Source organism: Emticicia sp. C21, assembly GCF_003418935.1.
Lineage (GTDB): Bacteria > Bacteroidota > Bacteroidia > Cytophagales > Spirosomataceae > Emticicia.
The window spans coordinates 1-461373 of the sequence record NZ_QVMT01000001.1 but is presented as its reverse complement, the minus strand read 5'-3'; the positions used below and the strand labels follow the sequence as shown (position 1 = coordinate 461373).

The following is a 461373-nucleotide window of genomic DNA, read 5'->3' as shown; positions in this document are numbered from 1 at the left end:
ATTTCTTCTTACCAGAGATATTCCTACTGAATATACTATTTTTCACTGTCTTGATGGGCCAATAGCTGAAAATCAGGCCCGGGAGAGTATCAATAGAATAGTAGAGCAATCGCTTAGCTTTCTGAATAAAGCTGTTAAGAGCACCATTAAAATTCATATTGCTCAGCATAACCTGATAGAAGAATTACAGCTTTTGCACACCAAAGAAAATTTTGGCACTATCTTCATGGGTACCAACAATAAACAAGGTTCTTGGCAAATGGGAGAGAATGCGGGAGCTATTCTGGCAAACCTCAAAGCGGGCATTGTGGCTATTCCACCTTCTATTGATTTAACCTTCCCAAGCAATGTGAGTATTCTGGTTGAGAAAGTGCAAAAATCAGGTTTTGATTTTTTTAGTACTTTTCAGGAATTTGTATCGCACTATGGTATTTTCCTGAATTTTGTTTTGTTTGCCAAAGACAAACATACTCTCGAAGAAGAGAAGAAACTGATAGGAGAGTATCAGGATTTTTTTGATTCTACCATTAGCTTCAATTTCATAGTAGAGCAGGAGCAAACGTACCTCAACTTCCTGAAATATATCAAGGGTATTCACTGTGAGTCTGCAGTCTTGGCCTGGTATGAAGGTACTACAGCGTATCAATCTACCATACAAAACAGTGTTACATATTGCAGTCCTGATATGCCAATTCTGTATATAAAACAAGATTGCAGAATAAATAAAAGAGAGATAGGTTTTAGCGATATATAAAAAAGAAAGAGACGCCCTCTAGCGTCTCTTTTAATTTCTTAGCAAGAATCAATATAAATTATTTTGCGAATTCTGCTTTCAATGCTTCAGCGTCAACTGCGTGAATATCTGTTTTTAAAGATAAGCGTTTGATTTCAGCTATTCTGTTTTTTGCAACCGCTTGATTTCTTTTTGCTTTACGTTTTAATCTAGTTACTGCCATTTTTTTACGTATTTTGTTCTCTATCACCCTGCGAAAAGGGTCGAGAGGTATTTAAAAGATTATATTCTAAAATCGTCTTTTCAGACTATGATTCCAAATCAGGGTGCAAAGTTAAGAAATTCAATTAATATTTAACAATTAACAATAAGTTTTTTACACTAATTTTGTGGCAGAAAATTTATGAGATTATTTATAGACCAATATAAGATAATGAGTAAACCCGGTTTAGTTAGAGGAACACGCGATTTTGGGCCATCAGTCATGGTAAAAAGAAATTTCATTTTTGATACCATCAAACATACTTTTCAGAAATTCGGATTCCAACCCTTAGAAACCCCAAGTCTTGAAACCCTGAATGTATTGATGGGAAAATACGGAGATGAGGGTGATCAACTACTTTTTAAAGTTTTAAATTCAGGTGATTTCTCAAAGGATTTATCTCAGGGAGATTTGGATCAGGGCTACAAAAAACTGACTCATAAAATTTCAGAAAAAGGATTGCGTTATGATTTAACCGTGCCATTTGCCCGTTATGTGGTAATGAATCGCAACGAACTGGCTATTCCTTTTAAACGTTATCAGATACAACCGGTATGGCGCGCCGACCGCCCGCAGAAGGGACGTTACCGTGAGTTTTATCAATGCGATGCTGATGTAGTAGGAACAGATTCATTGATTTGTGAGGCCGAAATCGTATTGATGTTACACGAAATTTTCCAGAATCTGGGTGTTAATGATTTCACCGTAAAAATCAATAACCGCAAAATTTTAACAGGTATTGCTGAAATCATTGGGATGAAAGGTAGTGAAGTGCCTTTGACGGTGGCGATTGATAAGTTGGATAAAATCGGCAAAGAAAAAGTAGAGGAGGAACTAATAGAAAGAGGATTTTCTGCTGAAGTAATCGAGAAATTACAACCGATTTTCAATTTGCAAGGTGATGCCAACGAAGTAATAAATGGCTTGAAAACATGGTTGAAAGATTCGGAAACAGGCTCAAAAGGCATAGAGGAAATAGAAAAAGTATGGAGTTTAGTTGACGGCTTTGGCCTACAAAATCCTAAAATCCAGTTAGATATTACTTTAGCCAGAGGTTTAAGCTATTACACTGGGGCTATTTTTGAAGTAAAGGCCAATGGCGTACAAATGGGAAGTATTTCCGGCGGTGGTCGTTATGATAACCTGACCGGAACATTCGGTCTGCCTGGTCTATCAGGTGTAGGTATATCTTTGGGGGTAGACCGCATCTATGATGTAATGGAAGAACTAGGCCTGTTTAGTGATAATCAAGGTGTTACCACACAGATATTACTAACTAACTTTGATGCTGAGGCTGAAGTTTACTCATTACCACTCCTGAAAAAACTACGTGATGCAGGCATCAATGCCGAGATTTATCCTGACCATGCCAAATTAAGAAAACAATTTGAGTATGCCGACCGAAAAAAAATTCCGTATGTTTGCGTAGTTGGTTCAGAAGAAATGTCGACGGGAGAGCTTACCCTGAAAAACATGCAATCGGGCGAACAAACCAAACATACCTTAGAAAGTATCATACAAAATTTGAAATAGCATTATGCTTAAAAACAGAAAATTTATTGCCTACGCACTGGTAACCGTAACAACTATTGTTGCTACTCTGGCTTTTTACTTCTGGCAGGTTTCCAGCAGTGATAACCTGAATGTAAAAGGCGAAAAAACATTTGTGTTGTATATTCCGACCGGCGGAACCTACAAAAATGTAGTAGACTCACTCCATAAATACAGAATGATTCATGACGAAATCTCATTTCAGTTTTTGTCTAAATGGGTGAAATATCCTGAAAACGTAAAGCCGGGCCGATATGAAATCAAACCAAATTCGGGTAATAAAGAGATTCTTTCTAAACTGAAAAGAGGGCAGCAAGATGATGTAAGGCTGACTTTTAATAATATCCGTCTGAAATCGGATTTGATTAAGAAAATCGGTAGCCGCTTCGAGTTCAGCAATGAAGAGTTATTGGAGAGGTTAAAAGACAAAGAAGTATGCGCCAAATATGGCTTCGATACCACGACTATCATGTGTATGTTCTTGCCTAATACCTATTTTGTGCGCTGGACAACCACACCGGATAAGTTTTTAGACCGTATGCACGATGAATACAAGAAATACTGGACAGCCGAAAAACTGCAAAAAGCCAAGTCAATTAATATGACGCCAGTAGAAGTGGCCGTTATGGCTTCAATTGTGCAGTCAGAAACTAACAAAAAAGACGAAATGCCACGTGTGGCTGGTTCTTATATCAACCGTCTAGGTATTGGTATGCCTTTACAAGCTGACCCGACCGTGAAATTTGCCGTAGGTGATTTCAGCATTAAACGTATCATGGAAAAACATTTAGCAATTAATTCTCCTTATAATACTTACCGCAATCCGGGTTTACCTCCCGGTCCTATAGCCTTGCCAGAGCCTGTGGCATTAGATGCCGTATTGAACTACGAGCGTCATAAGTATATCTATTTCTGTGCAAAAGAAGATTTTTCAGGCTATCATAATTTCGCAGAAACCTATAGCGAGCATTTAAATTATGCCCGTATGTATCAGGAAGCACTCAATAAAGCTAAGATTCACTAATGTATCAGTTTGACTGGCAGTACCGCATTCGCTATGCCGACATCGACCAGATGGGGTATATGTACTATGGCAATTATCCTCGTTTATATGAAATTGGTCGGGTAGAAGCACTCCGTTCATTGGGCTTACGTTACCGTACTTTAGAAGAAATGGGAGTGATGATGCCTGTGTATGAATGCAAGTGCCGATACATTCAACCTGCCAAATACGACGATTTAGTAACAATCCGTGTCATTATCAAAGAAATGCCACGTGCCCGCATTATTTTCTATTACGAAATATATAACGAAGAAAAGGTACTCCTGAACACCGGAGAAACCACACTAGTATTCGTGAAAATGGCATCTAATCGCATTACTACCTGCCCAAATGAGATTCTGGACAGATTAAAACCATATTTTGAATTTATTGAGTGATTGGTGATTTAGTGAATGAGTGATTGATTAATTGATTAAGGACATTCTAATATCTGATGATAAGCAAGTAAATCAAAATTCTTTGTTACTTTGTGCCAAACTTAGTGCAACCCCGTGGTAAAATGCAATCACTAAATCACTCATTCATACAATCACTCAATTCATATATCAAACGCCACTTCCTTAAAGCCAAAATACTGTATTTCCCCCTCAACTTCTATCATCAATTGGCCACTATCGGCAATATCAATAATCTTACCTGAAAATTGAGTGTCATCCTTACTGAATTTATGCATTTCTCCAAACCGATACAAGTGCTGCAGATATAGTTTTTTCTGATGCGCGGCATGGCGGTTCTTTAGTTGCAGATAATATTTTTCAAGACAAACGCAGAGTTCTTCTATTAGTTTTTCCAGATCAAATTCATCATGTTGGGTAGCCAGGCGTAAAGAGGTTATTTTAGGATTGCTAAAACTTAACTGGTTGATATTCACGCCTATACCAACAATGGCGTTACTTAAACGACTACCTGAAATAGTATTTTCTATGAGTATCCCAACAAGCTTTTTATTGCCTATATACATATCATTCGGCCATTTGATGCGTAAATTTTCTGCAACATATTTACTCAAAAATTCGTATACACCTAAAGAGATAGCAATATTCAGACTAAACTGTGAAGTAGCACTTAAAAAATCAGGTTTTAATATGACAGACATCGTGATGTTTTGTCCGGGTAGCGTCTCCCAGTTATTTCCTCGCTGTCCTCGTCCGGCAGTTTGGTCAGAAGTTATGACAAGAGTACCGTCAAAAGTTGGCCCATTTTGAATTTTTTCTGCGGCCACATCGTTAGTAGAATGACAACTTGGCAGATAAATGAGATTTTTACCAAGAAATAGCGTTTTGGGCTGAAAATTGTGCAATTTTTTATTAATTTAGCGTTTTGACTAAAAAATATAATTATATTATAGTAAATAACGCTTATATTTAGCTAGTAAACAATACCATATTCTGAACTATGCCGTAAATCTAACCACTTGGTGGCATCAGGCAAGGCATAATTCGTGCAAAATTATAAGATGATAAAAAAGAAAAAAGAACTTACAGGTGAAGAGTTAAGCCGCTTGGTAGTGCATGGCATGTTAGAAAAAAAGGCGGCAAATATAGTGGTGATGGATTTGAGAAATGTAAAAAATGCAATTACTGATTTTTTTGTAATCTGTTCGGGAAATACCGATACACAAATTGATGCGATTGCTACTTCAATTGACGAAGAAATATTCAAAGCTTCAGGAAAACACCCTTGGCATCAGGAGGGAAAACAAAACAAAGAATGGATTTTGTTAGACTATGTTGATGTGGTTGCTCACGTTTTCAGAAAAGACCGTCGTAAATTCTACGATTTAGAATCGTTATGGGGCGACGCTGAACTGACTGAGATTGCTGAAAGTATGGAACCAGAACCCCTTAAACAAATACTAATAGATTGATGTTTTAACATTGTGAACCTTTACAGTTTGAGCAATTTATGTAAAGGTTTTCTGTATTAATAATAATTGCGTTAAACTTTGAAAAAATAAAAAACATGGCAGAAAACAGTAACGACTCTCCAAGAAAAAAACCACAGAATAGTGGTGGAGGAGGTTTGCAGGGGTGGATTGTAGCGGCTATTATTATTGGTATTGTAGGCTTTTTACTTTATTCAAGGCAGGCAACCCTTGCCACTATCAAGTATAAAGACCTTGAGCAAATGATTTTGCAAAAAGATGTCCAAAGTGTAGCTGTTGTTGAAGGAAATAAGACCGTTGAAATCACCCTTACTCGTGAAGCACTCCAAAAACCTGAATATAGAAAAGAATTAGGTAATAATCGTTTTACAATCGGAGGCCCACACCTGAAATTAGATGTAGTATCGGTAGAGTCTTTTATGAGAGATTATACCGAGTTTTTGAAGTCTCAGCAGATTGACCCGAATTACCGAAACACACTTTACCCGGAAAGTATTGAGCGTCAGGATATTATGACGATGGTATGGCAACTATTGCCTTTCATTGTAGTACTTGGTTTGATGTATTTCTTAATGAGCCGTATGGCAGGTGGCGGAGGCCCGGGCGGTGCTATCTTCAATATCGGTAAATCAAGAGCAGCCTTATTTGATGCTGATAGCAAAGTAAAAATCACTTTTACTGATGTGGCAGGCCTCGAAGAAGCGAAGGAAGAATTACAAGAGATTGTTGATTTCTTGAAAACGCCTAAAAAATATACCGAGCTGGGGGGTAAAATCCCAAAAGGTGCTTTGTTAGTAGGCCCTCCCGGTACAGGTAAAACCCTTTTGGCAAAAGCCGTAGCCGGTGAAGCCAGCGTACCTTTCTTCTCATTGTCAGGTTCCGATTTCGTTGAGATGTTCGTAGGGGTAGGGGCAGCACGTGTGCGTGACCTATTTAAACAAGCTAAAGAAAAAGCGCCTTGTATTATCTTTATCGATGAGATTGATGCCGTTGGTCGTTCACGTGGACGTGGTGCAATGCCAGGTGCTAATGACGAACGCGAGAACACATTGAACTCATTACTAGTAGAGATGGATGGTTTTGGTTCTGACGCAGGTATTATCATTCTTGCAGCAACTAACCGCCCAGATGTATTAGATTCAGCCTTGATGCGTCCAGGCCGTTTCGACCGCCAGATTAGTGTTGATACACCAGATTTAATTGGTCGTGAAGCTATCTTTAAGGTTCACATGAGACCATTAAAGCTTTCTGACTCTATAGATATTAAGAAACTAGCTGCACAGACTCCAGGTTTTGCAGGGGCAGAAATTGCGAATGTTTGTAACGAAGCTGCTCTTTTAGCCGCCAGACGTGGTAAAAGTGCAATTGACATGACAGACTTCCATGATGCAATTGACCGTGAGATTGGTGGTTTAGAGAAGAAAAACAAATTGATTTCGCCGGAAGAGAAAGAAATCGTTGCTTATCACGAAGCAGGTCACGCCGTAGCAGGTTGGTTCCTGGAGCATGCTAACCCATTGGTAAAAGTAAGTATCGTACCTCGCGGTATTGCCGCTTTAGGTTATGCGCAATATTTGCCAAAAGAGCAATACTTGTACCGTACAGAACAACTCTTCGACGAAATGTGTATGACTCTTGGTGGTCGTGCTGCCGAGGATGTAGTATTTGGTAAAATCTCAACAGGTGCCCTAAGCGACCTTGAAAGAGTGACCAAAAGTGCTTATGGTATGACAACCGTATATGGTATGAACGACCGCATCGGTAATGTGTCTTTCTACGATTCTAAAGGACAAGGAGAGTATTCATTCACGAAACCTTATTCGGAAGAAACTGCAAAGATTATCGATGAAGAGGTGAAGAAATTGATTGAATCGGCTTATTCTCGTACCAGAGATCTTTTGATTGAAAAACGTGAAGAGTTAGAGAAAATCGCTCAGGAATTGTTGAAAAAAGAAATCATTTATCAATCTGACCTAGTAGAATTGATTGGTAAAAGGCCTTTTGAAAAACTAACCAACTATCAGGAGTTTATGGATAGTGACAGCGATAATCATATCAAAGAAAAAGAAGAGAAAGAAAAGAAGAGCGGTAAAAGTGAAAAGAAAGTAGAAGAAAACGTGTAATTACCGTATTGAAATAATAAAGAGTCTCTCTCTGTGAAAATGGAGGGAGATTTTTTTATGCCTGCATTTTTATATTATTAAGACCTTAAATATTGATTAGGAATATTTGGCAGGTTATAGTCAATGCCATAGGCAGACTTCAATAAAAATGATACAGTTTCAGCTATAGTGGTTTCGCTTCTATTCATTTGAGGAAGAAGACCTATCATAGTATAACTAATCGGATTAACAGCTGGAATAAACGTCTCCCAGGGATAACCTTTACCCCAAATCAAGCCTCTTACGGCAATGCTTAAATCTGCTGAATGAGATAAGAGAAAATGCAACATTTCCTGTGACTGATTTTGTAACTGGTTTACTGTATGAAAAACTGGAGTTTGCCCACCAAAACCATTTTCATCAATACCTGCTTTAGCATTTATATCTGCACCTTTGCGCAAAAGAACTGTTGCACAATTGACATGATTGAACTCTGCACAAATGTGCATAAGAGAAACTTTATCCAAAGGAGTAAAAGCACTTCGAAGAGTATAAGATTGATGAACTGCCTCCGGAATCTCATTCAGAAAATGTTCCAGAGCATGAGCGTCATCTAGTAGTACCGCCAATAGTACTTTATCTTCAAAAAACAGCCCATAATCCACAAAAGCTTTTACACATTCTTTAAAACTAGGGCCTCTCAGATATTCACTGGTAAGCTCATAAATAAGTGGCTCATTTCTGAATGAATCATTCGGGTTAACACCGTTTTCAAAGCAATCTTTTATGTCTTCAACAGAATGTTCTTCAATAGCCCCAACTAATTTCTCAAGGTAGTTCATGGATTCAAAAGATTTTCAGTGAAATGAATGAAAAATCTATGAATCGCTATATTGCCAGATTTATACCTGACAGTATAGCAATCTATCATCAATTTAAAAAAGAGACACGAGAAATAAAAGATTTTACAAGATTATATTATCATTTAATAAACCCAATCGATAAGACTAACGAACGGGTCGAAACCTGAAGGTTTTTGGAAGCATCGTTATTGTAGCTGATATTATAATTGATAGGGTTAGTTATTTCAAAGCGACCCTCGATAAAGAAATGATTGAACTCAAAACCTATCCCGGCACTTAAACCTACCGAGGGATGTTTAAACAGTTCTTTTTTAAAATCTATTACGCTTCCTTGCTCATCCTTTACTTTATACGTCTTCACCGCTGTAAGAAGCTCGTCATTAAAATTGATGGGAAATTCAATCATTGGGCCAGCAAAAATACGCCCTTGTCTGAAACGTATACCAAGCAGCACAGGTACGTCAATTACTGAGTAAGTGGCATTCACCCGTTTGTACAATTTGCCATCACTTTGCAGGATATCAAATCGGCCTCCTTTTCTATTGTAAAGTACCTCGGGCTGTAAATAAAAAGAACCGCGGGTCGTTCGGATAAAGAACCCACCAAGGTAGCCCATTACCATTTCACTGTTGGTTAATAGATTATCATTAACCGTACTGCCGTTGACCAATACAGGTGTGCCACTTGAAGTAACTCTGGTAACGGCTATCTCTTTAATAGAAAAACTATTTAAATTAACCCCACCTCTGATACCCCACTGAAATCCCAGATTGTCGCGTCTATATTCTTCCATAGACCTGTCAGTTGTATCTCGCTGTGGCTTTTTACGTTTTTTTTGTGGTTTTTCGTCGTTAATCACAAAAGGCGTAACCATTACCGAGTCTTTAGGGACTACTACTGTGTCTTTGGGTACTTGTGCGATTAGTGAAGTAGATATCAAACTCAAGAGTATTAATAATCTTAATTTCATAAATGGTTAATGAGTAGTGAGAATAAAAATTTAAAGGTTTAAAACGAAACAATTTACGCAAAAATCAAGCCATAAGGCAGTCCTAAGACGGGCTTATTTACCGCCAATAATGGCTACCGTAAAACGCACCACACATACCAGTTTTTGGTCTTCATTGGTAATTTTTATATCCCATATATGGGTAGTTCTGCCCAGGTGCAAAGGTATCGCTTTGGCATACACCCAATGGCCGCTACTAACAGAACGAATATGATTGGCATTAATTTCAAGACCTACAGCTTGTTGTTTGGTTGGGTCGTCTAAAGTCAGAAATGAAGCAATACTACCTAATGTTTCTGCCAGTGCTACTGATGCCCCACCATGTAAAATACCAAATGGCTGGGTAGTCCGTTCGTTAACAGGCATTCTGGCAGTTATATAATCTTCTCCGATTTCTACAAATTCAATTCCGAGGTGATCGCTCATCGAATTCGTGCCTAATGTTTTCAATTTTTCAAAATCAAGATGCTTTTTGAACATAGTGGTATGTTTGATTTACGTTGGTGTCTCCTTAAAAAATCCTGAAAAAGTGCAATATTTTACCTGGAATTTTCGTAAATTTGGAGACTTTTTATTATTGAAATTTAAAACTAAGTTTTGTTTTAGAAAATTCAATATTTTATTTGATTAATCTAAAAATTACCCAAATTGTCAACGAAAACGATTTATCTGATTCGCCACGGGGAGACTGAATATAACCGCATGGGGATAGTACAAGGAAGTGGCGTAGATTCTGACCTTAACGAATTAGGACTTTCACAGGCACGTGCTTTTTTTGAAGCTTACCAACATCTTCCTTTTCATAAAATCTATACTTCAAAACTCCGTCGCACCGTTCAAAGCGTGCAGCACTTTATTGATTCAGGTATATCATACGAAAGCTTTGAGGGCCTGAACGAGATATGTTGGGGCGAGAAAGAGGGCAAAGCGCCCAATTATCAGGAAGATGAGTTTTATCTGGATGTATTGCAGCGTTGGAGAAAAGGCGAAACCAATATTCCGGCAGCTAAAGGTGGTGAAACACCCGAAGAAGTAGCAGCCAGACAAAAAATCGCTTTCGAAGCAATATTATCCCGTCCGGAGGAAGAATTAGTATTGGTAGCTATGCACGGCCGTGCTATCAGAATTTTGTTGACTCATTTACTGAATCTTCCGCTTTCATCGATGGACGACTTTGAGCATACCAATCTTTGTTTATATAAACTTACTTATTCTTACGAAACAAAAGCATTTACTTTAGAAGTAAGAAATGATATATCTCACCTGATGGTTTTAGCTGAATAGACATATCTCCGTTTATAGAAGCATATCTCCATTGATGTAGAAAAAACGCACTTAGCCGCTTTTTACGTTATTTTTATGATATTTGAAAAGCTATTCAGTTTTAAAATAGAAACGATTCTTTTAAAACAGAGCCATATTTCTAATGAATAAAAATAAATTATATTGGTTTTTTCAGATAGTAGGGTGGTCATTGTACAATATTAACGAGATATTGCAGTATAGCTTGCAATATGGCTACGACAACTCTATGGTATTTAATGCCCTGGCTAATATTGTTCTTTCCATATTTGTTACTCATCTCTTTCGTATTGTTGTAAAAAAATTCAATTGGGTTAAATTTAATTTGCCGCAATTGGCGCTGAGAGTAGGCGTTGGGGTGTTTTTCATGACTATGATTCTGGTAACACTCAATCTGCCATTGGACGCTAAATATGTAGGAGAATTGCTAAATGAGAAACCCATTTTAGTCATAGAATACTTTATCAATCTTGCCAAACCTTTTTTGGTGTGGGCCTTGATTTATATGTTCTATAATTACTCTGAGGAAAAAAGGTTGCGAGAGATAGAGGAGCTTAAACTGAAATCATCCATCAAAGAAACAGAGGCGAAAGTATTAAGAGCCCAGATGAACCCCCACTTTATGTTCAATGCCCTTAATAGCATCAGAGCTTTAGTGCTCGAAGACCCCACAAGAGCCCAGCAAGGCATCACCCAATTATCTAATATATTAAGAAGTTCCCTTCTGGCGGATAGACGCAAGACTGTAGCCTTGAAAGAAGAACTACGTACGATAGAAGACTATCTGGCTCTGGAAAAAGTGCGTTATGAGGAGCGTCTGCAAATGAAATGGGATATTGCTCCCGAAACCCAGAATATTCAGGTGCCGCCTATGATGCTACAGACATTGGTAGAAAATGCTATCAAGCATGGAGTACAGAAAGCTATCAACTGGGGATTCGTAGAAATCAATACGAGTATAGCAGATCATAAGTTATATATTAAAATACGAAATACAGGACAATTGCAAGGTACTGAGTCGAAATCTGAATCAGGTGGATTTGGTTTGAAAAATACGGCTCAACGCTTAGATTTGCTTTATGGAAGTGATGCCTCATTTAAAATCTATCAGGAAGATAGCCTGACAGTTTGTGCCGAAATCATGATTCCATTAAGCAGTGCCGAGATTCGTACTGTGAGTTCAGATACCAAAAGTACTACGCCTGTTGTAACAGCCAGCTAATTTTATTCACCAATTAAATACTCATCGCACCGGCGACCCGGTCAAAATTTACGATGAAAGCACTTATTATAGATGATGAACGTTTAGCACGTAATGAATTGCGTCGTTTGTTAGAAAACTTTCCTAAGATTAATATAGTAGGAGAGGCCGCCAATGCAGAGGAAGCTCTCAACCAGATAGATGAATTACAGCCTGATTTGTTGTTTCTGGATATTCAGATGCCGGGTAAAAACGGTTTTGAATTGCTGGAAGCCATCGAGGGAAAAGTACCGGAAGTAATCTTTACAACTGCTTATGACGAATACGCACTTAAGGCTTTTGAATTTAATGCTCTTGACTACTTATTAAAACCGATAGATACACAACGTTTGGCAGAGGCGATTCAACGTGTAGAAGAAGAGCAATTGCATGAAATAGAACGTAAGGAAGGGGTTAAACTATTAGGCGAAAGCGATCAGGTATTTGTGAAAGACGGTGAAAAGTGCTGGTTCGTAAAACTAGGTAAAGTGCGCTTATTTGAATCGATGGGTAATTATGTTCGTCTGCATTTTGATGACCAGAAGCCTATGATTCTGAAATCATTAAATAGCCTGGAAGAACGCCTTGACCCTAAAATCTATTTCAGAGCTAACCGTAAGCATATCATTAATCTGGCCTGGATTGATAAAATAGAACCCTGGTTTTCAGGTGGTTTGTTGGTGACATTAAAACACGCCGAAAAAACATCAAACCCTGAAAAAATAGAAATTTCTCGTCGTCAAGCTATTAAATTTAAGGATTTAATGAGTTTGTAAAGAGAGAGTTTAAAATATCAGAAGTCGCCAATTTTATATTTTATTAAATTGGCGACTTCTTTGTTTAAATGTTAAGTTGATTTGTATTTTTTTTATAACGTACTTTCTAATTAGATAGAATTTTATACTGTTATTATTTTGTAATAAACATATAAAAAATAATTAAAATCTTAATTATGATTGGATTTTAAGAAGAATGACCGAATAATCTTTTAAATAAATGTAGCTACACAGATTATTTAATATTTCTGATGTTGTTCTTGTAGAATTTTAAATAATAGACTCAACTATTTTAATCAGGTTCGATTTTTGAAAGATGAATTTATTGCCGTAAAATTGCGTTATAATTTCATAAACGAATATATCGTTTAGAACAGTTTTTTACGTTAATTGTTTATTAAAGCAAAGCAGGTTTTTTAAGAATTTGATAATCAGAAGTTAACAAAAGTATTTTCTAAAATTTGTAGGAAATTCTTTGTTCAGAAGACTTATTCTTAAGAGATTTGTACAACACAATCTCCAATACTCCATAATGAGCGACGAAATAAAACACGAATGTGGCATTGCCCTTGTTCGTCTTCGTAAACCCCTCCAATACTATATTGATAAATACGGCACGCCCCTTTATGGCATTAAGCGGCTGTATGTTTTAATGGAAAAACAGTCAAACCGTGGTCAGGACGGGGCTGGTGTAGGTAATGTGAAACTAGACGTGCCACCGGGTAGCCGATATATCAGTCGCTATCGCTCGGTTGAGAATCGCCCGATTAACGATATTTTCAATAAGATCAATGAGAAGTATCGTGAGGTTATGCGAAACAATCCGGATAAGCTTAAAGATGCGAAATGGTTGCAGGAAAATGTGGCTTATTCAGGTGAAGTCTGGTTAGGACATCTTCGTTATGGTACGCATGGTAAAAATGAGATTGAAAACTGTCACCCGATGCTTCGTCAAAGTAACTGGCGCAGTAGAAATATGTTGATGGCCGGTAACTTCAATATGACCAATGCCGAAGAGCTTTTTAAGAAATTGGTAAAGTTGGGACAACACCCAAAAGATAAAGGTGATACAGTAACGGTAATGGAGAAAATCGGTCACTTCCTGGATGAAGAAAACCAAAGAGTATTCGACCGTTTCAAAGGCATTTACGAGAATCCGGCGCTTTCTGATATTATTGAAGATAATATGGATTTGCCAAGGGTATTATACAGAGCCTGTCGTGATTTTGATGGTGGCTATGCCATGGCAGGTATCACAGGTTTTGGCTCGTCGTTTGTCGTGAGAGACCCTGCCGGTATTCGTCCGGCTTATTATTGGGCTAATGACGAAGTAGTGGTTGTAGCGTCTGAAAAGCCGGCAATTAAAGCCGCTTTCAATGCGAACTATGAAGAGATAAAAGAGATTCAACCGGGCAATGCCCTGATTATTGATAAGCATGGCGAGTATAATGAGTTCCAGATAATGAAACCATTGGAGAAACGCTCATGTAGCTTCGAACGTATCTACTTCTCGCGTGGCTCAGATCCACAAATCTACGATGAGCGTAAACAATTAGGTCGTTTGCTGATTCCACAGATATTAGAGAAAATAGATTATGATTTAGAGAATACGGTCTTCTCTTATATTCCGAACACAGCCGAAATGGCTTTCTTTGGAATGGTGGAGGGACTGGAAGAGTATCTGGCCGACTGGCGACTGAAACGTATTACTGAAGGTAATCTGTCACAGGATGAAATCAAGCGGGTGCTTTCATTCCGACCAAGAATCGAGAAACTGGTATCTAAAGATGTTAAGTTACGTACTTTCATCACCAACGATGATGAGAGAGATGAGATGGTATCGCACGTGTACGAAATGACCTATGAGGTAATCAGAAAAGGAATTGATACTGTAGTAGTGATTGACGACTCGATTGTGCGTGGTACAACGTTAGAGAAGAGTATCCTGAAAATGCTCGACCGTCTTGGTCCTAAGAAAATCATCATTGTATCGTCAGCACCACAGATTCGTTATCCTGACTGCTATGGTATAGATATGTCGAAGATGAAAGAGTTTGTAGCTTTCAGAGCAATGCTTGATTTGTTGAAGCAAAATGGTATTGATTATATGAAGCAGGAAGTATACGCACAAAGCATGGGGGCCTTGCAGACCAATAATGCCTATGACGAGAACTTTGTAAAGCAACTATATAGCAAGTTTACCGACCAGGAGATTTCAGACAAAATCGCTGAAATTGTAACACCAGAAGGTATGAATGCGGAAGTGAATATGGTGTATCAGACCGTAGAAAACTTGCATAAGGCTTGTCCAAATCATGTAGGAGACTGGTATTTTACCGGAAACTACCCAACAAGAGGAGGAAATCGTGTGGTAAACCAAGCCTTTGTGAATTTTATGGAAGGCAAGTTGGTAAGAGCATATTAAGAATTGTCAAGTGTCGATTTCAGGCTGTTGAATATTTTTTCTTAATTCAACAACCTGAAATCGAAAATAAAAAATCAAAGGGTACAAATCAGCTATTCTGTTGATTTGTACCCTTTGATTTTTTATATGTTTAAAACTAAAATTTTGTAAATCACAAGAATCAGGCAGAAGCTTCACCTGCTTTCTTTTTTTTGTTTGGCAAGCTAAACACATTATTTGTCAGTTCTTTCATGCCAATCAAACGTAATACATCTCTTAAATCGACGGCCTCCTGAATGGGCAGAATCCCTTTTGGTTGCATAGCTATAGTTTTCATTCTAGTACTTTTTATAGTTTTCTGTTGATAAAATTTGTGATAACAAAGGTAACTTACAAAGCGAATATTCGCTACATATTTTACGCTATTTTTTACTTTTTTTTATCAAACGGTGATATATCAAAATCACACTTTATTAATGATTAGGAAAGTTCTATGCCATTTGAGAAAGGATATAAGTTCATTAGAAATTTTGAGACAATACAGATACTTTAAAAGCAAAATGGGGAAATTTTTCCATTTCATAATGACAAAGGGGCATTTTGTGGCATTGCCAAAAACAAAAAGCAACCACTCAAGGAGCAGTTGCTTTATTCATCACCTAACCACTAAAAAGTATTATGAATTATAATACCGTTAGTTTTTTTCCTTAGCTTCTATTGAGACGTGACCCAACAAGAAAAGTCTCTCAAGAACTATGAAAAAAAACAAGTTTATTTATTACGTTTTTCAACCTTCTTCTTGAAACCTCCAGATGCCCTCCTCCTTCAATTCTTAACTCTCCGGCATTATTCTGAATATCCACTCCTTTAACAAACATCATATTCACTATATGCGACTTATGAACTCTGAGAAAAGTATCTTCTCCCAAAAGTTTTTCGAAATTTTTTAGCGTTCGTGCTGCAATGTATTCTCTGTTTTCAGTATACACATAGGTATAATTGCACTCACCCTGTAAACGTACAATATTTTTCAGTGGAATTTTTATCCATCTATTTGAATAATGTACCTTGATTTGCTGATTGGTCGTTAGTTGACCGAAGGCGGTTTTTACTTTTTGCTGTATAAAATCAATGCTGTTCATGAGTTTTTAGTAGAGTTTCCTGACTCAAACATAATCGGTTAAAACAGATTATGCAACCCAACGAAAAGAGGAGATTTTATATAAAGTACTGAAAATGAATTGGTTATATTGTTAATAATAGGCTAAGTTCAGTAATTACCCCTAAGGATTTGCGTAAAACTACGCGGGCATGTCTGAGGCAATTCTGATAATAGAACAAGGAGTTCTTATGTAAAAGTATACCATATTCTAACAATATGCATATATTTGTAAAAATTTTTATTAAACGGCAGAAAAGTGTTAGATAGAATTAAAGAAGTAATAGATGAAGTAACCACTGCTACAGTTGGCAGCAAGGAAGACTTAGAAAATTTTCGCCTAAAGTACATTAGTCGTAAAGGTATTTTAAATGACTTGTTTGAGCAATTCAAGACAGTTGCTAATGAGCAGAAACGTGCAGTAGGGCAGGAGTTGAACAAGTTAAAGAATTTTACGGAACAACGATTTAAGGATTTTACAGAAGATGTAGAAAACTCTTCTGAAGATTCAGCCAATAGTTCTAAATTAGACTTGACTCTTCCGGTTGCCCCTAATTTTGCAGGCACCGTACACCCTTTGACCTTAACCCGCCAAAGAGTATTAGAAGTTTTTGCCCGTATGGGTTTTAGTCATGAAGATGGGCCAGAGGTTGAAACAGACTGGTATAATTTCACAGCCCTTAATTTCGCTGAAAACCATCCTGCCCGTGAGATGCAGGATACATTCTTCGTAGAGAAAAAAGGGGTTCAGAAAGACGATGTATTACTTCGCACGCATACTTCTAACGTGCAGGTACGCTTAATGGAGCGTAAAAAGCCACCTATTCGCTCAATTATGATTGGTAGGGTATATCGCAACGAGGCTATCTCAGCAAGAGCGCACTGTCAGTTTCATCAGATAGAAGGTTTATATGTTGATAAAAATGTGTCGTTTAAAGACCTGAAAGACACTTTGTATCATTTCGCTAAGGAAATGTTCGGAAAAGATACAAAGATTCGTCTTCGTCCAAGTTATTTCCCATTTACCGAACCGAGTGCTGAGATTGATGTGACCTGTTTCATTTGTGGTGGTTCAGGTTGTAATATCTGTAAACATAGCGGATGGGTAGAAATTGCAGGTTCAGGTATGGTTGACCCAAATGTATTAATCAATAGCGGTATCGACCCCGAAGAATATACAGGCTTTGCTTTTGGTATGGGTGTAGAGCGTATCACAATGCTTCGCTATGGTATCAACGACTTACGCTTATTCTTTGAGAACGATGTCCGTTTCTTACGCCAGTTTGAGGGAGCGTAAGCAATTACTTTGCATAATTAATAATCCATGTAAATACAAAAAACTCCCTTCGGTTGAGGGGAGTTTTTTTGATGCACATCATTCAATCTTTGAATGATCACTGTTTAAAAGTTTCCTGACAAATTTAATTGAATCCCTTCACAAAAGCCGGATAACCTAAATTTTCAATTTGCTTTTGTGTATTTTTAGCATTTACCTCTGAACTATAAACACCATAAATAACCCGATAAACCATAGCCTTATCGGCTGCTTTACTTACTTGTATAAAAATTTTATTGTTTTCTATTTCTCCCTTTTGAGTTAACTGATTGGCGAAATCCTTTGCTGCTTTTAATTGACCAAATGCGCCTAATTGTAAGCCATAACCATTTGGCTCCTGCATTTTACCATTCAGGTCATATACGTGGTTTACATCAAAATTCTCAATTTTGGTCGTTTCAATCTTAATCTCTTTTTCTTTAGTGGTTTTCTTCAGCGGTGCATAACTTTTCACGTGAGCAGCTACTTCGGCTGTTGCCCAAAGTACTTCTACTTCATCATCTTCTACTTCCTGGATTTTTACTTTGGTGTTAGCAGTCTTAAAATCAACTTTATCAGATAGATAGGCCACTTTATTGCTGCTTTTACCTTTAGTTGCATCAGCAATAGAAACTACTACAGATTTGTCTGTTTCTAAGTTGGTTATTTTTACTTTCTTGGTTCCTGACTCCTTTTTCGAGGATTTGTTAAGGGCATCAGCAAAGTTAGTAGAGGTTTGAGCAAGCGCCTGGCTCACCGCAAAGCATAGGAATAAAATTCCTTTTAAAGTTAAAGGGGCACGTAATTTCATTTTAATGGTCGTTTATGGGTAGGTTACTGCGGTGAATTATTTTAGCACGCCACCATCAGTGTTTTTACAATAAAGAAGGGCAAATAATGTGCCAATCGTAGCCTTAAATAGCAAATAAAAAGCCTTAAAACAAAGCAGCAGAAAGATATTTTTTCTTTCTGCTGCTAACTCATTGATAATGAGATCTTATGTGTATTTCGTTAATTACTTAAATTCTCGTACAAACGCATACTGTCCATTTTCGAGGAAATATTTTTGTTTTCCACGAATCGAATCATCGGTTTTAGTGATACCAAAATAGACCTTATAGAAAGTTTTACCATCTATATTCTTGCTACAGATAAATACCTGTTTCTTATCAGCATCGCCTTGTTTAATTATACCTCTGGCAAATGACTTGGCATTATCTAAACTGCTGAATGAAGCCAGTTGTAAACCGAAGCCCTCTAAATCGCTTTTCTCTTTTACATAAATAAAATTAGCACGCATTTCTTTCGAATCTCCATTGTCTTTCGCACGTCCTCTGGTTTTTCCACCATTTCTATCAGGATTCAACTCATCATTTGCCAAAGCAAGGTTAAGCACGCAAAGCATTGTAATTGTGGATATGATACTCTTTTTCATGTTATTGTAATTGATAGTAATGATTTTTTAAATTTCAAATTTCGTGCTAAACTTTTTTTTGAAGCAAAAAAACATCAAATTTGGAACAGAATCTTTAACCTCAAAAGCGTTTTTAAACGTAAAATAGCATCAGACGAGCCAATTTGGCTGTTTTCCAATTGTATGAAAAATCATTTTTCTTTCCCGGATAATGGGCAAACCCGCGCAGTAGTGGAACGTGTAACTCCTGAAATTGATGGTGGACGATACGCTATTAAAGCCATAGTCGGCGAAAGTATTACTGTGGAAGCAGATATTCTCGTTGATGGTCATGATAAGTTGTCGGCTCGTTTACTATTCAAACATGAGTCAGATAAGGAATGGAGCGAGACATTGATGCAGTTGTTTGATAACAACCGCTGGATTGGACATTTTTCGGTAGAGAAACAAGGATTCTACACTTATACTATTGAGGCATGGGCAGATCATATTGCTAGTTGGATGCACGAAGTAGATGCGAAAGTACGTGATGGGCAACACTTGAAAGTGGAGTTGATGCAAGGAGAACTCTTCCTGAACGATATGGCTAAAAAAGCCAAAGGCGATGATAAAAAGGTGATTCAGGAAGCTGCCAGAGCCATGAAGGGGGCTTATTCCAAAGGAGAAGAAAGATATGGCGAGGCTATCCAGATTGCCATGAGCCAGCAAATGCTTGATTGGGCAACCAAATACCCGGAACGGCAGGATGCTTTCAGATACAAAGAGTTAAAGATATATGTAGATAGAAAAGCCGCAGGGTTCTCATCGTGGTATTCCATATTCCCACGCTCAGCCTCCAGAGAATATGGCAAACATGGTACTTTCAAAGATGTTGAAAATCTCTTGCCTCGCATTGCCGAAATGGGTTTTGATGTGCTCTACCTGCCACCCATTCATCCTATTGGTAAAACACATAGAAAAGGAAAAAATAACTCAGTAACCTGCGAAGAAGGCGAACCGGGCGTTCCTTATGGAATCGGTTCACAAGAAGGCGGACATGATACGATTCACTCCGAATTAGGTACTGTTGAAGACTTCAAACAACTGATTGGAGCCTGTAAAACCTTTGGAATGGAGATAGCTATGGATTTAGCCATCCAATGTTCTCCAGACCATCCTTGGGTAAAGAAACACCCTAATTGGTTTAAAATACTGCCTGATGGCACGATTAAATATGCCGAGAATCCTCCTAAGAAATATCAGGATATCTATCCGGTTAATTTTGAAACAGCCGATTGGCAAAACCTATGGCAGGAATTAAAAAGGATAATTTACCTTTGGGCAGAGTGGGGTATAAGAATTATCAGGGTAGATAATCCACACACCAAGTCATTTGGTTTCTGGGAATGGATAATTGCTGAAACCAAGAAAGATTATCCGGATATGATATTCTTGTCTGAAGCTTTTACGAAGCCTAAAGTAATGCAGCAACTGGCAAAATTGGGTTATACACAGTCCTATACTTATTATGTATGGCGCACCCATAAATGGGAAATTATCCAGTACATGGAAGAACTCACTAAGGGTGAGATGAAGTACTATTTCAGACCGAATTTCTGGCCTAATACGCATGATATAAACCCATACATGTTGCAGGGCCGTCATGAGCCGTTGTTTTTAATCCGCTATTTTATGGCTGCCACCTTGGTAAGTAACTATGGTATTTTCGGGCCTACGTATGAATATTTATATAATGAACCTTACCCGAATAAAGAAGAATATGGATTCTCGGAGAAATATGAAATAAAATGGTGGGATTGGGAGCATAGAAACAAATTGACTTATATTATTACCCAGGTAAACCGAATCAGAAAAGAGAATACAGCTTTTCATTCAACCAATAATATTGAGTTCTGCGAAGTGCATAACGACCAGTTATTGGCATACCTGAAAACGGCTCCTGATGGGAATAGAATTTTATGTATAGTCAATCTGGATGGCTATAATAAACAAAGTGGAACAGTAAAAGTGCCTTTATACAGGATTCATAAAAACGATTGGGAGACATACAGAGTACATGATTTAATTACAGGTGCTTCTTTCAGTTGGAAAGGAGAATACAATTTTATAGAGATCGATCCTTATATATTACCATTTCATTTATTTAGGATTGAGGATATATAACAATTGAATGAGTTAGTGATTGAGTGAATTAGTGATTTTTATTCTTTTAATTCACTCAATCGCTAACTCACTCAATCACTCAATAAGTTCACCGACTAAAAAAGAAACTAACCAGACTTATTTATGGAATACAAAAAACTATTGAAAACTCTGGTAGAGAAAGCGATTATTCCCGAAGAACAATTGGCAAAAATTGCAACCTACGAGCAAACCAAGCCTTTCTCGGTGCATTGGGAGTTGCGAACATTTTTGTATGTAGGTATCACGCTTTTAGGGGCAGGGCTAGGGGTAGTTATCTACGAAAACATCGATTCAATAGGTCATAATGTTTTGATTGGCTTAATCGTACTCGCTTTCTTAGGTTGTTTGTATTATGCGTTCAAACATCGTAAGCCTTTCACCTGGGATGAGGTAATAGAAACAGAAAAACTGGATGATTTTGCGCTTCTGGGCGCTTGCGTGATGTTTCTGACCCTGGAAGGCTATCTGCAATACCAATACAATGTTTTTGGTACACGCTATGGCTTAGCGGCATTTTTACCCGCAGTACTGTTTTTCTTTTTAGCTTATCGCTTCGACCACAGAGGGGTTCTTTCCATGGCTATTACAGCATTTGCCTCGTGGGTTGGGGTAAATATTGCCCCTATTAAACTCTGGCAACAAAAAAACTTCTCAACAGCAGATATTACTCATATATCCATCGTGCTGGGTGTAGTTTTGATACTCATGGGTGGCTTGAGTGAATATAAAAACTGGAAAAAACACTTTTCATTTACCTACTTCATCTTTGGCTTTAACATTGCTTTTGTAGCAACCCTGGCAGGATTATTTCAGTTTGATATGAAATTGGTTTATTTATTAGTAATGGCCGTTCTAAGCTATGGCAGTATCTGGTATGCCCGCCGAGCGCAATCCTATCTTTTTATGCTGATGGGCGTAATTTACGGGTATATAGCCATTACCTACTGGATTTTCCAGGCTGAATGGATAGAGAGGCTTGATTTTACCTTATATATGTTCTATTTTATGGCTTCTGCTGTTGGGATTGTGGTGTTCTTGATTAATATCAAACAAATGATTGGACTAAAAAAATGAAAAAGGCATATAACGAAACATGGGTTGATAATATAGATAATCAGGATATTATCAGAGAGTGGTATGATGAGAAAGTGTTGAGTAAGGAACAGTATGTCGAAGCTCAAAAGCTTTTTCCGGTAGAGTTTTATCAGCCCAATATCTTTATCGAGTTCGGACTTTTTATTTTTACCAACTTGGCTATTTCTGCTACTTTTGGTTTTCTGGCAGTAACACTCCTCTCATCTCTGATAGAAACAAGTATAGGATTAGGTGTTGTTTCCGTGATATATGGTGTTAGTTTGGTTTTTTTATTAGAGTACTTTATCAGAACCAGAAAACTCTATCGCTCCGGTACTGATAATGCTTTTCTTTATGTGGCGATTGGTTCATTTCTGACTGCCGTCTTTGCCTTTACCGATTTCAAATTGTCTCTTTATTCGTATTACTTTGTATCGTTACTTATTTTTATTCCTTTCCTGTTAAGATATGGCGATCCTTTTGTTGGTATTGCCATTTTTGTCGTATGGATATGTTTCTGGTTTACGCTTACTATTGAATGGCCCATTGGCAAACTAATTGTACCTTTTGTGATTATGGGGGCATCTGTCATTAGCTATGTTTTTGCCAATTGGTGGAAAAAGAAAGATAATTCATGCTATTATACCGATGCACAGATATGTATTGAAACAGGTAGCCTGATAACCTTTTATCTGGGTGGAAACTATATGGTGGTGCGAGAGGGCAATGCGCTTCTAAACGGTCTAACTGATTCATCGCAAATTTCGTTTGCATCATTATTCTATCTATTTACGGTTATTATTCCATTTGTCTATTTGTTCTTTGGCCTGAAAAATCAGGATAGAAAGATGGTAATGGTGGGCTTGGCAGCCTTTGGTTTTTCGATATTTACCTATCGCTACTATTTCTCTGTTATGCCACTAGAATGGGCGTTAACTTTAGGAGGTGCAGCTTTGGTAGGCTTTTCGGTGTGGGGAATATGGTTTTTGCGTACACCAAAATGGGGCTTAACTTACCAACAGACCCAAACTAGCAAATATCGAGATTTTGAGGCGTTCCTGGTTAGCCAGGCATTACCGCATCAAGGAGGACAAGGTGGAAAAATGAAATTCGGTGGTGGAGATTTTGGTGGTGGGGGGAGTGGAGATAAGTATTGAGTGAATGAGTGATTTAGTGAATGAGTAATTTAGTGATTACTTTAGTAGCTTACTTACTATTACGGCTGGTTTTGAATTATCACAAACTTATATTTTAGCTTAATGAGTGATTAAAATTTTAATCACTAAATCACTAAATCACTAAATCACTCATTTCTTCCGCAGGCTTCTCCCAATAAACCCTCAAAACCTTAGAATTCACACCAACCTCTTTAAAAAACTGTAGCCAGAATAATTGTTGATTCGATAGATTATCGGTAGGTGATTTCACCTCTACAAAGCAATATTCGTTATTATGCTCATCCCACATGAATAAGTCAGGGAAACCGCGTAAATTTTCTACCAGATTTTTAGACATTTCGTGCAAAATCTTCTTTAATGATTCAAAATTGATAACTTCCACCGCTTTTCTGACCATTATCCATATCTCTTCAAGCCAAGGCACAAAAGGATTAGCAATGCCAAATTTTGATTCGTATCGCTCGCCCATATATACCAGTAGTGTCTGGATATTATCAAAACTCTCTAAATGACTGATGATTAAATCCTGGCGTTTTTCATAAAAATCAGGAAGATATAAATCAGAAGGGCGGCGTTGAAAAGGGTGGTGGAAAGCAACCAGACTTGGGTCAAAGACAATATCCCAGAAGATTAAGCCAAAGATAGCCCTCCACGTATGATTTTCAGAAAAAATTGCCATTTTTCCCTGATTGATATAATAATCTGCCACACCCATTTCTACCTGATGCCGGAACTCTTCTGAAATCGTAATGGATTCGGACTGGTGTAGCCATGAGGTTGTACTCTTTTTATGTACTCGCTTTTTGCTGCTAATCTGATTCATGAAATCAGTCGCATAAAACCGCTCGTCAGCATTCTTCGGAAACTCTATCATTAATTGGCAAAGCGAAAGCGCTTCATCAATATACCCTAATTTTTGCAGTGTTCGCACCTGTCTTTCTCTGGATGGTACTTGTTCGGTAAGGCGGAAAGTATTTAATGCTTCATCATAAAGTTTACTCTTTTCAAGATACGTCCCGACTTTCAGGATAAGCCTCTCGTAGGAGGGCTTAGCTACTTCACTTAAATCATTAACTGAATCCGTAAAATTCATAAACCAGTCATAGACTTCGAGTGGTGAAGCAGTATCTTTTAATTGAGAGAAGAGGTCATTCTGGTCAGTAATCAACCATTTGTCTTCAGCATCTTTGCGGGTATTAAATCGGGCTACCAATTTATCATCATCGTGGCTTTCGTATTGTATTAAGCCTAAATCGCGTACCACAAACTCTGTCATATCCAGATAACGGTTGCCAAAGAAAAGAAACTTCATAAAAGTCACTTCAAACTCATAACATACTTTAACAACAGGCTCTAAATCTTTAATAGCATCTACAATTTCTTCAAAACTAAAGGCTTTCAGAAGTGTTTCTACCAGTTCATCTTTTTTGAGTTTTTTGTAAGAGATTCTTTCAGCTTTGGGGGTACTTTCTGCAGTTGCTGCTACTATTTTAGTAAAACGATTCACCAATTCATCTTTGCCAAAAATACCCAGCAATTCTTTGCTGAAAGTTTCATGCTTTTCGGCATGGATAGGCTCTATAAATCCTCTATCGAGCAACTCATTTAATAATGCAGGAATATCAGTTAATTCGGCATACGCTAATTTGTTGACTTTAAAGAATAAGCCTTTGCGATTGCTGAAACGAATAAATAAGCATTGAGCATCTTCGCTCAGGCAGTAATATTTACGCAAAAAACGCCATTCATTTTCATTAAGAATATGACGATACTTCTCCTGGACAAAATCCAACAGATAATTAAAGTATTCGAGATAATATTTTGGGGGAAGCTCGTTTTGCTCTGCCATACTCAAAAAACAATATACCTTTATAAAGGGTTCGGTAGGCTGATTTTCAGGCCGTCATAAGCTAAACGCATATTGGCAGGTAGTAGTTTTTCTACCTCTGCATGTAAGCCTAGTTTATGGCTGATATGTGTAAAATAAGTAGTAGAAGCATTAATTTTCTGAGCCACTTCAATAGCCTGACTTAAATTAAAATGAGAGATATGCGGCTCATGCTGCAAAGCACCTAAGACCAATACTTTACTTCCGTAAACCTTTTCCATTTCTTCTTCAGAAATGTAATTCACATCAGTAATATAAGTAAAATCACCTACCCGAAAGCCTAACACCGGCAAGCGATGATGAAGCACTTCAATAGGTGTAAATTCAACGCCTTCTATTACAAAAGGTTGCAAATCAGTTGAAATTTCTTGTAGATTGAGTAATGGCACGCCCGGATATTTTATGTCCTCAAAAGCGTAAGCAAACTCTCTTTTTAATTGATTTAATACCCTTGGATGCCCATAGAGATTAACGTGGCGCATACCGTTCAGATAATTAAATGGACGAACATCATCAAGTCCGGCAGTATGGTCTTTATGCTCGTGGGTATAGATAATGGCATCAAGCTGGGAGATTCGTTCGCGCAACGCCTGTTGCCTTAGATCGGGGCCGGTATCAATGATAAAACTCTTGCCATTCACTTCTATCCAAACAGATACGCGCAGACGCTTGTCTCTGAAATCGAGTGAATTGCAGACTTCGCATCTACATGTAAGTACGGGAACACCCGCCGAGGTACCTGTTCCGAGAAAAGTTACTTGCATGCTGAAGATTACGGTAGCAATCTCTGGAGATTACTACCGGATAATTAAAACTCTTGATAGCTACTCTGTTAAACCTTTTACCACTGTTACGAGTCTGTCAAAATTCAAAGGCTTCATTAAAGCGTCGTTGAATCCTGCATTTTTGAAATCGTCTTCAGAATAGTTTTTAGCATTTCCGGTGATAGCCACTGCTGGAACATTAGCCTTTTTCTTGTCGCTCAACTCACGAATAGCCTTGATACACTCCATACCATCCATGATAGGCATGTTAATGTCGAGAAGCAGAATGTCAAAGTCTTCTTTTTCAAGCAGTTGCATTACTTGTTCTCCATTTTTTACAGCGGTGATTTCAAAATTCTGGAACTCCAAAATTTTCTTGGCTAAGTTCTGAATTACTGAACTGTCTTCGGCTATCAATACTCGTTTCATTGAAGGCATATATGTTTTTAAGTTTGGTCTATGCTATTTTGGTGTAAAGATAAGGAAAGAAGATTTTTAACAAAGAAGTTGTTTAGGATTTTCGTTACTTTTTTAAAAATAGGGTGTTTTGAGCGAGACAAATCAAATAATGAAAACATAGCATCGCTATGGAATTCCTTTCGGGGTTTAAATTATTCGATGCAGGCGTAGCCAAAACAACATATTTTTAAATGTAAGGAATAATCCTAAACAACTTACAAATCAAATTTCACTAAAGCCTGATAAAATATGTACTTTTGCAAAGATATTTGAATTATAGATTTTCGACCTCCAAAATTATACGCTTGAATCGAAACTTATCGCTCGGAAAAAAGATATATTTTGCTTCTGACTTCCACTTAGGAGCACCCTCTCATACAGAAAGCCTTAATCGTGAAAAAAGAATTGTAGCCTGGCTGGATGACATTAAGCAAGATGCCGAAATTATTTTTCTGGTAGGTGATTTGTTTGATTTCTGGTTTGAATACAAAAGAGTAGTGCCTAAAGGTTATGTAAGATTTATGGGTAAACTGGCTGAACTAGCAGATTCAGGAATCGAAATAATTGTCTTCTTAGGTAATAGAGATATGTGGATGACCGATTATTTCGAAAAAGAATTAGGCGTAACGACTATACGTAGACCCAAGAGCTATGTATTTAATAATAAGAAGTTTTACATTGGACATGGTGACGGATTGGGCAAAGGCGATTACGGCTATAAGTTTTTACAGGTAATTTTTGAAGGCAAACTGCCTCGTTTTTTATTCGATAGAGTGATGCACCCAAATCTGGGATTATTCCTGGGCAATCTGTGGAGTAAGCATAGCTGGCGAAAAAAGAGAGAACCAGAACAGTATCTGGGCGATGATAAAGAGTTTTTGGTAGGCTACTCAAAAGAAATAGAAGCAAAAGAACACCACGACTATTATATCTTTGGGCACCGACATACCAAAGTTGATAAAAAAATCACTCCAACAGCCCGTTATATTAACCTCGGCGATTGGATATTTTATGACAGTTATGCTGTTTTTGATGGGAAAGATGTTGTGCTGACATCTGCAGAACCATAATACAGGGTGGTATCGGAACGCCTGGCTTGAGTCATAAAAATTTAAGATAATCTTCTATAGCATTTTCGATACAATAATGAGACATTAAATATCCTACAAATGACAATCCAGGTTAGTGAAAACTATTTTACGGAGCTTTATAATAAAGCTATACAAGGTTATATGTTATGTATTAATAACAAGGAGAACGAATTCCTAAAAGACGAAATTGGGGTGCCTTTAGAGTCTATTCAGGCATACAAAAGGGATATAAAAATTGTCTTTTCTAAAAACTTTGAACATGACCATAAATTCGAAGCGACTTTAAATCTTTCTCTTTCTCCAAGCAAAAACGAGATTGGCAGATATACTTATGTCAAAGACTTATCAGAAGAGTTTAGAGATGAATTTTTGGTTTTTTACTAAGAAACAGATTGTAGCACTTCTATAGATAGTTATGACAATCTTATTGAAAAAAAGCACGAAAACGAATATGGGATAAACGAATTCGTGCTTAAATAAGTTGACAGATACTACTTACTACACCATTAAATTCTGGCATACATCTTAGTCGACCAGTACTGTGTCTCACTTTCCATTAATGAGTTGTTCAATACGTTTTCTTTGGCTGCATATTGGAAATAAGGCAATTCATAGGCTGCTTTTATACCTTTCAACTGGCTTTCATTATGGCAGTTGGTGCCAAAAAATGCCACCATATTTTTCTTTACCAGAGTTTCTGCCATTTCCTGTGCTTGCTTAGAATAATATCCGGTTAATGACCCAATATTCACTTGAAAAAGAATTCCATTGAATAATAAACGGGTAAGCGTATCAATATTATTCAAACTAATATAGCGCTCAGGATGTGCCAATACCGGAATATAGCCTGCCTGTTGAATCCGATGAGCTGATTCAATCAGATAAGCTGGTTTGGCAATAAATGACGCTTCAAAGAGGAGATATTTCTTTTGATTGCCAAACGATAATATCTCTCCGCGTTCGATTGACCTGAATAAATTATCTTCTAAGTAATACTCTGCCGAGGCTTCTATCTCAACATTGATGTTGTTTCTCTTTAAAATACTTCTCAGAAGATGTAGCGATTGAAGAATGTCTTCATATGAGTTGTTATAAAAACCACTCATCACATGTGGCGTAGCAATAATCTTTTTGTACCCCAGGGCTTGCAAGCCTCGTATAATTGTAATACTTTGATCGACATTAGACGCTCCATCATCTAAGTGGGGTAGAATATGAGCGTGTACATCGACTGTCAAAGGGTGTTGGGTAAAAGCACTATTTTTTCCTAATAGAGGTTTTTTGAACAATGTTTCAAACATTGATTTGTCGTTGTTTTGTGGCTTAATTCAGGATTCAATCAAAGGAACTTCCTATTGATTACAAATGTAAACCAACACCGTGCCAAAGCACCCTATTTGCAGTAGAAATATACTAAGCGGTAGCAAACGCTCAATAACAGTAGCTTAAAAAAAAAATATTTGAAAGATGATAAAGTTGGTATCATTTATGACAAACTACCACCTGGATTTTTCTTAGAAAATATCCTTAAATTTAGGCAATTCAAGGTCTTTTTGAGAAATATTCGGGTTTTCAATCCCCCAGTCAATACCAAGGTCCGGGTCATTCCAGATAATACCGCCTTCAGAGGCTTTATTGTAGAAATTTGTACATTTATAAGTAAATAGACATTGCTCTAAGGCTAAAAATCCATGAGCGAAACCTGCGGGTATATATACCATATTCTGGGTTTTTGCATCTAATAGAAACTTCTCATGCTTTCCGAAGGTAGGGGAGCCCGGGCGTAAGTCTACAGCCACATCAAGTGCTTTGCCTATAATTACTCTTACCAGTTTTCCTTGTGCATGGGGCTCCGCCTGAAAATGCAGGCCTCTTAAAACGCCTGCCGAAGATAAAGATTGATTATCCTGTACGAATTCAAAAGGAATACCATTATTAGAAAAAGCCTCTTTATGGTAAGATTCTAAAAAATATCCTCTTTCATCGCCAAAAATACGAGGCAGAACTTCTATTAATCCTTCTATAGATGTTTTTCTAAACTCCATTATTCTTTATATTCGATTTTTAGATTACCGTATAGAACTATGTCAATTCGCGGTAGTAGCAATGTTAGCCACTGTTTATGCTTTCAATTAAGCAATAGTTTATGCAAAAGTAATATTTATTAAATAATTTCAAGGTACTTTCTTATTAAATCGACAGAATTAAGGAAATTTGTCAAAATTTTTCTACCGTATGACCAAACAACAACTCTTTGAGCAAATTTTAAAAAAGAAATCTTACTTGTGCGTAGGGCTTGACACTGATTTAAAAAAAATACCACAACACCTTTTACAAACCGAAGACCCAATTTTTGAATTCAATCGCCAGATTATAGATGCTACTGCCCAATATGCTGTAGCTTATAAACCAAATATTGCATTTTATGAGGCTATGGGGGTAAAAGGATGGGAGAGCCTGCAAAAAACGATGGATTATATTCCCAAAGAATGTTTTACCATAGCAGATGCTAAAAGAGGGGATATTGGGAATACTTCTGAACTATATGCACGTACGTTTTTTGATAAAAACTCTTCCTGCTTTGATTTTGACTCGGTAACGGTTGCACCTTACATGGGTCGCGACTCGGTACAGCCTTTTTTAGCATTTGATGGAAAGTGGGTGATATTGTTGGCATTGACCTCTAACATAGGCAGCAACGATTTCCAGCACCTGAAAGTGGAGGTTGATGGTGAGCAAAGAGCTTTATATGAACAGGTATTGACAAAATCGCAGGAGTGGGGTAATAGTGAATCGATGATGTACGTGGTAGGAGCTACCCAAGCCGATAAACTAGCAGAGATTCGTAAAATAGTTCCTGACCATTTTCTATTAGTACCGGGAGTAGGAGCACAGGGTGGAAGTCTTGAAGAGGTATCCCGCTATGGTATGAACAAGCAATGCGGGCTTTTAGTCAATTCATCAAGAGCGATTATTTATGCTTCGAGTGGAGAAGATTTTGCAGCTAGGGCTAGAAAAGAAGCACAAAAAGTACAACAAGAAATGGAAAAGTACCTTTCAGCAATTGTATAATATTTTAGTCAAAGGTTTATATTAACATGACAGAAGCTTTTATTCACTACCTCTGGCAATTTCAACAATTTAACAAATCTTTGCTGCGAACTACCAATCATGAATCTATTAAGGTTCTGAAAACTGGTATTTTGAATACCGACGCAGGCCCTGATTTTTCGCAGGCAAGAATACAGATTGGAGAAATAGAATGGGCAGGCAATATAGAGATTCATATTAAATCGTCAGATTGGAACAACCATAATCACCAGTATGATGGTGCCTATAACAATGTGATTTTGCATGTTGTATGGGAGCATGATAAGCCAATCTTAAGAAAAGATGGCAGTGAGATTCCAACTTTAGAGTTAAATCCAATAACTAATATTAATTTATTAACTAAATATCAGGCACTACTTGTTAATAAAAATATAATTCCTTGTGCACCACAGTTTAAGAGCGTCTCAGACTTGGCCAGAATTGCAACTTTAGATAAAGCTTTAACTAAAAGACTGATTCAAAAAGCAAAGATTGTAGGAGAATTGTTGGAGGCGAACCAGGGAGATTGGGAAGAAACCACCTATCAGTTATTGGCCAGAAACTTTGGGTTTAAAATAAATTCTGAAGCATTTCTGCGATTAGCTCAGAATCTTCCTTTAAAAGTATTACAGAAGCATCGGGATAATCTGACGCAAATTGAAGCTATATTTTTCGGACAATCAGGATTGTTGACAGAAGCCGATGATTATTCTAAGAAATTAATTCAAGAGTATGAGTTTTTTTCCTCCAAGTTTTCTTTAAAAGACCAAATGCTTGACTCGCACGAATGGAAACTACTTCGTACTCGTCCTGCCAACTTCCCAACTATCAGAATTGCTCAGTTAGCAAAGCTAATTACCTTGCAAAAGAGCTTTTTCTCATTGTTTACCCAGACCGAATCTATTGAGGATTTGCGCATGACCTTACAAATTAAACAATCAGAATATTGGCTGGAACATTATCATTTTGATAAAAAGATAGAAAGAAAAAGTAAGGGCTTGGGTAAAGATTCAATAGATAATCTTTTAATTAATACGGTTATCCCTCTGTTGGCGTGCTACTCGCAGAAAATGGATAATCAGATATATATGGATAGAGCTATTGCATTTCTGGAATCATTCCCACCTGAGAGTAATCATATCATTGATATGTGGAAGAATCTTGGATTGGAAATAAAGTCAGCTTTTGATGCACAGGCAGGTATTGAATTATATAACAATTTCTGCAGCCAGAAGAAATGCCTGCAATGCAACATTGGAATAGAGATTTTGAAGAAGTAAGTTTTACATTTTCATAAACAAAATGCCTTATATACAACTTATAAGGCATTTTGTTTATTTCAGCTTTAATAAACTTAAGCCCTATTAATCAGACTAATCCCTGATATCATCAGAATAAAACCTAATATAGCAGGTGCAATTTTTCTGGCACCCTCTACATCAAATCCCATCAGTCTATTATTACTCGACATAAAAGCGGCACAGGCAAAAAGCAACAGTATTAAGCCTATCCCTGTTAATATTCCTCCTAAAGTTCTTTTAAACTTAGCGTTTTCATCATTATTCATAAAAAAATCAAGATTTGGGTTCAAGTGAATGTATGAATTCCTTTATATATTCTTTACTTTTTACTGGTTTAAAATTCAATTTCTCTCCTTCGGCAATCATAAAATCGTAAGCCGTATCAAAGTCATTCGGAATAGTACCATCCAGAATAGCCTCCCTGATAGCAACTTTTATATCACCTACTTCGCGGGATGGTTTTAAGTCAAACACTTCCATGATAATTTCTCCGGTAATGACTGGTTGGAAATTACGAAGCTTATCTTTGGCCTCCAACTCTATCAATAGTTCTTCCACTTTATCGAAGTTGCCCAAGTAGCGCTTTACTTTGCTCATATCCTTGGAAGTAATATCAGCCCGGCACAAAATCATCAGATATTCTATATCATCACCTGCTTCGAATAATAACCTACGCAGTGCTGAATCTGATACCCCATCTTTTGCCAAAGCAATGGGTCGTAAATGCAGTCTTACCAGGTTTTTCACCATCTTCATTTTAGCATCCAAAGGATGTTTTAATTTTCTGAAAATGGTTGGTGTCATCTTAGCCCCTAATTCTTCATGTCCATGAAATGTCCAACCCACTTTTGGATGAAAACGCTTGGTAGCGGGTTTAGCAATATCGTGCAAAATAGCTGCCCAACGCAACCACAAATCGTTTGATTTGAGAGCTACATTATCTAACACTTGCAAGGTATGATAGAAATTATCTTTATGCCCTTTACCATCCTGGGTTTCAACTCCCTGCAATTCACAGAATTCAGGAAAAATGATTTGTAGCAAGCCCGTATAAAACAAGAGTTTAAAGCCATACGATGGTGTTTTCGATAATACAATCTTATTAAGCTCCTCGGTAATACGTTCTTGCGAAACAATGCTGATACGATTTTTCATAGCCGAAATGGCATCGAAAGTTATACCTTCAATATCAAAGCCTAATTGCGAAGCAAATCTAATAGCACGCATCATGCGCAAAGGGTCATCAGAAAAGGTAATTTCCGGACTTAAAGGCGTACGGATGATTTTCTTCTGAATATCAGCCACTCCATCGAAAGGGTCAATCAATTGCCCGAAATCTTTGATATTCAAAGAGATACCTAGGGCATTAATCGTAAAGTCACGTCTGTTCTGGTCATCTTCAAGTGTACCGTCTTCTACCAAAGGCTTGCGTGATTCGTATCGGTAAGATTCTTTTCTGGCACCTACAAATTCTACCTCCAGATCATCAGATTTGATTTGTGCAGTGCCAAAGTTCTTAAAGAAACTTACATGTACATTATCGCCTAATTTGCTGGCTACTTTTTCTGCTAACCCGATACCGCTACCTAAACAAACCACGTCAATATCTTTATTGGGTCTGTTCAGTATCAAGTCTCTTACATATCCACCAATGACATACGCCTCTACTCCCAGTTCAGTAGCCGAACGGGCGATTACCTCAAAAATTGGTTCATTAGATATGTGTTCTTTAAAATTCATCATATAGTTGTGATTTTGTCCTAAACTTTGATTGACCTGATTAAATAATTAGACTGAAGTATAACATGCAATAATTATTTAGATCAAGATTTACTCTGATTATTTTGTCTAAATGAATCAGCAGAATCTTAAAATCAGTTAAAACGATACACCATCGCGGCATAGTTCAAGACATTAAAAACAGCAAGTTTGTCTTTAACATTTTAATAACTTAGAAAAGTTGCAATTTAATAAGGAATCGTGTTTAAATAGATAGATATAAAAAAAATAGCCGATATTTTTATCGGCTATTCAGTATGAGTATCAATTTAATGCTTATTGTTTGTTAAGTTCGGTAGCCAATACCATCCTTATTTTGAGCTTAGCTCCCAAAGACATAGCGTCAACCAGGTCCTGTACAGTTAGCGAGCTTTCTGCTCTTAAAACTACGGTTGGTTCTTCCATTTTTGCGGTGGCTGCTATTAATCTTTCTTCTAATTGAGGGAACGGCACAGGTGTACTATTAATATAATAAACTTTATCTTTAGTAATCGTCAAAGATATAGGTTGCTTGCTTACATCATGCGATGATTTTGATGATTTCGGTAAAAGCAACTTTATTACATTCGGATTTCCCAAAGTAGATATAATCAGGAAAAACAACAACAGGAAAAACATGATATCGTTCAACGACGCTGTTGAGATTTCAGCTTCAAATCGTCTTTGTCTTTTTAATTTCATTGGTATAGAAATCAGATGGGTGAAAAATTATCTTGCCGGCTCATTAAGCGTATCAAGAAAATCCATTACAGTTGCTTGTAAATGAATACCAAACTTATCAATCAGCATATTAATACCATGATAACCGGCATAAGCAATTACCCCTACGATAAGGCCCGTAAACGATGAAATCATTTTTTCGTATAAACCATTGGCAATGATTTCGATAGTAAAGTTTCCGGTAGTGGCAATATCATAGAAAATACGGATAATACCCGAAATAGTACCAATGAAACCGAGAATAGGAGCAACCCCGGCGATAAGCCCCAAGTAACCCATATTCTTTTCCATTTTGGAAATCTCCAGATTCGATTGAATCTCCATGGCACTTTCAATGTCTTTTACAGGGCGGCCAATGCGTGTGATACCTTTTTCCAATATACGTGAAATAGGTAGATTAGTGCTTTTACATAAGGTAATGGCTGTACGTAAGTCGCCGCGTAAGATATTGTCTTTTAATGTTCTCAGGAAGCCAAAATCAATATTAGAGGCAGCCTTGATAAATAGATAGCGCTCTACGATGAAAAATATGGCCAAAAACAGTAAGAATAATAATGGATAAACAACAATACCACCTTTCAATAATAAGCTTAAATAATTAATTGATTCGGCATTTGCTGCAGTTGAAGTTGAGTCTGGAACTTGAAGCAAAATTGGTTGTAGCATGAGGCAAAGAATATAGGTTTTCGTTATAAACATTAAGAAAGCTGAATTTAGTATGCAAGTTAGCGTTTTTTTTAAAGTATAGCAGAAGATTCATACTATTGTTGAGAATGAAATTAGTTTAGTACAAGATTTTATGTACAAATAAGCTCTTGTTTCTTGATTTCAATCAATTTCGAACGACAACAAAATAGTGTATTTATATTCTATTTACATTTGAGGAATTAATCAGATAATTAACGTAAATCTATTATTTATATGAATTTTACCAAACTGGTACCCAATATTTTTTACATCGATATACGTGATGCATTAATTACTTTTGTGGATTGTCTGGAATTTAGAATAGCATATGATGAGATAAATACTCGGAGACCATTTTGCGTAGTTTCAAAAGGTGATTTGAGCATAAATATTTTTCAGGACAAATTATTGGCAGAAGAACATAATCCTGAATTAAGATTGGTAACTGATAATATTGAGGAAGTTTATGCCAAAGTTTCGGCATCGCACCCGCATTTGCTTCATCCCAACCTCAGCAAAGTTACACTTCGCCCATGGGGGGCAAAAGAATTTGCATTGACAGATACACAATTGGGGATTGTTGTGCAGCAGTGGGGGAGTTGATGAATATTCAGTAACGTTTAGCCACATAAATTTACAAACCCTTGTAATCGACAATTTTCAACTACAAGGGTTTATAGTTATTTCTTCTTTTAAAAAATTCTGAAACCAAGTGTAGCTTGTACTACTACATTTTTATAACGTGGGTTGGTTGATGTACCATCGCCATTGTTATTTTGTAAGTCCCAAGCTGCTCTTGTGCCAAAAACAACTTTATCAAAATTGAAATCGACCCCGATAACTGCACCCAAGGTGTTTTTGCGGATATTATCATTATCAAAATCGTCTTCGTCTACAACAGTTCCCAAGCCGCTATTAATCGTCGTTTTCTGTCTCATCAGATAAGAGAGCTGCGGACCAACCTGAAAAGTTAAAACACTGGTAGGCTTAATAGAAACCAGTAGCGGAACATCAAGATAATGAGATGTACGGGTAAAGTCGTAACCACTGCCCAGAACACTGCCTGATTGCTTATAACCCTTTTGCGAGTATATTACTTCAGGCTGAATACCCAGAAATCTCCCAATCGGAATGGCAAGATACCCACCCGCTGCTAAGCCGAATTTCCCATTAGCATCGTACTCATCATTTTTTGAGTCGTAGATATTTGAGTAATTTAAACCCGCTTTTACCCCAAGATGGATGGAATTTGAACCTCCTTCCTGTGCATAAGAATTGATCCCCAAAAGCGCCATTGCTGCAATAAAAAATACTTTTTTCATGATTTTAGAATTAAAGCTTGTGAATTAATAATACATTGATTTCTGTTTTTTGGAAAGCTCCAGCATGAATTACAAAATATCTGTGCCAGCCTTTTTTCATCTAAATTCTTTATGCGGCAGAATTGGGCTAAAAGAACCGAATAAATAAAGATAATTATAAACTATTTTCTTATTGAGTGGTTATACTAAGAAAATCGACACAACTATGAAAGCACGCCCAATTATATTAATAGAAGACGATACCGATGATAAGGATGTCCTCGAAGAAGTTATAAATGAATTAAAACTTCCTAATGGCATTATCTGGTTTAAGAATTGTATTGATGCCTGGCAATATCTTATCACCACTAAAGACAGTCCGTTTATTATTATATGCGATATAAATCTGCCCTTACAAAATGGTATGGAATTTAAACGGCAGATAGATACTAACCTTGAATTACGTAGAAAGAGTATCCCCTTTGTGTTTTATTCTACTTCAGCTAGTCAGAAATTAGTGAATGAGGCGTATATGCAGTTTACGGTACAGGGTTTTTTTAAGAAAGAGTATGATTTTGAAGAAATAAAGAATCATATGCGCGTAATACTGACATATTGGGCTATTTGTAAACATCCCAATACTTAATCATAAATTACCTTATTTAGTAATTTCAGTAACTTATCAGGCTCTTTGAAGCGTTCTTTCCGATAAAAAGTATAATTCCTTTTTGGGAGTGAAGTTTTCTTTCCAATCCAGTTTCAAGGCTTTGTTCACCATTTTCAATAGATTACTGCCTTCATTAGGTTTGAGGATGTACAGGTTGGCTCCTGCGTGGTAGGTTTCTTCTATTTCTGTATGTGCAGAAGAAGTGCTCAGAATAATACAAGGAATAGAACAAAAGGTTTTGTCCATACGAATGAATTTTAAGCAATCTTTCCCATTCATTTTAGGCATATTCAAATCTAAAAAGATAATGTCAGGCTTGCTCTCTGCCTGTGTCAGTTTTTCAACAGCGTCTTTCCCATTGCTGGCAATGGTCAATTCTGTTGGGAACGGAAGTTCGGCAAGGGCATCAGAGAAAAAGAACTGGTCATCTTCATCATCTTCTGCCAATAAGACTTTTATAGGAGCGTAATTATCGGTTAATAAGTATTTCATACAAAGAGGAATTTACAGCAAGGTAATTATTTAAAAAACTGCCTTTATACACAGTTTGCATGCATTAATATCATTGGTAGGTGGTTTTGTAACTTTGATTGGGAGTAAAATACAAGCAATTATATATTTATAATTTTACCAGACGAGAGGTATCGTTTGGATATTGGGAATAAGTGAGGCTGGGAGCATTGGTTTTAAGCAAGGTCATTTCTCCAAGAATAAATGCCCTGATTTAAAACCTTTTCCAGGTCGTCAATTTTAAGTAAGTCTTCGATCGCTTTTTCAATACATTCTCTGGTAAGTTCTTTGACGAATAAATCCGGTGGTATCTGGTATAACCCATGTAAATTTTTACCTGATTTTTTATCATCGTTAATGGATGTTTTCAAAAACTTGTATGTCCAGACATTTAATCCATAATGTCTGCCATCTTCTAAATCTACATGTATATTGCAAAACTCATTTTCAATATCCCAATTAGTTGGGTCAACTGTCTCAAATTCCAGCCATAGTTTAAATTTAGGATTTTCAGTTTTTCTGGCTTTTAGGTTATTGTAGAGCTTCCTTAATTCTTTATTATTTTTCCAACCCTCACTCTCTTTCATGGCAATAATTAGCAAATCTCCTGCTTCTTCAATAGTGTTAGCTTGTGCTTTGATATTCGCATTCTTCCATGGACTTTTCGTTTCTGGTATTAAATATTCAAATTCAAAAATATTTTCAATGCTACGGACAGATATAAACCATTCGCTTTTCCAGTCATCAGCTTGCAAGATATTGAGTATACTAAATGATGTTAATCCATATAGTGGTGTTTCCAGAAAAGTTTTATTTACCATTGAAATAAAAGATAGCATAGATTTTACAGATTCGAAAACGAAATCAGTCGTTTCCTCATTAATAAATTCATTATAAAATTCTTCTAGAGTTTGACTCTTTTGTGCTGAACATCTAACAAGGGGCATAAATTTTACTATTTAATATGACAATAATAACCAAAAAAGCCCCAATAAAAAATTATCAGGGCTGCTAGTAAAATTTTTATTTGATCACCCCTCCATCGCTTTCAAGGCTTCTTTCATCTGCTTTATCTGGCGTTTTCTTTGCAGAATAACCGGAGCCGCAACACGTTCTTTGCAGTCAAATAGGCTACAGCGTTCGCAGGTTTGGTTTACGTCACGGGTGACAATCTTTGGGTCGTCTAAGAATTTGAGTTTGGTTCTCAAACCATCATTCATCTCAAAACCCATCGTTACGCTGATATTCAGATGTGAAATGATATTTAGCGGACGTGCCATCGACATCACAAAATACTGGCTTTTGGAGTCAACATAGTTGGATATTTGTACACCTACCAATGGCTCTTTTACTTCGCCTTTAAGTTGTGCATCCGACACATCATCCAGAATATTCAACGAAATCCAACGTCTACAATAATGCTCCTGTTGTGTTTCGTGGGGTGTGTGTCGTCGGGCCAGGTGCATTTCTTTGGTCAGGTGATAATCTTTCTTTCCAGTAGGTGCTTCAAAGCGCAGAAAGAAAATACCATCAATACCAAAGTATTTAGGCAATATATTGCTAATGCGGTGGTAAAGTGTTTCAGGTGTTGCCTGAAAATGTTCTGCCATATCAACCAATACTTTATCGTTCCAGGTAGTCTGGTTAAAGAGATATTCTAACTTCTCAATCAGTTTTTCTCTGCGGATCAGAATTGCCCCTGCAAAGTAAGAAGCATTAAAATTATTGAGTATTTCTTCAAACGATTTAACCTCTACCCACGACGACGTATAGGGACGGTCTTTCAGTTTCATATACAGAAAACCTAATTCACGTCCTAGTGTAAACGCTCGCTGGTCTGAAGTAATGCGTTTATTAATCAGAAGCGTATTAGTTTTAGGCAAAAAAACCGATCGTATATTAGCAATATGCGGATAATCTTCTTCGTCAAAGTACTTAATCGTAAATCCGTATTTATCGGTAAGCAGGTTAGATAAGAAAAACTCATCAACCTGTTGATCAGAGCCAATTTTATGTTCTGCTAAAAAACGGTCGACGTTATCTTCAATTTCCGGAAAATAATTATCGTGCATTTCCTGATACGACCTTAGCACGGCGAAATAAAACTGCTCAACAGTCATATTATAGTTACGACCAATCTCTATAATAGTGCTGATAAAAGCACTGAGTTTAGTCGGAGCACCTGAAAGCAATTCGAGGAGGTCAGCGGGGGAGATACCAAAAATTTCAAAGGGAAGCTCAGTCAGGAAGTTTGAAGCGAGCAGCTCAGAAATCGGTTCGAGTTTTTTATTGAGTTTCAACGAGACCAGACTATCGTAATCAACCCCCATTGCATCGGCCAGCGCCACAATTTTATCTGATTTGGGATATTTTTTCCCTTTTTCAATTTCATTAATATATGACATCGACAGCCCCGATTTTTGCGCCAGGTCGGTCAGTGACATACCTTTGTCAATTCGCAGTTGTTTTAATTTTAGTCCGAATACAAGGCGGATATTATCGGTATTAAGGCTCATTTAATAATCTCTGGTAATTTTAGTAGTTAAGTAAAAATACTTAATAGTTTGTCGTAGTGATGTTTGTGCTGTTAAAGATAGGTAAAAATTGACGACACGCCTAAATAATTGGATAAAAGAAAGACAATTTTATTAATTTACTAAGAAGAACTATTGAGTGATTGAGTGAATTGGTTAATCGTGAATGGTTTAATTGTGAACGGCGCGGCGTCCGCATTCACTAACTCGTAATTATTCACTAATTCAACATCCGCTAATTCACAATTGATCACTAACTCACCGCAGCGGCGGCGCTCAAGCGCTAAATCACTAAATAAATAAAAACCTCCATCGCCTTGGCAACAGAGGTTCGTGTTTATTTTAGATTAATTGAAGCTATATTAAACCAAATGGCGTTGTTTATCTCTCATTTTGAATCCTTTCAGCACTTGTTCTTTATTAAATGAGCCCTCTTTCTCTAGCACCTCTATATATTCTGCTAATAAATCAAGTAAGTTCTTTACATCATTCACAGTTTGATAAAGGCTTAAAGAAATTCGGAAGCCTGAGTGTTTTACAGGTACAGCAGGTACAGTTGACGGACTTAATAAGAAATCTTTACTCATCAGGAATTGTGAGAAACGAATCAATAATTCTACACTACCCAAACCTAAAAAGAATTGCGGGGTATGTGCATAATTGATGATCGGTAAATCTAACTCTTTAGACTTTTGCTTGAAAACAGTTATCAGCTCATTCAATCGCATTTGTCTTTCGTATATCTCGTCTGACAAGTGAATATCTGCAATGCAAGAGGCTGCTGTAATACCAGCATGCAAAGTAGGAGCAGAGAATCTTAAAGCACCTCCACAGTTGTAAACTGTCTGTTTTGTAAGCTTATTCGGGAAAACCAAAGCTGAACTAAATGCACCAAAACCTTTATTCAAAGAGGTAATCACATACATTTTTTCATGGCGTGGAATATGGTGCAAGGCATAACCTTTACCATGCTCTCCAATCCAACTCATACCATGAGCATCATCTATATACGCTTTAAATTTATCGTAAGTATTCAGTAAAGTTTCGATGTCTTTCATCGGAGCTGCGTCTCCATGCATGGAGTATACACTATCAGCCATGTACCAGATATTGTCATACTTTTCGCTCAACATTTTAATTCTTCTCTCTAACATGTCCATCTGGCTATGTTTTACCATTTCAACATGGTAGCCATCGGCTTTTAATGTGCTTACTGCCAGTTGAACGCTTTCATGAACAAACTGATCCATGATGATGGCATCGTTTCTGCCAATAATAACGGGAAGATAGGCAAAGTGCCCGAGTGTGGTGCTTGATGCAAGAAATGTGGGTAAGCCAAAAATCTTTTCCAGCTTGTCTTCTAATTCAAGATAGTGGTCAAACGACATATACATTCTTGAAATGGAAGTTTGCATACCGTATTTTCTAATGCCTTCAATAGCTGCTTCTTTCACTCTTTCGTCATTCTCAAAAGCAAGATAATTGTTAGACATAAAGCTGATGTAAGACTTACCATCTATTGAAATCTTACGACTTGACTCCTCATCTTGTTGCGCTTTTACCTGAATGAGTCCGAGGTCTCGAGCATTGCTGAAAACATCGTTCACATACAACATTTGTTTTGGCAAATCTTTCATAAAATTGATTTTTAGGTTATCGTAATGGCTAATTTTCCTGGAAAATAGGGACTTATTTTCGGATATAAAGATTGTCAAAAAATGTACCAATATTTAGGAAAACCTTTCGCAACCGATAAATGGAGTAAAATAATGGATAAGTGGGCGAAAAAAAAGACTTTTGAACATCCGCTTAAAAAGTTTTTTAAATATTTTTGAAAAAAATAAATTTAATGCTATATATTTAGCACGCGTTTTGATAGAATATAAGCCATGAAGCATTCTATTAAAAACGTCCGGATTAAAACCTCCCTTATTATTTGATATTCAAGTTTTAAATCTTATCATTGTCAGGAGAATCAGGACTTGTTAATAGCGGTGTTTTTTATTGTCCAAACCTTATATAATTGTTATTCTAACTCATGCAAAGGGTTATTACTATATTATTAGGAATATTAGTAATATTCAATATCTATGCGTTCTTAAATGAGCATCGCATAGCTCTGCTTGTGGGTACAACAATGTTGATGCCCATGATTGGCGTCTATTATGGGTTTGCCCGTAAATGGGAAACTACCGGCGTTGACAAGCTGATGTATTTTGCCTGTATTTTAGGCGGGTTCTCTGATATTTCTATTTACCTGAATTATAAAAATAACGGTGAGTTGACACAGATAACTCTGGCGTGTATAGTGCATCTGGTTTATATCATTATTTTTCAGAAAGAGGGAACACACGTATATAACCTGGAGCGCAAAAATTTGCTTAAATTAGCTATTCCTGCCGGATTCGTTTTCTTCTTCTTTGGCTTCGTTTTACTAAAAGTTATCCCGGATACAGTCTTCTTAATTACAGTACTATATGCTTTCGAGTTATTCGTATTGGTAGTATTAGGCTATTTCCGCCCGGTTACTAGAAAGAGCTATTGGATTGGATTTACAGGCGTAACCCTTATTCTGATAAAAGACGTCTTCTATAGCGAATTCCATTTTATCAATCAGAATCCGCTTGTTCACTCATTAATGGACATTACCAATGCATTGGCATATTTCTGTATTACCTGGAGCATTGCTATCAATCAGAATGATAAATCTTCTGTACCAAACTATGTAGGAATTGTTTCTAAATTCCTGAAATTCTTAAGAAATACGCATATTGTTAAGATGATTTCTCTGAGAATCCTTAATCTTCGCTATCAGCTAAGCATTATCTATCGTAATTACCTATCTTAGTTTACGCTTGTTATCAATATTGGTATCGAAACTTTTATGTATTCCTTTTGGTTTAGGAGATAGATTAAAAGTAGACTAACAATGAATTGGAATACCATCAACGACGAATTACAAATAGAAGAAATCAAACAAAAATCTTTTGAACGCCCCGTTTTAGTGTTTAAACATAGCACCAGTTGTTCTATCAGTGCAACATCTTTAAGTAGGATAGAGAGAGCCTGGGATGCAGATAAGGCAAAGAATATCGAACCGTTTTATTTAGATTTGATAAGATTCAGAAATATTTCTAATAAAATTGCAAAAGACTTTAACGTAGAGCATGAGTCGCCGCAGGTACTATTAATTCAGAATGGAGAATGCACCTACGATGCTTCGCATTTTGAAATCAGATTTGATGAGATTGTAAGCCAGGTGGCTTGATAAACGAAGAGGGAAGTCTGCCAACTTCCCTCTTTTTATGTTAAGCCGATTGGACCACATGCCATTTGAAATTGAAAACCTGCACTACATCCGGGTGTAAGCTCAAAGCTACCGGGCAGGTATGTGCAATACGTATATACTTTTGCTTTACTTCTTCATTCAGTTCTTCAGGAGTTTGCATCGTAAAATTTACTTCTATTTTTACGATTCTGCGAGGTAATTCTGCCGACATCACTTTGGTTACTTCTATCTCTGAACCTGCAAAATCGATTTCGTCTCTACGTGCAGCAATGCCCATTACAGTTATAGCACAGCTTCCTAATGAGGTTGCAGCAAGGTCTGTAGGAGAGAAAGCCTCACCTTTGCCATGATTATCAGTAGGGGCATCGGTAATAATTTCTGTACCAGATTGTGAATGAGTAGCTTGCGTGCGAAGCTCGCCAAGGTAGATGATTTTTGAAGTAGGCATTTTTATTAAATTTTAAAGAAATTATCCTATTATGTTGAATAATACCTCTCAAAAATACGTTGAAAATAAGTATTTCCAAAAAAATTAGCATTTGCCTAACAATTTAATTATTTTTAATGTTGCTATTTATAAAAAAAAATCTATCTTTAGCTATTCATATCGGTAATAGGAGGACTATAAATATTTCGCCCGTGAAAATAGGTATACTCAGTATGGTGCTTTTGCTTGTAGTTACGAGTAGTTTTGCACAAAGAAAATCTTCCAGAGCTCCTGCTCCGACCAATCCGGCGAATCAGACTAGCTCTAAGAAAACAGAGAAACAAAAGGAAGATTACAAGATGTTTGCTTATGGATTAACCACCAATACTAATTCTGGTTTGTTGGGTGGTTTGGTTGTGCGTCACTCTAAGGCTATTGGCACGTATAAATGGAATCCTGTTCATCAGTATATCGCATTTGAAGCAGTAAATATCAAGAACCCAAAAGAGAAATCAGAGCCTACTAGTATTGCCAATCGTTATATTTACGGAAAAAGAAATTATTTCTTCTCACTTCGTCCCGAGTATGGGAGAGAAGTAGTATTTTTTAAGAAAAATGGAGATGATGGCATCGGGATTAGTGTGATAGCGGCTGCAGGGCCATCTTTAGGAATTCAAAAACCGTATTATATCAAATATGACCGTAACGGACGGGGGGCTGTAGACGTAGTACAGTTTGACCCGAATATTCATAAGGAAATCAATCGCATTCAGGGCTCAGCAGGTATCTGGCAGGATTTCTTTTCTGGAATGAAAGTGATCCCCGGTGTGCATGTAAAATTAGCTGCAAATATCGACATGAATACTTTTGGAAATAATCTGACAGGCTTTGAGATTGGTATTACTACCGAGCTCTTCAGCAAAACTCCTGAGATTATGTCGAACCAATTGACTACCAATTCGCGTTTCTATAGTGCAGGTTATCTGACTATCTATTTTGGCAATAAAAAACAAAAGAAAGCTAAGTCGTAATCTGTGAGAAATTGTTTTTACAAAGTATGAAAAACTCATACTTTTGTAACTCCTTAGGGCTTTAGCCCACCACTTTAGTTTTTAAAAACATGATAGACACACCCGTTGTAAGTACCGAACAACGAACTCGCCGCCCGGACTGGTTGAGGGTAAAGCTACCTATTGGCGAAAATTTCAAAAAAGTACGTAGTTTAGTTGATGAGCATAAGCTGCACACCATCTGCCAGTCAGGTAATTGCCCGAATATGGGCGAATGCTGGGGAGAGGGTACGGCTACTTTTATGATTTTAGGTAATGTTTGTACACGTAGTTGTACATTCTGCGCAGTTGCTACTGGTCGCCCGAATGAATATGACACAGATGAACCTCGCCGTGTGGCAGAAGCTATTCAGCTAATGCAAGTTAAACATGCCGTAATTACCTCAGTAAATCGTGATGAATTAAAAGATAAGGGTGCTGAAGTCTGGTATCAGACGGTAAGAGCTGTAAAGACACAATCTCCACAGACGACTATTGAAACCTTGATTCCGGATACAAAAAGTAACTGGGAAGCACTTTATCGAATGATTTCTGGCGGACAAGAGGTTGTTTCGCATAATATGGAGACCGTTGAGCGTTTATACCGCAATGTGCGTCCTCAAGCCAAATATGCACGTAGTTTAGAGCAAACCCGTAGAACCAAAGAGTATGGTAAACGTACTAAATCAGGTATTATGTTAGGTTTGGGAGAAACCAAAGACGAGGTATTCAAAGCTATGGATGATTTAGCAGAAAACGGTCTAGATATTCTGACTTTAGGTCAATATCTGCAACCAACAAAAATGCACCACGAGGTAATAGAGTTTATACACCCAGATACCTTTGCCATGTATAAAGAAGAAGGTTTAAGAAGAGGCTTGAAGTATGTAGAGTCAGGGCCATTGGTTCGTTCAAGTTACCATGCCGAAAGACATGTTCATGTTTAGAGATTAATTACATCAAAATATAAACCTCACAAGCAATTGTGGGGTTTTTGTTTAATGAAACATTACGACTACATTATCTGCGGAGGCGGTATGGCCGGACTATCCTTAGCATACTATTTAAAGAAAAGTAGGCTGAATGAAAAGTCTATACTGATAATTGAACCTAAAGAGAAAAACACCAACGACCGAACCTGGGCTTTCTGGGAGAAAACACCCAACCCCTTTGAAGATATTCTCTTTCGTAAATGGGATGCAGTTCAATTAATTGATGTTGAAGGCAACTCGCAAAACTTGGATATGGGAGGCTATCAGTATAAATTATTGAGAGGAATTGACTTTTATAATTTTGTGATTAACGAACTGAAAAAGTATCAAGGAGTAGAATGGCTAAAAGATTTAACTGAAAGAATAAATGAGGATAAAGAAGGCGCAATAGTAGAAATGCAAAGTGGACTGAAATTCAAAGGAAGATACGTTTTTGATAGTACCTATCAATTAAACCTTACCCTCAAACACAATCATAACTTACTGCAACACTTTAAAGGCTACGTAATTCATACTGAAAAACCTTGCTTTAATCCTTCTTTGCCTGTTATGATGAACTTCAATATTGAGCAAAAAGGTGATTGTCGGTTTATTTATATCCTGCCTTTAGATGAACATACAGCATTAATAGAATACACACTTTTCAGTGAAACGCTATTGCCTAAAGAAGAATATGATACTGAGTTGAAGAAATACATTGCAGAACAATTACAGCTAACAAACTACAAAACCATAGAAAAAGAATTTGGCATAATACCCATGAGCGATGTAGCAACGCAAGAATTTCCAAGTGAGCACGTAATAAGAATCGGCACGTCTGGTGGTTATACAAATGCAGCTACAGGTTACACCTTTCAGAATACACAACGTAAGTTAAAAAGTTTAGTAGACTCCTTAGAAAAAACTGGATCACCAAAAACCAAAGAAAATTGGTTTAACGGACGCTTTAGATTTTATGCCAGTGTTCTATTAAATGTACTCGAACAAAAACGCCATACTGCGGCAGATATTTTTGCCACCCTATATCGTAAAAATCCACCTGCAAGAGTTTTCGCTTTTCTGGATGGCGACACCAATATTTGGGAAGAACTCAAATTGATGAATACCGTTCCAAAAACCAAATTTCTGGCAGCAGTAGGGGCAGTAATAATAAGAAAAATAAAAGCTAGTCTTAGCGGTCAACTTCTCCCATAACAATATCAATAGAACCGATAGCGGCTATTAAGTCAGCAATCATACCTCCTCGGGCAATTTCAGGTAAAACCGATAGATTATTAAACGAACAGGCGCGGGCTTTTACACGCACAGGTACGTCCGAACGTCCATCAGTTCGGAAAAAGAAACCCAACTCCCCCTTTGTACTCTCGGCACGGGTATAAAAATCCATCTTTGGCGGACGTATTTTTTTTGGCACCACAGCCTGTGGGTCAAATTCTTTAGTACGTTTGTGTTCTTTATTCAGTTTTTCTAAGCACTGCTCAATAATTCGGATAGACTCAAAGCATTCTAATACACGCACATTATTTCTGTCCCAGCAATCTCCTACTTTACCTGCTTCACCTTTGCCGATTGGTATATCAAAATCAATCTCAGGATATACCGAATACCCATCAACTTTGCGTAAATCCCAGCGTAAGCCAGAGCCTCGCAGCACAGGTCCGGTGCATCCATAGTTAATAGCAACGGGTAGCGGAAGCACGGCAACATTGGCAGTACGGTTAATGAAAATATGGTTTTCAATTACCAGTTGCTGTAATTCAACCAATTTAGGTTTCAGATATTCAATTAATGATTGACAACGCTCTTCAAAACCTACTGGTAAATCATAAAACAACCCACCAACCCAGATATAATTATATAACATACGCGCTCCGGTTGTCCATTCCAGCAAACGCATAATATGCTCACGATCGCGGAAAAGCCATAGAAATGGGGTATAAGCACCAATATCAAGGGCATAAGTACCGATAGCTATAAAGTGTGAAGCAATGCGATTCAACTCAGCTACTAGTACACGGATATATTCAACTCTTTTTGGAATCTCTTTATCAATACCCAACATTTTCTCTATTCCCATCACCCAGGCATGCTCTGAGTTCATAGCCCCCAGATAATCCATACGATCGACATAAGGGATAGTCTGATTAAAGGGCAGGCTTTGGGCATGTTTTTCAAAGCAGCGGTGCAGATACCCTAAGTGTGGAATCACATCTACTACAATCTCACCATCAGTAACCACTTCCAGACGCAAAACACCATGAGTAGAGGGGTGCTGAGGCCCTAAATTCAGAATCATTTCTTCCGATTGCAGATTCTCGGCTTTGTACTTGTTGGGTTCTGATATAGTGAGATACTCAGGACGATATTTATATTGGACAGACTTCAAAATACAATGGGAATAATAATCTAAACGAAAAAAATTAACGCAGCTCAGGCCATTACTTTTTCAAAAGTACAAAAATATTGCATACTGAACGCTCTCCGGCATGGTCAAATATTTTATTGTCTGATGGATAATTAACAACGCCATTCTCAGGTTGGTTCTGAATATACATAGTGGTTGAACCACCACCATCAAAATTAATGGCATCTTTGCAGTTCAGCGCTTTGGCAAGGGTGGTTAGTTCAGGCAGACTCATACCATAAGACTCTCTGCTTCGACCATCAACGGTAACCAATAATAGCTTTTTATCGTTAGTGATACAGGCACAGGTACGTGGATGACGATTATCATTAAAAGCGTTTTTCTCTAAAGTCTGTCTCTGGTTATCAAGTAAAAGCAAAGGACCTGTTAATAATACATTATCTTCTTTCAACTCCTTTTCCCAACCACTTCTATGTTCACCTTTAATAATCTTTACTTTATTTTTATGAATGGTCACTGCCGAAATAGCATGAGTAGGCAATCTTGGTACATTTACTACACGGGTAGAATCCGTTACCTTGCCATCAATTTTTAGGAAGTCAACTGCACCGCCATTTTTCGTATCAAAGAAACCTGCGTTTACTGCAGCAATAGCCTGGCTTTGCAAAGCCAGTTTACTGGTAGGCAATCGCAACCTTATAGCAGTAGTATCAGCTTTCTTTTCGTCAGCGGCAACAAAGCGAAATTTTATCTTTCTGTTTTTCAGAGGCGTTTCCAGAACATTAATCATCTGGTTACCTTCAAACAATTCTTTTTGGTTAAAATGATAACTCTTCCAGAGAATACGGTAACCAATATCCTGTGTTTTCCAGTTAGTAGAAGCGACAGTCATAGAGTCTTTTGATTTTATCTGCTGGGCGAGGCAAACTTGCGTCAGCAACAAAAGACATAAGATTTTGTTATACATGTAGATTTTTAATATTTCCTCAAAAGTACAGATGACGAATTTCCTTCCCAAAGAATTTTACGAAAAATATGATACCGTAACCTTATCGAAAAAACTGCTGGGTTGTACAATGGTACATGAAAGCCCTGAAGGACGCACCTCAGGTATCATCGTTGAAACAGAAGCCTATCTAAGTAACGACCCAGCCTGTCACGCCTATCGGAAGAAAAGCGCCAGAAATGCCGCCATGTTTGAGGGAGCCGGTATATCTTATGTGTATCTTATCTACGGCATGTATCATTGTTTCAATATTGTCAGTGGTGATAAAGGAGTAGGCGAAGCAGTATTAGTACGAGCGCTGGAGCCAGTTGAGGGGATAGAATTGATGCAAAAAAGACGGAATACCACTCAATTGAAAAATCTTTGTAGCGGCCCGGCTAAATTAGTAAAAGCGATGGGTATTACTCCGGAGTTCAATTTTTTGCCAGTTTATGAAGATGAATTTTATTGCATTCCACCCAAAGATGAAAATTTTGAGATAGTTACTACCACCCGAATTGGTATTACTCAGGGAGCAGATTTATTATATCGTTTTTATATTAAAGGGAATAAGTTTGTAAGTAAATTGGAGAAAAATCAGGGTGTATTATTTGCATAAAATGATAGAGACAGGGCATTGCCCTGTCTCTTTTCGCATAGAAATGTTTTTAATACTGTCTTTATCAGAATGATTGTAAGATAACTAAGCATTGATAAGAGGATTTGGAGCTAAGGCAATATAGGGATGCCTTGTATTTATGTCTATTTCTAATCTCATTCAGCCGTAACAAAGCCAGATTTTGGAGATTTAATTGTGTATTTTAAAGAAACCTTATATTCTATGGCAGGAGCCAGATTGAGCTTCCACTTGATTTTACCAGTCTCGGTATTAATTTCAGCTTCGGGTGCCTCTTTATCTTCAACATTCACCTCTTTATTTTCAGAGACAGGAAACTGGTCTTCAATAAGCAGATTAATAACTTCATTTTTGGTATTACGGGCTACAATTTCATAAGAAAACTGCTCAGATTTATTAGAGCCAATCAACTGTTTTTTCTGATAGCTTTTAAGCTTATTTCGGCTAATAATTACATTTTTATCGCGACCGAATGATAGACTCAACGTATCTTTATTGAAAAGATTCAGCTTAGATTTACCCAGAAAAGTATTGTCGATAAAAAGATTTGCCTCTCCCTGTAATAGTTTGTATTTCTCCCAACCAATAATATGTGCATGTAAGAATACATCAGTATCGATTTTAGGAATACAAAAATGTTCAAAAATAGCCGGAATACTTTCTTCTTTAATTTCTGCTGTATACACCTTGCCATCAGATGGAATTGTATAAGGAACCAGAATATCAAATACCTGACTCGTAGGAGCATCTCTTTCTGAAATATCTATCGGGATAGTTCTTTTATTATAGTCTCTATTGCTTTTCAAAGTTAGACCTCCTATTTCATAACCTGTCACAACTACTTCGTTCAATTGAGCAACAGATTCATCCAGAACTGCATCAGTTCGGCTAGAAGTAATAGTTTTTTCTATAGTTTGGTAACCAATAGCTGAAAAGACTAATGTAGATTGTTTATTATATAGTGTAGGTGGAACAGTAAGTCTATAATTACCATTAACATCAGATGCTATACCAAGAGTTGTTCCCTTCAGAGTAATTGAGACACCTGGTATCCCCAATTTGTCAGATTTTGTTGTTACCCTTCCCCATACTTCTGATTGGTTGGCGTTTATGCTTTCATTTTCGCCTTTTACAATATTGTTATAATAATCACTATAATCATTTTTTTCTCCAACCACCCATTTTTGCAGTACAGGCGCAGTACCACTTTTATAAGGATTTGCCGTTGAAAGACTCAATTTTACTTCTTTCCAGTCTTCACCAGAATACTGAAATATATTGGCTTTATAAGCAAGGCTAATAGGTTGATTAAGTTTCTCAACTCTGAAATCATAAGTAGGTGTCCAACCTGCGTTTTTTACAAAGTAAGAGATTGTGATAGGGGCATTATTGATAGTTTCCTTTGCCAAAACCTTAATAACTATTTCAGACATTTGCACATCTTTTTTAGCGTTGATTTCAGTCAATTGCTGATTGAGTTTTTTTACCTCATCTTCAAGCCTCTGAATATTCTTTTCATACTCTAATTTCTTCATCAATACTTCCTGCATGCGTTGGCGTTGATACTCTACACTTTCTTTTAAATCGGTCACTTTCATGCCTGCTTGTTGTCCGCCTACAACCTGATTTTTGAGTAGCATTTCTTCTTCGCGTTTGAAAAGCAGCAGGTAGTTTCTTTCTAAATTTATCTTGTCTTCAAGCTGTCGTTTCTGATTTTCAATTTTAGTAATTTCTTCCTGAATGGCTTTATCTAAAAGACTGCCCAATTGATGATTTACAGATAGAATAGTAAATTTACTTTCACTTTTTACCTGAATACTTTGCTTGTTAATCTGAGGAGAAATTCCCTTGAAGACTAATTCAGTTTTGCCAATAGGTAGAGAGGCATAAGCCGAACGGGTAACTTGTGCGCCATTTAGGAAAACAGTTACACTTTCGATTTTTGATTGAATAATGGTTGATTGTGCCCACAGCAATTGTGTAATCAAACAGAGTAAGAAGATTTTTTTCATAGGAATTGTTCTTTTTCTGTTTGATGCGGGGTCTTTGAATATTCCATAAAATTTAGGCTACTTTTTTTCTTATACGCATAAGTTTAGATTAGGTAATTTCTATCTTTACTATATCGTAACACTGTGATTAAACCTTTCAAAATATGCGTAGCATTTTAGTTTTGTTTTGTTTTCTAAATGCGGTGTATTGTTATGCACAACAAAATGTTGCTTATAAAATACCGAAAAAATCCTTTATAACTCTTTCTGATAGTATCCTTATAAAAAAAGATGTCCACAATGAATTAGCGGTTATTTATGAGCAAGCCAGAAACAAGAAAATTGTGGCTATAGGGGAAGTAACTCATGGGACAAAAGAGGTAATGGAATTTCAACATCTTATCGCCACCCAACTAGTAAAACTCCATCATTTTAATTGCATTGTTCTGGGAGAAATATCAATGCTGGACTCCTATAAAATTAACGACTATGTAGTAAATGAAAGAAGGAGTGTGGCCGATATAATGATAAAAAAGAAGATAAGAGCAAGAGATGCAGCGTATAGGCAGAGGGATATGATGCCACTTTATATCTGGATCAGAAATTTTAATAAACAGAGGCCATTCAAAGAGAAAATATGGGTAATTGGAACCGATATAGACCAACCTGAGGAAATTATAAGTTTTCTGAAAGAGCATTGTCTGAATCACGGGATAAATAAAGCAGTTCCTATTTTAGAAGAATTAAACAAGAATTTAAGGAAGTTACCTAATTCTGCTAAAATAAATATTAATACTATTGCTGACAGTGCCAATCAACTACTAAGCATCCTTGAAAATAGCAGAGTTAATTCAGATTCGACGAATATGAAGACGGATGTGATGGTGCGCGTTCTAAAGACTCTTCCCAACTCAATGGCATTTTGGTCTGATAATGATTTAAAATATAAAATGCGGGATAAATTTATTTTTGAGAATATAGAATGGTTAAGAGAAACCTGCAAAAAAGATAAACAGGTTATCATAAGAGCCCATAATATGCATATCAATAAAAAGACAATTTATACAGAGATATTCGGAAAGTTTCCGAGTTTTGGCGAATACTTAAGTAAACAATATCAGACCGATTATATGAGTATAGGAACAGAAGTGCAGAAGGGAAGATTTTATGCAGGATTTTCGGGTTCATCAAAAATTGCTCAACATAAAAATAAGTTGGGTACCATCATAGGTTGTCAAGCAAAGGCAAAATATGGAGTTTTACTTTGTGATAGTTCATCAAAAGAATTTTTAAACCAACCATCGCATACAATGACCTTTGGAACGATTAACTATCGCTCCTCAATACTAATAAATTGTAAAGGATTAATAGGAGATGCTTTCGACGCAATTGTTTTTATCAAAGATTCTACACCATATCAACTAGTACGGGATTATTTTATAGGCGAGCTCAATAAACAACCCTATTAATCCTTTGTTATATTACAGCCGCTCCATCACTTTTTTCACCATCACTTTCTTCCATTCAGCAAAATCTCCTGCTAGAATATGCTCACGAGCCTGACCTACCAGCCATAGATAAAAAGTAAGATTATGAACACTGGCCACCTGAGCAGCTAATATTTCATCACATTTTACGAGGTGGCGTAAATAAGCTTTGCTATAGAATGTACTCGTGTATCCGCCTAGGTTTTCATCAATCGGACTATAATCATCCTTCCATTTCTCGTTTCTGATATTGATGATGCCTTGTGTCGTAAAAAGCATACCATTACGGGCATTGCGAGTAGGCATTACGCAATCAAACATATCTATGCCTAAAGCTATGCTTTCAAGGATATTCTCAGGTGTACCCACACCCATCAGATAGCGAGGTTTGTCTTGTGGCAGAATATCATTCACATAGTCGATAGTTTCATACATCTTTTCGGCAGGCTCACCAACGGCTAAGCCACCAATGGCATTGCCATCCCGGTTTTGTCCGGCAATAAATTCGGCAGATTGAATACGTAAATCTTTATAAACACTACCTTGTACAATTGGGAAGAGTGTTTGCGAATAGCCATATAGCCCTTCGGTACTATCAAAACGGTCACAACAACGTTTTAGCCAACGATGTGTCATTTCCATAGATTTTTTGGCATAGCTATAATCGCAAGGGTAAGGAGCACACTCATCAAATGCCATAATAATGTCAGCACCAATTACCCGCTGAATATCCATTACACTTTCCGGAGTAAACAAATGCCTTGACCCATCAATATGCGATTGAAATTTTACACCCTCTTCCGAAATCTTCCGGATATCCTTTAATGAAAAAACCTGATATCCACCTGAATCTGTCAGGATAGGCTTATTCCATCCATTAAATTTATGTAAACCACCTGCGCGTTCCAGAATATCCAAGCCCGGGCGTAGGTATAAATGGTAAGTATTACCCAGAATTATCTGGGCATGAATATCGTTTTCTAATTCTCTCTGATGAACAGCTTTTACGGTTCCGGCCGTGCCCACAGGCATAAAAATAGGCGTCAATATTTCGCCGTGATCGGTCGTAATTTTACCGGCTCTGGCTTTAGAACCGTTATCAGTTTTTTGTAATTCATATTTCATCCTGCAAAAATACGAAAGATTCAGATTATTTGCAGTTTTATATGAGGCTGTAATACGTTAGAAATTCATACGTTTGTGAAATAGAATTATTATCTTTGTCTTGATTCTATTCAAGCCCTCATGGAAAAATTAATTAAAGAATTTCTTCATGCCGAAAACATGTTGCAGACGCGTCGGCATTTTCTGAATACTTGTACTACCGGATTAGGAGTAGCTGCTTTAAGCTCTTTGATGGGTGGGTGTTTTCCGAATAAATCAGGAGAGAATCAGGCAATGACTGATCCTACTTTACCTAAAACGCCACATTTTGCGCCAAAGGTAAAACGGGTAATCTACATACACATGGCTGGAGCTCCTTCTCAATTAGAGTTATTTGACTACAAGCCTGAATTACAGAAATATGATGGCAGAGACTGTCCACAAGAGTTTTTAGAGGGTAAAAAGTTTGCCTTTATCAGAGGAGTGCCTAAAATGCTGGGGCCATTGGCACAATTTAGCCAGCGTGGGCAATCAGGGGCTTATATTTCAGATTTTATGCCTTATCTGCCTGAAGTAGCTGATGATTTGACCTTCCTGAAAGCTATGTATACCGACCAGTTCAACCATGCGCCTGCCCAATTACTGATGCACACAGGAAGCCCTCGTCTGGGCCGTCCAAGTCTGGGCTCATGGGCTATGTATGGCTTAGGCACAGAAAATCAGAATCTACCGGGCTTTATCGTATTGGCATCAGGAGGAAGAAGCCCTGATGCAGGGAAAAGTGTTTGGGGAAATGGCTTCTTACCATCCATCTATCAAGGCGTACAATGCAGAACAGGAGCAGACCCGGTGCTATATGTATCAGACCCTCACGGAATGAGCCGCGATATCCGGAAGCAGACCATCGAGGCCATTAATGAGATTAACAGACAACAATACGAAGAGGTACAAGACCCTGAAATATTAACCCGTATCTCGCAATACGAAATGGCATTCAGAATGCAGATGTCTGTACCGGAAGTAATGGACATCAGCAAAGAACCTGAGTGGGTACGAAATATGTATGGGGCAGAAGTAGGAGATGCATCATTTGCTAATAATTGCCTTTTAGCTAGAAGATTGGTTGAAAACGGCGTGCGATTTGTGCAACTTTTCCATTGGGGTTGGGATGCACACGGAACTGATCAAAGACTATCATTAGACGGTGGCTTTAAAGATCTTTGTCAGATAACCGACCGTGCAGTAACAGGCTTAATAAAAGACCTGAAAATGCGTGGCTTGCTAGATGAAACCCTTGTAGTGTGGGGCGGAGAATTTGGAAGAACGCCCATGCAGGAAAACCGCGACGGACAAACCTTACCTTTCAAAGGCCGTGACCATCATTTAGATGCCTTTACAGTATTCATGGCGGGCGGTGGCTTGAAAAAAGGCATGAGTCTGGGAGAAACCGATCCATTAGGCTATTATGGCGTAAAAGACCGCACCCATGTGCATGATTTACAGGCGACTATTTTACATTTATTAGGTTTTGACCACGAAAAACTGACTTATTTCTTCCAGGGCCGTCCGTTCCGCTTGACAGATGTGGCAGGGAAGGTGATAAAGCCGATATTGAGTTAGATTTAAAATTGAGTGATTAGGTGAATGAGCGGCCGCCGCACGGTAATTAATTTTTAATCACATCTCACACAATTCAATATAATGCCCATCTGGGTCAGTCAAAAATAATTGTTTGACCCCATCAGGGCGAAGTTTAATAGGCATATAATCTATACCTAAATCCTTTATATACATTTCGGCTTGCAGAATATCTGTTACTTCTAAACAGAAATGATTCCCTCTTATGCCTGTTGAGGCACCATTTTCTTTTCTGCCAATGAGATGTAGCTCACGGTTAGCACCCAAACTAAACCATCTGACAGGATAATCAAAAGCCGGAATCTGGATTTCCTGCAGGTCAAGTACGTTTGCATAAAAATCTGCACTACGGTCAATATCGCTTACCTGCAATGCCACATGGTTGAATGCCTTGATAGATAGTTTATTATCCATAATGCAAAAGAAAAATCAAGAATTAATAACACAAAATTAACACGGCAAAGCTAAATAAATCTTGCGAATAGGGCTATCATTTTTGGTCGCCCTTTTGTTTTTTTGTAACTTGCACCATGGAAAAGTTTGTAGTTTCAGCGCGTAAGTATCGTCCTATTACCTTCGATGCCGTAGTAGGGCAGTCTCATATCACTACTACCCTGCAAAATGCTATCAGAACCAATCATTTGGCTCAGGCGTTTTTGTTTTGTGGGCCACGTGGGGTAGGGAAGACCACTTGTGCCAGAATTTTGGCTAAAACTATCAACTGTCAGAATCTGGGCGAAGATATTTCGCCTTGTAACGAATGTGAATCCTGTAAGAGTTTTAATAATAATGCCTCTTTCAATATTCATGAATTAGATGCGGCTTCAAACAACTCGGTAGAAGATATCAGAAACCTGACCGACCAGGTTCGTTTTCCTCCACAATACGGCAAATACAAAGTATATATCATTGATGAGGTTCACATGCTTTCACAGGCAGCATTTAATGCTTTTCTGAAAACATTAGAAGAACCACCAAGCTACGCTATTTTTATTCTGGCTACAACGGAGAAACATAAAATTCTGCCTACTATTCTAAGTCGTTGTCAGATTTTTGATTTCAATCGGATTCAGATAAAAGACATGGCCGACCATCTGGCTAATGTCGCTGATAAAGAGAACATCAAGGCTGATTATCAGGCTTTAGAACTGATTGCTCAGAAAGCTGATGGTGGTTTACGCGATGCTTTGTCAATGTTTGATCTGAACGTAACCTTTGCGGCAGGCAATGAATTGACTTATAAGTCGGTTTTAGATAATCTGCATATTCTGGATTATGATTATTATTTCAGAATGACAGATTCTCTATACAGTGGCGATATTGCAGGTTCTTTGCTATTATACAACGATGTTTTGGAAAAAGGCTTTGACGGACATCAGTTTGTAGTAGGCTTAAACGAACATTTCAGAAACTTGATGGTAAGTAAAGACCAGCAAACCGTAAAACTATTACAAGTAGCTGAATCAACCCAAAGACGCTATTTAGAACAATCAGGCAAATTGCCTTTAGGTTATATCTTATCGTCGTTAAGTGTTGGTAGCCATTTAGATATTAATTATAAATCTGCCAAAAACCAGCGATTACATGTGGAGATTGGCTTGATGAAACTTTCACAGATTCAACAGGTTTTAAATCTAAGTGAATTATCAGGTAGCACGGCTGACGAAAAAAAAAAGAGTAATGTAGCATCTGTGCCTAATCAGCCACAACCTGTAATACAGAATACAGTAAGCCAGCCTGTGAGTGTTACACCTACTATTACTCATATACCACCATCTACTCCGGCAGTTAGCACCCAAGTAAAGAATGAGCTACCGGTCATATCAACGTCAAGACCAAATTTTACACCGTCAAAGTTTAAATCGACAAATGTTGATGTAGAATTACCTTCTTCGGGTGGCCAGACTAATCAGGCTAACGAACCTGCTATTAGTAATATCAGTGCAAACAAGCCTTTTACTTTAGAGCAACTCAAAAGAGAGCTACACACTTTTGCGGATTCTCGTAACAATGCCACGATAGAGGTAATGCTGAAACGAGATTTTAATCTCGTAGAGGGCCATATCCTCAAATTAAGATTAGATAATCAGGTACAAATGGATTTGCTGACCCAAATGAAGCAGGATTTAGCTGTGTATCTTCGTCAGCAATTACAAAACAACACTATTCAGATTGCATCAGAAATTGTTGAGTCCCAAATCGAACGCCGCCCCTATACTGCACAGGAAAAATTTGAATACCTGGCCAACAAAAACCCAGCCCTTTGGGATTTAAAGGAGAAATTGGGTATGGAATTGGTGTTTTAAGTTGGACAAGACTTAATTGTAGAGACGCAGTAATTGCGTCTTCAAGATTCTATGAATGTTTTGAGAAAACTAAAAACCCATAGCAGTCAAAGCCGCTCTGGCCTTGTTATCTATCGAAGTTTTATACTCATGGCGTTTATAAGAAATAGCCTTCTCAAACTCACTTTTAGCCTTTAAATGCTGATTTTTCTCTTGATATATATAACCTAATTGTAAAGCTGCACTTGCCCCAAAATGCCATTGAAGATCTTTTGCTTTATCTGTCAATAAAATGGCTCTGTCATAATAAGCAATGGCTTTGTCCAATTGCTCAGTTTTATGATAAACCCTTGCGATTCTATAATTAAAATCAGCCTTATCTTTAGGTGAGGTAAAATTATTCTCCGATAAATTCTCAGCTTCATGTAAAGCTTTATCATAATAACCTGCATCAAAAGCTAACCTGACTTTAATCAATGACTTATTAGGTAAAGTATTCGTTTTAGTATAATTCTCATAGAACTTTTGTGCAGCCTTATCAGATTCTGCAATTGTACTACCCACTACTGGAATCTTCTGAATATAAGTTAAACCTTTCTTTTCATCTCCTGCCAACCAACTGCATAGGAATAATTTGTAGTAAGTGTCTTTTAGAAAGGCCTTCCCTTTAAAGTTACGGATATAGGTTTGATATGCCAAACTAGCCTGATAATAATTACCCTTAAACAGATTGATTTCACCTCTATATAACTCAAAGACGGGGAAATACAAATAAGAGGCATTATAAGGGTTTTTACGCATTAAAGAAGCCGCTTGTTCAGTGCGCCCACCTTTAAGGGAGATCGCTGTTGCTAGAAAATTTAGATTTAAATTATCTTCATGCAGATCTACCGCCCGTAGCAATGCTTCATTGACCTGCTCATTATATGGCAATATATAAGACTGAATAAAGAACTGGCAGAAACTAGTTTCCAGACCCCATATTTTATCATGAGAGGCCAATTCCAATTCTTTTAGCCCTTGCTGAATATTCCCTTTTAATCCTAAAAAACTAGTAACCCATTTCTGATTCTCAGGGATAGAACCCACCAGAATATGCAAACAACCAATTGATTTTAGATTAGGTAAGAATTTAGGGAATAGCTTCTGATTCTCTTCTAATAACCTATATGCCTGAATAATATTCCAGGCAGCTTTTACTTCATGCCCAAAACGGATTTTAAGCAATGCCCAATGGATTTTCAATTCTGCTCTCAGAAAACGATTATACGGCGATTTTTTATCTGTCTTCTCAATCAAATCCAATCGTTCACTTTCCTTATCTACTATTCGCTCATAAGCATCTTCATCTTCCGAATTAAGCAATTCCACCATATCAGCATAGTTTTCAGCATAAACTCTGAATGGATTCTTAGTACTCTCTTTGGTTAATAAATCTCTGCCCGTTTGCACTCTTAATTTGAAAATCTCGGCATATGCCTTTTGGAGATTAGAAGTGAATTCAGCCTCGAATGCAAAAGTGGGAAGGGAAAGCGCAAACAGCAAGGCCACTCTGCAAAAAGAGAGGAATGGCAATTGAGCAATATGACGATACTTAGGCACTAAACTTTAGTTTTGGTAAATAAAAAAGCCAAATCTTCGTTTGATTGAAAATTTGGCTTATCATGGCAATAAGAGTTATTATCTTCTACTAATCTCGATTGCATCAACATCGGCCAGGATACGGCCACAGTGTTCGCAAACGATGATTTTCTTCTTATCTTTAATATCAGCCTGACGTTGTGGAGGAACAATATTGAAACATCCACCGCAAGCACCGCGTCTTACCATTACAACCGCCAAGCCATTACCTGCATTACCACGAATACGGTTGTAAGCATTAATCAGACGTTCTTCAACATTAGTTGCTGCTTTGTCACGATTCCCAACCAAAGCCTTTTCCTCTTCCTGACTTTCAGCTACTAATACATCTAACTCTTTACGTTTGGCCTCAAGGTCTTTTTTACGGGCATTCATTGCTGATTCTACATCCGCAATTTCAGTATTTTTATTTCTGATTTTGAAATCAGCTTCTTTAATACGTTTGTCAGCCAACTGAATTTCCAGTTCCTGTAACTCCAACTCTTTTGAAATCGCGTCGTATTCACGGTTGTTACGAACGTTCATTTGTTGGTCTTTATACTTCTGAATCAACTTTTCAGCATCTTTTTTATTCAAACGATAGCCGTTGATTTCAGCATCTAAAGTATCTACTTCTCTTTTAAATTTTGAAATACGCGTTTCAAAGCCAACCACCTCATCTTCTAAGTCACGTACTTCGTCTGGCAAATCACCACGTAGCTTTTTAATTTCGTCTAATTCAGAATCAATCGATTGAAGATTAAGAAGAGCTTCTAATTTTTGTGCAACTGTTAATTCCATAATATATGAACCGCTACGGCGGAGCGTCTTGATTTTAAAGCTTTGTTTTTTGGTATAAAAGGTCAATGAACTCCAAGCCATTTTACCTCAATACTCCATTGATTAATAATAATATTTCACCGGATTTGTAGGTGTTTCCGACAAATGGACTGCAAAGTTAGTGAATTTTTTGCAAATATAATCTTTCAATAATTCTTTTGTAAAGTGCTCGCTTTCATAATGCCCGATATCGGCTATGATAATGCGATTTTCGGCATCAAAAAACTCGTGGTACTTGTAATCGGCCGTAATAAAGATGTCGGCACCAGACCGCATGGCATCACCCAATAGAAAACTTCCCGCTCCACCACATACGGCTACTTTTTTGATGGGTTTTTCAAGTAGGCTTGTATGTCGAATAACTGAAACCTGCATCTTTTGTTTCAAATAAGCCAAAAAATCTGTTTCAACCATCTCTTGTGGAAGAACTCCAATCGCTCCCGAGCCCACTTCCTGATTTTCGTTATCCAATGCAGTCAGGTAATACGCCACTTCTTCATATACATGTCCCTTACGCATGGCTGCTAAAATCGGGTTTTTAAGATAAGCCGGAAAAATGACTTCTACCCGATTCTCTTCTACCTCTTCCATCGGCCCTCCCGTCTGTCCGATGGTAGGATTCGCTTGCGAATTAGGTTTAAAAGTGCCTTTCCCTTCCACTCTGAAACTGCACTGACTATAATTACCGATTTCACCTGCTCCGGCGGCGTAGAGGGCATCTAATAGCTGTCCTGTGCTTTCAACCGGAACAAACACGACGAGTTTCATCAGCAAGTCGCTTTTTGGCGCCAAGATTTTTACCTGTTGCAAACCTAATAATTGAGCAATTTTGAAACTAACCCCATTCACCACATTATCCAGATTGGTATGGGTAGCATAAATAGCTATATCATTTTTGATGGCTTTTATGATGGTGCGTTCTACATAGTTTTTACCCGTGATTTTCTTTAAACCCTTAAACACAATTGGATGATGTGCCACAATCAGATTACAACCACGTTGAATGGCCTCTTCCACAACATCCTCAGTCGAATCAAGACTTACCAAGACACCAGTAATTATTTCGTTTGGGTTTCCAACAATTAAACCTGCATTATCGTAAGATTCCTGATAGGATAGGGGAGCTAATTTTTCAAGATGGGCTGTTAAATCTCTTATTCTCATTGTGTCAATCGATAAATTAATAAAGCTGTGCGCTGTGTTAAGCCTGGAAATTCTTTCAGATTAATGGTTTCACCAGGGGCATGTGCACCTTTGCCCGAAGCGCCCAACCCATCAAGACAAGGTACATATTGTGCAATGTATGATATATCTCCCGCGCCCCGTGAACCCGGGTCACCTGCTCTTACTTCTCCCATATTCAAATCCAGACTTACCTGATTCAGCACTTTTAATAGATCAGCATTTGCCTGCGTTGGTTCCATGGCAGGGATTCCGTCAATAAATTTTATTTCTGCATTGGTACCATTCAGATGCTTGGCTACAATCTCACGCATTTTAGTTCTGGCGTTTTCTTTCTGAACTTCACTAATAAAACGTAAATCACCAGTAACCATTACTTTCTGGGCAATAATATTCGTTTTCCCAACCGCTTCACCTTTATCTAATCCATGATCATAACTAACTGTTGTACCACCGGAAATCACTCCCGGATTAAAAGTAAGATATTTCTCACTACTCAGCGCTTCTCTGAATTCATCCAGAATTCTGGCCGCTTCATAAATCGCACCATAACCCATATTCTGGCTAAAGAGACCTGAAGAGTGTCCTGTTTTGCCCGTAGTTGTCAGTTCCCAACCACTGGCACCTCTGCGGGCGGTTGCTGCTATATTAAAGTTCACAGCAGTTTCATAAGCCAAAGCAATATCAGATGCTTTCGCACGGTCGATAAAATCTTTCCGACTGATGCTCGTAGGCTTGCCTGAGCTCTCTTCGTCACCAGTGAAATAAACAGTAATTGAGGTGTCGTCCAAAAGGTTTCGTCCATGTAAAGCTTTTAATGCAGAAATTATCATCACATCACCACCCTTCATATCGTTCACTCCCTGCCCTGTAGCAGTAGAATCATTGAGGCGAGTGAAAGGCGTAAAAGGCATGGATTTCTCAAAGACCGTGTCTAAATGACCTATCAGAAATAACTTTTTGCCTTTCTTTCCTTTGCGATAAGCCACCAGATGCCCAGCCCGATTTAGCGAATCAGGTAAAGAAACCCATTCGGTAGTAAAACCCATATCCTCAAATTCTTTTCTGAAAACCTGTCCGACTTGTTTTACTCCAGCATGATTGAGCGTACCACTATTGATGTTGACCACCTGCTCTAATAATTTCTCGGTCTTGGCAACGTTGGCTTTTATATCTTCAATGATTTGCTTTTCCGTTGAACTTATTTTCTGCGCAAACGAATGGAATCCTGCCAGCAGGAGAAAAAATAAGTAAGTTTTCTTCATGTTGATGATTTTACAGATAGCGTTCTTTCAGAATATTCAGATGGTGTAACTCATGTCCGGCAATAATCCATGCCAGGGCACGGGCTGTAGTAGGCCAGTTATTGGCCAGACCCAAACGAGACAATTCACGCTGACTGAAAGATTTGAATAGCAAGATAGTGGATTTTCTTTGCGCTTTGTATTGCAATAGTATGTTTCTGAGACTTTTTTTATTAAAGTTGGTTGCAGCCACATAATTGGCTTCATCAAAGCCTGGTAACGACTGTTTTTCGTTCCGTGCAATACACATAGCACGGTAAGCAAGGATTCTTTCACAATCCACAATATGCCCCAGAACTTCAATGGGAGTCCATTTTCCTTCAGCATAGCGGTAAAAATGCTTTTCCGGAGGCAATGATTTGAAAAAGTTATCCACAATCAAAATATTTTCAGCCATTGCCTGAAGTGCATTTTCTGCCGTAACTGTCTGAATATAACTCTTTTGAGGTGATTGGGTGTTGTACTCGTTGTCGGTAGGTTTAGAAATTTTCATATTTTTTTTGATTTAGGTCTTGACACGCAAATATAATCTCCCTACCTTTGCAGTCCCAAACGATGAGGGAAATAAAGTTTCAGCAACGTTTAGGAGACCCGGTTCGGTAGTTCAGTTGGTTAGAATACCTGCCTGTCACGCAGGGGGTCGCGGGTTCGAGCCCCGTCCGGACCGCAAAAAGCACTCAATTTTGAGTGCTTTTTTGTTTTTAGTCCTTTTAGTTCGGTAATTCAGTTGGCTAGAATACCTGCCTGTCATGAAGTGGGTCGCAGACGGTGCGACGTTTCGCTTCGAGCCCCGTCCGGACCGCAAAAAGCACTCAATATTGAGTGCTTTTTTTGCATTTAAGGGATTTTGATTCAATTGGTTAGAATACGTGCCTGTCACGCAGTGGGTTGCGGACGGTGCGACGTTTCGCTTCGAGCCCCGTCCGGACCGCAAAAAGCACTCAGAAATGAGTGCTTTTTTTGTTTTTGGAAAAATCGAATGGACAAAATCTAGTTAGGTTGCTCACTGTAAAAAACTATCCAAATAACCAAATATCGTTTTTGTCTGTGTCATCAAGCCAACATGGTCTTGATTGGGAACAATAGCCAGTTGTGATTTTGGCATTGGTTTAAAACCGGCAGCAATACCACCTCCCAACAATTGATAGGTTTTTGCCAATTCGACTTTATCCATACCATCATTGTCGCCTGATATGATTAATACCGGTGCAGTGATTTTCGCTATATTGTCATCACCCATATTAAATGGTTCTCCGGCCGAGGCAATCATTTGTTCCAGGAACTTGTTCCATTTCGTTTTATCAGGTGCTACTGCATCGTAGGCGACCTGTAGCGGTGAATCCGCAAAAAGTTCTGGCTTCATTATTTTAAACACATCGTTTATTTCGGGTAGCCAGCCTTCACTTTTATAAACAGAGGAAATAATCACCAGTTTTCTCAATCGTTCAGGACTTTGTATCGCAAACTGGTAGGCTACCTGACCTCCAAAACTATATCCGGCTATATCAGCGCTGTCAATTTTCAGGTAATCCATTACTTTCTCCACATCACTGGCTAAAGTGACCCTTGATAATTTTCTATCTGAATAGGGAGTGTGCCCATGTCCTTGCAATTCTAAAGCAATTACTTTTCTCGTTTTTGCCAATTCGGGAATTAACTCTCCCAATTCAACCCAATGGTATAGTAGGCGCCGTGTAGTAAAATAACAGGCTTGCCTTCGCCGTATACTTCATAATAAACTTTGGTACCATTAGCCGGTGCGTAGCCACTAAGAGTAGGTTTGATTTGTTGTGCATGAGATGAAGATGCTGCAGACATAATGATTGTGATTAAGAGCAAATGAATAAGATTCGTTGCATTGAATAAATTTTCCATAAACTTGCCAGGGTTTAGTTTAATTATTAATGACAATACAAAGGTGGAAAGTATTTCAGGATTCTGCGCTGTGCAGAAGCGACAATAGTAAGGGTAGTTTGCGCCAAAACATTATTGTTTTGGTCGCCTAATGTTTGTAATATAAAAATAAAAAATGATAAGGAAGCTTGAAAGATTATATTTATTGCATTAGACCTTAAACTAGCCAAAATATCAGAAAAGATTTTACTCTTTATAAAACACGTATAAAATGGCGGTTTGATAGCAATTCACCAACTTGCACAACTTTGAAAGAACTTGACAAGCTTTTGCATACCCTGATTTAAGGTGTTTCATCAATATTTGTGAATGAAAAAGAAGCTATAACTTTTAACTCACAAGTAAATTTATGAAAAGTTTAAATTGCCTTTTACTAGGTTTGTTTTTTGCCGTACCCTTATTTGCCTTTTCTCAAACGTCCACCATCAACGGTATACTCAGAGACAGTACCACCAATAATCCATTGCCTTTTGCCACTATCAGTCTTTTTAAGAACAATGCTAGCCAGCCTGTCAAAGCTACTTTCACTGATGAAACGGGGAAATTTTCTATTCCGACTGATACGGGTTCTTTCACCATTCTTTGCACATTTATTGGCTATGCCGACAAAAGAATTCCGGTGACTATCAGAAATAATGAATCCAGAGACCTGCAGACAATTTTCTTAGTTTCAACAACAAAATCTCTGGGAGCCGTAACTGTAACTGCAAGAAAACCTTTGATTGAGCAAACGGATGATAAAATTATTTTCAATACCGATGCCGACCCCTCAACAAAAACTGAAAACGCTTTAGACATCTTACGGAAGACCCCATTTGTTTCGGTTGATGGGAACGATAATATAACTGTCAATGGGCAGTCGAACTTTAGAATTTTACTAAATGGCAGAGAAACAGGTATGTTTTCGCAAAATGTTTCGCAAGCCTTGAAAAGCTTTCCCGGCGCCAGCATTGTAAAAATTGAAGTAATAACCAACCCTTCAGCAAAATATGATGCAGAAGGAGTAGGGGGTGTCCTTAACATCGTAACCCAGAAACAAATCATTGGCTATAACGGAAATGCATCGCTCACCTTGAGTTCGATTCATAATACTTTTGGTAATTTGAGTTTTAATCTAAAAAAAGGCAAGGTAGGCGTATCGCTTAATTATTTCTATAATGCCATAGGCTTGTTGGGCAACCAGGCCCCACCATTTTTCGCAGATTCAAGAACTGACGCGATTAATTCTCAGACTTACAGCAGTAGAATTTTAAATGGTATTACTATCCAGCAATTGTTTCAGAATTTCGGCAATGCAGAAATCAGCTACGATTTAGATAAGTACAAAACAATAAGTATATATGGTTCAGTTACAGGTGGGTTCAATAATCTCTCAACCACTACAAGCATCCATACTATATTTCCTACTACTACTACCACCAGTTTTCTCACGCTGCAAAATAATACCAATAGTCCTAATTATAATGTTGGTTCAGATTTCATCAAAAAATTCAAAGACATCCCCGAAAAAGAATTTTCAATAAGACTTTTCACCGAATATTCAAAGAATGACCGTTTTCTGGACAGTTATCAGGATAATACTGAAACTGATAGGTACATTATTAACAATAATTATGCACACAACACCCAGACAACTCTACAGACTGATTATATACTGCCCATGAAACGGAAGCAAAAAATAGAAACGGGCTTAAAGTTCATTCTGAGAAATGCAACTTCTGATTATGAAAGTTTAATAAAAACAAGCCCAACAGAAGAATACATGATATTACCAGCCAATACCAACAACTTCAATTATCTGCAACAGGTATATAGTGCATATGGCAGCTATAATTTCGCCCTAAAAAAGTTTCCGTTTCGTATTGGTCTCAGGATGGAACATACAGAAGTAGATGGAAACTTTAATGGTACTGAAACAGCTGTCAGGCAAAGCTATACCAATCTGATACCGAATATTCAGACCTCAACACAGATTACGAAAGAATACAAAATGGTTTTAAGCTATGGACAACGGATACAACGCCCGTTTATTAATAGTCTGAACCCATTCATTAATAATAATGATACGCTGAATATTAGTTATGGCAACCCTGCTCTTAGACCACAATTGATTCATAACCTGACACTTCAGAATAACTTTGCCAAAGGAAAGGTATTTGCAGGGCTTACATTAGGGGGCAGCTATAGTAACAATAAGATAATTCAGATAATCAATTTTAATAAAGAAACGGGCGTATCAACAACCACTAACGAAAATCTTGGAAAAGAATCACAGATAAGTCTGAATGGAAATATCACAGCTAATTTTAGTAAAGTCTGGAATATGTCTGTCAATTCTAATCTGAATTATACTTATATAAAGAATAGTTCTGATTTGGCTCAGCAGAACAGTGGACTGACGGGCTTCATCGGAGTTTCAAATAATTTTAAGGTAAACCCGAAATTTACTATTTCTACTTTCGTCGGAAATTTCAAACCACCTATTGGTTTACAGGGGTATACATCAAGCCAATGGTTTTATAATATTACCCCATCATATAAACTTTTTAAGGATAAAATCACCATTACCCTTGCCGCAGCCAGATTTATTACAAAATATGTGACGGTAAGAACCATTCAAAAGGATATCAATTTCCGTTCAGAAAATCTAAATTCATTTCAGGCCCGGAATTTCAGGATAGGCATCGTCTGGAATTTTGGTAAGTTAAAAGAAAATGTTTCGAAGAAAAAAGGAATAAATAATGATGATGTGCTTTGAAATGAGTTAAAATCAAGTATTAACTACAGTTTCGAAAAATAAAAAGACTCTGAGGGCCAATCGATCCTTAGAGTCTTTTAAAAGATTTCTATCCTCACTTTTTTACTTCTCCATCACAATATAAGCAGGATAAGACTCACGATTAGGCAATTCGAATGTTTCGTCATAAGGTTGTTTACCCTCACCATTGTTGTATAAAGCCACACGTTTTACGCCAGTTGCTGTGCTGCCACCAGTGCCATTAATCACATTCTGGATTTGACCCGGACCAGCAAAACGGGTTATACACATTTTTTCGAGTTTTACATTCGGGCTATTAGGTATTTCAAAACCATTACTCTTATTCACTTTACCATCTGTCCCCGTAAGAACTGCATAAGAACCCATACCGATGCCCTGATGCTCTTTTACCGTATTAGCTACCTTATATGCGGCATAACCATCAACTCTACCCCCCTGACTACTCCAGCTTGCCTGATTTGGCGCATCATAGGGTGGTTCGTTTTGTAAGAAATAGGTTCTGCCTCTTTCTCCTAACCATAATACTTCATATTCCTGATAGTGTTCGGCAAACAGGCCATAAAGCGTCACATCATCGCCGGTCACTGTAAGTCCGTTTTTACATCTATCCCTTGTCCAACGTAAATTTCCGCCACGTTGCGAGCCATGGTCAGCACGCCACAACCAGAAGTGGTCGCCCACCACATAGTTGCTGTTAATTTGCATAGAAGTATGTATCTGAATATTCTTTGATTGTACGCCACCTACTCTGCAAGTGATATCAGTAAGCAGAATGGGATCGGCAGAATGGTTAGCATTGGCATCTTCGTTACCAACTCTGATCTGATAAGTTGTGCTATTGAACGAATCCATCAGAAGTCCGGCAACAATAATTCCGTCCTTATCGTCAACATAGATACATCCCCAGGTATTTTTCTCAGTAGGCTCCAGTGTTACCGAAGCTATTCCCGCACCCAGCAATATGGCATCTTTTCTATTCACCTGAATAGGTGCATTCAATGCGTAATGACCAGGCGTGAAGAATATATTTTTGCCGGCTTTCAAGGCATTATTGATTTCTACATCAGTGTCGCCTTCCTTGGCCACATACCAGTCAGTAACCAAATCCTGAATTTTGCCTTGACCCATATCTGTCTCTGACCACGAAATTCCTACTCTGTCTTTTTTCCATGCAGGAACAAATACCTTGTATTCGCCATCTTTATCTATAAAAAGAAAAGGTTTTTCTCTGATGATTGGTGTAGTAGCAATGGGGGAGTTGGCATCATTCGCCTGTGGAGCATTGACGCAACCTTGCCAGACCATATTATACGAACCTCCCATAGTTCCCGAGCCTGCTGGAAAAACAGTATTTCTGGTATACCATTGTTGTTGACCACCCCAATTGGGTCTGGTTGTGGTGTAACGGGAGTCAGCAATAAAACCACCACTACCCCAGAAATTATTACTCCCAACATCCGAAATGTATTTTGACGTGCTTTCAATCTGCATTCTTCGTGCACTGGTCGATTGAGAAACTGTCCAGGCAAAATCCCGCATCACGGTCACATTTTCCATCGAACGCCAGAATGTACAAGTAGCATTGGCTCCACCAGAAAGATGAGGTCTGGTAAATACTGAACCTAATTTAACAGAAGTAGGTGTTTTGCCTAAACCACCAATATGAGAATAGAACCCTAGTTCTATCGAGTTAGCCTCTGCCGCTGAGGCAGAACCTAACCCACCCGAATCGTAAGTTTGTCCATCAACATTTGCTTTAAAATAATAAGCCTGACGTTTTACCGTCCACTCACCATTGGCTCCTGCCAGACCGGTGGTAGCAAAGTGGGCATTAATTTCGTTTCGTGCAGTTTCTGCTTTTTCATATTTTCTATCGTAAAAATACACATTATCGCCAAAAATCTGATTCTCTAATGAAACTACGATTGTTATGTCATTACGAGTAATTTTATAATAGTTTTCGTACTTGTCTTTATTGGGCTTTTTATCTGTAAATGTCAGTTTTGAAGTAGAACCTACCGACACAAAATCTGATGCTAAACGACTCCCTCCTCTCGTGATTACATAATTTCCCGAAGAACCGAAAGCTGGCCATGATATCGTGATGCTATGTTTTTTCTTGTTGTAAATAATCTTACCCTCTACCTTAATTTCCTGTTTCTTTACATCGGATGAGTGAGATATTACAAAACCGCATAGAACCGACATAAAAATCAACGCCATAAACAAAGAGACTACTTTTGTACGCATAAGAATATCCTTTTTCTAATTTTTTAAATAAATAATCTAATAAAATTCCATACACAAAGATGGTTCAAATTTTCTTTTCTATAATTGATTTTGCAAAGGATATTTACAGTTAAATTTCAAAAAGCGTATTGATTTAACTAAAGAACAAGTTTTTCAAACCATCTTTATTGGAGGTGATTAAATGAGTGAAACTGAAATTGCTTTAATTAAATAATCAGTAAACTTCATTTAAATTTGCTCAAGGAGATAAAACTCAATTAAAATGCAACCAAACAACTACAATTGGTTTGACCTGAATTTTCCCTGGATAGGGGTAGTAGGAGCAGTCATTATGCTTATGCTTCTCTTCGGAACCCGCTTACTTCGCAGCAATCAGCAAATTTCAAAGTGGAAAGATATTACGTGGCTTTCATGGTTAGGTGTTACAGCTTATCTGATACATAATGTTGAAGAATATGGAATAGATTTATATGGGCATACACATGCCTTTCCGGAACAATTTTGTGATACCATTGCAAGCGCCTTGGGTATTGGAGAATGCAAAGTTCCGCCTGCATTTTATCTGGCTGTAAATATTACTTTATTCTGGGTTATTGCTCCTTTGGGAGCGTTGCTTAGCCGCAGCTACCCTTTAGCAGGATTGGCTATTTATAGTATTATTTTTATTAATGGCCTAATCCATGTTTTACCTATGCTTAAAGGCTTAGGCTATGAGCCTGGTGCTTTAACCGCTATGACTATATTTTTGCCACTATCTGTCTGGGTAGGATATGCCAGCTTTGGAAAGAATAAGTTAACATATAGCGCAATGGTATTTTTGATTATTTTGGGCGTTCTTTCGCACGCTGTTCTCATAGGCTCTATGGTTGCTTTTTTAAAAGGAAAAATAAGTAGTTTGATGTTGGTAGGAATACAGATTATTAATGCAATCTTACTTCTGGCTATTACTTTGATTGCTGGAAAGCGATGGAGCAGAATTAAAAAGTCGGATTAAAATTAGATTTTTTGAAATATAAGCTATGAAAATCCAATACTGCTCAGATTTACATCTGGAAATGACAATCAACAAAGAGTATTTGTTGCAAAATCCTATTGAACCAGTAGGAGAGGTGCTGATATTGGCCGGAGATATTACTAACGCAAAATATTATGACGACCCTCGCCCAATTGAAAAGCAATTTTTCAAAACTTTATCAGAGCAGTTTGAACAAGTGTTTATTATTGCAGGTAATCATGAGTTTTACAGAAGCTGGGATATAAGTGTATTAGAAAAACCATTGCTGAAAGAGATTGTAAGTAATGTGTTTTTACTCAATAATCAAACGATAGATTATAAAGATGTTTCTTTTTTCTTTACAACACTTTGGTCAGAGATACATCAGTTAGATGAAGATTATATCAGAAGAAGCATGCCTGATTTTAGTCTGATTTCGTATCATAAGAAAACTTTTCTGGTTAAGCACTATAATGAATTACATAAGCAGGCTTTGAACTTTTTAGATTCTTCACTCCCCCAGTCTGAAAATACAAAAAAAGTGGTAATCAGTCATCATTTGCCTTCGTTACGATGCGTTCATTCTGACCATATAGGTAGTCGGTTAGGTTCCGCCTTTGCTACTGATTTAGACAAGTTTATATTAAAACACCAACCTGACTATTGGGTATATGGGCATAGTCATCGGAATAGGTCTGAAATACAAATAGGTAAAACTAAACTTGTTACTAATCAATTAGGCTATGTGCCCTATCAGGAGCATTATAACTGGGATAGCGCCAGATACTTTGAGTTATAAGCTCAAAAAATGCCGAAGAATAATCTCCGGCAGTAGCATATGGTTATTTTGAAAATTTTATTAAGAATCCTTATGGTCCAGACTTATCATCCAGTTAATCCCGAATTTATCGGTAAGCATACCATAACCCGGGCTCCAGAATGTTGGCATCAATGGCATAGTTGCCTGCCCACCTTCTGAAAGACCATTGTATAAATGTTGTGCTCTATCTATCGTGTCTGTATTGATGGAGATACTAAAATTAGTACCAAAAACAGTTTTTCCTGCCCATTCCCCGACTGCATCCGAACCCATCAAAGCGGTTTCAGCACTGATTGGTAACGCCATATGCATTATTTTGTTACCATCTTCTTCCGGTACTTCCATCCCTTCTTGCGGAGGCATATCTTTAAATCGGTTTACTCCTGAAAATTCGCCACCAAAAACAGACTTATAAAAGTTAAAGGCCTCTTCGCAATTGCCTTCAAAAGTGAGATAAACATTTACGGTAGTCATTTTTTTGTTGTTTATAAGTGTTAAAAATTAGTAAGCTTTCTTGTAATCAGAATTTCAGATTATCAGGTCTTTGAGTGGCAGGTAATTTTGATGTTCAAATTAATAGAAAACTTATTAGAATTCTGTTTATTCTACTTTAATTTTGTATTATCTTAATTTAAAACAGGAGCTATTGCTTAGAGTGGCGGAAAATTTCAGATACTTTTACTATAAGTAAGTATTTTATTGCTTTTTTTTGAATTTTATGGCTTTATGAGTAGCTTAAGGCCAGAATTAATACTACCCATGTTAGCAGAATTATATTACCCCTCGTCACTCGAACCAAAAGATTTAGATGCGCATCTGGAAGATGGTTGGTTCAGAATGGGGCAAGCTATTTTTACTACAAATTTCCTGAAATTTAAAGAGATACTCTACAGCGCTATCTGGCTCCGAATTGATTTAAACACTTTTGAGCCATCTAAAACCCAGCAGAAACTTTTAAAATTTAATTCGAGATTTATAATACAGATACGAGAGGCATATATTGATGAGTCAAAAGAAACGCTCTTTGCAAAGTATCAAAATCACGTTGCATTTGATACTGCCCCTAATTTACAGCAATTATTATTCGGGCACGGCGCTAACGATATTTATGAAACGTTGGAGATTTGTGTGTACGATGGCGCTAAACTAATAGCCTGTGGATTTTTTGATTTAGGCGAAAATACCTCCGCTGGAATTTCCTGTTTCTACGACCCTGAGTACAAAAAACATAGTTTGGGTAAATACCTGATGTATCTGAAAATGGACTTTTCGAAGGAGCGAGGACTTGATTTCTTTTACTTAGGTTATTTTGCGCCTGGTTATCCTTTGTTTGATTATAAGCTGGATTTAGCCAAGAAATCATTAGAATACCTTGATTTAGCCACTGATGTATGGCTACCCATTGAACAGTTTAGCTATGATGCCATTCCACTCGATTTAATGATTACTAAATTATTTCATCTGCAGAATGCAATGAAGAAAGAGGGTGTAAATAGTGTTTTCCAATGGTATGAATTCTTCGATGCCGATTTAATCAATAGCCTGAATGGTCTTCGTTTATTCGACTTTCCCGTCTTTTTATTCTGCTTTGGCAATAATACCTCAAACCCAATTGTAGTTTACGATTTACGGGATGAAAAGTATCATCTCATCACTTATCATTGCATCTACGAAACGATGTTTGAGCAAAAAGACAAAACACGTTTCAATACACATCTATTACAATTGTCAAAAGTTCTTTATTCTACTCCCTCTATTGAAATGATGGTAAAAGTCATCACCACCGCCTTACGCAAAAATGCTGTGGGAGAGTTTTATATTTTTGATCTGATGCTAAGAGAGGCCTGAGATATATAAAAACCGAAAAATGTAAAACTATGGAAATCAAATAGTTAAGGTTAAATCTATAAATTAGAATTTAGTTTTGTCTTAAAGCTTCTTACTTTTTATTAGTCATTTTTCGATTCAAGCAATCTCTTTGTTTCTTTCTCCAAACGGTCTGGCACATTATTTTAGGCTTTCATAATATAATATGAACCAAACTATGAAAGCCAAATCGTATCTTCTCTTAAATATTCTATTAATCCTTTCTATAGGTAGCACTTGCGCACAAGTGCAACCACTTGACCTGAATTTAGAAAATTATAAATATCCTTTTCCGGTGCGTTCTATCACCATTAATTCCCAGAAACAGGAATTACAAATGGTTTATATGGATGTGAAACCTGTTAAACCCAATGGAAAAGTGATCATGCTACTGCACGGGAAAAACTTTAACGGAGCCTATTGGCGACAAACGGCTGATGCCTTAACCAAAGCTGGGTATCGTGTAATTATCCCTGACCAGATAGGCTTTGGCAAATCATCTAAACCATTAAATTATCAATATTCATTTCAGGATTTAGCCAAAAATACCAGACAGATATTAGATGGCCTGGGTATTACAAATGTTTCTGTATTAGGCCATTCAATGGGAGGAATGCTGGCTACTCGTTTCGTACTAATGTATCCGGATATTATTGAGAAGTTCATTCTGGTAAACCCCATTGGTCTGGAAGATTATAAGCTGAAAGTACCTTATGCTGGCATAGATGTAACTTATCAGAAAGAATTGAAACAGACATATGAATCTTTGAAAAAATATCAGCAGACCAATTATTATGATGGACAATGGAAACCTGCGTATGAAGAATGGCTGGCACTGATAGCAGGTTGGACATTAAACAAGGATTACCCCATTATCGCCTGGAATTCAGCCTTGACTTCAGATATGATTATGACTCAACCGGTAGTCTATGAATTTGGAAAAGTAAAAGCACCTACATTGCTAATTATCGGTCAGAGAGACAGAACCGCTATTGGTAAAGATAGTGCTCCTAAGGAATTACAGTCCACCATGGGTAATTATCCTGAGCTCGGCAGACAAACCCAAGCCAAAATAGCCAATAGTAAATTAGTCCCTATTAACGGGGTTGGGCATCTGCCACATATTGAGGCTTTCGACCAGTTTATTAAGCCATTGTTAGATTTTCTGAAAGAATAGTCCATCTGTTGGTTTTAGAAGTATAGGTATTGAAGTAAAGATATTGTTAATAATTGCTTCTATCAGGATGCAGAAGTGCATATTAACTTTATATTTACAGCCAGATTTTATACATACACACCCTACATACTTCGACAGCCTTTATGGAGACCAGAAGAGAATTTATTCAGAAAGCATCTATATTAGCCAGCGGCACAGGTTTAGCAGGCATGTTACCTCCGGTTATTCAAAAAGCCTTGACAATTGACCCTAAAGCGGGAAGTACCTATCTTGATGCCGAGCATGTGGTGATTCTGATGCAGGAAAACCGTTCGTTCGACCACTCTTATGGCACTCTGCAAGGTGTTCGAGGGTTCAATGACCCAAGAGCAATTTCGCTTCCCAATAAAAATAAGGTATGGCTCCAGCCCAATGCTGCCGGAGAAACATACGCCCCATTCAGACTCGATTTAAAAGATACCAAGGCTACCTGGATGAGCTCATTGCCACATTCGTGGGAAAATCAGGTAGATGCCCGTAACGAGGGGAAATACAATAAATGGTTAGATGTAAAACAATCAGGCAATAAGGATTTCAAAAAAATGCCCTTGACGATGGGCTACTATAACCGTGAGGATATTCCGTTTTATTATGCCCTGGCCGATGCCTTTACCGTTTGCGACCAGAATTTCTGTTCTTCATTGACAGGCACAACGCCTAATCGCTTGTATTTATGGACAGGAACCATCAAAGAAGAACAAAATGAAACTTCTAAAGCTAATGTAAAAAACGAAGACGTCGACTACGACAGATGGGCACATTGGAAGACTTTCCCTGAGAGGCTGGAAGAAAACAATGTTTCATGGAAAATATATCAGAACGAAATAAGTCTTGATACAGGCCTGGAGGGTGAAGAAGATGCCTGGTTAGCTAATTTTACAGATAATCCGATTGAATGGTTTGAGCAATATCATGTAAAATTCCACCCGGAATTTTATCAGTATTTACTAAAAATGGAAAAACTTCTGCCTGAGCAGATAGCAGCAGCCAAAACTAAATTGAGTACATTAACAGCAGGAACACCAGACTACGAAAAAGCACAAAAAGACCTTACTCAGAAAGAAGCTTATCTGGTGCGAGCTAAAAAAGAATTAGAAGAATGGATACCTGAAAAGTTTGAAAAACTATCAGATTTTCATAAAAACATCCATAAAAAGGCCTTTACTAATAATAGAAAAGACCCTCATTACCACGAACTGACTACCTTAGAATATGAAGACAATGGGGTGAAACGTCAGGTACAAGTACCTAAAGGAGATGTTTTATATCAGTTTCGTGAAGATGTAAATACTGGAAAATTACCTCAGGTATCATGGATTGTGGCTCCAGAAAATTTCTCCGACCACCCCGGAGCTCCCTGGTATGGCGCCTGGTATTTATCAGAAGTAATGGATATTCTGACCAAGAACCCTGAAGTTTGGAAGAAAACTGTCTTTATTTTATGCTATGATGAAAACGATGGTTATTTCGACCACGTACCACCTTTTGTCCCACCGAATCCTCATCAGACACATGCAGGTAAAGTATCTAAAGGCATAGATGCTGGAGTAGAACAGGTAAGCCTTGCCCAGGAATTAAAACGTAAACGTGCCAACCCTGAAAGAGATTCCCGTGCAAGCCCAATCGGTTTAGGTTTTCGGGTACCATTGGTAATTGCTTCACCTTGGAGCCGTGGTGGGAATGTCTGTTCAGAAGTATTCGACCATACCTCTATCTTACAGTTTTTAGAGAAATTCGTAAGTCATAAGACTGGTAAAAATATCAAAGAAACCAATATCAGTGAGTGGCGCAGAGCCATTTGTGGTGACCTTACATCAAGTTTTGAGCCTTATAATGGTGAAAAAATTAAGTTGCCCACTTTCGTTCAGAAAGAAGCCTTCATTAAAACTGTGTACAATGCCAAGTTTAAGAGCTTGCCATCAAACTTTAAGAAGCTGAGTGAAAGTGAAATTGAGCAATTGAATGCAGGTAAAGATTTGGGTATTTTGCCTAAGCAAGAGCCGGGTATCAGAAAATCGTTGGCTATTCCGTACCAGTCTTATGTAGATGGTAAATTGAGTGCTGATAAAAAGAGTTTTGGGATAAACTTGCATTCATCTGATGAAATTTTTGGTACTCAGGCAGGAGGAACACCTTTCATTGTGTATGCACCGGGCAAATATGCCGTTCGAGATAAAAACAACCAGAAAACAGGTTGGGAAGACGTAAGAACATGGAACTATGCCGTAGCCAATGGCGACCAACTTTCGGATGAATGGGCATTAGACAACTTCGAAAACGAACAATATCACCTGATTGCTTATGGGCCTAATGGTTATATGAGAGAGTTTAAAGGTAGCGCCTTGAATCCGATGCTGGAAATCAGCTGTGAATACCAACGTGTAAAAGGTAGTCCTAAGAAATTGACAGGTAATATAGAGGTAAAGATAAAAAACCTGCATACACAAACCCCGGTAAGTATCGAAATTATCGACCAATCATATAAAAAAGGTAATCATAGTAAAACTATAGCGGCAGGTAGTAGTTCAACTATAGTAATTGACCTGGCTAAAAGCTTTAACTGGTACGATTTCAGCGTGAAAGTGAAAGGTAACACCACTTTCGAAAAACGCTATGCCGGACATGTAGAAACCGGAAAAGCAAGCTTTACCGACCCTGCAATGGGGAAAGTTGTCGCATGAAACCCCACACCCCTTGCCCCTCTCCCCAACAATGTGGAGAGGGGAGTCAAAGTCCCTTTCCACATTGTTGAGGAAAGGGATTTAGGGATAGGGGTTGACCTCTCAAAAACTTCACTTTTGGTCTATAATATGACATCTCAATTGGCTTAATCAGATTATTTATGTACTTTGTGAAGCAATACATCTAAACAAACTACAAATGATATGAAGCGTTTAGTATTCTTCCTTTTATTTCCTTTATCCTTATTTGCTCAAAAAGTTTCTAAATCGTTTTCACCTGCCGAAATCAAACGTTTCGAACAACAAGCCCAACAGGTTACAATTATCCGTGATAATTGGGGAATCCCGCATATTTATGGTAAGACCGATGCCAATGCGGTTTTTGGCTTATTATATGCCCAATGCGAAGATGATTTCAAGCGGGTGGAAATGAATTATATTGAGAAATTGGGCAGAATGGCAGAATTGAAAGGAGAATCTGAATTGTACGATGATTTACAGATACGCTTACTAATTGATACTACCGAAGCCATTGCAGATTATAGCAAATCCGAACCCTGGCTCAAAAAATTAATGAATGCCTACGCCGATGGCATTAATTACTATCTCTACAAGCATCCCGAAGTAAAACCAGCCATGATTACCCGTTTCAAACCTTGGTATACCTTACTTTGGACTGATGGAAGCATCGGCGCCATCAGTACAGCAGATGCAACTATCAGTGAACTAAAGAATTTCTATTCAGGCGATAAAGTTACTTATGTAGACGAGCCCAAAGACCCTGAGAATCAGACGGGTTCTAATGGCTTTGCTATTGCACCATCCAAAACGGCATCGGGTAATTCTATTTTATACATCAATCCTCATGTAACGTTTTATTTCCGCCCGGAGGTTCAGGTAGTTAGCGAAGAGGGTTTGAATGCTTATGGAGCAGTTACCTGGGGGCAATTCTTTGTTTATCAGGGCTTTAATCCCTATTGCGGGTGGATGCATACCTCAAGTGCGGTTGATGTTTCAGACCTATATACAGAGAAAATCAGCAAGAAAGATAACAAGTTTTATTATGAATATGATAGACAACAAAAGCCTGTAACAGAAAAGAAAATTGCCATTAAATATCTTAAAGACGGACAACTTCAAACCAAGGCGTTTACTACTTATTTTACACATCATGGCCCGGTGATAGCCAAGCGTAATGGCCAATGGATGAGCCTGCGTTCCTATAATCGCTCAATGGTAAGCCTGATACAAAGCTGGAAACGTACCAAAGCTAAAGGCTTTGAAGAGTATAAGAAAGTAATGGATTTAAAGGCGAATACATCTAATAATACTGTATTTGCTGATAACAAAGGCAATATCGCCTATTGGCATGGCAATTATGTCCCAGTAAGAGATAAATCATTAAATTGGTCGAAACCTGTGGATGGTAGTGTGAGCACAACCGAATGGAAAGGCTTACATAGTGTTGACGAATCTGTGCATTCCTACAATCCGGCTAGTGGTTGGTTACAGAATTGTAATTCTACGCCTTTTACAGTAGCTGGAGAAAGCAGCCCTAAAAAGGCTAATTACCCACCTTACATGGCACCTGATGGCGAGAATTTCAGGGGAGTAAATGCCACAAGAGTTTTAAGTAACGGTAGCGGATTTACGATTGATAAAGTAATTGCTGCAGGTTACGATACTTATCTGTCTGCTTTTGAAGTATTGATACCAGCTTTGATAAAATCGTTTGAAACCAATGTGAAGTCTCAGGACACGCTTTATAGCCAATTAATTGACCCTATTTCACTCTTAAAAAAATGGGATTATCGCACCGGAGAAAACTCTGTTGAAACGACAATGGCCATTGAGTGGGCGCAGAAACTGGGCGGTGAAATACAAAAGATTTATATCGATGAGGGAGAAGACGACCAGGTAACCCGCACAAAGAAATTTGCGGCTATGGCAACAGGCGACCAATTATTAAAACCTTTCGCACAAGCTATTAAAGACTTAAAAACCAAATACGGTACCTGGCAGAAGCCTTGGGGCGATATTAACCGTTTTCAGCGCTTAACCGGTGATTTACAAGGGAGATATGATGATGCTCAGCCGAGTATTCCTATGGGTTATGCTTCTGCTTTATGGGGTATGTTGCCCTCATACAATAGTCGGGTATATCCAAATACTAAAAAGAGATACGGTATCAGTGGCAACAGTTTTATATGTGCTGTAGAATTTGGCCCTAAAATAAAAGCTAAATCTCTATTGGCAGGTGGTGAGAGTGGCGATCCGAAATCGCCACATTTTAAAGACCAGGCCGAAATGTATACCAAAGGCCAGTTTAAAGATATATTGTTTTATAAAGAGGATGTTTTGAAGAATGCCGAGAGAAGTTATCATCCCGGGGAGTAATTTGCTTTCAATATCAACTTATATATTTCTTTGCCATGAAATCTACTGGATTAATTTGTCTGGCTACACTGTTTATTTGCTTAATAGGACATACCCTTTTTGCTCAAAGAGTCCTTATCATTGGGTTGGATGGTTTTGGCGCAGAGGGTTACAAGATAGCTAAGCATCCCAATATTGATGCGTTGGTAGCGGATGGTACGTTATCACTAACCACCCGACCTGTGATGCCATCGGTAACTATGCCAAACTGGACCAGCCACCTGTCAGGAGCGGGCCCTGAGGAACATGGTGTTGTTAATAATAATTGGACGATAGATAAGCATGAATTACAACCAATAGAGGCAGACCAGGAGGGCTTTTATCCATCTATATTCAAATTACTGAAAGATCAGGTACCGAATGTAAAAACAGCTTTTTATTATAATTGGGCAAACCTGATTAAATCTTTCAATAAAAAATATCTGGATGAAGTCTCATTTGAAGACAATTTCGGGTATGCCAATAATTATCAGAAAGCTTATGATTTTATGTTGAAAAATCAGAAAGAACCGACAATGACTTTCTTATATACCGTGCATATTGACCACGCAGGACACGACCATAAGTGGCTTTCGCCACAATATATAACTGCCATAGAAGAGGCTGATGTAGAGATTGGCAAACTGATGAACAAACTAAAGGTTGAAAATTTATATAATGATACGCACTTTATATTAATTGCTGACCACGGCGGTATTCCATCAGGGCACGGTGGGGTTTCAATGTCAGAAATGCAGGTGCCATGGGCAGCAACAGGGTCTCAAATCAATAAACTGGGTTTGGTTGATTATCCGAATAGCAATAAAAATACCTCGTTAGTAGTGGCTAATATCTTTGGCTTAAAAGATATTCCAACTTCATGGTCGGGCGTTTTACCAGAACTGATTTTGAAGAAGAAAAATAACAAGATGAAGAAGTATTTCAGATAGGAGAGAGATTTATCTAACATTTACTAAAGCCGTATGCATGTGGCTTTTTTTATTAGTTTTTCCTTTAAACTAATTGCTTCACTGGTAGAACTACATTGAATGTAGCACCACCATTGCTATTATTTTCAATACTAATGTCCCCGTGATGATTCTGGGCAATTTTTTTGCAGATAGCCAAGCCAATGCCAGTTCCCTCATATTCTGATTTTCGGTGAAGACGCTGGAAAATATGGAATACTTTTTCGATATATTCCGGTGGAATACCAATGCCATTATCGGCAAATTTAATAAGGTAGTAAGTATAATTAGCAGATAAACCGAATGATTGAGCCTCTGCTTCATTTAACATTCTGGTATTAATACTGATAACGGGCTTCACATCTTTTGGCGTAAATTTCAGAGCATTGCTCAATAGATTAGCAAAAAGCTGACTCATCTGAAGCGGAATGGCATCAATAGTAGGCAATTCATCCTGATTGATAGTTGCTCCTTTTTGCTCAATTAATAGTTCATAATCTGCCAGTACATTCTCAAAAATCTGATTCAGATTTACAGGTTGATAAGTATCATTTTCTTTTACTAATTGCGAGTACATCAATACATCACGGATAAGGGCTGTCATCCGTGAGGATGAATTTCTGATTTTACCCAGAAAATTCTTTGATTCATCAGAGGGATTAGCTCCTAAACTGCGCTCCAGTAATTGAGAAAAAGTACTGATTTTGCGAAGAGGCTCCTGTAAATCGTGCGAAGCAATGTAGGCAAACTGAGCCAACTCTGCATTAGATTGTATTAACTTGGTATTAGACTCCGCCAGTTCTTCTACGGTAGTCTGTAATTTTTCAATGGCCGCGTCCAACTCTTTGGTTCTTTGTTTTACTTCCTCTTCTAAGGCCAATTGCATTTCTCGTTGCAAGGTAATATCTTGAGCTATTCCACTCAAAAAAGCAGGGTTACCCGCAGCATCATAAAATACTTGTGCTTGTGCGTGTATTAAACGTACTTGTCCGGTCTTATGATTCACTATCGGATGTTCGTTTTCATAAAAACCTGAACCTCCTGGAGCAATTGCCTCTGTCACCCGTGCAGGAACTGTCTCCTTGTATTCGCCGGGTAAAGGATTATATGCTGCTATAAGGTCTTGTGTATCTTCATTAAACCCTAACCACTCCATAAAACGTGGAGAATAACTATAGGTTTGATTCTTTACATTTAGTTTCCAGGTAACCAGACCTGCTAATTCTATAGCTACACGTAGTTCAGCTTCTGCTTTTTCTAATGCTTGTTGAGACTTTATTTGTTCTGTCACATCAACACCTATTTCTAATATCGCGTATACTTCACCATCAGCATTGAATACTGGGGTGTAAGTAATATTATAATATCCATCAGTCATCACGCCATTTTTCATAATCTTAGCCAATGAGCCTGACGAATGATATTCTTTCCCTGTAGCAAATACATTCTCTAATATCTGTAGAAAAGGCTGATTTTCGCTTATCAATTCAGGCATTACTTCTCTCAGCGCCTTGCCAACGATATCAGGTCCTTTACCCATCAAATCTATAAAAGTCTGATTAGGATTTTCAATAATAAATTCAGGTCCTACGTAGAGACCGATACCCGCAGGAGCTGAGGAAATAATTGTACGTAATTTAGTTTCGCTTTCTTCTATTTTCCGGCGTGCCAATACCTGCTCTGTTACATCAGTAGCAACTACCAGTACTCCTACAATTTTGTTGGTTCCTTCATAACGAGGTTGGTAGCTCAAATCTACGTAAATAGTTTCTTCTTTGTTTTCGCGTATGAGATTCACCGACACCTCTTTGGCAATATAGGGCACCCCTGTACTAATTACACCTTTTAAAAGATTATCAAAACCCTGGCCTTTCAGTTCAGGCAAGGCATCCAGCAGTGGCTTGTCAATAATTTCTTCTCTTCTTCTGCCTACTAAATCGGCATAAAAAGGATTACAATTTCTGAATGTCAGATTTTCTTCATTGATAATAGCAATCGCTACCGGAGCCTGCTCAAAAGATGTTAATAGTTCCCGCTGGGTTTTTTCAATGCGTTGCTGTGCTAATACCTGCTCGGTTACGTCTACAGCCATATCCATGATAGCATACACTTCACCACTGGCGTTGAGAAGAGGCTGATATGTAAAATCAAAATAATAAGTACCGAGTAGTCCATCTACTTCAAGGTCGGCACGCATACCTAATCCAGAATAAGCTACACCTGTAGTAAAAATAGTATCCAGAATATCCAGAAAAGGTTGGCCTATCAATTCAGGTACAGCTTCGGCTAAAGGTTTTCCAATTGCTGATGTATTTTTACCCCATACTGCCAGCATTTTTTCGTTGGCCACCTCAATTTTCAGTTCCCTGCCTACAAACAGACAGGTGGCTATTGGAGATTCATCAACCAGAGAGCGAAAGCGTGCCTCACTTTCTGCCAACTGCTGTGTTGCTTTCATCTGCTCGGTAATTTCTAATACAGAGCCTATAAAGCGAATAGGCTTATCACTAATATCAAAGAAGACTTTGCCCTTTGCCTTCACCCACCTGATAGTCCCATCTTCAACCCCAACTGTTCTATATTCTACATCATAATCGCCATTGCTGATTGCTTTCGTAAACGATTTATCTATGATATCCAATACTCGCTCACGGTCGTCAGGATGTAACCCCGTTACAAAATCCTTTTCATAAGTTACTATGTCTTTATGGCTGATACCAAAAAGAGTCCGGCAACGCTCATCCCAATCTAATGTGCCTGCTTCAAGGTCTAAATCAAAAGTACCTAATTGTGCTGCCTCTTTTGACAAATGCAATTGCTCAAATGCCCGTTCAAGTTCCCGCTGATGTTCGGCACGTTCTGTTATCTCTGTACATGAACCCAGATACCCTTGAAACATCCCATCTTTGTCAAAACGTGGGGTATTTTGAGTTAAGAACAAGCGATACTTTCCCTCTTTTCCGAGAATCCTGAATTCATCCTTAAATGGCTCCTTCAATTGAAAAGACTTCATAGCAGAAGTTCTGTATTTTGCCAGGTCCTCTGGGTGAATGGTACTTGCCCAACCGTTATTATGCAATTCATCGGCAGATTTTCCAGTCAGGTCGCTCCAGGCTTTATTAAAATAGATGGTATTTCCGGCAGGGTCGCCCAGTGCAATAAGTACGTTACTTTGCTCAGCCATTGTCCGGAAAAGCTCTTCACTTTCAGAAATTCGCTTAAGCCAACTGACTTTCTCAGTAGTTTCATTGCAAATGACTAAAATACCTTGAATAGCTCCATTCTCATCTTTAATCGGACTGTAAGAAAAATCAAAAAATACTTCTTCCAGATACCCAGCTCTATTCATTTCCAATCTGAAATCCTGAAAATGAGCAGGCTCACCCTGCATTACTTGCTTAAATAAAGGTTCGATAGTTTCCCAAATTTCAGAGTAAGTTCTTTCTGCACTGATACCTAAAGCTTCCGGATGTTTATTAGTGCCCAGAATAGGACGAAAAGCAGTATTGTATAATTGTATAAATTCTTCTCCCCAGCAGATAAGCATGGGTGAAGATGTGCTCAGAATAGTTGCAGTCAGTTGCTTTAACTGAACAGGCCACTGGTCAGGTGTACCTAAAGATGTTTTCGACCAGTCTTTATCACGCATCAAAGCACCCATCTCACCACCTCCGTCTAAAAAAATGGATTTATTGAGAGAGTTATTTGATGTACTCATAAAGACTATCTGATTAAGGGCTTCAACAAATCAATCAATTCATTGAAATCTCCGGGTTTAGTTATAAAATCGTAAGCGCCTAAATCTTTTGTTAACTCTTTTGTGGCTGAATCAGAAGCAGTAGAAAAAATAATAATAGGAATATGGGCAAGATATTGATTTTGTTTAATATGAAATAAAAACTCCTGGCCTGTCATTAAGGGCATATTAAGGTCAAGAAAAATTACTTCGGGCAAGCGCTCACTTAAAGCTAATTTCGCCAAGGCTTCTCTGGCACTATTAAAATAATTGTATTGTACGGTAGAAGATATCTGTTGAATAGCCGTCTGAAAAATTTCCTGATCGTCGTCATCATCATCAATCAATAAAATATTGCTAAATATCATACGGCAATTTCATAAAGCTTATACTTAGTTTTAAATTTATTCAGGTTGACTTTTCGGTTGTAGGTTTAGTGAATTTAATACTATCGTATAAAGGTAAAGATAAAAATAAATAATGCAAAAATTATTAATTCTCGGTGTGTATATTCTGTAATTTTTTGTTCAGAATAGCTTTTTTAATAAAAAATACTGAAAAATCTTTCTTTTTTAATGCATAAAACCCAATTAAAAGCAAATTTTTTGCAGTATAAAGTTAAGATTTACAGCTCATTAATTTACAATGTTTATGAGAAAATGCCTATAGGAAAATAAAAAGAGACAACGCATTGCGTTGTCTCTAAATAGAATAATAAGTAACCTCTGCTATTCTGTTTTCAATGATTTCACCGGATTCAACAATGCTGCTTTAATGGTGTTATAACTGACGGTAAGGATAGCAATTAAAATAGCCATTAAACCACCCGTTATAGGCATCCACCAGGCAATATCTATGTGGTAGGCATATTCTTTCAGCCAGGCATTAGCGCCCCACCAGGCTAAAGGAGCGGCAACGATAATAGAAATGAGTACTAATTTTAAGAAATCTTTGGTCAGTAAAGTTGTTAAGCTGAAAACCGATGCACCTAATACTTTTCTTACGCCAATTTCTTTAATACGTAGCTCCGCCGCATAAGTAGCCAGGCCAAATAAACCCAGGCAAGCAATGAAAATAGTCGATAATGCTGCCCAGATCAATATTTTCTGTCTGCGTGCATCTTCCATATAAAATAACTTCAATTGTTCGTCTAAAAAATGGTATTCAAAAGGATCATCTTTATCATTATTTACCAATACAGCCTTTAATTTATCTAGAGTACTTTGAATATTCATACTTTCGATTCTGGCAGTATAATAATCAACACTATGTATGGGATTTTTAATATAGCCTAGCACCAATGGTTCAATTTTAGATTTCAAAGACTGAAAATGAAAATCTTTTACAATGCCCACTACACGCATTTGTATAGGATTATCTAAAGTGTTAAATATCTCTGCTTGAGCAATAGATGGGATCGTAATCAGTTGGTTATTAGCTTCCTGAATGTTTAATGCTTTTGCAGCAGTTTCATTAAGAATAACAGCCCCTGAATCAGCCACTTGCTCAAAATTTCTACCACTCAAGAGTTTAACATTAAAAGTTTCTATGAATTTTTCATCGGCAGCAAAGTAATAAGATTGCTTTTCTGCCTCCACACGATTGTCAGTATAGGCTTTTATTTTTCTATAGGTTTTCCATTCGCCCGGTACTCTCGAAGTGGCAGATACACTTTTTACACCACTTATTTTTGCCATTTCTTCCTTGATACTAATCATGTTTTTACGGGCGGCACCAGTATTCACATCAATCACCACCATCTGGTCTTTTCTGAAACCCAGGTTAGTATTATTCAGGTATTTAACCTGCTCATAAACTACCAATGTACAGATAATCAAGACTGTAGAAATAGTAAATTGGGTAAAAACCAATCCTTTCCGAAGATTAGATGCCAGATTACTGTTCATTTTCATTCCTTTCAGCAAATTCAAAGGTTTGAAGCTTGACAATAAGAAAGCAGGATAAAATCCTGAAAACAAGCTGGTGAAAATGCAAGCGCCAATAGCTAAAAGCCAGATGCGGTAATCGGTATTGAAATTGAGCGAGAGTTCTTTATTAGTAAACTGATTGAACAGGGGTATAATAACCTGTAAAAGCAGAACCGATAAAACAAAAGAAACTGTAGTAATAATAAAGGCTTCAAGTAAAAACTGAGTGACAAGGCTTCCTTTTTCTGCGCCTAAAGATTTGCGTACACCAATTTCTTTGCTTCTGTTAGAGGCCTTAGCTGTAGATAAATTAATATAATTAATTCCTGCAATCAACAGCACAAAAAGTGCAATGTAAATGAATATTTTTATATATAAAGGATTACCCTGAGCCATTGCAGACACATTTGAATTTCTGGCTCCATCGTAAATTCCCTCAGATTGTAAATGAACATCTTTCAGGTTTTGTAAACCATAAGAAAAAGTAGTGCCTGCTTCTGGCTTAAAGTTTTTAAGCACAAGGTTTTTCAGGTTGAGTGCAACTCTCTCAGGGTCTGACTGAGGTTTCAATAAAAAATACACTGAGAAATTGCTCGAAAGCCAATCATTCTGCATCATATCTTTGAAATAGGAGGCAGAGTGATTTGTAGCTTCTGATAACAGATTATTAAAATTGAAGCTTGAATTTTTTTTATGATTTTTCAGAACACCCGTGATTTTTAAGGGTGAATCGATAAAGCTGAATTTTAGTGTTTTGCCCAACACTTTGGTCGTATTAAATCTGTTAAGTGCCAATTCTTCGGTAATTACAATAGTATTGGGTTCAACGAGTGCAGTTTCTCTATTCCCTTCAACAAGTGGGAAATCAAATATTTTCAAAAAGTTGCCATCAACTACCGTTACATCTTCCTGAAAATTAATTTCAGGTTTATCGGGGTTAATCAGGTTTGCTCTGCCTATTCGGCTTATGCGGGTAGAGTTTTCAACTTCACCGATTGCTTTTTTTGATTCTTCTGAAATTTTGAAAGAGCCGCCTGCAATAACGGTTTGTTCACCTTTCTCGCTTTTATGCTCAATCAAACGATAGATGCGGTCAGCATTGCTGTGCTGTTCATCAAAAGTCAATTCGTCGAAAACAAATAAACCAATCAGAAAGAAACAAATCAGACCAAAAGTAAGGCCGGCAATGTTAAGTAAGCTATACAGCTTATTTTTGAAGAGGGTTCTCCAGGCGATTTTTACATAATTCCGAAACATATGCTAAAATATTTAAGTGGGGGTTTAATTCTATATCCGAAAATTTATGCCAAATAATTAATCATTTGATAATCAGTGTTTTGTGTGGGGGTAGCTATAGTTTTTGTCCGAAAATGGACAAGCACACGTCCGCTTTTAATACTTTATTTTTAACGTATATTTACTATAGATTTAACATTTTTAAATCCCCCCAAATTGGGTGAGATTCAGATAGGTATTATATTCGTACATTAGCAGTTCAATTAGTGTGTATGTTATCGAGACTGTTTACTATTTTCTTTTTATTGGGTTTTAAAGTGATGGCTGAGCCAAGTTTAGACCAGATTGGTCTGAAAGAGGGGTTAAGTCAGAGTGAAGTTCGTACGATTCTTCAGGATAAAGAGGGTTATATGTGGTTTGGTACACAGAATGGGCTAAACCGCTACGACGGCTCTCAGATGAAGCATCATTATAATAATCCTTTTGAAAAAAACACCTTATCAAGCGATGATGTGACTTTTTTATATGAAGATTCGGGACAAAAAATCTGGATAGGTACAAAGCACGGGCTGAACAGCTTTAACAAAATCTCAAAGGATTTTGAACGACATACCGATTTGTTTGGCAAGAATAAACCCGACTACAGCTATGTCATTACAGGTATTGTAGAAGACCAACAAAAAACACTTTGGGTAAGTACTTATGATGGGCTTTGGCGTTTGGTACCTAAAGGAAAATCATACAAAGCTATACACTACGAGCATGACTCTACCAATCGAAAAAGTTTAGGTAGCTATGGTGTTGGTTATGTAGTGAAAGATAAAAAAGGAGGAATTTGGCTTACCACAAGGATTGGTTTAAGCAAAGTCTCTATCAGGAACCCTGATAAACAACCTGAGCAACAACAGGTTGAGTTTATACATGCCAGAAATGCCTCACAGGATTTTTACAAAAAGCTGAATTTTCCGATACAAAGGATTTTCTGCGATGAACAAAATAACCTTTGGGTAGCGGCGCAGGAAAGGTTGTTCAGACTAAACCTCAATAACTCGGAATTACAGGATTTTTCAGACCAGCTAATCCATTCTGATGTATTCATATCGGCTATTATGGTCGATAGGTTTAATACAGTATGGGTGGGTACTATGGCAAGGGGTGTGTTTAGATATCGGGTAAAAGGCAATGCCATTGAACTGATTGAACATATTGAAGAAGATGCTCTTAGTAAAAAAGGTTTAAAAAGTAGCGCCATTTTTTCCATTTATGAGGGCAAGGAGGCCAATGAAGATATTGTTTGGATAGGTACCCGCGAAGCAGGGGTGCATTTATTCAGTCATTCCAAGAATAGTTTCAGACAGTGGGATAAGATTCTGGCCAGAGAAAATTCGATAGCGGCTACTTCGGTTTTTGGCATATGTAAAGACAGCTATGGCGATATTTGGGTAGGTACCTATGAGGGGCTTTTCAGGATAAACTCTCGTACTACAGACTATAAAAAGTATCTTTTTAGCACAACCAATAACCGATTAAATTCTCATCAGGTCATTTTTGAAGATTCGGGTAAAAACCTCTGGGTCGGAAGCAACGAGGGTGTATTTAAGTATAACCGTGCAGCCGATAAGTTTTACAATTTCCCGATTCCAAAAATAAAAGGCCGCGAACCAACAGTTATCCATTTTCTTGAAGATAGGAATCATTCAATATGGATAGGCACAGGTGGGTATTTACTAAATATTAAAGGCAATACTTTTAAAAGGTATGACCAGACTCCGGATGGTGTGATGCTTTCAGTAGCAGCTTTGCAGGAAGACAGTAAAGGCAACCTGTGGATTGGTACGTATAATGGATTAGTGAAGTTCAATCCGGCAACCGAAACTTTTAAGACTTATTCCAACAATCCGAGCCAGCCTAAAAGCCTGATCAGTGACTTAATACTCTCTATATTATACGATAAAAACAATCAGATATGGGTAGGAAGTCCTAAAGGATTAAGCAAACTGGTAGTAGAAAATGGCAAAGAGAGTTTTATTCATTATACCGAAAAAGATGGCTTGCCTAATAGCTTTGTATATTCAACATTAGCTGATGCCAAAGGTAGAATCTGGATGAGTACCAACAACGGGATTTCTTGTTTTGATCCTACAAAAAAAACTTTTCAGAATTATTCATCTGATGATGGGCTATCCAATCGTGAGTTTAATTCAGGTGCTTATTTTCAGACCAAATCGGGGGAGATTTTCTTTGGTGGGCTAGGGGTTTTTGTAAGTTTTCATCCCTTGCAAATGACAAGCAACCGGCATTTACCCAAAACAGTGATTACTTCATTCATGAAGTTTGAAAAAGAGCAGAATCTGGATAGTTTACTGATGCGCGATGGGAAGATAAAGCTGAATTATAACGAAAACTTCTTTGCTTTCCGCTTTGCTTCACTTGATTTTACAAACCCTGAAAAGAATCAGATAGCCTATAAATTAGAGAATTTTGATAAAGACTGGATTTATTATGGTACTCGTCGCTACATCAACTTTACGAATTTAAGAGCCGGAGATTATGTATTAAAAATAAAAAGTGCTAACAATCAAGGTTTCTGGAATGAGAAAGATATTCTGACTATACCGATTTCAATAGCGCCTCCTTTCTGGCAAAAATGGTGGTTTTATCTGCTATCTTTTGTGATTTTAGGCAGTGTGGTAATGACGTTCTATCGTGTCAGAGTTAATCGTATTTTGGAGATTGAGCGAGTAAAATCAGAGGAAAACGAAAGGGTGAGAAAGATTGCCGCACAGGATATGCACGATGAATTTGGTAATTCATTGACTCGTATCTCATTATTGACCGAACTGATAAAGAATAAACTAAAAAAATCAGAAAGTGAAGAGGCTTTGGTTTTACTTTCGAAAATCGGCGATAATGCCGGACGATTGTATCAGGGAACTAAAGATTTTATATGGGCTATTAACCCCGAACACGATAATTTGTTTGAAATTGCTATCAGAATCAAGGATTTTTGCGATGAGATATTAGATAAACGGGATATACGCTTTATATGCGAGGGTATTTCAGAAGATTTCGAAGCCATTAAACTACCTATGGGTGCCAGCCGACATCTGGTTATGCTGTTTAAAGAAGCCATTATGAATACCCTGAAACATGCCAATGCTACAGAAGTGAAGCTGAATTTTAAACAGGAAAACAGAAAACTAACAATTTGCTGGCAGGACAATGGAATAGGTATTCAGGCAAATAAGCCTAATAATGGCAATGGTCTGGGAAACATCAGAAGCCGTGCCGAGAAAATTGGAGCAGAAGTAGAAATAATTTCAAAAAATAACGAAGGAACAACTGTGAAGCTGGTCATCAACAAATAAAAAAATGAGCTACCAAAATACAAGCCTTATCAAAATCTGCCTGGTAGAAGATGATAATATTATTCGGGAAGGATTTGTCATGCTTTTAAACGAAAATCAAGGATTTAAAGTAGTAAGTGCCTATAATAACTGCGAAGATTTTCTGAGAAACGTGCAGACCGACAAACCCAATGTGGTATTAATGGATATTGAATTGCCGGGTATGAATGGCATAGAAGGCATAGAACGTACAAAGAAGATATACCCACATGCGCAGATTATTGTAGTAACGGTTTATGAAAACGACGATTTGGTTTTTAAAGCCCTATGTGCCGGAGCAGGTGGTTATCTCACAAAAAATATGCCCTCGCAAAGACTGATAGAAGCTATCAGAGAGATTATGGGCGGTGGAGCACCGATGAGCACCAACATTGCCCGATTGGTAGTAGCTTCTTTTCAGAAAAACCATAATTCACCGCTATCATCCAGAGAAACAGAGGTACTGGAATTGCTATCCAGAGGCAAAAGCTATAGTAATATAGCTGAGGGTTTATTTATAGATAAAGAAACCGTAAGAACCCATATCAAGAATATTTACTGGAAACTGGAAGTACATTCGAAAGCAGAGGCTATTGAGAAAGCCATGAAAGAGAAACTAATTTAAGCTTTACAAAACCATATAAAATTATGAAAATGAAAATTACACTACTGACACTATTCATTATTAGTGTCAGTAGTGCACAGGCACAAACCAGTCAGGATTCTGAGCTTGTTACGCAAGCCTGTATGAATTATATTGATGGGTTTTATCAAGGAGATACCCTCAAAATCAAAGCCTCGTTAAGACCTACCTTGACGAAATTCGGCTACTTTAAAAATAAACAAACAGGCAAGTTTGCAGAAGATGGTTATATGACCTATAAACAAGCCATAGACTATGCAGCCAATGTAAGTGCAAAGAAAAGATTCCCCAAACCAGATGCTCCTAAAATAGTAAAAGTATTAGATATTTCTAACCATACCGCGGCGGCTAAAATCACCGCCTGGTGGGGAACAGATTATTTGCTGTTATCAAGAGAGGGCGATGGCTGGAAGATGGATCAGGTACTTTGGGAGGGGCCTTTAGTTAAATAGTAAGTAGTGCCTTATTGCTCCATAAATTGTATGATAAATTAAAAAGTAGAGCCAGGGCATTGCGGCGACGCCAAGTCCCTGGCTTCAAGTTTTTTATGGTATCTTACCTTTAGTGTTTAATTCAAAGGCGTAAAAATCTGAAAAGTAGCCCCCTTACCCGGCTCGCCTGCAGCAATAATAAACCCATTATGGTTCTGAATAATCTTCTTACAGATAGCCAGGCCGATTCCTGTGCCTGAGTATTCATTTTTATTATGCAAGCGTTGGAAAAGCTCAAATATTTTCTGAGCGTATTGCTGGTCGAAACCTATGCCATTATCACTAATGCTTAGCATATTATAATTTTTTCCTGCCACACCCCCTTGATTTACATAGTTTTTGCCCGCTACTGTTTTCGAACTAATCTTTATTTCCACGGCAATATCTGGTTTACTGTATTTAATAGCATTGCCAACAATGTTTTCTAGCAATTGCTGAAACTGGAAAGAAATAAGATTCAATTCGGGAAGCTTAGCATGCGTAATAGACACCTGCTTTTCTTCGATGCTTTCTTTCAAAGTGTTCTTAACCTCATCCAATAATAGGTTCAAATCTGTTTTTTCAAAGACTTTATCGGCAGAAGTAGCACGAGAGAAAGCCAGTAAATCATTGATAAGTTTCTGCATCTGCGTAGCCGAAGTAATAATACGTGGCAAAAACTCTTTAGCAGAAGGAGAGAGGTTCTCAAAATCTTTCTCAAAAATACGATTGCTGAATAGCTTGATTTTCCTTAATGGCTCTTGCAAATCATGGCTAGCGATATAATTAAATGAGGTCAGTTCCTCATTACTTCTCTGTAATTCAATATTTTTCTGCTCTAACTGCTGATTAATATGATACTGCTCAGTAACATCCTGACAAGTACCAGTTAGCTTACAAGGTTTATTAAATTCATCTAATATTATTTCACCCTTTCCTTGTAATACTCTGGTAGTGCCATTGTCCCAAACAATTCGGATTACATAATCTTCTGCTACATATGTTTCTAATGCCTTATGAATCTCTGCTAATCTACGTTCCCGATCTTCCGGATGAACCAATGAAATGAAGCGCTCAAAATGTATTTCTTCCGATTGGGGCTCAAGACCATAAATACGGTACATTTCATCACTCCAATCAATTTTATTGTTGGGTATATCCCAGCTCCAGTTACCAATATGTGTCAGCGCTTGTGCCTGTTTGTGTAACTCAATAGTATGTTCCAGTTGATTAAGCATCTGGTTCCGCTCGGTAACATCCATCACCGTGCCTCGCATTTTGTATGGCTTCCCATCCTGAAAACTAACTACCCCACGTGACCATATTATTTTTTCTTTCCCTTTTTGGTAGCGGTATTCACATTCATATTTACCGTCGCCAGTTATAGCTTCATTAATTGCCGCAGTGAGTCGGTTCTGATCGGCAGGGTGCACATATTGTAAAAATGTGAGGTAGTCTTTGCTTTCTTCTAATTCAAATATTTTTAGTAATTGATCTGAAGAAAGAGAATTATGGGATTGTAAATCCCATTCAAAACTACCCAATCCTGCTATTTCTTGCGCTTCACTTAGCTGTTGTTCGCGTAATTGTAGTTTCTGTGAAGCATCTTTTTCCTTATTGATGTCGAGTGACATACCAATAATCTGTGACGGTATGCCTTCTTCGTTTCTTTTAAAGATTGTTTCATAAACCCGTTGCCAATAGTATCCACCTTTTTTGTGTTTAAGCCGATATTCCATACTACGGATCTCCCCATCGTTGGCTGTAGAAAAATTACCGAGATGTTCGAGTCTGTTCTCTAAATCTTCAGGATGGAGCAACGCTGCAAATACATTGCTACCAAAGCTCTGGATTTCTTCGCTTGAATAGCCAATCAACTCTTCTCTTTTGTTAGTAGAATAAATCTCTTTCTGCTCCAGTAAATCATAAACATACACAACACCCGGTAAGGTATTGTTTACCTTTTCGATAAAATAGAGATGTTCATTAATTTTCCGTTGCTGGATACTGAATAACGTATTGTATGACTTTTCTTCAACCGTCATTATAAAGAGGTCTATCTCATCTAAAATATGATTGTAGAGTCTTAAATCATTGGTATAATCTGGTAAGAAATGGCGTAAGGCTTTTCTTCGCGTAAAGCTAACCGTAGAAATATCCTGGGCTACAACCTCATCGTCCTGTACCAGAGGAAGCTGGTTTTCTTCCCATCTTTTTATTGATAAGTCAATAAACTCTTCTATCGAATTATTGGCAAAATAGCCTAGATAATCTTGTGTACCCTGAATAGACAATTTTATCAGTTCGTCTTCCGGCAGGCCCTCAAAGAATCTTAATAAGGGTACTTTTACCTCGCGGGAGATAGCCAGGGATGTTCGCGTAAAATCTTCCAGTTTATTGGTAAGAAGATATTGTGCGTAGGCAGGAATATGTTTAAAATGTAATAGGTTAGGCGTAGCAACCTCGGGTATAGAAAGGCTCACTTCTGCCTTGTCTTGGGAAAGAGACATGCTTCAAAATGTTAATACTTTAAAACAAATTTTTCTTTATCAGGTTGTGGTTTATACTCTTCGCATTTGAGAGTAAAAACTTTCTTTAGGATAATTTTTAGTTTTAGGTATGAGTCAGGCTTAGAAATATATAGATTAGCCCCTGCTTTAAAGGTGGAATTTATCTGGTCGACATTCGAACTGGTAGAATAAATAACCACAGGAATATTCTTATATCGCCTATTGTTTTTTATTTCAGACAAGCATTCTTGTCCGTTTTTGAAAGGCATGTTTAAATCAAGGAAAATAGCATCGGGTAACGTATGCGAGAGCAGATTCATTAGCTCTATCCCGTCACTAGCAGTATTAACTGTCACCGAGCTTTCTGTTTCAAGCAGTGCCTCTTTAAAAAAAGTCCGGTCGTCTTCATCATCGTCAGCAAGAATAATATGATAGTTAAGCTTTGTCATGCAGTTTCGTTAAATAGTTAGGTTTTAGTAATCGTTAAACTCATTTTCTTACCTGTAAAGCAAAAATAACAGGCAGCAAGTAAAACTTTATTGAATATCTTCGATTAATTGTGAATGATTTCCAGCAAATGCTATAATTATCCTATTTCGTCTTGTTTTGACGAAAGTTACGTTAAAATTAGACACATTTATTGAATTATCTTTTTTTTATTTTGTATTCTTACCATTTCAAATGAAATAACTATTTAACCTCCAGAACTATTATGACAAAATCTATGAATAGAAATAGATTCTTAAGTTTTTTTGTACTCTCACTAGCCATGAGTACTTATGCCCAGGCACAGATAGGAGTAGGCGCAAAAGCCCCAAAAGATGCAGAAGTATATTTTGATGGCACCCGTAAAATGCTTGATGAGAAGTGGACTTACTGGGAAGGTCCAAGATTAGCAGCTACTTTACCCATCAAATGGTTTATAGTAGATGATCCTGCCGGTAAAGGCACTGCCATGAATACAAATGATCCGGCCGCTGCAGGTGGTAAATATGGCGCCGCAGATATTGTAACCAAAGATACTTTCCGTGATTTCAGAGCACACGTAGAATTTTACATCAGCAAGCCGGGTGGCAACAGTGGTGTATATTTGCAGAACCGCTATGAAATTCAGGTATTAGATGGAGATACTACCTCGCATGGTTTAGGTGCGGTAATCAACGAAACCAAATCACCTTACTATGCTTATAATGGGGTAGGGAAGTGGAACGCCTATGATATAGTTTTCAGAGCGGCTCGTTTTAAAGATGGCAAATTGGTAGAGCAACCGATGGTGACGATGTATTTCAATGGGAAGAAAGTACATGTCAACCAAAAGATCAGTCAGGTTTGGGGTGGCCCGAATTCAGGTATCGATGGTGGAAATAATGGTGGAAAAGGCATCACTGATACTCCGGGAGGCTTAAAATTACAAGCCGAAGGACATGATGTGCTATACCGTAATATTTGGATTAAAAGACTGGATTTGAAAACGGCCAATACGGATTTTTGACAGTATTGAATAATTAAGAACAGCCGCTTTATCTATGCTGATAGAGTGGCTGTTTTGTTTTTAATAAAATAGAACGGAAAAATATTTTTCAATTTATGAATATTACTATTGACAGTTAATAGAGAAAATGAGTAATTTTAATCCTCATCACCGACACAAATAACAACTAATATGAAAAAACTGTATTTTATTTTATCGATAGCTTGTTTGCTATTGGCCTGTAAAAAAGAAACTACACCTGTCACTCCGGAAGTCACTGACTTTATCCAGTCGCTTAAAAGTGCTACTTACGAAGAAAATGCCGGGGTAGTGATACACCTTAAAGTGTTTCCATATAAATATACTACTCAAGTAAGTATTGACTGGGGAGATGGCAAAACTGAAAATAAACAATTTGAGCCTAAAGAAATTTCAGCCGATGCCATTTTTACTTTTTCTCATAAATATGCAAAAAACGGAATTTACAAAGTCGGCATTAAAGCTATTAATACCGCCACATCGAACGCAGTAGAAACAGAAGTAAATATTACTAATAAGGTAGCTGAACCAAAAGCCGATTTCTCCTATGAAATTGCAGAAAACGGTAAAGTAAGACTTAAAAATTTGTCCACAGATACTGGTTTGTCGTATTATTGGAGCGATGCAAAAACACCAAACAGAAGCCGTTTGACAAACCCTGAGTTTATGTATGAAAGAAACGACACCTATCCGGTGTTTTTAACAGTTGAAGATAAGTATGGTCAAAAAACTACTGTTACTAAAGATGTGAAAATTACCAATGCTACTACTAAAGAAACAGCTTCATTTAAGGGCACAATTTTTAATGAGCACTATGAGCTTAGCGAGAATGGCAATGAGATTAAAACCCTACTTTCTGAAACAGATCCTATATCAACTAAGATTTTAAATACTATAGTCTCAAATGCTGCAGGTAAGAAAATAGAAATGAATGTTGGTGGGATGTTTCATGTATTGGGTTCAGCTAATCCGGATTTTACAATCTCAGAGAGAGTTGATAAATTCAGACAATATCTCACTGCTGGTGTTAAGAAAATAGGTGTACAAACGCATGACCAATGGAATGCTTCAATAAAATATGAAACAAAAGATGGTACCGTAGTAAAACAATTTACTGAAGTGCCTAATTCATATATTGAAATTACAGATGTGAAAGAAGTAGAGCAAGCCACCTTATTTGATGGTTTGCATAAGCAATCATTCTGGGTTACATTCAGATTAAAAGCAGATTTTCAAGGACTTGGTAAAATTGACGGTACACTAAAAATCAGGTATCTGGTTTATCGAATGATTTAATTGTATTCTTCTTTGTAATGAATTTTATACTTAATCGTCTTAAAGAAAAAGACGATTAAGTATGATTAAAAATTTAATAAGGTTTTCTGTAACCTTTCTTCCCTGCATAAGTTTCCACTTCGGCAAACTAAAAACCATTGCCATTTATCCCTATAATTTACCATCTACGAAATTTTTCGTAATAAATTTTGGAAGATTAAGCAAGGAGAAATATATTTGCTACGAAATTATTCGTAGTTAAAAAGTGTTAAACGCAAATTGGGTGATTCTTAAGTAAACATTAATACTTATCTTTGCCCCAATGAAATTGCATAGTTATCGCACAACCGGATAATCTATAATCATTTAGGTCTTTTGTGTCTGAGACCATTCACAAAATTATTGAAAAGCTATAACAAGTATCATGAAAAATTTATTACTCGTATTACTCTTTACGAGCATATCACAGTTGCTGTATGCTCAAACTTTCTCAGTTAAAGGTCAGGTAAAAAATCAGCAGAATGAGGTAGTTTCGTTTGCCACCATAGCCGTACACGCAACCAAAGATTCTTCGCTTGTAAAAGCTGACATAGCCGATGAAAATGGCAGTTTTAAAATCAATAACATTCTTGTCGGAAAGTATTTTATTAAAGTAACTGCCGTAAGTTACAGTGCTTTCAAATCACCTGTTTTTGAGGTGGTAGATAAAGATGTCGAGTTTCAGGCATTTACAGTATCATCTGATACCAAGCAATTAGGGGAAGTGAAAGTAGTAGCCACTAAACCTCTCATAGAAGTACAAAACGACAAAATAGTATTCAATGTAGAGGGGAGCGTGAATGCCACCGGATTAAATGCATTAGAATTGCTGCAAAAATCGCCTGGGGTGCAAGTAGATAAGGACGAAAATATTCTGGTGAAAGGCAAGGCCGGAGTAAGAATCTTTATTGATGGCCGCCCGTCGCCAATGAGCGGAAAAGACCTTGCATCTGTTTTAAAAAGTATGAATTCAGCGGATATTGAAGCCATTGAAGTTATTACTAACCCCTCAGCCAAATATGATGCTGCGGGAGATTTAGGCATTGTGAATATCCGTTTGAAAAAGAATAAAAAAATTGGTACTAATGGCAATGTAGCGTTAGGCTCTAACTTTGGTATTACGCCTAAAGTGAATGGTTCTATCAATTTGAATCATCGTGATAAGAAAATCAATGTATTTGGTAATTATAGCTATAACCAGGGAGCATGGCATAACCGCACACTTGACGACCAGATATTGAATAATATTGCCTACAACAAAACCTGGAGGGGTATCTATCGCGATACTTCTCACAATGCCAAGGTGGGTATAGATTATTTTATCAATTCAAAAAATACTTTGGGTTTTAGTGCCAACGGCAGAGTAAGTGACCACAATGGCGGTGGTGAAAGTCAGACATTGATTGGTGACCGATACAGTGCACAGCCGGATTCAGCTATTCTTAACTCACGGACTTCAAATCCTGAGAAAAACAAAAATCTGAACTTCAACCTGAATTATCGCTATACCGATACTACAGGCCGCGAACTGAATATAGATGCCGATTATGGTATTTTTACTTCAAGAGGGGTAAGTTATCAGCCCAACACCTACGAGTTTCCGAATTCTGACAGACCCTCTTTCAGCAGAAATTTCGTAACCAAGACACCGATTGATATTAGCATTAAATCATTCAAGATAGATTATGAACAACCTTTCAAGAAAGGAAAACTAGGCTATGGAATTAAGCTGTCAGATGTGAAATCTGATAATACTTTCGATTTCTTTAATGTGTTGAATGATACCGAGGTCAGAGACTTTGAAAGAAGCAATAACTTTGTATATACTGAACGTGTGTATGCAGCCTACATTAATTATAACAAATCATTAAGTAAAAAATGGGATTTGCAACTAGGATTGAGAGCCGAGCGTACGCAATCGTTAGGTAAACTCACCAGTTACAAGCAGAATGATCTGGATAAGGTAGATACAAGCTATATTAATCTTTTCCCGAGTGGTGCTATTTCTTATAAGTTATCGGAGCACCATAACCTGAATCTGAACTATAGCCGTCGTATTAACCGCCCAAGCTACCAGAATCTAAATCCATTTGAATACCGCGTCGATGAGTTGGTATATTCAAAAGGTAACCCTTTCTTACGCCCTGAATATGCCAATAATTTTAAACTAACGCACGTCTATAAAGGTAAACTCACTACGTCTTTAGGCTATTGGCGCACAAGATTCCCGGTAGTAGGATTGAGACTACCTTACGATGAGAGTCGTACCTACTTCATTGCTCAAAACTTAGATTATACCCAAGGATTCAGCCTTGATGTAAGCCTGGCAACAGATATTACTAAATGGTGGAATATATATGTGAATGTAAGTGGCTATAACAATATATTCCGTGGTGACCTAAAGAATGGACTTAAAGTCAATAATAGTACTATTGCGGCTAATGCCAATGCGCAAAGCACCTTTAAACTCAAAAATAACTGGACAATCGAACTTTCTGGCTGGTATAATTCACCTTATCGTCGCATAGATTATAACAGAGCGATGGGCACAATGGATGCAGGTGTGCAAAAGAAATTCTGGAAAGATAACGCTACTTTAAAAGTCAGCTTTACTGATGTACTAAACACAGGTAGAGGAGGGTATCATTCTGAATATGCCGGTGTTTATACCAATCTTCGTTTCAAATGGGAATCTCAACAGTTGAGAGTTAACTTTACCTACCGTTTCGGTAGTAAAGAAATTAAAGGTGCCCGCAACCGAAGAAGTGGCTCAGAAGACGAATTAAATCGTATTAAAGGAGGTTGATAGGTATCATGATTTTTCAAATCGTATCTAAATAAACTTTTAATTCTTTGGAATTGCCTCAGTTTTACTGGGACAATTCCTTTTTGTTATTATTCTATATCTTTTTAAACCAATTAAAAGCACTATCAAAGAGATAATAATTCCTACATCTTCGTTATTTTATCTCAACTTATACCTAAATCATCTGATTTTGTAGTGCTCCACGCGATTTTATTGTAAATTTAAAGGTTAATCAACAAGCTATTAGTAGTAATGAAAAAATCGCTTTTAACCTCAACAATTACCTTTTTAACTGTTTTTTGCCTGCAAGCACAAAATACTCTGTTGCTTCGTCAGCCCGCCATTAATAAAGATGGTTCTTTAGTGGCTTTTTCATTTCAGGGAGACATCTGGACAGTCCCGGGTTCAGGCGGCAAAGCTACCCGTTTAACAATTCATGACGCCTATGAATCAAATCCTGTTTTTAGCCCCGATGGTAAACAAATCGCTTTTTCTGGTGCCAGATTTGGTAACAACGACATATTTGTGATGTCGGCAGAGGGTAGCATGCCTAAGCGTCTCACTTTCCATTCAGGGGCAGATAATATTTCAAGCTGGACTCAAGCCGATAAAATCTTATTTTCGACCAATCGTGAGTTCAGACAAATCGAACGCCCAAATGAAGTATATGCCATCAGCCCAAAAGGAGGTACAGAATCAAGAATTTTAGATGCGGTGGGTTTCTATCCGGTTCTTTCACCTGATGGTCGTTTCTTGGCCTTTGAGCGTGGTGATATTAACCCTGTAGCCCGTCAGGCATATAAAGGAAGTTCTGACCGTGACATCTGGATTTATGATACCAAAAACAAAACCTACCAACAATTGCCTGGTTTCGAAACCAACGATGTTTTTCCTCAATGGGGCAGCAATAATACCTTGTATTTCCTGAGCAGTGAATCAGGGGCTTACAATATCTATCGTCTGAAACTGGACGCAAACGGAAAAGCAAGCAACACGCCTGAAAAACTGACTAATTATAAAGATGAGTCAATCCGTGCATTCAGTATATCAGCTGATGGGAATTCTATTGTTTTTGAGAAAGATATGAACCTTTATATAATGAAAACTGAAAGAGGTTCGTCTCAAAAATTAAATGTTGTTATTAGTGCTGATGACCGCCTGGATGCTACCGAGCAAAAAACTTTGACCACTGGTGCAAGCGATTATGCCGTTTCACCTAATGGAAAACTGCTAGCTTTTTCGATAAGAGGGGAGATATTTCTGAAAGAAGCTGATAAAGAAAAAGCAAGAAGCATTAATGTTTCAGAGCATGCTTTCAGAGACATAGAGCCAACATGGTTGAATGACTCAACTTTATTGTTTACGAGTGATAGAGTCAATGGTAATTTCGATATTTATATGGTTCGTTCCATTGATACAACCCAACGCAATGTGTTCAAATCGATGAAACATGGCTTAGTACAAGTTACCAAAACTGCAGGAGATGAAACCAATCTGGTAGTATCACCTGATAATAAGAAAATCGCCTATGTGCGTGGTAGAGGAACATTTGTTGTAGCTGATATTAATCCTGATGGAAAATTATCGAACGAGAAAGTACTAAGTGATAGTTGGGATAGTCCGGGTGGCATTGCCTGGAGTCCTGATAGTAAATGGCTGGCTTATGCTATGAGCGATTTATACTTTAATCAGGAGATTTTTATTCAGGCGGCAGATAATTCAACAAAGCCTGTCAACGTCACGATGCATCCGCGTACCGATGGTCGCCCATTCTGGAGTGCTGATGGTTCTAAACTAGGCTTTATTTCAGGGCGTAGTGCAGGCCGCAGCAACGATGTTTGGTTTGTGTGGTTGAAAAAAGAAGATTGGGAAAAAGAGACACAAGATTGGCAGGAGAGAGATGCACCTGCGCCAGAGCCTGCTACTCCGGCAAAAGGAGCCGATAAAAAAGGTCCCAAACCAGTCAGAATAGACTTCGATAAAATTCATGAGCGTACTGTGCAGGTAACCAGTTTCCCGGGCGAAGAAAGTGAGTTAGTGATTTCGAAAGACGGTGAAACTTTCTATTATACAACTTCTACAAGTGTAGCTAAGGGTAGAGATTTGTATAGTGTTAAATGGGACGGCAAAGATTTGAAAGAAATCACCAAAGGTGGTGCTAACCCCAGCAATGTAACGATGGATAGAGAAGGTAAATACCTGTATTATACACGTATGGGGGCTTTAGGAAGAATTGATATGAAATCAAACGCTACTGAAACACTACCATATACGGCTAAGATGAAGATTGATTATAATGCCGAGCGTACACAGGTATTTGAGGAAGCATGGCGCACGATTCGCGATGGTTTCTACGATCCTAAGTTTCATGGCAACGACTGGACAAAACTGCACGATAAATACAAAGAGCGAGCTATCAATGCCAGCACCAGCAATGATTTCAGAGATATGTTTAACCTCTTGCTAGGTGAGCTAAACTCCAGCCACATGGGTATGACAGTTACTGACCGTATTGATACGCAAAAAGAAGCTACCGGACTTATAGGGACAGAATTATCACCTGTAAGCGGAGGCGTAAAGGTTGCACACGTAGTTCCTGGCACACCTGCCGACAAAGAAAAAAGCAAGTTGAACGAGGGTGACGTGATTACGGCGGTAAACGGGCAGGCCGTAAGTGACAATGATAATTTCTATGATTTATTGAACGGATTAGTAAACGAAAGAGTGTTATTAAATGTACGTGGGGCAGATGGAAAATCAAGAGAAGTGGTGATTCGTCTGACAGCGAGCATTACCAATAATTTATACGAAGAATGGGTAGAAAACCGTAAAAAGTTAGTTGATAAATATTCTAATGGTCGTTTGGGCTATATCCATATCAGAAGTATGGACTTCCAAAGCTTTGAGGTGGTAGAAAGAGAATTTACTGCTGCAGGTTTTGGCAAAGAGGGGCTGGTAATCGATGTGCGTTATAACGGTGGCGGTTCAACTACCGATTATTTAATGACGATTCTGAATTACAAACAACATGCTTATACCATTCCAAGAGGGGCAAGTGAAGATTTAGAAAAAGATAAACTGAAATTCAAAAGTTATTACCCGATTGGTGAACGTCTGGTATATGCCGCCTGGACGAAACCTTCTATTGCCTTATGTAATGAGGGTAGCTATTCAAATGCCGAAATTTTCTCTCATGCCTATAAAACTTTAGGCGTTGGTAAATTGGTAGGTGTACCAACCAATGGTTCGGTGATTTCAACGGGTGGTAAATCATTAATGGACGGTTCATTTGTTCGTTTGCCAGGTCGTGGCTGGTTTACAAAGGCAACAGATAAAAATCAGGAATTAGGAGCTGCCATACCAGATATCATTGTAGAAAATCAACCTGACTGGCTAGCCAAAGGTACCGACGACCAATTGAAGGCAGCGGTTGATGAACTACTGAAGGAGATAAAACGCCCCTAACCCCTAAAGGGGAACGACAGGTTCTACTATAACTAAAACTCCATTCAAATTAAAATTTGAATGGAGTTTTTTGTTTTTGTACCCCTTTAGGGGCTAGGGGCGGGTGTTTTTTTCTAAATCCCCCAAAATGGGGTAAAACAATCAGGCAATAGCGCTCTATTTTTGCTTTACCGAATATGAAAAAGCATTATTATGAAAAAGCTATTAACTGTTTACTTGCTGAATATTACTATACCCATATACGCCCAGACTCTAACTGGCAAGGTAGAGGGACAGGTAAATGACGATGCAAAGAAATTAGTGGAATTTGCTAACGTTACACTTCACCGCGAAAAAGATTCAACACTTGTTAAAGCAGCTATTACAGACCAGCTAGGGAATTTTGGTTTTGAAAACATTGCCGAAGGACGTTATTTCGTAAAGGTTTCACAAGTGGGGTATCAGAAGTTCAAATCTCCGACTTTTGGGTTAAGTACTGATAATAAAAACATCAAACTTTCTGCAATTGAGTTAATGACTGACGCCAAGGCCTTAGGCGAAGTGACCGTTCGCTCCACCAAGCCTTTCATTGAGCGTGAGATTGATAAAATTGTGCTGAATGTAGAGAATAGCATTACCTCAGCAGGCAATAGCGTAATTGAAGTATTAGAAAAAGCACCGGGTGTCACAGTAGACGCCGATGGTAATATTTCGCTGAAAGGCAAGCAAGGGGTCTTAATATTGATGGATGGCAAACCTACTAACCTCTCAACTACAGATTTAGCTAATATGCTTCGTGGAATGGCTGCTAATCAGATTGAGAAAATAGAACTCATTACCAATCCATCTGCAAAGTATGATGCCACAGGCAATGCTGGTATTATCAATATTCGTATGAAACGGGATAAAAAACTGGGCATGAATGGCAGTGTCAATCTGAGTGTTGGGCAAGGTTTACGTTTTAAGCAAAATGCAGGATTAAATTTGAATTACCGTGACAAAAAATGGAATTTATTCGGCAATCTTACTCAGGTAAACAGGGCAGGAGAAAACAGATCGGTTATTAACCGGAAGTTTGTTGCAGGAGATGGAAGTGTCTCGACCTTGACCCAGAGACCTACCCAATTACCTCATTTCAGTTCTCAGAATTTAAAAATAGGAGTAGATTATTTCTTAAGCCGTAAAACTACCATAGGGGCAAATGTAAATGGCATACTAAATAATATTTTGGTAAAAGCCAGTACGCCAAGCGATTTCAGAGATCCAAATGGTACTATTACCAATAGTAATGTTACCAATAACTCGAACCGTGACCGTTGGCGAAACTATACCCTGAATCTGAACCTGAAACATACTTTTGACAGCACCGGCAAAGAACTAACTGCCGACTTTGATTATGCAAGCTATAATCAGCAGATAATTCAAAATTCCACCACCGAGACCACTTATATGCCCGGACAAAACCTGCCATCACCCTATATTTTGAGAGGTGATTTGCCATCGGATATTGATATAAAAACATTTAAAGTGGATTACATACATCCATTGGGTAAGGAAACTAAATTTGAAATAGGGGCAAAAAGCAGTTTCGTAAGCAATGATGGCAATGCCCAGTATTATCTGGTACAGGATGGGGTAGAGGTAGTGGATTTGACTCGTACCAATCATTTTATTTATCACGAGAATATCAATGCAGGGTATGTGAATTTTAATACCAAGTTTCAGAAAACGGGTATTCAATTAGGGCTACGTGGAGAGCAGACTATTGCAGATGGCAAACAATTATCAACTAATGCAACTTTTAGCCGTAAATATTTCCAGTTGTTTCCAACGGTTTTTATTCGTCAGGAAATTAACAAAAACCATGAGTTAAGCTTGAATGTTGGCAGGCGTATCCAACGCCCCAACTATCAGGACTTAAATCCGTTTAAATTCTTTTTAGACATCTATGTCTATCGTGAGGGAAACCCTCAGTTACAGCCACAATTTACCTTTAATTCAGAGCTGACATATGCTTTTAAGCAACAGTACAACATTACCTTTTACCATAGCCGCACCAGAGACATTATCTCAACGGTATTGATTCAGAACGATGTCACTAAAGTAGCAGCGCAGTCGCAACAAAACCTCAATAACCTGGAAACTATCGGATATAATATCTCTATTCCAGTGAAATACACTAAATGGTGGAATGGTAACCTGTATTTTGAGAATTATAACAACCGATATTGGGGCAAATTCCTGGATGGAGAATTCAGGCAGCAACTCACGACTTTCTTTTTTAACTCAACCAATACATTTACTATTGGTAAGAACTGGAATGCCGAGTTGACAGGATATTACCAGTCACCATTTCTGTTCGGAACATTCAAGATACTTTCGCAGGCACAAATAGCTTTAGGTGTGCAAAGGCAGCTATGGCAACGCAAAGGCACGCTGAAATTGAGTGTTAGCGACCCATTCTTAACCCAAAGAAATAACATGATTGTGAAATACCAGAATATGGATATGACCCTTCGCCGCCGCTTGGATAGTAGAGTGGTAACGGTGGCATTCAACTATCGTTTTGGTAAATCAACAGTAGCCCCTGCACGCAGAAGAAACGGAGGATCGGAAGAAGAAAATCGCAGGATTCAGACCAACGGATAATCCCTCAATTTTGAGGCTTACATACAGTTTGTTAGTTTTAAAATCCTATCCGCTTGAGATAGGATTTTTTTTGAATAATCTAATCCTTAATCCTCTCAATTGTGGAGAGAGGGGTTAGGGAGTGGAGTTATTTTTTAACAAATTTTAACAAATCCATTGTTCGCCGTTCATCACAATCACCCAAATTGGGTTACTATACAACCCCACTAGATTAGTATGTTTGTATTACGATTATGAAAAGCATATTATGAAAAAGCTATTTACTATTTCCTGGCGTAATAATGCCCAGACTAGCTATAAGTGTCTTCTCCAAAGACATAAGCTGGTAGTAGTAGATAGCAATTTTCTTCAGAGTAGAGTGTCAAATCTTGTTTTTAACTATGGTTTTAAACCGGAGGTTAATATCCGATTAATTTCTTTTAATTTTTTTATTCCTTTTGCAACATATAGAAGAATAAATCCGTTACTATTAACGTATAGTGCTGAAATCACACACACGTATAGACAAACGCTTACTACTTCGTTTAATTTCAGTCGTCCGACTGATACGTTGCCCTCAGTACTTTTTGGGAATGTTCCCAGATCTTTTGTCAATAATTGTGTTCGTTGTAATTCTTATTCTTCTGTGATAAAGAAAGGATAAGTGTGGTGGTTGGCGTGCAAATAAGTGACAAAAGAGGACAATTGATAGGGAGGAATAGAGGTGTATTTGGATTATATGGCATAAACTTATTTACTTTGCGCTTGGAAAGAGTTTAAGAGAAAAATGAAAATGATTCATTAAAATAAAATTTTCATTTCTTTACTGTCGGCAGAGAAAAGGTTAAAATTGAAGTTTTGAACCAGGTTGAAAAATCTGGAATAATCAGGTGAAAAATAAAGAAAATTTTGCCTACAAAATTTTATACGGCAAAGCTGGAGTTTTGCCAAACAGGCAAATGGGTTTTAAAATAAATAAAATAGAAACATTGCCGCTCAAAATTCTATTAATCGAATTTAGAATGTCAAAATAAGCCAGGTTCAGTTTATTACTGACGGGAATAAGACAAAAAAGATATACCCGTTTAAAACAACGGAAAAGATTTTATACAGTTTAGTTTAGTTTATTGAGATAAAAACCGGCCGCATTGAGTCGGTTTTTTTTATGCCTGCTTGTGTGATTTTAGCCGGTAAAAATCTATTTTTTCTGCTAGTGTGTGGAAGAATTAGAAAAATTAATATTTTCTTAATGTCAATGTATTATTAAACTGAAATTAACGCAGAATGTTTTTTCACAACAAGATTTTAATCCCTCCAATCTTTTTTAATTTTCTACTTTGTTCTTTATCATAACCAGGGTTGTCTTCCAGTAAAATTCAAGATGTTTGCGGATACTTTCAGTTGGGAAATTTTGGATGTTAAGAGTCAAATGAGTACTTTCATCAATAGGCTCAAAAGTAAATGTAAGAGTTGAATAACTTTCAGGTATATCAGGTAGGTCTGAGACAGAATCGAGGTGAGTAAAACTTAATTTCCTTTCCTTGTCAAAGACCAATACAACCCCTTTATTCTTAAATTGAACATGATGGAAACCTTTAATGATAATAGGAGAGTTAATCTGCCATGTTGTGTGCACTTCTATCTCCATATCTGAATCACCTAACCATTGGGTCATGATTTTAGTATCGGTTAAAGTTTGCCAGACTTTGGCGGGAGCAGCGTTGATGGTGATGTTGGCTGAGAAACTGTCAGACATTTATGAAATTATTAGGCAGTGTATCAACATAGCTAGGGTTAGAAAAGTTTAAGAAAGAGGTGAAATTAAAGATAAAGTATAATTTTCGATTAAAAAGTAAAATATATTATATTAGGTCCAAATATTTGGACGTAGTATTTGTAATTTTACAGCTGTTTAGCAGTATAACATAACTTAAGTTTTTGTTTTTCGCCCATGAGTAGTACGTACGGAACAATTTTTAAGATTTCAACATTTGGTGAATCGCATGGTAAAGCCATTGGTGTAGTGATAGATGGTTACCCCGCAGGAGTAGAATTTGACGAAGCATTTATTCAGAATGAACTAGACCGTCGCAAACCTGGACAATCGCGCATTACTACGCAACGCAAAGAAGCGGATGAATTTCAGGTATTGTCTGGCATATTTGAGGGGAAAACAACAGGTACCCCTATCGCACTGCTGATTCCAAACGAAGACCAACGCTCTAAAGATTATGGCCATATAGCCCATCAATTTCGCCCTTCTCATGCCGATTATACTTATACGGCTAAATATGGGGTACGTGATTACCGTGGTGGGGGGCGTAGTTCTGCCCGTGAAACGGCGGCACGTGTAGCTGCAGGAGCATTGGCCAAGATTTTATTGTCTTCTCAACAAATTACTATACAAGCGTATGTATCTCAGGTAGGAAAAATCAAATTAGGCAAAGAATACTGGGAATTAGACCTTTCAAAAACCGACGATAATGCCGTGCGATGCCCTGATGAAGTAGTGGCACAAGAAATGTTTGATTTTATTGATGAAACCCGTAAAAAAGGTGATTCGATAGGAGGGATTATTACCTGTGTGATTAAGGGCGTTCCGGCAGGTTGGGGAGAACCAGTATTTGATAAACTCCATGCAGAGTTAGGCAAAGCCATGTTAGGTATCAATGCTGTAAAAGGCTTTGAATATGGCAGTGGCTTTGATGGCGTTGAGTTATATGGCTCAGAGCACAATGATGAGTTTTACATGGGTGAAGATGGTAAAGTACATACTAAAACCAATCACTCAGGCGGTATTCAGGGTGGTATTTCTAATGGAGAAGATATTTATTTCAGAGTGGCTTTCAAACCAGTGGCTACTATTATGCAAGACCAGGAGAGTGTGAATGACGAAGGTGAAAAAGTAACAGTATCAGGCAAAGGTCGCCATGATCCTTGTGTATTACCACGTGCTGTACCGATTGTAGAAGCAATGGCAGCCTTAGTATTAGCCGATTTTAGTTTGAGAAGTAGGACCAATAAGTTATAAAAAACAATCTTTATAAAAAGACCGTTTAATAGGTATTAGGGCAAAAAAAGGCCGTGTAATACTTGGTTTTTTCAGAATTGTTCTATTTTTGTATAAAAATGCTTTCCTGATGGAATTTATTCCCTCCGATATTGACAAATATTGCGTAGAACACACTACGCCTGAAAATGACCTTTTGGGTAAACTGAACCGTGAAACTCATGCCAAGGTCTTACAGTCCCGGATGCTTTCGGGGCATCTGCAAGGGCGTTTTCTGTCGATGTTGTCACATATGATTCAGCCAAAGCTTATTCTTGAAATTGGTACCTACACTGGTTATTCTGCCTTATGTCTGGCTGAGGGTTTAGCAGAAAACGGGAAAATCATCACGATTGATGTCAATGAAGAATTAGAGGAATTTGTACGGGATTTCTTCAAAGAATCTCCGTTAAACGATAAAATTGATTTCCGAATCGGAAATGCGATGCAGATTATCCCGCTTATAGCCGATTCATTTGATATTGTTTTCATAGACGCTGACAAACTGAATTATACCAATTATTACGATCTGGTTTTCGATAAGGTACGTTCCGGCGGATATATCATTGCCGACAATGTATTATGGAGTGGAAAAGTGAGCAACCCATCGGCGAAAGATAAAGATACATTGGCCATCAGAGATTTCAATAAGAAAATTCAGGATGATGAGCGTGTGGAAAATATCCTTCTTCCTATTCGTGATGGATTGATGGTGTTAAGGAAGAAGTAGTAGCGTTTTCAAAATAGCGAGCCCGGCCGGTGAGTGGACGTCGCACAACCAAAGGCATTGTATAGCAAGATTTCAAAAAAGTAATTAAGAGGTCTCCAAACACCTCATTTTATATAAATTGTGCTTTAAATTATAATTTCCTAATTCCATGAAAAAAACGCTAGCTTTCTCGTTTTTTCTGGTAAGCATGTATGCGGCTATTGCTCAACAGCCCGGCTTACCTGAGGTATCCAGAAAAGTTGATTTTGCGGGTATAACCGTAGAACTAGATGCCGATGCCCAAAAACTCGTTCAAAAAGAAGTCTCTACTTTATTAATTCCCGAGAATAAATATGTATTGGATAAACTTCAGAGAATCCAATGGTATTTTCCGGTAATTGAACGTATTCTCGAACTGGAAAAAGTACCTGACGATTTCAAGTATCTGGCCGTAGTTGAAAGTTCTTTATTGCCTGATGCTGTTTCTAGTTCCAATGCCGTTGGATTTTGGCAAATGAAAGCCAGCACTGCCCAGGAAATGGGCTTGCGGGTAGACAGTGATATTGATGAAAGAAAAAATATTTACGCTTCCACCAGAGCTGCGGCAGCTTATCTGAAACGCAATAATCAGATTTACAAAAACTGGATTTCTACGCTTTATTCTTATATGTTGGGTGCGGGTGGTATCAGTAAAATAGTGCCCTCAGAATGGAACAATGCCTCAAAGGTTGAATTTGATGGTCGTACAGACCGCTACTTACTAAAGACTGTTGCGGCACGCATTGCCTTTGAATACCGTATGAACCGAATGAAAGATAATTCCTTTGCTTTCGTGGAATACCGTAAAGGTAAAGGAAAAACTTTATCACAGGTGGCTTCAATGGCTGATGTAGATGTAACAGACCTTAAAAAGCATAATTCGTGGTTGCAAACCAATACTATCCCTGATGATTATTCAGTGGCTATACTAGTACCTGTGACAAGATTGGATGAAGTACAATCTAAAATTGGTCGTCAGCCGGATGTGGTGGCAAGTAAGGGTTCCAAAACTAAGCAAGAGGAAATTAAGCATAGAGATTATCCGGTATTGGAGCGTGTCACTATGCAGGTTAATAATGAAGAAGATCCTGTTTTCTATACTATCAATGAAATGAAAGGGATTCTTGCTAAACCTGGTGATGATATTGCTTCCTTGGCTAGAGGAGGAAAGTTAAAAATCAAGGACTTTTTGCTTTTCAATGATATGAACGATAGAGATGCTGTGGAAGAAGGGCAAGTATACTATCTACAAAGAAAACTGCGTAAAGGGCCAATAGAAAAGCATCAGGTCCAATCTGGTGAAACCATGTGGAGTATTTCGCAGATGTTTGGTGTGAAACTGAAAAATCTGTTGAAATTTAACCGGTTGAGAACCTCACAATCTTTGCAGGAAGGGCAAGTTGTATATTTGCAAAAGAAACGCCCAAAAAATGACCCACTAGAGGGCAGTGGTGTTAAAGGTATAAAAGAACAGGAACCTGAACGTAAAATACCTGTAATGGAAAATTACGGAGAGGAAACTGTGGCAAAAAATAACAAATCTAAGAAAACACCAAGTCCGGAAGAAGCCATGACAAATCCAGGGGAAACGGTTGTAATCGAGAGGACTACTAAAAGACCACAGCCTAAGAGCGAACCTGTAAAGGAAACTACCAGTGCCGAAACAGTAAACACAAAAGAGGAAAGTGGGGAAGACGATATAGTGGTGATTGCAGAAGATGAAGATAATACTGGTTATGCTTCTTCTACCACAACGCCAGTGAAGCCAGCAGCTGTAAATCCGAATGTTACGATTAAGAATTCTCCCGCTACAACAGAAGTAAAGAAAACTTCACCTGCAACTACAGCAACTTCCTCAGCTTCTAAAACTTCTGTACATACAGTTGATGTAGGCCAAACGCTTTACAGCATCGCACGCCAGTATAAAGTGTCTGTAAAAGACTTAGCTGCATGGAATGGCTTCGGTACTGATGAACGTGTAAAAGTAGGCCAGGAAATCATTGTAAGTAGTAAAGGAAGGACGGGCTCTGTAAGTGCATCAAATGAGGTGTCTACAGCACCAACAAGAACTGAAAAGACAGGGGGTGTGGCTACGCATCAGGTAGTAAAAGGTGAAACGCTATTTAGTATTTCTAAGCGTTATAGTGTAGCCATGAAGCAAATTCAGGAATGGAACAATATGAACGACAAGAACGTTAAGATAGGGCAGAAGCTAATTATCAGAAAGATTTAACGTATCTTTGTAAGTTAAAATAATTTTACAGTTTAAGTATGCCATGCTTCTTAGTATGGCATATTTTATTGCATTTAGAGTAATGATATTAATAGACAACACTTGTATTAGTGATGATGTGGCAGAGAAATTCTTTGTTTGCAATTTAGAAAAATGTAAAGGCGCTTGCTGTGTGGAGGGAGATTTAGGGGCACCCTTAGAAGAATCTGAACTACCGATACTCGAAGAGATATACGAACAAGTAAAACCTTATCTTTCTGAAGCCGGAATAAAAGCCATTGAGGAGCAAGGGAAATATATTAAAGATTGGGAAGATGACTTCTCAACACCTACCATCGGCGACCGTGAGTGTGCATACGCAATATACGATGAAAGAGGTATTCTGAAATGCGGTATTGAACAGGCCTATCTGGATGGTAAAATTTCATGGAAGAAACCAATCTCCTGTCATTTGTATCCGATCCGTATTACTAAATACGATAAGTTTCATGCTGTTAACTATGACCGCTGGACTATCTGCAGTGATGCCTGTGAATTAGGTGATAAGCTAGGTGTGCCTGTCTACAAATTCCTTAAAGAGCCTCTAACGAGGTTTTATGGAGAAGAATGGTATAAGACTCTGGAGAAGGAGATAGAAGAGAAGACTTGAGTGATTTAGTAGCTGTGCGATTAATGTCTTGAACTTTGATTTAACTGATTTAATGATTAATAGGATTTTTGAATTAGTAATCAAATAATAGTATTTAAATCATACGCATTCAATCTAATTAGTTATCTGTTCAAATTAATCACTACAATCAGGTTAATCAGTTAAATCAAAGTTCAAGACAACGTCCACTCAATGGCAACATCTCAAGAAAATCTTTTCGATGATATATATCAGGTCGTTCGGTTGATACCAGTGGGCCGAGTAACCAATTATGGGGCTATAGCACAGTATCTGGGCTCTAGGACAGAAGCAAGGATGGTTGGTTGGGCGATGAATGCTTGTCATAATATGCCTGACGTACCTGCACATAGGGTAGTAAATCGTAATGGGGTTTTAAGCGGTAAACATCACTTTGGAGGCAACGTAATGCAGGAGAGATTAGAGGAAGAAGGAGTAAAAGTAGAAAACGATAAGGTGGTTGATTTTAATAAGCTTTTCTGGAATCCTTTAACAGAACTATTGTAGACTGTATACAAAGAAAAAACCCCCGAAGCTCGGGGGTATTTCTCAACTTTATAGCCATGAAAACTAATTTCTTTATAACATAATGCAATATTTATGCTAATGTTAGTTTCAAATCATTTAATTTCTTTCTGATAGAAGTATCTACTTGTCTGTCCTCTAATTTCAACACATAACCTCCAATCAGTTCTTCATTGATTTTCTCCTCTAAAATTACATCTTTTTTGGTAGCTTTTGCAACCAAATCTGTAAATTCTTTACGTTGGGCATCTGTCAATGGTGAAACAGTAGTAATTGTAGCTTTTTGGATACCTTTTTGATCGTTATACAGTTTCTGAAATTCTTCGGCGATCGGGTATATCAAATTCTCTCTATGTTTCTTTGTTAAGACGTTGAATATTGAATATGTCACATCGTTGACGCGATTTTCGAAAATATTTTTCAATATTCCTAATTTTTTGTCGTGACGAACAATCGGATTATTCATAACAACAGCAAATTGTCTATTTTCGTCGCAAATTTTCTGAAACAACAACATGTCGTCGTTTACTTTATCTACAACTTTTTTTTCTGTTGCCAAATCAAATAATGACTTAGCGTATCGGTATGCAACTATTGAATCTGCCATTTTTTCTATGTAAAAAACTAAATTCTCGGTTGCAACATATATTTATACAAAAATACAACCGACTCTATCAAAAAAACAAATTTTGGAACACTTATTTTGCAATAGCTTAACAACAAAATAGCAAAAAAGTAACATTTTTTATTTAACGGCGATAAGTAAACTGATAGACTAAGCCGATTAATTCAATTTCGCTTCCGAAATAAGATTTGTTACTAATGACTCTTGTGCCTTTTTGTCTGTCAATTCTTTACGTAAAACCTTTTCTGCGATTTCGATAGAGAACGCAGCTACATCTTTTTTCATTTGAGCAACCATAGCCGTTTTTTCTTGTTGAATCGCTTCACGCGCATCAGCAATAATTTTAGCACCTTCCGTTACTGCTTTTTCTCTGGCCTCAGCCAACATATTATCAGAAGCATTTTTAGCTTCACGGATAATCTTATCACGTTCTAAACGAGCTTCAGCAATAATTCTATCGTTGTCAGCTTTCAATTTAGCCATTTCTGCACGTGTTTCCTCTGCCATTCTTAAAGCCGACTCAATTGAATCTTCACGTTCTTTCAAGGCACTTAAGATAGGTTTCCATGCAAACTTCGCTAAGAAGAAAACTAAAATACCAAAAACCAAAAGCATCCAGAAAATCAATCCCGGGCTGGGGGTTAGTAATTCCATATCAGTTAAAAGATTTTATTTTAATTATTTGATTTGTAAAGACTTCTTATCTATAACAACTATTTTATTATAAACTACTTTACACTTGCCGTCAGATGTTAGATTGAATCCTGTACTAACGCCTAATGCGAATAGTACAGGATTTTAATCAGAGTCGTTTACTTTTGATTCTTACACTAATTTGAAAGAGATCAAAAGACAAATTACGGCTGCAAAAAGCGCTACGGCTTCTACAAGGGCAGCGATGATGATCATCATCGTTTGGATTTTGTTAGCTGCTTCTGGTTGACGAGCTACACCTTCCAACGCGCTACCACCGATACGGCCAAGACCTACACCAGCACCGATAGCTGCAAGACCAGCACCAATTGCTGCGCCCATTACTGCGAAACCACGAGTTGCATCAGCACCTGCTTGTAAAAGAACTTGTAATAAAGACATGATTAAACAATTTATATGAGTGAAACAATAAATACAAAACAATTATCAATGACCGTGGTCTGCATGATGATGCTCTTCAATAGCACTACCAATGTACATTGACGATAATAAGGTAAAAATAAAAGCCTGCAAGAACGCAACCAATAACTCGATGGCATTCATAAACAAGGTGAATACAGTAACTACACCACCTACAGCAAAGCTTTTGAAGATGAAAATCAGACCTAATAAACTTAGAATGATAATGTGACCAGCCGTGATATTGGCGAAAAGTCGAATCATTAAAGACATAGGTTTCATAAATACACCGGCAATCTCAACCACCCACATCAACGGCAACATCAATACAGGTACACCCTCAGGTTTTACCAAGTGCAACCAGTAATGTTTGTTTGCATTAATATGTGTGATGATAAATGTAATAAGTGCAAGAATCATCGTAATGGCAATGTTACCAGTTACGTTAGCACCACCAGGTAATAAACCTAAAAGGTTATTAATTAATACAAAGAAGAATAAAGTCAATAAATATGGCAGATATTTGGCATATCTTGGGCCAACATTTGGTATAACTACTTCATCTCTTATAAAGAGTACAATCGGCTCTATAAATGATTGAATACCTTTAGGAGCTTTACCTCTGTTAGTATTAAAACTTTTGGCTACTGTTGACATTAACACAATCAGAATGATAGCACTTAAAATCAATGAAGCTACGTTTTTAGTAATGGAAAAATCCCATACGTGGATATTTTCATCTATTGTGCCATCAGGGCTTAATCTGTGAATGTGTTCGTGTAGGTTGATATAACCATTGTAAACGTTGTTTCCTTCTTTAAATCTGGCTGAAGAAAATACTTCTAAACCATATTCTTTTGTGTAAAGGATAACCGGAAGCGGAAGAGTGGCACCGTGCGAAAATTCCCATTCATGAGAATCAGAAATGTGGTGCATGATCATTTCTCCGATGTTAAAAGCTTCTTCTTCGTGTGCAGCTCCTTCTTTAGCTTCATGATGGCCTTCATGCCCTTCTTGTGCGAATGAAAAAGTCAGAGAAAAGATTGATAATGAGGCTATTAATAAGAATTTATTTGTAAGTAAACGCAACATAATTTTTGATTTATTCGGTCGACCGACGTTTCAGGATAATCACTTTTCTGAATTTTGGCGCAAGTTACTATTTAAATTCCAAATCTCAAAGATTGTATAAAATAAATATAATACAAAAAAGTTTGCCACGAACAATTCCTGCTGCTCTAAACCTCTATATAATTCGATGCCAATGAAGATAATACTCAAAATAAGACGTAAAGCCACTGTAGCCAGATAAAACGGGATAAAGTTTTTACGTTTTTCTTTAAAACCTAATTCAATGATGCGGTTAAAGAGGAAAGAATAAGCTACAAAAAAGCTCAGAATAACCCATTTCTGCTGATGTAAGAGATAACCTAGTCCGATAGCGTCAGCTAAAAAAAATACAATTATGAGTACGCCGGTAAGTATAAGAGTTTTTGACATAAAAGACTGTGTAAATGTAAATAAGCCATTATTTTATTGCTTAGGGAGCTGTCTTATTACATTATATAGAGATACCCCGATAGAAGTAAGCGATAAAACAAGTGTCCAGACCGGTGTTTTATGAGCGACTCTTTCATCAAGCCAATAGCCAAACCATGTCCCTAAACCAATGGTCAGAATCATCTGCAAGCCAATCTGGGTAAATTTCAGCCAGGTCTTGGTGTTTTTCATGTCATTGTTCTCTTCCATGCATTTAGTTTTTTTGTGCAAAATTACGATTTAATCGCAGAAGTATGATAAATCATATTCACTAAATAATAGGTGGCATCTCTTACGCCCTCATACGCCGATTTCAAGGCATCCTCTAAAGTCTGTGGTTTATTAAGAATAGAACTTGCATATAGAATACCGATCTCCTGCATTTGTTGAAGGCTGGCATCTAAAGTACCACAAATAGCTGCAACCGCAATTTGTTGTGCTTTACTAGTAATACCCTTAATCAATTTACCTTGTAACGTTTGATTATCAATTTTTCCCTCACCTGTAATAATCAAATCAACGTTAGTTAAGTGTTTATCAAAATCGCAGAATTCCATCAGGAGTTTTACACCTTCTTTTAATTCAGCATTCAGAAAAAAAACACAACCAAAACCCAATCCACCTGCTGCTCCAAACCCCGGACTATTGAATATTTTTTCTGATAAACCTGTAATTCTGGCAAAATCCCGTAAACCTTTATCTAATATTTCTACGACCTTTGCATCAGCCCCTTTTTGTGGACCATAGACATGTGCTGCCCCATTAATTCCATATAAAGGATTAGTAACATCACAAGCAACCTGAATTTTTGGTAATTGAGAAACAGTAGGAGAGGGAATGATTTTCTTGATCAATGATAAGTTACCACCTATGGCCTCTACTTCTTTAGCATCGGCACCAAGAAACTGCCAGCCTAAAGCTTTTGCCATTCCTATCCCTGCATCAGTTGTAGCACTCCCTCCAATACCTAAGATAATTTGCTCTACGCCGAGTTCAATAGCAATCTTAACCAACTCGCCTGTGCCATAAGTACTCGTTAATAAGGGATTTCTTTCTTCAATTTTTAATAAAGGCAGACCCGAAGCCGTAGCCATTTCAATAAAAGCGGTCTTGCCATCGGCTGAAATACCATATTGGGCTTCAATGATTCTGCCTAGTGGGTCATGTACTTGCGCCGTTTTCTTCTGTCCACCCGAATACCACAATAGTAAATCTAAAGTACCTTCTCCACCATCAGCCATAGGAACACTAACAGTCTCAATATCAGTTGAGACCATTTTTATGCCCTCTATCATGGCTTGGCATACCTGAGGAGCATCCAATGAACCTTTAAATTTATCAGGAGCTAAAAGTATTTTCATTCGAAAATTGAAGCGATTCTTCTGTTGGGTAAGAAATGTTTATCAGTTTTGGCTTGAGCAAGAGCTTGCCCGGGATTATCCTTAGGTGATATAAATTTATTCACTCCCACCATAATTCTACCGTTTTGCAAAGCCTCTGCTTTCAGTTGATAAGCTTTTTCTATTTCGGTTTGTATAAATTCTTCTTTAAAGGCTTTCAAAATACCTCCTTTTTGTTCGATGATAAGAAATAATTCCCACGCCTTGGCTGATAAATCGTTCGTAAGGTTTTCTATATAATAAGACCCGGCAGAGATATCAACACTTTTGCCTAAATAACTTTCATCACTTAATAAGATTGAAATGTTTCGGGCCATTCTCTCACTCATTTCACTGTACCCTCTATTAAAGACAGCATCATACCCATGAGTAGTCAACGAGTCACAACCGCCGATTACTGCCGACATCGCTTCTGTTGTGGCTCTTAGCATATTAGTATGCGCATCGAGCGTAGAATCATAAAAATAAGATGTCTGACAGTTAATCTGACAAGCCGTAACAGGACTTTGATAAGCCTCTAAAATCTTGCTCCAAAGAAAACGCAGACTTCTGATTTTGGCAATCTCCATAAAGTAATTAGTTCCGACTGCCAAAGAAAATTCTAGCTTCGTTGCTATGTGTTCAATGTTTATTCCGAGACTTGTTAATTTGTCCAAATATGTGGTAGCAGTGGCTAATGTAAAGGCCAGTTCCTGTACGGCATTTGCGCCAGCATTATGGAATACATCAGACCGAATAGCAATGACACTAAAAGCCGGATAATCAGTACAAAATTCAAGACAGTTTTTTGTACTTTCCCAAGTTGTATCATCCATTTCGGACTCCCCTGTAAAGAAAGCACCTAACGAATCGTAGATAAGTCCTCCTTTAGGCTGATAATGAACATACCTGCGAAGAGCAGTAAGTAAAGCTTTGTTAACAGATGACCGGAAATAAATAGGCGTATTACTTAATTTGATTTTATCTAATAGTTTCGCAAAATCAACCTGATTTATATCAGTATTACCAAAGTCTATGGCCACAGCATCAGCACCACTACTCAATAGCTCAATAACTAAGCTATTAGTCGGTTTTTCCTGCCAAAACTTCACTATTGGCCTATTTTGCCAGTTCAGTGCCTTTCTGGTAGATTGAGCTTGCTGAATTTCTTTGAGTGGGAGAGGAGTTAAATCTTCTTCCGAATAATAAGGGTGTACAGGAATTTCTTCCAGTGTTTTCCAGACTAGGGTATCTTCAAAACTTTTTCCTTTAAGATCTTTAGCTACTTGTGCTTCCCAATTTTTTTTTGTCGATTTCCCAAATTCCTCAAAGAATTTTTTTGCCATAATAGAATTGTATTTTTCGGTGAAAAAATTCAGCTATCAAAGTAATTGTAAAGGTACATTTTGTATTTTTATAAGGCAAATCAAATTTGGTAAAATAATGTTTGGGATTTACTTTGAAAATACATGAAAAATCTCAAAATTCACTTCTTGGTAGATACATAAATTTTAGTATCTTTGCACCCCCCTTTAAGAATCCCAATGTAGCCAAATGACTATTTTAGAAACTCCTAAAGTCCAACGAGATGTTGATGTAGTATGGCAGAATTGCCTCAAGGTTATCCGCGATAGTATCTCGGAACAAAGTTATAAGACTTGGTTCGAACCTATTATTCCGGGTAAACTAGAGGGAAAGAAGTTGACTATTCAGGTCCCGAGCCAATTCTTCTACGAGTGGCTGGAGGAGAATTATGTGCATCTGTTGAGAAAATCTTTGGATTATGCCATTGGTCGCGATGGAATGTTGGAGTATTCTATTATAGTTGATAGTGGGGATCAAAAGAAAAAAGAACCGCCAATTGCCATCAATATGCCTCAGCATAGTTCTCCTGTGGGGCGGGTAGATAATAATAATCATAATAATAACCAGGAACAGGTAAGAAACCCTTTCGAAATGAAAGATTTAGATTCTCTGAATCTGGATTCTTATCTGAACCCGAATTATACTTTTGACAACTTTGTAGAGGGAGATTGTAATCGTCTGGCCAGAGCAGCAGGATTTGCAGTAGCATCTAAACCGGGCGTTACTTCTTTTAATCCCCTGATGATTTATGGAGGAGTTGGGCTTGGCAAAACACATCTGGTACAGGCTATCGGTAATTTCATGAAAAACAGGGCAGCCAATAAGTTTGTATTATATGTTTCTTCTGAAAAGTTTACCAGTCAGTTTATCAATGCTATCAGAAATAACAGCCTGCAGGATTTCATGAATTTCTATATGCAGGTAGATATTCTGATTATTGATGATGTGCAGTTTTTGTCGGGCAAAGAGAAAACACAGGAGACTTTCTTCCATATATTTAATCATCTGCATCAATCTGGTAAACAAATTGTAATGACTTCTGACCGCCCACCACGTGAGTTAGAAGGAGTAGAAGACCGTTTGTTATCTCGTTTCAAATGGGGTTTAACGGCAGACTTGCAAACACCGGACTTTGAAACACGTATTGCCATTATTCAGAAAAAAGTTCATGCTGAGGGTATCTCTATTGCCTATGAAGTAATTGAATATTTAGCTCACAGCATTGATACCAATGTCCGTGAGTTAGAGGGGGTAATGATTTCGCTATTGGCGCAGGCTTCCTTAACCCGTAGAGACATAGATGTTGAATTAGCTAAAAGTACGCTTCGGCATTTAATAAAAGATTCTGAAAAAGAGGTGACTATTGATACCATTATTGAATCAGTAACTGAACATTTCAAAGTACGGATACCTGATCTGAAAGGTAAAAGTCGCCTTCGTGAGATTGTATTGCCACGCCAGATTGCCATGTATCTGGCAAAAGAATTAACCAACTTATCACTAAAATCTATTGGTTATCATTTTGGTGGGCGCGACCACAGCACAGTAATCCACGCCATTCAGACTGTAAATGATTTGATGGATACAGATAAAGACATCAGTGGCGCAGTAAATAAACTATTGAAGGTTTTTAGAAAATAAGTTAAGCCAGCTTGCTTAATTTTTCATGCAATACCAATACCTGCGGTATCAACAGGTGCTCATCATCATTAATTATAGTGTAGTTAGCAATTGAAGCAAACTGCTCTTCGTTTTTTTGTCGGGCTATAATAGCCTTTATTTCTTCTTCGTTTCTTTGCGGGTCTCTTTTTTTAATACGGGCTATTCTTGTATCTACCGGAGCATTCACTACTATCACGGCATCAAAATCATTTCTATCACCTGCGGCATTCATTAAAGCCGCTTCTCTTAAAGTATAGGTAGCATCCTGATGTGATAGGAACCATTGGTCGGTATCGGCAAATACGCGTGGGTGAATGAGAGAGTTGAGCATTTTTAAGAGTTCAGGATTATCAAATACCTGTGCTGCTACCCATTTGCGGTTATATTGTCCTTGCTCGTCATAAGCCTGCCTTCCTAACAATTCCTTGATTTCCTTGCGGAGTTGTAAATCATTATTCGTGAGCCATTTGGCACGTTCATCGGCATAATATACCGGAACACCCAGGAGTTCAAACATTTGACAAACAATGGTCTTGCCAGACCCGATCCCACCTGTAATACCTATTTTAAGCAATGTTGATTTGGTTTTTGTTGGGCAAAGATAGGGGAAAAATTGAAGCGCTCATCTTTTAAATATTCTCCTATAAATTAGAATAAAGTATCGTATTAATAAGGGGTAATTTTTAGAAAGTAACACTTTTATTCCAAAAGGTCCTGAACCCCTCTGATAATAATAGTAGTCAGTTTTTTTATCTGAATAACGTTCAGCGCATATTAATTCAAATGTAGTAAATTGCCTATCCGAGGCTATAACGTAAATGTCAATCCATACAGGTATTTTATTATTTCTACACAAAAGATTCATTACTTCAATATCTGTGAGTCCGTTATGAACAACATTATTATCTTCGGGATAGACAGTCAAATCGGTACCATTATTAACAGAACTATTAAGTAGAACATTATATCTGAAATTAGGTACTAAATTTTTCTTTTTCTGCTCTATTTTAGCTCTATAGCCAGCATAACTGGCACCCAATAATAGAAATAAAAATTCTTCTTTTTCCATACCTTTTATTGTCACAAAATAAATCGTATAAAATCCCTCACAGCTCCCCAAACCGCTTCTTCCCCCTCAAAAAATACTGCAACACAATGCTTCTAGGATAAATGTTTTTCAGATGTTTGGAAGATTTTCTTTCTAATGTAGGAATCATACCATAAAAAGCAAAATGTGCTTTCAATATAGCCCAGATATCTTTGAAAGAACCTGCCAGCAGAAATTTGATACTTGAAACACCATCTAATACTAATCGGGCAAAAATAGTGGTGAATAGCTGATTGGCAGGTAAGTTTTTGTACATCATCGCCAAACCATTCCTATAATTTAGGAAAGTTTTACGAGGATTAGATTTATGAAGTGTTCCCCCACCTACATGATATACAGTAGAAGCAGGAGAGTAGAATATTTGGTAGCCTGCGTTTTTCATGCGCCAGCACAAATCTATTTCTTCCATGTGAGCAAAGAATTTGGTGTCGAATCCACCTAATTGATGGAAAACAGCGGCTCGCACAAACATACAGGCACCTGTTGCCCAGAATATCTCCCGCGTATTATCATATTGTCCGGTGTCTTCCTCGCAAGTATCAAAAATACGACCTCTGCAAAACGGATATCCCAGCCAATCAATAAAACCACCTGCTGCACCGGCATATTCGAAATAGGTGGGTTTGTAATAATCTTTAATTTTAGGCTGACAAGCTGCAATTTTTGGATTAGTATCCATTAACTCAATAATAGGATCAACCCAATTGGGTGTAACCTCAATATCAGAATTCAATAAAACGTAATAGGTAGTCTGTACCTGTTTGAGTGCTTGGTTATAGCCTCCTGTAAAACCACCATTATGAGGCAATTGAATCAGTCGGATATTCGGGTAGTTTTGTTTTAAGAAAGTAACAGAAGTATCAGTAGAGGCATTATCGGCCACGACGACTTCGTGACCAGAAGAGTGTTGAATAACAGATGGCAAGAACCTCTCAAGAAATCCTTGCCCATTATAATTCAGAATAACGATAGCAACTTTTGGCATGAATGGAGAATTGAGTGAATAAGTGAATTAGTGGTTGAGTGATTATTATCTTTAGTCTATAACAAAATTAATTTAATCACTAATTCACTCAATCGCTAAATCACTCAATTATTTATTAAACATCTTGTCAAAGTCCATACCGGGTATATTAGGCATCATACCTTCGGTGCTTTTTTTCAATTCTTCCTTAGCTTTCTCCTCTACTTTTTCGAGCGCTTTGTTGGTAGCAGCCACGATTAAATCCTGTAAAATCTCGCGTTGGTCTTTACTGATTAAATCTTCATCTATTTCAATTTTTATCAATTGTTTTTTGCCATTAACAGTTGCGCGTACCATCCCTGCGCCGGCTTCTCCTGTTTCGGTAATTTTACCTAAATTCTCCTGTGCTTCCTGCATGCGGGTCTGCATCTCTTTCATTTTACCTGCCAACCCGAAAATATCTCCCATGTTCATAATTATAGTTCGATTAAGTGATGTACATTTTCAATGACAAAACTACAAAAAAAGGCAGTCGGTTCAGACTGCCTTAAAAAATATCGTACTAGATACCGTCTTTATTTCAATAAAACTACGGAACCTACCTTCTTAAACTCTTGTCCGGCATGATCGAGTCCAAAAATTTTATAACTATAATTACCAGGCGGTGCAGGAGTTCCATTGTCTTTTCCATCCCAACCTTCATCCATATTTTTTGATTCAAAAATCGGTGCACCCCAGCGATTGTAAATAACCATATTAAATTCAGAGATAAACTTTCCATTTGCCTTAAATACATCATTAAAAGTATCGTCATTGGGAGTGAAAGCCGTTGGAACGTATAAAAGTGCCGGAGTTACAAAAGTATACGGATTGGAATAACTGAAAAATGGAAAAGAAATGGGGTTGCCATTTAAAACTAAATTAGCATCCTGAGTAGCCAGAATCCTGAAAGTAACCCGTCCGTTCATAGCAGGATCATTCAAATACCTGTCAATTGCCATTTGTACATCAAATTCTGTTGCTAAGGTATTGCCCGGAGTGTTTATTACAGTTCCGCTTGCGTCGATAATCTGTATAACATATTCGGTAGCTTGTACATTTTGCAATACATTTGGTGAACCACTTACCGTGAAAGGAGTCCAGTTTAATGTATTAGATTGGGCAGATGTCAAAAATATTGTACAAAAGGCTTCTGATAAATCAGATGTATTCCCACAGTCGTCTTGATAATCTACTTTATAGCAATATTGTTGCTTATCTAACTGTACAGCATAATCAGAATGAGTATTTGTAGTAACAGTTGTGAGTGGCTGGAAATTAGTTGAGTTTCCCTCTGCTTTGTAGATATTGTATTTGTTAATTAATGCATTTGAAAAATTATTCATACTAAGCCTTACAAAATCATCCCCAACCGAAGCAACTCCTACCATCGCACTTGGAAATCTTCCGCCCGTAGCAGGATTAACTTGAAAAGGTGGTGATAATATCTGAACCTTGTCGTTTCCTACACCCCAGCCTCCTTCTATATAGAATTCATATTTCGTACTGCAAATCATCTGATCAAAAATAAAACTTGGCGTGGCCGATACGTTAATATTTACACAATTGCCGTTTATATTGGCGGGTACTTCTTTATAGCATACCTTATAACGGGTAATAACTTCACTAGTAGCAGAGCTGGAATAAGAATTGGACGTCCACTTGACTTCTACCTCTTTAGGTGTAAGTACTTGATAGCTAGATTTGATAGTACATACCGGCGCAGAAGTGATAGGCGTATTACAAACACCTGTTTTTTGTAGACGGAAGCAATAATCATTTGTGCCCGTTAAGCCATTAATTATGATAGAAACAGGAGAGTTAGCAGCGGCGGCTGTGATTATCTTCCCAGTAGAAGTCCAGACACCATTTCCTGTTTTCATTTCAACAGTGTAGTCACTGCCTTCATGTCCATCCTTTACTGTAATTTTATTTTCATTTCCGCCATTTAAGCCTTCTAATATGGTTATTTTAGGTATATTCGAACTAGTTACCGGGATAGTAAAGGGACTTCCGAAACAAGCAGGTATGTTGTCTCGAATATGAAGACCTTGTATTTTAGGATTAACAATAGCACCTGTATAAGTATGTGTTAAAGATATTCCGGTGCTAGGTATCGGATTAGGAATTGTATGTCGTGTGGCAGGGCCGTCACCCCAATCAAGACTAACTGCATTGTATACCTGATTTTCTGGTGTAGGTAAAATTTTGATTGTTACTGTATTGGTTGTACAAATGTCGTAATCTAAGCTAAGTTTAGGAGTTTGTAAGACTTCAACGCTTTTACACTTAATATATGAATTACCCCCCTTTTTTATAAGCATCATAATCCAGTAAGTACCTGGCTTGGTGTAAGTAGTATCAAATGTGGCTAAAACAGGAAACTTAGGAGGGCCAGATGAATCTTTATAGTTAAATAAGAACCAGGTGCTATTAAAAGCCGGTGCGTTACCATCCGGGGTAGTATAATCATATACTACTATTTTACTAGTGGTTGTTGCATAGTTAAGGCATGCCGCCAGATTGGGATTTATCTCAAAATCACCGCCAATAGGAATTGAACCAGATGGATTTCTACATTCTTGCGGCTCGGTTATCTGATCCTGTCCAAAAGCAGTTATAGTGGTGCATAAGATTATGAATCCAAGCAAAGATGATTTAATGCGGGACATAAATTAAATAGTTTCTATTGTATTCACTCAATGTAATGATTCAAAAATCATGCCCGATAAAGAGAGGTCCTGACATTTTACGGGCTTGTGGTGCAGTTTGTCTAACAAATAAGGGTAATTATTGAAGAAAAAGCAAGTTTTTTAACAAAAAAAATATTTATATAGCCTTGAAAATCAATTAGTTATAAATTATTTCTCGGGATAAGTATAGCTTTGGCGTGAAATTTGTACATACTTAAAACGAAAGTTTGGAAAGTTTTCAAGCGGTAGCATTTGTATAGTCTAAAATAGGCTTTTCATTTAAATTTCCCTCTATTCTGATAGGAATAAAACGGGCAAATAGCTCTTCCGAATACCAATCTTCTTTTCGGGTTCTTTTAATTACATCAGCATGCTCTCGTTGTCTATAGGCAAATTGTTTCACATCATCAAGACTTTCCCAGATTGAAAATGTTGCTTGCCTGATAAACGGCATCTCTCCAATACCTATTGAGGTAATAAAACCTTTGGCTTGCTGCAGATTACTGGCAACTTGGGGCACATTGCTCCAAAAGCCTTTCAATTTTGATAAACGAATACTGGCTCTTGTGAGAACCGCAATTTTACCCTGATAATTTTTGTCGGTTACGTGTGTATGAAATGGATTTTTTCCATCCCACTTACCATGTGATTCATAGGCTTGGCAAACGACAGTCCATTGATTTTTGGTAAAAACTTTCCACCACTTTTGCAGGAAAGAATTTTGCTGAAATCTATTAAAATCCTCCTCTTTTTCCCATACTGCTAATAATCCCCACTGAGTCAAGTCAGGTTGAATATCAAAAGAACCATTTTTGCCACACCCAAGTAGTTTCCAGAATGTAATGCCTTGAGTTAACCACAACGGAAGCCGAAATAGCGCCATTGATAAAATGGCGAAAGGAATAGAATACTTAGGGTATCGGACTATAGTAAGAGTAATAATCATAGATAACTAATGGCTTATTTTTCAACAATAATCAACCAGCGGAATGCCCATTTCCATTGGATAGTATAATGCCTGATTCCGGCGTGATGTAAAAGTACTTTCCATTCTTTTCGGCTGAACCCTCTTAAAACTGACAACGGCGCATCATTTTTTACTAAATATGATTTCGAGCAAAGCCAGGTTAAAAACTTAATAGAATAATAAGCCAAAGCATGGCGGTGTAAATCGGCTATAAAGAAACCTTTTTCTGAATTCTGATACATCCATTGAAGCATTTTTATTAATTGCTCATCTTTAAAGTGATGACAGAACAAAGAATTGAAAATATAATGCGGCTTCTGCGTTTGGGTATCAGCCAATTGATAATCACAGATTTGATAGGTAATGGGTATAAGTTTTTGACGCTGGGCAAACCGAACACAATCCTGTTTTAAATCTACCCCCTCCAACCGATAGACCATTTTCTTTTTGTTCAATAAAATACCCGTTTCTCTCAGATTATCGCCACCACCACTGCCAATTTCCATAATTGATAGTGAATTATTGACTGGATTCTTTTTGAGTAAAGCCTTGATACCATCCAATACTACCTTATGCCCGCCTAACCAACGATTGATGAAATCTAATTCATGAAGGTTCTGATATAGGTCTTCGGTAGGAATATCATCATTATCTAATAATTCTGGTGTATAGGAGCGATTGCTGAAATTCATAGGGTAAGCATAACGGTTTCTATAGTAATACCTGGTCCAAAAGCTACTGTAAAAATATTGCCCTTTGTAGAAGGATTCTGCATCATTTGCTTAAGTACAAACAAAATAGTAGCTGACGACATATTGCCATAGTTGCGGAGTACTTCATAAGAGGTGGCCAAGTCTGAACTATCAAGCACCAAAGAGCTTTCTACTGCTTCTAATATATTTTTACCTCCCGGATGAATAGCCCATTCAGCCACATCATTGATTGATATGTTGAGTTGCTTTAAAGCTGAATCTAATAAACCACCAATCTCTTCTTTAATCAGCTTAGGCACATGATTGGTCAGAGTCATTAGAAAGCCATTCCCTGATAATTGCCAGGCCATATCAGGCTGACCTGCTAAGGCTATTTTTGAGAAAAATTGTTGAATGCTTAAGCCTTTTGTTTTTTCATCACCAACTACCAGACAAGCTGCTGAACCATCTGCAAATAGGGTAGAGGAAAGAATAGAGTCAGTATCATTTGACTTCTGAAAATGTAAAGTGCATAATTCGGTACAAACTATCAGGACTTTGGCAGAGGCATCAGCTCTACAAAACGCATCAGCTATTTTAAGTGCATGCAAAGCAGCATAACAACCCATAAAGTTGACAGAAGTACGAATAATATTAGAAGGAAGATTCAATTTTTCAGCCAATAATATATCTAAACCCGGTGCAGAAAGACCTGTGCAGGTAACGGTTATCAAATGTGTAATTTCCTGTAAATTATTATCAGGCATGCAATCTCGTATAGACTTTTCAGATAATGCTACTACTTCTTCGTTGAAAAGTTTCATCCGTTGTTCAAGAGATGGAGCAGTACAGTTATTGCCAAAAAAATGCCAGTTGCCGCGTAACAAAGAAAAATCAGGGAAAACCGAATATCGGGTGTCAATGCCACTACGCTTATAGAGAATAGGAAGAAGTTTTTTGTTTTTTTCATCAGGATTTGTGGCATCAAGCATAAAACGCATGATGTCTTCCTGTTTGTGTGCATAGCGAGGCACGGCAGTTCCGATAGAAACAATTTTCGGCATTATAGTTTGGGCTTTATTTATAGGTTGGCGTGGATTCTTTCAGCATTTGACAAACCTTTGATAGATACGTAGGTAAAAGCATTTGGGTTGCTTTCAAAGAGTTATCTATTGATTAAGCCAATTTGAGTACCTGCTATTACAACTTCGTAATTAATGATTTTGTTTTATATTCTGTATCCATCAGTGGTAATTTTAATAATTTAAAACTTTAGATTGGAAAAAGACTGGAAGAGGTATGTAGATTATTGTGTAATATTCTCTGCTAAGGCATTAACTGTGAACTATCTGAAACCATTGAATAGGTAACTAGTTGCCACTTTTTATTAATTATTGCCATATGTCCAATAAAATTAATGTGCGACCTGCTTCCGTGTAAGACAGCCTTAAAAGAAGCAGTATCTTTAACGCTTGGATTATAAAAGTATTCAATATTAGAACCCCTAAATGAGCCAAAACTTTGTTGCATTTCTTTATTTCTTTCAATGATTAATAGAAGTTCTTTGTCTATATTCGCGTCATCCTTACTTTGTATAATCCCTGTGAGTTCCATAATACCCACACCAACTAGGAAAATACAAATCAATATAATTATTTCTTTTCGATTAAGAGGTTTATACTTATTCATTTAAACAGGCTCTAAGACTTTTCAATAATCATTCTGAAAATGCTAAAGTAAATAGCGCTTAAAGATAATTAAATCAATACATAAAACTTTAGAACTTTTATAGTAATTTCGATTGAAAGCTGAGTGGTTTCGTAGCTAAATTTATAATGATTCTATATGACTAAAATTCATTAACTATGAATATAGAAATAATTAATAATAGTCTTCAATTAGATATTTATGGCTTCGGAGGCATTGCTATCGATAAAGATTTTGTAGGTGCCGCCTTTCAATTGAGTGGTAAAATGTGGGAGGTAGTTAAAGCTAATGAACTAGGAAATAGTGGGATGAATATCTGGGTGTATGAAACTGAAGATGAGGTTTTTGCAGGTGTCGAATTGCATAATCCATCTATTGGACTAAGCTCAGGGCTTGAAGAAAAGAGAATAAGCTTAGAAAAATATGCTTATTATAAACATATTGGTCCTTATCATCTCATTAAGCCAGCAGGGCAGAAAATGACCAGCGAATTAATAGAAAAAGGATTTGAGGTTATACTTCTATACATTGAAATATACGGGCATTGGACAAATGATGAATCTAAATTAGAGACTGAATTGTTGATGAGGCTTAAATAAGAACGAGTGAAATTTAAAAATTAGTAATTAACTCAGAAGTTGTGAATGACTATTTCTTTCTTCTAAAGAACAGGCATTGTAGAGGAGAACACAACAGTGTGATTTTACCAAAAAACAACCCACATACTTTGAAAACTAAAACCAAAGTGGGAAGTTTATGGGACGTCCAGTATTGAATTACAATCTGCATAATAACTATCGAAAAGGTAGCCAATATGGCGGGTACCTTTTTGAATCAGGAGAGCTAAAGCAAATCCGGAAAAGGTTACCTGTACGGTGGGAACCTTTTTACATAGGGCAGCAGGAGCTCCGGATTATTAAAAATAACAACATTTAGTAGCTTGATGATAGTCGCGTCAATTAAAATTGTTAACCAATTATAAAAATGGAGAAAAAATACTTTGCATTGCATTTACTTCCGTCAAGGCCGGACTTTGCTCAAACTATGAGTGAAGAAGAAAGAGCGATTATGATGAAGCATGTAGGATATTGGACCGAATTGATGAACCAGGGAAAAGTAGTAGTTTTTGGCCCTGTAATGGCTCCTGATGCTGTTTATGGTCTTGGAGTCATCTGTGTAGAGGATGAGCAGGAAGTAAAAGATTTTATTGCAAATGACCCAGCGACAACAATTAATCGCTATGAATACTTTCCGATGCGGGCGATAGTTCCGGCAAAATGAAATATATTCTTAGCGAGTAAAAACGTTCAAAACGTCACAATTCTATCATAAATTTGCAGAAAAAAGAGTTTCATGAGAAAATTGCAAATGGAAGAACTGAATCGTCTGTCAGTAGAAGAGTTTCAGGAGGTTGAGAAAAAGAATTTTTGTCTGATATTAGATGATGTCAGAAGTATGAATAATGTTGGCTCGGCTTTTCGTACAGGAGACGCTTTTTTGGTTGAAAAAATCTATCTATGTGGTATAACAGGTACACCCCCGCATCGTGAAATTGAGAAAACCGCTTTAGGCTCCACTGATTCAGTAGCATGGGAGCATAGGACTAATATAGTTGAATTAATTACAGAATTAAAGCAAAATGGCTATACAGTTCTGGCAATAGAACAGGTAGAAAATAGCCTTAGTTTAACAGACTTTAAACCTGAGCCTTCGAGGAAATATGCCTTTGTATTTGGTAATGAAGTATTTGGCGTAAATGATGCTGCCATAGTTGCCGCAGACCATTGTCTGGAGATACCTCAATTTGGTACAAAGCACTCTCTTAATATTGCCGTAACAATAGGAATTATCTGTTGGGATTACGTCTCAAAAGTCATGGCGCGATAATTGCTTTTTGTGTATGCAATTTTTTTACACCTTTTAACGTCTTAGTATAAGAAGAATTTAGTGAATGAGTGAGTAAATGAGTGATTAAAAATGAAGGTTTTAAAAGTAATCACTCATTCACTAAATAAAAAGCAAAACGACCTAAACATTTACCAATGCGTCTGTTAGGGAAAATCTTTATTTTTTTATTGGCTTATCAAACAGTGCTTGCGCAGACTGAATCTATGCCTGCTGAGTCGGTTATCTGTCATTATACAGAAGAGGATAGTTTTACACAGATTCTACCGGATGAGAAATTGGCCTCCAATGCACGGGTTTTAGCTACTTCTACCATTCAGGTCACTTATGTGGATTTTCCAGCCGCAGCCAAGACAGCTTATGAAAAAGCCATGAGCCTGTGGGCGAAATACCTATATTCTTCTCAGCCTATCAAAATTAAAGCTACCTGGACTTCTCTATCAACCGGTGTATTAGCTGTCACAGGAGCAACTCGTATTTACAAGAACTTTCAGAACGCTCCCTATCAGAATGTCTGGTATCCTGCTTCGTTAGCAGAAGCAATCTCTGGAAAAAATCTTAATGACAACGATTTTGAAATTGAGATGAAAATCAATAGTGGCATGAACTGGTACTATGGGGTAGATGGGAAATCTCAATCGGGTAAATACGATTTGATTACGGTTGTAATGCATGAAATAGCCCATGGTTTAGGTTTTTCGTCATCCTTTAAATTAGTGAATAGCAATACGCAGGGGCAATATGGCCAGTCGGGTAGTAATTATATCTACGATATGTTTCTACAAAATACAGGAAAAATAAAGCTGACGAACAGTGGTGTTTTTGGAAATCCCTCAACTGATTTAAAAACTGCTTTAACGGGTAATGCCATATATTTTGGTTTAAGGAATAGTTCATACGCTAATTTTTTACCAAAACTTTATGCGCCGAGTGCTTTCAATGATGGTTCGAGTATTTCACATTTTGATGAATCCTATTATCCGCAAGGAAACCCTAACTCGTTGATGTCGCCTAATGTACGTTCAGCAGAAGTAAATCAGAGTCCCGGTGATTTATTGCTGCGTTGCTTACAAGATATGGGTTGGCAGATTGTAGGTATAGAAGGTAATTTGATTACGGCAAATGAATATACAGTAGAGCCAATATTAAGTGCTATTGTATTCCCGAATCCGGTAACTGATATTGTAAAGGTTGCCTTTCCCTTACGAAATCAGGGACGTGATATAAGCATAGAATTGTTTGATGTTAAAGGCCGAACACTTCAACGTATAGAAAGCCAATCTATTACTTCTGAGACCATTCCCGTTGACTTAAGTCAGTTACCTGATGGTATCTATCTGATGAAAATTGTAGATGGTACACAGGTTATGACCAAAAAACTGGTAAAATCTCCCAATTAATATCCGAATTTCTCTTTCCATTGATTAATGGGCTTCTCAATCAAAAACCACGAAATAGTAGCTACCCCAATAGTTAATGCATATAGAAAAATGAATTTCAGAGGCAAATTACTAGCAATAAAAGGCAGTTTATTTAGCAGTTTTATAGTAGGATGGTTGGGTGAGGAATGGTAGAAATTATAGACAAAATTATGGTAGATATAAACACCATAGCTGATGCGCCCGATATAGATAGCTACTTTGTTTTCTAATACACTTTTCATAATTCCTCCGAAATTATAGGCAGCATTACCTACTAAAAACAACGAAAGCAAAGACTCAAAAACACGCAGAAATACAATTGTTACAATACTTTGTCCCTCAGAGATCCATTTGCTTAGTGCAATTACTCCTGCATAAAGCAATAAACTTAGTACCAGCCATACTTTATTGGTGATAAATTTTTTTACTTTCTCATTTTTATGATAGAAAGCGTACGCCAATAATCCACCCATACCAAAAGCATCCAAACAAGTAGGCATTAGTACATAGGAGGCCATCCAGGCTATACCATTGAGATAAAGAACCAAGCGAAGCAATACCGAAAGGCCTATAAAACCAAACAGTACTTTTACTAAATAGCGGGATGGAATAAAGAAGATCACAAAAGGGAAAAATAGATAGAATTGTTCTTCTACAGCAAGAGACCATAGGTGATCTATCACGCCCAGCCATGATTCATGAATGGCAATATAAATATTGGTTGAGTAGGTCAGGCACCAGACAATTTTGTCGCGTACAGGTGGAACATTAAGAATATAGAGAATAAAAATAGTCAGGTAATAAATAGGAAAAATACGGATAGTACGACGGATATAAAACTGTTTCAATGAGAAGCCATGTGAGCGGTTGAGGGCTTCATCTTTATCTTTGGCATTGAGCAAAATTCGAGTAATCAGGAAACCGCTTAGTACAAAAAACAGACATACACCTAAAAAACCTAAAGGTAATTTCAATTTTTCGTCAGACCAATGGTCGACTAATACCATTGTTACTGCTAAGAACCGTATGCCATCTAATTGTTTTAGGTAGGAGGTGTTTTGTGCCGACATCAGGATTATAATTCTACAGAAATTTACCAGTTTTGCTTAGGTTTTTCTTTCTGTACTGCTTGAATATTGATTGATTGATTTGTCCACGTAACAATAGGTCTCTCATTTTCTATACGAATAATGCCTATCTGATATGCGCCCGATTGAATATAAAATTTAGTAAAATCACACACAAAGCTACCGAGGTTCAGTTGATTTCTGAAAAGAAATCCGATATTAATATAATCTTTTAATGGAATGGTGCTGGCAGTAATGGTTCTGGATGGAAACAAATAGATATTCTGAGCAGAACGTAAGGCTATGTATTGTCCAGCATCAGCCAAACTTATATCAAGCTTCCCAGCCTGTTTATCAGTTAATATAAACCCTACCTGATTCTCAACAATATTAATTTTTGTTTTTACTGAATCTTCCGATTTTAATAATGTAGGCATCAAGGCATCATAAAAAGCCGAGGCAGGTTGTTGCAATTGGGCATATATACCACTTGTTGGCATTTCTTTATCACTGTGCTGTATTTTAAACTGGTCAGTAATGCGTTCATGTCTTAAATGACTCACATGCTGAAATTCAGCCAGATAAGTATAGAGGTTGAAGCAAATGCTCAATATAATAGCTACTGTAATAGTCCTCTGCTTTCTTTCGTTGATTACTGAGTTAAGAATAATCAGATAGCAAATACTGAGTATCAACACCGAATTGATTTTGTATTTACTTGTCAGTAAAACCTCAATACCATAAGAAATGCGACCAATGACAATGCCGACACAGGTTATTCCTAAAAACACCAGACAGCTTAGGAGGAATAAGTCATTGTTTCGTTGGTTGATGTCGTATTTTCTGAATAATACCTGAAAACTGAATAAAGCAATAATTATAAGCATAATAATACCAGTAGCCATTGATAGGTCAAGGTGCTTATTAGGAGCTATAAATGAAACATCAACGGCATTGCCAATTACTGCCAATATCCCTTTTAAAAGGAGATCGGGTGAGGAAAAGTCGACTTTAGCCGCTTTATCAGGTGATGTTTGGTATTGGAAAAAATAGATGAATAAAAATAATGCTGATGTTATGCCCCAAATGGTAAGTTCACGATAGCGCTTCTGAAATAGCAAAATACTTAATCCAATTATTGGAATCAGGATGCCATTGCTACTTGTAAAAACACCTAAGAAACTAAAAGCAATAGCCAGGTAAAAGTAGGTTTTAGCAGGTTTCCCAAATGAAAAAATAAGAAAATATAGAGTGGCAAAGGCTAGCAAAATTACCCAGAAATTCTGCACAGAAGCCATCCCCCAGAACACATTTTCATATAACCCAGTATTGAAAATTAAATAACCTAAAGGGACTAAAGCCAATAACTCCAGATTATTGCGGAGACTGAACCGATAGAAAATAAATAAGATACCCACCAGGCTTAAATTTCCTAACAACATTAGCGCTTTTAAATCTAAAGTACCTTTTATTGAATAGATGAAAAGAGCGAGTAGACGAGTAAGAAAAATGCGATGTTCGTTATGCTGAGCAAAAAGAATGCTGATTTTGTTGAAGAAAGAGTCTGTTGTCAGAAAATCAGCTAATGAGTTTCTAACAGCTAAATCGTCCCAATGAGGAATGTTAATAGCATATTTCTGAAAAATATATCCAAAAAGCGCAAGCGGAATCAGTATCAGGCAAAACGTGAACGCTCTGCGAACCAATAAATTTCTTAGTAGCATTGATTACAATTTCAAAATCGAAAATTCGACTCTACGATTTTTCTTTCTCGTTTCCTCAGTAGCATTGCTGGCAATAGGTCTTGATGGCCCCCAACCCTTGGTCTGTATATGACTACCATTTATACCTCCCTTTTCCACCAGATATTTCTTTACCTCATTAGCTCTTTCCTGAGAGAGCTTTACGTTCAGCATCAGGTTATCGTCTGCACCGTCAGTATGCCCTTCAATCATTACTTCCATTGTTGGGTATTCCTTCATCAGTTCGATGATTCTGTTCAGCTCTGGGTAAGAGGGTGGTAAAATATCATATTTACTCTGGTTAAAGAAGAGATTATTCAGTATAATCGTCTGCCCTTCTTTGACTGGGATCAGGCTGATATTCCGTCTGATTTCTCTGAAACGACTGTCTTTAGTTAAATCAATATTGTCACTTACAGCTATAAAACCTTTTTTAGAAGCACTCAAACTGTAATTTTTCTTCAAAGGTACAACAAATTTGTATTCGCCTGTCTCCGGATCAAACTCTGATACAATTTTATCTTTCTTATCTTTATTTGTCGTATCATTCAAAGCTTCCAGCAATACATCCGCTGCAATCGGTTTTTTATCAAGCGCATTAATGACTGTTCCTGAAATAATAGCTACAGGGTCTGGTTTAATTGATGGAAAAAGTTTGATTCTGAAAATATCTTCTGCACCCATCGACCTTTCTTCTGAGCTCAGATACGCGTATTCACCAGAGGCAGGAATAGTAAAATAACCATCCCATTTAGCTGTATTAATCAATGACCCTAAGTTTTCAGGTTCACTCCACTTGGTCCATGTACTATCTAAGCGGCGACTCAGAAAAATATCATTATCCCCATATCCCGGAAATCCAGCCGTTGAAAAGTAAATCGTTTTTGAATCAGCGGCTACAAAAGGGCCTCCCTCATCTTCTACTGTATTAATGTTACTACCCATATTTACGGGTTTCGACCATGTGCCATTTTCATTCAAAAACGATACATATAAATCCTTACCTCCCCGGGTATCATTTCGTTTACAAGCAATAATCATTACCTTATTGTTTGGTGCCAGCGAAAATTCGGTATAAGAAGCATTATTATAATAATCTGTAATCTTTACTTCTTTCGGAAATTCCCAACCTGTGCGCGTCTTTTTGGATTTAGAAAGACCCGGGCGATGTGAACCATCTGGTTGATAAGTATTTAATAGAAAAACCGTTTTACCATCGGCCGAAATCGTACTTACCGCATTGTGTTCTTCGGTGTTGATAGGGGTTTGTACATTCTCTGCTTCACCCCATGTGCCATCTGACTGCATTTTTGAAATCCAGACATCCTGCTTTTTTTCTCTGCCCATATTGCCATTATGCCCCTGTCTTGTAAAAAATAACGTTTTGCCATCAGGAGTAATGATTGGGGCTACTTCCCGCTCTTTAGAGTTAACCCCCTTTCCTAAATTCTCTTTAATAATCTCTTTAGGCATATTTTTAGACAGATTGATTTTGGTTTCGTAAGGCGTAGACAACGCTGACATACCGATGGCATCAATCTGATTATAGCCCGGTACCCGTGAGGGTGAAAGAACTATCTTAATAGCATGTACTGAATAAGCAGTTTGCGGAATAACAATGTTCCACATACGGCCTGGTATTTTGGGTACATCATTTACGTTTTCGTGTATCAAATGTTCGGTATCGGTTGAATCATAGGCAAATACCCTGATAATAGCGCCCGGATTATGGTTTTCACCGATAGAGACCTGTTTGATTTTCATAGGTTTTTCGAACCCTACTTTTATCCACTCGTCGCCATTAGTATCGGCTCCTGCCGGAGACCAGGCGGCTTTAGAGTCACCAGTTTGAGGTAGCTTACTAGGACTCCCTAAAACCTGAACAGCTCTGAATTCAAGTCCCTGATTGGTCGGGTCAGTACGTTCAGAAGAAAACCCAATGACTTTATTGGCCCACTGTATCAATTGGGCAGATGTATTAAAAGAGTTAAAAAACAGCAAGAAGATAACCCCAAAACCTGCCAGCTTTTTTCGAAGAAACAGGAATCTTTTTATAGTTTTTAGGGTGGTTAATACGTTCATACAATTTAAATACTTTTGCAATAGCGGATATTCGCTTGTAATTAAACGAAAGTAAAAGAAAATTATTAAACTTTCAAGCAAACAAACCTTAGTAATGTTTGGAAAAAATGCTTTAGGTCAGGAGTAAAACTCATTTAACTTTTCATTAACAAAATAATGTATTAAAAATTTAACAAATATTTTCATTCTAACGTTTTGTTTACGTATTTAGCGGAAGATTTTCCTCCTCGACTTAAGTATTATTTTTAATCTTTATAAGTAAACAATGAAAAAAACATTCTTGACCGTTGCCGTTGTACTTGGAATAGCTTCGGTATCGAAAGCCCAAACCAAAATCCCTCCTGACGTAGAAAAGTTATTGCAAAAAAATACCTGTTTGGCTTGCCATAAAGTAGATACTCGTTTAGTAGGGCCTGCTTACAAGGAGGTAATGAAGAAGAAAAGATATAAACCAGAACAAATAGTTGAATTGATTTATAAACCAAATCCGGCTAACTGGGAAGGTTATCCTCCAATGGCTCCAATGACACAAGTTCCAAAAGACGAGGCATTGAAAATTGCAAAATGGATTACTACATTGAAGTAATCTTTGGTTAATTCAACGACAGTTATATAAAATAAAACCCCTCTATTGGCTTTGGCTAATAGAGGGGTTTTGTTTTAATAGGTTTTTATTCAAGCACCCTGACTTTCAAGTGACTGGCATTTTTCTTTTCATGATAAATAGTATGCGTGGCAGTCTGAAAATCCGAATAGTCGGCAAAATGAATATTTGGTAAAAATTTCTGTGGATTACGGTCGATAATCGGGAAGAATGTGCTCTGAATCTGAACCATTATACGGTGTCCTTTCTGGAATGTATGCAGTACATCCTGTAATTCGAATGAGACATCTTCTATCTTATTAGGCTTAAATGGTACAGGAGTTTCAAAGCTTTTACGGAATTTACCGCGCATAGCCTCACTTCTCACCATTTGCTGATAGCCGGCCATTTTCATCTTTTTATCAGTATTCGCATTATCCTTGGCATCGTCAGGATATACATCAATCACTTTTACAATAAAATCAGCATCGGTACCTGTGATAGCTACTTTCAGGTTAGCCCAGATATTACCTGCCAGTGTCACATCTTTATCTAGAATATCAGTCTGGAAAGTCAATACATCCGGACGACGGCTGGCATGACGTTGGTCATCTACCATATACTCACGTGGCATGCCTGATGTAATATAATCTGATGATGGTACAGGTTTGCTTGGGTCTGAAACATAAGAAGTCATACTCTTTTTCTCATCTGGCTCGCTGAATGATAATTTGCCATTTGCCCCAAAATACAGATTTCTTTCTTTAGCTACTTTAGGAGGCCATTCTGTAAAATTACGCCATTTATTAGTACCAGTTTCATACATCAGAGCCTCTGCAAAAACATTATCGCCTTGTCCTTTCAGGTAATAATTAAAGAATTTACGTTCGATATTTTCTCTGTAGTACAAACTGGTTTTTTGACCGAAATTCACATTGCCCAGTATATCGCCATCACCTCGTGCCCAACCTCCATGCACCCAGGGGCCGACTACAAAAATATTATTGATACCTGGATTCTTCTGTTCGATTGACTGATAGGTTTTGAAAGTACCATATAAATCTTCAGCATCATACCAGCCACCAACAACCATGACGGCATGTTTAATGCCATTATGGTGATTCAAGATATTGCGGGCTTTCCAGAATTCATCGTAATTCGGATGTTCAAGATTAGCCCGCCAGTAAGGGTCTTTGCCAAGGCTTTCGGTATAATTCAATGAGTTTTTGATAGGGCCTAGATTCAGATAAAATTTATAGCCATCAGGTGTACCAAAATCAAACCGTTTGCCGGGAGACTGAGTTGGTTTAGTATCTGTCCGATTAGTAAAACTAGGGTAAAAACCTAAGTTATGGGGCAACATAAAAGCACCGTTATGGTAGCTATCATCACGCCATAAATCAGCCATTGGCGCTTGTGGAGAAGAGGCCACTAAAGCCGGGTGGGTCGACATTAAACCAGCAGAGGCATAGAAACCCGGATAGCTAATACCCCACATGCCTACTTTGCCTGAATCATAAGAAAGGTTTTTTATAAGCCAATCTATCGTATCATATGTGTCAGTCGATTCGTCAATAGCAGTATTGCCGCTCTTATTATCTAAATGCGGGCGCATTTCTACAAATTCTCCCTCTGACATCCACCGTCCGCGAACATCCTGATAAACAAATATGTAGCCATCGTGCATAAGTTCAGCACTTGGTCCTACCAGTGTTTTTAATTTGCCCTCGCCATACGGAGCAACAGAATAAGGAGTACGTTGCAATAGAATCGGGTAGTTTTTTGTAGAATCTTTGGGTAAGTAGAGAGAAGTAAACAGACGAACACCATCACGCATGGTTATATATAGTTCTCGTTTTTTATAGTTGTCACGAACATAATCGGCATCAGCATTCTGGGCAAAAGTCAGGCCCGAACACAAGAGTAAACAGATAAGAATAAAGCTACGCATCGTTTGTTGATTGTTTGGAGGAAAATAGATTTATGAAATGAATGTTTTGGCATTAATTCAGATTCGTAAATATAGTAAAGAATACAGGTTTGTATCAATTCCATTGGAGCCATTTTTAAATCGTCGTTACAAATAAACTTGTATAGTAAAATTTTGTTAACTACTAAGTTGTTTCAATGGACGATTTTTAAAATTGTTCCGCAATGGAATTGATGCATAATTATTTGAACTTTTTTAATATTTTTTTACTTTTGTATATAGAAAAAATCCTAAAGGAGGGATTTGGCTTTAATATGGAAAATTTAATAGAAAGAGTAGAAACTGCTTTAAACACAGTAAGACCTTATTTACAAACCGATGGTGGTAATGTGAAAGTGATAGAGATTACTGATGATTATACTGTGAGACTTGAATTGATGGGTGCTTGTGGTTCATGCCCTATGTCTTCTATGACTTTTAAGGCAGGTTTAGAAGAAGCCATTTTAAAGGCTGTACCCGAAATACGCAAAGTAGAAGCATTGAACCTGACACCTGCTTTTTAATAGGTGTAAGAATTGACAAATAGCTAAAAATATAGTGCCACTTGTATCTACAAGTGGCTTTTTTATTTATCTTGCACGCAAATTAGTTTTCGCATACTACGCACAATAAACTATCAGCTATCTTACATAATGGTAAACAAGATCAGAGTCGGGATTTTCTTTGGTGGACAAGCCAGAGAGAGAGAAATATCATACTTAGGGGGGAAAACAGCCTTTGAGCACATCGACAAGGCTTTATTTGAACCTGTTCCGATATTTGTAGATAGCTTGGGGCATTTTATTCAAATTAACCCCGAACTGCTCTACGAAGAATCTATTCGTGACTTTTTTCCATCAAAAAATCTCAATCGCGGGTTCAGGGTGTATATCGAATCCTTAGGAGAGCTGAATGAAACCCAACTCTACAAGCTCATTTATAAAGTAGGAAAGCAGGTTCAACCAACTGATTTTCCTCAGATTATGGATTTCGCTTTTACTATTATGCATGGCCCACAGGCTGAAGATGGCAGTGTGCAAGGTTTATTAGAATGGTATGGTATCCCTTATATGGGCCCGGGTCTGATGGGTTCTGCAGTAGGTATTGACAAACCGATGCAAAACAAACTGATTTCCTTAGTAACGGGTCAGAAGAAAAAGTCAGTGACTTTTACCCGTGAAGAATGGACAGTGGCCGACCGCTCAAAATTGTTTACAGATTTGATTAATAATATAGGCTTCCCATTTGTCGTAAAAGCACCACATCAGGGTTCTTCTATTGGGGTAGCTATCGTCAGAAAAAGAAGTTTAGAGGAGTTTACACGGGCGGTCAACCAATGCTTTTTTGAAGTAACTTTCAAGAAAAGTGAATGGGAGAAAATGACCGAGCGCCAGAAACGCCACATGATGGAGAAGACTTCGAATTTGGATGAGGGTATTGGTTTTCCAGTGATGGTGAATGGTAAAATACTAGCTCACCCTGCCGACTTAATGGAGGAACTGGACGCTGTTTTATTTACTTCTGAAACCGTAACAGTCGTATCTGCTCATGCAGAAGACTATGTGATGATTGAAGAATTTGTAGTGGGGCAGGAGTTTTCATGCGGGGTTATTCAGCAGGATGATGGTAAAGCCATAGCCTTACCACCGACCGAAATTTACGGAGAGATACAAACTTTCGACTTTAAGTCTAAATACAAATCAAACGTGACCAAAAAGCGGATTCCGGTTGATACCAGTCTTGAGAATCTGCATAAAATACATGAAAGCTTATTGAAGACTTTCACTACACTGGGCTTTTGTGTGGTAACTCGCATTGACGGTTTCCTTACGCCTGATAGCAGGGTATTATTACACGATCCAAATACCATTCCCGGTATGTCGCCATCGTCTTTGATATTTAAACAAATGGCTGAGATAGGATTGACAGTCACCCAATCGATTACTTATTTTATTCGTCAGTCTATCCGCGAGCGTATCAGAAGTGGTAAAAATACCGTGCAATTCCGTCAACTTTTAGAAAGACTGGATGGGATGATTAATGAACGTACTAATAGTACTCGTAAGAAAGTAGCCGTTGTGTTTGGTGAGTCTGACGACCAATACAAAATAGCGCAAAAGAAAATGGGAGAGTATTCGTCTTCACCTGTTTATGAACCAGTACCTGTATGTGCTGCTCGTAACGGACAGATGTATAGGATTCCTGTTAACTTGATGTTTAAGGCTGATATTCAGGATTTTGGACAAGCGATTGGTAAACCAAAACACCCGTTTATTATTGAGATAATAGAGAAAGCTAAAAGCATTACCAAGAAGTATGCGGGAAGCTTTGATACACAAATGAAGAAGCTTTCAGAAGCTGAATTGGCAGAAAACGTTCAATTTATCTATCAATGTGATTCAGAAACTCTGATTGAGTTATAAAGATATAATGCTATACATAAGAAAGCAGCCGGTTGGAATTAACAGGCTGCTTTCTTATATATAATATCTACGCCGCTGATAAACGCTCTTTTAGTTCATTCCTCTTTCTGCGAGAAATTTTAATAGCAATATTCTTTTGAGACAGGATCTGATTATTAGTTAATAAAGAACTGTCTGCATAGCTCATATTCAATAAGAAACTTTTATGGATACGCATAAAACCATGGTCTTTCAATAAAGACTCTACTTTCTTTAATGTAAGGGCAATTAATAAAGGACTTTTTTCTTTCAAATGAACAATAGTATAATTAATGTTCCCCTCCAGAAGTAATATCTCGTTGATACAAACTTTTGTTTTTTTGTTGAAAAAGACCATTGAACTGGTCGGAAGCTGAGTCATAGCATAAGTGTGTTAAGTCACAATAGCAGTAAATATACTACTAATTGCTGAAGAAACAATACTTATTCAGCTTTACGAATAAAGATATTTAAAGAGAGAGAGTTTAACAGATTCAAGGTAAATAATAGGTTAAATTTCGGATACAGAATTAACCTATTATTCACTGATTCTTGCATTTACTTTTGTTTCTTTAAATTCTTCCTTAAAGTACTCCTTTTTCTACGGGAAACTTTTATTGATACATTACCCGGGAAATTAATAGTTTCGTTTTTTAAAAGAGCGGAATTGGCATAGCTGAGGTTGATAAGGAATTTCTTGTGAATGCGAAGAAACCCATGCTCTTCAAATAATGACTCAATTTTTTTAAGAGTAACAGCTATCATTAAAGGTGCTTTTTCTTCAAAATGAATTTTGATATAATTAACATCGGCTTCCACCAATGTTATTTCGTTGGCATATACCATTGTTCTTTTGTTAAGAAAAATAACGGGATTAGGTAAAGGAGTAGTCATAGTAAAAGTGTTTTAGGTAAAAATCAGGTATAAAAAGGCATATCTATTCTGTGCCATGTAGCAAGAAAATAGATTTGAGTTTATAAGAAGTGGGAGAGACTAACGACCCATAGGTTCAATACGGCATGCATTAACCAATGCTTTTCCGATTGAAGGGAACAACAGTTTTAAGCAGGTATTTAGTCATAGAAAAGTTATTTGATAACAATACTACTAAAATTGCATGAAATTATCAAACGGTATCAGTTTATTTTTTAACCAACTAATATTATTCCTTTTTAAAATCGGAGAATGGCTTTACGAGTGAATAGAAGTATGCTCGTGGGCTTTATTCAGAATATCAGTAGATAAATCTGAAAGCTAAAGAAATTTGTAGTGTAAGTAATATTATTTAATCACTTGAGAGGGAGTCTTTCAGAAGTTTAGTCTTTTCGCCATTTCCATCAGATATCCAAACATTTGATGGTTTAAAGGAACCTTAGTCATTAATATTAATTCCAGAGTAGATGATTTTCTGGTTCATCTTGCCTACACCCTCAATAAATCGATAAGAAAGTTCGTTTAAAAAAGAATTCTTTCTGAATCAGTTGTTCCTGCTGGGGAAAACCTCGAACTGAAATAAAAAATAACAGGCATAAAAGGATTCCGTAGTGCCAGGTAAAAATAGTTTTATGGAATTTTGAAGGAAAAGTAACAGGCAGTAAATATTTAGTCATTTTGGGTAGCTTAACATTTAATAATCAATTATACAGTAAATTTCTGTGATTAATATGATTTCTGTTAAAGAATCATTTGAAAAAGCCTTCAAAATTAAAAGCCCCACCAAAAGGCAGGGCTAAATGATACTTTAATAAGCAAAAAATCTTAGTTACAATATTCGCGTATTACATTGTAAGCGGCTGAATATCCTAATTCTCCGGCACGGCTTAAATCGTAGCAGCCACCGTTTTCATCGCCTAAAGCGTGTTTGATGATTCCTCTTACATAGAAAGCTTCGCTATATTTAGGATTTAATTTAATAGCGTTTGAACAATCTTGTAAGGCTTCCTTTTGTGCACCAGTTGATGAGCGTACAAACCCACGATAGAAATAAGCTTCGGCATATGTAGGGTTCAATTCAATTGATTTGTTCAAATCTGTAATAGCCCCCTTAGCATCACCATTTTTGAATTTGGCTACACTACGGCTATAATAAGCTTCGGAGCGGTCGTCTGAAAACTCATTGATTTTACCTTTTTCCTGAACTACATTACGCAATTCATCTAGGATGTTTTTATTGATACGTCCGCTATAAACTACTTTCGAATCAATATTTACATTATTGATTTCGATAGCTTTAGTCAGGTCATTAATAGCATCTTTCTGGTTATTTAATTTACTGTTAGCAAAACCACGTCCATAGAAAGCTCTTACATTTTGTGGGTCAAGTACAATGGCTTTGTCGTAATCACTAATGGCTCCTCTGAAATCGTCAATTTTAGTTTTGCTGAAACCACGGTTGTATAATGACTCACCATCTTCAGGATTCAGTTTAATAGCTTCATCAAAATCTTTAATGGCTCCTGTAAAGTCATTGATCCGCAAACGGCTGAAACCACGGCTGGCAAAAGTCTGTGAACGCTTAGGGTTCATGTCGATTGCCTTAGTAAAATCAGCAATACTGCCTTGAAAATCTTCTAAACGTGATTTGCAGGCGCCACGAGAATAATATGCCTGAAATTTATTGATATCTTCTGTATTTACTTCAATCACTTTGCTGAAATCCTGAATAGCACGGCGGTAATCCAATAGTTTGGCTCTAGTGGTGCCTCTAGCCAAATAAGCAAGGGCATCTTCAGGACTCAATTCAATGGTACGATTATAATCTTGTAAGGCGGATCTATGGTCATCCTGTTCACCTTTACTTTTGCCCCGATATAGATAGGCTAAAGAATTTTTAGGGTCAAGATCAATAGTTTTATCAAAATCAAGAATTGCCCCACGGTGGTCTTTTAGTTGTTGTTTAGCCAACCCACGGTTGAAATAGCTGCTTGGATTGTCTGGATTCATAGCGATAGCTGTGCTATAGGCTTGGGAAGCACCTACAAAGTCGCCGGCTTTACTTTTGTTGACACCAATATCAAAATACTCAGAGGCAGTCTGCTGTGCATAAGTTTGAGACACACATAAAACTGCTATTAGGAAGCATAAGGAGAAAAAACGGTTTTTCATAGAGAGTTTAAGCGTTTTGGAGGAAGTAATTACGATGCGATTGAACATAATTTGAACAACAAAGATAAATTTTAAAGGGCTTTACTCAATGAATTTTCTGAAAAGAATTTGTTAAGAATACCACTTAATCAGCAAAACTTAAATTTTATCGGTAAATACTTGCAATTTTCAATTGTTTTTTAGCAATTTTACTTTAATTTAAGTTTTGCCCAGTGCAGAACTCCTTACTTACGTTGCTAAAAATTTCCTAAAATCATGAAAGTACTCCGTCTTTTGTCAGGCGTGGCTATTGTTATAGTGTTATTCGCCTCATGCAATTCAGCCAAAAAAACTTCACAAGACACAGCGAGTGGTCGTAAAAAAGACCCGGAAGCAGCAGATGCAGCTTCAAAAATTGCCAAGATGCTTGACAAACTATCTACTGATTTAGTCAGCGCTACTACAGGTAAAGCAGAGGTTTTCCGAACAGGAGAAGGGATTAATATTACCTTTCAACCGGATTTTTACTTTGAGTCAAACTCAGAGCAACTGACACCTGATGCCAAGAATTTATTGAATGAGGTATCAGGTGTTTTAAATCGATATCCTTATACAGAGGTATTTATTGAAGGACATGCTGATAGTAGTGGTAATCAGTTGAAAAACAAGAAATTGTCAGAAAACCGAGCCAAATCAGTAGCCTTATATATGAAATCGCAGGGATTAGTATCAGATAGGCTGGCAATTGCCGGATATGGAGCTACTCGACCGGTAGAAAGCAATGAAACACCAGAGGGTCGTCGCAAAAACAGACGTGTATTGGTAAAAATCAGAGCTAACGAAAAGAAATTTTTAGCATCTAAAATTCAGGTTGCAAGTAAATAGTTTATTTTTGAGGTTTTAATCTAAAAGAAGCTGCCCTTTTGAGGCAGCTTTCTTCATATAATCCGGTAAAGGTTCAATTTCTTACAAAAGCAACTGCCCAATACCAAATAATAACACAAATGCCAGAGTAGAAAGAGACATTTGCTTCAACATTGGGTCTGGATTTGGAAGTTTTGATACCTTAATACCATTAATGAAGAACAACGGGAAACAAAGCACATAAAGAATGGCATATTGCTCTTTTAAAAGGCTGAAAATTAATATACTAACCATGCCTGCAATCAACAGAAACCAATGATATTTGATGGCAGTTTCCCGTCCTAAACGGGCAGGAATAGTCTTTTTACCCGCACGGGTATCAGACTCAATATCTCTGATATTATTGATGTTTAATACCCCAGTGGCAAAGAAACCACAGCTTAAGGCAGGAAGAAGATTAACCCAATCGAAAGTTTTGGTATATAAATAATTACTGCCCAATACGCCAACCAATCCAAAAAATATTAATACAGATATGTCCCCTAAGCCTGCGTAACCATAAGGCTTTTTGCCTGCAGTATAGGTATAAGCAGCTAGCATACAAAGTAAACCAAGCCCCAAAAAGCCCCAGAATTGATTGGCAGATGCACCTCTGAACGCAAAATATAAAAGTGATATGCCAAAACCCAAACAGATGATAGCCAATACTATAATGCCGTTAAGCATTTGCTTGGGTGTAATAGCCCCAGATTGCACCGCTCTTTGCGGACCAACACGTCCGGCTAAATCTGCACCATTCTGGGTATCGCCATAATCATTGGCGAAGTTTGAGAGTACTTGCAAGGCTATGGTAGTGAGGCAACAGAAAGCGAAAATAAGCCAGTTGAATTGTCCGGCAGAAGCAGCCAGAAAACTGCCCATCAGAATACTTGACAGTGATAAAGGTAATGTTCGGGGGCGGGCAGCAGAGAGCCAGTTTTTCATGATACAAGCATATAAAATGACAACAGCGTGAAAGAACATTCACGCTGTTGCAAAATTACACAAATGTGTTGCAATATTATTAAATTCCAACGGCTTTCTTAAACTCTTCGTTAGCAGGAGTTACTTTAGAGTTGAAGAAATTAGTCAATTCACCTTTTTCGTTGATTACATATTTACAGAAATTCCAGGTTGGTGCGCTATCATTCCATCCGTTCAAATCTTTGTGGCTCAACCATTTGTACAATGGGTGTTGGTCTTCTCCCAAAACACTCACTTTCTCTAGCATCTGGAATGTTACGCCATAGTTCTTTTCGCAGAAAGTAGCGATTTCTTCGTTAGAACCCGGTTCTTGAGATTTAAAGTTGTTGGCCGGAATACCCAAAACCACAATCTTGTCACCATATTGTTTATGAAAAGCCTGCCAGTCGGCATATTGTGGTGTAAATCCACATTTAGATGCTACGTTCAATACCACAACTTTTTTGCCTTTATATTTGCTAAAATCGATGGTTTGTTTGCCATCAAGCGATTTCAACGAATAATCATAAAACGAACCTTTTGCCTCCGCTGATGCCGGACGTCCTAGTCCCTTACTAGAGTAAATATTACTGATAGTACGGAAACTCATAACTCCGACAATAGTGATAAGGGCTAATGATGCTAAAATGAGTGTCTTTTTCATTGGTTTGAATTATTTAGAACGGATTGAAAGATTTAGGTATTACATTCGGTTCGGTACTTCTATGCCTAATAACGCAGTTGCTTTGCGAATTGTTTCCGAAACCGATTTTATTAATGCCAGACGGAATAATTTTTTACCAAGGTCTTCTTCATGCATAACATATACGTTTTGTAGGAATTGATTACCGGATTTAGCTAGTTCATAAACATAATTGGCAATTGCGGATGGTTCATACTCTTCACCTGCTTTCTTAACTGCATTCGGATAATCATTTAAAACGAAAATTAAATCGGACTCATATTTATTAATATCAACAACCTTTACCTTACTACTTGCTTCTAAACCCTGAGAAGCAGCTTTACGTAAAATAGAACAGATACGTGCATGGGTATACTGAATAAATGGCCCTGTATTCCCTTCAAAACTAATTGAATCTGCCGGGTTAAATAGCATTTTTTTCTTCGGATCCACCTTTAATAAAAAGTATTTCAAAGCACCTAAGGCAATCATCCGGAATAAGGCATCAGCTTCTTCTTTCGTAAAATCATCAATCTTGCCACGCTCACGGGTTGTCACTTCGGCTGTTTCTATCATTTCAGCTACCAGATCATCCGCATCTACTACAGTACCTTCACGAGATTTCATTTTGCCTTGAGGTAATTCCACCATTCCGTAGCTCAGGTGATAACAACCATCTGCATAATTGCGACCCAGTTTTTTCATGATAGCAAAAAGTACCTCAAAGTGGTAATCCTGTTCATTACCTACTACCCAGATAGCTTTGCTGATATTATAGTCTTTAAACTTTAAATCGGTGGTACCTAAATCCTGTGTAATATATACCGAAGTACCGTCCGCACGAAGCACCAGTTTCTCATCAAGTCCTTCTTCTTTCAAATCAATCCATACGCTACCATTATCTTTTTTGAAGAAAACGCCATAAGCTAAACCTTCTTCTACAATATCTTTCCCTAATAGATAGGTATTTGATTCATAATAGGTTTTATCAAACGATACACCGATTTTTTGGTAAGTTTCGTTGAATCCTGCAAATACCCAGTCGTTCATTTTACGCCATAGCGCTATTGTTTCTTCATCACCTTGTTCCCATTTAATCAGCATTTCTTGTACGGCTTTCATGGCCGGCGCATTTTTCTTGGCTTCTTCTTCGCTCAAACCGCCTTTCACCAAGGCTTCAATCTCAACTTTATAATGCTTGTCGAAAATAACATAGTATTTACCAGCCAGATGGTCACCTTTTAAGCCAGATGACTCGGGCGTTTCGCCATTACCAAATTGCTGATAAGCCCACATAGACTTACAGATGTGTACCCCACGGTCATTTACCAGACAGGTTTTTACTACATCGTAGCCATTAGCTTCTAATATTCTAGATACCGAAAACCCTAAAAAATTATTTCTTAAGTGTCCTAAGTGCAGTGGTTTATTAGTATTAGGCGATGAATACTCAACCATTACTGATTGGTTATTCTTAGGTAAAACACCGAAGCTTTCTTCGGCTAGAATACCGTTTAATGTATTAAACCATACTTCATCGGCCAAAACCAGGTTCAGAAAGCCCTGAACTACATTATAACTCTTAATATAATTTGTGTTGGTTTTTAGATAATCTGCAATGGCATTGGCAATATCAGCCGGACTTTTTCGGAGTTGTTTTACTAAAGGAAAAACCACATAGGTATAGTTTCCTTCAAAATCACTCTTGGTAGGTTGTAAAACTACTTCTTCTTCAACTTGAAATAGCGCTGATAAGGCTTGCTTGATAGCAGACTTTAATGATGATTCGATATTCATAGATTGTGAAATGCGCTTCTGTCTGAAGCGGATTTTTTCTGCAAAAGTAATGTTTTTTGTGCAAAATAACGTATTCATAAACAAAAAAGTGCGGACTACTGTATACAAAAATGCGTATATTTTTTAACGAATTTTGGACAATTATTAAATAATAGGATTATTAAACAACCAGCCAATATATTAGCATTTATCCATCTATTTACCATCCGATAAAATTCTCTTCTAATGCCTTAAACTCTTATGTACCAACCGATAAAATTATGAAATGATAATTCAAAGATTTTAGAAATGGGGCAAAAACTCACCATAGTTTTGATGAGTTTTTTAATAAAATCTTTTCTAAACTTATGAAATCTCTATTACAAGCTGTTTGTTTTTGTTTACTGAGTTTGTGCAGTTTAGCACAGAATGTTACTATTCTACCCAGTGGTATTACGCCTGCCGGGAGTAGTTGGCCTAGCCTGAGTTATGAGGATATTCTGGCATTACCAGCTCCTCAAAAAGGTAATATGGCTATTGATCTGACTTTTGATTGTCTGCGTTTTTATAATGGCAAAAAATGGGTAAAATTATTAACCGAAACAGATAGCAATATGCCTTCTGTTAAAGCCTGGTCGGAAGGTGGTATAGGTAATGACAGAGGAGAAGCTATAGCTGTAGATAGTTTTGGGAATATCTATGTAACCGGAACTTTTGATAATACCATTACAATTGGTAATACTACCTTTACCGATGGCGGACAAACTGACATTTTTATTGCCAAATATAATAAAAATGGAGAACTGCTTTGGGCGAAAAAAGAGGGGCAATCAGACGCTGAGGGTACTTATGGCATAACAGTGGATGCAAACGGAAATGTATTTATAGCAGGCTATTTTTATAATTCAACAAGTATAGGCAATACTACTTTAACAAGTGCAGGAAATCAGGATTTTTTTGTAGCTAAATATAGTACTAACGGGGTGTTTCAATGGGTACAAAAAGGAGGAGGTAACCAACCAGATTTAATTAGTAGCTTAGTTACAGATGCTAACGGAAACGTATATGTAGGAGGATATTTTAGAAATACAGCTACATTTAATAATATTTCAGTGGTAAGTGAAGGGCTTGATGATATTTTTTTAGCTAAATATGCAAGTACCGGTGATATACAATGGGTACGAAGAGCAGGAGGCCCAAATTCTGATAAATGTGGAAAGATTGCCATTGATATGGATGAAAATATCTATATGACAGGTAGTTTTCAGGGTACAGTCAACTTTGGTAATATTACTATAACGGGTGGTGGATTTGCTGATATGTTTATTGCTAAGTGTAATACAACTACTGCGGCTTGGGAATGGGTAAAAAGGGGAGGAGGAGGAGGAAATGATTATGGAAAAGCTTTAGCTATTTCTGTAACAGGAGATATTATAGTGGCTGGAACTTTTGAGGGGACTGCTACTTTTGGAACTACCACTTTTATAAGTGCTGGTCCATCTGATATTGTTATTGCCAGATATAATAATAATGGCGTGGAGCAATCTTTCAAAAAAGAAGGTGGAACTGGTACTGAAACACCAAAATATCTAGGTATTGATGCCAACGACAATATTTATTTAATCGGAGATTTTTATGGTATTGCAGATTTTTCAGGTATTCCTTTAACAGGCTTTGCAAATTCTATCGATGGATTTATTGCTAAATATAAATCAAATAATACTATACAATGGGCACAAAGATTAGGAGGTTCAACAGAAGAAATTTTAGGAGGGGCAACTGTACAGGCAAATGGAAATATTTACCTGACAGGTTATTTTAATTATGACACAAGCTTTGGAAATATGCCGATAAGTGGTGCCGGCAATCTAGATGTTTTTATTGTAAGAGTAAGAGATTAATATAGATTAATTAAAGTAGAAAAGGGTAATCAAAGGCTTCAGAATTTCTGAAGCCTTTATTTTTTAATCTTTTGGGTAAATAAACAGTTTGGCTTCCTTAAAAAAACAATGTACCAACCAATAAGATTATGAACTGATAATGTAGGCATTTTGAAAAGGACATATAATTTGAAGGTAATTTTGATGAAACCTTATACGAAATTTATGAAATCGCTATTAAAAATTGTTTGTCTCTGTTTTTTAAGTTTGGTCACTTTAGCGCAAAGTGTAACCATTCTACCAGGAGGAATTACTCCTGCAATGGCTGGTAATATTCCATCACTTACTAACGAGCAAATTGAGGCTTTGCCATCACCAAGTATTGGTAGTCTGGCTAATGATTTAACATTCAAATGCTTGCGTTACTATGATGGGAGTAGCTGGGCAAAAGTCTTAACCAATAAAGATTCAAGTCCGGTGGCTGCAGCAGCCTGGGTAGAGAAGGGCTCAGAAATGGAAAGAGGGTATGATATAAAAACAGACGCGAATGGAAATGTTTATTTAACAGGCATTTTTTTTCAGAATCTGACTATCGGTAACCAGACTATCTCAAACAGTGGTGGTGCCGATATTTTTTTGGTAAAATATGACAAAAATGGCAACTTTTTATGGCTAAAAAAGGCAGGCGCCTCAGGCTATGATGTTGTCGAAGAAATAGAGGTAGATGAGAGTGGCAATATATATATGACAGGGAATTTCACTGGTACGACCAATTTTAATAATCTATCACTAACTAGTGGAGGAGTATCAGATGTTTTTCTTGCCAAATATGATACTAACGGTGAAATTGTTTGGGTGCAGAAGGCCGGAGGTGTAAATAGTGATAACGGAAAAAGTTTGTTTCTTGGAAATAATGGAGAAGTATACCTGGTAGGTGATTTTAGTAATGTTGCTTCATTTAACAACACCTCAATTACAAGTGTAGGCAGCACTGATGTATTTATTGCTAAATATGATACTGACGGAGTTTTGGAATGGGTAAAGAGTGCAGGGGGAACAAGTGACGATTCTGTTGAAGGCGTTGCAGTCGATAATACTGGTTGTGTGTATATTATAGGTAATTTTAATAGCACCATGAATTTCGGAAATACTTCCTTAACTAGTGCAGGAAGTTCGGATCTTTTTATTGCCAAATACAATCCAATAAATACTACATGGGTATGGGCAAAACGGGGAGGAGGGACTGGAGGTGACTTTGGAAGAGCTATTATCATTGCTTCAGGTGATAAGATTTTGATTACAGGCACGTTTGAAAATACGGCTACGTTTGAAGGTAAAACAATAATAAGCGAAGGTGACGATGATATTTATATTGCAGAATACTATCCAAGTGGAAATAATAATTGGGTTAGAAGAGAAGGAGGAAAATATTCTGATCATGTTATGAAAATAGGATTAGATAGTGAAAACAATATTTATATAACCGGAGGCTTTTATGGCTTAACTAACTTTGGTAGTACTTGGCTCAGTAACGATGGTTCAAATAATGCATATATTGCTAAACTAAATACCAATGGCACAAGCCAATGGGTTCAAAAAATAGGAGGCAGAGCGAGTATTGATGTATATGGTATGGATGTGGAGGCTAATGGGAATATATATCACTGGAAGGTTTAATGGAGAGCTTAAGTTTGGTAGTAGCTCATTTTCAAGTACAACAGGTACTGATATTTTCGTTGTCAGGGCAAAAGAATAATATTAATTAAAGTAGAAGAGTGTAAACAAAGGTTTTAGAAAGTCTGAAACCTTTGTTATTTATTATTATCTCATATGTTGAAACAGCTCCGACATCTCTTTAGAATAAGTATGTACCAACCGATAAAATTATAAATTGATAATGCCTGAAATATGAAAATGCCATTGGGTTTGGAGGTAATTTTGAAGAAATTTTATATAAAATTCATGAAATCGCTATTAAAAATTGTTTCTCTATGTTTTTTAGGTTTGGGTTGTTTTGCACAAAGTGTTACTATTTTACCGGGCGGAATAACTCCTGCAATGGCTGGTAATATTCCAAGTCTGAGTTATGATGCCATCATGGCCTTGCCATCTCCAGGTATAGGTAGTTTGGCTACTGATTTAACCTACAAGTGTTTGCGTTTTTATGATGGTAAAAAATGGGCAAAATTACTAACAAACCAAGACACTGATTATGCAGGAGTTAACGCATGGTCTGCGGGCGGTTCATTAGGGGATATGGGCCAGGGTATTGCTCTTGATGCTAATGGAAACATCTATTTGACCGGTCATTTTTCAGGTACAGCCAGTTTTGGTAATATTTCCCATACCAGCGAAGGGGGTACGGATATTTTTTTTGCCAAGTATAACAAAGCCGGAGTTGCACAGTGGGTTCGCAAAGCCGGTGGTTTATTATCCGACACGGGTAATAGTGTAGCAGTAGATAATAGCGGAAATGTATTTGTAACAGGAAGTTTTCAGGGAACTGCTACTTTTGATAACACCAGTCTGATAAGTACCGGAAAAGAAGACATTTTTATTGCTAAATATAGCAGTATTGGTACACTGGAATGGGTAAGAAAAGCCGGAGGTGTAAATGAAGACATAGGAGTTGATTTGGTGACTGATGCAAGTGGGAATGTATATGTAACAGGGAATTATGAAGGAGGGAGCATTTTTGGTAGTAAAATAGTATCAGGTTTTGGAGATTCTGATGTTTTTATTGTTAAATATTCAGCTGAGGGTGACTATACTTGGGTAAAAACATTTGGTGGGCAATCAACCGATAATAGTAAGGGTATTGGAATAGATGCCAGTGGAGCCATTTATTTAACTGGAAATTTTAAGAACACAATTACCATTGGGAATACTTCGCTGACAAGTAAAGGGGGCGTTGATATTTTTTTTAGTAAATACAACAATGTCAATGATACATGGGTATGGGCAAAGCAAATCGGAGGAACAAATAATGATTACATTAATGATATTGCTATTGATGCCCAGGGGAGCCTATGGTTGGGTGGAGGTTTTCAGGATATCGCCAGTTTTGGTAGTATATCATTGGAAAGCGAAGGTAATTATGATATCTTTCTAGCTCAGTATAATGTTAATGGTAACTTGCTTTGGGTAAAAAGATATGGAGGAGAACGAGATGAATATATTATAAGTCTGGCACTTGATGCCCAGGGTAATATATATGCTTCAGGTTTTTTTGGAGGTGTAATCAATCTAGGAAAAACATTACTTGAAAGTTTTGCTAATAATGATATGTTCTTTGCAAAGTTTAAACCAAATGGAATGGTCGAATGGGCACAGAGTGCAGGTGGGGTAGGTGAAGATTATCCAACTGACGTGGTAGTTGACCCTAATGGTAATATGTATGTAACGGGTTACTTTTATGATTCAATACATTTCAATAATACTTCAGTAGTTGGGGCCGGAGCTTATGATATTCTTTTATTAAAGCTTAGAGATTAATATGGATTAATTAAAATAGAAGAGTGCAAACAAAGGTTTCGGATTTCCGGAGCCTTTTTTATTTGCCCTTACACTTCCTGAAACTGATGAATTAAACTATATTTGAGCATAAAGTCATAGCCTGAACTATACTTATGCAACAAAAACGCATATACGCCTTTCTGATAGATTTTCTCATTGCTACAGTACCAGCAGTCTTACTGATGGACTTAGGGATATTTGTCTGGAAACTCGGCTTTGAGACAATGATTTATCCCGCCTTGGGACTAATGACTGTCTTGCTGATTATCAAAGATAGTAGAAAGGGACAGAGTCCGGGTAAGTATTTTATGGGGCTTACTGTGCACAGTAAATCTGGCAGTGCAATTAGTTTTATTCTGCGTAATATCAGCCTGATTTTGTTACCTGTGGAAGTATTCATTTTCTTCCTTTTAGAGAAACGTATCGGCGATATGCTATTTAAAACAGATGTACTATCAACAGAGCAGACAACTATCAAGAGAAGCACGGAATTGTTTGCAGGTATTTTTGTAATTCTCTTGGTTTTGTACCTGTCAGGCACTAATCTGATAGCATTATATATCCGTCAGAAACAGGAATATATCCTGATGGAAGCCTTTGTTATTGGCAGCAAAGCCATACAACAGAAAACAGGTGAAATCGTTAGAATGGGCAAAATACCAAGATATAATATCAGCAAGCGTGACGGACAGACCAATGTGCGTATAGAAACAAAAGTCTACGGTAAAAAAGAAAACGCCGACTTGATTATATTCTTAACGAAGAAAGAAGGAGGGGAGTGGGTAGTTAAGGATTATAAGTATGCTGAGAAGTAGTTGATAATCTGAAATAAGGCTGAGACTATAAAATGATCATAACATCAATGAAAGTATATATATTCTTCCTTTTAGCGTTTGGTTTTATTTCTTGTCACAACAATGAAATAAAGGTAGTGGTAATTGGGATAGAAGATAAAGTAAAAATAAAGCTAAGAACTGAGTCTGAAAAAAATATTTATGATGCTTCAAAACAAGTAAATATTATACCTGAAAGGCATGGTGAAAATGATTGGAGTTTGATTTATGCAGATTCGCTTTGTGCGAGGTTCAGACATATTAAATTCAATTTAAATGATAAGCATTCGTACTTTTTTTATTTTTTTTAAAAGTGGAAAAGATATTTATTGCAGAGTTGCAATTAAGGGAGATTCGCCGATTAATGATACGTTAAAATTAGAGGATTGCAGACTTCTGAAGCTTCAGAGTAAATAGATGTATTTTAACCTAACAGAGACTTTATATTTATGCAGCATACCGAACAATCAATTAAAATAAGAATTTTTGTTTTGATTATCTATGTTTTAATGGGTTGCTATTGGTATTTGGATAATTTTTCTAGCATGGGTCCTGGGCCTTTTGGTGTATCGGATATTTTATTTCAATGGAATATTGTTGATTTTGATACCTTTTATATCATTCGCAGATGGGAATACGGGTTAATGAGTAGCACCCTACTTTTAATTGCATTATTGGTTGGAAAAAAATACCTGAAATGGATATTACAATTTGAATCAATATTTACACTTTTGAGGTATCTTTTTACTAAAGTTATTGATATTAACAGTTATGCAGGTATGGCAGTAGTTGAAGACGTTGTGATATATGATTTTGTTGGTTTCTTAATGCGTTATTTATTGGTTTTAATGGCATTTGGCTTTTATAAGAGTTATAAGCCTTATAAATTGATAGCAGTCATAATTGGAGTAATAAGTACAATTACATTGAAAATACTGTTTTTTAGATTTGATTATTAGTATTGAAAGTTAAAGAAATGCCTATCTATACACTAATTTTTGTTTTGCTAATTAAAATGACTGAAGGACAGTATGGTCATTCAGGAACGGAATCTTTATATGGACTTTTAGTAGACAAACCTATAGTTTTCAAGCCTGATAGCTCTATCAATAAATGTCTGTTTTTAGAAGATTATGAGTCTTATTTTTTAAAATTTTTTCCTAACAAAAAGAGGCAGAGAACACACGACTTTATTAGAAGTAGTCCGGTAATGATTTTTAGTGACCAACTGAAAGAGGAGTATTTAATAGCTTACAGGTATGAAGGTGGTAATGAATATGCATTTGACTGTTTTGAAATCGGCTATTTTGAAGACGATAAAAAACTGAATAAAAAATTGGCAGTAATCAGTAAAGAAACAATTTTCATGACAGAGTCAGGTTTGGGATTAGGTAGTACATTAGAAGAGGTTACCAATACAAAAGGAAAGAATTTTAAAGTGAAACGGAAAGGTAATGATATGACTCTTACCTATTATCTTAGTGATAAACACGCTTTTGTAAAAAGATACTACATGCTCGCCTATTTTATGGAATTCAGACTTCGAGAGAATAAAGTAAGGCAAATTACATTTGGTTTTGAATATCCCTGAAACAATTTCAATATAATTTCTAATAATTTGCCATAAATTTCATTATTTAAGAACCAATAGAAAACTTTAAGAAAAGTATTGGGGTTATTGCTCTGATTACCCAGCCCAAAAATCATAACGTATGAAATTAATTGCCGTTTTGTTACTAATGACCTCTTTTTTTATAGAAGCAGGTTTTGTCCATAAAATTGAAAACAATGAAGAGAATTTTGACAAGTTTTTCAAGAACTTTTGTAAAGATGATAAATTTCAGCTAAGTAGAATTAAGTTTCCATTGAAAGTTGTAGTAGTTGATGAGGAGAAAAGAAATGAAAAAACGATTCAACAGAACGACTGGCGACATACCGATTTATTGAAATTGAAAAAGGAGCATTCAAAAAATAAATTAGAGACTTTAGATAAAGCTATGGATTCAAAAGATGTGGTATTTACCAATAAAGACAATGGTGAGATAGTACATCATCTTTTTTCAAATATTGATAATCAATGGTATCTGACTAGTATCGTTGATGAATCTGAGTAGAGATCTCTAAAGTAGTAGTCATATAGATAGGCTAAAAAGTAAAATACCTCATAAGCATAATAAAACTTTGACGAAATCGGCTAAGGAAATTATTCTTTCAGAGTAAGTCTGAAGGATGAGTAAAATGATTAATCATTTAATTTTACGCCGATGAAAAATATAGTAATTCTTTTTATACTGGTTTTTCTTAAACCACTTGATACTGTTGCATGTAAGTGCATGAGTATACCTGCTCTAAGTTATTTCGACATCCAGAAATCAGATTTAGCATTTATTGGTACCTGCCAGAAGATTATTACTTTAAAAGACCACAATTATGCGATTTTTAATGTAAGCATCTTACTAAAAGGCAATCTAAAATTTCAAACCAAAGTTACTGTTTTATCAAGTAATAATGGTTCGGGCGATTGTATGCAGGCTTTTTATGTAGGACAAAAATGGCTCGTAATAGCAAAAAGAACCATGTTTGGTTATTATCCGAGTCATTGTGATAACAATGAATTAGTTACAGGTGATGCACTTACTAAGATAAGAGAGGCTGCACCCGGCTATCCATTTTCTGATAAGGCAGACACTGATTTCTTCTTTGATAAAAATGAGATAAGAATCAAAGGGAAATTTATAGAAGGCAAAGAGGAGGGCTATTGGTATTATTATTATCGTAATCAGTTAAGATATAAAGTTCTGTATCATAAAGGGCGGATAAGAGAATTACATAATATTGACAAAAACTCTTATAAATTGGTACTATTAAAGAATGGAGATATTATTAAAGTTAAAGATGTATTTAACAATGAAAGTAGAGAAGCATATTTTAAATATACTTCTGGTAGGACTATTATTAGAAACTTCATCAATGGAAAGTTTGATTATAAATTAACTATTGATTTAGAGACTAAAGATATGGTTGTTGTCAATAAGAAAGGAGCAATTGTGGGCCGCAATAATTACTTTGAAGAGTTTAAATACTATCCGGGTGGACATATTGATCCGGTCTATCAATTTTTCATGCGTGATTGTTTGTATTTAGATAAGAGTTAATAGCTACTGTGTTTTTAATAGGGCAAGTAGTAGTAATTTTACTCGCCCTCCCTTTTTAATTTTACATCTCCAATTCCCTCAATAGTTCCTCTGACTGCTGTAAGGATTTGCTATAGTATTTAATAACCCATCTAGAAAAAAACGATAGAAAAACATAGCCCACAGCTATAGCACCTGACCAGAAAAATTTGTTTTCGTTAAGACTTTTACCTGCTGTAAATTTAGGCATCAACAGAATTACGAATACTAACAGAATGTAAGCCGCTAATACATTTGCCTGCTGAAACCTGATGAAGCGCAGCTTTTGTGTCGCAAAGGTTTTCAGAGTTTCGGCATAGGGGCGGCTTACATCGCCTACTGAATTAATCTGACTAAGCAAGACAAGACTAATAGTTGGCAGAACTACTAATATGATAATGGTGATGATCCCTATCCCTTGAAAGAATGGAGTAGTTAGTTTGTTGAAATTCATAATCATATATACTACAGCGCCAAAGGCAAAGAGGGTACCAAGTGCTTCATGATAGATTACTTTTTTTAGTTTCGATTTGTATCCGGTTTTTGTCATTTTTTCAATGGTTAATGGTTTTAAAAAAGATTGTTTTTCTGCGGGATTACTTGCTTCATCCCATATATTTTTTAGTTCGTCAAGTTCCATGACTTTGGTTATTTATAGTTTGTTTCCTTAATTTTTCTTTGATACGTTGTAGTTTAGTGCCCACATTGCTTACCGTTATACCGATTATCTCGGCGATTTCGTCATAACTTTTATTGTCTAAATAAAGCATCACAATTGCTTTGTCAAGTAAGTTAAGGCTCTCTATCTGCTGTCTGAACAATTCCCATTTCTGTTCAATTGCACTATTGTCTTCATCCTGATAATTTAATATATGTTCATCAATCTCAACTGTAAAAACTCTTCTCTTCGCAATCTTTAACTGATAAATAGCCACATTTAATGCCACCCGATACATCCAGGTACTTAAACTAGATTGTTGATTGAAAGAATCAAAAGATTTCCAGAGCTGATAAATGATTTCCTGCACCAGGTCTTCTTTATCGTCGGTATTATTCGTATATACCGAAGTAATCTTGAAAATCAGACTTTCATTCTCTTTGATGGCTTTTATAAATTTTTCCTTTTTGTCCACGTAACGGTGAGCGATTTTTATTTTCTTACTCTATTAGTATACAGATTTATGAAAAAATCACAGCGGGAGAAAAAAGATTTTATTTTTTTATGTTTTTTGAAATACTTGTAAATTAACTGCAACATTTTTCGGGCTTTTCTGTCTCATGCCTAAGTGAACACTATCAGAGAAAATAATGTGTCAGACCAGGTTTTGGTCGGTAGAGTGTTAGGCGGAGATACTAATGCTTTCAGGCTTATCATGAAAAATACTGAAGGCCTGGTAGGACAGATTGTCTTCAAGATGGTGAAGAATCCGGCTGATAGGAAAGATATTGCGCAGGATATTTATTTAAGAACATTTCAGAAACTGAATACCTTTCAGTTTCAATCAAAACTTTCGACCTGGATAGGCCAGATTGCTTATAATAGTTGTCTGGGATACCTTGAAAAAAAGAAATTAGTTTTACTGGATAGTGTCAATGATGAAGAAGAAAACGAAATTTTAGAGAAGCTCAATTACGCGATTGACCCGTTTGTGAGTGAAACAGAAAGTATTTTTTTTAAACAGGAGCTTTCTGCCATTCTGAAAATAGAAATTGACAAACTTTCGCCCATTTATAAAACGTTGATTACACTTTATCATAACGAAGAATTGAGCTATGCTGAAATAACAGAAATAACGCAGTTGCCGGAAGGGACTGTGAAAAGCTATTTATCGAGAGCCCGAAAATTACTAAAAGATAATTTATTGCTCACTTATAAAAAGGAAGCATTATGAAAAATATACATCTGACTGATGAAGAAATTCAACGATATGCCTTAGAGACTGAAAATTGCCCTAAGGTATGGACTGACCACATACAGCATTGCCCACATTGCCAGCAGCAAGTGCAGGCATATCAACTATTGTTTGAGGGCATTGAATCTCAAGAGCAAGTAATGTTTGATTTTGATTTGGCCGATTTGGTAATTGAGCAGTTACCACAATCAAAACCAGTGCAGGACAAACCATTTGTATTTTCGATTGCTGCTGTAGTGGCTTTAATGATTGGCGTTGCAGGATATGTGTTTGGTAATAGCCTGACAAACCTATTCTTTTACCTACAACCTATTCTTGTAGGTTTAGTGATTTTAACCTCTTTTGGAGTGATGGTTTTCTTGGGTATAGACATGTATCAGCGATATAAAGTACAAATGAAAGTACTAAATTTTTATTAATCATTGCAACAAATAAGGGAGTTAGCTATCTAATCTGATATAAAACATTAACATAAATATAAAATATGAAAAAGCCAGTTATCATTTTATTAGCCAGCCTCTGTCCTGTTTTTGCATATGCACAAGACGGGCTCTATGCACCAGAAGTTTTCAGAGTGGCCTCCATGATTTTTACCTTAGGTCTGTTTATGTGGTTTATTCTGGCCATTATGAAACGCCTGATGGATAATAAACTGAAAAATAAAATTGTCGACAAGGGTGTGCCTGATAGCGTTGTTGCGTCTGTCTTGAAGACTAATCCAAAAGAAGACCTGAATGCCAACGTAAAATGGTTTGCTATTCTTGCGGGCTTAGGTGTGGCTTTAACAGCCATTCATTATACCCAGCCTTTGGGTATCCATTCTCTGGCTATTATGGCGTTCAGTATTGCCGTAAGCTTTCTGGGTTATTTCCTTTTCTTGAAACAATCTGAGAAAAACGCTGATTGATTATGAAATACCTTATTTTTCTGGCAATTAATCTGCTGTTTATTCAGTGTGATTATGCCCAATCTTTGCCTGTTATCAAGGCAAAATCGAAGAAAGTAGATGTACGTGATGGAAAGATTTTCCAGAAAGGGGTCTGGAATCTCACACCGGAAGCAAAGCCTGATATATATCAGGCTTTGGAACCTATCGTTGAAAAACGCATTACGTTTTATACCGATGTTGACTCTATTACATTTGATGTATCACCCAATAAAACCTACGATTTTTTGATTGTACTAAATGGTAAGGATACTTGCTATACCCGAATTTCAACCATCGTAAAAGCCAGTCAGATTGCCACCGAAGCGAAACCAAATAAGCTGATTGCACCTACCCAGTTACAGCAGGACTTCAAAGCTTTCAGGGAAGGACTGGAAAAAGATCATGCAGGACTCTACACCTATAAAAGCAAGCAACAAATGGATAGGTTTATGGATAGTTGTTATGCAACATTGAACCAGTCTATGACAGCGCTAGAATTCGGCAAATTGATTCTGGAGGTAATAAGTACTTTAGAGGATGGACATACAAGGAGTAATATACCTAACCTGTTGATGATCTATTATAACGATCATGAAAAGGTATTTCCATTGTACCCATATTTTGTCAATGATAAAGCTTATGTACTTTGCGGAGGGGTAGAAGGCTTAATTGCCAGAACTGAAATAGTAAAAATTGATGGTAAAACCATTAAAGAAATTACAGACAAAATTTACAGATATCTGCCGTCTGACGGTACAATCAGAACTAAAAAACGGCAACAATTGAACGATGGAGCTTTCCCGATTCTATACCATTGGATTTTCGGAAACAAAGATACTTTCGAAGTGCAATATAAGTCTAAAAACGGGACAGTAGAAACCCTGACAATTGCCAGCAAAGCTACAAAAGACTTTGCCTGTGAATATCAAAAGAAACAAAGCAACCCAAGACCTTTGCAATTAGCTTTTTTGAATACTTCATCTGCACTATTGACTGTTAAAACATTTGATGAAGGTAGACTCGGTCGGGCAAATATAGATTTTGGTGGCTTTCTTGATAGTGCTTTTACAGCGATAAAGAATAAAAAAATCAGTAGTCTGATTGTGGATGTGAGAGATAATGGAGGAGGGGCAGACGATTATGGTGCATTGTTGTACAGTTATCTGAGCCAGAAATCTTTCAGGTATTTTTTCTCTAAAGCTTCAAATACACATGTAGTAAAAGTAGATGAAAATCCTTTATTGGGTGCTCAAAAACCACAACCAAATAGTTTCAAAGGCAAAGTTTTTATCCTGACTAATGGATTTAGTTTTTCAACCACAGCGGATTTCTGCGCTACTGCCCGTAGTAATGACAGAGCAATTTTTATCGGCGAAGAAACGGGTGGTGGATACTATGGCAATACATCAGGCGGAAGCACAGAAATCATTCTTTCTAATAGCCAGATTTCAGTTAGTATTCCGCTCTATAAATACATTAATGCTGTAAAAAAAGCGCAATATCCTGATAGAGGCACCATACCTGATTATCAGATTATACCATCTATTGAAGATGTATTGCAACATAAGAATGTAGAGTTAGACTTTGCTTTGGGGTTGATAAATACGTCTAAGTAAGATCAAAGAATAGCTCGAAACTTTTTGCAAGAGAAGAGCGCACTTAGTGATTAATTATTTCGCTGACTTAAGTCCGCTTATTACAGAAGTAAATAGATTGTACAATTGTACAGGAGAGAATGCTGAACTAGCAGCATTCTCTCTTCATTTCTATCTATCCCCTCCAAAAGAATCATTCTTACCGTTCTGCCATTGCCCTATTTGCTTCTATATTAACTTACCGTTAAATTATATTATTTTGAGAGTTTATGTAAACAATTCTACATTTTATTTGTTTACATTTGTATTAGTGGTAAAAAAATGCTCTTTTCTGTCAATTTTACTTTGGCATATTTTTTTTTTCTACTATTTAATTAATAGCTGTATTCTTTTATTATAAAGTGCTTCTATTTATAAAACACCATTAGAACCTTCTTCCTTTCCCTTTTAAAAGTTTGTGCTTTTCTCTTATATAACGTCAGTGCTTTACATTTTACTGGTAGCTATATTGTCAGAACTAAATACGTATGTTTGTATGTATATTAATATTGTTTTAGCCGAAAAAGATGCAGAATATCAGGAGATATTTCAGGAAGCCTTAGAAGAAGCACATATCTCAGCTATGCTTACGATTGTAAATGATGGGAAAGAATTGATGGATAAGCTCAAATCTCCTCAATCGCCGACATACAATGTAGTAGTATTGGATATGAATATACCCAAAAAGAGCGGTATTCAGTGTTTAAAAGAAATCAGAAAAGATAATAAATGGAATAATACTTTTTCTGTAGTATTAACCAGCGATAAAAATAAAAATCAGGTAGAGAAAGCCTATCTCGCAGGTGCCAATCTATTTGTAACTAAACCTGATTCTTACAATGATTACATTGAAACCATAAAAAAAATACTTACTTCAGAACGAGAAATGAGCCTGCCTATTTATTTTAAATAGCATTTCAAATAAAGGAGGAAGGCTTCTCTAAATTTTGTCTGCTTAGTATAATCCTATAGAATCATTAGTTTTCTAATGCCCTGATTATAGTCATATGCCAGGTTTTATACTTTATACTATTAATCGTTGACAATTACTAATGTCAACCGACTCAAACTTGTGAGTCTGATTGCACCAAAAACTCTTCTTCATACATTTACTCATTTAGAGTGACTCAAGCAAAAATTCACAAAATTCGCTATATTTGTATTAAAATTAATGTTAACCTTAGCATTTTTGAATTTTAACCGGATTCACTACCATGAGTATTCAATCATCGTTAGTAATACCTGATGATTCACAACTAGCTGTTCAATTAGACTTCCAACAGGCTATTTATAATTTTTTCAAGCAGGCATCGGGTATTTTCTGTGTGTTACGGGGTGCTGACTATACTTATGATCTGGCAAATCCATCTTATCTACACTTTGTCGGACAACGAGAATTAATCGGAAAAACAGTTGAAGAAACGCTACCAGAGCTGAGGGAACAAGGTTTCCTGGATATTTTAGATAAGGTATATACCTCAAAAATAACTTATGTAGGTAATGAAATACATTTTAGCTTTAAGCAGGAAGATGGTAAAGCAAGAGAGGCTTATGGCAATTTTACATTTCAACCTGTATTAAATTCAAAAGGTGAAACCATAGGCATCATTCTATCAGGCTATGATATTACAGAACAAATTATTACTCGTAAAAAAGTAGAAGAGTTGGAAGAAAGAATGCGTTTGGCGGTCGATGCAAGTAATATTGGTATCTACGATTATAATATATTGACAGGAGAAGTACTTTCATCTGACATTATGAATAATATGTTTGACTTAGAAGGATCTATTAGCCTGGAGAAGTATTTGGAAATATTGAAACTGAACGATGAGGAAAATCGTAAACTAATTTACCAGCAATCTTTAAAATCAGGGCTTTTAAGTTACCAGTTTGTTATTAATCAGCAGGATGGAACGAAAAAATGGATAGAAACCAGTGCTAAAGTATATTATAATCAAGAGGGTATGCCTGTCAGGCTTTTAGGGACAGTTAAAGATATTACTGAGAATAAGGCCACTGAAGAAAAAATGGCTACTTTGGCTGCCATTGTGGAGTCATCGGATGATTTGATTCTAAGTAAAAGTTTAGATGGTATTGTAACTAGTTGGAATGAAGCCGGACACAGAATTATGGGTTATGAAGCTTCCGAAATGATAGGTCAAAATGTCTCTAAACTAATACCAGAAAACCGATTACAAGAAGAAGACGAGATTACTAGCCTTTTGAAAAAAGGCGAAAGGATAGAACATTTTGAGACCCAGCGGGTCAGGAAGGATGGCCAGATAATAGATATTTCTCTGACCATTTCACCAGTGAAAAATAAGGATGGAGAAATAATCGGAGCTTCGAAGATTGCGCGCGATATTACCGCCCAAAAGCATAATGAACGTATAATTACTGAAAATGAAGAAAGGCTGAAAATATTGATTGAAGCCAGTGATCTGGGTACTTGGGATCTTAATCTGATAACAAGAGAAGTAGAGTACTCAACAAGGTATCTTGAAATATTTGGCTATCCACAAGATGCTGTATTAACTCATGAGCAATTGGTGGCACACTTGCATCCTGATGATTTGCCAGTAAGAAAAAGGGCTTTTGAGGAGGCTTATCGTACAGGGATTTTACATTATATCTCAAGACTTGTATGGAAAGATAAGAGTGTTCACTGGATGGAGGGTAAAGGAAAGGTATTATATAACGAAAGTGGCATCCCTTACAAAATGATGGGAACGCTTCGGGATATAACCAGTGAAATGAACTACCAGAAAGAGCTGGAGAAAAGAGAGGAAGTGTTCAGATTGTTGGCTGATTCTATGCCACAGCATATCTGGACAAGTGATGCTGAAGGAAAAATGCACTATTTTAATCAGTCAGTATACGATTATTCTGGTCTTACAGCTGAAGAATTGGGGCAGGAGGGATGGTTAAAGTTGGTGCACTCTGAAGAGAAAGAAAGCATTAATAAAGCCTGGCTTGCAGCCATAGAAGAAGGAGATTTATTTAAGGCTGAACATCGGTTAAGAAGAAATGATGGGAACTATCGTTGGCAGTTAAGCCGTGCCGTTCCACAGAAAGATGAAGATGGTAACATCATTATGTGGGTAGGAACCAGTACTGATGTGCATGACTGGAAGTTGTTTACTGATGAATTGGAGGAACAGGTAAAACAGCGTACGCAACAATTAGAGGAATCAAATGAGGGGCTAAGCAAACTCAATAATGAATTGGCTCAGTTTGCTTATGTAGCGAGTCATGATTTACAAGAACCCCTGCGTAAAATTCAGACTTTCTCAGCCCGTATTCTGGAAATTGAAAAAGACAGTCTGTCAGATAAAGGTAAAGATTATTTTGGGCGACTGCAAAATGCTTCCAAACGCATGCAGCAATTGATACTAGATTTACTAGCCTATTCTCGTGCCAACACTGCAGAAAGACATTTTGAAGAGACAGATCTAAATGACTTGTTGGAGGGCATATTAGAACAACTAAAAGAGTCTATTCAACAAAAAGATGCCATTATTGAATCGCCTGCATTACCGGCATTGCGTATAGTGCGGTATCAGTTTGAACAATTATTTACTAATTTATTGACTAATGCCTTGAAGTTTTCAAAGACTGACGAGAATCCAATAATTAAAATTGACTATGAATTGTTGCCTGGTGGTGCTATCGATAAACCTGGTATTGATAAGAATTTAGATTATTATCATATTAGTTTTAAAGATAATGGTATTGGCTTTGAGTCTGAATATAATGAGGCTGTTTTTCAAGTATTCAAACGTCTACATGGCAAAGATGAATACCCAGGCACAGGTATTGGCCTTGCCATTGTAAAGAAAATTGTTGAAAACCACAACGGAATTATTACCGCTTCCGGCGAATTAGGGCAAGGCGCATCGTTTGACATGTATTTTCCGATAGGAGACTGAAGAATTAAGTGATTGAGCGCTTTAGTGAATGAGTGATTAGTAACGATAGTAAAATTCATATAATCACTCATTCACTAAATCATTCAATCACTCAATATAAAATCGCATAATTCAGATGGCCTAATTCAGTCAGGATAACGTCCTTAGTAAGAAAGGCAAACATAGCGAATGTGCCTATAAATGCAATGATGCTGATAATTACCGACAGAGCGAAATAGCTCGATGAAAATACAGGTAATCTTTTTTTGAAAAAGTGATTGTAAACAATAAAAGACTCCAGAATCATTAAGCCTCCGAAAAACAAGGCAACTAAGGCAATTGTAAAATTGTTGGCTGCCAAGGCCGATGCCTTTGACACTACACCAAATATTGTAATCCAGATAGGAAGGGCATAAAATGCCAGCCAAACGATGATGAGAAAGGCTATCCAACTGGAAATTTTTCCAAATGTGCTATAATGCGGATACCGTGGCTGAATCTGCCAGAAAAGATAATGAACACCGCAAAGATGCGCTAAAATGACATGCGGAATAACGAGATAAAACTCAGTCGGGAATAGGCTGGCTTGTAGAAAAATCATAAAAGTAGAGGAGGTTATAATGTTCGATAATGATTACAGTATAGCAGTTGTTTATAAAGAGGTAGTAAACGACTTTAGCAGATAAAATTATATTCGGGATCTTGAAAAACTAAATAGAAAGAATAATACAAGCGATGATGAATTTTCGACGAATAAGTCAGACTCCTATAGCATATACATGCCAGAAATTTCTTTCGGAAAGAGAGATTCAGATTCATAAACTACAGCAAATGCCTTTTAGCGGTTTTTAAATAACGATGGTTGTGAAATACTATGCTAAGGTAGTAAAGAAACCGATATATCCTAGTAAATCTGATTATTTTATTTACAAGTGTATATAAAAAAACACCCTTGAGACATGGCTCAAAGGTGCATTTGCTTAGAATAATTTAGGTCAATTTATTTTAATCTCGTTCCTTCTACCTCAATCATATCCATTAGCTTACCTACAAAGTGTTCTTCATCTTTCTTTGATATAACCATAGTCAGGTCATAGCCACCAGCTGAAAAAGCAGCATGTAATTCTTCCCCTTTCACTTCAACCGAAGTCATGGTAGCTACTTCTTTGGTTTCAGGGTTAGTAATTTTTCCTACAAGTTTATCATCTTTTAATTCGAATGACATAGGCATTTTAATATCGCCTTGTGGTGTGCCTTTTACTAATACCTCCCAGTTACCAACGTAGAAATTTTGATTAGTTTGCGCTTTTGCCAAAGACATGGCAGTCATTAATACAACTAAAGAAAGAACCGATTTCAGATTTTTCATTGATTATTGATTTTGAATTTAAATATAAAATTATTGTTTTTTGCCTTCAAAGGTCGAGCCCATAGCTTCAACCTTAATTTTGCTTACTTTACCGCTAGCATCCCTTATAAAACTGGCTTTAGATTGAGTGCCATTGATAAAACTATCTGGAGTACCTGATGGCTCCAAAAGTGTTATCTGGTCTGCAACTTTCGAGTATAATTTACCTTCTTTTTCCTCAAACTCAATATAGTCAATAGGTAAGCCTTCCATTTTGTATTTACCAATATAGTCACCGATATTTGCTTTTGGTAAAGCACCTGTATCAGTATTTGTTTTTGGTTCTTCCGGTAGATTCAATTTAAACTCTAAGCCTGTTACAATCATGAGTGTACCGGCTTCAGCTTTCGGATTTACAAATACTACATATACATCGTGAAGACCTTCTACATTGCCGATAGGTACTTTCAAGATATTTGGTGCCATACTCATTTTTTCTGTTGGCTCTAAGAATTCAGACTCACCTACCAATTTGCCCTTAGGACCATCCAAACGGAGTTCTACTTTTCCACCCAAAGCATTCACTTGTGGTTTTGGCGCCATCGCCTGTATCTGTAATTCAGTGATGCCACTTAAATCAACCTGATTCAAGACCATGTAAGCACCTGATTTGGCAGGCATTGCCAGGTTACGGCCGCTGAATGCCATCTTGTTGATATCTTCGTATCTATCAAAATCATGCGCACCTAATGAGGCATTTCTTAAAGTAAATGTTTGTTCTGATTTCAAGGATGGTAAGCCATTAGCACCCTGATCTTCGTAAGCGGCTCTTACAATATAAATCCCTTTGCCTTTATCGTTCGCTGGCAGTTTGGCTGTATATTTACCTTGCAATGGCAACGATTTTGCTTTAGGCTTTTCGTTGGCAATGTTCAGAATATATTTCACCATTTCAGTAGCATCAGATGTTGATACCTGTGGATGGCCTGCCATAGCAGTTTCTCCCCAAACACCACTACCACCACTGATTACTTTCTTTGCCAAACGATCAATAGCTTCTTTATCACCTTTGTACTTCATGGCTACTTCACGATAGGCAGGCCCGATAGATTTTTTCTCTACACTGTGGCAGGCTTTGCAATCACTGGCTTCAATCAATTTTTTACCTGTAGTAAATGCCGCACTGGCATCTGCTGAACGGTGTCCTTGTGCGATGGCTATTTTGTCAAAACCTTCAGCCAAGTAGTCAATATTTACTGCTACATTTTCAGCATCAATACCATTACCTAAAGTACCATCTTCTTTGTCCTTTACTTTAATATCGTACTCAAAAGATTTATTGGCAACATAAAACGACTTATTACCTTTTGGCATATCAAAACTCAATACCGGAGGTTCGTTACCTGCTACCAATTCTAAAGATTGGGTATTAGTGCCACCTTTGCCATCATTGATAGTTAAGGTCGCTTTATAAATACCGGGTTTCGTTAATGTTACACTGGCATCAGGAGTAGCAATAACTTTATTAAAACCATTTTTTGAGGTGATTTGCCAGCTATATTTCAAGGCGTCTCCATCTGCATCAGTCGAGCCTTTTGAGCTTAGTTTTACTGTAAATGGCACTGCGCCACCTGATTGGTTGGCCGCTACAGCAATCTGTGGTTTACGATTACCTCCATTGTATTCGATACGAATCAATCGGGCATCATCATTGCCTGTGAACCAGCCAGAGCCGTATTCTAACATATATAAGTCGCCATTTTCTGCAAATTCCATATCCATTGGGTTGCTGAATTTATAGCTTGGCATAAAGCGCTCCATTGATACATAATTACCATCTTTGTCCATGGTTACCGCCATGATCCAACCACGCATCCACTCATAAATCAATAGCTTACCATTATAATATTGTGGAAATGCACGAGTAGCAGCTTTAAAATTATCAGAATAGAATACAGGCCCTGCCATGGCATTTCTACCACCACTACCCACTAATGGGAACTCCTTAGAAGCAGCATAAGGGTACCAGATAAAGGCTTTTTGCGCAGGAGGTAATACTTTCAAACCGGTATTGCTTGGCGAAGTATTGGTAGGGGCATTCACCTCCCATTTCTCCAGTGATTTGTTATTGGCAAAATCATATTTATTGTATGCTTTGTTGTCGCCAACAAAATGAGGCCAACCGAAGTTACCTGCTTTACGGGCCTGGCCTACTTCATCGTGCCCTGCCGGGCCTCTGTCGTCAGCAGGTTTGCTGCCATCCGGACCAACTTCTCCCCAATACACAAATCCGGTTTTATTATCCACTGCAATTCTGAATGGGTTTCTGTGACCCATCGTATAGATTTCAGGACGAGTACCTGCTGTACCTTTAGGGAATAGGTTTCCTTCAGGAATAGAATAACCCCCATCAGCCGTTGGTTTGATTCGGATGATTTTTCCTCTCAAATCGTTGGTATTAGCCGATGATTTCTGTGCATCCCAGGATTCTCTACCGGGTCTTTCATCACTTGGGCTATAGCCATTCGAGCCATGAGGGTTGGTATTATCACCTGTCGATAGATAAAGATTACCTACTTTATCCCAGGCAATAGAACCGGCGGTATGGCAACATTCTTCACGTTGAGTCGAAATCTCCAGCAATACTTTTTTAGATGAAAGCACCAGTTCATCACCCTTCAATTCGTAACGAGTAAGGATATTCGATGATTTTTCAGGTGTTGAGTAATATAGATATATCCAGTGATTCTGTGCAAAATTCGGGTCTTTACTCATTCCCAATAATCCATCCTCTGCTGTCGATTCTTTGCCTTCTTTGTTTTTGTATTTAGTACTTACAGGTATGTTAGCAATAGTTTTCAGTTGCTTGGTTTTGGTATTGTAAATCCTTACAGCTCCTTTACGCTCTATAAATAAAATACGGCCATCGTTCAGCACGCTCAACTCCATTGGCTCGTCCAGTTTTTCTTCTAAAACCACTTTTGTAAAGCGGTTTTCTTCCGGACGAGCATTGGCATAGTTTAAAGGTTTAGGGTTTGGTCCACCCATGGCATAGTTAATACCAGCATATAGGTGATTTAAGAATAAAGGCTCTACAAAAGTTTCGTCAGTGTGTCCCATCGCTGTATAGAACGAACGCCCACCGTCAAATTCCTGATACCAGCTCATCGGGTGATAATCAGGGTTTTTGCCCCCTTGATAAGTCTTTTCATCAATGGTTATCAAAACATTGATTTTAGGCGAAATATCTTTAAAGCTATAAAACTCATCGCTTCTTTCAAAGGTTTCAGGCATACCTTGTGTTGCCCAGTTTTTCTGCACAACTGTATACTTCCCTTTTTGCACGTTGCTTGGCACCATCGGATGGTCAAGGAAATAGGCACCTGCCAGCTTACCATACCAAGGCCACTCATATTCAGTATCAGTAGCTGCATGGATACCCACATAGCCGCCACCTGCCTGGATGAAGCGCTCAAAAACAGCTTGTTGTTTGTCGTTCAATACATCTCCGGTAGTGCTTAGGAAGAGTACTGCATTGTATTTCTTTAAATCGGTTTCATTAAACGCCTCGGCGTCTTCGGTAAAGGTTACAGCAAAGCCTTTTTCAGTAGCCATTTTAGCAAGAGCTTTTTTTCCAGCCTCAATAGAAGCATGTCTGAATGCGGCAGTTTTGCTGAAAACCAAAAGATTAGGCTTTTTGACTTGTGCCTGAACTCCTACAAAGGAGAGAAGCACAGCCAAAAGAAGAGTAAAGGTCTTTAAGCGTTTCATCATGATTGAATACATTGATTTTGAAGTTTGATTAACAGCCCGTACGCGATGAGGTACCTGAGAAAAGGAGTTGATACATTCCCGTAGTTGCTCAGTTCTCTTTAGATAGAAGACAGATGACTAATAGGTTAGTTTCAGGACGAAATTCTTTTCTGGTACAAATGTGATTACTTAAAAAATATAAAACAAGATATAATGTCTTTTTTTTAGACAATAATGAAATTTTGACTACTTTTGTATCAATCGGAGAACAAATAGTACCCATTTTAGAAAAATTAGTCTAAACACCTATTTCTAACGTATTTTACACAACACCAAGTATCAGCCTGATGAACATACTTAATAAAGAAGACTATATAGAACAGGTATCCATAGATTGCGTTATTCTCGGATTTCATGACAGACAATTGCGGGTATTGTTGCCGAAAATCAAGATTCTTAAAAATATCTGGACACTTCCCGGAGGCTTCATTTTACAAAACGAAAGTCTGGATGATGCCGCTTTGAGAATCCTGGCCGAACGAACAGGCATACGTGATATTTATTTAGAGCAATTCAGGGTATTTGGCAGCCTCGAACGTTCTTCTCCAGGACTGATGCAAGATGTGTTAGATTTTCATTGGGATAAGTTTTTAGAATCAGGCTTAACGGCCGAAGATGTTGCCTGGGTGCAGCGTCGGTTTATCTCGATAGGCTATTATGCTTTGGTAGATATTCATAAAGTAGTACCGGTTTGCTCTGAATTAGATGAGTCGTGCGAGTGGTATGATATTAAAGAACTGCCACCTTTAGCATTTGACCATGCAGAAATTGTCATGAAAGCACTTGGTTACCTGAGACTCATGCTGAACCATAAGCTGATAGGTTTTAATTTGCTACCTGAAACATTTACGATGAAAGAAGTACAGGATTTATACGAAACAGTATTAGATAAACCTTTTCGCCGGAATAATTTTCAGAAAATGATACTGGATCTGGATATACTTGAACGTCTTGAAAAGAAATTTACGGGAGCTGCTAATAAAGCACCGTATTTGTATCGATTTAAGAATAATATTGGAGAAGCTGATTTACATCTTGAATAGTTCAGATTTAATTGATGGGTTAGAGCATGAGCAGATGACACCTCACTGTAATATCCTCAATTATTTAGCCATTAATTAAGCCTTTCAAATCACTAAATCACCGGGCCACGTAGTCTAAATCGCTAAATTCACATCAATCTTAATTCGGTTTCTGGTAGGGCAGAAGTAAGAATTGTATTTGAAGCCCTCTTGTTTAATAAACTGAATGAAATCTTCGAATAGAACAGGGCAGTTCTTTTTGGCTAATACTATAGTTTTACCTTCATCGGTGCTACTCGCTGTGATTTCTTCGTAATGTATGCCAAACCTTTGTAAAGCATCTTTGATTATCTCTCTGATGTTATGCATTAGTATCATATTGGGTAAGTTAGTGACTTAACAAATGTGTTAAATCTGTTAATTAGGTTAATATAAAGGGGTAGGAGATGAGAGCTTTCTAGTGCAGTATAGTTTAATAACAGATAAGTAGAGCAGTTTAGTATATTTGAGGGGGAAAATGTCTGGTATAATAAACTAGTAAAGCTCTATAAATACTAAAAAGGGTGATATATCCTTGCTTTGAATATATCACCCTTAGAGAATTTATTATATCTTGCTAATATCTAAATTTATTTAAAGCAGCTACAGATTTTAAAAGAAAATCGGCAACTTCAATTGCCAGTCAGAAGTTAATATTTTTCTGACTGTTTCGACATATTCATCAAAATCCTCAGGTTTGGTCAGAAACAAATTAGCTCCGGCATCATAAGCAGTTTGTTTCATCACTGTATCCTGGCTTGATGTCAGGATAACCGAAAAAGTACTACTTAGATTTTTGTCTTTCCTGATTTCTTTCAGGCACTCAATCCCATCTTTTTTAGGCATATTAATGTCTAATACAACAATATTATATGCTGGAGATTCAGGAGATTGCAAGGTTTGCATCAATTCCACACCATCGCTTACAACTGTCAGCTTTGTTGGAATATTTACTTCTGTGAGTGCATTGTTAAATATTTCCTGATAGTCTTTATCGTCTTCCGCCAAGACTACATTCAATGATACGTGCATAGTAAGGTCTTTTATAGTATGTGTAAATTTTTTATAGATGGGACTAACACATAAACCCTCCACAAAATCTGCCTTTTTTACAAAACAGCTTCTGTGTTTACATGGTTCAGATGATTTTCAGTAAATCACCTTTAACGCTTTTAGGTATTGAATTAAAGGAGCGAAGTTTAGTTTTCTTTGGCTATATAAACTTCCTTTTCTATTAATTGATTCATGCGTTATGTTGGGTTTAGTAAGTTATCTATAAAAATAGCTTTTTTCTATTAAAAATTGCCTTTTGGGGTGAAAAAAATCTGGTTTTAACTGAAATTTAATAGAAAATTTAATTTTTTACACATTCTGCCTATCATTTTCTATCCATTTACGATAGTTCCGCCATTTATATGAATGACCTGACCTGTAATATAACTGGCATCGTCTGAAGCCAGAAAAACGTAAGCCGGAGCTACTTCGGCTGGTTGCCCTGCTCTTTGCATAGGGGTATCTTTTCCAAAAGTATCTAAGGTTTCATCCGGGAAAGTAGCAGCAATCAATGGAGTCCAGATAGGCCCTGGCGCTACAGCATTGACCCTTATTTTTTTGCCATTCAGAATGCCTGAGAGGGAACGAGTAAATGTCACGATTGCTCCTTTGGTAGCAGAATAATCTAACAGAAAAGGATTGCCCGTATAGGCTGTACTCGAAGTCGTATTAATGATAGAACTGCCCTCTTTCAAATGCGGTAGTGCAGCCTGTACCAGAAAAATCTGTGAAAATATATTTGTTCTGAATGTTTTGAGTAAGTTTTTTTCTTCAATTTTTTCAATAGCTGCCGGAAACTGCACAGCGGCATTATTAACTAAAATATCTAGCCGTTTCCATTTATCTATTACTTTCTGTACAATCTTCTTACAATTTTTTTCAATACTTATATCAGTATTTATTAGTAGGGCCTCACTTCCTTTTTCTTCTACTAGCTTTTTGGTTTCTTTAGCATCGGTATCATCATCAATATAAACAATAGCTACTTTGGCACCCTCTCGCGCAAAAGCTATACATATAGCCCTTCCTATCCCACTGTCGCCTCCCGTCACAATCGCTACTTTATCCGCTAGTTTCTTATCGGCTGTGTCATATTCTCTTTCAAAAATGGGTTTTACTTTCATGTCCGCCTCTCCTGAAGAAGCTTTGTCAATTTGCTCTTTATCTGATTTCATTGCGTAGATTTTTTAGTTTTTTATATTTTATAGATTTAATTTTCTTTCAAAACCCAGACAGATACCGATTTTTTATTAACAGGAAAGGTGCCTGTACCATTTTCATCAATTATTACTTCTTCATTGACATTCTGTAGAAAATCTACATAGTGCTTACCACTATGCTGCTTGCCCACTTCCATATTTTTCTCGCTATTCTCACCATTTGATAAAATCACTACACAGCCGGGATGTTCGTCATTACCCTCTCTTACCCATCCAATACAATTGCTGTTATCGAAATAATCTTTCTGATCTCCATAGGCATAATGCTTACGAATTACCAGTAGCTTAGGTAGCTCTTTAATTTTAGGCATTTCTATTTTATGATATTTGCCATCTTTGCCTTTGTCTTCATAGCTTGTACCATAAAAATCTGCATAGAAAACACATGGATAACCTTCTTTTCTTAATAATATAAGGGCATAAGCCAAAGGTTTAAACCACGGCTCAACTCCTGATTCTAAAGATTGAATAGGCTGTGTATCATGGTTTTCTACAAAAGTTACGGCTAACGAGGGCTGTGTACTTACTAAAGAATTGTCGAAAATAGTACTAAGGTTGTACTCTTGATTGCACTTAGATGCAACACTTAGATTATAGTGAAGCGGCACATCAAACATGTGTATTTTGCCTTGTGTTGCCTTAATATATTTTTCTAACTGATCAAGCTTTTTATCAGTCCAGTATTCTCCCACTGCAAACAGGTCAGACTTAAAATTCTCTCTCATAAAATCTAGCCACTCTGGTGGGAAATCAGGTGTAATATGTTTAAGGGCATCCAGTCTCACGCCATCGAAACCAGCAGTTTCATAATACCATTTTCCCCATTGCTTCATTTCTTCCCGTACAACCGGGTTGCGATACTCAATATCAGAAAGCATCAGAAAATCATAATTAGCTTTATCGTTTCCAATCACTTCCTCCCATTTGGTATCGTATTCATTCTGAATTTTGAAAACACCTTTTTCCTGTAAATCAGCGGCATAACCTACACCACTAAAGCAATGATAGTCCCAAACAAAATCAGAATATTTACCCCCTCTGCCCGGATAAGTAAAACGAGTTGACGCTTCTATTTGTATTGGCTCAGATATGGGGTCAACATTGGTTTCAGGATCCATTTTTTTTACCCATACTTTTTCATTCTCATCAGCCCCTGCCAGATGATTAAGCACTATATCAGCATATACCTGGATACCGTTTTCATGTAACTTTTTAATCATATTCAGGTATTGTTCTTTGGTACCATATTTGGTTCTGACGGTGTCTTTCTGGTTAAACTCGCCTAAGTCATAATGGTCATAAATATCATAGCCTCTTGATTTAGCACCCTCTGCACCTTTACAGGCTGATGGTACCCAAACGGCAGTTATGCCTAAGGCAGGCAAATGTTCAGCTTCATCGGCTAATTTATTCCATAATGTACCATCAGCCGGATAGTACCATTCAAAGTATTGTAGTATTACTCCATTTGTTTCCATAGGACTTACAAAATCACAGTAAAATATAGAATATTAGCATGTGGTGTAGAATAGCACCTGATTAGTTTGACAATTTTAGTCACAGCAAAAAAATAGTCACAACAAAACTGTAGTACATCTCCATTTTATTTACAAACAAATTTAATTGAGTCTTTACATTGGTGTTAAGTGAATACACATTCCATCATGTATTTTGTTTAATAAATGAGTTTGAAAATATTGATATTGTTAAACAAAAAAGCGTACCATTGAGCAATTGGTGATTTTTATCCTACTTATGAGGCTATAAATGGATTTTTAATCTCATTTAGTTATTTGATGAGTAATACGCTCCACGTAATTATTTATGGCGCAGAATTTTTATTCAGTAAAGTATATATACGAACAAACACTTTAAAAGTCTGTAGAGATGAAAAAGGCGTCTTTTCTTAAAAAAAATGGTCTTTCTATTTCATTGCTAGTATTATTTCTGGTTTTCTGGGCAGGGCAAGCCCTTACAGGTTGGAAAGTGTATAATGAAGAACTGCTCGAGGATAATGGGAAGCCTATTCCTTTTTTTGATTATCTGACAAGTGGACATTTTGTATCGGCCACTTTCGAAAACTGGGAAAGTGAGTTCTTACAGATGTTTATTTTTGTGGTGTTCAGCATATTCCTCTATCAGCATGGCTCTCCTGAATCGAATCCTATTGGAGAAAAAGACAAGAAGCCAGACGAGCATAAGAGCCCGCATTGGGCAGTCAGACAAGGCGGATTAATTAAATGGCTTTATGCCAATTCTTTAAGTCTTACACTTTTTACTTTCTTCTTGTTGTCATTTGCCGCACATAGTTGGGGAAGTTTCAGACATCATCAGACTGAACAATTGTTAAAAAATGAAAACCCTGATTTCTATTTTGACTACATAGGAAGCACCGACTTCTGGTTTGAATCATTTCAGAACTGGCAGAGTGAGTTTCTGGCAGTATTTGTAATCGTATATTTTACCGTTTTTCTTCGTCAACATGGGTCTCCACAATCGAAAAAAGTTGATTCAAAAGACGATGCCTATGAATAAACTGAACCAGATGATAAATGGAGGTATAGCAATTGTGCAGAGTAATAAAGTAATGCTTGTTGTATTGCTTAGATTTCTCTGTTACTTTTTTGCCACATTTCTTCACCTCACTCTTTTGATTTTCAGGTAACGCAATGCTCAAAACTTACTATTTGGTTTCCGTTTTGGGGTGGTATAATTTTTTAGCGTTTTTAGGCAATTCCTCTTTTTATTTTTAAAATTAAAACAACCAGACTGTCATGAGAAATTACACAACTTCAGAGCAAGAAGGTGAAAAACTAAAAGAATTATTTGTAGATGGCCTCAAAGACATCTATTGGGCAGAAAAAAATTTAACAAAAGCGCTGCCTAAATTAGCCAAAGCAGCCACATCTGAAGATTTAAGAGACGCCTTTGAAATGCATCTGAGTGAGACAGAAGGCCACGTGGAAAAAGTAGAAGAAGTATTTGAAATTATAGGTGAAAAAGCTCAAGCCAAAGTTTGTCCGGCTATGGAAGGCCTGATAAAAGAAGGAGAAGAAGTAATAGAATCTACAGATAAGGGAACAGTAGTTCGCGATTGCGGCTTGATTATGGCTGCGCAAAAGGTGGAGCATTATGAAATAGCTTCTTATGGTACGTTAAGAACATTGGCACGAATGCTTGGTCACAACGATGCGGCCGATGTACTGCAAGAGATTCTTGATGAAGAAGGAGCAGCAGATAAAAAATTAACAGACCTGGCAGAGTCTCATATTAATGAAGAAGCCGCTCAGGAATAAAGATAAGAAAGAAAGAAGTAAAAGTTTGTTTATTTGAAATGGGCTTTGCGTAATGCAAAGCTTATTTTTTTTATCAGATATTATTAGTTGTCTGAAAATCTATATGCCCGATTAATGCCAGATTTTTAAGCGCCTGTACCCGGGCTTTCAGAGCAGATGCTTTCATCTTTATTATCTGAACCTGTGCCTCAAGAACTAAAGCTTTGGTTTTGATGAGTTGGAGATGCGCTTCTTCCCGTATTTTTTTTATTTCGTTAAGTTGTGTTGTCATGATTTTAATAATTTTAATGATAACAGCGTTTAAAATATATTATTGCCTACTCACAGTCATATCCTGACAAAACCTATGCCATAATTTACTGAGCGGTCGGAGACATGAATAGAAACCTATAAAAGCTTATTAAAGAGATGTCCATTAATGATATTTTATCTGATTGAGACTGCTTTACAGTTTTCTAAGTTAAAATGGGCTGCTTAAGCCGCTTTACCAGCTAAGCTATCTATCATCATCCTGAATTGTTTATTGATGGGTATTTTAAACCCCAACATTTCATTGATATTCCCCATCAAAATAAAGTATAACTCTTAAACACGAGTAATTTGCCTCAATAGATAGAGGAACATTTATTTAAACTTTCGCTAAGACTTAAACAGTAAAATCATGAAAAGTTTCGACACCGGAGAATACTCGTTTCCACATGATAAACAAATTGTAGAAATTCACGAGGAAGATAATATTGATACATTACTTTGTTTTGCACCCTTCAAATGGGAGTCTGTCTTTCAACGGCCTCAACATCTGATGAGCTATGCCGCTAAGAAATGGCGGGTTTTTTATATTCAGGAACCTGAATTTGAACAGAATGTTTCAGAGCCGGACATGGATGTAAAAGAACTGAAAAAGCATAAGAATCTGTTTGTGGTAAGTCCGAAATTGCCTCAGGACTTATCGAGAAACGACGCAGAAAAAGCTATGCAGAATTTGCTAGCCAAACTATGTTATGAGTATAGCATTGAAAATTATGGTACATGGTATTACACACCTGTTAGTAACCATTATACTACTGATTTATATCCGAGAGTGGTAGTGTATGATTGTGTAACGCCGATAAGAACCACACAGCCAGCTTTAACAGATATAGAAAATGAATTAATCTCCCAAAGCGATTTGGTATTTACCAATGGTAAAACACTATTCGAAGCCAAACGTAACTGGCATCCGCAGGTCTATAATTTCCCGAGTAGTATTGACAAAGAGCATTTTATTCAGGCTCGTTTGGAATTACCAGAGCCAGCAGATCAGGAAGAAATTTTACATCCAAGACTTGGTTTATATGGAGCCATTGATGAATGTTTCGATTTAGAGCTTCTTAGAGCACTTTCGGCTCGTCGACCTGACTGGCAATTTGTTTTAATAGGACCAGTCATTGGTATTGATGAAGACACGCTGCCAAAAGCTGAAAATATTCATTATCTGGGCGAAAAATCGTATCAGGAATTACCCTCTTATATCAGTGGCTGGAATGCTGCGCTATTGCTTGTATCGACTGAGAAAGCAACACAGGCACATGTACCAACCAGAACCCCTGAGTATCTAGCGGCATTTAAACCTATAGTGTCTACACTGGTGCCTGATATTATCAGCCCTTATGAAGAAATGGGATTAGTAAATACAGCGAGCAATGTGTTTGAATTTGAAGCCGCTATTGAAGAGGTTCTTTCTTACGACAAACGCAAAGAGTGGAAGAAAACCATAGATGAATTTCTTAAAACCCATTCATGGGATGTGACCTGGCAACAAATGCGCCATCTCATCAAAACACACATCATTGCCTAGTGCTTAGCTATTTATTGAGTGCTTTAATATTTTTATTAAAGCACTCAATAAATAGCTAAGCATCAACGTTTTAGTGGTTAGAGATGTAATTATTATTTATCCTACCGAAGGATAAATTTTTTGTTTTGAACTTTCGCCAAAAGTAGTTCAGAAAATCTCAAAAAAGCTTTCGAATTAAAATTTGGTTCTTATATTTGCTGTATAGAATTATTTTTTTGCTGTAAAACGACTTCACAAGTAAAAAAGAAACTCCGGCTAATAAGATTATATCATCGACTTATTATAAGCTACTATCTGACCAGGCTTATATGATAATAAGTTGTATTGATTACCTGTAAACAAATTTCTATCACAGTTATTAGAAATCGCTTAATAAATTATTAGATTTTTATTAGAGGAGTTATTTTCCCATGAGATTATTATTGATTGAAGATGACTTCAAGACCGTACAGTTAGTTAAGCAAGGTCTTGAAGAGAATTTTTATGAAGTTGATATAGCCTATGATGGCTTAATAGGCAAGCAATTAGCCTTACGCAATAAATACGCTGTTATTATTACTGATATTATACTACCTGGCATAAATGGTCACATGCTCATTCGTGAGTTGAGAGAAGCAGGTATAAAAGCACCGATTCTCATACTTTCAGCTATGGGAGACACAAACGACAGAGTAGCCGGATTTGATGCTGGAGCCGATCAGTATCTGGTTAAGCCTTTTAGTTTTTTAGAATTACTGGCAAGGATACGCTCACTCATTAAGCGTAGCTCAGAGGTACAAATGACCCACGATGTATTGAAGTTTGAAGATTTAGAGGCAAATCTAGATACTAAGTGCGTTAAAAGAGGCAATGAGGTTATAGAATTGACGGCACAAGAGTTTAAATTATTGGAATATTTCTTGAGGAATCAGGGAAGAGTACTTTCAAAGGCACAGATAGCCGAAAAAGTATGGGATGTTGATTTTGATAGGAGAACAAACTATGTTGAGGTCTATATTAATTATCTGAGAAAGAAAATTGATAAGAATTTTGAGAGAAAATTAATTCATACCGTATTTGGAATGGGGTATGTGTTGAGATAAATTTTAAAAGCGAACATAAGTACTATTTTCGAACGTTGCAGAATGTTGAATTTAAAACCATATTCGACATTCTGCAACCGAAAATCGACAATATTAAATCATTTGTTCTACCTTTACAGGAGTATTGACAATTGCTCTGAAATTAGAAGCGATTCAGCAATAACCTCTTTTAGATGGCAAATACTCCCGAAGAAAAAGCATTAAAAGCTACCTACTTTAGTATTTTTGGCAATATAGGCTTAGCTGTTACTAAATGGCTAGCTGGGTTTTTTGGTAATTCTTATGCCCTGATTGCCGATGCCATCGAATCAACCACTGATATTTTTGCGTCTCTTTTTGTACTTCTTGGAATAAAGTATGCCAGCCGTCCCGCTGATAAGAATCATCCTTACGGGCATGGACGCATCGAGCCATTGATTACCTTTCTGGTAGTAGGTTTTCTGATTATTTCAGCTACCTTGATAGCGTATGAAAGTATTAAAAAAATCAGAACCCCTCATGAACTTCCCCGAACCTGGACCTTAATAGTACTAGGAGTAATAATAATCTGGAAAGAAGCTTCTTATCAGATTGTTATCAGAAGAAGTAAAGAAACAAATAGTTCATCTTTAAAAGCCGATGCCTGGCACCACCGGAGCGATGCAATCACTTCTGTAGCGGCATTTATTGGTATCTCAATCGCTTTAATTTTAGGTAAAGGATATGAGTCAGCTGATGATTGGGCAGCTTTGTTTGCCTCAGGATTTATCCTCTACAATTGCTACCTGATTTTTCGCCCGGCTCTAAGCGAAATTATGGATGAAAATCTCTATGATCATGTAATAGATACTATCAGAGAGAAGTCTTTAGAAGTAAAAGGCGTGATTGATACCGAAAAGTGTTTTGTGAGAAAGGCTGGTATGAAATTTCATGTAGATTTGCATATTGTAGTTGATGCCAATATGACTGTAAAAGATGGCCATACGGTAGCGCATAACCTAAAAGATTATCTACAAACCCAAATGCCGGAATTAGAGCAGATACTGATACATGTAGAGCCACATGAATAAGTATTTGGCTAGGAGGGGAGGCAGAGAGAATCAATAATCCTGTTTTATATATGTACAATCGCTTCAATATCCCTATGTATAGATATAGACACTTTGAAAATTCCAATTTGCTGTTAACAACAAATTCGATATTCCGCAACTGACAATCGACATTCAAGACCATGCTTCAGGCATCATTAAAGAAAATAGGAAGATTCACGGCTGAAGATATTGCCACACTTGAAAAGCTGTTGGTACGAAAACAGTTTAAAAAGAATGAGTTGTTATTGACCGAGGGTGCTATCTGTCAATCGGTTTTTCTTTTGGTATCGGGGGCGGTTTATCAATTCTCTGTTAATGATATTGAAGAGAATGTCATTGATTTTTATATTCAAAGCGACTGGATAATGAACTACGCGAGCTTTGTCGGACAGAAGCCTTCTACTACACAAATGAAGGCTTATACTGATTGCGAGGTTTTAGAACTTACTATCCATAAAATACATCATCTTATCGAAGTATCACCCGCCTTTTTTCAATTAGGTAAATTGATGGAACAAAGCATGGCTCGCATGCACTACTTTGATAATTCTCTCACACCGCTACAAAAATACAACTATCTCGTTGAAACAAAGCCTCAATTACTTCAGGAATTTCCGTTGAAAATGATAGCTTCCTATCTAAAAATTACTCCTGAAACTTTAAGCAGAGTGCGAGGAATCTATTAATAATTTACATTTCTTGATTTGAATCAAGTGATGGTTTTATTGAGATAAATCATTTTTGTGACTTATCCCGGACAAACAATCATATGGAACCTCAATTCAGAAAAACTACTGCTTTATGCCTTTTAGTTGGCTCGTTATTAGCTACCATCACCATGATATTACACCCTAGTGGTGGAAGCATGGAGCATATCACTCATATTAAAGAAACTATTATATTCTCGCACTCGATGGCTATTTTTTGCTTACCTTTTATAGGATTTGGCAGCTGGGGATTAACCGTACACTTGCAAACATCAGGCAGAGTTTCAATGCTTTCTTTCTTCGTTTTTTGCTCAGGGTTAATCGCTGCCATGATAGCGGCCTCTATAAACGGTATAGTGTTACCTTATTTTGTAGAAAGATATTATAAGTCAGGCGTTGACGAGGCAGTACTGAAAACCATCTTAGGCTATGGCAGATATATGAATGCTGCTATGGATTATATTTTCATTGCTGCTTGTGTTTTCGCCATTGGTATATGGTCTTTAATAATTGTAACTAAAACGCTTTTACCCAAATGGATAGGCTATTATGGCTTTATTATCATTGCTTTCGGCATGATTGGTATTTTTACAAACTTCAATTTTATCAGTGTTTTGGGCTTTAGAATCTTTATTTTTAGTTTAGTGAGCTGGTTAGTATTGGTAGCATTGATCATGATTTGGGCAAAGCGCACAGAGCAGAATTAGTTGTTAATGATGCTCTGAATATTTAAAATACTTATTTTCTCCTTTCTGCATATAACCATAAAAATATGAAAACCTCCAAAGTAATCTATAAAAACGCATGGCCCTATCAGCAGGATAGTATGAATCTACCAGTTGAAGATGTAGATTTCGCACTTCCATTTTATGAAAATATATTGGGTTTTAAGAGAACATCTCAAAGTAATTCTCCTCATAAATCAGTAGTATTAAAAAGAAATGATATAGAAATAGGTTTAGTAGAAAATGGAGGCGACCCGACTCAGGATGGCTGTTTCTTTGAAGTAAACGATGTAGAAGATGCTTTTGAAGAACTGAAGGCCAATGGCTTTAGCAAAGTAGACCCAGATTTCAGTTTGCAGCGACATGGCACAACCTCATGGAAAGTTTTCTTTATAGTGGCCCCTGATGGCTTATGCTATTGTATTGGTGAGAGGCAGAATTAATTAGCATACAGAGCCAGGAGACTAGAAAAAGGAGAAAGAAAAGAACTCTATTAAGATTGGAACAAACCTAAATATTTTGGTTTATATGTAGAATGTTTCACAGATTTACGTTGACAATACTATGTTAAGCGAAATAATTTTATGATTCAATATCTTCATTTTGCTTTCTTCGTATATAAAAATAAATTCCTACTTTCGCAGCAAGAAAAGCAGCTAAAGTATGAAACTGACACAACTATTCAGAGATTTTTTTGAAAGCGAAAAAGCAGGGGGACTTATCCTGATTGCCTGTACCATTATTTCTTTATTCTTAGCTAATTCAAGCTTTGCAGATAATTATGCGCATATATGGCATGCACCAATAGCCGGGCAATCTACAGAATATTGGATAAATGATGGACTAATGACTATCTTCTTCCTGCTGATTGGCTTAGAACTGGAAAGAGAAGTTTATTTAGGTGAACTCTCTAATTTAAAAGATGCCTTATTACCAATTTTCGGAGCATTGGGCGGTATGCTTGTACCTGCCTTATTGTATCTGTTTTTTAACTGGGGTACAGCAACACAACCAGGAGCAGGTATACCGATGGCTACTGATATTGCCTTTGCCTTAGGAGTACTTTCGTTGCTTAGCAATAGAGTGCCTGCTTCACTGAAAATTTTCCTGACTGCTTTAGCTGTTATTGATGATCTTGGGGCAATATTAGTGATTGCTATTTTTTATACCAAAACCTTACTTTGGAGTAATTTGCTCATAGCTTTTGGCATTTTTGCTCTCTTATTATTATTGAATCGGTTAAAAGTAAGAAACCTGATCCCTTATCTGATTGGAGGCATAGCTATGTGGTATTTTATGCTTCATTCTGGCGTACATGCTACTATTACAGGTGTATTGGTGGCCTTTGCTATACCATTTGGTAATGGCGATGAAAAATCGACTTCTTATGTTTTGCAGCATTTTCTGCATAAACCCGTAGCTTTTTTAATACTCCCCATTTTCGCATTGGCTAATACCGCAATCAGTATTAGTGGCAATATCGGTGATATACTATCCCGGAATTATAGCTTAGGTATTGCAACAGGTCTGATTATAGGCAAACCTTTGGGTATTTTTCTGATAGCCTTTATAGCAGTAAAACTCAATATCTGCAAACTACCCAATGATCTTGACTGGAAAGTTCTAGGCAGTGTAGGCTTTTTGGGTGGTATAGGTTTTACAATGTCTATATTTATTACATTATTGGCTTTTGACGCTGTCAACATTATCAATAATGCCAAATTTATAATTCTGCTCTCCTCCTTGGTTGCAGGCATCATTGGCTATTTTTTTCTGAAATTAACTTTGAAGAAAGAGATAGCCTTATCAGAGTAACTAAACCTGAAAAATCTATTACCTATAAACACTATGACAAAAGAATTGAAACCATTCTGGAATAAATTTTTCTCTTTTAACTGGAAATTTGGGCTTTTCTTGATTTTTGTTATCTGTGTCCCTCGTTTTATATTGGTTTTGCATGCCAATGCAACTGCAAATTACAAGTATATAGGATTAATAATGATCATTTCGGCCATTGCGCCATTTATATTCATAAATAAATATGGTCGAAAAGTAATAGGACTCACCAAACCCCAAAAATACTCATGGCTTTTAGCTGCTTTTATTGCTGGGCTTGCTGCCAGCTTACTTTTATATTGGATAGGACAAACGCTATATGGGAATACCGATAAAAACTGGTATCAATACATTGCTAAATCTTATAATATACCATGGGGTATCAACAAAAAAGATAAAGCAGTTTTATTTGCCATTATGGCAACAACAGCCATGATATTCAGCCCAATTGGCGAAGAACTATTCTTTAGAGGTCTTGTTCATACAAGTTTTGCCCAATCAGTAGGTGAAAAAAAAGCATCGTGGGTTGATGGTACTGCTTTTGCTCTTACACATATTTCACATTTTGGATTGGTTTTTATTAATAAGCAATGGCATTTCTTCACTATCCCAACTTTCCTATGGGTTTTAAGTATGTTTTTGGTAAGTCTTTTGTTCTATAGCTACAGAAAAAATGTGGGTTCAATTCTAGGAGCAATCGTTTGTCATGCAGCCTTTAATTTAGGAATGGTCTATTGTATATTTTATTTGTGACCTGTTTGAAACTGAAGGAAAGGGAAATTTTTCTTCGCAAAAAATAGGAGCTACTAAAATTAAGTAGCCCTATCCAAAACAACTTTTGCTGTAATTGGCTGGCAAGATAAGTCCTAAGGCGCAGATGGTCAAAAAAATTTATCCAATGGTAAATTGGAGTGATCTCGGCATTTTTTGATGTTGTTTTGGAAGGAACGATCTTCACCAAATTCAATTAATTCAGGCTCTCTGAACGCAAGAAAGCAGGGTGTGGTTAATAGACGAGGTATTAAGACTTTTATATAAATTACTAAAATTCTTATTCTTCAAAATCTTTGATCCACTCATCAAATTCGGCTTGGACTACTAGTTGACCATAACAAGAGTTATTGTTAAAATATACATCATCCGTCTTTGACCTTACAAATTGTGAACTTTCAATACAAACATTTTCAAATATGGCATTATTTAAGTCAGCTTCTCTAAAATCACAGGTTTTAATCCCACCATTTATAAATTTCGCATTTCTTAAATTAGCTCCTCTAAAACTTATATAAAGATTACAACCATCAAAGACTATGTCTTCAAGATTTTCATTATCAAAACTTTCATTATACATATCCAAGTCACAGAAATATCGTTTGCCTTTCTTATAATCTTCCAAAACATAGGTAACTAAATTAGTCTTTTCCATCAAATATCAATCAAATCGATTTACAACCTTTTTTTACTACTAATAAATTCTTATTTAACATATATAATTATTCCCATATCACAGAACGATCAATACTTGCTAAACTAGTCTTCCCTGTAAGTATCATAGCTAATAATAGTTCGTCTTTAAGTATCTGTATTACTTTTGCTACACCGTCGGCTCCACCACAGGCTAATCCATAGCAGATGGGTTTCCCAACTAAAACAGCTTTAGCGCCCAAAGCAATGGCTTTCATTACATCGGTACCTCGTCTGATTCCTCCATCTAATAATATCGGTATCTGCTGATTTACTTTGTCAGCAATACGTGGAAGTACCTCAATTGTCGAAGGAACTGTATCTAAGTTTCTTGCACCGTGGTTAGATACAATAATGCCATCTACATTTGTTTGAACAGCCTTGACCGCATCTTCATGATTTAGAATACCTTTCAGGATTACAGGGATTTTAGTAAATGATTGCAGCCATTCAATATCTTTCCAGGTAATCGGATTTTTTGGCGCACCTATTTCGCCAAGAGAATAATGAGCAATTACATCTTCAGGCAAGGCAAAGCCTACTCTGGCTTGTCTGTCGCGGATTCCGGGAGTTGGGGTGTCAACGGTTACACAAAGGGCTTGGTAGCCCAAAGATTCTGCTTTTTGAATCAGGTCTTTTGTATAAGCACGATCGTCTCTTACATATAACTGAAACCATAGAGGCTGAGTAGCTATTTCAGCTATTTCTTCGAGTGGAGTGGTTGTAAAGGAGCTGACTACATAAGTGGCAGACGCTAGCCCTGCACCTTTAGCAGTGGCAGCCTCAGCCTCTGAGTGCATGAGTCTGTGAAAAGCAGTAGGAGCAATGAGTATAGGATGGGCTAACTCTTTACCGAAAAGAGACAGACTTGTATCTAGCTTGGTTACATCATTCAATACAGTAGTATTGAGTTTGATGTTATCAAAAGCTTCCCGATTCCATCGGAGTGTTACTTCGTCAGCTGCACCGCTGGCTACATATTCGTAGGCCATGCGGGTCATTTTAGAAGCAGCCATTTGCTCAAAATCAAACAAATTAATAAGTTCAGATAAATCGGTTGGGTAGCTATTGCTCCGAGTCATTGGTAAGTATCAGGTTGAATTAGTAATTCAAAGATAATGAAAGTATTGAAGATTCAGGAGGAATGACAAATTTCGCATAATACACAGCTGAGATAATAAATTTTTAAATGATTTTCATGCTTTTATCTCGAAAATCCTGTCAAAAATTGAAGATTATGTTAGTGGTTTTTATTCTAATTGTTTTTATTTTTGAATAAGGTATTCGTGATCTTTCAATCTAATCGTTTCACATATATCACCTATGAATAATACCATATTTTTTGCTCCCGAACTTTTTATCAATAATGGTGTAAAAGATGTCTCTTTTTATGAAAAAGCATTTGGAGCAATAGAACAAATGCGCTTTTCTAATGATGATGGCAGCATTCATGTAGTGGAGTTTTCTATTGGAGGAATGTTATTTCATATTCATGAAATAACTGCAAACAAGCATTTTTTCTCGCCTGACAAAAATAATGGCACTACTGTTACGATTGGTTTATTTGCGCCCGATGTAGACAAACTAATGGCGCAGGCCATTGAGGCTGGTGCTAGTGAAATAAGTCCGGCACAGGATTATGATTATGGGTACAGACAGGGAATATTAAAGACCCGTTTGGACATTACTGGCAAATACAGAAGAAAATCTAAAAGGATAGTCCAATTTTGCTATAGAAGAATGATTCTAATCAAACAATTTAAACACTAGCACAATGAAGACACTTATCTGTCTCCTGACTCTTGTCTTAATATTCACAAATGTAGCTGACGATAATCTTACTCAGGTTCAGTTTTTAGAGGGTACCTGGAAAACCGAGAATAAGGAAACCTACGAAGTATGGAAAAAGAATGATGATGGTACACTGAATGGAAACTCTTATAAAATAAAAGCAGGTGAGAAAGTAGTATCAGAATACCTGAGTATAAAAATGATTAATGGCAATCTTACATATCAAGCAAGAGTACCACATCAGAATAATGGGCAAACCATTCCTTTTGTTTTAAATAGAGCCGTAGAAGACCAACTTTCATTTGAAAACCTAAGCCACGATTTTCCCAAAAAGATTCAGTATAAACCTATTGATGCACAGAGTATCTTAATAAGTGTTTTAGGGGATGGAGATAAAGGGTTTAAGTATAAGATAGTAAAGCAATAGCCCCCGATCCCTAAAGGGGAGTAAAGACAAATATTCTTGTCGAAGCTATCTATGCTTCATCAAAATCAGGCTGGATTTTTTAAACTAGTAGAATTGTAAACTATGTATATTCCTTATGACAAAGTCTTCTTGTCTGAGATAGTAGACAGGACGACTTTACCGCACGTGAGTTAATCCCCTTTAAGAGACGAGGTCTACCTCCTTATAGAGATGACAACCCGTTGATATTTGGTAAGGGATGGTGTCCCGTTATCGTTTGCTTCAAATATAAGGTGTATGGTTTGCCCTGCTTCAGCATCTTTTGGTATCTGAATTTCTGTCTGCAACGCATCCGGTTTTGTGATTGTTACACCTTTTGCGAAGTTACCTACCTGGAACTGCCACCATTTAGTAGTAACTGAATTTCCATCAGGGTCTGCTGCAAAGCCATTTATACGTATTTTTCCTCCTGCTGAAGCTACCAGAGCTAATGGGCCCTCAATCCTGACATTAGGTGAATGATTAGCATTCGCATATTTGGGAGTTACAGCCCACTGTATTCTGACAGCAAAATCCCGTTGTGCTTGAGGAAAGAAATCAGGGAAAGGGTTTTCTTTTATTCTGTCATTCATTGTACTCAGGGCTGTGGCCATGGCAGTAGCACTGGTATCAGCCAATCCGAAACCAAAATTATCTCTTCTCATGGCTGCACCTCCTCCCCAACCACCATAGTATCCGGCTTCGTAGGCGCGTAATCCATTGCCAAGCATATTCATAAATGTATGATTATCGCCTTCGCCTAACCATGAGCCTTTTGCTTGCGGGGGCATCCACACCACATAGCCCATTTTCTTCAACTCGTCTGTGGTTTTTCCAGCTACGCCAAAATAGTCCATTATATCTCCTTTTACCATTTGCTTGCCATCACCCCAGACACGGTATAATCCGCCAAGAGGACCGCGGTCCAATACGTTTTCTTTCATCCACTCTGTAGTCAAATAAAATGCATTTGTTGGAGTGGCTCTCAATTGAGCGCCGTAGCCATAGTTAGGCCCACTACTGAACTGGCGGTATTCAATTTCGGGCCAGTAAGGTTTGATATAATTAGCATAGGTATCGTCCTGGTCGCCGGATGGCAGAAGAACTACTTTTTTGGCAATTTTCTTTTTAATAGCATCCCATTGCGTAGTGTATTCATATTGATCCTGAATTGATTTCAAGGCACGGGCGATTGAGCTCTGTCCTCCCCAGGCGGTGATGTATAACTGACCCGGTTTATCATCCATAATAGCAGCTCTGATTAATTCTGAACCCGGTGTATCTTCAGAAAAGTCACCATCAAATTTGATATTGCCAAAACGGATTTTTGATTTCAACACACTTGGCGCTGGATACTCAGGATTATGGATTTTAAGGTTTGGATACGATTTTTCGTAGGCCTCTACAATATCGTGAATGAAGCGCTCACCTTTAGCCCAACGCCACGATTCACATGGACATAAATTAAGTCCGAATCGTGAGTACTCTCTGTTGGGCATAGACCATTTGGTTCCTTTACCGTCTCCTGTCCAGTGAAACTGACTGCTGTTGTATACGAGTCCTTCAATATTTAGGTCGCTACTATATAAGATTAGACGTATCAGAGAGTTGTTATCATCAAGCTCCGGGTCGGCAGTGATGATAATTCGGGGCTTTTTTTCTTTGAAAGAAACCTGCGCATTGGCCTGCTGAAAAAGAAACAGGATAAATAAGCTTAAGATGGTTGGAATCCGCAAATAGTTAATCATAGGGAGAATTTTGGAAGTAATTATTTCATTGTTTCTTACTTGAAACAAAAATAAAAGAAAATAAACGAAATAAAAAGAAAATAAATGAAATAATTATCTTCGATTTCTTTTATCGTATTCAGTGAATAATTAAATTTATTTTTTGAATAATGCAATATTTCTGAAAATATAAGAAGGGCTTATTCTGATTTCGAAAAGAAATAAATTTTAACTTCTCTTTGAGATAACTACAAAGATAGAGTAGAAATTCTTGGAGATATTATTAATATAAGATAAATAATACGTCAAGAAATTGCTTATTAGAAATTAAGAAAATAATAATATCACATCTTTTATAAACAAGTAAAGGCAGGGTTTCTTTATAAACTTGTTATTGAGCTAATCGCCCCGTCGCATAATCAACCCCCACAACAGCCTTAGCCACTTTAGCCTGCAAAGAAATCAATTTCTGCTGTGCTTCGAAGAGTTTGTTTTCGCGGCTATTGACTAAGAATAAACTGCTTTCACCATTATTGAATTTGGTGAGTTCGGCCTGGTAGAGTCGGCGATAGTTATTTACTGTTTGCTGGTAAATCTCTAATTGTCGCTGTAGTTGCACTGCATCGTTGAAGTATTTATTTACTTTGTTTTGTTGCTCCGTAAATAGAATGCGGTTTTCCCATGTTTGCTGAGTTATTTTCAGATTAGCCTTGCGATATTCTGCGCGAGCTTCACGAAGAAATAGGGGCAGTCCTATGGTAAATCCCCACTTATAGTTGTTCTGAAAAAGATGGGGCTCAGCAAAGAATGTATAATCTTTATTTAATAAATTATAGTTCAGATTAAAAGTAGGCAGCAGACTCTGAAATTTGAGTTGTCTTTCAATGCCCAACACATTGCTTTTTATTTGTGCCTGTTGCAATTTGGGGTGCATGGCTGCTTCGTTCAGGTAATCACTCAGCGGTAATAAAGGTCTGTTGATGAGACTAATATCAGGTTGAACAAAAGTGGGTAGCTGATACGCCTGTTCGTTTTCCTGCCACAAAAAATTGCCCAGTTCAAAACCAGCATTGTTAAGGTTCTGCTGCGCTTCGGTTTGCAAAAACTCAAAACTCTGCAATTGCGCTAACGTTTCTACCGTATCGATAGCAGGACGGTCGCCAAGTGTTACGCCGTTTTTGATAAATTGATAACGCTGTTGGTTGGTTTGTAAAAGACTGTCGGCCAGTTGTTTCAGAAAAAAAGCATTCTGCCATTCATAATAAGCTGCCGTAGCTTCGTATAACAATTCATTGAGCATCAATCGGCGTTCCTGGTCTGAATAGGCCACCATTTCTCGTGCCTGTTTTACAGCCGCTCTGCGTTTGTCTATCAATAAGCCTTTACCTAATGCTACCGAAGCCCCTACGAAACTGCTACGCCCTTTGCTTATTTCAGGGTTGGTATAGTATCCCTGATTGTTTTCGGTACCTGCCTTAAAGTCTATACCATACCATGTAGGCACTTTCAGCTCTGAGGTAAGGTAGGTATAGTAGTTTTTGCTGTCGAATTGCTTTTCGTTTTTATTCAGATAAACTGAAGGCTCAAAAGCACCACGTGCACTCAGTAATTCTGCTTTGGCTATGTCGGTTTGAAGATAGGCTTGTTGTGCCACAGGGTGGAATTTCCTGACAATATTTATAAACTCGTCATAGGCCAGCCTTTCCTGTGCTAAGGCAGGTGACACACAGCTGAGGAATGTAAGTATATAAGGCAGTAACTTTTGCATGTTTTCAAATGGAGTGAGTTAGTGATTGAGTGGCCGGTGCTGCGGTGAATGAGTGATTATTGAGATATTTATCAACTTTAATCATTGCATAGCACTTAATATAACTCAATTGATTATGAAATGAGAAATCACTTCACATAAATTATTTCTTCGCCGATTTATCAGCACTTGGCTGAACATAATATTCAGGTGGAAAACCGTTGATATTTCGCCAGATTTCGTAGCCCAGGGGTACATCTTTCAATAAAATAAAAGTATCTGTTGCTGTCCCTAAACGTAAACCAACCGGCCATGGCCTTTCGGTAGGATCTGGTTTTACCAATACCCTGAAATTACCACTGGCCGCATCTACATTATTAGAGATAGCCGTGATAACTCCTCTGAAAGTACCATATGATTGCGTAGGCCATCCACTGAATACAATGGCCGGAAATCCGTCAAAAATGACGTTCACTTTTCTGCCTGGCTGCAATAGGGTAATATCAAGTGGTTTTACAAATATCTCAATGGCCATAGCACTTTGGTCAGGCACAATCTGTGCCAATTCTTCACCTTCTTTCACAATTTCGCCAATACCTGCTTTATTGGCTCTGGTAACCTGTCCGCTTTGTGGAGCAATTACATAATATAACTCGTTACGTAGTTTATAGCTATTGTATTGGTTTTCAAGCTTGGCAATATCGGCTTCTCCACTGGCAATTTGCGAAAGCGACTGGAAACGTTCTCCTCTGATTTTAGAAATTTTCTCAATATACTCCTGATTCGTAGAATTCAACTCCAACGAAAGGTTAATTAAATCCTGCTTTGAATTCATGAATTTAATTTCGCTTCCGGTGCGTTTGGCCAAAGAATTCTGATAGGCCTGATTTCTTTGCTCGTATTGGGTGAGCGATACCAACCCTTGATCATACATTTGTTTCTGGCGTTTCAACTGCTCACTGGCAATGGCAAAGTCATTTCTTGCCGCCAACATTTCCATACTATCTGCTTGTATTTTAGCTCTTGTTTGAGATATCTTGTTGTTTATCTGAGCTACTTTCAAGCGTTGGGCTTCCTCCATGGCCTTTGTCTGTTCATTGGTTGTATTAGCCTTACTCATATAGTTTTCATTAGCCAGTTCTTTAGCAGTAATCTGCTGGCGGGTACGCTCAATTAGGTTAGGATCAAGATACTCTACTTTTACCTCTTGCAGGCGGGCAATGGTATCATCTTGCTTTATCATATCTCCTTCTTTTACATACCATTGTATGACCCGTCCGGTAATAGCGCTATAAACTCCCTGTTGTCTTTGTTCCTGGCGAAGCGTAGTTACTTTTCCACGGCTCTTAATATTCTGAGTCCAGGGCAGGAAAGCAGCCAGAACTATCAGACCCAGAAGCGCGTATACCCAATATTTTATCTTGCTTTGCCGGTCGATAAAATAAATGTCACGAAACGATTTAGGCTGTTTCTTTAAATCTTCCTGTTCAAAAACTGTATCTATGTATTTCATGGATCTATCTATTTAGTAATTTAGTGAGGGAGAGATGTAGTGATTAGTTAGTAACTTATTTTTTAATCACTCAATCGCTCATTCACTAAATTTTACTTCAGTTCTATAATTCTATTAAAATATGTCTGGATTCCGTCCTGATCTGCAGCAACGATAACTGTCATTGGCAAGCGGCTTATATATTCAGCTACTTTCAGGCGTTTAGTTTTGTTCAGACTCTTAAATGGTTCATCAAGAATCATTAACTGACAAGGCTGTACGAATGTTCGTAGCAAAAGAATTTCCTGCACCAGATGCGATGGTAATTTGGCACCTTTGGTGAATAAAACGGTCGCAAAACCTTTCTCAAATTCTTCAATAAATCCATTAAAGGCTAATTCCTTAATTAAATAGTTAACGTTTTCAGGTTTTACATCAGGGTTCCCAATCGTAATATTTTCCCAAAGAGTACCGTTAAAGATTTCGTTTTGCCCACTCAGATAATTGACATTTTTACGAAAACTTAACATCTCATAATTATCAACTGGAATATCGTTCACGAGGATGCTTCCTGTATGCTGCGATAAGTTATTGCTAATTAATTTCAGAATTGTACTTGTACCTGCACCCGAGGCCGTTTTATTCAAAAGGGCTTTTTCGCCAGGCTCAACAAGAAACGAAATGTTGTTAAGTAATATATTATTGGCAGTGTAGGAAAAATCCACTTTTTTAAATTCTACTCGTAGTGGCCCTTTTGTATTAAGTACCAGATTCCCATTTGATTCAGTTGGTGTTTGCAGCACTTTGTTAAGTTTCTCAACGGCTGTTAATACATCATATACAATATCAATGCTGGTAATCAGTTTTTCGACCGATGCCATGATGGCGATAATTACAATCTCTGCTGCAATAAACTGACCGATATTGATAAGATTATTGAGTAGGAGTATACAGCCAATAATGAGCATCGCTGCTGTGAGGACTACTTTAAATACTACTAAACTCCAATATTGCGTAGCCAGAATACCAAAATGGCGGGTACGGTTCTGGAGGTAGCCTTGGGTATATTCATCGGTTTTCTGAATATTCAGTTGAGTATATTCAAAGTTTTTGAAAGTATTCTGCGTGCGGCTGATTTCCTGCAACCAGGCAGCCACCTTATATTTATAATCGCTTTCTTTCAAACTTGTTTCCAGACCCTTTTCTGAGCTAAGCCTGAAAATCAGGTAGACAATTAGTAGGAGTAATGCTCCGAATGCGATGAAGATAGAATGATAAAATGATAATAAGAGAATACCAAAAAGAATCTGTATAAAGGCTGTAGGTACATCAAGTAATAATTTTGATAAACCCTTTTGTAAATTTAGCGTATCAAAAAAACGATTGGTAACTTCTGGTAAATAATAACCCTCTGTAGCCTCCGGGCGTATTTTGGGCAATATATCTGAATAAGCAAAAGCATACCGAACAAAGATTTTCTGCTGAATTTTTTCACTAAGCCTCATTTGACTGATCTGTAAAAAACCGACAAAGAAAACACTGATAATAACCAAACAGATAAGCACTACTAATGAAGTAGATGCCGTATTGTACATCACAAAATTGATAATTGATTGTATACCAAGTGGCAATACCAACTGAATAATTCCGGCCAGAATGGCATAGAAATATAATGCGCTAATGTCTTGTTTATCAAGCTTTAGCAGGTTTACTATTCTTATAAAGGGGTGGACGGCATGATTTTCTGGCATGTGATTTTAATAATTTTTGCAAAGGTACTAAAACTTTTTTTTATGATAGTAATACTATTATTAAAAGATGTAATGTTATTAAATATTGTATAGTCACTATTATTTTTTACTTTTGTTTAAAATTTCTTAACATGGAATATCAGCTAAATTTTAGCGTAAATAATAAAATATATATTCGAGATCCCGAAAGTAGTGAACTTGGTAAAGAAATCGTAAGAAAAGCGATAGAATTAATCTACGAAGTTGGCTATGAGCATTTTACTTTCAAGAAACTGGCGCTTGAAATAGGCACTACGGAAGCGAGTATTTACCGCTATTTTAAGAATAAACACTTATTATTAGTTTATATTCTGAACTGGTACTGGAGTTATCTGGAGTATCTGGTAATGTTTCAGCTGAAGAATATTGGTGACTCAAAACAGAAAATCAGGAAAATAATAGAAATACTTACCCGTGAAATGCCTATCGACTCCGGCAAGATGAAATATGATATTCCTTATCTGAATCAAATTGTTATTACCGAGAGCAGTAAGGGGTATCTGGTAAAAGAGATTAAGGAAATTAATCAGGCGGAGGTATTTAAACCCTTTAAGGATTTATGCAATACTATAGCCAATATTATTCTGGAACTTGACTCAGAGTATCCCTATCCTCATTCGCTGAGTAGTATGCTGATTGAAACTTCTCATAATCAGCAGTTTTTCAGTTCTCATCTCAAGCGTCTGACAGACGTAAAAAACGACGAAGATGCCTCGGCATATGTTGCTGCGTATCTGGAAGATTTGGTTTTTAGGGTGTTGGGGTGATTTAGAGTTATATTTAGATAGATTGGGCAATTAAATTAGCATTTTAGAAATGTCCAAATTATTATCTTGTTTGCGGATTATTTTAAACTTCAGGTCACAAACTAATTCTAACGTATAGCCGTTGTAAGAGAAATACTAAAAACACAAATTGAGAATGAAAACAATCTTCGGAATTTTATTGATGGCCTTCATGATGGCCGTAGCTTCTTGTACTAAACCTGCACCTGACTCATTTAGCGGCACAATTGAAAGCATTGAAAATGGTAAAGATGGGTATGTAGCTACTTTAAAAGATAAGGATGGTGAGAAATTTGAAGCGATTTTTTCTATTCCGAATATGGGAACAAATTATAAGCGATGGGAAATAGGCGATGAGCTAAGTATCAAAGGCGATACAATGCATCTCAATAATACTTATCGGGTGATAGCCAGGGAGGTGGAGAAGAAATAAAAATTTTGTCTTGAACTTTGATTTATCTGATTGAAATTATTCAACTGACTTCCATCAGAGAAATCAATTAATCAGCGGACATCGCGCGGGCAAATCAAAGTTCAAGACTATCAAAGGCTTTTCTCCGCATAAGCCTTAAAATTATTCAAAATTGCCTGCCAGCCTTGCTGTTGCATTTCAACCGGGTTTTGGTCTTCAGCCTCAAAAATAGTTTCTACATCTGTTGAACTACCATTATCTGAAAACATAACTATTACCTTTCTGCCATCTCCGATAGTATATTCAACCAACTGGTTCTCTACAATCTTATCATATACCCCACCAAAATCAAAGCTGAAACTTCCATCTTTAGCTGCCATTGTATAGCAAAATTCACCGCCTTCTCTAAAATCGTTAGTTGCCTTTGGTGTATGCCAATCAGGTGAGGCATTATTCCATTCTTTAACAGATTCAGGTGTATTATAGTCTTTCCATACTTTTTCAATTGGGGCATTGATAGTTGCCACTACTGTAATTTTTGTAGGTTGGTTGCTCATAGTATTGTTTTTATAAATGGTTTTTAATAGACTATTAAAACACATGGTATTAACAGAATGTTTATATTACCATTACAGGTAATTATCAAAATCACCCGGCAACTAAAACGTTCTTTTTAGGACTTTGAAAATCTTATGCACATCATTAAGAGATAGTACAAAATCACAGTATTCAGGGCTATCATTTCGACTATGACAGGTGATAGTAGCTGTTTCCCGATCAAAAGCGATAATGTCTTTAAATAATACATTGCGTTTGGTTAAAATAATCCATCCAAACCTTGATTCTCCAAAGCCATCCATCCATAAATCCATGGGCAGTTCTTTTCCTAAAACAGTAGCTCTATCAGGAGTGTCATCTATTCTACCTCCATTCATACTATCGCCTGAAATCCGGAAAGCCAGGAAATGCCCTCTATCTATTTTATCAACAACAAAAGGTACTCTTTCTTCATACTGAAAAGTGCCGGCGTCACTTAGCTCATCAAGGTAACGGGCAAAGGCTTCAGTAGTGAGCAAAGGTACTTCTACAATCAAATCGCCCTCATTATTACTGGTAAATTTATTGCCACTACTATTTATATAAGCATTCTCCATTCCTGCTTTCTTATAATTCAGAAAGACCTCTCGAATCGTCTTTTCGGCAAGACTTGATACGTTTCTATCTCCACTTTCCCATAACTGCACTGCACGCATAGATACACCAACAAGTTCGGCGAACTCTGTCTGCGAAAGCTTGTTTTTTTTTCGAAAACTCTTGATTTCAGTCCCACTCACCGGAGGTATGCCAATAGTCATTGTATGTTTAAATTTAAAGAATAAAAATAAATTTCACTTTTTGTTTGTAATATATGAACTTGTTCGCTATTTTTGTCATGCTAATTACGAACAAATAAGTTTTTACAAAACAAAAGTACTAAAAATACGTAATTGTGCAACAAATTTTTTAAGATTCGGAAAAAAACTGAATCCACACGACAAAAAAATATTACTCAATTAAAGCAAATGTAAATGCTTTGCAACAATCTTAGTTTGAAATGTCAATTTATGTAAAGTCCACACTTACTCAATTCTGACATTTTCAAACTAAGGTATCCAAAATGGAATATAGAATGACATGAGGGACTACATCTGATTACGATAACAGGGAATTATCCCACGACTCAAAGTAATAATAGCTTAGTCAATAGTTACAGCGCGATTTGAAATCCGCTGCACGATTACCTATTGTCGAAAGATTTAGGCTTAATGAATCATATTGTAACTGGAGAATTTTTATTGATGCGTATGTAGTGTTAAATCCTCCTCTGTTTAGAGGAGGTGTTTTTAACCAAAGCATCAAAAAATTTAAGATGCATTTATTTCATGACTAATATTTAATCAGAAAAGCCTCCTCTATCTGGAGGAGGTATTTTTTCGGGATATTGATTGCTGTGACTATTCATATATTGATTTTTAGGGTTAGAATAGAAGGATTGAAACCCTCCTCCACTCGGAGGAGGTGTTTTTAAAAAGAATAGTACACATTGATAATGGCTTATTTAGTAAGGTTAGGATAGATAGGGCAAAACCCTCCTTCATTTGAAGGAGGTGTTTTCCTAAAAATGGAGTATGTTAAACACGTTTAGTAAATAGATTAAAATCCTCCTTCGTTTTGGAGGAGGTATTTTTTGAGGGTACTGATTGCTGTGACTTTATTGGTTTGTCAGGAATAAGATTTGAAAAGTGGCTGAATTCGTTCATGTAATAATGATTTTTAAGGTCATTTTATTCAATCATAATAGTTTATAGGTTTAGTATTTTTAGGGGGACCATCAAACCCTCCTCCATTTGGAGGAGGTGTTTTTTTAGAACATCCCAATAGAAAATTATAAGACGATTGATGCTCAATAAATAGGGTATTTAAAACGTTTAATGATAGTCTTCTATCGATAATACTATGATGTCTGAAATCTGGTTTTAACTATAAATCAGACCTATGAGATTAGTGTTTATATCTCAGAATTATAATGTGCCGGAGGTAATTCCTAGCAGCAAAACAATCCCAAATTATAACAGATTAAGCAAATATGTCAGAACAGTTAACGACCAAAGATTTTTTTGGTAAAACTTCGGTAAAACAGAAATTTGAGGAATTATTAGGTAAAAGGGCTCCTGCGTTTATGACCTCGGTTCTACAAATTGTAGCCAGCAATGAATTACTGAAAAGAGCAGACCCGACCAGTGTGTATCATGCTGCAGCTACAGCAGCCACTTTAGATTTACCTTTAAGCAATAACCTGGGTTTTGCCTATCTGGTACCCTATAACGACAGAAAAAGCGGCAGGCAATTAGCACAGTTTCTGATTGGCTATAAAGGTTTTAAACAATTGGCTATCAGGAGCGGACAATACCGGACACTTGATGCCAAGATAGTATATGAAGGACAAAAGATTGACGATGAATCGTTTCAGGGTTTTCATTTTGAATGGGATAAGAAAATAAGCGATAAGGTAATTGGCTATGCCAGTAATTTTAAATTATTGAATGGCTATGAAAGTACTTTTTTTATGGATGCAGATTCAGTGCATCGACACGGCAAACGATATTCACAGACTTTTAAGAATGGAAAAGGTCTATGGACTGAGGATTTTGACAAGATGGCTTTGAAGACAGTCACAAAGTTGCACCTAAATAGTGGTGATGCACCTCTTTCTGTTGAAATGCAAAAGGCAGTCATTACCGACCAATCAGTCATCCATAATGTAGAAGGTACAGAGATAGAGTACATCGATAACCAGGCTGATAATGCCGACCCTGAAGAGACAAGCAAAGAAAGAGAACTACAACGCATTGCTAATTTTATATCTAGTGCAATGACATTGGAGCAATTAGAACTGGTTGATGAGCATGTATATGACTTTGGGCTTGTAGAAATGTATGAATCAAGGAAGCAGGAATTATATAGAAAATCGGCTTAAATTAGAAACTACTGAATCCACATAAGAACAAAATTTATTACTTAAATTTACGTATACCTATTGGCGTCAATAAATCGGTGCTTTAGAAAACAAGCCTGGCGTTAGGAATAGACTTTTAGAAGCCTATTGATATTTTAAGCAGATTTATCAATTTTGAGTAGAGCTTCATATGCTTTACTCACGCGTATCTCTGTCTGGATATTGTTTTCTTGTAAAACCTGTTGAATCGATAAAAGTTTCTTATAGCTTCCGTTATTCACTAATCGGTTATCCTGTTTCCTTCGCTCATTTAACTCATGCATTGACCAACCCAAAGTTTTTCTTAAAGAACTCATTTTTTGTAAATCTTTGAAGCTTTCATCTACTATAAATAACTGCCAGATTAGGTTTTCTTCTTCATATAACTCTATCATTTCTTCTTCACTATGCGCGGTACTATATCGAAAGATACTCCCATCAGTTTTTGCAATAAGAAATGGGGAGTTTCCACCAAGCATATAACTCATCTTTCCGGTTTTAAGAAATTTTTCTGATTGGTAGAAGAAAATCTAAAGGAAGGGTGTCTGTACAAAATAATCTTCAAGAAGTGCTACCTTGATTGCGCCATTTAATGCATTCATTTGGCTAATTTGTCCTTCAGCAATCTCTCGGGCCTGATGATAGTTTACCATTTGTGTTTTTGCTTATTTCACTTCCTCACTCACCCGTTTTCCTACCGATTGTGAATGGCTTGTGTGCCAAAGCAAACTCTGGAAATGAAATCCCTGCATTTTATGAAACGAAATCCATGGGTCCAGGCCAGGTGCATAAAAGGTCTTGTCATCGACGGGTAAGATTCTGTACTCCATTTCATTTTGTAGTCGGAGATAAGGGGAATTGTCTTTCAGAAAGATTTCAACAGGACCAACTTTATCTACTGTATACTTACCGGTGATGGATTGCATCTGCGCTTTTTCGGATTGTGGCTCCACTATTGGTTGTTCTTTTCGGCCTTCCATAATATCTATCAGATCAGAGGTAAGCTGGGGTCTGACCCACTGTGGTATATTGGTATTACTCACAAAAGCGATGGTGAATTGCTGCGCAGCATCCCAGTAAACGAAGCTATAAAATCCTGCAACGCTACCCCAATAATAATAGGCATGTTCATTTCTTCCCTGATACCAACCTCCTAAACGCAATTGAGATAGCTTACCCTGAATAGAAACCCAGGAGGTAATAATGTTGATAAGCGATTCGTCGAGAATAGGTTGATGATAAAAAGACTTACCCCAGCGGTATAAATCCTGGGCCGAAAACCAGATATTACTTCCGCCATAAAAGCCTTCTCGGTCACTAATATCGGCTAATTCTAAAGCATCATTTTCATAACTATAACCTTTTATTCTCTCACCGGGCCATTGATTGAGTAGGGGAGGTCTTATGAAAGATTGATTCATTTTAAGTGGAACAAAGAAATTGGTACTCAGAAAGGTCTGATAGGATTCTCCAGTGACACGCTCTACAATAGTGGCAGCTATATCAAAACCCGGACTATCATAGCTGAAGTTGGTATATGGCTTGTATTGTAAGGCAGGCTTTTGCTCATTCAAAACACTAAGAATTGTCTTGACATTTAGCACATAAGAGGCAGGTATTTTCTCGAAATAATAACTGTAGTCGGGCAAACCTCCGGTGCTATGTGTCAGCAGATTCCAGATTTGAGTATTTGCATAAGGATACTCAGGAATGTATTGTTGGACTGAATCTAAGAGACTGAGTTTTTGCTGCCCGGCCAATAATAGAATTGCGGTAGCCGTCAGGGTTTCTGCTATTGACCCACCGTCTGCTGGCATATCAGAAGTAAAGGGAGTGGCATTTGAAAAATTGGCGTATCCATATCCTTTGCTTAATAGAATACTATCCCGCTGACCGACAACTATGGCTCCATTGAAGAGGTTTTTCTGATTTAATCGACTTAAAAGGGTATCAATAGTTACTGATTTATTTTGTGCCATTAGTTGCTGATGAACTAAAAGCAGAGGAAAAAGTATACATAGAGAGATACGCTTCATAAATTGTCTGGCCAGATAAAATAAACGTTGAATATACGCTTATTTTTTTAATCTGATGAAAGACTGATAATTTTGTTAAGAGATTGACAATCGTAGACGATGAATTGTTGCTTAGCGTATATCTTTCGCTTTAAAATATCCACTCCACGATGGCCGGTCCCCAATAGAACTTAGTAAAATAATAAGTTCCTAAAAGTAAGAAGCCAGTCATACTTAATAAAACTATTGTAAAAATCAAATTGATCCATAAAGAGGTTTTACGGGTATTCTGTGAACGGATGAATATTTCAGCTACAAGCAGGTTAGGTAGATAAAAGAAAAATGCCATTACATAATCAAAAGGGCCTGTAAATGTATTGTTATGCCCTGCTTTATCGGCCAGAAGAAACCAGAATCCATAGTCCATACGATATAACCACGAACCAATGGCCAAGGCATATAAACGTAAAGCCCAGGCTCTATGTGTTGCAGTGTTTTTAGCAACAGCATGTCGATAGGTTTCAATGGCTGTTACTAACATTAAAATGCCATATAGACCAAAGCCAACATTCATGACCGGGCCACCGATAGTACCTTTGATTACAATGAATGTAAGCCCACCAATGGCTACTAATATAGAAGCAACTACATAAATTCGCCCTACCCAACGATGAAAAGTCAGGTATTTGATTCTGATTGCATCAATCAGCTGAATACTCCCCAATATCAGAATGATGCCACCCATAGCAAAATGTAAACCAATACCCATTGTAGCCTTTTGTGTGGTTTTGTCGTACAGTCCGGGTAGGACTTCATTCCATCGTCCTAAATTGCCTTGATACAAAGCTGAAGCATAAAAAGCCAGAATATAAAAGCCAAAAAGTCCGGCACTTACCCATACGGTGGTCATCAGTAAAATCCGTGTCCAACGAAAAACTGTGGCAATAATTTTTTCAGGTTTCGAAAGTGGTGAGGGTTGGGCAATATCAATTGCGCTTGCATCAGACATAAGTAAAAAAGCTAAGATAGTGGTGATTGAAGAGGTTGGCGTAAAATTAAGGATTTTGCCGAAGAAATAAATCAAAATTATAAGATTGGTATTATATTATTAGATTCATTTTGAAATGGAATATTTGTATTGCCACATAAAAGGGCATGCGTATGAAAATGTATATTTTAATCAATGATGACGTAACCGATAATTTTGTACCTGTTATTACTGCGCATGCCTCGTTGGCTTGTTACAAAAATATGAGACCGATGCTGATATGCAAACCTGGATTAACAGCATTTTCAAAAAAGTAGTTTGTAAGGTAAATCTCAAAGAATTGGAAAATGCAAAAAATGAGTATAAGCATGTAGTAATTACAGAGTCAGCCTTAAATAACCAGGAGATTTGTATTGTTTTTTGTCCAAGAGATGAATACACTAAAGCTTTTAAGTTCTTCAAGGTGTGGACACCAACATGCTCTTAAGACTAACTATTTGCAAAATTTTTGCAAATTTTATACCTTTGCATCAAAATAAAACCATACTCAATGTAAGATACTAAGTTTGAGAGCACTCTGGCTCTCATGGATTCCAAACCGGAATGTTTTGATAAATCTCATTGTCAATTCGCCAGCAACGCTTTGCTATGTGTTGTGGTCAAACTTAGTAATCATGTAATACCTTCTCATTCATAGGCCTTTTGAGGCTTTTCAGCAGACATACACCTTTGTGAATTGTCTGGTTCTTCCTGTTTTATTTTTCACAAACTGTTTAACACTGGATTTACAGTTTTTATACATTGAGTTATGAGTATTATTATCAGATCATTATCCTATATACACTCTGACAGGGAAACCCTGTTTCAAAATATCAGTTTTGCTATTAATAAAGGCGAAAAAGCGGCATTAGTAGGCAGTAACGGCATAGGTAAATCAACCTTATTACAAATCATAGCCGGACAATTACAAGCTTCAGCAGGTGAAGTTGTATGTGGTGAGAAACCCTATTATGTGCCGCAACACTTGGGGCAGTATGATGATTTTAGCATTGCCCAAGCATTGGGCATCGAACACAAGCTAAATGCCTATGAAGCTATTTTGCAGGGGGATACCTCTGCTGACAACTTTACACTATTAAATGACGATTGGACGATTGAAGAACGCACTCAAAGCGCCTTTGACTATTGGCATTTGCAACATTTATCGCTTCATCAGCCTATGCACCTGCTAAGTGGGGGTGAGAAAACCAAAGTTTTTCTTGCCGGTATACTGATACAAGAGCCCGGTATTGTCTTGCTTGATGAACCCTCTAATCATCTGGACATACTAAGTCGTGAGTTGTTGTATGAGTTTATCAAAAAAAGCAAAGAGACAATTTTATTAGTAAGTCATGACAGAACCTTGCTGAATCTAATTGCCCTAACGCTTGAACTCAGCAAGAATGCAGTTGAGACTTTTGGAGGCAATTATGATTTTTATAAAGCACAAAAGGAAACCAAACTAGAGGCACTCGAAGTTCAATTAAGTGAAAAGGAAAAAAAACTCAAACAGACCCAACAAAAGGCCAGAGAGTTGATTGAACAACGCCAGAAACAAGAATTAAGGGGTAAATCACATGGGCAAAAACAGAATTTACCCAAAATAGTAGCGGGTAATCTCAAAAGCAAAGCTGAAGTAAGTACTGCTAAAGCAAAGGGCATTCAGCAAGAGAAAATGAATGAAATCAGTAACAACCTGCGCGAGATTCGGACGCAGATACAGGAGCAGCAAGTATTAAAAATTGACTTAAAAAAATCTGATTTACATAAGGGTAAAATTCTGGTGGATGCTAAAGAGGTTAATTATGGCTATTCAGATGCTCTACTTTGGCATTTTCCTTTATCTTTTCAGATTCGTTCTGGTGATAAAATCAGGATTGAAGGGGCCAATGGTTCAGGAAAAACTACACTTCTGAAATTAATTACAGGAATTTTGGAACCATCCATAGGGGAAGTTTATCGGGCAGAGTTTAAATACCTCTATATCGATCAGAACTACTCCATTATTAATAATCAACAGACAGTTTTTGAGCAGACACAGCAATTTAATAAACGTCGTCTTCCCGAGCATGAGCTGAAAATGCTGTTGCATTATCATCAATTTCCACATGAGGTATGGGATAGAAAATGTGCAGGCTTAAGTGGGGGCGAGAAGATGAAACTGCTCTTATGCTGTCTGGCTATCAGCAATAATACGCCTGACGTACTAATATTGGATGAACCTACCAATAATCTGGATGTATATAGCCAGAAGGTACTCACAGAAGCTATCAGAAATTTCAGCGGCACGCTGTTGGTTATTTCTCATGACCAGTATTTTATTCAGGAAATTGATTTAGAAAAGAGGATAGAAGTGCAAAGGATTTAGAGATAAGAAGTGCACATAGTTAATCTAAAAGAATATATCTCTTCTCTTGAAATGTAGAAGTATGCCTGACTTGTTTTATGCCTGCCGTAATTTAATTAAAACAATTAAATTACGGCATTCTGACAACTCAGTTATGAGATTCTCGCTATTCATTGGACTCTTTTCGCACTTCAATCAGGTATTTTTTATAATCATTTTGGGCGGCTATAGTTTTGTATCAGGAATTAAACATCTTAAATAAAATTGCCGTCTATGAAAAAATTTACTATTCTTCTGATTTGTATAGCTAATCTCGCTTATGCTCAAAGCACTGAAATATTACCTGGATTAGTCTTGCCGCAAATGACTACTGCTCAACGAACTGCTATGTCAACCCCAACTAATGGAACATTGGTTTTTGATACAGGTAGCCAAAGCTATTGGTACAGACAAAATGGTGTATGGACTGAGATAACTAATGGCTCAACTAACTATTGGCAATTGGCCGGAACCGGTAATGAAATACAAAATACCAATACAGGGGGTTTCTGGTCAAAAAATCCTACTCAGGTAGCTTATAATTCTCCTGTATCTCCGGTACCTATAAATGAAGCAGGTACGCGCTTAATGTGGTTACCTGCCCGCTCAGCTTTCAGGGTTGGTACAGTTGATAACTTAAACAATTGGTACGCAGACAGTATTGGAGTTTTTTCGTTTGCAACAGGATTTAATCCACAAGCAAAGGGAGCCTATTCTGTTGCAATGGGTAGAGATGTAAGCGCCTCAGGCGAATACTCTATCAGTCTGGGAATCAATTCAATGGCAAAGAATACCGCAAACATTGCCGCAGGATATGCTGCTATTGCCAGTGGTCTCTATTCTGTAGCGTTGGGATATAATGTTCAGGCAAAAGGAAACAGTTCATTAGCTGCGGGAAAAAATACAATTGCCAGTGGGCCTAACTCTTTTTCAGCAGGCGTTAGTACAGAGGCCACTAGCGACGGCTCGGTTGCCATAGGAAATGGTGCCAAAGCCGAGGCCTTGGCTTCTGTTGCTTTAGGTGCTTCTACAACAGCCAAAGGCGCAGCTTCCATTGCCGCGGGCTTTTTCACCAGAGCCACTGGTGATTATTCAACTGCTTTTGGGAATAATACCAGAGCATCGGGGCCTACTGCTACTGCATTAGGCAGTGAAACATTAGCAAATGGAGACATTTCATTGGCCACCGGATATAAGACTATCGCAAGTGGTGACAAATCTACAGTAATGGGAAGTCTGATGAACGCCAATGGTTTTAAGGGCGTATTTATGATAGGCGACTCTGATCCGGATAACGAAGGGGTAACCGGAGGCGGTATAACAGACCAATTCGTAGCCCGTTTCAAAAATGGGTATTATTTACTTACCAGCGGTAGTGGTAATCCTCGTACAGGTGTCATGATTGCTAATGGCCAAACCGCCTGGAGTGCAATCAGTGACTCAACACGTAAAGAGAGATTTATTGGTGCAGATGGAGAAGTTTTTTTGAACAGATTAAGAAGTCTTCGCTTAGGTTCATGGAATTATAAAGGTCAGAAATCTGCAAAACCTGAGCGTTTCTATGGCCCGATGGCGCAGGAAATCTTTGCGGCCTTTGGTAAGGATAAATATGGGACCATTGGTACAGACACAACTGTAAGCACTATCAATATGGATGGACTATTGTTTATTTTCTCGCAGGCTCTGGAGAAACGCACGGCAGATTTGCAGGCTGAGAATAGTCAGTTAAAACAGATAGTTCAGCAGCATACATCAGATGTGTCGACCGGAAAACAACAATTGGCAGACATACAAACTGAAAACCAAAGGCTGAGAAATATCATTGAAAAAATGGATGCACGCTTAAGCAAAATGGAAACGAATGATGAGGTGAACGGGAATTTAATCCATAATAAAGCAAGAAAATAAAAATAGACTGAATGAGTTTTACAGGAGTTTAGTTATCCACTAAGCTCCTGTTTTAAGAACGCATTCGATTATTGCTGTTGTTTATTATTAACCATTCGTTAAAAAAACATCACCATTCGTTATAAGATTTCATCCCTTTAAAGGGATATTTTTTTTTTAGATTATACCCAGACATAGTTTTGCTAAGGTTTAAAAATGCCACTTAAAACAAAACAATTGTCCATGAAAAAACTTTCTCTTCTTTTCATAACGCTATTTTCTGTCAGTATAACTTTCGCGCAAAGTACTGAAATACTACCCGGTTTGGTACTACCACAAATGACTACCGCACAACGCATGAGCATTATAGATCCTGCGAATGGAATGTTGGTTTTTGATAAAAATACCAAGAGCTATTGGTATTGGCAAAATGATGATTGGACTGAATTACCTAAAGGTGGAAGTACCTCCAATTACTGGAATTTATCTGGCAATGCGATTTCTAATACAAATACAGGTGGTTTCTGGTCAAAAAATCCGGTAGGAGTAAGCTATTATGCCGATAATGTAAGCAATCCACCTACTGTGCCTGCCAATGAATTCGGTACCAGGCTTATGTGGATACCAAGCCGCTCAGCATTCAGGGTAGGTACTGCCAACGATACTATTGCCTGGTCTGCCAATAATATCGGTATTTTTTCTTTTGCCACAGGATTCAATACCAGAGCCAGTGGCAAAATCTCAACAGCTATGGGATTTCAGGCGCAAGCTACTAATCTTGCTGCTGTATCAATAGGTTTTCAGTCAAAAGCTATTGGTAGTTATACAACTGCCATTGGTAATACAGTAAGTGCTGAAGGAGAAAATTCGATAGCCATAGGCTACTATGCCAAAACACTTGGTATTAAGTCGATAGCATTAGGTTCTGAAACTACCGCAGAAGGCGACTTCTCTACAGCTATGGGAGAAAGTACAATTGCCAGTGGGAAAAGGTCAACGGCTATGGGAGATGAGACATTTGCTACAGCAGATGCCAGTACATCAACAGGCTATCATACTTTAGCATCCGGATACGCCTCCTTTGCAACGGGATATACTTCAAAAGCAAAAGGCTCTTCAGCTTTCGCATCAGGTTTTTTTACAGAGGCAAGTGGCAATTATTCTTTATCAAGTGGATATCTGACAGTAGCCAGCGGTAATAAATCGACAGCTCTTGGAGCTCATGTAAATACTGCAGGTAAAGAGGGTTCTTTTATTATTGGTGATAGTGATCCGCTTGATCAGGGTACTACCAGCAATACTGTAAACGACCAATTTATGGCACGTTTTAAAAATGGATATTATTTATTGACTAGTGGTGATAAAAATCGCACAGGTGTTTATCTTTCTAATGGGCAAACTGCCTGGAACAGCATTAGCGATTCGACCAGAAAAGAAAGATATGTCAAGGCAGACGGAGAATCCTTTCTGACAAAATTAAAAAATCTGCGCTTGGGTTCATGGAATTATAAGAATGAGGGTATTAAAGCAGAGCGTTTCTACGGCCCGATGGCACAAGAAATCTTTGCAGCTTTTGGCAAAGATACTTACGGAACTATTGGCACCGATACAACCGTAAGCACTATCAATATGGATGGGTTATTGTTCATATTTTCACAAGCTTTGGAAAAACGAACAACAGATTTACAAACAGAAAATCAACAATTAAAAGCAGAATTGCTGGCACTGAAAGATGAGGCTAAAACTTTTAAGGATTTGCTTCATAAATTAGATGGACGTTTAGCTTCTATTGAATTACAGGATGTAAAAGCAGAAATACAAAGTTCAAAAATGAAAGCTGGTTTAGCAAAAAAAGATATACCGAATGAAGAGAAAATAGTTAATGATAAATGACACTATATTTCATTAAGTTAAAAGTAATAAACAAAAAGGGCATCAACTATTTAGCTGATGCCCTTAATGATTCAAAATCTATATCAATTATACTGTCCAGCCTTCGCGGTAGGTTGCTCTGCCTACAAACTGGTTGGCTTCTTCAAGGTTAGTGATTCTCATGTTTTCACCGTCCCACAAAAGTTTTTTGCGAGCGAAGAATTCTGACTGACCTTTGCCATTGTCTCTCTTCAACAGATAACTTCTGATAGCCAGATTACCCATCAATACCGTTTCCGTCATTGGGCCTGCATAATCAAAAGACGAGGTTAATTCTTTATGCTCTTTGCTATTGAAACCTGCTTTACAAGCATCAACCCATCTGCGTTGATGACCGTATTCCGGTTCAATATCTTTTGGTAATTCAGGACCCACTTCTCTGGTTCCATCACTTAGGTACAATTTCGGCATCATTGGAGAACTATCATTGATATTGGTGGTGATAATTCCCTTTTCACCAATGATCATTACACCATTAGCACCATTAGTTCCGCCCATATCTTCATTTGCCGGAATAAGATCCGGGTGTGAAGGTCTGATACCACCATCCATCCAGGTCATTTCAATACGTGACTGGCTCTTCTTCGTGGCATCAAAATGAAGCGTAATCATTGATGAAGCTGGGCAGCCTTCAGGGTTATACTCGGGTGATCTTTTAGTGTAGAGAGTTCCCACGCTACATTCGGCATCAGTAGGATATTTCAGACCCAATGTTCTGAATGGAATATCTATCAGGTGACAACCCACATCACCCAAAGCACCTGTGCCGTAATCCCACCAACCACGCCAGCCAAATGGATGCATGCCAGGTACATAAGGTTTAAATTCATTAGGGCCAAGCCATAAATTCCAGTCTAAATCTTTTGGTTTTAAGGCTTCATCAGGTTTTGGCATGGCATTACCCTGAGGCCACACAGGGCGGTTTGTCCAGATTTGTACTTTCGCAATTTTACCCATCTTACCCGAATCAATCCAGCCTTGTACTGTTTTCAATAATGGGTTTGATGCTCCCTGGTTACCCATCTGACTCACTATCTTGTTCGTTCTGGCCATCTGAGTCAGCATACGTGCCTCACGGATATTGTGTGTCATTGGTTTTTGCACATATACGTGTTTGCCACGCTCCATGGCAAATTTAGCTGCCGGACCATGCACGTGGTCGGGTGTAGAGATAGTAACAGCGTCGATGTCTTTTTCTTTATCAAACATCTCGCGGTAGTCAGCATACAATTTAGCATTTGGAAACTGCTTTACTGTCTGAGCGGCAGAACCCGAAAAGTCAACATCGCAAAGGGCTACCACGCGCTCTCTACCTTTCACAGATGCATTGGTTATATCGCTGCGGCCTTTACCTCCCGAACCGATAGCAGCCAGATTCAACTGGTCGCTTGGAGAGATAAATCCGACGCCACCCAATACGTTTCTGGGAACGATAAAGAAAGAAGAAGCAATAGCGCTTTTTTTGATAAACGATCTCCTGGATTCGTCTGATTTCTCTTTCATGTTTAGATTGTCTATTTAGGATTGAATAAGCAAGATTTAGGAAGCTATGATACGTTGAGTTTTAACTCATTACGAATCTACTTCTTAAGCTTTTGCGAAAGTAAAGAATTTACGGCACATCCATTCAAAAGCAGAATAAATTTATTGCAAAATTTGCTGTCGATTCATTAGGGGAGAATTGTGCATAATATTTTATTGGTAAATAGAAAACAGTAAATTATTTTCGGGACTCTGAAAATACTATTAATTGGTTTTACAGTAAAACCATTTTATGAGTAACCATTTAATAATTTGGAGTTTGGATAAATTGGATAAATATGAAACACAAGGTCAAAGAAATATTTGTTATGTCGAATGGCAGCACACTACTGATAATTGATGATAATGAACAATTACCAAAATCGCTTCTGGGCGAATGGCAAATATGGAAAGACTATACTTTTTATGATACCGTTCATATTATTGCTGAAAATATACCTGTACCGCGTCTGAAAAAAGAACGAGTGTTGGAAACAAAAGCTTTATTGAATAAAATAGATCTAGATACTGAAAAGCATCTTATTGAATTAGTATTTTTCCAACGGATTGCTTCTTAAAGTCCTGAAAGTATTTATACAAGAGTATATTTTTACTTTATATTACAATCTAAAGAATGTCAGACAAGATTATACCTTTTGAAATCCATATTACTGTTGAAATTTTTTCTCTATCTCAACAAAACGATTTTGTGCTTTTTTGCAAGCTTAATGAAGCAAAACCATTATTGATAGAACTATCAAGGGGAGAATTTGTTAGTCAACCCATGTTAAGTAAAATTATAGAATCCAACGATTTTGCCATTATCCTGTCAGCGGCTAATCAACTATCTCAATTACTAACAACTAATCATTTTATAGTTCGCCGTCTCAAAATTGAAGTACCTGCTGATGAGGCTGCACTTTTTTCTGATTTTTCGACCAGTTTTGAAAAATACTTTGAATGGCATGGAAAAGTAAGTTATACAGCTATTGAAAAACTTGAAGAGATTTGTGAAGCACATCAAGTCCATTTATCACGTAATGCCCTCAAAAATGAAAATGAGTTTCGTTTTATTACACTAAGAGAATACGGCACGAAAGCGACCTTTGAAGATAGAATAAAACAGTTATCTATAAGTCTGAAAAAAGAGAACCGAATTATCTATAAACCACAATCAGAATATTGTATTTTTGATAACCACCAATACCTGGATAATGGCTGGTTATTGAAATAAAAAAGAATAATGGAAAGAGAAGAATACGCCAGACTATTGATGATTGCCCAGGAAGCCTTTATTCGCAGGGCTTCGGCAGTTGACCACCCTTTTATGCTTAAAGGAAGTTTTGTGACAAGGCAATATTTTCCCAAGGGAGTTCTACGAATTCCGGCCGATCTAGACTGGGTTTATTTACAACCGATTCATGACGATGAGACTGCCAGACAGATATTTGACGATTGGCTGATAACTATTACTGAAAAAAAAGAGAATGATGGAGTAGAATTCAGAAGTTTTACACTCAATCAGTTTTGGAGAAGAATAGATTATGCCATGTCAGATGATTTTCCGACTGTAAATACTGATTTATTATGTTGGGTAGAGGGTGAAGAAATACAATTATTTATTGATTTATCTTTCAACCTTGATTTAGAGAGTCTGCCAATTCCTTTAAAATATGAGCCCATATCCGGAGAAAGTTTTATAGTACCCAGAACAGTGCCACTAAACTTACAAGTATCATGGAAAATCCATCAGACTTTAGTGAGACCAAGATTTAAAGATTTATTTGATTTAACCTATTTAGTACAAAACCCTGAGTTTACAAATGAAACTTTAGCGCTAACATTACAAGCTTTAGTAAATGAATGTAGTGCCGACAATATAGATTTGAAAAGATTAGACTTTTTTTTGAAATATGACTTAGCAACTTTCTTTACACAGGAGAATATAAGAGATTCCTGGGCTGTGTGGAGATTTGAAAAATGGAATCGTAAGAGAGACTTTACTCTTATTTTCGGCATTGCCAAGTATATAACTGATGTATCAGTATTACCTGAAAATGTAAACGACTTCATAGATAAATTTAAAAGTGCAATGGAAAAGGCAGGTTTTGGCATTCATCTAATAGAAAACTTACCTAAACCCACGCACAAGAAAAGAATACCTTATGCAGGCCAACCAGCTCAAGTGCTGATTAACGAAAACAAAGAGAAGAAGAAAACTGAAATAGAAATAAAGAATAGACTACTAATAACAGATGAGAATAAAATACCAATTGAGGAGAAAGCTATTGTTAAAACTAAAAGGTCCAATTCAATTTTTGATTCAATCCTCAAGCTTTTTAATAAGTAGGCGCATCTAAAAATTAAAAAACAGACCTGGCTAAAGCTAGGCCTGTTATATAGGTTTCATGTTTGAAATAAAAAGAGTACTTCAATTAATAAAGTTGAGAAGTCCGGAGCAACGATTGATTATACATTTTTCAATACAGCATAAAATCCGGTATTAAATCACCAGATAATTTAAATTTAGTTAAAAACTCACTTTTTCTTGATTGGTCACGTCTGAATTTACTTTAGAATAAATACTCATTAAAGGTACTAAAGGATTCAAGGCTAATTTGCTCGAAACCGAACGATTGAAAAGCCCCTCCAGAAACGAACGTTGCCGGGTAATGGTTACCAACATATCTGCTTCGTGAAAATTTAGATATTTTGTGATACCCTCTTCAAGATTTTTAGCATAGATTGGATAATCTATCACCTCAATGTCTTTGAAAAAATAATGATAGTCATAAGTTGGGAGAGGAGCTTTACCAAGGGCTTTATCTTTCGACACACTTAATAAAATAAGCTTAGAACCATTTTTTTGTAAAATGGCTTTCAATCCTGCAAGTTCATTAAACGAACACGCACTTTGTTCATCAACGGCCATCACCACATTTTTTGGAGGTGCCATATTTGCTCTTTCTGGTACGATTATCGCATTAGCAGGCACGTTACGAACTATGTCTGTGGCAACATTGCCAAAGAAAATATCTTCACGCTTATTTCTGGCGCCTGTAACTATTAGATCAAAATCACGCTGATAACTTAAAAAATGCATGGCACCTGCCGGTGAAGCAGGCAGTAACAAACTTTTGAAAGTATGAATATGATTAACATCTAATTGCTCTGCCAATGCAATAAACTGCCTCATGTTGGCTTTCGAACGACTATAAATAGCTTCGAAAGAGTTAAACGACACCTCTGCCGAACTTTCTTTTGGAAAAGAATAATATGCATGTAAAAAGGTAAATTCGCTGGAATGATTACCTATCAAATTGAGTACATAATGTACCGCTTTTTCTGATACTATCGAAAAATCGGTGGCAAGAAGTATCCTTTTCATAAATTCCACTCAAAACTTTAAAGTAAATGTATTAATCCCTGAAAATTTTTAAAAAAAGACAAGGTAAAACCTTGCCTTTTTCATGATTACCTAACCACTTGAGTTCAATTCTATTAACTCAAAAATATCAGTTTAACCTGATATCATGAAAATGTGTAAAACGTTTTTAGTGTACCTAAAACAGGTTTGGCAACAATAGACCAGCTACTGAGTTTATTGCATATAGCAATGTTTTCAGACCAATAGAAAATACTACGCTGATTCCGGATGCCAAAAAAAAGCATAACAGATGCAATCTGATTCAACAGCAGTTTGCAAGCATTTCTAATTAAATCTTAGGTTTCGATGGATTAATTTTAGTGTGAAGTCAAAAGGAAAAAACTATTGGAGAGACTTACAACAAAAAAATGCTGCGCGTTTATTCGCAATAGGGTTAATTTACCAAATGTTCAGTTGATTTTAACAAGCAAGAAGATTCTTTCCTGAGTAAATAAAGAGACATAATCGGTAAATATCTAGGTTTTATAATAGTTAGTATATTAAAACAAATGTAGTATAAATTTAAAATATAAAACAGGTTTTGAGATGTTTTTTTTCTGAGATTTTATCAGGATTAAAAGTAAATTAATTTAACTGCCGAAAAGCCTGATTCGCAATAAACTACTTTCATCCTACGTTGAATATTTATATATGATTTTAATTAGAGAAGTCTAGCCAAAATCCTATATTTACTCAATTCAGTGGCTGCACTATAAATTTTCGTCCCAAACGGTCTCCCTTTTTTCAAGTGTTTTCCTTTTCTATAAGCAGACTTTGCCATTAATCAATCAGTTTTACCTAAATTAAAGACGCAATGAGAACATTAAATGAACTTAGTAACGACATTACCCGAGCTTTAGGGAGATGCGACATTGCTTATACTGATATGAGCACTAGTGCTTTACAGACAGCCTTGACTGTTTCTATCAGCAAAGAGGTTTGCCAGAAGAAAATGAATGATTTTGTCGATTATCTTAACGATTTAAAAGTAATGTATCAATCGACTCTTACACCCGGCTCGGGCTTTATCAAGCTGACGATTTTTAGTAATTTTATACTTTGATAATTAGCCGATGTATAAGGGTAATTATCATTTTTCTTGTATTAAATGAAAGGGCATTAGTTGAAATTCCCTTTTAGATTAAATATTTGTGTTCTTCATAAAATATCAGCAATAAATCTTCGGATAGAATAGTATACGTTTTTGTGTGTATTGCCTCGCACAAATAATAATTGTATTCAATAAAAAAGTGCCCCAAATGAGGCACTCTGTCAGACAAATTAAGCGAACAAATGGGAACATCGCTTTGAATCAATTATTATAATCCACCATAATCTCGTTTTCTATCTCTATATACAGAACGGTACTGCACTTCGGCAGTATTCACTACCCCAGGTCTCACTATAAACTCTATCCAGACACTTGGTCCATCAATCCGGACATAATCACCACTTTGGGTAAGTGCAGCATTACCCGAATAAGAAATGTAGGTATTATTCAATTCCTGTTCATAGATTTTTAGCATAGCTTCACCCGTAACGTCATCAGCATCAAGTGTCCAGGGTTTGATGGCTGCCAATACGAGGGCTTTTTGAGTAGCATTTAAGGAACCGACTTGAATTCCGGCTTTAGTTGTCGGAAATTGCCCGTCTTTACCTGTTCCTAAACTTACTTCTGTAAAAGTAGTAGCCAGTTTAGCAGATGATAGTTGCGCGGTCGTTAAACCAGCCAACATGGCTGCCATACTATTTTTTTCATTATCGAGTGGAGCATAGGCCACACCAGCCTGTAACCATGTGCGAGGCTCAACTGCCTGCAAAGAGGGGGTTGAACCCACTACAGCCCCATTATCAAAGCTGATATTTTGTAGATAATTATGCCCTCCGAATTGTATAGCCCACTTACCTGTCTGGCTTGGCGTACCGATAAAAGCAATACTGTATTTTTTAGATGAATAGTTTCCTTCTGAATTAGCTGCAAGAACTTCTTCAGCCATATTAATTTGCAAAAACTCTTCGTAGCCCTCGTCGGCAGTAGTACCTAAAGCAGCTTGAATTACTTTTTTGGCTGCAATAATCTGAGGTTCGGTCATGGTACTGAACTCTAAGCCATTTCGGGTTATGTTGCCAGCCTGAACCGACCAGTTGATTGCATTGGCTTTTGTATATGGTAGTTGTACGGCTGTCCACTGTGCGGTTGTTAAAGTAGTCTTAAAGGTATCAATTGCTGCCATAATTCTACTTGCCGCACCTGTTGATGGCTTAGGGATGGTGGTATCCGCAGAGACAGACACTTCTATATTACAGGTTTGACCGCCAAAAGAAATAGGAAAAGTGGCTTTCCCCACAGAGGTAGGTGTACCTGTGATGGCATAAGCAATTGTCCCCTCACCGTGTGTCAGAAAACCTGCCACCAAATGCGCTTTAAGTCCAGTTACACCAGTAGAGCCAATGGTGTCTTTTGATGTATAGGCAATGCCGTTCCCACCTGAATACCCAATAGTTGCTCTACCGGAAAAATTAACGCCATTCATAGGCATTGATGAAATAGTAGTGGTAGCGCAATTTAATCCTGAAACAAGGGGTGTAGTCACAATTTCGTCAGGTTCGCAGGCTTGAAAGATAAGCATAGGTATCAACAGAAGTCCTAGCCAATAGAATCTAATTGTCTTCATGGTAAGTAAAATTAAAGTTGTATGGATCGTTCGCTTGAATACAAGTAAACTATTAATTCCTTACGGAATTAAAGAACTGTACACAATATAGGGTATGAGAAAGCAAAAAAAGTGAAGCGTATAGGTTACTCGGTGAGTATGACTTTAAAACGAGAAAAGATAGCATTTAGTTTAAAAATGAGATTAAAAATAAGAAATGAACAGAAGATATGTTTCAGCTTATTGTGTTAAAGAAAAAACTGATTGAATATTAAGTAATTGAGAAGTGATCGGAGCAAGCATTTTCTTGCGACGATATAAAAAAAAAGCAGGACAAAATCCTGCTTTTTTAAGTATGTTTTGCTGTGACTAAAAAAGTTTACAAATTTTGCGATAATTAATTATAAAAGTCAAGTCATAAAGCAAAAAGTTTAATTAAAATTACATTAGAATTTACTAATACCATGCTGTTTAAGCTATTAAATACCAATATTGATTAAAGAAGCTTTAAAAATGAACCAGACAGCAAGCGAAATTGAAAAATATGGACTTTCGATAATACTTATTGAGGCGACCGATTATCTACTTGCGTTTGCTTATTAGAAACTTCTGTATGGCAAATAATAATACTCCAACCCCCCAACAGAAAAGCTTCATAAAAACTATCAGCACTTTGCTGCTATGGGGCTTGGCTATTGCAGTGATGAGCTATTTTTCATGGTTATATTATGGCAATACCCCGGGTGAATCCGGGAATCTCAATGGTGTGATAAAAATGAAAAATGTTACCCCTTCCACTTTCCCGAAAATTGAAGCTAATAAAGCAGAGCGGATAATAATGAATGGTAATGTTTACTCAACCTATACAGTCGATTTAAAGGTATCAAAGCTAACATTCTATCATAAAACCCCGGAAGGGAGATCAATTGGTACTTTCAAATATCTTTACGAATACCTCGACCAACAATCAAAAAGCTTGGTTTTTGCTACGAATGGCGGTATTTATACCAAAGCTCTGGAGCCATTAGGATTATATATCGAAAATGGAAAAGAAATTGTACCGATTAATCGCAAAAAAGGAACAGATAATTTCTATTTGGAACCTAACGGAATTTTTTATATTAAAAATGGAGACGCTAATATTGAAGCTTCTGATGATTTTAATGAAAAGAGCAGCAAATTAAATTTTGCAACTCAATCAGGCCCTTTGTTGGTAATTGAGGGGAATATTCATCCTCGATTTGTGGCGGGTTCTGCCAATAAAACTATTAGAAGTGGAGTAGGTATTATTGACGAAGATAAGGTAGTTTTTGCTATTTCTGACCAAGCAGTTAATTTTTACGATTTCGCTACCTTGTTTAAAGAAAAATTCAATTGCCAGCACGCTCTCTATCTGGATGGTACTATCTCAAAAATGTATCTCCCTGAATTGAATCGTAAAGAACTTGATAATACGATTGGCTTTGGGACTTTTATTTGTGTGGAGGAGAGATAAAATATGGATTTTGCTGGTTGAAATAAACAAAGCATAAAATAGGAACATGAAACGCTAAGTAAATTATGAAACCCACAATTAATGATATAACAGGAATAATAGAACGTAATAAAGATGTTCTTGATATTCAGTTTAATGATGGAGCTTCTATGAAAATTGTTAATTTCTTTGAGCAGACGATAAACGTTTCGCTTCCAGAAGATTTTGTTAATTTCTATCTATTCTGCAATGGATTCACCTGTGAAAATCAAATTATATTTAATTTTCTTTCATTACAAGGAATAGTAAAAGAATGGAAACTATCAAAAGAAATTGTTTTAGCAGAGTATATGATTTTTAGTGAAACCTGGTATCTTAGAATAGATGAATCTGACAAAAATAAGTATGTCATTTATACTGATGGAGATATAGCAGTAACTAATTCACTAGCAGAGTTTTTAGATAAATTCCTGATTGGAGGTGTTATGGGATTAAGTGAGTGGGGAAGAGGAGTTATTTAAGAATGCGAGATAAGATATATCTTTGCATTTTAAAAAATGAAAATATACACAGCACTACAAAAAGGTGAGCATCACCCCATTTATTGCGAAGACTATTATTTTGTTGGTAAAATTGGTGACGACATGGTTGTTTGCGCCGTAATGGACGGTTGCACAATGGCTACCGATAGCTATTTCGCTTCTACATTAGTAGGTAAATTACTGCGAAAAATAACTAAAGAAAAGTCTTATAAGGCATTTTATGGTTTAGATTCCTATACTACACCTGAAAGCTATCTGAAAGCCATATTAGCCGATTTATTTAATGAATTAAGCTTTATCAGGAATCAGCTGATGCTTGAAACAGCCGAACTTCTTACTACTTTGGTTATTATGCTTGTTGACAAAAAAGAAAAACAAGGAATTGTCATGGCTATCGGAGATGGATTGGTATGCATCAACGGACAAATAACCGACTTTGACCAGAATAATGTTCCTGATTATGTAGGGTATCATTTGCACAAAGATTTTGAGGAGTGGTATAGTGCTCAGCAACAGAAAATATTATTTCATGAGATACAGGATATAATTGTAGCGACTGACGGTATTTTTACGTTTATGCCAATAAATAAAACTAATTATGCATCGGCCATTGACCCAATGAATTTTTTGCTATTTGATAAAGCTAATAAACAAAATAGTGAAATGTTGAGTTGGCAATTAAAGCATCTGGAATTTGAATATGGTTTAAAACCAACAGATGACTTGGCTATGATTAGAATATTACTGTGATAAAAGGAACATTCAACCCACATTTTTATGAACAATCCATACGATAACGAATTCCAGAATAAGTTCAGTGAAAATAGCGAGCTACTAGAAGTTTTAGAAGTAGGTACCGTTAAGGAAAAAGAACATACATTATTGAATGTCGCTTTGGGAGGCTACGATGGCGAAGAAGTATTAGAACTATTTACATTCTACCTCACCGAGCCTGAAATGGAGGCAATTGCGTATATGTGTATTGATAAGTTTCTAGAAAACTATCGGCAATATCCATTATTAAAAGTCCTACCAATACTTATTGATGGTTTAGAACATGAGCAAGAGTCTATTCGTCATCATTGCGAGTCAGGTTTAGATAATCTGGTAAGTCCCACTAAATTAAAAGAAGAAGTATTAAATTTTGAGTCATTCCAGATACCTTTTGAATATGATTCCCTACAACCTTCCCTGAATTCAGATTCAGCTCAGGAAATTATTATAGCACTACTGTATTTGTATCACCATCCTCACAAAAATGAAGATTTATTCAAAATACTTGATGACCAATTAACTAAACATATTCCAGCGGTGAATTGCATTAGCGGAGCTATTATTGATACCAAACTAGCTCATATTATCGAACGCATCAACGAAATAGGCGAGCTTAGTCTTGTGTCCTATACTTTGGCAAAAAGCTCCGGACTAAAATCGAAGGCCTCATGGGTTTACGACCGTTTTGATTCTATAAATGAACTGGCTCGTGAACATATGAAAGTAATCGTTGCCGAAGACCAGGAAAGTAATTAAACAACAGCCTAACGATTCTGTAATTCGCTAATATATTTTACTTCCAACGGCGATTCATATAAGCGGCTTCCCAGAAATCATATTCCAGTCGAGATGACATAATGAAAGCTTCTGTCATTTTATCCTGAATCGCAACGGTGGTTTGAGCGGCATTATTATCACAGATACTGATGGCTGATTTTACAGCAATACCAAATTCTTCTCCGGCATAGGTGTTAATCCATTCCTGGTAGGGATTATTGTTGCCATTCTGACGTTGGTAAATATAATCTCCAACGGCTTTGTAAATCCAGAAGCAGGGGAGAACTGCGGCCATACCTACCTCAACAGCTTCCAAGGCCGTAGTACTTTTCAGGAAATGAGAATAATGATGGCACGCAGGTTGTATCCCATCTCTATTGTCAATACCAAAATCTTTGAAATAAGATTCATGTAAGGCATTTTCTACAATAATGGTAGTTTCCGCAAAACGAAAAAAAGCCAGCATATCAGCAATAGTATTTGCCCTTGAGCCAATAATTGCCAATGCTCTGCCAAAATGTTCGAGATAGATAGAATCCTGCATCAGATAATACTGAAATTTCTCTAAGGGTAGCGTGCCCTCTATCAGTTCCTGAATAAAAGGCATTTGCAGAATAGATTCATAAATAGGCTCTATGCTTAGCCAGGCTTGTTCAGACCATTTCATTTTTAATGAGTTTTTGTGGGTTAAAGAAGTGATTTAGAGGGCCATTACCTTTGCCAATAGCCACATCAGCGCCATGTTTGATAGCTTGATGTACATAGGTTTGTCCCCGCGAAACAGCTTCATGCAGGCTTTTTCCTTGTGCTATATAAGCCGCAATCGCTGAGGATAAAGTACAGCCTGAACCATGTGTATTATTGGTCGGAAATTTCTCAAACTCATAAGAATATACCTGCCCCTCGGCATCGAAATATAGGGAGGTTATCTGGGGCAAATCCAGATGCCCGCCTTTTAGCAAAACTGATTGGCAGCCCAGAGCTAAAATCTTTTCACCTGCCATATACATATCATCTAGTGTACGAATGGGCATTTGAGCTAAGATAGCAGCCTCATCCATATTGGGTGTTATAACCGATGCTATCGGAAACAATTCCTCAATAATGGTTTGAATCGTTGATTCTTCAATAAGTTTATGCCCACTGGTAGCCACCATCACCGGGTCGAAAACAAGCGGTATACTCGGGTATTTTCTAAGTGTCGAAACAATAGTTGACACTAATTCAGAAGTATGCACCATTCCTATCTTAATGGCATCAGGAAATATATCATCTAAAATTGTTTCTATCTGCTCAGCTACAGCCTGGTATGGAATAGGGTAGATGGTGCGTACACCCTGTGTATTTTGCACAGGTAGGGCTGTAAGAACAGAGGTAGCAAAGCAACCCAAAGAAGAGAAAGTTTTAATGTCTGCCTGAATACCTGCTCCGCCGCTTCCATCGAATCCTGCAATGGTCAAAACCGATGGATAGGTGTATTTTTTATTCATTGTGTGATGAGGTTTCTAAGTTCATAAGCTGCCTTTTGTGGATTCTCTGCTGAACAAATAGCCGATACTACCGCTATAGAATCAGCCCCGGCTTGTACTACTGAAACGGCATTGGTTTTATTCATATTGCCAATGGCAATGAGGGGCTTATCTGTCAGACTTCTGATTAGCCTGATGCCTTCTAATCCCCATTCTGTAACGGTATCGGTTTTGGTGGCAGTTGAGAAAATCGGACTGATACCCAGATGATTGGCAGTAGCTGTTTCCATTGTTTCCAACTGACTCAGGTATTCAATCGAATAACCAATCTGCAATTGATTTCCCCATCTTGATCGGATTTCAGTTGGAGGTGTATCAGTATTGCCCACATGTATACCAAATGCCTGCACGGCATTGGCAACTTCAAGATTGTCATTAATAATTAGCGGTACATTGTATCGTTCGGTGATTTCCTTTAATCGCAGGGCTTTTTCAATAAAAATGGGAGTATCAGTATTTTTTTCTCGCAGTTGAATAATTTCTACCCCGCCAATGATGGCTTGTTCAGCTACTTTCAGAAAATCTCGCCCCTGGCAAGCTTCCTCTGAAATAACCAGGTACAATTGATAAGGAAACAAAGGGTGCTTAGCCATTTGATGAGATTTTCAAAGTCTGTAAAAACTCTTCCTGTGTAATATTGTGCAACTTATCCAATAATTGCATTTGCAAGCTACCCGGCCCTACAGATTGTTTAGCTGCCAATTCTCCGACAATGCTGAACAATGCCATTGCTGCTGTCACTGCCTCTGCTTTATCTTCAATCACGGCTATAAATGCACCAATAACAGCAGTTGACGAGCAACCCAAACCAGTTACTTTGGTCATCAGGGCATCACCATTATCAATATAAACTAGGGTATCTTTACCAACCACAATATCTGTTTTGCCTGAAATACATACCAATGTTTCGTATTCATTGGCAATCATTTTGGCAGCCACAATAGCTTCATTGCTTTCGGCAGTACTATCTACACCTTTGGTAGGAGTAGTGTTATCTTTTGCCAATGCCATTATTTCAGACGCATTTCCACGAATAACAGTTGGTTTATAACCCAATAAAGCACTTATGGTATGATTACGGTAACTGGTTGCACCTGCGCCCACGGGGTCAAGTATCCAAGGCTTGTTAAGTTGGTGTGCTTTTTCGGCTGCTAAAAGCATTGATTTTACCCAATATTCATCTAAAGTACCAATATTAACAACCAATGACTGGCAGATGCTCGTCATATCTTGTACCTCCGAATGAGCATGAGCCATAATAGGAGAGGCCCCAACGGCTAACAAGGCATTAGCCGTGTTGTTCATAACTACAAAATTGGTGATATTGTGCACTAAAGGTGACTGTGCACGGACCCTTTCAATGTGTTTCCAAAGATTTTTTTCCATTGTTTTTGATTTTAAATACAATGGCTAAAGAAGATTGCTTTGAAATAAAAGCCGATAATATATATTGCGCGAAGCTATAGATTATTCGCTTTTCCCTACGTCGGTATCAACCGTATCAGGTTCAAAGGGACTCTCTCAATTCTTTTCAGAATACCCCTAAAGCCGTGGCAAAGGTAGGAGGAATTACTAGGATTGTCAAGCGTCGATTGCAGATTGTCGAATATACTTTGAAGGGCGAACTGAACTACAGTCGCTTCTTGATTGCTTGTAATAATGTACAGAGAGTTAAGCTTTCTATATAATAATAGGATAATACTGCTTAAATCACCCCTGCCTCTTCACCATTTCATTAATCCAGATAGGAACAAAAGGGGAGGTGCAACCTTTTGAAACGGGATAATCTCTATAGATACCTAGTTTCTCTCCAATGGACAAAGCTCTTTCACGGTATTCGGGGTGATAAATGCCAATGTTGGCTAGAGTAGAATTCATGGTCCATTGTATCAATGGGTCGGCCGTTGGCATTTCAGTTTCTATTCTGTCAAGTAAGGCTTTAATATCTATTCCCTCGGGCTCTCTGGCTACTCTACCGCTTGTCAGACTCCAACCTAATCGTTGAGACATAGGGTCAGTTGACAACATCCAGGGTTCCCGAAGCTTATCTTTATCAGGATGTAGTTTAATGATATAAGCATAGAGCCATTCGGACTCGTAGGTGAATCTGATAGAGCGTACCATATTATCCAGTTCAGCAATAGAAAAAAGTTTTGGTTTCATTATTAAGGTGGAGAGCAACCTTGCGTCAATATTACCAGTCGCCCATAACTCTAAACCTAAGGCATGATCAATTTTTATTTTATTGGCTACTGTGCGGATGTCTCCTAGTTTTACACCAAATTGATTATCATGTGCTCCATTCTTTTTATTCATTTGAAGCACTTTCTCATTGGAAAGTGCCTTCAATTCTAGCATTGTCTGGTCAAGAGTCATAAGATTGATAATTTTATTGCCAATTTATTTAATCTTTCTGATTTACGCTACAGGATTTTTGATTTGCTAAAATTCCATTAATTTTTCTTATATACTAAGCCATACTCCTTTAGATTTGTTCTTTAGAATTATTCTAAATAGTAGAAGTTTATATCTTGGATGCCCAAGCTGGGTTTCTCACTCAACGGCAACAGGCGCCATACCGGGTTAGGTGTATCAGTCTGATTTCATTAAAAAGCTCCCTATTCATTTTGAAAGCATCATCTAAAACCGGAAATTTAGATGACGCTCATTCTGGGGTAATATTTTACTTAATAACTATTGCCATGAATGAAGAGAAGGAGACACTCAGTCAAAGAAAATTAATAGCGATGATAGAGGTATTAATGACTATTAAAGTGCTACTGAAAAAGGTTACCAATAGTGGGAACCTTTTTCACCTAGGAGCGAACCAAAGCCTCTTTAAAAGAGCGATTGGCCTTATTTCCAGCAGGAATTTCACAGTTTTTCAAAATTACAGCCACGAAAATGAGCTGAAAAAGGTTACCAATATGGTGGGAACCTTTACGATTGAGGACTGCAGCGGAAGCATGATAAAAGAGCAATTGGCTATATATCAGCAGGTTATCAAAATAGAGGCCACGAAAAGGGAGCTAAAAAAGGTTACCAATATAGTGGGAACCTTTTTGACCAAGGAACACACCAGACGCCTGTTTAAAAAAGCGATTGGTCTACTTTTCAGCAGGAATTTGGGAGTTTGCTAAAGTTCCATCCATAAAAACGGAACCTAAAAAAGTTACCGATACGGTGGGAACCTTTTTTACCAAGGATATCGATATAGTCAAAAAGATTAGAGTTAAAATTAAACAGTTCTGTAAATACAATTTAAATCAACAATCATTTACCTCAAAATACTAATAGAATGAAGAAAAATATTTTTGTAATCATGGCCCTATTAATAATGGGGCTATCTTCTTTCACAATGGCACAAAATACCTCTTTTGCCGATAATTCTCATGCTTATTCTTTACCTACATTTACCAAAAACACACAAGGTGAACCGGTATTGTACTGGACAGAAAAAGACGAAAAAAACGTATTATCACTCTATTTCTCAACTTCAAAAGATGGTGGGAAGAAGTTTAGTGATAAAAAACTGATTTTTGCCGATGCAAGCTTGGGTAGCAGTCGCCTGATGCGCCCGAGATTATTGTTTAAGAAGGATGGTACAATGGCAGCAGTTTTCTCTTATCGTACAATTGTAGTTGCACCTGTGGCACCAACAGCTCATAAAGGGGGACATGGTAATCACAATCCTACTCCTGCACCTAAGCGAGAAATTCAAATCAAGTACATGGTTTCGAAAGACAATGGAAATACGTGGACAGCTCCAACTTCGGTTGATTCAGATACTTCAAGATTGGTGAGAGGTTTTTTTGATGCTGTTGTATTGGCAAACGATGAAATTGCGGTGGCTTATCTGAAAGATGTAAAAGGCAGCACCAAACACGAAGAAAGAGATTTACGCATGGTAATTACCAAAAATGGTGTCTTTCAACCCGAAAAACTCATTGACCCTGTAGTATGCGATTGTTGTAATATCAGCCTTCTGGTAGATAATAAAGGTACACTGAATGTATTCTATCGTGATAATAACGATGATATACGTGACATTGCACGTATGACATCCTCAAATAATGGCGCGAGTTTCTCAAAACCTCAGATTCTGCATAACGATAAATGGGAGGTTAAAGGTTGTCCACATTCAGGGGTTACTTCTGTAGCAACTCCCAATGGAACTCTGGCTACCTGGTTTTCGGGAGCTAATGAGAAATCAGGCGTAAGATTAGTAGATGCCAATGGTAAATTATTAAAAGTTTTAAGCGCCAGTGCTAAAAATGGCCATGTAGCCGCCGATGATAAACAAGGCGTTTTTGTATGGGAACAAACTACCGAAGGTGGTACCAGCCAGATTTTCTACAGTAAAGTAGTGGGTGGCAAAGTACTCGACAATCAACAATTAAGCGGCTCAGACTACGGCCAGAATGCGACAAGTCTCATTGCCAACGGCAAATTGTTGATAGCTTATGAAGTAGCTAAACCTAACTCTAAAACTGCTTTGAGCGTAAGAGTGGTTGATTAGGGGATTGGTATTGTAAGAGATTGAGAGCCAATGCGAAGCATTGGCTCTTTTTGGTTGATTATAAATGTATTAGGGTACAGTAAACTATGTAAAAGCTTATAGATGCTACAAGGGAATATTATAAAGCCTCTTTCTAGAAGCAGCATGCTTATGTTAGTCTTTTATTCTGGTTACGAAGACATCCTGTCCGCCTGCGCTAATGAGGTTCTTACTGCCAAATTTTGCAGTATTCTGGAAGTAACCACTCAAGTAAATATTATTATCTGCATCTAGTGCTAAGTCCACACCGTAATCAATTTCTGTATTACCAGAACTTTGTACCCACTGAACTACACCAGCACTATTATATTTGGCAATGAAAATATCATTTAATCCGGCGCTGGTAACCTGTTTATTACTAAATGAGACGGTTTCAGCAAAATATCCGGTTGTAAAAACATTTCCATCTGTGTCAACTACTATATCAAAACCTACATCACTACCCGTTCCACCAGCAGTTTTAACCCATACTAACATAGGAGTAGCATTGAATTTAGCTACAAAAACATCTAATGAGCCTGAACTATTCACAACTGTGCCCGCTAAAGTGAATGTATTGGAAAAGTAACCTGTCATATAAGTATTTCCATCTAAGTCTGTTGTTATTCCTACTCCACTATCATTTCCCGAACCCAGCCCATAGCCGTGCCACACATACGTGCTTGTAAATGGGCTGTATTTTGCGCAAAAAAAATCTGTCCCACCACCAACTACAAAAGGAACATTGGCGATATTGGTTGCTCCGGTAGTATAACCGGTAAGATATACATACCCGCTAATATCAACACAAATGCCTCTACCCACATCATCATTCGGTCCACCAGTTATTTGTATCCATTGAAGTGAGCCACTTGTATTATATTTAGCAAAAAAAACATCGGCATTGCCAGCACTTGTAACGTTTGTTCCGGAAAATGAAGACAAATCTTTGCAATATCCGGTTATATAAACATTGTTGCCTGAATCTATCGCAATACTAAAAGCAAGGTCATTTAGAGTACTACCTCCACGATTTACCCATTGAAAAACGCCAGTACTACTATACTTGGCAATAAAAACATCTGTACTTCCTGAGCTGATAAGGGTAGACCCATTAAAATGGGCAGTTGCTTCAATATAGCCTGTTATGTAAACATCTCCATTACTATCAACAGCAACATCATTACTTGCGTCAGTACCTGATCCCCCCGCTGTCGTTATCCATATTAAAGTACCTGTACTTGTATATTTAGCCAGAAAAATGTCAGCACCTCCGCTACTTGTTACGATTGTGTCTCCAAAAGTAGCACTACTATGAAAATATCCGGTTACAAAAACATTACCACTATTATCTGTAGCTATTCCTAGGCCCTGGTCATTGCCCGTACCTCCTGCCGCCCATCCTGTCATAGATGGTATATTTAAATCTTGGTCACTGACAAGTCTTACCCATTTAGTACCATTATAAAGGCGCATACATTTAAAAGTTATATCATAAGCAATATCTCCATCCTGTGGGGAAGTAAGCGCAGCAATTTCATCATAACTTAATCGGGGATAAGTAGTTGATTGCATAGGTGTAATTCCACCCGGAAGGATAGTTACATTTTGAGAGAATCCTGATAAATAGAGGAAACAGAAACCAAGCAGGAATAGAGTTGTACGAAGTAAAGTCATAGCTAAATTGTTTATTATTTGAATGAATAAGCAAAAGTAGCTTAAACCCACAGGCTATAAGTTTCTTTAAATATCTTTTTATTTGCCGGTACCTCGCGTTGATATAAAAGTATTATCTACCCGTCGTCCTTTCTTTCAATTGTCCGTAGCTGTTGTGATATTCCTTGCCTTTCTTGGGATGAGTAAATTTAATAGCCGACCAGACTGAATTAATGCTTAGGGCAGTACTTTCTACCAGACCTGATTCGTAACCTATTTCTATAACCTTAGTTATTGAAAGATCGGTACCTAATTGTTTATTTTTGGGCCATGAGACCCACAACATGCCATCAAGTTTTAGATGAGGCTTTAATTGAGGAAACTTTTCTCTGAATTCTGTCTGACTTTTGACAAATAAGTGGATATAATCAAATTCTTCTGATTGTTTTGTTGTGCTGTCAATTTTCGGAAGATTTATGCCTTCTAAAACATCAATCGGAGCATTGATAAATAAGGCTTTACTATTGGCTTTAATACCCATTTTTTGCGCTACTGTTCTGGTCATTGTTGTGTGATTTTGCATATGTTTAGTAAACCTACACCATAGCTGTTTTGTTTGCCATATTGCCTGTTTTACTCCTGGCACCCGCCCAAAAACGGACAGACAACTGTACGATTTCGGACACTTCTCTTTTGCCAAAACCGCTTTAATGAGTCTCCCGATAGGTTTTTTACACTTGGCATTTGATTTGTTTAACAAAATATAATGAAATAAATCTCGGCCAGTCATTTTTATTAATCGCATAATGTCGGCCTGATTTGTTTAGCAAATAATAATGAAATGAGTCGTTGCCCGATCTTTATATAAATTGCAAATGTTCGGCTTGATTTGTTTAGCAAATGATAATCAAATAACCTAATTAAATACATATATTATGGGACGTCCATACTTAGGAGAATTTGAAGAACTGGTTTTGCTGACCGTAGCAGTACTTGAAGGAGGTGCTTATGGTGTTACGATTGCGGCTGAACTTAAAAAGCGCACCGACCGTGTCATTAGTCTAAGCGGTGTGCATATTGCCTTATATCGACTGGAAGAAAAAGGTTTTGTAAGCTCAGCATTAGGCGGAGCAACGAACGAACGTGGTGGCCGCCGGAAAAGATTATTCAGTATAACCGGATTGGGTAAGCGCACACTCGATGAAATGCGAGATATGCGTAACGACCTATGGAGTGCTATTCCGAAACTTTCGTTCAATTAAAGAATTGTGCGATTTAGTGATTAAAGTTTAAAAACAATCACTCAATCGCCAACTCACTCATTCACGCAATAAATATACAATTATGAAAAAGCAACCCCCTATAATACCATTACCTCCCCGTTGGGCAGATAAACTGCTGTCGGCGGTGCTACCGTATGAGTTATTTGAGGAACTGCAGGGCGACATGCACGAGCAATTTGAGAGACAGGTAGAAGAAATAGGAGAGAGCAAAGCCCGATTGTTATATGCTTTAGAAGTATTACGCTTTTGTCGGCCTTATTTTTTGAAGCGTCGGTTTATGTCTAAATCATATGATAATTCTATATACAATTCTTTAATAAACATCAATATGCTACGAAACTATCTGAAAATTGCCTGGAGAAACTTTACTAAAAATAAGGCTTATTCAGCCATTAATATTAGTGGATTGGCTTTGGGGATGGCAGTAACAATATTGATTGGTATCTGGATGCAGGATGAACTTTCGGCCAATAAGCACCATGTCAATTATGATAGGTTATATAAGGTGATGTCGCATCAGACTTATTCCGACATCAGGTCTACTGTAGAAGCATCTCCTATGCCCATGATTGATGCCTTACAACATAATTATCCCGATTTTCAGGCAGTAGCCATTTGCGACTGGAATTATGAAAGAGTACTGAGTGTCGGCGAAAAACGTATTCGGAAGCAAGGGAATATGATAGGAAGTCAGGCAATTGGTATGTTCTCTTTCAAAATTCTGAAAGGCGATAAAGACCCTTTGAAAGAGCCCAATGCCATTGTATTGACTGATGAAACAGCACACGACCTGTTTGGGGATGAAGAACCAATTGGCAAGATTATAAAGGTTGATAATAAAATAGATGTAAAAGTAGCGGCCGTAGTTGCCAAACAACCTGCCAGTGCCAGCCTTCAATTTGATTATTTGCTCCCCTGGGAACTGACAAAAACTTTTAATCCTGATGCGATTAATCTGGTTAAAAACCATTGGGATTATAATGTATTTGTCATTTATGTGCTGTTGAAAGATGGTGTTGATATAAGTAAAGTCAATAGCAAAATAAAAGATGAAATGCTACGGCATGCAGAGGCAAATTCTTTGGTTAGCACAAGTGTAAAGCCTGAGGTATTCCTGCATCCCATGTCTGACTGGCGATTGTATTCTGACTTTGCCAATGGCAAAAACACAGGAGGGTTTATTAGATACGTCATTCTATTCGCCATTATAGGATTCTTTATTCTGATAATTGCCTGCATCAATTTCATGAATCTCAGCACCGCACGTTCTGAGAAACGTGCCAAGGAAGTAGGTGTAAGGAAAGTGATGGGCTCATTGAGAAAACAATTGATTGGTCAGTTCTTATCAGAATCCCTTATGTTAGCCTTTTTGTCTTTGGCAGTAGCCCTACTGATAAGTTATTTATCTTTACCCTATTTTAATAGCCTGACACAGAAAACGATGCAATTGCCTTGGTCTGACCCTGTTTTCTGGGGTATTACTTTGATATTTACATGCTTAACCGGGCTTTTAGCAGGTAGCTATCCTGCACTTTATTTATCCTCATTTAATCCTATAAGAATTCTGAAAGGTATTGTATATAGCGGGAAAAATGTCTCTATACCACGCAAGGTTTTAGTGGTAGTGCAATTCAGCTTTTCTATTGTTTTGATTATTGCTACAGTTGTGATATACCAACAGATTGAGCATGGCAAAAACAGACCTATTGGTTTTACAAGCCAGGGGCTTATCTCAATGAATGCTACGGAAGATCTGGTGAAGAATTTTGAACCGCTCCGTCATGAAATGGTATCTAAAGGCTTGGCTGTTTCCGTAGCCAAGACCAATTCTCCACCAACCCAGATTTGGGGTGATAGAGTAGGATGGGAGTGGAAAAACTCTACCCCTGCAGATAAAGGCGTGCCCTTTAACTGGATTGAAACCAATTATGATTATATCCGGACATTGGGTATAAAATTAAGACAAGGGAGAGACTTCTCCCGACAATTTTCTACTGATTCATCTGGGGTAATTCTGAATGAATCGGCGGTTAAGAAAATGAACCTGAAAAATCCGGTGGGTGAATTGTTAAAGTTTGAAGGCAAACCTATGCATGTAATCGGGGTAATACCTGATATACAAATGGGGTCTCCATTTGAAGCTATTAAACCTTTGACAATTGTTTTTAATAAGGAAGTAAACTTCCTGAATGTCAGAATCAACCCTGCTTTATCAGCTGATGAAGCAATTATCCAGATAGGGAAAGTCTTTCAAAAGCATAACCCGGCGTTTCCTTTCGAATATGAATTTGCCGATGTAGAATATGCAAGGAAATTTAACTACGAACAACTCATCGGTAATTTAACGCTTCTGATAGCCAGCCTCGCTATTTTTATTTCATGCCTGGGCCTCTTCGGGTTAACTTCATTCATAGCCGAGCAACGCACAAAAGAGATTGGAGTACGAAAAGTACTTGGGGCAAGTGTAATTAATCTATGGGGTTTACTCTCAAAAGACTTCGTAATATTGGTTTTGATTGCTTTTATCATCGCTGCTCCAACGGCCTGGTATTTTCTCAGTAACTGGTTACAGAATTATCCTTATCGTATTAGTTTATCAATATGGGTCTTTGCCGTCACAGGTATTGGTTCTGTAATGATTGCCTTAGTGACAGTCAGTTATCAGACTATTAAAGCGGCTTTGGTAAATCCTGTGAAGAGTTTGAAGAGTGAATAGAAGAATTAGTGATTGAATGATTTAGTGAATGAGTGATTGATAAAATAAGCACTAGAGAAAAGTAAATAATAGTGTAGCTCGACCTTAATCACTAAATCACACATTCACTCGATTACTCAAACCAAACAAATATGAAAGAGCAAAAAAACTCTCCCCCAAAATGGGCAGATAAGCTCCTTATGGTTTTTCTTCCTGAGGATCTCGCAGAAGAACTGCAAGGGGATATGCACGAGCAATTTGAGGTGCAGGTGGAAGAGGTGGGATTTACTAAAGCACGATGGCTGTATCTGGCAGAAGTACTAAAATTTTGTCGGCCTTATTATTTAAAGCGTCGCTGGGTGCAGCAAACAGATAATTATAACACTAGTTCTATATTCTCACTAATTATGATAAGCAATTACTTAAAAATCGCCTGGAGAAATTTACTCAAATATAAGAACTATTCTCTCATCAATATTGGGGGCCTGGCCGTTGGCCTCACCGTTATAATGCTGATTGGCTTATGGATTTATGATGAGTTCTCTTATAACAAATCTTTTAAAAATTACGACAGGATTGCTCAGGTAATGCAATCTCAGACTGTGAATGGAGAAGTTGGAACTGGTGTAGCAGTGCCTATCCCGACAGCTAAAGAACTGCGCGATAGCTATGGGGGGGATTTTAAATATATCATTCTTTCTTCCTGGACAGAAGGGCATACGATTTCGATAGGAGATAAAAAAATCTGGAAAGAAGGAAATTATATAGGACCTGATGCCACAGAAATGCTATCACTCACAATGCTGAAAGGAACAAGAGCAGGTTTACAGGAACCTAATTCGATGTTGATTTCTGAAAGTATGGCCGAAGACCTGTTTGGAAATAGCAACCCGCTGAATCGGACAGTGAAAATTGATAATATGATTTCCGTCAAGGTAACAGGTGTTTATGAGGATTTGCCACATAATACTCAGTTCCATAATATGGATTATATGGTGCCCTGGAAGGTTAATGTGGACATCAGAGATTGGGTGAAATTTTCTGAAACTAAATGGGATAACAATTCATTTCAGGTATTTGTGCAACTGGCAGAGAAGGCTGATATGGCAAGCGTATCTGCCAGAATAAAAGATCTTAAGTTGCGCAAAGTAGATGATTTTCAGAAATCGTTTAAGCCTGAAATTTTTCTGCAACCCATGAGTAAATGGCATTTATATGCAGAGTTTAAGAACGGTATGAATGTTGGCGGTCAAATCCAGTTTGTATGGCTTTTTGGTATTATTGGTGTTTTTGTATTGCTGCTGGCCTGCATCAATTTTATGAATTTAAGCACTGCCCGTTCTGAAAAACGAGCCAAAGAAGTAGGTGTGCGTAAGGCAGTTGGCTCATTACGAGGGCAATTAATCGGTCAGTTTCTGAGCGAATCCTTATTGGTTGTCTTTATTGCTTTTGCCATAGCATTAATAGGCGTTCAATTATTATTGCCATTATTTAACCAATTGGCCGATAAGCAAATGACTATGCTTTGGACTAACCCTGTTTTTTGGACAGTAGGGTTAGCTTTTTGCCTCCTTACGGGATTAATTGCCGGAAGCTATCCTGCTTTTTATTTGTCATCTTTTCAGGCAGTCAGCATTCTCAAAGGTACTTTTCGGGTTGGGCGCTTTGCGGCTTTGCCTCGTAAAGTGATGGTAGTGGTTCAGTTTACAGTATCCGTTACCCTAATTATTGGCACTTTTATGGTTTTCAGACAGATTCAATTTGCCAAAAACCGTCCGATAGGTTATAACCGGAATGGATTGCTCTATGTACAAACAACCACTTCAGACATCCATAACCATTTCGATGTTTTCCGTACAGAACTGAAAGCGTCAGGAGTGGTGACAGAAGTGGCGGAATCAGAAAGCCCGCTTACAGGTGTATGGCATGTAAACGGAGGTTTTAGCTGGGAGGGGAAAGACCCGGCCCAAAGCCCCGACTTTGCTGTGATTGGTGTATCTCATCAATTCGGCAAAACAATAGACTGGGAATTAAAAGCAGGCAGAGATTTCTCCGAAGAGTATAGCACCGATTCATCAAGTCTGATAGTGAATGAGGCAGCTGTGAAATTTATGGGTTTAAAGAACCCGATCGGTACGGTTGTCAGAGAAGGGAGCGGTAAAAATGCATTGCAATATAAAATAATCGGGGTTATTAAGGATATGGTGATGGAGTCACCCTATACACCTGCCCGTCAGTCGTTTTTTTACCTCTCAAAGTATACCGGCAATTTTGTCAATTTCAAAATCAATCCAAATGTAAGTGCCAGTGAGGCATTAGGTACGATTGAATCAATTTTCAGGAAGTATAACCCGGCTTCGATATTCAACTACAAGTTTGCCGACGAGGAATACGCCAGGAAATTTGCAGCCGAAGAACGTATTGGAACGTTAGCCCTCTATTTTGCCATACTCACCATTTTTATCTCCTGCTTAGGCCTTTTCGGTCTGGCATCCTTTGTAGCCGAGCAACGTACCAAAGAAATTGGTGTACGTAAAGTATTAGGCGCCAGTGTATTCAACCTCTGGAGGTTATTATCTAAAGAATTTGTGATATTGGTACTTATTGCCTTTGCCATTGCTACTCCTGTTGCCTGGTATTTCTTAAATAACTGGCTTCAGGAATACAAATACCATACTGAATTATCATGGTGGATTTTTGCTGTTTCGGGTATTGGAGCCTTATTAATCACGCTATTAACCGTAAGTTTTCAGAGTATTAAAGCTGCACTGATAAATCCGGTGAAAAGCCTGCGAAGTGAGTAATCGCATGGGGCATGGTGCAGAGGGCATGGAGTTTTGGGACTGAAAAATGCTGCAGCCGTTGCCGTAAAAGGGCCGAATTATTATGCTATCCGAGTGGCAGACGCTTCCAGATCGCAGTGAACCAATTGTGTAACATCGTGCCATTTGTGTACATCGTAGCAAATAAAAAACTATTTTAAATGCTTAAACAGCCCAACAATCTCACTCCACCCAAATGGGCAGATAAACTCTTAAAGGTTTTTCTACCGCAAGATTTGGCGGAAGAACTGCAGGGTGATATGCACGAGCAGTTTGAGATGCAAGTGGAAGAGTTTGGATTGACCAAAGCCAGGTGGCAGTATGTCTGGGAAGTACTGAGGTTTTGCCGACCTTATTTTTTAAAGCGTCGTTTATCAGCGCAGGCTGATGATTTCAATAATATTTACTCTTTAATAAACCCCATTATGCTAAGAAATTATCTGAAAATCGCTTTTCGTAGCCTGATGCGTGCTAAAAGCTATATGTTTATCAATATCAGTGGTTTGGCTGTTGGTCTGGCAGCTTGTACACTGATTATCCTTTGGATACAAGATGAGTTGCAATACGACAGATTTTATAGCAAAACTGACCGATTATATCAGGTCTACAACAAAGACATTTTCAGTGGAACGCCTCAAACATGGGAAACAACTCCAAGACTTCTGGCACCAACCCTAAAACAGAATTATGCCGAAATAGAAGAAACATCCAGATTCCGCTCCACCGGGTTAACTTTAACTGTCGGTGATACAAAAATGAATGCAAGCGGGGCTTTTGTCGATCCTTCTTTTCTGAATTTATTTGATTTTCCATTGAAATCAGGCAATGTGCAAAGCGTGTTGGCAGGAAATAATGGTATTGTGATTACTGAAGCTTTAGCTGAAAAATTATTTGGTACTAAGCTAGCTATAGGTAAGGTAGTTCAGGTAAATAATAAAGAAAGTTTTTCAGTGACCGGGGTATTAGAGAATTTACCTGATAACACCAGATTTAACTACATCTCTTATTTGTTACCTTATAATTACTTTGTAAATCTTGGTTGGGGGTCTGATGCCTGGGAGTCAAACAATGATTTTACTTATATTTTATTGAAAGAGCATGCGGATGAAGGTGCAGTAAATCAGAAAATCAAAAGTGTAACAGCCGAGCATCTGAAAGGAATATTGGATGATGTGAAAAATCGTCAGATTTATCTGCATCCTGCCAGTAAATGGTATTTGCATTCAAAACAGGAAAACGGTCAATTAGTAGAAGGACGCATTGTAACCGTGCGCCTATTTGGCCTGATTGCCATCTTTATTTTGCTGATAGCCGCTGTTAATTTCATTAACCTAAGCACCGCCAGAAGTGAAAAAAGAGCTAAGGAAGTAGGGGTTCGTAAGGTAGCGGGAGCACAGAAAACATCTCTGATTCTGCAGTTCATAGGAGAGTCGGTACTGCTAACGTTCTTTGCAGGAATTGTTGCTCTACTAATTGTTCTGCTTAGCTTGCCGATGTTCAATCAATTGACGGGTAAATCACTTTCTCTGAATTTTACTTCAACCTATTTCTGGTTGGCTGCCCTTGGGATGTTAATATTTACAGGTGTGCTTGCCGGGTCTTACCCAGCCTTCTTCCTTGCCAATTTTCAGCCATCTAAGGTACTAAAAGGCATGCTTCGTTCGCAGAGAGCGGCTTTTACACCCAGAAAAATTCTGGTAGTCATGCAATTTACCTTTGCCATTGTACTCATTGTTTCAACTCTAATTATTAGCCAACAAATAGATTATGCACAAATTCGAGACAAAGGCTTTAATCAGAATCACCTGCTTTTCACTGATTTACCTGGTGATTTAGCCAGCCATTATGAACCACTACAACAGGAATTATTGGCGAGTGGTGCAGTGGTTTCCATGGGTAAATCTTTAGGGCCAATCAGTACTATAAACCTTCGCCAATGGGGTGTAACCTGGCCCGGCAGTACACCGAGTGATAAAGATATCGAGTTTGACAGATTTGGTACAGATGCCAATTTCCTGAAAACAACCGGAACAACCTTAGTGGCAGGAAGAGAAATTGATGTGCGAAAATATCCAACCGATTCAAGCGCAGTACTATTGAACGAAACAGCTGTAAAAACCATGCATATGAAAAGTCCTGTAGGAACTACCATTAAATTCGGTAATGCAGAATGGCATATAGTAGGGGTGGTGAAGGATTTTATTTATGCATCTCCTTTCGACCGCATCAATCCTGCATTGATTGAAGGACCCGGTGGTCCGATTGGTTTGGGCTGGATAAGCATGAGGCTAAATCCTGCTAAACCGATGGCTGACAATCTGGCAACTTTAGAGAAAATTTTTGCCAAATATAATCCTGCCTATCCGTTTGAATACATGTTTGCGGATGACTCTTATAAAGCAAAATTTGAAAATGAAGAACGAACAGGCACTTTAACGAGTCTCTTTACAGGGCTTACCATTTTCATTGCCTGTCTTGGCTTATTTGGTTTGGCAGCATATACAGCACAACAACGTACCAAAGAAATTGGCATACGCAAGGCTCTGGGTGCACCTGTTTTTAGTGTAGTACAACTATTAACCAAAGATTTCATCCGCTTATTATTGATTGCCTTTTTTATAGGTGCGCCAATCGGCTGGTATGTAATGGAGCAATGGCTAAAGGATTATAATTACCGCATCACTATCGGAATAGGGATATTTATCGTTACCCTTGCATCAGCCATTTTTATTGTATTGGTATCTGTAAGTTCTCAGGCCATTAAAGCGGCTTTGGTAAACCCGGTGAAAAGCCTAAGGAGTGAGTGATACATTTAAACAGAAAAATGTAAAACTGAGAAATGTAAAACGGAATGTTGGTGCGAACTTTTGCATGGGAAGACTACCATTTCGAAGAGAGTCAATTGTGAAACATCGTGCTTGTAGTGTGCATTGTGGCAAACCGATTATATACACACAAACAAGTAAGTAAATAAAAACGATTGAAAATGACTGAAAAACCTCATTATTTAACTCCTCCTAAATGGGCAGATAAACTCTTAAATGCTTTCCTACCAGATGATTTGGCAGAAGAACTGCAGGGAGATATTCATGAACAGTTTGAGATACATATAGAAGAAGTCGGATTAACCAAAGCAAAGCTCCTTTATGTGTGGGAAGTACTGAGATTTTGCAGACCCTATTTTTTGAAACGACGCCTTTCAGCAAAGGCTGATAATATGAATAATTATTCCTTATTAAACCCCATTATGCTAAGAAATTATATAAAAATCGCCTGGCGAAACCTGATTAAACAGAAAGGCTATTCAGCTATAAATATAGTTGGTTTAGCCATTGGAATGACCGTTACGATATTAATTGGTCTTTGGCTGCACGATGAATTGACTTTCGATAAATACCACAAGAACTATAATCGCATTGCTCAGGTAATGCAGAATCAGACCAATAATAATGGACAAATCACTACTCAAAAGGCTGTACCTGCTCCTTTGGGTGAAGAACTAAGACAAGTTTATGGAAACGATTTCTCTCATGTGTTGATGGCTTCGTGGAATACCAATCGGGTATTGGCTTATGGAGATTTGAAACTCAGAAAAAGAGGAACCTACATAGAACCAGATGCCCCGGAAGTATTTGGTCTGAAAATGCTAAGAGGTTCACGTGCCGGACTCACTGACCCTCATTCAATTCTCTTATCAGAATCAGTGGCTCAGGTGTATTTTGGCAATGAAAACCCATTAGGCAAAATAATGAAAATTGATGCCAGACACGATGTAAAAGTAACAGGTGTTTATGAAGACCTCCCTGATAATTCTTCTTTGGCTGACATCGGTTTTTTTGCACCATGGAAATTGTTTTATGATAGTGAAAAATGGATTAGTCAGATGAATTCACCCTGGAATAGTAGTACTGTAATGACTTACGTGCAACTGGCAGATAAGGCTGATTTGTCAAGAGTGTCGGCAAAAATCAAAAATGTAAAACGCAATCATGTCGACGATGCTGAAGTGGCACAAAGTAAACCCGAGCTCTTCTTACACCCCATGTCAGACTGGCATTTGCGTTCAAATTTTGAAAATGGCATCAGTCATGGCGGAAAAATAACGCAGCTATGGATAGTAAGCCTGATAGGTATTTTTGTCTTGCTTCTGGCTTGTATCAATTTCATGAACCTTTCAACGGCCCGTACCGAAAAAAGAGCTAAAGAAGTGGGTATCCGTAAAGCTATCGGCTCGATTCGTGGACAATTAATTATCCAGTTCATTAGCGAGTCTGTATTAGTTACAATGATAGCCTTTGCGATTGCTATTGTTGCGGCCTATTTGCTTCTACCTATATTTAATGAAATAGCTGATAAAAAATTGACACTTTTATGGGCTAACCCAATTTTCTGGGGTTTGGGTATAGGCTTTGCTCTATTTACAGGCTTGCTGGCAGGTAGCTATCCTGCTTTTTATTTGTCTTCATTTCAGCCTATCAAAGTGCTGAAAGGTACATTCAAGACAGGACGATTGGCGAGTATTCCCCGCAAAGTATTGGTAGTTTCACAATTTACAGTATCCATTACATTAATCGTTGGCACATGGGTGATTTATCGCCAGATTCAATTTGCCGAAAGTCGCCCGATTGGCTATAATCGTAATGATGTGATTATGCTGGGAATGACTATGCCGGATATTCATCAGCATTTTAGCGCTGTAAGAGAAGAACTCAAAAGTAGCGGAGCCATACTGGAAGTAGCTGAATCTGGTAGTCCAACCACAGAAATCTGGTATTCTACTGGCGGTTATAGCTGGAAAGGTAAAGACCCCACGCAGCAGGCGGTATTCTGCTCCATTGATGTAACACCTGATTTTGGTAAAACAATCAGCTGGCAAATCAGAGAAGGCCGTGATTTCGCCAGCAATTCCCGTGCTGATTCCTCCGGCATGATATTCAACGAAGCAGCGATTAAATTAATGGGCATGAAAAACCCTATTGGTCAGCAGGTAACTTGGAATGATAAAACATATACCATTATCGGTGTTATTAAAGATATGGTAATGGAATCCCCTTTTGAACCTGTTCGACCTACGTCTTTCTTTCTGGATAAAAATGCAGGGAATGTACTAAATATCAAGCTCAATCCTGCTTCTAATAAAGCTAAAAGTCTGAAAATAATTGAACAGATACTGAAAAAATATAGCCCCAATGCTCCTTTCGAATATCAGTTTATTGAAGAGGCCTATAATAAGAAATTTGGCAATACACAGCAGTTTGCTAAACTCATTAACCTGTTCACGGTCCTGGCTATTTTTATCTCATGTTTAGGATTATTCGGGCTGGCATCTTTCGTTGCCGAACAACGAACCAAAGAAATAGGCGTACGTAAGGTACTAGGCGCTACAGTATTAGCCATCTGGAAAATGCTCTCCAAAGACTTTGCCTTGTTGGTAATATTGTCTTTGATGATTGCTACACCGATTGCCTACTATTTACTATCCGGTTGGCTAGCTAAATTTACTTATCGTACCGAAATATCATGGTGGATTTTTGTTCTGACAGGTGCAGGGGTGCTATTACTCACTATATTAACAGTTAGCTACCATACAGTTAGAGCTGCACTAATGAATCCGGTAAAAAGTTTAAAAAACGAATAAATCACAGTTCAAGACAAAATTAATCACTCAATCACTAACTCGCTAAATCACTCAATGGCCTCGCCAACACCTCCCAAATGGGCAGATAAACTCCTGAATACTTTTCTGCCTGATGATCTGGCAGAAGAACTGCAAGGAGATATGCATGAGCAATTTGAAGTGCAGGCAGGAGAGCTTGGGCTCAGAAAAGCTCAATGGTTATATATATGGGAGGTGCTCCGGTTTTTTCGGCCTTACTTCCTGAAGCGTCGTTTCGTCGAACAATCACAATATGCAAATTATTCTCATCCAGTTTCAATATTTTCACCCATTATGATTCGCAATTACTTCACCATCGCCTGGCGAAATCTGACTCGTAGCAAAGCATTTTCTGCCATTAATATTTTCGGATTAGCCATCGGTATCAGCTGTTTTATGCTTATCGCCGTATTTGTTTACAGTGAATTAAGCTACGACCGACATGTGGCTAATGCCGAACAAATTTATCGGGTTAACCTGGCAGTTACCGGAAACGGCAATATTGCCTTATATCCTAATGCAGACTACGCTGTAGGAGATGGTATGAAAAATACTTTTCCGGAGATTAAGGACTTTACCAGGGTATCACAAGCTGTCGACTTTGTAAAGTACGAAAACAATCAGTTTAAAGAGCAGCACATGGCATTTGCCGAAGCCAATTTTATGAAAATGTTCTCTATTCCCTTATTAGAGGGTAATATTGATAAGGCATTGGTTGAGCCCAATAGCATTGTGATTTCTAAAGCCATGGCTACTAAATACTTTGGTGACCAGGACCCTGTTGGCAAGTCATTAAAGATTGGAACACAACAGACCGAATATAAAATTACAGGCTTGTTTGATAAAGTACCAGATAACTCGCATTTCCATTTCGATGCGTTTTTGAGTATGTCGACATGGCATATAACTAATCCAACCTGGAGTAACCTGGGTCCTTATACCTATATTGAACTGGAGAAAAATGCCGATGCTAAGAAGCTGGAAGCGAAATTCCCACAATTGGTGATGAAATATGTGGTGCCAGAGATTCAGAAAGATATGGGTATCAGTCTGGCAGAAGCAAAGAAATCGGTTGACACCTTTCGCTTTTTGCTGCAGCCACTTACTGAATTGCATTTATATGGCGGTACTAAGTACGAAATTGAACCAAGTGGTGATATACAATATATCTATATTTTCTCGGCATTGGCAGTATTTATTCTTTTGTTGGCCTGCGTTAATTTTACCAATTTATCAACGGCACAATCGGCTAAGCGTTCTAAAGAAGTCGGCATTCGAAAGGTATTGGGTTCGGTCAAAAAGCAGTTGATATTGCAGTTTCTGGCCGAATCAGTGTTACTGACCTTTTTTGCCATGGTGTTCGCCTATTTGCTTATCTTCTTATTCTTACCTTATTTCAATCAACTAGCTGTTAAAAATGTCAGTTTCTGGTTTTTCCTTGATTATAAAGTCATTGCGGCAATCTTCCTTGTTAGTTTTATATCAGGTATTATTGCAGGTATCTATCCGGCTTTCTTCTTATCGTCATTTGGTATCATCAAGACTTTAAAGGGCATGCTTTTCACAGGTGGCAAACAGAAAAAACCTTTGCAAAGCAGCCTGATAGTATTTCAGTTTACAGTTTCTACCTTATTAATTATAGCTACAATCGTAGTCTATCAGCAATTGCAACATATGCAGAACAAAAAGCTGGGCTATGATAAAGATCAGGTCATATTTATGCCTGATGCCCGTGTATTAGGTAGCAATCAGTTGGCCTTTCAGGAGCAATTGAAACGAGATAACCGGGTAGTTTCGGCCAGCATTTCCCGAATGGTGCCAGGTAATAATAACCTAAACGGTACACAGATTTATCCAAAAAATGAGAATGGTAATGGCGTAGAGATTCATATCGATATTTTTAATATTGACTACGATTACATCAATACCCTGGGGATGAAAATTAAACAGGGACGAGCTTTTTCGAAAGATTTTTCGACTGACTCCTCAGGCGTAATTATCAATGAGTCTGCCGTTCGTGAGTTAGGTTGGAAAGGTAAGAATCCGATTGGCAGAAGCATTGTGCGTTCGGGCAATGTAGAGTTTAAGGTTTTGGGTATTGTGCAGGATTTTAATTATACATCTGTCAAGCAAAAAGTAGCACCTGCCATGATGATGCTTGGTAGAAACTACGGGGGTATGGTTATTAAAATCAAAACGGCGGATGTAAACGGGTTCATAGCCGACCTCAAAAAACAATGGGATAGTTTCAATCCTGCAGGACCAATGGAATATTATTTCTTAGACGAGAAATTTGCTGCGCTTTATGCGAGTGAGCAACGCACGCAACAGATATTTTCTGCTTTTGCGGTATTGGCGATTATCATTGCCAGTCTGGGATTATTTGCTTTGTCCACCTTTATTATGGAGCAACGTAAAAAAGAAGTAGGGATCAGAAAAGTATTAGGCGCATCAGTAAGCGGTATTGTGCAATTATTGGTAAAAGACTTCCTGATATTGGTAATAATCTCTATTCTGATTGCTTCTCCATTGGCTTGGTATGGTATGAATCAATGGCTGCAAGACTTTGCCTACAAAATAGATTTGCAATGGTGGATGTTTGCGCTGGCAGGCATACTAGCTATTGTTATTGCTTTGCTCACCGTTAGTTTTCAGGGTATCAAGGCCGCGTTGATGAATCCGGTGAAGAGTCTGAAGAGCGAGTAGGGGTATTGGGCAGAGGGCATGGGGCTAGGGGCATAGGGTCAAGGAGTCGGGAGCTTTTTTTTTCTTGACCCCCTGCTCCATGTCCTTTGCTTTTCTCAATTTTTAAATTTTTTTAATAATTTATATTTGATTTTATAATTTTTTAATATTAATTCGTTTATATATGAGTACTTTAGCAAGACTTTTAGTTAAAAAGTAAAATAAATTGTAATTAAAGCAAAAATCCCCTTGTTTTAGGGGTTTTTTTGTATGAAGATTCCTGATTTTAAAGTCTTCTTTTAATTATTTCAGTTAAATGATAGGATATTCGTATCCTATAGCATCAGAGAATAATATCCGCAAATATCTTGCTTTTGTTAAAGAGATAAAAAAAAGCGAAGTTTGGGGTAAGAAAAGAGAATTGAATTTCAAGCAACTATGCTTAAAACTCCTAACCTCCGTCAGCTTTACACTCCGATACAGCCCACTGTGAGACAGGCTAGTGAAAACGTTACCTATTATGAGTTTCTACCCCATGATAGTTTATTGCCTTTTATTTATTGCTACTGGGAGTTAAAAACAACTCAACCTTTGAGCGAGCAATTTCAGTATAGAGTGGTGGCCGATGGGTGCGTCGATATTTACTTTGAGTTGAATAATCCGGTTGATAGTTATGTTATGGGGTTTTGTAAGAAATATACAGAGTTTCCTTTAGGTAATGAATTTCATTATATTGGTATTCGTTTCCTACCTACTATGTTTCCTCAGTTGTTTAGGGTTGACGCCGCCGAATTGAGTAACAGGTATTTATTACTTTCAGCCGTTGTTCCGCAGACCGCTGAGTTTATTGCCGGGCATTTGACTGGTTTGCCCGCCCAAATCGAAATTAAAAGATTATTTGATAAGTATTTTATCAGTGAATTGGCTAAGGCAAGATTTGATAGCGATAATCGCTTATACAATGCAATTAGCATTATTCTTCAGAACTTTGGTGTATTGAATATCGAAACCGATTTAAATACAGGGATCAGTTCAAGGCAATTAAGAAGGCTTTTTGAGTTTTATATTGGTGATACAGCTAAGACATTTGCTAAAGTAGTACGTTTTCAGAATATCTTAAGGGCAAAGCCCTCCTCCCAGAGTTTGCGGCAGAACAAACTTTTTTTTGATGCCGGATATTACGACCAGGCCCATTTTATCAAAGAATTCAGGAATTTCTACGGAGTATCCCCAGGCAAAGCATTTGGGTGTTGATTATGTCCGATTTTTACAAGGTTTGAGAGGGTAAAACAAACGAGCTTTGTATCATTAATCAATCGATATAATTATGAAACAGATACTTCACACCGTAATTCTCCTGAGCTTGTGGAGTCATGGCTATTCACAATCTACTTCATTTAAAAACCAGAAAAAAATGAAACTAAATGCAGGAATTGTCACCCAGAAACTGGCTGAAACCAAGGCTTTTTATACAAAGAATCTAGATTTTGGGCTAACATTTGAAAATGAATTTTATCTGCTCATGCATACACCTGACAAAGAAGCAGAAATCAGTTTTTTATTGCCCAACCATCCAAGCCAACAACCGCTTTTTCATAAGCCTTTTCAAGGGCAAGGTATGTACCTGACTATTGAAGTGGATGATGTAGATGCACTGTACCAGACCCTAAAAAAGAAAGGAGTGCAGATTAAAATAGAACTAAGAGACGAGCCTTGGGGAGACAGGCACTTTGCCATTGAAGACCCAAATGGTATTGGAATTGATATTGTTAAGTATAAGGCCCCCGGTCCCTAAAGAGGAGTGAAAAGTTCGGAAGAGGATTATAATTCCAGAAGTATAATCCTCTTCCGAGCCAATGGTTATCTTAGTACCTTTGCCCGAAGCTCCATCCTAATCTCACTTTGTCCGATTTACCCCTCTTTTTGGCCTTTTTACCCCACTGCTATCTGAATAACTCTTTGTAGTTTTGTAGCACCAAAAAACTATTTTTCAGATACATGCAAGCAATAGAAGTTAACCAGCCCAAACCCACAACAAAAGACATCAGCCGCACTGAATTTATTACCATGATGGCTTGTATAGAGCTACTCACGGCTTTGGCTATAGATATTATGCTACCCACTTTTGATAGTCTCCGCCAACATTTTCATTTAGGTACAGAATCAACCGCCACGGCACGACTTGTTACATTTTTCTTTTTCGGGCAATTCTTTCAATTGGTTTTCGGGCCGATGGCTGATAAGTATGGGCGTATTCCTGTGATAAGAATAGGCTTTTTACTCTATCTGAGTGGGTGTATAGCTACAGTTCTGGCACCGAGCATGTTCTGGCTCCTGATGGCTCGTTTCGTGATGGGAATAGGCTCTTCGGCGATGTTTGTGAGTGTGATGGCCTGTGTAAGAGATAGATTTGTAGGCAATGAGATGGCTCGTGCCATGTCATTAATCTTTACTATTTTTTTGATTGTTCCGGTAGTAGCGCCTTTGTTGGGAGCGGCTATATTATCGGTAAGCAACTGGCAGGTAGTTTTTCTGACACCTGCACTCTTTGCTACTATCGTATTTATATGGTCGTTACGTTTGAAAGAATCTAAACCAACTGGTGAGCAGGTAGGTGCTAATCCATTTGCTGTTTTTCAGTCTTTCAGGGAAGTATTTGCCAATCGAACATTTATCAGGTATACAGCCATATCAACCATTCTTTTTGCTGCTTTCAGTTCTTATGTAAGCAGTTCGGAGCGAATAATTGGGACAATCTACGGCAAGCCTAATCTCTTCGTATACATCTTCGGAATTATCGGATTTTGCATGAGTGTCTTTACTTTTATAAACGCACGTCTGGTGCAGAAGTTAGGGGCCCGTCGAACACTGAGCTTGCTTCTATTCATATATGTTATTCTGGCTATCTTGTTACTTATCTTAACGCTTAGCTCAGAAGCGCATATTCATTTGTTTGTTCTATTTACCATTGTTGGCCTTTTGCAGAGTGTGAATATTGCTATCGAACCCAATAGTAGTTCGCTAGCCCTCGAACCTATGGGCGATAAAGCAGGTATGGCGGCATCAATCTATGGCACTTCCTATCTGGTAGTAGGGGCTTTCGGGGGATCTTTGATTGATAGCTTATTAGTTCATTCAGTTGTGCCGCTTACGATAGCTTATTGCATAGGTGGCTTGGTTGCTCTTGTGCTTTTTAGCATAGGGCAGAGGGGGAATAGCAAGGGTAGTTATGAATAATAAAACTCCTTTTGGTAAATGATGTTCCTCTTGGTGGATGTTTTAAATATATAATCTTAGTATATTACCCTAAATTTAAACAATTTAAAATCCATTATTTGTCAATGGGTAAAAGCAAATCTTTATCAAAGCCATTGTGCGTAAAGTTTGCGGCATCAACTAATTTGGCAAAGGCAGCTTTTTTCTCATTACTTTCTCCTTTGTTGAAAACCGAAAAGGTTTTCCAATCCACTATTGCAATGTTTCTCAGTCTATCAATAATACCCCCACAATCCAGTTTCAAGGCATCCAACCTATAATCATAGATAAGTTCGAGAGATACTGAAGGTTGATTTTTTGGATAAAACGTCCAGGTAATTTTCATGAAAAAGTATTTTACGGGTAAAGATAAGAAATTCAACAGCTACTGCTCATTGCATAAAAGTTTTCTCTACAGGTTTAATTAAGCCATTTCCAAACCACCGGATAACAATTAATCATTTAATATGTGACAAACTCAAAATAAAGGTAGAAAATTTTTAAAGTGTTATGCCGAACAATTAATTTTGGAGGTGGTTATTACAAAGATATGTCCACAACGGCTATTTACCTATACTTTTATGATGCGAATTATTTCCTTAGTGCTGGGGCTTTCTTTTCTGTCGTTCACACTTTCTGCACAAGAAGTCAGCGCTTTCCTTTTTAAAAAACTGATACGAGTAAAGTCTGTTATAGTAGACGATAAAGGAAAACAATATACTATTTATGGTGGGGGATTTATCGTAAATGGCAAATATCTCGCTACTTCATATAGTATTTATCGTCCCGCTGGCTTTAGCAAAAAGCCTAAGCGAATGGTTGTCTATTATAATTATAGTCTTGATGAAAAAAGTAATATAAAGTACGATTCGGTTGATATAGATTTATTGTATAAGTATGTGCCCGGTAAGCAGTATGATTTTTCGAAGCATGTGTTTCAAGAGGGGAAATTAGAAACAGATTTTATTGTGCTGAAATTGAAGCGGGTGATTCCGGTAAAAACCAGTGATTTTAATACAGAAGCCAATCTCCCAAAGTATTATCAATTACCAACAATGGCTTTTGACAATGTAGATGGTCGGTTGAGGAATGATACTCTGATTTATCTATTGCCACAGTTTTATAATAATGTAAAAGAATCTTATCAGTTGGTAATGTTCGGCCCGTCTAAAGTTGGTTTTTCCGGCTCGCCCATTTATAATATGAAAGGTGAAATAGTAGGGGTGATACAATTTGGTTTAGGTGAATTGAACGAAACCTATATCACCTCATTAAACAAAGCAGGCTGGCTTACGGATGAAGACGTACAAGCCATAAGAAAAGGCTATGTAGAACTTGACCCCCGCAACTTCGTTTTTGGCACAAATATAAAGTATTTTCTGGATAAGTATCTGAAAGGATTTAAATAAGGTAGCATCATCATTGAAAAGTATCTCACAATTTATCTGGGAAATTCATAATAAAACTGTAATACCTTATCTCAATATTCCCTGAGAGCAATAATAATTACTCATAAAAATGTAGAATACCTACCCCTCATTATCTATGGCATAGATATTTTTTGTTGATGTGTATCCATACAACATAAAATTATACATGTCATGAGAACAATAAAATTATTTGGTTTAGGTTTGATCACTCTATTGGGTTTTCAGGCTTGTGAAAAAGAAGAAGAATCAGTATCTGTAGAACCCGTAACCATTTCAGACCTTACTTGTCCAAGTGCGGTTTTTTCAGGAGTAGCCAGGGCGGGGGTTACTTATAATGGGGTTTTCACCGTACCTTATAGTGGCGGCGATGGTAGTAGCTATACATCAGATAATGGAGTGTCTTCTACCGGTGTTACAGGATTATCAGCCGTTTTAGTGCCTGGTACTTTGGCTGTAGGTTCAGGTATGATTACTTATGCTGTGGGTGGTACCCCACAAACAGGAGGAGTTGCTTCCTTTGTGATTAATTTTGGGGGGCAATCATGTACAGTTGCCTTTCCGGTTACTGATTCACCAACTGCCCCAGAGCCACCAGTTGGAGAATAAGCCTAATTGATTTATTAGCGAATGAAAGCTCCTTTTGGAAGGAGCTTTTTTGTTGATAGAGGTTCCAAGATTTTATTCGCTATTAGGTAGAATTATCTGCAAAATTGGAAGTATATTTATTAAACGAAATCTGATTCAGAATAAACTTTCATACTATGGCTACCTGTCTTTCTTTTCTTCGAGTGCCTGACATTGAAAAAACACTCGACTGGTATGTTGATTTAGGCTTCAAATGCCTCGGTACAAATGCCGAACCCGGTTGTGGTTTAGACTGGGCACTACTAGATTGGGAGGGAGCAAGATTTATGTTATACCCTGATGGTAGGGCAGATAGGGGCGTTGTGAAAGATGCAGGCTTATATATAACGGTCGATTCGATTGATGAATTGATTGAACCTGTTAAAGCCAGGGCCGAGGTAATAGAGATAAATCCTGAAACTTTTTATGGGATGAAAGAAATCGTTTTTAAAGACCTGAATGGTTTTCAAGTAACATTTGGTTGTGAGGTGGAGACTGAGAATAAATAATAATAAGATATTTAAAGAGCGATTGTCTTATTTAAAACCATTTGGTCATATTTATCGTAAGTAAAAAAATCGTGCGATACTATCACACGATTTTCGCATAGTATTACAATAAATAAATCAATCCATGTACCCATGGAATTTGACCACAAATTTTAAAAGTTTTTTAGCTTAATTGCAAGAAAAAGAATTGAAAATTGCTAATGTGTAGACGAACAACCCCGATTCAATCGGGGTTGTTCTCATTAAGTAGAGGGACGATCCTTTGGCTTAATGAAAAAATGTATTGATTAGCTTAAAAAATCAGAGCATTCTAAAGCATTTCAAGCCAACATTTTGCCTTATAATTTCTTCTTTTGCTCCAGATCTACAATAGCTTTCTCAATTCTCCTATTTCGAGCCTCTGGTGTTTTGGCTTGTTCAATAGAAGCAATGAAATATTTTTTATTGCTGTTAGATAAGATTGCAAAGTGTTGCTTAGCATCTGGACTTTTATCTAAAGCATCCCGAAAATCAGTAGGTACTTCGATTACTCTTGGCTGATTGTCAAGGATTACACCAACTTCAATCATTTCACCGCTTTTGATACCTGCATTTTCTCTTACTTCAGCACTAACCGGAATCATGAAGATACCATTCCTGACAGATATACTGCTTGGATAGGTATAGCCATTAATAGTAACCTTTACAAGTGGGTTTTTAGTATTGCCTAGTTTATTAACCACTTCTGCTGGAACTTCAACACCTGTGGCTGTTTTTCCGGCAAGTAATAATTCTGTTTTAAATATAAGCTGTTGATTTTCCATAGACCTGTTTTTTATTTACAAATTAAGCAGAAAATCTGTAATTGAGAAGTGTGTAGAAACGACAATTAACGGGTGTATTCAAGACAAGTATGAAAACTGATTTCTATTTTAAATCTATTTTATAGGTTTTTGTTTTACAAAATTTAGAAATAGGAATAGTTGTGAGAAATCATCGTTAAAATAAAAAAGAAGCCTTGGTTTAAAGCTTCTTCATTTCCTGTGATATATTGTTAATTAAAAATCAGAGGTAATTTTTTTATATTCAAAAAAGCTGTCAAAGTTTTTATTAAGAATTGGTTCGTCAATCTTAAAGAAACTTGGACGAGCAGTTTTTTTACTAAGCATCTTAAAATACAAAGTTTCGAAATCTACTATTCCCAAGCCATCTGTTGCTTTGATATTAGAGAGTGTGACTCTATATTTATTTTCCTTAATTTCAATTCTGGCATCAGCAAAAATCATCGCCGTGAATAAATAAATTGGTGATGACATCCGTGCTGCTCCGTAAGTATTTGGTTTAAAACCTTTTAATTTTCCAATTATTGTAGTTTGAACAGTATCAATACCCTCAAGACAGTTTTTAAGTTTGATAAAGGTTAAATATTCTTTCGCTGAAACATTTAAATCATATATTTTTTGCCATATCACAGCATCATTTTCAACTTTAAATAATGATGTTTCTGGAATTGAGGAGTCTTGTGCACTAATAGTAAGTGAGGAAAATACAGACAGCAATAGTAAGTAAAGTACTTTTTTCATACAACAATTTTTAGTTAGTGAATAGTTAATTGCTAGTTATTAAGACAAAGATTATTAAAATTGTTGAAGAAACCAAAGTAGACTTATTTAAAGGAAAATTTTGTTTGATAATTCTAATTACTTCTTACAATTAATAAAAAAGGCACAAACCAGCGCCTGTGCCTTTCATTAATCCATCTAAACTATTCCATCATCATTTCAGCATGCTCTGAGGCTTCTATCTTCTTGCCACCCACAAATAGTAAGAGTAGAGGTAAACAGAGTAAGAAAAAAGCACCTATAATCAGAAAAGTATCTGAATACGTCAATACTAATGCCTGACGAACTACACTTCCATATAACATTTTGTATGCTTTTTCAGTGGCTGTTACCAGAGCATCACCTTTCGACATGAACAAAGCTGTATATTGTTTCAGTCGTTCGGCAGATATAGGATTATAGATTGACAGGTTATCAGCTAAACGATTGGTGTGGAATACCGTACGTGTAGAGATATATGTTGTCATGATGGCGGTTCCGAATGTGCCACCTAACTGGCGAACCATACTCGATAAGGCAGAGCCTTGCGGCATCTTGGCTGGTTCAAGGTCAGCCACTGTAATGGTCATGAGAGGAATGAAAATTAACCCCATCCCTATACCGCGAATCATCAATGGCCAGAAGAAATCATGTGGGCCTGTGGTGAGACTCAAACTTGATAAATCATAGCAGAAGCCCACAAACAGAGCAAAACCAATAGCTGCATACCAGATGGGCGACATGATGTTTTTACGCATCACAACCCCCACAACCAACATCATAATGCCGGTCATAATAGAGCCGGGCATTAGCAATAAACCTGTCTGACTGGCAGTGAAGCCTAAGATGGTCTGACAAAACACAGGTATAATAAATACTGAGGCAAACAAACCAAAACCCAGAATAAAGTTGAACAGGTTGGCTACGGCAAAACGCCGTTGGGCTAATAGTTTTAAATCCAGTATCGGGATTTTTACGATGAGTTGTCGCCAGATAAAGCCCAATAAGCCTACTACAGCCAGAATGGTCATCACCGTGATGAAGTTCGAGTCGAACCAATCTTCTTCATGTCCTTTTTCCAGAATAATCTGCAAGCCACCAATACCCACCACTAATAGTACCAACGCCAGCCAGTCCATCTTACCCGCGGGTATGGGTTCGGAGGGCTCTGTAATATAACTGAACGTCAGAAAGGTAGCCAGTATACCAAAAGGAATATTGATGTAAAACACCCAGCTCCAGGATAAATGATCGGTAATGTATCCTCCTAAAGTGGGTCCGATGGATGGCCCGATAATAACGCCCATCCCAAAAATAGCATTGGCCAGACCCAGGTCTTCTTTCGGGAAAGTCTGAATCAGAATAGATTGTGCAGTGGTCAATAATCCACCACCACCGATGCCTTGCACTACCCGAAAGAATACCAGTTCCCAGACATTGGTTGACAGTCCGCAAAAAACGGAGGCAATCGTAAATAATATGATGGATGCAGCAAAGTAATTCTTACGGCCCAGCTTGGCGCTTAACCAACCCGACATAGTAATCATAACAGCACTGGCAGCGGCATAGCCAGTTACCACCCAGCTGATATCACCGAGTGATGCCCCCAGGTTCCCCATCATCTGGTTCAATGTTACATTGACAATAGATGAGTCGATGGTCTGGAGTAAGGCAGCTGTGGTAACAGTGATTACGATTATCCATTTATCAAATCCTAACTTCATAATTTCTTTATTTTTTTTGTATGTCTACGGCCACCGCTACACTTAAACCGGGGCGTAATTTGGCAAAAACCGGACTGGTTTTATCAATCTCTATTTTTACAGGTACACGTTGCACTACTTTTACGTAGTTTCCGGTAGCATTATCAGGTGGAATCAAAGAGAATTTAGCTCCTGTTGCTCCGGCAAATGATTCTACTTTACCAGTTAATTTCTCTTTACCGTAAGCATCTACATCAATATCAACGGGTTGTCCTAATTGCATTTCTGTCAATTGTGTTTCTTTGAAATTGGCGGTTACCCATAACTTCTCAGTATTTACAATCGAGCAAAGGGCTTGTCCAGGCTGAATTAACTGACCAACTTGTACCGAACGTCTTGATACCACACCGGAAGCGGGAGTCACTACCACTGTATAAGACAATTGTAATTTAGCTAAATCTAACTCTGCCTGGCGTTGTTTGGCGGTTGCCTGTGCTACGCCTATCTGGCTTTCAACAGCCTTGCGTTGCGAACTCGTTACTCCTGTTTGAGTATTCGCAGCATTTACCTGCAATTGAGCAGTTTCCAGTTGCGATTGCGCAGCCTGAAGAGCAGCCTGTGCGGCATCACGCTCTGCCTGCACATTATCAAACTGCTGTTGCGGAATGGTTTTTTCGGCGAGCAATCTGCTGTAACGCTCAAAATCTGTATTGGCTTTGCGTACTCTTACCTGTGCAGCAGCTATATTAGCCTGTGCTGTTGTTACCTGATTGCGGGCTGTTTGAACATTGGCTTGCGAACTCTGGATAGTTGCAGATGCCACACCAATATTAAACTGGCTTACACCACCACTGGCTACAGCTGTTTGTAATGCCGCTTCTGCTTGTGCTACACGAATTTTGTAGTCGGCATCATCAATGATAAAAAGGGTATCACCAGCTTTTACGACCTGGTTGTCCTGAAAGCGAATGGCTTTAATATAACCTCCTATTTTAGGAGTAACTGCATTCACATCTCCATCAATTTGTGCGTCGTCGGTGGTTTCGTAGCGTTGTAAGTACTGGATTTCTTTATATCCATAAATAAGTGCGGCAATTAATGCAATGACACCCACTACTCTGATAATTATCTTGGTATTCATGATTGTTTATATGAAATAATGTGTTTTTGAATGTTGTTCTCTCCCTCTCCCCATTGTTGCAGAGAGGGTCGGGGTGAGGGTTTAATTCCCACCCGTTGCTTTCAAAAGTCTTTGATAGGCTAGTTGGCCATCAACTTTCGAATTAATCAGGTTTAATTGTGCTTGTAATAAAAATGTATTGGCATCGAGCAATTCGGTTGAACCTACCAGACCATTGCGGAATCGGGATTCTGTCAGGCGATAATTCTCCTGTGCCTGCTCAAGTGCGGTCCTGATTACCTTTTGTTGTTCAATCGCTAATTCGTAATTATGATAGGCTGTTACCACTTCTGAGCGAATCTGGTCGCTTTGTTGTTGTCCCTGCAGAATGCTCTCATTGATGGCATTTTGTGCTGTGTTAAGACGTCCCTTCAGGTTATATAATGAACCAATATTATAGGAGATACCTAAACCAATATTCCAGGCGTTGATAAAAGTTTTAGCCTCAGGTATAAGACTGGCATTCGGATTTACATAATTGTAACCTGCCGATAATCCAATGTGCGGATACTTATTGCTTTTAACCAGACGTAATTGCGCATCGGCTGACTGTTGGCGTAAAACATTGGCCTGTAACTCAGGCCGCACCTGAATGGCCTGGTCTACAAAACTATTCAGCGTTTCAAGCGCTATTGCATTGTTACTTAATGTGGTATCAACTGCAATACTCATCGCATTTTCAGCGCCAATCAGTAAACCAAAATTGAAAAGTGCCGTCTCTTTGGCTTTTTCTACCTGCAAGCGGCTTAGTTCAAGATTATGTTTTTGTAATTGTAGTTTCAGAACTTCGTTTGACAGTATTACCCCTTCCTTCTCTAAGTTGCGGGCATCTTTTTCCCGCTCATCGAACTGCTGGATATTCTGGTTGAGAACATCGGTTGAGCGCATGAGTTTTACAATAGTATAGTAGGCATCAGTAACCGTATAAACCAATTCCTGACGATTACGCTGCGCATCTAATTTACTGGCACGAAGCAATAAATCAGCTGATTGCTGGGCTGCTTTTTCAGCAAAGCCTCCGAATAATTCTTTTTTAACAGAGACTGCTCCCATAGTAGCACTGAAGCCTCCGGCCGGAAGCCCGAACAAAGGTTTGCCATCTTCGCCTTCGCCAAAAGCAAAAGGTGTAATCAGGCTAAAACGCGAATAGGAGAGAGAGGCACTGGCTTGTGGTAAGTTGCGGTCTTTTACTTCCTGCACACGGGCTTCGGCCCCTTTCGTGCGCAGGTCGGCTGCTTTAAGCCCTTTATTATTCTGAATAGCCATGTCAATGGCTTTACTCAGTGGCATTGGTGTCGACTGAGCGAAGGAGTTTCCTATGCTCAACCCAATCAATCCAATGGCTGTGATGTACTTCTTCATTGTTATTTGTTTCTTATTTTGGTCAAAAGTGTGTTTAATGTTTTTACCTCTTCGTCATTCAGGTGACTGACAATTGATTCGAAATTCTGAAATTCAACGGCTACCTTTTTTACAAATTCATTCGATTCTTCTGTCAGGCGGAGCTTTACCCGACGGCGATTTTCAGGGTCTACTTCGCGAACAATCAGGTTTTTGCTGATGAGTCGGTCTGTCAGGCGTGTCATATCCGAATTCAATTCGTGCATTTTGTTTTTAAGCTCTCCTGCATTCAGGCTTCCCGGAAAGACCTCCTGTAACTGGCGCAACACAGAATATTGCTGAACCGACAATTTGAAAGGAGCAAGCTTCTGATCGAAATAATTAAAGATATAGCCATCTGTTATGTGCAGGTTAGCTATTAGCTCGTGATATTGATTTTTATATTGTTTACCCATGTTTTTCTGAAATGTTGCACAAATGTATATTCTATATTTGTTTAAACAAATAATGTTTGAACGAGTGTAAATGTTAATATAATTATTTCAGGATTGTTTAGTTTTTTATGGAGGAGAAGCTGAGAATTTAAACGTAGTTATTAAAGAATTTTAATTTTGTATGTATCTTAAATTCAGGTAGTTATAGACAAAACTAAATAGGTAGAAGCGTAGTTTATTAAAATGTGATTAAAGTTGTATTTAAAGGATATAAGAACAAGGGGAAATAACATTTGACAGGAAGCATAGGGTAGTGGAACAGAAAAGTAATGGTAAGTAAACAATTCCTTTACTCTCCGGAAACTATTTCCATAGCAAACAATTTACTTATGCCTTTATCCATGCCATCTGCCCCGGGCATTGGAAACAGCTCTTCAACAACTATTAAGTAATGCTCAAAAAATAACTTATAAAATTCACTCATAAATTTTACAAACGCTGCGTGAAAAAATCCCGCGCGGCGTCCGCTCATTACGCGCTGCGTAACTGCGGTTTTTACACTTGATTTTGTAGAATTTATTTCTTGATTTTTTTATAATTTATTTTCTCCCATTAATAAGTAAATTAAGCTAGGTTTTTTGGGAATTTTGTCGTAAAATTCACACAAATTTCACCCACATAATTATAAGTCATGAATAACCTCACACTAAACCTGAAAAACTGTATTAAAGCCCATCGCTTCAACCCTGTAAATAAGTCTTCTTGTTCCAATAAAAATTCTCTTAGCTGAATTTCCGTTTTTCTTCAATATCGATTTTAAAGGTAAAGTCGCCGTTTAAATCCACTGTGTATTATTTATTGTGAATCAATAAATAATACTAAGTAATCTTTATTACTCACTAAATTCTACTCCTATGCCTAAAAATTTATTTTTTAATGTCCATAAGTTTCAAAGATTTTATCTGCTTTGTCTAACTATTACTCTATCATTGACAGGACATGCTCAAAAAGAAGTGGAGAAAGTAAAAACTTATCTCAAAACTCATGCTACACAATATCATCTATCAAATAAAGATATTGATGAAATGGTTATTTCGAGCGATTACGTCTCACCTACCACAGGGTGGTATCATGGGTATTTTGTTCAAAAGCATCAATCTATTGAAGTATACAATGGTATTCTGAACACTTTGATTGTAAAGGAAAATGTGGAGCACGTAGCGAATAATTTTGTAACTGATATTGCCTTAAAAGTGCCTGTAATTACAATCATACCTGTTTCGCCTCTCAATGCAATAAGCCGGGCGGCTACAAGCCTGAAACTTCCCGGCAATGCTGCAAACTCGGTAGAGGTAAGTACAAACAGATTAGCTAACGGGCAAATAGAAAAAGGAGTTTATGCCAATGCTGATTTATCTAAAGAGAGTATTCCTGTAAAGCTGTACTGGCTTCCTTATGATACAATAGCGGGGAGAAAAAAAGTATCAAAGGTAAGTCTGGTCTGGAATGTGCAGATTTATACTAAAGATTATAAAAATAGCTGGAGTGTTCAGGTTGATGCCCTAACAGGTGATATCATCGATACAAAAGATTTGGTAATTCATTGCCATTTCGGAGTTCCTGGACATACACATGAATCAGGTTTAACGCATAAAAAGTCAAATCCGGTAAGAGAAAATACCAGTATTTTACAGCCGTTTGCTGCCAATAGTTATAATGTATTTGATTATCCGCTCGAAAGCCCCAATCATGGTACCCGAACCATAGTAGCAAATCCTTATACTAAATTTGTCTCTAATGGTACAGGGCCGGGAGCCACTAATGGCTGGCATAATGATAGTACAGCAAATTATACAAATACACGTGGGAATAATGTCTGGGCTAAAGACGATATAGCAAACGACAACGAAACCACAGCCGGTAGTAGCCCATCATCTGCTACCTTAGAATTTAATTATCCGTATACCCAGGCAACCGGAACTGCTGCGGCCAATCTCGATGCTGCTATTACTAATCTGTTTTACTGGAATAACCTGATTCATGATGTATTATATAAGTACGGACTCGACGAACCAAGTGGTAACTTTCAGAAAGCTAATCTGGGTAGAGGAGGTGGAGGAAACGATTTTGTTTATGCCGACGCACAAGATGGCTCCGGTACAAATAATGCCAATTTCCGTACCCCAATTGATGGACAAAACCCCCGTATGCAGATGTTTCTATTCGGTGATTCCGGTAACCCTGCTTATACACCTGACTCAGATTTTGACAATGGCATAATTGCACATGAATACGGGCATGGCTGGTCAAACCGATTAACAGGTGGCAGGAATAACGTAACCTGTTTAGAAAATGCAGAGCAGGGAGGAGAAGGATGGAGTGATTACCTGGCATTGATGTTGACAACAGACTGGTCAGCATTGTCTGCATCAGTTGCCAGCGCAAATATATCCAGAGTTACGAGCACTTATGTACTGGGTAAGCCTACTACGGGCCCTGGTGCCAGGCCATTTCCTTATTCTTATGATAAGGCAAATGTAAATAATGAGGTTACTTATGGTAAAGTAGCTTCCTATACTATCCCTCATGGTATAGGCTCTATCTGGGCTACTATGCTTTGGGATATGACCTGGGAAATTATTTTGCAAGACGGACAGATTGTCAATAATATCTACACCATTCCTGCAAGTATTACAGATATGAGGGGAAATATAGCTGCACTTAAACTAGTAAACGAAGGCTTAAGATTGCAGCCTTGTAGCCCAAGTTTTATAGATGCACGTAATGCTATTCTGAAAGCAGATTCACTCTTGTTTAATCAAAGATACAGATGCGCTATCTGGAAAGCCTTTGCTCGTCGTGGTCTGGGCTTTAATGCCTCTACCGGTGTTAGTTCTAACGACCGTATAGTATTTGAAGATTTTACTATCGGTACTGATAGAACTTTATCTTCAGCAAAGAATCTGACGGCATGCTCAGGAAACGCTTTTACTTACACAGCTACAACGGCAGCAGAAGGTACAACTACTTATAGCTGGTGACGTGTAGCAGTTGCAGGAATCAGCAATACGGCATCAAGCGGGAAGACAGCTACTATAAATGAGACACTGATTAATACTACCTCTTATCCAATTACCGTTACTTATCTTTTTAATTTAACACCAAATGCCTGTGGCTCTACTGTGTGGCAAACGGTAAAAGTAGTAGTAAATCCGTCACCTACTCCGCTAGTTGGGACTTATGCTCTTTGTAAGGATGGAGTAGTTCCGGCTGGAGAAGGACTCTCAGTTACTAATATCGCTGACTCAAATATTTTAAGCGGAACACTATCTTCAAATTCTCCTGTTTACAGAAGAGGGCAAGGCGACAACCAGACTGCTTATAATCCTTCAACGGTTGGCACTGGGGTGTATTTTGGCGCTCATACATTTGTAGCCGCTTCAAGTGGTACATTTGATATTCATACCCATCCTTCAACCTTGCTTTCTAGTCCTGACAGTTATGATACCTATTTTACGCTTTATCAGGGTTCTTTTGACCCTAACTCTCCTGCTACCAATTTTTTAGTAGGAGATGATGACAGTTATGACGCTGTTTTTCAATATAGCTCAAAAATTACATATAATTTCACCGCAGGTTCTACTTATGTATTAGTAGTTTCTCCTTATGGTAATGATGTAACAGGTAATTATACCGTAGAAGCTTCAACCAATCTGTTCAAAAACATAGGCTGGTATGCTAATAGCTCAGGGGGTAATGCATTGGCCACTACCAATATTTTTAACCCGGTTGGCATATCTGGTTCAGGTATGCCCAATACTTCAACACCCGGAACATATAATTTTTATTTGAACACTTCTCAGCAAAATAGTTGCCGTGCTCAGACCCGCTTTATTATCAATGCAACATCTGTTGGAGGCAATATTGCAGGGAGTACTTCGGTTTGTACACCAACTAATACTGGTACGCTCGCACTAAGCGGGCATACAGGTTCGATTGTAAGATGGGAATCTTCTACCGATAATTTTGTAGGTAATATTGTACCTATTGCTAATACAACCACTACTTTATCATTCTCTAACCTGGCACAGACAACTAAATATAGAGCAGTAGTGAAAAATGGCAATTGTACACAGGTTTACTCGGCTTTAGCTACCATTACTGTAGTAGTTACTGCCAGCGCGCCAACACCTGTTGGGAATAGCCGCTGTGGCACTGGTACAGTAACTCTTACGGCTACAGGTTGTGCAGGAGGCACTATTAACTGGTATGCAGGCGTAAATGGTGGTATTTCTTTAGCTACAGGAACGACTTACACAACACCGGTTATCTCAAATAATACTACCTATTATGTGGCATGTACAATCGGAAGTTGTACGTCTGCCAGAGCCGCCGTGCAGGCAATTATTTACGTAAATCCAATAATGAGTGGCAATCAGGCTGCAGGAGATTACCGGGCATCGCAATCGATTACAAGCACGGCCAACGTAGCTACAGGAGTGAATTATTTTGCAGCAAAATCTATTTTGCTCAACCCGGGCTTTCAGGCCGGAGCAAGTGAGGTATTTTTGGCTAAGATAGAAGACTGTCCATAGGGATAGTCAGAATAACGTATTACATTATTTATACTATTAATGAATTGTGTCTGACTATCTCAGGCACAATCAATTTGTCATGCCTTCTACATTAAAAATTAAATTCTACTGACCGTTTAGTAAATAATTGTAGGTTTTCTGAGGTTTTCGCTGTAAATAGATGAGAATTTTACTCAATTGACTATACGTCATTAATTATTATAAAACATGCCTGAGAACTGAATGCTACCGCCTGATAAGTATCCGCACTGTCTTTGAGAATTAATTGCTTTCCTCTTTTATAAATTTCAGATCTTGATTGAGGTATTTAAATCCACAGGTTTTATTATAAGTTGATTCCCAGTTTAAATAAGTTACTCACTTAATTGAATTCCTATGCTTAAACATTTATTTTTTAGTAACATAAGGTTTCAGAGATGCTATCTGCTGTTGATGGTGCTTGGCCTATCGTTTGGAGCTATAGCCCAGAAGGAAGTAGAAAAAGCGAAAACGTATCTGAATGCTAATGCGGCACATTATCATTTATCGAATAATGATATTAGCGAAATCGGTATCTCCAGCGAGTACCTTTCACCTTCAACAGGTTGGTATCATATCTATTTTGTTCAGAAACACCAATCAATTGAAGTGTATAACGGTATACTGAACGTGACATTGGCAAATGACAATGTGATGAATGTAGGAAATACCTTTGTGCGTGATATTGCTTTGAAAGTACCTGCCTTTACGCTGATTCCGCTGACGCCACTTGATGCTGTCAGCAAAGCAGCTACAAGTTTAAACTTACCCGGCAATGCAGCTAATACACAGGAAGTAAGTATTAACAGGTTGCCTAACGGACAGATTGAAAAAGCGGTTTATAAGAATAGCGATTTGTCAAACGAGAACATTTATGTGAAGCTCTACTGGCTTCCCAAAGATTCAATTTCAGCTAAAAGCAAGGCAGCTCAGGTAAATCTTGTCTGGAATGTACAGATATCTACCAAAGATTTCAAAAATAAATGGAGTGTACAGGTAGATGCCATGACCGGCGATATTCTTGATACGAAAGATATGGTGATTCATTGCAACTTTGGAATACCTGAACACACGCATGACCATGATCATGGTATTATGCATGAACCAATAAATAAGGCAAGAGAAAACATAAGTTTTCTACAACCACTAGCTGCTAATAGTTATAATGTATTTGATTATCCGCTTGAAAGCCCGAATCATGGAGCCCGAACAATTGTTACTAACCCTTACACTAAATTTGTGCCTGCCGGCACGGGTCCTGGCGCTACTAATGGATGGCATAATGATGGTACAACAAACTTTACGAATACACAAGGAAACAATGTATGGGCTAAAGACGATATAGCAAATGATAATGAAGGAACAATCGGGAGTAATCCGGTTTCGCCTACTTTAGATTTTAATTATTCTTATACGCAGTCTACAGGAACTGCAGCTGCAAACCGTAACGCAGCTATTACTAACCTTTTTTACTGGAATAACCTGATTCATGATGTACTCTGGAAATACGGATTTGATGAGCCAAGTGGTAACTATCAGGAAACTAATATGAGCAGAGGCGGATTAGGCAGTGATTATGTTTATGCAGATGCACAGGATGGCTCGGGTACAAGTAACGCGAACTTCAGGCCCGAAGTTGATGGAGTAAACGGACGAATGCAGATGTATTTGTGGTCTAACGGGGGAAATCCGCAGTATCAACCTGATTCTGATTTTGACAATGGTGTTATTACTCATGAATATGGGCATGGTTGGTCGACCCGGTTAACAGGTGGCCCGGCCAATTCCAGCTGTCTTCAAAACGTTGAACAAGGTGGTGAGGGCTGGAGTGATTATCTGGCATTGATGCTCACCACTAACTGGGCTTCATTGTCGCCTAATTTGGCCAGTGCCAATTTAGCCAAAGGTATCGGAACATACTCTCTCGCACAAACAACAACCGATATTGGGATTCGAACCTTCAAGTATTCGTATGATATGGCCAATGTAAATCCCGGTATAACTTATGGCAAAGTAGCTACTATGGCACAGCCACATGGTATCGGTTCTATTTGGGCTGCCATGCTTTGGGATATGACATGGGAAATCATTATGCAGGATGCCCAGATCGTTAATAATATCTATACAACGCCTGCTGTAGTAACAAATATGAGAGGCAACATCGCTGCACTTAAATTGGTAAATGAAGGTCTGAGATTACAACCTTGTAGCCCAAGTTTTGTAGATGCCCGCGACGCTATTCTGAAAGCAGATTCTGCCTTGTTTAACAAACGTTACAGATGTTCTATCTGGAAGGCGTTTGCCCGTCGTGGTTTGGGTCTTTATGCTTCTACCGGAGCTTCTTCCAATGACCGTTATGTATATGAAGATTTTACTCCTTATACAGACAGACAATTATCTTCTCCACGACTTTATTCAGCCTGCTCTCGTAGTCCTTTTATTTATACAGCTACTACGGCTGCAGCCGGTACTACTACTTTCAACTGGACGCGCGCGGCAGTGGCAGGTATCAGTAATCCAGCTTCAAGTGGCAATACTGCTAACATTAACGAGACTTTAATCAATACTACCAGTAATCCGATTATAGTTACTTATCTTTTCAATTTAACTCCAAATGTCTGTGGTACTGTTGTACTACAACCGGTAAGGGTAATTATAAACCCTTCGCCTGTACCATTGGTGGGCACTTATAATATTTGTAAAAATGGAAATGTACCTAATGGGGAAGGCCTATCGGTTACCAATATTCCTAATTCAAGTAGCTTAAGTGGCACATTGACCACAAGTCATCCATACTATATGAGAGGAAGCGGAGATAATACTACTACTTATACGCCATCAAATCTCTATGTCTATTATGGCGCACATACCTTTGTGGCTGACGTCAGCGGTACATTTGATATTCATACAGGTCCTGCTACAAACCTTAGCCCAGATAAATACGATACTTATCTAACCCTATATCAAGGTACCTTTAACCCGAATTCTCCGTCTACTAATTTTTTAAAAGGAGATGATGATGGCTATAATTCTACTTTAGCCTGGGGTTCTAAACTCACCTATAATTTTACTGCCGGAACTACGTATGTACTGGTAGTTTCTACTTATACCAGTGGTGCAACAGGTAGTTATACAGTAGAAACCTCAACCAATCTATTCAGAAATATAGGTTGGTATACTGCTCCTTCGAGTCCAACTGCTATATGGACGGGTTCTGTTTTTAATCCTGTAGGAACCTTTGGCTCGGGTCTGCCAAATACTGCAACAGCAGGTACTTATAATTATTTCCTGAGTACCTCTCAACAGAGTGTCTGCCGTGCGCAAACCAGCTTTATTGTCAATGAAACGTCGATAGGAGGAAGCGTTGCAGGAAGTACAACGGCTTGTTCAAATACCAATTCAGGTACTCTTACTTTGAGTGGGCATACGGGGGCTATACTGAGGTGGGAATCGTCTACAGATAATTTTGCAAGCAACATTGTAAATATTAACAATACTACTACTACTTTACCTTACTCAAACTTAACACAAACAACCAAGTTCAGAGCTGTTGTGAAAAACGGGGTTTGTGCACAGGTTTATTCTGGCATTGCGACCATTACAAGAGCTAATGCCACCCCACCATCACCAACAGGCAACAGCAGATGTGGTACCGGAACGGTAACATTAACAGCTACAGGTTGTGCAGGTGGTACTATCAACTGGTATGCAAGCGCAACTGGTACTGCTATATTAGCTACAGGCACAACCTATACCACTCCTAGTATATCAAGTTCAACAACTTATTATGTGAGTTGTATTATAAGCGGATGTACCTCTACCAGAGCAACTGTAACGGCTACTGTTAACCCGACACCGGGTCTGCCAACGCCAACAGGTGCAAGTCGGTGCGGCCCAGGAACAGTAACACTTACGGCGAGTGGTTGTGCAGGCGGCTCTGTTAACTGGTATACTGTGTCGACAGGAGGAACCTCAGTTGGCACAGGCGGTACTTACACAACACCTAGTATTTCGACAACTACAACTTATTATGTAAGTTGCACGGTTAATGGTTGTACTTCTGCTAGCAGAGCTCCGGTACAGGCAGTTATTAATGCCAATCTCACAATGTCAGGTAACCAACCGGCAGGGAATTATCGTGCTTCACAGAGCATAACCAGTACGGCAAATGTAGCATCAGGAGTAAATTATTATGCGGGTAAGCATATATTACTGAATCCGGGTTTTCAGGCGGGAGGAAGTAAAGTATTTCAAGCTAAGATAGAGAATTGCCCTTAAACTGAGATTTGGAGTATTATGCTCTAGTTAAATACACCAGATAGCATGGTTTTCTAAGAAGAAGGTCATGTTATCTGGTGTTTATTTATCTCTTTTAGCAAATAAATAATAATTATGGGGATGGCTACCCATAAAGCAATACTTTTTGACAGAACTGATGTTTTCATGCCCTCTTATTGACCATTCAATAATGATTAAGCATATTTCTTCTATTTAAGAGTTATTATCATTAAATTTGTTTAGAGGTATTTATACCTTGCCAAACTACCTATTATGTTAATATAATAGTCTGATGAAGACAAATCTTTGTATTACTCTTATTATTCTGCTGAATACTTGTGTACTTATAGCACAAGATAATCCAAAAAATATGGGTGTAAGTGATTTGGCGAATGCAGTGGTGATGTTATATGAACGAAAAAACGGTCAGAATGAGAGTCGGGGTACAGGAAATATTGTGAGCTATCATAACAAATATCTACTGATAACAGCACGCCATATTGCAGAACAAATGAGTAGTACCGCTAAGATTGTATTTATGGTTCCGGATAGTTCGGCTATAGAAGAAGACCTGATTTTTCTTACAAGTAGTATTGCAGGAATCCCTTGGATTCATCATCCCTTAGCTGATATATCTATACTCGAAATTGCCCCGTTTAATGATTTTCAGAAAGACCGTTTTCTGAGTTCATCAATTAAATTAGATTGGGTGGCTAGTCAGAAAATCAGTTTCCCAATTGGCACTGAAGCCCTTTTCTTCGGATTTCCTATGTACGTTCTCAATCATTACTTTTCTCCTATTGCCCTTTGGTGTAATACAGCGAGCAAGTTAATTACTCATTCAGATAAAGTTAATTATATTTATTTAGACCGACCCAGCATTCAGAGTTGTAGCGGATCGGGAGTATTTATTACCATAAGAAAAGGAAGCTTTTCAAGAGCTACTTATATGGTTGGAATTATTTCAGCAACACTTTCAGATGATACCGGAGGGAAACTAGCTGCCGTGGTTCCGATAAGTTATTTAAAAGAATTGTTGCTAACGATAAGATAATTGAGTGATTAATTGCGAATTAGCAAATGGTGAATTAGCGAATAATTGCTTTGAATTGATTATTCATGATTAAATTAATCACTAAATCACTAAATCACTAAATCACTAAATCACTAAATCACTAAATCACTAAATCACTAAATCACTAAATCACTAAATCACTAAATCACGGGCCGTCCAGGCTCAATCACTCAATTATTCTCCATAAACCCCAGCTAAAAAATCTTTCACAGAACCGGGTTTTCTGCCTAGAAGTTTTTCTAAATCGGTTTCAGGAGAAGAAAATTCTCCTTGTTTAAAGCCTTCAGCAAAAGCTGCTGAAACACCTATAATTTCTGCCGGAAGACCTGCGTTAGTTAATACTTCAACAAATGTTGCTGAATCAGGGCTTACATAACCTATTTCTTTACCTGCTGCCTGGCTAATAAATTGTGCTATTTCATGAAAAGTAACAGCCTCGGTATTTGATAGAGTATAGTCTTTATTTTCATGTCCGTCACTAGACAGGATATTAGCGGCTGCCTCTGCCATATCGTTACGAAGCGTGAAAGCTACAGGAGAATCTCCAGCTGGAAAGAATATACCAGTTTCGGTTACATTCTGTCCAATAAACATTGGAATATAATCGGTATAGATATTATTACGGAGAATGGTATAAGTTAAACCACTTTCCCTAAGGGCTTTCTCAGTTGATAAGTGAGACTTAGCCACAATATAAATAGGGGAGGTCTCAGTTTCGTTTTTGCGTACAAAACTTGTGTAAACTACATGCCCAACACCTGCCTCTTTCGCTGCTTTTACTACGTTATCTTGTTGCTGCACACGATTTACTATATCATTGCCTGATATAAAAAGCAACTTGTCAACACCTTTGAATGATTTTACTAAAGACTCATAATTATTATAATCACCTGAAAGAATAGTAATACCTTTTGCTTTTAAATCGCCTGCTTTAGCCTCGTCTCTTACTAATGCTGCTATTTCTCTGGCAGGGGTACCTTTTTTTAATAAGAAATCTATAGTTGCCGCACCAAAATGCCCTGTTGCGCCTGTTATTAAAATCATGATAGAAAAAATTTATTTAGAAAATATATTATTGACGCAAAAGTAAATACATTTGCTATATAAAATATAGTGATATACTTTTGTATAGCACTATACAAAAGTATAGTAAACATACGATTATGACAGTATCAAAAAAAATAATGGATTTTGCCGATGCAAAATCATGTCCTGAACAGTTTGTTTTAGCTTTGAATGATACGCTGAATGTATTGACAGGCAAATGGAAATTACCTATTCTGGGTTCTTTAATGTTTGGTATCAAGAGGTTTACGGAGATTCAGCGGAATATACCGAAAATTACCCCACGTATGTTGTCGAAAGAATTAAAAGAACTTGAACTCAATGGCATGGTAAAACGAATGGTGTATGATGCTACACCTGTATTGGTAGAGTATGAATTAACTGAATCGGCTCAAAGACTATCAGATGTAATAGATAGCATGCTAAACTGGGGCTTGAATCATAGAAAAGCGACTATGGGCTAAAGTAATGATTAATTGCAGCCACCAATAGCACTTGTAAATACTTCATTAGGCCCCGCTGAAAAGCCCGGTAAAAGGATAACGAATTGTCCTGCCAGATAAGCCGTTGGGGTGCTGATATTAGCTCTACTGCTTACACTGGTAGTTGCCTCATATATACCTGCATTCTGATTGATATTTTCATAGCTGAGAGCATTCGGACAAACCGTAATATTGACAGCATAATCTTCCGTTTCTCCAAATCCATAAATGGTGCATGGAGTAATAGATGATATATTACCAGTTTCTACAGTAATAACACGCATACGGGTTATTCCTAAAAGAGCATTTGCCGGAATCAGGATTGTACCGCTTTCAATGTGAGGCCCTTGTTGAGAAAGAGATGATGCATATACTTCTTCTCCGACATCATTGAAATCTTTGTCCTGATTAAAATCAATGAAAATCTTCGTCATATTATTATAAAATCCACCACAGGTGCCAATCTGGACCGAAAAGGGATACGAGTTATTTTTACGGACTTCCACCGGAGTTGATAAGGTATAATTTGAGTAAGCTCTGTTTAAAGAGCCTGGCCCACCTGTAGTACTACAAGTAGAAGAACTGCTTAGATTGGCAAAATTAACCTTTAGTATTTCTTCATCGCCAAGATAGGTGGCATAAGAGTCACAATAACATTCATTAATTGGAGTAATGATAGCCTGGACGGGTACTCTGACGGAGGCGGCACAGGTAGCTACTTTGCAATCGACATAGTAGGTAGTCGTGGTTTCAATCACCGGAGTGGTAAAATTTTTCCCTGTGGCTAAGGTGTCACCTCCTGTATTGGTGCTATACCAACTATAAGTACCTAAGCAGCCATTGGCTGATAAACTAAGCGTACCTGTACTACATTTAAGGTTAGAAGTCCCGGTAGGAGGGTTGGTCTGACCTGATAGATAAGGAGAATTAAACCAGCTAGGTTTGATGGCTTCCACACTGATTCTGGCGCGTAAAATTTGTCTCGGAGTAAATTTATGCCAGCAATATTGACTGTAAGATAAAAAGTTTTCGAAAATATCACCATATTCAAGACTATCACAAGGATTAATAGACGTAGATGGTGTGTTAAAACAAGTTTGCCAGCTTTTATGAGGCGGGGTATCACTGATCATGTCACCGTCTGCATCAGGATTATCATTCACAGGGCATTGCGTTCCGAAAACATCTCCTTCAAAGGTATGTTTCAGATTCATTACGTGCCCTAACTCGTGCGCCATAATACCAAATCCAAATGAGCGCACATCAATAAAAGTAAAACCTTCAAGATATCCGGCAAATCCTCCGGCGCCATTCATTTTATGAACTAGCTCTATAGTAATATAATTATCACGGTCATTCCAGTTATGTAAAGCTCTTAACTGGAACATCATTATTAAATCATTGTAGTCAAGACCATTATCAACATAATTAGGTACGCTTGTGGCATTCACTCTTACGATACTATTCAAGTCGCCGCAATTGGCCAGAGCAAACTCTACTTTCATATCATTATAGGGGCTAAAGCCATTTTTTGCTCTGAATGCATCATTCAATGTATTAAGTTCCTGCAGAATAGTTTCAGTAGAAATATTAGAGCCCTCACCCACGAGCTCACCTTTATTGTATACAATAAATACCACCGGAATAGTGAATACGGTATTCGGGTCAACTAAATTTCCGGATTTCTCAATACGTTTGATTTTCTCCTGAATTTGCTTTTGCAGTTCCGGATTGTTCTTATTGATTTCCTCAGTACCACACTGGATTTGAGAAAATACAGTTAGAGAGAGTAAACAGAAAAGAATAGTGACGACTGTAAAAATGCGGGTTTTCATAAAAGAAGTAGCTTTTGAAATAATAGGTCTTACGTGGGTGCTTATATGTTGACAATAAATTTCAGATTCTTTAAAGAATTTTGCTAATAATGAGTAAGAAATTTATTTAAAGGAGATAGGGATTTGTGTTTTAATAGGAGTACTTTAAAGGTTTCTCTGAATAGATGGTATGAATAATTTGGTGAGTTATCATAAGCTCAAATAGCTAGCCACTTTAGCTGAATTCTATCAGCCAAAGTAATAATTAGGTAAAATAAAATCTATGATTCTAGGCGATTCAGAAAACCAATAAATTGTTACAGACAACTAGTAATTGTGAAGCATCAAAAATCTTTCTTCTTCACCTCATCATTATGTTTCATGTACAAAGGAAGAGCCGCAGAGCCGTACCACGGAAAGATATCGGCCTCTAAAACTTTGGCTTTTATGGCAGGATCAGTATCTAAAAGCACTTTAGCTTCTTCCGGAGTTTTAGCGTTTAGAATGAAAATCCCGCGATAGGCTTTATCGTTTTTACCTATAGGCCCTGCTACTATCAATTTCCCCATTGATTCCATTCTGCCCATATTCGTCATATGGCCTCTGAACAGACTGTCTAAAACAGCTTTATCAGTAGTAGTATTGGTTCCGGTTTTCAATATCACCAGTGAGTACATTTTCATGCCATATTCATCGGCACCTAACGAGTCGGCTAAGGCTTGTTTGAATTTTGGATTGGGGTTTTGGGCTTGTACCGTAGCAGCACATACAACCAGTAATAAGAGTAGGAAAGATTTATACATAAGCAATAGGTTTTATGAAGTAAATATTAAAAAAATCTTATGTATAACCTAATAAATTATTGAGCGATTGAGTGAATTAGTAAACTAGATTGTTAACAGATATAAAAAAAATGAAAAGGGTAAAAAGCTGTTTTGTGAATTTCTACGGGTGACTGTTAATTCTCATAATTATATTTATAAGTAAAGCCGTTATCTTCTGATACTTCGGTTGGGTAACCTTCTTCATCATATTTGAATGTACGTTTAAAAATATAGCGATTAGAGGCTTTTATTACATTGTTAGGGCTTTTGTTGAAAGGACTTATCCAGGCTGGTCGTTGATTCATTAGATAATAAGGGTTGATTTTATTATCATATTCGTAGTTAGTAACCTGGCCATCAGGATCTGTCTGCTTAATTAAGTTTCCCGTAGCATCATATTCAAAGGTAGTTACCAATGAATTTGTACCACCAAGTATTATTTGTTTTTCAACAAAACCTTTGGCATTATATACATATTCAGTGGTTGTGTTAAAAGAACTGAAACCGCCATTGTTTCTGGTAGCTTTTACTATTTTTCCCTGAGTATTATATTCGAAAATTTCTTCACCTTTTAATCCTGCTGCGGGGTCACATGAGGCCGAGGAACTTGAATACATACTGCGGAGCGTAGTTTTTAAGCCGCTTAGCTTTGCGTTTTTGTACTCATAATTAAATTCATCAGTAGGATTGGTCTCACAAAAACCAAAGTAGTTTTCTTTTATTAGTAAGTTTTTATCATACTGAAACGAATGGTTTACTTTACCATTAACAGTAATACTGACCAGTTTTTTACCGGAGGAGGGCGTCTGCGGGTCGGCCGCTTCTTTCTTGCAACCTAAGCCGAGCGCAATGAGCAGGATAATTGCTAGTTTTTTCATTTTTTGTTATTTAGTAATAATGACATGGAGCCATGACAAATATAAATAAAAAATGAAAGAAACGAGTCATAATTTGCTGATAGAAAGCGATAAAGAGGAAAATGCAATAACAAATCTCTGTGTTAATACTTTATATTATCTGAAGCATTAACACAGAGATTAAATGACTTTGGAAAGATTATAACATTACTTACTCAATCTCTCCAATATCTGTTTACCCCCGTTATTATTAGGGTTCAGCTCTACAGATTTCTGATACATTTTTTTTGCTTCTTCCTTATTCCCCAGTCTCAGTAATGCCTCTCCTAAACTGTCATACGTATTCCAGCTATCAGGATATAGTGCTGCGTTTAGTTTAAAGAGTTCAAGTGCCTCTTTGTTTTTGTCCTTGCTCATGACCCGATAGGCCCAATCGTTGAGTTCGTTTTCATCTGGTTTAAAACCATGGTCTTTTTTACGGGCTTCTTCTACTACTTGCATGGCTTTGTCATAGCCGCGTTTATCAAGTTCAATTCTCAATAAAGTAATTGGGTCAGAGGCGGGAATTTCAGGGTTAAAAAAGCCTGCGAGTTCTTCTATCCAGTTTTCAGGAGAAGAGCCTTGCAAATTTGTCAATACAATAACAGCCATCTCATCGTCCGGATAAACTAAAAAGGCTGAACGACCACCTCCAGTCATTCCGACCGCCCAGTGTTTCGGACGGAATTTGTTTACACCCCAACCCAAAGCCCAGTTAGTAGGCTTGCCGTTGTTAAAAGTTATCGGCGACCACATGGTTTTAAGAGTCTCTTTTTTGAGTAATTTACCTTGCTGTAAGGCAATTACCCACTTAGCCATGTCTTCTGCTGTACTATTTAAGCCAGTACCTCCACGGCGAGAGGGTGGAACTTCCGCATAATTAATCGTGAGTTTCTCTTCTGGCAGTCGTTGCCCATCCATTGCTTTTTTTAAGGAGTAAGTTGGGGCATAATGTGGGATTATGTCACGAGAATCTCCAAAAACTGTGTGTGGCATCCCAACTACATCAAACTGTTTTTCCTGAAATACCTGTGTGAAATCCTTTCCTCTTAATTTACTAATCACCTTGCCCAGGAGTACATAATTAGTCTGGTTATAGCTGAACTGACTACCGGTAGGAAAATCCATGGGTAAAGTCATCACTTTCTGCCATGATTTTGCTTCATTGAATGCACCAGCACTAGTGTTTTCCTGAATGCGCAAAATATCTGGTAAACCAGAAATATGGGCTAATAATTGCTGAATCTTAATGGGTTGCCACTGAGCCGGCAGACTATCAATATAGTGAGAGATTGGAGCATTTAAGTCGAGTTTACCCTCTTCAACCAATTGCATAGCAGCTACGCCTGTAAAAGACTTGGTACAGGAATTAATGGCAAAAATACTTTGGTCATCAACCGCAATATTATCCTGAATATAGGCCTTGCCCAATGACTTACTAAATACAATTTTGCCCCTTTGAACTACTGCCACCTGCATACCTGGAATCTTGAAGTCTTTCATCTGCTTAAGCAGGAAATCTTCTACTTGTTTTTCTTTGGATTGTGCGAACCCCAGCTGACTAATCAGCATTAATACAGTTATAAGCTTTTTCATGAATAAATTTAAAAGTGATTTTTGTGTGGATACTTAGGTTCTGAAAAAAGGTTACAGTGAACTTGTTTTAATTTCACTACAATGGAATAACTTCTGCTAACCATCCCGTAATCTAGGTATATTAATTATTTACGGCTGTCTTCATGCAAAAAGGTTCCCACCATAATGGTAACCTTTTCCGGTTCCGATTTAGGATTCGTAATTCTGATATTCTGTAAACTATCTCTGCTCTCTTTGAAAAAGGTTTCCACCATATTGGGAACCTTTTCCGGTTTCAATTTAGGAGTAGTAATTCTGATTTTCTGTAAACTATCTCTGCTCTCTTTGAAAAAGGTTCCCACCATAATGGTAACCTTTTCTGGCTTCGATTTAGGATTCGTAATTCTGATTTTCTGTAAACTATCTCTGCTCTCTTTGAAAAAGGTTCCCACCATAATGGTAACCTTTTCCGGTTTCGATTTAGGAGTAGTAATTCTGTTTTTCTCTATACCATCTCTGTTCTCTTTGAAAAAGGTTTCCACTATATTGGTAACCTTTTTAGGTTTCTTTTTGGTAGTTGGAGACACCCAAAAAAGACGGGTAATGTTCTTTTGAGTGGCACTCAATGGACAGTAATTGTAGGCTTTCTTTTTATTATTCATGGCAATAGTTGTTATGCAGGCAGCTAGTTGCGAACTACTTGTTGTGTGTTGTTATCCATGTCTTGGCACTACCAACCTGGCATCCTCATAAATTTCTGGTTTTGGATTATGCTTTCAAAATGTTTGGGAAGGTTTTCGATAGAATCAGACTATTGAGGGTTATATCGAATGTGGTAGATGGTCATATCAAATTTTAAGGAATACACATACTCAGCATTTATTTCCTGAATCTTAATCAGTTTCGACAATATACTTTTTTAGTTGAATAGTTTATTTATTCTTTACTTCCTGGTTTATATATACTATAAATGCTTTGGCTAGTGCTTTCACTTTGCTTTGATGCATGCTTTATAAGTGCTTTGTCAGATTTTGATAGGGCAATTATTGTAAATGAAGGGTTTAAGATTATTCCCTTACCATCCTCACCATATCCTTAATCGCCTCAACCACTACATCAGGTTCATCAAGTTGAATGTGGTGACCGCTATTCCGGGCTATGATTTGCTTACTATTGCTCGAAAGTCTAGTAAGTTCTTTCTGGTCTTGCAGGCGTTTTTGTTCTTCGGCTTCATTATCATTTGAGAAGGCTTTCCCTCTCGAAATAACAATCAAAGGTTTATTGCCTAATGGTTGCGGATTCTTCTGTTTCGCTTTAACCATTTGCAATAATTCATCCATCAGGTAAATATTATCGCTGGTGGCATAATACTCGTACTTACCTAAGGCCCATAAACGTATTTTTTGTATGGAATCAGGCAATAGAGCAAAAGAACCATGTACCTGCTTGGCTGGTAACCCCATTTTATTTAAAGCATCGCCAATCGCTTTTATGGCTTCGGGTGTTCTGGCTAAGTTATTATCTTCGGGTGTTGCAACAGTTTTTATAGGAGGAATAGACTTTCCGGTAGCATCTTTTTCAGGTGTTAACATTCGGCCATTAATGAAAAATCGGCCAGTTTCACTACCTGAATCAACTAATACAATTCCGGCTACTTCATCAGGATATGTCTGTTCAAAAAGCCTGACTAATAAGCCGCCATATGATGCGCCAACTAAAACATAAGGCTTGGGAACTCGCGCTTTAAGCAAAAGTGTATGCAAATCATAAACAGCCTGTTGCATAGTATGTGGCCGTGGCCCTAAATCACTCCAGGCTAAACCTGCTCTGTCGTAGGCATATACGCGGGTAAAAACAGCTACTTTGGTTTGCACCATTAGCCAATCGAACGAAAAATCTCCGCTTCCTGCTTCTAAAACGACACTTGGTCCCTGGGCGTGATGTGTACCTTGTTTGAAAAGATGTAATCGCCACCCACCTATATCAATTAATTGTCCTAAGGAGCGAGGCGATTCTGTAACTTGTGCCTGTGTAGTGATAGTAAGCCCAAACCCGAATACAATCACAAAAGCAGTTTTGATAAAGGCTTCTGGTCTTTTAGAAATCGAAAAGATTCTGGAATAAAAGGGCTGCCTGCCACGTCTGAGCTGAAATGAGGCAATAAGGATAAGCACAGTATTGAGTAATAGAAGAAACCCAATGATAGCCACAGCGTAAATTGGAAAAAAAGGATTCATGCCTTCAGGGCGAATGAGCGCTATAACTATGGTAGCGGCTAGAACACCATAGGTCAGGCATGTCCAGATGAGTTGAAATTTGAGTAGCTGACGGCCTAATTCTCTGACACCAACAATCTTGTCCCGGTATCTCCACCAGAGAATAAGGGGTAGAATTAAATTGCCAAAAGGAATCAGCCAGATTGTTAAAGCAGAGAGGTTCAGTAATTGCAGAAAACTTGGGTCTTCTTTTAAATCAAGCGATATATTTAAGCTCAATAAATCTTCGGGAGACTGTCCCAGTGCGTTAGCTATCAACCGGAGAGTTAGTCCTCTGGGTTCGGTATGTCCTTGTTCAATCCTTTGTAAAGTTCGCAGATTGATAGAAGCCTTATCTGCTAATTCTTCCTGTGATAAGCCCTGACTTTTACGTAAGTTGAGAATTTTTTTAGCTATTGTCATGATTTTGTAATTTTGATTTATATGACAAAATTAGCCTGCACTCTAAACAAAGATAACGGTTTTTAGCCGACTTTTATACGGCATTTGAGTAGATTAAGTGATTGGTGATTTAGCGATTTAGTGATTATGTTCTAATAAATGGATATTATCAAATAAATTTTGAAACTGTAAATTTAATAATTGACTTAACAAATTAATTCCTGCAACTTTGTCAATATACTAATCTGATTTTTAAAATCCCCTTTAGGGCGGTCCGACGTTTCGGTTAAGGGTGTGCGTTTATGTCTTCTTTTAAAGTAACCATAGCCGGAAGTGGCCTTACCGGCCTCACACTTGCTTTACTCCTTGCCAAAAGGGGAGTAGAAGTTTTGCTATTGGACGAAAAAAGTGAGATAGGTAAGGGCAGCAAAGCCATTTGTTTTTCGAGACGTACTTTAGAAATTTTTGATAAACTAGGCGTGGTGAAACCTGTTTTTGGGCAAGGGGTACAATGGAATAAGGGAAGAATATTTTTTAGAAATCAGGAGATTCATAGCTTTGATTTGCTGCCTGATAAGTACGCCAAGTATCCTGCTTTTGTGAATATCTCTCAATATGAGGTAGAAAAGATATTAGTGGCGGCAGTTCAGCAGGAAAAATTGATAGATATGCGATGGCAGCACCGGATAAAATCTCTGGAGACGAGTATTGAAGGCAATACTATTCAAATAATAACGCCCGAAGGAGAACAAGCTTTAACCAGTGACTTTTTAATAGCCTGCGACGGTAGTAAAAGTACAATCAGGCGACTGATGAATCTGGAAATGACTGGGTCGAGGTCGGAAGAGAAATTTCTTATCATCGATTTCAGAATGGAGGCAGATTTTCCATCAGAACGATGGTTCTGGTTTGCACCACCACACAATGAACAGGAAACTATTTTACTACATAAGCAACCGAACAATATCTGGCGACTGGATGTGAAATTAGGAAAAGAAGTGCCTGAGACTATAGTAAATGACCATGATTTTGTGATAAAAAAGATAAAGCAGGTAGTAAGAGATAAACCTGTTAGTATTGATTGGGTGAGCCTGTATAGATTCAGCAACAAAATGTTAGAGAATTTTGTACATGGCAGTGTAGTTTTTGCAGGAGATGCAGCCCATGTCTTTAGTCCATTTGGTGCCAGAGGAGCTAATTCAGGCATGCACGATGCTGATAATTTAGCATGGAAGCTGGCTGAGATAGTAAACAATAAGGCAACAGCAAAATTATTGCAAACTTATAACCATGAGCGTTTAGGAGCTTGCAAACAAAATATTACCTGCACAATTAATTCTACTCAATTTATTAGTCCGCCAACGGTTAAGGCAATATCTGTAAGAGATTCTATTTTACTACAGGCTGTTGGAGACGTTGTTGCCAAAAAACAAATCAATTGTGGGCGACTAAGTGTGCCCAATGCGTATAGCAGCTATAGTCACAGTGAGGAGGGTGAGTGGAATTCAATAGAAACATCGCCCGGACGTTGTATAAAAGACTGTTTGATGTATGATGGTTATCTGATAGAAAAATTGAATTCTGAGTTTACTTTACTCATAAATTCAGATAACCATTCTGCTAATATTGATACAGATTTTGCTGCAAATAATATTCATATACTAGCGATTACGAATGATGGTAGTCCGGCCTTAATTGACTTGTATGAACTTACACCAGATGCTGCCTACCTTATCACTCCCGACCAATATATTTTAGGAAGATGGAAAAACTTCACTCCTGATCTGGCAATCAGCCTTAAAGAAATTTATCTATCAGGTTCCTTAACTGATATGATTTCTCACACACCATCAGAGCAAGATTTAATAGATAATGAAGTGGCTATACTATTAGCAGAAGAATAAGAAAGCTTAATAAAGTCCCCCTTTAGGTGTTAGGGGTGCCTTACTTTTCTCACCGTAAAATAATAAAAAAACCGTACAATCATGAATCGGATTGAAGGCTCTTTTGTATACGTAAAATTCCCGATAAATTTCCTCTTTCAGATGTCGCTAAGACTGATGAAAACCAAGGGAGGATATGTTGAGGCTAAGAAAATGTATCCGTAAACTCGTTGAACTGCTAACCCCTGGCCTCTAAAGGGAGACTATAGTTGAGCTAGAATGTTTTACTATCTAAAAACATTAGTGTTTTAGCAGAGAAACTTTCTACTCTTAAAATAGTCCCCTTTTAGGGGTTAGGGGTTAAAATTGTATCTGCAAAAATGCTCTGGCATTAAATGGAGTGCCCGGCGTAAAATGTATTTCTTCTACTGGTTGACTTTCATCTTTCAGACGGCTTTCTGTAGCAAACTGGGTTTCTTTCCAGCGGGTATTAAAAAGATTCTGAATATTTAGTCCTAAAGTGTAACGGCTTTTGGTATAGCTCAACAAAGCGTCTGTTACGAAATAACCTTTGGCAACAATACTACTATCTTCGTTAGCCGGCCTATCACCTACGTATCTATAGCGCAAGCTGCCGCTAAAGCCATTTTTATTTTTTAGTGTCAACCCTCCAATACTTGTAAATTTTACAGCCAGTGGTAGGAAGTTTTGTCCTTCGGCTTCGCCTACAGCGCGGGGCTTAGCCCAGTTGGCATCAAAATCGGCAAATAGATTTCTGGTCAATTGATAACGCACAGATACATCAAAGCCGCTTCTGACCGATTGCCCGGATGGTTCTACCACACCTGCATCGCCCACGTAAACGAACTCCTGTTGTAGCCATAAGTACCAATAAGCCGCATTGATAAGCACTTTTGGAAAAGGCTTCCAGTTGGTTCCAAAATCAGCCCCATAGGCGGGAGGTAGTATATCGAGACCATTTTGTGCTACCACCACTCGAGTATCGTTAGAATGGAACCCTTTGCCCAGATTGAGATACAATTGTAGTTTGTTATTCTGTGTATAATACAGATTCAACTTAGGCGATAGTATAGAAGCCTGCGCCTTACTTTTCGTATTGGTTTGCAGATGGTCAAGGTATTGGTTATGAAAATAATCAAAACGAACACCTACGGTTGCCGTAAGCTTATTGCTCAATTGAATGTTTTCATCGGCATAAATACCAAGATTCGCTTCATTAATATCTCCCAACTTAATGGCCTCTAATAACTCTGAACGGTTTTGGGTGTGTGATAATTCTGAATCATTCGTCAAATCATGTCTATAATTTACTCCAATATTAAAGGTGGCTTGTTTTTGACCTATACCATGGGCAATGGAATAATTGCTATTATATCCCCACAGATTCCGCGCTTCTTTTTGTTTAATCTGGTCGCCATTTATAGGGTCTTCCAAAAAGAAAGTAAAGTTAGAGTAAAGTTCAAAGTTATAATTGGCATAGTAGAACTGGTTTTTCCAGACATGATTACGTTTAGTAAGCGTCACAAACTGGGCATTCAAGTTTGTTCGATTGGTCTCGCCGCCTTCATTTGGGTCAATAGCCCCAAAGAAACCGATTGAACCATCAGCAACCGCACGATCTGGAATTTGTCCTGAGGCATTCCATTTGCTCCAGAAAGTAGAAGCAGTAAAAGTAAGGTTTGTATTAGCACTTAGGTGCCCGTGATATTTGCCTAATAAATTCAGTCGTTTAAAATGCTGTGGTACATCAAAATAGGCATCAGAATAATTATACTCTCCGGCCAGATAAGCATTCTGGTTCTTATCCTGTGCTTTTTTGAGTAAGATATTGGCTCCGCCTACCAATCGATACGTATTAAACTGCCCTGCTTCGGCTTTTACAAAATTCTGGTCTAAAACAGATTTGGTTCTGAAATTGGCCCAACCTGCGGTACTGAAATTACCTTTATCGGCATCATACAAACCCTTTTTGAAATCAACACCATCAATTAATTCGGGAATAATGAAGTGGGCATCGGCATAGCCTTGTCCGTGCGCATGTGAAACCATATTAATAGGCATGCCATCTACTGTCAGACGAATATCTGTGCCATGGTCAATGTCAAAACCCCGTAAGAAAATCTGTTCGGCTTTACCACCTCCGGCATGTTGCCCGATCACTACTCCTGGAATAATACGGAGTACCTCCTGTGAATTATTGATGTTACGAAGCTTAATATCTATATTAGAAATAACCTGCTGATGCTGTGGGTTGGCAGCAGAAACCTTTACTTCTTCTAAGGATACCTCGGTGCTGGTGAGTATAAAATTAATTACCGAAGCCTCGTCAGCTTTCACTATTACTGCCTGTGCTTGTGCCAGATAGCCCATAAAAGATACCTCTACATTATAAGGGGCAGGAGAGAGGTTGTTAATCTGGAAATAGCCGGCATCATCAGAGATTGCTCCACGATTCAGTCCTGTCAGCACAATATTTGCTCCCCGGATAGGTTGTTTGGTTTTACTATCGGTAATTTTACCTACAATAGTACCTAAGTGAGCAAAAGTCGTAGAAATGGTGAGTAGCTGTATAAAAAGTATACGTTTCAGTAAATTCATGAGTGGTTTGCTTTCGAATGTCGATGAAATAAGTTTACAAATATAACATACTATACTCAAAAGCAACTGTACTGTATTTTTAGAGTCAGAATTTGATAACTCAACATTCCTTGCTTTTAATAGCTGGATAATTTACTTTCGAAAAATAAATGGGAGATTTGAAAAATCATATTAAAATAAAAGTTCCCCTTTAGGGGTTAGGGTTTTATGAAAATCTGTCTTGCACAAACAAAGTCCGTAAAAGGTGATATTTTGGCTAATATTGCGAAACATCAACATTTTATTCAACAAGCTATAGTTGAAAAGGCTGAAGCTATCTTTTTTCATGAACTTTCATTGACAGGTTATGAACCTGAGTTGGCTGAATCATTAGCTACCACACCTGATGATAATCGTTTTGCTATTTTCCAGCAAATGAGTGATAATCATGGTATTACTATAGGGCTTGGCATGCCTATCAGAACAGCTAAAGGTATAGAGATCACAATGTTGATTTTTCAAACTAATCAGCCTTTACAGTCCTATGCCAAGCAACAATTACATGCCGATGAATTGCCTTATTTTGTAGAAGGACACGAACAACTTATACTTTGGCCTGAAACATTGAAAGTTGCTCCGGCTATTTGCTATGAGTCATTACAAGCCAGCCATGTTCAAACTGCTCATGCCCTTGGCGCAAGAGTCTATCTGGCAAGTGTAGCCAAATCTCAAAAAGGAGTTGATAAAGCCTATATTCATTATCCTATTATTGCCCGACAATACCAAATGCCTGTGTTGATGGTAAATTGCGTAGGCTACTGCGATAATTTTGTAAGCATGGGAAGCAGTGGATTCTGGAATGCAAAAGGAGAATTGGTAGCGGCTTTGGATCATGTGAGGGAGGGACTACTCACGGTGGATTTACAAAGAGAGCAAATGGCTCTAAAGTAATTATTAGCGTTTATATTTAATGTACACTTTGCAGGAAACCTTACTAATCATTGAAAACGGATTCCCTTCTCACCTATATGTCACAGTCATTTACTATCAGATATGGAAACCTAGCTGATTTAGCAGACCTCCAACAATTGTTTAAAGAAACGATTACTACTATTTGTAAGGCTGATTACAATGATAAACAGATACAAGTTTGGGTGATGGGAGTAGAGAATATAACTCGCTGGCAGACAATCCTTTCAGAGCAATATGTGTTAATTGCCGAAATGGATAATATAATTGTAGGTTTTGGAACTTTAGATAAAGGGAATTATATAGATATGTTCTATGTCCATAAAGATTATCAGGGAAGAGGCGTTGCTTCAGCATTATATAATTCTCTTGAAACCGAAGCCAGACATCAAAGGCAAAAAAGCCTGACGGCTGATGTAAGCAAAACTGCCAGACCCTTTTTTGAAAAAAAAGGTTTTCAGATAGTTACTGAGCAAACGGTTATAAGACAAGGGGTAGAACTGACTAATTACAAGATGAAAAAGTTGATTGATAATGAATCAAAAGAGTCTGTTGAATAAACTCCTTTGATTCTTATCTTTATCGCTTTTATCCTTATTCTTTCATGCGGGCTATAAACACATCAATACCTCCGGCACTGGTAATAATTGTATTGCCAAAAGTAGCAGACCCCGAAAAATATCCTGTTAAATAGAGATTGGCTGCATTGTCAATGGCTACTGCCTGAGATACGTCAGCACCAGCACCCCCTGCTTTTTGGGCCCATTGCACAGCTCCATCTGAAGTAAATTTGGCAACAAAAACATCAGTATCTCCATTGCTTGTGAGCGAAACACCTCCAAAATTACCAGTACTCTCAAAAGACCCGGTCACGTATACATTATTATTAGCATCACGCGTGAGACCGTAACCTATATCTAAGCCTGTACCGCCTAATTGTTTTACCCATTGCATATCTCCATCTGTATTGTACTTAACCAGAAAAGCATCAGCAGCTCCATAAACGGTAAGATCTGTACCACTAAAATTGGCAGTTCCTGCAAAATTTCCTGTCACAAATACATCTCCTGTGCTACTGGCAACTATCCCATGGCCCTCTTCAGTAATCGGACCACTCCCTTTTTTTGCCCATTGAAACACTTTGTCAGCATTGTATTTAACAACAAACATATCACTACTACCACCATTATTTGTCAGACCACCTTCACTGAAAACCAAATTACCCCGATAATAGCCTGTAGCATAAATATTTAAGTTGTCTACCGCAATGGCATAGCCTTCGTCGTCCATAGGACTGCCACCTGTCTGAACCCACCAGTTCTCTCCTTCAGAACTGCAACCGGCAATAAAAATGTCTCCATTGCCCTGGCTTGTAACAGTTGTATCTCCAAAAGTGGCCACGTTAGTAAAAGATCCCGTAACAAAGACACCAGAGCCATTATTACTAAGACAAATACCTCTGCCAGTATCATAACCTGGACTTCCTGCATTTTTTACCCATTGCAATGTGCCGCTTGTATTATACTTGGCAATAAAAACATCCTGTTGTCCTGCACCTACCAGATTGGTAGCGCCAAAAGTGGCAGTGCCCGTAAAACGGCCAGTAATATACGCATTGCCACTGGCATCTACGGCAACGGCGTTAGCACGGTCATCACTGCTTCCACCGGCTTTTCTCACCCATTGCAAGGCTCCGGCTCTATTGTATTTAGCCAGGAAAATATCTTCTCCGCCAGTGGTTACAATACTGGTGCTTTCAAAGGTGGCCGTACCAGTAAACCGTCCGGCTACATAAATGTTACCATTATTATCTGTTGCTACGCCGTAGCCATAATCGTTACCAGTGCCTCCTTCTGCCCATGCTGTAATGGCCGGAAGATTAATATCATCATCGTTAATGAGTCTGGCCCAACGGTCTCCTGTATAAAAACGAAGACATTTGAAAGTTAAGTCAACGGCCATATCCCCGGTTGTAGGTGAAGGCAAGGCCAGAATGGCATCATAACTTAAACGAGGTAATGCACCAGCAGGAAGTGGGGTAATACCACTAGGTAAGATGGTAACATTCTGTGCATAAGTTGTAAAAGTAGCCATTAATATAGCTACCATAAGGCATAGTCTTTTCAGCCCGGCTATATAGTCGGGTAAGGACTTTAAAGTATTGATTTTCATGTATTTAGAGAGAAAAAAATGATAAATGATGTATCAAAAGTATAGCATAGAAAATTCAGGAAAAAGTAAACCCGAGTGAAACATGCTATAATTTTATTCAGTGGACAAAAAATAAATTGAATGGCTAAACAAACTCAGGATAGGGGCAAAAAGTAGTTAATTCAGACGATTTTAAAGAAATTTAGCTATTTTTTTCAAACTTGCCAATCAGATATTCTATAGAAAGCTTTTCACTAATGCTAATGGAGATTTTCTTCTGAATAACAAAAAATGTTGCCCTGATCCAGGGCAACATTTAGCTTTTACTTCAACTAACTCTACTTTTATATTTAATTTATCATTATTGAGATCACGCCTAATCAATCAAAAACTACATCTGCAAACGAGCTATCAGAATATCTTCATTTCCTGCGGAGGTATAGTTGATATTATTGATTTGGGCTATCTGTCTGAAAAATCCAGTTATATAGATATTTTTGTTAGTATCTATGGCCAAATCAAGAATTTCTTCAGAACCGCTTCCACTAATAATTTCAGCCCAGTATAAATTCCCCTTATGATTATACTTAGCAACAAAAGCATCCTGCTCACCCACAGGAAGTCTGGTTTTATTCCCAAGCACAAGTATATCGGTAAAATAGCCTGTGACATAAAGAGTATTATCAGAGCTTAGTGACATGCTTTTTACCCAATCAGTGCCAACACCATCAATGGTTTGTAACCATTCCAACTCCCTGCTATTTTTAAGCTTCAGAATAAAAATATCTGTGCTTCCACGGGCAGTTTTTGTAATGCCTTTGAAATTAACTGTATAAAGGAAATTGCCTGTACAATACACGTTATTATTCTCATCAACGGCAACGCTCATAGCATAGTCATGTCCGACGCCTCCAAAGTTCTCCACCCACTGGATATTCCCATCATTACTATATCTGGCAATAAAGGCATCGCTTGCACCAAAAGAAGTTTTAGTAAGCTGATTAAAATAGGCCGTATTGCTAAAGTAGCCTGTCAGGTATATATTCTGGTTGGCATCAATGGCCAGATGATTTCCACCATCGTCAAGATTACCTCCGGCTGTTTGTACCCATTTAATATTACCATTGCTGTCATACTTCGCCAGCAATAGGTCATTATACCCTCTGGAAGTTTTGGTGATACCGTCTACAGTTAGCGTATTCATAAAAGTACCTGTAATGTAGATATTATTATTATTGTCTAGCGCCAACTTATTATACACACCACCAGTTCCGGTTTTTACCCATTGAAAACTACCGCTGTTAGTATATTTAGCTATAAAACAATTGGTGCCACTAGCTGTGACAGGGCTACCGTTGAAAGAAACTGTACCAAAAAAATAGCCCGTAATAATAACGTTTCCATAAGTATCAAGTCCAATATCAAGTGCATAGGCCTGACCAGTACCACCCGTGATCTGAATCCACTGTAAAATACCGCTTTTATTGTATTTGGCTACAAACAAACAACGAAAGCTCTCACTGATTTTGGTTATATTACCAAAAGTAGCGGTATCGCCAAAGAACCCTGTTATATATATATTACCATTAGCATCGGTAGCTATCCCTTGCCCCTGGTCATAACTTTTACTGCCGGGCGTATCAATAGTGGAGGCAATAGGTGTTTTATTGGCAGAAGACCGATTGACGCTTACCCATTGCTGCCCATTATAAACACGCAAACAGTCAAAAGTCAGATCGTAGGCTATATCACCTGTCTGAGGATTTGACAAAGCCAGGATAGACTCATAACTTAAGCGCGGATAGCTCATGGTGCTAGCCGGAGTAATGCCATTGGGTGTGACGGTAACACTCTGGGCGCATGTATAGATACTTTTGCCAAGCAATAGCAAGGCAAAAGCAAATTTTAGAATATTCTTTTTCATGATGTACCTGTAAAATAAGTAAAATAAAAATCTACATTTGCAGGCGAGCAATAAAGATATCTTCCCGCCCGGCTGAAATGAAAGAAATATCTGCAAAACTGGTAGTTTGTCTGAAGAACCCTGTTAGATATACGTTTCCGTTGTTATCGGTAGCTATAGCCTGTGCTTGCTGTGTGTCAGGGCCTTCGATGGTCTGTACCCATAGCAGAATTCCTTTTTTATGATATTTTGCTACATAAACATCCTCATCACCTACCGGAATTTTGTTGGTAGTTCCAAAATCAATTGAGTCATTGAAATTACCTGTTATATATACATTGCTTTCATTATCCAGAGTTAGTTTGCAGACAACCTCATTGCCAATTCCGCCAATAGTTTCTATCCATGCTACATCTCTGTTCGGATGTAATTTCAAAATAAAAATATCTCGTAAACCTTTGGATTGTTTGTAGGTACCTTTAAAATTGGCCGAAGCGTCAAATGAGCCTATACAATAGACAAAGTTATGTTCATCAATGGCTATATCAGAAGCTTCGTCATCGTTTTCACCTCCAAATGATTCAGCCCATTGAATTGCACCATCAGGCGAATATTTTGCAATAAAGGCATCACTTGCCCCTTGAGAGACTTTTGTGAGGTCAAAAAATGTAATAACCCCTTGAAATTTGCCTGCTATATACACATTATTGTTTGCGTCTACGGCTATACCGAAAGCGGCGTCATAATTGCCACTTCCGGCAGTTTTATACCATTTATAATTCCCTTCGCTATCATATTTGGCCAGGAATGCATCAAAATTACCTTGTGAATTTCTACTTCGGCCCTCTATATTAAGAGTATTACTAAAAGCCCCTGCTATATAGACATTGTTATTTTTATCCAGCGTTACTTTATATGGTACACCTCCAATCCCGGTTTTTACCCATTGAAAATCTCCGTCGGTATTATATTTAGCTATGAAAAAATTAACAGGTGAAGCAGTCATAGTAGTATTGCCTATCATAACTGTACCGGTAAAATAGCCAACTGCATAAGAGTTGCCAACACTATCTACAGTAAGTCCAGTAGTATAGGTATAACCTGTTCCTCCAGCTGTTTGTACCCATTGCAAAGTACCGCTACTGTTGTATTTGCTGACAAATAAACAATGCGCAGCCCTCGTGATTTTAGTAGTATTCTGAAAAGTTATAGTGTCAGCAAAGAACCCAGCTACATAGACATTCCCCATAGCATCAGTGCCGATGCCTTGTCCTTGGTCATTTCCCCGACCACCATGAGTAGCTGTTGCAGCCAGGTTGGGTGTGCTGGTAGCGGCAATTGATTGATTAGTGCATATCCATTTCTGACCATTATAGGCGCGTAAACAGCCAAAGGTGAGGTCGTAGGCAATATCACCTTTTTGTGGATTTGGTAGGGTCAGGAGTGCATCATATGCAAGCCGTGGATACGTGCTGTTACTGGCAGGTGTGATGCCATCAGGCGTGATGGTTACATTTTGTGCATACGTGCAGATGCTTTTGGCGAGCAGTAGCAAGCCAAAAATGAATTTTAAAGTAGCTTTTTGCATAATTTTATTAAATAATCTAATACGAGGCGAACTTAGAGAAACAGGCGTATCAAAGGAAGATTATTATGTATGAATTGTAAGATACGATTCATCAATTGTTATTGTGAAAATATTATCGCTTTGGCAGTGAAATAGTTTTTCATAAAGCAATTGGGTTAAGTGCTAAAATAAAATACCCGTCTTATCAGATAAATAGAACAGGTATTCCAATTTTGACCTGATAAGTTCTACTTTCTCACTCTTTCTCTTTCTTCGTCGTCAGTATTTCTGCTGATGTTTTTTGTGTTTCTACCGAAACTTCTTGAATAGGTAAGTTTAACAACTCTGTAAAGTGCAGTTTCGTCTTTGAAATTTGACTCGCTTCTGATATTGAAAGCAATAGGTGTCATACTACCTATATGTGTGTAGTAAGAGGTAGTCTGAAACAAGTCGGGCAGTGATAGCTGAAAAGTACCTTTGTCGTTTTTGAGTTTTTTGGCAATCCCTAAATTCATGACACCGAAACCATTCAGACGATTGGCCCCATCAAAGAACGGGAAATTCTGCCAGCCTGATAATTCTATTTCAAAGTTTTTCGGCAAAGAAATCGTTTGGGTAAAATTCAGGTTCTGGAAAAGATAAGTTTTTACGGCAGGATTAAGGCTGTAGGATATTTTATAGCGTCTTAGCGCCGTAGTACTACCTAAAGTAAACTTCCACCAGGATGCAATCTGGACAGGTGCGCTGATAAACAGATTCATACTTTTTTGATAATCAAGGTTTTGTGGGGATGACACACCAATATCTTTTTGAGGGTTGGATGTAATCTGATAGCGTAGAATAGGGTGCAAATCATATTGAAAGGATAAACCTACATTATACCCTTTTTTATTAAATTCTGCTTTTACAGCATCAGTAATCGTTGGTTTTAGTAGCGGATTGCCCGAGAAAACAAAGGTGGCATCATTATAAAAGAGGTTAGAAATCAGGTCGGTATAAGCCGGACGGGTAATACGACGACTATAACTCAGACTGAGGTTACTCTTATCGTTAATGGCATAAGTATAGAGCAGGGAAGGGAAAAATTGGGCTATAGTAAATGCTTCCTTGTAAATAGTAATATTGCGTTGCCAGTATTCATAACGAAGACCTGCGTGCAGATTCGATTTAGAATTAAGCAGAAACCGGAATTGCGAGTAGCCTGCTATTATTTTCTCATCTCCGCTAATAGTGCTTTGGGTACGTGGATCAATCTCCCACACATCACTCACTTTGCGCTCTACATTGCTAGTATTGGCGTTCGTCGTATAACTGCCTTTAAAACCTAACTCTGCTTGTATTTTAGGGGTGAGTTGCAAGCTATAATCTGCCTTGATAACACCTACATGAATGGTAGAATGGCTTTGTCCACGATTACCATAATTAAATATAGGGTTGGTAGGAGGGATGTCTTTACCGTCTTCATTGAAATACCGATACGTGACCAGATTAGGACTATCGTTGTTATACCCGATATAACTCAGGTCAAAATTTAATTGAGATTTTGTTGAAAGCTTCTGATTGAGATAGAGGGATGAAATAAAGTTCTGCCGTTGATTGGTACCATCAGATAATCCTCGTGAACCTAAAAAGCTACCATCAGGCATAATACGGTCGCCAATAATCTCAACCAGATTATGCGTTTTGCTAGATGAAAACGATAACTCACCTCCAAAAGAGGTTTTATTAGTAGGGCGGAACTCGGCCAGGACATTTGCATTGTGCACTTGTTGAATACGGTCAGTCAATCCTCCAAAAATAGTACTATTATAACCACCCATAAAAGGGAAATTTGAGGTACCATGACCTTTATAACCCGAGTAGTCATGATTATGCCCAAAAGAATAAGAAGCATTTATATGGGCTTTTTTGAAACCATGTGATAAGCCAATGGAAGTAAGGGCCTTTTCCCGATAACCATAACCTGCTGTAACTGATAGATTAAGCCGCGTGCCCTCGTTTTCCTTTTTCTTAAAGATTATATTGATAATACCAGCCCCACCATCGGCATCGTATTGCGCAGTAGGAGAGGTAATCAACTCTATTTTTTCGATGTTGTCTGCGATTGTACTCTCTAGCAGATTCATTAATTCTTCCATCGACATTGGCACTCTACGTCCATTGAAAAGAATAGTCACGCCACTTTGTCCGTTCAGACTAAACTGATTATTGCGTCTATCTGAAATAACACCTGGCAGCCGCTCCAATACCTGTAAGGCATTACTCCCCTTAGTCATGAGGCTGCTTTGGATATTAATAACTTTACCAATAGGAGTATTTTGGATAAGATCTTTCTTAGCCGAAACCGTAACTTCATTAAGCGCATTATTTTCTTCGGCTAAGTAGATGGAGGTGATTTGAATTGGAGAGTTATTAAAAGCAAAGGATTTAGATTGATAATTTTGATAGCCTATGCTACTGACACGGAGGAAAAACTCACCCGTTCGGGTAGGGTTTAGTTGAAAATCTCCGTTTTCATTAGTAGCTGCACCCGTATTTATGCTTGAATCTTTAGCAGAAAGTAATACTACATTAGCAAAGGGAACGGCTTCTGATTTAGCTGTAATTATTTTACCTGTGATTTGCCCAAAGAGATTAAACGAAAATAAGGATATTAGTAATAGCAATAGCGTTTTCATTGTTTATTGAATTTTCCAATGAATTTATGTATATGCTAAATACATCCATTTAAGAATTGATAAACTGTAAATAATACTTGATTAAGTGTAAAGAATGATGGATAACTCCCCCTAACCCCCAGAGGGAAATAACCGTAAAACTTTACGTGCACTCCGCTTTCCATTCTCCGTCCTCCTTTTTCCACACTTTGGATACAATACGCAGGGTTTTGGATACATTTATGTGAAGTAGATACAAGACCTTTGTTCTGTATTTAATAGCAAAGGAAAAAATATGAAAGTTACATTATTGACTGGGGCCTCAAGCGGTATTGGTGAGGCCTGGGCAAAGAGTTTAGCAGCAGAAAAACATAATCTGGTTTTGGTGGCTCGTTCCGAAAATAAATTAAAAACATTGTGTAATCAATCGAGTCAGCAATACGGTATTTCGGTGCAATACATTGTTATAGATTTGACTCAACCGAATGCTGATTTACTCATCTTTGAAGAAACTGAGAAAAGAAAACTGATTGTAGATTGTCTGATAAACAATGCAGGCATAGGCACCGCAGGTGATTTTACTCAGATAGAACTAGCTGACGAACAAGCGATGATGCAACTGAATATGATTACTCTGGTTTCACTGACACATCGCTATCTGAAGCAAATGCGCGAACGAAATAGTGGTACAATTATCAATGTGGCATCTATGGCAGCTTTTATGCCTGCGCCATTTATGGCCGCTTATGCTGCCAGTAAAGTATTTGTAAAATCATTCACAGAGGCACTTAGCGAAGAAAACCGTCCGTTTAATATCCGTATTATGCTATTATGCCCCGGAGCTACTGAAACCAGGTTTTTTGAGACGGCCAAAATCAATCAGGAAGATAAAAAAGCTTTATTGGGTAATGCAAATATACAGACGCCTGCCATGGTAGTAGAAGAAGCCATGAAAGGAATGAAATCGAATAAAACGATTATTATTTCAGGTCTGACTAATAAAATAGGAGCAAAGCTTGGGGCTTTGATACCAAATTCGATGATTATGAAATTTATTGCTAATAATGCGCGTTCAACCTTACAAAAGATAAAGTAATGAGACCGAAAGCAAGTAAGCTGTTTACAATTGAGTCGATTGCTATGCAACACCATCTCATGGGGCTGCCACAACCGCAGCACCCACTCATGAGTATTGCCCGATTTGAAGATTCTAGAGGTGCTACAACAAAAGAAACCGGACACTTTACGAACAAGTTTTATGCAATAGCCATTAAGAGAAAATGTACCTGCCGAACCCGATACGGGCAAAACGATTATGACTATGACCAGGGCATGATGTCTTTTTTTGCGCCGGAACAAATATTGAGTTGGAATGCTGACGACGAAATGCCATCAACGGGTTGGGCAGTCAGTATTCATCCTGATTTTCTGAGAGGTAACCCACTTGAACAGAAAATCAAAGAGTATGGCTTTTTTCAGTATGCTGTCAATGAAGCTTTGCATTTATCTCCTAAGGAAGAAAAAATGATAGAACGCCTGCTGAAAATCATATATGAAGAATACCATACTAGTATTGACCATTTCAGCCAGGAAATCATTCTTTCGCACTTGTCGCTTCTTTTAAGTTATGCCAATCGCTTCTATAATCGTCAGTTTATCACACGTAAACATGTCAGTAGTGACTTATTGGTAAAGTTAGAATTATTACTGAATGATTATTTCAGCAGCAACCAAATAGAAGAACAGGGCTTACCAACAGTAAAATATATCTCCGATCAACTAAATCTTTCTCCCAATTACCTGAGTGATCTATTACGAAATCTGACAGGGCAGAATACTCAACAACACATCCATAGCAAATTGATTGAGAAGGCCAAAGAAATGCTAGCCTCATCAAACCTGACTGTCAGTGAGATTGCCTATTATCTGGGTTTTGAGTATTCGCAATCTTTCAATAAGTTATTCAAAAGCAAGACCAACTTTACACCTTTAGAATTTAGAGCCTCGTTTAATTAGCATAGGATACGAGGTACAGGGCAAAGGATTAAAAATTTATATTAGTAGACTGACTTAACCACAAGTAAATTAAACATAAAATATAAAGACAGATAGGTTACTTAATCACCAATTTTCCAAGTAAATATTCATTCTTTTATCCGTTGGTACATGTAAAATTTTGGGTGGCCAACCGATAAAATAATGAGTAATTATGTGCTGCTTTTTTATTCTTGCTCCTATTCTCCGCTTATTATTGCAACCGTTTTTACATATATGAAAAGCTATCACTTAAATTATGTCTTTTATGAAAACGGTTTTATTCTTCTCACTTCTGCTTCTCAGCTCTTATCTGACAGTAGCACAATCTATCTCTTTAGAACCAGTAAATCCCAACAATCCTAGTAAGGGAGCAATGGTTTTTGATAAAAATACCAATCAACTTAAATACTGGAATGGCTCTGTCTGGATACCCATGATTAACGGTGCGGCAGGTACAGGCTGGGCAGCTAATGGGACACATATCTATAATGCCAATACGGGTAATGTAGGAATCGGTACAACCACACCTAAGGCACACTTGAATGTGGGATTAGGCAAAACTGTTTTATTCGGTGCCGATACGATGGGTTTAGGCTCCAAGTTTATGTGGATCCCGGTCAAGGCAGCTTTAAGATCAGGCATGATCAGCTCCCAGAATATGCAATGGGATTTTAATAAAATTGGGCATAGTTCAGTTGCTTTTGGTATTAATACTCTCGCTTCAGGTGTAGCCTCGATTGCTTTAGGTGGTGGAGCAGAAGCCACTGGCAGTTATACAGTAGCTTTAGGTACACAATCAAAAGCAACTGGCCCATTTTCAACCGCACTTGGTTATCAAACAATTGCTGACGGACAATATTCAACAGCAATGGGATACAGAACTATTGCTAATGGGAATTATTCAACAGCTTCAGGATATGAAACTCACACTAATAGTCAGTATGCTACAGCAATTGGATATAATAACTTTGATGCTGCTGACGCCTTGTTTATGGTAGGGGACGGTTTCACAATCGGTAACGGCCACAATGCGCTTTTAGTGTTAAAAAATGGGAATGTTAGCATAGGAGGTTTAAATTCTCCTGATGCTCCACTACATGTAGGACAAGGTTTGAATGGTCAGTTAAATTTAAAAACCAATAAGTATTTTAATCATTCAACAGATGAGCAAATACATAATCTAGCGAACAATAATTATTATGTGAGTATTTTAGCCAATAATAATATCGTAACGGAGGGAGCTTTTGTTTCTTCACAAACAGTTACTTCTTCTGATCAGCGTATCAAAAATATTATTGGTATATCAGATGCAGCAAAAGACCTGGCACTTCTGCAAAAAATAAAGATAACAGATTATACCTATAAAGATGAGGTTACGATGGGCGCACAGGTTTATAAAAAAGTAATTGCGCAAGAAGTAGAAGCTGTGTACCCTGAAGCAGTAAAGCAGATTAGTTCTATCATACCTGATATTTATAGTCTTGCTGAAAAGACAGAATATGATGCCGCCAGCAAGCGTTTGACTCTTACTATGGCAAAAGATTATCAGTTAAAACCCGGAGACAAAATAAAACTGGTACACCCAACCTATGGTGAGGTAACAACAACTATTGAAACGGTAACAGGTAAGAATTTTACGGTAGCAAACTGGCAATATGCAGGCGACAAAGTATTTGTATATGGCAGAGAGGTAAAAGATTTCAGAACGGTTGATTATGAAGCTCTTTCAATGTTAGGCATCAGTGCCATCCAACAATTGGCTAAAGAAGTAGAAGAATTAAAGAAACAAAACAGTGAAATAGAGGAATTGAAAAAACAAAACAAAGCTCTTAAAATTGATTTTACTGCACGATTGGAAGCACTAGAAAGCCGATTAATGAAATAGCTGGAAATTAGCTGAAAGAGTAGGGGTGAGAAAATAAACTGATTTTTAATCTTTCATACTTGTTCGTTTAAATAATCAATCCTACCTTTGTCATCAGATGATATGATGACCACACCCATACATAAACGCTCATTGGCCGAAGAGGTAGCCAACCAGATTAATACTTATATTCAGTCGGGTCATTATGTGGTAAATCAGAAATTACCTACAGAACCTGAACTGATGAAGCAATTTGGTGTGGGGCGTTCTACTATTCGCGAAGCAGTGCGTATGTTGGCAAACTCAGGTTTTTTGCGTGTACAACAGGGGGTAGGCACGTTTATCGAAGAATATTCGTCGGGCAATGAGTCTTTAAATCAGCGATTGAAACGTGCGCAAGCCAAAGACATTGACGAGGTAAGGCAGATGTTGGAGATTAAAATTGCCCAGAAAGCAGCTGAAAACCGCAATGTTCAGCAGTTATTTCAGATAGAAATGTTTCTGAATCAAAGGATTCAGACATCACGTGCCGGACTATTGGAAGAATGTATTACAGCGGATATTAATTTTCATGTGAGTATAGCTAAAGCCTCGGGCAATGAGATTCTGGCAGATATGTACGAGGCTTTTTCAACCCATCTTAAAAGTTGGTTTTTGCAAGTACACCCAGATACAAAAGCATTTATACTGACTAATGACCTGCACGCTTCTTTATTTGAAAGTATCAAAGAACGTAAGGCAGATAAAGCCTTGCATTATGCCACGCTGATTCTCAGACATTAATCAGAATTGAATTAATTTTTTTTACTAAAAATCATCAGATGATATGATGAATAAAACAGACCAAACAACTACTACACAACCAGGGATAGCTCAACAGACAGTCTACACAGTTTTATATTCCATTAGTTTTGCGCATTTACTCAATGATATGATTCAGGCGGTTATTCCAGCTATTTATCCACTCATTAAAGAAAGCTTTCATCTTGATTTTACCCAGATTGGTTTGGTTACTTTGGCTTATCAATTAACAGCTTCTATCCTGCAACCTTTTGTCGGGCTATATACTGATAAATACCCCAAGCCATTTTCTTTAGCTATTGGGATGGGTATTTCCTTATTTGGGTTGTTTAACCTGGCCTTTGCCTCTGATTTTTACTGGATTCTCCTGTCTGTCAGCGTCATTGGTGTTGGTTCGTCTATTTTTCATCCTGATTCTTCACGCGTGGCCTATCTCGCATCGGGTGGTAAGCGTGGAATGGCGCAGGCAGTTTTTCAGTTGGGAGGCAATGCAGGGAGTGCTTTAGGCCCTTTACTGGCAGCTCTGATTGTAGTGCCTTACGGGCAGCATAGTGTCTTATGGTTTGGGATTGCTGCGCTCATTGGTATTATATTATTATATAATATCGGCAGCTGGTATAAAAGAGTGGCATTACCTAAAGTAAATAAAGCAGTACAGGAAACAAGTGTGGGGCTGAGTAAAAACCGTATAGCAATCTCACTGTTTATATTGCTCTTGTTAATATTCTCGAAGTTTTTCTATATGGCGGGTATGACCAGTTATTATACTTTTTACCTGATGGATAAGTTTCACCTAAGCGTAAAAGATGCACAGATACAGCTATTTATCTTTCTGGCTGCGGTTGCCGTTGGTACCTTTGCCGGAGGGCCATTAGGAGATAAATTCGGACGAAAATATATAATCTGGATTTCTATTTTAGGAGCTGCGCCGTTTACTTTATTGTTGCCTTATGCCAATCTGTTTTTTACACCAATTCTTGCTATCTGTATTGGTCTGTTAATTTCATCAGCATTTTCGGCTATTCTGGTATATGCACAAGAATTAATGCCCGGCAAAGTAGGTATGATTTCAGGATTATTCTTTGGCCTTGCTTTTGGAATGGGCGGTCTCGGCTCAGCACTTTTAGGTACACTGGCCGACCACACAAGCATCAGTTATATGTTTGATGTTTGTTCTTATTTACCGTTGATAGGTATTCTGACAGGTTTTTTGCCTGATGTAGAGAATAAAAAGAAATAATCGTATTATGCCATTGCTATACTACCTCATGATGTTTGGGGTAGTATAACAAGGAAACATAACTTCTGAAAACCATTACTTCTCATCAATATCATTCGGTTCAAAATTGCTTTCTTCCCTTTCAGGTGGAATGCTTTTATCTTCATTTACATAACTAAAATCATCTTCAGGTGGAGTAGGGGCTTCATCCGGTAATTCCTCGTCCTCCAGATTTTCATCTTCTAGCACATCTTCATCATCCACATCACCGCCATTATAAGAAGTACCATCTCCCGGATTCAAAAAAAAGTTGAGAAATTGGAAGTTATACATAACCGCAGGCGCTATCGCCAATACTTGCATCATTTTCATAGCTGTATCATTTTATGAGAAATACTGCTAAAAAACTGTTCCAGAGATTGGAAAAAGGAAAACTGAAACGAGCCCATTGTGAAATTTGATTGCATACAATTTGTCGTTAAATTGTTGCTCCCAAAATCTGTGTGGCACGGCCATACTCAGACGAATATAACCGTGCCACACTGGGTTTTACTCTCCTTTACGGTCGGGGGCATTTGTTCTATTCCCTAAATCCAATCCCCATCTGATTCGCTCTATAAGATTCTTCTGTACCATGAAATTCGATAATCGCACTGCTTGCATAAGGGTCATCATTCCAGGCATCTTTTACTTTCAATGCTTTGCCAGTTGGTAAATAAACTGCCGATACTTTATAACGACCAATCGGAATATCTACCAATCTGTTGCGGTTTTGCGTACCTGCTTTACCCCCTCTTAATTTCAGGGTTTTGCCTTGCGAGCCATCAATCAAGGCGCCATCTGGCTGAAAAGTAAATTCTACGTTTTCTGTATCATTCATGTCTTCAACATTCGGGTCTTTGTACAATTCTGCTGAACCTCCATAGTATAAATTCAGACTTAAATCGGGTACATGTCCTTGCAATTTCCATTGAAAATTTCTGACCGGTTTTTCTTCTTGTGTAAAAGAATCGTCATTTTCAGGGTCGAGTAACAATTTGTATACTCTACCATTATATTGCTTCAGAATATACCCTTTGGCAATCCATTGACCTAAACCGGCTACCATCGCTATTTTATAAGACCCGTCGCCTGCTGAAGTAGTTTCTGCTCCACGATCTTTGATAACAGTGTTGTTGGTGTAGATAGTTGCTTTTGAAAGAGGCTTGCCGCTTGGATCGGTTACTTTTCCTATCAGGTAGCCTGATTGCTCTACACCTAAATCAGGGTCCGGCTCTATTTGGCCGACCGATAGTGTGCATGAATTTGTACTGATTATTAAACAGGTTGAAGCAACGAAAGCGCGGAGATTAAATAAGATTGACATGGCTATAATTAAAAAGTGTGCTTATGATTGAATGAATATTGAGATATTATAGGATTGCTTTGTGCACGCATGACAGCAACAGCAAACAACGACCAGATAAGTGTAGAATAAATACCACCGAAATAGAGAGCAAAATCATTTCTGCCCAGGAGCATACAAACCGGAAACCATAATCCCATAAGTAAGGGCAAGTATTGTCTGTAACCTTTCAACAGGTTTCCTTTGATAACAGCCCACGCCACAGGAAGCATCAGTAGATGACTTACAGGCCAGCCAGCATCCAGAATATAATAAAGGGCTGGTTTAGCAGGAGTTGTAATAGCCCAGATATTTGAGATATCGGCAATAATAAGTGTAAACATGACAATGCGGATAGCATACCAGCTAAAATCTCGTTTATTGGTTTCGGTTGTCTGTCTCAGATTTTCCATAGAAGCCAGCCAGCCAGTAATATACAGCAGTCCGCAAAAGCCAGAGAGCCAGGGAGCCGATTCAGCAAAGTCAGGGAACCTGGCGCCAACAAGCATGTCGATAAAGAGGAAAGGAGCACCTATCAGCCCAATAATTCCTAAGGTTTTCTTTTTCATAAATTTGTTTTTTAGTAATAAGCTCATGTGAAATGGCTGCTTTTCATAATTAATGTTTCAAAGCTACAGCCTGCCATTACCGCGAAAAATGTACCGTGCCATGAATTGTAAAATCAGGGTGTTGATATGTAACAATGCGGCGGTGAAATGTGCTTAACCGTGCATCATAAATCCTTACCAAATTGCACTCGTGGCACTTACATCAGAAAATTATCCGTACTTTTGCACTCTTCAATAATTAAAGAATACTATGTCAGCATTTCCGCCTTGTCCAAAATGTAAAAGTGAGTATGTGTATCCGAGCGATGGATTATTGATATGTCCGGAATGCTTTTATGAATGGAATCCTGACGAAGTCGTAATCGAAGAGTCAGGCATGAAAGTATTAGACGCCAATGGAAATGAACTAAAAGACGGCGATACGGTAGTAGTAATCAAAGACTTACCCGTAAAAGGCGCGCCTAAACCCGTGAAAGCAGGTACAAAGGTAAAAAACATTCGCCTGACCGGCGGTGACCATAATATAGACTGCAAAATAGAGGGCTTTGGAGCAATGGGCTTAAAATCTGAATTTGTGAGGAAAGCTTAGAAGAATTGAGTGATTAGTCTTGAACTATGATTTAGCTGATTAATTTGATTTCATGATTTACATATTATCATTATAAATCATGCAATCAGGTTAATCAAAATTCAGACAACATAATCACTCAATCACTCAATTTCAAAATCACTCAATTATCCCCTCCTCCCAAACAATATAAGCCTCATTGAGTTGTTAATAATAATAACCACAGACTTGATATACGTTAACAGCCATGAAACGACTAATCATTTTACTATTGATTACTGGGCATGCCATACAGGCACAAACCATTGCCGAATTCAGGCAATGGTATCTTGATAAACAAATAAGTAATCCGGCCTTATTAGTCAATGCTTCTGACAATAATGCCCTGCTTTCTTTTTCTCCGGGAAGTTATACCATTAAACATCCACGCGATACCTATACTTTTAATAATTATCAGTTTCTGGCATCGGGTACGTATCATCCCGACAAAAGTCCGCATCATTTCGGCGCTTATATCTGGGGACAACAGCAGGCAAGTAATTCGCTGGTGCTCGACTATGCCTACGAAATGCCTATTAACAGGCATACCAATATTGCTTTCGGCGCAAATCTTGGCATGTATAATCCTTTGGAGTTTAAGGATGGGAAAATATTCAGGTATGGCCTGGGCATAGCCTTGCAGAATAAGAATAAAGAGAATTATATAGGGCTTTCGTTTCCACATATAGTGACTTCCGTTGATAAGGGCGAGTTCACACAAGGAGCCTATAATGCCTTGATTCTTCAGGGAGGTTACACCTTTTATTTACCCTACGATATAAAGTTTATACCATCAGCCTACTTACAGGTGGGCACTACCAAAAAATATGGTAATGCAAGTCCGGGACATTTGTTTGCGGGTGATGTGGCTTTCAGATATAAAGAACTAGTATATGTGAATGCGGCAGTAAGTGTAAAAAACTTTAATTTCAGCACCACAGGTCTCCAACGATTGGGCGTAGGTATAAAGCCTAAACCTGAGATTATGTTCGGGTATCAATGGGATGCCTTGGATGCTGCCGATTTTAAATACCATAGCATCTGGGTAAGGTATTTCTTCTTATCCAGAAGTAAAGGTAAGTCGGTAGGGAATACTTCTCGACCTGTTAATAATATACCTAAGCCCACAACAAGTACTACAAAACCAACAAGTGCTAAGCCCAAACCGGCAGTAATCAAGCCTAAAACAACCGTTAAAAAGAAACCATAGTCTTGATTACTTGGCATGAATTTTTTGCATTTATTCTTGAACAAAATAGAAAGCCATGAAAACCGGAAAGTCAATCCTCATCTTATCTATGTTGCTTACTTGCCTTTGTTGTAACAAAAAAGCAAGCTCACCCGGACAGTGCGTAGAAAAGCCCAGCGACGGAAGAATGTGCACCGCTATTTATCAACCCGTGTGCGGGTGTAATAATAAAACTTATGGTAATTCCTGCGAAGCTGAGGCAAGAGGAATAACTAAGTATACTGAGGGAGAGTGTAAGAAAGCCGCCCCTAACCCCTAAAGGGGGACTTTTAAGCCCTTCCCCAACAACGGGGAAGGGTTGGAATGGGGTTCACCTACTCCTTTATCCAGATTGCTCCGTTTTTAGTAACAAACTTTTTGAGTTTATTACCTGCTACTAACTTCTCCAGCGTTTCCTCTGCTTCCTGAAAAGAGATATCTCCAAGCTCGGCAAATTCTCTTAGGGTAAGGGTAGGGTACTTGCCAAACAGACTTTCCCAGTCTTTTTTATAAGCCTTTTTGTGGGCTGCCGGATAGATTTTCTGAATGCCATTTTCGTATTGTAAATAGGGTTTTGTACCATAAATAAATTCAGAATTACCGGTAGCATTACTAACAAAAATAGAAGGAAACCCTCTTACGCCCATTTTCTTCGCAAGGCCTAAATCTGCCTGAAAAAGTTCTTTTGCTTTACCCTCATAATCTTTCCGTAATTGAGCAGCATCTAAGCCTGTTTTAAGTGCTGCTTGCGCTATTACCTCCCATTTGGTAATGTTTTTCTTTTGCAAAAACACCATTTCGCGCAAATGCCGCAGAAAAACAATGGCCTTTTTTTCGTCCTGCAATTGAGCAGCCTTAAAAGCAATAGAGGGCGGGTACGATGAATCCAGAGGATCTTCCAACCATACATCACCATCGATAGGCATTTTATAATGCAGACTTACCTCATCCCAGTGGTGCGCTACATCTGATGGTTTGCTGATACCACCGCTATTATAACTCCAGTCTGGCAGAAGCCCGCCCATATGGTATTCAACCTCTACATCGTGGCCATATTCCAGTTTTAATCTTCTCAATTGTGGTTCTATACCCCAGCAAGAAGAACAGATAGGGTCTGTAAAATAGATAATTTTTACTGGCTTATTCACAGCATTTATCTCTTGATTATCAGCAACATTTGCCGCACCGGGAATCTCACAAATGCCCGTTTCCGGGTTACAAAGGAGTGGATTAATGTTTGTAGTCATTTCTTTTTGATTTTGAGCCAGGCAACTAAAGAAGCTGGCTGTTAATAGAAAAATTAAGGCTTTACTTTGCATGTCTCTGAATTTGTTGAACCATTTTCAGTTAATTTATTTTATATCCTTGTGCAAAGGTCTGAAACCTTATCAGCCCATACAATAAGTCAAAAAAACATGACTACTAAAAAGATTGAAGAAAATACAGAAACATGCCCTGCGCAGACATTATTAAAGCTTTTGGCAGGAAAATGGAAGCCGGAAATCTTTCGTCTGGCTATGCAGGGGCCACTACGTTTCAGTAGTTTATTACGCCAACTGGAGGGCTCAAACAAGCAAACGCTAGCGTTAGCATTAAAAGAACTGGAAGAAGCAGGCTTGCTCGAAAAAGTAACAATTAAGCTAAAGCCCCTGCACATTGAGCATTATCTGACAGAAAAAGGCAAAACAATGATTCCTGTTTTTGAGACATTGGAAGCGCTAGTTGTGTAAATGAATCATACACTCCAAATTTAGCTTCCATAAAGTCACCTCTTTTAGCCTGATAATCTCAATCGTTGCGGTGGTCATTGGGTAATTCAAATATCCTTATGTATGACCGATTTTCGCTCTCCGGTGTATCCTTCACTTCCCGTTTGTCCCGCCACAAGTCAGGCCGACGATTTTTGAGCCAGAATATCTGAGCCCTGGTATCAGGTATTACTTCCTTGGTTGTTATTCTGATTTTCTTTAAACCATCGCTTGGCTCATTCAAAAAGGTTCCTACCATGTGGGTAACCTTTTCAAGCTCCGTTTCAGTAACGGGTACATTCACAGTCTCCTTTTTCAAAAAGGTTCCCACCATATCGGTAACCTTTTCAGGTTCTGTTTGAGTAGCCGGTGCTTCCAAAGACTCCTCATTCAAAAAGGTTCCCACCGTATCGGTAACCTTTTTCGGTTTCGTTTGGGTAGGGGGTGCTTTCACAAACTCCAAGGCTACTTGCAGGTAATTATAGCCAATGGCTCTCTTATACAGGCTTGCGGCTACTTTCATATCAGTCAGTTCTTTCCCTCTTCTGACAGATTCCTTAAAACCCGGATACTTCTTCATCCATTTTTTCAGGGTAGTAGTAGACACCCCGAAAAACTCGGCGAGTGACTCGTTGGTTGCCCCCAAAAGGCAATAATTGTAGGCTTGCTCTTCAAAGTCAGGTAGGTAGTCAGTGATGCCTCTACCCCCTAGATTGATTTTGTTTTTCTCTTTTTCCATGATATTAATTTGTGTGGACAACTAGTTACGCACGCCTAATTGTGAATGTTTATCCAAAAAACAGGCGTTCCTTAAATTTCCTACTTAGGTTTGTGTTTTCAAAGTTTTTGGAGAAGACTTTGGTAAAATCAGACAGTTAGACCATGTGGAGAAAGTCATAAGGGGTATAACCTGGGCAAAGGCTGTTCTGCTGGAAAATAACGATTAAACTAAAATCCCTGTATACTGAATACTATCTGACTGAAAAAGGCAAAATCATGATTCCTGTTTTTGAGAGATTAGAGGCATTGGCGTAGTGTTTAGTTGCCAATATTTCTATTCCTCAATGGTGCGATTAAAAGCGGAAACGCTAACAGAGGAAAAGGATCCTGAGTAGAATTTCAATTCCTCAATGGTGCGATTAAAAGTTTCATCTAATTCTGGTGTATTAATACCGAAACCATATTTCAATTCCTCAATGGTGCGATTAAAAGTTCAGGTTCAGTAGCATCACAAATGGGTTTTTCAGTATTTCAATTCCTCAATGGTGCGATTAAAAGTCAAACCCTTGTAATAGATTCAACTGGTAGCAATTAATTTCAACTCCTCAATGGTGCGATTAAAAGCAGCTGTATTAAATGAAATGTATTTTGTTATAAAAATTTCAATTCCTCAATGGTGCGATTAAAAGTATTAGCTAGAGCTATTTGTAATTGCCCAGTTCTAGATTTCAATTCCTCAATGGTGCGATTAAAAGTTCTAAACAAAATAGATGAGGCAATAAAATCTTTATATTTCAATTCCTCAATGGTGCGATTAAAAGCATCTGATAACTATAGCCTTTACCATTATTCTCCGTATTTCAATTCCTCAATGGTGCGATTAAAAGATGCTTTCTATAATACCTATACGCTAATACTGCAAAATTTCAATTCCTCAATGGTGCGATTAAAAGTTACCTCCAATATCTGCCTTTTAGTATCGGCTCTGAATTTCAATTCCTCAATGGTGCGATTAAAAGGGGGGTGTTTTTTTTATTGTGGGGTTGCGTCCTGTATATTTCAATTCCTCAATGGTGCGATTAAAAGGAAATTGGAAGCCTTGAAGGAGTAGTTTTTAATAATATTTCAATTCCTCAATGGTGCGATTAAAAGGCAAGAAATGTAAAGCCAGGTACTCCGGTCATTCTAATTTCAATTCCTCAATGGTGCGATTAAAAGGTCGCCTTTTTTAAAGCCTTTGGTATTGGTTTGTGCATTTCAATTCCTCAATGGTGCGATTAAAAGTGCCTACAATGCTCAATCAGGTGGTACGGGTACAGGATTTCAATTCCTCAATGGTGCGATTAAAAGTCGACCGTTTACTACTCTTTTTTCCTTTTGCTTTTATTTCAATTCCTCAATGGTGCGATTAAAAGGCTGTACCGTTTAGCCATCTTTACAATTTAACGGCAATTTCAATTCCTCAATGGTGCGATTAAAAGGTGATGTGTTGATGAAAAAGATGTTTGATTTCCAGGATTTCAATTCCTCAATGGTGCGATTAAAAGCTGGACTTTTAGATAAACATGGAAAAGAAATTTATGAATTTCAATTCCTCAATGGTGCGATTAAAAGTTTATAATGAATGTAGCAGAAGCAGTGGCCGAGAAATTTCAATTCCTCAATGGTGCGATTAAAAGTTAACTCCTTTACTGTTATTCCTAATGCTTCTGCTAATTTCAATTCCTCAATGGTGCGATTAAAAGGTGCTGACAGGAGCGATACGCAAAGGGGGCTTAACCATTTCAATTCCTCAATGGTGCGATTAAAAGCTGTTGAACTTGTGGTTGAGCCCGTGGTTGAACCTGATTTCAATTCCTCAATGGTGCGATTAAAAGCCAAACGCATAGTGTTACACAAAAGGTTGTCAGCTTATTTCAATTCCTCAATGGTGCGATTAAAAGTTAATTTTTCTGCTATTGTAAAAAACGCATGGAAAATTTCAATTCCTCAATGGTGCGATTAAAAGCCGTTTAAAAATATGCTTTGCAGTGGCTATATTAAGGCTTTTTATGGGAAAATACAAATAAAAAAATCGTCGATGTATAAAAGCAAGATTTTGCCGGGACATCGACGACAATTTTATATATAGATTCAATAATCAATGTAAATATAGAGACTTTCCCCTGCATTTCATCAATTATTTCTTACCTTACGTCAAGCAGGGTTTGATAACCATTGAGATTAGCGGTATATTTCGGTATTAGATAACCTGGTCGCTATTTCTTTATTTGATGCAAAACTGGTTTTTTCGATATAAACTTCACCATATTGTTTTCTGGATAGGCTATCATTTATTATGGATGTGGATTAACATCGGTAATCTGAGCGATGCCTATGCTTATCTTTTTCTAGGGGCCTTTCCTGTTAAATTCTATGGTTATATCATTTTTCAGGCCTTAGCCGCTTATTTTAACCTGTATTACCTCATGCCCAGGTTTTTGCTTGTAGGCAAGTACAAAACTTACATTGCTTTGGTAATTCTCACTATTCTGGTTTGTTCGGCTTTTATTGTGGGTGGTTATTATCTCGCTCCTTATTTCTCTGATTTGACCTTTGAACAGATATTCGGACGTCGGCCAGACCAATACCTGCTTATTTTTAGCACCAATGCTTTTCCCTCAACAGTCGGAAGCATGACTTTTGCCATGAGTATAAAATTGGGCAAAAACTGGCTGGAAACCGAGAAAAAACGACGGGATTTAGAAAAAGACAATCTGGAAACGGAACTCAAATACCTTAAATCACAGATAAATCCGCATTTTCTGTTTAATACCATCAACTCTATTTTTGTACTCATCCATAAAAACCCCGATTTGGCTTCCGAGTCGCTGGCGTCGTTTTCAGATATGTTGCGGTATCAATTATACGAATGCAACGACCAGGAGATTCCCCTAAGCAAGGAGCTACATTTTTTAGAGAATTTCATCGAACTGGAATCTCTCCGACTCAACGAAAATCAGACCGAATTGCAGTTCGAAATCAACCATGCCTCTGCGCAGGGCGTGAGTATTTCACCTTTTATTCTGCTGCCGTTCGTCGAAAATACATTCAAGCATGTATCAAAAGGCAAAACACAGAAGAATTTTATCAGGATGTGTCTGGCCGTAAAAGACAATAAACAATTGGAGATGCATATAGAAAACAGTCGGGGAGGGGAGTCAAACTCACCCTCGTCAGGAATAGGATTGAAGAACGCCCGGCGACGCTTAAACCTCATTTATCCGCATCAGCATCAATTACATATTGACGCCGATGCCAAAACCTTTAAAGTAGATTTAGCCATAGATTTGAAATGAAACTCAGGTGTGTCATAGTAGACGATGAGCCGCTGGCAAGCGAGGGCTTAACAAAATACATTGAGGTAATAGACTACCTCGAACCCGCCTTTGTTGCCGAAAATCCAATCGAACTGAATAAAATACTCGAAAACGAACGCATTGACCTCATTTTTCTGGATATTCAGATGCCCCACATGACAGGGCTCGAATTTTTAAAAATCAAGGCAAATCTGCCTATGGTAATCATCACAACCGCATACCCCAATTATGCCCTTGAGGGTTTTCAGTTCGATGTGGTCGACTATCTGCTGAAACCCATCACTTTCAATCGCTTTTTCAAAGCTACCAATAAGGCCAAAGAACTTTTCTGGCTCAAAAACCAGAAACCCGAAAACCCGACCCAGCAAACCGAGCCTGACTATCTGTTTATCAAATGCGAAAGTAAATATGAAAAGATATTGATTGACGAAATACTCTTTGTACAAGCCCTCCAAAACTACGTTATTATCTTCACCACCCGAGGCAAATACATGACCCTCTTACCCCTCAAAACCGTCGAAGAATACCTCGACCCCAATCGTTTCCTGCGCGTACACAAATCTTATCTGGTGGCCATCGCCAAAATCGGCAGTATCGAAAACAACGACATCACCATTCAAACCCACCTCATCCCTATCAGCCGCACCATGCGCGAGCAGGTAATAGAGATTGTGGTGAAACGGAAGTTGTTGAGTAGATAAAGAATTATTGAATTTTCTGGAGGATAGAATGCAGAAAGTATTTTAAATGATAAAACACTGCCATACTACACTCGAATAGTAAAACTGCATTACGGCAATGTTTCATTGGTTTTTTCAGATGGTTTAATTCCCTTAAAATCTTCTTACGGCTCTGGCTCTGTGAGCATAGTAAGGAAAATCACCTGCTGTATGATAAGTTGAAGATTTATTATAATTACTAACTTCGCCATCTACAAGATTTACCATAACAGCTTCAGTCTGTGAGCCCTCATTGGAAGACCAGTAATAGGCATCCAATTTTACAGTTTTTGATAAGCCGGTTAAAATATTTTTATTTTCATAAATAAGTAAAAGCTCTGCCAGAGAAGGTAAGTACCAGCCACCATATCTATTAAAATTCATCTGACGGCATAGAAAAGCTGCATAAGAGTCCCAGCCAAGTTTATTAACAATCACATCCGTATTTTTTTCGCCATCATAAACCCCCGGACCCATCGCACCAACATGGAGAGGCTCATTTTGATTAACATCCTCTGCCTTATAAAGCATATTCCCCCACTTTATACCTTTGTTGCCGTATGGAAACCCAAAATTTACAACTGGAACATCTTCAGGCGCAGCCACCAATCCATGCTGACCTGAGTCATCAACCCAGATAACAGTTCCTCCCTGTGCCTGTTGCCCAACCGAATAAATAGTCGTGTTTCCGTTGGCTATATTAAACATAGCTTTCCATTGTGTGCCATCATAGACATATGGCCCTACGGGTGAACAATTGTTGCAAAAGACCTGTAAACCGGGCTTAGGAGTTAAAGCCCCTCGTTGAGACATGTTCATGTTGGGAAGTGTAGTGCCTCCGGTTGTACTTTTAGCATCAATCAAAGCCGATGTACCTGAGGGACTTATAGTAACACTTTGAGCAAAAAGTTGGCTGGAAAATAGAAAAATGGTAAATGCAAAGTGGATAATTAATTTCATTACTTAATAGAATTATGATGGATAATGAACCAAAGCTACTTCTTAAATAGTCGGTATTTTTCCTGCAATGTAATTCTGGCAGAAAAGGCACTAAAGTCGGCGAACATGAATTGATAAGCGGAGATTTGAAAAATGATTCAATAGCAGATAAGAACTCAAAACATACCATCAGCTATATAAATTTTAATTCTTGAATATACAGGCATCCATCGCACATCGCAGATTGTCGAATTTAGAAAAGGACGTTAAATGGTGCTGTGATTGACTAAAATCAGTCAAGTATGTGTCTTCATTCGACAATCCGCAACCGAAAATCGACAATCTTCCAAATGTCCCATTTTTGTCCAACCCCTTTTTTTGGTGTTTCACGGGTATTCTGCCAGTTTTACTGCCCGATAACACAACGCAGTGTTGTCAGTAAAATATTAAAACCTTAGTAAGTCTATGCGACCTGAATTTCTATTCCTATCCACTCAATTACCCTCTATGGCTAAAGGCAAGTCTGATTCTGCATGTATCAGAAAACTGCTTTGCCTTTGTTTTGCCAGCATTCTCTTCACACAGGTAAATGGCCAGAATGTAACCATCACCCCTAATGGCATTACCCCGGCTATGGCAGGCGGTTACCAACGGCTTAGCTACGAAGCTATGTTGGCTATACAATCGCCACAAAAAGGTGATCTGGTCTATGATACCACCTACGATTGCCTACGGGTTTTTGATGGCAAATGGAAACGCACAAACCCCGAAAATGAGCCTGGTAAAACAGTACCGATAATGGCCGCAGGAGAAGCAGGCGAAGACTATATCAGAGGCATAGCTGCCGATAAAAATTTTACTTATATGATAGGAGGTTTTGAAAATAGTATAAATTTCGGGCCCGTTCAACTACTTTCTAGAGGAGGAACCGATATCTATATCGCTAAGTATGATAGGAATGGCGAAGTGCAATGGGCACAGGGAATAGGAGGTCCAAATTCTGAAGGGAGTAGCAATATTGCAATAGATAATCAGGGTAATATATATGTATGTGGCACTTCATCTGGGTCTATGTATTTTAGTATGCTCCAGTCCTTACCTGACCTTGGCCTGTTTTTAGCCAAGTATAATAAAGATGGCGTATTGCTTTGGGCCAAAATGCTGGCAAAAAATCCATATAATATATCGCCTAAGATTAAATTAGATAATGCAGGGAATGTATTTATTGCTGGTACTTTCTACGGAGATTTAGATTTCGGTAATACTAAACTGACTTCCAGAGGCAATGAAGATATTTTTATTGCCAAACACACAAATGATGGTAATTTTTTGTGGGCAAATTCCGGTGGCGGACCCGGTAACGAACGCCTCTATGGGTTCACTGTTGATAACAACGGAGCATATCTTACTGGCTTTGGTTATGGTATAGTTACGTTTGGCGCAATCGTTAAAAATCTGACTAAAAGCTCTTCTTCAGACCTTAACGGAATTACGGTTAAGTTTAACCCTACTAATGGAGAATGGCGATGGGTACAGGGCCTTAATGAAGATCCCAACACTGACACAAGCATTTATCTCTGTGGCGTAGGGACGGATACCTCTGGTAATGTTTATTCGGTAGGTACTTTTACTGGTACAATCAAAGTTGGTTTGTTTACCTACACCAGTCAGAATTTTTATCGTATATTAACCATATTGAAATATGATAGTACCGGTTATTTACAAAATTTTTACTATGTCAATAGCAAGGTTTACCCTAGTGCTGCAACTGTAGATAATGACGGCAATATTTATATTATAGGTTCTCGTAGCCCGGATGGAGTTTTAGGCGATAAAACATTTATTGCTTACGATAATTTTAGCAAAACCTTTATTGCCAAATATAATAAGAATTCAAACCTGCAATGGGTAACTGAAATAAGAGGTCAAGGTTATAATACCGGAAGTGTTATTGCACTTGACCCCAATAATGGTATTCATGTAGGGGGCATTTATCAGGATGGCAGTATAAAGATTGACAATTTATCCAGAGCTTCCAAAGGCTTCTTTGATATTTTTGCAGTCAGAATTGATCCTTAAATTGTTGGAGAACGGTTAAAGGAACAAGTAGAAAGGAAAACGTTTTTTCATTATGAAACATTGCCGCAATGGAATTGTGTACTTTGAGTACATAGTGGCAATGTTTCATAATTTTATTTATCTTACTCATATTTCATCTTCACAGCATTAATCTTCCCTTTGCCTGAGGTTTTACCGGATACTTTCAACCCGACTCTTACTCCTCTTTCGCAGCGGGAAGCCATAAGTTTTCTAATTGATTAACTTTATTTGCACTGTCAAAACAACGACATCATCATTCAAAACCACCTCATCTCCATCAGCCGCAACATGCGCGAGCAGGTGATTGAGATTGTGGTAAAAAGAAAATTATTAGGCAAGTGATTTGTATTGTCAAGTGTCAACGATCCATCGCACAGCGCAGATTGTCGAATTTAGAAAAGGAAGTTAAATGGTGCTGTGATTGACTAAAATCAGTCAAGTATGTGTCTTCATTCGACAATCCGCAATCGAAAATCGACAATCTTCCAAATGTCCCATTTTTGTCCAACCCCTTTTTTTGGTGTTTCAGGGGTATTCTGCCAGTTTTACTGCCCGATAACACAACGCAGTGTTGTCAGTAAAATATTAAAACCTTAGTAAGTCTATGCGACCTGAATTTCTATTCCTATCCACTCAATTGTCTCCGATGGATAAAGGCAAGTATGTTTCTGCATGTATCAGAAAACTGCTTTGCCTTTGTTTTGCCAGCATTCTCTTCACACAGGCATACGGCCAGAATGTAACCATCACCCCTAATGGCATTACCCCAGCTATGGCAGGTGGTTACCAACGGCTTAGCTACGAAGCTATGTTGGCTATACAATCGCCACAAAAAGGTGATCAGGTGTATGATACCACCTACGATTGCCTACGGGTTTTTGATGGCAAATGGAAACGCACAAACCCCGAAAATGAGCCTGGTAAAACAGTACCGATAATGGCCACAGGAGAAGCAGGCGAAGACTATATCAAAGGTATAGCTGCCGATAAAAATTTTACTTATATGATAGGAGGTTTTGAAAGTAGTATAAATTTCGGGCCCGTTCAACTACTTTCTAGAGGAGGAACCGATATCTATATCGCTAAGTATGATAGGAATGGCGAAGTGCAATGGGCTCAGGGAATAGGAGGTCCGGGTACTGATGGGGGGGGCAGCATAACAGTAGATAATCAGGGTAATATATATGTATGTGGCACTTCATTTGGGTCTATGTATTTTAGTATGCTCCAGTCCTTACCTGACCCTGGCCTGTTTTTAGCCAAGTATAATAAAGATGGCGTATTGCTTTGGGCCAAAATGCTGGCAAAACATCCAAGTATTTATGGGGATAAGATCAAATTAGATAATGCAGGGAATGTATTCATTGCTGGTGGTTTCTCCGGAGAGTTAGATTACGGTAGTACTAAACTGACTTCCAGAGGCAGGGCTGATTTTTTTTTAGCCAAACATACAAATGATGGTAATTTTTTGTGGGCAAATTCCGGTGGTGGTTCTGAATATGAGGTGTTAACTGGACTGGCCGTGGATAACAACGGTGTATATGTTACCGGTTACGGCGGGCTAACAGTTACTTTCGGCACAATTGTTAAACATATTTCAAATCAGGGCGAATATACTCTTAACAATAATACAATTACGGCTAAATGTAACCCCGCGACGGGCGAATGGCTCTGGGTACAGGCACTGAATGAAAATCCCGGAAATGATGGAAGGTGTTACAGCAAAGGCATAGGAACAGATGCCTCAGGTAATGTTTATATAGTAGGTACTTTCAAGTATACAATCAAAGTTGGTTTGCTTTCCTACACCAATTCGGAGTTTGATGATATGTTAACCATAGTGAAATATGATAGTACTGGTTATTTACAAAATTTTTACTATGTGAAAAGCAAGGTTGGCCCTAATGCTGTAGCTGTAGATAATGACGGCAATATATATATAACAGGCTATCGCTATGGGGACTTAGGCGATAAAAGATTTATTATACACGAAAATTTTAGCAAAACTTTTATTGCCAAATATAATAAGAATTTAGACCTGCAATGGGTAACTGACATAAGAGGTGAAGGTTATAATACCGGGAGTGTTATCACACTTGACCCCAATAATGGTATTCATGTAGGAGGCATTTATCAGGATGGCATTATAAAGATTGGCAATTTATCCAGAGCTTCCAAAGGCTTCCGTGATATTTTTGCAGTCAGAATTGATCCTTAAATTGTTGGAGAACGGTTAAAGGAACAAGTAGAAAGGAAAACGTTTTTTCATTATGAAATATTGCCGCCATGGAATTGTATCTAAACTGTGCACATTGCGACTAAGATTTTACTGCCACTATGTACACAAATAACACAATTCCATTGCGGCAATGTTTCACAATTTTATATATACTATTACTCATACTTCATCTCCACAGCCTTTATCTCACTTTTTCCAGCCGCCTTACCCGATACATTCAATCCCACTCTGGCCGCTCTGTCCCAACGGGGCAGCCATAAATTATCCAGTTGGGCAACTTTATTGGCCGCATCAGCCTTTTCTCCTTTCTGTTCATAGCTGAACTCATAGAAACGGCCATTATAGCTTTGTAACTTTAGCTTAACATCCTTATTTGCCTGAATCTCCTGTGTTTTTACCACTTCATGCGCACCATCTTTTATGCGCCATAATTCTACTCTAGACCCTCGCACACCATAACCAATGGCATTTTTAGCATCACCATAAACAACAATATTCTGCATAATGTCTTCTTTCGGGCTTACCTCTGCCGAAAAAGTATAACTACCTTTTTTGATATTGAAACCTATAAAATTCCCTGTTTCAGTCAGGTTGGTATTCTCAATCTGCAATGCGCCGTTCTGTACCGTATAAATTGGTTTAGAGTAATGTACATCATGTATCCAGCGTAAATTTGGCATAGGTTGAGCAAAATTGACTGCAAAGCTAGAGTTATAAGGGGTACTGGTACCAGACGGAGATTCGGCTTGCTGTGGAGTAGTTTTACCATATCTGAAAACAGGCCATTTGGTGGCTTCATCCCATACGAGTTCGCTCAATACGGCCTGTCTGCCCACAAAAGTAAAATCGGTGCCACTATAGGCATGATGCAAAAAGAAATAACGATTATCAGGCGTCGTAACAACCGTACCATGTCCCGGACATTTCCAGACATCATCGCCCACCAATATCGGATTGCCCGAATACTTTACCCAAGGGCCTTGTATCTTTTCGGCTCTAGCCACGCCTACCATATAGTTGCATCTGCTTCCACAACATGAATTACCCGAATAGAGCATATACCAGTAATTGCCTCTTTTAAAAATGGCTTGTCCTTCTGCACCGCCTGCTTCCCAATCTTCTTTGTTAGCCGTAATGAGATTAAACTCTTTGCTTATAACCTTTAATCCATCGGCCGATAGCTCCGCACCCAATAACTCTATGGTTTTACCTTTATCAAGTCCGTAGGCTTTCCAGGTAATATACAATTTTCCTTTATCTTCTATCACAAAGGCATCAATGGCCTCGCTTGTCCATTCAATAATTACGCCATGGTCTGTAAAACCTTTTTTCAGATCTTTGGTAGTGGCTACACCGATATAAGAATGCTTGTCCGATTTTCTGCGTGCAGTATAATAGCAATAGTAAGTACCATTACGGTAGAATAACTCCGGAGCCCAGAAACTTCCCATAGTCCATTCGGGTAATTCAGCGAATACAGGACCCACATATTCCCAGTCAACCAGGTTTTTTGATGAGTAAATCGGATAAGCAGGCCCCCATTCTGACGATGTTCCGGCAGCATAATAGGTATCACCTACGCGAATTACCGATGGGTCGGCAAAATCTCCTGCAATGACAGGGTTTCTATAAGTATTAACAGGGCGAGGACTAAATTTTTGAGCCCATGAGGTTCCGGCACTCAAGAGAGTAAATAGACAAAGGAGCTTAATTAATTTCATTCGTATTCAGGTTAAATAGTATGACGAAGAAAAGGAATTATTTTGATATAATAAACCCGGAGGTCAATATTTGAAAAATCGAACTACAAATACAACCAATCAGGCCATCTTGAAGTCATGCCAATAAATAAAATTAAACCATGAAAAGACTGTTGACTTTTGCTTGCTGGTTATTGGGATATACGGCTGTGGCACAACAGCAGGTATCCAAATTTGAGAACAGAGGTTTTGAAACTCCGAATAAAGCTCAAAAAGTAGACACAATTAATGGAAAACTGGTTTTTACAATAAACCGACCAGAAATTGATGGGCATAAATTATGGATAACCGACGGTAAACCTGAAAATACACATTTGCTCAAAGATGAGGAAGACAATGCCGTAGAGGCATATCCGTATACAGCTAAAGCGTATGGCTATTTATATTTAAAATATTCTGGTTCATATCTCTACCGCACGAAAGGCGATTTTCTGGAAAAGGTATTATCACGACCAGATTCCCTCTACTCTTATCATAACTTCAATGGTAAGTTACTGCTCTATTTTACCAATAAAGGGAGTTATTCCCCTTATTACCCCGGTAAGCCGCTGTATGCTAATTTAATATGGCTGAATGCCGATAATACCATCACCCATCTGGCAGATAATGTATTAGATTTTCAAATTATTGATTCCACTTTGCATTATACCCGTACCGATTATCAGAGCGGAAACATTGAGTTGTACAAACTGAATAAGTATGGCCAACTTACAAAAAATCTATTGGTTGCCAATAATAGTAAAATGTTTATTGGTACTTTCAGATACTACGCTATAGATGGCTACGACTTCTATTTTTTCTTTACAGGTAATGGAAGAAAACTAATAGTTAAGCCCAGTAATAGTAACGAGACTTTGCCTTTCATTGACTGGGGTGACAATTCTGAATTACCAATGGTAGTTCGTGATACGCTAGGGCAGGTATATTTTCTCAAACAGTCAGAAAAACTCGAAATATTTGCCTTACAGAACAATCATACGCTTAAGAAAAAATGGACAGTGCCTATTGAAAGTCAATTAAATAAAAAGCCTGAAGATTACAGCCCTTTCATACTGTATCGGAATTTCCGCATTATCGGTGATGAACTTGTTTTTAACTCAGCAGCCAGCACTATCAGCAATCTCTCTTTTAATCTCCATGTGTACAATCTGAAAAGCGGATATATGAAACGCAGTAAAAATCTGGTCGCATACCTTTTGGATAGCCCTGTAACAATCAACAGCTGTAAAACTGATACGAGTGTTTTTACTATCGATAATAATATAAACAGAAAAATTACTTACAGTTTTTCAAAAGACACCGTAACAAATCTAAAAGATTATCCATACGAGAATCCGCAGTTAAAAGATACCCTGATTTCAATTAACCACAACACACTGTATATAAAAGACAATATTTATACGGTTACCAATGGGCTTAAAACATCTTTATTTCCCACCAGAAAGATATTTGACCCAACATACCCGACTGACTTTAGCTATAGAATATTGGGTGATAAAATAATATACCTTTTAACCAGTCCTTTAACCGGGAAAAGGGAAATCTGGGCGAGTAAAGGTGAAAAGAATGAGGCAACAATGATATTGAGTGATTCCGGATATGCTAATTATATAAATAACTGGGCTATGGGGGCCAATGGTAAATTTTATTTTTACCTGAACTCACCGCAAAACCAGAAGGTATTTTATGAGTCTGATGGAACGGAAGCAGGTACACAAAAAATATATAAATCTACTGAAGTGCTGAATGTTAATCCCTGGCTAACCAGAGTTAATGAGAAATCCGTTGTATTCGAGCTGAGAAACACCCACAATGAGCTAAAGTTACTGGTGATTGATAATGGAAATGCCAGACTTATTGACTTCCCTGTATCTAATAGCATGGAAATTTACCAGACTAAAACCGAAACCTATGTATATGCCACTGTATATAAAAAAAACAACTGGATTAAAGAATTATATAAGGTCGAAGGAATAGAAGCAAGACTAATAGACAGAAATATTAGAGATTTAAATGTATATAAAAACCGTATTTTTTATTCAAAAACTATTGGTACCGGTATAGATAAATTTGGCTTATTTACAGTTGATGCTAACGCCAGACCTCTGAAATTTTTGAATCAGAATATGTATTATTATACCATCGTTGAAGACAAGCTGATATTCAACCAAAGGGCAAATGATTTATTCGTTTTTTCTGTTTTAGATATGGTATCCGGTAAACTTGAGATAGATAAACATATAGGATTTTATGAAGCTACGCTTTATATCAAAAATACATTGGTATTATTAAACAATAACCAGGCTTTATTTATCAAAGGAAGTCGTTTGCAGGTTTTTAAAATTGGTTTTAAGGTCTCACAAGGTATGTTGGCTTTTGGTAATGGTATTTTATTTCTCGGGCAGAAAGACGTTGTATATTATAATTTTGATTCTGATAAAACTTCAGTAATAATTAAGAACCAATCATATGATGCTGATTTTATCAGGAGTTCAATCATGCGCGAAAGTGGATATTTCCTAACCTCTATATACGAAAATAATTCAATAGGTAAATGGGCATATTGGACGCTTGGCGAAAAACAATTGAATTATTTTGACGGACAACTACAATGGATTCCTGCTAAAGCTGCTACAGGATTAGTCTCAGCAGATACTGAAAACAGCATGTGGTACTGGCACTTTAATGGAATCCGGTTTATAAAAGCATATCCTTTGTCGCAAATTTCCCCGAGCCATCTTTTTCACGCCAACGATCAAATATTTGCTACCTTCAAAACACCAGAAAAGGGGTATGAACTATATCAATTAGGAATAGATTCACTAGTGGCATATCCTGAAATAGTAAAAGGGAATGAAGGGATTGAGGCTAAAGCGCTATTTGAATTCAGAAGCCAGATATATCTCTACGGTTTCACCTATACTCACGGCTGGCAAGTCTGGAAGATGTCGAAACCAAAGGCGATAGCTATAGAGCCACAAGCTCCATTAGCCAACGAACCTGTTGTAGAGGAACCTGTTATCTACCCCAATCCCGCACAAGACCAGCTATACATCAATACCGATAAATCTTTGCCCTATAAACTAATCAATACCAGAGGACACTTGCTAATGCAGGGCAATCTATCATCTCAGGAAGGAATTAATATGAAATCCTTGCCACAAGGAATTTATCTTATTCAGTTGCTTGATGGGAGTAAGGCTTATGTGCTAAAAATCGTAAAAGAATAAACTTATCTACAGTTTAAATTCAATCTTCTTACTAACGATTTTTAAAATCGTTATACATCTTCATCGTCCACCAACGTACATCCAACCGTCCGATTTCGGACAATGAACTCTACTAAATAGCCCGAATTTAACCAGAATAAGCAGTTTTGGCACATGGAATAGTATTTGCTATACAAATGTGGAGGATATAAATTAGACCCATCAGAATTATGAAAGGAGACCAATTAGGCGAGTTTGAAGAATTAGTATTACTGACTATTGCTCTGCTGTACGACGATGCCTATAGCGTGGCAGTAGTTGAAGAATTATCCAAGCGGTTGCAGCGCCCTATGAGCCTGGGAGCCGTGCACCGAACTATGCAAAGGCTGGAAGAAAAGGGACTTGTAGCATCCCGTTTCGGAGAAGCACTGGCCGAAAGGGGAGGGCGCAGGAAACGATTGTTTACGGTTACTACCTCGGGAGAACAAGCCTTGCAGGAAGCCCGCCAGATTCGGAATGATTTATGGGCCGGTATTCCTAAAGTAGCCTTCGGAGGGGCTATGTCATGAAAAATTCTCCCCGCCCTTACCGCTGGGCAGAAAAACTATTCAGTTGCATTGCCGCCCCACATCTCAGAGAAGAATTGCTAGGTGATTTAGACGAACGCTTCTATAAACACGGGCAGCGTTATGGCTATGCCATCGCCAGATTATTGTATCTGATTGATATACTTTTACTGCTTCACCCACGCCTATGGCGACGAAAAGCAGATACTTATGAAACTATTACTTATTATTCATCATCCTTTATTCTTCACCCTGATATGTTACGCAACTATTTCAAAATCGCCTTTCGTAACCTCATTAAAAACAAGGTTTATTCGTTTATCAATATCAGCGGACTGGCCGTAGGCATGGCCTGCTGCCTGGCTATCTGCCTGTATGTATACGATGAATTCAGCTTTGACCGTTTTCATACCAATGCTCCGAACCTGTATAGGGTAGTAGAAAAACAGAACCAGGCAGGTACCTTGTATGATGTGGCCTCATCACCAGGTCCGTTGGCTCCCGCCTTAAAAGCTGAATTTGCCGAAATCAAACAATATTGTCGCTTTGACCGGTATTGGGGCATATTAAAACACGATTCTACTATCATTGAAGACATAGATATGCTGGGTGTCGACCATTCATTTTTCAATATGTTTAATTTCCCTTTACTCCGGGGTAACGTAAATCAGGCTTTATTGAACCCCAATGAAATTATTATTACTGAAAGCACGGCCGAGCGATTCTTTGGGAGTCAATGGAAACATTCAACCAATATATTAGGTCAGCCATTTCAATTCAAAGACAAAACCTTTACGCTAACCGGAATCGCCCAGAACCCTCCACATAATTCACATATTCAATTTGATATCCTGTTTTCTTACCTTTTGACAGAGAACGACAAAGACCAGTATAAATGGAATAATGATAGCCATTATAATTATCTTTTACTACAACCTAATACAGATATAGTAAGCCTCAATAAAAAGCTATTTGGCTTTATGGCTAAATACCGACCTTTCGACAAACCTACTATTAGTCTACAACCCATGTCAGATATTTATCTGAATCCGGCTTTTAGTTTTCAAACCGACTGGCAGACGAAAGGAAGTCGCTTATACATCTGGGTTTTCGTAGCCGTCGGAAGTATTGTATTGCTTATTGCCCTTTTCAATTTCATGAACCTGTCAACAGCAAGGGCTATGAAACGGGCACAGGAAGTAGGGGTTCGGAAAGCCATAGGTGCAGTACGTTTACAGTTGGTTGTGCAATTTTTAGGCGAATCATTATTATTAACGTTATTAGCGGTTATCTTCTCTATTGGCCTATTGATTCTGTTTCTGCCTTTACTGAATGAAATAGCCGCCAAATCATTAATAATACCATTTACTGAACCTTTGCTCTGGTTGGTGATTATGGGCTTTACTTTATTAATAAGTTTTCTGGCTGGTATATATCCTGCCTTTTACCTATCCGGTTTCCAACCCATAAAAGTGCTAAAAGGCGTATTTAATATACAGTCAGGACAACTTTTCCGTCGAACCTTAGTAGTCAGCCAGTTTACAATGTCTGTCGTCCTGGTAACTGGTGCTATTGTGATATACAAGCAACTGACATTTATGCAGAATCAAAACCTGGGCTTTGATCAATCACAATTACTATCAACCTGGATCCGACCTGAACTGCATAATAAAATAGAGATGATGAAAGCTGATTTAGAACAACAAAGTAGCATTGCTCAGGTAACCCTAACCACAGGGAATCTGGTAGATATGAACAATTCAACCTATGATTTTTCGTGGGAAGGACAAGCACCAGGAGAGGGGATGGTAATTACACATGCCAATGCCGATCCTCAATTTTTGAAAACAACTGGAATGAAACTGATTGCCGGAAGAAATTTCGACCCAAAAATTACAAGTGATACAGCCGAAGCCTATGTAATTAATGAAACTGCCGCCAAACGAATGCACTGGACACCCGAACAGGCTTTAGGCAAAACAATTACTTTCTGGCAAAAGAAAGGAAAGGTAATCGGTGTAGTTAAAGATTTTCACTTCCGTCCGCTTACGGCTGCTATAGAACCATTTTTGCTACGTTACTGGCCGGTTGGGCCATATAACTATAATAATTTCTTAATCAAGACACGTCCGAATCTCAATCATGAAGCAATTGCGGCTTTAGAACAGGTTTATAAGAAATATAAAAGCATTATGCCTCCATATTATGAATTTGTCGATCAGTCTTTAGAAAACCAGTATCGCACCGAGCAACGCACAGGTAAGGTAGTGTTTTATTTCTCTGCGCTGGCTATTTTCGTTTCATGTCTGGGATTATTTGGTCTGGTTACCTTTACAGCCGAGCAACGCACCAAAGAAATAGGCATCCGTAAAGTTTTAGGCGCAACTGTTACCAATATAGTCAACTTATTATCAAAGGATTTTCTGCAATTAGTTGTACTGGCCATCATCATTGCTTCGCCGCTCGCCTGGTTTCTGATGAACCAATGGCTCGCAGATTTCGCCTATAAAACCGACGTAGAATGGTGGATTTTTGCCTTATCAGGCATATTAGCCATTGGTATTGCCTTATTGACAGTCAGCTTTAAAGCCATCAGAGCAGCAGTAGTTAACCCAGTGAAGAGTTTGCGAAGCGAATAGCATAGGGCTTAGAGCAGAGCATAGGGTAGAAGGTAAAGAGCTTTTTGATATACAAGTAGTTGAGCGAATAAGCATATCAAAAAGCTCCAACCCTCTGCCCCATGCTCCATGCCTTCTGCTACTCGCTTTTCAAACTTTTGATAGGATTCATCAGCGCAGCTTTGATGCTTTGGAAACTTACGGTCAGTAGCGCTACGATTATTGCCAGTAGTCCCGCAACAGCAAATATCCACCAGCTAAGCTCAACGCGGTAAGCAAAATCCTGCAGCCATTGGTTCATGATGTACCAGGCTATTGGACTTACTATCAGAATGGCAATGAGAATTAGACGGATGAAATCTTTCGACATCAATACAATAATACTCATAACTGAGGCTCCTAACACTTTGCGGACACCGATTTCTTTGGTGCGTTGTTGGGCGGTAAACATGGCTAACCCAAATAAACCCAGACAAGAAATAATGATGGTAAGCGATGCAAAAACACTGAACAATTGTCCGGTACGTTGCTCTGACTGATAGGTTTTATTAAACCTATCATTTAAAAATGAATAAGAAAATGGATTATCAGTATGCGATTTCCATTTTTGCTCTAGTATATCCAGTAAACCTGGTATATCGCTGGTACGAACTCGAATTGCCATCTGATAGGTATCAGCGCCATAATACATGACCAATGGAGCAATGCGGTTATGAATAGATTCAAAATGGAAATCTTTTACCACGCCAATTATTGTAAAAGTTCGTTTGCTTGCCGGTGAATCACCCACACTTGTCAGCCGCTGCCCGATAGGATTCCTGAAACCAAATTCTTTAGCAGCAGCTTCATTAATCAAGATAGCGGCGGTATCGGATCGTACATTTCTTGAAAAGTTGCGTCCTGCCGCCAGCCCAATACCTAAAGTAGGTAGGTAATCATCATCTATGTAATAGGTTTGGTCGCGATAGGTAATCGGGTGGTCTGAACCATTGGCCAATTCAAATCCATCTGCAGCACCATTCGAAGCTCCTGCAGGAATATACCCCGCCATAGTGGCATTGGCAACCTGCGATAATTGTTTGATTTCGTTTTTTAAAGTATTCAGTTGTTGGCCAAGCACATAGGTATCATGCAGAACCAATATCTGCTCTTTATCAAAACCTACTTTTTTATTCTGAATATAATTTAATTGCCGATACACAACCATCGTGCTTATAATCATGCCGATAGAAACCACAAACTGAGTGGTAACCAAGGTACTACGCAGCCAACTGCTCTTGAATCCGGCATTGATTTTCCCTTTTAGCACACTTACAGGTTTGAATGCTGACAGGAAAAAAGCAGGATAGCTTCCGGCCAATAACCCAATAAACAGGCAGGCCGTTAAAATAAAAGGAATCATCATACCCTTTATTAAGACACTCACCTCAAATGATTTCCCTGATAGGTCGTTAAAGTAAGGTAACGCTATAGCTACTATTACTAAAGCAACCGATAAGGCCATGAAAGTAATCAATACCGACTCGCTCAAAAACTGCCCTATTAGTTGGCCTTGCAAAGAACCTAGTACTTTGCGCACACCCACCTCTTTAGCCCGATTGGCAGAACTAGCCGTAGATAGGTTCATAAAGTTAATACAAGCAATTAGCAGAATAAACAAAGCAATAGCCGAGAAGATATATACATACTTCGTATCACTATTGGCTTCAATTTCACCATCCAGATGAGAAGTCAAATGAATGTCTTTGATGGGTTGAAATTCAAAGCCAAAGGCATCGCCTCTTTTCTTGAATTCAGCCAAAGTAATGCCTAAAAATTCCTGAATTTCAGGAGCTACATACTTATCCACAATGGCAGGCATAGCTGCATTCAGTTTTTCCAGTGAGTAGCCATCACGAAGTACTATGTATGTATAAGCGCCACTGGCCAGCCATTTTTCACGCAATTTTATACCGTTAATAGAAGCAAATATATTATAATGAAAATGCGTATTGGATGGCACATCTTTACATACACCTGTTATCCGGTAAACATCCTTTTCGCCTAATGTCAGGGTTTTGCCGATAGGGTCGCTGTCTCCGAAATATTTGGTGGCAATGGTTTCTGTAATCACCATCGTATTAGGTTCTCTCAGAACTGTTTTCGGGTTGCCTTTCAACAACGGAACAGAGAATACCTCAAATAAATTAGAGTCCGGAAAAACAACGCGCTCTTCTTTAAAGCTCTCGGTAGCATTTTTTACAATGAATGTTCCATCATGATACAATCGGGTGAAAGCCTCAACCCCAGGGATTTCCCGAGCTAAGGCCGGCCCGGCTGGAACACTTGCATGAGCAGATTTTATCTCTTTCCCCCCAAGTGCACCACTAATAGTCATTCTGAAAGTTCGGTCAGCTTTTGCGTGATATTTATCATAGCTTAACTCATGTTGAATAAACAACACAATGAGCAGGCAGGAGGCCAGACCAATAGCAAGCCCAAGTATATTAATAGCCGTGTAAGCCTTGCGAAGCATCAGGTTACGCCAGGCGATTTTCAAATAGTTACGAAGCATAATAGGCGAGAGGGATATAGTTGAATTATGATTAGATGATTGATTGCTGAAAAAATAAGGTGTCAGGTACTGTAGTGCTGCGCGCCAATAATCTTTATCGGCCTGGCGTTTGCTCACTTGGGTAATGCGTTTCTGATAGAATTCATGTAAATCTCCCTGGACATCTTCTTTCATGTCGGGTGACAGAAACCATTCTAACAGGCGGTCAGGCCAGCGGGGCGGGGTTGGAAGTTTATTGTTAGTCATAATAGCTTTTTCATATTTATTTAATAATCACCTGCAGTTTACCAGCCGGAATCTCCTGCCAGAGATTTGCCCGCATTTCCTGTATTTCAAGTAATGCTTTACTTCCTGTTGCGGTAAGGGCGAAGAAACGTTTACGTCGGCCACCGCGCTCGGCTGTTGCACCGCCTAACTCAGATGCCAGATAGCCTTTCTCTTCCAGGCGGTAAAGAGTAGCATGCACAGCGCTCATTGTAATAGCACGTCCGGTTTGCTGTTGTAACCGCTCCCAGATAGTTACCCCATAGGCTTCTTCCGTACAGCCTGCTATCACCAGTAATACTACTTCTTCAAACTCTCCTAAAAAGGTTCTTTTCATAAATTCTCAGGTTATTAATGATTTGTTATAATAATAGAAAACAAATAGAATGCCAGAATTAAAAAACGCCTCACAACCCTCAGAATGGCTGATTTTAGATTTTTAGGTAGTAAAAACTTGTCCAGAAACGGACAAATTTCGTCCATTTCTGGACGAGCCTTTGCGGCGCGAACCACCCGTTTGGCCAACGAAAATCTTTGCTGATTAATTTTGGGTCAATCGGTAAAATACTCAAAAAAATAAAGACAAAATTGTTATTTTTGTCGACCAAAATATAAAGAAATGCAGTGCATATAGTGGTATGAAATTTGCCGTTAAAATGAAATGCTTTTACTAGGCATAACCTGACAAACTGCTGAATAACATAAAGCGATTATCATACATTCGCTAAAGATTTAACCTCATTTATGGATGACACAGACCTTTACCTTTAAGAATACGGTGTTTTTCTCTATTTGCTGTCTGATTAGTACGCTTAGCTTGGCTCAATCTTCTATAAGCTCCAGACAAAATAAGCCACTGAAAAAAGTTGTCAGAACGGAGTCAAAACAACTCAGAAATCCTATTTTGCGTCATGAAACAGAAAGCAAAAACCGGAAAGAGAATTCTGTGGCGATACCATCATTGACTGACCCAACTAATGTATGGGTTGATGCGACATTAATTGATAGTGGTTCTTCTGTTAACTTGGCTGCTACTTGCGCAGAGGGCACAGTTACCTGGTACAATCAGGCTTCTGCTGGCTCTGCTATAGGCACAGGCTCACCTTTGACTGTGGCCCCAACTTCTACCACAACTTATTACGCTGCTTGTGAAAGTGAAAGCATGACTAGTAACAGAGTGGCTACAGAAGAGGTAAGAGTAAGAATCGTATTGGGCAATCCAACAGGTGTAGCAGTGAGTCTGACAGATGTCTGTGTTGGTGAAAATGTTTTATTAAGTGCCTCTTGCGAAGTGGGAACTGTTAAGTGGTATAATGCGGCTGAACATGGTTTGCTTATAGGAACAGGGTCGCCGTTGTTAGTCACTGTAAGTTCAACCTCCCGATATTATGCCGCCTGCGAAAGAGAAGTTGATTTGAGTGCCAGGGAACCAACAAATGAAGTAACTGTGAGAATTATACCTGACCCAACAGCCGTATCAGTAGATAAAATAAGTATCTGTGCCGGGGCGTCAGTAACATTAGCAGCCACCTGCTCCTCAGGGAGCTTGCGTTGGTACACTGACCTTAATGGCACAACTTCTATTGGCAGCGCATCTTTGTTAACCCATATTCCTGTAAGTGATATAACTTATTATGCGGCCTGCCTGAGCGATGGTTGTTTAAGCAATAAAGTAAATGCAGGCCGGGTTGTAATTAATGCAATACCCGGCAATCCAACGGGGATTATAGCTGATAACACTACTATTGTCAATGGTAGAGTTGTGACTTTAAACGCTACCTGTGCTACAGGTATACTTCGCTGGTACAATCAGGCAACAGATGGTATGCTTATAGGAGAGGCTTCTCCATTTAAATACTACCCGGCAAATACCACTACATTCTATGCAAGTTGCCGTAATGGTGCCTGCGAGAGTAGCCGTCTGGCAACCAGTGAGGTTACAGTGTCTGCTCTCAATCAGTTGCCATATATGGTGAAAAACATCAGCGCAGGGGCTAATAGTTCGAGCCCATACAATTTTGTAAAACTTAACGACAAGTTGTATTTTTTTGCCAATGATGGAGAAAACGGCGTTGAACTATGGGAGAGTAATGGAACTGATGGTGGAACAAAAATAGTGAAAAACATCAACCCGAATAGTAATTCTAACCCTGAGGAATTGATTGTTGTCAATAATACTTTATACTTCGTTACCGATGATGGGGTTCATGGAACTGAATTGTGGAGGAGCGATGGAACCGACTCAGGAACAGTACTGGTAGAAGATATAAATCCGTCAGGAGATGGACAAATAAGCAACCTGACCAATATTAACGGAAATCTGTATTTCAGTGCCTTTGATGGAACGACTATGGGAGGATTATGGAAAGTTGATGGTATAACAGGGGAAACTTCAAAAGTTACCGAAAAGGTTTCAAATGCAAGCACTTTTGTGAACGTAAATGGAACTTTGCTGTTTCAGGCTTTCAATTCAGGAGGAATTGACTTATGGAAAAGTGATGGAACTGATGACGGCACAGTGCGATTGAAGACAGGCAGTGCTTTCCCTATGAGCGGATTTTTGAATATAAATGGAACCATATATTTTGCGGCTGGTGATTATACTAATGGAAAAGAATTATGGAAAACAGATGGCACTGCTGACGGGGCTGAATTAGTAGCAGATATAGCACCTGATATTGCAAGTTCAAACCCGAGTAATCTGATTGATTTGAATGGTACTTTATATTTTATTGCTGATGCTGGTATGTATGGATATGAATTATGGAAAAGTGATGGCACAGCAGGTGGAACCACTGTGATAAAAGACATTAATGATAATTCTGTGAATTCAATTATTAATAATGTCTTCAATCTGAATGGTACATTGTATTTTGCTGCTAATGATGGTGTAAATGGGTATGAATTATGGAAAAGCAATGGAACTATCGCAGAACTGGTAAAAGATATTAATCCTACAGGAAATTCTGTTCCAGGAGTGTTCACCGAACTTAATGGTGCTTTTTACTTTATAGCCGACGATGGTGTTCATGGTAAAGAATTGTGGAAAAGTGATGGCACTGAGGGCGGAACATCTATGGTGAAAGATATTAATATTTCCGGCGACGCAAATATTATGAGCCTGACTAATTTTGATGGAGTCTTGTATTTTCAGGCTGAGAACGGAACAAACGGTAAAGAGCTCTGGAAAAGTGATGGAACAGAGAGTGGAACAGTTCCGATAAGTGACATTGATAATCAGGACAACTTTGAGGGTCTGACCAAGATAAACGGCATTGTATACTTTGGTGCCAATACTAATTCAACCGGAAGCGAATTATGGAAGACTAACGGTACATTAGCCGGTACTTCATTGGTTAAAGACATCCACTCTGGCGATGGAACTGCTTCACTAGGGTCAATGACCAATGTCAATGGTACCTTGTATTTTACTTCAAATTCAGGTGAACTATGGAAGACAGATGGGACAGATGCAGGAACAAGTATGCTTCAGAGTATAGACCTTATAAGTAGTGGTGGTGGTAGCATTAATAGTCTTACGAACGTAAACGGGCTATTATATTTTACAGCGCCGGGTGCGTTTAGTAGCTTCAACTTATGGAAGAGTGATGGTTCGCTAGGGGGTACAATGTCAATATTTGAGTCAAAAGGCTCAAATATGAGTTTCATGAATAACCTGACGAGTATGGGTGGTAATTTATATTTCAAAGGATACGATGGTATAGGGAGGAGCGAATTATGGAAAAGTGATGGTACAGAGCAAGGAACTATCATTGTAAAATACATAAATCCTTCAGGTAACTCATTGCCAGATAATCTTTTAAATGTCGGTGAAGTATTATACTTTGCTGCCAATGATGGTACAAATGGTACCGAATTATGGAGAAGTAATGGCACCGAAGAGGGGACAGTGATGGTAAAAGATATTAACCCTTCCGGTAGTTCATCCCCCTCTAATCTGGTTAATGTAAATGGTACATTATACTTTACTGCCTACGACGAAACCCATGGAATAGAACTATGGAAAAGCGATGGTACACCAAACGGAACTGTTCTGGTAAAAAACATCAATACTTCGAGCAGTTCATCTCCTTCTAATCTGGTTAATGTAAATGGCACCTTATATTTCACAGCTAACGACGGAGACATTGGAATAGAACTCTGGAAAAGCGATGGTTCTGACATTGGCACGGTGAGAGTAAAAGATGTAAATCCTGTGGGCGATTCCTCTCCGAACTATTTAACCAATGTAAATGGTGTCTTATATTTCACAGCTAATGACGGAACAAATGGAATAGAATTATGGAAAAGTGATGGGTCTGATGATGGTACAGTATTAGTGAAAGACATCAATGTTTTAGAGAACTCATCATCTCCGACTAATTTAGTGAATGTAAATGGTACTTTATATTTTACAGCTGATGATGGCGTAAATGGAGTCAGATTATGGAAAAGTGACAGCAATGGCATAGCAATGGTTGACAATGCTACTCATATCACAGATGTGAATAATTTATTAAATGTAGGAGGAAAATTATATTTTATTGCCAGTATCACACTTGATGGCTTTAAATATGGTAATGAACTATGGAGCCTGGGAAGCTGTACCACTGATAATGATGTGGTGACTGAGTATGGAAAAACGAACAAGTTTAACAGTGCAAAGCATACTACTCCAAGCCTTACTACCTGCCATTGTGATGTGTTCAATAAACTTATCACTGCAATTGATTCCACAGGTTTAAGCCCGGTTAGTAATCCGGTAAATGTCAAAGAATGGATTGAAAATACAGCAATAGAAGGTTTTGTAAGACGTCATTTTGAAATGAGGCCTGCCAACAATCCTTCAATTGCCACAGGAAAAGTAACACTTTATTTTACACAGGCAGATTTTGATGCCTATAATACATCTAGTAATTCAAATGTTCTGAAACTTCCTGCAGGTGGTGATGATACTGAAAGTATGGCTTATATCATTATTCAGAAATTTGGAGGTGTAAGTGACGATGAAACCGGGCTCCCATCTACCTACACATCTGACCCTTTAGATATTAACCCGGATATGGCAGATATAGTCTGGGATAGTACAGCCAATCGTTGGGAGATAAGTTTTACCACAAGAGGTTTTGGCGGCTACTTTTTAAAGACCGAAGTACTTGCTAAACCGACGGGAGTATCGGTAAATCTGACAAGCATTTGTAGGGGCACGAATGTTTCATTAAGTGCTACCTGTGCCAAAGGTATTATTGCCTGGTATAATCAAACCACCGGAGGTACTGCAATTGGTACGGGCTCTCCACTATCAGTTATACCAGATACAACAACGACTTACTATGCCACCTGTCAGGTAGGTGAAACCAATAGCGAGAGAGTTGCTACTAGTGAAATAACTGTCAAAGCCATTCCGGATAACCCGACTCTTGTTTCAGTTAATAAAACCGATATCTGCGTAGGCGAATCGGTTTCTTTAACAGCGACTTGCGCCACAGGCACTATCCGTTGGTATGCACAAGCCAGTGGCTCTACACCAATCGGAACGGTTTCTTCTTTAATTCAGACACCTGCCTCTACTATTACTTATTATGCAGCTTGTATAAGTAATGATTGTGAGAGTAACAGAGTAGCCACCAGTCAGGTAGTAGTCCATGCCATACCTGTTAACCCAACCACTGTGACTCTTGGCAATACAGCTATTTGTAGTGGTACAGCAGTTTCTCTGACGGCTACTTGTATCACGGGAACGATCACCTGGTATAATCAGGCAACAGGAGGTATAGCTATTGGCACTGGTAACGGATTAAGCCAGAGCCCGATTGTAAATACTAACTATTATGCGAGCTGTAAGAGTAGTTTTTGCGAGAGTGGTCGTGTACTTATCAATCAGGTTACTGTAACTATTCAACCCACAAATCCGACAAGCGTTTCTGTCAGTAAAACAAGTATTTGTAATGGTACTTCTGTTTCTTTGGCAGCCACATGTTCTATAGGTACAGTTACCTGGTATAGTCAACTATCAGGAGGTTCATCCATCGGCACAGGCACAGGGCTCAGTAAAACTCCGACAGTAAATACCACTTACTATGCCTCATGTAAAAATGGTAATTGTGAAAGTGCCAGAGTAGCCACCAGTACCGTTGGGGTATGGGCACAAGTAACTGACCCCACAAGTGTTTCTGTTACTAATGATACTATTTGCCAGGGCAGTTCGATATTATTAACAGCTACCTGTGCTACAGGAACTCTCACCTGGTATAATCAGGCAACAGGGGGCACGGCATTAGGTACCGGGTCATCCCTCAGCCAGACTCCTGCTATAAGTACTACATTTTATGCCAGTTGTATCAATGGTGCGTGTATAAGCAATAGAGTGGCAACTGGGGTGGTAGTAACAACATTACCAATGACACCAATTATATCAGGAACTAATGAAATATGTGCAGGTGAAACAGTGCTCTTGACGGCTTCAACGCTGTTGCCGGATGTGGATGGTGTTTCAACGTATCATTGGACTGGTGGATTAACCGGAAACAGTATAAGCGTCTCGCCCACAACCAGTAAGAGTTATAGAGCCATTGCCAGTCTTAACGGTTGCTACAGCGATTCTTCTGAGGTTTTCACTATTATGGTAAATATAGTTCCTGTTGCTCCGGATATTACAACAGATAATTCAACGATTTGTAGTGGCGATATAGCCATTATAACTGCACAATGCGCTAGCCAGTCAGAAGCTTTCTATTGGTCAGTTGCCCAGGCCCGAACAAATGATGAGATTAATCCTGCCTATATAAATGTACGGACTATTACAGCTCCCGGTACTTATAAAGGGTATTGTCTATCGAGTGCAGGCTGTAGAGGGCCTGAGGCAAGTATCACTATTACTCAGGATAGCAATTGTGGCGGGCAAAAGTTTATTACAATTACTCCAGAAAAGCCTGTGATTTGCCCTGGTACTTCTGTAAAATTATCTGCTAGTGGATGCAGTGGGACTGTAACCTGGACTGGTGGGCCTACCGTTCTAACAGGAACTTCGGCCACTTTCAATCCGACTACCAGCACAACTTATTTAATACAATGCAGTACGGGAGGGAACGCAAATATTACTGTAGCAGTAGCCGAAACGAATACAATCGTTACCAGAAATGTCTCAACCGGAGAAAGCACTGTGAAAGCAGTAAACAAAATAGAGTCAGCCAAGAAAGTCGGTGATATAAATTACACGCCAGGGCCTAGGGTAAGTTTTGAAGCAGGAAATTCAATTTTATTAAAACCCGGTTTTGCAGCCGAAAAAAGTGCCGTTTTCACTGCACAAATAAAGGCTTGTAATTAGCGCGTAGAGAGATAAGGGAGCTTAATATTTATACTCTCTCAGCCAAATCAGCTCTTTATTCTGGCATTTTCTGGATAGGAACTGATTTGGCTTTTTATTTGAAAATTTGTTATAGAATAATTCTTTACCTACAATAATATCTCCGATATTTGCCTTGCTTCAAAACCTACCTATTCAGCATGGAAAAAATTAACTGGGGAATTATCGGTTGCGGTGATGTGACCGAACTCAAAAGCGGCCCTGCTTTTAATAAAGTACCAAACTCATCATTAATAGCTGTGATGCGTCGCGATGCAGCCAAGGCAGAAGATTATGCCCGCCGACACGGTGTGCCCAAATGGTATAGTGATGCACAGCAATTAATTGACGACCCCGAAATAAATGCGATTTATGTGGCTACGCCTCCTTCTACGCATGAAGAATATACTCTTGCTGCCATCAAAGCCGGAAAACCTGTTTATGTGGAAAAACCTATGACGGGCGATTATGCCTCTGCTCTACATATGGCAGAAACAGCCAGAGACAAGAACATCAAACTGGTAGTAGCACACTATCGTCGTGAGCAGCAGCGATTCAAAAAAGTAAAACAATTAATTGCAGAAAAAGCCATTGGAGAGGTAAGATTAGTGAGGCTCGAATTAGCCAAAACTCCTTTAACTCCCGAAGAATTTGCAGACCCTAAAACTGCCTGGCGTATCGACCCTGCCATAGCAGGTGGGGGCTTATTCAATGACCTTTCTCCACATCAATTAGATCTGATGTATTATTTCTTTGGCGAGGTAGCGAAAGTAACAGGTCTGGCCACTAACCAGGGAGGCTTCTATAAGGCTGATGATATGGTAATAACTAATATCTTGTTTAAAAGCGGGGTTGTTTTTAACGGAACCTGGTGCTTTAATGCCGGAAAAGCCGCGGATTATTGTGAGATTCAAGGAACAAAGGGTAAGATAAGTTTTACTGTTTTCAGCACTGATAGTATTACTGTTGAGATAGATGGCAAAGCCGAAGTGCTCACATTTGAACCGCTTCTGCACGTGCAACAACCCATGATTGAAGCGGTAGTAAACTATTTCTTAGACAAAGGCCCAAATCCGGATAGTGGTTTTGAGGGGGCAGAGGTAATGCGCCTGATTGAAACAAGTGTAAAACGCTGGGGATAAACTTAAAGAGCAGAGGGGTCAGTAATTAGAGGAACTACTGTATAACTTTTAATGCCAGTCATACCCGCAATGTTTGCATTGGTGCGCTAGGGGAGTTCGGGCTAATTGATGACATTTCGGACAATTATTGATATAGACTTTGTCGGCATATTTTTTTAGAACATAGGCGGCTACTTTTTCTTCAAAAGCCGTGATACCCTCTTTGTGCAGGTCTCGTAATTCCTGGCCGGAAGCTATAAATCCGCGCTTGATTAAAATGTCTTTAACGGTTACAAAAGGTAGAAATTCATTATTGTTTTTTAATTGGCTCATGATGTAAAATATGGACAAACGTTCATCTGCTGGCAATACATCCAAAAAATAATCAATGATATATCTGACCTTTTCCTGACTCATTATGTCTTATTTTTTCGATAACATTGCCTATTGAATTAATTTTAAAAGGAATTGTCTCCTTAATAATCAATAACTAGAAAAATAAAACAAAGTTTTGTCATATATCTCTCATAAGATTTCTTGAAAAAAATCTTTTACTAGATAACTTTCATTCCAGAAACAAATCATTGCACCACAACCTCTGTTAAACCAGCATGACCTTTGCCACCTGTTAACAATTGATTTGCAGGATAATGGGGTCGGCAGCCCAATCTCCGTCAATAATGTATTTGTAAAAATATCTACCGGTCTCAAATCTAACTGGCATTTCCATCCACCATTTACTTTGGCAAGCGAAGTGCCAAACATATTCCAGTGGTTGAAATCACTTATGATGATACTACCAAAAAAATACTCCTAATCTCAAACCAACGCTTTTCTATAAACGAACATAACTAACGGAAATATATTCATTGAAAAAGAAATTTATAGGAGTTAATAAACATTTAAAAGGGATTTTGATTATACAGTTAGATATTCATAGGAGCAGAGGAGTTGCTTTTCAATAATCCGTTATTTTTGTTTCATGCTTGAACAAGTAAAAGATATTATCCAGCGAGAAGCTAAACAGTTTTTTCAGCTAAAGAAATCGGAACGTTTGTGGCATATTCCGGTTTTAGCTTCTTTGTGCACGGGTTTGCCTTTGCTCGTAGGCTATTATGTGGGTCGGCTCGATTTTGGTACTTTGGCGTGTATAGGTGGGCTGGTGATTCTATATTTACCATCCACGAGTCTTGAAAACCGCATGCTCACTCTATTGGTATGTGCATTTGGGTTTATTATGAGTTTTACGGTGGGCATTGCTTTTAGTTTTAATCATTATGTTTCGGCCGTAATAGTAGGTTTATATGCCTTTGGTGTTAACTGGCTGACTAATTATTTCAGATTGCCACCTCCGGGAAATTTCTTCTTTATCATGCTTGCTTCGATGGCTAGTTGTATGCCATTCGACCTGTTGGCTATTCCGACTAAGATTGGCTTAGTAGCGCTTGGAACAATGGGAGGTTTTGTGCTTGCTATGGCATTTAGCTTGTATATTATCAGAAAATACCCTGATAAAATGAAAGACCCCGGCACCAGGAAAAGAATCTATACAAACCTGACTGAGTCTTTTATCATGGGGTTGTTCATTGCTATTTCTCTGCTAACAGGGCATATTTTTCAATTAGATAATCCCTACTGGATACCCATTTCGTGTCTGGCTATTATGCAGGGCATGAACGCCACACAAGTAGGGCAGAGAAGCTTCCACAGGATTATAGGAACTTTCATCGGCATGGGTTTTTCGTGGCTTTTATTGCAACTCAATCTCAGTACCCTGCAAATCTGTATCAGCATTATCCTATTGCAATATATCATTGAGATATTAGTGGTCAGGCATTATGCATTGGCAGTAATATTTATTACACCCATGACCGTATTTCTGATAGAGTTGAGCCGGGGGGCTGGGATAGATGCCAATCTGGTAATTGCTACTCGATTTTTAGATATTACTATTGGCAGCCTGATTGGCGCACTGGGCGGCTGGCTACTGCATAATCAGAAGCTACATCAGAAAGCTGAAAGGCAGATAAGAAAAACGAGGGTGGCGATTTTGAGGAAGTAAATGTTATCAATGAAAGCTTGTAAGATTAAAGTCGAGAATTGTTCCGTAAAATAAAAAAAACATTCACTACTTTCTAAAGGACATAAGAGTTGGGAACTGTTAAAAAAACAAAAATATTTAGTAAAAAAAGCTTAAACAGCTCCCATTAATTAAACGGTTATCGGGTTTAATATTTTAAAATCTTGATATTTCTATACCAAACCGTACTACCCCAATCCTGCAGACCTATTCTTCCGGTATAGCTTCCTTTTCCGATAGGGGCTTTTGCCAGACCACTTTTCGCAATTTTATCTTTCCATTCCTGGCTATTCAAATCATGTTCCTGCACTGTAAACCCGTTCTGAGTGACGGTCAACTTACCTTTCTTTACAATGAAATGAATCTGATTCCATTCGCCTTGTGGATTACTTTCGCGTAAGCGGGCATTGGCAATTCCGAAGAAATCACTGGCACGGTGGGTATTCTCTGCTGCTCCTTCGTAAATCTTATCGTCTATAACCTGAAGCTCTAAACCAGTGTGATGCATAAACTTATATTCCGGTGCCTCTTTCACAAAAAAGAAAATACCACTGTTGGCAAATTTGCTCACTTTCCATTCAGCTTTCAGTTCGAAATCGCCTTTTATTTCTTCGTCTGTTACAATATCGCCTCCGTTTTTGGCTTTATTACCAGCTCTTTCGGGTACATTTAGTTTAATGGCTCCTTGCTCAATTACCCAAGCAGATCCGGGTTCTTTGGCACCATAAGCGTGCCAGCCTTTAAAATCTTTTCCATCGAATAGCAATTTCCACCCTGCTTTCTTTTCTTCTGCGCTTAATGTATTCTGTGCATTGGTATGAATTAGTGTGCAACTAAGTAATAATAAGAGGAGTAGCTTGTTCATTTGTATAGTGTTAAAGGTTGAAAAACAAATATAAGGGTAATTGTAGATTGGCAAAAGTAAATGGAGAAATACACATCAAATTATCAACATATATTTATATAGAAAAGCGATTACCCCCATTATTTATACGAATGGATTCTCATTATTGCTGTTTAATATAAGTCGCTAGTTTTCTATTAGCATCATTTTTATGGGGCAATTCCTAAAGGTTATGAATAAAGTGATGTAAATTAGCGCTTTCCTACCACAAAAAGATATAACTATGCATTTCAGAGACTTAAAAACCGCGCCAAAAGAAGAGTGGGAATTTATTTATAGTCAATATTGCCTCACCTTCCCGAGTGATGAGCGACGCACTGAAGAGCAGTTCTATAAACTGTTTACTAATGAAAACACACGCATTTTCGGAATCGATGCAAACAATAATGCTATGGGGTATTTTGTTACCTGGCCCATGAGCAATTTTTTGTTTGTCGAGTTTTTTGAAATCTATCAGATATTCAGAAGTACAGGCTTAGGGGCAAGGGCACTGGCCGAACTACAAAATCAGTATAAAATACTGGTTCTAGAAACCGAACCTCCGTCAATGGGTAGTGTTGCCAAAAAACGCATAGAGTTTTATGAAAGAAATGGTTTTCAGATTGCTGACCCTGATTATATTCAGCCTGCTTATGATGTTACAAAAAATAGCATTAATTTATACCTGATGGCTACAGAAGAAATTGACCTGAACGCCGTGAAAGTCGAAATCTACAATAAAGTATATGGTGTACAAATTTGAGAAATTCGTTGGCCAGAAGCCGTCTGTAAAAGTGGCTTCTGGATTATCAATTAACAAGAAAAACTCCATTTCCTTCAACCATCCTCCTTGTTCCTTTCTCCATTTACTCAGGCCACTTACCGGTTTGTTTGGCAATATCTATAAATTTCTGGCCGTGTTCTGTCATTAACCCTTGTGCAATCATTCTGCCTACTCTTTCTACATTAGTTTTGCTCCAATTGCTTTTGGGTTTGCGGGGAGTAAATTGCAAATAGAAACTTTCAGCATCTCTTTTATTAGCCTTAGAATCTATCCATCCATAACATAGGGCTTCTTCTATAGATTCGGCATAATTAATACTGTTAGTTGAACTCTTTTTATGATGAATAATCAGGCAGATTGCCTTTTTTGATTGACTATTTTCTGCCAACCAATGACGCCACTCCTGGCGGGTTGAGGCATAAACTGCTTCGATTCCTTTATTATTTTCCATGAAATATGAATTGAGTGATTGAGCGAATTAGTGATTGAATGATTATTTTTATCACGAACTAGTAATGTCATCAATGGGGCATTAGACCGTGGATAAATTAAAATAATTTGACAATTTTAATTTATTCACTCAACACCAGGCTGCGCAGGTTCAATCACTAATTCACTCAATTGTTTCAAATAGTGCCGATTATACATAATGCCCAGAATATTTCCGAATGGGTCGATGACTGCTGCGGTAATGAAGCCTTCACCCCATTTAGTAATTGACTGATAAGGTTGAGCACCTAAGGTTAGTAATCGTTCTAAAGATTGTTCAATATGATCAACATGCCAGTATAAAATGGCTCCACCTGGTGTATCTGGAGCGGGTTGGGGTCTGAATTTTTTATTGATAATACCTACTTCGTGTTGATAGTCCCCTGTGCGATATTCGATATACGCAGGATTTTCTGCGTCAGGTCTTTGGAAATAAGGCTCAATACCAAATACTTCGTTATACCATTCACGAGCCGCTTTTACATCATCTGCCCAGTAGCTTACATTGGCCATTCCGCGTAATTTTGTTTGTGCTTCCATCTGAGTATTGTGTTCGATTTGATTGATGAAACAAAATTAAAGAGAGGTTATGACAGAGGTATGTCAGGGGTAAAAAAAGATTTAAAAATATTTAAGATAAAGAAAGGTGCCCTTTATATTCGAACGAATGCTAGAGAACACCTTTGGTATAAATAAGTGTAGTTTACTAAAATATTGAGTTACTCTATTTCATTTAATAAATGAGTGGTTAAGTCAATTCATAGAATCGCTCAATAGCTAAATATATTTTCTAGAACTTATAAATAAAGCTCGCTACTGCTGTTCTTGGTTTTTGTGGGTTGATAGACCAATAACCGATATAGTATTGCGTATTGGTAATATTATTTACGTTCAGACCTATACGATATTTAGGTGCGCTATAAAATAAGCTTCCGTTCAACAAGGTATAGCTTGGTAAAGTAAACACACCTGTGGCAGCGTTATCGATTACTTTGTATTCTCCACCATAATTAAGCCCAAGACCGATTCCGAAACCATTTGGGTTCTGAGGTTTAAACTTATAGTTTGCCCAGAAATTAGCATTGTCTTGTGGGCCTTGTCCACCAGGAGCTCTGCCTGGTTGCAGATAGAAATTATCCGGCTCACCTTTGATAACCTTGGTCTCGTTATGGCTATAACCTGCTACCAGATTTAAGCCTAAAACAGGGCTTGCAGTAATATCTAATTCAAAGCCTTTGCTACCAACTTCACCGCCTTGCAATTGATTATTGATATTGGTAGGGTCAGAGGTTACTTTGTTACGTACTTTTATATCATAATATGATACTGTAGCATATAATTTGTCTGAAATCAGATTGGTTTTAACACCTACTTCCCATTGGGTTGAATGCTCAGGTTTAAAAGCTTTCACTTTTGGATTTGAACCATCAGGGTCAGCTACCGTAGCCGGAGCAACATTCACAAAACCATCCATAAAGTTGGCGAATATAGAAACCTTATCCAAAACAGGCTGATAAACCAAACCGAATTTAGGCGATAATGCCCATTGATTATAATCATCGTCTGGTGTTGTCTTATCAGCTTTCGTATCAAAATAATCAGCACGGAGGCTAAACATGGCCGATAGTTTAGGTGTGATATTCAGTACATCAGAAGCATAGATACTGAAGGTATTGCTTTCGGTAAGAGTCTGCCAACCGTTTATACCTGAGTTTGCCAGAAGCTGGTCGATGGATGATCTGGTTAATGATGACTGAGGAATCGCTTCTTCTGTTTCAGGGTCGGTAAAGCTTGCTTCACCTTGTGGCGTTACATAGCGTGCCAATGCATAGCCCGAGGCATTATTAACCGTATTACGTGTCAGGTAATCAAGCCCCAGTACTACCCGATTTCTCATATTGCCGAGTTTAAAATCTCCGTTGAAATTCTGCTGAATGTCGGTAGTATTAATTGTATATTGCTCGTTGGTAAAATATTGTGCAAAGCGGTTATCACCTGCTTTATTTCCATAAATATACCCATAATATCCGGCAGATTTTGAACTGCCTCTGGCAATAACAGATTGAGAAGTCCATTTGTCTGATAACTTATAAGTCATTTGTCCCTGCATATTGAAGCGAGGGTTTCTGATGCTTAAATCATTGCTGGTAAACGATAAATCATATCTTAAGTTTAAGTCTTTTACGGTTTTAAAAGTCAATGGATCTGCACGATTAGAATGGAAGAACACGGGAGGAACCGCACGTTCTTCCTCTAATATTTCGGCCAGGAAATTGAAAGTTAATCTATCATTGACCTGATATAATAAGCTTGGGGCTATAAAGTACGATTTCTTGAAGCCTGCATCCTGCCAGCTACCTTCGTTATGAAAAGCCGTATTGATACGCATAGCAATTTTTTCTGTCTTGCTCAAAGGCGTATTTATATCAGCCGTAATACGGTTCAATCCATAGCTGCCTGCATTATAAGCCACTTCTCCGCCAAAAGTAAAATAAGGTTTTTTGGTAATAGTGTTAATCATACCACCATAAGCATAAAAACTTCCCCCAAATAAAGTACCCGACGGTCCTTTAATCACCTGAATCTCTTCGATATTGGCAGGGTCAAGGTTTCCATTAGTGAGACCGGGTAGACCATTATATAGTACAGTCTGTGCTTCAAAGCCTCTGAGTGCAAAATAAGAGGCGCCATCACCTGCACGTCCGGTCGATTCCCATGTTCTTGAGATACCGGGCACATTGCGCATGGCATCATCATAGTTAGTCACTGCCTGTTGTTTCATTAATTCAGACGAAACCGTATTATATACCTGTGGATTTTCGATATACTTCAAAGGCATTTTGGCAACAATTTCACTCTCTTTATTCATGAAGCGTGTCGTTCCTGATTTGATGACCACTTCCTGCAATTGTGTAGCGTTTTCATTCAGTATTATTTCGCCTACTTGTGTTACTTCACCTGCTTTTACTTCTACACTTTGTTCTTTTGTTTCCAAACCAACAAAAAATATACGTAGTGTATAAGTACCGGGTGCTACATTCTTAATTTCAAACCCACCACTTTTGTTAGATGCTACACCTTTGTTAGTGCCTTTCAATCCCACATTCACAAATTCTGCGACTTGTCCGTCTGATGTTTTAACAGTACCTCTGATTGAACCTGTTTGATTCTGTGCATTTGCCAGCATTGATACAAGGCTTAAAGCCATCAAGAGTATTGCTTTAAGCTTCCTTGCAGTTTTTTTCATGCAATATTTATTTAGATTAATTATAAATAAGTAAATTCGCTGCAAAATTACAAGCACAACATGGAGTATGTTAACGCCAAAAGAAGTTTTAATGCCGCCAAAAGAAGTTTGATTCTTGATACGCTCAATCAACATCAGGATTATTGCGGTCATTATCCGATTATTCAACAGCATTCGGGAGATGTGCAGGAATATTATCTGGAGATTAAAGGTGGGTCATTAGCTATTTGCAAGGAAATTGTACTTCCCGGCTTCTGGATGCAGATTTCGAACTTGTGTTTACCATATCAACTATGCCTACACACTAGAAAGCAAGAAGATGCCTTTCAGATGCACTTTAGCTTATCGGCGGAACTGTCTGGCTATAGCCAGGAGTCTCAGTTGGATATTAGAAACGGAACAGGTAATTTCTTATTCTTACCCAAGCATCTATCTGATTATAAAAAAAATGGAGATTTATCTAATTGCATCAATTTTGAAGTAAATTTTTCACCAGAATATTTCTATCGCCAATTCGCAAGTTTTTCTGATTACTATCCTGAATTTTTTGCAAGAGTAAATAGAGGTGAAGTTGCACTTCTCAATAGTATAGGCATGATGATGTTGCCCAGAATGAAACAGATTGTAGTTGATATTATTCAATGTCGACTGAGAGGACCCTTTAATAAAATTTATATAGAAGCTAAAGTCCATGAATTATTGGTATTGCAAATGGATCAATTCAGTCAGCAGATTCAGGAGAATCACCAATTGAATCAGGTAGATAAAGCAAAATTTGCTTTGGTGAAAGATCTATTATTAAGCAGACGAAAAACCCCAAGTTTGCATGAATTATCCCTCGAATCAGGCTTGAATTTAGATAAACTGAAAAAGGGATTTAAAGCAATCTATGGTGCTACTATATTTGGATACCTCAACGATATAAAAATGGAAGAAGCCCGCCAGCAACTACTCTCAATGGATGCAACAGTTTCAGAAATAGCCGAAAAAGCAGGCTATAAAAACCCACAACATTTCACGGCAGCCTTTAAGCGAAAATATGGAGTATTGCCAAGAGATATGAGACATTAAGCATTAAGAGATTTAGTGCGATTTGTTCAGAAATATTTTAATTAACTCAAGTTGCTACTTATAAAAATAGTGTTATCCCTAGCAAGGATGTATTTTTGAAATCACGACAAATCAAAATTACTATGCTAAAAGATAACACCATTGCAATATATATTATTATTGATGATATTTTACAAAAAGCAGCTTATAAAGAAGATAGTCAGCGTCGAGTAAATGATGCGATGCTACTGACGACAGTTTTGGTAAGTGGTTGGTATTTTGGAGGGAACTGGGATGTTGCCAGAGGTTATATGCTTCAGCATCATTGCGATTATATGTTGGATAAATCTCGATTTTGTCGCCGTATCCATAGTTGTCGAGAATTAGCTAAATGGCTTTTCAATATTCTTGGGTGGATAGCTAAAACGTTGAATCATCGTCAGCGCTACATACTTGACACTTTTCCTGTAGCGGTTTGTCATAACATACGCATTAAGAACTGTCGTTTACTAAATGATGAAGATTTTAGAGGTAAAAGCGTATCAAAAAGAGGATATTTCTACGGATTTAAAGTGGCTCTACTGATAGATGAACATGGCAATCCAATAGAATTAGCTATGTATGCAGGAGGGTATAGCGAGAAATCTGCCTTAAACCGACTGGCTTTTGATCTGCCATCAGGTAGTATTGTTTGGTTAGATAGCGGATTTACAGATTATGAATGGGAGGATTTTTACGGAGAATATGAAGGAATTGAATTTGCTACTCAACGAAAGAAAAACTCTCACAGAGGAGATAGTTTTATTGATGAAATAGCAAAAAAATACAATAGAAAAATTGTAGAAACGGCATACAGCATTATTACATCAAGGTTTCCCAAAAGAATCCACGCTGTTAGTATAGAAGGATTTCAGTTGAAAGTCTTTTTTGTCATCCTTGCTTATGCCATTATCAAATATCTATAACATAAAATAAGTAGCAACTTGAGTTAATTAGTAGATTTTTCTTAATTTAAGCTGGTTTTAACTCTCAATTATAATATGCGACTATTTGACTATCTTTTGCTATTGACTATTTTTACTTCTTGTAATACTTCTCAAACCTCAGAGAAATCCTTTAATCCTAAAATTATAAATGCCAAATTTCCTTTAAAATTAACAGAAATTGATTGGGGAAATCCGAACAATATATTTCGGGAAAATGACGAGAAAGAGGCAAAAATTGAGGAGACTATTAAAGAATATTATAGGGAGGATAATTTACCTGATAAACTTCTAGAAAATTACCATATATCAACCATTCGTTTAAAAGCTGAATTTCAAACTATTTATCTAATACTATTAAGGCATTATCCTACTGGATACACCAATGGTAAAGTTTTATTCTACGAGAATGAAACGAGAGAGTTTATTCCTGCAGTATTTAACTTCAACCTTTTTGCCCTCTACAATAATTTAGATGGTAAATTGAAAGCTTCAAATTTAAAAGAACAATTTAAAGTTGAAACGCCTGAAATACAATTAGTCGATGTGAATGGTGATAATATTAAAGATTTTCAATTCACCAGATTGGCGCATAATGGAACATATAATGCTATTCAGACTACAGTTGTCAGTGTAAAAAATATGAAAATAGACACTCTTATTGCTACTGAAAACCCAATTGGATTCGAACCTTGATAAATTAAGCTTGCCACGCAAGATATTTATTCCCCCAACCAACTCTTTAATATCTTGCTTTGAAGAGGAGTCGGATTTTCAACAGGCGTAATAGCATAAGAACTTTCTTTCTTGATAGCAAAAATCAATTCCTCCTCCTTAATGCCATTCGCTGTCTCAAATCTGATCTTTATTTTATCACCTGCTTGCGCTTTGCTGACAATTTCGTTCAGTGTCTTAGCATTTATCTTTTGACCATCTACCTCTAAAATAGTATTTCTTCTTCGTAAACCACTATTCCAGGCAGGTGATAGCCAGTCCACATTATTTACTATCAAGCTATCATTTCTGTCTCTTACACTCAAACCTGCCCAAGCTGTTGGAAGTGCATGAGCAACCGTGTCAATCTTCAATCCTGCATAGTTCAGATAAGTCGGGTAATCGACAGTCTTCAAGGTATAGATATAATCGAAGAAATCCTGTAAGGAGGTTTTCGCTAATTTCTCAGCCTCAGTTCTGAACTCGTCTTCAGTAAAACCTCTGTTTTTCTGTTTGTAATATTTGTTGTAAAGCAAACGCATTAAATCATCCAGAGACTTCTCATTTTTAGTCGATTGTCTGATTTTGAAATCGAGCAACATACCCAGTAAAGCGCCTTTATCATAGGGTGAAATCGTTTTGTTCACTTCATCGCTTGTTCGTCCGAAAGGCCCTTCATCCCAGGTTTTCCAGCTTGCATCTGCAGGCGTCTGAAACTGACGGCCTGGTTTGCTTTCGTAAGCTTTAATGCTTTCCTGAAAAGTTTTCAATATTTCGTCAGTAGTCGTTAATCCTGCTCTCTTCAGAATCAGATATTCATAATAAACTGTTAAGCCTTCCGATAACCAAAGCATTTTTGTTCGGCTACCTTTTTCATAATCAAAAGGTCCTAATTCAATGGGTCTGATGCGCTTCACATTGTAATGATGAAAGTACTCATGCGCCAGAAAATTATAGGTTCTTATTCTCGACTCACGATTATTCAGTTCATCTCCACTAAAAGCAATAGAAGTAGAATTCAGGTGCTCGATGCCTCCACCACCTGGCCCGATTGCTATAAAAGTATAATCAGTATAAGGTATATCTCCGATAATGCCCGAAGCCGTACTGACAATCTTCTGCAAATCGTTCATGAATTGCTGCCGATCGAATTTACCTGCTTTGTATGCCTCAAAATAATGCGGAATACCTTTTACTGTAAATGACGGGAAAGATTCTAAATTCCCTATCAGAATCGGACTATCATAAAGCACATCATAGTCTTTAGCATAATAAGTATTTTCTGTTCCTTTAACTTTGGGTAATCCGGTAGCAATTTTCGACCAGTTTTTATATTTCTCAATGCTTACGGTCACTTCATTTTTTATCAGTCCTTTCGGGTACATAAATATACCTGCTGGCGAAATATATCCTCTTTCTTCATCCAGATAATTACCTGCGACAAAATTCCTTGTAGCTTTTACATCATAGGTCACTTTAATATCAATGTATTTCAATGAATGAATTCTCCAGGTATTGTCTCCAGTTTTTTTCCATCTCAATTCTCTTCCGTCACCACTAAAAGCCTGAAAATTTTCAACATTGTTGGCAAAATTCATTAACTGGTAATATCCGGTTGTCCAGGCAGGCATACCCAATTCAAGAAACCCTTCCTTAAATCCTTTGCCATTAAAAACTACATGGTATTGATGAGTAGAAGGGGCGTTCATCGAAACCTCAAATGCCAGTGAAACCTTATTTTTTTGCGAATAGATACTTAAACTTGCGAAGCAAAAGCAAATCAGCATAACCAGTCGTGAAGAGACCTTTGATGACAAAAACGGGAACAGAATATATTTCATAAATGCCGGAGAAGTTTGCGATGATTCTAAACAACGGCAATATAGAGTTTGAAAAGTAGAAAAGCAAAAGGGCAGGAGAGGAAAAGGTATTAATGAAAAGTCATCCAAACGTAATCGTTTGTAATTCAAGAAATGCCATTCAGGAGAATTTTATTACAATAAGAATGCCCATAAGTAGGCTGCTAATTGAGGCAAAAAGTATAGTGCGGGTAGAAAGTGTATTAGTTTTCATGAATTAGATATTTGTTTTTCGGTTGATGAAACAAAAATAGATATAACCGCTGCGTGATTCAAAAATATCCTAATGACAAGTGGAATAATTGAACTGAGTGGAGGAATAAAAGAAATGAAGCGTTAATGATGAAAAATGGAAAAGGAGAATAAACATAGAGGTGAATATAAAATAATAAGGCACGCCCATGCTCATCTGAGTTTAGGCGTGCCTTATATAAATCACTAAACACCGGGCCGCGTAGGTTAATTCTCTCAATCACCGCAGCGACGGCCGCTAAATTTTTAATTGAACGTATATCTCAACGTTACACCTTGCGTACGAGGGTCACCTATGATACCTGCATAGTTACCTGCGCTACCCGGAGCAGCCAATAATTGCTCGTAATATTCAGTATTAAACAGGTTTCTGCTCCATACATAGAAAGTAACACCATTAGATGCTCTGAAGCCTAAACGGGCATTAGTCAGGTTATAACCATCAATGTTCAGGTATTTAGACGGTGATGGACTTGATGAAAATTGTGTACGGAAATAGGTATCAACACCTAAGAAGTAATTACCTTTAAAGCCTAGTAAATTGCCTTTTACGGTTCCTTCAGCTCCTAATGAACCTGCCCATTTAGAGATACCCGGCAATTGACCGCCAGAAACATCTTTAAACGCTTGCTCTCCACCTACTTCTTCTAAAGGCACAGGCGCATTTTTGAAAGAAACATATTTACCATTGGTATAAGCAACAGCACCATTGAACGATAAATTGTTATTTACACGTAGACTTGCATCTAATTCAGCACCAAATACTCTTACTTTCTCGGCATTCGCCAGATAACCTCTGTTTACACCAGGTTCAGGTGTTTGTACTTGTGTCTGATAATCCTTGATGTCGGTATCGTAGATAGTAAAGTTGACAATCGAGTTGGGCGTTGGCTTGGTTTTGATACCAATTTCTTTGTGCGTTACAAATTCCGGTTTTACAGTAGCCAATTCGATAAGTACTTTGCCGCTGGCTGTTGGTAATCCACCGATATTAATTCCAACTGGTTTGTAACTTACTGAATAAGTTGCAAAAGCATTGAATCTATCGCTTGATTTGTATTGTGCTGTCAATCCACCTGAGAAATTACCTGCCTCTGCGGTAGTATTAAATGCCTGGTTGGTATAGACACCATTTTTAAGGGCAATCAAAGCAGGATCTGTTGTTTGTAAGCCACCGTAAGTTTCACGTTTATAATCAGCTACTTTCTTATCATAGTTATATCTGATACCCGGTAAGATATGGAATTTTTCTGTAACAGCCCAGTCTACCTGAGTAAATACTGCTAAACTTGTGCTCTGGATACGGTTAGTGGTACGGATACCGAAATTATCAAACAAACCCGGTGTTTTCCAAAGCGCACTGGTTGAGCTTTGCGCAAAACGCCATTGTGCCGAACCTGCTTCTTCTGTTTGTACAGGGTCTGAGTTCAAATCCTGCCAAAGACCGAAAACACCAATTACGCCACTCACTTTTGATGAAACTTTACCGGCATATCTGATTTCCTGCGACCATTGGTCATGGAATGAGTTTCCTGATGAAATCGTGAAAATCGGTAAACCAGTGTAATCACGGTCATTTAATGGAGTCCAATGCCAGTAACGATAAGCCGTAGTTGAAGTCAAGGTACCATTACCGATTTTGATATCTGCATTTGCCGAAACACCACCCAGTTGATTGTCTGCTTTTGATTGCGTATCTAAGTCAACTTTTCTTTCAAATGCGCTCGAATAAGGCAACTGATAGTTCAGATCAGCCAGAATAGCATTGAACTGACGATAAGCAGCACGTTTGGTTGTTACCACGCCAGCCACAGCCCAGCCATAGCCATTTGGTTTCTGGTCTGTTATATCACCAATCAATGTGATTTTTACTTTATCGCTTGGTGTATATAGAATTTGACCTCTTACACCAATATTATTAATGTCGTTGATATATTGGTTGTTGCGCACATTCAATATGGTACCATTGCGTTGTGTACCTGTGAACGAGATTCTTGCAGCTAGTTTTTTGCCCAAAGGTCCTGTTAATGACCCTTTAGCCTGAATATAGCCATAATTACCATAGCTTAGCTCAAAACTTGCACCAGGGTCGAAACTTGCCGGACGAGAGCTGATATTAAATGCACCCGAAGTAGTGTTTTTACCAAAAAGCGTTCCTTGTGGTCCACGTAAAACCTCCACTTGATCAATATCAATAAAATCAAGCGCTGTAGCTGCCGGACGAGCATAGTACACACCATCAACATAGTAGCCTACACCCGGGTCAATTCCATCGTTGGTTAATCCATAGGTAGAACCTAAACCACGGATATTCAAGGTAGTATTACGGGCATTTGAGGCATATAACTGCACACTTGGTACTAATTCTTTCAAACGGTTCACATTGAATGCGCCAGCATCTTCTACACTTACACCTCTGATAATAGAGATTGGAAGAGGTACGTTCTGCGCCGATTCAGAGCGACGACGAGAAGTAATCACAACATCATTCAGTTGATTAGGCGTAGCATCCAATCTGATTTCCACTTTATCTCCTTCAATTACTAATTCTTTCTTAATGTAGCCGATATAAGACACAATTAAAGTAAAAGGGAGTTTCTGGCCTGTAATCAAGGCAAACTCTCCGTTGGCATCGGTAGCAGCGCCGTTGGTTGTACCTTTGATAGTTACGGTAGCGCCAATAAGTGGCTCGTTGGTACTTCCATCAATTACCTTACCGGTAATGGTGGCATTAACAATTGGTTGATTTTGTGCTGATAAAAGGAATGGTAACAGCAGCAGACCTATCAGAAAAGAGGATTTCATAAGTTTCATTAGTATAATAAAATTTTTTCGCATGGTTGATGATTTATTTTTGTTAGCCCGTATTAGGTTTTTTCTATTGGTTTTTATTAGTAAAAAATTCAGTAATCAGACAACAGAAATTATTAAAATCAGATGTGATTAGCTGTTTGATGATGCAAAAATATAAAACCCATATAGTATACCAAATTAGTAGAGTAGTAATTTTTAATTTTCTTTGATAAATTATATAGGTTCTTTAAAAAAGGAAGTTTTTAGGCCTGAGAATGTAAAATGGAAAACCGAAAAAGGGATTATTGAAAATAATAGACTAATGCGTTATGCTTAACACAAATAATACTTCACTATTTATAATCTTCACTTTCACATTTTTCGGTTTTACATTTTACATTTTTCGGTTTCTACAATCCTTCAAGCACATCCCGATACCCACGCCCAATTGGGATAGAGAAACCACTAAGCTCAACCATCTCGGCCGTATAAGAATCTATTTTATTGATGGAGACAATAAATGAACGATGTATACGCTTGAAAAGAGCAGGAGGGAGCAAGGCTTCAATTTCATGCGTACTCATTTTAGATAAGAAAGTATTTTTGGTGGTAACAATCCTGATATATTCGCGTTGACTTTCGATATAGAGAATATCAGCAAACAGGATTTTTACTTTTTTCTTCTGCACATGCAGAAAAATAAAATCTTTGGACTCCAGCGTTTCAATTGCTTTCTCTCTTTGCGCTGCTTTTACTTTATTGACTGCGACGAGAAAGCGCTCAAATTCAAAGGGTTTTAACAGGTAATCAGTTACATTCAGATTGAATCCTTCCACTGCATATTGGTGATAGGCAGTGGTAATAATTACAGCAGGAGGATCGGTAAGGGTTTTTAAAAATGCCATACCTTTGAGCTTAGGCAGATGAATATCTAAGAAAATAAGGTCGGGGGTATGTTCGTGTAAATATTCTGTAGCAAGGATTGCATCTTTGAAAGTGGCCTGTAAGGACAAGGAAGGTATTTCGGCGATATAATCAGTCAGGATTTTTACAGCCAATGGCTCATCTTCTATAATAATGCAATTGAGTCTAGACATGGCTTGCTAAGTTGATTTTTAAAATAGAAGTAAATACAGAGTCACCTTGTTGAACAGACAGTTTGTAATCAGTATACAATAACTCCAGTTGCCGACGCAGATTTGATAGCCCAATGTTTTCTTTCACCTTTCCTTCATCAGAGATTTCAGAAGAGTTTTTGACATGAAAAACCAATTCCCTATTTCTGACTGATAAATGAATATCTACAAAAGGTTGACTGCGGGTCTCTGAAACACCGTGCTTGAAAGCATTTTCTACAAGTGGCATCAGCAGGAGTGGAGGCACAGCCTGTTTCATGTCCTCAATATCATAATTAAAACTCACATTCAGGGTTTCATCATAGCGTAATTGTTCAAGCGCTATATAATCGTTGATGATTTTGAGCTCCTGCTCAATGGCTATGTAGGCCCCTGAGGTCTCATATAGCATAAAGCGTAATATCTTTGATAGCCGCAAAATTGATTCAGGTGCAAGGTCAGATTTGTCTCTTGCCAGAGAGTAAATATTATTGAGTGTATTAAATAAAAAATGCGGATTAGTCTGTGATTTCAGATAGTTTAGTTCTGCTTCTTGCTTTTCAATTCTTAACTGTTGGGCTATCCGCCGAAGTTGAAAATGATTATAGGTATGACTGATGATACCAAAGAAAATGACAGAAAATAAACTAAGACCAAACAATTCAGAAGTTCCTTCGGATAATGAATTAAATTCTTCAAGTGGAGTAAATATATGCAATACAATTCCAATACCACGCCAGGCATAGATACCAACTGTAAAGAAGAAAATATACAGAAATATGGTGAAAAAAGATAATATAGTTTTTCTGAAGAAACCTTTTCTCTTTCTTATATAAGGAATGATATATTCATAAAGCAGATTGCAAATAGCAACTATATACATGGTACGCCATAAGTCATTCCTGAATGCTATGCCAATGGTCTTATGATCACGTACTAGATCTGATAGTGTCGCCATTCCCAGATAAACTGCTCCAATCCACAGATATAGCCGGAGGTTTTTTATGTTGATTTTATTTTGCATTCTAAATCTTAGAGACGTAACGGTTCGCCGTTGCGATGCATTACGTCTTTATTGGTTTGTCCATATCAAGAACATTCTGTTGTGGTTTTATAATCATCCATCTAAATACATTAAAAAGCACGCTTAAATCAACGAAGACGCAATGCGTTGCGTCTATACTATAACCTCATGCTTCTTCCACAAATAACAGAAAAAAACTCCATCGAAAAAACAGAAAGAATACATAACCATGTGTAAATCAGTGATTTTCGTTTACTGAATTCCTGCTCTCATTGACCTAATTCCACCGTTTGTTTACGCTAATCCGTAGTGTATTGACATCCCCATTATGGCTTCATTTTATTGATTTATTATTGCATCAGCATAGCTAACAAACCTATTTAAAACAATTTAAAAGCTTTACTTATGAAACATTTGACTTTCACTATTGTATTGAGTTTATTTCACATTTGCACAATGGGGCAGAAGCCCGTCTCTTATGAAGCCGCTAACTGGAAACTCTGGCAATTAGATAACCCACAGAAGATAAGCATAAGCTCACCAGTTTTGCAATCTAAAGCTGAAATACAAGCTGTTAAACAGGCAATGAACACACTGAATAACAAAAAGCGAGAAGCAATCCGATATTGGAATGCCGGAGCACCAGCTTACAGATGGAATCAGATAATTATTGAGGTGGTAGACAAAAATCCAGAATCAATGCTCAGAATTCCGGGATCATGGGTGAATCTGGCTATCTATGATGCTACAGTTCTTGCCTGGAAAGAAAAACTGAAATATAGACGTAAACGTCCATCAGAAACTGATACTTCTATTAAAACCATTATAGATGCTCCTAAAACTTTTAGTTACCCTTGCGAGCATTCTGTAACTGCCTCGGCCGCAGCGCATGTATTGGCTTATTTCTTTCCTAAGCAAGCTGATTCTGTGATAAAATTGGCAAAATCTGCCATGCAATCTCGTATTGATGCAGGTGTTCAATTCCCAAGTGATACAGAAGCAGGTTGGAAATTAGGTGAACAAGTAGCTTTGCAAATCATAGAAAAAGCCAAATACGATGGCTCGGATAAGCCATGGGATGGGCAAATGAACAAAGACCCTAAAAAATGGACAGGGAAATATCCGGTGGGTATTACACTGGCTTCATTTACGCCTATGTTTTTGCAGACTAATAATCAATTCAGACCATTGCCACCACCTGATTTTGAGAAAGAAATGCAGGAGATGAAAAATTTTAAACAAACCTTCAGAAGTGCGTCTATTGCCTACTATTGGGCGAATACCTCCACTAACTGGGTTGAGCTTGCCGGTCAGAAAATGTTTGAATATGGTATAGATGAAGATGCTCCTTTGGCGGCTCGTATTTATGCCGTTTTAGCTACCGCCTCTCACGAATCTGCCATTGCTATTATGGATGCCAAGTACGCCTACTGGGGTATCAGACCTAATCAATATGATACCAGTTATAAACCCTTAATTTCCACCCCTCCGTTTCCGGGTTATCCCTCAGGACATGCGGCAGGTGGGGCAACAGCCAGCGTAATTATGACATATTTCTTTCCTGCTGATGCAAAATTATTCCAGCAAATGGCTGAAGAATGTGCCGAGTCTCGTTTCTACGCAGGCATCCACTTCCGAACCGACAATGAAGTGGGTCTGGAATTAGGAAGAAATGTAGGAAAGTATGTGGTTGAAAAATGGATGGAAAAATAAGGAAAATGTCGATTTTCGAACGGTACACCGTCGCGGTGCAGATTGTCGAATGAAGTTATTTTATAAATTCGACAATCCGAAATCGAAAATCGACAATTTAATAAAATGCATTTTTATTAACTGCCACAATCTCATTTTGCTGCAAGGCCAGATACAAATCAGATATTGTAAATTTCGTTTTAGGAGAAGTTTTAAGGCTAATGGAATACTTTACACTATCATTGCCGGGGGCCTTAAAAACGTCTTCAACGATTAATCTTTTATTGGTCCACATAGCAGGAATACCTTTGGTATCTTCAGTTATGATATAAGTGAAAGTTCCTTTATTCCCCGAACCCTTGCCTAGTTTTATACTATCACCTTTTTTTATAGTAATACCCTCTATCCACACCGAAGGGATTTTTGTTTTGGAGTCTTGAAAGAATCCGCTTAGAGAACAGGAAATCAGTATTAAACAAAATAAGTATTTCATGGCATCAAAGTTTAAAATTAAAAACAATGTACCAAGATATACTTATCAGGAGCGTCCCAAATTGAAATGTTAGAAAAAGCGGCAAAATTTTTATTAAAAGAAAGAGAACGGATTGTCGATTTTCAATTGCAGATTGTCGAATTGGTACAAAATTCGACATTCTGTACCATGCGACGGACCGTTCAACAATTGACAGTTTTTTCACATTCTCTTCTCAAACTTAATATTCTGTATCCGTCCTCCGGATAATTTAAAACCTGCTATTTTGTTCTGATTATCCTTGTAAAATTTAATGGCACCGATGCTTGCTGAAAATTGATTCTCGGTAGTGGGATCGATGCCTAAATTAGACTCTCCTAATCGGAAACTGCTTATCAACAATTGCCCTTTACTATTGCTGATTATATATTCAGTCTTTAATTCAGGGCTATAATAAGTACCGACATATTGTTCCAACAATTTAAAATCAGGTTGCCAGGGAGTAATTCTCGGAGCTAATTGTATATGTTTGTACCTCAATGAATTAATCTCACCTTTGCTATCTTTCTGGAATGTCATAGAGGCACCATAAGCATTTATCCAGAAAGTAGAATCAGATTTACTATCCATCGGGAATTTACTTTCTCCATTGGCCTGGGTTTGAAGCTGTCCATTTTCGAGCGTAATAGTGACCGCCCAACCTGGCCCAAGTTGGTAAGAACCTGTATATTTTTTCAGCATATCTTCACTTACTTTTACATTCGGAGTGTCTTTATTCACAAGAGCCGTTGATGTTGTATTATTTGCAGGCTTTGTACGATAGGTCAGCAAAGCCCGGGCTACTTCTCTGGTAGCACCACCCAAATCAAAATCACCAGAATTGCCAAGAATAATAAAAGATAATTGCTGGTCTGGATAGTGCATTAAAACAGTTTGATAACTTGCCCAACCTCCATTATGCGAAATAGTTCTGAAACCCTCATCGAATCCATAAGCGAGGCCATAGCCATATTTTACTTTGGAGCTATTATTAAGCGTTCCCTCTTCGAGCATTTGCATAAATACGGGATTCTTTTCTGTAATAGATTGAGTGAAATGAATCGCCCATTTACTCAGATCCTCAACTGTTGTAAACAAAGAACTTGAACCATAGGCAGTTAGTGAATTCAGGCTTTTCTTAAAACCTTTGTCGCTCGAATAATAAGAATAAGCCATATTCTTTATCACCTCTGTATGATCATCTGAAAAATGAGACGAACTCATGGCTAAGGGTTTAAAAATATTCATCTCTGTCCATTCTCTGAACGATTGTCCGCTTACTTTCGCAACAATGGCGGCTAAAAGATTGTAGCCTGTATTAGAATAAGAATACTTGAAGCCCGGCTCAAAATCAAGGTCCTGCTGGTTTTTAACCATGCGCATAATATCTTCAAAAGAGAATGCCTCATCCCAACGCCAACCTGCGGCATGCAAAGTTTGTGGCCAGTCTCTTAGTCCACTGGTATGATGCACTAAATGGCGGATAGTGATTTTCTTGCCAAAATTTGGTACCTCAGGCAGGTATTGACGAACATCATCGTCTAAGGCAATCTTTTTTTCAGTTAGAAGCTTAGCAATAGCATATCCGGCAAATTGTTTGGATACAGACGCAATGTCAAATACGCTGGTAGAAGTATTCGGAATATCATATTCGAGATTAGCCATACCATAACCTTTCTTGAAAACCAACTGATTGTTTTTGATGATTCCTACCGCACAACCGGGCCTATCTTTGGCATCATATTTTTTGAAAATAGCGTCTATTTTGATTGCGATAGAATCAGCATTCTTTTGCTGCCCTAATAAAGTTGTAAGCGTGAGTATTGTTAGTAGGCTACTAAGTAATAGTTTTTTCATAGAATAAGATTGAGAGTAGTAAATATAGTGCGTTAATTAAGAGACAATATACGCAATATTTTGTTGCATTTCCTGATTAGGAAATTTAGGAGACAATTGATGCATTTGAAGCTTAGGGCAAGACTCATTTATTGACATAAGGTTAGAAATAAAGAAAATCAGTAAACTACTTAATCGCATTAAAAGGGTAGCCTGGTAAACCAAAAATAAAAAAAGTAAACATATACCGGTATTCGTTTGTTTAAGAGTTATCAGTACAAAAAGCGGTCTCCTTAAACAAATGCTATGCAAAAGAACATACTCTGGAAAGGGATAGAATATGAGTCTTTAGAGAATTGTCTGATAACCTCATCAGAAGAGGGAACAGAGATAAGCTCGACTATAGTAGGGCAATATGAAGGCAAAGTCTATCTGATAGATTATCAGATAAAAACCAATCCGGCTTGGGAAACCATATTTGTATCTATTGAAAGTCGTATAAACTTTCGAACACAGCATTGGCAGTTTGAAGGAGATTGTCAGGGTAACTGGCGAAAGAATGGTAAGGTAGTGGCACAATATGGAGAGTGCATAGATGTCGATATTCCCTTGACGCCCTTTACTAATACCTTGCCTATCAATAGATTAAAATTAGCTATTGGTGAAACGCAGTTCATCAAAGTAATTTATCTTGATTTATTGGCGGATGAATTTAAGCCGGTTCAGCAGAAGTACACCCGCCTGCAAGAAGATATTTATCATTACGAAAATGTGCCCAATGATTTCGAAGCAGATATTATAGTAGATAAACAAGGCCTGGTTGTTGATTATCCCCAACTATTTACACGTCGTTAAGATACTTGGAAAAAGGAAATAAATTATATACATCCATTTTCCTTTCTCTGTTTTCCCTGTTCCAGCTTATTCTGTCTTCAGATTCTTCACCGGATTACTCCTTGCCGCTTTCAGCGTTTGAGAGCCTATTAATATAGACGCTAAAACCATTAGAACTAACAGTGGCAAAAGAAATTCATAGACCTGCATGGGCAGATGATAGGCAAACTTGGTCAGTATTACTTTATCGAAGAAAAGATAAGTGGCAGGCAATGCAATTAAAGCAGCAATCCCTAATAGTATCGCAAAGCCTTTGCTCAATAAATAGATAAGCCCTCCCTCTGTTGCCCCTAAAACCTTACGGATACTGATTTCTTTCAGACGGGTTTCTGTAGTAAATACTACCATACCAAACAGCCCTAAAGAAGCAATACAAATAGCTAAGAAACTGATGAAGCCGATTACTTTTACCATCACCGAAAACTGAGCATAGGCCTTCTCAATCTGGTCGTTATAAAAATGAGCTTCTATTGGATGAACCTTATCAATTTTCCGCCAGGCATCTTCAATACTTGCCATAGTGGCAGGTAAATCATTTGATACAATCTTTGCATTTATCCATCCTCCCTGAGGTTCGGCTGAATAACGTAGAATCACTGGTTCAATCTTGTTTTCTACAGTTCCATAATGGAAATCTTTAAGTATACCTATAATTGTAAGTGTTTTGCCGTCTACCACTACTTGCTCGCCCAAAGCTTTTTGTGGATTTTGTCTGGCAATATTAAATCGTTTTAATATCTGCTCGTTTACAATTACCTCACTTTCTTCTCCGGTCTTAGGGCGTAACTTAAAATTTGTTCCGGCTAAAAGCTTGTGCTGATGGATGGGCAAATAGTTTTCATCTACCAGATTTAACCACACCATAGCCGAATCTTTTGTATTGTCTTTGGCATTGATGTATTTCAATTGAGTACCATGCATACTGCCGAGACTTGTGAGCATCAACGATTTAGAAACTTTTTGAACGGCCGGAACTTCAGCTAATTCTTTAATAAGCAAATCAGGTTTATTACCCTGCAAACGAATGTTAAGAATGTTTTCGGTCTGAAAACCTAAATCGAAATTCAGAAAGCCTTTATACTGGCGATAGCCTATGATGGTTGTGGCGATAAAAACCAACGAGAGTGTGTATTGAACTACAATTAATGCTTTGCGGATATTAATATGACGGAATACCTTGAATTTGGAGTTGTCTTTAACAACCTGCAAGGCATTAATGCGGGAGAAAAATATAGCAGGAAAGAAACCAGCTACTATCCCAACAGAGACCGCCAGTAACAGAAAATAACCAATTAGTTTGAAAGAAAGTTCTAATGAAACCAAATCACTTAGATGTGGGTCAAGCCCTAAGAATTGTCTTCGAAGAAAAAGAAAGAACAAAAAGGCAAAAATCAGAGATAATAAGGCCGTAAATATAGATTCACTTATAAACTGACCGAATATATGGCTCACAGGCGCGCCAATAATTTTACGGATACCGACCTCACGTGCCCGGCGTAACGAACGGGCAATTGATAAATTCATGTAATTGAAACACGCCGATAAGATAATAACCAGCGCGAGTCCACCTAATACCCACAGCACAACAGGGGACATGGTAGGCCCTATGGAGTTAGAAAGGTCTTTGCCCAAAGCAATATCTTTAAGAGGTTGTAAACTTACATGAACTGTTTTATCATCATAAGCTTTGCTCTCCTGGGCAGATAATCGGTCGAGGTTGGTTTGTACGGCTTTGGTATTACCATTTTCGGGGAGAGTAAGATATACATAATTTTGCCAGATATTATCCCAGCTATAAAAATAAGGGTCTCCCTTGCCAAAGGTAGCATCGGCTGTAGAAAAAGACACAAGGGCATCGAAACGAATGTGAGAAAATTTGGTTATATCTTCTGCCACACCTGTTACTACATAATTTACAGTATCAAATTTTACAACTTTACCTAGTGCCTCGGCCTTGCCAAATAACTTTTCAGCAGTTTTTTCGGTCAGTACCAAAGAATAGGGTTCTTTCAGGGCAGTAGCAGGCTCGCCTTTGAGTAATGGAAATGAAAACACCTTAAAAAAAGACGCATCAGCGTAAGTTCCGTTTAAGGGTAAATAATTGTCGCCTACCTGCGCATCACCATAAAAACCATTCCTCAGAATAGTTACGTCTTCTACACCAGTAATAGACTCACGGATTTTTCTGCCAACTTTTACGGAAGTAGAGGCCAGGTCCATAGGTGATTGGCCTTTGGGCTGATTGGTAGTCATTATCCGGTAGAGGCGGTCTTTTTTTACCTGAGCATCATCGTATGAACGTAAATCAATCAATAATGCCACTACAAGCAAGCCCACCGAAATGCTGACGGCAAGCCCGAAAATGTTGATAAACGAGAATAGTTTGTTCCTTACTAAACTACGTTTGAATGTTTTAAAATAGCTGCTAATCATAATTAAGTATATATATAAATTGGTAAAACTCGGTTCACGAACAGTATATAGTCGGAAGAATTTCAGCACATCAATCCAATAGATAAGTTTAGCTCGCGTAACACCTTTGGTTTTCAGATTCCGATCAAAATATTCATTTAAATCCCCCTGTAAATCTTCAACTATATCACCTCTGCAATACCAGTTCAGTAGCCTTTGGGCTAATTTGGGCGGGTCTATTTGCTCAAAGGGTCTTTCTTTTTTTGGAGTGGGACTAGTGTTGAACTGTTTCATATCGAGCCCTCCAGATTAAAGCCGGGTATAATACGCCAGAGTGCTTCACGGGCATCTTTAGCTTTAAGCAATGACGCCTTTCCGGCATGGGTCACTTCATAAAAGCGTTTACGTTTGCCGCCACGGGTATTGGTAGCTTCACCTAGGCGACTGTTTACCAGCCCTTTTTCTTCCAGACGATTGAGCACGGCATGCACAATGCCTAATCGGACCGTGCGCCCTGTATGTTTGCTCAACTCATCACAGATAGCTACGCTGTAGGCATCGCTCACTAACGCAGCAATACATAGAAGTACCAATTCTTCAAACTCACCCAGGTTTGTTCCTTTCATAGAATCAATTAAAATGATTTATTCTGTAAATGTATGTAAAATAAAGTGATTAATTCTGCCTTTGTATGTAAAATAGTTTGGCAAAGGGAAAGTGCATTGGACATAGTTAACTAAAAATAAGATTTTATACCCCTTTGCAGTAAAATCTTATATAATTTCCTGTCCAAAATTATCTTCAAAATAAATCTTTAATTCTCTAAAACATCTTATCAGATTTTTTAGTTAATATTACGAAACTGTTAAATAATCCATCATAACAATGACAACTGTTGATACTATACTTTCCATTGCTGTTTTCTGCTTTATTATTGGTGCCGTCCGTTACATTTATGTGAAAAGAACTCGCAGAAGTTACTATGATAAGTTTCTTCGTCGCAGAGTTGTGAAGGAGGTTTAAAAACACCAGAACATAGCTAATCAGCACTTTAAGGTAAAAGAAGCAAAAGTAATTTTGCCCTGATAGCTTTTTCTCTGATTATTCGATAGGATTCGAATAATCCATCAATTTTTTTTCTTGCACCAAATAACTTTCTGACCTCTCGTAAACAATTGAATAGGAGTGGTTCAGGCTCTTGCTACCTTTGATTCAGAATTTTATTTCTGAACAATTAAAAACATTAATACTATGCAGGATTTAAAGAAATTTGGTGGTTTTTTAGGTGCTATGGCTTCTTTTACTCCCTCGTTTGTCTTGGGTGGTATGCATTATACCATCAGTCTTTTAGAAGGTAAAGAAAATAAAGAGGCAAATGCTGACTTTAAGCGGACTTTTGATAAACTTTTTAATCTGGGTGAGCAGATAGGTTCGGAACTGACAGAAGGGGTAGTAAATGTAGGTTCAAAAATATTCAATGGAGATAAAGACACTAAGCAAGAGCCAGCTAAATAAGAAAAGCCCCGTAAGGGGCTTTTTTGTTGACAAAATTAAAATTCTCTATCAATTACTTAATAACTTAAGCATTTTCTTCGAACTCTCTTTTTTAGGATTTATATCCAATGCTTTCTGGTAATTAGCTATCGCCAGATCTTTCTGCCCCGCTTTTACATAAGCATCGCCCAGACTATCATATACATTTTCACTATTCGGATGAAGCAAAACATTTAGTTTAAAAATTTCTATAGCTTCCAGTATCTCCTGTCGCTTAAGCATAGCATAACCCCACTCATTCAAATCATTTTCAGAATGCGCATATTTCATCTGATTGCGTCTGTCTTCATTGGCTGCTACTTGTTCCTGCTTATAACCTCGTTTAAAAATAGCTGCTTTGGCTCCGGGCCTTACTTTATTGGCATATTGGGTAACAATAGTATTAATAACCAATTGGGGATTTGATAAAAAAACATAGTGCCCGGTCTGATAGGCAACCAATGAGGTACGGTTAGCATAAGCGGCCACAAAATCATTATGACAGTCTTTCCATCGCTGAGCATCGGGTGTGCCTTCAAATAGCGTTTGCTCTGAAACTATATCTACTACCGGAATTTTAAGCGGCAATGGATTCTGCTTCACGACTTCAATTGTATGACGAAAATTGTCAGAAGCCTTCATTTTAACCAATTGTTCTTCGGTAAAAAAGCAAGGCAAATTAGTATCAATCATTACCATCGCTTTTATGCGTTTAGCGTTCTGATTAGCAAAAAGAGTCTGATAAAATCCACCTATGGAATGCGAAACAAGCATAAGGTCTTTGGTAAATCCTAGTTTTTTAAGAGCAGTGTTGAGTACTTCTACTTCTTTTTCAATATTTATTGTCGCATTGTCTTTAGTACTCTTACCTAAGCCAATTCTATCATAAGTAATAATCGGGGCTTGCGTTATTTCTGAGATAGGCTTGGTAATTCGGCTCCAAACCTGGCCATCGTTGCCGCCACCAGCTTCGAACAAAATGGGTGTGCCTTTGCCCGGAATAACCATAAAATGCAGCTGATAATCGCCCACATTAACTAGTGTATCAATTGTAGTTTTTTGTGCAATTGTTGATGAACTGAGAGTTAAGAAAAACAGTAATCCTACAAATACTGTCCATTTAAAAGGATTAATCGAGAGAATTGTAAAAGAATTAGTAAAGTGGAAGTTGAATTTTTTAAGGCTTATTTTCATAATTACAATTTTAATGTTGGGCTAATGACAAGGAAAGGATGTTTGTGTTGCATGATGACAGTAAAATCAATTGAACTTGTATTTTACTTAACAACTTTATGAGCCTATGGGTTATTATAAGGCTTAAGAAAAATAAACATCAAAAGTCTCAATAGAATACACCTTAACCCGAAAAAATCCCATAAAAGACAATATTTTCTGCTAAATTGCAGTATATTCAATTGTTGTCTGATTTTCGTAGCCACATGCAAGGATTAATAGTTTTAGGTGTTTTTGTGCTGGTAATAGCCGTTTGCTTTTTTATATATTCCCGACAAAAAAATGCTTTTGTGCTGACTGATGAGTTCAAGGATATTCTGCATATGCTGAACGATACCAGGGAGTCTATCTTTATCAGTGGTAAGGCCGGTACAGGCAAATCAAGCCTTTTGCAATATTTTACAGCCCACACTTCCAAAAAGTATGTAATACTTGCCCCCACAGGCATTGCTGCCATGAACGTGAAAGGGCAGACAGTCCACTCGTTTTTTAAATTGCCTCCAAGATTCATTCAGGTTGATAAACTGAAACCTGAGTATTCAAAGAATGCTCTCTACGAAAACCTTGATATGGTAATTATTGATGAGGTATCAATGATTAGCGCTAATCTGATGGAAGCCATTGACACTTCTTTGCGGTTGAACCGCAATAAACCTCACGAACCCTTTGGCGGTGTGCAGATGGTTTTTATCGGTGATTTGTTTCAGTTACCTCCGGTAGTGAAAAATGATTTGCAGGAATATTTTACTATTACTTACGGCGGTAATTACTTCTTTGACAGTCCAGTATTTAAGACCGATTTTACCTATCACAGAAAAGAACTCACACATATTTTTCGTCAGAAAGATGAGAAATTTAAAAAAGTACTTAACCGCATACGGGTAAACGAAGCAAAATTTGAGGATTTTGTATTGCTGAATGCCCGTCATCGCGATAATGTGGGTGATAAAAATAACGCTATTTTCCTGACAACCACCAATAAAAACGTCAAGAAAATCAATAAAGAAAACCTGGAAAATCTGCAAGGTAAAGAAGAAGTATTTGAAGCAGTACTGACAGGCAAAATCAGAGAAGAGTTTGAGAAGCTGAAAGAGCTACTGGCTAATAAAAAGATTAGCGAAAGCGAGTTTGAAGATGAAATTGAAATTAAGTTTCCAACCAATGTGTTTCTGAAACTCAAAATAGGAGCACAGGTAATGATGATAAAAAATGACAGCCTGAAACGGTGGGTAAATGGAACTGTAGGAGTTATCAGCCGATTAAACGACCATGAAATATGGGTAGAGATTGACGGTCATAGCTACAAAATGGAGCAGGAGACATGGCAGGAAATTACGTACCAGTACGATGCAAAGCGCAAAGAAATCAAAGAAAGTATACAAGGCACTTTTACACAATTTCCGATTAAACTAGCCTGGGCAATGACCATCCATAAGAGCCAGGGCAAAACCTTTGACAAAGTAGTAATTGATATTGGTTACGGGGCCTTCAGCCACGGACAAACTTACGTAGCCCTTAGCCGTTGCAAAACCTTAGAAGGCATTGTGCTCAACAAAGAAATCCGTCCCAGTGATGTGATTGTGGATGATCGGGTGATTGCTTATTATAAGGAGGAGTAGGGAAGTTATATTTCATTAAGAATATCTAATTCCTCAATACGGTAATCTTTACTTTTTATATAGTCTTTTTCTTCCTGGCTAAGACCGGTTATGCCAAGTGAAACATATCCTTCTCTTTGTTTAGTTGCAATTTCCACTGCTTCAATAGTAAATTTCTTCTTGATTCCGATTCTGCTTAGGTCGATATAATTACCCTTGTCAACCCTACCTACAATTAATTTCCCTATTATAAAAAATGGTCTACCTGTTATCTGGAAGGCATCATCTATTATAAATTGAGCGACTACTTTGTGGTGCCATTGATAGCCACAACGGCATTGGTGTGCATAGGGAGTTCTGGCCAGTTGCCCACAAGCAGGGCAATTATTGAAATATACCTTTTCAGGAGTTTCTTTCATAATTCTTTGAACCACATTTAGTTCAAACGATTCATCACCATCTTTTAATAAATCAAGTACAATCGGGTCTTTGCTAAGCCAACCTTTTTCATAATAAATATTTGCCCTTCTTGAGCTTTCAGAAATTTCATAGTTAAGCTTCATGAGACTTTGAGAGTGCCTCAGAGCTTTCTTCTCGATTTCTGTCAAAAGATGAGAAAAGTAGCCGAAAATATATCTTATCGTTTCTTTGTTCATGATTTATAAGATTAGTCACATAGTAATACTATTACACTGATTTCTTAAAACTCCACAACAACAAATTACGGCACAGAAACCAGAAATTGATAAAGAAAAATGCAAAATTGATAAGAAAGATATTATCAAAAAAATAAGAAAATATACGGAATTCTATACTGTTATCCCCTGGATTTCTCCATGAATTCATATTAGAATAAAAGTAGAGAATAAAAACCGAAACAAGAGCCAGCACTATAAAATGAATAGTATTCAACATCAAAGCTCTCTGCTTTTGCTGGAATTGTTTTTTTAAGATAAGTATGATGTGTAGCCCCTCTAATAATGCGAATGCCGCATAAAAACTGATAGTTAATTTTCCCCACTCAAAGGTATACATAGCCATAGCAAAAATGGCTGCCGAAACGAACGAAATAATAACATAACAGACGTGGTATAGAGCTTTGTAGGGCATAGTGATTTTATTTTTGCAAACTTAATAAGTTTCATCAAAATCTATTACTAAAGGTACTCTTCATTTTTAGTAGATGTATACGAAGTCTACGAGAAACTACTGTTTATCTCAATTATAAGCCATTTCTTGCTTTAATACAAAACAATCATTCCAAGTCTTGATACATTCAGTTGAAATAGTTAACTTTGTAGTACCATCCGGTTATTTATTAACCAAACTACTACTCAATAATATATATCGTTAAATCACCTATAGTTAAGAATTTGCCTTGAAGCCAAGACAGTATAAAACCTTAAATTATAGTTTCTTTTAATGAGTACCCATTTTAATCGTAACGAGGAAGTGTTGCACGCCTTGCAGAAGTATAAAGTTGCTTATACAAATATTGCTGTATCTGAGGGTCAGAAAGACCTCACTATTACGCTGGAAAAAGAAGCAGACCCATCAAATCTACGACAGTTTATTTCTTATCTGTCGGCATTAAATCTGCATTTCAAATCTTCTTTTCAATCCCAAACCGGATTACTCAATATCATTGTTTACTGATTTTTAAAAAGGTGTATTTAGCCTGAATTTCAGCTAAATACACCCAGCCTATTATTTTTAACTACTTTTTCGGACTCGCACCCGTTATTTGGGGGCGAGAATCGGAACCGCTATTCATCTGATTAGTTCCTTTCTGAACACTATTAGCTGCATTCGAACTCTGCGAGGCTGAGTTTCGGGCACCTTCTTTTTTCTTTCCTTGCAACGTTGCCATATTTTTTTTCGTATTAATGTGGACATTGATTTATCTGCAATTACTAAAAAAATAGTATGCCAGACAGTTAACCCAACTGCGCTGCTAAGGTTAGCTATGAATTTTACCTAAGCTTTCATTTAAATACTTTCCTTCCTTTTTATCACTATATAAAATTTAATACATACCTAAGTGATTGACTTTCAGTGATTTGTAAAAAAAAGAAAAAAATAATTTACCAATTCTTATTTAGATTAAGTCTAATTATACTAGTTTTGCAGTGTAATCTAATCTTTTAATAAACTATTATTTCCATGTTTAAACGTTTCGGTAAAACACAAATCCTCTTAGCTTCGGTAATTATGGCTGGTGTTTCTTCTTGTAAAGATTCAGAAGAAGTAACTCCGCTTCGTACCAAAATTGATTATGCCAATGTAACGCCTACAACTCCTTACAAAAAGTTGTTTGTAAGTGCAACAGGAGACACCACCGTTGATTTGACTTCTGGTAATAATCGCTACAAAATCTATCAGGCATTGAATTATTACCTGGGTGGAGCCGTAAGAGACAGTAAGGCAATTGATGCCGCTGTAATGAAAAACATGTATGCTAATACCGCAAATCCTTTCGTAGATGTACCATCTTTGAACATTTCTGGTTCAGTATTAAATGCCTCAGGAGTACAATTACGCAGCCTTACCGCTTCATCTAAATCCACATCAGAAGCTGAAGTTGAACGTGTTAGAGTAGAAACTGCTTTCGCACAAATGGCCGAAGCTAGTAAATCGGTTGGTGCAACAGCATCTAAAGGAGTGGCCGGAAAAGCAGGTACTTATTTATTAGACGCCAAAGGAATTGAGATTGCGCAAATCATACAAAAATCTTTAATTGGTGCTTATCAACTAGATTATATCGGTAATGTATTGTTAAACAAAGGCTTAGAAGCCGATAACACCACGCTTGTATCTGGTAAAAAATATTCTCAATTAGAACATAACTGGGATGAAGCCTATGCTTCGTTGACTTTGAATCCTATCTACCTGGCAAATTCTACAGATGCTACCAGAGGTACTTCTGAGTCTTTCTTAGGTTCTTATATCTGGGAATATAACAAAGCGAATTATGCAAAAATCTATCCGGCTTTTTTAAGAGGACGTGTAGCTATTGTAAATAATGATATGGCTGAAGTAAAAACACAGGCTACATTTATCAGAACTGAAATGGAGAAAGCGATTGCTGCTGCCGCTATCGGATATTTAGGAAAATGGAAAACAGGAACTACTGATGCTGCCCGTGCACATGCCATAGGCGAGGGTCTTGGTTTTATTTACTCGTTGCGTTATTGTACAATCAATGGGGCTGATGCTACTTTCTCTGAAAATATCTTAGCCGGACTTGTTGGTTCAGCTAACGGTTTCTGGGATTTGACTAACGAAAAAGTCAACGCAGCGGCTGATGCGATCAATGCGAAATTCAAATTAGGCAATTAATATTTGTCATATTCTCTTAATGAGTGGATTGATAGCCAAGAGGGTTGTCAATCCACTATTTCATTTAAAATCATGACGGCTTATCTAAGGAAAAAGCAAATCTTATTATTGGTATTGACAGCACTTTTATGGGCTTGTGGCAGCGGTGGCGAAACAACAGACCCGCCAACACCTGTAGATGAGGGCAAAGATAGAAAAGTGATACTTACTCATCTGGCTGATAATGTCATTATTCCGGCGTACGGTAATTTCAAAGCGAAACTAGACCTGATGGTAACTAGAGGTGATGCTTTTACTGCCAAGCCTGATGCCGCAACCTTAACTGAGTTTCGTACGGCATGGGTAGAGGCTTACACCGAATGGCAGAAAGTAGAATTGTTTGATTTTGGCCCTGCTGAAAGACAAACCCTTCGTAATTTTTTCAATATTTATCCTGCCAGCGAAAAAGGGATTAACGATAATATAGCTGACCCATCTGCTAATCTGGAAGTTCCTGCTTCTTTTGCCCAACAAGGTTTTCCGGCTTTAGATTACCTGCTCAATGGCTTAGGTAGCACTGATGCAACTATTCTTGGATTTTATACTACTGCCCCTGATGCCGATAAACGAATTGCCTATGTAAAACGCCTGACAGGCCGTATGAAAACGCTGTTAGATAAGGTAACAACCGAGTGGACAACCTATCGTGAGACTTTTATCACAAAAACAGGCCTTGATATTGGCTCTTCCACTTCTTTGATGGTCAATGGTTTTGTATTACATTATGAGCGTTTTATCCGTTCGGGCAAGTTTGGTATTCCATCGGGTGCTATGTTGAATGGCGTAATATCTCCCGATAAAGTAGAGGCATTTTACAAAAAAGATATATCTAAAACACTGGCTCAAACAGCACATCAGGCATTTATAGATTTCTTTAATGGGAAAAATATCAAAACAGGTGCAGAAGGGCCATCTTTTAAAACCTATCTGGTGGCCTTGGGTGCTAAAGATAGTGCCACAGGGCAGTCATTAGCCGAAATTATTAACAATCAGTTTGCCTCTAGCAAGAGCAAAATGGAGGTTTTGAAACCAAATTTATACGAGGAAGTAAAAACCAATAATCAGGCAATGATTGCGGTATATACCGAAATGCAGAAAGCAGTACGTATGCTCAAAGTAGACATGACCTCAGCTATGAGCATTACTATTACTTATACTGATAATGATGGGGATTGAGACCTCGTATAAATTAATGTTTTAGTAGAGACGTATTGCTATACGTCTCCAATGGACTATGCAATCCAATATAAAGCTGTAAATTTAAGTATATAAATATTATTTACTACCGATAGGCGGCCTTTGGAAACAAAATGCATTGTGTGGCGAACCCATATGTCTCTACTATAGAAACCACGCCTCAAATTGCAACAATATCTTAAACAAAAAATATCTGCTGCACCCTTAGCGGTTTTCAGAATTGGCTTTGGGCTGATGTTGTTGGGTAGTATCATCCGGTTCTGGAGCAAGGGCTGGATTTTTGATTTATATATCAAGCCCAAATACTTCTTTCCTTTTTATGGGTTTGAGTTTGTAAAACCGCTTGGTAATTATACCTACATCTTATTTTTTATTTGTGCGCTTTGTGCTTTACTGGTCGCTTTGGGTTTGTTCTATCGTATTGCAATTATAGGTTTGTTTCTAAGTTTCACTTATATAGAGTTGATAGATAAATCAACCTATCTCAATCACTATTATTTCATCAGTCTGGTTTGTTTGCTGATGATTTTCTTGCCTGCTCACGTCTATTTTTCGGTGGATTCGTATCGTAATCGACAAATATCTGCTCAGTATATTCCACAATGGTGCATTGATGCCATTAAGCTGATGATTTGTATACTCTACTTTTATGCAGGTCTTGCCAAACTAAATTCTGACTGGCTATTGCATGCCCAACCATTAAAAATATGGTTGCCTGCCCGCAACGACATGCCAATTATCGGTTCACTATTCAATAAAGACTGGGTACCATATGCTTTTAGCTGGTTTGGCTGTCTTTACGATCTCACTATCCCGTTTTTATTGTGGCGTTCATCCAGTCGTTGGTTGGCTTATCTGGCAGTAATTGTGTTTCATATACTTACAGCATTGCTTTTCCCGATTGGTATGTTTCCGCATATTATGATAGTGGCAGCCTTGATATTTTTCTCACCCAATTTTCATAAGAATATCATTCGGGGCATAAGTCATTGGTTAAAAATTTCATCAGATTTGACGGAGACTACCCGTCAGTACATAGCTCCGTCATTTATTCTACCTGTTTTTGTAGTCTTTTTCTCTTTTCAGCTATTGTTCCCATTCAGATATTTATTATACCCTGGAGAATTATTCTGGACAGAGCAAGGCTATCGGTTTTCGTGGCGGGTAATGCTAATGGAAAAGGCTGGCTATACACAGTTTACTGTAAAAGGTAAAAATGGTAAGCAGGTAGTTGTGAATAACAACGATTTCTTATCAACTTTGCAGGAAAAAATGATGTCGACTCAGCCAGATATGTTGCTGCAATATGCACATATTCTGTGTGACTATTATAAACAGCATGGCTTTGAATCGCCGCAAGTTTATGTCGACTCTTATGTAACGCTCAATGGTAGGATGGGTAAGCCTCTGATAAGCCCAAATACTGATTTAGCCAAAGAGCACGATTCTTTTCAACATAAATCATGGATTTTACCATTCAATGACACTATCAAAGGTTTTTAATACATTTATATTCTGTTTAATTATTTCGGCTTCTTTTGCGCAGTATCAACTTACGGGTACAGTCCGCTTCCGGAAAGATAGTACAGTAGCAAAAGAATGTCGCATTATTCTTAATGCAGGCTCACCTTTTACAAGCACCGACGAACAGGGTAATTTCAGATTCAGAAACCTGGCTAAACGTACTTATAAAGTGCAAGCCTCACTCACCGACTATCAATCCCATCAGCAGGAAGTTAATATTACAGATAAAGATATTCATCTCACAATCTATCTCGATTTATTGAATACTACCCTCAACGAAGTAGTGGTAAAAGACAAGCAAAGCGATTTTGGTTTTACACGCATGCGTGCCGTAGAAAGTATGGGTATTTATGAAGGCAAGAAAACAGAAGTGATTTTACCCGAACAACTAGTGGCAAACCTGGCAACCAACAATGCCCGTCAGGTATATGCTCGTGTGGCTGGGTTAAATATCTGGGAAAACGATGGCGCTGGTTTACAACTAAGCATCGGTGGGAGAGGGCTTGACCCTAACCGGAGTTCGAACTTCAACGTTCGTCAGAATGGATATGATATTAGTGCCGATGCTTTGGGTTATCCGGAAAGTTATTATACCCCACCGATTGAAGCTGTGGGGCGTATTCAGATAGTACGTGGAGCAGCCTCCTTGCAATATGGTACTCAGTTTGGCGGTCTTATCAATTTTGTCATGAAAAAGCCCGTCACTGACCGAAAAATTGAACTGATAGCTCGTCAAAGTGTGGGTTCATTTGGCTTTTATAATGCCTTTACAAGTGCTAGCGGTACAGTCGGTAAATTAAGTTATTATACATACTTTCAATACAAAACAGGCAATGGCTGGCGAGCCAATTCTGATTTCGATAGTTATAATTATTATGCAGATATTGATTATCAATTGAGTGAGAAAACAACCGTAGGAATAGATTTTACGCATATGAGTTATCTGGCTCACCAACCCGGTGGCCTGACCGACGCCATGTTTGCGGCAAATCCACGCCAGACCAATCGTGAGCGTAACTGGTTTAAAGTGAACTGGAATCTGTGGGCAGCCCATTTCGATCATAAATTTAATGCCTTAAATGAGTTTAACCTTAGAGTTTTTGGCTTATCGGCTTATCGTTATTCAGTAGGTTTTCGGCCAAATAGGGTGGCAAGCATTGATGATAATAGTGAGCGGGATTTAATCAAGGGAGATTTTAATAACTGGGGAGCAGAAGCTCGCTACCTGAAACGCTATTTTATTAAAGAAAAATTATCGGTTTTCCTGGCAGGCACTCGTTATTATCACGGCTTTAATCACAGCATTCAGGGTTTGGGTACTAAGGGTAAAGATGCTGATTTTACTTTTATCAATCATGAAGAGGGTATTGCCAACGATTACGTTTTTCCGAATAATAACGTATCAGTATTTGCTGAAAATATTTTCTATGTAAACGATAAGATTTCTATTACACCGGGTGTACGTTTTGAATATATTCATACAAAAGCTGATGGTTTTTATGGCACTATCTTATTTGACTTGGCAGGGAACATTATCAGTGCTACACGCACCAATGAAGTGCGTACTAATGGACGCCAATTTGTATTGGCAGGCGTGGGCTTAAGTTATAAACCAACCAGGAGTTTAGATATTTATGGAAATATTTCACAAAATTACCGCTCTATCACATTCAGTGATATGCGCACAGCCAATCCATCGTCTGTAATTGACCCGAATATGAAAGACGAACGAGGTTACTCAATTGATTTAGGTATCAGAACACATCAGACCACCCTCTATAATTTCGATGTAAGTGCTTTCTATCTCAATTATGATAACCGCATAGGTGAAGTACAGTTTTATGATGAGAGCAACAGGGTATTACGCCGAAGAGGCAATATAGGGCAGGCAGTTATTGTAGGCTTAGAGTCTTATGCCGAGGCTGATATATTAAAACTCGCTCAGTCTAAAGCAGAATCGTGGAGTGGAGTAATATTTGGTAATGTTGCATTTATCCATTCTACCTATAAAAGAAGTGAACTGCCGGGGATTAAAGGCAAACAAGTAGAGTTTGTGCCGAATGTAAATTTAAAAAGTGGGGTACGTTTAGCCTATAAAAATCTGAAAGCCTCATTCCAATATACTTATCTGTCAGACCAATATTCAGAAGCAACCAATGCCGTTGATGGCGGTGTATCGGCCGTTGTAGGGTTAATTCCGGCTTATGCTATTATGGATGTCAGTGGTTCCTATCAATTTAAGCGCTTTAAGCTAGAGGGTAGTCTTAACAATTTGGCTAATCGCATGTATTTTACCCGTCGTGCTACAGGATACCCGGGCCCCGGCATTTTGCCATCTGATGGGAGAAGTTTTTATCTGACTTTGCAGGTGAAGATATAATTTAATTTGTGGGGTTCAAATTCTGAACCCCTACAATAGAATTTTATACGTTTGGATACGCTGGAAAATACTCATCAGAATCTTTTGAAATGCCAATAGTCCTTTGTTAATTTGATATGAATCCCAGACATAAATATCCCTGATATTTATAGAAGATAGACGTTTCAAAAACTTTTACTTTTCTTGTCGAGATGTACCTCTCTGCATAATCTTGTAGAAAAAATGCTAATCTATAAGAATCGAATTACTATCGTGAGTCTGGTTGGGAACTAACCACTCCTCCTGAGACCTGAGCTGGCGAGCTTGGGTCTTTTTTTTAAGATAGTTGTGAATGATGTAAAAGGTTCTCTCATAATGTTCATTAAAAGTGTACAATGTTATAATTACTTAAAAAATGAATTTTGATTTTTCTTCACAAAAAGCATTTAATGGTCTACTGTTTGGCAAGCATGGATATATAGTTAAACAGTTGGAAAGCGACGATGTTAATTTTGATAAATGGATAGGTATTTATAATATATTAGAAATGAATAAATTTCCGGGTCAGCATGATTTTATTAATAGTTGTACTACCAAATTCTGTTTTATTATTTTGTACTATTGGAAGGATACTGAACTAGAAAAGGAGGGCTTTCTAAATAAGTATTTTAAATCTAGTGTAATTGAATATTTTGATGAAATTGAGGATTTAAATTTGTTATCTGAGAAATATAGGTTTACTCTGACTGATTTTGTGCCATCTTGGAAAGTATTATATCCGATAGGATGATACTCGGTAGAGCAGGGAAAAAAATAATAGAATAAATATGCATTTTATATACTAAAGGAAATTTTTTAAACAAAAATGCCCCTAAAATAAGGGGCATTTTGCTACAAGCGTATGAAAGATTCATGTAGAATCTAACGTCCTGATGAGCCAGTAAAGGCCCAAATATCTGTTGTTTTATGGCTGATTTCTAAGGATACTACATCCGATGAGAACTCCATCGGCTTTATCTTTTATGGCTTTATAGGATTGACTTACATGACAGTTTTTCTTGTGCGAAGTAGCCAATAACTTTTTCATTTATATTTGTCACAGGTCTTAGATAACCTTTATTGTATCATTTTGATACATAAAAAAGATATATTAAGTGTCATTTGTACAAATATAATAGATTTAACCTTAAAAAAGAATTAAAATTATTCCTACAAGTTAATTTTGAAACGCTTTTTTTGAAAATATGAATGATGTACACTTGTTTTTTAGTGATATTCTAGGTTCATCATTTGTTTTTTGAGATAAATCACGATTTAATTTTTTTTGTAAAAAGGATAAAAGATGAAAAAACCAGATAAAGCAAAGATTGAAATTGATTGGATACGGGAATTAATCTTCTTCTGGGGCTTTTTCATTCTGATGTCGTTGAGTCACTGGAACTTTCTTTCATCGGTCAAAGAAATCACCGAGGGTTTTCTGCATTTTCTTATCCTCTATACCTTTGCTATCTTTTATCGGATAATTGTATTCCCACTTTTTACCAAGGGCCAACTCAATCGGTTTTTGATTGTCACAATTCTGGTTTTGCTCTCCGCAGGCATCTTTCTTTTTGTTGCCGATTATTTCTGGTTTTTCCCAGAATTTCATCAGTCGCAGAGCTGGATGAAAATGTGTCTACTTTATATAGTGAATACGGCCGTGAGCCTGATTACAATGGAGGCTATTTTCCTGCTCGAATATTTCTACAGGCAGCAAATCAGAAGCAGTAATCAGATGCTACAATTGAGCGAGGCCCAGACCAAATTGCTTCAAGCACAATTAAATCCACATTTTTTGTTCAATACCCTCAATAATCTCTATGGCATTAGTATTCAGGAGCCTAACCGGATGCCAGTAATGATTATGCAATTATCTCAACTGATGCGATATCAGGTAGAATCAGCCTCTAAACAGCAGGTGAAATTGAATGAAGAAATAGAATATTTAAATAGCTATATTCATTTAGAAAAAGAGAGGATAGGGCAGCGATGTACTGTAACCTATCAATATCCAAAACCGTTTGAATCACTGGCAACATATCAGATTGTGCCTTTACTCTTACTACCGCTTATCGAAAATGCCTTTAAGCATAGCAGTGGAACAGTGAAAAGCTGTTTTGTATCAATCAATATTTCGATGATGGGTAATACCTTAGCTCTAGATATTCTGAACTCGGTGCCGGTACATAGACCAAAACTGGTTTCAACAGGTGTAGGGATACCCAATACTAAGAAGACATTAGAAGCCTTTTATCAGGGAAGATATATACTTATTTTAGAGGAAGCCGACAGCCAGTATCGAACCCGATTGTCTCTAGACCTAAAACCTAAAACGCATGACTGAAATTACCGCTATCAGGAGTTTAAAGTGTATCATTGTTGATGATGAACGAGGGGCACATCTGGTATTGCAGCATTACATTTCGCAGATAGATAGATTAGAATTGGTAGGCAGTTGTGAAAATGCTCTGGAAGCTATCAACCTGATGCACAACATTAAAGTAGATCTGATGTTTCTGGATATTAACATGCCTCAGATGAGTGGTCTGGAAATGTTAAGTACCTTAAAAACTAAGCCCTTGGTCATATTTACTACTGCCCATTCTGATTATGCCCTGGAAAGCTATACCTATGATGTAGTTGACTATCTGCTAAAACCTATTCAGTTTACTCGTTTTCTGAAAGCAGTTGATAAGGCATTTTATCATTATGGGTTAGGTTTACCTGATAAAACAATCAACACACCGCCATCAGCGCAATTTGAAGCTTCTATCGTGATTCGGGTGGATGGTGATTGGCTAAGGGTAGAAATGGAAGAAATTAAATACGCCCAGAGCTGGGGTAATTATGTAAAAATTTTTACAGATTCTCATATTTATCTTACAGCCTTAACACTATCAGAACTTGACCAACGATTGCCGAATTCACAATTTGTGCGTGTGCATAAATCTTATTTAGTATCCATCAAACGTGTAACCCGTATCAGCGGTAATGCTTTGTATATCAACGATATTTCTTTACCTGTAGGGCTTACTTATAGAAGAGAATTGCTGGAGCAGTTTAAATGAAGATTGAGGAATTAGAATGTAGACAAACTTTGGACTGGAAACTAGTCATGTATCACGATTTTTTAACTCGTGACGCAGAAAAAAAAGTTGTTAGTTGAACAAATAGCTTAAAATTTCTGAGGTATTTTACTAAGCGTTGCAGCTTCTTCCGCCACTTCCAACTCCACATTTAGACGCACATACTTTTTTATTAACATTACCACTTGAAGCACCTCTCTTAGAAATACAGATATTTCTTCCACCGCTTCCTACCCCACCTTTGTTTTTTCTTTGAGAACCATTTTCTTTAACTGCAATTACTTTTTTATTTACGCTACTTGAAGACCCGCTTTTTGATAAAAAGACATTTTTTGCAGATCGTTTTTTTGTATATACTGTATTATCAGAAGCAAAAGTATCATCAGCATAATATGAATTTGATAACACTATCAAAACAAAAAGAGAGGTTAAAACCTGTTTCATTTTTTAGAATTTAATATAATAATTAAGAAATATCGTTTGAAGAAAACCAATATCGACTTTATCGCCAGATAGGAATCAATAATAAGTTAGAATAGACTTCAGTTTCATAATTTATAAGTATAAATTGTTTTCCAACAATCTATGAAACAAATATAGCCATATATATTAACAAGCAATATGCCATTCATTAACTTAACATATATTAACAATAAGATATTTCAATGATAAACGCTTTTAGTACAAGAATCAAGATTACAAATCATGATTAGTTATAATATAAGGCAATGATAGATTGAATATTTTTTGTGTACTTTGCAGCCGAACTTTTACAACAGAGATAGTAAAATTTTTAATGCAAGATTTTATTATCTCTTTGAAAGTATAGACTATATGAAACATCTCTTATTGTTTTTTACCCTCATTGTTGGCTTAAATACCTACGCCAGAAAAATAGAGGGATATATTGTAACAAAAGACGCTGATACAGTAAAATGCGAAGTCGTTCAGAATTTTGCCGTAATTAGTGGTATCGACATCGCTTCTTTTCAATATGGCATCAGAGTAGTATTAGAAGATGGCAAAAAACGCAACTTCATGCCGGAAGATATTAAGGCTTTTGGGATATATATCAAAAAAGATACACTCCATTTTGTTTCGGTCCGAGTTGAATCTCCCGGCTTGTTCGGAGGAAGAGACCAACGGCAAGTCTTTATGCATATCATCCAGCGCGGGCACATAAAAGTCTATTACTTTATCGACCTTATGAATGGGCCAAATGGCGCAATAAGAACGCCAGTCTATGCTGTTCAGCTAAGTTATAATGAGAATGCTCATTGGTTAGAAGCCAAGAAAAACGACTCTGGCAGATACGATTTCAAGGCATTTTTTAAGTCATTTATCCCAGAGTATTCTACCTTTTTTGATTCAATGTCTGACAAAGCCAGATTAGATGAGGTACTGGACAAAATCAGAAAATTTAATAGAGCAATGGTGAAGTAGGGAGTTTTTGTCTTATAGGGAATAATCCTATTAGAAATCAGACTTCTCAAAAATATAGACTTTGCCATTCGCCGGATTTCTGAATAGCTCTCCTGTAAAGCCTCTTGCTATTAATTCCTGTTGCAATAGCATCATGATAAATCCATGACTTACAATCAGAATTTCTTTTTCCGGCTTTGTGAGAAGTTTATCTACAAAATCAGCTAATTTCTTTTTGGTAGATTCTGTTATTTCATTCGCAGAAAGTGTTTTTCTTTTTATCAGAATAGCCCAAAGAATAATCGGAAGCCGGCGTTTTTTGTTCATCAGATTCAATACGCTTACTTCTCGCAAATCATCATGCACTTCTATTTCACCTTTAAAAATATGCCGGGCAGTTTTATAGGCTCTGCTCATGGTGCTGGCATAGCAAAGCTCCCAGTTGATGGCGCGCATATCTATGGTGGTATAGTTCACTTCAGCATGATCATATTGTGCAAACCAATCGGTTAGCGCGTCATGTCCTATCAGAAAACCTCTGGGTAATGACTGTTTTACTTTAAAATGCCTTACTAATCCTATTTTCATACTTGAGTAGTATAATTATATGCAATAAAGGCTACTGGTATAAATGCAAAGCCTTGAAAACAAAGATAACGAGTACTTTTAACTTTAATCGTTTTTATACCAAAATTGCTTTTCTTGACGCAATCAGTCAAAAATAGATTAGCCCTTGTTAAAGCCAAAAACAAGTAGAATTGATTCAGTAATTTTATTTACTAACACAAAATAATTGCCCAAACTTACTTTCGAATCGAAGCGGAATAAAGTTTTTTGCAATTATATTGTATACAATATAATTGTATGATGTATATTGCAGGCGTAAATTTTTAATGCATGACCAATTCATTGTTTTTAAAGAATCAGATTTGTTTTCCGGTGTATGCACTGGCACGAGAAATTATCAACCATTATCGACCCATATTAGATGAAATAGATTTGACTTATCCACAATATCTGGTTATGATGGTGCTTTGGGAGGAACGTATACAAACGGTTAATCAATTAGGGAGTAAGCTAATGCTAGACACCGGTACTCTCACTCCTCTGCTGAAACGGCTTCAACAAAAGGGTTTGGTTAACCGCGAAAGAAGCTCAGCAGATGAAAGAGTAGTATCTGTTTCACTCACTGATAGTGGAATGGCTCTTTTAGATAAGGCTGCTTGTATCCCTGAAAAGATGACAAATTCACTCGGTATATCACATGAAGATTTAGTACAATTGAAAAGTATAACAGATAAAATTTTAAATCAACAACAAAAAAAAAGTAATTAATAATGAAAGCCTTATACACAGCAAACGCAACGGCAACCGGGGGGAGAAACGGACACGTAAAAACTGATAATGGCATATTGGATTTACAAGTAAGATCACCAAAAGCTTTAGGTGGTGCCAATGATGATTATACTAATCCGGAACAATTATTCGCAGCGGGGTATTCAGCCTGTTTTGACAGTGCTTTAAACCGTGTTATCAGATTATCGAAGATACAAACAGGCGAAACATCAGTAACGGCTAAAGTAAGTCTTGGTCAAATAGAAAACGGGAGATTTGGATTAGCAGTTGAACTGGCCGTAAATGTTCCGGGAGTAAGCCATGAAGAGGCAACCAAACTTGTAGAACAAGCTCATCAGGTATGTCCATATTCCAATGCTACCAGAGGCAATATTGAGGTAATTTTAACAGTAACAAATAATTAAGAAAATATATTATTCTCATTATTCTAATCAGATAGGTATACCAGATTGTCGTAAATGTTCTCTCATTGTTGAATGCGATGAGAGAACATTTGTTTTTAAGCCTACTCAGCCACATTGGATTTGGTAGGAATTTCGCTTTTATGATAATTCAAATCTGATTCTCACCTATGGTTGAGGAATATAATGCTTGATACAGAAATATCTTCCTCATGATAACTCTCTTTACCCAACAATTGCACAGACAAAAAAATGGTACGGCTTTTTGCGATTTTTTAATACACTATTAGTATGGAGTATTATTAAATGCTAAAACGATGACTAAAAAAGTTTTTCTTCTTATTCTATCCATTATCTCATGGCAGACAGCAAAAGCTCAAGATAGTAAATCTCAATACTGGACGCGATATTTTAATGAATTGAGTACCAGATTGTGGGAGGTTGACACTGAATTGGAAAACAGAAGACTTTTCTTCCCAAATAAACAAAAGCAATTGATACTAAGAACGGCAATACTTTATAAATTTAATGATAAAGTGAAAGCCGGAGCAGGCTTCTTATATTCCAGAACGAATGATGAAGAGCAAAATGACCTGGCTATTCCTGAATTAAGGCCTTTTCAGCAATTAGACATCAAGCATAAAGCAGGGAAACTGAATTTTGACCATCAGTTAAGAATTGAGCAGCGTTTTGAGCAGGAAAGTGTTCATCAGCAGTTAATAAATAACTATGATTTTACACTAAGAACCCGTTATCGGATTCAGGCAGGATACCCGTTTCTGAAAAAAGAGAAAGAAAAAGGGCATTTGGCCGTACAAGTCAGTGAAGAAGTTTTTGCGAATATTGCTAATTCTAAGAGTTTTTTTGACCAGAATAGATTATATGCAGGTTTAGTATTCCAGCCTGCAAAATCAATTGCTTTAGAGTTAGGCTATATGTGGATGTTTCAGAAAGAAACTGATAAACCCGATGAAAACTGGGATATTCTGCGATTCACGTTACGGCATTATCTGGATTTTTAATACACTTCTTTATCCGATAAAAAAAGCCACCCAAAGAGCGGCTTTTTCTTACTAAAACAAAACTATTGAAATAATAGTAACCTTAATAAACCATTCAGCGCATGATGGTACATGCACTCAATAAAACTTACTTTAATTAGTAATAAAATTAAACAAAAATGGTGTCAGCAAAAAAACGAATCTGCTGAATGCCGGAATTGCCCGGATGAGTGTAGATGATTGTCGAATGAAATATTTACCGGCCCAGCCAATCTTTGAAATCAGGTACTTTATGAACACTCACAAAAACTTCTTTACGAGACACAGGCGCCAAATCTAACTTAATTTTAGTGGGTGAGTATATCTGAATAGACTTGATAGCTTTGCGCGCTACCAGAAATTGTCTGTTCATCCGAAAGAAATTGACAGGGTTTAACTGGTTTTCCAGATTATCAAGACTGTGTTCTAAAGTGAGCAGTTGGCCGGCCTTAGTCATAAGAAACGTAGCTTTTTCTTCAGAGTAAAAAAATGCAATATCTTCGGTTTCAATACTATAAATTTTGGTGCCAACAGTCACCATAAATCGGTCTTTAAAGGTTGGTTCTTTGGGTTTTTGTACCAATTGTAAAAGGGCATTCATATCAAAGCTTGGGTTTACCTGCAAAGATTTGAATTTTTCCAGCGCTCGTACAAGATCATCATAATCTATAGGTTTCAGCAAATAATCAATACTGTTCACCTTAAAGGCCTTTAACATGTATTCATCGTAAGCTGTAGTAAATATTACAGGCACAGTAAGATTAACTTGCTCAAAAATACTGAACGCCTGTCCATCCTCCAGATGAATATCCATAAAGGCAATATCAGGCATAGGATTCTGCTTAAACCAGTTTACTGCTTCTTTCACTGAGGGTAAAAGTGCTAATACTTCAATCGTAGGGTCATAGTTCAGAAGCATTCTGACTAGCTGTCGCGCAGTGCGTTCCTCATCTTCTATTATTATTACTTTCATCGCAGTAAGGGAATCTTGACAACATAAGATTGATTTATGATTTCGTGGGTAACTTTCATATCAGTGAGTAGTGCATATCGGTTTATGATATTGCTTAAGCCCACACCTGTAGATACATCCGGTTGGTCTCGTAATTGCAAAGGATTTTCGACCACCAGAAAAGGTGCATTATAAGAAATATTTACAAGAAGTGGCTCACTGACCGACATCCGGTTGTGTTTTACGGCATTTTCAACCAGCATCTGCAAAGCTAGTGGGGTGATCTGGTAATTATTTTTGATTTCGTCAGGTATATTGATAAGCACATCAAATTTATTTTCGAAGCGTATTTTAAGCAGAAAGGTATAAGACTCTATAAAATCCAACTCTGTTTTGAGTGAAATAAGCTCTTGATCACGTTGCTCCAGAATATATCGGTAGGCTTTGGATAATTGTTGCACAAATCTGGCCGAGAGATTAACATCTTCATAAATCAACGAATTAAGGATACTTAAGGAATTAAACAAAAAATGAGGATTTACCTGACTCTTTAAGGCTGCGAACTGTGCCAGCACCGCTTCTTTCTCTAGTTGTTCACTTTTTATCTGTACATCTTTTAACTGTTGATAGGCTCTGAAATTGAGTGTGAGATAAAAAGCTGAAAACATAATAACTACTGTAAAACCCTGATTGAACCGGGTAATGTAAGACCACATATCAGGTGAAAATTCAGTAGGTTTTCTCTGTGGAATTAACGAGGGCCACAAGGGGAAAACTACATTTAAAATGCCTTTGATGGTATACCTTAGTGTAAAGGTATAAGCTATAGATAAACCCAATGCGATGACTATAGAGACCATTAAAGCCATGATACTGAATTTCATCAGAAAATCTTTACCTAACCATATACCTATTTGATACTGAATCCAGTCGGTGAAAGTAATCCAGATAAAATACATAAGCATGGTTAATGAAAGAAAGGCAATTGCTATACCCAGAAACAGGGGCGAGAACACATGACTCTTTTCAGTATTAGGCATATTTACATAAAACAAAACCGGAGAATAAAATATCAATAAGCGAAGAGCTAACTGCCACTTTTGCCTGGATGTTAATAAATTAGCCATACATACACGTTTAAGAAGTGGCAAAGGTAGAGAGGGAGTTCTGGTATTTCAAAGAAAATAAGAAGAGCAGACAATTCAAAGGAATGAACGTAGCTTTTTTGGGGATGAGTGTATCAGGAAGAGTAAATATAGAGAACTTTGGAAGAAAAGACGTTTTGACAGGAAATAGAATTACACAAACTTATCATTTGTATAGAAACAGAAGCTTCTGTTTCTATACAAATGAATTGATTTTACTTAATTACAAGCCTGAATCTCGGCTTTAAATGTGCTTCTATATTCAGCCACAAAACCTGGATTAAGCGTGATTGACTTACCCGCCTGGAAACTCACATTAGCAGAAGGTGAATAATTAGGATCTCCAACTTTCTTTGATGATTCGATGGTATCCAAAGCCTTGATATCATTCGTACCCGTAGCTATATGTGCTGATACTACTGTATTGGCAGTAGCAATCGTTACATTCACATTTGCCGCACCTCCGGTACTGCATCTGGCTACATATGTTGTAGCAGTAGTCGGTTTAACGGTTATGGCCGTGCCGGCTGTGCCTTGCTGCCCTGAAACACCTGCATACCAGTTAATAGTACCTGAGCAACCACTAGCATTAAGGGTAACCGAACTACCAGGACAAATTAAGGCTTTGGCAGGAGAGATAGTAATTGTTGCCTGGCCCTCGCAATTGGCTGATTGAGCAATAACAATACTGACTTCTGCACTTATGCAACCATTTTTAGATTTACAATAGCCTTTATAGGTACCTGGGTTATTGACTGCTCGGGCAACTGTACTTAAAGGATTAAAACCGGAACCCGAATTTGGTTGGGTCGTGGTTGTGCTCCAGTAAAAAGCATCTAATTTTGAGGTACATGTACCTGTTAATAAAGCCACTTCATCTTTACAGATAGTCTCATTGTCTGTTGTAATTGTAGCAACAGGCATCGGATTTACCGTCAGAATAAATACATCAGATGAATCGCTAGAACAGCCATCGTGGCTTGCTAATACCTTGTAGGTACGGCTGATTGTAGGAGAAACCGTGATAGCCTGACCTGTTAACCCACCAGTCCAATTGAAAGTAGGTAAATCAGCGATATTGCTATTAACTGAAGAAGCTGTAAGTAAAACATTCTCTCCTCCACATATTTTATTAGTTCCGGTAATAACAGGCTTACTTGGGGTAGGCTTTACTATTAACTCAGTACTTGCTACTCTCTCACTCACGCAATTGCCGCTCCTACATTCAACAATATAGGTTGTTGTAATGGTCGGGTGAAGAACCAGACTACTTCCGGTTCCAATACTTGTCCCTAAACTATCTAGTCTGCCTGTTTCAGTATTATACCAGGTCGGTGTTCCTACCCCACAATTAGCTGATACAGTTACGCTCTCACCACTACAAATGATTGATTTATTAACCGAAACACTGGTTGGTGTAATGGGCTGAGCAGTCAACACCACCTGGCTGGTTGCCACTCTGTTACTAAAACAGTCACCACTTTTACAGGTGGCATAATAGGTAGTAGCAATGTTTGGTGACTGGCTTAAGGTATTACCCGTTCCGATAGCTGTTCCTCCTGTTGCCTGATTATACCAGGTAATAGTTCCCGCTGCACAGGTAGCAGATAATATAACACTTTTACCTGAACAAATAGCTATTGAATCAACTGAAACTCCGGTTGGTATGGCTGGTAGCGAAGTTACCGTAACAGCATTTGTAGCTAATCTGTTACTAATACAGGTTCCATTCTGGCAAGCCGCGTAATAAGTAGTAGCAATAGTAGGATTCTGACTTAAACTATTTCCGGTACCGATAGCCGTTCCACCAGTTGCCTGATTATACCAGGTAATAGTTCCGGTAGCACAAGTAGCTGTAAGTATAACCGGACTTCCGCTACAAATAGTGGTTTTATCTACCGCTACACTTGTTGGAGTGCCAGGTTGTGAAGTTACCACTACCTGACTTGTGGCTACTCTACTACTGATACAAACACCACTCTCGCAAGAGGCATAGTACGTAGTAGTAGTAGCAGGGTTTTGGTTCAGACTATTACCAGTGCCGATGGCAGTTCCGCCAGTGGCTTGGTTATACCAGGTAATAGTGCCGGTAGCACAAGTAGCAGCTAAAGAAACCGTAGTACCACTGCAAATAGCTGTATTATTAACAGAAACACTTGTTGGTATAGTAGTTTGAGTGCTAACTACTACTTCATTGGTAGCTTCTCTGGCGCTTACACAATTGCCACTTTCACAAGAGACATAGTAAGTGGTATTGGTAGTCGGGCTTTGACTAAAACCAGTGCCAATGCCTATGGGTGCTCCGCCTGTTGCCTGCTTGTACCAGGTGATAGTACCTGTAGCACAAGTAGCTGATAAAGAAATACCTGAACCAATACAAATAGCTGATTTATCAACAGATACACCTGAAGCTACCGTTGGTTGGGCAGTTACTATTATTGCGCTTGTAGCCTTTCTACCACTAATACATTCTCCATTTTCACAGGCGGCATAGTAAATTGCATTGGTAGTCGGGCTTTGGGTTAAATCATTGCCAGTTCCAATAATTGTTCCTCCACTTGCCTGATTATACCAGATTACAGTTCCGATAGTACATACAGAACTTAAAGAAATACTTGTTCCGCTACAGATGATTGTTTTATCCACTGCGGTAATGGGTGGCGTAGTAGGTTGTGGTGTAACCACTACTTGTTCTGTAGCTACTCTGCTTCTTACGCAGTTGCCAGTTTCGCAAGAGGCATAGTAAGTAGTAGAAGTTGTTGGGGTTTGGTTCAGGCTATTACCTGTCCCGATGGCAGTTCCTCCGGTTGCCTGATTATACCAGGTAATGGTTCCGGTAGCGCAAGTCGCATTTAAAGACACAGTTGTACTCAGACAAATGGCTGTTTTATTAACTGAAACATTGGTTGGGATTTCAGGAACGGGAACTACTGTAACTGCTTGAATAGCCACACGCTCACTTACTGAAGTACCGCTTCCGCAGGTAGCGTAGTAAGTTGTAGTTTCGGTTGGAGTTTCGCCAAACAGACCTATTCCAACAGATGTGCCACCGGTTGCCTGTTTATACCAGATCACTTGTGGTTCACCACAAGTGATAGAAAGAAAAATATCGGTACCAGCACAAATAGTTTTTTCAGCCGGATACGAAGAAACTGGATTTAATGCGCGTGTTTTTACAAAAAATCCACCAAATCCTGTGGTTTCAAAAGTTACTTCCCAACGGTTCAAAGTACCATTCCACACAATATTATTATCGTCAATCTCAATAGTAGAAATAGCTCCACTATAAGTTGTTTCGGCGCCAGTAGTATTATTGCTGGTTGTACCAGCGCGTTTTTCAATATATAAATTACTAATTGCTTGTGTATCACTACTGTTGGCAGGTAACTTCCTTCTTCTTGTATTTATCTGAGTATTATACGAGTTAAAATCTCCCTGAGTGAAATAAAGTGTTACAGTTCCTGTTGCTGTAGTATCATTTACAGAAGAATTAATTTCGTAGTGACGTTTTACATAAGTATTTGTTTCTGAATTATCCAGCCACATTTTAGCGTCAATCGTACCATTTACAGGGTTAGCACCTGATGGTTTTACTGTACTGATAAGCTTGTTATAAACATCACAATTGCAAGTAGTTTGATCTGTAATATTCTGTATAGCTGAATTAAAAGTGTTTGATAGCCCTGTTGTGATACCAATCTGATTAGTGGGACTACAATAGCCCATCGTCCATATTCTTTTGTTATTGGAAGCATTAGTGAAAAATAACTTTTCATCAACCAGTGCAAAATTTGTGTTATTATCAGAAGTACTCGCCGCATCTATATCCTTTACCAATTTGGTGCCGTTGGCCGTTCCGTCGGTTTTCCATAATTTATATCCATCAGTGCCGGTCGTAGCCATAAAGTATAAGGCACCATTTGCTTTTGCAAAATAGCTATTTGTATTATTTGTCGACATAAAGCTACCCGAACCACCATTAATTTCCTTTAAAAGGGTTGCCGTCGTACCATTAGTTGTCCACAGTTCTTTGCCATGTACGCCATCATCAGCGATAAAACAGATGATGCCATTGATACTGGTAATATTAGAAGGATTGCTACTACCTGTAGCATGAATGTTTTGGATCATGACTGTGCTGGCCTCGGTTCCATTGGTTTTCCATAATTCTCTGCCATTGGTTCCATCCTCAGCTACAAAATACAAGGTATTATTAATATCGGTTAAATTAGTCGGTGCAGCACTACTTGCATTAGGGTTGATATTTTTTACCATTACTGTTCCGCCAGCAGTGCCATTACTTTTCCATAATTCAGTTCCGTTGACACCATCATTCACTATAAAATATAAAACGCCATTTGAAACAGTTAAAAGAGGCCCGAGATTCCAGGTAAATTGTTTAATGAGTGTGGTGGTAGTTCCATCACTTTTATATAAACCATATATAGAACCAGTATATCCGTAAAAGTATATGATTCCTGCCATTTCAGTAAAGTCATATATGTCTGACATTCCAGTTGTCACAGCTACTGTACCATCATTCGTACCGTTGGTTTTCCATATTTTCCTACCGCCTCCATCATTAGCGAGAAAATATAGAGTACCGTTTAAGAATTTAAACTTGTTAGGGTAGCTGCTATAAGCACCATAACTAAAAGGACCATCACTATAGCCAGGATATATATCTTTTAATAAATTGGTAGAGGTACCATCACTTTTGTATAATTCTATTTCCTCATCATAGTCGCTATAACCGCCAGGAGAATATAGATTACCACCCACATTTATAGATTCAGTAGGGTAGTCCTCAAAAAAATAGCCAACATTTTTTCTCACATTTCCTGTTAAGGGATTAAGAGTATTTAAACTATAATAACTATAATCAGGATGTTCTAAAAAATATAATACACCTGTACCACCGACTATACTTGTAATGCCATATGAATTGTAATAACTATCTTCATAAGCTACATAAGGGAATAGTTCCGGTACAAAAACACTTATCTGGTTTGTAGCTACTCGGTTACTGGTGCAGGTGACACTTTCGCAGGCAACATAGTAAGTAATATTAGTAGCAGGGGTTTGGCTTAAAGAATTGCCTGTCCCAATGGCCGTTCCTCCAGCAGACTGGTTATACCAGGTGATAGTTCCTGTCGCACAGTTAGCTGTTAGCGAAACACTTGCCCCACTTGTAATGGAGGTTTTATCAACCGAAACATCGGTTGGGTTAGCCGGAACTGAATTAATTATTACCTCGTTTGTAGCTACTCTGCTGCTGGTGCAGTTGGCATTCTCGCAGGAAACAAAATAGGTAGTATTTACCTCAGGAGTTTGATTTAGACCATTGCCCGTCCCGAGGGCAATTCCACCCGTAGTCTGATTATACCATGTAATCGTTCCGATAGTACAGGTAGCACTTAAAGAAATGCCCGAACCCACGCAAACGTTGGTTTTGTTCACTGAAACGGCAGTTGGGTTAACAGGTTGAATTGTCACTACTACCTGGTTTGTGGCTACCCGGTTGCTAAAGCAATTCTCGCTCTCACAAGCAGCATAGTAAGTTGTATTTTCGGTAGGACTTTGGCTTAGTGTAGCACCCGTTCCGATTGCTGATCCTCCGGTAGCCTGATTATACCAGTTGATAGTTCCGGTAGCGCAGGTAGCACTTAAAGAAACGCTTGTACCAGAACAGATAGCTGAATTACTAACAGACACCCCTGTTGGTATAGCGGGTATTGGTTTTATATTTACTTCGCTGGTTGCCACTCTGGGACTTACGGAAGTACCATCTTCGCAGGCTGCATAATAAGTAGTAGCCATTGATGGGCTTTGACTAAGGTTATTGCCAGTACCAAGCGCTGTTCCTCCGGTAACTTGATTATACCAGGTAATAGTACCGGTACTACACGTAGCCGTTAGTGCTACAGGGCTACCACTACAGATAGCCGACGAACCAGCAGCTACAGCAGTAGGTTCGGCCATTGGTACTGTTTTTAGAAAAAATCCACCGAACCCTGTGGTTTCAAAAGTTACCTCCCAGCGGCTGGCTGTATTATTCCAGGTGGTAGTCAAATTCTGGGATTCGATAGTACTTATATTCCCGGAATAAGTATCCGGTAAGCCTGTATTGTCACTACTTGTACCGATATGTTGCTCAATCTTTAAATTACTTTTGCGGGCATTATCACTGCTGCTGGTCGGGAGTTTGGCAGTAGGAGTAATAGCGTTGTAGGCATCAAAATCTGCCTGCGTGAAATAAAGCGTTATGGTACCTGTGGTAGTAGAGGCATCAGTAACAGGGTTTATTTCATAATGTCGCCTTGCATAAGTGACAGGTGCTGATGATTCTATCCATGCTTTAGCATCGATTGAAGAGGTATAAGGGGTGACACCTGAAGATTTAGTAGTGGTGATAAGATTTTTATAAATATCACAAGCACAAGTAGTTGAAGCCGGAGAGCTTTGCAGTTCTGTAGCATAAGTACCTGATTCACCTGTGGTAGTACCAATAGTATTGGTAATGGTGCAATTACCCATTCCCCACAGCTCATTACCCGTGATAGTACTTGTACCATCGGCACTGAAATATAAAACGTTATTGACATTAGTTAATAATGTTGGAGAAGAACTAGTGCTGCCTGTATTTATATCTTTTACCAGTTTAGTATTGGCTTCAGTGCCATCGGTTTGCCATAATTCAATGCCGTTAGTACCATCAGTTGCTGTAAAGTACAGGATACCATTGACTATTGTCAGGTTAGCCGGAGAAGAACTGCCCGCATTAGGATTAATATCTGTAATGCGCACGGTTCCGGCATCAGTACCAGTTGTTTTCCATAATTCTGTACCATTCGTGGCATTAGTAGCTGTAAAATATACAGCATTATTAAAATAGATAAAGTTACTCGGATTACTATCTCCGGAACCATGAATATCTTTTACCATCACAGTATTTGCAGATGTCCCATCACTTTTCCACAATTCAACACCATTTGTACCATCGTTGGCAGTAAAATACAAAGTGCCGTTCATGTCGGCTAGATTAGCCGGAGAAGAACCACCTGATCCGGTAACGATATTTTTTACAATTGATGTACCAGCAGATGTGCCATTACTTTTCCATAATTCTTTACCATTGGTAGCATCAGTTTTTGTAAAAAAGACAAACTATTAGAAGAGACCGCTTCACCGATAGTTTCAGTACTGGGATAGCTTGTTATAGTAGTAACTGTTGTACCATTCGTTTTTCTTAATCTAACAGGGGCTACTCCTTCATCAGAAAATTCATCATTAAAATAATATATATCTGTCCCAACATAATCAAAAGTATTCCTTATATAATAACCTTGAGTATCAACTTCAAGACGTGTTCCTGTAGTTGTTGCTTCTATTTTCCAGAAAACGAAATAATAATTATTGCCATTGAGTTCAGAATAAGCTCTAAAATATAAACTATTACCAATAACCTTAAAACCAGATAAATTACTAAAAGTTTTACCGCTGGCATTCATCACCTCTATAGTGCCAGCTGATGTGCCATCGCTTTTCCATAGATTATAATTATTGACAAAAAATAAAGTACCATTTACCGCTGTCAATAGCCTTGAACTGCCAGAACCCAATTGTTTAACCAATTGAGGTGATGATGAAGAACTGGCCTTCCAAAGAGAAGACTCTCCGCTATTTTCCACCGTATAATACAAAGTGCCATTGACATTGACCAGATTCGATGGATTCTGAACAACCTCAGTACTGCTGTTTTTCACTAGGTAAGGCACTTGAGCAAGTGCCAATTGCGTTGAAAATAACAAAAAGGCTATAAAGAGCCCCTTCTTTAAGTTAAATAGAAGTCTTCTCATTTAATTTATGGGACAAGAGTTATGAAAATACAAAGGGAATTGCAGACAAGAAAACGGCAGCCCTACCAGGTTAGGAGGGAGTGTACTATACGTAGTTTGAAGAGTTTGCTTGATTACAATTTTAATAACAGCACAGCAGCGTGCTAAAATTTTTTAACTTTTTATTCTGATTTTCTACATTTTGGATTTTAAGATCAAATATCCTCTGAGAGTAGCAGGAAGATATTCTGGGTAAATAATTAATGATACAAAAATTTAATACTTAAGTGTTTACTTCTCTTATTGAACATTTCTAACATTCTTCTGGAGTGTCAGAAACAAAAGTTATGGTGATTTTAAATGTATTAAATTTGGCCTAATTATTTACTGTGGATTGCGCGCAAAAAGAAGCGCTGCTAAGATTTGGAATTCAAAGATAATGAAAGATTGGATTAATAGAAAATAAATTTTTTATTAAGCGGCTACATTTCGTGATTTTCGTATAAGATTCAGAAATGTAGCCTGTATGTTTGTAGAGAGACTTTTGCTACCCCTTTTCTATTTCTTAGCTCTTTTGGCTCTTACATATTGCACCGGCCAGGTTGTTTCCTGTTCCAATTCTGTAGCTGCGCGTAGTGGGAAATATGGGTCACGGAGTAATTCTCTAGCCAGAAATACCAAATCGGCTTTGCCTGAGGTGATGATTTCATCCGCTTGTTCGGCCGTAACAATTAAACCAACTGCTCCTGTTTTGATGCCTGTTTCGGCCTTGATAGTTTCTGCAAAAGGTACCTGATAACCAAGGCCTACAGGGATATTAGCCGGAGCAGTTAAACCACCTGAAGAGCAATCTATTACGTCTACTCCTTTGTCTTTAAGAATAGCAGCCAGACGGACAGAGTCATCAGATGTCCATCCGTTTTGTTCCCAATCAGTAGACGAAATACGAACGAATAGGGGATAGTCTTCTGGTAAAATAGTTCGTACTTTATCAACCAGAGTCAGTAAAAGCCTGATTCGATTTTCAAAACTCCCACCATATTCATCAGTTCTTTTATTGATTAGTGGAGATAGAAACTCATGAATCAGATAACCGTGAGCTGCATGTATCTCAATAACTTTAAAACCTGCTTCCAATGCACGATGTGTAGCCGCTTTGAAATCGTTAATTACCTGTTGGATACCCTCAAAAGTTAAAGCTTCTGCTCTGCTTTTGCCATCACTCAATATCACCTCACTTGAAGAAAAATTTTGCCAGCCACCGTCTGATTCTGGAATGAACTTGCCGCCTTTCCAAGGACTTTGTGTGCTGGCCTTATGCCCTGCATGTGCCAGTTGAATACCTGCTATTGCTCCTTGCTGATGGATAAAGTCGGTTATTCTTTTAAGAAAAGGAATATGTTCATCTTTCCAGATGCCTAAATCATCAGGTGAAATACGGCCATCTGGAGAGACTGCCGTTGCTTCGGTTAATATTAAAGCAGCACCACCCACAGCACGGCTCCCTAAATGCACTAAATGCCAATCATTAGCAAAACCATCTTCGCTTGAATATTGACACATCGGAGAAACAACAATTCGATTTTTTAGGGTAAGACCTCTGATTGTTAATGGAGAAAAAAGATTTGGATTCATATAACGGATATAATATTTCTGATAAAATTCAAACGCCTGACAGTTGTTTTATGTTCCAGTAAAAGATAGAATCAGCTATTACTTATATTTTTGCTTAGAAAATTCAGATTCTATACAAAATTTTCACCCTGATTTATAAGTTAGCATAAGGATAAATTACCTCATAAATGGCATGACAGTAAACAGAGATATTTTAAAACGATTTATTATTCCACCGCTTCTATTTATTATCTCATTGGGCTTATTCAGTATCATTACGCACGAAATAGTGTATGAACAGGAAGATTGGTTTGACACTAAAGTCTTTACATTTATCAAAACTTATTCTTCTGCTTTTGTCATCAGTTTTTTCAAGTTCCTTACTTTTTTTGGCTCAAGTACTTTCTTATTTCCGGCCTATGTTATCATGGTTATTACATTGGTATATATTGGCCGCAGGGCTGATGCCATCCATGTAAGTATTTTGGGTATTACTAGTACGGTGATTATCTATACTTCTAAATTATTTTTTGCTCGCCCTCGCCCGGATCTGCCATTATTTGATAAACTGGATAGCTTTAGCTTTCCAAGCGGGCATTCTATGGGCTCGTTTGTTTTTGTATGTATATTAATCCGTGAGTTGTGGGAGTGTGCCATAGCTATTTATTGGAAGTGGATAATAAGCTTTTGTTTACTCGCTACCACTTTTGCCATTGGAATAAGTAGAATTGTATTAAGGTATCATTACGCAAGTGATGTAGTGGGAGGCTTCTGCCTGGGATTAGCGTATGTGCTGTTTTATTTTAGAATGCAGAAATTGGTCAGGAAAGTAAGATAGATTTACTGCAAATTTGAGCCATCAAAAGTATGCAACCGCCTGAATACAAAGCTCGATAAGATACTGATAAGGCCAATGATTACGAATGTATATCTGAAAGTCGTATGCATACTATTATCCATCATCGCTTTGTTGTATTCAAAATACTTCAGTATCAACAAACCACTCGAAATACCAAAACCTATAGCTAATTGTTGGTTCACTGCCAGCAGTGAATTACCGCTACTGGTATGATACTTTCGCAGGTCTGCAATGGCTATTGTATTCATTGAGGTGAACTGAATAGAGTTAAAGAAACCGAGAGTAATAATAATAGGTACAAACCAGTAAATAGAAGTATGAACACCAGGAATAGCTAATGAACATATCAACAGGCCAATAATGATGGTATTGACTACCAGCGTATTTCTATAACCAAATTTACTGAGAATATTGATTACCCTCGATTTGGCAAAGATTGCCATGAGCGCCATCGGAGCAATCATCCAGCCAGATACAATAGCCGATTGACCAAAAACGGTTTGTATCATAAGAGGTAAGAGCAAGGGCACAGAACTAATACCTAATCGGGTGGCAAAATTTCCCAGAATCCCTACTCTGAAAGTACGAACCATAAATAAATTGGTAGGGAAAATAGCATTCTGCGACTTTCGGGCATAGATAAAATACACAATAAGCGATAGGATTCCGATAATAAAAATAGTAAATACCAGAGTAAGATTTTCAATATCGCCCAAAAATTCAAGAGATAAAGACAAAAGCAGTGATGCCAGGGAAAAATAGACAAAGCCTCTTAAATCGAACTTGGGAGATTCTGATTTATAGTTAGGCATATAGTTTTTTGCCAGTATAATTCCCAATACGCCAATCGGGATATTAATCAAGAATATCCAGTGCCATGAAAGATAGACTGACATATAGCCACCCACCAAAGGCCCCATCACAGGTCCAATCAAGGCTGGTACAATGGCAAAATTCATGGCCTTTACTATTTCTTTGGTATCAAATGTCTTGATAATGGCCAATTTTCCTACAGGTGTCATCAAACTACCACCTGCGCCCTGAATAATGCGGGCTATGATAAGATGCGTGAGATTTTTAGACAGCGCACAAAACAATGAACCGAGGCTGAAAATGATAAGAGCAAAAATGAAAACCCGCTTTGTTCCGAATTTATCTGCCAGAAAACCACTTACTGGCATCAGCACGGCTAAGGTTAATACATAGGCCACAATGGCATAATGCATATTAATGGCCGACTGGTTGAGGTCTTTGGCAATTGCAGGCAAAGCTGTATTCAGAATGGTAGAATCCAGCATTTGCATAAAGATGGCAATCGCCAAGGTTATAGGTAACCTTTCTTTTACTTCATTGCTTTGAGTCATTATTTTATAGTTGGATGGATATATCAAATTTAAGGCTATTAATTCATGTATTCAAGTAGAATTGAAGTTGATTTATCCAAAAGATAGAGACTGGAACTCGTTATGCATTTACCTCCTTGTTCCCTGATCTAAATAATTATGACACTCAAAGTAGAACTTAAATCTCATCTCCAATCAACAGCCTTAAACACAATCTGAGAATACCGGTCTTTCTCATACAAAATACCCACCGTTTTCTTACCAAGCTTTACAATGTCAGAATAAGCCGTATAATCTTTGGCCTGACTATCGGGGCTTTTGTCGATTACCTTACTGATACTCCAGGTTTTTCCTTCGTCAAAGCTAATTCTAAGCGTTAGATTATCTCTCTTGGTTTGGCTGTCATTATTCGTAAATGCTAATATATGTTTTCCCTTTTTAGTGCCGACTGACAAAATACTTCCTTCGCAAACTGGGTCCGGGAGGTTTTCATCAAAATAGATATTATTCCATGTTTCACCACCATCTTCGCTGATGGCTACAATTCTAGCCTTTTTATCACCTTTTTGGTTGCGTGCATTGAGTAGCAAACCATTGTTTGAAATTTCAGTTGCTGTTGCTTCATTACTCCCGGGTATACTAACAGTTTGGCTGAGTTTAAAAGTTCTGCCGTGGTCATCACTGTAGAAACCATGCGCAAAATAATCTTCCGATTGTTTATTGGGCTCTCCTTCCGACCGATTAGCAGCTATATATATACGACCTTTATATTTGCCATTCTGTATCTGAGTAGCATGTCCGGGAGTATTAGCATAGTGCCGCCAGTCTTCCTTGAAATTATAGGCAGAATTAATGTCAGGCTGTTTTGGTTTATGTACTTGTGGTGTGATATTAATAGCCTCACTCCAGGTTTTCCCTCCATCTAATGATGTCTTGTACCATACCTCACGCAAACCTTTTCCTTTACGTACCTCACTTTCATGGTTATTGCCTGTATTATAAAAGAGAAATAGACGACCTTTAGGAAAAGCGGGGTCACTTTCATCAAAAACTGGTGCAGGATTGCCCGCTTGCAAAGCTTCATAATCAACTATAGTTGAGATACTGCTCCATGTTTTGCCTTTATCAGTACTTCTTTTCATCACAATATTAATATCACCAAAATCCGCCCCACCGTTGACACGGCCTTCGGCAAAGGCTAATAATTCTCCATTAGGCAATTTGATGATAGCCGGAATGCGGTAAATTTTATGGCCTTCAGTGCCTGAAATAAAAACAGGTATAGATGGTTTTTGTGCTTGTGCGCTGCGAAAGATAATCAGTAGCAGAAGTAAGATTTTCTTCATTTAATGGCTGATAGTGTATTTTTTTACTTCCACAATTTCAAAAGCTCACCCTCTTTCCCAAAAACAGGATCGGATTGGGGTACAGGTAATTTCTCAATCCGAGGAATAGCTTTCTCTCTTTCATCGGCCGTTCCAGTTAGCAGGTCCCAATCTCTGCCATCTGGGTAGCCACCAACAATTTCATAGTTCTTATGCTCTGATACGGCACAATGTCCGACTCCGGCTGGCAAAATCAATACATCTCCGGCAGACACCTCTATCGATATACCTTTTTCCCCACCAATATGTAAGGTAACAGTTCCCTCACCAACACCTAACACTTCATGAGTAGTGCTATGAAAATGGTCATAGTGCAAAACTATATCTCTCCAGTTATTTGTCCATCCATTGGCTTTGAATGTTTCCTCCATCCAATCTGACATTTCTGTTGATGCAATTACCTGACGATAGACAATAACCGGCAAACGATTGTTGGGGATAGTAGCTGTATCGGCAAAATGATATTTTTCGAATTGATAGTCCATCTTCTTATTGATTGTTTTTTAAAGTAAAAGAAGATAAATAACTATACCAAGTAATTGAGTAAATATCCTGACAAAGTAAACATCAGGCTAATTTGCTATCCGATATTGGGTAGGTGATTGACCTACCCATTGTTTAAACAATCGTGTAAAGTGGGGCGGATACTTAAAGCCCATTTCATAAGAAACCTCACTGATAGATTTGCTGATATCTATGATCTTTTCTTTTGCAAGGTCTATTACTTTCGAATGGATATATTCCTGAGCCGATTTGCCTGTTTCTTTCTTGATTAAATCACCAAAATAATTAGCTGATAAATTCAGTTGCTCGGCACAATATGCCACCGATGGTAAACCGATTATTTGTGGTTTATCTGACTGAAAATAATCGGTTAATAATTCTTCAAATTTTACCAATATGTTTTTATTAATGTTTTCTCTGGTAATAAACTGACGGCCATAAAATCGAGTACAATAGTTTAGAAATAGCTCAATATTGCTTATAATTAGTGTTTTGCTGTATTTATCTATCCCATGTTCCAGTTCATCTTTTATCTTTCTGAAACACTCTAGTACAATCTGCCTTTCACGTGCTGAAAGATGTAGGGCTTCGTTTGAGTCATAAGAGAAAAAGCCATATTCTTTCATTTGTTTGCTTAAACTAGTACCTTTTATAAAATCAGGATGAAACACCAATGTCCAACCCTTAGGTTGTACCAATGTTTCAGCGGATAAATCAATCCCATAGACTTGTCCGGGAGCTATAAAAATCAAGGTCTCATCTTCATAATCATAATGGCTTCGGCCATACGTCATAGGCCCACATTTCACATCTTTCAAAAAGACAATGTATAATTCAGAAATAAACCGATTGGATTGAATCAGCTTTGATTTCGATTGGTCGAGCAAGCTTACCAAAGGATGCAATGTCTCTTGTCCTCTTTTAGTATTAAACTGCGCAACGCTGGATAATCTTTCTATTTTTTCCATAAACTATACTTTAGTATTACATCAAAATTAACTGGAAAAACTGAAGTTTTAATCTTTGCGCAGCCGAATCAGTAATAATGGTAAGAGATACCGTAATCTGTATAAGTATCTGACAAAAAAATAGGAAGAACTTTGCCTCTCATGAAAGCACACATATCAAATCAATATATGAAAAGCATTTACAGCGCCTTAGCGACAGATTGTATAAGCCCAATACTCATGCATAAATCTATAAATCAGATAAAACTATCCTGTGGAGAAAATGTATTAATAGGCAAACTTAATGAGAGTAAGGCATCAAAAGATTTAATCGAACTGTTACCACTATCTATAAAATTGACGGATTTGTTTGGCGTAAAAAAATATAGCCTTCTGCCTGAATATCTATCAGAATCAGGTCAGCAAATGCACCAGTTTGAGGTAGGAGATATAGCTTATTGGTCGCCCGGCCCGGGAATCGTTATTTTTTACAGACAGTACAAGGCAATGGTTGATAGCGGTTTATATAAGGTAGGCCGGATAGAATCGGGTATTCAACTTCTAAGATTCGAGCAATTTAGTGCACTTCAAATTGAGCTTATCTGATAAATTCTAAATAATTAAATCAATACACGAAAATGCGTAACTTTAGAGTCATTCAGCTGATAAGCTTCTGTTTTGGTATTTTGTTTAATCTACAAGCACAAACACAAATGTATACAAATACAATTTTTCCGAAAGGTGATAAACTCACCAGTGAATATTTTACAGGTGATGCCTTTTTAAAACTCTTGATGGCCAGAGACAAAAACAATGATTTTCTGTTAGGAAATGTAACATTCGAACCAGGTGCAAGAACAAACTGGCATACGCACCCCAAAGGACAGGTACTCATTGTTATAGAAGGGGAAGGTTTCTTTCAGGAAAAAGGCAAATCAGCACAAATTATAAGAAAAGGCGATGTAGTGAATATACCGGAAAATACAGAGCATTGGCATGGTGCTTCGGCTAAAACCGGAATGATACATATTGCTATCACTCATTTTAAAGACGATGTAAATGTGGTATGGTTGAAACCTGTTACCGATGAAGAATATGCCGGAGTCAATAAAAATACTCGACCTTAAGATGAGAAAGACCAAATTCCTGCCATGGATAATCTTTATTTTTATGATGGCAATTGCCAGTAAAATGAATGCACAAGAGAAAGCACAGGTTCAGGTTATATCAAAGCCACTGGATACAGATATGATGGTACGTATAGCGGAGATAGAAATTTTGCCCGAATATTTAGAAGAATACAAAGCTATTCTGAAAGAAGAATCATCAGAGTCCGTAAAAATTGAGCCGGGTGTTATTTGTATTTTTCCGATGTATCAGAAAGAGAACCCGACACAAATTCGGCTGGTGGAAATATATGCCAGTAAAGCAGCTTATCAGGCTCATATTCAATCTCCCCATTTTCAACACTATAAAACTGCGACTCTTAAAATGGTAAAATCGCTGAAGTTGATTGAAATGGGTACCATTGATTCTGAATCAATGCAGGAGATATTTAAGAAGTTGAAATAAAAAGTAAGGTCTAAGAGAGATTTTTCTAAACTTATCTCAGACCTTATTGATGATTTTGAAAGTTTTAATTGCAATTATTCAGACTTATTTACTTTTCACCTGCGTCCATTTTATGGCATTTTCAATCAGTTTGACAAAGTTTTCATTTTTCCATGCCTTATGATTGTGACCAATTGAGGTATAGAATGTTTTTCCTTTACCGATTTGTTTGCACCATGCCACAGCGTGGTCTTTACCCATGCCAAAGTTTTTATCTTTTACGAACAGAATATTTCCACTTGGATTGATGGTTTCGCCATTAATCGTAAACTGAATATTGAAACCTTTCTCACGGGGATTTTTGAAAAATACATACCATTCATCCGAATGAGTCCATGTTTTTGGGATACCTGCAGTAATTGAACTATCAGCTTGATTATCCAGTATCACATCAGTTTTCTGAAATTGAGGGTCAATAGGGTGATGAGAGAATTTAGACCCCAGAAGATTATTCTCATACCAATCCCAATGATGTGAATCATCTCCTGCACCATGAATACCTATCAGGCTGCCACCATTCTCTACATATTTTTCAAGTGCTCGCTTTTGCTCATCATTAATCACTTCACCAGTCGAATTATTAAAAATCACGGTACTGAACTTAGCTAATTGTGCTTCATTGAAAACCCCACCTTCTTCGGTTTCATAGACAAACCAATTGTTTTTCTTTGCCAAATCGGCAATGATCGGTTTTGATGCGTCAATAGACTCGCCATGACGGAAGCCGGTGGTTTTTGAAAATAGTAGAATTGCGGGTTTATCGGTCGGAAATTCTATTTTGGGAGCTTCGGTTTCATAAGAAACAGGGAAACCATATTTGACTTTGTAAATGAATGCACCTAGTAGTCCGCCAAGTACGACCACAATGCCTAATATTGTCCAAAGAACTATTTTAATAATTTTCTTCATGGAGTAAGGTAATTTTAGGTGAAAGATAATACATTGAGACAAATGTAAAAATAAAGATATTATTGTCTAAAAAATAGACAATAAATTTTAGTAATATTTTTCTTAGGATAGTGATATTTTTTTGATGGAGAAAGGAAAATGGAACACGGAAACAGGTATACAAAACCATTATTAGATTGGGAGGGGTTCAAAATTTTGAACCCCTCCAATTGCGGAATATTTTTAATCCCTTTTGTTTTTATCCAAAAAATTTCCCCAATTCCTCTAAATTAGCAGCAAGCATTTAATTGTATTATGGAAAGAAATGTAAGAATAAGCCTCAGCCACTGGATTTTTATAGATGATACCAAGTTTTTTGGCCCGGGCAGGGTCCAGCTATTAGAGAATATTGAGAAAACGGGCTCTATTGTAAAGGCTGCCCAGGAAATGGAAATGTCATACAAAAAAGCCTGGGATATGGTGGTTGCTTTAAATACGCTGGGCAAAAGTCCATATGTGGTTACCCACAAAGGCGGACAAAAGGGGGGAGGTGCTGAACTCACCGAAACTGGTAAACAAGTGCTGGCTGCCTATAAAAAGCTAGGTGAGAAACTCAAAGCTGTCGCCGACGCTGAGCAGGAATTAATTAATCTTATATAAGCTGAACAAATTGAGCTTTTAGATAAATATTTTTCTCTATATTTACGATATGTTTTTAAATATATATCGCATTTTAATGAGAGAAGTAAAAAATAGTACCCTGCTTTTTCTAGGTCTGTTGTTCTGTGCTCCACTATTTGGTCTTGCTCAAAATACAACATCCATCAATATAAGTGGTGAGGTTTTGATACCTCTTACTCTGACCATGAAAGACTTGTCAAGCTATAAAGCATTGACTTATACAGCTAAAGACAAAGATGGCAAAGAACATGAGTATAAGGGTGTGGCGCTGGTTGAAGTGCTTGAAAAAGCCGGAGTAACCCTTGGTGGAAAATTAAGAGGTGAAAATCTGACTAAAGTTGTATTGGTTCAGGCAGCAGATGGTTACGAAGCGGTATATTCCTTACCTGAACTTGACCCTGAGTTTACCAGTAATACGGTGCTTTTGGTGGCCGAAAAAGATGGCGCACCATTGGCAACTGGAGAGGGGCCATTCAGATTGGTTGTTCCGCAAGACAAAAAACAAGCCCGTTGGGTAAGAGAAATCCGTTCGATTAAGGTGGTATTTGTGAAAAATTGATTTTAGGTTAGGTTCTACAGAGGGGCTCAAAATTTTGAACCCCTACAATTGCAATTGACTAAACCATCTTTGCCAAAGTTCCCAATTGCTGTAATTTAGATTTTAATTGTTCTGTCCAGGGCAGGCCGATACAAAGCCGCATACAATTTTCAAACTGGTTTTGAAGCGTAAACATTCGTCCGGGCGCGATACTTATCTGGTGTTTAATGGCCAGATCATATAATTTTACGGTATCAATACTTTTATCAAATTCTACCCATAACGAAACTCCACCTTGTGGCCTGCTTGTTTTAGTACCCTCCGGGAAATACTGGGCTATGGTTTGCACATATCGATGATAGTTTTCCTGTAGCGTTTTTCGAAGCTGCCGTAGATGATTCTCATATCTGCCTGTTTTTAGAAAATTGGCAATGGCTTCTTGTGTAATAGAAGCCGAGGAAATAGAATGAACCAATTTTAATTTTATTATCTGGTCTTTAAAACTGCCAGGAGCCACCCAACCGACCCGATACCCGGGTGCAATAGTTTTGGAGGCCGAACTACACCAAAGTACATTTCCGGTAGTATCGAATGATTTACAGCATTTAGGTCGCTGAGAACCAAAATAGAGATCGCCATAAATATCATCTTCAATCAACGGAATACGATGATTTGCTAGCAAAGCCACCACTTCTTTTTTGTTTTTATCAGACATAAAACTCCCTAAAGGTGTATTGAAATTCGGAACGAGCAGGCATACATTAATCTGGGATATGACTTTCTTTAATTCTTCAATTTCAATGCCATTCGTTGGATGAGTAGGTAATTCCAGTATCCTTAGCCCAAGACTAATGGCTAATTGCAAAGTACCCGGAAAACATGGACTCTCCATCGCCACTGTATCTCCCGGTTTTGTGAGTGCCATCAGGCAGAATGAGAGAGCATTCATTCCGCCGCTGGTAGTTATCAAATCATTCTCATGCAAGTTACCACCCCATGCCAATGAGCGAAAAGCAATCATTCGTCGGAGCTTTATATTACCTTGCACCGATTCGTATTCAGAGCCACCCTCTTTAAGCTCTCGCGTGGCAAGCACAATCTCTTTTTTTAGTTTAGCTAATGGCAATAGATCACCAGATGGCACACCAATCGAAAAAAGCGCCAGGTCTTTGCGGCCCATATTCGCATATACCTTATTAATGAGTTCGTCAGGCTCATGGTCATTGGCAATTAACGAGGGGCGACTAACCTCAGGCAAAGGCGATTTTGCATAGGGTAACTGACTAACAAAATAGCCCGACTGTGGCTTTGAATCAACCAGCGATTGATATTCAAGTTCGAGAAAAACTCTTTTGGCCGTATTCATACTGATGCCATGTTCCTGACATAGCACCCTTACCGATGGTAATCGGTCTCCAGCCTTTAGTATACCGCTTTTAATCTGTCCGGCAATTCCGCTGGCAATCTGGTGGTAAATAAAATCTTTGTTCATGCCACAAATATAACTGTGTCCGTCGAAATATACAAAACTGATACTGTGTTTATCAAAAAGCCCTCTTTACCTTTGCTATTATAACAAAACAAAGAAAATTATGGCAGAAATAAGCATTACCAAAATCACAGAAAACACTACCAGCGGATTAATTAACGGCCTTATCGGAGTATTGGTATTCAGTGTTTCTTTACCTGCAACCAGAATAGCCGTTCAGGATTTATCACCTGTTTTTGTAACGGTAGCTCGTGCAAGCATGGCTGGCTTGTTGGCGTTGGGTCTTTTACTGATTGGTAAGGAGAAACGACCTACCCGCCAACAGACCCTTTCGCTTATCATTGTGGCATTTGGTGTAGTGTTAGGTTTCCCTTTATTGTCTGCTTTGGCCTTGCAGTATGTACCTTCGGCGCATTCAATTGTTTTTCTGGGCTTATTGCCGCTTTCAACAGCAATTTTCGGGGTAATACGCGGCGGAGAACGTCCTCGTCCGGTTTTCTGGTTGTTTTCAATTATTGGTAGTTTGTTGGTAGTTGGCTATGCCATATCGCAAGGATTATCAGCCTCCTTTTTGAGTGATACTCTCATGTTACTAGCCATACTTGTTTGTGGATTAGGCTATGCCGAAGGAGCAAAACTTTCAAAAACACTGGGAGGGTGGCAGGTTATTTCGTGGGCACTGGTGTTGTCGTTGCCTGTTATGCTGGGGTTTACCTTTTGGTTTTTTCCAACCTCTGTAGCGCATGTTCGGACTGAAGCATGGATGAGTCTGGGCTATGTTTCTGTATTCAGCATGCTGGTGGGCTTTATATTCTGGTATCGGGGACTGGCGCAAGGAGGCATTACGGTTGTGGGACAATTACAATTATTGCAGCCCTTGTTTGGCTTAGTAATGGCTGCGACTCTGGCACATGAAGAAGTAAATACTAGTATGTTAGGCGTTACAGTAGGGGTTATTCTATGCGTAGCCGGAGCAAAGAAATTTGCCAAATAAAGATGAGTTTTATTGTTGTTTATATTGGTATATTTCGAAAAGGGATTCATAGTTATGGATCCCTATTTTTGTGAAATAAAGTTTATCTTTACAAAGTTTAAAGATATATCGCAGTGGAAATTAATCTGATAACATTAGACCAAATCATTAATAGTCTGAATAGCAAACCTTTTGTTGCTGATATTCAGGTAAGTAATTTAGAAAACCTTAATTTATGCAAAATAGAAGAGTACTTTATTGAGACATATCAGCCAGAAAAAGTATTGATTGTTTACGGAACACTTGCACCGGGTAAACCTAATCACTCAAAAATTGAACATATTAAAGGAGAATGGGAAAAGATAATCGTAAAAGGTAAACTTGTCAAAGAGGGCTGGGGAGCAGAGCTAGGATATTATGGATTTACCCATGCAGCTCCAGAAGAACAGATAACGATAGAGGCTTATGTACTTTTCTCGGATGAGTTACCAGCTAACTGGCAATACCTTGACGATTTTGAAGGCAATGGTTACAAACGCATTATAGCCAAATACGAATTGGGAAATGGTAAAATAGGTGTAGGATATATTTATGCGATTAATGATAGAAATTAGAGAAGCAAGGGTTCAAAATTTTGAACCCTTGCAGGCGCATCAATGTAAACCTATTTCACATTTTCTTCTAAAGCTTTCTCATACACATCCAGACATTTATTCAGTGGTTTGCCCTGGTTATGAATACAATCGCAGAAATCATCAACAGCTTTAGGATTTTTACTTTTCTTTGCCTGTCTTTCGCAGTCTTTAAGCGTATTGTAAGGTTCGATATTATACATATTCAGGAGGAAGACTATAAGTCCTACCAATGCAGCAAAAGAACCCACAGCAAATTTAACCGGAAAAGCCCTGATGCGTTCGTTTTTATCTCTTAAAACTTTGTGTTCCGGCGGCTCATTAAATGGGAGAATATGTTTGATTTTATGGTAATCCCATAGAATCAGAAACAGACAGGCCAGAACCATTAAAGGAGAGCTTAAATGCGAGCCTACAAATCGAACGGCAAGAGATAGGATTGTAATATTTAAGATAATCGGAAAATAAAGAAGTGCGCCGAGCGTGGCTGTGCGAGGAATTAATAGCAAAACCGCTGCCGTTACCTGCATAATGCCGATAAATGTATAATAGTATTCTGTATAATAAATAGCTTCCAAATAATGACCCATCGGATGATTAACAGAAAGGTCTGTAAATCGCTCATCCATAATTTTTACCAATCCTGAAGGGATAAAACCTGCCGCAAGGGCAAACCGACAAAAGATAGAAAAGTATTGTAACCAGATGTTCTTTCTAAGGTTTGCATGAATCTGGTCGAGTGTAGCATAAAAGCCCATAAATCAAAAGAATAATAAATAATTTAAAAGTACTTTTTATTTCAAAGTAAATGTAAATTTATTAATCATGCAAATGAATTCTCGATAAATCTTTAATTAAATGAAGCCCTGAACTCTAATGGCGAAAGATTGGTATTGGTTTTGAAGAATTTGCTGAATGATTGTGGGTTCCTGATTGAGAAGTTGGTTGCTGGAGGAAACGAGAAACTAATTGTTGACATCATTCCCAAAATGTTTCAATTCGCTCTAGAAAAGAAGCTCAGAGTGGGTATCATTAATATTGATTTGAAATATATACAAAAAATGTAAAATATTGAGGTAATTGACAGAAAAAAGGAGATATTAAAAATCTAATGAAGAAAATAGTGCTTTTTCTATTTAAGAAATATAATCAGGTGGAACAAATAATTACTGACTCATTATCTTACTTATAAAGGCAGAAATACTACCTGAAAACCGAAATATAAGTCACACTCATATCAGGAAAAGTATTCGTATTACATTTCAAGTCCTGTTCCTGAATAAGTTTGACAAACATGTTTAATTGCGCAGGCAGAATAGTTTCGTTGATTAAGACAGATAGGCTACTTACTTCCTGATTGTCTATAAATTCTTCAGAGTGGATGTTACTTTTATGCAGCGCTTCTTCAACAGTGTGTCTTAAATCATTTCTTTGTATAGCTATCTTCATAATAATCTACCAAATAATAGGTTAGTGAGACAAAGGTACAAAATGTTTCGATGACTTAAGATTAAAATTTTCTAAATGTTTTAGACAATTTTCAAAACTGATGGTGTAAAGTATATGAGAAATTCCAGTCTTTTATCAAAGACTTCGTTTAACGGGATATACACACGTAATGAGTGTAAAAGTTGTATAAAATTAGCTTTTTTGTGTCTTAAACTGTAGGGTAACATAAAATCATAGTATCTGCTCTTGGTACTTACTTTAAAAAGCAGGGAAAGTTACAAATAAGTTGATTTTTTGCGCGGAGCAGAGAGATTAAGCAGGGAGCGTTTAAGGAAAGAATAGTAATTGACAAGACAATGGAGTTGATTAAAATCAATGCCTTTAATTGCTCACTTACACCAATTCCATTTTCATTACTTTAATAATAATATCTTCTTGTCTGAAAATGACCTTGAGTTCTTCTTTGTAGTCTTGCCACCAGCCTTTTTTAATGGTGGGAGTGAGCACTTCAAATATAATTATATCATCATGGGTTGCCTTACTGCCTTTACTTTGCTTCCATAGCCCCTCGGCTGGAGTTCTGGTAAAGGCAGTAAGACCACCGAATTTTTCTGTGAGGTGTTGTTGCACTTGTTCAAAATATTCCGACTTAAAAGGTTTATCTTTGTTGTCGGCTAAAGGCAATAAAATCTCAATCTGATACATAGGGTACTATTTCTTATTATTATTACCCTTATTGTTTTTGCCCGAATCACGGCCACCATGATTCGCGTTTTTATGTGAGGAGCCTTTTAACTGTCCTGTTCTCTTATCTTCAGGCGCTTCACTGGCCATTGTATTTTCGGTATTGGGTGACTTGTCCATAATGCTATTTATTTTTAATTGTTAATACTGATTGTAGAAGCAGTTGATAAAAAAGCAAGTAGAAAAACAAGGAATCTTTTAGTTTCCTTATTACTAAATTGCCTGACATTCTGCTTTTTTGTATCTTTTATGGCAAGGATATAAATTATAATAGCCACAAAATACAGTATAAGCAAGATGCTACAGAGCTTTAGTTGCCTGAGTGTCTGGGTATCTCCACTCCATATGTTGTGTCCTCTTTTCATTATAATTCTGTTTTTTAAATACGGCAAATATTAGAATTAATTTAACAGGACTTACTATCCATATGTGTGTTGACCAAACCGATGCTTTATAAAATTATGTCATATTTACTAGGCAAGACTAGTAAGACATAGCGCACTCAGGAAGAGTAAAAAAATGCTGATAGTAAGTAGAATAAGGGTATTTTTTCTCATGACAATTGGGATTTTTTAAAGCAGTGAAAAAATATATACCAAATATTAGATGGCTACATTAATATCTCTGGCGAGTACATTTTTACACAGGTGTGGAAAGTTGTGGAAAATTGATCGATCATTTGTTACTTTGTCCATTTTCCTATTTTCTGGCTATTAAAAAATGGTGAACCCTGAAATTCAGGATTTCACCATCTTCTCGTGTGTGGAATAATAGCTAAACTCTTTTATCTATTAAAATTACTATTTGGTGCTCTATCACCGGGATTGATATTCTGATTTGAGTCACGTTGAGATTCTATATCTCTGTCTCCTACATTTCCCTCTATATCTTCTGTATCCTCCTCTATGGCTACTTCCTGACCCCCCATAAATTCTGTGTCGTCATCAAGTGTCGAATCTTCAATATCTCTTTCACTATTACCTGAGTAATCAGCCTGACGGTTTACTGCATCGCTGGCGTCTACATCATACTCTTGTCCTCCCTGGCCTCTGTAGGTGCTGCTTTGGTCAGCCTGGTCGCTGCTATTCTGATTGCTGCCTTGCTGAGTAGATTCACTATATCCTTGACCTTGTTGTCCCTGGTTACGGTTCTCCTGTCCTTGTTGACCTTGATTCTGGCTGTTTTGTTGCCCTTGTTGACTACTATTTTGGTTGCCTTGTTGTTGAGTTGCAGGAATCTCGTCCTCGCGTCTCGGTGTATTTTCTACAGTATTCATAAGTTGTAATGGTTTAATTGTTTGTTTTAATAGAAAAAACTATGTGCCAGTTAAACCTCTCTCATTTATAAAAAAAAATAATGGCAGAGATTACTCGAATAGTTTAAGAGGCGTGGTGCAGAATCCTCATTTTGTGTCAAGAGTGTACATGTCTTAATTTATGTGATTTCTGATGAGATGCTTTCAAAGCACCAGTGCTCCACAAAGCCCACATAATGAGCAAAGGCTGAAAAAACAAACGTACCAAACGTTTGGTATCAGTGTCTAATCCAAACGCATCTTTATGATTTACATACTGGGCAATATTTCCCGGAAAAATCAATACAAAAAACGCAGCCACAATCCAGCCCACTTGTACTTGCTTAGATTTAAGAAAAATTAGGGCGAGACCTAGTAAAATTTCTGTAATACCCGACAGCACTACGACCAGATCTGTGTTCATAGGCACCCAATCAGGCACTTGTGCAGGAAATTCAGCTCTTAAAAAAGTAAGGTGACCAGTACCTGTATAAATGAGTATAAGCCCCAATAATACCCGGAAAATCTTCTGAAATATGGTTGTTTGTATCATAAAATTGTTATTTAAAATGAATCTTTTATTTACTATAGGAAGCTGTTTTGCTTCTTTCCATTCATTTCGATAATACCTGAAACTCTATGCGCATTGCTAAAACCCTATGCCAAGGCATGTTTAGTATTTACAGTTCCAGGTTGTCAAATTCAACTTTTTGCCTGATGATGTACTGAACTCTCCTTTTGGGTTGGGGCCTTTTTTACCACTCGCTCAAATTGTAAAAACCTCTTTTGCCGCTAAGTAAAATTAGAGGTAAATAAATGGCAGAGATGTACCACCTGATAAAATTCTTGCAATACATTTGTATCGAAATAATCAGAAACATGAAAAGACCATTGTGGATGATAGGGCTTTGTATAGCCTTGTCGAGGCTTGCTTTTGCCCAATCGGCTACCTTATTACCCACTGCATCAGAATTTAACAATGATAGTGCAGACGAATCGGCGTTTGCTGTTAAGGCAACCATGAGTAATGTAACGCCCGGTAAATATTCTGCAGCTATCCGTGCCTTTAATTCTGGTACTAATTCAAGCGCAATGGCTATCTGGGCTATTAATATGGGTTCAGGCATGGGTATAAGAGTCAGTTCAGAACAAGGCCTTGGTATCTCGACCTCTTCTTATGAGGGTGTCGGCTTATATGCTGAATCTCAGAAAGAATCTGCCGCTCATTTTGCCACAAGTCTTTCTGATAATGTGAATGATGCAGTAATAATTGATTCTAAAGGCTTGGGGTCAGGTCTGAGTATTAGTGTGAAAAACACGCTTAGTACCAACCCGGCGCTATGGTCATATACTGTCGGTACAGGTGCAGGAGCCATAATCAAAAATGCTAATGCAGATGGTAAAGGAGCGGGGCTAATAGCAGGGAAGGATAAACCTTTTACACAAGCGTTTTCATTGGATGCTCACGCTGATTTAGAGGTACGACACCCGATAGAAAATTCTACTGGTATGACCGGACTAAGAATTATGAATACAGGAGTAAATAAGCAGAACTGGACATTTTATACCACAAATAACCTTGGCTACTTAAACTTATATTGCAATGGTACATTGAGAGGTAATTTTAATCCGAATACCGGAGCGTATACCGCTACTTCCGACTTCCGTTTGAAAACCGCCATTAAGGATTATGACAATACGCTGGATAGAGTTTTGAAAATGCAGGTAAAATCATATCAGTTGTTTAAATCTGATAAAACCGAAATTGGTCTGGTCGCACAGGAAACACTTAAGCTTTTTCCAGAAGTAGTATATGATAATATGAATGATAAAGGCGAGCAGTTTTATACGATGGATTACTCACGTATAGGGGTTGTCGCTATCAAGGCTATTCAAGAACAGCAAAGTATAATAACTCAACAACAACAAGCTCTTCAACAACATGAGGAAGCTATTGCAATATTGAAAAATGAAATAAGTGAATTGAAAAAAGCATTAGGAAAATAATCTTTAAATCAGACTTAGCCGTTGATTAACTCATTTCTGCTTTTATAACACGATTATAATTTTATTGAAACCATGAAAAAAACACTATTGATGATAGGCTTCTTCATAAGTCTGTCAAGGCTAGCTTTTGCGCAATCAGCCACTATTTTACCCAATTCCTCTGATTTCCTGAATGATAATTCTGCTGATTACTCTTATGCAATCAGAGGCATTCTGACAAGCCTGGCACCTGGCATATATACTGCTGCTGTACGAGGAGAAAATAAAGGAACAAATGATAAGGGCATCGGCGTATGGGGTTCACACGACGGTGGTGGCTGGGGAGTATTTGGTTCTTCTGAGACCGGAATGGGCACCGTAGGAAGATCCATGAATGGCATTGGGTTAAATGGCATTTCTCTTAATGGTTCGGGACTGGTGACCGAATCGGCCACTGGTAACGCAGCAGTATTTAATAATACCAATAGCGCTAATAAAAATGAGACAGTAAAAATCAATACAAATGGCAAGGGGGTTGGTTTAGATATCGCCATAACTAATCCGCTTAATTCAAATGAGGCGTTAAAAATTCTTCATTCCGGCAAAGGAAGCGGTATTTATGTAGAGGGCCTTGACTATGCCATGAAAGCCAAAAGTACTACAGCTTTGGGTGCAACAATATTGGCAGACAATGAGTTGGGTATTGGTATTATAGGGCGTAATAAAAGCACAACTTATAGTGCTGCTGCTGTGGTAGGTCAGAATGAAAGCTCGGGTGCAGGAATAAGAGGTTTTAATACCGGAACCGGGATTGGCATACTTGGGCAATCAAAAACAAATTATGGAGTGAAAGCTATTTCAGAAACCGGAACGGCATTTTATGCAGAATCAACTACAGGACGTGCTGGCTATTTTGTCAATATTGGAGATGATCCAGGTGAGGTGGTTTATATACATAATCTTGGTAAAGGACATGGCTTAGAAATTGATAATTTAATGCCTTATAATGAGAAAGATGTATTAAAGGTAGTTACACAGGGGACAGGTGCAGGTATAAATGTGGCAGGATCCAATTCTGATGGCGACGGTGCTGGATTAGTAGTTGGGAAAAAGAAGCCATATACCAAAATTTTTACTACTAACCCTCAGGTTGACTTTGAAGTACGCCACCCATTGGAAAATACAATGGGAATGAGTGGGTTAAGGATTCTTAACACTGGGCCGAATTTATCAAACTGGACATTTTATTCAGTTAATAACAATGGTGATTTAATTTTATATGCTGATGGAGTTACGAAAGGTATTTTCAATGGGAACACTGGAGCTTATACCACTGTTTCAGATAAGCGATTGAAAACAAACATTAAAGATTACAACACTACTCTAGCCAATATTATGAAAATGGAGGTAAAATCCTATCAAAGATTTAATTCAAATAAAAACGAAGTAGGTTTGATGGCGCAGGATGCCTTGAAATATTTCCCTGAAATTGTGTATGATAATACTAACGATAAAGGCGAACAGTTTTATACGATGGATTATTCTCGCATTGGCGTTATAGCTATCAAAGCTGTTCAGGAGCAGCAAACTCTGATTGATAAGCAGCAAGTAGAGATTAAGGAATTGCAAAAGCAATTAAAAAAACAGGAAGCAGCTATTGAATTGCTAACGAATACAGTGAATAAACTCATTAATAAGTAGCAATATTGAAGAATGCCGCCACCTTAAATTGTCGAAAACTATGAAAATACATGTTATATTCTTTAGCTTTCTTTTAAGTTTATCTAATCAAATTTTTGCCCAATCATCAACTGTTTCGCCAAATCAAATAGATGTTTCAAGTGTGTTGAATGATACATATGGATATTCTATCAGAGGAGTACTCGATAATGCGGCACCAGGTAATAATTCTGCTGCTATAATCGGGCGTAATAAAAGAACTTCGAGTGGTGGGCTGGGCGTTTGGGGTATTCATGACGGTTATGGTTGGGGAGTATTGGGGCAGTCAAAAGCTGGAATTGGAGTATTTGGGTATTCCGAGGATGGAATCGCATTACTAGGTTCATCAAATAGTAAAGTAGCGCGCTTTGAGAGCTTTTCTCAGACTAATCCTTACACTATTTTTGAAATTTATAATAGTGGCACAGGTGGAGGGATTGATTTGATACTTGGAAATACTAATAGTTCAAGCAAGGGTATAGCAATCAATCATTTAGGTGATATGAACTCAACGGGTTTATATGTAAGTACGAACGGTACATCAGTATGGGCAAATTCTAAAGGCGGTATTGGGATATTTAGCCAGGTAGGAACTGACAATAGTCTGGGTATTGCAGGTAAATTTGAAAACATAAATTCAGCCAATAGTAATAATGCTTTAGAGGCTTTTACTATTGGCACAGGTGCTGCTGCTTCCTTTAAGAATTTGAATAGTGATGGCCTGGGGTCTGGTCTGGTTGTAGGTAAGTCTATGGCTTATAAAACTGCTTTCACAACAAATGCTCACGTTGATTTTGAAGTACGCCACCCGATTGAGGAAGTAAATGGTATGACTGGACTACGGATTCTGAATAACGGACCGAATCTTTCAAACTGGACACTATATACAGCCAATAGCACAGGTGATTTAATTTTATATGCTGATGGAATAATAAAAGGTACTTTCAATGGTAGCACGGGTGCCTATACAGCTATATCAGATAAACGTCTCAAAACCAATATCAAAGATTACACTACTACGCTGGCTAATGTGATGAAATTGGAGGTGAAATCGTACCAACGGCTAAACTCTACTAAAACCGAAATAGGGTTGATGGCGCAGGATGCCCTAAAATATTTCCCTGAAATTGTCTATGATAATACCAACGATAAAGGCGAACAGTTTTATACGATGGATTACTGTCGCCTTGGTGTTATAGCCATTAAAGCTGTTCAGGAACAGCAAAAAGAAATAGAATTATTGAAAAATGAAATTGCTGAATTGAAAAAGCTAATGAAGAAATAGGTTTTCTTGTATATTTACAGGCAAAACCTTCTCTATGAGCGAAATCCTCCGGCAACATATTGAAAAAATTGTACCGCTGACTGATGTTGAGTTTGAACATATTCTCTCGCATTTTATCAGGAAAAAATTCAAAAAACATCAGTTTGTTGTGCAGGAGGGGCAAAAAGTAGACTATGATTTTTTTATCCTAGATGGCTGCCTGAAATCTTATAGTACCGATGCCAATGGCAAAGAGCATATTATTCAATTTGGTATGCAAAACTGGTGGATAACCGATTATCAGGCTTATTATGGACAATTGTTGGCTACAGTAAATATCGACTGTATTGAGGCCAGCGAATTGTTGTGTTTATCGTATGCCAATCGAGAGAAACTCTGTTCCGAATATCATAAAATAGAACATTTTTTCAGAAGGAAAACTAATAAGCGTAACGTAGCTTTGCAACAAAGAATCTTGTCTTTGTTGAGTAGCAGCGCCAAAGAGCGCTACGACCAACTGCTGCAACAATATCCCGAACTTTTTCAGAAAGTACCTAAGCACCTCATTGCTTCCTATCTCGGTGTCACCCGTGAAACCCTTAGCCGCTTTAACCAATCTGATAAATAATGTGAGGTATATCACATAAAATCGTTGAGCTATGTCCTCGCACAAGGATTTTTCATGACCGAACTTTGTAGCAGTTTTAATCAAATGAGTATTGCTATGAAAAGAAGAAATGCCATAAAAACCTTGTCTATCTCAACTTTAGGGGCTAATATTAGCACACTAAAGGATACAACAAAAAACGATAAAAAGATGTGGAATCAAACTAAATTCACCGACTTACTAGGCATTCAATATCCCATAGTTCAAGGGCCATTCGGAGGTGGTTTATCATCTGTTGAATTGACAACAACTGTCTCAAATGCAGGAGCTTTAGGCTCGTTTGGTATGCAACCTTTTACACCGGAGCAAATCGTAGAAACTAGCCTGGCGATACGGAAGCAAACCAATAAGCCATTCAACCTAAATCTATGGGTAAACGACCGGGATGCCCGTCTGGCAGATTTTGATGACAAAGATTATCAGACTCTTACAGAAATATTCAAGCCTTATTTTGATGAATTAGGTTTGCCTATTCCTGAAAGACCTCAAAATCTTGGTCCAAAGTATGAAGACCAGTTGCAGGCAATTTTTGAAGTAAAACCTGCTGTTTTCAGTTTCGTGTTTGGGATTCCAAACGAGAATGATATGGAAAAATTGCGTAGTTTAGGCATAAAGACTGTCGGCACAGCTACAACTGTTGACGAAGCCATTGCCCTGGAAAAAGCCGGAGTAGATGCCATAGTAGCCACTGGGATGGAAGCAGGGGGACACAGAGTATCTTTTCTGAAATCAGCAGAAGATTCATTAACAGGTTTGTTTTCATTGATTCCACAGGTGGCTGATGCGGTAAAAGTGCCAATAATTGCTGCAGGTGGCATTGTTGATGCCAGAGGTATTAAAGCAGCAGTAGCTTTGGGAGCTCATGCCGTACAGATGGGCACGGCTTTTCTGGCAACTGCACAATCAAACGCTAGTGCAGACCATAAAGAGCGATTATTTGACCCTGATGCCAAGTATACCATACTCACTAAAGTCTTCACAGGCAGATTATCTCGAGGATTAAAAAACCGATTGACCGAAGAATTGAAAGAAAAAGGAAATCTGATGGCACCGTACCCACTGCAAGGCAAATTTATGGGCCATCTCAAAGCTTATCCGGCCACTTCAAGCAGTAATCCTGATTTCAAATCGTTCTGGGCAGGGCAATCAGCATCTCTACTTAAATACAAGGATGCTAAAGTATTAATGGAGTCTTTGGTGCATGAAATGGGAAAGGTATAAAGAAAGAATTTTAAGTGTGCTTATTTCAAACAATGCCCTATAGATAAGTGTTAAATGCAAGAACATACAATTAAACACAACAATGGAAACTCAAGAAATAGCACACAACCATTTAGACAAATTTGTAGGTAAATGGAATACCCAGGGATTGGTTTTACCTACGAATACCAGTGCAGGCATTGAAGTAAAAGGATCGGATACTTACGAGTGGCTGCCGGGTGGATACTTCCTTCTACATAAAGTAGATGTAAGCATAGGAGACGATAAAGTTCAGACTTTTGAAGTAATAGGTTTGGATAAAGACGCCAATCACTATACCATGCAGCATTACGACAATAAGGGTAATTCGGGCTCTATGACTGCGACACTGGCGGACGATCTTTGGATATTTAAAGGGGAGTCACTGTTGTTTAAAGGCAGATTCAGTGAGGAAGATACTGTGTTTTCGGGAGTCTGGGAGCAGTTAAATAAAGAGAAAGTCTGGACACCTTATATGAATATCAAGCTGAGCAGGGATTTAAGTTGAGTGTAGATTTTAAGAAAATTTTAAGAAAAAGCTTGTTTGGTTCATAAAAAATATTTTACCTTTGTGATATGAAAAATCAAATGGCATATAATACTAATTGTTGTTGGTACGGGCAAAGTCCGCATCAGGCAAGGTAGTTATATCCATTTCTCAAGATATTCTGAGCCGCTTGGTGTGTACACTAAGCGGCTTTTTTATTGCCGCTTATCTTGCCAAATCGACTCTGCATTTTATACACATCGGTAGTTTAATGGTAAAACCTACGTCTCCAAAACGTAATTTGTAGGTTCGATTCCTACCCGATGTGCCAATAAGTCCGGTATGCTCAATGGATGGGTATTTGTCTGCAAAACAAATGTAGTCGGTTTGATTCCGACACCGGACTCTTAGGGAATTGAAACGCCTTAATACTGTAATTGAGTCTCCTGCGAAAATGCTTTTAATGAGCAGGAGATTCAATTAATGACTCGATTTTAAGCTAGTTTAATCCTCAATTCCTCACTCTATTTCTTTTTGGTATGTGCGGATTTTTCTAAATAGGCAATTAAGTCAAAATGTTCTGTTAAAGTTATTTCAGCAAATTGAGTAGTTTCCTGAGGTCTTGAACCAATAGAACGAAAACCTGATATTGTAGGCAATATGTTTCGTATATCCTTATTTCTTAAATCAACGATAAAATCTTTATACTTAGCTTTAGAAAAAATATATTCATAAGTGCCAACAAAAGAGGGATGAACCTCATAAAATTCTTTATCTCCATAAGCACTATATGTCCCTGAGTTAAAAGTAGTGCCTACAACAAGGTAATCATTCCCTAGTGCTTTAGATAAGTAATTACCCATTTTACCACTTGCCTTGGTTACATGGGTATTATCTGCAGAAACTATAATTTTAACATCTTTATCTTGTTCCACCAACCACTTTATATTCTCGGCCATATAATAATCTCTATCCCTGACCCCTGATTTCAAGTGGATATTCTGAACCAATACAGTTGCATATTTTTTAATAGATTGTAGATAGCTGAAATTAATACCTGTGTAATCTGCCGCTGATTTTTGCTGTAAATAAGCGGATAGGGTAAAAGCTTCGTTTAATACCGATTGCCAATCGTTCTTTTTTAAAGCGGTGTCATAATGTAAGGCCAATTCTTTTAATTTTGGAACCAGTAATGTATCATATTGTGCAGCAAATTGTTGCAAAGCGTTTAGCGAAGGTAGTCCATCCTGTATATCAATTCCTCTAAATGAAACCTTACGTCGGGCTTTTATATTATAAGCCTTTAACCATTCAATGATGTGAAGCATATCTGCGTTTTGCCAGCTTGGATATACCAGATTTTTCATAACATCTGTTTTTGTACCAGTATTTTTTAATACATAGTCGTTGATTTTATCTGCTTCAACAACTGGAGATTCAAGCGCAAAAACAGTAAATCCCTCCTTTTCTACCAGATACTTTACGAATTTTAATTTTAGTTTGAACAAAGAAGCAGAGCCATGAGAGTTTTCTCCCAGAGCAAAAATTCGGGCATTTGAAATGACATTTCTTAAAGGCTTTAAATCATCAATAATCTGGTCATTTTCGATATTTTTTATGGGAAAACAGTGTGTATTTATTATAGCGAGCGCAATTTGAGAAGGTTCTGCAAAATCCGGTTTACCATTTCCAAATTCTTTTCCATCGATTTTTAAAGAAACATCATCAAACCACACATCGCCACTTCCAACAACTATAAGAGCTATTAATAATCTATCCGAAGAATAATCGGTGGGATAGGTAGCTTCATTTGAAATTAGATTCCAATTATCAAGAGTCATACTTTTAGTTTGAGATACCTGAGGTTTTCCGGCTGGGTCTTTAAAAGCTAACATAACTTGTAAAGAATCAAGATTAGAGAGTTTGATATACCCACTTATCTGAATTTTTTTTCCTTCTATTTTCTCCTTAGGTAATGATAAAAAAGTGTAAGTCTCTGCATCTTTTAAGTGAATATGCAAACTTTTCTGGCCGCTGTGTTTATCGGTATTAACTACCTCAGCACTAAAATTGCCTTCACCTTCGATAGACCATTTTCGGGGTTGAGCTTTGTAGGTTTCATGTTCAAAATCAAGATTCAGAAAGGATTGAGCATAGGTATTGCTTACCAATAAACTGGTGATTATAATAAGTATTTGCTTTTTCATAAATCAGGTAGTTAATAAAATTAAATAATTGCTATTTCATTGAGTAGATGCACAAATGATACAGAAGGTTATAGAAGAAGTGAAATTATTTGCAAATATTCTGATGAATAAAATAAAATCATGATTTCATGTATGGTAATCCCGAAAAAAAGCGAATTTTAGAAAAAAAACACAAACTGTAAATAAATGCTTCTTAAAGAAATTATTGGGAAGAGAATAACAAATATCTATTGTTTATATGGTAAATATGACGAATGGCTTGATACAGCCGAATGCTTTATTGAACTTGATAAGCAATGGATAATTGATATACCAAGGGGTTGGTTCGAAGGAGATTATGAAATAGAATTGTTAGAAGTAAAACCCGGTGCTTTAAGTTTCTTTGGAAAGAAATATGATTATCATTTTAAATCTGAAAGTAAACCAACCGATGAAATTGTAGAAGATAATAAGAACTTCCTTCATAAATTATTTAGTAGATTATTTGGACATAAACCTATCAAGAAAGAGAACGGATTTTATGATATGGATGCGGACGATGATTTTAAGCATTTTAAAGACAGGGTAATTGTTGATTTTATCTGGTATAATAGGATAGATGAGAAAGGTTTTTTTCTATTAGACAGCGGTTATTTGATTACACATACATTAACGTCTCCGGAGGGGACAGGGCTTGCAGGAATAAATATTTTTGAAAGTATTGAAGAACTTACTGAATTAAGCGGAAGCGATTATGAAAAAATATCAGACAAATAGAGAAATTACTAAATCCGATAGAGTCTAAAAAAACACACCCATGGTTCAGAAACACTTGATTGTTATTTGTCTGGCTTTGGCGGTTGTATTGTTATTCATAGCTACTCTTTTATACCCCGGAGGTTCACAGGCTAGCTTACAATCGAGCGGATACGACTGGGCAAATAACTACCTCTGTAATTTATTTGATGCAAAAGGGATGAATGGGATTTCAAATCCTGGTATGCTTTGGGCTTTTGCAGGTATGTTTTTCTTATGTCTGGGCTTAGGCATCTTTTTTTATAGAACTTCTGCTAAAATACAACACCTGAGTAGTGCAATGATAATCCGTTATGCGGGAATGACTGCCATGTTTTTTGCTTTTTTTGTAGTTACCCGCTACCATGATATAATGGTAACTATCTCATGTACATTTGCCATGTTGGCCATCTTCTATTTGTCGGTATTTGTGTTTACTTCCCGTTCATTATTTTTTAAGATACTCACCACTCTTTGCCTGATAACTCTGTATTTTAGTGATTTTGTATATTATTCGAGTACATGGCTTGAAATTCTTCCCATCACACAGAAAGCTACTTATTTGCTTATCATTATATGGGTATTAGGTTTGGAGTATTACACAACAGCAGAAGATTTTCCATATAAAGCTAAACAACCTGAATCATGAAGCTGAAAGCACTAAGACCTGTTTCACTGCAACTGTTGAATAGTATGACAAAATCTCCAAATAAAATAAGATTTTAAAAATCGTGGCACAAAAAAGTGCTATATCCAGACCAGGGTACAGCACTCTTCTTTTCTACTTATTTTTCTAATAATGTCTCATGGCTATATTAATAAGCCCCTGCTAATAACTATAAATAGATATATTCATGATTCCCATTTTTGAGGAAAATGAAGAAACATAACGTAGACGTTCTTTTTCTAAAAAATCCTTGAATTTTTTGAGTGAACTCATGGTTGGTTCACCATCAACCTTGATTTTTATCATCACAAAAAAATCGTTACCAAAGGTATTCTGAGCCATCAATTTGCTCAATTGGAGTGCTTCTGATACCTTACTTTTGAGATTAAAAACAGTTGCCATCAGTGTGTAGTTAGGAGATTAAAATTGAAGAGATGCTTTTATCGTACAGATAATTAAGCTGTAAATGATACAGCCACTAAGTTTACAGGCTATTACCTAAGAAAACAGACAGTCTGTTAAACTGATGAACGAAAATTTTTCCAGGCTATTTTATTATGCAAGGAAAGTTACAATATATTCCTCGAATTGTCAAAATTTTTCTTAAAATATTTAGGAATGCTTATACGTTAATTAACGGTTTTACTACAGTAGTGTAGTATTTCATAGCCTTAAAAATGAATTGGAGTAGTGTATTTAAAAAAAACTATAATAAGTATTTATACTTATATAAAAAATCACTAAATATGTAGTGCGTATTAACCTATTATAAGAATACTTTCTACAGTGGCTGATTATCACTAATCAAACCTTTCTGTTTTCATGATAGAGGCTATTAGTTTATTCATTAAAAATTGATTTTTTGTTAGTATATTTGAGAATTAACCTGACTTTTAGCGAAACACTTTAAAAGCTACCCATCAATTTAAACAGTACCAATGCCGGAAATATTGAAAATTGTATTAGCCGACGATGATGAAGACGATAGAGACTTCTTTCAGGAGGCAACCCAACTCACACAAATACCCATTTTGCTGACAACCGTGAAAAACGGTTTAGAATTGATGCATTTACTGCAAACTTCAGATAAGTTTGACATGATTGTATTAGATGTGAATATGCACCTGAAAAATGGTATAGAAGCACTGGTAGAAATCCGTGCTGACAAAAAACACAGAGATACGTTTTGTGCAATTCTGACTACTGCCAGCAATAAACATTTAGAAGAAGATACGATTAGCAAAGGAGCAAATATATTCAAAACAAAACCATATAATTTTGATGAATATGCCGCTAATGTAAAAAGTATTATTCAGGCGTATCAGAACACCTTGCAGTCTTAATAATGTAAGTGTATTGGAAAACTAGCTTACTCGGTCTGGACAGGTGCTGCAGCCTCTTTTTTGTCAAGTACGATTACTATTTATGAATTTAGTATTGATAACCTGATAGATGCCAAAAGAAGATAGATTAGTGGCATATTTTTATAAATCAGAAGTTGGAGAGAAATAAAGAGTTGCATAGCTTCTGCAAAAAAATCTAGTTTAATAGTTACATTTTCTACTAATAACTTAAATTTGTTTTTGGCATACACTCAGAAACTCTTTGATTTAAATTTTTTGAACAAAACAAGACTAACTCAAACAGTTTCTTATTACCCTAAAAACCAATTTAATGAAAAAAAATCTGCTTTTTCTTCTAGTTCTGATTGCTTCCTGCAAAAATAAACCAACACAAGATCAACAAATCAAAGGCTTAAGCGAATATGCAGTAGATGTGCCAGGTATTCAGACTTTTTATGATAAAAAAGGCGTACTAGCCGATAATGGCATGGTAGCTTCTGCACATCCGATAGCCTCACAGGTAGGAGTTGATATACTAAAAGCAGGCGGCAATGCCATTGATGCAGCTGTGGCTACTCACTTTGCTTTGGCAGTGGTGTATCCGTGGGCAGGTAATTTGGGTGGAGGTGGTTTTTTGGTATACCGTGATAAAAAAGGCGGTACCTATACACTCGATTTTCGTGAAAAAGCCCCTATGAAAGCTCATCGTGATATGTACCTCGATGCCAACGGAAATCCAATTGCTGGTTTAAGTATCTTAGGGCATTTAGCCAGTGGTGTTCCGGGCTCTGTAGATGGGATGGTAAGCATGCACGAAAAATTCGGTAAGCTCTCATGGAAGAAAGTGGTGGCTCCGTCTATTGTCTTAGCTGAAAATGGAATAGTGTTAACCGAAAGAGAAGCAGTTGGATTAAACAGAGTGAAAGCAGATGTAATGAAAGTAAACGCCACTGATTCGCCCTATTATATCCGTCCGGATAAACAGGCGTGGAAACAGGGTGATACGTTGGTTCAAAAAGATTTGGGTAGAATATTGACTTTAATTCAGGCAAAAAAACGGGCTGGTTTTTATGAAGGCGAATGTGCCGACCTATTGGTAAAAGAAATGGAACGTGGCAAAGGAATTATCACGCATGAAGACTTGAAAAACTATCATTCAGTCTGGCGTCATGCCATTGTTGATCAATACAAAGACTTTAAGATTATTACCATGCCACCCACCTCAAGTGGGGGAGTAGCCTTGATGCAATTAATGAAATTTGTAGAGCCATATCCGTTGAAACGCTGGGGTTGGAACTCAGATTCAACAGTGCAGGTAATGATTGAAGCCGAACGTCGGGTGTATGCCGATCGTGCAAAATGGTTAGGCGACCCTGATTTCGTAAAGGTGCCTGTAAAAGAGTTGACAGATAAAGGATACCTGAAAAATCGTATGAGTGATTTCTCATTTGCAAAAGCCACAGATAGCAAAGCGATTAGTAGCGGCGCAGTGCCAGGCTATGAAAGCAATGAGACTACGCATTATTCGGTGGTAGATAAAGAGGGGAATGCAGTATCTATCACTACCACTCTTAACGGAGGATTTGGCAGTAAAGTAGTTGTGCAAGGTGGTGGATTTTTGATGAACAACGAAATGGATGATTTCAGTATCAAACCAGGTGTACCTAATATGTTTGGTCTGATTGGCAATAAAGCCAATGAGATTGTACCGGGTAAACGCATGCTTTCATCAATGACACCGACTATTGTGGAGAAAGATGGTAAATTATTTATGGTAGTGGGGACTCCCGGCGGCTCAACTATCATTACTTCTGTTTATCAGACGATTTTGAATGTATTAGAGCACGGTATGACCATGCAACAGGCGGTTAATGCCCTGAAATTTCACCACCAATGGTTGCCAGATAATACAACTTTCGAGAAAAATGCTTTCAGTGAAGCAACTATTAATAACCTGAAGACTAAAGGTTATAATCTTGTACCCATGGTGGGTTCATTAGGTCGTATGGATTGCATCATGCTTCGTCCGGATGGTAAATTAGAAGGCGGCTCTGACCCCAGAGGGGATAATACGAGTGTAGGGTATTGATTTATTTAAAGATATAGAGAAAGCAAAGCTGTTTCATGGCAGCTTTGCTTTTTACAAAACACTATATTTTTAGTATTTGCTGAGTTAAGTAAAATCACTTCACAAATTCAATTCCCTCTATAGTTTCTAATCTTGCAATAATTCCCCAGCCATAAAAATCATTGGCAACGGCAATCAGTAGTTCATTTTCTCCTTGCTTTAGATTAAGATTTACTTTGGCATTCTGGATTGAAATGCGGCCCTCCGGATATTTGCGCATAGGTGGTTGCAAATAAGTATTCTTATCTAAATACACCATTTGGTTATTCAAAAATATCCATACATCATCACTAAAACCTAATTGCATGACATTCTTCTGATTTTCAGTAGCTTTTATTTTAGCTTTTAACCATACTACTTTTCGGGTATTATTACCGCCGAACTTTCTGGTAAGGTTAATCATTCCTTTTCGCTCGGCTTCAATAGTTTCTGTAAATGCTTCTGGTTTAGGTAGATTTGCAGGAGTAACTTCATTACCTGCTGGTAAGTTTGTTGGTTTTGTCAAAGACCAGTTTCGCAGATATTGCGCATCATGGTCAGTTAAATCAGGACCTGCAATACCTGATAAATCATCTGTCATATTAGGCTTTATCTGCATATTAGATACTACCATTCCGCCATCCAAAGCTATCATTCCCTCTGTAGAATTACCCTCTAGCTTTAGAATTTGTAATGCCGGACGATTCATGTCATTTACATACACACGCATTTGCTGGCCAGAAACTACCATTTTCAAATGATTGACTTTATCAGCTTCAAAGAATGCCGGAGCCTGATATTCAGGGTAAATATCCCACATATTTACCCCACCTAAAATAGGGCAATATTGAATACCGTCATTAGCAGTAGGTTTATTTGGCCGGGCTCTTATATAAAAAATCTCGGTATCATTTTTTTGTAGATTTCCTCTGAAATATACTGTTGGCGATGACCCCAAAGTCATTGGCGAAGCAGGCTCAAAATCAAACTCGATAATACCATTTTTAAATGTCATATCCTTTAGCAAAACTGCTCCCTGATTGCCTTGTTTAATGCGCATGACTTTCGTACCATTTTTATCGAAAAACTCAACTTTATTTTCTTTAAACTCCCATTTTTCCGGAATAAGCTTAATAGTATAATCAACCGGAGCCGAAGTATGATTTTGTGTTTTGGTTTTGGTCTTTTGGGCAAAAACCACATTGCTAGTACATAGAAGAATAATCAATAACTTTTTCATATTTGCTTGATTTTTTGCAGCAAATAAATGAAAATGATGTTTATATCAGGTGTTCAAAGCAATATCAAGTTTGTTCAATTCGGAGTCAAGAGCAATATGAACGAGAATTTTTTCACAAGTGCATTGATATGAAGATTTTGATTTAAGAACAGTCTGTTGCATTATCAGGGATTTGCTTTTTTAAAAGCATTAAACTCACTGGTTAGGCTTACTAAAGATGGATTAATCCTGGATAGGGTAATAGGAATGCTTTCGCCAGTTTTATACTGATTATATACTTCTTTTTTTACTTTCATAACTTCGCCATATGATTTGCCTCTAAACTGATATTCAATTTCAAAACCGCCTCCCATAGCATATTTGTCGGTAATTTTTGCAGAGCTCTCGTATGGGCTATTCATAATCATTCCCAGCTTGTACTCATGGTACTTGTTATTTGTAAATTTGATCGAGTAGACCAGCGTTCCTAATAACAGGAGCACAAAGAGGCCCACTACACACGCCAATATTCCAGACGAAGAGAGTTTAAATGTCATCAATCCAATTATTTAGTAGTCAGAATATTCTTTTAATCTATTCGTCTAAAATTTTATACCAGCAGAATTTAACAACAGCGTTATTAGGCATAATTTCGTCTTTATTAATGTACTTGCTATAAACTATTTACTAAAAATAATGGTTATTTAATCCATCAATGCTTAGTCAATAGTGCTGTGGCAGTCGCACTTTAACAACAAACTTAACTTATTACCATAAATTCACACTTTATGCGCATCGACAGCTATTTAGCTCGTATCAGCTATCCTGATTTCCATCAGCTAAGCTTAACAAACCTTTTTAAACTTCACCAGTTGCACGTATATAGCGTTCCGTTTGAGTGCCTGGATATTCATTTAGGTATGCCTATATCTTTGAATGTGGAGTCTATTTATAAAAAGGTGGTCAATTACTTTCGTGGAGGATTTTGCTACGAACTGAATACTTTATTCAATTGGTTACTGAATCAATTAGGTTATGAGGCCAGTATTATTTCTGCGCAGATTGTGAATGATAATCAGCCCGGCCCTCAATATGATCATATGGCTATAAGAGTAAGACTGGAGTCTGATTGGCTGCTGGATGTGGGGTATGGAGATTTATTCATCAATCCAATTGAAATTAAGCCTGATGTAGTACAGTTCGACGGAGCAAATTATTTTTTGATTAAACAGGTAAGTGAAGATACATATAGTTTGTCTATGTCAAGCACCGGAGCGAACTTTAAAGAAAGGTATGTGTTTAACCTGTCTGATGCTCCGATTGAAAAATTTGAACCACAATGCGAATTAAAACAAACGTCGGAGGACTCTCATTTTGTAAAAAATCTGATTTGTACTAAGCCGACAGAAAATGGTAGAAAAACCATTTTTAATAATAAGTTTTTAGAAAGAAATCATACCGGAAGACATTTTTTTACTTTCGAAAGCGAGGTTGATTTGGTGCAGTGCCTGAAAGATGAATTTGGAATTGATATTAAAAAATATCAGGAAAGATTGGCAGATATGTTTCAATTTAGCCTATAAAGTAATTGTCGATTTTCAATTGCAGATTGTTTAGTACATTCATTCGACAATCTGCACCGTGCAACGAACCGATCTACAATCGACAATTATCTGATTTTTCTTTTCCAGAAAATTACTCCACCCAGTAGTACCAATAAGACAACGATATCTCGGACTACGATAAAAGTTCTATCTGAAGAAATATCATAACCACTTGAAAATAATGAGATGGTAAGCGTCAGTTGTATGACCAATGCTACAATAATTACCCATTTTAATATATTGAGAAATATTTTCATGTTGATTTTAGCGGCTAATTTAAGCCTATTCTTAATTCACTAATCAGTAGATTTTCTACTCCTTTTCCAAAAAAATAATCCTATTATTATTACAATCAAGATTATAACATTTATAGAAAAGATATTAGTGGTTTTTTGAGGAATTTGATGGCCACTTCCAATAGCCATAAACCACCAGAGCAATTGCAATGCAAGCAAGACAAAAGCAATTCCTTGTAAAACTGTTAGTATGATTCTCATCGAAGCAGGCAGTTATAATGTTAAATCAAGCACAATTATATTATAATATCTTTAAAAACAAAATCATTCGGGATTTTCAGAATCCCGAATGATTTATTAAGATTTAAAATGTATTTTACTCTTTTATCTCAAATACGTAGCTACCGCTCTTAAGAGTAATTCTCGCTTCGCCATTTTCGTAACTTGTTCCATTATTTTGTGTAAGCGCTTTACCACTTTCACTGATTTGAGCTAAGGCCTTGGCTGGTAAATAAAGTGTAGCTGTAGTATTTGGAGGTATCGTAGTTTTATAAATCCACTTACCGATTTCATATTTCCATTCACTATTGATTCTTCCATAAATACTGTCATAATAGCCCTTAGCCCAGGTCATTTTTTTGTCAGGGTCAGGAGTTGGTTTTAATACAAACTGTTTGAAACCTGCAACCTCCGGACTGCGCTGGATACCCAAAGAGTAATTATACATCCAGGCTGCTACTGATCCAAATGAATAATGGTTGAATGAGTTCATACTATTGTTACCTCCAAATCCATTTTCAACAGTATAAGAATTCAAACGCTCCCAGATAGAAGTAGCGCCATTGACAACCGAATATAACCACGATGGATAACTTTGCTGTTGAACCAATCGATAGGCGGTTGCATTATGGCCATTGTCGGAAAGTGCCTGCATGATAGAAGCAGTACCAATAAATCCAGTCATGAGCGAATAGGAGGGACGTTCCACGCCACTATCATCTTTGTTTGGTCTTGCAATGCTTTCATTCAGATTTTTGATTGCATCAGCTTTATTAGCTTCATTAAAAACGCCTAATGCCAAAGGAATAGCATACGAACCTTGCGTATCAATCACTTGTCCTTTATCGGATAGTTGATTTGCATTGCGCTCATTCGGTGGCCCCATAAAACCGGTTTTTATGCCTGATTTGATGGTTTTATGTGTTGTTTTATCAATGTATATATTGTTGAAATTTTCCTTAACTCTATTATGCTGAACCATAAATTCTTCAACATCGCTAATTTTGCCTAAAAGTTTGGCTGTTTTTGCCATTATCTCTATATCATACGCATAGTAAGCCATCCAGAAAAGTGTATTGTCGTTTTTATTACCCTCTGGGCTCAACCAGTCACCTAATGGGCCTTCGTTCAGAATGCCTTGTTCATTTACTTTGGTTTTCAGGAATGCCATATAGCGTTTCATAGCTTCATAATTTTCTTCCAGAATTACAATATCTCCATATTGCTGATACGTTTCCCACGGAACTACAATACCTGCGCTACCCCAAAGCGTGCCTCCAAAACCACCACCAACGGGTGCTACATCAGTAAACCGACCAATCTCTGGTTGAATATCCCTCATTCCTAACATATGTCTTCTTAAAAACAAATCTGCATCGGCTAAATAGGTTGCACTTCTAGAAAACACCGAAATATCTCCAGACCAACCCATACGTTCATTACGCGCAGGCGTATCAGTCGGAATCGACAAGAAGTTACTTCTTAACGACCAGGTGATATTCTGCCATAATTTATTCACCAAATCATTGGAGGTAGTGTATGATGATGAAATTCCGGTAATAGAACTCACTACCATTCCCCTAACTTCATAGATTGGAACAGCGCTGGCAATACCAGTGATTTCAATATAACGGTAACCATGAAAAGTAAAGCGTGGCTGTATTGTTTCATCGCCACCTTTCAGTGTATAAGTATCTGTAGTCAAGGCAGCTCTGATATTTTCCATCATAATCATGCCCTCATTGCCCTTATAATCAGGTAGTTTGGGATATTTTACTTCGGCATAGCGTAGCGTAATTACCTGCCCTTTTTTACCATTCTTGATTTTTATTTGTGGAAAGCCCACCATGTTCTGTCCCATATCATAAACAAAAACTTTCGGGCGTACTTCTTCAACCGATTTGGCTGTGAGTGTCATCACGATACTTGGGTTTTCACCCATTTGCCCTACAATTTTCAGATTACTGTACTCTACCTGAGTTCTTCTACCACTTGGGTCTGGTTTTTGGTCAATATAAGCGGTGCCTTCCAAGGGTACTTCTGTAACCTTATTCCAGTTCTTATCATTATAAATGGCAGTTGACCAGCCTCTAACAGCCTGTTCTTTGTTTGCGTCATAAAACTCTCCCTGAAAAAAACTACCATAGCGAATAGGACCATCAGTAAATAATTTCCAGTCTTTGGTATTAGAAGTTATGGTTTGTTTGCTACCATCGGTATAGCTGATTACCAGCTTACACAAAAGTGATTGACGGTCGCCAAAGTAATTCCAGTTTTCACCCGAATAAGTAATATTGCCCGACCACCAACCTTCACTCAACCATGCGCCAATACCATTAGGTTTTCCTTGTTGTATATCTTTAGTGACATCATATGTCTGATACATCTGATGCTTGTTATACTGTGTAAGCCCCGGATTAAAGTAATCGTTACTGATGCGCTTGCCATTGATATACATTTCATAAATACCTCTGGCGGTTACATATAACCTTGCACCACGAATAGTTTTATTTGTTGTGGCGAAAGTACTCCGCAACATCGGAGCTGCATTACGGCTTGGGTCAGCTAATATCAAGGCGTTACCACTTACTTTATAGGCATTATTAGCAATAGTTAGCTTTTCATTATTAAAAATACCCTTATAAGGCTGCGCATGAAGATTTTCGGAGAAGAGAGGGTTAGATGGCAAACGATAATTTCGGATAATTAAACCCGAAAAATAGGCAGTCTGATTAGCATTAGTCTGAAAACCAATATCAGCCAGCATCGGGAAACTGATGTAGTTGTTTCCTTTTCCAACAGGATTCAGGTTAATACCATTGTTTCCGAATGGAGAGGGCGCTTCTGTGGTCTTTTCTGTAATTTTATTTTTACCATTAACGTAAAAATCGAATAAGCCAAAGTTACATTCTGCCACAATAGTATGTTTATCATATTTATTAGCCTGATTGATAACAGTCTGCGGAATATCCAGGCTTTTAAATGGCTTGCCCTTAGTATCAGTTTTATCATATCCAACCCGATAGATATTGAGTTTAGCCAAGTCATTTGGGGAGTCAGATACACCCGAGATATCTAATTCAAGTGTAATATAATTTTCGCCTTTCCGTGTTTCAACGCCCATTAAATTCAGATCTTTGTCCATCAAACGGGCGTCATTACCACCAAATACAAAGGCAGCTTTGGTGCTGTTGGTGCTTTTATCCAACTGAATACCAAATTCAAACTTAAATACTGAAAGTGCATGTGCATTCAAAACTAAGTCTTCGGAACTGCCGCCAATCCATTGCGCGCCATTCCATGCCGATATATCAGTATTCATGAGCCCGGTTTCGAACCAGGCAGTCTTGGAAACTACTTCATTGAAATTATCCCATACAGTAAGTTTCCAGGTATAATGGGTAGTAGCTTGTAGGGGCATGCCCTCATAAGCAATGCCATGCGAAATGTCACTACTTACTTTCTTTGAATCCCAGACTTTTTGGTTTTTGTCATCAGTTACTACAATTTGATAGGCAATTTGTACATATCCTCTTCTGGCATCTAAGGCTTTCATTTGCCAACTGAAATGAGGAGTGGTGATATCAATGCCTAATGGATTGGTCTGGTAATCAACCTGCAGTTTTTCTAAAGAGATTTTGCCAAAGGACAAAGTGGTACACAGCAAAATCAGGAATAGGGTAAAGGAAAGTTTTTCTTTCATCATAGGGGATAATTTTATTAATAATAGGCACAATTGATTAGGGAGTAAAATAAGAAAAAAAAATGAATGCAGCATTCATGGAGCAACCCGTGTGAAGATAAATGATGTATTAGTGCATGATGAATTAGCGGATAGGGTAGAGGAAGAGGAGCGCATAGGGGTTGAGGCAGGGCGAATAGAGAAGGTCTTATTTATTTTTTGGATAATCAACTTTCCTTGTTCCATTCTCCTTTCTACTTTTCCAATACCACCGGAAAAAAACCCCAATCTTTGGTGAGGTTTCTATACGTGTTCACTTTTAGAGGTTAGTGCAAACCTTAGAGTAAAGGTTGTTCCGACATCAACAGTACTATCTACGTCGATGCTTCCGCCCAGGCTTTCCATTTGTGATTTAATGAGATATAAACCCAGTCCTTTGCTGTTTGGGCGGTCGTGGAAACGTTGGTATAAACCAAATACTTTTGACTTATGCCTTTCTACATCAAAGCCAATGCCATTATCACTAAAAGTCATGATTATACCGTCTTTTTCCTTATGAGCCTCGATATTGATTTTAAGTTTTCTGTCATACGACCGATATTTGATAGAATTGGTTAACAGATTCATAAAAATACTTTCGAGATAGGTTTCATTAAAAATTATTGTAGGGGCTTCTGAAAAATTTACTTTAATTTCAGGTGCTACCTCTTCAATTAAATTCTTCAACTGACCTTTTACCTGCGTAAATATCTGACCGAAGAAAATCTCTTTTTGCTCAATAGAATCACTGTCTCTGATAATCAGAATTTTCACCAGATCATTAACTGTATTATTCAGCTGAATAGTTGATGCCTTAAAACCATCAATCATCGTTTTTAAAGTTGGGTCTTTAATGGGCATATCCTCTAATAAATCAATAAAACCCATCAGGTTTGATAATGGTGCTTTCAGGTTATGAGAGGTGATATACGAGAAATTCCGTAAGTCGTTATTGTTTTGATGGAGCGTTTTTATTAACTGTTCGCGTTCCATCTCCTGATTCTTCCGTTCGGTAATGTCTCTGTAATTGATAACAATAGCGCCAACAGTAGGTTCGTGTAAAAGGTTCTGGCAACAGGCTTCTAACCATTTGTAGGTACCGTCTTTGCTTAGGCTGCGGTATTGAAAATTTTTGGTTTTACTTGGGTCTTCTATCACATCAATAAATGCCTGAGATACATTTTCCAAATCATCGGGATGAATCAGGTCATATCGTGCCTGACCAATCATCTCATTGTCATCATAGCCTGTAATTCGTTTGCCAGCAGGGCTTATTTCAAGCATTACGCCATCTATTGACATCAGGCTTAATCCATCGTTACTATTCTGCAACAGACTCCTGAAACGTTTTTCATTGTTTCTGATAGCATCCTCTGCTTTCTTTTTGTCTGATACATCGCGCGCGATTTTAGAGGCTCCTGTAATGTTTCCTTTACTGTCTCTGATAGGTGAAACCGTCAATGAAATATAGATTAATTCACCTGTTTTCTTTCTTCTTTGGGTTTCGAAATGTTCTACAGATATTCCCTGATTTATTTTGTCAAAAATCTCTTCTTCCTCGTGTAAACGATTAGATGGAATAATAATACTGCAATTGTTGCCAATAGCTTCTTCAGAAGTATAGCCAAATAATTTGGCAGCACCTTTATTCCAGGTAACAATTTTATTGTCGAGAGCCTGACTAAAAATAGCATCTTCTGAAGAGTTGACAATAGAAACAAACATGGCTTGCTCTTCTTCAAAACGCTTTCTTTCGGTTACATCTTTAAAATTGGCTACTATTACTTTTATATCGGGCACATGCAGCATATTAGTAAGCGTCCCTTCCAGCCATATATACTTACCATCTTTATTCTTTTTTCGGAATGTAATAGAAACAGGTAATTCAGGTATTTGAAATACGTGTTTCAGTTGCGTGATCGTGTGCTCCAGATCGTCTGGATGGATACTGTCTAATATATTATGTATCTCGTCCTCTCCGTTAGTATAACCAAATGCCTTTTCAATGGCCGGGCTCAGGAACTCTATTTTGCCTTCTATATCAAACAGAAACAGCATGTCATGGCTGTTTTCAAGAATAGACCTGAAACGCAACTCACGTTTTCTTAATTCCTCTACGGCTAGTTTACGGGCAGTAACGTCGCGCCCTGTTACACAAATACCGGTTACCTTTCCCTCTTCTTCAACAGGCCTTATTGAAAAGTCAATCCATACTTTGCCATTTTCTTTTTCGTACAAACGGTCGAATTGTATACTTTCTCCTGAGAAAACTTTTTCAAAGAGAGTGACAATCGCTTCTTTTCGGTCGTCTTCTATGAAATTCAGTACATCTTTACCGATTGCTATTTCGTTGGCCGTATTGAGGAAAGCAAATGCTCTGGCATTGCTGTTAAATGCTTTTACTTTACCATGTCTATCTATTAGTAAAAAAGCTTCTGAAGTATTTTCGAAAATGGTTTTCAGATTGGTTTCAGATTGTTTCAATTCTTCGGCTGCCTGTAAGCGCTCAGTAATGTCGTGATAATTAGACACAATGGCGTTTACGTTCTCATCATGTAATAAATTGGTAACACAACCCTCCACCCAGATAAAGGATCCATTTTTATGAACAATCCGATTGAGACGTGGAATTGATAAGCCAGGCGTTTCCAATAACCTTTTGGTTATTTCTACGGTTTCTTCAGCCTGTTGTGGGTGCATAAATATCATATTGCGCTTGCCAATCACTTCTGATGGATGATAGCCTGTGAGTTTCTCAAAAGCCGGACTTACATATTGTATATACCCTTCACTATTTGATAAGACAATAATATCAGCTAAGTTTTCAACCAATGCCTGAAACCTTTTTTCACTTTTTACTGCTTTTGCTTCGGCAGTTTTCCTGCGGCTTACATCCCGGTAATTAGACACAATAGCAGATACGTTCTCATCATTCAATTGGTTTGTAATTACCCCCTCTAACCAAATATAATTGCCATTTTTGTGCTGAAACTGCATCAGAATAGAAAGCGGTACGTTAGGTCTGTTCAGACTTTCCGTGAGTGTTTTTTTTACTTCAGCCAGGTATTCAGGATGTATGCGAGACTTTACAAGGTTTTGGTCACTTAATACTTCATCTAAAGAAAACCCTGTAATGCGCTCAAAAGCCGGGCTAACGTACTGAATAATGCCTTCTATATCTGATAAGATAATAATATCAGTAGCATTCTCAACCAATGCCCTGAATCGTCTTTCATTTAATTCAACTTTCTTCTCAGCATTTTTACGAGCCGAAATATCACTGATAAATGTACCTACCTTTATTGCATTATTAATATCTGTATAGAAAATCGAAGAGAACTCAATTGGAAAATGCTCGCCATTTTTACGAATACCGATGGCTTCCCCTTTCATTTTGCCTGTTTTTTCTCTTTCTGCCAGATGATTAATAAATCGATTATCTGAATGGTCTATTATATGTGTGCGGTTGAGCTGCTTAAATTCTTCTAAACTATAGCCAAATATTTCAACAGCGGCACCATTGACATCAATAACAGAGCCATCATAATTACTAAAGAAAAAAGCATCTATTGAGTTTTCAACAATCGCACGGTATTTATCTTCGCTCTGACGTGTTTCTAATTGAGCTTTGCGGGTTGGAGTTACATCAAAACATGAGACAAAAACACCTATAATATGCTTATGGTTATCATAGACAGGTTTATATTTATTAAGTGTTGAATAAAAGGTATTATCAGGGGCAGGAATTGCCACTTCTACTTCAAGTGTTTCGCCTTTTAATACCTGCTGGTAGATATTCCTGGCAATTTCAATTCTTTTAGGAGGGGCATAGTTAAGAATATTCTGCCCTTTGATGATTTCTTTGCCTAAATAGTAGGTATATTTTTCTTTAAATTTATTATTAAAGTTGACAATTTTTAAGTCAGCATCTACTACTACAAAGCTCTCTTCGGTATAATGCAGTAATAAGTCCTTACTATCCAGAGGCTTTTCTTGCCAATGTAAATTTTTAGCTTGCTGCTTTTTAGAAAATCGATTCTCTAATATTAATTCCTTGTTACTCATAATAGCTCAAAGTTGTTTCATCTTTTAAATACCATTATAACCTACCCTGAAATGTGGATATATAATAAGTATCTAAGTTATAGAAAAGGTTAAGTATCTAGCAATTAGTAATAAAGGAGGTGAAAAAGTAGCAGGAATAATAAGACTGATGTATTATATGGTTATATTTTTTAAAGCGTTTATTGTTAGCGGTTTTGATAAATAGTCAATAATCATTGGGTACTTATGCATTTTGGCTTTTTCTTCCGGGTCTGTCGATGACGAAAGAATGATTATCTTGGTTTGATTGAATTTTTTATAAAATGTTTTAACAAATTCATCTAAAAAATCCCATCCACCCATAATCGGCATATTCAGGTCTAAAAAAATCAGTTCAGGATAATCTTCTTTGGCTGTGCTCTCTGATAAATCACCATAGTACTCCAGGGCCTCTTTGCCGTTCATTTTTGTAATAATCTCTTCAGCAAAAGATGCTTTACTCACTATTAATTTAATCAAGGTTAAAGTAATTTTATCATCGTCAACACAAAGAAGTTTTTTTATCATAAGTATATAAGTAAGGTATGGGCTAAGTCACAATTACTTTGTAATAACTCTTTTATTGCGGACTAATTATTTATAAAACTTTAAAAATACCAATAGCGCATGGTTTTTACGAATAAGACAGAAGATTACAACAAAGTTATTTTAATGTTAAAATAGCAAAATCAATGCCAGCTTTAGGCTAAAATCAAGAGTATACATACCGATTTATTAATTTCTAAGGAATTTCTAATAAGTATAAACTATTGTGTTTTCAGTATATTTATGTGTATAACCTATGCTGTTTTAACTTATTTAGAAATAGTAACAGCTAACTCCCAGGTTTCGGGATTAAACGAGCAAAGACAGTTAAGCTGTTTCGCTTTTAGTGAATGAATCAGTTTTTTGAGTTTTGATGAATGCGTTTTATGGTCGAAAATAACAGTCAGGCTATTGCCAATAGTATTGTCTGTCATTTGTACATAGATAATTTCATATTCATGCAACGTATGTATAACATTCTTTTTAAGATGTGTGATTGATTTCATGCGTACATATTTAAAAAGCGGCATGGGTTGCTTATTTAGCAAAAGTTCTAAGGTTTGCCTGAGGCAAGTGTAGGTAATAAGGTGTAAACTCAACCAAAAATAGAAGATTGAAAAGAGGTTATCAAGCAGAAGAGACTAAACTTATTAAACGGAGGCATTCACAAGAAATCGTGCTTCAAAACACAATCTCCTTAATTAAGGAAATTAACGGTTGAATATCGAAATACTAATCGTTTGAATATGGGAAGGAATTGAAACCGACGATTTGAACCGAAGATGCTGCGCTACTAGTATATTACTTAAATTTCTTAAGTATTCAGGCATTTCTTCGTCATTAGACATAGAAACCGTGATACCCGCATCATGTTCAACAATTTCTTCAGGAATGATATGACTGCTTTCTAAGGCATGATAGACAGTGCTTTTAAACTCTTCATATGATTTCATGGCAGTATAATTTAAGTAAAGGGAAATTATATCACTAAAGTGATTTATAGGTATCGGGAAAGAGAATTTTAAAGGATTATAATCAACAGGATTATTAGGAGGGGGCCATTAGTCTTTTACAAATGTAAACTATTGTTTAGACTTTTCCTAGAAAAAAATGTTAAAAATATCAACAAAAAGCGAAATTGACTTTGGCTCTACTTTAAATGGCTGTTTAAACATATTATCAGGATTTTAAAACCTGAGATAAAAATGCTCCAAATATCATTTGGCGCATTCCGTAACTTTTTTGATATATTATATCTTAAGCTAAATCAATTTCTTTTGTAGTTCCCGACGGTTGGTGTCTTAATAATTTTGGTGTTTTCATTTTGATATATTATCAGGAATATTCTAATTTTGTTTAAAGCTATTGTAATGCTTTGTTTTCTTTACCTCTATTATCTATCCCATCTTATAAGTGCTTTTCTCGATATGACACGTCCAATGAATGGTTTTTTAATTAGAGACCGCTAAATAATATTGGCTATGAAAAGAACGATAAATGGTTTAAGAGGTGAAGTAACGTTTATGTTAGAGAAATACGATTTACTTCATGAAGAAATTACCCCCAGTACTACAAAAGATGGGGTAACTATCACTCTCACGCGCAAAAATGATTCACGCAAGTTTCAATACTTTATTCATTACCTGAATACAGAAAATATAGATTACTATGCATATTTCTGCCCCATTGTGAAACGCATTAAAGTGAATATATTCCTGGAATAGACTAATCTCATTTATTATCTTTTCTACTCGTAATTTTCATGAGGTCCTGGGTATTTATTATCGTAGAACTACTATCCTTTAGATTTCAAGCTTTAGCAATAGCAAATAAATTTAAAATATCATTATCTTGCGCGAGTTGTGAACGGATAGGAGCTATGAAATAATAGAATTAACAGCACCAATAAAATGGATGATTTCCTGAAAAGTATAGAGAAGAAAATAGTTAAGTTATCTTTTAAACAGCAGGTTTTATTTGCCGTGCTAACCTGTGAAAAACTCTTACCTAATTACAGACAGTTCAGCAATATTGAAAAATGGGGAGATATAGAAGTACTGGAAGAAGCCATTGTGATGATATACCAATATCTGCAGGATATTGAGCTAAATGATACAGAATTGGATGGTATTTATGAGAAAATTACAGAAATTACTCCAAATGTAGAGCAATTTAAAGGAGATCTGGCTTCTTATGCGTTAGACGCTTGCTCTGCTGTATCAGATGCTGTAGAGTTTCTATTAAGCGAAGACCAGAGTTATCTCATAAATATTGTATCCATAGCTCAGGAGACAATCGATATGTTTGTACAAGAATCAGAAGACTTGGATATTACGGACGAAGATTTAGAAAATAAAATTGCACAGAATGTTTTTGTGAAAAGAGAATATAAGCGTCAGCAAGATATTCTACGCAAATTGTTGGGAGCAGAGATTAATTTACCTTTTATATCAGCCATGAGAGATTTTAATAATGAAAGCGGTGCCATAATAGAACTTTCATCGGTAACTTGATTAATTCAGCTCATTCGACAAGCTGCTTGAAAAAATAATGACCAAAACCGATCAATTATCTATTATGCCGGTATCGTACTTACTACTTAAACCCTTATCGTTTGCCAATAGTGGTTCTTCAATAAGAATAGATAGAAAGATATTAAAAATCGATAGTTTAAATGAATATATTGATAAGGTTGAAATAAAAGTTTGACTCTTATTTCAATTTTATTAAGAGGCTTTCTGTGCCTGTGTGTTTCATCTCAATAGTAGTATTAAAAACCATTACTTTTATATCTCCGTCAGGGGTAACGGCTGTAATTACTTCTTTACCGTCTTCAAATGTAATAACAACCATTTCTTTTCCATTCTGGTCTTTTCTGATTGCAATTGTGGGATTCATAAATGTAAAGTTTTGTGTGAATGAATACTTAGTAATAACTATTAAGCCTAAGATTTGTTTGAGGAGATTTGGAAATTCTTAATATTGAATTTCACCTACTTAGAACTCTGTGTATAAACAAAATAGCCTCAACTGTAAGGTTGAGGCTGTAATCTATCAGAAGTCTCTTAAAAACAATTACTAGTCAGCCCATTGGCATCAAAGGTTGTTGTATAAGTGCCTTTTTTAGCATCATATGATACCACCAAAATTAAACCCACCTTTCCGGCTCTTTTAGGAGAGCAATATTCAAACAGATAATAACTGTTAGCTTCTCCTTTTACTACTCTGGCTAATTCAATGAATTTAGCTTCCAGTTCGTTTTTATTTTGAGGGAAAACTGCCCCATTTTTACCAATAGAAGTCAATACGGGTTTATCAATTTCAGTACCTAAGCCGATGGTAAATAATGATATTTTAGCGTTAGCTTTGCTTACTTTGTCTAATGCTACTTGTTTAGAATAGCGCGCCGCCTGATCAGTTCCGTCAGTGAATACAACTATAGAAAACGCTGAGATATAACTCTCTTTCTGTAAATCTTTTAAGCGCTGCTCAGCTCGATCAACCGATTTGATAACCGCACCATATAAATCAGTCGATGGGTCTTTCGAGATACTCGCACTCAGGTTTTGCACTGCATTGGTTAACTGACTTTTATTAGAGGTAAAATCAACCAATGTATTCAATTTATCTTCTCCATCAAACCAGGCGATACTCACCAGATATGAATCATCGCCTGAGGTAGTAATGATATTATTGATAAAACTAATAGTTGAGCTTTTAAGCTGAGTCAGGGCGGTAGAGGTAACGCTGGCACTTAAATCAAGCACAATCAGCGTATTATGTCTGAATTTCTGCGGGCTTGGTGAAAATTGCTTATTGGCCTCACTTTCAGAAATGGCATTCGCACATTCGTCATTAGAGCCTTGCTCATATACTTTAAAATTTCCTGTTGTTAAACCTGAAACTGGTAGAAACTTGCTTGAATTCTCGTTTACCTTCAAAATCATACTTAATTTGCTACTGCCGGGTACAATTTTAGGCGCTGAAATAGCCGTGATAACCAGGTCTTCGTAGAAAATATCAGGACAATTGCGGTTGGGATCTTGTTCGCATGAATTAAAAAGGAAGGCACAAATGATTAGTAATCCGCCAAGGAAAATCTTCTTTGTCATGGTGAAAATAGGTTTTATTTAGTATAAGCACGTAAAAGTCTTGCAAATTAAGTATTTCTATTGGTTGGTCTTTGCATTTCTAACGAAAAATAACTGCAAATGTGATAAGGTGAGAAGAATATTAAATTTATGATACAGGTTGCCTATTTGATATAAAGACGATTAACTAACAGATTTTGAGCTTCTGATAGAATTTAATTTTAGGGATAAATAATTGACTTTCACCCTCTTAATGTTTTTTTAATTGGTAGTCTCGGCTTGATTCGATAAGTTTGAAAAAGTTTAGAAGATAAAATCATTACCGGAAGATTTGTTTGCCATATTCTTTTAAAAATAAGGTGGCATTGAAGATATAGTCTGAAAAGATTGAAAAAAACTTAATAAACGTACGCTTATTAAGCCTGTTCGTTCCATAGGACAGTTAAATTGTTAATTGTTTGATTAAGGAAATACCTCTGCTCATGGCGGAGGTATTTTTATTTAAAATAAACTCCTCTGCCATAATAAATCTTGTCATTCACTAGAAATCCATTGTCTGAATCTCAAGGTATTTCCGCTAGGGTCTGTTACATAAAACTCTCTTGCACCCCAGGTTTGGTCTACCGGGCCTTGGTGAACCGGTGAGTTTGGCTTACCAGAAATATTCAAACCTCGATCAAGATAACATTGAAACCTTTCGTCAATATCAGTAACAGGAATATTCACCACACTACCGTAGAGAGTTTCACTTTCATGTTCGGTTAATTGTAATTCAGCGCCATCATTGATTAAATCTACTACCGGATCATCAGCCGTTTCTTCCGGATATTTCTGTTTGAAATCTAATACCTTAGTATAGAAGTCGATAGCTTCCTGCATATTACGGACTTTGAATAGGGGGATGAGTTTCATGGGTGATTGGATGAGTTGGTGACTGATTTGTTTTCAGATAATGTTGCTGATATAAATTTATTGAGAATTCCTTTATTCTAAAATGCCTCTTTATCCAAATTTATTCTCTAATTGTTTTCGGGGATTTGTGAGATTTTATTTTTATCATATATAAGTATTGTATCAGTTATTAATCAACCAAATTAAAAATAGTCTCAATCTGAAAATGTAAACCAATATTTTTTGAAAGTTAAATAATATTGGTTTATATTTCGGGAGTTATCTTGTAAAACCTGAAAAATTATTAGTCAACAAAAAGTATGAAAAATCTGACTATTATTATCTTCTTACTATTAAGTACTATTAAAATATTTGCTCAAAATGATGCAATTTATTCATATCAGGGGAGTGTACTTAAAATTAAGCCTTCTCCGACTAAAGAATTCACGGAATGGATAGCTGCTAATAATGAGAAATTGGGCAAAGCTGCTCCGGCAAGTTCAAAAAAAGATTCCAAAGTGACTTTAGTATTTGTAGTTGCCAAAGACGGTAACGTGATAGACCCTAAAATCTGGCGAGGTATTGGACAGGGGTATGATGAATATGCATATAAATTAATAAAAGCCAATCCATTCAAGTGGATACCAGGAGAGACCTCGGGTAAAGAGATTGTAAATACAGAAGTTTATTACCAACTAGATTATATCAAGAATAATAACAGAATTATGACTAAAGATAATCATCCACTTGATTGAGGTGTTGGTTATTGAGCAACAAAAAAAAGCCAAGATTTCTCTTGGCTTTTTAATTTTCTGAGCCCCCAGCCGGGATCAAACCAGCGACCTACTGATTACAAGTCAGTTGCTCTATCAGCTGAGCTATGGAGGCATTTATTTCTGATTTCAGCGCTTCGTGTTACCGTTGTTCTGATTTCGTGATGCAAAATTACGGCTTTCAGCTATACTACGCAAGCGTTTTTTTGAAATATTTTTTAACAATTTCTTAACTCGTTGACGACCAACGAGTTAAGAAATAATATTTTTTTAATTAGCTGCTACAATGATTTTCAACTTCTGCTTCAACTCAGCCAATTCTTTTTCAGCGCCTTTAATCTTCTCTTCGTACTCAGTACGAACAGCAGCAGCGTTTTTAGAACGTGCAAAGAACTCGATATTGTTTTGCCATAAGTTGATATCGTCTTCCACTTTCTTCATCTTGCGGCGGATATCGTTTTCTTTCTTGTCCAGTTCTTTCGAGTTGCCTTTGTCGCCTTTCAAGGTTACGTCTACCTCGTTTTGTAACAGCATCTTCTCTTTTTCAGAGCCACTTACACCTGAGCTTGCTTTAACATAAGCATTAATGGCATCTACAAATCGGCGTTGAATGTTCTGCATTTCTTTACGCGGCACAAAACCTATCTCGTTATAACGAGACTTAAAGCCACCCAGCTTGCTCAAATCTGCCTCACCTGCTTTAGCTGCTGCTTCAATCTCATCGCAAAGGGCTGCTTTCTGTTGCAGATTCGCTTCGTATTCTTTTTCTACCTCGTTTCCTTTGGCACGTTTGCCATTAAAGAAGGCATCACAAGCTTTTTTAAAACGGTCGTAAATTTTATCCTTGAATTTCTCAGGTACATGCCCAATCGTTTTCCAGGTTTTTTGTAATTCCACAACTCTGTCTGTATTGGCAGGAGAGAAGTCGCCCGATTCCAATAAAACTTCCACTTGCTCGCACAATGAAGTTTTGGCTTTCAGGTTGCTTTCTCTTTCCGCTTCCAGTTTGTTAAAGAACTCGCCTTTATTACGGAAGAAAGTCTTTAAAGACGACCAGAATTCGCGGCTGATATCTTTACCTTTTTCTTTAGGCATGGCACCTTTAATGCCGTTCCATTGGTCTTGAATCGCCAATATCTCTTTGGTTTTGGCATTCCATTCGTTAATACTATCAGTATTGAAAGAGATATATGGTTTCAGATTTTCTACCAGACGAGATTTTGCCTGGAATATTTCTTCCTGCAAAGCCCCTGCCTGAGACGATTGCTCACGACGTTTGTTATGAATAATATCGAAAGCAGCTTTCAGACGCTTCCATAGTTCGTCTTGTGCTTCACGTTGTGCCGGGCCAATGTGTTTATACTCTTCCAGCAAATCATTTGCCTGACGCAAAGTAGTATTGCTCAGTCCGCTTTCTTCCAGAGTCTTGGCAATCGCTTCAATACGCTCTACTATTTCGGTTTTAGCAGTCAGGTTCTTCTTACGGTCAAGATCTTTCAATTCGTTCTGGATATGACGGATACTGAAATACCTGTCAACCAAAGCGTTATAAGCCGACCATAAAGAGGTATTATGCGGAGAATTAACGTTCCCTGCCGCTTTCCAGTCTTCCTGTAATTTTTTGAATTCCTGCCAGTTGCTTTTAGAACCACCTTGTTCTTCCTGCTCTACTATTTCACGCAAACGTTGCAATAAATTGGTTTTGCGTTCGAAATAATCTTCTTTCTGACGTTCTATTTTCTGGAAGAAATTGTTTTTTGCATCACGGATTTGCGCGCTCAATGATTCAAAACGAACGACATAATTGTCATTCTTGAATTCAAAGCCCTCGTTATTACCGTTATCTGCAATATATTTTTTCAATGCCTCCGATTTATCACGTGCTTTCAGGTCATCAAATATCGGTTTGATTTCCTTCATTACGTTGTCGGCATTTTTTACATCTGAAATATTTACGCCGTCAGCCTTAATAGAAGCCAATAGTTTCTCACCAAGGTCTACGAAATCCTTTTTAGAAAAAGTACTGTAATCAGCCTCTTCACCATGATGTCCAGTAGCCTCTTCTTCAATTAAATCTACAGTTTGAGGAAGCTCTTCAATCGCAGCTTCTTCCGGCTCAACAGGTTTTGGCGATACTTCTACCATTACGGTTGGGTCGTTACTTACAACAATTTCCTCCATCGGGCTTTCGTCTTCGCCTAAAATAGGTTTTGAGGTTTCATCAGTTGCTTCATCAGGATTGGTTGTGATGGCAACATTTTCAATAGGAGTATCCACAATATCCAAAGCAGCTGTCTCAGGCTCGTCAGTAGAAGTATCTACCGCAGAAGGTTCAGTTGTTGTGGATACTGGATTTTCTTGTGTGCTTTCAGCAACGGGCGCTTCATCTTTCACCTCTTTTGTGCTGTCTTCAACAGTTTCATCAGTCGAAGTGTCGATGGAATCTTTCGGTTCGTTCATAATTTCTTTAGAGTCTTGAGTATTGGCCGAAGCCTCTGCCTCTGTTAAAGACGAATCTTTCACTTCAGCAGCATCAGTAACGGGTTCTGCTAAATCCAATTCTTTATGCGTCATTTGTAATTGTTACGATTCGTAGTAACGTGGAATGTTTTCATTAGATTTGCAAATGTAATAAATATACAAATACTTTTGCCTAACAATCCACGCAGAGTAGGTCTAAAAATTATTATTCGGAAAAAAAGGTGCTTTTTCACCCGAAAAGACAATATTTATCCTGACTCTGTTATGCTTAAAAATAAATCCGCTTATATTTATATACGTAAAAAAAGCCTAAAACGTTGCAAAAATGAATAAAAAAACAGACGTAGCCGCGCTTCGACTCAATTATGTACTCAACGAATTAGTTGAAGAAAATGTTTTAGAAAACCCTATTAAACAATTCGAAAAATGGTTTAATGAGGCCGTAGATGCCAAGGTACTAGAGCCCAATGCTATGCACCTGGCTACCATATCTAACGGCAAGCCGCATGGACGAATTGTATTGCTGAAAGGATTTGATGAGAGTGGATTTACTTTTTTTACGAATTATGAAAGTAATAAAGGAAAAGAGATAGCCGAAGTGCCTTTTGCTTCATTGACTTTTTTCTGGGGAGCAATGGAAAGGCAAGTACGTATTGAGGGTGAAATTGTAAAGACAACTCCCATTGAATCAGACGAATATTTTCAGGTGAGGCCACGTGGCAGCCAGATTGGAGCATGGGTTTCTCATCAATCAAAAGTAGTGACGAGAGAAGAATTAGAAAACAGACAAAAGGAACTGGAAGCAAAGTATGGAGATGGTTTTATTCCCCGTCCACCTTATTGGGGTGGCTATCGGGTAATACCTGAAAGAATAGAATTCTGGCAAGGCCGTCCAAGTCGTTTGCATGACAGAATCCTATTTACAGATACTAATGGAGATTGGAGAATGGAGCGTTTGAGCCCTTGATTTTATAGAGAGGTAGAAATGTTTTGATAAAGAGTTTTAAGAATCAGTTTTAAGATACACATTTATTAGTAGGGGTTCAAAATTTTGAACCCCTACTAATTGCCCTTGGAGTTTCATAGCCTTTGGAGACAAGGCGGTGCCATTGTCTCTACTATTTAATTAAGATATATTCGATAATTTACTTAGTTGTAATTGACCTTTGACTAACCTAAAACTTATTCACTTATATGACCTTCGACTACATTATTATTGGTGCCGGTTCTGCAGGCTGTGTGCTGGCTAATCGTCTTTCAGGAAATCCAAATCATAAAGTTTTGTTGATTGAAGCCGGAGGGCCGGATAAGAAAATGGAAATTCATATTCCGGCCGGCTATGCAAAACTGCATCGGAGTGAGGTTGATTGGGGTTATTGGACAGAGCCACAAGCCCATGTACTGAATCGGAGGTTATATCAGCCGAGAGGAAAAACTTTGGGAGGTTGCAGCTCAACCAATGCCATGGCTTATGTGCGTGGGAATAAAGAAGATTATAATGATTGGGCTGATTTGGGTAATGAAGGCTGGAATTATGAAGAAATATTGCCCTATTTCAAAAAATCGGAACATAACGAGCAAATCAATAATGTTTTTCATGGCAAAGATGGCTTGTTGAATGTGACCTATGCCAAACATTATAAAACGCCTTTTACTGATGCCTTTGTGCAAGGTTGCATTGAGAATGGTTTTAAAGAAAATAAAGATTATAACGGTGATAAGCAAGAAGGAGTTGGACTTCTGCAATTTACTATAAAGGATGCTAAGCGACATAGTGCCGCCACTGCTTTCCTGAAACCCGTCATGAGCCGACCGAACCTGACCGTATATACCCGCACGATAGTAAAACAGGTGCTGATTGAGAATGAAAAGGCTATTGGGGTAGAAGTAATCAGAGGAAAAAACACTACTGAAAAAATCTTAGCCAATAAAGAGGTAATTCTCTCCGCTGGGTCTTTTAATTCTCCACAGTTATTAATGCTTTCAGGTATAGGCGATAAAGATGAACTCAAAAAAGCAGGAATAAGTTGCAAGAAGGAATTACCCGGCGTTGGTAAAAATCTGCAAGACCATTTGTTTATGGGTGTTACGGCATTGTCTCGTCAGCAATTCGGGCAAAACCATTATTTATCTAAATGGAATCAGGCTAAGGCATTAATGCAATATCTTTTTACAAAAAAAGGTATCCTGACAATTGGTCCACTAGAGGCTGCAGCGTTTGGCATGACAGATGATAGCCCAGATAGAGTAGATTATCAGTTTCATTATGCTTCTCTGCAAATTGGGGATGATTATTCGGTTGATATGTATGATATTAATACGTTTCCGCAAAATGATGGTTTTACAATCCTGCCTACTTTATTAAGACCTAGAAGTAGAGGATATGTGGGGTTAAGAAGTAATAATCCACTGGATGCTCCTGTTATTCAACCTAATTTTTTATCTGACGAGCAAGATAGTACTACGCTTATAAAAGCTACCAGAAAAGCTATTGATGTAATCAACTCCAAAGCATTTGAGCCATATAGAGATAGACTCATTACCCCACCTGATTGTAGCTCAGATGAGGCTATTCTGCTTCATATTCAAAAGCAACTGGAAACGGTTTATCATCCGGTAGGTACCTGTAAAATGGGGAATGATGAAATGGCGGTAGTGGATAATCAACTTCGGGTAAAAGGTATAGAAGGCTTAAGGGTAATTGATTCCAGTATTATGCCGACTATTGTATCAGGTAATACGAATGCTCCTGTATATATGATTGCTGAGAAAGGAGCTGATTTGGTGCTCAAATAGATTTCTAATTTTTGATTAAAAACAATGAACAAAGACTTAAAAGCACATTGGGAGAAAGTATATCAAACTAAAAGTTTTGAAGAATTAAGCTGGTTTCAGGAAAAACCTGAAACTTCTATACAATTTTTTGAGAAATTGAATTTGCCTAAAACTGACAGTATTATTGATATGGGATCAGGTGAAAGCCGTTTTGTTGATTATCTGCTTGATAAAGGGTACGAGCATATTACTTTGGTAGATATTTCAGAAGAAGCATTGAGTAAAACTAAAGCTAGATTAGGAGAGAAAGGTAAGTCTGTGAAGTATATCATAGCAGATGCCGGGACATTTAAAGCTATTGAAAAATATGATTTCTGGCATGACAGAGCTACATTTCATTTCCTGACCGAGATTACAGAAATTGAGCATTATACCCAAAATATTTGTCGGTCGCTTAATGCTGGCGCACATTTTCTGATTGGAACATTTGCAGAAGGTGGTCCTAAAAAATGTAGTGGACTGGAGATTACCCAATATTCAGCCGATGATTTAAGCGAAGTATTTGCCCGTTGTCTGACGCAGAAAAAGTCTAACAAAGTAAATCACACAACATCTGATGGAACTGTGCAAAAGTTTACTTTTTGTCTTTTTAAATATGATGGGTAATGGTGGAATTAGCCTTTGATTAAGTCCTGTTAATCAATACTTAATCATATATTGGTAGAGACAACGCACTGCGTTGACTTTTTTATTAAGATTAAGGATAAACCTTTAAGAAATAAGAGAAAAAGGATTTTCTTTACATATATTCTATAGAATCAAATCCAAATTAAATTGCTGAGATGAAGAAAGTATTAAGTTTGCTGCTTATCCTATCTGTTTTTTCAAGCTGTCAACAAAAGCTTACCCGTCCTTTAAAAGGTAATTATCCAACCGATTATACTATAATTTCGGAAAAATCTTCTGACGAGCTATGGAATGATATAATTGCATATTGCTCAGAAAGTGGAATAAAATTAAAAATAATTGATAGAAAAAGTGGATTAATAGTTTCTCAATGGTATAAACTTGGAACTTATACATTTGAGAATCAAGACGGAACACTTCGGGAAAACGGTGCTAATGTGGTTCTGGGCTGTGAAACGCCAGGAAAATTTATAGCAGATTGCCAGCCACCTACCATTATCTGGACTTTTATAAATTTTAAATTAAATGAAAAAAACAATAAAATCTCATTGACTGTTAGATTATCTGATCTAAAGGCATGGTATTCTGAATGGGAATATCTAAAGCAAGTCAAATCTACTGGTTTTTTAGAGAAGCAGATTATTGACAAAATATTTAATGCCCATAATTAACCAAACTACTCGCAGTAATGAAGCAGACATTAATATTTCTAACAATAGTATTTTTGACGTCGGCCTGTCGAATAGACTATATTCCTTTAAAAGGCAATTATCCGAGCGATTATACAGTAGTTTTCGATAAATCTGCTGACCAGGTAATGACAAATATTATTGAGTATTGTCTAAAAAATAACATCTCCTTAAAGGTAATAGATAGAAAAAATGGGCTAATCATGTCCGAACCTTATAGAATCAATACTTTCACGTTTGAAAGCGCTAATGGAATTCCGGAGGATAGTAGTTCTCGTGTAATTGTTGGCCGGGAAAAATTAAAGAATTATTCCTATGAACCTGAACTTGTCTTGACTGATATTATTTTTCAAGTAAAGGAAGAAGAAAACAGAACCTCGATGACTGTAATGCTAGCTAATATGGTGGCTTATATTACTGAAAAAGCGGCCTATACTCATGTGAGGGGATTATGTTTAAAAGAGGTCAGATCTACCGGGTTTTTAGAGAAACAGATCATTGAGAGAATGAAATAATTCTGCTTAATCTATATTAGAGACAAGGTATTATCGCGAGTTAAATCCTTGTCTCTAGCTAAACTCTTTTCAGCTACTTTATCTCATCACTACTAAAATAACCCCTACAAGTATTATCCCCACCAAATGATAAGCCCCACTAATAACACTATATAAGATAGGTCTTGGAATATTTGGATTTATGGCAATATTGGTTGTATTCGCAACCAGATAGCCGAAACCAATCATTAAAGAAAATACTAGTGCATCATTAATGGATTGAATATTAAGCGCATATATTAAGACAGTAGTTACAACTGTAATAACAAGTGTACAGATTGCAGGACCAACTATAAAAATCGGTTTATTTGGCAATGTTTCGTTTTCTTTGCCCAAAGAAATTTTGTAGGGCTTAGGAAAGAGTAAAGTAAACCATAGGGCTCCTAATACAAAATATACGACAAAGGCGATGGCAACGCTAATCCAATTTAAGTTTGCTACTTGATTAATCATAAAATTATGTTTTTAAGTTTATGATGCAAACTTAAATGGCGCGCGCGACAACCATATGTCAAAGGTATTTTGGGTACTAATAATTTTTATCAAAAAATTCCTGTAAGGTCATTTTATGAGGTGAGAATTTTTCAGGAAGTACTTCTAAATGCTTTATTCTATCAAGGCGGAAATATCTAAAGTCTTTTCGGAGTCTGCACCAGGCTATCAATAGCCAGTTATCTGTGGTACTAACTAAGGCAAATGGTTCTATTAATCGCGAGGAAGCTTCGTTAGCTTCATTGGAATATTCAATTCTGGTAAGGCTGAAATTGGTGAGGGCAGATTGCAAATCTGATAAAACATGACTATTTCTTTGCCTATTCAGATTTAAGTCGAACCTGGTTCGCTCAGATAATAAATTGGCCTTGTCTTTATCACTATGTTTAAGCACTGCTTTTATCTTATCTACTGCCTCTATATAATCTATTATAAATGCAGCATCAGGATTTTTCAGAACCAATTGTTCTGCCAATATCAAAGCATTAGCCTGATTTTCTGTAAACATTATGGGTGGCACCCGATAATCTTCCATTAATGAATAACCTCTGCCATCTTCAGTCACAATCGGAACACCCGCTTGCTCTAGTGCTTTAATATCCCTGTAAATTGTACGGGTGCTTACATCGAATTTATGAGCTAGTTCTGCAGCAGTCAAAAGCCGCTTCGTCTGCAACTGTATGAGAGTTGCAGTTAACCTTGAAAGACGTTTGGTATCCTGGCGGCTCATTTTTTAGAATCTTTGTGAGGTGTCTTTTTGAAATTAGATTTATCCTTTTAACCTTTCAGATATCGCTTCCTCAATAAATCCTTCATATACACATTAATACCCCATTGATCAGCCAAAGGCTGTTTAGTATAAGGAAGAGTAGGCAAATAGTTAGGTGGACCAAATTCTGTAAGAATCGTCAACGTATCACCAGACTTTAGTTTATATTCTACTACTTTATCCCACCAGGCCAGATGTGCTTTTACCACACTTTCCCACTCAGGCGCTCGTGGGTCATTTACCTGAGGCCCTTCCTGATGGCCAATTCTTGAATGAATATGATCAACCCTTGCCAAAGCGGCTTGCACAGCTTCGGTTTGGTCTTCCAACAAAGATTCATGCACATTACACCAATGGGATATATCTAAAGTAAGACGCAGGGCAGGGTTCTTCTCTATAAAATTATGCGCAATATGCGCTGCAAAAAGCATTCGCCCACGGTGAGTTTCATGCAGAATTTTGATACCGCTCTTTTGGCTTGCTTCGGTAGTATGGTCTATGAATAATTTGTTTTGCTCGTAAGTAAAATAATCGCGCCCGCTATGACAATTAATGTACAGAGGTTTCTTGACAGATTGGGTAGCTGCATTGATAGCTTTCCTGAAAGTCTCCAGATGATCTTTTGGGTCTTTCTGATAGCCACCACAAAGAAACCCAACTTCTAACTGGTGTTTGTCTAAGGCAGCAAATAATTCCTGTTGGTCTTTCTTTTCGTTCGGCCACCATACTTCTATGCCATCATAATTTTCTTTTCTGGCAGCTTCACAAAAAGCATCGGTGTTCCCAGAGAAGCCCCAGTTAGTAGCCAGCACTTTTAATTTCAGGTCTGCATTAGGTATGGCTTGATAAGGGCTTTGTTGGGCAGCGGTTTGAATAGCATTTAGCATGATTCCTCCTCCGGAGCTTGCGCCTAAAAAATCTCTACGGTTCATAGTAAATATGGTAGCTGTTAAAATAGGCTTGAATTTAATAAAAACAGACGTAAAGTGAAATTATATTTCGACATGCTTCGTGTAAATCAATTTATTCGTTTTTCGGTATAATTCTGGCTGGTCCACCATTATACTATAGAAAAATGGCAATTACCAATTACCAGATTTTTCTACCATTTACCAAAGCTTGCTTGCCACTTATCGGTATGGACTGCCACTTGTCGAGAATTAACTGCCACTTACCGTTTAGTGCTGCCAATTAACCGTCATTTCCTACCATTCACCGAAACTTTCCGCCAGTTTTCCGATATTTCCTGCCACTTGTCGATATAATCTGCCAGTTATCCCCTTAATGCTGTCATTCGTCGCCGTTTAATACCAATTATCTTGCAAATGTCTCCAAAAATACTTTAAATTTGTCAATTCATCGAAAAGGTCCCAAATCCGTCTGAGATTGATGTAATTTTGAATCATCAAACCAAGAGGGAAAAAATAACCCGATAACTATTGAGTAAAAATGAAAAAGATTCTGACAATTGCTATTGTAACAATTTTAACTTCAAGTGCCGCTTTTGCTAACGATGACACTAACAAATCAACTACTTCTGATTCTACTAAAGAATCTTCTAAAGTGGTAATTACAAAAGAGACAATGAAGTTGATCAAGAAAGAAAGAAAGAAAATGGCTAAGATGTTTAAAGAAAAAAATCTTGTTTGCTAATCGAGAATTTGGAGAACGGAACAAGAAAACAAAACAACAAAGCTGAGAGTAAAAGAAAAAGATTAAAGAGAAAGAAGGAGGAAATGGGACAGAAAAACCGAAAAAGGTCGGGTGGGGGAGATAGTGAAGAGAGAAGAAGTTTTGAAGAATAAATGATAAATTTAAAACCAAAAAAGTAAAGAAATAACAACCACTATAGAGTTAATCACTCAATCGCTCATTCACTAAATAAAAAAGCGAAGCACCTCTCGATACCTCGCTCATTCATTTAAACAAAACCTACGAACTCAATTTAATCTGTTACACTAGATAACACACTTTTTGACAATTGATTATCAGGAAAGACTTCACGTCCATTTTTGTTAATGAAGCCACTTTTGCCGAAAAGACTGATTCTTGCCAATCCTTCTGAAAAGTTATAAGCATCGTCATAAATCAACGGAATAACTTCTTGTCCGTTTTTGTCAATATATCCGTATTTTCCATTATTAATAGCTCTTGCATATCCATCTGAATAGCCCCAAAGATTATCATACTTTAGAGGCACAATTTCTTTTCCGGTTTTGTCAATCACACCGAATTTCTTGTTGGCAAACACAATAATCATTCCCTCAGAAACTCCCTGAATAAAATCATAGGTGCTGGCTACTAAATCGCTACCGGTTTTGTCAATTACTTTCCATTTATCTTTGTTACGAACAACTGCCAATCCTTCTGCATAATTATCAACTTCATCATATAAAGCCGGAATTACCTGATTGTTGTTGGCATCTATAAAACCCCATTTTTTAGCATCGTTTTTCACTGCTGCTCTACCTTCCATAAAACTCTTAGCACCCTTGTGCACCATCGGAATCACCTGGTTACCTTTAGCATCAATAAAACCGTATTTTCCAGCAACTGCTACCATAGCCAAGCCTTCAGAGAAACTTTCTACTTTATCAAACTGAGGTTTTACAATAGTATGATTTTTAGTGTCAATTACTCCCCATTTGCCTTCTTGTTTTACAAAAGCAAGGTTTTCTTTGAAATTCAATACTTTATCATAATCAAAAGGAACTTTCACTTTTCCTTTTTTATCAACAAATCCCCATTTGTCGCCTAGTTTAACTGCGGCCAACGATTGAGAGAAATTTTGTACTTCTTCGTATTCAAAAGGTATTACTTCTTTACCTGTTTTATTCATGAATCCCCACTTACCATCTTTACGAATCGCAGCCATATCTTCGGTCATATCATACGCACTTTCATATTTAATATCGGCTACCGGTTTGCCTTGTTTGTCAAGAAAACCAACTTTCTCACCTTTTTCAACGCGGACTACGCCAGATTGATAATCAGTAAAATTTACATCTGCGGGAAGCTGGGTTTTTGGAGTCGTTTGGGCGAAAGCAGTTTGCACAGCTAATAGGGATAAGCCTAAGATCAGACCTTTACCTTTTGTTATGTTCGTTCTCAAAGCCATTGATTTTTATAGAGTTAAAGCGCTATTCACTTAATATCTTGTTTTTATACTAATGCCAAACGCATGCCAATAAGTATAAATAAGCTGTAATGTTAGTAAACGGATACATTTTTTCTGTTTTCCTGATGAAATAATAGAAATCAAGAAAGGAAATACAAAAGCATAGTATACAGTATGGTTGCGTACAAACGAAATGCCAATATTTCGTTCTTACGTATAATATTATTGAGTGGATACAAAATAATTTTTTTAAGGTTTGTGTATTTGTGGCACGGGAGTAACATGTAAGGCTAAAAGGGTCTTCTTTAGTTAAAAGCCTGGAATTTGGTCATTTGAATTCTTGTTCAGGTAGATTTTTTGAGAAGTAAGCATTATACCTATACGGAAGCCTTTTTTATACTTCTTTACACACTATTTTAATCCTAAATTCCTATCTTTGCGAAAATTTGTGGCGGAATTAATCAGGTGAAATTGGTAGAGACTTTAAAAAGTTGTTTAATAAATAAATCACTAACTCACTCAATCACTAATTCACTCATTAACTCCTCCATTTCACTACAATTATTGTTTGCATGAAAATTTCGTATAATTGGTTAAAGAGTCTGATAGAGATTAACGAATCACCGGAGGAAATCGGAAAATTATTGACGGGCACAGGCTTAGAGGTAGAAGGGATTGAAGAAATAGAATCGGTAAAAGGCGGATTAAAAGGCTTTGTAGTAGGGGAAGTGCTTACCTGTGAAACCTTTATGGTAAAAGATAAACAATTGAGCCTGACTACTGTCGATATTGGTGCCGAAACACCTTCAACGATTGTTTGCGGAGCTTCCAATGTACGCGCAGGACAAAAAGTAATTGTAGCTACTCTCGGTACTACCATTTACTTTGCTGATGGGAAATCGTTTACAATTGATAAACGGAAAGTTTATGGTCACGCATCAGAAGGAATGATTTGTGCTGAAGATGAAATCGGTATTGGTACATCCCATGAAGGCATTCTGGTTTTAGATACTGATTTACCTAATGGCACGCCTGCGGCAAAGTATTTCTCATTAGAGCCAGATTTCCAGATTGAAATAGGTTTGACACCTAACCGCGCCGATGCGGCTTCACATTTTGGTGTAGCCCGTGATTTGAAAGCGGTATTAGGTAGAGAAATCAAGTTACCATCGATTGAGAAATTCACTCCAGCCGAACAGAAAACAGAATTCCATGTAATTGTTGAAAATACAGAGGCTTGTCCTCATTTCTGTGGTTTAGAGATTCAGGGTATCACAGTGAACGAATCACCTGAGTGGTTGAAAAAAGCTTTACAATCAATTGGATTGAATCCGATTAATAATATAGTTGATATTACTAACTATGTATGCCATACTTTAGGCCAGCCCATGCACGCATTTGATGCTGACGAAGTAAAAGGCAAAAAGATTGTAGTGCGAGTACCGGAGAAAGGAACGAAGTTCGTCACGCTTGATGGGACAGAAAGAACGCTTTCAGGGCACGACCTGATGGTTTGTAATGCCGAAGAGCCTATGGCGATAGCAGGGGTATTTGGCGGACAAAAATCGGGTATCAAATTAGGTACTGCCAGTGTATTTCTAGAGGTTGCTTATTTCAGCCCGGTATGGGTACGTCGTACTGCTACTTTTCATGGACTAAAAACAGATGCCTCATTCAGATATGAACGTGGCACTGATCCGAACATGCCTCCTTTCGCTATCAGATTAGCTGCTTTATTGATACAAGAATTGGCCGGAGGAACGATTCTCAATGGTGTAATTGACAACTATCCCGCACCCATTGAAAACCTGACTATTACCGTTAAGCACAAAAACATCAACCGTCTGATTGGTAAAAATCTGGAAGACGAATTGATTCATAAAATATTGGAGAGTCTTGACATAAAAGTCTTGAGTGATGATGCGTATGAAATGACTGTAAGCGTGCCGCCATACCGTGTAGATGTAACGAGAGAGGCTGATGTAATTGAAGAGATATTACGTATCTATGGTTTCGATAATATTGAGCTTTCAGAAAACTTGCAGGCTGATTATCTGTCGGGCTTCCCTGATAAAGATGCGGATAAATTGCAGATGCGTGTAATTGAGTTATTAGCAGCTAATGGCTTCAATGAGATTCAGACGCTCTCAATCACAAAGCCTGCTTACAACGAGGCAGTGCAAAGCATTGCCAAAGGTGGACAGGTAACTTTATTGAATCCATTAAGTGAAGAACTTTCAGTGATGCGCCAAAGTTTGTTGTTGACAGGTATGGAATCGGTGGCTTATAATATCAACCGTCGCCAGAAAGATCTGAAATTGTTTGAATTTGGTCGCTCATATTTCACTAAACAAGAAGAAGGACAAGATAAAAAATATAAAGAGAGTAAACATTTGGGGTTATGGCTTACGGGTAATCAACAGAATGAAAGTTGGTTGGCCGCAAATACACCTGTTACTTTCCATGATCTGGCTTTAGCTGTGCAAAAGGTACTAAAAGCCATGAAGGTAACTAAGTTTGATACGCAAGAACTAAGCTCTCCGATTTATCAATATGGGCTTACCTATATTGTTAACAAAAAGCCGGTAGTAAGTTTAGGTTTGGTAAAACCATCGGTGGCTAAACTGGCAGAGGTAAAGCAAGCCGTTTTCTATGCCGATTTCGACTGGGATTTCTTATTGAAACAATATTCTGATAAAGTTGAATACGTAGAGATACCAAAATTCCCGGAAGTGCGTAGAGATTTGTCTTTGGTATTAGACAGTACTACAAGCTTTGACCAAGTATCGGCTATTGCTTATAAAGTTGAAAGAAACTTGTTGAAAGCCGTGAATGTATTTGATATTTATGAAGGAGAGAAATTAGGTGAAGGCAAAAAATCTTACTCAGTTAGTTATACTCTTTTAGACAAAGAAAAAACACTGACCGACGAAAGCATTGATAAAACCATGCAACGCCTGATAGCGGCTTATGAGAAAGAATTGGGAGCGATTATTAGAAAATAAGAATGATCTAGTTATATGAACCACAGAGATGTTTTAGGCACTCTGTGGTTTTTTATTTAGTCTCTACGCTCCTGACACAATTCAACCAATACCCCATTACTACTCTTCGGATGTAGAAAACAAACCAGTTTATTATCGGCTCCCAGTTTTGGTTCTGCATTCAACAAAATAAAACCTTCACCCTCCAGACGCTTCATTTCTGCACGAATATCATCAACTTCAAAGGCAATGTGATGAATACCTTCACCTTTCTTTTCTATAAATTTGGCAATAGCACTATCAGCGTTACTGGCCTCTAATAGTTCAATTTTTGTTTCATTGACCTTAAAGAAAGATGTCAGAACACCTTCACTTTCTACCGATTCAGATTTATAGGGAGGTACATTTAATAGTTTTGAAAACAAGGTGTTGGAAGCCACTATATCTTTCACGGCAATGCCGATGTGTTCAACGTTAGTTAGCATAGAAATTGGTTTTTTATTTGTGACAAATTAGGGATTATTTTGGTAAAGAAAAAAGCTGAGAGGCAAATGAATAATTTGCCGCAATTTGATGTTATTTAAACTATAACTTTCTAATTTTAATGAATAACGATGCATTACAAGTCATAAATACGCTTTTTAATCTCCCGGCTAAAGGAGATGAACAAGATTGGGATATTGAACTGGCAGATAAAGATAGGGTAGAAGAGTTTATCAATGCTATGCATACTAATGATTTTAATAGCTCTGAAAAATATGCAGTTATGGGTTTAATTCTCGGTTCTTATGATGACTATTTGAGATGGGAGATTGATAAAGACAATAGGATATGGTTAAACATTATTAATATCTTAGAAGAAAATCGTGAAATTTATAGCAATATTTTGAATTATTGGGCTCTTTGGCATCATAAGCAGCAAGAATATTTATTTAATATTACTTTTCTCGTAAGAGAATACCGGAAAAATCCCATCTAAGTTAAAGTATTTTAAAGACTTAAAATTGTATGCTTATCTTAGAGCATTGTCTTTTGCCTGAACCACTCAAAAGCACTTGGAGCCCCCATAAATAGCCACAAAGCCAAAATAGGATCACAAATAGCACATCCGGCAGAAGAAGAAGGCGACATAGGTACAATCGGATTACCATACAAATGGTGAAGGACATCATAAAGTGTATGAACTAACCAGCCAAGTGCCAGGAATTTATAATCTTTAAGCCCTTTAAAAGCTAAATAAATCATAATTACACCTAAAGGAAATTCGTAGTAGCCGAGTCCGCCACTCCAATAGGTAGCACCAGCTCCTGCAATAATCAGGGCATTAATAATCTGCCTGTTAGGCTCTTTGACTAACGAGAAAATTGTGATGTACAGACCTGCAATAATTACTGCTCCTATAGCGGTCATCAAAGTAAATTCCTTTGCCATTTTTTAATGTTTTTAATACAAAGGCAAAGGTTCAAATTTATTGACCGATGAGTTAGGACGATTGACGCTATCTTTAGGATTTCTCAATCATTTGAAACCTAAATTACTACCACACTTCCGGATAGGGGTGATAAATCTTATAAATTCCCCAGACAATAGCACCAAGTCCGAAGCAGAATAAGGCAATGGTTTGCCATTTGAAGAAACTTCTGGCATCTATTTGCTCTATAATGGTTTCTGGGAGCATATAAAATCTTCTGATTAGCCAGTATTGAAAACTCAGAAATAAGCCAAAAGCCAGGCTGATAACAATATTGATGCTTAGTCGGCTCAGGATATAATTTTCTGGAGCACCAGTATATAGCTCAAACATGGCATCCGGCGATAGCAATGTGTCTGCAGAAATAAAGGCAGTATTAAGTAACAAAGCAACAAATCCCCAGGCAACAATTTCACAATAAGCAAAAGACATATATAAAATAATTCCTAAAACTGGCTTCATTGGGCTTCACTCGTTTCTTTATATTGTAAACAATCTTTTCTTCTTCTTAGTATATACCTTCTTTATATTTCGTTTGGCATCAGGGTGTTTAGGATTGAGTGCAAGTGTTTGATTGAAATCCTTAATGGCTTCATCAAATTTATTAAGACTTAGCCAGACAAGTCCTCGATTATTATAGGCATCAGCAAAGTCAGGCTCAATCTGAATGGCTGCATCAAAATCCCGGATAGCATCCTCAAAACGTTCAATTGCATTGTAGCTGCTTCCTCTATTATTGTAGAACAATACCAGATCATGACCCGGAAAAGATTTGCTAAGCCCGATTGCCTTACTATAGTCGCTGATGGCGGCTACAGGTAGTCCTTGTTTCTTAAAACAGTTGCCTCTATTATTGTAAGCATTAATAAAGGTTGAGTCAATAGCAATGGCTTGGGTAAAATCGTCTATCGCACATTTACAGCCGTCCATTAAAAGTCGGGTAGTGCCAATATTATAGTATGCCTCAGCATATTTTGAATCAATTCTGATAGCATCATAAAAATCGATTAACGCAAAGTAAAGTTTGCCTTTATTCTTATAGCACATACCCCTATTATTATATGCCTTTGCTTCAGTAGGGTCAAGCATTATAACCTCACTAAACTCATTTATGGCTTCTTTGTATTGGCTAATTTCGAATAGACTTATCCCTTTAAAATAGTGAGCTTCCTTGGTTTTTGGATTCAGCCCGATAGCCTTGTCATAGTCTTTAATCGCTTCTTCATTCTTATTTAAAGCATTGAAACAAACGCCTCTGAATACATACACATGTGCCTGATTAGGATTCAAAAGAATTGCCTGAGTAAAATCTTCAATGGCTTCGGCATAAGATTTAGCATCATATTTCTTTTCACCAGCCTTATAATAGTTCTCGGCAGTTTGGGCTGATGCAGTAGTTGAGATGAATAGTGCAATAAGGATTAAAATAGCACAGCGTGTCATATAGTGTATAGGTAAAATACAAATCTAATTACTTTTTTTATTCAGTTTCTGTTGAGCTTCCTTTAGTCCGCTTTTGGCTTCATCTAAATTCGGGTCAATAATAAGGGCCGTTTTATAATCATTAATGGCTTCTTTGTAGTTTCTCAAATGATTCAATGTATTTCCCCGATTATAGTAATAGTGGGCTTGCCTTGGCGTCATTTCTATGGCTTTGTTAAAATCTTGCAGAGCTTCGTCATAACGACCAATATTGTCTAAACAGACACCTCTGTAATAATAGGCCAAAGAGTTATTAATATTTAAAGCAATGGCTTTATCGAAATCTCTGATGGCTTCCGTATATTTTGTGAAATTCTTGTAACTTATCCCCCTGCTATGATAGGCTTCCACCGCTTTATCTTTTTCAATTTCTATAATCTTACTAAAATCACTAATAGCTTCATTGTAATGGCCTAAAGCGTCCATGCTGATACCTCTTTGGTAATAAGCCTTTGCTGAATTAGGAATCATCTCAATTGCTTTACTAAAGTATATTATTGCCCCTTCATAATCTCCTTTAACCTGTTTCTGTTCTCCGGCTTTATAATATTCTTCAGCCGTTTGAGCATTTAAAGAAGTAAAAGAAAAAAGAAAGAAAATAAGAAAAAACAGATTTTGGCTCATTTAGGCGGAAGTATTATTATAGGTAAATACCTAAGAAAAAATTAATCTTTTTTTAATTGATAATGAGCAAAGCTGACTCTCTGATAAACCAAGTAATTTTACCTGTTTATTACAAATAAAAATACGCAGTAAATTTCAACGAAAAAAGGGTATGCGCAAGAAATTGCACTAAAGAAAAAATTTATGCCGTTTAATCACGAAAAGCGGTATAGTATTTGTCTTATTAATAGCATACAATTACGCAGAAATACGGAAAAGAAGCGCTTATTCCGCGTTCATGAAGAAAGTAGAACTAATACACGATGAATTAACCCGATTGACAATCAGGCTCTATGTCAGAAATAATATTGACAAAGACCGTGCCAATCACACAAGGTACCCACAGCTTTTCATAAAGAGTGATTATCTATAAGAAATTGTTTGTAACTATCTATTCTTACTAAAAAAATAAGTCAGCGTTTAAGAAAACTTAGATGCGTGTTACTGATTTTTATTTCATTAGATACGGTATTAAGTTCCATAACAGGCTTATCACCATCACTCCATTTTGAATTTTTATAGAAAACGGCCATCCATTAAGAACTAAGGTAAAAAACAATCCATTCACTAAAAAAGTGCTTTTGTCCCTGTAATATTAGCGTGTGTGCGCTACTATTCTATTTGAATCATAATTACCCTCAAAATCTTTATTGTTAAAGAGTATGAAAAACGTTATGGATGCCGAAAATTACCATCAATTGCTCGCTGAACTGATTAACGATCATTTGCCCAAGAATCATTCAAGATATAAATTCATGGATGGGTTTTTGAAGTCGGTAAACGACCTGTGCTTCAGGTTCGAACATGAAAAAGAACAGTTGAAAGCTTTAGTACGCCCCAGTGAAAGAAAGTATGCCGAAATCAATCGTAAACTCAAGGAAGAGATTGAGCACAGACAAGAGTCTGTTCAGAAACTTTCAGAGGGCATTAGCAAGCTTGATTTGCCCAAAGATTACAAATTGCCTGATTTTGATGGAGATAACCTTTTTGAACTGGCAGTATTCATCAAAAAGCTGTTGATTTATCAACAAGGAATTGAAATTCAGCTGAGAAAAGCGAAAGAGGATGCCATTAAAGCATCTAATGCCAAGACTGAATTTTTATCAATGATGAGCCACGAGCTCAGAACACCTCTCAACGGCATTGTTGCGATGACCTACCTGATGCAGCAGGAAAATCATAGTGCCGAAATGCTTGAGAATATTAAAATTCTGCAGTTTTCTACCGAAAATCTTAATGTGCTTATCAATGATATTCTTGATTTCAACAAGATTGAAGCAGGTAAGGTTGAGCTGGAAAGTATTGATTTTAATATCAAAGACCTGGTTACAAACATCAAGAAATCGATTGAAGTACATGCGGCTTCTAAAGAAGTAGAAATTGATTTAGAGTATGACGAGAGTATTCCGGAACATTTAATCGGAGACCCACTGCGCCTGAGCCAGATCATGAACAATCTGGTGAATAATGCGGTGAAATTCACTGATCGTGGGCGTATCACAATCAAGGTTCAGTTGAATCATCTTTCCAATGATTCGGCAGCTATTGATGTCTCGGTTAAAGATACAGGTATAGGAATCGCTGAAGAGAATCTGCCAAGAATTTTCGAAAAATTTGCACAGGCCGACAAACAGATCACTCGTCGTTTTGGAGGAACTGGTTTAGGTTTAGGTATTACTAAAAAGTTGCTTGAACTTCATGGTAGTAAAATCCAGGTGGAAAGTCAGGTAGGCAATGGTTCTACTTTCTTCTTTACTATTCATTTGAAAACGGCTGTTCAGCCAAATACGATTGTGAGAAAAGAAGAGGTTTTTGACCAGCATACATTAAAAGGCACCAAGGTACTCTTAGTAGAAGATTACCCGATTAATATAAAAATCGCGACCCGGTTTTTAGAGAAATGGGGAATGCATTACGACACAGCCGCCAACGGACGTATTGCCGTTGAGAAGCTGGCCAAAAATGATTACCAGATTGTATTAATGGATCTTTTAATGCCAGAGATGGATGGTTATACAGCTACCGAAAATATCAGAAAATTCGACAAGAAAACCCCAATTATTGCCCTTACTGCATCGGTTTTAAACACACAGGACAGGGTTTATGAAGTAGGAATGAATGGTTTTGTAACCAAGCCTTTCAATCCCAAAGAATTGTTTCAAAAAATCAACAAGTACGCTTTAAGAGCCTGATAAAGGTTCAGTTACAGTTTTAACCCCCTTAGTATAGAAGAAATTTTACCCTATCAAAAGCCTCATTCTCTTGCAGAATTGAGGCTTTTTTGTTTTAAAAGTGTACTGTACATCGAAAACCATTTTCCCGATTCAATCTAGCTTTCCTCGTCAGAAATCCGTAAATTTGTAGTTTAAGGAGATAAAATTCGTATCAAGTGGCACGTCCGTCTAAAGAAGAATTAATTAAGCAAGCGAAAGAGACCCCTCTCAACCGACAATACAATCAAATCAAGTCTAAGTACCCCGGAGCAATGCTATTGTTTCGAGTGGGTGACTTCTATGAAACATTCGGAGAAGACGCCATTAAGGCTTCAAAAATACTAGGTATTGTACTAACCCGCCGTAATAATGGCGGTGCGCAGGAAGAATTGGCGGGATTCCCACACCACTCACTAGATACTTATTTACCCAAGCTGGTAAGGGCTGGCCAGCGTGTAGCCATCTGCGACCAACTGGAAGACCCGAGCACTGCTAAAGGTATCGTTAGGAGAGGTGTTACCGAGTTGGTTACTCCGGGAGTATCATTCAACGATAACGTACTGAATACCAAGCAGAATAACTATCTGGCATCTATCCACTTTACCAGACCTGATTATTTTGGAGTATCATTTTTAGATGTATCAACCGGAGAGTTTTTGACTACCGAGGGGAACACAGCCTACATTGATAAATTATTGCAAAGTTTTGCTCCGTCTGAAGTCTTGTACTGCAAAAAGCACCGTCACGATTTTCAAGGCACTTTTGGTGATAAATTCAATGAATTTTGTTTTGAAGACTGGGCTTATAAATATGATTTTGCTTATAATCTTCTTACTACTCATTTCAAAACTTCATCGCTGAAAGGTTTCGGGGTTGAAAACCTGACAGAGGGGATTATTGCCGCAGGTGTAATTCTGCGCTATCTATCAGATACAGAGCATAAAGAAATGGCCCATATCTCTCGCCTGACGCGTCTGGACGAAGATAAATATGTTTGGCTGGATAGATTCACTATTCGTAACCTGGAATTGGTTTTTCCTCAGCATGATGGAGGTGTGCCGTTGATTCAGGTATTAGACCATACTATCACACCGATGGGGGCGAGGCTGTTGCGTAAATGGCTGGTATTACCATTAAAAGAGAAGAGCCTGATACAGGAACGATTAGACACTGTAGAGTTTTTTGTGCAGAATGACGAGATGGCTGAGAATCTTTCGCAATTGTTGAAACCAATCGGTGATTTAGAAAGATTGATTTCTAAGGTTGCTGTACGTAGGATTAATCCTCGTGAAATGGTACAACTCAAACGCGCCTTGTCACAAATGCTGCCTATCAAAAAGTTATTGGAGGTGGGTAGTAAAGAGTTTGGCATTTTGCAGAAATATATTACTCAATTAACTGATTGCCAGTATTTAGTTGATAAGATTGAACGAGAAGTACGTGACGAAGCACCTGTGGTTACCAATCAGGGCAATATGATTGAATCGGGGGTTGATGTAGAATTAGACGAATTACATAAAATCGCTTTTTCAGGCAAAGATTTTCTGATTGAAATTCAGAATCGTGAAGCGCAGCGTACGGGTATTCCATCATTGAAAATCTCTTATAACAAAGTATTTGGTTATTATCTCGAAGTATCAAATGCACATAAAAGTAAAGTGCCAACAGAATGGATACGCAAGCAAACGCTGGTAAATGCAGAACGGTACATCACAGAAGAACTCAAAGTATATGAAGAGAAAATCCTGACTGCGGAGACCAAGATTTTTGAGATTGAGCAAAGATTATTCAACGATCTGGTAGCTACCGCAGGAGAGTTTGTAGCACAGATACAACAGAATGCCCGTATTGTTTCGATTCTTGATGCACTGTCTTCTTTTGCCAAAGTTGCCCGCAAAAACAACTATTGCAAGCCAAAGGTTACAGAGAATAAAGTTATTGATATAAAGGATGGCCGTCATGCTGTAATTGAACAACAATTACCTTTGGGAGAAAGCTATGTGCCTAATGATTTGTTTCTGGATGATGAAACTCAACAGATTATTATCATTACAGGCCCGAATATGGCCGGGAAATCGGCTCTGTTGCGTCAGACTGCCATTATTGTACTCATGGCGCAGGTAGGTAGTTTTGTGCCTGCCCAAAGCGCGGAATTAGGCCTGGTTGATAAAATTTTTACTCGTGTAGGGGCAAGCGATAATTTATCCAGAGGGGAATCAACGTTTATGGTAGAAATGACCGAAACCGCAAGTATCCTTAATAACCTAAGCGATAGAAGCTTAATAATTATGGATGAAATTGGGCGTGGGACTAGTACGTATGATGGGGTAAGTATTGCCTGGAGTATTGCGGAGTACCTGCACAATCATCCTAAAAGTAAGCCCTGGACATTGTTTGCCACCCATTACCATGAACTGAATCAGTTAACTGAAGATTTTGCCCGAATTAAAAATTTCAATGTAGCAGTAAAAGAGGTAGATAATAAAGTAGTGTTTTTGCGCAAATTGCAAGAGGGAGGAAGTGAGCATAGCTTTGGTATACACGTTGCACAAATGGCCGGAATGCCACAATCGGTAGTATTAAGAGCCAATGAGATACTTCATCACTTAGAGCAAGACCATATCAAGGAAGATAATAAAGAGAAAATACAGCAAGCGCCTAAAAATAACATTCAATTGAGCTTTTTTGAGCCACAAGATCCTAAACTGGAAGAGTTGAAGAATAAGCTGAAAGCGATAGATGTAAATACTTTATCGCCAATTGAGGCTTTATTAAAATTGAATGAATTGGTGAAATTGTTGTAAAATGATGACTGGCTGTCCGCGACTAGCCGTCCGCGACTAGCCATCCGCTTTGCAATCGTTTGTTTTATGTAAATTGATCTCCAGAATAAAATATACACAGGATAGATTTATTAAATTCAGCCTTAAAAAAAGGTATGACAATTTATCTGTCCTGTTCTTAAAAACTGCTTTCCTTCATATTAAGAAAAAATTATAAAAACCTAAATCCGGAACACTAAACGGAATTTTAGGGTTTTATATAAATAGTAAAATTTTATATATCCACAAAATCTTTTAAAATCTGCAGTGGCGGATTATTTTACATTTTAAACTCTAACTAACTATGGCATCATCTTTCAATATTGATTTCCCCGGCACGTCCAGTCAGTTTGTCGTTACAGCCAATAGTGCCATCACTGAAAAAGGTGGTATTTTCAACGGAGATAATAATAAGGGTACTTTCAGTCTTGATACACCTATTGGTGATATAAAAGGCAGTTATCTGGTGCTTTCAACCCAGGATAGCCCAGAAACCCATATAGAGGTAACTATTACCGATAAGCCTTTTCTGGTTCCCATGAAAAAAATAGAAAGTACTATTGCTCAGTTTCTAACATAAGCATCATTGAATTTTGATAAAAAAAGGGCTGAATAAGCCCTTTTAGTTTATAATGTCTATTCTTCTTTATAATTTATTTCAGTAAAATCTTTTCTATTATTGATTTCTGCTATTCGATCGTTTCTCACATATATCCTTTGCTGATCAATCTCAGCCAGAAAATGATATTTTTCGTCAATCACTCTTTTTAGTTCTGGAATAGTTTCATAACCACAATCTTTACGAACGATAAATGAGCCTTCTTTGGCATGAGTGTCTATAAATACAGGAGCAAGAATCATCTGAAATTGTTTAACATATTCTTGTCTGAAAAGCTTTCGTTGCTTGGCACTATACATCCCCCAATAAGTATGACTCCATCGGATGCCCTGAGTCCGTTTGCTTTCCAGATAATACCTGCCAGATTCTCCCCAGATAACCAGCGGTTCATTAGGTAATGAATATTTAAGGATTTCCTGGCTTATCGGTGAAATAGCCATTGACCTTTTAGTTGGGTTAACAGTGACAAACTCATTTTTGGCGTTAACCGACAAGGTAAAAGATAAGATTACTGTTAATATAGCACCAATGCTCAATTTTCTTAGATGAAGATTAGGCAAACCTAATAGCTCTTTGATAAAATAACCGAATAAAAGACTGGTTGGAAAAACCAGCAGTAACAAATAATGATGAAACATAAAGCCTGGCTTGAAAACAGAAAAAAGACTACTTGCCACAAATACCAGAATAAATAACGAAATCGGAGTAAGCTTGACTTCTTTTTTGTACAGCACTTTATGAGCTATAATAAATATGCTTAAAACCAATATAATTTTTGTGAAGATGTTAAGTGGGTCGCTAAAAGAACGAATAACACCCTCAAGTATCGATACATTACTGCCATAGCCGAGGTTGTTTTTTATATAAAACAGCCAGAAATCATCAAGGAAACCCAAAGAGATACCAGAAGCAACAAGAAGTAGAGGTACACATAGACCGCCTGCAGTAAGCACACCGAAATAAGGACTAAATTGTTGCTTCTTTTTTTGATAAATCAGCCAATAGGTTGTAATTCCTATCATCATAGAAATAGGGGCCGCCTGTAATTTAGCAAACGGAACCATGCCTGCAACAAAACCAAACCAGAAAAGATGCTCTTTTTTTAGCTCTGTATTTTTTGCCATAAGGGCATACAAAAGCCCTATGATACTTAGCAGGAATATAGGGAGATGCTCACTGCCAAAATGAACAAAATCATGGTGTCGGGTTGTGCTAAGAAATGCTACCACACAAAAACTGCTGATAGCTGCGCTGGTCGTGGAGAAAAACTTACGGAGTGTGAAGAAATTCAGAATCAGACTACCTAACATCAGCAATAATCCTACGATTCGAGCGGAAACATAGTCGTAAGGTTGTCTGAAAATTTCACAAAAAGCGGTGATGGCATAAAAACTAAATGGGCCACTGGTACAGCCATCTACCGACTCCCAATAAACGGGATTTTCCGCGAGAGTCATAGCACCAACAATAAATACACTTTCATCAGGATTAAGCGGAATGTTATACACTACAACAGGCAGACGAAAAACAACGAAAGTTACCAGAAAAACAGATAAAAGGACATATGCATACAATTTAAGCTTTTCTGAGGGATTTTTTAGCAAAGGATAAAAGCTTAAAAGCGCAGATGTAACAAGCAGTATATTACAAACTGCCCAATACAATTTGGGTTCTGAGTCAAAGTTTATCATGTGCAGTTTCAGGAAGAATAATGAAAGGGATACTACTAATTTAAATAAAACTTTTTACCGTAGAATAAGTTTTTGATTTTAAATGAAATTTTTTTTATTGAAAGGCGTTATAGAGGATTTTAAATCGGGTTATGTTCTTAAATGTATGATGGCATTTGGTTGAAATAGAAAATGAATATTTTCATCAAAAACCATTGAATAGTTAGCTTCTTTGAAAACTTGGTAGTGCGACGATGAAATCTAGCGATTT

At 37.7% G+C, this 461373-nt stretch carries 390 protein-coding genes, 4 tRNA genes, 1 pseudogene, 1 CRISPR repeat array and 1 riboswitch (1 of these 397 only partly in view); of the genes and pseudogenes, 201 read left to right on the top strand and 194 right to left on the bottom strand.

From position 1 onward, the window contains the following. Positions 1–754, top strand: the 3' portion of a protein-coding gene (locus tag D0T08_RS01945) for a hypothetical protein (RefSeq protein ID WP_116980878.1). It extends 98 nt beyond the left edge of the window; the window shows 754 of its 852 coding nt (coding positions 99–852); the start codon falls outside the window, past its left edge; it ends in the stop codon at positions 752–754. Positions 755–812: 58 nt separating this feature from the next. Here the strand turns inward: D0T08_RS01945 and D0T08_RS27730 are convergent, their stop codons facing one another. Beyond that, positions 813–956 (bottom strand): hypothetical protein, encoded by a 144-nt coding sequence (locus D0T08_RS27730; protein ID WP_199538107.1) that lies wholly within the window; start codon positions 954–956, stop codon positions 813–815. Positions 957–1166: 210 nt separating this feature from the next. Between D0T08_RS27730 and hisS the strand changes: the two genes are divergently transcribed. From hisS to D0T08_RS01930, 3 genes are read left to right on the top strand one after another with little or no spacing between them, the layout of a single operon-like run. Then, the gene (hisS, locus tag D0T08_RS01940) at positions 1167–2528 is read left to right on the top strand and encodes a histidine--tRNA ligase (RefSeq protein WP_116980877.1); all 1362 of its coding nucleotides are present in this window, start codon (positions 1167–1169) and stop codon (positions 2526–2528) included. A 4-nt stretch (positions 2529–2532) separates the two neighbouring features. After that, a complete protein-coding gene (mltG, locus tag D0T08_RS01935; protein WP_116980876.1) occupies positions 2533–3570 on the top strand; it encodes an endolytic transglycosylase MltG in 1038 nt (345 codons plus the stop codon). Continuing rightward, on the top strand, positions 3570–3986 hold the full coding sequence (locus D0T08_RS01930; protein ID WP_116980875.1) for a thioesterase family protein: 417 nt from the start codon (positions 3570–3572) through the stop codon (positions 3984–3986). Before mltG ends, D0T08_RS01930 begins: the two co-directional genes overlap by 1 nt. A gap of 161 nt (positions 3987–4147) precedes the next feature. Here D0T08_RS01930 and D0T08_RS01925 read toward each other — a convergent pair whose 3' ends face one another. Then, complete coding sequence (locus D0T08_RS01925; protein WP_116980874.1) at positions 4148–4909, bottom strand: biotin--[acetyl-CoA-carboxylase] ligase; 762 nt, start codon at positions 4907–4909, stop codon at positions 4148–4150. Between the two features lie 156 nt (positions 4910–5065). Here D0T08_RS01925 and rsfS point away from each other — a divergent pair, with 156 nt between their 5' ends. Together rsfS and ftsH are read left to right on the top strand one after the other, a co-directional pair. Beyond that, positions 5066–5476, top strand: a complete 411-nt coding sequence (gene rsfS / locus D0T08_RS01920) for a ribosome silencing factor (protein ID WP_116980873.1) — start codon at positions 5066–5068, stop codon at positions 5474–5476. A 95-nt stretch (positions 5477–5571) separates the two neighbouring features. Next, positions 5572–7617: an ATP-dependent zinc metalloprotease FtsH gene (gene ftsH, locus D0T08_RS01915; protein ID WP_116980872.1), complete on the top strand. Its 2046-nt coding sequence runs from the start codon at positions 5572–5574 to the stop codon at positions 7615–7617. A gap of 77 nt (positions 7618–7694) precedes the next feature. Here the strand turns inward: ftsH and D0T08_RS01910 are convergent, their stop codons facing one another. The 3 genes from D0T08_RS01910 to D0T08_RS01900 all read right to left on the bottom strand — a co-directional run bounded on the left by D0T08_RS01910 (position 7695) and on the right by D0T08_RS01900 (position 9948). Then, a complete protein-coding gene (locus D0T08_RS01910; RefSeq protein WP_116980871.1) occupies positions 7695–8438 on the bottom strand; it encodes an ankyrin repeat domain-containing protein in 744 nt (247 codons plus the stop codon). 139 nt (positions 8439–8577) lie between these two features. Next, positions 8578–9429: a porin family protein gene (locus D0T08_RS01905; protein ID WP_116980870.1), complete on the bottom strand. Its 852-nt coding sequence runs from the start codon at positions 9427–9429 to the stop codon at positions 8578–8580. Positions 9430–9522: 93 nt separating this feature from the next. Further along, the gene (locus D0T08_RS01900) at positions 9523–9948 is read right to left on the bottom strand and encodes a PaaI family thioesterase (protein WP_116980869.1); all 426 of its coding nucleotides are present in this window, start codon (positions 9946–9948) and stop codon (positions 9523–9525) included. 168 nt (positions 9949–10116) lie between these two features. On the opposite strand from D0T08_RS01900, the gene D0T08_RS01895 reads away from it, so the two are divergent. The 4 genes from D0T08_RS01895 to D0T08_RS01880 all read left to right on the top strand — a co-directional run bounded on the left by D0T08_RS01895 (position 10117) and on the right by D0T08_RS01880 (position 15211). Beyond that, positions 10117–10752: a histidine phosphatase family protein gene (locus D0T08_RS01895; RefSeq protein ID WP_116980868.1), complete on the top strand. Its 636-nt coding sequence runs from the start codon at positions 10117–10119 to the stop codon at positions 10750–10752. Positions 10753–10894: 142 nt separating this feature from the next. Next, positions 10895–11992, top strand: coding sequence for a sensor histidine kinase (locus D0T08_RS01890; protein ID WP_116980867.1), 1098 nt, complete (start codon positions 10895–10897; stop codon positions 11990–11992). 53 nt (positions 11993–12045) lie between these two features. Next, on the top strand, positions 12046–12786 hold the full coding sequence (locus tag D0T08_RS01885; protein WP_116980866.1) for a LytTR family DNA-binding domain-containing protein: 741 nt from the start codon (positions 12046–12048) through the stop codon (positions 12784–12786). A gap of 532 nt (positions 12787–13318) precedes the next feature. Then, the gene (locus tag D0T08_RS01880; protein WP_116980865.1) at positions 13319–15211 is read left to right on the top strand and encodes an amidophosphoribosyltransferase; all 1893 of its coding nucleotides are present in this window, start codon (positions 13319–13321) and stop codon (positions 15209–15211) included. Positions 15212–15371: 160 nt separating this feature from the next. Here the strand turns inward: D0T08_RS01880 and D0T08_RS27490 are convergent, their stop codons facing one another. Together D0T08_RS27490 and D0T08_RS01875 are read right to left on the bottom strand one after the other, a co-directional pair. Continuing rightward, the gene (locus D0T08_RS27490; protein ID WP_158561170.1) at positions 15372–15527 is read right to left on the bottom strand and encodes a hypothetical protein; all 156 of its coding nucleotides are present in this window, start codon (positions 15525–15527) and stop codon (positions 15372–15374) included. Positions 15528–15936: 409 nt separating this feature from the next. Then, complete coding sequence (locus tag D0T08_RS01875) at positions 15937–16332, bottom strand: LytTR family DNA-binding domain-containing protein (RefSeq protein WP_116980864.1); 396 nt, start codon at positions 16330–16332, stop codon at positions 15937–15939. A gap of 276 nt (positions 16333–16608) precedes the next feature. On the opposite strand from D0T08_RS01875, the gene pheS reads away from it, so the two are divergent. Next, the gene (gene pheS, locus D0T08_RS01870; RefSeq protein WP_116980863.1) at positions 16609–17646 is read left to right on the top strand and encodes a phenylalanine--tRNA ligase subunit alpha; all 1038 of its coding nucleotides are present in this window, start codon (positions 16609–16611) and stop codon (positions 17644–17646) included. A 124-nt stretch (positions 17647–17770) separates the two neighbouring features. On the opposite strand, the gene D0T08_RS01865 is transcribed toward pheS, so the two are convergent. Beyond that, entirely contained in the window at positions 17771–18475 is a 705-nt protein-coding gene (locus D0T08_RS01865; RefSeq protein ID WP_116980862.1) for an SPOR domain-containing protein, read from the bottom strand. 204 nt (positions 18476–18679) lie between these two features. Beyond that, positions 18680–19099, bottom strand: coding sequence for an SPOR domain-containing protein (locus D0T08_RS01860; RefSeq protein WP_116980861.1), 420 nt, complete (start codon positions 19097–19099; stop codon positions 18680–18682). Between the two features lie 162 nt (positions 19100–19261). On the opposite strand from D0T08_RS01860, the gene D0T08_RS01855 reads away from it, so the two are divergent. The 3 genes from D0T08_RS01855 to D0T08_RS01845 all read left to right on the top strand — a co-directional run bounded on the left by D0T08_RS01855 (position 19262) and on the right by D0T08_RS01845 (position 23493). Beyond that, a complete protein-coding gene (locus D0T08_RS01855; protein ID WP_116980860.1) occupies positions 19262–21241 on the top strand; it encodes an alpha-1,4-glucan--maltose-1-phosphate maltosyltransferase in 1980 nt (659 codons plus the stop codon). Positions 21242–21364: 123 nt separating this feature from the next. Further along, positions 21365–22336 carry a DUF2157 domain-containing protein gene (locus D0T08_RS01850; protein WP_116980859.1) on the top strand — a complete coding sequence of 324 codons (972 nt, stop codon included), beginning with the start codon at positions 21365–21367 and terminating at the stop codon, positions 22334–22336. Continuing rightward, positions 22333–23493, top strand: a complete 1161-nt coding sequence (locus D0T08_RS01845) for a hypothetical protein (RefSeq protein WP_116980858.1) — start codon at positions 22333–22335, stop codon at positions 23491–23493. The genes D0T08_RS01850 and D0T08_RS01845 overlap by 4 nt, the downstream gene beginning before the upstream one ends. 133 nt (positions 23494–23626) lie before the next feature. Here D0T08_RS01845 and D0T08_RS01840 read toward each other — a convergent pair whose 3' ends face one another. The 3 genes from D0T08_RS01840 to D0T08_RS01830 are packed head-to-tail and all read right to left on the bottom strand — an operon-like array spanning position 23627 to position 26604. Then, positions 23627–25363, bottom strand: coding sequence for a VRR-NUC domain-containing protein (locus D0T08_RS01840; protein WP_116980857.1), 1737 nt, complete (start codon positions 25361–25363; stop codon positions 23627–23629). Positions 25364–25383: 20 nt separating this feature from the next. Next, positions 25384–26166, bottom strand: a complete 783-nt coding sequence (locus tag D0T08_RS01835; RefSeq protein WP_116980856.1) for an MBL fold metallo-hydrolase — start codon at positions 26164–26166, stop codon at positions 25384–25386. Between the two features lie 60 nt (positions 26167–26226). Further along, on the bottom strand, positions 26227–26604 hold the full coding sequence (locus D0T08_RS01830) for a response regulator (RefSeq protein ID WP_116980855.1): 378 nt from the start codon (positions 26602–26604) through the stop codon (positions 26227–26229). Between the two features lie 326 nt (positions 26605–26930). Here D0T08_RS01830 and D0T08_RS01825 point away from each other — a divergent pair, with 326 nt between their 5' ends. Both D0T08_RS01825 and D0T08_RS01820 read left to right on the top strand, forming a co-directional pair. After that, positions 26931–27695 (top strand): UDP-2,3-diacylglucosamine diphosphatase, encoded by a 765-nt coding sequence (locus D0T08_RS01825; RefSeq protein WP_116980854.1) that lies wholly within the window; start codon positions 26931–26933, stop codon positions 27693–27695. A gap of 99 nt (positions 27696–27794) precedes the next feature. Further along, positions 27795–28100 carry a hypothetical protein gene (locus tag D0T08_RS01820; RefSeq protein ID WP_116980853.1) on the top strand — a complete coding sequence of 102 codons (306 nt, stop codon included), beginning with the start codon at positions 27795–27797 and terminating at the stop codon, positions 28098–28100. Between the two features lie 122 nt (positions 28101–28222). Here the strand turns inward: D0T08_RS01820 and D0T08_RS01815 are convergent, their stop codons facing one another. Continuing rightward, positions 28223–29017, bottom strand: coding sequence for a tyrosine-protein phosphatase (locus D0T08_RS01815; RefSeq protein ID WP_116980852.1), 795 nt, complete (start codon positions 29015–29017; stop codon positions 28223–28225). Positions 29018–29230: 213 nt separating this feature from the next. After that, positions 29231–29761 carry a dTDP-4-dehydrorhamnose 3,5-epimerase gene (rfbC, locus tag D0T08_RS01810; RefSeq protein ID WP_116980851.1) on the bottom strand — a complete coding sequence of 177 codons (531 nt, stop codon included), beginning with the start codon at positions 29759–29761 and terminating at the stop codon, positions 29231–29233. 190 nt (positions 29762–29951) lie between these two features. On the opposite strand from rfbC, the gene pyrF reads away from it, so the two are divergent. Together pyrF and D0T08_RS01800 are read left to right on the top strand one after the other, a co-directional pair. Beyond that, the gene (gene pyrF, locus D0T08_RS01805; RefSeq protein WP_116980850.1) at positions 29952–30788 is read left to right on the top strand and encodes an orotidine-5'-phosphate decarboxylase; all 837 of its coding nucleotides are present in this window, start codon (positions 29952–29954) and stop codon (positions 30786–30788) included. Between the two features lie 26 nt (positions 30789–30814). Further along, on the top strand, positions 30815–32086 hold the full coding sequence (locus tag D0T08_RS01800) for a DUF2851 family protein (protein WP_116980849.1): 1272 nt from the start codon (positions 30815–30817) through the stop codon (positions 32084–32086). Between the two features lie 74 nt (positions 32087–32160). On the opposite strand, the gene D0T08_RS01795 is transcribed toward D0T08_RS01800, so the two are convergent. From D0T08_RS01795 to D0T08_RS01780, 4 genes are all read right to left on the bottom strand, one after another. After that, entirely contained in the window at positions 32161–32373 is a 213-nt protein-coding gene (locus tag D0T08_RS01795) for a hypothetical protein (RefSeq protein ID WP_116980848.1), read from the bottom strand. Between the two features lie 7 nt (positions 32374–32380). Further along, positions 32381–33847 carry a CCA tRNA nucleotidyltransferase gene (locus tag D0T08_RS01790; RefSeq protein WP_116981480.1) on the bottom strand — a complete coding sequence of 489 codons (1467 nt, stop codon included), beginning with the start codon at positions 33845–33847 and terminating at the stop codon, positions 32381–32383. 315 nt (positions 33848–34162) lie between these two features. Continuing rightward, the gene (locus tag D0T08_RS01785) at positions 34163–34567 is read right to left on the bottom strand and encodes a biopolymer transporter ExbD (protein WP_116980847.1); all 405 of its coding nucleotides are present in this window, start codon (positions 34565–34567) and stop codon (positions 34163–34165) included. 27 nt (positions 34568–34594) lie between these two features. Beyond that, a complete protein-coding gene (locus D0T08_RS01780; protein ID WP_116980846.1) occupies positions 34595–35272 on the bottom strand; it encodes a MotA/TolQ/ExbB proton channel family protein in 678 nt (225 codons plus the stop codon). A gap of 255 nt (positions 35273–35527) precedes the next feature. Between D0T08_RS01780 and D0T08_RS01775 the strand changes: the two genes are divergently transcribed. Next, a complete protein-coding gene (locus tag D0T08_RS01775) occupies positions 35528–35896 on the top strand; it encodes a hypothetical protein (protein ID WP_116980845.1) in 369 nt (122 codons plus the stop codon). Between the two features lie 89 nt (positions 35897–35985). On the opposite strand, the gene D0T08_RS01770 is transcribed toward D0T08_RS01775, so the two are convergent. Beyond that, complete coding sequence (locus D0T08_RS01770) at positions 35986–36615, bottom strand: porin family protein (RefSeq protein ID WP_116980844.1); 630 nt, start codon at positions 36613–36615, stop codon at positions 35986–35988. A gap of 205 nt (positions 36616–36820) precedes the next feature. On the opposite strand from D0T08_RS01770, the gene D0T08_RS01765 reads away from it, so the two are divergent. After that, positions 36821–37240, top strand: a complete 420-nt coding sequence (locus D0T08_RS01765; protein ID WP_116980843.1) for a response regulator — start codon at positions 36821–36823, stop codon at positions 37238–37240. Positions 37241–37276: 36 nt separating this feature from the next. Here D0T08_RS01765 and D0T08_RS01760 read toward each other — a convergent pair whose 3' ends face one another. The 4 genes from D0T08_RS01760 to D0T08_RS01745 all read right to left on the bottom strand — a co-directional run bounded on the left by D0T08_RS01760 (position 37277) and on the right by D0T08_RS01745 (position 41942). Continuing rightward, positions 37277–37753 (bottom strand): response regulator, encoded by a 477-nt coding sequence (locus D0T08_RS01760; protein ID WP_116980842.1) that lies wholly within the window; start codon positions 37751–37753, stop codon positions 37277–37279. Positions 37754–37947: 194 nt separating this feature from the next. Beyond that, positions 37948–38610 carry a hypothetical protein gene (locus D0T08_RS27725; RefSeq protein ID WP_199538106.1) on the bottom strand — a complete coding sequence of 221 codons (663 nt, stop codon included), beginning with the start codon at positions 38608–38610 and terminating at the stop codon, positions 37948–37950. 192 nt (positions 38611–38802) lie between these two features. Then, a complete protein-coding gene (locus tag D0T08_RS01750; RefSeq protein WP_116980841.1) occupies positions 38803–40287 on the bottom strand; it encodes a helix-turn-helix domain-containing protein in 1485 nt (494 codons plus the stop codon). Positions 40288–40667: 380 nt separating this feature from the next. After that, positions 40668–41942 (bottom strand): aminotransferase class I/II-fold pyridoxal phosphate-dependent enzyme, encoded by a 1275-nt coding sequence (locus D0T08_RS01745; protein ID WP_116980840.1) that lies wholly within the window; start codon positions 41940–41942, stop codon positions 40668–40670. A 401-nt stretch (positions 41943–42343) separates the two neighbouring features. Here D0T08_RS01745 and D0T08_RS01740 point away from each other — a divergent pair, with 401 nt between their 5' ends. Then, positions 42344–43153 (top strand): hypothetical protein, encoded by an 810-nt coding sequence (locus tag D0T08_RS01740; protein ID WP_116980839.1) that lies wholly within the window; start codon positions 42344–42346, stop codon positions 43151–43153. A gap of 81 nt (positions 43154–43234) precedes the next feature. Further along, positions 43235–43573 (top strand): bacillithiol system redox-active protein YtxJ, encoded by a 339-nt coding sequence (gene ytxJ / locus D0T08_RS01735; protein WP_116980838.1) that lies wholly within the window; start codon positions 43235–43237, stop codon positions 43571–43573. Positions 43574–43613: 40 nt separating this feature from the next. Here ytxJ and D0T08_RS01730 read toward each other — a convergent pair whose 3' ends face one another. Beyond that, positions 43614–44042, bottom strand: coding sequence for an OsmC family protein (locus D0T08_RS01730; RefSeq protein WP_116980837.1), 429 nt, complete (start codon positions 44040–44042; stop codon positions 43614–43616). Between the two features lie 191 nt (positions 44043–44233). Here D0T08_RS01730 and D0T08_RS01725 point away from each other — a divergent pair, with 191 nt between their 5' ends. The 3 genes from D0T08_RS01725 to D0T08_RS01715 all read left to right on the top strand — a co-directional run bounded on the left by D0T08_RS01725 (position 44234) and on the right by D0T08_RS01715 (position 47256). Further along, positions 44234–45052: a hypothetical protein gene (locus D0T08_RS01725; RefSeq protein ID WP_147322687.1), complete on the top strand. Its 819-nt coding sequence runs from the start codon at positions 44234–44236 to the stop codon at positions 45050–45052. 89 nt (positions 45053–45141) lie between these two features. Further along, entirely contained in the window at positions 45142–46017 is an 876-nt protein-coding gene (lipA, locus tag D0T08_RS01720) for a lipoyl synthase (protein WP_116980835.1), read from the top strand. Between the two features lie 54 nt (positions 46018–46071). Further along, positions 46072–47256 (top strand): lycopene cyclase family protein, encoded by a 1185-nt coding sequence (locus D0T08_RS01715; RefSeq protein ID WP_116980834.1) that lies wholly within the window; start codon positions 46072–46074, stop codon positions 47254–47256. Here D0T08_RS01715 and D0T08_RS01710 read toward each other — a convergent pair. Both D0T08_RS01710 and D0T08_RS01705 read right to left on the bottom strand, forming a co-directional pair. After that, positions 47234–48451, bottom strand: coding sequence for an NADH-quinone oxidoreductase subunit D (locus D0T08_RS01710; protein ID WP_116980833.1), 1218 nt, complete (start codon positions 48449–48451; stop codon positions 47234–47236). The two genes, D0T08_RS01715 and D0T08_RS01710, sit on opposite strands and share 23 nt — an antisense overlap. A gap of 49 nt (positions 48452–48500) precedes the next feature. Further along, positions 48501–49319, bottom strand: coding sequence for a phosphodiester glycosidase family protein (locus tag D0T08_RS01705; RefSeq protein WP_229238881.1), 819 nt, complete (start codon positions 49317–49319; stop codon positions 48501–48503). 106 nt (positions 49320–49425) lie between these two features. Between D0T08_RS01705 and D0T08_RS01700 the strand changes: the two genes are divergently transcribed. After that, on the top strand, positions 49426–50031 hold the full coding sequence (locus D0T08_RS01700) for a DNA-3-methyladenine glycosylase (RefSeq protein WP_116980831.1): 606 nt from the start codon (positions 49426–49428) through the stop codon (positions 50029–50031). A 155-nt stretch (positions 50032–50186) separates the two neighbouring features. Here D0T08_RS01700 and D0T08_RS01695 read toward each other — a convergent pair whose 3' ends face one another. Further along, positions 50187–52061: a mucoidy inhibitor MuiA family protein gene (locus D0T08_RS01695; RefSeq protein WP_116980830.1), complete on the bottom strand. Its 1875-nt coding sequence runs from the start codon at positions 52059–52061 to the stop codon at positions 50187–50189. A gap of 143 nt (positions 52062–52204) precedes the next feature. Between D0T08_RS01695 and D0T08_RS01690 the strand changes: the two genes are divergently transcribed. After that, positions 52205–53509, top strand: coding sequence for an erythromycin esterase family protein (locus tag D0T08_RS01690; protein ID WP_116980829.1), 1305 nt, complete (start codon positions 52205–52207; stop codon positions 53507–53509). A 12-nt stretch (positions 53510–53521) separates the two neighbouring features. On the opposite strand, the gene tgt is transcribed toward D0T08_RS01690, so the two are convergent. Beyond that, positions 53522–54652 (bottom strand): tRNA guanosine(34) transglycosylase Tgt, encoded by a 1131-nt coding sequence (tgt, locus tag D0T08_RS01685; RefSeq protein ID WP_116980828.1) that lies wholly within the window; start codon positions 54650–54652, stop codon positions 53522–53524. Positions 54653–54772: 120 nt separating this feature from the next. On the opposite strand from tgt, the gene D0T08_RS01680 reads away from it, so the two are divergent. Then, complete coding sequence (locus tag D0T08_RS01680) at positions 54773–56251, top strand: DUF1501 domain-containing protein (RefSeq protein ID WP_116980827.1); 1479 nt, start codon at positions 54773–54775, stop codon at positions 56249–56251. Between the two features lie 57 nt (positions 56252–56308). On the opposite strand, the gene D0T08_RS01675 is transcribed toward D0T08_RS01680, so the two are convergent. Then, positions 56309–56683, bottom strand: a complete 375-nt coding sequence (locus D0T08_RS01675; protein WP_116980826.1) for a VOC family protein — start codon at positions 56681–56683, stop codon at positions 56309–56311. Between the two features lie 116 nt (positions 56684–56799). Between D0T08_RS01675 and D0T08_RS01670 the strand changes: the two genes are divergently transcribed. After that, positions 56800–58575, top strand: coding sequence for a DNA polymerase III subunit gamma/tau (locus D0T08_RS01670; RefSeq protein WP_116980825.1), 1776 nt, complete (start codon positions 56800–56802; stop codon positions 58573–58575). A gap of 69 nt (positions 58576–58644) precedes the next feature. Here the strand turns inward: D0T08_RS01670 and D0T08_RS01665 are convergent, their stop codons facing one another. The 5 genes from D0T08_RS01665 to D0T08_RS01645 form a co-directional block, all read right to left on the bottom strand. Continuing rightward, entirely contained in the window at positions 58645–60156 is a 1512-nt protein-coding gene (locus tag D0T08_RS01665) for a lipopolysaccharide assembly protein LapB (protein ID WP_147322686.1), read from the bottom strand. Between the two features lie 78 nt (positions 60157–60234). Continuing rightward, on the bottom strand, positions 60235–60975 hold the full coding sequence (locus D0T08_RS01660) for a zinc ribbon domain-containing protein (protein WP_116981478.1): 741 nt from the start codon (positions 60973–60975) through the stop codon (positions 60235–60237). A 102-nt stretch (positions 60976–61077) separates the two neighbouring features. Continuing rightward, entirely contained in the window at positions 61078–62178 is a 1101-nt protein-coding gene (locus D0T08_RS01655; protein ID WP_116980823.1) for a Nif3-like dinuclear metal center hexameric protein, read from the bottom strand. Continuing rightward, positions 62175–63461 (bottom strand): M20/M25/M40 family metallo-hydrolase, encoded by a 1287-nt coding sequence (locus D0T08_RS01650; RefSeq protein ID WP_116980822.1) that lies wholly within the window; start codon positions 63459–63461, stop codon positions 62175–62177. Before D0T08_RS01650 ends, D0T08_RS01655 begins: the two co-directional genes overlap by 4 nt. A 10-nt stretch (positions 63462–63471) precedes the next feature. Then, positions 63472–63993, bottom strand: a complete 522-nt coding sequence (locus D0T08_RS01645) for a DinB family protein (protein ID WP_116980821.1) — start codon at positions 63991–63993, stop codon at positions 63472–63474. A gap of 100 nt (positions 63994–64093) precedes the next feature. On the opposite strand from D0T08_RS01645, the gene D0T08_RS01640 reads away from it, so the two are divergent. Both D0T08_RS01640 and D0T08_RS27485 read left to right on the top strand, forming a co-directional pair. Continuing rightward, positions 64094–64167, top strand: a tRNA-Asp gene (locus D0T08_RS01640). Between the two features lie 46 nt (positions 64168–64213). After that, a pseudogene (locus D0T08_RS27485) lies at positions 64214–64302 on the top strand. 201 nt (positions 64303–64503) lie between these two features. Here the strand turns inward: D0T08_RS27485 and D0T08_RS01635 are convergent. Both D0T08_RS01635 and D0T08_RS27720 read right to left on the bottom strand, forming a co-directional pair. After that, entirely contained in the window at positions 64504–65145 is a 642-nt protein-coding gene (locus D0T08_RS01635; protein WP_199538105.1) for an alpha/beta fold hydrolase, read from the bottom strand. 8 nt (positions 65146–65153) lie between these two features. Next, positions 65154–65375 carry an alpha/beta fold hydrolase gene (locus D0T08_RS27720; RefSeq protein WP_199538104.1) on the bottom strand — a complete coding sequence of 74 codons (222 nt, stop codon included), beginning with the start codon at positions 65373–65375 and terminating at the stop codon, positions 65154–65156. 388 nt (positions 65376–65763) lie between these two features. Between D0T08_RS27720 and D0T08_RS01630 the strand changes: the two genes are divergently transcribed. Then, on the top strand, positions 65764–68172 hold the full coding sequence (locus D0T08_RS01630; protein WP_116980820.1) for an outer membrane beta-barrel family protein: 2409 nt from the start codon (positions 65764–65766) through the stop codon (positions 68170–68172). A gap of 102 nt (positions 68173–68274) precedes the next feature. On the opposite strand, the gene D0T08_RS01625 is transcribed toward D0T08_RS01630, so the two are convergent. Beyond that, positions 68275–70443 carry a hypothetical protein gene (locus tag D0T08_RS01625; RefSeq protein ID WP_116980819.1) on the bottom strand — a complete coding sequence of 723 codons (2169 nt, stop codon included), beginning with the start codon at positions 70441–70443 and terminating at the stop codon, positions 68275–68277. Positions 70444–70705: 262 nt separating this feature from the next. Here D0T08_RS01625 and D0T08_RS01620 point away from each other — a divergent pair, with 262 nt between their 5' ends. Continuing rightward, positions 70706–71437, top strand: a complete 732-nt coding sequence (locus tag D0T08_RS01620; protein ID WP_116980818.1) for an HXXEE domain-containing protein — start codon at positions 70706–70708, stop codon at positions 71435–71437. 25 nt (positions 71438–71462) lie between these two features. After that, complete coding sequence (locus D0T08_RS01615; RefSeq protein ID WP_116980817.1) at positions 71463–72236, top strand: metallophosphoesterase; 774 nt, start codon at positions 71463–71465, stop codon at positions 72234–72236. Positions 72237–72296: 60 nt separating this feature from the next. Here D0T08_RS01615 and D0T08_RS01610 read toward each other — a convergent pair whose 3' ends face one another. Continuing rightward, a complete protein-coding gene (locus tag D0T08_RS01610) occupies positions 72297–72731 on the bottom strand; it encodes a VOC family protein (protein ID WP_116980816.1) in 435 nt (144 codons plus the stop codon). 285 nt (positions 72732–73016) lie between these two features. Between D0T08_RS01610 and D0T08_RS01605 the strand changes: the two genes are divergently transcribed. The 5 genes from D0T08_RS01605 to D0T08_RS01585 all read left to right on the top strand — a co-directional run bounded on the left by D0T08_RS01605 (position 73017) and on the right by D0T08_RS01585 (position 81385). Further along, positions 73017–74105 carry a GNAT family N-acetyltransferase gene (locus D0T08_RS01605; protein WP_158561169.1) on the top strand — a complete coding sequence of 363 codons (1089 nt, stop codon included), beginning with the start codon at positions 73017–73019 and terminating at the stop codon, positions 74103–74105. A gap of 196 nt (positions 74106–74301) precedes the next feature. Then, positions 74302–75300: an alpha/beta fold hydrolase gene (locus tag D0T08_RS01600; RefSeq protein ID WP_116981477.1), complete on the top strand. Its 999-nt coding sequence runs from the start codon at positions 74302–74304 to the stop codon at positions 75298–75300. Positions 75301–75443: 143 nt separating this feature from the next. After that, a complete protein-coding gene (locus D0T08_RS01595; protein ID WP_116980814.1) occupies positions 75444–78020 on the top strand; it encodes a phosphocholine-specific phospholipase C in 2577 nt (858 codons plus the stop codon). A gap of 204 nt (positions 78021–78224) precedes the next feature. Beyond that, the gene (locus D0T08_RS01590) at positions 78225–80417 is read left to right on the top strand and encodes a penicillin acylase family protein (protein ID WP_116980813.1); all 2193 of its coding nucleotides are present in this window, start codon (positions 78225–78227) and stop codon (positions 80415–80417) included. 35 nt (positions 80418–80452) lie between these two features. Further along, a complete protein-coding gene (locus D0T08_RS01585) occupies positions 80453–81385 on the top strand; it encodes an alkaline phosphatase family protein (protein ID WP_116980812.1) in 933 nt (310 codons plus the stop codon). Positions 81386–81449: 64 nt separating this feature from the next. On the opposite strand, the gene D0T08_RS01580 is transcribed toward D0T08_RS01585, so the two are convergent. The 3 genes from D0T08_RS01580 to D0T08_RS01570 form a co-directional block, all read right to left on the bottom strand. Beyond that, complete coding sequence (locus D0T08_RS01580) at positions 81450–85121, bottom strand: PAS domain S-box protein (protein ID WP_116980811.1); 3672 nt, start codon at positions 85119–85121, stop codon at positions 81450–81452. A gap of 5 nt (positions 85122–85126) precedes the next feature. After that, the gene (locus tag D0T08_RS01575; protein ID WP_116980810.1) at positions 85127–85507 is read right to left on the bottom strand and encodes a response regulator; all 381 of its coding nucleotides are present in this window, start codon (positions 85505–85507) and stop codon (positions 85127–85129) included. 360 nt (positions 85508–85867) lie between these two features. Further along, positions 85868–88324, bottom strand: a complete 2457-nt coding sequence (locus tag D0T08_RS01570) for an ABC transporter permease (RefSeq protein WP_116980809.1) — start codon at positions 88322–88324, stop codon at positions 85868–85870. Between the two features lie 251 nt (positions 88325–88575). On the opposite strand from D0T08_RS01570, the gene D0T08_RS01565 reads away from it, so the two are divergent. From D0T08_RS01565 to D0T08_RS01555, 3 genes are read left to right on the top strand one after another with little or no spacing between them, the layout of a single operon-like run. Then, a complete protein-coding gene (locus tag D0T08_RS01565; RefSeq protein WP_116980808.1) occupies positions 88576–91671 on the top strand; it encodes a two-component regulator propeller domain-containing protein in 3096 nt (1031 codons plus the stop codon). 4 nt (positions 91672–91675) lie between these two features. Further along, on the top strand, positions 91676–92314 hold the full coding sequence (locus D0T08_RS01560; RefSeq protein WP_116980807.1) for a response regulator transcription factor: 639 nt from the start codon (positions 91676–91678) through the stop codon (positions 92312–92314). 29 nt (positions 92315–92343) lie between these two features. Further along, complete coding sequence (locus tag D0T08_RS01555; protein ID WP_158561168.1) at positions 92344–92784, top strand: nuclear transport factor 2 family protein; 441 nt, start codon at positions 92344–92346, stop codon at positions 92782–92784. 116 nt (positions 92785–92900) lie between these two features. On the opposite strand, the gene D0T08_RS01550 is transcribed toward D0T08_RS01555, so the two are convergent. Together D0T08_RS01550 and D0T08_RS01545 are read right to left on the bottom strand one after the other, a co-directional pair. After that, on the bottom strand, positions 92901–95312 hold the full coding sequence (locus D0T08_RS01550; RefSeq protein WP_116980805.1) for a PAS domain-containing protein: 2412 nt from the start codon (positions 95310–95312) through the stop codon (positions 92901–92903). Between the two features lie 11 nt (positions 95313–95323). Continuing rightward, positions 95324–95761 carry a response regulator gene (locus D0T08_RS01545; RefSeq protein ID WP_116980804.1) on the bottom strand — a complete coding sequence of 146 codons (438 nt, stop codon included), beginning with the start codon at positions 95759–95761 and terminating at the stop codon, positions 95324–95326. Between the two features lie 320 nt (positions 95762–96081). Between D0T08_RS01545 and D0T08_RS01540 the strand changes: the two genes are divergently transcribed. From D0T08_RS01540 to D0T08_RS27410, 6 genes are all read left to right on the top strand, one after another. Beyond that, complete coding sequence (locus tag D0T08_RS01540) at positions 96082–96804, top strand: DUF1080 domain-containing protein (protein ID WP_409012902.1); 723 nt, start codon at positions 96082–96084, stop codon at positions 96802–96804. A gap of 171 nt (positions 96805–96975) precedes the next feature. Then, a complete protein-coding gene (locus tag D0T08_RS01535; RefSeq protein WP_116980802.1) occupies positions 96976–98118 on the top strand; it encodes a hypothetical protein in 1143 nt (380 codons plus the stop codon). Positions 98119–98521: 403 nt separating this feature from the next. Beyond that, complete coding sequence (locus D0T08_RS01530; RefSeq protein WP_116980801.1) at positions 98522–100942, top strand: TonB-dependent receptor domain-containing protein; 2421 nt, start codon at positions 98522–98524, stop codon at positions 100940–100942. A 252-nt stretch (positions 100943–101194) separates the two neighbouring features. Next, positions 101195–104407, top strand: coding sequence for a S41 family peptidase (locus D0T08_RS01525; protein WP_116980800.1), 3213 nt, complete (start codon positions 101195–101197; stop codon positions 104405–104407). A gap of 192 nt (positions 104408–104599) precedes the next feature. After that, entirely contained in the window at positions 104600–107035 is a 2436-nt protein-coding gene (locus tag D0T08_RS01520) for an outer membrane beta-barrel family protein (RefSeq protein ID WP_116980799.1), read from the top strand. 247 nt (positions 107036–107282) lie between these two features. Beyond that, on the top strand, positions 107283–107678 hold the full coding sequence (locus tag D0T08_RS27410; RefSeq protein ID WP_147322685.1) for a hypothetical protein: 396 nt from the start codon (positions 107283–107285) through the stop codon (positions 107676–107678). A gap of 660 nt (positions 107679–108338) precedes the next feature. Here D0T08_RS27410 and D0T08_RS01515 read toward each other — a convergent pair. Further along, complete coding sequence (locus tag D0T08_RS01515; RefSeq protein WP_116980798.1) at positions 108339–108770, bottom strand: SRPBCC domain-containing protein; 432 nt, start codon at positions 108768–108770, stop codon at positions 108339–108341. 195 nt (positions 108771–108965) lie between these two features. On the opposite strand from D0T08_RS01515, the gene aroC reads away from it, so the two are divergent. From aroC to D0T08_RS01490, 5 genes are all read left to right on the top strand, one after another. Further along, positions 108966–110045, top strand: coding sequence for a chorismate synthase (gene aroC / locus D0T08_RS01510; RefSeq protein WP_116980797.1), 1080 nt, complete (start codon positions 108966–108968; stop codon positions 110043–110045). 109 nt (positions 110046–110154) lie between these two features. Continuing rightward, the gene (locus tag D0T08_RS01505; protein ID WP_116980796.1) at positions 110155–110793 is read left to right on the top strand and encodes an O-methyltransferase; all 639 of its coding nucleotides are present in this window, start codon (positions 110155–110157) and stop codon (positions 110791–110793) included. Between the two features lie 148 nt (positions 110794–110941). After that, positions 110942–113044, top strand: coding sequence for a LysM peptidoglycan-binding domain-containing protein (locus tag D0T08_RS01500; protein WP_116980795.1), 2103 nt, complete (start codon positions 110942–110944; stop codon positions 113042–113044). Positions 113045–113126: 82 nt separating this feature from the next. Next, entirely contained in the window at positions 113127–113693 is a 567-nt protein-coding gene (locus tag D0T08_RS01495; protein ID WP_116981476.1) for a DUF3109 family protein, read from the top strand. A 192-nt stretch (positions 113694–113885) separates the two neighbouring features. Then, entirely contained in the window at positions 113886–114218 is a 333-nt protein-coding gene (locus tag D0T08_RS01490; RefSeq protein ID WP_116980794.1) for an MGMT family protein, read from the top strand. A 91-nt stretch (positions 114219–114309) separates the two neighbouring features. Here D0T08_RS01490 and atpH read toward each other — a convergent pair whose 3' ends face one another. The 8 genes from atpH to D0T08_RS01450 form a co-directional block, all read right to left on the bottom strand. Next, on the bottom strand, positions 114310–114843 hold the full coding sequence (gene atpH, locus D0T08_RS01485) for an ATP synthase F1 subunit delta (protein ID WP_116980793.1): 534 nt from the start codon (positions 114841–114843) through the stop codon (positions 114310–114312). 177 nt (positions 114844–115020) lie between these two features. Continuing rightward, on the bottom strand, positions 115021–115515 hold the full coding sequence (atpF, locus tag D0T08_RS01480) for a F0F1 ATP synthase subunit B (RefSeq protein WP_116980792.1): 495 nt from the start codon (positions 115513–115515) through the stop codon (positions 115021–115023). Between the two features lie 171 nt (positions 115516–115686). Beyond that, positions 115687–115956 carry a F0F1 ATP synthase subunit C gene (gene atpE, locus D0T08_RS01475; protein WP_116980791.1) on the bottom strand — a complete coding sequence of 90 codons (270 nt, stop codon included), beginning with the start codon at positions 115954–115956 and terminating at the stop codon, positions 115687–115689. A 45-nt stretch (positions 115957–116001) separates the two neighbouring features. Continuing rightward, on the bottom strand, positions 116002–117066 hold the full coding sequence (gene atpB / locus D0T08_RS01470; protein WP_116980790.1) for a F0F1 ATP synthase subunit A: 1065 nt from the start codon (positions 117064–117066) through the stop codon (positions 116002–116004). 39 nt (positions 117067–117105) lie between these two features. Continuing rightward, complete coding sequence (locus D0T08_RS01465; RefSeq protein ID WP_116980789.1) at positions 117106–117474, bottom strand: hypothetical protein; 369 nt, start codon at positions 117472–117474, stop codon at positions 117106–117108. 33 nt (positions 117475–117507) lie between these two features. Continuing rightward, the gene (locus D0T08_RS01460) at positions 117508–117723 is read right to left on the bottom strand and encodes an AtpZ/AtpI family protein (RefSeq protein ID WP_116980788.1); all 216 of its coding nucleotides are present in this window, start codon (positions 117721–117723) and stop codon (positions 117508–117510) included. Positions 117724–117746: 23 nt separating this feature from the next. After that, positions 117747–118874 carry a glycerate kinase gene (locus D0T08_RS01455; protein WP_116980787.1) on the bottom strand — a complete coding sequence of 376 codons (1128 nt, stop codon included), beginning with the start codon at positions 118872–118874 and terminating at the stop codon, positions 117747–117749. Continuing rightward, positions 118871–120238: a methylmalonyl-CoA mutase family protein gene (locus tag D0T08_RS01450; RefSeq protein ID WP_116980786.1), complete on the bottom strand. Its 1368-nt coding sequence runs from the start codon at positions 120236–120238 to the stop codon at positions 118871–118873. Before D0T08_RS01450 ends, D0T08_RS01455 begins: the two co-directional genes overlap by 4 nt. 208 nt (positions 120239–120446) lie before the next feature. On the opposite strand from D0T08_RS01450, the gene dnaA reads away from it, so the two are divergent. Beyond that, the gene (gene dnaA / locus D0T08_RS01445) at positions 120447–121898 is read left to right on the top strand and encodes a chromosomal replication initiator protein DnaA (RefSeq protein ID WP_116980785.1); all 1452 of its coding nucleotides are present in this window, start codon (positions 120447–120449) and stop codon (positions 121896–121898) included. Between the two features lies 1 nt (position 121899). Here the strand turns inward: dnaA and coaE are convergent, their stop codons facing one another. The 9 genes from coaE to D0T08_RS01400 all read right to left on the bottom strand — a co-directional run bounded on the left by coaE (position 121900) and on the right by D0T08_RS01400 (position 130071). Continuing rightward, positions 121900–122493, bottom strand: coding sequence for a dephospho-CoA kinase (coaE, locus tag D0T08_RS01440; RefSeq protein WP_116980784.1), 594 nt, complete (start codon positions 122491–122493; stop codon positions 121900–121902). 48 nt (positions 122494–122541) lie between these two features. After that, positions 122542–122988 carry a hypothetical protein gene (locus tag D0T08_RS01435; RefSeq protein WP_116980783.1) on the bottom strand — a complete coding sequence of 149 codons (447 nt, stop codon included), beginning with the start codon at positions 122986–122988 and terminating at the stop codon, positions 122542–122544. A 37-nt stretch (positions 122989–123025) separates the two neighbouring features. Continuing rightward, positions 123026–124012 carry a glycosyltransferase family 2 protein gene (locus D0T08_RS01430; RefSeq protein ID WP_116980782.1) on the bottom strand — a complete coding sequence of 329 codons (987 nt, stop codon included), beginning with the start codon at positions 124010–124012 and terminating at the stop codon, positions 123026–123028. 108 nt (positions 124013–124120) lie between these two features. Beyond that, on the bottom strand, positions 124121–124465 hold the full coding sequence (locus D0T08_RS01425) for a YbaB/EbfC family nucleoid-associated protein (RefSeq protein WP_116980781.1): 345 nt from the start codon (positions 124463–124465) through the stop codon (positions 124121–124123). A gap of 101 nt (positions 124466–124566) precedes the next feature. Then, positions 124567–126702: a gliding motility-associated C-terminal domain-containing protein gene (locus tag D0T08_RS01420; RefSeq protein WP_116980780.1), complete on the bottom strand. Its 2136-nt coding sequence runs from the start codon at positions 126700–126702 to the stop codon at positions 124567–124569. Positions 126703–126961: 259 nt separating this feature from the next. Beyond that, complete coding sequence (locus D0T08_RS01415; RefSeq protein ID WP_116980779.1) at positions 126962–127669, bottom strand: DUF3291 domain-containing protein; 708 nt, start codon at positions 127667–127669, stop codon at positions 126962–126964. A gap of 14 nt (positions 127670–127683) precedes the next feature. Next, positions 127684–128382, bottom strand: a complete 699-nt coding sequence (locus D0T08_RS01410; RefSeq protein WP_116980778.1) for a methyltransferase domain-containing protein — start codon at positions 128380–128382, stop codon at positions 127684–127686. Continuing rightward, positions 128379–129446 (bottom strand): type III polyketide synthase, encoded by a 1068-nt coding sequence (locus D0T08_RS01405; RefSeq protein WP_116980777.1) that lies wholly within the window; start codon positions 129444–129446, stop codon positions 128379–128381. Before D0T08_RS01405 ends, D0T08_RS01410 begins: the two co-directional genes overlap by 4 nt. Positions 129447–129708: 262 nt before the next feature. Beyond that, the gene (locus tag D0T08_RS01400; RefSeq protein WP_116980776.1) at positions 129709–130071 is read right to left on the bottom strand and encodes a hypothetical protein; all 363 of its coding nucleotides are present in this window, start codon (positions 130069–130071) and stop codon (positions 129709–129711) included. Positions 130072–130247: 176 nt separating this feature from the next. Between D0T08_RS01400 and D0T08_RS01395 the strand changes: the two genes are divergently transcribed. From D0T08_RS01395 to D0T08_RS01375, 4 genes are all read left to right on the top strand, one after another. Then, positions 130248–130688 carry a GyrI-like domain-containing protein gene (locus D0T08_RS01395; RefSeq protein WP_116980775.1) on the top strand — a complete coding sequence of 147 codons (441 nt, stop codon included), beginning with the start codon at positions 130248–130250 and terminating at the stop codon, positions 130686–130688. A 385-nt stretch (positions 130689–131073) separates the two neighbouring features. Further along, on the top strand, positions 131074–131370 hold the full coding sequence (locus tag D0T08_RS01385) for a YciI family protein (protein ID WP_116980773.1): 297 nt from the start codon (positions 131074–131076) through the stop codon (positions 131368–131370). 72 nt (positions 131371–131442) lie between these two features. Continuing rightward, positions 131443–131976, top strand: a complete 534-nt coding sequence (locus tag D0T08_RS01380) for an RNA methyltransferase (RefSeq protein WP_116980772.1) — start codon at positions 131443–131445, stop codon at positions 131974–131976. Positions 131977–132131: 155 nt separating this feature from the next. After that, positions 132132–133394 carry a T9SS type A sorting domain-containing protein gene (locus D0T08_RS01375; RefSeq protein ID WP_116980771.1) on the top strand — a complete coding sequence of 421 codons (1263 nt, stop codon included), beginning with the start codon at positions 132132–132134 and terminating at the stop codon, positions 133392–133394. Here D0T08_RS01375 and D0T08_RS01370 read toward each other — a convergent pair. Genes D0T08_RS01370 through D0T08_RS01360 form a run of 3 tightly spaced genes read right to left on the bottom strand, consistent with a single transcriptional unit; the run spans position 133391 to position 138306 of the window. Then, positions 133391–134485 (bottom strand): acyltransferase, encoded by a 1095-nt coding sequence (locus tag D0T08_RS01370; protein ID WP_116980770.1) that lies wholly within the window; start codon positions 134483–134485, stop codon positions 133391–133393. The two genes, D0T08_RS01375 and D0T08_RS01370, sit on opposite strands and share 4 nt — an antisense overlap. A 23-nt stretch (positions 134486–134508) precedes the next feature. After that, the gene (locus D0T08_RS01365) at positions 134509–136206 is read right to left on the bottom strand and encodes a hypothetical protein (protein WP_116980769.1); all 1698 of its coding nucleotides are present in this window, start codon (positions 136204–136206) and stop codon (positions 134509–134511) included. 3 nt (positions 136207–136209) lie between these two features. Beyond that, the gene (locus tag D0T08_RS01360; protein WP_116980768.1) at positions 136210–138306 is read right to left on the bottom strand and encodes an OmpA family protein; all 2097 of its coding nucleotides are present in this window, start codon (positions 138304–138306) and stop codon (positions 136210–136212) included. Between the two features lie 265 nt (positions 138307–138571). Here D0T08_RS01360 and D0T08_RS01355 point away from each other — a divergent pair, with 265 nt between their 5' ends. Continuing rightward, positions 138572–138892: a c-type cytochrome gene (locus tag D0T08_RS01355; protein ID WP_116980767.1), complete on the top strand. Its 321-nt coding sequence runs from the start codon at positions 138572–138574 to the stop codon at positions 138890–138892. 85 nt (positions 138893–138977) lie between these two features. On the opposite strand, the gene D0T08_RS01350 is transcribed toward D0T08_RS01355, so the two are convergent. Next, positions 138978–140840 carry a CocE/NonD family hydrolase gene (locus tag D0T08_RS01350; protein ID WP_116980766.1) on the bottom strand — a complete coding sequence of 621 codons (1863 nt, stop codon included), beginning with the start codon at positions 140838–140840 and terminating at the stop codon, positions 138978–138980. 293 nt (positions 140841–141133) lie between these two features. Here D0T08_RS01350 and D0T08_RS01345 point away from each other — a divergent pair, with 293 nt between their 5' ends. Next, a complete protein-coding gene (locus tag D0T08_RS01345; RefSeq protein ID WP_116981475.1) occupies positions 141134–141382 on the top strand; it encodes a NifU family protein in 249 nt (82 codons plus the stop codon). Positions 141383–141511: 129 nt separating this feature from the next. Next, a complete protein-coding gene (locus tag D0T08_RS01340; RefSeq protein ID WP_116980765.1) occupies positions 141512–143281 on the top strand; it encodes a D-alanine--D-alanine ligase in 1770 nt (589 codons plus the stop codon). A 67-nt stretch (positions 143282–143348) separates the two neighbouring features. On the opposite strand, the gene D0T08_RS01335 is transcribed toward D0T08_RS01340, so the two are convergent. From D0T08_RS01335 to D0T08_RS01320, 3 genes are all read right to left on the bottom strand, one after another. Further along, a complete protein-coding gene (locus D0T08_RS01335) occupies positions 143349–143681 on the bottom strand; it encodes a LytTR family DNA-binding domain-containing protein (protein WP_116980764.1) in 333 nt (110 codons plus the stop codon). Between the two features lie 176 nt (positions 143682–143857). Further along, the gene (locus tag D0T08_RS01330; RefSeq protein WP_116980763.1) at positions 143858–144193 is read right to left on the bottom strand and encodes a LytTR family DNA-binding domain-containing protein; all 336 of its coding nucleotides are present in this window, start codon (positions 144191–144193) and stop codon (positions 143858–143860) included. A gap of 864 nt (positions 144194–145057) precedes the next feature. Beyond that, positions 145058–146404, bottom strand: a complete 1347-nt coding sequence (locus D0T08_RS01320; RefSeq protein WP_116980761.1) for a tetratricopeptide repeat protein — start codon at positions 146402–146404, stop codon at positions 145058–145060. Between the two features lie 255 nt (positions 146405–146659). On the opposite strand from D0T08_RS01320, the gene D0T08_RS01315 reads away from it, so the two are divergent. Further along, the gene (locus D0T08_RS01315) at positions 146660–147268 is read left to right on the top strand and encodes an OmpA family protein (RefSeq protein WP_116980760.1); all 609 of its coding nucleotides are present in this window, start codon (positions 146660–146662) and stop codon (positions 147266–147268) included. 81 nt (positions 147269–147349) lie between these two features. Here the strand turns inward: D0T08_RS01315 and D0T08_RS01310 are convergent, their stop codons facing one another. The 3 genes from D0T08_RS01310 to argS all read right to left on the bottom strand — a co-directional run bounded on the left by D0T08_RS01310 (position 147350) and on the right by argS (position 150728). Further along, on the bottom strand, positions 147350–148231 hold the full coding sequence (locus D0T08_RS01310) for a 1,4-dihydroxy-2-naphthoate polyprenyltransferase (RefSeq protein WP_116981474.1): 882 nt from the start codon (positions 148229–148231) through the stop codon (positions 147350–147352). A 79-nt stretch (positions 148232–148310) separates the two neighbouring features. Beyond that, a complete protein-coding gene (locus D0T08_RS01305; protein WP_116980759.1) occupies positions 148311–148913 on the bottom strand; it encodes a glutathione peroxidase in 603 nt (200 codons plus the stop codon). A 39-nt stretch (positions 148914–148952) separates the two neighbouring features. Beyond that, positions 148953–150728 carry an arginine--tRNA ligase gene (argS, locus tag D0T08_RS01300; protein ID WP_116981473.1) on the bottom strand — a complete coding sequence of 592 codons (1776 nt, stop codon included), beginning with the start codon at positions 150726–150728 and terminating at the stop codon, positions 148953–148955. A gap of 347 nt (positions 150729–151075) precedes the next feature. Between argS and D0T08_RS01295 the strand changes: the two genes are divergently transcribed. The 9 genes from D0T08_RS01295 to D0T08_RS01255 all read left to right on the top strand — a co-directional run bounded on the left by D0T08_RS01295 (position 151076) and on the right by D0T08_RS01255 (position 160091). Then, on the top strand, positions 151076–152608 hold the full coding sequence (locus D0T08_RS01295) for an SBBP repeat-containing protein (RefSeq protein ID WP_116980758.1): 1533 nt from the start codon (positions 151076–151078) through the stop codon (positions 152606–152608). 204 nt (positions 152609–152812) lie between these two features. Next, on the top strand, positions 152813–154264 hold the full coding sequence (locus D0T08_RS01290; RefSeq protein ID WP_147322684.1) for a hypothetical protein: 1452 nt from the start codon (positions 152813–152815) through the stop codon (positions 154262–154264). A 285-nt stretch (positions 154265–154549) separates the two neighbouring features. Next, entirely contained in the window at positions 154550–156082 is a 1533-nt protein-coding gene (locus D0T08_RS01285) for an SBBP repeat-containing protein (protein ID WP_158561167.1), read from the top strand. A 134-nt stretch (positions 156083–156216) separates the two neighbouring features. Continuing rightward, on the top strand, positions 156217–156918 hold the full coding sequence (locus tag D0T08_RS01280; RefSeq protein ID WP_116980755.1) for an RDD family protein: 702 nt from the start codon (positions 156217–156219) through the stop codon (positions 156916–156918). Between the two features lie 47 nt (positions 156919–156965). After that, on the top strand, positions 156966–157247 hold the full coding sequence (locus D0T08_RS01275; protein WP_147322683.1) for a hypothetical protein: 282 nt from the start codon (positions 156966–156968) through the stop codon (positions 157245–157247). 138 nt (positions 157248–157385) lie between these two features. After that, positions 157386–157895 carry a hypothetical protein gene (locus D0T08_RS01270; RefSeq protein WP_116980753.1) on the top strand — a complete coding sequence of 170 codons (510 nt, stop codon included), beginning with the start codon at positions 157386–157388 and terminating at the stop codon, positions 157893–157895. A gap of 17 nt (positions 157896–157912) precedes the next feature. Next, on the top strand, positions 157913–158527 hold the full coding sequence (locus D0T08_RS01265; RefSeq protein ID WP_116980752.1) for a hypothetical protein: 615 nt from the start codon (positions 157913–157915) through the stop codon (positions 158525–158527). 121 nt (positions 158528–158648) lie between these two features. Further along, positions 158649–159050 (top strand): DUF4348 domain-containing protein, encoded by a 402-nt coding sequence (locus D0T08_RS01260; protein WP_116980751.1) that lies wholly within the window; start codon positions 158649–158651, stop codon positions 159048–159050. Between the two features lie 150 nt (positions 159051–159200). Then, on the top strand, positions 159201–160091 hold the full coding sequence (locus tag D0T08_RS01255; RefSeq protein ID WP_147322682.1) for a hypothetical protein: 891 nt from the start codon (positions 159201–159203) through the stop codon (positions 160089–160091). 61 nt (positions 160092–160152) lie between these two features. On the opposite strand, the gene D0T08_RS01250 is transcribed toward D0T08_RS01255, so the two are convergent. Both D0T08_RS01250 and D0T08_RS01245 read right to left on the bottom strand, forming a co-directional pair. Further along, positions 160153–160749: a hypothetical protein gene (locus tag D0T08_RS01250; protein WP_116980749.1), complete on the bottom strand. Its 597-nt coding sequence runs from the start codon at positions 160747–160749 to the stop codon at positions 160153–160155. Then, positions 160739–161242, bottom strand: a complete 504-nt coding sequence (locus tag D0T08_RS01245) for an RNA polymerase sigma factor (protein WP_116980748.1) — start codon at positions 161240–161242, stop codon at positions 160739–160741. The genes D0T08_RS01250 and D0T08_RS01245 overlap by 11 nt, the downstream gene beginning before the upstream one ends. A gap of 153 nt (positions 161243–161395) precedes the next feature. Between D0T08_RS01245 and D0T08_RS01240 the strand changes: the two genes are divergently transcribed. From D0T08_RS01240 to D0T08_RS01215, 6 genes are all read left to right on the top strand, one after another. Then, entirely contained in the window at positions 161396–162001 is a 606-nt protein-coding gene (locus D0T08_RS01240; protein WP_116980747.1) for an RNA polymerase sigma factor, read from the top strand. After that, the gene (locus tag D0T08_RS01235; protein ID WP_116980746.1) at positions 161998–162441 is read left to right on the top strand and encodes a hypothetical protein; all 444 of its coding nucleotides are present in this window, start codon (positions 161998–162000) and stop codon (positions 162439–162441) included. The genes D0T08_RS01240 and D0T08_RS01235 overlap by 4 nt, the downstream gene beginning before the upstream one ends. A 65-nt stretch (positions 162442–162506) precedes the next feature. After that, positions 162507–162929, top strand: coding sequence for a hypothetical protein (locus D0T08_RS01230; protein WP_116980745.1), 423 nt, complete (start codon positions 162507–162509; stop codon positions 162927–162929). Between the two features lie 2 nt (positions 162930–162931). After that, entirely contained in the window at positions 162932–164566 is a 1635-nt protein-coding gene (locus tag D0T08_RS01225) for a S41 family peptidase (RefSeq protein WP_116980744.1), read from the top strand. Positions 164567–165080: 514 nt separating this feature from the next. Then, positions 165081–165497, top strand: a complete 417-nt coding sequence (locus tag D0T08_RS01220) for a response regulator (RefSeq protein WP_116980743.1) — start codon at positions 165081–165083, stop codon at positions 165495–165497. Positions 165498–165798: 301 nt separating this feature from the next. Next, positions 165799–168513 carry a PAS domain S-box protein gene (locus D0T08_RS01215; protein ID WP_116980742.1) on the top strand — a complete coding sequence of 905 codons (2715 nt, stop codon included), beginning with the start codon at positions 165799–165801 and terminating at the stop codon, positions 168511–168513. 91 nt (positions 168514–168604) lie between these two features. Here the strand turns inward: D0T08_RS01215 and D0T08_RS01210 are convergent, their stop codons facing one another. From D0T08_RS01210 to D0T08_RS01200, 3 genes are all read right to left on the bottom strand, one after another. Further along, a complete protein-coding gene (locus D0T08_RS01210) occupies positions 168605–169093 on the bottom strand; it encodes a hypothetical protein (RefSeq protein WP_116980741.1) in 489 nt (162 codons plus the stop codon). Between the two features lie 399 nt (positions 169094–169492). Next, on the bottom strand, positions 169493–169861 hold the full coding sequence (locus D0T08_RS27870; RefSeq protein ID WP_229238878.1) for a hypothetical protein: 369 nt from the start codon (positions 169859–169861) through the stop codon (positions 169493–169495). A 30-nt stretch (positions 169862–169891) separates the two neighbouring features. Beyond that, positions 169892–173614 carry a ThuA domain-containing protein gene (locus D0T08_RS01200; RefSeq protein WP_116981472.1) on the bottom strand — a complete coding sequence of 1241 codons (3723 nt, stop codon included), beginning with the start codon at positions 173612–173614 and terminating at the stop codon, positions 169892–169894. 326 nt (positions 173615–173940) lie between these two features. On the opposite strand from D0T08_RS01200, the gene D0T08_RS01195 reads away from it, so the two are divergent. Beyond that, positions 173941–174696 carry an NrtR DNA-binding winged helix domain-containing protein gene (locus D0T08_RS01195; protein ID WP_116980739.1) on the top strand — a complete coding sequence of 252 codons (756 nt, stop codon included), beginning with the start codon at positions 173941–173943 and terminating at the stop codon, positions 174694–174696. 114 nt (positions 174697–174810) lie between these two features. Here D0T08_RS01195 and D0T08_RS01190 read toward each other — a convergent pair whose 3' ends face one another. The 4 genes from D0T08_RS01190 to D0T08_RS01175 all read right to left on the bottom strand — a co-directional run bounded on the left by D0T08_RS01190 (position 174811) and on the right by D0T08_RS01175 (position 178465). Continuing rightward, on the bottom strand, positions 174811–175044 hold the full coding sequence (locus D0T08_RS01190) for a hypothetical protein (protein WP_116980738.1): 234 nt from the start codon (positions 175042–175044) through the stop codon (positions 174811–174813). Between the two features lie 282 nt (positions 175045–175326). Next, complete coding sequence (locus tag D0T08_RS01185) at positions 175327–175746, bottom strand: response regulator (protein ID WP_116980737.1); 420 nt, start codon at positions 175744–175746, stop codon at positions 175327–175329. Positions 175747–176099: 353 nt separating this feature from the next. After that, positions 176100–176942: an SDR family oxidoreductase gene (locus tag D0T08_RS01180; protein WP_116980736.1), complete on the bottom strand. Its 843-nt coding sequence runs from the start codon at positions 176940–176942 to the stop codon at positions 176100–176102. Between the two features lie 35 nt (positions 176943–176977). Then, positions 176978–178465: an alpha-amylase gene (locus tag D0T08_RS01175; protein ID WP_116980735.1), complete on the bottom strand. Its 1488-nt coding sequence runs from the start codon at positions 178463–178465 to the stop codon at positions 176978–176980. A 409-nt stretch (positions 178466–178874) separates the two neighbouring features. On the opposite strand from D0T08_RS01175, the gene D0T08_RS01170 reads away from it, so the two are divergent. Together D0T08_RS01170 and D0T08_RS01165 are read left to right on the top strand one after the other, a co-directional pair. Continuing rightward, complete coding sequence (locus D0T08_RS01170; protein ID WP_116980734.1) at positions 178875–179522, top strand: DUF6766 family protein; 648 nt, start codon at positions 178875–178877, stop codon at positions 179520–179522. 239 nt (positions 179523–179761) lie between these two features. Then, a complete protein-coding gene (locus tag D0T08_RS01165) occupies positions 179762–180283 on the top strand; it encodes a ferritin-like domain-containing protein (protein WP_116980733.1) in 522 nt (173 codons plus the stop codon). 73 nt (positions 180284–180356) lie between these two features. Here D0T08_RS01165 and D0T08_RS01160 read toward each other — a convergent pair whose 3' ends face one another. After that, positions 180357–180554, bottom strand: a complete 198-nt coding sequence (locus tag D0T08_RS01160; RefSeq protein WP_116980732.1) for a hypothetical protein — start codon at positions 180552–180554, stop codon at positions 180357–180359. Between the two features lie 390 nt (positions 180555–180944). Here D0T08_RS01160 and D0T08_RS01155 point away from each other — a divergent pair, with 390 nt between their 5' ends. From D0T08_RS01155 to D0T08_RS01120, 8 genes are all read left to right on the top strand, one after another. Continuing rightward, positions 180945–182120 (top strand): glycosyltransferase family 1 protein, encoded by a 1176-nt coding sequence (locus tag D0T08_RS01155; protein ID WP_116980731.1) that lies wholly within the window; start codon positions 180945–180947, stop codon positions 182118–182120. Between the two features lie 410 nt (positions 182121–182530). Next, positions 182531–183202: a response regulator transcription factor gene (locus tag D0T08_RS01150; RefSeq protein WP_116980730.1), complete on the top strand. Its 672-nt coding sequence runs from the start codon at positions 182531–182533 to the stop codon at positions 183200–183202. A gap of 173 nt (positions 183203–183375) precedes the next feature. After that, entirely contained in the window at positions 183376–184251 is an 876-nt protein-coding gene (locus tag D0T08_RS01145; RefSeq protein ID WP_116980729.1) for a cation diffusion facilitator family transporter, read from the top strand. 161 nt (positions 184252–184412) lie between these two features. Next, positions 184413–184958, top strand: a complete 546-nt coding sequence (locus D0T08_RS01140; RefSeq protein ID WP_116980728.1) for a Crp/Fnr family transcriptional regulator — start codon at positions 184413–184415, stop codon at positions 184956–184958. Positions 184959–185041: 83 nt separating this feature from the next. After that, positions 185042–185686 carry a hypothetical protein gene (locus tag D0T08_RS01135; protein WP_116980727.1) on the top strand — a complete coding sequence of 215 codons (645 nt, stop codon included), beginning with the start codon at positions 185042–185044 and terminating at the stop codon, positions 185684–185686. Positions 185687–185751: 65 nt separating this feature from the next. After that, positions 185752–186147 (top strand): VOC family protein, encoded by a 396-nt coding sequence (locus D0T08_RS01130; RefSeq protein WP_116980726.1) that lies wholly within the window; start codon positions 185752–185754, stop codon positions 186145–186147. 220 nt (positions 186148–186367) lie between these two features. Next, on the top strand, positions 186368–187519 hold the full coding sequence (gene nhaA / locus D0T08_RS01125) for a Na+/H+ antiporter NhaA (RefSeq protein ID WP_116980725.1): 1152 nt from the start codon (positions 186368–186370) through the stop codon (positions 187517–187519). A 33-nt stretch (positions 187520–187552) separates the two neighbouring features. Further along, the gene (locus tag D0T08_RS01120) at positions 187553–188293 is read left to right on the top strand and encodes a CPBP family intramembrane glutamic endopeptidase (protein WP_116980724.1); all 741 of its coding nucleotides are present in this window, start codon (positions 187553–187555) and stop codon (positions 188291–188293) included. A gap of 298 nt (positions 188294–188591) precedes the next feature. Here the strand turns inward: D0T08_RS01120 and D0T08_RS01115 are convergent, their stop codons facing one another. Together D0T08_RS01115 and D0T08_RS01110 are read right to left on the bottom strand one after the other, a co-directional pair. Continuing rightward, positions 188592–188966: a pentapeptide repeat-containing protein gene (locus D0T08_RS01115; protein ID WP_116980723.1), complete on the bottom strand. Its 375-nt coding sequence runs from the start codon at positions 188964–188966 to the stop codon at positions 188592–188594. A gap of 67 nt (positions 188967–189033) precedes the next feature. Beyond that, positions 189034–190086, bottom strand: a complete 1053-nt coding sequence (locus D0T08_RS01110) for an alpha-hydroxy acid oxidase (RefSeq protein WP_116980722.1) — start codon at positions 190084–190086, stop codon at positions 189034–189036. 241 nt (positions 190087–190327) lie between these two features. On the opposite strand from D0T08_RS01110, the gene D0T08_RS01105 reads away from it, so the two are divergent. Both D0T08_RS01105 and D0T08_RS01100 read left to right on the top strand, forming a co-directional pair. Beyond that, a complete protein-coding gene (locus tag D0T08_RS01105; protein ID WP_199538103.1) occupies positions 190328–190774 on the top strand; it encodes a VOC family protein in 447 nt (148 codons plus the stop codon). Between the two features lie 4 nt (positions 190775–190778). Beyond that, positions 190779–191222 carry a DUF6265 family protein gene (locus D0T08_RS01100; protein WP_116980721.1) on the top strand — a complete coding sequence of 148 codons (444 nt, stop codon included), beginning with the start codon at positions 190779–190781 and terminating at the stop codon, positions 191220–191222. A 194-nt stretch (positions 191223–191416) separates the two neighbouring features. On the opposite strand, the gene D0T08_RS01095 is transcribed toward D0T08_RS01100, so the two are convergent. The 4 genes from D0T08_RS01095 to D0T08_RS01080 all read right to left on the bottom strand — a co-directional run bounded on the left by D0T08_RS01095 (position 191417) and on the right by D0T08_RS01080 (position 197957). Beyond that, positions 191417–192988: a DUF1593 domain-containing protein gene (locus D0T08_RS01095; RefSeq protein WP_116980720.1), complete on the bottom strand. Its 1572-nt coding sequence runs from the start codon at positions 192986–192988 to the stop codon at positions 191417–191419. A gap of 370 nt (positions 192989–193358) precedes the next feature. Beyond that, on the bottom strand, positions 193359–194735 hold the full coding sequence (locus D0T08_RS01090) for a TolC family protein (RefSeq protein ID WP_116980719.1): 1377 nt from the start codon (positions 194733–194735) through the stop codon (positions 193359–193361). A 142-nt stretch (positions 194736–194877) separates the two neighbouring features. Beyond that, the gene (locus D0T08_RS01085; protein WP_116980718.1) at positions 194878–196227 is read right to left on the bottom strand and encodes an HlyD family secretion protein; all 1350 of its coding nucleotides are present in this window, start codon (positions 196225–196227) and stop codon (positions 194878–194880) included. Between the two features lie 92 nt (positions 196228–196319). Then, positions 196320–197957, bottom strand: coding sequence for an ATP-binding cassette domain-containing protein (locus tag D0T08_RS01080; protein ID WP_116980717.1), 1638 nt, complete (start codon positions 197955–197957; stop codon positions 196320–196322). Between the two features lie 131 nt (positions 197958–198088). On the opposite strand from D0T08_RS01080, the gene D0T08_RS01075 reads away from it, so the two are divergent. Both D0T08_RS01075 and D0T08_RS01070 read left to right on the top strand, forming a co-directional pair. Next, positions 198089–198763 carry a TetR/AcrR family transcriptional regulator gene (locus D0T08_RS01075; protein ID WP_116980716.1) on the top strand — a complete coding sequence of 225 codons (675 nt, stop codon included), beginning with the start codon at positions 198089–198091 and terminating at the stop codon, positions 198761–198763. Positions 198764–198917: 154 nt separating this feature from the next. Next, entirely contained in the window at positions 198918–199214 is a 297-nt protein-coding gene (locus D0T08_RS01070; protein ID WP_116980715.1) for a hypothetical protein, read from the top strand. A gap of 110 nt (positions 199215–199324) precedes the next feature. Here D0T08_RS01070 and D0T08_RS01065 read toward each other — a convergent pair whose 3' ends face one another. Then, on the bottom strand, positions 199325–199750 hold the full coding sequence (locus D0T08_RS01065; protein ID WP_116980714.1) for an SRPBCC family protein: 426 nt from the start codon (positions 199748–199750) through the stop codon (positions 199325–199327). 102 nt (positions 199751–199852) lie between these two features. Next, on the bottom strand, positions 199853–200548 hold the full coding sequence (locus D0T08_RS01060) for a helix-turn-helix domain-containing protein (RefSeq protein ID WP_116980713.1): 696 nt from the start codon (positions 200546–200548) through the stop codon (positions 199853–199855). Positions 200549–201819: 1271 nt separating this feature from the next. Here D0T08_RS01060 and D0T08_RS01055 point away from each other — a divergent pair. Then, a complete protein-coding gene (locus tag D0T08_RS01055) occupies positions 201820–202710 on the top strand; it encodes a recombinase RecT (protein ID WP_116980712.1) in 891 nt (296 codons plus the stop codon). Between the two features lie 134 nt (positions 202711–202844). Here D0T08_RS01055 and D0T08_RS01050 read toward each other — a convergent pair whose 3' ends face one another. The 3 genes from D0T08_RS01050 to D0T08_RS01040 all read right to left on the bottom strand — a co-directional run bounded on the left by D0T08_RS01050 (position 202845) and on the right by D0T08_RS01040 (position 205752). Continuing rightward, complete coding sequence (locus tag D0T08_RS01050; protein ID WP_147322680.1) at positions 202845–203216, bottom strand: hypothetical protein; 372 nt, start codon at positions 203214–203216, stop codon at positions 202845–202847. Positions 203217–203393: 177 nt separating this feature from the next. Continuing rightward, a complete protein-coding gene (locus tag D0T08_RS01045) occupies positions 203394–204707 on the bottom strand; it encodes a serine hydrolase (protein ID WP_158561165.1) in 1314 nt (437 codons plus the stop codon). Between the two features lie 187 nt (positions 204708–204894). Beyond that, on the bottom strand, positions 204895–205752 hold the full coding sequence (locus D0T08_RS01040) for a DUF2306 domain-containing protein (RefSeq protein ID WP_116980709.1): 858 nt from the start codon (positions 205750–205752) through the stop codon (positions 204895–204897). 787 nt (positions 205753–206539) lie between these two features. Here D0T08_RS01040 and D0T08_RS01030 point away from each other — a divergent pair. The 3 genes from D0T08_RS01030 to D0T08_RS01020 all read left to right on the top strand — a co-directional run bounded on the left by D0T08_RS01030 (position 206540) and on the right by D0T08_RS01020 (position 211936). Next, entirely contained in the window at positions 206540–208138 is a 1599-nt protein-coding gene (locus tag D0T08_RS01030) for an ABC-F family ATP-binding cassette domain-containing protein (RefSeq protein WP_116980708.1), read from the top strand. A 252-nt stretch (positions 208139–208390) separates the two neighbouring features. Beyond that, positions 208391–210064: a tail fiber domain-containing protein gene (locus tag D0T08_RS01025; RefSeq protein ID WP_116980707.1), complete on the top strand. Its 1674-nt coding sequence runs from the start codon at positions 208391–208393 to the stop codon at positions 210062–210064. A 222-nt stretch (positions 210065–210286) separates the two neighbouring features. Next, positions 210287–211936, top strand: a complete 1650-nt coding sequence (locus tag D0T08_RS01020) for a tail fiber domain-containing protein (protein ID WP_158561164.1) — start codon at positions 210287–210289, stop codon at positions 211934–211936. Between the two features lie 87 nt (positions 211937–212023). On the opposite strand, the gene D0T08_RS01015 is transcribed toward D0T08_RS01020, so the two are convergent. After that, positions 212024–213478 (bottom strand): Gfo/Idh/MocA family protein, encoded by a 1455-nt coding sequence (locus tag D0T08_RS01015; RefSeq protein ID WP_116980705.1) that lies wholly within the window; start codon positions 213476–213478, stop codon positions 212024–212026. A 317-nt stretch (positions 213479–213795) separates the two neighbouring features. Between D0T08_RS01015 and D0T08_RS01010 the strand changes: the two genes are divergently transcribed. Genes D0T08_RS01010 through D0T08_RS01000 form a run of 3 tightly spaced genes read left to right on the top strand, consistent with a single transcriptional unit; the run spans position 213796 to position 215846 of the window. Then, the gene (locus tag D0T08_RS01010; protein WP_147322679.1) at positions 213796–214074 is read left to right on the top strand and encodes a hypothetical protein; all 279 of its coding nucleotides are present in this window, start codon (positions 213796–213798) and stop codon (positions 214072–214074) included. A 56-nt stretch (positions 214075–214130) separates the two neighbouring features. After that, positions 214131–214730, top strand: coding sequence for a hypothetical protein (locus tag D0T08_RS01005; protein WP_116980703.1), 600 nt, complete (start codon positions 214131–214133; stop codon positions 214728–214730). A gap of 9 nt (positions 214731–214739) precedes the next feature. After that, positions 214740–215846 carry a nucleotidyl transferase AbiEii/AbiGii toxin family protein gene (locus D0T08_RS01000; RefSeq protein ID WP_116980702.1) on the top strand — a complete coding sequence of 369 codons (1107 nt, stop codon included), beginning with the start codon at positions 214740–214742 and terminating at the stop codon, positions 215844–215846. Positions 215847–216026: 180 nt separating this feature from the next. Here D0T08_RS01000 and D0T08_RS00995 read toward each other — a convergent pair whose 3' ends face one another. After that, complete coding sequence (locus D0T08_RS00995; protein WP_116980701.1) at positions 216027–216884, bottom strand: universal stress protein; 858 nt, start codon at positions 216882–216884, stop codon at positions 216027–216029. 853 nt (positions 216885–217737) lie between these two features. Here D0T08_RS00995 and D0T08_RS00990 point away from each other — a divergent pair. Beyond that, entirely contained in the window at positions 217738–217986 is a 249-nt protein-coding gene (locus D0T08_RS00990) for a hypothetical protein (RefSeq protein ID WP_116980700.1), read from the top strand. Between the two features lie 256 nt (positions 217987–218242). Here D0T08_RS00990 and D0T08_RS00985 read toward each other — a convergent pair whose 3' ends face one another. Continuing rightward, entirely contained in the window at positions 218243–219598 is a 1356-nt protein-coding gene (locus D0T08_RS00985) for a DUF3500 domain-containing protein (RefSeq protein WP_116980699.1), read from the bottom strand. A 592-nt stretch (positions 219599–220190) separates the two neighbouring features. Between D0T08_RS00985 and D0T08_RS00980 the strand changes: the two genes are divergently transcribed. From D0T08_RS00980 to D0T08_RS00965, 4 genes are all read left to right on the top strand, one after another. Beyond that, entirely contained in the window at positions 220191–221072 is an 882-nt protein-coding gene (locus tag D0T08_RS00980) for a phosphodiester glycosidase family protein (protein WP_116980698.1), read from the top strand. A 65-nt stretch (positions 221073–221137) separates the two neighbouring features. Further along, a complete protein-coding gene (locus tag D0T08_RS00975; RefSeq protein ID WP_116980697.1) occupies positions 221138–221572 on the top strand; it encodes an SMI1/KNR4 family protein in 435 nt (144 codons plus the stop codon). Between the two features lie 36 nt (positions 221573–221608). After that, positions 221609–222343: a protein phosphatase 2C domain-containing protein gene (locus tag D0T08_RS00970; protein ID WP_116980696.1), complete on the top strand. Its 735-nt coding sequence runs from the start codon at positions 221609–221611 to the stop codon at positions 222341–222343. Between the two features lie 27 nt (positions 222344–222370). Then, positions 222371–223123 (top strand): hypothetical protein, encoded by a 753-nt coding sequence (locus D0T08_RS00965; protein WP_116980695.1) that lies wholly within the window; start codon positions 222371–222373, stop codon positions 223121–223123. A gap of 37 nt (positions 223124–223160) precedes the next feature. On the opposite strand, the gene tenA is transcribed toward D0T08_RS00965, so the two are convergent. The 5 genes from tenA to D0T08_RS00940 form a co-directional block, all read right to left on the bottom strand. Beyond that, on the bottom strand, positions 223161–223811 hold the full coding sequence (tenA, locus tag D0T08_RS00960) for a thiaminase II (protein WP_116980694.1): 651 nt from the start codon (positions 223809–223811) through the stop codon (positions 223161–223163). After that, complete coding sequence (thiD, locus tag D0T08_RS00955; protein ID WP_116980693.1) at positions 223798–224634, bottom strand: bifunctional hydroxymethylpyrimidine kinase/phosphomethylpyrimidine kinase; 837 nt, start codon at positions 224632–224634, stop codon at positions 223798–223800. Before thiD ends, tenA begins: the two co-directional genes overlap by 14 nt. Next, positions 224631–225266: a thiamine phosphate synthase gene (thiE, locus tag D0T08_RS00950; RefSeq protein WP_116980692.1), complete on the bottom strand. Its 636-nt coding sequence runs from the start codon at positions 225264–225266 to the stop codon at positions 224631–224633. Before thiE ends, thiD begins: the two co-directional genes overlap by 4 nt. Then, positions 225259–226059, bottom strand: coding sequence for a hydroxyethylthiazole kinase (gene thiM / locus D0T08_RS00945; protein WP_116980691.1), 801 nt, complete (start codon positions 226057–226059; stop codon positions 225259–225261). Before thiM ends, thiE begins: the two co-directional genes overlap by 8 nt. A 75-nt stretch (positions 226060–226134) precedes the next feature. Next, positions 226135–226227, bottom strand: a riboswitch (TPP riboswitch). Positions 226228–226383: 156 nt separating this feature from the next. Further along, a complete protein-coding gene (locus tag D0T08_RS00940) occupies positions 226384–227049 on the bottom strand; it encodes a DNA alkylation repair protein (protein WP_116980690.1) in 666 nt (221 codons plus the stop codon). Between the two features lie 155 nt (positions 227050–227204). Between D0T08_RS00940 and D0T08_RS00935 the strand changes: the two genes are divergently transcribed. Together D0T08_RS00935 and D0T08_RS00930 are read left to right on the top strand one after the other, a co-directional pair. Further along, positions 227205–227813, top strand: coding sequence for a hypothetical protein (locus tag D0T08_RS00935; RefSeq protein ID WP_116980689.1), 609 nt, complete (start codon positions 227205–227207; stop codon positions 227811–227813). A gap of 158 nt (positions 227814–227971) precedes the next feature. Next, positions 227972–229192, top strand: a complete 1221-nt coding sequence (locus tag D0T08_RS00930; RefSeq protein WP_116980688.1) for a sialidase family protein — start codon at positions 227972–227974, stop codon at positions 229190–229192. A 153-nt stretch (positions 229193–229345) separates the two neighbouring features. On the opposite strand, the gene D0T08_RS00925 is transcribed toward D0T08_RS00930, so the two are convergent. Continuing rightward, positions 229346–230887 carry an SBBP repeat-containing protein gene (locus D0T08_RS00925; RefSeq protein WP_116980687.1) on the bottom strand — a complete coding sequence of 514 codons (1542 nt, stop codon included), beginning with the start codon at positions 230885–230887 and terminating at the stop codon, positions 229346–229348. 112 nt (positions 230888–230999) lie between these two features. Next, the gene (locus D0T08_RS00920) at positions 231000–231431 is read right to left on the bottom strand and encodes a hypothetical protein (RefSeq protein WP_116981471.1); all 432 of its coding nucleotides are present in this window, start codon (positions 231429–231431) and stop codon (positions 231000–231002) included. Between the two features lie 370 nt (positions 231432–231801). Between D0T08_RS00920 and D0T08_RS00915 the strand changes: the two genes are divergently transcribed. The 9 genes from D0T08_RS00915 to D0T08_RS00875 all read left to right on the top strand — a co-directional run bounded on the left by D0T08_RS00915 (position 231802) and on the right by D0T08_RS00875 (position 249244). After that, positions 231802–232128 carry a PadR family transcriptional regulator gene (locus tag D0T08_RS00915; RefSeq protein WP_116980686.1) on the top strand — a complete coding sequence of 109 codons (327 nt, stop codon included), beginning with the start codon at positions 231802–231804 and terminating at the stop codon, positions 232126–232128. Between the two features lie 82 nt (positions 232129–232210). Further along, the gene (locus D0T08_RS00910) at positions 232211–234865 is read left to right on the top strand and encodes an ABC transporter permease (protein WP_229238877.1); all 2655 of its coding nucleotides are present in this window, start codon (positions 232211–232213) and stop codon (positions 234863–234865) included. Positions 234866–234996: 131 nt separating this feature from the next. Further along, the gene (locus tag D0T08_RS00905; RefSeq protein WP_199538102.1) at positions 234997–237648 is read left to right on the top strand and encodes an ABC transporter permease; all 2652 of its coding nucleotides are present in this window, start codon (positions 234997–234999) and stop codon (positions 237646–237648) included. 179 nt (positions 237649–237827) lie between these two features. After that, a complete protein-coding gene (locus D0T08_RS00900; RefSeq protein WP_116980685.1) occupies positions 237828–240473 on the top strand; it encodes an ABC transporter permease in 2646 nt (881 codons plus the stop codon). A 179-nt stretch (positions 240474–240652) separates the two neighbouring features. After that, positions 240653–243304, top strand: coding sequence for an ABC transporter permease (locus D0T08_RS00895; RefSeq protein ID WP_116980684.1), 2652 nt, complete (start codon positions 240653–240655; stop codon positions 243302–243304). Between the two features lie 54 nt (positions 243305–243358). Beyond that, on the top strand, positions 243359–246028 hold the full coding sequence (locus D0T08_RS00890; RefSeq protein ID WP_116980683.1) for an ABC transporter permease: 2670 nt from the start codon (positions 243359–243361) through the stop codon (positions 246026–246028). Between the two features lie 417 nt (positions 246029–246445). After that, on the top strand, positions 246446–247261 hold the full coding sequence (locus D0T08_RS00885) for a helix-turn-helix domain-containing protein (RefSeq protein ID WP_116980682.1): 816 nt from the start codon (positions 246446–246448) through the stop codon (positions 247259–247261). 73 nt (positions 247262–247334) lie between these two features. Then, a complete protein-coding gene (locus D0T08_RS00880) occupies positions 247335–247802 on the top strand; it encodes a VOC family protein (protein WP_199538101.1) in 468 nt (155 codons plus the stop codon). 203 nt (positions 247803–248005) lie between these two features. Further along, positions 248006–249244: an MFS transporter gene (locus D0T08_RS00875; protein ID WP_116980681.1), complete on the top strand. Its 1239-nt coding sequence runs from the start codon at positions 248006–248008 to the stop codon at positions 249242–249244. A gap of 94 nt (positions 249245–249338) precedes the next feature. Here D0T08_RS00875 and D0T08_RS00870 read toward each other — a convergent pair whose 3' ends face one another. Continuing rightward, complete coding sequence (locus tag D0T08_RS00870) at positions 249339–249608, bottom strand: hypothetical protein (RefSeq protein WP_116980680.1); 270 nt, start codon at positions 249606–249608, stop codon at positions 249339–249341. Between the two features lie 235 nt (positions 249609–249843). Between D0T08_RS00870 and D0T08_RS00865 the strand changes: the two genes are divergently transcribed. The 3 genes from D0T08_RS00865 to D0T08_RS00855 all read left to right on the top strand — a co-directional run bounded on the left by D0T08_RS00865 (position 249844) and on the right by D0T08_RS00855 (position 251825). Next, positions 249844–250671 carry a hypothetical protein gene (locus D0T08_RS00865; RefSeq protein ID WP_147322677.1) on the top strand — a complete coding sequence of 276 codons (828 nt, stop codon included), beginning with the start codon at positions 249844–249846 and terminating at the stop codon, positions 250669–250671. Positions 250672–250863: 192 nt separating this feature from the next. Further along, on the top strand, positions 250864–251298 hold the full coding sequence (locus D0T08_RS00860) for a hypothetical protein (protein WP_116980678.1): 435 nt from the start codon (positions 250864–250866) through the stop codon (positions 251296–251298). A 155-nt stretch (positions 251299–251453) separates the two neighbouring features. Continuing rightward, positions 251454–251825, top strand: coding sequence for a glyoxalase/bleomycin resistance/extradiol dioxygenase family protein (locus D0T08_RS00855; protein WP_116980677.1), 372 nt, complete (start codon positions 251454–251456; stop codon positions 251823–251825). A gap of 338 nt (positions 251826–252163) precedes the next feature. Here D0T08_RS00855 and D0T08_RS00850 read toward each other — a convergent pair whose 3' ends face one another. The 7 genes from D0T08_RS00850 to D0T08_RS27405 form a co-directional block, all read right to left on the bottom strand. Further along, positions 252164–252628 (bottom strand): YdeI/OmpD-associated family protein, encoded by a 465-nt coding sequence (locus tag D0T08_RS00850; RefSeq protein WP_116980676.1) that lies wholly within the window; start codon positions 252626–252628, stop codon positions 252164–252166. A 234-nt stretch (positions 252629–252862) separates the two neighbouring features. Continuing rightward, on the bottom strand, positions 252863–253387 hold the full coding sequence (locus D0T08_RS00845; protein ID WP_116980675.1) for a hypothetical protein: 525 nt from the start codon (positions 253385–253387) through the stop codon (positions 252863–252865). A gap of 182 nt (positions 253388–253569) precedes the next feature. After that, positions 253570–255129: a DHA2 family efflux MFS transporter permease subunit gene (locus D0T08_RS00840; protein WP_199538100.1), complete on the bottom strand. Its 1560-nt coding sequence runs from the start codon at positions 255127–255129 to the stop codon at positions 253570–253572. 7 nt (positions 255130–255136) lie between these two features. After that, on the bottom strand, positions 255137–256249 hold the full coding sequence (locus D0T08_RS00835) for an HlyD family secretion protein (protein ID WP_116980673.1): 1113 nt from the start codon (positions 256247–256249) through the stop codon (positions 255137–255139). 81 nt (positions 256250–256330) lie between these two features. Then, complete coding sequence (locus D0T08_RS00830; protein ID WP_116980672.1) at positions 256331–257650, bottom strand: TolC family protein; 1320 nt, start codon at positions 257648–257650, stop codon at positions 256331–256333. A 2-nt stretch (positions 257651–257652) separates the two neighbouring features. Beyond that, positions 257653–258084: a MarR family winged helix-turn-helix transcriptional regulator gene (locus D0T08_RS00825; RefSeq protein ID WP_116980671.1), complete on the bottom strand. Its 432-nt coding sequence runs from the start codon at positions 258082–258084 to the stop codon at positions 257653–257655. 328 nt (positions 258085–258412) lie between these two features. After that, the gene (locus D0T08_RS27405; RefSeq protein ID WP_147322676.1) at positions 258413–258595 is read right to left on the bottom strand and encodes a hypothetical protein; all 183 of its coding nucleotides are present in this window, start codon (positions 258593–258595) and stop codon (positions 258413–258415) included. A gap of 382 nt (positions 258596–258977) precedes the next feature. Between D0T08_RS27405 and D0T08_RS00820 the strand changes: the two genes are divergently transcribed. From D0T08_RS00820 to D0T08_RS00805, 4 genes are all read left to right on the top strand, one after another. Next, a complete protein-coding gene (locus D0T08_RS00820) occupies positions 258978–261104 on the top strand; it encodes a M36 family metallopeptidase (protein ID WP_116980670.1) in 2127 nt (708 codons plus the stop codon). Positions 261105–261245: 141 nt separating this feature from the next. Continuing rightward, positions 261246–262658, top strand: a complete 1413-nt coding sequence (locus tag D0T08_RS00815) for a 3-coathanger stack domain-containing protein (protein ID WP_116980669.1) — start codon at positions 261246–261248, stop codon at positions 262656–262658. Positions 262659–263033: 375 nt separating this feature from the next. After that, complete coding sequence (locus D0T08_RS00810) at positions 263034–266954, top strand: M36 family metallopeptidase (protein ID WP_116980668.1); 3921 nt, start codon at positions 263034–263036, stop codon at positions 266952–266954. Positions 266955–267246: 292 nt separating this feature from the next. Further along, complete coding sequence (locus D0T08_RS00805; RefSeq protein WP_116980667.1) at positions 267247–268008, top strand: hypothetical protein; 762 nt, start codon at positions 267247–267249, stop codon at positions 268006–268008. Positions 268009–268203: 195 nt separating this feature from the next. On the opposite strand, the gene D0T08_RS00800 is transcribed toward D0T08_RS00805, so the two are convergent. Continuing rightward, entirely contained in the window at positions 268204–269073 is an 870-nt protein-coding gene (locus tag D0T08_RS00800; protein WP_116980666.1) for an SDR family oxidoreductase, read from the bottom strand. 119 nt (positions 269074–269192) lie between these two features. On the opposite strand from D0T08_RS00800, the gene D0T08_RS00795 reads away from it, so the two are divergent. Then, entirely contained in the window at positions 269193–269558 is a 366-nt protein-coding gene (locus tag D0T08_RS00795; RefSeq protein WP_116980665.1) for a helix-turn-helix domain-containing protein, read from the top strand. An 8-nt stretch (positions 269559–269566) separates the two neighbouring features. Here the strand turns inward: D0T08_RS00795 and D0T08_RS00790 are convergent, their stop codons facing one another. The 6 genes from D0T08_RS00790 to D0T08_RS00765 form a co-directional block, all read right to left on the bottom strand. After that, positions 269567–271411, bottom strand: coding sequence for a GEVED domain-containing protein (locus D0T08_RS00790; RefSeq protein ID WP_116980664.1), 1845 nt, complete (start codon positions 271409–271411; stop codon positions 269567–269569). Between the two features lie 323 nt (positions 271412–271734). Next, positions 271735–272193: a YciI family protein gene (locus tag D0T08_RS00785; protein WP_116980663.1), complete on the bottom strand. Its 459-nt coding sequence runs from the start codon at positions 272191–272193 to the stop codon at positions 271735–271737. 155 nt (positions 272194–272348) lie between these two features. Further along, entirely contained in the window at positions 272349–273092 is a 744-nt protein-coding gene (locus D0T08_RS00780) for an RHS repeat domain-containing protein (RefSeq protein WP_116980662.1), read from the bottom strand. A 186-nt stretch (positions 273093–273278) separates the two neighbouring features. Beyond that, entirely contained in the window at positions 273279–274706 is a 1428-nt protein-coding gene (locus D0T08_RS00775; RefSeq protein WP_116980661.1) for a serine hydrolase, read from the bottom strand. A gap of 125 nt (positions 274707–274831) precedes the next feature. Then, the gene (locus tag D0T08_RS00770; protein WP_116980660.1) at positions 274832–275347 is read right to left on the bottom strand and encodes a hypothetical protein; all 516 of its coding nucleotides are present in this window, start codon (positions 275345–275347) and stop codon (positions 274832–274834) included. 405 nt (positions 275348–275752) lie between these two features. Further along, positions 275753–277363: an alpha/beta fold hydrolase gene (locus D0T08_RS00765; RefSeq protein WP_116980659.1), complete on the bottom strand. Its 1611-nt coding sequence runs from the start codon at positions 277361–277363 to the stop codon at positions 275753–275755. Positions 277364–277644: 281 nt separating this feature from the next. Between D0T08_RS00765 and D0T08_RS00760 the strand changes: the two genes are divergently transcribed. After that, entirely contained in the window at positions 277645–279246 is a 1602-nt protein-coding gene (locus D0T08_RS00760; protein ID WP_116980658.1) for an FAD-dependent monooxygenase, read from the top strand. An 81-nt stretch (positions 279247–279327) separates the two neighbouring features. Then, positions 279328–279450, top strand: coding sequence for a hypothetical protein (locus tag D0T08_RS28045; RefSeq protein WP_255413502.1), 123 nt, complete (start codon positions 279328–279330; stop codon positions 279448–279450). 135 nt (positions 279451–279585) lie between these two features. Here D0T08_RS28045 and D0T08_RS00755 read toward each other — a convergent pair whose 3' ends face one another. After that, positions 279586–281844, bottom strand: coding sequence for a TonB-dependent receptor (locus D0T08_RS00755; RefSeq protein WP_116980657.1), 2259 nt, complete (start codon positions 281842–281844; stop codon positions 279586–279588). Positions 281845–282051: 207 nt separating this feature from the next. On the opposite strand from D0T08_RS00755, the gene D0T08_RS00750 reads away from it, so the two are divergent. Both D0T08_RS00750 and D0T08_RS00745 read left to right on the top strand, forming a co-directional pair. Beyond that, positions 282052–282774, top strand: a complete 723-nt coding sequence (locus tag D0T08_RS00750; RefSeq protein WP_116980656.1) for a carbon-nitrogen hydrolase family protein — start codon at positions 282052–282054, stop codon at positions 282772–282774. A 77-nt stretch (positions 282775–282851) separates the two neighbouring features. After that, on the top strand, positions 282852–283352 hold the full coding sequence (locus D0T08_RS00745; RefSeq protein WP_116980655.1) for a GNAT family N-acetyltransferase: 501 nt from the start codon (positions 282852–282854) through the stop codon (positions 283350–283352). Positions 283353–283386: 34 nt separating this feature from the next. On the opposite strand, the gene D0T08_RS00740 is transcribed toward D0T08_RS00745, so the two are convergent. From D0T08_RS00740 to D0T08_RS00725, 4 genes are all read right to left on the bottom strand, one after another. Further along, entirely contained in the window at positions 283387–284964 is a 1578-nt protein-coding gene (locus tag D0T08_RS00740; protein WP_116980654.1) for an SBBP repeat-containing protein, read from the bottom strand. Positions 284965–285334: 370 nt separating this feature from the next. Then, on the bottom strand, positions 285335–286867 hold the full coding sequence (locus D0T08_RS00735) for an SBBP repeat-containing protein (protein WP_116980653.1): 1533 nt from the start codon (positions 286865–286867) through the stop codon (positions 285335–285337). Positions 286868–286898: 31 nt separating this feature from the next. After that, a complete protein-coding gene (locus tag D0T08_RS00730; protein WP_116980652.1) occupies positions 286899–288434 on the bottom strand; it encodes an SBBP repeat-containing protein in 1536 nt (511 codons plus the stop codon). 227 nt (positions 288435–288661) lie between these two features. Then, positions 288662–291091, bottom strand: coding sequence for an outer membrane beta-barrel protein (locus D0T08_RS00725; protein ID WP_116980651.1), 2430 nt, complete (start codon positions 291089–291091; stop codon positions 288662–288664). Positions 291092–291365: 274 nt separating this feature from the next. On the opposite strand from D0T08_RS00725, the gene D0T08_RS00720 reads away from it, so the two are divergent. The 5 genes from D0T08_RS00720 to D0T08_RS00700 all read left to right on the top strand — a co-directional run bounded on the left by D0T08_RS00720 (position 291366) and on the right by D0T08_RS00700 (position 297012). Then, positions 291366–292166 carry an SDR family oxidoreductase gene (locus D0T08_RS00720; RefSeq protein ID WP_116980650.1) on the top strand — a complete coding sequence of 267 codons (801 nt, stop codon included), beginning with the start codon at positions 291366–291368 and terminating at the stop codon, positions 292164–292166. After that, complete coding sequence (locus D0T08_RS00715) at positions 292166–293086, top strand: AraC family transcriptional regulator (protein ID WP_116980649.1); 921 nt, start codon at positions 292166–292168, stop codon at positions 293084–293086. The genes D0T08_RS00720 and D0T08_RS00715 overlap by 1 nt, the downstream gene beginning before the upstream one ends. A gap of 286 nt (positions 293087–293372) precedes the next feature. Then, positions 293373–294992, top strand: coding sequence for a tail fiber domain-containing protein (locus D0T08_RS00710; protein ID WP_158561163.1), 1620 nt, complete (start codon positions 293373–293375; stop codon positions 294990–294992). Between the two features lie 102 nt (positions 294993–295094). Continuing rightward, positions 295095–295754, top strand: a complete 660-nt coding sequence (locus D0T08_RS00705; RefSeq protein WP_199538099.1) for a FadR/GntR family transcriptional regulator — start codon at positions 295095–295097, stop codon at positions 295752–295754. Positions 295755–295797: 43 nt separating this feature from the next. After that, a complete protein-coding gene (locus tag D0T08_RS00700) occupies positions 295798–297012 on the top strand; it encodes an MFS transporter (protein ID WP_116980646.1) in 1215 nt (404 codons plus the stop codon). A gap of 75 nt (positions 297013–297087) precedes the next feature. Here the strand turns inward: D0T08_RS00700 and D0T08_RS00695 are convergent, their stop codons facing one another. From D0T08_RS00695 to D0T08_RS00685, 3 genes are all read right to left on the bottom strand, one after another. Next, positions 297088–297363, bottom strand: coding sequence for a hypothetical protein (locus D0T08_RS00695; protein ID WP_116980645.1), 276 nt, complete (start codon positions 297361–297363; stop codon positions 297088–297090). 208 nt (positions 297364–297571) lie between these two features. Further along, positions 297572–298357 (bottom strand): carboxypeptidase-like regulatory domain-containing protein, encoded by a 786-nt coding sequence (locus D0T08_RS00690; protein ID WP_116980644.1) that lies wholly within the window; start codon positions 298355–298357, stop codon positions 297572–297574. An 8-nt stretch (positions 298358–298365) separates the two neighbouring features. After that, positions 298366–298944, bottom strand: coding sequence for a hypothetical protein (locus D0T08_RS00685; RefSeq protein WP_147322675.1), 579 nt, complete (start codon positions 298942–298944; stop codon positions 298366–298368). 250 nt (positions 298945–299194) lie between these two features. Here D0T08_RS00685 and D0T08_RS00680 point away from each other — a divergent pair, with 250 nt between their 5' ends. From D0T08_RS00680 to D0T08_RS00670, 3 genes are all read left to right on the top strand, one after another. Further along, entirely contained in the window at positions 299195–299533 is a 339-nt protein-coding gene (locus D0T08_RS00680; RefSeq protein WP_116980642.1) for a zinc ribbon domain-containing protein YjdM, read from the top strand. Positions 299534–299759: 226 nt separating this feature from the next. Further along, positions 299760–300761, top strand: coding sequence for a type IX secretion system membrane protein PorP/SprF (locus D0T08_RS00675; protein WP_116980641.1), 1002 nt, complete (start codon positions 299760–299762; stop codon positions 300759–300761). Positions 300762–300816: 55 nt separating this feature from the next. Then, positions 300817–301059 (top strand): Kazal-type serine protease inhibitor, encoded by a 243-nt coding sequence (locus D0T08_RS00670; RefSeq protein ID WP_116980640.1) that lies wholly within the window; start codon positions 300817–300819, stop codon positions 301057–301059. A 55-nt stretch (positions 301060–301114) separates the two neighbouring features. Here D0T08_RS00670 and D0T08_RS00665 read toward each other — a convergent pair whose 3' ends face one another. Beyond that, the gene (locus D0T08_RS00665; RefSeq protein WP_116981467.1) at positions 301115–302026 is read right to left on the bottom strand and encodes a ClpXP adapter SpxH family protein; all 912 of its coding nucleotides are present in this window, start codon (positions 302024–302026) and stop codon (positions 301115–301117) included. Between the two features lie 168 nt (positions 302027–302194). On the opposite strand from D0T08_RS00665, the gene D0T08_RS00660 reads away from it, so the two are divergent. Next, the gene (locus D0T08_RS00660) at positions 302195–302509 is read left to right on the top strand and encodes a helix-turn-helix domain-containing protein (RefSeq protein ID WP_116981466.1); all 315 of its coding nucleotides are present in this window, start codon (positions 302195–302197) and stop codon (positions 302507–302509) included. A 58-nt stretch (positions 302510–302567) separates the two neighbouring features. Here the strand turns inward: D0T08_RS00660 and D0T08_RS27715 are convergent, their stop codons facing one another. Further along, positions 302568–303266, bottom strand: coding sequence for a hypothetical protein (locus tag D0T08_RS27715; RefSeq protein WP_199538098.1), 699 nt, complete (start codon positions 303264–303266; stop codon positions 302568–302570). 311 nt (positions 303267–303577) lie between these two features. Continuing rightward, positions 303578–305255: a CRISPR direct-repeat array (repeat unit 30 nt; unit sequence ATTTCAATTCCTCAATGGTGCGATTAAAAG). A gap of 265 nt (positions 305256–305520) precedes the next feature. Between D0T08_RS27715 and D0T08_RS00650 the strand changes: the two genes are divergently transcribed. Both D0T08_RS00650 and D0T08_RS00645 read left to right on the top strand, forming a co-directional pair. Beyond that, entirely contained in the window at positions 305521–306585 is a 1065-nt protein-coding gene (locus tag D0T08_RS00650) for a sensor histidine kinase (RefSeq protein WP_116980639.1), read from the top strand. Continuing rightward, positions 306582–307307, top strand: coding sequence for a LytTR family DNA-binding domain-containing protein (locus tag D0T08_RS00645; RefSeq protein ID WP_116980638.1), 726 nt, complete (start codon positions 306582–306584; stop codon positions 307305–307307). The genes D0T08_RS00650 and D0T08_RS00645 overlap by 4 nt, the downstream gene beginning before the upstream one ends. Before the next feature lie 132 nt (positions 307308–307439). On the opposite strand, the gene D0T08_RS00640 is transcribed toward D0T08_RS00645, so the two are convergent. Then, a complete protein-coding gene (locus D0T08_RS00640) occupies positions 307440–308285 on the bottom strand; it encodes a DUF1566 domain-containing protein (RefSeq protein ID WP_116980637.1) in 846 nt (281 codons plus the stop codon). Between the two features lie 444 nt (positions 308286–308729). Here D0T08_RS00640 and D0T08_RS00635 point away from each other — a divergent pair, with 444 nt between their 5' ends. Both D0T08_RS00635 and D0T08_RS00630 read left to right on the top strand, forming a co-directional pair. Next, on the top strand, positions 308730–310343 hold the full coding sequence (locus tag D0T08_RS00635; protein WP_116980636.1) for an SBBP repeat-containing protein: 1614 nt from the start codon (positions 308730–308732) through the stop codon (positions 310341–310343). A gap of 625 nt (positions 310344–310968) precedes the next feature. Further along, positions 310969–312582 carry an SBBP repeat-containing protein gene (locus tag D0T08_RS00630; RefSeq protein WP_116980635.1) on the top strand — a complete coding sequence of 538 codons (1614 nt, stop codon included), beginning with the start codon at positions 310969–310971 and terminating at the stop codon, positions 312580–312582. Between the two features lie 176 nt (positions 312583–312758). On the opposite strand, the gene D0T08_RS00625 is transcribed toward D0T08_RS00630, so the two are convergent. Further along, positions 312759–314324 carry a glycoside hydrolase family 43 protein gene (locus D0T08_RS00625; RefSeq protein WP_116980634.1) on the bottom strand — a complete coding sequence of 522 codons (1566 nt, stop codon included), beginning with the start codon at positions 314322–314324 and terminating at the stop codon, positions 312759–312761. A gap of 140 nt (positions 314325–314464) precedes the next feature. Here D0T08_RS00625 and D0T08_RS00620 point away from each other — a divergent pair, with 140 nt between their 5' ends. The 3 genes from D0T08_RS00620 (at position 314465) to D0T08_RS00610 (ending at position 320777) form a co-directional block, all read left to right on the top strand. Next, complete coding sequence (locus tag D0T08_RS00620; RefSeq protein ID WP_116980633.1) at positions 314465–317593, top strand: T9SS type A sorting domain-containing protein; 3129 nt, start codon at positions 314465–314467, stop codon at positions 317591–317593. Positions 317594–317802: 209 nt separating this feature from the next. Further along, on the top strand, positions 317803–318141 hold the full coding sequence (locus tag D0T08_RS00615) for a PadR family transcriptional regulator (protein WP_116980632.1): 339 nt from the start codon (positions 317803–317805) through the stop codon (positions 318139–318141). Further along, positions 318138–320777: an ABC transporter permease gene (locus D0T08_RS00610; protein ID WP_229238876.1), complete on the top strand. Its 2640-nt coding sequence runs from the start codon at positions 318138–318140 to the stop codon at positions 320775–320777. Before D0T08_RS00615 ends, D0T08_RS00610 begins: the two co-directional genes overlap by 4 nt. A gap of 118 nt (positions 320778–320895) precedes the next feature. Here D0T08_RS00610 and D0T08_RS00605 read toward each other — a convergent pair whose 3' ends face one another. Together D0T08_RS00605 and D0T08_RS00600 are read right to left on the bottom strand one after the other, a co-directional pair. Beyond that, complete coding sequence (locus tag D0T08_RS00605; protein ID WP_116980631.1) at positions 320896–323556, bottom strand: ABC transporter permease; 2661 nt, start codon at positions 323554–323556, stop codon at positions 320896–320898. A 16-nt stretch (positions 323557–323572) separates the two neighbouring features. Then, positions 323573–323911: a PadR family transcriptional regulator gene (locus D0T08_RS00600; RefSeq protein WP_116980630.1), complete on the bottom strand. Its 339-nt coding sequence runs from the start codon at positions 323909–323911 to the stop codon at positions 323573–323575. Between the two features lie 411 nt (positions 323912–324322). Here D0T08_RS00600 and D0T08_RS00595 point away from each other — a divergent pair, with 411 nt between their 5' ends. Both D0T08_RS00595 and D0T08_RS00590 read left to right on the top strand, forming a co-directional pair. Then, a complete protein-coding gene (locus D0T08_RS00595; RefSeq protein WP_116980629.1) occupies positions 324323–330901 on the top strand; it encodes an ELWxxDGT repeat protein in 6579 nt (2192 codons plus the stop codon). Positions 330902–331080: 179 nt separating this feature from the next. Beyond that, on the top strand, positions 331081–332061 hold the full coding sequence (locus tag D0T08_RS00590) for a Gfo/Idh/MocA family protein (RefSeq protein WP_116980628.1): 981 nt from the start codon (positions 331081–331083) through the stop codon (positions 332059–332061). A 48-nt stretch (positions 332062–332109) separates the two neighbouring features. Here D0T08_RS00590 and D0T08_RS00585 read toward each other — a convergent pair whose 3' ends face one another. Continuing rightward, positions 332110–332457 (bottom strand): hypothetical protein, encoded by a 348-nt coding sequence (locus D0T08_RS00585; protein WP_116980627.1) that lies wholly within the window; start codon positions 332455–332457, stop codon positions 332110–332112. Between the two features lie 565 nt (positions 332458–333022). Here D0T08_RS00585 and D0T08_RS00575 point away from each other — a divergent pair. Continuing rightward, on the top strand, positions 333023–334102 hold the full coding sequence (locus D0T08_RS00575) for an FUSC family protein (RefSeq protein ID WP_116980625.1): 1080 nt from the start codon (positions 333023–333025) through the stop codon (positions 334100–334102). A gap of 166 nt (positions 334103–334268) precedes the next feature. Here D0T08_RS00575 and D0T08_RS00570 read toward each other — a convergent pair whose 3' ends face one another. After that, positions 334269–334985, bottom strand: coding sequence for a DUF1080 domain-containing protein (locus tag D0T08_RS00570; protein WP_116980624.1), 717 nt, complete (start codon positions 334983–334985; stop codon positions 334269–334271). 262 nt (positions 334986–335247) lie between these two features. On the opposite strand from D0T08_RS00570, the gene D0T08_RS00565 reads away from it, so the two are divergent. Continuing rightward, the gene (locus D0T08_RS00565; protein WP_116980623.1) at positions 335248–335766 is read left to right on the top strand and encodes a GNAT family N-acetyltransferase; all 519 of its coding nucleotides are present in this window, start codon (positions 335248–335250) and stop codon (positions 335764–335766) included. A gap of 103 nt (positions 335767–335869) precedes the next feature. Here the strand turns inward: D0T08_RS00565 and D0T08_RS00560 are convergent, their stop codons facing one another. From D0T08_RS00560 to D0T08_RS00550, 3 genes are all read right to left on the bottom strand, one after another. Continuing rightward, a complete protein-coding gene (locus tag D0T08_RS00560; RefSeq protein WP_116980622.1) occupies positions 335870–336238 on the bottom strand; it encodes a YdeI family protein in 369 nt (122 codons plus the stop codon). Between the two features lie 125 nt (positions 336239–336363). Continuing rightward, a complete protein-coding gene (locus D0T08_RS00555) occupies positions 336364–336816 on the bottom strand; it encodes a VOC family protein (RefSeq protein ID WP_116980621.1) in 453 nt (150 codons plus the stop codon). 250 nt (positions 336817–337066) lie between these two features. After that, positions 337067–339523, bottom strand: a complete 2457-nt coding sequence (locus D0T08_RS00550) for a TonB-dependent receptor (RefSeq protein WP_116980620.1) — start codon at positions 339521–339523, stop codon at positions 337067–337069. A gap of 60 nt (positions 339524–339583) precedes the next feature. On the opposite strand from D0T08_RS00550, the gene D0T08_RS00545 reads away from it, so the two are divergent. The 3 genes from D0T08_RS00545 to D0T08_RS00535 all read left to right on the top strand — a co-directional run bounded on the left by D0T08_RS00545 (position 339584) and on the right by D0T08_RS00535 (position 342252). Beyond that, a complete protein-coding gene (locus D0T08_RS00545) occupies positions 339584–340594 on the top strand; it encodes a helix-turn-helix transcriptional regulator (protein WP_116980619.1) in 1011 nt (336 codons plus the stop codon). 122 nt (positions 340595–340716) lie between these two features. Continuing rightward, positions 340717–341538 (top strand): IS982 family transposase, encoded by an 822-nt coding sequence (locus D0T08_RS00540; RefSeq protein ID WP_116980618.1) that lies wholly within the window; start codon positions 340717–340719, stop codon positions 341536–341538. 102 nt (positions 341539–341640) lie between these two features. Next, the gene (locus tag D0T08_RS00535; RefSeq protein ID WP_147322674.1) at positions 341641–342252 is read left to right on the top strand and encodes a hypothetical protein; all 612 of its coding nucleotides are present in this window, start codon (positions 341641–341643) and stop codon (positions 342250–342252) included. Between the two features lie 26 nt (positions 342253–342278). Here the strand turns inward: D0T08_RS00535 and D0T08_RS00530 are convergent, their stop codons facing one another. The 4 genes from D0T08_RS00530 to D0T08_RS00515 form a co-directional block, all read right to left on the bottom strand. Further along, on the bottom strand, positions 342279–344111 hold the full coding sequence (locus D0T08_RS00530; protein ID WP_116980616.1) for a M61 family metallopeptidase: 1833 nt from the start codon (positions 344109–344111) through the stop codon (positions 342279–342281). A gap of 516 nt (positions 344112–344627) precedes the next feature. After that, positions 344628–347186 carry a TonB-dependent receptor gene (locus D0T08_RS00525; RefSeq protein ID WP_116981464.1) on the bottom strand — a complete coding sequence of 853 codons (2559 nt, stop codon included), beginning with the start codon at positions 347184–347186 and terminating at the stop codon, positions 344628–344630. Positions 347187–347584: 398 nt separating this feature from the next. Then, positions 347585–348271 carry a LytTR family DNA-binding domain-containing protein gene (locus tag D0T08_RS00520; RefSeq protein WP_116980615.1) on the bottom strand — a complete coding sequence of 229 codons (687 nt, stop codon included), beginning with the start codon at positions 348269–348271 and terminating at the stop codon, positions 347585–347587. Beyond that, a complete protein-coding gene (locus tag D0T08_RS00515; protein WP_116980614.1) occupies positions 348264–349313 on the bottom strand; it encodes a sensor histidine kinase in 1050 nt (349 codons plus the stop codon). Before D0T08_RS00515 ends, D0T08_RS00520 begins: the two co-directional genes overlap by 8 nt. Before the next feature lie 405 nt (positions 349314–349718). Between D0T08_RS00515 and D0T08_RS00510 the strand changes: the two genes are divergently transcribed. After that, positions 349719–351026, top strand: a complete 1308-nt coding sequence (locus D0T08_RS00510) for a phosphatase PAP2 family protein (protein WP_116980613.1) — start codon at positions 349719–349721, stop codon at positions 351024–351026. A gap of 97 nt (positions 351027–351123) precedes the next feature. Here D0T08_RS00510 and D0T08_RS00505 read toward each other — a convergent pair whose 3' ends face one another. After that, a complete protein-coding gene (locus tag D0T08_RS00505) occupies positions 351124–351498 on the bottom strand; it encodes a hypothetical protein (protein ID WP_116980612.1) in 375 nt (124 codons plus the stop codon). A gap of 201 nt (positions 351499–351699) precedes the next feature. Further along, entirely contained in the window at positions 351700–353373 is a 1674-nt protein-coding gene (locus tag D0T08_RS00500) for a serine hydrolase (protein ID WP_116980611.1), read from the bottom strand. Positions 353374–353658: 285 nt separating this feature from the next. Here D0T08_RS00500 and D0T08_RS00495 point away from each other — a divergent pair, with 285 nt between their 5' ends. Further along, the gene (locus tag D0T08_RS00495) at positions 353659–354207 is read left to right on the top strand and encodes a putative glycolipid-binding domain-containing protein (RefSeq protein WP_116980610.1); all 549 of its coding nucleotides are present in this window, start codon (positions 353659–353661) and stop codon (positions 354205–354207) included. Positions 354208–354273: 66 nt separating this feature from the next. Here D0T08_RS00495 and D0T08_RS00490 read toward each other — a convergent pair whose 3' ends face one another. Both D0T08_RS00490 and D0T08_RS00485 read right to left on the bottom strand, forming a co-directional pair. Continuing rightward, positions 354274–356952, bottom strand: coding sequence for an ABC transporter permease (locus D0T08_RS00490; RefSeq protein ID WP_229238875.1), 2679 nt, complete (start codon positions 356950–356952; stop codon positions 354274–354276). Then, positions 356949–357284: a PadR family transcriptional regulator gene (locus tag D0T08_RS00485; protein ID WP_116980609.1), complete on the bottom strand. Its 336-nt coding sequence runs from the start codon at positions 357282–357284 to the stop codon at positions 356949–356951. Before D0T08_RS00485 ends, D0T08_RS00490 begins: the two co-directional genes overlap by 4 nt. Before the next feature lie 625 nt (positions 357285–357909). Between D0T08_RS00485 and D0T08_RS00480 the strand changes: the two genes are divergently transcribed. Further along, positions 357910–358173, top strand: a complete 264-nt coding sequence (locus D0T08_RS00480) for a hypothetical protein (RefSeq protein WP_116980608.1) — start codon at positions 357910–357912, stop codon at positions 358171–358173. Between the two features lie 48 nt (positions 358174–358221). On the opposite strand, the gene D0T08_RS00475 is transcribed toward D0T08_RS00480, so the two are convergent. Then, entirely contained in the window at positions 358222–359385 is a 1164-nt protein-coding gene (locus D0T08_RS00475) for an alpha/beta fold hydrolase (protein WP_116980607.1), read from the bottom strand. A 245-nt stretch (positions 359386–359630) separates the two neighbouring features. On the opposite strand from D0T08_RS00475, the gene D0T08_RS00470 reads away from it, so the two are divergent. Beyond that, positions 359631–361043, top strand: coding sequence for an ATP-dependent RecD-like DNA helicase (locus D0T08_RS00470; RefSeq protein WP_116980606.1), 1413 nt, complete (start codon positions 359631–359633; stop codon positions 361041–361043). Positions 361044–361048: 5 nt separating this feature from the next. Here D0T08_RS00470 and D0T08_RS27710 read toward each other — a convergent pair whose 3' ends face one another. Beyond that, a complete protein-coding gene (locus D0T08_RS27710; RefSeq protein WP_199538097.1) occupies positions 361049–361678 on the bottom strand; it encodes a hypothetical protein in 630 nt (209 codons plus the stop codon). Between the two features lie 31 nt (positions 361679–361709). Continuing rightward, positions 361710–362132: a hypothetical protein gene (locus D0T08_RS00460; RefSeq protein WP_116980605.1), complete on the bottom strand. Its 423-nt coding sequence runs from the start codon at positions 362130–362132 to the stop codon at positions 361710–361712. Positions 362133–362444: 312 nt separating this feature from the next. On the opposite strand from D0T08_RS00460, the gene D0T08_RS00455 reads away from it, so the two are divergent. Then, positions 362445–362678 (top strand): hypothetical protein, encoded by a 234-nt coding sequence (locus D0T08_RS00455; RefSeq protein ID WP_116980604.1) that lies wholly within the window; start codon positions 362445–362447, stop codon positions 362676–362678. Between the two features lie 61 nt (positions 362679–362739). On the opposite strand, the gene D0T08_RS27475 is transcribed toward D0T08_RS00455, so the two are convergent. Continuing rightward, the gene (locus D0T08_RS27475) at positions 362740–362892 is read right to left on the bottom strand and encodes a hypothetical protein (protein WP_158561162.1); all 153 of its coding nucleotides are present in this window, start codon (positions 362890–362892) and stop codon (positions 362740–362742) included. A gap of 293 nt (positions 362893–363185) precedes the next feature. On the opposite strand from D0T08_RS27475, the gene D0T08_RS00450 reads away from it, so the two are divergent. The 5 genes from D0T08_RS00450 to D0T08_RS00430 all read left to right on the top strand — a co-directional run bounded on the left by D0T08_RS00450 (position 363186) and on the right by D0T08_RS00430 (position 370270). After that, positions 363186–364361: a DUF4856 domain-containing protein gene (locus tag D0T08_RS00450; RefSeq protein WP_199538096.1), complete on the top strand. Its 1176-nt coding sequence runs from the start codon at positions 363186–363188 to the stop codon at positions 364359–364361. 72 nt (positions 364362–364433) lie between these two features. Next, a complete protein-coding gene (locus tag D0T08_RS00445) occupies positions 364434–365576 on the top strand; it encodes an imelysin family protein (RefSeq protein WP_116980603.1) in 1143 nt (380 codons plus the stop codon). A gap of 186 nt (positions 365577–365762) precedes the next feature. Continuing rightward, a complete protein-coding gene (locus D0T08_RS00440) occupies positions 365763–367100 on the top strand; it encodes an HTTM domain-containing protein (protein WP_116980602.1) in 1338 nt (445 codons plus the stop codon). Further along, entirely contained in the window at positions 367078–369501 is a 2424-nt protein-coding gene (locus tag D0T08_RS00435; protein ID WP_116980601.1) for a TonB-dependent receptor domain-containing protein, read from the top strand. Before D0T08_RS00440 ends, D0T08_RS00435 begins: the two co-directional genes overlap by 23 nt. A 394-nt stretch (positions 369502–369895) precedes the next feature. After that, complete coding sequence (locus D0T08_RS00430) at positions 369896–370270, top strand: hypothetical protein (protein WP_116980600.1); 375 nt, start codon at positions 369896–369898, stop codon at positions 370268–370270. Between the two features lie 174 nt (positions 370271–370444). Here the strand turns inward: D0T08_RS00430 and D0T08_RS28040 are convergent, their stop codons facing one another. Beyond that, on the bottom strand, positions 370445–370567 hold the full coding sequence (locus D0T08_RS28040; RefSeq protein ID WP_255413501.1) for a hypothetical protein: 123 nt from the start codon (positions 370565–370567) through the stop codon (positions 370445–370447). A 255-nt stretch (positions 370568–370822) separates the two neighbouring features. Here D0T08_RS28040 and D0T08_RS00425 point away from each other — a divergent pair, with 255 nt between their 5' ends. Together D0T08_RS00425 and D0T08_RS00420 are read left to right on the top strand one after the other, a co-directional pair. Next, positions 370823–371863 (top strand): sensor histidine kinase, encoded by a 1041-nt coding sequence (locus D0T08_RS00425; RefSeq protein ID WP_116980599.1) that lies wholly within the window; start codon positions 370823–370825, stop codon positions 371861–371863. Then, entirely contained in the window at positions 371856–372587 is a 732-nt protein-coding gene (locus D0T08_RS00420; RefSeq protein ID WP_199538095.1) for a LytTR family DNA-binding domain-containing protein, read from the top strand. Before D0T08_RS00425 ends, D0T08_RS00420 begins: the two co-directional genes overlap by 8 nt. Before the next feature lie 129 nt (positions 372588–372716). Here D0T08_RS00420 and D0T08_RS00415 read toward each other — a convergent pair whose 3' ends face one another. Further along, positions 372717–373049, bottom strand: coding sequence for a hypothetical protein (locus D0T08_RS00415; protein WP_116980598.1), 333 nt, complete (start codon positions 373047–373049; stop codon positions 372717–372719). A 390-nt stretch (positions 373050–373439) separates the two neighbouring features. Here D0T08_RS00415 and D0T08_RS00410 point away from each other — a divergent pair, with 390 nt between their 5' ends. Next, on the top strand, positions 373440–374048 hold the full coding sequence (locus tag D0T08_RS00410; protein ID WP_116980597.1) for a hypothetical protein: 609 nt from the start codon (positions 373440–373442) through the stop codon (positions 374046–374048). A gap of 30 nt (positions 374049–374078) precedes the next feature. Here D0T08_RS00410 and D0T08_RS00405 read toward each other — a convergent pair whose 3' ends face one another. After that, positions 374079–374615: a histidine phosphatase family protein gene (locus D0T08_RS00405; RefSeq protein WP_116980596.1), complete on the bottom strand. Its 537-nt coding sequence runs from the start codon at positions 374613–374615 to the stop codon at positions 374079–374081. 309 nt (positions 374616–374924) lie between these two features. On the opposite strand from D0T08_RS00405, the gene D0T08_RS00400 reads away from it, so the two are divergent. The 3 genes from D0T08_RS00400 (at position 374925) to D0T08_RS00390 (ending at position 376806) form a co-directional block, all read left to right on the top strand. Next, on the top strand, positions 374925–375362 hold the full coding sequence (locus D0T08_RS00400; RefSeq protein WP_116980595.1) for a MarR family winged helix-turn-helix transcriptional regulator: 438 nt from the start codon (positions 374925–374927) through the stop codon (positions 375360–375362). 2 nt (positions 375363–375364) lie between these two features. Next, complete coding sequence (locus D0T08_RS00395) at positions 375365–375787, top strand: organic hydroperoxide resistance protein (protein ID WP_116980594.1); 423 nt, start codon at positions 375365–375367, stop codon at positions 375785–375787. Between the two features lie 314 nt (positions 375788–376101). Continuing rightward, positions 376102–376806, top strand: a complete 705-nt coding sequence (locus D0T08_RS00390; protein WP_116980593.1) for a DUF2490 domain-containing protein — start codon at positions 376102–376104, stop codon at positions 376804–376806. A gap of 235 nt (positions 376807–377041) precedes the next feature. On the opposite strand, the gene D0T08_RS00385 is transcribed toward D0T08_RS00390, so the two are convergent. The 5 genes from D0T08_RS00385 to D0T08_RS00365 form a co-directional block, all read right to left on the bottom strand. Further along, positions 377042–377797, bottom strand: coding sequence for a LytTR family DNA-binding domain-containing protein (locus D0T08_RS00385; protein WP_116980592.1), 756 nt, complete (start codon positions 377795–377797; stop codon positions 377042–377044). Further along, on the bottom strand, positions 377794–378903 hold the full coding sequence (locus tag D0T08_RS00380; protein ID WP_116980591.1) for a sensor histidine kinase: 1110 nt from the start codon (positions 378901–378903) through the stop codon (positions 377794–377796). Before D0T08_RS00380 ends, D0T08_RS00385 begins: the two co-directional genes overlap by 4 nt. Before the next feature lie 237 nt (positions 378904–379140). Further along, positions 379141–385953: an ELWxxDGT repeat protein gene (locus tag D0T08_RS00375; protein WP_116980590.1), complete on the bottom strand. Its 6813-nt coding sequence runs from the start codon at positions 385951–385953 to the stop codon at positions 379141–379143. Positions 385954–386003: 50 nt separating this feature from the next. Further along, the gene (locus tag D0T08_RS27865; protein ID WP_116980589.1) at positions 386004–386780 is read right to left on the bottom strand and encodes a hypothetical protein; all 777 of its coding nucleotides are present in this window, start codon (positions 386778–386780) and stop codon (positions 386004–386006) included. Between the two features lie 537 nt (positions 386781–387317). Further along, complete coding sequence (locus tag D0T08_RS00365) at positions 387318–388394, bottom strand: NADH:flavin oxidoreductase/NADH oxidase (protein ID WP_116980588.1); 1077 nt, start codon at positions 388392–388394, stop codon at positions 387318–387320. 172 nt (positions 388395–388566) lie between these two features. Between D0T08_RS00365 and D0T08_RS00360 the strand changes: the two genes are divergently transcribed. Continuing rightward, entirely contained in the window at positions 388567–389211 is a 645-nt protein-coding gene (locus D0T08_RS00360) for a phosphatase PAP2 family protein (protein WP_116980587.1), read from the top strand. Positions 389212–389213: 2 nt separating this feature from the next. Here the strand turns inward: D0T08_RS00360 and D0T08_RS00355 are convergent, their stop codons facing one another. From D0T08_RS00355 to D0T08_RS00340, 4 genes are all read right to left on the bottom strand, one after another. Continuing rightward, a complete protein-coding gene (locus D0T08_RS00355) occupies positions 389214–390596 on the bottom strand; it encodes an MFS transporter (protein ID WP_116980586.1) in 1383 nt (460 codons plus the stop codon). A 164-nt stretch (positions 390597–390760) separates the two neighbouring features. Next, positions 390761–391921, bottom strand: coding sequence for an exo-alpha-sialidase (locus D0T08_RS00350; RefSeq protein ID WP_116980585.1), 1161 nt, complete (start codon positions 391919–391921; stop codon positions 390761–390763). A 23-nt stretch (positions 391922–391944) separates the two neighbouring features. After that, positions 391945–392445 (bottom strand): cupin domain-containing protein, encoded by a 501-nt coding sequence (locus D0T08_RS00345; protein ID WP_116980584.1) that lies wholly within the window; start codon positions 392443–392445, stop codon positions 391945–391947. Between the two features lie 87 nt (positions 392446–392532). Beyond that, a complete protein-coding gene (locus D0T08_RS00340) occupies positions 392533–393432 on the bottom strand; it encodes an AraC family transcriptional regulator (protein WP_116980583.1) in 900 nt (299 codons plus the stop codon). A gap of 219 nt (positions 393433–393651) precedes the next feature. Between D0T08_RS00340 and D0T08_RS00335 the strand changes: the two genes are divergently transcribed. From D0T08_RS00335 to D0T08_RS00325, 3 genes are read left to right on the top strand one after another with little or no spacing between them, the layout of a single operon-like run. After that, positions 393652–394017: a cyclophilin-like fold protein gene (locus D0T08_RS00335; protein ID WP_158561161.1), complete on the top strand. Its 366-nt coding sequence runs from the start codon at positions 393652–393654 to the stop codon at positions 394015–394017. Positions 394018–394049: 32 nt separating this feature from the next. Next, the gene (locus tag D0T08_RS00330; protein WP_229238874.1) at positions 394050–394538 is read left to right on the top strand and encodes a cupin domain-containing protein; all 489 of its coding nucleotides are present in this window, start codon (positions 394050–394052) and stop codon (positions 394536–394538) included. Position 394539: 1 nt separating this feature from the next. Continuing rightward, positions 394540–394983 carry a putative quinol monooxygenase gene (locus tag D0T08_RS00325; protein ID WP_229238873.1) on the top strand — a complete coding sequence of 148 codons (444 nt, stop codon included), beginning with the start codon at positions 394540–394542 and terminating at the stop codon, positions 394981–394983. A gap of 84 nt (positions 394984–395067) precedes the next feature. Here D0T08_RS00325 and D0T08_RS00320 read toward each other — a convergent pair whose 3' ends face one another. Then, positions 395068–395931 (bottom strand): ThuA domain-containing protein, encoded by an 864-nt coding sequence (locus D0T08_RS00320; protein ID WP_116980580.1) that lies wholly within the window; start codon positions 395929–395931, stop codon positions 395068–395070. 294 nt (positions 395932–396225) lie between these two features. Between D0T08_RS00320 and D0T08_RS00315 the strand changes: the two genes are divergently transcribed. Both D0T08_RS00315 and D0T08_RS00310 read left to right on the top strand, forming a co-directional pair. Beyond that, on the top strand, positions 396226–396570 hold the full coding sequence (locus D0T08_RS00315; protein WP_116980579.1) for a winged helix-turn-helix domain-containing protein: 345 nt from the start codon (positions 396226–396228) through the stop codon (positions 396568–396570). A gap of 76 nt (positions 396571–396646) precedes the next feature. Beyond that, positions 396647–397150, top strand: coding sequence for a molybdopterin-dependent oxidoreductase (locus D0T08_RS00310; protein ID WP_116980578.1), 504 nt, complete (start codon positions 396647–396649; stop codon positions 397148–397150). 58 nt (positions 397151–397208) lie between these two features. On the opposite strand, the gene D0T08_RS00305 is transcribed toward D0T08_RS00310, so the two are convergent. Further along, positions 397209–398621, bottom strand: coding sequence for a PLP-dependent aminotransferase family protein (locus D0T08_RS00305; protein ID WP_116980577.1), 1413 nt, complete (start codon positions 398619–398621; stop codon positions 397209–397211). Positions 398622–398721: 100 nt separating this feature from the next. On the opposite strand from D0T08_RS00305, the gene D0T08_RS00300 reads away from it, so the two are divergent. Together D0T08_RS00300 and D0T08_RS00295 are read left to right on the top strand one after the other, a co-directional pair. Continuing rightward, a complete protein-coding gene (locus D0T08_RS00300; protein ID WP_116980576.1) occupies positions 398722–399612 on the top strand; it encodes a DMT family transporter in 891 nt (296 codons plus the stop codon). A 113-nt stretch (positions 399613–399725) separates the two neighbouring features. Continuing rightward, positions 399726–400205 carry a gamma-glutamylcyclotransferase family protein gene (locus tag D0T08_RS00295; RefSeq protein WP_229238872.1) on the top strand — a complete coding sequence of 160 codons (480 nt, stop codon included), beginning with the start codon at positions 399726–399728 and terminating at the stop codon, positions 400203–400205. 50 nt (positions 400206–400255) lie between these two features. Here the strand turns inward: D0T08_RS00295 and D0T08_RS00290 are convergent, their stop codons facing one another. The 7 genes from D0T08_RS00290 to D0T08_RS00265 form a co-directional block, all read right to left on the bottom strand. Further along, entirely contained in the window at positions 400256–400981 is a 726-nt protein-coding gene (locus D0T08_RS00290) for a DoxX family protein (protein ID WP_116980575.1), read from the bottom strand. A 92-nt stretch (positions 400982–401073) separates the two neighbouring features. Then, the gene (locus D0T08_RS28035) at positions 401074–401205 is read right to left on the bottom strand and encodes a hypothetical protein (RefSeq protein ID WP_255413500.1); all 132 of its coding nucleotides are present in this window, start codon (positions 401203–401205) and stop codon (positions 401074–401076) included. A gap of 221 nt (positions 401206–401426) precedes the next feature. Beyond that, entirely contained in the window at positions 401427–401672 is a 246-nt protein-coding gene (locus D0T08_RS00285; protein ID WP_116980574.1) for a hypothetical protein, read from the bottom strand. A gap of 393 nt (positions 401673–402065) precedes the next feature. Next, complete coding sequence (locus D0T08_RS00280) at positions 402066–402377, bottom strand: hypothetical protein (protein WP_116980573.1); 312 nt, start codon at positions 402375–402377, stop codon at positions 402066–402068. Between the two features lie 6 nt (positions 402378–402383). Further along, positions 402384–402536, bottom strand: coding sequence for a hypothetical protein (locus D0T08_RS27470; protein ID WP_158561160.1), 153 nt, complete (start codon positions 402534–402536; stop codon positions 402384–402386). A gap of 664 nt (positions 402537–403200) precedes the next feature. After that, on the bottom strand, positions 403201–403692 hold the full coding sequence (locus D0T08_RS00270) for a hypothetical protein (protein WP_116980571.1): 492 nt from the start codon (positions 403690–403692) through the stop codon (positions 403201–403203). 136 nt (positions 403693–403828) lie between these two features. After that, positions 403829–404263: a hypothetical protein gene (locus D0T08_RS00265; RefSeq protein ID WP_116980570.1), complete on the bottom strand. Its 435-nt coding sequence runs from the start codon at positions 404261–404263 to the stop codon at positions 403829–403831. A 326-nt stretch (positions 404264–404589) separates the two neighbouring features. On the opposite strand from D0T08_RS00265, the gene D0T08_RS00260 reads away from it, so the two are divergent. The 8 genes from D0T08_RS00260 (at position 404590) to D0T08_RS27465 (ending at position 411478) form a co-directional block, all read left to right on the top strand. Next, positions 404590–405717, top strand: a complete 1128-nt coding sequence (locus D0T08_RS00260; RefSeq protein WP_158561159.1) for a tail fiber domain-containing protein — start codon at positions 404590–404592, stop codon at positions 405715–405717. Between the two features lie 72 nt (positions 405718–405789). Continuing rightward, complete coding sequence (locus D0T08_RS00255; RefSeq protein WP_116980568.1) at positions 405790–407397, top strand: tail fiber domain-containing protein; 1608 nt, start codon at positions 405790–405792, stop codon at positions 407395–407397. A gap of 40 nt (positions 407398–407437) precedes the next feature. Further along, positions 407438–408700, top strand: a complete 1263-nt coding sequence (locus D0T08_RS00250) for a tail fiber domain-containing protein (protein WP_116980567.1) — start codon at positions 407438–407440, stop codon at positions 408698–408700. Between the two features lie 34 nt (positions 408701–408734). Beyond that, positions 408735–409307, top strand: coding sequence for a Crp/Fnr family transcriptional regulator (locus D0T08_RS00245; protein ID WP_116980566.1), 573 nt, complete (start codon positions 408735–408737; stop codon positions 409305–409307). Positions 409308–409403: 96 nt separating this feature from the next. Continuing rightward, positions 409404–410567, top strand: a complete 1164-nt coding sequence (locus D0T08_RS00240; RefSeq protein WP_199538094.1) for a nitronate monooxygenase family protein — start codon at positions 409404–409406, stop codon at positions 410565–410567. An 82-nt stretch (positions 410568–410649) separates the two neighbouring features. Continuing rightward, positions 410650–411093, top strand: a complete 444-nt coding sequence (locus D0T08_RS00235; RefSeq protein ID WP_116980565.1) for a DUF1579 family protein — start codon at positions 410650–410652, stop codon at positions 411091–411093. A 236-nt stretch (positions 411094–411329) separates the two neighbouring features. After that, positions 411330–411403, top strand: a tRNA-Trp gene (locus tag D0T08_RS00230). Positions 411404–411407: 4 nt separating this feature from the next. Beyond that, positions 411408–411478: transfer RNA gene (locus D0T08_RS27465), tRNA-Cys, on the top strand. Positions 411479–411596: 118 nt separating this feature from the next. On the opposite strand, the gene D0T08_RS00225 is transcribed toward D0T08_RS27465, so the two are convergent. Beyond that, positions 411597–413279 carry an erythromycin esterase family protein gene (locus D0T08_RS00225; RefSeq protein ID WP_116980564.1) on the bottom strand — a complete coding sequence of 561 codons (1683 nt, stop codon included), beginning with the start codon at positions 413277–413279 and terminating at the stop codon, positions 411597–411599. A gap of 186 nt (positions 413280–413465) precedes the next feature. On the opposite strand from D0T08_RS00225, the gene D0T08_RS00220 reads away from it, so the two are divergent. Further along, the gene (locus D0T08_RS00220) at positions 413466–414035 is read left to right on the top strand and encodes a hypothetical protein (RefSeq protein WP_116980563.1); all 570 of its coding nucleotides are present in this window, start codon (positions 413466–413468) and stop codon (positions 414033–414035) included. A 40-nt stretch (positions 414036–414075) separates the two neighbouring features. Further along, on the top strand, positions 414076–414702 hold the full coding sequence (locus D0T08_RS00215; RefSeq protein WP_116980562.1) for a hypothetical protein: 627 nt from the start codon (positions 414076–414078) through the stop codon (positions 414700–414702). Between the two features lie 180 nt (positions 414703–414882). On the opposite strand, the gene D0T08_RS00210 is transcribed toward D0T08_RS00215, so the two are convergent. Next, entirely contained in the window at positions 414883–415122 is a 240-nt protein-coding gene (locus D0T08_RS00210; protein ID WP_116980561.1) for a hypothetical protein, read from the bottom strand. A 536-nt stretch (positions 415123–415658) separates the two neighbouring features. Here D0T08_RS00210 and D0T08_RS00205 point away from each other — a divergent pair. Together D0T08_RS00205 and ggt are read left to right on the top strand one after the other, a co-directional pair. Beyond that, entirely contained in the window at positions 415659–416063 is a 405-nt protein-coding gene (locus D0T08_RS00205) for a response regulator (RefSeq protein WP_116980560.1), read from the top strand. A gap of 331 nt (positions 416064–416394) precedes the next feature. Next, positions 416395–418152, top strand: coding sequence for a gamma-glutamyltransferase (gene ggt, locus D0T08_RS00200; RefSeq protein ID WP_116980559.1), 1758 nt, complete (start codon positions 416395–416397; stop codon positions 418150–418152). Positions 418153–418246: 94 nt separating this feature from the next. Here ggt and D0T08_RS00195 read toward each other — a convergent pair whose 3' ends face one another. Then, complete coding sequence (locus D0T08_RS00195) at positions 418247–419410, bottom strand: hypothetical protein (protein WP_116980558.1); 1164 nt, start codon at positions 419408–419410, stop codon at positions 418247–418249. 164 nt (positions 419411–419574) lie between these two features. Then, the gene (locus D0T08_RS00190; RefSeq protein WP_147322673.1) at positions 419575–419811 is read right to left on the bottom strand and encodes a hypothetical protein; all 237 of its coding nucleotides are present in this window, start codon (positions 419809–419811) and stop codon (positions 419575–419577) included. 366 nt (positions 419812–420177) lie between these two features. Here D0T08_RS00190 and D0T08_RS00185 point away from each other — a divergent pair, with 366 nt between their 5' ends. Further along, entirely contained in the window at positions 420178–420972 is a 795-nt protein-coding gene (locus D0T08_RS00185; protein ID WP_116980556.1) for an arylamine N-acetyltransferase, read from the top strand. Between the two features lie 86 nt (positions 420973–421058). On the opposite strand, the gene D0T08_RS00180 is transcribed toward D0T08_RS00185, so the two are convergent. From D0T08_RS00180 to D0T08_RS00150, 6 genes are all read right to left on the bottom strand, one after another. Then, positions 421059–421250, bottom strand: coding sequence for a hypothetical protein (locus D0T08_RS00180; RefSeq protein ID WP_116980555.1), 192 nt, complete (start codon positions 421248–421250; stop codon positions 421059–421061). A 355-nt stretch (positions 421251–421605) separates the two neighbouring features. Beyond that, a complete protein-coding gene (locus D0T08_RS00170) occupies positions 421606–425214 on the bottom strand; it encodes an alpha-L-rhamnosidase (RefSeq protein ID WP_229238871.1) in 3609 nt (1202 codons plus the stop codon). A gap of 279 nt (positions 425215–425493) precedes the next feature. Next, the gene (locus D0T08_RS00165) at positions 425494–429294 is read right to left on the bottom strand and encodes a PAS domain S-box protein (protein WP_116980553.1); all 3801 of its coding nucleotides are present in this window, start codon (positions 429292–429294) and stop codon (positions 425494–425496) included. Between the two features lie 153 nt (positions 429295–429447). Beyond that, positions 429448–429840, bottom strand: coding sequence for a response regulator (locus tag D0T08_RS00160; RefSeq protein WP_116980552.1), 393 nt, complete (start codon positions 429838–429840; stop codon positions 429448–429450). Positions 429841–430127: 287 nt separating this feature from the next. Beyond that, positions 430128–430364 (bottom strand): hypothetical protein, encoded by a 237-nt coding sequence (locus D0T08_RS00155; RefSeq protein WP_147322672.1) that lies wholly within the window; start codon positions 430362–430364, stop codon positions 430128–430130. A gap of 204 nt (positions 430365–430568) precedes the next feature. Continuing rightward, on the bottom strand, positions 430569–430811 hold the full coding sequence (locus D0T08_RS00150; RefSeq protein ID WP_116980550.1) for a hypothetical protein: 243 nt from the start codon (positions 430809–430811) through the stop codon (positions 430569–430571). Positions 430812–431339: 528 nt separating this feature from the next. Here D0T08_RS00150 and D0T08_RS00145 point away from each other — a divergent pair. Continuing rightward, positions 431340–431582 carry a hypothetical protein gene (locus D0T08_RS00145; RefSeq protein WP_116980549.1) on the top strand — a complete coding sequence of 81 codons (243 nt, stop codon included), beginning with the start codon at positions 431340–431342 and terminating at the stop codon, positions 431580–431582. Positions 431583–431768: 186 nt separating this feature from the next. Beyond that, on the top strand, positions 431769–432371 hold the full coding sequence (locus tag D0T08_RS00140) for a DUF416 family protein (protein WP_116980548.1): 603 nt from the start codon (positions 431769–431771) through the stop codon (positions 432369–432371). A gap of 199 nt (positions 432372–432570) precedes the next feature. On the opposite strand, the gene D0T08_RS00135 is transcribed toward D0T08_RS00140, so the two are convergent. From D0T08_RS00135 to D0T08_RS00125, 3 genes are all read right to left on the bottom strand, one after another. After that, on the bottom strand, positions 432571–432756 hold the full coding sequence (locus tag D0T08_RS00135; RefSeq protein WP_116980547.1) for a hypothetical protein: 186 nt from the start codon (positions 432754–432756) through the stop codon (positions 432571–432573). 167 nt (positions 432757–432923) lie between these two features. Continuing rightward, on the bottom strand, positions 432924–433970 hold the full coding sequence (locus D0T08_RS00130) for a VWA domain-containing protein (protein WP_116980546.1): 1047 nt from the start codon (positions 433968–433970) through the stop codon (positions 432924–432926). 513 nt (positions 433971–434483) lie between these two features. Beyond that, the gene (locus tag D0T08_RS00125; protein WP_116980545.1) at positions 434484–434861 is read right to left on the bottom strand and encodes a glyoxalase superfamily protein; all 378 of its coding nucleotides are present in this window, start codon (positions 434859–434861) and stop codon (positions 434484–434486) included. Between the two features lie 299 nt (positions 434862–435160). Here D0T08_RS00125 and D0T08_RS00120 point away from each other — a divergent pair, with 299 nt between their 5' ends. Beyond that, on the top strand, positions 435161–435595 hold the full coding sequence (locus D0T08_RS00120) for an energy transducer TonB (protein WP_116980544.1): 435 nt from the start codon (positions 435161–435163) through the stop codon (positions 435593–435595). Positions 435596–435655: 60 nt separating this feature from the next. On the opposite strand, the gene D0T08_RS00115 is transcribed toward D0T08_RS00120, so the two are convergent. Next, a tRNA-Thr gene (locus D0T08_RS00115) sits at positions 435656–435728 on the bottom strand. 155 nt (positions 435729–435883) lie between these two features. Beyond that, entirely contained in the window at positions 435884–438187 is a 2304-nt protein-coding gene (locus tag D0T08_RS00110; RefSeq protein WP_116980543.1) for a DUF349 domain-containing protein, read from the bottom strand. A gap of 232 nt (positions 438188–438419) precedes the next feature. Between D0T08_RS00110 and pdxH the strand changes: the two genes are divergently transcribed. The 5 genes from pdxH (at position 438420) to D0T08_RS00085 (ending at position 442760) form a co-directional block, all read left to right on the top strand. Next, a complete protein-coding gene (gene pdxH, locus D0T08_RS00105) occupies positions 438420–439061 on the top strand; it encodes a pyridoxamine 5'-phosphate oxidase (RefSeq protein ID WP_116980542.1) in 642 nt (213 codons plus the stop codon). 227 nt (positions 439062–439288) lie between these two features. Continuing rightward, complete coding sequence (locus tag D0T08_RS00100; protein WP_116980541.1) at positions 439289–440890, top strand: GMC family oxidoreductase; 1602 nt, start codon at positions 439289–439291, stop codon at positions 440888–440890. A 24-nt stretch (positions 440891–440914) separates the two neighbouring features. Next, positions 440915–441535 (top strand): trans-aconitate 2-methyltransferase, encoded by a 621-nt coding sequence (locus D0T08_RS00095; RefSeq protein WP_116980540.1) that lies wholly within the window; start codon positions 440915–440917, stop codon positions 441533–441535. Between the two features lie 176 nt (positions 441536–441711). Continuing rightward, positions 441712–442227 (top strand): hypothetical protein, encoded by a 516-nt coding sequence (locus D0T08_RS00090; RefSeq protein ID WP_116980539.1) that lies wholly within the window; start codon positions 441712–441714, stop codon positions 442225–442227. Positions 442228–442244: 17 nt separating this feature from the next. Then, a complete protein-coding gene (locus D0T08_RS00085) occupies positions 442245–442760 on the top strand; it encodes a hypothetical protein (protein ID WP_116980538.1) in 516 nt (171 codons plus the stop codon). 78 nt (positions 442761–442838) lie between these two features. Here D0T08_RS00085 and D0T08_RS00080 read toward each other — a convergent pair whose 3' ends face one another. From D0T08_RS00080 to D0T08_RS00070, 3 genes are all read right to left on the bottom strand, one after another. Beyond that, positions 442839–443252 carry a DUF1761 domain-containing protein gene (locus D0T08_RS00080; RefSeq protein WP_116980537.1) on the bottom strand — a complete coding sequence of 138 codons (414 nt, stop codon included), beginning with the start codon at positions 443250–443252 and terminating at the stop codon, positions 442839–442841. A 76-nt stretch (positions 443253–443328) separates the two neighbouring features. Further along, positions 443329–444021: a YafY family protein gene (locus D0T08_RS00075; RefSeq protein WP_116980536.1), complete on the bottom strand. Its 693-nt coding sequence runs from the start codon at positions 444019–444021 to the stop codon at positions 443329–443331. Between the two features lie 47 nt (positions 444022–444068). After that, the gene (locus D0T08_RS00070) at positions 444069–444992 is read right to left on the bottom strand and encodes a sugar phosphate isomerase/epimerase (RefSeq protein WP_116980535.1); all 924 of its coding nucleotides are present in this window, start codon (positions 444990–444992) and stop codon (positions 444069–444071) included. A 517-nt stretch (positions 444993–445509) separates the two neighbouring features. Here D0T08_RS00070 and D0T08_RS00065 point away from each other — a divergent pair. Further along, complete coding sequence (locus D0T08_RS00065; RefSeq protein ID WP_116980534.1) at positions 445510–445713, top strand: hypothetical protein; 204 nt, start codon at positions 445510–445512, stop codon at positions 445711–445713. A 292-nt stretch (positions 445714–446005) separates the two neighbouring features. Here D0T08_RS00065 and D0T08_RS00060 read toward each other — a convergent pair whose 3' ends face one another. Next, positions 446006–447172: a WG repeat-containing protein gene (locus D0T08_RS00060; RefSeq protein ID WP_158561158.1), complete on the bottom strand. Its 1167-nt coding sequence runs from the start codon at positions 447170–447172 to the stop codon at positions 446006–446008. A gap of 578 nt (positions 447173–447750) precedes the next feature. Between D0T08_RS00060 and pheT the strand changes: the two genes are divergently transcribed. Next, positions 447751–450183 (top strand): phenylalanine--tRNA ligase subunit beta, encoded by a 2433-nt coding sequence (pheT, locus tag D0T08_RS00055; RefSeq protein WP_116980532.1) that lies wholly within the window; start codon positions 447751–447753, stop codon positions 450181–450183. A gap of 56 nt (positions 450184–450239) precedes the next feature. Here pheT and mce read toward each other — a convergent pair whose 3' ends face one another. Next, positions 450240–450647 carry a methylmalonyl-CoA epimerase gene (mce, locus tag D0T08_RS00050; RefSeq protein WP_116980531.1) on the bottom strand — a complete coding sequence of 136 codons (408 nt, stop codon included), beginning with the start codon at positions 450645–450647 and terminating at the stop codon, positions 450240–450242. 119 nt (positions 450648–450766) lie between these two features. Here mce and D0T08_RS00045 point away from each other — a divergent pair, with 119 nt between their 5' ends. Beyond that, complete coding sequence (locus D0T08_RS00045) at positions 450767–451141, top strand: hypothetical protein (RefSeq protein WP_116980530.1); 375 nt, start codon at positions 450767–450769, stop codon at positions 451139–451141. Between the two features lie 38 nt (positions 451142–451179). Here D0T08_RS00045 and D0T08_RS00040 read toward each other — a convergent pair whose 3' ends face one another. From D0T08_RS00040 to D0T08_RS00025, 4 genes are all read right to left on the bottom strand, one after another. Next, positions 451180–451593, bottom strand: a complete 414-nt coding sequence (locus D0T08_RS00040) for a DUF6010 family protein (RefSeq protein ID WP_116980529.1) — start codon at positions 451591–451593, stop codon at positions 451180–451182. 106 nt (positions 451594–451699) lie between these two features. Further along, on the bottom strand, positions 451700–452095 hold the full coding sequence (locus D0T08_RS00035; protein ID WP_116980528.1) for a hypothetical protein: 396 nt from the start codon (positions 452093–452095) through the stop codon (positions 451700–451702). Positions 452096–452113: 18 nt separating this feature from the next. Then, positions 452114–453076 carry a tetratricopeptide repeat protein gene (locus tag D0T08_RS00030; RefSeq protein WP_116980527.1) on the bottom strand — a complete coding sequence of 321 codons (963 nt, stop codon included), beginning with the start codon at positions 453074–453076 and terminating at the stop codon, positions 452114–452116. 24 nt (positions 453077–453100) lie between these two features. Further along, on the bottom strand, positions 453101–453739 hold the full coding sequence (locus D0T08_RS00025; RefSeq protein WP_116980526.1) for a tetratricopeptide repeat protein: 639 nt from the start codon (positions 453737–453739) through the stop codon (positions 453101–453103). Between the two features lie 701 nt (positions 453740–454440). On the opposite strand from D0T08_RS00025, the gene D0T08_RS00020 reads away from it, so the two are divergent. The 3 genes from D0T08_RS00020 to D0T08_RS00010 all read left to right on the top strand — a co-directional run bounded on the left by D0T08_RS00020 (position 454441) and on the right by D0T08_RS00010 (position 459393). Next, a complete protein-coding gene (locus D0T08_RS00020; RefSeq protein ID WP_229238870.1) occupies positions 454441–455970 on the top strand; it encodes an ATP-binding protein in 1530 nt (509 codons plus the stop codon). 197 nt (positions 455971–456167) lie between these two features. Then, positions 456168–458795, top strand: a complete 2628-nt coding sequence (gene mutS / locus D0T08_RS00015) for a DNA mismatch repair protein MutS (protein ID WP_116980524.1) — start codon at positions 456168–456170, stop codon at positions 458793–458795. Positions 458796–459117: 322 nt separating this feature from the next. Continuing rightward, on the top strand, positions 459118–459393 hold the full coding sequence (locus tag D0T08_RS00010) for a hypothetical protein (RefSeq protein ID WP_116980523.1): 276 nt from the start codon (positions 459118–459120) through the stop codon (positions 459391–459393). 56 nt (positions 459394–459449) lie between these two features. Here D0T08_RS00010 and D0T08_RS00005 read toward each other — a convergent pair whose 3' ends face one another. After that, positions 459450–461123: a hypothetical protein gene (locus tag D0T08_RS00005; protein WP_116980522.1), complete on the bottom strand. Its 1674-nt coding sequence runs from the start codon at positions 461121–461123 to the stop codon at positions 459450–459452. Positions 461124–461373: the final 250 nt, after the last annotated feature.

What these genes read in the sequence shown, in the direction of transcription:
- D0T08_RS27730 (WP_199538107.1), bottom strand. Translation starts at nt 956, where the DNA reads ATGGCAGTAACTAGATTAAAACGTAAAGCAAAAAGAAATCAAGCGGTT.
- hisS (WP_116980877.1), top strand. Translation starts at nt 1,167, where the DNA reads ATGAGTAAACCCGGTTTAGTTAGAGGAACACGCGATTTTGGGCCATCA.
- mltG (WP_116980876.1), top strand. Translation starts at nt 2,533, where the DNA reads ATGCTTAAAAACAGAAAATTTATTGCCTACGCACTGGTAACCGTAACA.
- D0T08_RS01930 (WP_116980875.1), top strand. Translation starts at nt 3,570, where the DNA reads ATGTATCAGTTTGACTGGCAGTACCGCATTCGCTATGCCGACATCGAC.
- rsfS (WP_116980873.1), top strand. Translation starts at nt 5,066, where the DNA reads ATGATAAAAAAGAAAAAAGAACTTACAGGTGAAGAGTTAAGCCGCTTG.
- ftsH (WP_116980872.1), top strand. Translation starts at nt 5,572, where the DNA reads ATGGCAGAAAACAGTAACGACTCTCCAAGAAAAAAACCACAGAATAGT.
- D0T08_RS01910 (WP_116980871.1), bottom strand. Translation starts at nt 8,438, where the DNA reads ATGAACTACCTTGAGAAATTAGTTGGGGCTATTGAAGAACATTCTGTT.
- D0T08_RS01905 (WP_116980870.1), bottom strand. Translation starts at nt 9,429, where the DNA reads ATGAAATTAAGATTATTAATACTCTTGAGTTTGATATCTACTTCACTA.
- D0T08_RS01900 (WP_116980869.1), bottom strand. Translation starts at nt 9,948, where the DNA reads ATGTTCAAAAAGCATCTTGATTTTGAAAAATTGAAAACATTAGGCACG.
- D0T08_RS01890 (WP_116980867.1), top strand. Translation starts at nt 10,895, where the DNA reads ATGAATAAAAATAAATTATATTGGTTTTTTCAGATAGTAGGGTGGTCA.
- D0T08_RS01885 (WP_116980866.1), top strand. Translation starts at nt 12,046, where the DNA reads ATGAAAGCACTTATTATAGATGATGAACGTTTAGCACGTAATGAATTG.
- D0T08_RS01880 (WP_116980865.1), top strand. Translation starts at nt 13,319, where the DNA reads ATGAGCGACGAAATAAAACACGAATGTGGCATTGCCCTTGTTCGTCTT.
- D0T08_RS27490 (WP_158561170.1), bottom strand. Translation starts at nt 15,527, where the DNA reads ATGAAAACTATAGCTATGCAACCAAAAGGGATTCTGCCCATTCAGGAG.
- D0T08_RS01875 (WP_116980864.1), bottom strand. Translation starts at nt 16,332, where the DNA reads ATGAACAGCATTGATTTTATACAGCAAAAAGTAAAAACCGCCTTCGGT.
- D0T08_RS01865 (WP_116980862.1), bottom strand. Translation starts at nt 18,475, where the DNA reads ATGAAATTACGTGCCCCTTTAACTTTAAAAGGAATTTTATTCCTATGC.
- D0T08_RS01860 (WP_116980861.1), bottom strand. Translation starts at nt 19,099, where the DNA reads ATGAAAAAGAGTATCATATCCACAATTACAATGCTTTGCGTGCTTAAC.
- D0T08_RS01855 (WP_116980860.1), top strand. Translation starts at nt 19,262, where the DNA reads ATGAAAAATCATTTTTCTTTCCCGGATAATGGGCAAACCCGCGCAGTA.
- D0T08_RS01850 (WP_116980859.1), top strand. Translation starts at nt 21,365, where the DNA reads ATGGAATACAAAAAACTATTGAAAACTCTGGTAGAGAAAGCGATTATT.
- D0T08_RS01845 (WP_116980858.1), top strand. Translation starts at nt 22,333, where the DNA reads ATGAAAAAGGCATATAACGAAACATGGGTTGATAATATAGATAATCAG.
- D0T08_RS01840 (WP_116980857.1), bottom strand. Translation starts at nt 25,363, where the DNA reads ATGGCAGAGCAAAACGAGCTTCCCCCAAAATATTATCTCGAATACTTT.
- D0T08_RS01835 (WP_116980856.1), bottom strand. Translation starts at nt 26,166, where the DNA reads ATGCAAGTAACTTTTCTCGGAACAGGTACCTCGGCGGGTGTTCCCGTA.
- D0T08_RS01830 (WP_116980855.1), bottom strand. Translation starts at nt 26,604, where the DNA reads ATGCCTTCAATGAAACGAGTATTGATAGCCGAAGACAGTTCAGTAATT.
- D0T08_RS01820 (WP_116980853.1), top strand. Translation starts at nt 27,795, where the DNA reads ATGACAATCCAGGTTAGTGAAAACTATTTTACGGAGCTTTATAATAAA.
- D0T08_RS01815 (WP_116980852.1), bottom strand. Translation starts at nt 29,017, where the DNA reads ATGTTTGAAACATTGTTCAAAAAACCTCTATTAGGAAAAAATAGTGCT.
- rfbC (WP_116980851.1), bottom strand. Translation starts at nt 29,761, where the DNA reads ATGGAGTTTAGAAAAACATCTATAGAAGGATTAATAGAAGTTCTGCCT.
- pyrF (WP_116980850.1), top strand. Translation starts at nt 29,952, where the DNA reads ATGACCAAACAACAACTCTTTGAGCAAATTTTAAAAAAGAAATCTTAC.
- D0T08_RS01800 (WP_116980849.1), top strand. Translation starts at nt 30,815, where the DNA reads ATGACAGAAGCTTTTATTCACTACCTCTGGCAATTTCAACAATTTAAC.
- D0T08_RS01795 (WP_116980848.1), bottom strand. Translation starts at nt 32,373, where the DNA reads ATGAATAATGATGAAAACGCTAAGTTTAAAAGAACTTTAGGAGGAATA.
- D0T08_RS01790 (WP_116981480.1), bottom strand. Translation starts at nt 33,847, where the DNA reads ATGAATTTTAAAGAACACATATCTAATGAACCAATTTTTGAGGTAATC.
- D0T08_RS01785 (WP_116980847.1), bottom strand. Translation starts at nt 34,567, where the DNA reads ATGAAATTAAAAAGACAAAGACGATTTGAAGCTGAAATCTCAACAGCG.
- D0T08_RS01780 (WP_116980846.1), bottom strand. Translation starts at nt 35,272, where the DNA reads ATGCTACAACCAATTTTGCTTCAAGTTCCAGACTCAACTTCAACTGCA.
- D0T08_RS01775 (WP_116980845.1), top strand. Translation starts at nt 35,528, where the DNA reads ATGAATTTTACCAAACTGGTACCCAATATTTTTTACATCGATATACGT.
- D0T08_RS01770 (WP_116980844.1), bottom strand. Translation starts at nt 36,615, where the DNA reads ATGAAAAAAGTATTTTTTATTGCAGCAATGGCGCTTTTGGGGATCAAT.
- D0T08_RS01765 (WP_116980843.1), top strand. Translation starts at nt 36,821, where the DNA reads ATGAAAGCACGCCCAATTATATTAATAGAAGACGATACCGATGATAAG.
- D0T08_RS01760 (WP_116980842.1), bottom strand. Translation starts at nt 37,753, where the DNA reads ATGAAATACTTATTAACCGATAATTACGCTCCTATAAAAGTCTTATTG.
- D0T08_RS27725 (WP_199538106.1), bottom strand. Translation starts at nt 38,610, where the DNA reads ATGCTATCTTTTATTTCAATGGTAAATAAAACTTTTCTGGAAACACCA.
- D0T08_RS01750 (WP_116980841.1), bottom strand. Translation starts at nt 40,287, where the DNA reads ATGAGCCTTAATACCGATAATATCCGCCTTGTATTCGGACTAAAATTA.
- D0T08_RS01745 (WP_116980840.1), bottom strand. Translation starts at nt 41,942, where the DNA reads ATGAAAGATTTGCCAAAACAAATGTTGTATGTGAACGATGTTTTCAGC.
- D0T08_RS01740 (WP_116980839.1), top strand. Translation starts at nt 42,344, where the DNA reads ATGCAAAGGGTTATTACTATATTATTAGGAATATTAGTAATATTCAAT.
- ytxJ (WP_116980838.1), top strand. Translation starts at nt 43,235, where the DNA reads ATGAATTGGAATACCATCAACGACGAATTACAAATAGAAGAAATCAAA.
- D0T08_RS01730 (WP_116980837.1), bottom strand. Translation starts at nt 44,042, where the DNA reads ATGCCTACTTCAAAAATCATCTACCTTGGCGAGCTTCGCACGCAAGCT.
- lipA (WP_116980835.1), top strand. Translation starts at nt 45,142, where the DNA reads ATGATAGACACACCCGTTGTAAGTACCGAACAACGAACTCGCCGCCCG.
- D0T08_RS01715 (WP_116980834.1), top strand. Translation starts at nt 46,072, where the DNA reads ATGAAACATTACGACTACATTATCTGCGGAGGCGGTATGGCCGGACTA.
- D0T08_RS01705 (WP_229238881.1), bottom strand. Translation starts at nt 49,319, where the DNA reads ATGACTGTCGCTTCTACTAACTGGAAAACACAGGATATTGGTTACCGT.
- D0T08_RS01700 (WP_116980831.1), top strand. Translation starts at nt 49,426, where the DNA reads ATGACGAATTTCCTTCCCAAAGAATTTTACGAAAAATATGATACCGTA.
- D0T08_RS01695 (WP_116980830.1), bottom strand. Translation starts at nt 52,061, where the DNA reads ATGAAAAAAATCTTCTTACTCTGTTTGATTACACAATTGCTGTGGGCA.
- D0T08_RS01690 (WP_116980829.1), top strand. Translation starts at nt 52,205, where the DNA reads ATGCGTAGCATTTTAGTTTTGTTTTGTTTTCTAAATGCGGTGTATTGT.
- tgt (WP_116980828.1), bottom strand. Translation starts at nt 54,652, where the DNA reads ATGAAATATGAATTACAAAAAACTGATAACGGTTCTAAAGCCAGAGCC.
- D0T08_RS01680 (WP_116980827.1), top strand. Translation starts at nt 54,773, where the DNA reads ATGGAAAAATTAATTAAAGAATTTCTTCATGCCGAAAACATGTTGCAG.
- D0T08_RS01675 (WP_116980826.1), bottom strand. Translation starts at nt 56,683, where the DNA reads ATGGATAATAAACTATCTATCAAGGCATTCAACCATGTGGCATTGCAG.
- D0T08_RS01670 (WP_116980825.1), top strand. Translation starts at nt 56,800, where the DNA reads ATGGAAAAGTTTGTAGTTTCAGCGCGTAAGTATCGTCCTATTACCTTC.
- D0T08_RS01660 (WP_116981478.1), bottom strand. Translation starts at nt 60,975, where the DNA reads ATGGAATTAACAGTTGCACAAAAATTAGAAGCTCTTCTTAATCTTCAA.
- D0T08_RS01655 (WP_116980823.1), bottom strand. Translation starts at nt 62,178, where the DNA reads ATGAGAATAAGAGATTTAACAGCCCATCTTGAAAAATTAGCTCCCCTA.
- D0T08_RS01650 (WP_116980822.1), bottom strand. Translation starts at nt 63,461, where the DNA reads ATGAAGAAAACTTACTTATTTTTTCTCCTGCTGGCAGGATTCCATTCG.
- D0T08_RS01645 (WP_116980821.1), bottom strand. Translation starts at nt 63,993, where the DNA reads ATGAAAATTTCTAAACCTACCGACAACGAGTACAACACCCAATCACCT.
- D0T08_RS27720 (WP_199538104.1), bottom strand. Translation starts at nt 65,375, where the DNA reads ATGGAAAATTTATTCAATGCAACGAATCTTATTCATTTGCTCTTAATC.
- D0T08_RS01630 (WP_116980820.1), top strand. Translation starts at nt 65,764, where the DNA reads ATGAAAAGTTTAAATTGCCTTTTACTAGGTTTGTTTTTTGCCGTACCC.
- D0T08_RS01625 (WP_116980819.1), bottom strand. Translation starts at nt 70,443, where the DNA reads ATGCGTACAAAAGTAGTCTCTTTGTTTATGGCGTTGATTTTTATGTCG.
- D0T08_RS01620 (WP_116980818.1), top strand. Translation starts at nt 70,706, where the DNA reads ATGCAACCAAACAACTACAATTGGTTTGACCTGAATTTTCCCTGGATA.
- D0T08_RS01615 (WP_116980817.1), top strand. Translation starts at nt 71,463, where the DNA reads ATGAAAATCCAATACTGCTCAGATTTACATCTGGAAATGACAATCAAC.
- D0T08_RS01610 (WP_116980816.1), bottom strand. Translation starts at nt 72,731, where the DNA reads ATGACTACCGTAAATGTTTATCTCACTTTTGAAGGCAATTGCGAAGAG.
- D0T08_RS01605 (WP_158561169.1), top strand. Translation starts at nt 73,017, where the DNA reads ATGTTAGCAGAATTATATTACCCCTCGTCACTCGAACCAAAAGATTTA.
- D0T08_RS01600 (WP_116981477.1), top strand. Translation starts at nt 74,302, where the DNA reads ATGAAAGCCAAATCGTATCTTCTCTTAAATATTCTATTAATCCTTTCT.
- D0T08_RS01595 (WP_116980814.1), top strand. Translation starts at nt 75,444, where the DNA reads ATGGAGACCAGAAGAGAATTTATTCAGAAAGCATCTATATTAGCCAGC.
- D0T08_RS01590 (WP_116980813.1), top strand. Translation starts at nt 78,225, where the DNA reads ATGAAGCGTTTAGTATTCTTCCTTTTATTTCCTTTATCCTTATTTGCT.
- D0T08_RS01585 (WP_116980812.1), top strand. Translation starts at nt 80,453, where the DNA reads ATGAAATCTACTGGATTAATTTGTCTGGCTACACTGTTTATTTGCTTA.
- D0T08_RS01580 (WP_116980811.1), bottom strand. Translation starts at nt 85,121, where the DNA reads ATGAGTACATCAAATAACTCTCTCAATAAATCCATTTTTTTAGACGGA.
- D0T08_RS01575 (WP_116980810.1), bottom strand. Translation starts at nt 85,507, where the DNA reads ATGATATTTAGCAATATTTTATTGATTGATGATGATGACGACGATCAG.
- D0T08_RS01570 (WP_116980809.1), bottom strand. Translation starts at nt 88,324, where the DNA reads ATGTTTCGGAATTATGTAAAAATCGCCTGGAGAACCCTCTTCAAAAAT.
- D0T08_RS01565 (WP_116980808.1), top strand. Translation starts at nt 88,576, where the DNA reads ATGTTATCGAGACTGTTTACTATTTTCTTTTTATTGGGTTTTAAAGTG.
- D0T08_RS01560 (WP_116980807.1), top strand. Translation starts at nt 91,676, where the DNA reads ATGAGCTACCAAAATACAAGCCTTATCAAAATCTGCCTGGTAGAAGAT.
- D0T08_RS01555 (WP_158561168.1), top strand. Translation starts at nt 92,344, where the DNA reads ATGAAAATTACACTACTGACACTATTCATTATTAGTGTCAGTAGTGCA.
- D0T08_RS01550 (WP_116980805.1), bottom strand. Translation starts at nt 95,312, where the DNA reads ATGTCTCTTTCCCAAGACAAGGCAGAAGTGAGCCTTTCTATACCCGAG.
- D0T08_RS01545 (WP_116980804.1), bottom strand. Translation starts at nt 95,761, where the DNA reads ATGACAAAGCTTAACTATCATATTATTCTTGCTGACGATGATGAAGAC.
- D0T08_RS01540 (WP_409012902.1), top strand. Translation starts at nt 96,082, where the DNA reads ATGAGTACTTATGCCCAGGCACAGATAGGAGTAGGCGCAAAAGCCCCA.
- D0T08_RS01535 (WP_116980802.1), top strand. Translation starts at nt 96,976, where the DNA reads ATGAAAAAACTGTATTTTATTTTATCGATAGCTTGTTTGCTATTGGCC.
- D0T08_RS01530 (WP_116980801.1), top strand. Translation starts at nt 98,522, where the DNA reads ATGAAAAATTTATTACTCGTATTACTCTTTACGAGCATATCACAGTTG.
- D0T08_RS01525 (WP_116980800.1), top strand. Translation starts at nt 101,195, where the DNA reads ATGAAAAAATCGCTTTTAACCTCAACAATTACCTTTTTAACTGTTTTT.
- D0T08_RS01520 (WP_116980799.1), top strand. Translation starts at nt 104,600, where the DNA reads ATGAAAAAGCTATTAACTGTTTACTTGCTGAATATTACTATACCCATA.
- D0T08_RS27410 (WP_147322685.1), top strand. Translation starts at nt 107,283, where the DNA reads ATGAAAAAGCTATTTACTATTTCCTGGCGTAATAATGCCCAGACTAGC.
- D0T08_RS01515 (WP_116980798.1), bottom strand. Translation starts at nt 108,770, where the DNA reads ATGTCTGACAGTTTCTCAGCCAACATCACCATCAACGCTGCTCCCGCC.
- aroC (WP_116980797.1), top strand. Translation starts at nt 108,966, where the DNA reads ATGAGTAGTACGTACGGAACAATTTTTAAGATTTCAACATTTGGTGAA.
- D0T08_RS01505 (WP_116980796.1), top strand. Translation starts at nt 110,155, where the DNA reads ATGGAATTTATTCCCTCCGATATTGACAAATATTGCGTAGAACACACT.
- D0T08_RS01500 (WP_116980795.1), top strand. Translation starts at nt 110,942, where the DNA reads ATGAAAAAAACGCTAGCTTTCTCGTTTTTTCTGGTAAGCATGTATGCG.
- D0T08_RS01495 (WP_116981476.1), top strand. Translation starts at nt 113,127, where the DNA reads ATGATATTAATAGACAACACTTGTATTAGTGATGATGTGGCAGAGAAA.
- D0T08_RS01490 (WP_116980794.1), top strand. Translation starts at nt 113,886, where the DNA reads ATGGCAACATCTCAAGAAAATCTTTTCGATGATATATATCAGGTCGTT.
- atpH (WP_116980793.1), bottom strand. Translation starts at nt 114,843, where the DNA reads ATGGCAGATTCAATAGTTGCATACCGATACGCTAAGTCATTATTTGAT.
- atpF (WP_116980792.1), bottom strand. Translation starts at nt 115,515, where the DNA reads ATGGAATTACTAACCCCCAGCCCGGGATTGATTTTCTGGATGCTTTTG.
- atpE (WP_116980791.1), bottom strand. Translation starts at nt 115,956, where the DNA reads ATGTCTTTATTACAAGTTCTTTTACAAGCAGGTGCTGATGCAACTCGT.
- atpB (WP_116980790.1), bottom strand. Translation starts at nt 117,066, where the DNA reads ATGTTGCGTTTACTTACAAATAAATTCTTATTAATAGCCTCATTATCA.
- D0T08_RS01465 (WP_116980789.1), bottom strand. Translation starts at nt 117,474, where the DNA reads ATGTCAAAAACTCTTATACTTACCGGCGTACTCATAATTGTATTTTTT.
- D0T08_RS01460 (WP_116980788.1), bottom strand. Translation starts at nt 117,723, where the DNA reads ATGGAAGAGAACAATGACATGAAAAACACCAAGACCTGGCTGAAATTT.
- D0T08_RS01455 (WP_116980787.1), bottom strand. Translation starts at nt 118,874, where the DNA reads ATGAAAATACTTTTAGCTCCTGATAAATTTAAAGGTTCATTGGATGCT.
- D0T08_RS01450 (WP_116980786.1), bottom strand. Translation starts at nt 120,238, where the DNA reads ATGGCAAAAAAATTCTTTGAGGAATTTGGGAAATCGACAAAAAAAAAT.
- dnaA (WP_116980785.1), top strand. Translation starts at nt 120,447, where the DNA reads ATGACTATTTTAGAAACTCCTAAAGTCCAACGAGATGTTGATGTAGTA.
- D0T08_RS01435 (WP_116980783.1), bottom strand. Translation starts at nt 122,988, where the DNA reads ATGGAAAAAGAAGAATTTTTATTTCTATTATTGGGTGCCAGTTATGCT.
- D0T08_RS01430 (WP_116980782.1), bottom strand. Translation starts at nt 124,012, where the DNA reads ATGCCAAAAGTTGCTATCGTTATTCTGAATTATAATGGGCAAGGATTT.
- D0T08_RS01425 (WP_116980781.1), bottom strand. Translation starts at nt 124,465, where the DNA reads ATGAACATGGGAGATATTTTCGGGTTGGCAGGTAAAATGAAAGAGATG.
- D0T08_RS01420 (WP_116980780.1), bottom strand. Translation starts at nt 126,702, where the DNA reads ATGTCCCGCATTAAATCATCTTTGCTTGGATTCATAATCTTATGCACC.
- D0T08_RS01415 (WP_116980779.1), bottom strand. Translation starts at nt 127,669, where the DNA reads ATGATTATTACTCTTACTATAGTCCGATACCCTAAGTATTCTATTCCT.
- D0T08_RS01410 (WP_116980778.1), bottom strand. Translation starts at nt 128,382, where the DNA reads ATGAATTTCAGCAATCGCTCCTATACACCAGAATTATTAGATAATGAT.
- D0T08_RS01405 (WP_116980777.1), bottom strand. Translation starts at nt 129,446, where the DNA reads ATGCCGAAAATTGTTTCTATCGGAACTGCCGTGCCTCGCTATGCACAC.
- D0T08_RS01400 (WP_116980776.1), bottom strand. Translation starts at nt 130,071, where the DNA reads ATGAATAAGTATAAACCTCTTAATCGAAAAGAAATAATTATATTGATT.
- D0T08_RS01395 (WP_116980775.1), top strand. Translation starts at nt 130,248, where the DNA reads ATGAATATAGAAATAATTAATAATAGTCTTCAATTAGATATTTATGGC.
- D0T08_RS01385 (WP_116980773.1), top strand. Translation starts at nt 131,074, where the DNA reads ATGGAGAAAAAATACTTTGCATTGCATTTACTTCCGTCAAGGCCGGAC.
- D0T08_RS01380 (WP_116980772.1), top strand. Translation starts at nt 131,443, where the DNA reads ATGAGAAAATTGCAAATGGAAGAACTGAATCGTCTGTCAGTAGAAGAG.
- D0T08_RS01375 (WP_116980771.1), top strand. Translation starts at nt 132,132, where the DNA reads ATGCGTCTGTTAGGGAAAATCTTTATTTTTTTATTGGCTTATCAAACA.
- D0T08_RS01370 (WP_116980770.1), bottom strand. Translation starts at nt 134,485, where the DNA reads ATGTCGGCACAAAACACCTCCTACCTAAAACAATTAGATGGCATACGG.
- D0T08_RS01365 (WP_116980769.1), bottom strand. Translation starts at nt 136,206, where the DNA reads ATGCTACTAAGAAATTTATTGGTTCGCAGAGCGTTCACGTTTTGCCTG.
- D0T08_RS01360 (WP_116980768.1), bottom strand. Translation starts at nt 138,306, where the DNA reads ATGAACGTATTAACCACCCTAAAAACTATAAAAAGATTCCTGTTTCTT.
- D0T08_RS01355 (WP_116980767.1), top strand. Translation starts at nt 138,572, where the DNA reads ATGAAAAAAACATTCTTGACCGTTGCCGTTGTACTTGGAATAGCTTCG.
- D0T08_RS01350 (WP_116980766.1), bottom strand. Translation starts at nt 140,840, where the DNA reads ATGCGTAGCTTTATTCTTATCTGTTTACTCTTGTGTTCGGGCCTGACT.
- D0T08_RS01345 (WP_116981475.1), top strand. Translation starts at nt 141,134, where the DNA reads ATGGAAAATTTAATAGAAAGAGTAGAAACTGCTTTAAACACAGTAAGA.
- D0T08_RS01340 (WP_116980765.1), top strand. Translation starts at nt 141,512, where the DNA reads ATGGTAAACAAGATCAGAGTCGGGATTTTCTTTGGTGGACAAGCCAGA.
- D0T08_RS01335 (WP_116980764.1), bottom strand. Translation starts at nt 143,681, where the DNA reads ATGACTCAGCTTCCGACCAGTTCAATGGTCTTTTTCAACAAAAAAACA.
- D0T08_RS01330 (WP_116980763.1), bottom strand. Translation starts at nt 144,193, where the DNA reads ATGACTACTCCTTTACCTAATCCCGTTATTTTTCTTAACAAAAGAACA.
- D0T08_RS01320 (WP_116980761.1), bottom strand. Translation starts at nt 146,404, where the DNA reads ATGAAAAACCGTTTTTTCTCCTTATGCTTCCTAATAGCAGTTTTATGT.
- D0T08_RS01315 (WP_116980760.1), top strand. Translation starts at nt 146,660, where the DNA reads ATGAAAGTACTCCGTCTTTTGTCAGGCGTGGCTATTGTTATAGTGTTA.
- D0T08_RS01310 (WP_116981474.1), bottom strand. Translation starts at nt 148,231, where the DNA reads ATGAAAAACTGGCTCTCTGCTGCCCGCCCCCGAACATTACCTTTATCA.
- D0T08_RS01305 (WP_116980759.1), bottom strand. Translation starts at nt 148,913, where the DNA reads ATGAAAAAGACACTCATTTTAGCATCATTAGCCCTTATCACTATTGTC.
- argS (WP_116981473.1), bottom strand. Translation starts at nt 150,728, where the DNA reads ATGAATATCGAATCATCATTAAAGTCTGCTATCAAGCAAGCCTTATCA.
- D0T08_RS01295 (WP_116980758.1), top strand. Translation starts at nt 151,076, where the DNA reads ATGAAATCTCTATTACAAGCTGTTTGTTTTTGTTTACTGAGTTTGTGC.
- D0T08_RS01290 (WP_147322684.1), top strand. Translation starts at nt 152,813, where the DNA reads ATGAAATCGCTATTAAAAATTGTTTGTCTCTGTTTTTTAAGTTTGGTC.
- D0T08_RS01285 (WP_158561167.1), top strand. Translation starts at nt 154,550, where the DNA reads ATGAAATCGCTATTAAAAATTGTTTCTCTATGTTTTTTAGGTTTGGGT.
- D0T08_RS01280 (WP_116980755.1), top strand. Translation starts at nt 156,217, where the DNA reads ATGCAACAAAAACGCATATACGCCTTTCTGATAGATTTTCTCATTGCT.
- D0T08_RS01275 (WP_147322683.1), top strand. Translation starts at nt 156,966, where the DNA reads ATGAAAGTATATATATTCTTCCTTTTAGCGTTTGGTTTTATTTCTTGT.
- D0T08_RS01270 (WP_116980753.1), top strand. Translation starts at nt 157,386, where the DNA reads ATGCAGCATACCGAACAATCAATTAAAATAAGAATTTTTGTTTTGATT.
- D0T08_RS01265 (WP_116980752.1), top strand. Translation starts at nt 157,913, where the DNA reads ATGCCTATCTATACACTAATTTTTGTTTTGCTAATTAAAATGACTGAA.
- D0T08_RS01260 (WP_116980751.1), top strand. Translation starts at nt 158,649, where the DNA reads ATGAAATTAATTGCCGTTTTGTTACTAATGACCTCTTTTTTTATAGAA.
- D0T08_RS01255 (WP_147322682.1), top strand. Translation starts at nt 159,201, where the DNA reads ATGAAAAATATAGTAATTCTTTTTATACTGGTTTTTCTTAAACCACTT.
- D0T08_RS01250 (WP_116980749.1), bottom strand. Translation starts at nt 160,749, where the DNA reads ATGGAACTTGACGAACTAAAAAATATATGGGATGAAGCAAGTAATCCC.
- D0T08_RS01235 (WP_116980746.1), top strand. Translation starts at nt 161,998, where the DNA reads ATGAAAAATATACATCTGACTGATGAAGAAATTCAACGATATGCCTTA.
- D0T08_RS01230 (WP_116980745.1), top strand. Translation starts at nt 162,507, where the DNA reads ATGAAAAAGCCAGTTATCATTTTATTAGCCAGCCTCTGTCCTGTTTTT.
- D0T08_RS01225 (WP_116980744.1), top strand. Translation starts at nt 162,932, where the DNA reads ATGAAATACCTTATTTTTCTGGCAATTAATCTGCTGTTTATTCAGTGT.
- D0T08_RS01220 (WP_116980743.1), top strand. Translation starts at nt 165,081, where the DNA reads ATGTATATTAATATTGTTTTAGCCGAAAAAGATGCAGAATATCAGGAG.
- D0T08_RS01215 (WP_116980742.1), top strand. Translation starts at nt 165,799, where the DNA reads ATGAGTATTCAATCATCGTTAGTAATACCTGATGATTCACAACTAGCT.
- D0T08_RS01210 (WP_116980741.1), bottom strand. Translation starts at nt 169,093, where the DNA reads ATGATTTTTCTACAAGCCAGCCTATTCCCGACTGAGTTTTATCTCGTT.
- D0T08_RS27870 (WP_229238878.1), bottom strand. Translation starts at nt 169,861, where the DNA reads ATGAAAAATCTGAAATCGGTTCTTTCTTTAGTTGTATTAATGACTGCC.
- D0T08_RS01200 (WP_116981472.1), bottom strand. Translation starts at nt 173,614, where the DNA reads ATGATGAAACGCTTAAAGACCTTTACTCTTCTTTTGGCTGTGCTTCTC.
- D0T08_RS01195 (WP_116980739.1), top strand. Translation starts at nt 173,941, where the DNA reads ATGAACATACTTAATAAAGAAGACTATATAGAACAGGTATCCATAGAT.
- D0T08_RS01190 (WP_116980738.1), bottom strand. Translation starts at nt 175,044, where the DNA reads ATGCATAACATCAGAGAGATAATCAAAGATGCTTTACAAAGGTTTGGC.
- D0T08_RS01185 (WP_116980737.1), bottom strand. Translation starts at nt 175,746, where the DNA reads ATGCACGTATCATTGAATGTAGTCTTGGCGGAAGACGATAAAGACTAT.
- D0T08_RS01180 (WP_116980736.1), bottom strand. Translation starts at nt 176,942, where the DNA reads ATGAAATCAGATAAAGAGCAAATTGACAAAGCTTCTTCAGGAGAGGCG.
- D0T08_RS01175 (WP_116980735.1), bottom strand. Translation starts at nt 178,465, where the DNA reads ATGGAAACAAATGGAGTAATACTACAATACTTTGAATGGTACTATCCG.
- D0T08_RS01170 (WP_116980734.1), top strand. Translation starts at nt 178,875, where the DNA reads ATGAAAAAGGCGTCTTTTCTTAAAAAAAATGGTCTTTCTATTTCATTG.
- D0T08_RS01165 (WP_116980733.1), top strand. Translation starts at nt 179,762, where the DNA reads ATGAGAAATTACACAACTTCAGAGCAAGAAGGTGAAAAACTAAAAGAA.
- D0T08_RS01160 (WP_116980732.1), bottom strand. Translation starts at nt 180,554, where the DNA reads ATGACAACACAACTTAACGAAATAAAAAAAATACGGGAAGAAGCGCAT.
- D0T08_RS01155 (WP_116980731.1), top strand. Translation starts at nt 180,945, where the DNA reads ATGAAAAGTTTCGACACCGGAGAATACTCGTTTCCACATGATAAACAA.
- D0T08_RS01150 (WP_116980730.1), top strand. Translation starts at nt 182,531, where the DNA reads ATGAGATTATTATTGATTGAAGATGACTTCAAGACCGTACAGTTAGTT.
- D0T08_RS01145 (WP_116980729.1), top strand. Translation starts at nt 183,376, where the DNA reads ATGGCAAATACTCCCGAAGAAAAAGCATTAAAAGCTACCTACTTTAGT.
- D0T08_RS01140 (WP_116980728.1), top strand. Translation starts at nt 184,413, where the DNA reads ATGCTTCAGGCATCATTAAAGAAAATAGGAAGATTCACGGCTGAAGAT.
- D0T08_RS01135 (WP_116980727.1), top strand. Translation starts at nt 185,042, where the DNA reads ATGGAACCTCAATTCAGAAAAACTACTGCTTTATGCCTTTTAGTTGGC.
- D0T08_RS01130 (WP_116980726.1), top strand. Translation starts at nt 185,752, where the DNA reads ATGAAAACCTCCAAAGTAATCTATAAAAACGCATGGCCCTATCAGCAG.
- nhaA (WP_116980725.1), top strand. Translation starts at nt 186,368, where the DNA reads ATGAAACTGACACAACTATTCAGAGATTTTTTTGAAAGCGAAAAAGCA.
- D0T08_RS01120 (WP_116980724.1), top strand. Translation starts at nt 187,553, where the DNA reads ATGACAAAAGAATTGAAACCATTCTGGAATAAATTTTTCTCTTTTAAC.
- D0T08_RS01115 (WP_116980723.1), bottom strand. Translation starts at nt 188,966, where the DNA reads ATGGAAAAGACTAATTTAGTTACCTATGTTTTGGAAGATTATAAGAAA.
- D0T08_RS01110 (WP_116980722.1), bottom strand. Translation starts at nt 190,086, where the DNA reads ATGACTCGGAGCAATAGCTACCCAACCGATTTATCTGAACTTATTAAT.
- D0T08_RS01105 (WP_199538103.1), top strand. Translation starts at nt 190,328, where the DNA reads ATGAATAATACCATATTTTTTGCTCCCGAACTTTTTATCAATAATGGT.
- D0T08_RS01100 (WP_116980721.1), top strand. Translation starts at nt 190,779, where the DNA reads ATGAAGACACTTATCTGTCTCCTGACTCTTGTCTTAATATTCACAAAT.
- D0T08_RS01095 (WP_116980720.1), bottom strand. Translation starts at nt 192,988, where the DNA reads ATGATTAACTATTTGCGGATTCCAACCATCTTAAGCTTATTTATCCTG.
- D0T08_RS01090 (WP_116980719.1), bottom strand. Translation starts at nt 194,735, where the DNA reads ATGCAAAAGTTACTGCCTTATATACTTACATTCCTCAGCTGTGTGTCA.
- D0T08_RS01085 (WP_116980718.1), bottom strand. Translation starts at nt 196,227, where the DNA reads ATGAAATACATAGATACAGTTTTTGAACAGGAAGATTTAAAGAAACAG.
- D0T08_RS01080 (WP_116980717.1), bottom strand. Translation starts at nt 197,957, where the DNA reads ATGCCAGAAAATCATGCCGTCCACCCCTTTATAAGAATAGTAAACCTG.
- D0T08_RS01075 (WP_116980716.1), top strand. Translation starts at nt 198,089, where the DNA reads ATGGAATATCAGCTAAATTTTAGCGTAAATAATAAAATATATATTCGA.
- D0T08_RS01070 (WP_116980715.1), top strand. Translation starts at nt 198,918, where the DNA reads ATGAAAACAATCTTCGGAATTTTATTGATGGCCTTCATGATGGCCGTA.
- D0T08_RS01065 (WP_116980714.1), bottom strand. Translation starts at nt 199,750, where the DNA reads ATGAGCAACCAACCTACAAAAATTACAGTAGTGGCAACTATCAATGCC.
- D0T08_RS01060 (WP_116980713.1), bottom strand. Translation starts at nt 200,548, where the DNA reads ATGACTATTGGCATACCTCCGGTGAGTGGGACTGAAATCAAGAGTTTT.
- D0T08_RS01055 (WP_116980712.1), top strand. Translation starts at nt 201,820, where the DNA reads ATGTCAGAACAGTTAACGACCAAAGATTTTTTTGGTAAAACTTCGGTA.
- D0T08_RS01050 (WP_147322680.1), bottom strand. Translation starts at nt 203,216, where the DNA reads ATGAGTTATATGCTTGGTGGAAACTCCCCATTTCTTATTGCAAAAACT.
- D0T08_RS01045 (WP_158561165.1), bottom strand. Translation starts at nt 204,707, where the DNA reads ATGGCACAAAATAAATCAGTAACTATTGATACCCTTTTAAGTCGATTA.
- D0T08_RS01040 (WP_116980709.1), bottom strand. Translation starts at nt 205,752, where the DNA reads ATGTCTGATGCAAGCGCAATTGATATTGCCCAACCCTCACCACTTTCG.
- D0T08_RS01030 (WP_116980708.1), top strand. Translation starts at nt 206,540, where the DNA reads ATGAGTATTATTATCAGATCATTATCCTATATACACTCTGACAGGGAA.
- D0T08_RS01025 (WP_116980707.1), top strand. Translation starts at nt 208,391, where the DNA reads ATGAAAAAATTTACTATTCTTCTGATTTGTATAGCTAATCTCGCTTAT.
- D0T08_RS01020 (WP_158561164.1), top strand. Translation starts at nt 210,287, where the DNA reads ATGAAAAAACTTTCTCTTCTTTTCATAACGCTATTTTCTGTCAGTATA.
- D0T08_RS01015 (WP_116980705.1), bottom strand. Translation starts at nt 213,478, where the DNA reads ATGAAAGAGAAATCAGACGAATCCAGGAGATCGTTTATCAAAAAAAGC.
- D0T08_RS01010 (WP_147322679.1), top strand. Translation starts at nt 213,796, where the DNA reads ATGAAACACAAGGTCAAAGAAATATTTGTTATGTCGAATGGCAGCACA.
- D0T08_RS01005 (WP_116980703.1), top strand. Translation starts at nt 214,131, where the DNA reads ATGTCAGACAAGATTATACCTTTTGAAATCCATATTACTGTTGAAATT.
- D0T08_RS01000 (WP_116980702.1), top strand. Translation starts at nt 214,740, where the DNA reads ATGGAAAGAGAAGAATACGCCAGACTATTGATGATTGCCCAGGAAGCC.
- D0T08_RS00995 (WP_116980701.1), bottom strand. Translation starts at nt 216,884, where the DNA reads ATGAAAAGGATACTTCTTGCCACCGATTTTTCGATAGTATCAGAAAAA.
- D0T08_RS00990 (WP_116980700.1), top strand. Translation starts at nt 217,738, where the DNA reads ATGAGAACATTAAATGAACTTAGTAACGACATTACCCGAGCTTTAGGG.
- D0T08_RS00985 (WP_116980699.1), bottom strand. Translation starts at nt 219,598, where the DNA reads ATGAAGACAATTAGATTCTATTGGCTAGGACTTCTGTTGATACCTATG.
- D0T08_RS00980 (WP_116980698.1), top strand. Translation starts at nt 220,191, where the DNA reads ATGGCAAATAATAATACTCCAACCCCCCAACAGAAAAGCTTCATAAAA.
- D0T08_RS00975 (WP_116980697.1), top strand. Translation starts at nt 221,138, where the DNA reads ATGAAACCCACAATTAATGATATAACAGGAATAATAGAACGTAATAAA.
- D0T08_RS00970 (WP_116980696.1), top strand. Translation starts at nt 221,609, where the DNA reads ATGAAAATATACACAGCACTACAAAAAGGTGAGCATCACCCCATTTAT.
- D0T08_RS00965 (WP_116980695.1), top strand. Translation starts at nt 222,371, where the DNA reads ATGAACAATCCATACGATAACGAATTCCAGAATAAGTTCAGTGAAAAT.
- tenA (WP_116980694.1), bottom strand. Translation starts at nt 223,811, where the DNA reads ATGAAATGGTCTGAACAAGCCTGGCTAAGCATAGAGCCTATTTATGAA.
- thiD (WP_116980693.1), bottom strand. Translation starts at nt 224,634, where the DNA reads ATGAATAAAAAATACACCTATCCATCGGTTTTGACCATTGCAGGATTC.
- thiE (WP_116980692.1), bottom strand. Translation starts at nt 225,266, where the DNA reads ATGGCTAAGCACCCTTTGTTTCCTTATCAATTGTACCTGGTTATTTCA.
- thiM (WP_116980691.1), bottom strand. Translation starts at nt 226,059, where the DNA reads ATGGAAAAAAATCTTTGGAAACACATTGAAAGGGTCCGTGCACAGTCA.
- D0T08_RS00940 (WP_116980690.1), bottom strand. Translation starts at nt 227,049, where the DNA reads ATGACTCTTGACCAGACAATGCTAGAATTGAAGGCACTTTCCAATGAG.
- D0T08_RS00930 (WP_116980688.1), top strand. Translation starts at nt 227,972, where the DNA reads ATGAAGAAAAATATTTTTGTAATCATGGCCCTATTAATAATGGGGCTA.
- D0T08_RS00925 (WP_116980687.1), bottom strand. Translation starts at nt 230,887, where the DNA reads ATGACTTTACTTCGTACAACTCTATTCCTGCTTGGTTTCTGTTTCCTC.
- D0T08_RS00920 (WP_116981471.1), bottom strand. Translation starts at nt 231,431, where the DNA reads ATGACCAGAACAGTAGCGCAAAAAATGGGTATTAAAGCCAATAGTAAA.
- D0T08_RS00915 (WP_116980686.1), top strand. Translation starts at nt 231,802, where the DNA reads ATGGGACGTCCATACTTAGGAGAATTTGAAGAACTGGTTTTGCTGACC.
- D0T08_RS00910 (WP_229238877.1), top strand. Translation starts at nt 232,211, where the DNA reads ATGAAAAAGCAACCCCCTATAATACCATTACCTCCCCGTTGGGCAGAT.
- D0T08_RS00905 (WP_199538102.1), top strand. Translation starts at nt 234,997, where the DNA reads ATGAAAGAGCAAAAAAACTCTCCCCCAAAATGGGCAGATAAGCTCCTT.
- D0T08_RS00900 (WP_116980685.1), top strand. Translation starts at nt 237,828, where the DNA reads ATGCTTAAACAGCCCAACAATCTCACTCCACCCAAATGGGCAGATAAA.
- D0T08_RS00895 (WP_116980684.1), top strand. Translation starts at nt 240,653, where the DNA reads ATGACTGAAAAACCTCATTATTTAACTCCTCCTAAATGGGCAGATAAA.
- D0T08_RS00890 (WP_116980683.1), top strand. Translation starts at nt 243,359, where the DNA reads ATGGCCTCGCCAACACCTCCCAAATGGGCAGATAAACTCCTGAATACT.
- D0T08_RS00885 (WP_116980682.1), top strand. Translation starts at nt 246,446, where the DNA reads ATGCTTAAAACTCCTAACCTCCGTCAGCTTTACACTCCGATACAGCCC.
- D0T08_RS00880 (WP_199538101.1), top strand. Translation starts at nt 247,335, where the DNA reads ATGAAACAGATACTTCACACCGTAATTCTCCTGAGCTTGTGGAGTCAT.
- D0T08_RS00875 (WP_116980681.1), top strand. Translation starts at nt 248,006, where the DNA reads ATGCAAGCAATAGAAGTTAACCAGCCCAAACCCACAACAAAAGACATC.
- D0T08_RS00870 (WP_116980680.1), bottom strand. Translation starts at nt 249,608, where the DNA reads ATGAAAATTACCTGGACGTTTTATCCAAAAAATCAACCTTCAGTATCT.
- D0T08_RS00865 (WP_147322677.1), top strand. Translation starts at nt 249,844, where the DNA reads ATGATGCGAATTATTTCCTTAGTGCTGGGGCTTTCTTTTCTGTCGTTC.
- D0T08_RS00860 (WP_116980678.1), top strand. Translation starts at nt 250,864, where the DNA reads ATGAGAACAATAAAATTATTTGGTTTAGGTTTGATCACTCTATTGGGT.
- D0T08_RS00855 (WP_116980677.1), top strand. Translation starts at nt 251,454, where the DNA reads ATGGCTACCTGTCTTTCTTTTCTTCGAGTGCCTGACATTGAAAAAACA.
- D0T08_RS00850 (WP_116980676.1), bottom strand. Translation starts at nt 252,628, where the DNA reads ATGGAAAATCAACAGCTTATATTTAAAACAGAATTATTACTTGCCGGA.
- D0T08_RS00845 (WP_116980675.1), bottom strand. Translation starts at nt 253,387, where the DNA reads ATGAAAAAAGTACTTTACTTACTATTGCTGTCTGTATTTTCCTCACTT.
- D0T08_RS00840 (WP_199538100.1), bottom strand. Translation starts at nt 255,129, where the DNA reads ATGAAGTTAGGATTTGATAAATGGATAATCGTAATCACTGTTACCACA.
- D0T08_RS00835 (WP_116980673.1), bottom strand. Translation starts at nt 256,249, where the DNA reads ATGAATACCAAGATAATTATCAGAGTAGTGGGTGTCATTGCATTAATT.
- D0T08_RS00830 (WP_116980672.1), bottom strand. Translation starts at nt 257,650, where the DNA reads ATGAAGAAGTACATCACAGCCATTGGATTGATTGGGTTGAGCATAGGA.
- D0T08_RS00825 (WP_116980671.1), bottom strand. Translation starts at nt 258,084, where the DNA reads ATGGGTAAACAATATAAAAATCAATATCACGAGCTAATAGCTAACCTG.
- D0T08_RS27405 (WP_147322676.1), bottom strand. Translation starts at nt 258,595, where the DNA reads ATGAGCGGACGCCGCGCGGGATTTTTTCACGCAGCGTTTGTAAAATTT.
- D0T08_RS00820 (WP_116980670.1), top strand. Translation starts at nt 258,978, where the DNA reads ATGCCTAAAAATTTATTTTTTAATGTCCATAAGTTTCAAAGATTTTAT.
- D0T08_RS00810 (WP_116980668.1), top strand. Translation starts at nt 263,034, where the DNA reads ATGCTTAAACATTTATTTTTTAGTAACATAAGGTTTCAGAGATGCTAT.
- D0T08_RS00805 (WP_116980667.1), top strand. Translation starts at nt 267,247, where the DNA reads ATGAAGACAAATCTTTGTATTACTCTTATTATTCTGCTGAATACTTGT.
- D0T08_RS00800 (WP_116980666.1), bottom strand. Translation starts at nt 269,073, where the DNA reads ATGATTTTAATAACAGGCGCAACAGGGCATTTTGGTGCGGCAACTATA.
- D0T08_RS00795 (WP_116980665.1), top strand. Translation starts at nt 269,193, where the DNA reads ATGACAGTATCAAAAAAAATAATGGATTTTGCCGATGCAAAATCATGT.
- D0T08_RS00790 (WP_116980664.1), bottom strand. Translation starts at nt 271,411, where the DNA reads ATGAAAACCCGCATTTTTACAGTCGTCACTATTCTTTTCTGTTTACTC.
- D0T08_RS00785 (WP_116980663.1), bottom strand. Translation starts at nt 272,193, where the DNA reads ATGTATAAATCTTTCCTACTCTTATTACTGGTTGTATGTGCTGCTACG.
- D0T08_RS00780 (WP_116980662.1), bottom strand. Translation starts at nt 273,092, where the DNA reads ATGAAAAAACTAGCAATTATCCTGCTCATTGCGCTCGGCTTAGGTTGC.
- D0T08_RS00775 (WP_116980661.1), bottom strand. Translation starts at nt 274,706, where the DNA reads ATGAAAAAGCTTATAACTGTATTAATGCTGATTAGTCAGCTGGGGTTC.
- D0T08_RS00770 (WP_116980660.1), bottom strand. Translation starts at nt 275,347, where the DNA reads ATGAATAATAAAAAGAAAGCCTACAATTACTGTCCATTGAGTGCCACT.
- D0T08_RS00765 (WP_116980659.1), bottom strand. Translation starts at nt 277,363, where the DNA reads ATGACAATAGCTAAAAAAATTCTCAACTTACGTAAAAGTCAGGGCTTA.
- D0T08_RS00760 (WP_116980658.1), top strand. Translation starts at nt 277,645, where the DNA reads ATGTCTTCTTTTAAAGTAACCATAGCCGGAAGTGGCCTTACCGGCCTC.
- D0T08_RS28045 (WP_255413502.1), top strand. Translation starts at nt 279,328, where the DNA reads ATGAATCGGATTGAAGGCTCTTTTGTATACGTAAAATTCCCGATAAAT.
- D0T08_RS00755 (WP_116980657.1), bottom strand. Translation starts at nt 281,844, where the DNA reads ATGAATTTACTGAAACGTATACTTTTTATACAGCTACTCACCATTTCT.
- D0T08_RS00750 (WP_116980656.1), top strand. Translation starts at nt 282,052, where the DNA reads ATGAAAATCTGTCTTGCACAAACAAAGTCCGTAAAAGGTGATATTTTG.
- D0T08_RS00745 (WP_116980655.1), top strand. Translation starts at nt 282,852, where the DNA reads ATGTCACAGTCATTTACTATCAGATATGGAAACCTAGCTGATTTAGCA.
- D0T08_RS00740 (WP_116980654.1), bottom strand. Translation starts at nt 284,964, where the DNA reads ATGAAAATCAATACTTTAAAGTCCTTACCCGACTATATAGCCGGGCTG.
- D0T08_RS00735 (WP_116980653.1), bottom strand. Translation starts at nt 286,867, where the DNA reads ATGAAAAAGAATATTCTAAAATTTGCTTTTGCCTTGCTATTGCTTGGC.
- D0T08_RS00730 (WP_116980652.1), bottom strand. Translation starts at nt 288,434, where the DNA reads ATGCAAAAAGCTACTTTAAAATTCATTTTTGGCTTGCTACTGCTCGCC.
- D0T08_RS00725 (WP_116980651.1), bottom strand. Translation starts at nt 291,091, where the DNA reads ATGAAAACGCTATTGCTATTACTAATATCCTTATTTTCGTTTAATCTC.
- D0T08_RS00720 (WP_116980650.1), top strand. Translation starts at nt 291,366, where the DNA reads ATGAAAGTTACATTATTGACTGGGGCCTCAAGCGGTATTGGTGAGGCC.
- D0T08_RS00715 (WP_116980649.1), top strand. Translation starts at nt 292,166, where the DNA reads ATGAGACCGAAAGCAAGTAAGCTGTTTACAATTGAGTCGATTGCTATG.
- D0T08_RS00710 (WP_158561163.1), top strand. Translation starts at nt 293,373, where the DNA reads ATGAAAACGGTTTTATTCTTCTCACTTCTGCTTCTCAGCTCTTATCTG.
- D0T08_RS00705 (WP_199538099.1), top strand. Translation starts at nt 295,095, where the DNA reads ATGATGACCACACCCATACATAAACGCTCATTGGCCGAAGAGGTAGCC.
- D0T08_RS00700 (WP_116980646.1), top strand. Translation starts at nt 295,798, where the DNA reads ATGATGAATAAAACAGACCAAACAACTACTACACAACCAGGGATAGCT.
- D0T08_RS00695 (WP_116980645.1), bottom strand. Translation starts at nt 297,363, where the DNA reads ATGAAAATGATGCAAGTATTGGCGATAGCGCCTGCGGTTATGTATAAC.
- D0T08_RS00690 (WP_116980644.1), bottom strand. Translation starts at nt 298,357, where the DNA reads ATGTCAATCTTATTTAATCTCCGCGCTTTCGTTGCTTCAACCTGTTTA.
- D0T08_RS00685 (WP_147322675.1), bottom strand. Translation starts at nt 298,944, where the DNA reads ATGAAAAAGAAAACCTTAGGAATTATTGGGCTGATAGGTGCTCCTTTC.
- D0T08_RS00680 (WP_116980642.1), top strand. Translation starts at nt 299,195, where the DNA reads ATGTCAGCATTTCCGCCTTGTCCAAAATGTAAAAGTGAGTATGTGTAT.
- D0T08_RS00675 (WP_116980641.1), top strand. Translation starts at nt 299,760, where the DNA reads ATGAAACGACTAATCATTTTACTATTGATTACTGGGCATGCCATACAG.
- D0T08_RS00670 (WP_116980640.1), top strand. Translation starts at nt 300,817, where the DNA reads ATGAAAACCGGAAAGTCAATCCTCATCTTATCTATGTTGCTTACTTGC.
- D0T08_RS00665 (WP_116981467.1), bottom strand. Translation starts at nt 302,026, where the DNA reads ATGACTACAAACATTAATCCACTCCTTTGTAACCCGGAAACGGGCATT.
- D0T08_RS00660 (WP_116981466.1), top strand. Translation starts at nt 302,195, where the DNA reads ATGACTACTAAAAAGATTGAAGAAAATACAGAAACATGCCCTGCGCAG.
- D0T08_RS27715 (WP_199538098.1), bottom strand. Translation starts at nt 303,266, where the DNA reads ATGGAAAAAGAGAAAAACAAAATCAATCTAGGGGGTAGAGGCATCACT.
- D0T08_RS00650 (WP_116980639.1), top strand. Translation starts at nt 305,521, where the DNA reads ATGCAAAACTGGTTTTTTCGATATAAACTTCACCATATTGTTTTCTGG.
- D0T08_RS00645 (WP_116980638.1), top strand. Translation starts at nt 306,582, where the DNA reads ATGAAACTCAGGTGTGTCATAGTAGACGATGAGCCGCTGGCAAGCGAG.
- D0T08_RS00640 (WP_116980637.1), bottom strand. Translation starts at nt 308,285, where the DNA reads ATGAAATTAATTATCCACTTTGCATTTACCATTTTTCTATTTTCCAGC.
- D0T08_RS00635 (WP_116980636.1), top strand. Translation starts at nt 308,730, where the DNA reads ATGCGACCTGAATTTCTATTCCTATCCACTCAATTACCCTCTATGGCT.
- D0T08_RS00630 (WP_116980635.1), top strand. Translation starts at nt 310,969, where the DNA reads ATGCGACCTGAATTTCTATTCCTATCCACTCAATTGTCTCCGATGGAT.
- D0T08_RS00625 (WP_116980634.1), bottom strand. Translation starts at nt 314,324, where the DNA reads ATGAAATTAATTAAGCTCCTTTGTCTATTTACTCTCTTGAGTGCCGGA.
- D0T08_RS00620 (WP_116980633.1), top strand. Translation starts at nt 314,465, where the DNA reads ATGAAAAGACTGTTGACTTTTGCTTGCTGGTTATTGGGATATACGGCT.
- D0T08_RS00615 (WP_116980632.1), top strand. Translation starts at nt 317,803, where the DNA reads ATGAAAGGAGACCAATTAGGCGAGTTTGAAGAATTAGTATTACTGACT.
- D0T08_RS00610 (WP_229238876.1), top strand. Translation starts at nt 318,138, where the DNA reads ATGAAAAATTCTCCCCGCCCTTACCGCTGGGCAGAAAAACTATTCAGT.
- D0T08_RS00605 (WP_116980631.1), bottom strand. Translation starts at nt 323,556, where the DNA reads ATGACTAACAATAAACTTCCAACCCCGCCCCGCTGGCCTGACCGCCTG.
- D0T08_RS00600 (WP_116980630.1), bottom strand. Translation starts at nt 323,911, where the DNA reads ATGAAAAGAACCTTTTTAGGAGAGTTTGAAGAAGTAGTATTACTGGTG.
- D0T08_RS00595 (WP_116980629.1), top strand. Translation starts at nt 324,323, where the DNA reads ATGACACAGACCTTTACCTTTAAGAATACGGTGTTTTTCTCTATTTGC.
- D0T08_RS00590 (WP_116980628.1), top strand. Translation starts at nt 331,081, where the DNA reads ATGGAAAAAATTAACTGGGGAATTATCGGTTGCGGTGATGTGACCGAA.
- D0T08_RS00585 (WP_116980627.1), bottom strand. Translation starts at nt 332,457, where the DNA reads ATGAGTCAGGAAAAGGTCAGATATATCATTGATTATTTTTTGGATGTA.
- D0T08_RS00575 (WP_116980625.1), top strand. Translation starts at nt 333,023, where the DNA reads ATGCTTGAACAAGTAAAAGATATTATCCAGCGAGAAGCTAAACAGTTT.
- D0T08_RS00570 (WP_116980624.1), bottom strand. Translation starts at nt 334,985, where the DNA reads ATGAACAAGCTACTCCTCTTATTATTACTTAGTTGCACACTAATTCAT.
- D0T08_RS00565 (WP_116980623.1), top strand. Translation starts at nt 335,248, where the DNA reads ATGCATTTCAGAGACTTAAAAACCGCGCCAAAAGAAGAGTGGGAATTT.
- D0T08_RS00560 (WP_116980622.1), bottom strand. Translation starts at nt 336,238, where the DNA reads ATGGAAAATAATAAAGGAATCGAAGCAGTTTATGCCTCAACCCGCCAG.
- D0T08_RS00555 (WP_116980621.1), bottom strand. Translation starts at nt 336,816, where the DNA reads ATGGAAGCACAAACAAAATTACGCGGAATGGCCAATGTAAGCTACTGG.
- D0T08_RS00550 (WP_116980620.1), bottom strand. Translation starts at nt 339,523, where the DNA reads ATGAAAAAAACTGCAAGGAAGCTTAAAGCAATACTCTTGATGGCTTTA.
- D0T08_RS00545 (WP_116980619.1), top strand. Translation starts at nt 339,584, where the DNA reads ATGGAGTATGTTAACGCCAAAAGAAGTTTTAATGCCGCCAAAAGAAGT.
- D0T08_RS00540 (WP_116980618.1), top strand. Translation starts at nt 340,717, where the DNA reads ATGCTAAAAGATAACACCATTGCAATATATATTATTATTGATGATATT.
- D0T08_RS00530 (WP_116980616.1), bottom strand. Translation starts at nt 344,111, where the DNA reads ATGAAATATATTCTGTTCCCGTTTTTGTCATCAAAGGTCTCTTCACGA.
- D0T08_RS00525 (WP_116981464.1), bottom strand. Translation starts at nt 347,186, where the DNA reads ATGAAATCCTCTTTTCTGATAGGTCTGCTGCTGTTACCATTCCTTTTA.
- D0T08_RS00520 (WP_116980615.1), bottom strand. Translation starts at nt 348,271, where the DNA reads ATGTCTAGACTCAATTGCATTATTATAGAAGATGAGCCATTGGCTGTA.
- D0T08_RS00515 (WP_116980614.1), bottom strand. Translation starts at nt 349,313, where the DNA reads ATGCAAAATAAAATCAACATAAAAAACCTCCGGCTATATCTGTGGATT.
- D0T08_RS00510 (WP_116980613.1), top strand. Translation starts at nt 349,719, where the DNA reads ATGAAACATTTGACTTTCACTATTGTATTGAGTTTATTTCACATTTGC.
- D0T08_RS00505 (WP_116980612.1), bottom strand. Translation starts at nt 351,498, where the DNA reads ATGAAATACTTATTTTGTTTAATACTGATTTCCTGTTCTCTAAGCGGA.
- D0T08_RS00500 (WP_116980611.1), bottom strand. Translation starts at nt 353,373, where the DNA reads ATGAAAAAACTATTACTTAGTAGCCTACTAACAATACTCACGCTTACA.
- D0T08_RS00495 (WP_116980610.1), top strand. Translation starts at nt 353,659, where the DNA reads ATGCAAAAGAACATACTCTGGAAAGGGATAGAATATGAGTCTTTAGAG.
- D0T08_RS00490 (WP_229238875.1), bottom strand. Translation starts at nt 356,952, where the DNA reads ATGAAACAGTTCAACACTAGTCCCACTCCAAAAAAAGAAAGACCCTTT.
- D0T08_RS00485 (WP_116980609.1), bottom strand. Translation starts at nt 357,284, where the DNA reads ATGAAAGGAACAAACCTGGGTGAGTTTGAAGAATTGGTACTTCTATGT.
- D0T08_RS00480 (WP_116980608.1), top strand. Translation starts at nt 357,910, where the DNA reads ATGCAGGATTTAAAGAAATTTGGTGGTTTTTTAGGTGCTATGGCTTCT.
- D0T08_RS00475 (WP_116980607.1), bottom strand. Translation starts at nt 359,385, where the DNA reads ATGAAAATAAGCCTTAAAAAATTCAACTTCCACTTTACTAATTCTTTT.
- D0T08_RS00470 (WP_116980606.1), top strand. Translation starts at nt 359,631, where the DNA reads ATGCAAGGATTAATAGTTTTAGGTGTTTTTGTGCTGGTAATAGCCGTT.
- D0T08_RS27710 (WP_199538097.1), bottom strand. Translation starts at nt 361,678, where the DNA reads ATGAACAAAGAAACGATAAGATATATTTTCGGCTACTTTTCTCATCTT.
- D0T08_RS00460 (WP_116980605.1), bottom strand. Translation starts at nt 362,132, where the DNA reads ATGCCCTACAAAGCTCTATACCACGTCTGTTATGTTATTATTTCGTTC.
- D0T08_RS00455 (WP_116980604.1), top strand. Translation starts at nt 362,445, where the DNA reads ATGAGTACCCATTTTAATCGTAACGAGGAAGTGTTGCACGCCTTGCAG.
- D0T08_RS27475 (WP_158561162.1), bottom strand. Translation starts at nt 362,892, where the DNA reads ATGGCAACGTTGCAAGGAAAGAAAAAAGAAGGTGCCCGAAACTCAGCC.
- D0T08_RS00450 (WP_199538096.1), top strand. Translation starts at nt 363,186, where the DNA reads ATGTTTAAACGTTTCGGTAAAACACAAATCCTCTTAGCTTCGGTAATT.
- D0T08_RS00445 (WP_116980603.1), top strand. Translation starts at nt 364,434, where the DNA reads ATGACGGCTTATCTAAGGAAAAAGCAAATCTTATTATTGGTATTGACA.
- D0T08_RS00435 (WP_116980601.1), top strand. Translation starts at nt 367,078, where the DNA reads ATGACACTATCAAAGGTTTTTAATACATTTATATTCTGTTTAATTATT.
- D0T08_RS00430 (WP_116980600.1), top strand. Translation starts at nt 369,896, where the DNA reads ATGAATTTTGATTTTTCTTCACAAAAAGCATTTAATGGTCTACTGTTT.
- D0T08_RS28040 (WP_255413501.1), bottom strand. Translation starts at nt 370,567, where the DNA reads ATGAAAAAGTTATTGGCTACTTCGCACAAGAAAAACTGTCATGTAAGT.
- D0T08_RS00425 (WP_116980599.1), top strand. Translation starts at nt 370,823, where the DNA reads ATGAAAAAACCAGATAAAGCAAAGATTGAAATTGATTGGATACGGGAA.
- D0T08_RS00420 (WP_199538095.1), top strand. Translation starts at nt 371,856, where the DNA reads ATGACTGAAATTACCGCTATCAGGAGTTTAAAGTGTATCATTGTTGAT.
- D0T08_RS00415 (WP_116980598.1), bottom strand. Translation starts at nt 373,049, where the DNA reads ATGAAACAGGTTTTAACCTCTCTTTTTGTTTTGATAGTGTTATCAAAT.
- D0T08_RS00410 (WP_116980597.1), top strand. Translation starts at nt 373,440, where the DNA reads ATGAAACATCTCTTATTGTTTTTTACCCTCATTGTTGGCTTAAATACC.
- D0T08_RS00405 (WP_116980596.1), bottom strand. Translation starts at nt 374,615, where the DNA reads ATGAAAATAGGATTAGTAAGGCATTTTAAAGTAAAACAGTCATTACCC.
- D0T08_RS00400 (WP_116980595.1), top strand. Translation starts at nt 374,925, where the DNA reads ATGACCAATTCATTGTTTTTAAAGAATCAGATTTGTTTTCCGGTGTAT.
- D0T08_RS00395 (WP_116980594.1), top strand. Translation starts at nt 375,365, where the DNA reads ATGAAAGCCTTATACACAGCAAACGCAACGGCAACCGGGGGGAGAAAC.
- D0T08_RS00390 (WP_116980593.1), top strand. Translation starts at nt 376,102, where the DNA reads ATGACTAAAAAAGTTTTTCTTCTTATTCTATCCATTATCTCATGGCAG.
- D0T08_RS00385 (WP_116980592.1), bottom strand. Translation starts at nt 377,797, where the DNA reads ATGAAAGTAATAATAATAGAAGATGAGGAACGCACTGCGCGACAGCTA.
- D0T08_RS00380 (WP_116980591.1), bottom strand. Translation starts at nt 378,903, where the DNA reads ATGGCTAATTTATTAACATCCAGGCAAAAGTGGCAGTTAGCTCTTCGC.
- D0T08_RS00375 (WP_116980590.1), bottom strand. Translation starts at nt 385,953, where the DNA reads ATGAACGGCACTTTGTATTTTACTGCCAACGATGGTACAAATGGTGTT.
- D0T08_RS27865 (WP_116980589.1), bottom strand. Translation starts at nt 386,780, where the DNA reads ATGAGAAGACTTCTATTTAACTTAAAGAAGGGGCTCTTTATAGCCTTT.
- D0T08_RS00365 (WP_116980588.1), bottom strand. Translation starts at nt 388,394, where the DNA reads ATGAATCCAAATCTTTTTTCTCCATTAACAATCAGAGGTCTTACCCTA.
- D0T08_RS00360 (WP_116980587.1), top strand. Translation starts at nt 388,567, where the DNA reads ATGACAGTAAACAGAGATATTTTAAAACGATTTATTATTCCACCGCTT.
- D0T08_RS00355 (WP_116980586.1), bottom strand. Translation starts at nt 390,596, where the DNA reads ATGACTCAAAGCAATGAAGTAAAAGAAAGGTTACCTATAACCTTGGCG.
- D0T08_RS00350 (WP_116980585.1), bottom strand. Translation starts at nt 391,921, where the DNA reads ATGAAGAAAATCTTACTTCTGCTACTGATTATCTTTCGCAGCGCACAA.
- D0T08_RS00345 (WP_116980584.1), bottom strand. Translation starts at nt 392,445, where the DNA reads ATGGACTATCAATTCGAAAAATATCATTTTGCCGATACAGCTACTATC.
- D0T08_RS00340 (WP_116980583.1), bottom strand. Translation starts at nt 393,432, where the DNA reads ATGGAAAAAATAGAAAGATTATCCAGCGTTGCGCAGTTTAATACTAAA.
- D0T08_RS00335 (WP_158561161.1), top strand. Translation starts at nt 393,652, where the DNA reads ATGCATAAATCTATAAATCAGATAAAACTATCCTGTGGAGAAAATGTA.
- D0T08_RS00330 (WP_229238874.1), top strand. Translation starts at nt 394,050, where the DNA reads ATGCGTAACTTTAGAGTCATTCAGCTGATAAGCTTCTGTTTTGGTATT.
- D0T08_RS00325 (WP_229238873.1), top strand. Translation starts at nt 394,540, where the DNA reads ATGAGAAAGACCAAATTCCTGCCATGGATAATCTTTATTTTTATGATG.
- D0T08_RS00320 (WP_116980580.1), bottom strand. Translation starts at nt 395,931, where the DNA reads ATGAAGAAAATTATTAAAATAGTTCTTTGGACAATATTAGGCATTGTG.
- D0T08_RS00315 (WP_116980579.1), top strand. Translation starts at nt 396,226, where the DNA reads ATGGAAAGAAATGTAAGAATAAGCCTCAGCCACTGGATTTTTATAGAT.
- D0T08_RS00310 (WP_116980578.1), top strand. Translation starts at nt 396,647, where the DNA reads ATGAGAGAAGTAAAAAATAGTACCCTGCTTTTTCTAGGTCTGTTGTTC.
- D0T08_RS00305 (WP_116980577.1), bottom strand. Translation starts at nt 398,621, where the DNA reads ATGAACAAAGATTTTATTTACCACCAGATTGCCAGCGGAATTGCCGGA.
- D0T08_RS00300 (WP_116980576.1), top strand. Translation starts at nt 398,722, where the DNA reads ATGGCAGAAATAAGCATTACCAAAATCACAGAAAACACTACCAGCGGA.
- D0T08_RS00290 (WP_116980575.1), bottom strand. Translation starts at nt 400,981, where the DNA reads ATGGGCTTTTATGCTACACTCGACCAGATTCATGCAAACCTTAGAAAG.
- D0T08_RS28035 (WP_255413500.1), bottom strand. Translation starts at nt 401,205, where the DNA reads ATGATGTCAACAATTAGTTTCTCGTTTCCTCCAGCAACCAACTTCTCA.
- D0T08_RS00285 (WP_116980574.1), bottom strand. Translation starts at nt 401,672, where the DNA reads ATGAAGATAGCTATACAAAGAAATGATTTAAGACACACTGTTGAAGAA.
- D0T08_RS00280 (WP_116980573.1), bottom strand. Translation starts at nt 402,377, where the DNA reads ATGTATCAGATTGAGATTTTATTGCCTTTAGCCGACAACAAAGATAAA.
- D0T08_RS27470 (WP_158561160.1), bottom strand. Translation starts at nt 402,536, where the DNA reads ATGGACAAGTCACCCAATACCGAAAATACAATGGCCAGTGAAGCGCCT.
- D0T08_RS00270 (WP_116980571.1), bottom strand. Translation starts at nt 403,692, where the DNA reads ATGAATACTGTAGAAAATACACCGAGACGCGAGGACGAGATTCCTGCA.
- D0T08_RS00265 (WP_116980570.1), bottom strand. Translation starts at nt 404,263, where the DNA reads ATGATACAAACAACCATATTTCAGAAGATTTTCCGGGTATTATTGGGG.
- D0T08_RS00260 (WP_158561159.1), top strand. Translation starts at nt 404,590, where the DNA reads ATGAAAAGACCATTGTGGATGATAGGGCTTTGTATAGCCTTGTCGAGG.
- D0T08_RS00255 (WP_116980568.1), top strand. Translation starts at nt 405,790, where the DNA reads ATGAAAAAAACACTATTGATGATAGGCTTCTTCATAAGTCTGTCAAGG.
- D0T08_RS00250 (WP_116980567.1), top strand. Translation starts at nt 407,438, where the DNA reads ATGAAAATACATGTTATATTCTTTAGCTTTCTTTTAAGTTTATCTAAT.
- D0T08_RS00245 (WP_116980566.1), top strand. Translation starts at nt 408,735, where the DNA reads ATGAGCGAAATCCTCCGGCAACATATTGAAAAAATTGTACCGCTGACT.
- D0T08_RS00240 (WP_199538094.1), top strand. Translation starts at nt 409,404, where the DNA reads ATGAAAAGAAGAAATGCCATAAAAACCTTGTCTATCTCAACTTTAGGG.
- D0T08_RS00235 (WP_116980565.1), top strand. Translation starts at nt 410,650, where the DNA reads ATGGAAACTCAAGAAATAGCACACAACCATTTAGACAAATTTGTAGGT.
- D0T08_RS00225 (WP_116980564.1), bottom strand. Translation starts at nt 413,279, where the DNA reads ATGAAAAAGCAAATACTTATTATAATCACCAGTTTATTGGTAAGCAAT.
- D0T08_RS00220 (WP_116980563.1), top strand. Translation starts at nt 413,466, where the DNA reads ATGCTTCTTAAAGAAATTATTGGGAAGAGAATAACAAATATCTATTGT.
- D0T08_RS00215 (WP_116980562.1), top strand. Translation starts at nt 414,076, where the DNA reads ATGGTTCAGAAACACTTGATTGTTATTTGTCTGGCTTTGGCGGTTGTA.
- D0T08_RS00210 (WP_116980561.1), bottom strand. Translation starts at nt 415,122, where the DNA reads ATGGCAACTGTTTTTAATCTCAAAAGTAAGGTATCAGAAGCACTCCAA.
- D0T08_RS00205 (WP_116980560.1), top strand. Translation starts at nt 415,659, where the DNA reads ATGCCGGAAATATTGAAAATTGTATTAGCCGACGATGATGAAGACGAT.
- ggt (WP_116980559.1), top strand. Translation starts at nt 416,395, where the DNA reads ATGAAAAAAAATCTGCTTTTTCTTCTAGTTCTGATTGCTTCCTGCAAA.
- D0T08_RS00195 (WP_116980558.1), bottom strand. Translation starts at nt 419,410, where the DNA reads ATGAAAAAGTTATTGATTATTCTTCTATGTACTAGCAATGTGGTTTTT.
- D0T08_RS00190 (WP_147322673.1), bottom strand. Translation starts at nt 419,811, where the DNA reads ATGAATAGCCCATACGAGAGCTCTGCAAAAATTACCGACAAATATGCT.
- D0T08_RS00185 (WP_116980556.1), top strand. Translation starts at nt 420,178, where the DNA reads ATGCGCATCGACAGCTATTTAGCTCGTATCAGCTATCCTGATTTCCAT.
- D0T08_RS00180 (WP_116980555.1), bottom strand. Translation starts at nt 421,250, where the DNA reads ATGAAAATATTTCTCAATATATTAAAATGGGTAATTATTGTAGCATTG.
- D0T08_RS00170 (WP_229238871.1), bottom strand. Translation starts at nt 425,214, where the DNA reads ATGATGAAAGAAAAACTTTCCTTTACCCTATTCCTGATTTTGCTGTGT.
- D0T08_RS00165 (WP_116980553.1), bottom strand. Translation starts at nt 429,294, where the DNA reads ATGAGTAACAAGGAATTAATATTAGAGAATCGATTTTCTAAAAAGCAG.
- D0T08_RS00160 (WP_116980552.1), bottom strand. Translation starts at nt 429,840, where the DNA reads ATGATAAAAAAACTTCTTTGTGTTGACGATGATAAAATTACTTTAACC.
- D0T08_RS00155 (WP_147322672.1), bottom strand. Translation starts at nt 430,364, where the DNA reads ATGAAATCAATCACACATCTTAAAAAGAATGTTATACATACGTTGCAT.
- D0T08_RS00150 (WP_116980550.1), bottom strand. Translation starts at nt 430,811, where the DNA reads ATGAAATCATATGAAGAGTTTAAAAGCACTGTCTATCATGCCTTAGAA.
- D0T08_RS00145 (WP_116980549.1), top strand. Translation starts at nt 431,340, where the DNA reads ATGAAAAGAACGATAAATGGTTTAAGAGGTGAAGTAACGTTTATGTTA.
- D0T08_RS00140 (WP_116980548.1), top strand. Translation starts at nt 431,769, where the DNA reads ATGGATGATTTCCTGAAAAGTATAGAGAAGAAAATAGTTAAGTTATCT.
- D0T08_RS00135 (WP_116980547.1), bottom strand. Translation starts at nt 432,756, where the DNA reads ATGAATCCCACAATTGCAATCAGAAAAGACCAGAATGGAAAAGAAATG.
- D0T08_RS00130 (WP_116980546.1), bottom strand. Translation starts at nt 433,970, where the DNA reads ATGACAAAGAAGATTTTCCTTGGCGGATTACTAATCATTTGTGCCTTC.
- D0T08_RS00125 (WP_116980545.1), bottom strand. Translation starts at nt 434,861, where the DNA reads ATGAAACTCATCCCCCTATTCAAAGTCCGTAATATGCAGGAAGCTATC.
- D0T08_RS00120 (WP_116980544.1), top strand. Translation starts at nt 435,161, where the DNA reads ATGAAAAATCTGACTATTATTATCTTCTTACTATTAAGTACTATTAAA.
- D0T08_RS00110 (WP_116980543.1), bottom strand. Translation starts at nt 438,187, where the DNA reads ATGACGCATAAAGAATTGGATTTAGCAGAACCCGTTACTGATGCTGCT.
- pdxH (WP_116980542.1), top strand. Translation starts at nt 438,420, where the DNA reads ATGAATAAAAAAACAGACGTAGCCGCGCTTCGACTCAATTATGTACTC.
- D0T08_RS00100 (WP_116980541.1), top strand. Translation starts at nt 439,289, where the DNA reads ATGACCTTCGACTACATTATTATTGGTGCCGGTTCTGCAGGCTGTGTG.
- D0T08_RS00095 (WP_116980540.1), top strand. Translation starts at nt 440,915, where the DNA reads ATGAACAAAGACTTAAAAGCACATTGGGAGAAAGTATATCAAACTAAA.
- D0T08_RS00090 (WP_116980539.1), top strand. Translation starts at nt 441,712, where the DNA reads ATGAAGAAAGTATTAAGTTTGCTGCTTATCCTATCTGTTTTTTCAAGC.
- D0T08_RS00085 (WP_116980538.1), top strand. Translation starts at nt 442,245, where the DNA reads ATGAAGCAGACATTAATATTTCTAACAATAGTATTTTTGACGTCGGCC.
- D0T08_RS00080 (WP_116980537.1), bottom strand. Translation starts at nt 443,252, where the DNA reads ATGATTAATCAAGTAGCAAACTTAAATTGGATTAGCGTTGCCATCGCC.
- D0T08_RS00075 (WP_116980536.1), bottom strand. Translation starts at nt 444,021, where the DNA reads ATGAGCCGCCAGGATACCAAACGTCTTTCAAGGTTAACTGCAACTCTC.
- D0T08_RS00070 (WP_116980535.1), bottom strand. Translation starts at nt 444,992, where the DNA reads ATGAACCGTAGAGATTTTTTAGGCGCAAGCTCCGGAGGAGGAATCATG.
- D0T08_RS00065 (WP_116980534.1), top strand. Translation starts at nt 445,510, where the DNA reads ATGAAAAAGATTCTGACAATTGCTATTGTAACAATTTTAACTTCAAGT.
- pheT (WP_116980532.1), top strand. Translation starts at nt 447,751, where the DNA reads ATGAAAATTTCGTATAATTGGTTAAAGAGTCTGATAGAGATTAACGAA.
- mce (WP_116980531.1), bottom strand. Translation starts at nt 450,647, where the DNA reads ATGCTAACTAACGTTGAACACATCGGCATTGCCGTGAAAGATATAGTG.
- D0T08_RS00045 (WP_116980530.1), top strand. Translation starts at nt 450,767, where the DNA reads ATGAATAACGATGCATTACAAGTCATAAATACGCTTTTTAATCTCCCG.
- D0T08_RS00040 (WP_116980529.1), bottom strand. Translation starts at nt 451,593, where the DNA reads ATGGCAAAGGAATTTACTTTGATGACCGCTATAGGAGCAGTAATTATT.
- D0T08_RS00035 (WP_116980528.1), bottom strand. Translation starts at nt 452,095, where the DNA reads ATGAAGCCAGTTTTAGGAATTATTTTATATATGTCTTTTGCTTATTGT.
- D0T08_RS00030 (WP_116980527.1), bottom strand. Translation starts at nt 453,076, where the DNA reads ATGACACGCTGTGCTATTTTAATCCTTATTGCACTATTCATCTCAACT.
- D0T08_RS00025 (WP_116980526.1), bottom strand. Translation starts at nt 453,739, where the DNA reads ATGAGCCAAAATCTGTTTTTTCTTATTTTCTTTCTTTTTTCTTTTACT.
- D0T08_RS00020 (WP_229238870.1), top strand. Translation starts at nt 454,441, where the DNA reads ATGAAAAACGTTATGGATGCCGAAAATTACCATCAATTGCTCGCTGAA.
- D0T08_RS00010 (WP_116980523.1), top strand. Translation starts at nt 459,118, where the DNA reads ATGGCATCATCTTTCAATATTGATTTCCCCGGCACGTCCAGTCAGTTT.
- D0T08_RS00005 (WP_116980522.1), bottom strand. Translation starts at nt 461,123, where the DNA reads ATGATAAACTTTGACTCAGAACCCAAATTGTATTGGGCAGTTTGTAAT.